The organism is Dactylosporangium sp. NPDC051541, assembly GCF_044454505.1.
GTDB lineage: Bacteria > Actinomycetota > Actinomycetes > Mycobacteriales > Micromonosporaceae > Dactylosporangium.
The window spans coordinates 560808-890861 of sequence record NZ_JBITDU010000004.1 but is presented as its reverse complement, the minus strand read 5'-3'; the positions used below and the strand labels follow the sequence as shown (position 1 = coordinate 890861).

Annotated in this window: 314 protein-coding genes, 3 pseudogenes and 1 riboswitch; of the genes and pseudogenes, 171 read left to right on the top strand and 146 right to left on the bottom strand. The window is 72.0% G+C overall.

Going from position 1 to position 330054, the window contains the following annotated elements:
• Positions 1-182 precede the first annotated feature (182 nt).
• The 12 genes from ACIA8L_RS23675 to ACIA8L_RS23620 form a co-directional block, all read right to left on the bottom strand.
• Entirely contained in the window at positions 183-800 is a 618-nt protein-coding gene (locus ACIA8L_RS23675; RefSeq protein WP_395907918.1) for a DUF2461 domain-containing protein, read from the bottom strand.
• A gap of 368 nt (positions 801-1168) precedes the next feature.
• Entirely contained in the window at positions 1169-1804 is a 636-nt protein-coding gene (locus ACIA8L_RS23670) for a DJ-1/PfpI family protein (RefSeq protein ID WP_395907916.1), read from the bottom strand.
• Between the two features lie 208 nt (positions 1805-2012).
• Entirely contained in the window at positions 2013-2933 is a 921-nt protein-coding gene (locus tag ACIA8L_RS23665; protein ID WP_395907914.1) for a GlxA family transcriptional regulator, read from the bottom strand.
• A gap of 79 nt (positions 2934-3012) precedes the next feature.
• The gene (locus ACIA8L_RS23660) at positions 3013-3633 is read right to left on the bottom strand and encodes a MerR family transcriptional regulator (RefSeq protein ID WP_395907912.1); all 621 of its coding nucleotides are present in this window, start codon (positions 3631-3633) and stop codon (positions 3013-3015) included.
• A 299-nt stretch (positions 3634-3932) separates the two neighbouring features.
• Positions 3933-4397: a bifunctional nuclease family protein gene (locus tag ACIA8L_RS23655; RefSeq protein ID WP_223093836.1), complete on the bottom strand. Its 465-nt coding sequence runs from the start codon at positions 4395-4397 to the stop codon at positions 3933-3935.
• A 192-nt stretch (positions 4398-4589) separates the two neighbouring features.
• Positions 4590-5237, bottom strand: a complete 648-nt coding sequence (locus tag ACIA8L_RS23650) for a MerR family transcriptional regulator (protein ID WP_395908071.1) — start codon at positions 5235-5237, stop codon at positions 4590-4592.
• A 77-nt stretch (positions 5238-5314) separates the two neighbouring features.
• The gene (locus ACIA8L_RS23645) at positions 5315-5755 is read right to left on the bottom strand and encodes an FHA domain-containing protein (RefSeq protein WP_395907911.1); all 441 of its coding nucleotides are present in this window, start codon (positions 5753-5755) and stop codon (positions 5315-5317) included.
• 137 nt (positions 5756-5892) lie between these two features.
• Positions 5893-6273, bottom strand: coding sequence for a glycine cleavage system protein GcvH (gene gcvH, locus ACIA8L_RS23640; protein ID WP_395907909.1), 381 nt, complete (start codon positions 6271-6273; stop codon positions 5893-5895).
• Positions 6274-6301: 28 nt separating this feature from the next.
• Positions 6302-6994 carry a DUF881 domain-containing protein gene (locus tag ACIA8L_RS23635; protein WP_395907907.1) on the bottom strand — a complete coding sequence of 231 codons (693 nt, stop codon included), beginning with the start codon at positions 6992-6994 and terminating at the stop codon, positions 6302-6304.
• A gap of 2 nt (positions 6995-6996) precedes the next feature.
• Positions 6997-7329: a small basic family protein gene (locus ACIA8L_RS23630; protein ID WP_395907905.1), complete on the bottom strand. Its 333-nt coding sequence runs from the start codon at positions 7327-7329 to the stop codon at positions 6997-6999.
• Entirely contained in the window at positions 7326-8150 is an 825-nt protein-coding gene (locus ACIA8L_RS23625; protein WP_395907903.1) for a DUF881 domain-containing protein, read from the bottom strand. The genes ACIA8L_RS23630 and ACIA8L_RS23625 overlap by 4 nt, the downstream gene beginning before the upstream one ends.
• Positions 8151-8179: 29 nt before the next feature.
• Positions 8180-8788, bottom strand: coding sequence for a CDP-alcohol phosphatidyltransferase family protein (locus tag ACIA8L_RS23620; RefSeq protein ID WP_395907901.1), 609 nt, complete (start codon positions 8786-8788; stop codon positions 8180-8182).
• Positions 8789-8861: 73 nt separating this feature from the next.
• Between ACIA8L_RS23620 and ACIA8L_RS23615 the strand changes: the two genes are divergently transcribed.
• Positions 8862-9869, top strand: coding sequence for a hypothetical protein (locus ACIA8L_RS23615; protein WP_395907899.1), 1008 nt, complete (start codon positions 8862-8864; stop codon positions 9867-9869).
• Between the two features lie 158 nt (positions 9870-10027).
• A complete protein-coding gene (locus ACIA8L_RS23610) occupies positions 10028-13720 on the top strand; it encodes an NACHT domain-containing protein (RefSeq protein ID WP_395907897.1) in 3693 nt (1230 codons plus the stop codon).
• Here ACIA8L_RS23610 and ACIA8L_RS23605 read toward each other — a convergent pair.
• The 3 genes and pseudogenes from ACIA8L_RS23605 to ACIA8L_RS23595 form a co-directional block, all read right to left on the bottom strand.
• Positions 13713-14303 carry a class I SAM-dependent methyltransferase gene (locus ACIA8L_RS23605; RefSeq protein WP_395907895.1) on the bottom strand — a complete coding sequence of 197 codons (591 nt, stop codon included), beginning with the start codon at positions 14301-14303 and terminating at the stop codon, positions 13713-13715. The genes ACIA8L_RS23610 and ACIA8L_RS23605 overlap by 8 nt on opposite strands.
• 6 nt (positions 14304-14309) lie before the next feature.
• On the bottom strand, positions 14310-15056 hold the full coding sequence (locus tag ACIA8L_RS23600; RefSeq protein WP_395908069.1) for a DNA polymerase beta superfamily protein: 747 nt from the start codon (positions 15054-15056) through the stop codon (positions 14310-14312).
• Positions 15057-15101: 45 nt separating this feature from the next.
• Positions 15102-15761, bottom strand: a pseudogene (locus ACIA8L_RS23595) (DNA polymerase beta superfamily protein); the annotation flags it as partial.
• A 31-nt stretch (positions 15762-15792) separates the two neighbouring features.
• A riboswitch (glycine riboswitch) is annotated at positions 15793-15895 on the top strand.
• Between the two features lie 77 nt (positions 15896-15972).
• Between ACIA8L_RS23595 and gcvP the strand changes: the two are divergent.
• Complete coding sequence (gcvP, locus tag ACIA8L_RS23590) at positions 15973-18798, top strand: aminomethyl-transferring glycine dehydrogenase (protein WP_395907893.1); 2826 nt, start codon at positions 15973-15975, stop codon at positions 18796-18798.
• Between the two features lie 65 nt (positions 18799-18863).
• Here gcvP and ACIA8L_RS23585 read toward each other — a convergent pair whose 3' ends face one another.
• Entirely contained in the window at positions 18864-19079 is a 216-nt protein-coding gene (locus ACIA8L_RS23585) for a DUF5999 family protein (RefSeq protein WP_395907891.1), read from the bottom strand.
• 133 nt (positions 19080-19212) lie between these two features.
• Here ACIA8L_RS23585 and ACIA8L_RS23580 point away from each other — a divergent pair, with 133 nt between their 5' ends.
• Both ACIA8L_RS23580 and ACIA8L_RS23575 read left to right on the top strand, forming a co-directional pair.
• Positions 19213-20547 (top strand): chorismate-binding protein, encoded by a 1335-nt coding sequence (locus ACIA8L_RS23580; RefSeq protein WP_395907889.1) that lies wholly within the window; start codon positions 19213-19215, stop codon positions 20545-20547.
• Positions 20548-20708: 161 nt separating this feature from the next.
• Positions 20709-21230: a hypothetical protein gene (locus tag ACIA8L_RS23575; protein WP_395907887.1), complete on the top strand. Its 522-nt coding sequence runs from the start codon at positions 20709-20711 to the stop codon at positions 21228-21230.
• Positions 21231-21456: 226 nt separating this feature from the next.
• Here the strand turns inward: ACIA8L_RS23575 and ACIA8L_RS23570 are convergent, their stop codons facing one another.
• Positions 21457-22128 carry a hypothetical protein gene (locus ACIA8L_RS23570; protein ID WP_395907885.1) on the bottom strand — a complete coding sequence of 224 codons (672 nt, stop codon included), beginning with the start codon at positions 22126-22128 and terminating at the stop codon, positions 21457-21459.
• A gap of 120 nt (positions 22129-22248) precedes the next feature.
• Between ACIA8L_RS23570 and ACIA8L_RS23565 the strand changes: the two genes are divergently transcribed.
• Both ACIA8L_RS23565 and ACIA8L_RS23560 read left to right on the top strand, forming a co-directional pair.
• Complete coding sequence (locus ACIA8L_RS23565) at positions 22249-23496, top strand: nitrate/nitrite transporter (protein WP_395907883.1); 1248 nt, start codon at positions 22249-22251, stop codon at positions 23494-23496.
• Positions 23406-26642, top strand: a complete 3237-nt coding sequence (locus tag ACIA8L_RS23560; RefSeq protein WP_395907881.1) for a COR domain-containing protein — start codon at positions 23406-23408, stop codon at positions 26640-26642. Before ACIA8L_RS23565 ends, ACIA8L_RS23560 begins: the two co-directional genes overlap by 91 nt.
• Before the next feature lie 48 nt (positions 26643-26690).
• Here the strand turns inward: ACIA8L_RS23560 and ACIA8L_RS23555 are convergent, their stop codons facing one another.
• On the bottom strand, positions 26691-28706 hold the full coding sequence (locus ACIA8L_RS23555) for a prolyl oligopeptidase family protein (RefSeq protein WP_395907880.1): 2016 nt from the start codon (positions 28704-28706) through the stop codon (positions 26691-26693).
• 4 nt (positions 28707-28710) lie between these two features.
• Entirely contained in the window at positions 28711-30978 is a 2268-nt protein-coding gene (locus ACIA8L_RS23550) for a putative bifunctional diguanylate cyclase/phosphodiesterase (protein WP_395907878.1), read from the bottom strand.
• A gap of 95 nt (positions 30979-31073) precedes the next feature.
• Here ACIA8L_RS23550 and ACIA8L_RS23545 point away from each other — a divergent pair, with 95 nt between their 5' ends.
• Complete coding sequence (locus ACIA8L_RS23545) at positions 31074-31667, top strand: TetR family transcriptional regulator (protein WP_395907876.1); 594 nt, start codon at positions 31074-31076, stop codon at positions 31665-31667.
• Positions 31668-31698: 31 nt separating this feature from the next.
• Here the strand turns inward: ACIA8L_RS23545 and ACIA8L_RS23540 are convergent, their stop codons facing one another.
• The 3 genes from ACIA8L_RS23540 to ACIA8L_RS23530 form a co-directional block, all read right to left on the bottom strand.
• The gene (locus tag ACIA8L_RS23540) at positions 31699-32367 is read right to left on the bottom strand and encodes a hypothetical protein (protein ID WP_395907874.1); all 669 of its coding nucleotides are present in this window, start codon (positions 32365-32367) and stop codon (positions 31699-31701) included.
• Positions 32368-32469: 102 nt separating this feature from the next.
• Positions 32470-33084: a hypothetical protein gene (locus ACIA8L_RS23535; protein ID WP_395907872.1), complete on the bottom strand. Its 615-nt coding sequence runs from the start codon at positions 33082-33084 to the stop codon at positions 32470-32472.
• Positions 33085-33089: 5 nt separating this feature from the next.
• Positions 33090-34034 carry an ArsR/SmtB family transcription factor gene (locus ACIA8L_RS23530; RefSeq protein ID WP_395907870.1) on the bottom strand — a complete coding sequence of 315 codons (945 nt, stop codon included), beginning with the start codon at positions 34032-34034 and terminating at the stop codon, positions 33090-33092.
• A gap of 55 nt (positions 34035-34089) precedes the next feature.
• Here ACIA8L_RS23530 and ACIA8L_RS23525 point away from each other — a divergent pair, with 55 nt between their 5' ends.
• Positions 34090-35070, top strand: coding sequence for an aldo/keto reductase (locus ACIA8L_RS23525; protein ID WP_395907868.1), 981 nt, complete (start codon positions 34090-34092; stop codon positions 35068-35070).
• A 154-nt stretch (positions 35071-35224) separates the two neighbouring features.
• The gene (locus tag ACIA8L_RS23520; RefSeq protein ID WP_395907867.1) at positions 35225-37132 is read left to right on the top strand and encodes a S8 family serine peptidase; all 1908 of its coding nucleotides are present in this window, start codon (positions 35225-35227) and stop codon (positions 37130-37132) included.
• Positions 37133-37139: 7 nt separating this feature from the next.
• On the opposite strand, the gene ACIA8L_RS23515 is transcribed toward ACIA8L_RS23520, so the two are convergent.
• A complete protein-coding gene (locus ACIA8L_RS23515) occupies positions 37140-37949 on the bottom strand; it encodes a serine hydrolase domain-containing protein (protein ID WP_395907865.1) in 810 nt (269 codons plus the stop codon).
• Positions 37950-38615: 666 nt separating this feature from the next.
• Here ACIA8L_RS23515 and ACIA8L_RS23510 point away from each other — a divergent pair.
• A complete protein-coding gene (locus ACIA8L_RS23510; RefSeq protein ID WP_395907863.1) occupies positions 38616-39089 on the top strand; it encodes a hypothetical protein in 474 nt (157 codons plus the stop codon).
• A 524-nt stretch (positions 39090-39613) separates the two neighbouring features.
• On the opposite strand, the gene ACIA8L_RS23505 is transcribed toward ACIA8L_RS23510, so the two are convergent.
• On the bottom strand, positions 39614-39865 hold the full coding sequence (locus ACIA8L_RS23505; protein WP_395907861.1) for a T3SS (YopN, CesT) and YbjN peptide-binding chaperone 1: 252 nt from the start codon (positions 39863-39865) through the stop codon (positions 39614-39616).
• A 168-nt stretch (positions 39866-40033) separates the two neighbouring features.
• Positions 40034-40261 (bottom strand): hypothetical protein, encoded by a 228-nt coding sequence (locus tag ACIA8L_RS23500; protein WP_395907859.1) that lies wholly within the window; start codon positions 40259-40261, stop codon positions 40034-40036.
• 269 nt (positions 40262-40530) lie between these two features.
• Here ACIA8L_RS23500 and ACIA8L_RS23495 point away from each other — a divergent pair, with 269 nt between their 5' ends.
• Complete coding sequence (locus ACIA8L_RS23495) at positions 40531-40872, top strand: hypothetical protein (RefSeq protein WP_395907857.1); 342 nt, start codon at positions 40531-40533, stop codon at positions 40870-40872.
• Positions 40873-41144: 272 nt separating this feature from the next.
• Here the strand turns inward: ACIA8L_RS23495 and ACIA8L_RS23490 are convergent, their stop codons facing one another.
• On the bottom strand, positions 41145-42770 hold the full coding sequence (locus tag ACIA8L_RS23490; protein ID WP_395907855.1) for a chitinase: 1626 nt from the start codon (positions 42768-42770) through the stop codon (positions 41145-41147).
• A 40-nt stretch (positions 42771-42810) separates the two neighbouring features.
• Positions 42811-43344 (bottom strand): TetR/AcrR family transcriptional regulator, encoded by a 534-nt coding sequence (locus ACIA8L_RS23485; protein ID WP_395907853.1) that lies wholly within the window; start codon positions 43342-43344, stop codon positions 42811-42813.
• A 78-nt stretch (positions 43345-43422) separates the two neighbouring features.
• On the opposite strand from ACIA8L_RS23485, the gene ACIA8L_RS23480 reads away from it, so the two are divergent.
• Entirely contained in the window at positions 43423-44280 is an 858-nt protein-coding gene (locus ACIA8L_RS23480; RefSeq protein WP_395907851.1) for an SDR family NAD(P)-dependent oxidoreductase, read from the top strand.
• Here ACIA8L_RS23480 and ACIA8L_RS23475 read toward each other — a convergent pair.
• Both ACIA8L_RS23475 and ACIA8L_RS23470 read right to left on the bottom strand, forming a co-directional pair.
• Entirely contained in the window at positions 44255-46438 is a 2184-nt protein-coding gene (locus ACIA8L_RS23475; RefSeq protein ID WP_395907849.1) for an MMPL family transporter, read from the bottom strand. The genes ACIA8L_RS23480 and ACIA8L_RS23475 overlap by 26 nt on opposite strands.
• A gap of 12 nt (positions 46439-46450) precedes the next feature.
• Positions 46451-47011, bottom strand: a complete 561-nt coding sequence (locus tag ACIA8L_RS23470; protein WP_395907847.1) for a TetR/AcrR family transcriptional regulator — start codon at positions 47009-47011, stop codon at positions 46451-46453.
• A gap of 111 nt (positions 47012-47122) precedes the next feature.
• Between ACIA8L_RS23470 and ACIA8L_RS23465 the strand changes: the two genes are divergently transcribed.
• From ACIA8L_RS23465 to ACIA8L_RS23445, 5 genes are all read left to right on the top strand, one after another.
• Positions 47123-47863 (top strand): metallophosphoesterase family protein, encoded by a 741-nt coding sequence (locus ACIA8L_RS23465; protein ID WP_395907845.1) that lies wholly within the window; start codon positions 47123-47125, stop codon positions 47861-47863.
• 20 nt (positions 47864-47883) lie between these two features.
• Positions 47884-48480 (top strand): hypothetical protein, encoded by a 597-nt coding sequence (locus ACIA8L_RS23460; protein ID WP_395907843.1) that lies wholly within the window; start codon positions 47884-47886, stop codon positions 48478-48480.
• A 287-nt stretch (positions 48481-48767) separates the two neighbouring features.
• The gene (locus tag ACIA8L_RS23455; protein WP_395907841.1) at positions 48768-50039 is read left to right on the top strand and encodes a glycosyltransferase family 2 protein; all 1272 of its coding nucleotides are present in this window, start codon (positions 48768-48770) and stop codon (positions 50037-50039) included.
• The gene (locus ACIA8L_RS23450) at positions 50036-51928 is read left to right on the top strand and encodes a right-handed parallel beta-helix repeat-containing protein (RefSeq protein WP_395907839.1); all 1893 of its coding nucleotides are present in this window, start codon (positions 50036-50038) and stop codon (positions 51926-51928) included. Before ACIA8L_RS23455 ends, ACIA8L_RS23450 begins: the two co-directional genes overlap by 4 nt.
• Positions 51925-53070: a nitrous oxide reductase family maturation protein NosD gene (locus tag ACIA8L_RS23445; RefSeq protein ID WP_395907837.1), complete on the top strand. Its 1146-nt coding sequence runs from the start codon at positions 51925-51927 to the stop codon at positions 53068-53070. Before ACIA8L_RS23450 ends, ACIA8L_RS23445 begins: the two co-directional genes overlap by 4 nt.
• 53 nt (positions 53071-53123) lie before the next feature.
• On the opposite strand, the pseudogene ACIA8L_RS23440 reads toward ACIA8L_RS23445, so the two are convergent.
• The 3 genes and pseudogenes from ACIA8L_RS23440 to ACIA8L_RS23430 form a co-directional block, all read right to left on the bottom strand.
• Positions 53124-53613 (bottom strand): annotated as a pseudogene (locus ACIA8L_RS23440) (transposase); the annotation flags it as partial.
• Between the two features lie 111 nt (positions 53614-53724).
• On the bottom strand, positions 53725-54702 hold the full coding sequence (locus tag ACIA8L_RS23435; protein WP_395907836.1) for an N-acetylglucosamine kinase: 978 nt from the start codon (positions 54700-54702) through the stop codon (positions 53725-53727).
• The gene (locus ACIA8L_RS23430) at positions 54699-55937 is read right to left on the bottom strand and encodes a 6-phospho-beta-glucosidase (protein WP_395907834.1); all 1239 of its coding nucleotides are present in this window, start codon (positions 55935-55937) and stop codon (positions 54699-54701) included. Before ACIA8L_RS23430 ends, ACIA8L_RS23435 begins: the two co-directional genes overlap by 4 nt.
• Positions 55938-56087: 150 nt before the next feature.
• Between ACIA8L_RS23430 and ACIA8L_RS23425 the strand changes: the two genes are divergently transcribed.
• Together ACIA8L_RS23425 and ACIA8L_RS23420 are read left to right on the top strand one after the other, a co-directional pair.
• Positions 56088-57515, top strand: coding sequence for a DUF1800 domain-containing protein (locus ACIA8L_RS23425; protein WP_395907832.1), 1428 nt, complete (start codon positions 56088-56090; stop codon positions 57513-57515).
• A gap of 12 nt (positions 57516-57527) precedes the next feature.
• A complete protein-coding gene (locus ACIA8L_RS23420; RefSeq protein WP_395907830.1) occupies positions 57528-58754 on the top strand; it encodes a DUF1501 domain-containing protein in 1227 nt (408 codons plus the stop codon).
• Here the strand turns inward: ACIA8L_RS23420 and ACIA8L_RS23415 are convergent.
• A complete protein-coding gene (locus ACIA8L_RS23415; RefSeq protein WP_395907828.1) occupies positions 58741-59646 on the bottom strand; it encodes a phosphotransferase family protein in 906 nt (301 codons plus the stop codon). The genes ACIA8L_RS23420 and ACIA8L_RS23415 overlap by 14 nt on opposite strands.
• Before the next feature lie 238 nt (positions 59647-59884).
• Here ACIA8L_RS23415 and ACIA8L_RS23410 point away from each other — a divergent pair, with 238 nt between their 5' ends.
• Both ACIA8L_RS23410 and ACIA8L_RS23405 read left to right on the top strand, forming a co-directional pair.
• Positions 59885-60310 carry a hypothetical protein gene (locus ACIA8L_RS23410; protein ID WP_395907826.1) on the top strand — a complete coding sequence of 142 codons (426 nt, stop codon included), beginning with the start codon at positions 59885-59887 and terminating at the stop codon, positions 60308-60310.
• A gap of 57 nt (positions 60311-60367) precedes the next feature.
• Positions 60368-61195: a PhzF family phenazine biosynthesis protein gene (locus ACIA8L_RS23405; protein WP_395907824.1), complete on the top strand. Its 828-nt coding sequence runs from the start codon at positions 60368-60370 to the stop codon at positions 61193-61195.
• 132 nt (positions 61196-61327) lie between these two features.
• Here the strand turns inward: ACIA8L_RS23405 and ACIA8L_RS23400 are convergent, their stop codons facing one another.
• Both ACIA8L_RS23400 and ACIA8L_RS23395 read right to left on the bottom strand, forming a co-directional pair.
• Entirely contained in the window at positions 61328-61915 is a 588-nt protein-coding gene (locus ACIA8L_RS23400; RefSeq protein WP_395907823.1) for a chaplin family protein, read from the bottom strand.
• A gap of 181 nt (positions 61916-62096) precedes the next feature.
• The gene (locus ACIA8L_RS23395; protein WP_395907821.1) at positions 62097-62675 is read right to left on the bottom strand and encodes a DedA family protein; all 579 of its coding nucleotides are present in this window, start codon (positions 62673-62675) and stop codon (positions 62097-62099) included.
• Between the two features lie 35 nt (positions 62676-62710).
• Here ACIA8L_RS23395 and ACIA8L_RS23390 point away from each other — a divergent pair, with 35 nt between their 5' ends.
• Positions 62711-63094 carry a DUF1992 domain-containing protein gene (locus ACIA8L_RS23390; protein WP_395907819.1) on the top strand — a complete coding sequence of 128 codons (384 nt, stop codon included), beginning with the start codon at positions 62711-62713 and terminating at the stop codon, positions 63092-63094.
• Here ACIA8L_RS23390 and ACIA8L_RS23385 read toward each other — a convergent pair.
• Positions 63063-64370 carry an FUSC family protein gene (locus ACIA8L_RS23385; protein ID WP_395907817.1) on the bottom strand — a complete coding sequence of 436 codons (1308 nt, stop codon included), beginning with the start codon at positions 64368-64370 and terminating at the stop codon, positions 63063-63065. The two genes, ACIA8L_RS23390 and ACIA8L_RS23385, sit on opposite strands and share 32 nt — an antisense overlap.
• 25 nt (positions 64371-64395) lie before the next feature.
• Between ACIA8L_RS23385 and ACIA8L_RS23380 the strand changes: the two genes are divergently transcribed.
• A complete protein-coding gene (locus tag ACIA8L_RS23380; protein ID WP_395907815.1) occupies positions 64396-64842 on the top strand; it encodes a MarR family winged helix-turn-helix transcriptional regulator in 447 nt (148 codons plus the stop codon).
• Between the two features lie 3 nt (positions 64843-64845).
• On the opposite strand, the gene ACIA8L_RS23375 is transcribed toward ACIA8L_RS23380, so the two are convergent.
• Positions 64846-65451, bottom strand: a complete 606-nt coding sequence (locus ACIA8L_RS23375) for an MBL fold metallo-hydrolase (RefSeq protein ID WP_395907813.1) — start codon at positions 65449-65451, stop codon at positions 64846-64848.
• Positions 65452-65565: 114 nt separating this feature from the next.
• Between ACIA8L_RS23375 and ACIA8L_RS23370 the strand changes: the two genes are divergently transcribed.
• Both ACIA8L_RS23370 and ACIA8L_RS23365 read left to right on the top strand, forming a co-directional pair.
• Positions 65566-65949, top strand: coding sequence for a hypothetical protein (locus ACIA8L_RS23370; protein ID WP_395907811.1), 384 nt, complete (start codon positions 65566-65568; stop codon positions 65947-65949).
• Positions 65950-66042: 93 nt separating this feature from the next.
• Complete coding sequence (locus ACIA8L_RS23365) at positions 66043-66453, top strand: PLD nuclease N-terminal domain-containing protein (protein WP_395907809.1); 411 nt, start codon at positions 66043-66045, stop codon at positions 66451-66453.
• Positions 66454-66583: 130 nt separating this feature from the next.
• Here the strand turns inward: ACIA8L_RS23365 and dapA are convergent, their stop codons facing one another.
• A complete protein-coding gene (gene dapA, locus ACIA8L_RS23360) occupies positions 66584-67447 on the bottom strand; it encodes a 4-hydroxy-tetrahydrodipicolinate synthase (RefSeq protein ID WP_395907807.1) in 864 nt (287 codons plus the stop codon).
• A 71-nt stretch (positions 67448-67518) separates the two neighbouring features.
• Here dapA and ACIA8L_RS23355 point away from each other — a divergent pair, with 71 nt between their 5' ends.
• Positions 67519-68385 carry a LysR family transcriptional regulator gene (locus ACIA8L_RS23355; protein ID WP_395907805.1) on the top strand — a complete coding sequence of 289 codons (867 nt, stop codon included), beginning with the start codon at positions 67519-67521 and terminating at the stop codon, positions 68383-68385.
• Here the strand turns inward: ACIA8L_RS23355 and ACIA8L_RS23350 are convergent.
• From ACIA8L_RS23350 to ACIA8L_RS23335, 4 genes are all read right to left on the bottom strand, one after another.
• Complete coding sequence (locus tag ACIA8L_RS23350; RefSeq protein WP_395907803.1) at positions 68310-69620, bottom strand: RNA polymerase sigma factor; 1311 nt, start codon at positions 69618-69620, stop codon at positions 68310-68312. The two genes, ACIA8L_RS23355 and ACIA8L_RS23350, sit on opposite strands and share 76 nt — an antisense overlap.
• Entirely contained in the window at positions 69617-69952 is a 336-nt protein-coding gene (locus ACIA8L_RS23345; RefSeq protein ID WP_395907801.1) for a YciI family protein, read from the bottom strand. Before ACIA8L_RS23345 ends, ACIA8L_RS23350 begins: the two co-directional genes overlap by 4 nt.
• Positions 69953-70029: 77 nt before the next feature.
• Complete coding sequence (locus ACIA8L_RS23340; RefSeq protein WP_395907799.1) at positions 70030-71316, bottom strand: DUF2252 domain-containing protein; 1287 nt, start codon at positions 71314-71316, stop codon at positions 70030-70032.
• 30 nt (positions 71317-71346) lie between these two features.
• A complete protein-coding gene (locus ACIA8L_RS23335; RefSeq protein ID WP_395907797.1) occupies positions 71347-71892 on the bottom strand; it encodes a TetR/AcrR family transcriptional regulator in 546 nt (181 codons plus the stop codon).
• Positions 71893-71994: 102 nt separating this feature from the next.
• On the opposite strand from ACIA8L_RS23335, the gene ACIA8L_RS23330 reads away from it, so the two are divergent.
• Positions 71995-72888, top strand: a complete 894-nt coding sequence (locus tag ACIA8L_RS23330; RefSeq protein ID WP_395907795.1) for an NAD(P)H-binding protein — start codon at positions 71995-71997, stop codon at positions 72886-72888.
• A gap of 150 nt (positions 72889-73038) precedes the next feature.
• Positions 73039-73854, top strand: coding sequence for a hypothetical protein (locus tag ACIA8L_RS23325; RefSeq protein WP_395907793.1), 816 nt, complete (start codon positions 73039-73041; stop codon positions 73852-73854).
• On the opposite strand, the gene ACIA8L_RS23320 is transcribed toward ACIA8L_RS23325, so the two are convergent.
• Positions 73851-74198: a nuclear transport factor 2 family protein gene (locus ACIA8L_RS23320; RefSeq protein WP_395907791.1), complete on the bottom strand. Its 348-nt coding sequence runs from the start codon at positions 74196-74198 to the stop codon at positions 73851-73853. The genes ACIA8L_RS23325 and ACIA8L_RS23320 overlap by 4 nt on opposite strands.
• Before the next feature lie 28 nt (positions 74199-74226).
• On the opposite strand from ACIA8L_RS23320, the gene ACIA8L_RS23315 reads away from it, so the two are divergent.
• From ACIA8L_RS23315 to ispH, 5 genes are all read left to right on the top strand, one after another.
• Entirely contained in the window at positions 74227-74844 is a 618-nt protein-coding gene (locus ACIA8L_RS23315) for an L-threonylcarbamoyladenylate synthase (RefSeq protein WP_395907789.1), read from the top strand.
• A 262-nt stretch (positions 74845-75106) separates the two neighbouring features.
• On the top strand, positions 75107-76531 hold the full coding sequence (locus tag ACIA8L_RS23310; protein WP_395907787.1) for a family 2B encapsulin nanocompartment shell protein: 1425 nt from the start codon (positions 75107-75109) through the stop codon (positions 76529-76531).
• Positions 76521-77897, top strand: coding sequence for a family 2B encapsulin nanocompartment shell protein (locus tag ACIA8L_RS23305; RefSeq protein WP_395907786.1), 1377 nt, complete (start codon positions 76521-76523; stop codon positions 77895-77897). The genes ACIA8L_RS23310 and ACIA8L_RS23305 overlap by 11 nt, the downstream gene beginning before the upstream one ends.
• A gap of 3 nt (positions 77898-77900) precedes the next feature.
• The gene (locus ACIA8L_RS23300; RefSeq protein ID WP_395907784.1) at positions 77901-78926 is read left to right on the top strand and encodes a family 2 encapsulin nanocompartment cargo protein polyprenyl transferase; all 1026 of its coding nucleotides are present in this window, start codon (positions 77901-77903) and stop codon (positions 78924-78926) included.
• Between the two features lie 8 nt (positions 78927-78934).
• Positions 78935-79858, top strand: a complete 924-nt coding sequence (gene ispH, locus ACIA8L_RS23295; RefSeq protein ID WP_395907782.1) for a 4-hydroxy-3-methylbut-2-enyl diphosphate reductase — start codon at positions 78935-78937, stop codon at positions 79856-79858.
• A 7-nt stretch (positions 79859-79865) separates the two neighbouring features.
• On the opposite strand, the gene ACIA8L_RS23290 is transcribed toward ispH, so the two are convergent.
• The gene (locus ACIA8L_RS23290; RefSeq protein ID WP_395907781.1) at positions 79866-80993 is read right to left on the bottom strand and encodes a hypothetical protein; all 1128 of its coding nucleotides are present in this window, start codon (positions 80991-80993) and stop codon (positions 79866-79868) included.
• A 63-nt stretch (positions 80994-81056) separates the two neighbouring features.
• Between ACIA8L_RS23290 and ACIA8L_RS23285 the strand changes: the two genes are divergently transcribed.
• From ACIA8L_RS23285 to ACIA8L_RS23245, 9 genes are all read left to right on the top strand, one after another.
• Complete coding sequence (locus tag ACIA8L_RS23285; RefSeq protein WP_395907779.1) at positions 81057-81830, top strand: hypothetical protein; 774 nt, start codon at positions 81057-81059, stop codon at positions 81828-81830.
• Positions 81831-81844: 14 nt separating this feature from the next.
• Complete coding sequence (locus ACIA8L_RS23280; protein ID WP_395907777.1) at positions 81845-83989, top strand: germacradienol/geosmin synthase; 2145 nt, start codon at positions 81845-81847, stop codon at positions 83987-83989.
• A 303-nt stretch (positions 83990-84292) separates the two neighbouring features.
• The gene (locus ACIA8L_RS23275) at positions 84293-86215 is read left to right on the top strand and encodes a cellulase family glycosylhydrolase (RefSeq protein WP_395907776.1); all 1923 of its coding nucleotides are present in this window, start codon (positions 84293-84295) and stop codon (positions 86213-86215) included.
• A gap of 24 nt (positions 86216-86239) precedes the next feature.
• Positions 86240-87526, top strand: a complete 1287-nt coding sequence (locus ACIA8L_RS23270; RefSeq protein ID WP_395907774.1) for an ABC transporter substrate-binding protein — start codon at positions 86240-86242, stop codon at positions 87524-87526.
• Positions 87527-87528: 2 nt separating this feature from the next.
• Entirely contained in the window at positions 87529-88422 is an 894-nt protein-coding gene (locus tag ACIA8L_RS23265; RefSeq protein ID WP_395907773.1) for a carbohydrate ABC transporter permease, read from the top strand.
• Positions 88419-89228, top strand: coding sequence for a carbohydrate ABC transporter permease (locus ACIA8L_RS23260; RefSeq protein WP_395907771.1), 810 nt, complete (start codon positions 88419-88421; stop codon positions 89226-89228). The genes ACIA8L_RS23265 and ACIA8L_RS23260 overlap by 4 nt, the downstream gene beginning before the upstream one ends.
• 25 nt (positions 89229-89253) lie before the next feature.
• Positions 89254-90312: a LacI family DNA-binding transcriptional regulator gene (locus ACIA8L_RS23255; RefSeq protein ID WP_395907770.1), complete on the top strand. Its 1059-nt coding sequence runs from the start codon at positions 89254-89256 to the stop codon at positions 90310-90312.
• An 87-nt stretch (positions 90313-90399) separates the two neighbouring features.
• Positions 90400-92865, top strand: coding sequence for a glycoside hydrolase family 2 protein (locus tag ACIA8L_RS23250; protein ID WP_395907768.1), 2466 nt, complete (start codon positions 90400-90402; stop codon positions 92863-92865).
• 197 nt (positions 92866-93062) lie between these two features.
• On the top strand, positions 93063-94112 hold the full coding sequence (locus ACIA8L_RS23245; protein WP_395907766.1) for a hypothetical protein: 1050 nt from the start codon (positions 93063-93065) through the stop codon (positions 94110-94112).
• On the opposite strand, the gene ACIA8L_RS23240 is transcribed toward ACIA8L_RS23245, so the two are convergent.
• Together ACIA8L_RS23240 and ACIA8L_RS23235 are read right to left on the bottom strand one after the other, a co-directional pair.
• Positions 94105-94647 (bottom strand): adenine phosphoribosyltransferase, encoded by a 543-nt coding sequence (locus ACIA8L_RS23240; RefSeq protein WP_395907764.1) that lies wholly within the window; start codon positions 94645-94647, stop codon positions 94105-94107. The two genes, ACIA8L_RS23245 and ACIA8L_RS23240, sit on opposite strands and share 8 nt — an antisense overlap.
• A complete protein-coding gene (locus ACIA8L_RS23235; protein WP_395907762.1) occupies positions 94640-95467 on the bottom strand; it encodes an ATP-grasp domain-containing protein in 828 nt (275 codons plus the stop codon). Before ACIA8L_RS23235 ends, ACIA8L_RS23240 begins: the two co-directional genes overlap by 8 nt.
• Positions 95468-95627: 160 nt before the next feature.
• On the opposite strand from ACIA8L_RS23235, the gene ACIA8L_RS23230 reads away from it, so the two are divergent.
• Genes ACIA8L_RS23230 through ACIA8L_RS23220 form a run of 3 tightly spaced genes read left to right on the top strand, consistent with a single transcriptional unit; the run spans position 95628 to position 99022 of the window.
• On the top strand, positions 95628-97391 hold the full coding sequence (locus tag ACIA8L_RS23230; RefSeq protein WP_395907761.1) for a VanW family protein: 1764 nt from the start codon (positions 95628-95630) through the stop codon (positions 97389-97391).
• 10 nt (positions 97392-97401) lie between these two features.
• A complete protein-coding gene (locus tag ACIA8L_RS23225) occupies positions 97402-98133 on the top strand; it encodes an aminoglycoside phosphotransferase family protein (RefSeq protein ID WP_395907759.1) in 732 nt (243 codons plus the stop codon).
• Positions 98120-99022, top strand: coding sequence for a ribonuclease Z (locus tag ACIA8L_RS23220; RefSeq protein WP_395907757.1), 903 nt, complete (start codon positions 98120-98122; stop codon positions 99020-99022). The genes ACIA8L_RS23225 and ACIA8L_RS23220 overlap by 14 nt, the downstream gene beginning before the upstream one ends.
• 1 nt (position 99023) lies before the next feature.
• Here ACIA8L_RS23220 and ACIA8L_RS23215 read toward each other — a convergent pair whose 3' ends face one another.
• The gene (locus ACIA8L_RS23215; RefSeq protein ID WP_395908067.1) at positions 99024-99317 is read right to left on the bottom strand and encodes a DUF4193 domain-containing protein; all 294 of its coding nucleotides are present in this window, start codon (positions 99315-99317) and stop codon (positions 99024-99026) included.
• Between the two features lie 336 nt (positions 99318-99653).
• Between ACIA8L_RS23215 and ACIA8L_RS23210 the strand changes: the two genes are divergently transcribed.
• From ACIA8L_RS23210 to ACIA8L_RS23200, 3 genes are all read left to right on the top strand, one after another.
• Entirely contained in the window at positions 99654-102083 is a 2430-nt protein-coding gene (locus ACIA8L_RS23210) for an FAD-dependent oxidoreductase (RefSeq protein WP_395907755.1), read from the top strand.
• A 105-nt stretch (positions 102084-102188) separates the two neighbouring features.
• Positions 102189-103049, top strand: coding sequence for an FG-GAP repeat domain-containing protein (locus ACIA8L_RS23205; RefSeq protein WP_395907754.1), 861 nt, complete (start codon positions 102189-102191; stop codon positions 103047-103049).
• A gap of 108 nt (positions 103050-103157) precedes the next feature.
• Positions 103158-104009, top strand: coding sequence for an FG-GAP repeat domain-containing protein (locus tag ACIA8L_RS23200; RefSeq protein WP_395907752.1), 852 nt, complete (start codon positions 103158-103160; stop codon positions 104007-104009).
• A 198-nt stretch (positions 104010-104207) separates the two neighbouring features.
• Here the strand turns inward: ACIA8L_RS23200 and ACIA8L_RS23195 are convergent, their stop codons facing one another.
• From ACIA8L_RS23195 to ACIA8L_RS23185, 3 genes are all read right to left on the bottom strand, one after another.
• Entirely contained in the window at positions 104208-104840 is a 633-nt protein-coding gene (locus tag ACIA8L_RS23195; protein ID WP_395907750.1) for an HNH endonuclease family protein, read from the bottom strand.
• A gap of 192 nt (positions 104841-105032) precedes the next feature.
• A complete protein-coding gene (gene serA, locus ACIA8L_RS23190) occupies positions 105033-106256 on the bottom strand; it encodes a phosphoglycerate dehydrogenase (RefSeq protein WP_395907749.1) in 1224 nt (407 codons plus the stop codon).
• A 19-nt stretch (positions 106257-106275) separates the two neighbouring features.
• Positions 106276-106461 (bottom strand): hypothetical protein, encoded by a 186-nt coding sequence (locus ACIA8L_RS23185; RefSeq protein WP_395908065.1) that lies wholly within the window; start codon positions 106459-106461, stop codon positions 106276-106278.
• Between the two features lie 26 nt (positions 106462-106487).
• Here ACIA8L_RS23185 and ACIA8L_RS23180 point away from each other — a divergent pair, with 26 nt between their 5' ends.
• The 5 genes from ACIA8L_RS23180 (at position 106488) to ACIA8L_RS23160 (ending at position 111009) form a co-directional block, all read left to right on the top strand.
• A complete protein-coding gene (locus tag ACIA8L_RS23180) occupies positions 106488-107114 on the top strand; it encodes a hypothetical protein (protein ID WP_395907747.1) in 627 nt (208 codons plus the stop codon).
• 94 nt (positions 107115-107208) lie between these two features.
• Positions 107209-107829: a hypothetical protein gene (locus tag ACIA8L_RS23175; protein WP_395907745.1), complete on the top strand. Its 621-nt coding sequence runs from the start codon at positions 107209-107211 to the stop codon at positions 107827-107829.
• Positions 107830-107838: 9 nt separating this feature from the next.
• A complete protein-coding gene (locus ACIA8L_RS23170) occupies positions 107839-108501 on the top strand; it encodes a GNAT family N-acetyltransferase (RefSeq protein WP_395907743.1) in 663 nt (220 codons plus the stop codon).
• Positions 108502-108554: 53 nt separating this feature from the next.
• Positions 108555-109781, top strand: coding sequence for an EAL and HDOD domain-containing protein (locus tag ACIA8L_RS23165; RefSeq protein ID WP_395907741.1), 1227 nt, complete (start codon positions 108555-108557; stop codon positions 109779-109781).
• Between the two features lie 31 nt (positions 109782-109812).
• Positions 109813-111009, top strand: a complete 1197-nt coding sequence (locus ACIA8L_RS23160) for an EAL and HDOD domain-containing protein (protein WP_395907739.1) — start codon at positions 109813-109815, stop codon at positions 111007-111009.
• Positions 111010-111466: 457 nt separating this feature from the next.
• Here ACIA8L_RS23160 and ACIA8L_RS23155 read toward each other — a convergent pair whose 3' ends face one another.
• Both ACIA8L_RS23155 and ACIA8L_RS23150 read right to left on the bottom strand, forming a co-directional pair.
• Positions 111467-111820: a DUF1304 domain-containing protein gene (locus tag ACIA8L_RS23155; RefSeq protein ID WP_395907737.1), complete on the bottom strand. Its 354-nt coding sequence runs from the start codon at positions 111818-111820 to the stop codon at positions 111467-111469.
• Entirely contained in the window at positions 111817-112971 is a 1155-nt protein-coding gene (locus ACIA8L_RS23150) for an NADP-dependent oxidoreductase (protein ID WP_395907736.1), read from the bottom strand. The genes ACIA8L_RS23155 and ACIA8L_RS23150 overlap by 4 nt, the downstream gene beginning before the upstream one ends.
• Positions 112972-113061: 90 nt before the next feature.
• Between ACIA8L_RS23150 and ACIA8L_RS23145 the strand changes: the two genes are divergently transcribed.
• Both ACIA8L_RS23145 and ACIA8L_RS23140 read left to right on the top strand, forming a co-directional pair.
• Entirely contained in the window at positions 113062-113658 is a 597-nt protein-coding gene (locus ACIA8L_RS23145; protein ID WP_395907734.1) for a TetR/AcrR family transcriptional regulator, read from the top strand.
• Positions 113659-113984: 326 nt separating this feature from the next.
• A complete protein-coding gene (locus ACIA8L_RS23140) occupies positions 113985-114881 on the top strand; it encodes an aminoglycoside phosphotransferase family protein (protein ID WP_395907732.1) in 897 nt (298 codons plus the stop codon).
• A 4-nt stretch (positions 114882-114885) separates the two neighbouring features.
• On the opposite strand, the gene ACIA8L_RS23135 is transcribed toward ACIA8L_RS23140, so the two are convergent.
• Positions 114886-115089: a hypothetical protein gene (locus ACIA8L_RS23135; protein ID WP_395907730.1), complete on the bottom strand. Its 204-nt coding sequence runs from the start codon at positions 115087-115089 to the stop codon at positions 114886-114888.
• Between the two features lie 37 nt (positions 115090-115126).
• On the bottom strand, positions 115127-116839 hold the full coding sequence (locus ACIA8L_RS23130; RefSeq protein ID WP_395907728.1) for an ABC transporter substrate-binding protein: 1713 nt from the start codon (positions 116837-116839) through the stop codon (positions 115127-115129).
• 53 nt (positions 116840-116892) lie between these two features.
• On the opposite strand from ACIA8L_RS23130, the gene ACIA8L_RS23125 reads away from it, so the two are divergent.
• The gene (locus ACIA8L_RS23125) at positions 116893-117768 is read left to right on the top strand and encodes a virginiamycin B lyase (protein WP_395907726.1); all 876 of its coding nucleotides are present in this window, start codon (positions 116893-116895) and stop codon (positions 117766-117768) included.
• Positions 117769-117926: 158 nt separating this feature from the next.
• Here the strand turns inward: ACIA8L_RS23125 and ACIA8L_RS23120 are convergent.
• Positions 117927-118793 (bottom strand): annotated as a pseudogene (locus ACIA8L_RS23120) (phosphatase PAP2 family protein); the annotation flags it as partial.
• 86 nt (positions 118794-118879) lie between these two features.
• Here ACIA8L_RS23120 and ACIA8L_RS23115 point away from each other — a divergent pair.
• The 4 genes from ACIA8L_RS23115 to ACIA8L_RS23100 all read left to right on the top strand — a co-directional run bounded on the left by ACIA8L_RS23115 (position 118880) and on the right by ACIA8L_RS23100 (position 121439).
• A complete protein-coding gene (locus ACIA8L_RS23115) occupies positions 118880-120178 on the top strand; it encodes an MFS transporter (protein ID WP_395907724.1) in 1299 nt (432 codons plus the stop codon).
• Positions 120179-120205: 27 nt separating this feature from the next.
• Positions 120206-120412, top strand: coding sequence for a hypothetical protein (locus ACIA8L_RS23110; protein ID WP_395907722.1), 207 nt, complete (start codon positions 120206-120208; stop codon positions 120410-120412).
• A gap of 209 nt (positions 120413-120621) precedes the next feature.
• On the top strand, positions 120622-120978 hold the full coding sequence (locus ACIA8L_RS23105) for a hypothetical protein (RefSeq protein WP_395907720.1): 357 nt from the start codon (positions 120622-120624) through the stop codon (positions 120976-120978).
• Entirely contained in the window at positions 120975-121439 is a 465-nt protein-coding gene (locus ACIA8L_RS23100; RefSeq protein ID WP_395907718.1) for a hypothetical protein, read from the top strand. The genes ACIA8L_RS23105 and ACIA8L_RS23100 overlap by 4 nt, the downstream gene beginning before the upstream one ends.
• Here the strand turns inward: ACIA8L_RS23100 and ACIA8L_RS23095 are convergent.
• A complete protein-coding gene (locus ACIA8L_RS23095; protein ID WP_395907716.1) occupies positions 121436-122473 on the bottom strand; it encodes a hypothetical protein in 1038 nt (345 codons plus the stop codon). The genes ACIA8L_RS23100 and ACIA8L_RS23095 overlap by 4 nt on opposite strands.
• Positions 122474-122583: 110 nt before the next feature.
• On the opposite strand from ACIA8L_RS23095, the gene ACIA8L_RS23090 reads away from it, so the two are divergent.
• The 3 genes from ACIA8L_RS23090 to ACIA8L_RS23080 all read left to right on the top strand — a co-directional run bounded on the left by ACIA8L_RS23090 (position 122584) and on the right by ACIA8L_RS23080 (position 126853).
• Positions 122584-125346 (top strand): cellulose binding domain-containing protein, encoded by a 2763-nt coding sequence (locus ACIA8L_RS23090; protein ID WP_395907714.1) that lies wholly within the window; start codon positions 122584-122586, stop codon positions 125344-125346.
• Positions 125347-125413: 67 nt separating this feature from the next.
• A complete protein-coding gene (locus tag ACIA8L_RS23085; RefSeq protein WP_395907712.1) occupies positions 125414-126148 on the top strand; it encodes a peptidylprolyl isomerase in 735 nt (244 codons plus the stop codon).
• Positions 126149-126157: 9 nt separating this feature from the next.
• Positions 126158-126853 carry an HAD family hydrolase gene (locus tag ACIA8L_RS23080; protein WP_395907710.1) on the top strand — a complete coding sequence of 232 codons (696 nt, stop codon included), beginning with the start codon at positions 126158-126160 and terminating at the stop codon, positions 126851-126853.
• On the opposite strand, the gene ACIA8L_RS23075 is transcribed toward ACIA8L_RS23080, so the two are convergent.
• Positions 126833-127726, bottom strand: a complete 894-nt coding sequence (locus ACIA8L_RS23075; RefSeq protein WP_395907709.1) for a hypothetical protein — start codon at positions 127724-127726, stop codon at positions 126833-126835. The two genes, ACIA8L_RS23080 and ACIA8L_RS23075, sit on opposite strands and share 21 nt — an antisense overlap.
• A gap of 98 nt (positions 127727-127824) precedes the next feature.
• On the opposite strand from ACIA8L_RS23075, the gene ACIA8L_RS23070 reads away from it, so the two are divergent.
• Genes ACIA8L_RS23070 through ACIA8L_RS23060 form a run of 3 tightly spaced genes read left to right on the top strand, consistent with a single transcriptional unit; the run spans position 127825 to position 129497 of the window.
• Positions 127825-127989: a hypothetical protein gene (locus ACIA8L_RS23070; RefSeq protein ID WP_395907707.1), complete on the top strand. Its 165-nt coding sequence runs from the start codon at positions 127825-127827 to the stop codon at positions 127987-127989.
• A gap of 45 nt (positions 127990-128034) precedes the next feature.
• A complete protein-coding gene (locus ACIA8L_RS23065; RefSeq protein ID WP_395907705.1) occupies positions 128035-128628 on the top strand; it encodes a hypothetical protein in 594 nt (197 codons plus the stop codon).
• The gene (locus tag ACIA8L_RS23060; RefSeq protein WP_395907703.1) at positions 128625-129497 is read left to right on the top strand and encodes an alpha/beta fold hydrolase; all 873 of its coding nucleotides are present in this window, start codon (positions 128625-128627) and stop codon (positions 129495-129497) included. The genes ACIA8L_RS23065 and ACIA8L_RS23060 overlap by 4 nt, the downstream gene beginning before the upstream one ends.
• A 45-nt stretch (positions 129498-129542) precedes the next feature.
• Here ACIA8L_RS23060 and ACIA8L_RS23055 read toward each other — a convergent pair whose 3' ends face one another.
• Positions 129543-130976 (bottom strand): WGR domain-containing protein, encoded by a 1434-nt coding sequence (locus ACIA8L_RS23055; protein ID WP_395907701.1) that lies wholly within the window; start codon positions 130974-130976, stop codon positions 129543-129545.
• A 180-nt stretch (positions 130977-131156) separates the two neighbouring features.
• On the opposite strand from ACIA8L_RS23055, the gene ACIA8L_RS23050 reads away from it, so the two are divergent.
• From ACIA8L_RS23050 to ACIA8L_RS23040, 3 genes are read left to right on the top strand one after another with little or no spacing between them, the layout of a single operon-like run.
• On the top strand, positions 131157-132884 hold the full coding sequence (locus ACIA8L_RS23050; RefSeq protein WP_395907700.1) for a GTP-binding protein: 1728 nt from the start codon (positions 131157-131159) through the stop codon (positions 132882-132884).
• A gap of 10 nt (positions 132885-132894) precedes the next feature.
• A complete protein-coding gene (locus tag ACIA8L_RS23045; protein ID WP_395907698.1) occupies positions 132895-133827 on the top strand; it encodes a DUF389 domain-containing protein in 933 nt (310 codons plus the stop codon).
• On the top strand, positions 133820-134740 hold the full coding sequence (locus tag ACIA8L_RS23040; RefSeq protein ID WP_395907696.1) for a small ribosomal subunit Rsm22 family protein: 921 nt from the start codon (positions 133820-133822) through the stop codon (positions 134738-134740). The genes ACIA8L_RS23045 and ACIA8L_RS23040 overlap by 8 nt, the downstream gene beginning before the upstream one ends.
• Here ACIA8L_RS23040 and ACIA8L_RS23035 read toward each other — a convergent pair.
• Positions 134737-136584 (bottom strand): glycoside hydrolase family 9 protein, encoded by a 1848-nt coding sequence (locus ACIA8L_RS23035; protein ID WP_395907694.1) that lies wholly within the window; start codon positions 136582-136584, stop codon positions 134737-134739. The genes ACIA8L_RS23040 and ACIA8L_RS23035 overlap by 4 nt on opposite strands.
• Positions 136585-136817: 233 nt before the next feature.
• Here ACIA8L_RS23035 and ACIA8L_RS23030 point away from each other — a divergent pair, with 233 nt between their 5' ends.
• From ACIA8L_RS23030 to ACIA8L_RS23010, 5 genes are all read left to right on the top strand, one after another.
• Positions 136818-137342, top strand: coding sequence for a PadR family transcriptional regulator (locus ACIA8L_RS23030; protein WP_395907692.1), 525 nt, complete (start codon positions 136818-136820; stop codon positions 137340-137342).
• Positions 137339-138019 carry an ABC transporter ATP-binding protein gene (locus ACIA8L_RS23025; RefSeq protein ID WP_395907690.1) on the top strand — a complete coding sequence of 227 codons (681 nt, stop codon included), beginning with the start codon at positions 137339-137341 and terminating at the stop codon, positions 138017-138019. Before ACIA8L_RS23030 ends, ACIA8L_RS23025 begins: the two co-directional genes overlap by 4 nt.
• A complete protein-coding gene (locus tag ACIA8L_RS23020; protein ID WP_395907688.1) occupies positions 138016-140361 on the top strand; it encodes an FtsX-like permease family protein in 2346 nt (781 codons plus the stop codon). The genes ACIA8L_RS23025 and ACIA8L_RS23020 overlap by 4 nt, the downstream gene beginning before the upstream one ends.
• Positions 140362-141145: 784 nt before the next feature.
• Complete coding sequence (gene sigJ / locus ACIA8L_RS23015) at positions 141146-142027, top strand: RNA polymerase sigma factor SigJ (protein ID WP_395907686.1); 882 nt, start codon at positions 141146-141148, stop codon at positions 142025-142027.
• A 28-nt stretch (positions 142028-142055) separates the two neighbouring features.
• Entirely contained in the window at positions 142056-142253 is a 198-nt protein-coding gene (locus ACIA8L_RS23010; RefSeq protein WP_395907684.1) for a hypothetical protein, read from the top strand.
• Here ACIA8L_RS23010 and ACIA8L_RS23005 read toward each other — a convergent pair.
• Entirely contained in the window at positions 142216-143442 is a 1227-nt protein-coding gene (locus ACIA8L_RS23005) for an aromatic ring-hydroxylating dioxygenase subunit alpha (protein WP_395907682.1), read from the bottom strand. The two genes, ACIA8L_RS23010 and ACIA8L_RS23005, sit on opposite strands and share 38 nt — an antisense overlap.
• A 4-nt stretch (positions 143443-143446) precedes the next feature.
• Positions 143447-145615, bottom strand: a complete 2169-nt coding sequence (locus ACIA8L_RS23000) for an MMPL family transporter (RefSeq protein WP_395907680.1) — start codon at positions 145613-145615, stop codon at positions 143447-143449.
• A 93-nt stretch (positions 145616-145708) separates the two neighbouring features.
• On the opposite strand from ACIA8L_RS23000, the gene ACIA8L_RS22995 reads away from it, so the two are divergent.
• Complete coding sequence (locus tag ACIA8L_RS22995; protein ID WP_395907678.1) at positions 145709-146344, top strand: TetR/AcrR family transcriptional regulator; 636 nt, start codon at positions 145709-145711, stop codon at positions 146342-146344.
• A gap of 183 nt (positions 146345-146527) precedes the next feature.
• Here the strand turns inward: ACIA8L_RS22995 and ACIA8L_RS22990 are convergent, their stop codons facing one another.
• On the bottom strand, positions 146528-146896 hold the full coding sequence (locus ACIA8L_RS22990) for a DUF2203 domain-containing protein (protein WP_395907676.1): 369 nt from the start codon (positions 146894-146896) through the stop codon (positions 146528-146530).
• A 236-nt stretch (positions 146897-147132) separates the two neighbouring features.
• Here ACIA8L_RS22990 and ACIA8L_RS22985 point away from each other — a divergent pair, with 236 nt between their 5' ends.
• The 4 genes from ACIA8L_RS22985 (at position 147133) to ACIA8L_RS22970 (ending at position 150497) form a co-directional block, all read left to right on the top strand.
• The gene (locus ACIA8L_RS22985; protein ID WP_395907674.1) at positions 147133-148317 is read left to right on the top strand and encodes a tetratricopeptide repeat protein; all 1185 of its coding nucleotides are present in this window, start codon (positions 147133-147135) and stop codon (positions 148315-148317) included.
• Positions 148318-148820: 503 nt separating this feature from the next.
• Complete coding sequence (locus ACIA8L_RS22980) at positions 148821-149678, top strand: hypothetical protein (protein ID WP_395907672.1); 858 nt, start codon at positions 148821-148823, stop codon at positions 149676-149678.
• A gap of 110 nt (positions 149679-149788) precedes the next feature.
• Positions 149789-150115 (top strand): STAS domain-containing protein, encoded by a 327-nt coding sequence (locus ACIA8L_RS22975; protein WP_395907670.1) that lies wholly within the window; start codon positions 149789-149791, stop codon positions 150113-150115.
• Positions 150108-150497, top strand: a complete 390-nt coding sequence (locus tag ACIA8L_RS22970) for an ATP-binding protein (RefSeq protein WP_395907668.1) — start codon at positions 150108-150110, stop codon at positions 150495-150497. Before ACIA8L_RS22975 ends, ACIA8L_RS22970 begins: the two co-directional genes overlap by 8 nt.
• On the opposite strand, the gene ACIA8L_RS22965 is transcribed toward ACIA8L_RS22970, so the two are convergent.
• The 6 genes from ACIA8L_RS22965 to ACIA8L_RS22940 form a co-directional block, all read right to left on the bottom strand.
• Positions 150494-152005, bottom strand: coding sequence for a PP2C family protein-serine/threonine phosphatase (locus tag ACIA8L_RS22965; RefSeq protein ID WP_395907666.1), 1512 nt, complete (start codon positions 152003-152005; stop codon positions 150494-150496). The two genes, ACIA8L_RS22970 and ACIA8L_RS22965, sit on opposite strands and share 4 nt — an antisense overlap.
• Positions 152006-152081: 76 nt before the next feature.
• Positions 152082-153365: a PHB depolymerase family esterase gene (locus ACIA8L_RS22960; protein WP_395907664.1), complete on the bottom strand. Its 1284-nt coding sequence runs from the start codon at positions 153363-153365 to the stop codon at positions 152082-152084.
• A gap of 1 nt (position 153366) precedes the next feature.
• Complete coding sequence (locus ACIA8L_RS22955; RefSeq protein WP_395907662.1) at positions 153367-154734, bottom strand: endo-1,4-beta-xylanase; 1368 nt, start codon at positions 154732-154734, stop codon at positions 153367-153369.
• A gap of 154 nt (positions 154735-154888) precedes the next feature.
• Positions 154889-155740 carry a carbohydrate ABC transporter permease gene (locus ACIA8L_RS22950; RefSeq protein ID WP_395907660.1) on the bottom strand — a complete coding sequence of 284 codons (852 nt, stop codon included), beginning with the start codon at positions 155738-155740 and terminating at the stop codon, positions 154889-154891.
• 5 nt (positions 155741-155745) lie between these two features.
• Positions 155746-156723 carry a carbohydrate ABC transporter permease gene (locus tag ACIA8L_RS22945; RefSeq protein ID WP_395907658.1) on the bottom strand — a complete coding sequence of 326 codons (978 nt, stop codon included), beginning with the start codon at positions 156721-156723 and terminating at the stop codon, positions 155746-155748.
• A gap of 11 nt (positions 156724-156734) precedes the next feature.
• On the bottom strand, positions 156735-158042 hold the full coding sequence (locus ACIA8L_RS22940) for an ABC transporter substrate-binding protein (protein ID WP_395907656.1): 1308 nt from the start codon (positions 158040-158042) through the stop codon (positions 156735-156737).
• A gap of 130 nt (positions 158043-158172) precedes the next feature.
• Between ACIA8L_RS22940 and ACIA8L_RS22935 the strand changes: the two genes are divergently transcribed.
• From ACIA8L_RS22935 to ACIA8L_RS22920, 4 genes are read left to right on the top strand one after another with little or no spacing between them, the layout of a single operon-like run.
• Positions 158173-159189 (top strand): LacI family DNA-binding transcriptional regulator, encoded by a 1017-nt coding sequence (locus ACIA8L_RS22935; RefSeq protein ID WP_395907654.1) that lies wholly within the window; start codon positions 158173-158175, stop codon positions 159187-159189.
• 2 nt (positions 159190-159191) lie between these two features.
• Positions 159192-161498, top strand: coding sequence for a beta-glucosidase (locus ACIA8L_RS22930; RefSeq protein ID WP_395907652.1), 2307 nt, complete (start codon positions 159192-159194; stop codon positions 161496-161498).
• A gap of 41 nt (positions 161499-161539) precedes the next feature.
• The gene (locus ACIA8L_RS22925; RefSeq protein ID WP_395907650.1) at positions 161540-162385 is read left to right on the top strand and encodes a class II glutamine amidotransferase; all 846 of its coding nucleotides are present in this window, start codon (positions 161540-161542) and stop codon (positions 162383-162385) included.
• A gap of 50 nt (positions 162386-162435) precedes the next feature.
• Positions 162436-162912, top strand: coding sequence for a hypothetical protein (locus ACIA8L_RS22920; RefSeq protein ID WP_395907648.1), 477 nt, complete (start codon positions 162436-162438; stop codon positions 162910-162912).
• Between the two features lie 50 nt (positions 162913-162962).
• On the opposite strand, the gene ACIA8L_RS22915 is transcribed toward ACIA8L_RS22920, so the two are convergent.
• The 6 genes from ACIA8L_RS22915 to ACIA8L_RS22890 all read right to left on the bottom strand — a co-directional run bounded on the left by ACIA8L_RS22915 (position 162963) and on the right by ACIA8L_RS22890 (position 167782).
• The gene (locus tag ACIA8L_RS22915) at positions 162963-163463 is read right to left on the bottom strand and encodes a cupin domain-containing protein (RefSeq protein WP_395907646.1); all 501 of its coding nucleotides are present in this window, start codon (positions 163461-163463) and stop codon (positions 162963-162965) included.
• Positions 163464-163491: 28 nt separating this feature from the next.
• Complete coding sequence (locus ACIA8L_RS22910) at positions 163492-164430, bottom strand: NADP-dependent oxidoreductase (RefSeq protein ID WP_395907644.1); 939 nt, start codon at positions 164428-164430, stop codon at positions 163492-163494.
• A gap of 74 nt (positions 164431-164504) precedes the next feature.
• Complete coding sequence (locus ACIA8L_RS22905; RefSeq protein ID WP_395907642.1) at positions 164505-165359, bottom strand: helix-turn-helix domain-containing protein; 855 nt, start codon at positions 165357-165359, stop codon at positions 164505-164507.
• 56 nt (positions 165360-165415) lie between these two features.
• Positions 165416-165931, bottom strand: a complete 516-nt coding sequence (locus ACIA8L_RS22900; RefSeq protein WP_395907640.1) for a hypothetical protein — start codon at positions 165929-165931, stop codon at positions 165416-165418.
• 47 nt (positions 165932-165978) lie between these two features.
• Positions 165979-166779, bottom strand: coding sequence for an alpha/beta hydrolase fold domain-containing protein (locus ACIA8L_RS22895; RefSeq protein WP_395907638.1), 801 nt, complete (start codon positions 166777-166779; stop codon positions 165979-165981).
• 28 nt (positions 166780-166807) lie between these two features.
• Complete coding sequence (locus ACIA8L_RS22890; protein ID WP_395907636.1) at positions 166808-167782, bottom strand: twin-arginine translocation signal domain-containing protein; 975 nt, start codon at positions 167780-167782, stop codon at positions 166808-166810.
• Between the two features lie 151 nt (positions 167783-167933).
• On the opposite strand from ACIA8L_RS22890, the gene ACIA8L_RS22885 reads away from it, so the two are divergent.
• The 9 genes from ACIA8L_RS22885 (at position 167934) to ACIA8L_RS22845 (ending at position 176412) form a co-directional block, all read left to right on the top strand.
• Positions 167934-168986, top strand: a complete 1053-nt coding sequence (locus ACIA8L_RS22885) for a LacI family DNA-binding transcriptional regulator (RefSeq protein WP_395907634.1) — start codon at positions 167934-167936, stop codon at positions 168984-168986.
• Positions 168983-170578, top strand: a complete 1596-nt coding sequence (locus tag ACIA8L_RS22880; protein WP_395907632.1) for an FAD-dependent oxidoreductase — start codon at positions 168983-168985, stop codon at positions 170576-170578. The genes ACIA8L_RS22885 and ACIA8L_RS22880 overlap by 4 nt, the downstream gene beginning before the upstream one ends.
• A gap of 14 nt (positions 170579-170592) precedes the next feature.
• Entirely contained in the window at positions 170593-171852 is a 1260-nt protein-coding gene (locus tag ACIA8L_RS22875) for an ABC transporter substrate-binding protein (protein WP_395907630.1), read from the top strand.
• On the top strand, positions 171849-172727 hold the full coding sequence (locus tag ACIA8L_RS22870; protein ID WP_395907628.1) for a carbohydrate ABC transporter permease: 879 nt from the start codon (positions 171849-171851) through the stop codon (positions 172725-172727). Before ACIA8L_RS22875 ends, ACIA8L_RS22870 begins: the two co-directional genes overlap by 4 nt.
• A complete protein-coding gene (locus ACIA8L_RS22865; protein ID WP_395907626.1) occupies positions 172717-173541 on the top strand; it encodes a carbohydrate ABC transporter permease in 825 nt (274 codons plus the stop codon). The genes ACIA8L_RS22870 and ACIA8L_RS22865 overlap by 11 nt, the downstream gene beginning before the upstream one ends.
• A gap of 2 nt (positions 173542-173543) precedes the next feature.
• Positions 173544-174521 (top strand): acetylxylan esterase, encoded by a 978-nt coding sequence (locus tag ACIA8L_RS22860; protein ID WP_395907624.1) that lies wholly within the window; start codon positions 173544-173546, stop codon positions 174519-174521.
• Between the two features lie 39 nt (positions 174522-174560).
• Entirely contained in the window at positions 174561-175277 is a 717-nt protein-coding gene (locus ACIA8L_RS22855; RefSeq protein WP_395907622.1) for a hypothetical protein, read from the top strand.
• A gap of 14 nt (positions 175278-175291) precedes the next feature.
• A complete protein-coding gene (locus ACIA8L_RS22850; RefSeq protein ID WP_395907620.1) occupies positions 175292-175750 on the top strand; it encodes a hypothetical protein in 459 nt (152 codons plus the stop codon).
• 65 nt (positions 175751-175815) lie between these two features.
• Positions 175816-176412 carry a hypothetical protein gene (locus tag ACIA8L_RS22845; RefSeq protein ID WP_395907618.1) on the top strand — a complete coding sequence of 199 codons (597 nt, stop codon included), beginning with the start codon at positions 175816-175818 and terminating at the stop codon, positions 176410-176412.
• Here ACIA8L_RS22845 and ACIA8L_RS22840 read toward each other — a convergent pair.
• On the bottom strand, positions 176409-178067 hold the full coding sequence (locus ACIA8L_RS22840; protein WP_395907616.1) for a beta-1,3-glucanase family protein: 1659 nt from the start codon (positions 178065-178067) through the stop codon (positions 176409-176411). The two genes, ACIA8L_RS22845 and ACIA8L_RS22840, sit on opposite strands and share 4 nt — an antisense overlap.
• Positions 178068-178210: 143 nt before the next feature.
• On the opposite strand from ACIA8L_RS22840, the gene ACIA8L_RS22835 reads away from it, so the two are divergent.
• Positions 178211-178921 carry a hypothetical protein gene (locus tag ACIA8L_RS22835; protein WP_395907614.1) on the top strand — a complete coding sequence of 237 codons (711 nt, stop codon included), beginning with the start codon at positions 178211-178213 and terminating at the stop codon, positions 178919-178921.
• Between the two features lie 18 nt (positions 178922-178939).
• On the opposite strand, the gene ACIA8L_RS22830 is transcribed toward ACIA8L_RS22835, so the two are convergent.
• Positions 178940-180064, bottom strand: a complete 1125-nt coding sequence (locus tag ACIA8L_RS22830; RefSeq protein WP_395907612.1) for a serpin family protein — start codon at positions 180062-180064, stop codon at positions 178940-178942.
• A gap of 95 nt (positions 180065-180159) precedes the next feature.
• Here ACIA8L_RS22830 and ACIA8L_RS22825 point away from each other — a divergent pair, with 95 nt between their 5' ends.
• Together ACIA8L_RS22825 and ACIA8L_RS22820 are read left to right on the top strand one after the other, a co-directional pair.
• Positions 180160-180960 carry a hypothetical protein gene (locus ACIA8L_RS22825; protein WP_395907610.1) on the top strand — a complete coding sequence of 267 codons (801 nt, stop codon included), beginning with the start codon at positions 180160-180162 and terminating at the stop codon, positions 180958-180960.
• 5 nt (positions 180961-180965) lie between these two features.
• Positions 180966-181361 (top strand): GntR family transcriptional regulator, encoded by a 396-nt coding sequence (locus ACIA8L_RS22820; protein ID WP_395907608.1) that lies wholly within the window; start codon positions 180966-180968, stop codon positions 181359-181361.
• A gap of 46 nt (positions 181362-181407) precedes the next feature.
• Here ACIA8L_RS22820 and ACIA8L_RS22815 read toward each other — a convergent pair whose 3' ends face one another.
• Positions 181408-181785: a hypothetical protein gene (locus ACIA8L_RS22815; RefSeq protein WP_395907606.1), complete on the bottom strand. Its 378-nt coding sequence runs from the start codon at positions 181783-181785 to the stop codon at positions 181408-181410.
• A complete protein-coding gene (locus ACIA8L_RS22810) occupies positions 181782-182015 on the bottom strand; it encodes a helix-turn-helix domain-containing protein (protein ID WP_395907604.1) in 234 nt (77 codons plus the stop codon). The genes ACIA8L_RS22815 and ACIA8L_RS22810 overlap by 4 nt, the downstream gene beginning before the upstream one ends.
• A gap of 144 nt (positions 182016-182159) precedes the next feature.
• Here ACIA8L_RS22810 and ACIA8L_RS22805 point away from each other — a divergent pair, with 144 nt between their 5' ends.
• On the top strand, positions 182160-182651 hold the full coding sequence (locus ACIA8L_RS22805; protein ID WP_395907602.1) for an SDR family NAD(P)-dependent oxidoreductase: 492 nt from the start codon (positions 182160-182162) through the stop codon (positions 182649-182651).
• Between the two features lie 98 nt (positions 182652-182749).
• Positions 182750-183643: a class I SAM-dependent methyltransferase gene (locus ACIA8L_RS22800; protein WP_395907600.1), complete on the top strand. Its 894-nt coding sequence runs from the start codon at positions 182750-182752 to the stop codon at positions 183641-183643.
• Positions 183644-184023: 380 nt separating this feature from the next.
• Here the strand turns inward: ACIA8L_RS22800 and ACIA8L_RS22795 are convergent, their stop codons facing one another.
• Genes ACIA8L_RS22795 through ACIA8L_RS22780 form a run of 4 tightly spaced genes read right to left on the bottom strand, consistent with a single transcriptional unit; the run spans position 184024 to position 188110 of the window.
• Entirely contained in the window at positions 184024-185052 is a 1029-nt protein-coding gene (locus ACIA8L_RS22795) for a LacI family DNA-binding transcriptional regulator (protein WP_395907598.1), read from the bottom strand.
• A gap of 30 nt (positions 185053-185082) precedes the next feature.
• Positions 185083-185916, bottom strand: a complete 834-nt coding sequence (locus ACIA8L_RS22790; protein WP_395907596.1) for a carbohydrate ABC transporter permease — start codon at positions 185914-185916, stop codon at positions 185083-185085.
• Positions 185913-186809: a carbohydrate ABC transporter permease gene (locus ACIA8L_RS22785; RefSeq protein ID WP_395907594.1), complete on the bottom strand. Its 897-nt coding sequence runs from the start codon at positions 186807-186809 to the stop codon at positions 185913-185915. The genes ACIA8L_RS22790 and ACIA8L_RS22785 overlap by 4 nt, the downstream gene beginning before the upstream one ends.
• Positions 186809-188110 (bottom strand): ABC transporter substrate-binding protein, encoded by a 1302-nt coding sequence (locus ACIA8L_RS22780; protein ID WP_395907592.1) that lies wholly within the window; start codon positions 188108-188110, stop codon positions 186809-186811. Before ACIA8L_RS22780 ends, ACIA8L_RS22785 begins: the two co-directional genes overlap by 1 nt.
• Positions 188111-188247: 137 nt before the next feature.
• On the opposite strand from ACIA8L_RS22780, the gene ACIA8L_RS22775 reads away from it, so the two are divergent.
• Together ACIA8L_RS22775 and ACIA8L_RS22770 are read left to right on the top strand one after the other, a co-directional pair.
• Positions 188248-190188 (top strand): beta-galactosidase, encoded by a 1941-nt coding sequence (locus ACIA8L_RS22775; protein WP_395907590.1) that lies wholly within the window; start codon positions 188248-188250, stop codon positions 190186-190188.
• Between the two features lie 19 nt (positions 190189-190207).
• Positions 190208-190732 (top strand): DeoR family transcriptional regulator, encoded by a 525-nt coding sequence (locus ACIA8L_RS22770; protein WP_395907588.1) that lies wholly within the window; start codon positions 190208-190210, stop codon positions 190730-190732.
• A 6-nt stretch (positions 190733-190738) separates the two neighbouring features.
• Here the strand turns inward: ACIA8L_RS22770 and ACIA8L_RS22765 are convergent, their stop codons facing one another.
• Entirely contained in the window at positions 190739-191842 is a 1104-nt protein-coding gene (locus ACIA8L_RS22765) for an arabinogalactan endo-beta-1,4-galactanase (RefSeq protein ID WP_395907586.1), read from the bottom strand.
• A 100-nt stretch (positions 191843-191942) separates the two neighbouring features.
• Entirely contained in the window at positions 191943-192785 is an 843-nt protein-coding gene (locus tag ACIA8L_RS22760) for a tetratricopeptide repeat protein (protein WP_395907584.1), read from the bottom strand.
• Between the two features lie 39 nt (positions 192786-192824).
• On the opposite strand from ACIA8L_RS22760, the gene ligA reads away from it, so the two are divergent.
• Together ligA and ACIA8L_RS22750 are read left to right on the top strand one after the other, a co-directional pair.
• A complete protein-coding gene (gene ligA / locus ACIA8L_RS22755; RefSeq protein ID WP_395907583.1) occupies positions 192825-194933 on the top strand; it encodes an NAD-dependent DNA ligase LigA in 2109 nt (702 codons plus the stop codon).
• Positions 194934-195854: 921 nt separating this feature from the next.
• Positions 195855-196247: a VOC family protein gene (locus ACIA8L_RS22750; RefSeq protein ID WP_395907581.1), complete on the top strand. Its 393-nt coding sequence runs from the start codon at positions 195855-195857 to the stop codon at positions 196245-196247.
• A gap of 89 nt (positions 196248-196336) precedes the next feature.
• Here the strand turns inward: ACIA8L_RS22750 and ACIA8L_RS22745 are convergent, their stop codons facing one another.
• A complete protein-coding gene (locus ACIA8L_RS22745) occupies positions 196337-198280 on the bottom strand; it encodes a DUF6541 family protein (RefSeq protein WP_395907580.1) in 1944 nt (647 codons plus the stop codon).
• 184 nt (positions 198281-198464) lie between these two features.
• Between ACIA8L_RS22745 and ACIA8L_RS22740 the strand changes: the two genes are divergently transcribed.
• Both ACIA8L_RS22740 and ACIA8L_RS22735 read left to right on the top strand, forming a co-directional pair.
• Entirely contained in the window at positions 198465-199124 is a 660-nt protein-coding gene (locus tag ACIA8L_RS22740; protein WP_395908063.1) for a methyltransferase domain-containing protein, read from the top strand.
• Positions 199125-199289: 165 nt separating this feature from the next.
• Positions 199290-199997 carry a hypothetical protein gene (locus ACIA8L_RS22735; RefSeq protein ID WP_395907578.1) on the top strand — a complete coding sequence of 236 codons (708 nt, stop codon included), beginning with the start codon at positions 199290-199292 and terminating at the stop codon, positions 199995-199997.
• A 25-nt stretch (positions 199998-200022) separates the two neighbouring features.
• On the opposite strand, the gene ACIA8L_RS22730 is transcribed toward ACIA8L_RS22735, so the two are convergent.
• Positions 200023-201051 (bottom strand): LLM class flavin-dependent oxidoreductase, encoded by a 1029-nt coding sequence (locus ACIA8L_RS22730; RefSeq protein WP_395907577.1) that lies wholly within the window; start codon positions 201049-201051, stop codon positions 200023-200025.
• 81 nt (positions 201052-201132) lie between these two features.
• Between ACIA8L_RS22730 and ACIA8L_RS22725 the strand changes: the two genes are divergently transcribed.
• Both ACIA8L_RS22725 and ACIA8L_RS22720 read left to right on the top strand, forming a co-directional pair.
• Complete coding sequence (locus ACIA8L_RS22725; RefSeq protein ID WP_395907575.1) at positions 201133-201279, top strand: hypothetical protein; 147 nt, start codon at positions 201133-201135, stop codon at positions 201277-201279.
• 69 nt (positions 201280-201348) lie between these two features.
• Positions 201349-202122, top strand: a complete 774-nt coding sequence (locus ACIA8L_RS22720) for an MBL fold metallo-hydrolase (RefSeq protein ID WP_395907573.1) — start codon at positions 201349-201351, stop codon at positions 202120-202122.
• On the opposite strand, the gene ACIA8L_RS22715 is transcribed toward ACIA8L_RS22720, so the two are convergent.
• The gene (locus ACIA8L_RS22715; protein ID WP_395907571.1) at positions 202102-202467 is read right to left on the bottom strand and encodes a winged helix-turn-helix transcriptional regulator; all 366 of its coding nucleotides are present in this window, start codon (positions 202465-202467) and stop codon (positions 202102-202104) included. The two genes, ACIA8L_RS22720 and ACIA8L_RS22715, sit on opposite strands and share 21 nt — an antisense overlap.
• 83 nt (positions 202468-202550) lie before the next feature.
• Between ACIA8L_RS22715 and ACIA8L_RS22710 the strand changes: the two genes are divergently transcribed.
• The 4 genes from ACIA8L_RS22710 (at position 202551) to ACIA8L_RS22695 (ending at position 206478) form a co-directional block, all read left to right on the top strand.
• Complete coding sequence (locus ACIA8L_RS22710; protein WP_395907569.1) at positions 202551-203351, top strand: SDR family oxidoreductase; 801 nt, start codon at positions 202551-202553, stop codon at positions 203349-203351.
• A gap of 134 nt (positions 203352-203485) precedes the next feature.
• Positions 203486-204148, top strand: a complete 663-nt coding sequence (locus tag ACIA8L_RS22705; RefSeq protein ID WP_395907567.1) for a zinc ribbon domain-containing protein — start codon at positions 203486-203488, stop codon at positions 204146-204148.
• A 1-nt stretch (position 204149) separates the two neighbouring features.
• Positions 204150-205535 (top strand): hypothetical protein, encoded by a 1386-nt coding sequence (locus ACIA8L_RS22700; protein ID WP_395907565.1) that lies wholly within the window; start codon positions 204150-204152, stop codon positions 205533-205535.
• Positions 205536-205623: 88 nt separating this feature from the next.
• The gene (locus tag ACIA8L_RS22695; protein ID WP_395907563.1) at positions 205624-206478 is read left to right on the top strand and encodes an alpha/beta hydrolase family protein; all 855 of its coding nucleotides are present in this window, start codon (positions 205624-205626) and stop codon (positions 206476-206478) included.
• Positions 206479-206484: 6 nt separating this feature from the next.
• On the opposite strand, the gene ACIA8L_RS22690 is transcribed toward ACIA8L_RS22695, so the two are convergent.
• Genes ACIA8L_RS22690 through ACIA8L_RS22680 form a run of 3 tightly spaced genes read right to left on the bottom strand, consistent with a single transcriptional unit; the run spans position 206485 to position 207891 of the window.
• A complete protein-coding gene (locus ACIA8L_RS22690) occupies positions 206485-206856 on the bottom strand; it encodes a DUF4240 domain-containing protein (protein WP_395907561.1) in 372 nt (123 codons plus the stop codon).
• An 11-nt stretch (positions 206857-206867) separates the two neighbouring features.
• Positions 206868-207479 carry a hypothetical protein gene (locus ACIA8L_RS22685; RefSeq protein WP_395907559.1) on the bottom strand — a complete coding sequence of 204 codons (612 nt, stop codon included), beginning with the start codon at positions 207477-207479 and terminating at the stop codon, positions 206868-206870.
• A 10-nt stretch (positions 207480-207489) separates the two neighbouring features.
• Entirely contained in the window at positions 207490-207891 is a 402-nt protein-coding gene (locus tag ACIA8L_RS22680; protein WP_395907557.1) for an HIT family protein, read from the bottom strand.
• 157 nt (positions 207892-208048) lie between these two features.
• Between ACIA8L_RS22680 and ACIA8L_RS22675 the strand changes: the two genes are divergently transcribed.
• On the top strand, positions 208049-209413 hold the full coding sequence (locus tag ACIA8L_RS22675; RefSeq protein ID WP_395907555.1) for a WD40 repeat domain-containing protein: 1365 nt from the start codon (positions 208049-208051) through the stop codon (positions 209411-209413).
• A 4-nt stretch (positions 209414-209417) separates the two neighbouring features.
• On the opposite strand, the gene ACIA8L_RS22670 is transcribed toward ACIA8L_RS22675, so the two are convergent.
• Together ACIA8L_RS22670 and ACIA8L_RS22665 are read right to left on the bottom strand one after the other, a co-directional pair.
• Positions 209418-210899: an Ig-like domain repeat protein gene (locus ACIA8L_RS22670; RefSeq protein ID WP_395907553.1), complete on the bottom strand. Its 1482-nt coding sequence runs from the start codon at positions 210897-210899 to the stop codon at positions 209418-209420.
• 135 nt (positions 210900-211034) lie between these two features.
• Positions 211035-211475, bottom strand: coding sequence for a hypothetical protein (locus ACIA8L_RS22665; RefSeq protein ID WP_395907552.1), 441 nt, complete (start codon positions 211473-211475; stop codon positions 211035-211037).
• 23 nt (positions 211476-211498) lie between these two features.
• On the opposite strand from ACIA8L_RS22665, the gene ACIA8L_RS22660 reads away from it, so the two are divergent.
• Complete coding sequence (locus ACIA8L_RS22660) at positions 211499-212092, top strand: DUF4232 domain-containing protein (protein WP_395907550.1); 594 nt, start codon at positions 211499-211501, stop codon at positions 212090-212092.
• A gap of 4 nt (positions 212093-212096) precedes the next feature.
• Here ACIA8L_RS22660 and ACIA8L_RS22655 read toward each other — a convergent pair whose 3' ends face one another.
• The 6 genes from ACIA8L_RS22655 to ACIA8L_RS22630 all read right to left on the bottom strand — a co-directional run bounded on the left by ACIA8L_RS22655 (position 212097) and on the right by ACIA8L_RS22630 (position 217439).
• Entirely contained in the window at positions 212097-213236 is a 1140-nt protein-coding gene (locus ACIA8L_RS22655; protein WP_395907548.1) for an ARPP-2 domain-containing protein, read from the bottom strand.
• Positions 213233-214627 (bottom strand): hypothetical protein, encoded by a 1395-nt coding sequence (locus ACIA8L_RS22650; RefSeq protein ID WP_395907546.1) that lies wholly within the window; start codon positions 214625-214627, stop codon positions 213233-213235. The genes ACIA8L_RS22655 and ACIA8L_RS22650 overlap by 4 nt, the downstream gene beginning before the upstream one ends.
• Positions 214628-214786: 159 nt before the next feature.
• Entirely contained in the window at positions 214787-215995 is a 1209-nt protein-coding gene (locus tag ACIA8L_RS22645; protein ID WP_395907544.1) for a hypothetical protein, read from the bottom strand.
• The gene (locus ACIA8L_RS22640; RefSeq protein ID WP_395907542.1) at positions 215995-216543 is read right to left on the bottom strand and encodes a SigE family RNA polymerase sigma factor; all 549 of its coding nucleotides are present in this window, start codon (positions 216541-216543) and stop codon (positions 215995-215997) included. The genes ACIA8L_RS22645 and ACIA8L_RS22640 overlap by 1 nt, the downstream gene beginning before the upstream one ends.
• 75 nt (positions 216544-216618) lie before the next feature.
• The gene (locus ACIA8L_RS22635) at positions 216619-216849 is read right to left on the bottom strand and encodes an SCO4848 family membrane protein (RefSeq protein ID WP_395907540.1); all 231 of its coding nucleotides are present in this window, start codon (positions 216847-216849) and stop codon (positions 216619-216621) included.
• 14 nt (positions 216850-216863) lie between these two features.
• Complete coding sequence (locus ACIA8L_RS22630) at positions 216864-217439, bottom strand: maleylpyruvate isomerase N-terminal domain-containing protein (RefSeq protein WP_395907538.1); 576 nt, start codon at positions 217437-217439, stop codon at positions 216864-216866.
• 287 nt (positions 217440-217726) lie between these two features.
• Between ACIA8L_RS22630 and ACIA8L_RS22625 the strand changes: the two genes are divergently transcribed.
• Together ACIA8L_RS22625 and ACIA8L_RS22620 are read left to right on the top strand one after the other, a co-directional pair.
• Entirely contained in the window at positions 217727-219643 is a 1917-nt protein-coding gene (locus ACIA8L_RS22625) for a discoidin domain-containing protein (protein ID WP_395907536.1), read from the top strand.
• A gap of 15 nt (positions 219644-219658) precedes the next feature.
• Complete coding sequence (locus ACIA8L_RS22620) at positions 219659-221560, top strand: RICIN domain-containing protein (RefSeq protein ID WP_395907534.1); 1902 nt, start codon at positions 219659-219661, stop codon at positions 221558-221560.
• 52 nt (positions 221561-221612) lie between these two features.
• Here the strand turns inward: ACIA8L_RS22620 and ACIA8L_RS22615 are convergent, their stop codons facing one another.
• Complete coding sequence (locus ACIA8L_RS22615) at positions 221613-221948, bottom strand: hypothetical protein (RefSeq protein ID WP_395907532.1); 336 nt, start codon at positions 221946-221948, stop codon at positions 221613-221615.
• 392 nt (positions 221949-222340) lie between these two features.
• On the opposite strand from ACIA8L_RS22615, the gene ACIA8L_RS22610 reads away from it, so the two are divergent.
• A complete protein-coding gene (locus ACIA8L_RS22610; protein ID WP_395907530.1) occupies positions 222341-222619 on the top strand; it encodes a GlsB/YeaQ/YmgE family stress response membrane protein in 279 nt (92 codons plus the stop codon).
• 77 nt (positions 222620-222696) lie between these two features.
• Positions 222697-223236 carry a GNAT family N-acetyltransferase gene (locus ACIA8L_RS22605; protein ID WP_395907528.1) on the top strand — a complete coding sequence of 180 codons (540 nt, stop codon included), beginning with the start codon at positions 222697-222699 and terminating at the stop codon, positions 223234-223236.
• 122 nt (positions 223237-223358) lie between these two features.
• Here ACIA8L_RS22605 and ACIA8L_RS22600 read toward each other — a convergent pair whose 3' ends face one another.
• Positions 223359-224828 (bottom strand): DNA polymerase ligase N-terminal domain-containing protein, encoded by a 1470-nt coding sequence (locus ACIA8L_RS22600; RefSeq protein WP_395907526.1) that lies wholly within the window; start codon positions 224826-224828, stop codon positions 223359-223361.
• Positions 224829-225341: 513 nt separating this feature from the next.
• Here ACIA8L_RS22600 and ACIA8L_RS22595 point away from each other — a divergent pair.
• Positions 225342-226982: a PQQ-binding-like beta-propeller repeat protein gene (locus ACIA8L_RS22595; RefSeq protein WP_395907524.1), complete on the top strand. Its 1641-nt coding sequence runs from the start codon at positions 225342-225344 to the stop codon at positions 226980-226982.
• 78 nt (positions 226983-227060) lie between these two features.
• On the opposite strand, the gene ACIA8L_RS22590 is transcribed toward ACIA8L_RS22595, so the two are convergent.
• The 3 genes from ACIA8L_RS22590 to ACIA8L_RS22580 all read right to left on the bottom strand — a co-directional run bounded on the left by ACIA8L_RS22590 (position 227061) and on the right by ACIA8L_RS22580 (position 229150).
• Complete coding sequence (locus ACIA8L_RS22590) at positions 227061-227900, bottom strand: NUDIX domain-containing protein (RefSeq protein ID WP_395907522.1); 840 nt, start codon at positions 227898-227900, stop codon at positions 227061-227063.
• A gap of 233 nt (positions 227901-228133) precedes the next feature.
• Positions 228134-228436 (bottom strand): hypothetical protein, encoded by a 303-nt coding sequence (locus ACIA8L_RS22585; RefSeq protein WP_395907520.1) that lies wholly within the window; start codon positions 228434-228436, stop codon positions 228134-228136.
• Positions 228437-228454: 18 nt separating this feature from the next.
• Positions 228455-229150 (bottom strand): hypothetical protein, encoded by a 696-nt coding sequence (locus ACIA8L_RS22580; RefSeq protein ID WP_395907518.1) that lies wholly within the window; start codon positions 229148-229150, stop codon positions 228455-228457.
• A 67-nt stretch (positions 229151-229217) separates the two neighbouring features.
• Between ACIA8L_RS22580 and ACIA8L_RS22575 the strand changes: the two genes are divergently transcribed.
• Both ACIA8L_RS22575 and ACIA8L_RS22570 read left to right on the top strand, forming a co-directional pair.
• Positions 229218-231101 carry a SpoIIE family protein phosphatase gene (locus ACIA8L_RS22575; RefSeq protein ID WP_395907516.1) on the top strand — a complete coding sequence of 628 codons (1884 nt, stop codon included), beginning with the start codon at positions 229218-229220 and terminating at the stop codon, positions 231099-231101.
• Positions 231098-232015 carry an aminoglycoside phosphotransferase family protein gene (locus ACIA8L_RS22570; protein ID WP_395907514.1) on the top strand — a complete coding sequence of 306 codons (918 nt, stop codon included), beginning with the start codon at positions 231098-231100 and terminating at the stop codon, positions 232013-232015. The genes ACIA8L_RS22575 and ACIA8L_RS22570 overlap by 4 nt, the downstream gene beginning before the upstream one ends.
• Here ACIA8L_RS22570 and ACIA8L_RS22565 read toward each other — a convergent pair.
• Entirely contained in the window at positions 231999-232877 is an 879-nt protein-coding gene (locus ACIA8L_RS22565; protein WP_395907512.1) for an NADP-dependent oxidoreductase, read from the bottom strand. The two genes, ACIA8L_RS22570 and ACIA8L_RS22565, sit on opposite strands and share 17 nt — an antisense overlap.
• Before the next feature lie 71 nt (positions 232878-232948).
• On the opposite strand from ACIA8L_RS22565, the gene ACIA8L_RS22560 reads away from it, so the two are divergent.
• The gene (locus ACIA8L_RS22560) at positions 232949-233968 is read left to right on the top strand and encodes an AraC family transcriptional regulator (protein WP_395907510.1); all 1020 of its coding nucleotides are present in this window, start codon (positions 232949-232951) and stop codon (positions 233966-233968) included.
• On the opposite strand, the gene ACIA8L_RS22555 is transcribed toward ACIA8L_RS22560, so the two are convergent.
• The 4 genes from ACIA8L_RS22555 to ACIA8L_RS22540 form a co-directional block, all read right to left on the bottom strand.
• Positions 233862-234980 (bottom strand): hypothetical protein, encoded by a 1119-nt coding sequence (locus ACIA8L_RS22555; protein ID WP_395907509.1) that lies wholly within the window; start codon positions 234978-234980, stop codon positions 233862-233864. The genes ACIA8L_RS22560 and ACIA8L_RS22555 overlap by 107 nt on opposite strands.
• A 67-nt stretch (positions 234981-235047) precedes the next feature.
• Positions 235048-237177: a heavy metal translocating P-type ATPase gene (locus ACIA8L_RS22550; protein ID WP_395908061.1), complete on the bottom strand. Its 2130-nt coding sequence runs from the start codon at positions 237175-237177 to the stop codon at positions 235048-235050.
• Positions 237178-237212: 35 nt separating this feature from the next.
• Positions 237213-238091, bottom strand: coding sequence for a hypothetical protein (locus ACIA8L_RS22545; protein ID WP_395907507.1), 879 nt, complete (start codon positions 238089-238091; stop codon positions 237213-237215).
• Between the two features lies 1 nt (position 238092).
• Positions 238093-238296: a heavy-metal-associated domain-containing protein gene (locus ACIA8L_RS22540; RefSeq protein WP_395907505.1), complete on the bottom strand. Its 204-nt coding sequence runs from the start codon at positions 238294-238296 to the stop codon at positions 238093-238095.
• 174 nt (positions 238297-238470) lie between these two features.
• Here ACIA8L_RS22540 and ACIA8L_RS22535 point away from each other — a divergent pair, with 174 nt between their 5' ends.
• Together ACIA8L_RS22535 and ACIA8L_RS22530 are read left to right on the top strand one after the other, a co-directional pair.
• Positions 238471-238683, top strand: a complete 213-nt coding sequence (locus tag ACIA8L_RS22535; RefSeq protein ID WP_395907503.1) for a hypothetical protein — start codon at positions 238471-238473, stop codon at positions 238681-238683.
• A gap of 27 nt (positions 238684-238710) precedes the next feature.
• Positions 238711-239814, top strand: coding sequence for a hypothetical protein (locus tag ACIA8L_RS22530; RefSeq protein WP_395907502.1), 1104 nt, complete (start codon positions 238711-238713; stop codon positions 239812-239814).
• Positions 239815-239825: 11 nt separating this feature from the next.
• On the opposite strand, the gene ACIA8L_RS22525 is transcribed toward ACIA8L_RS22530, so the two are convergent.
• Complete coding sequence (locus tag ACIA8L_RS22525; protein ID WP_395907500.1) at positions 239826-241073, bottom strand: MFS transporter; 1248 nt, start codon at positions 241071-241073, stop codon at positions 239826-239828.
• 43 nt (positions 241074-241116) lie between these two features.
• On the opposite strand from ACIA8L_RS22525, the gene ACIA8L_RS22520 reads away from it, so the two are divergent.
• Complete coding sequence (locus ACIA8L_RS22520) at positions 241117-242235, top strand: ROK family protein (RefSeq protein ID WP_395907498.1); 1119 nt, start codon at positions 241117-241119, stop codon at positions 242233-242235.
• 348 nt (positions 242236-242583) lie between these two features.
• Here ACIA8L_RS22520 and ACIA8L_RS22515 read toward each other — a convergent pair whose 3' ends face one another.
• Both ACIA8L_RS22515 and ACIA8L_RS22510 read right to left on the bottom strand, forming a co-directional pair.
• The gene (locus tag ACIA8L_RS22515) at positions 242584-242910 is read right to left on the bottom strand and encodes an STAS domain-containing protein (protein WP_223093583.1); all 327 of its coding nucleotides are present in this window, start codon (positions 242908-242910) and stop codon (positions 242584-242586) included.
• A gap of 118 nt (positions 242911-243028) precedes the next feature.
• Positions 243029-243514: an ATP-binding protein gene (locus ACIA8L_RS22510; RefSeq protein WP_395907495.1), complete on the bottom strand. Its 486-nt coding sequence runs from the start codon at positions 243512-243514 to the stop codon at positions 243029-243031.
• A gap of 59 nt (positions 243515-243573) precedes the next feature.
• On the opposite strand from ACIA8L_RS22510, the gene ACIA8L_RS22505 reads away from it, so the two are divergent.
• Positions 243574-244116, top strand: a complete 543-nt coding sequence (locus ACIA8L_RS22505; RefSeq protein ID WP_395907493.1) for a DUF6939 family protein — start codon at positions 243574-243576, stop codon at positions 244114-244116.
• Between the two features lie 539 nt (positions 244117-244655).
• Here the strand turns inward: ACIA8L_RS22505 and ACIA8L_RS22500 are convergent.
• Positions 244656-245150 (bottom strand): hypothetical protein, encoded by a 495-nt coding sequence (locus tag ACIA8L_RS22500; RefSeq protein WP_395907491.1) that lies wholly within the window; start codon positions 245148-245150, stop codon positions 244656-244658.
• Between the two features lie 101 nt (positions 245151-245251).
• Here ACIA8L_RS22500 and ACIA8L_RS22495 point away from each other — a divergent pair, with 101 nt between their 5' ends.
• Both ACIA8L_RS22495 and ACIA8L_RS22490 read left to right on the top strand, forming a co-directional pair.
• Positions 245252-246331: a 12-oxophytodienoate reductase gene (locus ACIA8L_RS22495; RefSeq protein WP_395907490.1), complete on the top strand. Its 1080-nt coding sequence runs from the start codon at positions 245252-245254 to the stop codon at positions 246329-246331.
• A gap of 17 nt (positions 246332-246348) precedes the next feature.
• Positions 246349-246720 (top strand): MerR family transcriptional regulator, encoded by a 372-nt coding sequence (locus ACIA8L_RS22490; RefSeq protein WP_395907488.1) that lies wholly within the window; start codon positions 246349-246351, stop codon positions 246718-246720.
• Positions 246721-246936: 216 nt separating this feature from the next.
• Here the strand turns inward: ACIA8L_RS22490 and ACIA8L_RS22485 are convergent, their stop codons facing one another.
• Positions 246937-247812, bottom strand: coding sequence for a fructosamine kinase family protein (locus ACIA8L_RS22485; RefSeq protein ID WP_395907487.1), 876 nt, complete (start codon positions 247810-247812; stop codon positions 246937-246939).
• 69 nt (positions 247813-247881) lie between these two features.
• Between ACIA8L_RS22485 and ACIA8L_RS22480 the strand changes: the two genes are divergently transcribed.
• Both ACIA8L_RS22480 and ACIA8L_RS22475 read left to right on the top strand, forming a co-directional pair.
• A complete protein-coding gene (locus ACIA8L_RS22480; protein ID WP_395907485.1) occupies positions 247882-248772 on the top strand; it encodes an SDR family oxidoreductase in 891 nt (296 codons plus the stop codon).
• A gap of 3 nt (positions 248773-248775) precedes the next feature.
• Complete coding sequence (locus ACIA8L_RS22475) at positions 248776-249822, top strand: helix-turn-helix transcriptional regulator (protein ID WP_395907483.1); 1047 nt, start codon at positions 248776-248778, stop codon at positions 249820-249822.
• A 395-nt stretch (positions 249823-250217) separates the two neighbouring features.
• Here ACIA8L_RS22475 and ACIA8L_RS22470 read toward each other — a convergent pair whose 3' ends face one another.
• Positions 250218-250754, bottom strand: coding sequence for an FBP domain-containing protein (locus ACIA8L_RS22470; protein WP_395907481.1), 537 nt, complete (start codon positions 250752-250754; stop codon positions 250218-250220).
• A gap of 271 nt (positions 250755-251025) precedes the next feature.
• On the opposite strand from ACIA8L_RS22470, the gene ACIA8L_RS22465 reads away from it, so the two are divergent.
• Positions 251026-251676 carry a hypothetical protein gene (locus tag ACIA8L_RS22465; RefSeq protein WP_395907480.1) on the top strand — a complete coding sequence of 217 codons (651 nt, stop codon included), beginning with the start codon at positions 251026-251028 and terminating at the stop codon, positions 251674-251676.
• A gap of 73 nt (positions 251677-251749) precedes the next feature.
• On the opposite strand, the gene ACIA8L_RS22460 is transcribed toward ACIA8L_RS22465, so the two are convergent.
• On the bottom strand, positions 251750-253654 hold the full coding sequence (locus ACIA8L_RS22460; RefSeq protein ID WP_395907478.1) for a lytic polysaccharide monooxygenase: 1905 nt from the start codon (positions 253652-253654) through the stop codon (positions 251750-251752).
• A gap of 228 nt (positions 253655-253882) precedes the next feature.
• On the opposite strand from ACIA8L_RS22460, the gene ACIA8L_RS22455 reads away from it, so the two are divergent.
• The 4 genes from ACIA8L_RS22455 to ACIA8L_RS22440 all read left to right on the top strand — a co-directional run bounded on the left by ACIA8L_RS22455 (position 253883) and on the right by ACIA8L_RS22440 (position 257061).
• Entirely contained in the window at positions 253883-255061 is a 1179-nt protein-coding gene (locus tag ACIA8L_RS22455; RefSeq protein WP_395907476.1) for an FAD-dependent monooxygenase, read from the top strand.
• 83 nt (positions 255062-255144) lie between these two features.
• Positions 255145-255924, top strand: a complete 780-nt coding sequence (locus tag ACIA8L_RS22450; protein WP_395907475.1) for a hypothetical protein — start codon at positions 255145-255147, stop codon at positions 255922-255924.
• Positions 255917-256849: a serine hydrolase domain-containing protein gene (locus ACIA8L_RS22445; RefSeq protein ID WP_395907473.1), complete on the top strand. Its 933-nt coding sequence runs from the start codon at positions 255917-255919 to the stop codon at positions 256847-256849. The genes ACIA8L_RS22450 and ACIA8L_RS22445 overlap by 8 nt, the downstream gene beginning before the upstream one ends.
• A gap of 53 nt (positions 256850-256902) precedes the next feature.
• Positions 256903-257061, top strand: coding sequence for a hypothetical protein (locus tag ACIA8L_RS22440; protein ID WP_395907471.1), 159 nt, complete (start codon positions 256903-256905; stop codon positions 257059-257061).
• Positions 257062-257119: 58 nt separating this feature from the next.
• Here ACIA8L_RS22440 and ACIA8L_RS22435 read toward each other — a convergent pair whose 3' ends face one another.
• Positions 257120-257620, bottom strand: a complete 501-nt coding sequence (locus tag ACIA8L_RS22435; protein WP_395907469.1) for a dienelactone hydrolase family protein — start codon at positions 257618-257620, stop codon at positions 257120-257122.
• A gap of 35 nt (positions 257621-257655) precedes the next feature.
• On the opposite strand from ACIA8L_RS22435, the gene ACIA8L_RS22430 reads away from it, so the two are divergent.
• The 3 genes from ACIA8L_RS22430 to ACIA8L_RS22420 are packed head-to-tail and all read left to right on the top strand — an operon-like array spanning position 257656 to position 259414.
• Entirely contained in the window at positions 257656-258216 is a 561-nt protein-coding gene (locus ACIA8L_RS22430; RefSeq protein ID WP_395907467.1) for a helix-turn-helix domain-containing protein, read from the top strand.
• Positions 258217-258226: 10 nt separating this feature from the next.
• Positions 258227-258751, top strand: coding sequence for a GNAT family N-acetyltransferase (locus ACIA8L_RS22425; RefSeq protein WP_395907465.1), 525 nt, complete (start codon positions 258227-258229; stop codon positions 258749-258751).
• 3 nt (positions 258752-258754) lie between these two features.
• Positions 258755-259414, top strand: a complete 660-nt coding sequence (locus ACIA8L_RS22420) for a DUF1963 domain-containing protein (protein WP_395907463.1) — start codon at positions 258755-258757, stop codon at positions 259412-259414.
• On the opposite strand, the gene ACIA8L_RS22415 is transcribed toward ACIA8L_RS22420, so the two are convergent.
• From ACIA8L_RS22415 to ACIA8L_RS22405, 3 genes are all read right to left on the bottom strand, one after another.
• Positions 259380-259955 carry a hypothetical protein gene (locus tag ACIA8L_RS22415; protein ID WP_395907461.1) on the bottom strand — a complete coding sequence of 192 codons (576 nt, stop codon included), beginning with the start codon at positions 259953-259955 and terminating at the stop codon, positions 259380-259382. The genes ACIA8L_RS22420 and ACIA8L_RS22415 overlap by 35 nt on opposite strands.
• A 131-nt stretch (positions 259956-260086) precedes the next feature.
• Positions 260087-261223 (bottom strand): transporter substrate-binding domain-containing protein, encoded by a 1137-nt coding sequence (locus tag ACIA8L_RS22410; RefSeq protein WP_395907459.1) that lies wholly within the window; start codon positions 261221-261223, stop codon positions 260087-260089.
• A 129-nt stretch (positions 261224-261352) separates the two neighbouring features.
• Positions 261353-262534 carry an EAL domain-containing protein gene (locus tag ACIA8L_RS22405; RefSeq protein ID WP_395907456.1) on the bottom strand — a complete coding sequence of 394 codons (1182 nt, stop codon included), beginning with the start codon at positions 262532-262534 and terminating at the stop codon, positions 261353-261355.
• Positions 262535-262669: 135 nt separating this feature from the next.
• Between ACIA8L_RS22405 and ACIA8L_RS22400 the strand changes: the two genes are divergently transcribed.
• From ACIA8L_RS22400 to ACIA8L_RS22385, 4 genes are read left to right on the top strand one after another with little or no spacing between them, the layout of a single operon-like run.
• Entirely contained in the window at positions 262670-262963 is a 294-nt protein-coding gene (locus tag ACIA8L_RS22400; protein ID WP_395907454.1) for a hypothetical protein, read from the top strand.
• A gap of 1 nt (position 262964) precedes the next feature.
• Positions 262965-263273 (top strand): hypothetical protein, encoded by a 309-nt coding sequence (locus ACIA8L_RS22395; protein ID WP_395907452.1) that lies wholly within the window; start codon positions 262965-262967, stop codon positions 263271-263273.
• Between the two features lie 46 nt (positions 263274-263319).
• Entirely contained in the window at positions 263320-264987 is a 1668-nt protein-coding gene (locus tag ACIA8L_RS22390) for an AMP-binding protein (RefSeq protein ID WP_395907450.1), read from the top strand.
• Positions 264984-265763, top strand: coding sequence for an SAM-dependent methyltransferase (locus tag ACIA8L_RS22385; protein ID WP_395907447.1), 780 nt, complete (start codon positions 264984-264986; stop codon positions 265761-265763). The genes ACIA8L_RS22390 and ACIA8L_RS22385 overlap by 4 nt, the downstream gene beginning before the upstream one ends.
• Here ACIA8L_RS22385 and ACIA8L_RS22380 read toward each other — a convergent pair.
• Positions 265760-266332, bottom strand: coding sequence for a GNAT family N-acetyltransferase (locus tag ACIA8L_RS22380; RefSeq protein WP_395907444.1), 573 nt, complete (start codon positions 266330-266332; stop codon positions 265760-265762). The two genes, ACIA8L_RS22385 and ACIA8L_RS22380, sit on opposite strands and share 4 nt — an antisense overlap.
• A gap of 59 nt (positions 266333-266391) precedes the next feature.
• On the opposite strand from ACIA8L_RS22380, the gene ACIA8L_RS22375 reads away from it, so the two are divergent.
• Positions 266392-268506 (top strand): methyl-accepting chemotaxis protein, encoded by a 2115-nt coding sequence (locus ACIA8L_RS22375; RefSeq protein WP_395907443.1) that lies wholly within the window; start codon positions 266392-266394, stop codon positions 268504-268506.
• Here the strand turns inward: ACIA8L_RS22375 and ACIA8L_RS22370 are convergent.
• Positions 268487-269005 carry an AAA family ATPase gene (locus ACIA8L_RS22370; RefSeq protein WP_395907441.1) on the bottom strand — a complete coding sequence of 173 codons (519 nt, stop codon included), beginning with the start codon at positions 269003-269005 and terminating at the stop codon, positions 268487-268489. The two genes, ACIA8L_RS22375 and ACIA8L_RS22370, sit on opposite strands and share 20 nt — an antisense overlap.
• A 549-nt stretch (positions 269006-269554) precedes the next feature.
• Here ACIA8L_RS22370 and ACIA8L_RS22365 point away from each other — a divergent pair.
• Positions 269555-270091, top strand: coding sequence for a hypothetical protein (locus ACIA8L_RS22365; protein ID WP_395907438.1), 537 nt, complete (start codon positions 269555-269557; stop codon positions 270089-270091).
• A gap of 135 nt (positions 270092-270226) precedes the next feature.
• On the opposite strand, the gene ACIA8L_RS22360 is transcribed toward ACIA8L_RS22365, so the two are convergent.
• The 3 genes from ACIA8L_RS22360 to ACIA8L_RS22350 form a co-directional block, all read right to left on the bottom strand.
• Positions 270227-270811: a hypothetical protein gene (locus ACIA8L_RS22360; protein WP_395907436.1), complete on the bottom strand. Its 585-nt coding sequence runs from the start codon at positions 270809-270811 to the stop codon at positions 270227-270229.
• Positions 270812-270965: 154 nt separating this feature from the next.
• On the bottom strand, positions 270966-271358 hold the full coding sequence (locus ACIA8L_RS22355; protein ID WP_395907434.1) for an Imm10 family immunity protein: 393 nt from the start codon (positions 271356-271358) through the stop codon (positions 270966-270968).
• Positions 271359-271647: 289 nt separating this feature from the next.
• On the bottom strand, positions 271648-272211 hold the full coding sequence (locus ACIA8L_RS22350) for an ankyrin repeat domain-containing protein (protein ID WP_395907432.1): 564 nt from the start codon (positions 272209-272211) through the stop codon (positions 271648-271650).
• A gap of 141 nt (positions 272212-272352) precedes the next feature.
• Here ACIA8L_RS22350 and ACIA8L_RS22345 point away from each other — a divergent pair, with 141 nt between their 5' ends.
• On the top strand, positions 272353-272703 hold the full coding sequence (locus ACIA8L_RS22345) for a site-specific integrase (RefSeq protein ID WP_395907430.1): 351 nt from the start codon (positions 272353-272355) through the stop codon (positions 272701-272703).
• 125 nt (positions 272704-272828) lie between these two features.
• Here the strand turns inward: ACIA8L_RS22345 and ACIA8L_RS22340 are convergent, their stop codons facing one another.
• Entirely contained in the window at positions 272829-273422 is a 594-nt protein-coding gene (locus tag ACIA8L_RS22340) for a phosphotransferase (protein WP_395908059.1), read from the bottom strand.
• A gap of 6 nt (positions 273423-273428) precedes the next feature.
• Positions 273429-273728, bottom strand: coding sequence for a phosphotransferase (locus tag ACIA8L_RS22335; RefSeq protein WP_395907428.1), 300 nt, complete (start codon positions 273726-273728; stop codon positions 273429-273431).
• A gap of 314 nt (positions 273729-274042) precedes the next feature.
• Between ACIA8L_RS22335 and ACIA8L_RS22330 the strand changes: the two genes are divergently transcribed.
• Positions 274043-274699, top strand: a complete 657-nt coding sequence (locus ACIA8L_RS22330) for an alpha/beta fold hydrolase (RefSeq protein ID WP_395907426.1) — start codon at positions 274043-274045, stop codon at positions 274697-274699.
• A 673-nt stretch (positions 274700-275372) separates the two neighbouring features.
• Here the strand turns inward: ACIA8L_RS22330 and ACIA8L_RS22325 are convergent.
• The 3 genes from ACIA8L_RS22325 to ACIA8L_RS22315 all read right to left on the bottom strand — a co-directional run bounded on the left by ACIA8L_RS22325 (position 275373) and on the right by ACIA8L_RS22315 (position 278225).
• The gene (locus tag ACIA8L_RS22325; protein ID WP_395907424.1) at positions 275373-275717 is read right to left on the bottom strand and encodes a DUF4190 domain-containing protein; all 345 of its coding nucleotides are present in this window, start codon (positions 275715-275717) and stop codon (positions 275373-275375) included.
• A 168-nt stretch (positions 275718-275885) separates the two neighbouring features.
• Positions 275886-277178 carry an MFS transporter gene (locus ACIA8L_RS22320; RefSeq protein ID WP_395907422.1) on the bottom strand — a complete coding sequence of 431 codons (1293 nt, stop codon included), beginning with the start codon at positions 277176-277178 and terminating at the stop codon, positions 275886-275888.
• A gap of 162 nt (positions 277179-277340) precedes the next feature.
• Positions 277341-278225 (bottom strand): LysR family transcriptional regulator, encoded by an 885-nt coding sequence (locus ACIA8L_RS22315; protein WP_395907420.1) that lies wholly within the window; start codon positions 278223-278225, stop codon positions 277341-277343.
• Between the two features lie 207 nt (positions 278226-278432).
• On the opposite strand from ACIA8L_RS22315, the gene ACIA8L_RS22310 reads away from it, so the two are divergent.
• Positions 278433-279239, top strand: coding sequence for a GNAT family N-acetyltransferase (locus tag ACIA8L_RS22310; RefSeq protein WP_395907418.1), 807 nt, complete (start codon positions 278433-278435; stop codon positions 279237-279239).
• Positions 279240-279294: 55 nt separating this feature from the next.
• Here ACIA8L_RS22310 and ACIA8L_RS22305 read toward each other — a convergent pair whose 3' ends face one another.
• Together ACIA8L_RS22305 and ACIA8L_RS22300 are read right to left on the bottom strand one after the other, a co-directional pair.
• Positions 279295-280311: a hypothetical protein gene (locus ACIA8L_RS22305; protein WP_395907416.1), complete on the bottom strand. Its 1017-nt coding sequence runs from the start codon at positions 280309-280311 to the stop codon at positions 279295-279297.
• A gap of 34 nt (positions 280312-280345) precedes the next feature.
• Positions 280346-281305: an ArsR family transcriptional regulator gene (locus ACIA8L_RS22300; protein WP_395907414.1), complete on the bottom strand. Its 960-nt coding sequence runs from the start codon at positions 281303-281305 to the stop codon at positions 280346-280348.
• Positions 281306-281366: 61 nt separating this feature from the next.
• On the opposite strand from ACIA8L_RS22300, the gene ACIA8L_RS22295 reads away from it, so the two are divergent.
• A complete protein-coding gene (locus ACIA8L_RS22295) occupies positions 281367-282572 on the top strand; it encodes an MFS transporter (RefSeq protein ID WP_395907411.1) in 1206 nt (401 codons plus the stop codon).
• Here the strand turns inward: ACIA8L_RS22295 and ACIA8L_RS22290 are convergent.
• Positions 282523-283509: a magnesium transporter CorA family protein gene (locus ACIA8L_RS22290; protein ID WP_395907409.1), complete on the bottom strand. Its 987-nt coding sequence runs from the start codon at positions 283507-283509 to the stop codon at positions 282523-282525. The two genes, ACIA8L_RS22295 and ACIA8L_RS22290, sit on opposite strands and share 50 nt — an antisense overlap.
• A gap of 412 nt (positions 283510-283921) precedes the next feature.
• On the opposite strand from ACIA8L_RS22290, the gene fxsT (ACIA8L_RS22285) reads away from it, so the two are divergent.
• The 4 genes from fxsT (ACIA8L_RS22285) to ACIA8L_RS22270 all read left to right on the top strand — a co-directional run bounded on the left by fxsT (ACIA8L_RS22285) (position 283922) and on the right by ACIA8L_RS22270 (position 289613).
• On the top strand, positions 283922-286753 hold the full coding sequence (fxsT, locus tag ACIA8L_RS22285) for an FxSxx-COOH system tetratricopeptide repeat protein (protein WP_395907407.1): 2832 nt from the start codon (positions 283922-283924) through the stop codon (positions 286751-286753).
• 180 nt (positions 286754-286933) lie between these two features.
• On the top strand, positions 286934-287134 hold the full coding sequence (locus ACIA8L_RS22280) for a hypothetical protein (RefSeq protein WP_395907405.1): 201 nt from the start codon (positions 286934-286936) through the stop codon (positions 287132-287134).
• Positions 287135-287136: 2 nt separating this feature from the next.
• Positions 287137-288336: an FxsB family cyclophane-forming radical SAM/SPASM peptide maturase gene (locus tag ACIA8L_RS22275; protein ID WP_395907403.1), complete on the top strand. Its 1200-nt coding sequence runs from the start codon at positions 287137-287139 to the stop codon at positions 288334-288336.
• Positions 288333-289613, top strand: coding sequence for an HEXXH motif domain-containing protein (locus tag ACIA8L_RS22270; protein ID WP_395907401.1), 1281 nt, complete (start codon positions 288333-288335; stop codon positions 289611-289613). The genes ACIA8L_RS22275 and ACIA8L_RS22270 overlap by 4 nt, the downstream gene beginning before the upstream one ends.
• 94 nt (positions 289614-289707) lie before the next feature.
• On the opposite strand, the gene fxsT (ACIA8L_RS22265) is transcribed toward ACIA8L_RS22270, so the two are convergent.
• Both fxsT (ACIA8L_RS22265) and asnB read right to left on the bottom strand, forming a co-directional pair.
• A complete protein-coding gene (gene fxsT / locus ACIA8L_RS22265; RefSeq protein ID WP_395907398.1) occupies positions 289708-292911 on the bottom strand; it encodes an FxSxx-COOH system tetratricopeptide repeat protein in 3204 nt (1067 codons plus the stop codon).
• 53 nt (positions 292912-292964) lie between these two features.
• Positions 292965-294893 carry an asparagine synthase (glutamine-hydrolyzing) gene (gene asnB / locus ACIA8L_RS22260; protein WP_395907395.1) on the bottom strand — a complete coding sequence of 643 codons (1929 nt, stop codon included), beginning with the start codon at positions 294891-294893 and terminating at the stop codon, positions 292965-292967.
• A 113-nt stretch (positions 294894-295006) separates the two neighbouring features.
• Between asnB and ACIA8L_RS22255 the strand changes: the two genes are divergently transcribed.
• Positions 295007-295696, top strand: coding sequence for a response regulator transcription factor (locus tag ACIA8L_RS22255; RefSeq protein WP_395907392.1), 690 nt, complete (start codon positions 295007-295009; stop codon positions 295694-295696).
• 162 nt (positions 295697-295858) lie between these two features.
• On the top strand, positions 295859-297505 hold the full coding sequence (locus ACIA8L_RS22250; RefSeq protein ID WP_395907390.1) for a sensor histidine kinase: 1647 nt from the start codon (positions 295859-295861) through the stop codon (positions 297503-297505).
• 38 nt (positions 297506-297543) lie between these two features.
• Here ACIA8L_RS22250 and ACIA8L_RS22245 read toward each other — a convergent pair whose 3' ends face one another.
• The 3 genes from ACIA8L_RS22245 to ACIA8L_RS22235 all read right to left on the bottom strand — a co-directional run bounded on the left by ACIA8L_RS22245 (position 297544) and on the right by ACIA8L_RS22235 (position 302712).
• Complete coding sequence (locus ACIA8L_RS22245) at positions 297544-299448, bottom strand: potassium transporter Kup (RefSeq protein WP_395907387.1); 1905 nt, start codon at positions 299446-299448, stop codon at positions 297544-297546.
• 60 nt (positions 299449-299508) lie between these two features.
• Positions 299509-302331 carry an AAA family ATPase gene (locus ACIA8L_RS22240; protein ID WP_395907385.1) on the bottom strand — a complete coding sequence of 941 codons (2823 nt, stop codon included), beginning with the start codon at positions 302329-302331 and terminating at the stop codon, positions 299509-299511.
• 75 nt (positions 302332-302406) lie between these two features.
• Entirely contained in the window at positions 302407-302712 is a 306-nt protein-coding gene (locus ACIA8L_RS22235) for an STAS domain-containing protein (protein WP_395907383.1), read from the bottom strand.
• Positions 302713-302865: 153 nt separating this feature from the next.
• On the opposite strand from ACIA8L_RS22235, the gene ACIA8L_RS22230 reads away from it, so the two are divergent.
• The 3 genes from ACIA8L_RS22230 to ACIA8L_RS22220 are packed head-to-tail and all read left to right on the top strand — an operon-like array spanning position 302866 to position 305437.
• Positions 302866-303537 carry a response regulator transcription factor gene (locus ACIA8L_RS22230; RefSeq protein WP_395907381.1) on the top strand — a complete coding sequence of 224 codons (672 nt, stop codon included), beginning with the start codon at positions 302866-302868 and terminating at the stop codon, positions 303535-303537.
• A complete protein-coding gene (locus ACIA8L_RS22225) occupies positions 303534-304889 on the top strand; it encodes a sensor histidine kinase (RefSeq protein ID WP_395907379.1) in 1356 nt (451 codons plus the stop codon). The genes ACIA8L_RS22230 and ACIA8L_RS22225 overlap by 4 nt, the downstream gene beginning before the upstream one ends.
• An 11-nt stretch (positions 304890-304900) precedes the next feature.
• Positions 304901-305437: a GerMN domain-containing protein gene (locus ACIA8L_RS22220; protein ID WP_395907377.1), complete on the top strand. Its 537-nt coding sequence runs from the start codon at positions 304901-304903 to the stop codon at positions 305435-305437.
• On the opposite strand, the gene ACIA8L_RS22215 is transcribed toward ACIA8L_RS22220, so the two are convergent.
• Positions 305424-305852, bottom strand: a complete 429-nt coding sequence (locus tag ACIA8L_RS22215; RefSeq protein ID WP_395907375.1) for a response regulator — start codon at positions 305850-305852, stop codon at positions 305424-305426. The two genes, ACIA8L_RS22220 and ACIA8L_RS22215, sit on opposite strands and share 14 nt — an antisense overlap.
• 160 nt (positions 305853-306012) lie before the next feature.
• Here ACIA8L_RS22215 and ACIA8L_RS22210 point away from each other — a divergent pair, with 160 nt between their 5' ends.
• Together ACIA8L_RS22210 and ACIA8L_RS22205 are read left to right on the top strand one after the other, a co-directional pair.
• Positions 306013-306543, top strand: coding sequence for a MarR family winged helix-turn-helix transcriptional regulator (locus tag ACIA8L_RS22210; protein WP_395907373.1), 531 nt, complete (start codon positions 306013-306015; stop codon positions 306541-306543).
• A gap of 5 nt (positions 306544-306548) precedes the next feature.
• On the top strand, positions 306549-307043 hold the full coding sequence (locus ACIA8L_RS22205; protein WP_395907371.1) for a DinB family protein: 495 nt from the start codon (positions 306549-306551) through the stop codon (positions 307041-307043).
• Positions 307044-307241: 198 nt separating this feature from the next.
• On the opposite strand, the gene ACIA8L_RS22200 is transcribed toward ACIA8L_RS22205, so the two are convergent.
• Positions 307242-308459: a benzoate/H(+) symporter BenE family transporter gene (locus tag ACIA8L_RS22200; RefSeq protein WP_395907369.1), complete on the bottom strand. Its 1218-nt coding sequence runs from the start codon at positions 308457-308459 to the stop codon at positions 307242-307244.
• Positions 308460-308516: 57 nt separating this feature from the next.
• On the opposite strand from ACIA8L_RS22200, the gene ACIA8L_RS22195 reads away from it, so the two are divergent.
• Positions 308517-309053 (top strand): helix-turn-helix domain-containing protein, encoded by a 537-nt coding sequence (locus tag ACIA8L_RS22195; RefSeq protein WP_395907367.1) that lies wholly within the window; start codon positions 308517-308519, stop codon positions 309051-309053.
• On the opposite strand, the gene ACIA8L_RS22190 is transcribed toward ACIA8L_RS22195, so the two are convergent.
• Positions 309037-309537, bottom strand: coding sequence for an NUDIX hydrolase (locus ACIA8L_RS22190; protein ID WP_395907365.1), 501 nt, complete (start codon positions 309535-309537; stop codon positions 309037-309039). The two genes, ACIA8L_RS22195 and ACIA8L_RS22190, sit on opposite strands and share 17 nt — an antisense overlap.
• Positions 309538-309642: 105 nt before the next feature.
• Here ACIA8L_RS22190 and ACIA8L_RS22185 point away from each other — a divergent pair, with 105 nt between their 5' ends.
• The 8 genes from ACIA8L_RS22185 to ACIA8L_RS22150 all read left to right on the top strand — a co-directional run bounded on the left by ACIA8L_RS22185 (position 309643) and on the right by ACIA8L_RS22150 (position 320117).
• Positions 309643-310044, top strand: a complete 402-nt coding sequence (locus tag ACIA8L_RS22185) for a chemotaxis protein CheW (RefSeq protein WP_395907363.1) — start codon at positions 309643-309645, stop codon at positions 310042-310044.
• On the top strand, positions 310031-311383 hold the full coding sequence (locus ACIA8L_RS22180) for a CheR family methyltransferase (RefSeq protein ID WP_395907361.1): 1353 nt from the start codon (positions 310031-310033) through the stop codon (positions 311381-311383). The genes ACIA8L_RS22185 and ACIA8L_RS22180 overlap by 14 nt, the downstream gene beginning before the upstream one ends.
• On the top strand, positions 311380-311949 hold the full coding sequence (locus tag ACIA8L_RS22175) for a chemotaxis protein CheW (RefSeq protein ID WP_395907359.1): 570 nt from the start codon (positions 311380-311382) through the stop codon (positions 311947-311949). The genes ACIA8L_RS22180 and ACIA8L_RS22175 overlap by 4 nt, the downstream gene beginning before the upstream one ends.
• Before the next feature lie 8 nt (positions 311950-311957).
• On the top strand, positions 311958-313436 hold the full coding sequence (locus ACIA8L_RS22170) for a methyl-accepting chemotaxis protein (protein WP_395907356.1): 1479 nt from the start codon (positions 311958-311960) through the stop codon (positions 313434-313436).
• Positions 313433-315481, top strand: coding sequence for a response regulator (locus tag ACIA8L_RS22165; RefSeq protein ID WP_395907354.1), 2049 nt, complete (start codon positions 313433-313435; stop codon positions 315479-315481). The genes ACIA8L_RS22170 and ACIA8L_RS22165 overlap by 4 nt, the downstream gene beginning before the upstream one ends.
• On the top strand, positions 315478-316566 hold the full coding sequence (cheB, locus tag ACIA8L_RS22160) for a chemotaxis-specific protein-glutamate methyltransferase CheB (RefSeq protein WP_395907352.1): 1089 nt from the start codon (positions 315478-315480) through the stop codon (positions 316564-316566). Before ACIA8L_RS22165 ends, cheB begins: the two co-directional genes overlap by 4 nt.
• Positions 316548-318485, top strand: coding sequence for a response regulator (locus ACIA8L_RS22155; protein WP_395907349.1), 1938 nt, complete (start codon positions 316548-316550; stop codon positions 318483-318485). Before cheB ends, ACIA8L_RS22155 begins: the two co-directional genes overlap by 19 nt.
• A gap of 147 nt (positions 318486-318632) precedes the next feature.
• Positions 318633-320117, top strand: a complete 1485-nt coding sequence (locus tag ACIA8L_RS22150; protein ID WP_395907346.1) for a DEAD/DEAH box helicase — start codon at positions 318633-318635, stop codon at positions 320115-320117.
• 30 nt (positions 320118-320147) lie between these two features.
• On the opposite strand, the gene ACIA8L_RS22145 is transcribed toward ACIA8L_RS22150, so the two are convergent.
• Complete coding sequence (locus ACIA8L_RS22145) at positions 320148-320393, bottom strand: hypothetical protein (RefSeq protein WP_395907344.1); 246 nt, start codon at positions 320391-320393, stop codon at positions 320148-320150.
• A gap of 119 nt (positions 320394-320512) precedes the next feature.
• On the opposite strand from ACIA8L_RS22145, the gene ACIA8L_RS22140 reads away from it, so the two are divergent.
• Positions 320513-323500, top strand: a complete 2988-nt coding sequence (locus ACIA8L_RS22140) for a discoidin domain-containing protein (protein ID WP_395907341.1) — start codon at positions 320513-320515, stop codon at positions 323498-323500.
• Positions 323501-323518: 18 nt separating this feature from the next.
• Positions 323519-324658, top strand: coding sequence for a glycoside hydrolase family 105 protein (locus tag ACIA8L_RS22135; protein ID WP_395907339.1), 1140 nt, complete (start codon positions 323519-323521; stop codon positions 324656-324658).
• Between the two features lie 33 nt (positions 324659-324691).
• Here the strand turns inward: ACIA8L_RS22135 and ACIA8L_RS22130 are convergent, their stop codons facing one another.
• The 3 genes from ACIA8L_RS22130 to ACIA8L_RS22120 all read right to left on the bottom strand — a co-directional run bounded on the left by ACIA8L_RS22130 (position 324692) and on the right by ACIA8L_RS22120 (position 326197).
• The gene (locus ACIA8L_RS22130) at positions 324692-325171 is read right to left on the bottom strand and encodes a GNAT family N-acetyltransferase (protein ID WP_395907337.1); all 480 of its coding nucleotides are present in this window, start codon (positions 325169-325171) and stop codon (positions 324692-324694) included.
• Between the two features lie 15 nt (positions 325172-325186).
• Positions 325187-325567, bottom strand: a complete 381-nt coding sequence (locus tag ACIA8L_RS22125) for a hypothetical protein (RefSeq protein ID WP_395907335.1) — start codon at positions 325565-325567, stop codon at positions 325187-325189.
• 108 nt (positions 325568-325675) lie between these two features.
• Positions 325676-326197: a MarR family winged helix-turn-helix transcriptional regulator gene (locus tag ACIA8L_RS22120; protein WP_395907333.1), complete on the bottom strand. Its 522-nt coding sequence runs from the start codon at positions 326195-326197 to the stop codon at positions 325676-325678.
• 90 nt (positions 326198-326287) lie between these two features.
• Between ACIA8L_RS22120 and ACIA8L_RS22115 the strand changes: the two genes are divergently transcribed.
• A complete protein-coding gene (locus ACIA8L_RS22115) occupies positions 326288-326734 on the top strand; it encodes a hypothetical protein (RefSeq protein WP_395907331.1) in 447 nt (148 codons plus the stop codon).
• Positions 326735-326765: 31 nt separating this feature from the next.
• Here the strand turns inward: ACIA8L_RS22115 and ACIA8L_RS22110 are convergent, their stop codons facing one another.
• The gene (locus ACIA8L_RS22110) at positions 326766-327731 is read right to left on the bottom strand and encodes a helix-turn-helix transcriptional regulator (protein ID WP_395907328.1); all 966 of its coding nucleotides are present in this window, start codon (positions 327729-327731) and stop codon (positions 326766-326768) included.
• Between the two features lie 93 nt (positions 327732-327824).
• Here ACIA8L_RS22110 and ACIA8L_RS22105 point away from each other — a divergent pair, with 93 nt between their 5' ends.
• Positions 327825-328193 (top strand): VOC family protein, encoded by a 369-nt coding sequence (locus ACIA8L_RS22105; protein WP_395907325.1) that lies wholly within the window; start codon positions 327825-327827, stop codon positions 328191-328193.
• Between the two features lie 35 nt (positions 328194-328228).
• On the opposite strand, the gene ACIA8L_RS22100 is transcribed toward ACIA8L_RS22105, so the two are convergent.
• Positions 328229-329329, bottom strand: coding sequence for an FAD-dependent oxidoreductase (locus ACIA8L_RS22100; RefSeq protein ID WP_395907322.1), 1101 nt, complete (start codon positions 329327-329329; stop codon positions 328229-328231).
• Positions 329330-329405: 76 nt separating this feature from the next.
• Between ACIA8L_RS22100 and ACIA8L_RS22095 the strand changes: the two genes are divergently transcribed.
• Positions 329406-330044, top strand: coding sequence for a TetR/AcrR family transcriptional regulator (locus ACIA8L_RS22095; RefSeq protein ID WP_395907319.1), 639 nt, complete (start codon positions 329406-329408; stop codon positions 330042-330044).
• The last annotated feature ends 10 nt before the right edge of the window (positions 330045-330054 follow it).

The window sequence follows — 330054 nt, the reverse complement described above, 5'->3', positions numbered from 1 at the left end:
GCGCGGCTTGTGCGCGCGGCTTGTGCGCGCGGCTTGTGCGCGCGGCTTGTGCGCGCGGCTTGTGCGCGCGGCTTGTGCGCGCGGCTTGTGCGCGCGGCTTGTGCGCGCGGCCTGAACGCCCGGCCGGGGCCGGGAGCGCAGGTCGAGGGCGTCGGTGGCAACCAGGCGAGAACCGGGTCGGGCTAAGCGTTGGCCTCGAGCCACTCCTGCAGCGGGCGGCAGCCGCGGAGGAAGTGTTCGACCTTCGTCCTGGCCTTCGCGGTGCCCAGCCACGGCTGCAGCGGGAACTGGTGCCAGGCGATCAGGCCCTTGTGGCGGAGCAGGTCGGCGCGGGGGTGATCCTTGTCGTAGCCGCGGGGGATGGTCTTCAGCTGTTCGTATGACGTGACCGACCAGCCGTGCGACTCGAGGCCGGCGATGATGGCCTCCAGCGCGCGGCCGGTCGAGTCGGCGGCGACGGACTGGCGGAACCGGGCCAGGCGGGGCGTGTCCATCATGTACGCGCCCGCGCCGGCGGCCAGGCCGGACGCGGTCAGCTGGAGGTAGCCGCCGCGTTCGAAGGAGGCGGCGCAGGAGGTCTTGTAGGGGGACTTGTCGGCGCTGAACCGGACGTCGCGGTACGGGCGGAAGATCTTCGCCGGGCCGAACTCCGGTTCGAGCTCGGCCAGCAGCTCCGTCATGGGCGCGCGGACCTGCTCGTCGTAGGTCGTCTTGTGCGCGGTCCAGTATGTCTTGGAGTTGTCGGCCTCGAGCCCGTCGTAGAACTCGAGGGCCTCGACCGGCCAGCCGCGGAACGTCACGCCCTGGAGCTTACGACGCGCCGGTCGCCGCGCGGCCCGAGGCCACGTGGCCCGAGACGACGCGCCGGTCGCCGCGCGGTCGGAGGCGACGCGCCGGTCGCCGCGCGGTCGGAGGCGACGCGCCGGTCGCCGCGCGGTCGGAGGCGACGCGCCGGTCGCCGCGCGGTCGGAGGCGACGCGCCGGTCGCCGCGCGGCCCGAGGCGACGCGCCGATCACCACGCGGCCCGAGACCACGCGGCCCGAGACCACGCGGCCGGAGACCACGCGGCCCGAGACCACGCGGCCGGAGACGACGCGCCGGTCGCCGCGCGGCCCGAGGCGACGCGCCGGTCGCCGCGCGGCCGGAGGCACGCTGCGCGAACAGCGCTCACGACGTGACGATCAGGTGGGCGTTGGCGCGTAGGAAGCCGACGACCTCGGGCGGGGCGGTCGCCGGAGAGCCGGCGGTGAACGGCGGGCGCGGGTCGTACTCGATGGCCAGCTGGATCGTCTGCGCCACCTGCGGGCCCGCGATCCGGCCGGCGAGGTCCAGCGCTAGGTCGATGCCCGCGGAGACACCGGCGGCGGTGGCGTACTTGCCGTCGACGACCACCCGTTCAGGGGCCGGTTCGGCGCCGAACTCGCGCAGGCGGTCGGCGACGAGCCAGTGGGAGGTGGCGCGGCGGCCCCGCAGCAGTCCGGCGGCGCCGAGAATCAGGGAGCCGGTGCAGACCGACGCCATCCAGGTCGCGCCGGCGTCGACGGCTCGCAGCCATTCCCGCAGCCGGGTGTCGGCGAGCTGGGCGGCGACGTCGGGCCCGCCCGGCACCACCACCACGTCGGCTGATATATCGGAAAAGTCCGACATGCCGCCCAGAAACAAACTACCAGCATCGGTGGGTACAGGTCCGGAGCCGTCGCCCACGAACGTGATCGAAGCGCCGGGGAGTCGCGACAGCACCTCGTATGGTCCGACGATGTCCAACGCGGTCATGTGGGAGTACAACACCATGGCAATTCGCACTGAGAAACGCTCCCGATAGTCGGCCGGTCCCGATGCCGAAGCCGGCGGTGGCTGGTTACGTCTCGTCCGACGAGGTCTGTGTCGCCTGACAGCCGGCGGTGGCTGGTTACGTCTTGTCCGACGAGGTCTGTGTCGCCTGACAGCCGGCGGTGGCTGTTTACGTCTTGTCCGACGAGGTCTGTGTCGCCTGACAGCCGGCGGTGGCTGTTTACGTCTCGTCCGACGTGGCCTGTGTCGCCCGACGGTCGCGGACGAACGCCCGCCGCATCGCCTCCGGCGTCCCGTATCCGCAGGTCCGGGCCACTGCTTCGACGCCGCCGTGGCCTTCTTCGAGCAGGCGGCGGGCGGCTTCGAGGCGCACCTGGTCGACGTACCGGCCGGGTGGGGTGCCGACTTCGGCGGCGAAGGCGCGGCTGAACTGGCGGGGGGACAGGTTGGCGCGGCGGGCGAGGGCGGGGACGGACAGGTCGGCGGCGGGGTGTTCGGCGGCGTAGCGCTGGATGTCGCGGAGCGGGTCGCGGGCGGCGACCTGGTTGGCGAGCTGGGCGCTGAACTGCCGCTGCCCGCCGGGGCGGCGCAGGAACATGACGAGGTGCCGGGCGATGGCGAGGGCGAGGTCGCGGCCGTGGTCGTCCTCGACGATGGCCAGGGCGAGGTCGATGCCGGCGGTGACGCCGGCGGAGGTGGAGACGTGTCCGTCGCGGACGAAGATCGGCTCCGGCTCGACGGTGATCCGCGGGTATCGGCGGGCGAGGGCCGCGCAGTGGTTCCAGTGGGTGGTGGCGCGGCGCCCGTCGAGGAGCCCGGCCTCGGCGAGCAGGAACGCGCCGGTGCAGACGGACATGAGCCGGCCGGCACTGGGCCCGTGTTCGCGCAGCCACGCGACGAGCCGCGGGTCGCTGTCGCGGGTGCCGATCCCGCCGGGGACGATCAGCAGGTCAGGCGGGTCGGTCAGGGCACCGTCGGGCAGTATCCGCAGGCCGCTGGAGGCGCGTGCGGGCTGCCCGTCGACGCTGAGGATGCGGATGTCGTAGTGCCCGGCCGCCCCGGCGAGAACCTCGAGCGGCCCGGTGACGTCGAGGCTCTGCACGCCGTCGAAGACGATGACATCAACCCGTTGACCGGCCATACGACCGATCTTCGGGGGTGTTCAGCGCGTCGGCAACGACGCGCTCCCCACCTTTTGTGACGTCCGGCCGGGCGAGGCGTCAGCCCGCGCGGCGGCGGGCCCGGCGCATGGCGAGCTCGTCGCCGCCGGTGAACGGGTCTTCGGTGCTGCTGCCGGTGGCCGGCGGGGCCGGGAGCTCCTCGCCGGTGGTGGCGGCTTCGGCGGGCAGGTGCGACAGGGTGCCTTCGATTTCTTTGAAGGCGCCGGAGATCGCGATGCCGAACACGCCCTGCCCGCCCTGGAGGAGGTCGACGACCTCTTCGGGGGAGCGGCACTCGTAGACGGTGGTGCCGTCGGAGATGAGGGTGATGCCGGCGAGGTCGGCGACACCGCGGGAGCGCAGGGTGTCGATGGCCTTGCGGATGTTCTGGAGGGAGACGCCGGCGTCGAGGAGGCGCTTGACGACCTTCAGCACGACGATGTCGCGGAAGGAGTAGAGGCGCTGGCTGCCGGAGCCGCTGGCGTCGCGCACCGAGGGGACGACGAGTCCGGTGCGGGCCCAGTAGTCGAGCTGGCGGTAGCTGATGCCGGCGGCGTGGCAGGCGGTCGGCCCGCGGTATCCGACGTCCTCGGAGGTGTCGAATCCCGTGCCCGTGGTCGGGGTCACCGGCGCCGGCTCAGCGGCATAGCCAGGTATCCCAGGATCAGGCGGCTGTTGCATTGCGACCCACCTCCAGCGTCAACACCCGCAACCCTATAGCGCACCTTGAGGGTCTGCGGGGAGGTAACGCCGCGACACGCCGGGTGTCGGTGCGTGAAACCTTGCGCGCGTCCACCCGCGAGGGACGTTCACCGTCGGCGACGGTGCCGGGACCCTGCGGTTGACCCGCCACCGACGCTACAGAACGCATCTGGGAAGGCAAGCGTCTTCGCCGAAAGCGCAGCCGAATCGCCCACTGTCACACGGGCGGGTTAGCGAATTGTTACCAACCGGACACGGAGCGTGGTGACCGGTCAAGGTCAGCCGGCGAAATCTTCCGGGCGGACCTGCTCCAGGAACTCCCGGAACTTCTCGACCTCGTCCTCCTGCTCGTCGGGGATGACGATGGCGGCCTCGGTCAGGACCTGGTCGGCGCAGCGGATCGGGGCGCCGACGCGCAGGGCGAGGGCGATCGAGTCGCTGGGGCGGGCGGAGACCCGGACGTTGTCGCCGATCACCAGCTCCGCGTAGAAGATGTTGTCGCGCATCTCCACGATCTCGACGGCGTGCAGCGGCGCCTTGAGGGCGGCCAGCATGTCGCGCATCAGGTCGTGGGTGAGTGGGCGGGCCGGTTTCACGCCCTGCTGCTCGTAGGCGATGGCGGTGGCCTCTACCGCACCGATCCAGATCGGCAGGTAGCGGTCGCCGTCGACCTCCTTGAGCAGCACGATGGGCTGATTGGTGGGCAGCTCCACGCGAACTCCGACCACATTCAGCTCTCGCACTGCCGCCTCCGTGTCGACTTGCCTCTCCCTGCACGTTACACGGACTCGACCGCAGTCGTGCCACTCGCAATGGCCGTGTGATGTGCCGAGTGGCGAAGATCGCCTACGAGCGGCGACGGTGTCACCGGCCGGAAGCGGCGCCGGAAATACCCCGTTCACCGAAGTTTTGCCCAGAAGGGGCGGTTCCAGCGCCTACTTGCCGAGAATCTCCCGCAGCCCGGCCCGGACGAGGGCCGCGTGGACCCGCTGGGTCAGGTCGCTCAGCTCGTGGACGGTGTCGGCCGCCTTGGCGCGTCCGTTGGGCCCGCTCTGCCGGGTCAGGGGCGTCACCAGCTGGCTGAAGAGGCCGATCTCGCGGTCCGCGGCGGCCCGGTAGGCGCGCAGGTGCCGCGGCTCGACCCCGTACTCGGCCAGCCGCGCGGCCGCCGTGGCGACCTCGAGGGCGTCGGCGTCGTAGCCGGCCCCGGGGCGGGTCTTGAGCAGCCCGTGGTCCTCCAGGCCCTTCAGCAGCGCCTCGGTCAGCCCGGACTTCGTGAGCAGCTCGTCGCGGGTGAGCCGGGTCGTCTCGACGGACTCGACCGGCACCGACGCCGACACGTCGGCGAGGGGCTCGCGCATGGTCGCGAGGTGCTCGCGGATGACCCGCAGCGGCAGGTACTGGTCGCGCTGCGCAGTCAGGACATAGCGGAGCCGGGACACGTCGGTCCAGGTGTACTTGCGATACCCGGCCGGGGTGCGCCGCGGCTCGACGAGCCCTTCGGTCTCCAGGAACCGCAGCTTGGAGATGGTGATGTCGGGGAAGTCGCCGCGCAGGCTCGCGAGCACCTCGCCGATGCTCATGAGACGTTCGCCCCGGGTGAGGTCCTCACCCGGGGTGTGGTCGTCGTTCCAGGCGGCCGCCGACGCCGTCATACGCCTCAGCTCTCGTCGGGGCGCGGTCCTGCGACGAAGACGAGGCGGAACTTGCCGATCTGGACCTCGTCGCCATTGCTCAGTGTGGCCGCCTCGACCCGCTCCCGGTTGACGTAGGTGCCGTTGAGGCTGCCGACGTCGCGAACGGTGAAGGTGCCGCCCTCGCGGTGGAACTCGGCGTGGCGGCGCGAGACCGTCACGTCGTCGAGGAAGATGTCGCTGTCCGGGTGCCGGCCGCTCGTGGTCACATCGTGGTCGAGCAGGAACCGGGCACCGGCGTTGGGGCCGCGGCGGACGGCGAGCAGCGCCGTGCCCGGCGGCAGGGAACCCGACATGCGGGTGGGCACAGCGTCGTTGTCCGGCCCTTCGATGGCATCCTCAATGGCGCCAAGGTTGAGCGTGGACGTGACGTCGAGCGGGGGAAACTCGTCGTCTGGGCGCGTCATCGAACCACCTCACGGCTTTCTGTCGGGGTCACCCGGATGCATCACAGACCCGTGTGTGCATACGGTTGACTGAGCGAGCCTAGTCACGCGCGAAATCACGGGTCAACCGGACGCGCGGCAAGCGAAATCAGAAAATGTCAGCCGGCCGTCAGGGAACCGTAGGCCTTGGCGTCGAGCAGCGCGTCGACGGCGGCCGGGTCGGTGACCTTGAGCTCGACCAGCCAGCCCTCGCCGTACGGGTCGGAGTTGATGAGCTCCGGTGCCCCTTCCAGGGCCGGGTTGACCGCGACGACCTCGCCCGCGACCGGGGCGTAGATCTCCGAGACGCTCTTCGTCGACTCGACCTCGCCGAGGGCGGCGCCGGCCTCGTAGGCGGTGCCGGCCTCGGGCAGCTGCACGAAGACGATGTCGCCCAGGGAGTCCTGCGCGTAGTGCGTGATGCCGACCCGGAAGGTGCCTTCGCCGGACGCGGCGAGCCATTCGTGTTCGGCGGTGTACCGCAGATCGTCGGGAATCACGTCAAGTCCTTCGGTCGAAACGAACAATTCAGGCGGGCTTGGCGTACTGCAGCGCACCGGCATTGTGCAACGCGTTCACGTGTACCGGATCCATTTCGCGCACGGAAACGGTACCGCCGTGCTGACGGACACTGTCCACGACCCCTCCCGGGATGTTCAGTGCCGTCCGCATGGTGTCCGGGCCCCCGATGACGGTGATCGTATACGGCGTGGCGATCGTCGTCCCGTCGACCACGAGCCGCCCCGCCTCCGGGGCGTCGACGAAGTACGTCGAGGCGACAATGCGCACCGCGGTGCCACCGGCACCGGAGATCTGCATCGCCTCGGCCCCGGCACCGCGCAGTTCTTCGATCGCGTCGAGCACGGTTTCGGATTTTATTGCGTCGGTACCTTGCGTGAGGTCGATCTGCAATCCAGGTCCTTCGGCCGGGAGCGTTCCGGCCAGGATTCCGAGCTCGTCGGCGCGTTTGCGAGCCTCGGCGAGGGCGGCGTCGCGGCCCTGCGCGCCGGAGTCCAGCTGCCGCTGGGTGTCCTCGAGGTCGCCGATCTCGCCCCGGAGCCGCTCCTGCTGCGCGTCGAGGTCCGACAGGATGCGCACGAGGTCCTCGGGCCGCGCTGAGGAGAGCGAGGCGTCAGTACCCCCGGCCTTGAACTGGACGGCGACGGCGAAGCCGAGCAGGGCCAGCAGCAGCGCGATCACCACGTTCGCGGGTTTTCGCATCGCTACGCCCGGAACAGGTGCCGGCGGATCGCGGCGACGTTGCCGAAGATCCGCACGCCGAGGACGACCACGACGCCGGTGGACAGCTGCCCACCCACGCCGAGCTTGTCACCCAGATACACGATCAGCCCCGCGACCAGCACGTTGGACACGAACGACACGACGAACTGCTTGTCGTCGAAGATGCCGTCGAGCTTGGCCCGCAGCGCCCCGAAGACGGCGTCGAGGGCGGCGACGACGGCGATCGGCAGATACGGCTGCAGCCCGAGCGGCACCGTCGGCTCGAGGAAGATGCCGGCCGCCACCCCGGCGACCAGGGCGATCACGGCAATCATCGGGTGGGACCTCCTGAGGGCGTCCGGGCGTACTTCAACGGTGGCTCCCCGGCTCCGTCGAGGGTCAGGCCGGTGCGTTGTCTCACGCTGAACTGCATCCGGTACTCCTCGACGTACCGCTTGAACCGTTTCGCCGTCGCCGAGTCCTCGAACCGGCCGGTGATGTCGGGCGGGCCGATCGCGGTGACCTCGTAGGGGCTGGTGACGGGCCGGAAGTCGACGAGGATCACCCCGCCGGCGGCCCGGATCGTCCCGGTGGCGGTGAGCCGCTGCCCGTTGACGGCGACGGCCTCGGCCCCGGCCTGCCACAGCCCGTTGGCGATGTCCTGCAGGTCCCGGTCGAGGACCAGACCCAAATTCTCCTCGGCGGTACGGCCGGTCACCGGATCGACCTGCGGGGGTGCGTCGGCGATCCGCACGGCGACACCGTCCCCGGTCACCTTCCCGGTCCCGGTCCCGGCCGCGAGGTCGCGCAGCCGGGCCGCGCCGGCGCTGTCGGCGAGGGCGTCGTCGCGGGCCCGGTCGACCTGGGCCCGCAGCTCGGCGGCGCGCCGCTGCAGGTCGTCGGCGGTCTGCTGGCGGGCGTGGACGTCGGCGACGAGGTCGTCGCGGGCCTTGGTCGTGCCGGGCGCGGCCTGCACCGCCTGGTGGTAGGCCACGGCCAGGAGGAACCCGACGGCCAGCATCGCCGCGGCCGTCAGCCAGCGCCCGGACTTCGGTGCCGGCGCGCCGCCGCGGCGTTCGGCGGCGGCCGCGTAGCCGGCGTCTAGGGGGTTGCGGAACAGGTCGCCGAGGAGGTCGTCACGCCGTTTTTCCGACATTTCCGGTTTATCCGATTTTTCGGGTCGGGTCACGGTGTGCCGGCGGCCGCGGCCCGACCCGCGCGGACGTGCACCGTGGCCTGGATGACGTAGAACGCGGCGGCGAGCCAGTAGAGGACGATGCCCCACCACAGCAGCGCCCACCCGCTCGGCTGCGCCCACGGCCGGGCGGCGTCGCTGAAGTGCGCGAGCAGCATCATCGGGAAGCCCATGAGCAGCACCGCGGTCGCGGTCTTGCCGACGTAGTGCACCGGCGGCGGCCCGTGCCCGAGGACCCGCAGGACGAGCAGGACCAGCACCATCACGGCCTCGCGGGCGATCAGCGCGATCGTGAACCACCAGGGGACGATGTCCTTGTAGGTGAGCGCGAACAGCGTCGCCAGGATGTACAGCCGGTCGGCGAGCGGGTCGAGCAGCTCGCCGAGGCGGCTGGTCTGGTTGAGCCGCCGGGCCAGGAACCCGTCGACCCAGTCGCTGAGCCCGCCGACGACGAGGACGGTGACCGCCCACCCGGTGGCGTCGGTGGCGAGGAACAGATACAGGAACAGCGGCACGCCGAGCAGCCGCGCGAAGGTGAAGAAGTTGGGGATGGTGAGCACCGGCCCGAGACCCCGCCGGTCTGCCTGCCCGTCCGCCACGCCCGGAATGCTAACAGCCCGCACGGGTGACCTTGTGGAGGCGCTCGCACCGGGCCGGGTAGCGTCCCGCGGCATGAGGCGGACGATCGCCATTGTTTCGGCGGCATTGGTACTGGCCGGATGCTCGCACACCGCGACCCCGCCCCCGGCCGCATCGTCGCCCGCCGCATCCGCCCTGCCAGCCGCGGGGGGCGCACTGGGCGCGGCCCCGTCGTCCTCCGGCCCGGCGAGCGCGGCCGCCGGCCCGTGCACGATCTTCCCGGCCGACAACGTCTGGCACGCCGACGTCTCGAAGCTGCCGGTCCACCGCGACTCGGCGGCCTGGGTCGCGAGCATCGGCGCGGCGGCGAAGGCCCACCCGGACTTCGGCAGCGGCTTCGGCTTCCCCCTCACCCAGGTCCCGGCCGGCCAGGCGAAGGTGAAGGTCACGTTCCAGTACGCCGACGAGAGCGACCCGGGCCCGTACCCGATCCCGAAGACCGCTCGCGTGGAGTCCGGCGGCGACAAGCACGTGATCGTCCAGGACGCCTCGGTGTGCCGGGCCTATGAGCTGTACGACGCCACCCTGCAGTCCGACGGCTCCTGGAAGGCCGGCTCCGGCGCCGCGTACGACCTGCGCAGCAACGCGTTGCGCAAGAGCGGCTGGACGTCGGCCGACGCCGCCGGCCTGCCGATCCTCCCGGGCCTCCCACGCGCCGACGAGGCGGCCGCGGGGAAGGTCGACCACGCGATCCGCTTCACCGCCCCGAAGACCCGCAAGACGTTCATCTGGCCGGCCCGCCACGCCGCCGCCGACGCCACCGACACCGCCCTGCCCCCGATGGGCGCCCGGTTCCGCCTGAAACAGTCGGTGGACATCTCGAAGTACCCGCCCCAGGCCCGCGCGGTCGCCCAGGCCCTGAAAACCTACGGCGCGATCCTGGCCGACAACGGCTCCCCGTGGTACTTCTCCGGCACCGACGATGCGAGGTGGAGCAACACCCAGCTCGACGCCCTGAAGGCATTGAAGGGCACCGACTTCGAAGCCGTCGACTCCTCCCTGCTGATGGTCGACCCCAACTCCGCCCGCTGCCGCCCCTGACTGTGTTTCCAGAAGCGGCGTGGGAGCAAGCTCCACCCACACCCCCTCAAAATCGACGCCGGGGGCGGCGGGCCGCGCGGGGTCGACGGGCCGTCGTTCTGTGCCGCCGACGACCCGGACTCCACCGGCACGCGGCTTCGGAACGGTAGGTTCGCCGGATGGCTCGTAAATCGAAGCCGATCACAACGATCACGTACCGCGATGTTCGCCGGATCGTGATCGAGTACGACGAGGTCATGCTTGCCGCCGTCGACGGGCTTATCACCGCGGTGCTGGTCCTGTCGCCGGCAGCGCTGGGTCTGGGCGCGATACCACTTCTGGGCGTGTTCGATCTGAAAAGCGACGTTGTGCGACGGATCGGCAATCTCGCCGCCCGCCTCGCCGGACGGCACGGTGGCTTCCTCGCCCGCAGCGAATCTCTGGCCGCCGGCCACCTGCTCATCACCTACACGGCGTTCTGGGCGGCGGCCGGCGAGGAACTCGGCCCGCTGCTCGCCGACCGCGAACTCACCACCGGACAGCGTGCGGCGGCCATGGCGGAAGCGCACCGGATCGCCGACCCGGACGGTACCGGCGACGATACCTATGCCGGGCTCCCGCCGGTGTCGCTGCCACACCCCGGAGCCGGATTCCGCGACGAGGACCAGCAGCGGCTCCAGATGTACCGTGAGATGGCCCAGAAGCTCGCCAACGCCGACGACGTGCCGCACGTCCCGAGGGACGCGTTCTCGGAGGCGTGCGAGGCGCTGCCGGAGCTGGCGATGCGCCACTACTACGCGCAGTATCTCGACCTCATGCTGTCCAGCCGCGACTTCTTCACCTGGGCCTTCGCCTACGAGCACGCCAAGACGCAGTCCCTCGTCGTTGACGAGGCGGCCGCGCTGGACGAGCGCCTGAGCCGGGTCCTGGCCGCCGTCGACGGCGTCGATGTCGGCCTGCGCCGGCTGGCCGCGGCGCTGGAGGGCGGCCGCGCGGACGACGGCCCGGAGGCGGACGTCTGGGCCGCGCTGGCGCTGCTGTACGAGCGGCAAGCCGCCGAGCCGATCATCGTCGACCCGTTCGTGCCCGGCCCCGGCGAGCCAACCCTGCGCTATCCGGCCCGGATCGACGCGTTCATCCCGCAGGCGTACCGAGAGCTGCGCTATCCCGGCACACGGGTCAGCCTGGAGGACGAGCGCCTGTGGGCCGATCTGCCGTACCGCGACGATGTGGCCGCGGCCGTGGTCCGCGCCCTCGACTCGCCGTACAGCGTCCAGGCCCCGGTGCTCGTCCTCGGTCATCCCGGCTCGGGCAAGTCGCTGCTCACCCAGGTGCTCGCCGCCCGCCTCTCCGACGGCGGCTACTGCGTCGTCCGCCTCAAGCTGCGCGACGCCGCACCGGGCACACCGGTGCAGAACCAGATCGAGCACCAGATCCGCGTCGACTCCGGCGAGACCGTCAGCTGGCCGGCCCTCGCCCGCGGCCGCGGTGACCGCCCCGTGCTCGTCATCCTGGACGGGTACGACGAGCTTCTGCAGGCCAACGGCCAGGTCTTCGCCGACTACCTGCAGCAGGTCCATGCCCTCCAGGCCCGCGAGCTGGCCTTGGAGCGCCCGGTGCGGGTGCTCATCACCAGCCGCATCACCCTCATCGACAAGGCCGTCGTCCCGCCGGGCACCCCGGTCCTGCGCCTGGCTGAGTTCAACCTCCCCCGCCAGCAGACGTGGACGCGGCAGTGGAACGCGCTCAACGCCGGCTACTTCGAGCGCGCCGGCGTCCGCCCGTTTGCCCCGCCCACCGGCCCGCAGCTTGGTGACCTCGCCGCTCAGCCGCTCCTCCTGCTGTTGCTGGCGATCTACGACTCCCACGCCAATCAACTCGGCCACGCGGACATCGACCGTACGTCGCTGTACTTCAGCCTGCTCTGCCGCTTCGTGGAGCGCGAACTCACCAAGGGCGAGGCCGCCGCAGCCGCGCACGGCTGTCTCTCCGAAGCCGACCGGCGAGCCGCCGTCGAGCTGGAGCTCGACCGACTGGGCTTGGCCGCGCTCGGCATGTTCAACCGCCGCGCCGTCCACATCAGCCGCGCCGACCTGGGCCGTGACCTCGTCTATCATCAGGTCCGCCGCCGCGTCGAGGGCGGCACCCTGAGCCCAGCCGACGCGGTCCTGGGCAGCTTCTTCTTCATCCACGAGTCTCGCAGCCGCTCCGGCGACCCCGACGACTCGACCCGCGGCGAGCTGGCCTCGTTCGAGTTCCTGCACAACACGTTCGGCGAGTTCCTGACGGCCGACGTGATCCTTCGCCGGATCATCATGCTGGCCGCCCGGACCGACGCGTATCGTGGCAGCCCGCTGCTGGCCGGGGACCTCGACGCGATCCTGTCCGATCCGGGCGACGAGTGGTACGGCGCACTCGCGTTCGAGGCCGTGCACCACCGCCCGCTCGTGGCCCAGATGCTCCGGGAGTGGCTTCCGCACCGCCTGGCGATCTCGCCCCCTACCGACTTCCCCGCAGCCTTGCACGCGGTCGTGACCCGCCAGCTCGCTCTGGTCCTGCACGCCGCCCCGCCCCGCTGGTTCACCGACGGCGCGGACGAAGCTCCGTATCTGGCGCCGCCGATGCTGGGCGGGCTGGCCGTCTACTCCCTGAACCTCGTGGTCGTCGCCGCCATGCTGGGCCGGATCGAGGTCTCTGACCTGGCCGCCGACGACGCCACCTCGGACTGGGCCCGCCTGACGTCGCTGTGGCGCTCTTGGTTCCCGGCCAAGTCCCTGCTCGGCCTGGTCAGTGTCGTGCGTGCCACCCGATCCGGCGATGCGGTCGTGTTCCAGCCGACGGCCGACGTGGAGCCCGTGAACGTAGGCGCTCTATACAGCCGGATCCACGAATCCGCGGTGATAGCCGACGGCCTGGCGGATCATCTCATCGCCGGTCCCGCCACCTTCATGGTAGGTCGCGCGGTAACGGACGGCGGTCTGCCACTGCTGAAACGCGGTCTGGATCTACTCGAACAGGCTGGCTTCTCGATCGACAGCGAGCAAATCGCTTTGGAGATGCGGCAAGGGGACCCGCTCCCGGAACTCCGGTTCGTCCATCTCAACCAGGCCGGGGCCGACGCCTGCGCAGCGGCCAAAGACCGAGAGCTCCCACCGTCTGGACCACCTATGTCGGCTGCCGCCTTTACCGATCTGCTGCCCGCCGATGCCGACGCGCTGATAGCGGTGGAGGCCGCCACCAACGCCGGCTGGCTTCCGGCCATCCTGACGGATTCGGGCGAACGGGAGGATGCGCTACGATCGCCGATCGCCGCTTCCCTGCTCCGGGCCGCCCGCCGTCAACGCGCGTCGGTGCCGCTCCAGGACGTGGAGTTGGAGGGGTCGTTCGAGGCGGCCGTCGAGTATGCGCTCATCAGTGTGCTCCTGGACCGGGAAGTGCCCGCCGCTGATGCGCTGCTAGCCGAGCGGGTCGGCGGCGCCGACGGGCTGGCCCGGCTGCCCGAGGAGTCCTGGGTGGCGCTGCTCGCCGCCTTCGATCGGCTTCCGCACACGGCGGCGGCGGTGCTTGAGGCGGTCCGCCAGCCTGTTGGCGACCGGCAGGTCCTCACCCGGCTCGTCCTGGATGCCGAGGCGTGGGCCGAAGGGGACCAAGCTGTCCAGGCCGCCACGCGGGCGAGCGCCGCGGTCGTCGGCGCGCTGTTGCGTGCCGCACGTCGGTACGGCCTCGCCGGCCGGTTCCTCTACCTGGTCGACGCATCCCGGCATCCGGAGCTCTACGTGCGGCGGCGGCTGGGCCTGCCGCCCGAACCGTCCGCGAGTGATCCGGATGTTCTGGGCGATCTGGCCTGGCTGCTGGGGGAGTCGGCTACCTGAGCAGGGCGAGTGTGAAGTCGGCGCCCTGGGGGTGGTAGGCGTGGTCGAGGCGCCACCTGTCGGTCAGGGCGGCGGCGAACTTGGTCAGGACCGACGGGTCCGGGTAGAGCTCGTCCTCCGCCGTGGCCGCCTGGGGACGGTTGGGGCTGAGGAAGTTCGCGGCGACCGCGCGCCCGGAAATGTCGTACGCGTGTTCTAAAATGTTGAGGTAGTAGAGCGGGTCCGACGGGTCGGCGAACTGGAAGACGCCACTGAGGAAGACGTAGTCGTGGTGGCCTTCCGGGGTCTGGCCGAGGGTGACGGCGGGGACGGCGCGGGTCTTCGCCAGGGCGACCATGGCCGGGTTCAGGTCCAGGCCGGAGTACGTGAGGGGGTGGTGCAGGGATCGCAGATGGAAGTACAGGTCGCCGGGGCCGCAGCCCCAGTCCAGGACCGTGCCGCCGGTGTAGTCGGTGGTGCGGGTCAGGGCCTCGAAGCGCATGCGCTGCAACTCGGGGCTGCCCCAACCCGCTACTCGCCAGGTCGGGCCGTCCAGGGACGCGTGGAATGCGGTGATGGCCTCGGCCCGCTCGTCGGTGCTCATGTCGAGTCAGCGGGCCAGGCGGGTGCGAATGAGGAGGTCGTTCAGGGCGGGCGCAGCCGAAGGAGTTGCCGGGAGTCTCGAGGTGTCGCGGGCCGACTCCAGCTCGGCCGTCAGGCGCGCCACGTCGGCGGCCAGGGTCTCCGGGGGGACCAGGCCCTCGGGGAGGGTGCGGTGCTCGCCGGCCTTCTTGGCCTCGATGAGGTCGGGGACGTACGGCAGGGTGTTGAGGACCCGCAGGTCGGCCTGGACCTCGCCGGTGCGCAGCAGGTGGATGCCGGTGTGCAGGACGCGCAGGGTGTAGAGGGCCGGTTTCAGCTCGCCGGTCTTCGAGTACAGCAGCCACTGGCCCGAGGCGAAGCCCAGGTAGTGCCGGGCGTGCTCGGGGGTCAGGCAGTGCGGGGCCAGGGCCCTCAGTTCGTCGTGCAGTTCACTCGTGCGGATGACCAAGGGGGAGAGGAGCTGCTCGAGGACGTAGCCGTTGGGGCGCAGCAGGAGGCGGATGAACTTCGCCAGCTCCTGGCTGACCACGTCGAGCTCCATGCCCTCGCGGACGCCGCCGGACTCGACCGTGTCCGGGCCCGTCTTCAGGCCCACCACCTGGTCGAGGGGGAGGATGTGGGTGCCGCGCAGGTCGAGGTCGGAGTCGACGGACGCGAACCCGTACAGGTGCGCGCCGCTCACCGTGGCGAATGCCAGGGGATACGGGTGCTCGTCGGCGACCGCGCCGGCCCAGGACGGGATGCCCTCCGGGATCGGCGGGTGCTCGGCGACGCGAGCGGGGGAACGCCGCGGTGCCGTACCCCCGCGCAAGGAGATGAGGAACGACTCCACGGCCGCGCGGTCGGGCTCCTCCGGCAGCTTCGACCCGGTCTCCGCCGCCGCCAGGTCGGCCGCCAGTGCGGTGGACAGGGCCTGGAAGTCCGCCCAGCTCACGTCGCCGCGGCGGATCGCCAGGAGCTCGTCGCGCAGGTGCGACACGTCGACCAGGACCTCGCCGGTGCGCAGGACGTGGGCGCCGGCGCGCAGCAGGCGGGCCATGTGCATCGCCTGCTTCCAGCGCACCTCGCCGGTGCGGGCGCGGACGCTGGTGAGCTTGTTGAGCTGGTCACGGGCGTAGTCGCCGTAGGTGCGGGCGGCCCGGATCGACAGGAACGCGGGGCGCAGGTCCAGCAGCGCCCGGCCGGCGTCGGTGACGTGCTCGACGAGCGGCGACGACAGGCACTCCCACACCGTCGGGTTGGCCTGCAGGGCCAGGGTGCAGGCCCGCTCGACCTCCCACGAGAACTGCTCCGGCAGCGGGCCCTCGACGTGCGTGGGCGGCTTGTCGAGGCTCCAGAACGCCGCCGTCGGCGTCTGGTACACCCCGCGGCGGTCCGTGTCCGACTCCGGGCCGTCCAGGCCGTAGGCCCGCGAGCCGACGATCGCCGAGTAGATCGTGTGCTTCGCCACGATGGTCAAGTCCTGCACAGTTGGTAGGGTAGGGCTGCCGAACACCCGCGCGGGAGAGACCTCTGGGCACGCCCATCGCTCAGCGGCGCCGAAGGGGCAAATCCTCCCCGGAACCTCTCAGGCAAAAGGACCGCGGCGGGTTGGCACCTCTGGAGTCTGCGACAGAGGGGGAGGGCCAGTAGCGCCAACGCCCCTGTCCCGCGATCCAGAGAGTGTGGCTATGACCAGTTTTGCCGCGCGTCACATCGGCCCCAGCGCCGACGAGCAGGCCCGCATGCTCAAGACCGTCGGATATGAGACGGTCGAGGACCTCATGTCCGCCGCGATCCCCGGGTCGATCCGCTGGCATCAGCCGCTCGACCTCCCGCCCGCCGCGTCCGAGGCCGACGTCCTGGCCGAGCTGCGCGCGCTCGCGTCGGCGAACCGGACCCTCGTGTCGATGATCGGCCTCGGGTACTACGGGACGCACACACCCCCGGTGATCATGCGCAATGTCCTCGAGGACCCGTCGTGGTACACCGCCTACACGCCGTACCAGCCGGAAATTTCGCAGGGCCGACTGGAGGCACTGCTCAACTTCCAGACCGTCGTCGCCGACCTCACCGGGCTGCCCGTCGCGGGCGCGTCGCTGCTGGACGAGGCGACCGCGGCCGCGGAGGCGATGACCCTGGCGCGGCGCTCCTCCAAGGTCAAATCCGAGGTGTACGTCGTGGACGCCGACGTGCTCCCGCAGACCCTGGCCGTCATCCAGACCCGCGCCGAACCCCTCGGCATCGAGGTCAAGGTCCTCGACCTGACCGTCGAAGCACTTCCTGAGGCGTACTTCGGGGTGCACCTGCAGTACCCCGGCGGGTCGGGCGTTGTCAGAGACCACGAAGCGCTCATCGAACGCGCCCACGCCGCGGGAGCCATCGTCACCGTCGCCGCCGACCTCCTCGCCCTGTGCGTGCTGCGCGAACCCGGCGCGATCGGCGCCGACGTCGCCGTCGGCAGCGCACAGCGGTTCGGGGTCCCGATGGGCTTCGGCGGCCCGCACGCCGGCTACATCTCCGTCCGCCAGGGCCTCGAACGGACCCTGCCCGGCCGGCTCGTCGGCGTGTCCAAGGACGCCTCCGGCGCGCCCGCCTACCGCCTCGCCCTGCAGACCCGCGAGCAGCACATCCGCCGGGAGAAGGCGACCAGCAACATCTGCACCGCCCAGGTCCTGCTGGCCGTCACCGCCAGCATGTACGCGGTGTACCACGGCCCCGACGGCCTGCGCGAGATCGCGGCCCGGACCCACGAGATGGCCGGCCGGCTGGCCGCGGGCCTGCGCGCGGGCGGGGTGACCGTCGAGCACGACGCGTTCTTCGACACGATCTGCGCGGTGGTACCGGCACAGGCCGGTCAGATCGTCGAGGCGGCCGCGGCCCGCGGGGTCAACCTGCGCCGGATCGACGCCGACCGGGTCGGGATCGCCTGCGACGAGACCACCACCTTCGGCCACGTGCGCGACGTGCTCGCCGCGTTCGGCCTGTCCCACGTCGATGTGACCGAGCTCGACCCGGCCGACGCGGTCCCGGCCGGCCTGCGCCGCGCGTCGGGCTACCTGAGCCACCCGGTGTTCTCCAGCCACCGCTCCGAGACGGCGATGCTGCGGTACCTCCGGAAGCTTTCGGACAAGGACTACGCCCTCGACCGCGGCATGATCCCGCTCGGCTCGTGCACCATGAAGCTGAACGCGACCACCGAGATGGAGCCGATCACCTGGCCCGAGTTCGCCAACGTCCACCCGTTCGCGCCGGCCACGCAGACCCAGGGGTACCGGCGGCTCATCAGCGACCTCGAGCGCTGGCTGGCCGAGGTGACCGGCTACGACGCGGTGAGCCTGCAGCCCAACGCCGGCTCGCAGGGCGAACTGGCCGGGCTCCTGGCGATCCGGGCGTACCACCTCTCCCGGGGCGACGCCGCCCGGGACATGTGCCTCATCCCGTCGAGCGCGCACGGCACCAACGCGGCCAGCGCGGTCATGGCGGGCATGCGGGTGGCGGTGGTCGCCTGTGATGACATGGGCAATGTCGACCTGTCGGATTTGTCGGTCAAAATCGACCAGCACCGGGACCGGCTCGCCGCGATCATGGTGACGTACCCGTCGACGCACGGGGTCTACGAGACGGCCATCTCCGAGCTGTGCAACAAGGTCCACGAGGCCGGCGGGCAGGTGTACGTCGACGGGGCCAACCTCAACGCGCTGCTCGGCTACGCGAAGCCCGGCCAGTTCGGGGCGGACGTGTCGCACCTCAACCTGCACAAGACGTTCTGCATCCCGCACGGCGGTGGCGGCCCCGGCGTCGGCCCGGTCGCGGTCCGCGCGCACCTGGCCGAGTTCCTGCCGTCGCACCCGTTCCTGGCGGCCGACGCGCCGGTCGGGCCGGTGTCGGCGGCGCCCTACGGCTCGGCCGGGATCCTGCCGATCCCGTGGGCATACCTGCGGCTGATGGGCCCGGACGGCCTCGCGAAGGCGACGGCGACGGCGGTCCTGGCCGCGAACTATGTGGCGGCGCGGCTGCGGGAGCACTACCCGGTCCTGTACAGCGGGGCCGAGCACCTGGTCGCCCACGAGTGCATCCTGGACCTGCGCGGGATCACCCGGGCGTCCGGCGTGACGGTCGCGGACGTGGCCAAGCGGCTGATCGACTACGGGTTCCACGCGCCGACGATGTCGTTCCCGGTCGCGGGGACGCTCATGGTCGAGCCGACGGAGAGCGAGGACCTGGGAGAACTGGACCGGTTCTGCGACGCCATGATCGCGATCAAGGCGGAGATCGACCGGGTCGCGGCGGGCGACTGGCCCGCCGGCGACAACCCCCTCGCCAACGCGCCGCACACGGCGGCGGTGGTCACGGCCGACGAGTGGCCGCACGCGTATCCGCGTTCGGTGGCCGCCTACCCGAGCGCGGCCGCGCGGGAGGCGAAGTATTGGCCGCCGGTCCGCCGGATCGACGACAGCTACGGGGACCGAAACCTGGTGTGCTCGTGCCCACCGGCCTCCGCTTACGAGGAGTAGTTGTTTAACTTTGCTTCGTGATTACGTTCGGTGACCGCTCTCGGTGTCGCGGTGCCGCGGATGTATTACCGCGGTGCCGCGCCGACGAGGGTGTGCGGCGCATAGCCGCGGTGCGGCTCGATCACGGAGCAATCGGGCAGAAGCTCACCCGTGTCCTCGAAAACGATCACGCCGTTGCACAGCAGGCTCCACCCCTGCTCGGGGTGGCTCGCGGCGACCCGGGCGGCCTCGCGGTCGGTGTCTTCGGCGGTGGGGCAGAGGGGCAGGTGCTGGCAGAGCATCGGGGGTCTCCGATTTGAGAGGTTCAGTTGAGGCCTGTGTGGTTGTTCACATGACCAGTGATGCACGCTACTACGGCCAACGACACTATTCCGAACATGTGACGGCACAACTTCGGGATAATCCACCCTTCGTATGAGCACACTAGGACCGGTTGTCGGGTACGCGCCCGGGACAGTGGATCTTCACCCGCCGGGGTTGCCGGCCGCGTGTGAGGGCCACGTTTGGGAGCGCTCCCGCTTCGAATGGTACGTCGGTGATGACGGAGACCCGCTTCAATTACTGAGTGAGTTCGCGGCGTTGCACGGTGTGCATTTGACCGACATTTCCGCGTCACCCAGGGTTACTGATCCGGTTACGTGTGGGATTTCGGTCTTGCTGTCGCCACCCTGGGTGACACCCTCGCCAACACCCTCCGTGCCCGCCCTGGTGGCGATCGCCTACGCCCACGCACCTGTCCCGTCACCGACCGCTACACCCACTGGGGCAGTAACTGTCAGAAACCAGACACCGGGCCATACTCCGTTCGCGCGCAACTTTCAGGTTCCGGAGCGCTCCGAGGGAGCGCTGCGGGGTCAGCGGGTTACGAAATATGCGGAAAAATCCGGGCATTTCGTAATTGGGCGGTGGGCGCCGAGCTGGACCGAGGCCAATCATGCGGCGGCGGTCGACAGCGTCCGCGCGGCGATAGCCCGCGGCGACGTCTACGTCGTCAACCTCGTGGGCCACGCCGCGGCCCCCGTCTCGGGCGACCCGACGGCCGCGCTGACCAGGGTGGCGGCGCTCCCGGGCGCCCGCTACGGCGGCGTCCTGCGCGGCGCCGACTGGTGGGTGGCCACCGCGTCCCCGGAAACTCTGGTCTCGGTCTCCGCCGGCCGCGCGATCACCCGCCCGATCAAGGGCACCCGCCCCGCCACCCCCGCCGGCCGCGCCGAACTCCTGGCGTCGCCCAAGGAGCGCGCCGAACACGTGATGATCGTCGACCTGGAGCGCAACGACCTGGGCCGCGTCGCCGCGGTCGGCTCGGTGCGCGTTGACGAGCTGTTCGCGCTGCGCCGGTGGTCCGGGCTGTGGCAGGCCGAGTCGACGGTCAGCGCGCAGCTGGCCCCCGGCGTCGGCCTGGCCGAGCTCCTGGCCGCGATCTGGCCGGGCGGCTCCGTGACCGGCGCCCCCAAGCGGGCCGCGATCGAGGTGGCCACCGCCCTCGAGCCGGTCGGGCGCGGACCCAGCATGGGCGCGTGCGGGTGGATCGGGCACGACCGGCACGGGCAGGTCGAGATCGACCTCGGGCTCACCATCCGCACCGTCGCGATCGCCGGCGGGCGGGCGCACCTGTGGGCCGGCGGCGGCATCGTCTGGGACAGCGATCCGGCCGCCGAGGTGGCGGAGGCGGCGGCCAAGATGGCGCCGATCAAGCGGGCGTTGGGGGCTGTCGGACGCGCCCCGGGCGACGGTCGTCGCGGCACCTGACCTGATTCGCCGCCGTGCCTGACCTGTTCACGGATCGGCCTCCCTATTGCCAACCTTTTCTATCCGCAACCGCCTACGTGATCTCCACTGTGGATTCTTCGTTGAGATCACGTCGAAAAATGGGTAGTGTACTTGATCTCCGGGTTTGAGATAATTGATTCATGCGAGGGCAGATGAGCCTTTTCGGCAACAGCGAAACGGCGACAATGCGTGATCGGACCCGGTCGCGGAAATACAGCCCGATGGTGGAAGCGTTTCGCCGCGTGCATCGGGAACAACGTGACTGGGGACTTGAACAACGCCACGCCGCCAAGCTTCGCCGGATCTATGGCGACAACGTGCCGGTGACCAAGGAGGAGTGGCTCCTGGCCCGGGCGGCCCGGCTTGCGCAGGTCGTCGAGCCGTCGGAGCAGGCCGTCGAGGCGCAGGTCGTCGAGGCGCAGGAGCAGGTCGAAGAGCCCACGGCGACCCCGGCGCTTGATGTCGATGTGGTTGCGGATGCTTGCGCCGCTGAGCCGGAATGTGTTGAGCGGACCGGCCCGGTGCATCATGGGCCGGCGCGTCGGGTTGTTCGCCGGGTGTCGCGCTTGTGCGCGGCCAGGTTCATCATGTGCCGGTTGGAGGGGCACCGCGTTGTGGGCTCGGCCGATGGGAACTACCGGGTAGCGTGGTCCGGACCGTAGTTTGGGTGCGGTTTGTTTGGTTGCGGTCGTCTGTCGGTGCGCGGGCCGTCGTGGTCACTTTTCGGTGGGCGCTATTCGTGGCGCCTTCGGCGGGGGAATGATTTCGGTTGGTGGGTGTCATACGGGCGCGAACATCTCATTGCACTGCGCACAGTGACTCCGTCGACACGGCTCAACAATCCGGCCGGAATCCGGCCGGTACACACGCGCCGGCCTCGCTTGCGGGTCAGTGGGTGTCGCGGCGTAGCGAGACCTGGAAGGCGCGGTCTTCCGGGCCGGGGTCTTCGGCGAACGACGCGAACATCGTGCACGACAGCGGCGCGTCCGGAGACGTGATGCGGTGGGCGGTCATGTGCGGCGAGTTCGAGTGCACCGGCGGCAGGGTCTCGCTCGGGCCGAAACAGGCGTCCAGTTCGGCCCGGCTCAGGGTCGGTGTGGTGAATCGGACCTGCACCGAGGCCAGGCCGGCGCCGGCCCGGTCGTTCATGCACAGCTGCAGCCAGGCGGTGCCGGGCGGGTTCGGCTGGACGAACAGGCGGCCCCGGTCGTCCTGGGTCGGGGCGGGCAGGCCGAGCAGGGCGGCGACCTCGGCCGCGTGTTCGGTGGTCACGCCGCAGATGCGGCCGGCCCAGGTCCGGAGCAGGTCGGTGGTGACGGGGCGGGCGACGAGGTCGAGGAGATGCTGCGGTACCGGCGGGCGGCGCCACGACCGCGGCCAGTCGTCCAGGTCGGCCAGAACGCTACCGTCCACGATGAGCGTGTACAGGGGCTCCGCCGGGAAGTCGTTCACGCGGACGGTCAGCGTCCGGCCGTCGACCTCGGCGTGGTACGGGAACTCGCCGTCGCCCGAGTGCTCCCACGCGATCGTGCGCTCGGTCAGCGCGGTCGGTTCGATCATGACGGTCCTCTGAACGGCAAAGCTGACCCCGACAGCGTAGGGGGTGTCTGCAAACCCACAGTTGAGGGCGTCACACCGCACCCCGAAACGGGCCCGCGAGCCGTTAGCGTCGGAAGCGTTATGCGTCGTTACATCATGTGGTCCATCGGGCTGCTCGCCTACATCGTTGCCGTCTTCCACCGTTCCTCCCTCGGTGTCGCGGGGGTCGAGGCCGCCGACCGCCTCGGTGTCGGCACCGCGCTGCTGTCGATCCTGTCGGTGACGCAGCTCGCCGTGTACGCGGCGATGCAGATCCCGGTCGGTGTCATGCTCGACCGGTTCGGCTCCCGGCGCCTCCTGGTGGTGGGGGGCACGCTGATGCTCGCCGGGCAGCTGGTCTTCGCCTTCGCCGGTGATGTCGGCACGGCGATCGCGGCCCGGGTGCTGATCGGGGTCGGCGACGCCATGACGTTCATCAGCGTCCTGCGGATCGTGGCGCTGTGGTTCCCGCCGCGGCGCAATCCGCTGATGGTCCAGCTGACCGGCATGGTCGGTCAGATAGGAGCGATTTCCTCGGCGGTACCGCTTGTGCTCCTCCTGCGCCACTTCGGCTGGACGACGACGTTCCTCGCCGCGGGTGCCCTTGGCGCGGCGGCGGTCCTCCTGGTCGTGGTCGCCCTGCGGGACCAGCCGGCCGGCGTCGCAGTACACCCGGCGCGGAAACGTGACTTCGGTCTGCGGCCCGCCTGGTCGCATCCGGGGACGCGGCTTGGCCTGTGGACGCATTTCGTGACCGGCTTCCCGGGCGGGGTGTTCGCGCTGCTGTGGGGGTATCCGTTCCTGACGCAGGGCGAGGGCCTGGCCCCGGGCACCGCCGCGCTGCTGCTGTCCGTCCTCACCGTCGGCGGCATCGTCCTCGGGCCGCTCGTGGGACATTTCTGCGGGCGGCTGCCGTACCACCGATCGACCTTGGTTTTGGGCATTGTCGGCTCGTCGGCTCTGGCGTGGACGGTGGTCCTGCTGTGGCCCGGCCGCGCCCCGCTGTGGGTGCTGGCGACGCTGGTCGTGGCCCTGACGATGAGCGGCCCCGGCTCGATGATCGGCTTCGACTACGCCCGCTCGTTCAACCCGGCCGACCGCATCGGCGGCGCGACCGGCATCGTCAACGTGGGCAGCTTCGTCGCCTCGATCCTGGCGATCGTCGCCATCGGCGTGGTCCTGGAGCTGCGCACCCCACCCGGCACGGACCACCCGTCCCTGGCCGCGTTCCGCTGGGCCTTCGCCGTGCAGTACGTCTTGTGGGCCGTGGGCGCCGTCCAGGTCTACCGTTACCGCCGCACCACCCGCCGCCACGTGGCCACCGCCGACCTGGCTCTCGCCGCGGCCTAGCACACCGCCGGCCGCGGCTGCGCAATGGCGCCGGCTCCGCCCCTGACGGGCGTCATGAGCGCAGTGCCGGATCCGCCGGCGATTGCCATCGGTCGGATCGGCGGCTTCGAATGGCTGTTCGTCCGCCATCATCCGGTTATGCCGGAGGAACGCCGGTGTCCCCCGTGCGCGTCAACCGATTGCCGAACGCGGCCCCAGCCTTGGTACGGTGCGGCTGGGCAAGGACGTCCATGAGGCATTTCGAGGAAACCGACGGGGTGCGCCGGATGACCGCAAACGAGTTCGCCTGGATCGACGAACTCATCGACTCCGCCGCCGACTCGCTCGACCTGCGCCGGCACGGGCTGGCGACGCTGCCCGCGAAGCTCTTCACACTGCGGCACCTTCGGGAACTGTATCTGCAAGACAATGCGCTGTCCGAACTGCCGCCCGAGATCGGCGAACTCACCGGGCTGCGGGTGCTGTATCTGCAGGGCAATCACCTGACGGCGCTGCCGCCGGAAATCGGCCGGCTCAAACATCTGCGGCGCCTGTATCTGCAGGGCAACCGGGTCCGTGAGCTGCCGGCCGAGATCGGGGAGTTGCGGGAGCTCGAGACGCTGCTCGTGCAGCGCAACGAGCTCACGTCGCTGCCGGCCGAGATCGGCGCGCTGGAGAGCCTGCGGGCGCTCGACGTGCAGAGCAACCGGCTGACCGGGCTGCCCGCGCAGATCGGTCAGCTGGAGAATCTGCGTGACCTGCAGGTGCAGCAGAACCGGCTGGACGAGCTGCCGCCCACGCTCGGGCTGCGCACCCAGCTCGAGCGGTTCGACGCCTCCGACAACCGGCTGACGTCGCTGCCGGCCGAACTCGCGAACGCGCTGTCGCCCGGCACGTACCTGCGGCTCGAGGGAAATCCGTTACGGGAGCCCATTCCCGAGCTGCTGGTCCGCGGCGTCGAGGCGTTGTGTGTCTATCTGCGCAGCATCCGCGACGGCGTCGCGCACTATGAGGCGAAGGTCCTGCTGATCGGTGAGGGCAACGTCGGGAAGACGTCGCTGGTCGCGGCCCTGCTCGATGAGCCGTTCGTCGCCGAACGGCCGACGACGCACGGCATCGAGGTCCGGCCCCTCATGCTGCGGCATCCCGCTGACGACGCGATCGTCAGTGTGCGGACGTGGGACTTCGGCGGCCAGGAGGTGTATCGGATCACCCACCAGTTCTTCTTCAGCCGGCGCGCGCTCTACCTGGTGGTCTGGCATGCCCGGGAAGGTACTGAGCAGAACGACGTCGAGGGCTGGCTGAGCCGAATCCGGCTCCGGGTCGGCGCGGCCGTTCCGGCGATGATCGTCGCCACCCACGGCGATGAGCGGTACCCCGATCTCGACTATCCGACCCTGCGGCGCAAGTACTCCGGCATGCTGACCGGTCCGGGCCAGCACATCGTCGACAGCCGAAGTGGCAGCGGCATCGATGCGCTGCGAGACGCGATGGCGGCCACCGTGGCGCGGCTGCCGCACATCGGGCAGATCCTCAGCGTCCGGTGGATCGCCGCGCGCGACGAGATCCTCGCGCGCGCGGCGTCGGAGCCGCAGATGGCGTTCGAGGACTTCCGGGCCGTGTGCGAGGCCAACGGCCTGGCCGATGACGAGGTCGAGACACTGGCCGAGCTCATGCATGATCTCGGCCAGGTCATCTATTACGGGGATGACGACGGGCTGCGGGACATCGTCGTGCTGAACCCGGAATGGCTCACGAAGGCGATCGGTTACGTGCTCGAAGATCGAGCCACCATCCATGCCAGGGGCATATTGGACCGCGGCCGGCTGCGCGAGATCTGGCGGGACCGTTCGGACGGACCGAACTACCCGCAACGCCATCATCGCTACTTTCTCCGGTTGATGGAGAAGTTCGACGTCTGTTACAGGATCGACGACGAGCGCTACAGCCTGGTGGCCCAGCTGGTGCCGCACGAACGGCCGCCGCTTCCGTGGGAGGCCGACTCGCCGCTGCCGGCCGGCGTGCGGCGGCTCGGACTCGTCTGCCGCATGAGTGAGCCGGCGCCGGGGCTGGTCCCATGGCTGACGGTCCGCCATCACCGCGCCAGCACGAACCGGCATTGGCGGCGGGGCGTCTTCCTGCGTCACCCCACACCCGCGTACGCCTCGGACGCCCTGGTCGAGCTGGTGGCGGAGCGGGAGCTTCGGATCGAGGTGCGCGCGCCTTCGCCCGACCTGATGTTCAACGTGCTCCGCGACAGCCTGGATGATGTGCTGTCCCGCTGGCCGGGACTGCAGTACGAGATGCAGGTCCCCTGCCCGACGGTGACCGCGGACGTTCCCGCTTGCCCCGGCTACTTCGGACTCGACGGCCTCATCCGACTTCGCGAGGCCGGCCACGAGCACCATGCCTGCATGCGCTGCGCCAGATCGTATGAGATCGCGCGCCTCCTCACCGGTTTCGGCTCGGGTGCCGGCCGGCTGCAGCCGACGATCGACCTGCTCCAGGACCAGATCGTGGTCATCAGGAAGGGGGTCGATCGCCTCGAGCTGTACGCCGCGCAGTCGGCGAACGCGATGCGCCGGGTGCTGATGGCGACAACGGCCGAGGTGGACGACTGCCCGCGGTTGTTCACGATCGAGGATCGCCCGGTCGGCCGGGTGCGCCGGCTGACGCGGAGGCCCGACCTGAGCGTCACGTTGTGGTGTGAGCACCCCGATGCCTGGCATCCGGTCGCCGAAGCGGAGTACGGCGTCGCCCGCTCGCGGGACTGGCTGCTGAAGATCGGCCCCTATGCCGCGCTGGTCGTGAAGTCGCTCCAGCTCGTCGTGCCCATCCTCGGGGCGGCGGTCGGCGTCGTGTTGAGCGAAGACGAGCTGAAGAAGGTCAAGCAGCACATCGAGCTCACCAAGACACTCGTCAGCGCACTGCCCGACTTCGACCAGGAGGACGTCATCTATCCGCAGCAGGAAGCCCCCGGACGGCTCACCGCGGCCGAAGGAGCCTCGCTGCGGATCTTCCGATCCTTCCTGTTCCAGGCGGACGCGTCGCGAAGCTTCGGCGGCATGCGCCGCGTCGCCGCGCCGTCCGGCGAGTTCCTGTGGGTCTGCCCGCACCACTACCACCAGTACGACCCCGGCCTTCCGGCGATTCCCGCGGGCGCCTAGCGATTCCACCGGGCGCCGCGCGGCCGCCCGGTGACCGGGACGGACAGGTTAAGGCTGCGGGGTCAGGGTCCGCCAGAGGAATTCGAAGGCCAGGGACCATTTGTAGGCCAGCTGGGTGTTGTCGGCGGCGCCGCCGTGGCCGCCTTCGATGTTCTCGTAGTACGTCACGTCCTTGTCGTGTTCCTGGAGCAGGGCGACCATCTTGCGGGCGTGGCCCGGGTGGACGCGGTCGTCGCGGGTTGAGGTGGTGATGAGCGTCGGGGGGTAGGGGACGGCTGGGCGGACGTTGTGGTACGGGGAGAACTGGGCGAGGTACGCCCAGTCGGCCGGGTTGTCGGGGTCGCCGTACTCGGCCATCCACGACGCGCCGGCCAGGAGCAGGTGGTAGCGCCGCATGTCCAGGAGCGGGACGGCGCACACGATCGCGCCGAACAGGTCCGGGTATCTCGTCAGCATGACGCCCATCAGCAGGCCGCCGTTGGAGCCGCCCTCGGCGCCGAGCTGGTCGCGGGTCGTGATGCCCCTCGCGACCAGGTCGGTGGCGACCGCGGCGAAGTCCTCGTAGGCCCTGGGGCGCTGGTCGCGCAGCGCCGCCCGGTGCCAGGCGGGGCCGTACTCGCCGCCGCCGCGGATGTTCGCGACCACGTACGTGCCGCCGCGGGCCAGCCAGCCGCGGCCGACGATCGCGTTGTACGCGGGGACCCTCGACACTTCGAAGCCGCCGTAGCCGGACAGCAGCGTCGGGGCGGGGGCGGCGCCGGGGCGGCCGACCACGAAGTAGGGGATCTGGGTGCCGTCGGCGGACGTGGCGAAGAACTGCCGGGTTTCCAGGCCGTCGGCCGGGAAGTAGGCGGGGCCCTGCCGCAGCACCGCCGGGGCGGCGGTGCCCAGGGTGCCGAGGCGCAGCGTCGGCGGGAGGGTGAAGCCGCTGGACAGCAGGAGGTACTGGTCGTCGTTGTCCTTGTTGGTGTTCCACACGTCGGTCTGGCCGAGTTCGTCGCCGAGGACGGTCCGGTGCCAGTCACCGTCCACATAGGACAGGAGCTCGAGGCGGCTGCGGACGTCCGCGAGCAGAACCAGGATCAGGCCGGTACGGGTCCACGCGGTGTAGCTCAGCGACGTGTGCGGGTCCGGTGTGAACAGCACCCGCAGGTCGCGCTCACCGGACACGTAGGCGTCGAGGCGGGTGATCAGCAGCGTGCCCGCCGGGTGGGTTTCGGCGCCGGCCGTCCAGTCGGTGCGGACCCGGATCAGCAGCCACTCGCGGTGGATGTCGACGTCGGCGTCGGTCGGCACGTCCAGTTCGACGGGGGGAACGTCGCCGATCAGGAGGTACCGCCGCGCATTGAAGAAGTCCGTCGCCTGGCGGATGATCGCCCGGCGCGCGTCGGAGGACGGGTCGGACGTGATGCGGACCGACACGTCGTCCGCGGAGCCGGCGAAGACGACCGGGGCCTCGGCGAGCGGCGTGCCGCGGGTCCAGCGGCGGACCTCACGCGGATAGCCGGAGGACGTCAAAGAGCCAGGGCCTGTGTCGGTACCCACAAAAATGGCATCTTCGTCTATCCAGCTGACGCTGCTCTTCGCCTCCGCCAGTGCGAAGCCGTCGGCGACGAACTCGAGCGTGTCCAGGTCGAACTCGCGCACGACGGACGCGTCGGCGCCGCCGCGGGACAGGGCGACCAGGCAGCGGTGGTCGCCGCCGGACGGACCTGTGCGCAGGTAGGTCGCGCCCTGCCAGACCCAGTTTTCGCCCTCGGCCGCGGCCAGGGCGTCGAGGTCGAGGACGAGCTCCCAGCCGGGGTCGCCGGACCGGTAGGCGTCCATCGTCGTGCGCCGCCACAGGCCGCGCTTGTGCACGGCGTCCTTCCACAGGTTGTAGACGCGTTCGCCGTGCCAGGCGATGAGCGGGATGCGGTCGTCGGCGTCGAGGACGGCCCGGATGTCCTCGTTGAGCTCTTTGAACCGGGCCGTGTCGGTGAGCTTGGCGACCGTGGCCGCGTTCTGCTCGCGGACCCAGTCCAGCGCCCGCTCACCGAGCACGTCCTCCAGCCACAGATGCATTGGATCAGTCTGACCGAACGGCGACGGGTTCGGCCAATCGTTCGCGGCCTTTGATCTGCGCCGCGAACGTCGACGCGGACACCGCCTTGCCCCACAGCCAGCCCTGCGCCAGGGGCACCCGCAACGCCGACAGCACGTCGCGCTGGGCCGTGGTCTCGACGCCCTCGGCCACCACCGCCAGGTTCAGGGCGCTGCTCATGGCGACGACGGCGCGGACGATCTCCTCGTCCTCGGTGCTGGCGCCGAGTCCACCGACGAACGAACGGTCGATCTTCACGCCGGTGACGGGATGGCGGCGGAGGTACCCCAGCGCGGAGAAGCCGGTGCCGAAGTCGTCGACGGAGATCCGGACCCCGAGCTCGCGCAGGCGCAGCAGGAGGCGCTCGGTGAGCTCGCCGCCCTCGACCATGACCGACTCGGTGATCTCCAGGACCAGATTGGCCGCCGGGACGCGGGACTGGGCCAGGATCGCGGCGACCCGGTCGGCGAACGCGGCGTCGCCGAGCTGGCGCGGGGAGACGTTGACCGACATCCAGAAGTCCGGGTCGACGACGCCCTTGTCGCGCCAGCGGGCCAGCTGCTGCACCGACTCGCGCAGCACCCAGGCGCCCAGCGCCGAGATGAGGTTCGCGTCCTCGGCGACGGCGATGAACATGTTGGGGCCGATCCAGCCGCGGACCGGATGCTCCCAGCGGACCAGGGCCTCGGCGCCGACGGTGCGGGTGCCGAGGCCGTCGGTGAGGTCGACGATCGGCTGGTAGGCGATCGACAGCTGCTCCTGCGCGACCGCGGCCCGCAGCGCCACCTCGATCTCGACGCGCTCCCGCACGGCGTCGCGCATCGAGGCGTCGAACACCGTCCAGCGGTTGCGGCCCTGCTCCTTCGCCTGGTACATCGCGGTGTCGGCGTCGCGCATGAGGGCCTCGGCGGTGTCGTGGGTGTCGGCCCGCACGATCCCCATCGACGCCCCGATCACGACCTCGGCCGTCGCGTCGTCGCCGCCCGCGATGACCAGGGGCCGCTCGACGCACTCCATGATCCGTCGGGCGCCGGCCATCGCCTCCGGCTCGGTGCAGCGCTGCACGACGACGAACTCGTCGCCGCCGACCCGGGCGACGGTCGCCGCGGCCGGCAGCGCGTGCCGCAGCCGGGCCCCGACCTGGATGATCAGCTTGTCCCCGGCGGCGTGCCCCCACGAGTCGTTGACGAGCTTGAACCCGTCGAGGTCGAGGTAGAACATCCACACCTCGCCGGGGCCGCGCTCGGCGAGGCGCCGGTCGACCATGATCTGCAGCAGCCGCCGGTTGGGCAGGCCGGTGAGCGGGTCGTGGGTGGCCTGGTGCTCGAAGCGGCGCTGGGCGGCGGCGTGGCTCTGCACCGCGTCCGAGGCCCGCACGAGCAGCAGCGCCACGATGGCCGCGCCGCCGACGCCGAGGATCCAGCGCGACGGAGCCGACTGCAGAGGCAGAAGGACAGTCAGCGCAAATGGTACTGCCACCGCCGGCCCGATGATCAGCATGCGGGCCGGTGACCAGGCCTGCGCCGGCAGGGGCGTCGATTGCGCGAGTGCCTTGGCGGTCGGGTGCAGCGCCGCCGCCCCACCGGCCGTGAACGCGAGCAGGAACGGCAGGTCGAGCAGCTTCGAACCGGACAGCTCGCCGTGCCGGCCGATGACCGCGTAGCCGAGATCGCCCGCGAAGATCAGCAGCATCATGGCCCCGAGGAGCTGGAACGAGCGCTGCCGGACGGCGGTGGTGAACGCCATGTTCACGCCCAGCAGCAGGACCACGATGTCGAGCAGCGGGTACCCGCCGGCCAGGACGCTGACCAGCGGCGGCCGCCCCGAGATGGCGATCGCCGGGAGCACGAACAGCAGCGTCGAGGCGACGGCCGCGCCGATGCACACGATGAGCCCGTCGAGCAGGGCGTGCCGGTTGATGCCCCACCGGTTGAGGAAGCTGACCATGCCGGCGATGAACAGGCCGAACCCGCAGACGGCGAAGACGTCACCGAGCTGGCCCAGCGGGTACGGGTGCTCGACGAACAGTGCCCGGACGACGATCCCGACCAGGAAGAACAGCGCCGCCGCGGTGAGCAGCCGCCACGGCCGCCGCGGGCGCACGTCGTGCAGGCGCGGCCCGGCCGCCCAGGCCAGCGCGGACAATCCGCCGACGAGCGGGAACGCCAGCCCGGGCAGCACGTCGAGCGCCCACAGCGCGGTGGCCGTGCACCCGAGCCCGAGCAGGCCGATCCACAGCCGGTCCCGCACCATGTGCGACAGATCGGCGGTACGTCCACGATCCTGAGCTTTATTTCTTGCGCATTACGAAACGTTGCGGGCCGCGCACGTATTGCTACGCTGGCTGGATGGAGCCACCGGGCCTGCGCGAACGCAAGAAACAGGCGACCCGCCGGGCCCTCGCCCTGGCCGCGCTGCGCCTGAGCGTGGAGCGCGGCTTCGACGGCGTCCTCGTCGAAGACATCGCCGCCGAGGTCGGCGTCTCCCCCCGGACGTTCAACAACTACTTCTCGTCGAAGGCCGAGGCGATCTGCGCCCTGGCCGTCGACCGCGCCCAGCGCGCCGGCGCCGCCCTGCGCGCCCGCCCCCCGGACGAACCCCTGCGGGCCGCGATCGAGGCGACGATGCTGGCCGAGTTCGCGACCGGCGCCATCCCCGAACACGTCCCCGACCGCGTCTGGTTCGCCGGCCTGCGCATGGTCTTCGCGACCCCGGCGATGCAGGGCGAATACCTCCGCGTCCGCGCGGCGATGCAGCAGGCCCTGTCCGCCGCCATCGCCGACCGCCTGCACCTGCCCCCGTCGTCCCTGCTGCCCGACGTGATCGGCGGGGCGGTGGCGGCCGCGTGCGACGCGGCCAGCCACCGCTGGATCGAGGCCGACCCCCCGGTGGCGCTGCTGCCGCTGCTGGAGGAGGCCCTGCGCCACCTCGCCGACTACTGAGCCGCGCCGGGACCGGCGGGCACCGGTCCGCTCATGTGGACACCTCGGCGGCGCGGTGGCGGGCGTCTTCGATGATGTGGTCCGCGTCGGTCCAGCCGTGGTCGGCGTATTCGGTGCGCAGGTCGTCGATGGCCCGGTCGAGGGTGGGGGACGGGCCGTGTTCGGCCAGGAGGATGACGACCGGTTCCCACATGGCGCCGCCCAGGTCCGGGAGCGCGTGCAGGAGTTCCGCGTAGCGGCCGGGGCGCAGGAGGTCCACGGCCACGGCGGCGGTGGTGCGGGCGGCGCCGGTCAGGCGGGTGGCGGCGTCGTCGAGGTGTTCGGGGGTGGTCGCGGCCGGCCAGGCACCCGGGGTCAGGGGGAGGTGGTGGTGACCGGTCGGCGGGGTCAGGCGGCGCTCCAGGAAGCCGATGCGGTGGTCGGCGGCCCGCTCGTCGTAGGGGATCGGGGATTGGCCCCAGCCGGCGGCGCGCCGGTTCTGGTACCGCCACCACGCCGCCGGGACCACGTCCAGGCCCAGGCCGACGAAGATGGTGCCGGCCTCGACCTGGCGCATGATGCGGCGGCCGACGCTGATCCGGGCGACGCCGTCGTCGGTGACGATCGTCCAGTGGCCGCCCCGGCCGGAGAAGCCCAGTGGGCGGACCACCGCGGCGATGTCGCGGTTCAAGCGGCTGGTCACCTGCGCGGGGGTGGTCACCGGGAGACGGTATCGGCGCCAGCGCCACTGGGGTGCCCCGAAAGGGCCTAGTTTCCTAGGAAGCGAAACGCACCGTGGTGCCGATCAACGATGTGGTGCCGGTCAGCGCAGGCCGGCGGGGAGGTAGCCGGCCCGCAGGGCGCCGACCGATGACGGCGGGGTGAGGAGGTCCGCGCGGTCCGGGAGTGGCTGTGGCGGGCCGTAGCCGGTGCTGGTCCAGGGGCGTAAGCGCTGCCCGGCGATCAGGCCGACGGTGCCGGCGTGGCGAACCATGGCGCCGTCGGGGAGGTCGGCGCAGCGGGTCGGGCGGGTGAGCTGGCGACGGGTGCGGGGGTCGACGCGTTCGGCGTGCAGGCGGGTGTCCATCTCGCGGGCGCGGGGGCGGCGGGGGAGGCCGGCGGCGGCGCGCCAGGCTTCGGCGTAGGCGTTGAAGGCGGCCCGGCGGCAGTAGGCGCACGGGCGGTGGCCGGCGGCGAGGGCGGTCGCCTCGTCGAGGAAGAACAGGGCGGTCCAGCGGCCCGGGGGCATCGGGTCGCGGCGGACGTCCTTCCAGGTGAGGGTGCAGCAGATCCAGGCCTTGGACCGCCAGCGGGCGGTGCCGAGGGTGCGGCCGGTGCCGTGCAGGCAGCCGCGGTTGCCCATCAGTGTCCCGCGGGCCGGGTCGGCGACGATCTCGCCGGTGGGCCGGACCCGGTTGGGCAGCGGGCGGCGGTCCATCTGGCTCAGCCCATCGTGGCGAGGCGTTCGCCGAGGTCGGTGTGGCGGTAGTTGAGCCGGCGGCCGGCCCGGGCGGCGACGATCAGGCCGGCGTCGCGCAGGGCGGTCAGATGGTGGGAGGCGGTGGCCGGGGCCAGGCCGAGGCGTTGGGCCACGTCGCCGGTGCTCGACGGGGTCTCCAGCAGCGTGAGGACCGCGGCTCTCGTCGCGCCCAGGAGGGCGGCGAGGGGCTCCGGCGGGGGTTCGGGGGCGGCGAAGAGGGCGGCGACCGCGCGGGGTGGGTACCACAGGGCGCGGCCGGCGTCGCAGTCCATGATCCAGGCTTTTTGGCCGGTGAACGCGGTCGGGAGCAGGTACAGGGGGGCGCCGTGCAGGGACCAGGGGTGGACCTCGGTGCCCTTGAGGTAGTCGAGGTGCAGGGTGTCGGGGTCCCAGCGCATCCGCGGGTGCAGGCCGGCCAGGAGGCTGTGCGGGCCGGGGAAGGCGGCGGTGGTGGTGCGGTGGGCGATCTCGTTGTCGGCGGCGGCGCGCAGGCGGGGCCAGATGTCGGCCAGGGCGATCGTGAAGTACTGGCGGATCTGGTGCAGCAGCGGCGGGATCAGCTTGACCGGGTCGAGGTCGGTGAGGCCGGCGCAGGCGAGCTCCTCGGCGATCCGGCCGGGCGGGGTCGCGGCGATCGCGGCGAGTTCGGACTCGAGGGTGGGGCGGGCGGTGGCCGGGACCGGGGTCAGGAAGTCGGGGATGCTGCCCCGGGCGTGGGTGCCGACGATCCGCCACAGCAGGTCCAGGCCGTCGGTGCTGGTCCCGAGACGACGACGCCATCGGGTGTACTGCCACGAGTCGTCGCGCAGCGCGAGTGCGCTGGTGACCACCTCGGCCATCGGGGAGTGGGCGAAGCGCAGCCGCAGGAGGTCGTCGGGGGTGAGCTCGAGCCGCTTCACAGGTTCCATTCGAGCACGGTCGAACGGCTTCGGCCCAGGGTGTGCGCGGTCATAGCGTCCGATCATGCAGTACACGAAGCTGGGGCGCTCGGGATTACAGGTGTCGCGGTTGTGCCTGGGCACGATGAACTTCGGGTGGCAGCTCGGGGAGGACGAGAGTCACGCGATTCTCGACCGTGGCCTGGAGCTGGGGATCAATTTCTTCGACACGGCCGACATGTACGGGGGCCGGGCGTACGAGGGGACGTCCGAGACCTATATCGGGTCGTGGTTCAAGCGCAGCGGCAAGCGGGACGATGTGGTGCTCGCCACGAAGGTGTACCAGCCGATGGGGGACGGACCCAACGACCGGGGACTGTCGGCGCGGCACATCGTCGCCGCGTGCGAGGCGTCGCTGCGGCGGCTGGGGACGGACCGGATCGACCTGTACCAGATGCACCACGTCGACCGCGGCACGCCGTGGGAGGAGATCTGGCAGGCGATGGACCGGCTCGTCGCGCAGGGGAAGGTGGTGTACGTCGGCAGCTCCAACTTCGCCGGGTGGCATCTGGCCGGGGCGCAGGCCGCGGCGATGAAGCGGCACTCGCTGGGGCTGGTGTCGGAGCAGTTGAAGTACAGCCTCCTGACCCGGCATGTGGAGCTGGAGGTGGTGCCGGCCGCGCAGGCGCTCGGGATCGGGCTGCTGCCGTGGTCGCCGCTGGCGCAGGGGTTGTTATCGGGGGCCCTGCGCAAGCTGCGGGACGGCGTGGACGGCCGGACCACCTCCCACGCGGCGGCCCGGGTCGCGGAGCATCGGGAGACGCTGGAGCTGTATGAGGCGTTCTGTGCCGAGCTGGGTCTGGACCCGGCGGCGGTCGCGCTGGCGTGGCTGTTGACGCGGCCCGGTGTGACGGCGCCGATCATCGGGCCGCGGACGGTCGAGCAGCTGGCAGTACCCATGCAGGCTCTGGAAACGACGCTCACCGATGACGCTGAGCGACGGCTGAACGAGTTGTTTCCCCCGGTCGGGAACGGCGGACCCGGGCCGGAGGCGTGGGCGTGGTGATTGTCGGGCGATCCGTTCCGGCCGGTCCCTATCGGTATGACAGGGCTTTGGAAATCCTGTCGGGTGAACGGTGCGTTCTCGTCACGGGGTCGTGACTTTCCGTTGCCCGTCACCCATCGTGGTTTCTCGGAAGCTCCACGGATGGGGAGAGTTGATGGGGAAACCGAAAACGGGACGGCGCTGGGGTGCGGTAGCGGCCGCGGCGGCGGCGCTCGGCGTCGTGGCCGCGGCCAGCCCGGCCGCGGCGGCACTGCCCGGCGACAGCGGTACGGCCCGGACGGCCGGGGGCGGGTTCCTGGCCGACGAGTGGCCGGCGACCGCGGGAACGACGTTGAAGACGGTCCGATCGATCGTGCGGGCCGACACCGGCTCCGCGTCGTCGCTGACCGGGCAGGGTGTCGGGATCGCGCTCGTCGACACCGGCATCGCGCCGGTGACGGGGCTGCCGGCCGGGCAGGTCGTCAACGGCCCGGACCTGTCGTTCGAGTCGCAGTCGGCGCAGCTGCGCTACCTCGACACGTTCGGGCACGGCACGCACATGGCCGGCATCATGGTCGGCAACGACAGCGCCGGCGGTACCGTCGGCCTCGCCCCCAGGGCCAAGGTCACCTCGGTGAAGGTCGGGACCGCGACCGGTGCCGCCGACGTGACGCAGATGATTGCCGCGATCGACTGGGTCGTGCAGAACCGCAACTACGACCCGGCGAACCCGATCCGGGTCCTGAACCTGTCGTACGGGACGGCGGGGATGTCCGCGCAGAGCGTCGACCCGCTGATGTACGCGGTCGAGCAGGCGTGGCAGGCCGGGATCGTGGTCGTCATCGCCGCCGGCAACGACGGGACGACGACGGCGGCGCTGACGAACCCGGCGATGGACCCGTTCGTGGTCGCGGTGGGCGCGTCGACGACGAAGCAGACGACGTCGACCGGCGACGACGAGCTGGCGTCGTTCACGAACGGTTCAGCGGCGGCCCGTAAGGTCGACCTGCTGGCGCCGGGCGAGTCGATCGTGTCGCTGCGCGACGTCGGGTCCTATGTGGACCAGACGTACCCGGGGGCGCGGGTCGGTGACACCGGCTTCAAGGGCTCGGGGACGTCGCAGGCGGCGGCGGTCGTGTCGGCGTCGGCGGCGCTGCTGCTGCAGCAGCGGCCCGGGCTGAGCGCGGACCAGGTCAAGGCGCTGCTCGTGAACGGGGCGACGACCTTGAGTACGGGTACCGGCCGAGGCTTCAAGGAATTGAACGTGGCCTCGTCGGCCGCCCTCGGCACACCGGCGACGACGCAGACGTTCGCGAAGGGCACCGGGACGGGTTCGGTGGAGACCGCCCGCGGCGGGAACCATCTCACCGTCGACGGGGTCGCGCTGAGCGGCGAGCGGACGATCTTCGGGCCGTTCAACAACGCGGCGTGGGCGTCGCAGGCGGGGCAGCGGACGTCGTGGAACGGTGGCGTCTGGATGGGCTACCGGATGGCCGGTGACACGTGGACCGGCGACGGCGGCACCGGCGGCACGGGGCAGATCGCGGGCCTGGCCGGCAAGTGCATCGACGTGCAGAACCGGCAGAGTCTCAACGGGACGCCGATCCAGCTCTACGACTGCAACAACACGCCGGCGCAGTACTGGCAGCTGCAGGCCGACGGTACGGTGCGGGCGCTGGGCAAGTGCCTGGACGTGACGTCGGCGGGCAACCAGAACGGCACGAAGATCCAGCTGTTCGACTGCAACGGGACCCCGGCGCAGCAGTGGAAGGTCACCTCGGCCCGGCAGCTGATCAACGCCGGTTCGAACCGCTGCCTGGACGTCACCGACTGGAACCCGGCGAACGGGACCCAGCTGCAGCTGTGGGACTGCCTGGACCAGGACAACCAGCGGTGGGTGCCGCCGTACACGTCGCGGACCTGGTCGGCGGCGACGTGGGGCGGGACGCCGTGGACGGGGACCGGTTCATGGAGTGACCCGGAGTGGTCGGAGCAGTACTGGACCGGGCACTACTGGTCGGGGCACTACTGGAGCGGGCACTACTGGTCGGCCGACGACTGGTCGACGTCCAGCTGGTCCTGAACCTGGATTACCGGACGCCGTGCTCCTCGAGCACGGCGTCCGACAGTGCCGGCCACACCTCGGCGGCCCAGGTGTCGAAGTCGCGGTCGGTGAGGCCGGCGAGGGCCAGGTTCGCTTCGGGGTCGACCCAGAGGAACGTGCCGGACTTGCCGAAGTGCCCGAACGTGCGCGGCGAGTTGCGGGCACCGGTCCAGTGCGGGGACTTGTGGTCGCGCAGCTCGAAGCCGAGGCCCCAGTCGTTGGGGTCCTGGCGGCCGAAGCCGGGCAGGACGCCGGTGACCCCCGGGTATTGCACGGTGACCGCCTCCGGCATCAGGTCGGGGACGAGCGACGGGTCGAGGAGCTCCTGGCCGAGCAGCGCCAGGTCGGAGACGGGCCCGATCGCGCCGGCGGCGGGGGAGCCCGCCAGGCGGGTGCCGCCCATGCCGAGCGGGCGCAGCACCGACTCGGTCATCAGCTCGTCGAACGTGCCGCCGGTGCGGGTGAGGACGAACTCGGCGAGCAGTTCGAACCCGCGGTTGGAGTAGATGCGTTTGCGGCCCGGCTGGGCCAGGACCCCGTCGCCCTCGAACGGCACCCCGGACGTGTGCGCGAGGAGGTGCCGGACGGTGGCGCCGTCGGGCCCGGCGTCCTCGTCGAGCAGGACGTCGCCCTTGTCGACGGCGACGAGGACGGTCAGGGCGGTGAGCAGCTTCGTGACCGACGCCCACGGCAGCGCGACGTCGGGCCCGCGGCTGTCCCGGACCCCGTCGGGGCCGACGACCGCGACGGCGGCGGTGTCGACGGGCCAGCTGGTGACGAGGTCGAGTGCGCTCACCCGTCGAACCTACGGCACCGCGCGGCCCGCCGCCGGGTGGGGCCGGGCCTAGACGCAGGGGATGTTGCCGGGGCCCTTGGCCGCCGCGGTGACGGTGTTGTCGCAGCTGAACGTGCTGCCGAGGATCGGGCCGTTGACCTCGGCCTTGGGTCCAGCCGGCGGCCGCCGCGCTCCAGGAAGGCGTCGAGGTGCGGGCGGGCCGGCTCGCGCCGGTCGGCCGGGGCCGGAAACTCCAGGTCCCGTTCGAGCTCCCAGTCCCGCACGCCGTTGCCGGTGCAGGCAAGGACGAACCGGGTCTGCGTATCGGGGACGCATTGGGAACTGCGGCATGAGGACGTCCGGACTGCCGACGGCGTGGTGCACGTCCGCGCCCGCGAGAACGCCAAAGGCGCTCGCGCCAAGACGTGGGAGCGGCAGGTACCGGCCGACGTCAACAACCGCTCCACCAACACCGCCGTCCCCAGAAGCCAAAAGGACCACTGCGGCCAGCCTGGTCCGCCGCCATCCGTCGTGTGCGCCATGGAGCATCTTGGCCCGGGCCCGCGGTGGACGAGTGCACATCCTGGTCACCGCTGATCGAGCCAGTGTCTAGATTTCCTCTACCGGACGATCACCAAGGTTGAGCGACGTCCCGGCACCTGGGGGACCGGCCTACACTTCCGGGGCATGACCGACGAGGAACCCGCAGAAGCCGAGGAGCCTGGAGCCGACGAGGCGCCCGTACCGGAAATCCTGGCCGGCATGGTCATCAGCGTGTTGACCCGCGAGGATGTCGTCGTGATGGACCCCGACCGGTTCATCGCCGCGGCCCGCCGCGCCTATCTGGCCGACGAACCCGACCTCACCGAGGACGACGCCCTGGCGTACGTGGCCGACGTCTATGACGCCGTCTCCGCATTGCTCGACCGGTACGGCTCCCTGGCGTCAGCCGATCCCGAGGTGGCCGCTGGCGGCACGACACGCGAGCGTATGAGCGGCGGGTTCGGCCACCGTCCCGGCGACCGGGTGACCGGCCGCGCGGACGGCCTGTCCCCGGCCGGTTCGGTGCGAGAGATCCGGCTCGACCGGCACCCACCACTGCAGGACTACGGCTGTTTCCTCCCCGGCGACGAGGAACTGATCTCGACCGCCGACGAATGAGGACACCGCGCGGAGAGCAAGCCCCGGCGGCGAAGGTCGCTGACCGCCAGACCCAACGACCGAAGGATCCTTGCGCCGATTTTGACATCCGGATCTGCCGCCGTTGTGCGTGGTCCTTGACCCGAGTTTCTCTTGACGGTGACGAGATTTTGACGACTCAGGGGATTGATGTCGTGCCGATCTAACGCGGGTTATGCGGTCGGACTGGGCTCGTCATGCGCCGGCGTCAGGTGTTACAACGTCATGGGTGAGCTTCTTCGGCAGCTTTGTGTTCGCCCGGTCCGGGTGCTGCTGCCGCATGTGCCGGGGGTGCCGTCGATGTTCGGTAGCCGGACACTATGGTTGGATGAATTCGGACGGGATTATGAAACGCCGCCTCGCCACCGCGATTGTGCAAGCCGTCCTCGCCCCTGCACCACGGCGAGAGAGGTCGCATGACAGGTGAAATGGCTCAGTCATCTTCGTCGTCCATGCGCGAGATTGTCGAGACCGCCGTGGCCAGTGCTTGCAGCGTGCGCCTTGGATCAGTCTGGATCTCGGGAAACTGTTCGAGTGCGCGAATCTCTAGTTGTGAGAGATTCCTCCAGCTGCCGCAGCACCGGCGAGAACACCCGCACGAACGGCGGCTCGCTGGCGATCAGGCGCAGGTACACCACCGCGGTCCCACTGCGGATCGCGATCGGCCGCCTCACCAGATCTGCGGGAACCTCCGGCCCGCCGAGATACTCGGTGACCAGCCGATGTACCTTCGCCCGCAAGGCGTCGTCTATCGACACGCGTTCAGGATACCGGCCGTCGCAATGCGATCTGTGTCGACTAATTTCACCGGGCCGGCCCAGTTCGCTCGGTCTGGGCTCATACATCAACGCAGGCTCGCAACTCCGAATCGCTTGTCGCGATCAGGTGTGGTGGCGCAGCGACACGAGCCGAGAGCGGGTCGGCGTTCAGCGCGCGAAGCGCCTGAAGACGACTTGCCGAGTCGTACGGTCAGCGATCGCCGTGTAGCCGGCGGCCATCCAACCGAGGCGGCTCTGGCTGTGCGTGCTTCCCGGATCGTCCTCGTTGTTCCACCAGGCCCGAAGCGGGACATGCCAACCGTGCTGGAAACCGGCTGTCCACACAATGCGCCATTCGTCTGCCTCACGCTGGAACGCCCGGTCCTCGAGGTTCATGCACGCAGGTGCCGCGCACACGCTCGGCGACTGGCCGCGACTCGCCTTAATCAGTTGAGCACATCTGCCGCCGTTGGTGCGCGGAGGATGGAACGCGCTCGTCACCGGAGGTGACGGGGCCGCCGTGGCCGCGGCTTCATGTCCTGCCGATGTGCGGACATCCACTCGATGATCGTCGCGTTACACGCCTTTGCATGCGCACCCCGACCTTCACCAGATCGACACACATTGCTACCGATTTCCGCTAGTGTGCCTCCTAGCCTGTGCTGATGGTCGAACGCCGACGCCTGTCCGTTGTCGATGGATTCTGGGCGTTCATCGTCGGTGGCATCGCCATCGCATCGACGTTGCGCGTACTTGACCCGGTCACGCGGCAGCAGGACTGCCCCAACTCGACCGGCAACGCAAGCGCATTCGACAATCCCGACTGGGACGGTTATCTCGTGCTTGCGGTGATCGTATGGTTCAGTGCGGTCTTTCTTGAGCTGGGGTTACTGGCTACCTCGGGGCGCCGACGTGCGGTCGACATCGCGCTTCGAGCAACATGCGTGCTCACCATGACGGTCCTGATCTCATGCCAATGTCTCGGCCTGCTGCTCGTGTGCCACTGAACGCGAGCCGCGAGAGCCGGACATTACGGTGCGCAGGTCGGGTGTCGTCGAGGAGCTCGGCCCGCCGCCAGCGGGGCTCGTTCGGCCGTTCGTGGCCGGGGCGGCCGCGGATATTCGGTGCATCCACGGCCGCCCATGGCTCCTCGGGTGGCGGCGGCGGGGGTGTAGGGGGCGCGGAGCCCCCTACCCGGGGCGGGAGCGAAGCGGCCCCGGAATCCGGATCCGGCTTTTCGGCGCTTTGCTTGTGCTGCGCTTGTCCTGCTGATTCGGGGCTAGGGCAGGGAGTTGAGGTAGGGGCGCTGGGCGTTCTGGAACTCCCAGTTGTAGTAGCGGTCCCAGTTGATCGACCACGTCATGAGGCCGCGCAACGCCGGGGAGGTGCCGCCGCGCAGGGTGTAGCCGCCGCAGCCGGAGCCGTTGACGAGGCAGGTGACGGCGGATTGGACGACGGGGTTGGCGACGTAGCCGTTGCCGGCGCTGACGGCGGCCGGGACGCCGATGGCGATCTGGTCGGGGCGCAGGCCGGGGAAGGTCTGGCCGGTGTTCGCGACCGGGAAGCCGGCCTTGAGCATGTCGGTCATGGCGATGTGGAAGTCGGCGCCGCCCATGGTGTGGTACTGGTTGTCGAGGCCCCAGATCGGGCCCGAGTTGTAGTCCTGGACGTGCAGGATCGTGAGCGCGTCGCGCAGGGCGTGGATGACCGGCAGGTAGGAGCCGGCCCGGTTGTCCCCGGCGCTGGTGCCGCCGTAGAACTGGTAGCCGAGCTGGACGAAGAACGTCTCCGGGGCCATGGTGAGGACGAACTTGGTGCCGTAGCGGGCCTTCAGGGACTTCAGGGCGCTGATCAGGTTGACCACGACGGGCGTGGTCGGGTTGCGGAAGTCGCTGTCGCCGGCGTTGAGGTACAGGGAGTGGCCTTCGAAGTCGATGTCGAGGCCGTCGAGGCCCCACCGGTCGATGATGGCGCCGACGGAGTTGACGAACGCGTCGCGGGCGGCGGTCGTGGTCAGCTGGACCTGGCCGTTCTGGCCGCCGATGGAGATGAGGACCTTCTTGCCCTGGGCCTGTTTGGCCTTGATGGCGGCGAGGAACTCGGCGTCGGACTCGACGTTCGGGCACTCCGCGGCGGAGCAGCGGTTGAACCGGATGTCGCCGGAGGTGACGCTTGTCGGTTCGCCGAACGCGAGGTCGATGACGTCCCAGGCGGCCGGGATGTCGGCCATGCGCACGTAGCCGGAGCCGTTGGCGAAGCTGGCGTGGGCGTAGCCGATGAGGGCGTGCTTCGGCAGGCCGGTGACCGGCGGCTGGCTGGGGGAGGGGCTCGTCGACGGACTCTTCGACGGGCTGGGGCTCGTCGAGGGGCTCTTCGACACCGACGGCGAGACCGACGGGGAGACCGGGGGCGTGGTGGGGGTGGTACCGGGGCCGTCGAGGGCGATGTCGTCGGCCTGGTAGGCGCCGGTGCCGTACCAGCCGTGCAGGTACACCTGGATCGACGTCTGGCCGGCCGTCGTGGTGAACGGGACCGAGAGCTTGGTGTAGGTCGAGGCGCCCGGGGTCCAGGTGGAGGCCCCGCCGGTCACGCCGATGTAGACGTAGCTGCCGCGGACCCAGCCGGACAGGGTGTAGGCGGTGTTCGGCTGGACGGTGACGGTCTGCGTGCACTGGGCGGTGTCGGACGTGGTGGCGTTGCCGTTGAGGGCGTACGAGCCGGAGTGCACCGGGGTGGTGACCGCGCCCGAGCCGGAGCCGGTGCAGGACCAGCCGGACAGGTTGCCGCTCTCGAAGCCGGGGTTGACGAGCAGGTTGGCCGCATACGCGTTGGTGGCCACGAACAGGCCGGTGACCAGGAGGGATGCGGCGCCGAGGATGAGCGCGGCGCGCTTGATGGGCTTCATGGGCGACCTCCATCGACGGTGGTCGCCATTATTAGGTTTGTTAACTGTTCATGTCCAGCGCTCTTAACCCGGCCTTCATCATCGCGACCATCCGGGCCCGCGCGGCCGGGTCGGGGCCGGCCGACTCGCGGGCGACGCAGCCGGCGATCAGGGCCTTGACGTCGGCCATCGTGACGTCGGGCCGGACGGTGCCCGCGCGCTGGGCCGCGGCGAGGAGGGCCGCCTCGGCGCCGTCGAGGTCGAGGCCGGTGCGGGCGGCGGCCGCGCCGACGTCGAACCCGGCGCCGGTGAGGGCCTCGGCCAGGCCGCGGTGCTCGGCGGCGACGCCGACCAGGTGGTCGAGGTAGGCGAAGAAGTCCAGGGCCTGGGCCTGGGTGAGGAGGGCCTCGACCTGTTCCAGGACGATCGCCTCGTAGAGCGCCTCCTTGGTCGGGAAGTGCCGGCTCACCGTGCCCGTGCCGACCCCGGCCCGGCGGGCGATCTCGGCCACCGGCACCGACAGGCCCTCGGTGGCGAACGCCAGCTTCGCCGCGTCGAGGACCTTGCGCTGGTTGCGCACACCGTCGGCCCGCATGGGCGCCTCCTTGTAAACGGGACGGTCATCCCGTATGTTCGTAAGCGGGACAGCCATCCCGATTATATGGGGGTACGTATGTGGTCCGTTGACGATATCGGCGACCTGACCGGCCGGGTCGCGCTGGTGACCGGGGCGAGCGGCGGCATCGGCCGGGAGACGGCGCAGGTGCTGCGGGGGCGGGGCGCCACCGTGCTCGCGCCGGGGCGGGATGAGCTGGACCTGGGGGACCTGGCCTCCGTGCGGGCGTTCGCGGCCGGATTCCCGCACGAGCGGCTCGACCTGCTGGTCAACAACGCGGGGCTGATGATCCCGCCGTACGGGCTGACCGCCGACGGGTTCGAGACGCAGATCGGCGTCAACCACCTCGGGCCCTTCGCGCTCACCGGGCTGCTGCTGGACCGGCTCCTGGCCGCCCCCGGCGCGCGGGTGGTGACGGTCAGCAGCAACGGCCACAAGCGCGGCGTGATCGACCTCGACGACCTGCACTTCACCAGACGCAAGTACGTGCCGATGACCGCGTACGCCCAATCGAAGCTGGCCAACCTGCTCTTCGCCGCCGCGCTGCACAGGCGGCTGGCCGGCACCGCGGTGCTGTCGGTCGCCGCGCACCCGGGTGCGGCCCGTACCGGGCTGATGCGCACGAGTCCGTTGCTGTTCCGGTTCGTCGTCAGCCGCCGTACCAGATGGGCGTTCTCTTGGCTCATCCAGGACCCGTTCCCGGCCGCGCTGCCGATCCTGCGCGCGGCCACCGAGCCGGAGCCGGCGTTCTACTACGGCCCGGGCGGCTGGGGCGAGTTCACCGGCCGCCCGGTCGAGGCACCGACGGCCCCGGCGGTGTCGGACGTCGGCCTGCAGGATCGCCTGTGGGCCGAGTCCGAGCACCTGACCGGGGTCACGTACGGGCTGCTTACACGTGCACCGGGGTCTCGCTAGCGGGCTCCGCCTCGAGGTGCTTGCGCAGCTTCTCGCCCTCGATGTCGACGTTCGGCAGGATCCGGTTGAGCCAGCCCGGCAGCCACCAGGCGGCCCGGCCGAGCAGCGACACGACCGCCGGGACGATCGTCAGCCGGACGATGAACGCGTCGATCGCCACGCCGATCGCCAGGGCGAAGCCCATCGACTTGATGATCGGGTCCTCGATCAGGATGAACCCGGCGAACACCGACGTCATGATGATCGCGGCCGCGGTCACGACCCGGGCGCCGTGGCCCATGCCGCTGATCGTGGCCTCCCGCGGGGTGCCGCCGTGCACGTAGTCCTCGCGCATCCGCGACACCAGGAACACCTCGTAGTCCATGGCCAGGCCGAACAGGATGCCGATGAGCAGGATCGGCAGGAAGCTCACCAGTGGCCCGGGAGTGTCGAGGCCGACGAGGCCCGCGGCGTGGCCGTCCTGGAACACCAGGACCGTGAGGCCGAACGTGGCCCCGACGGTGAGCAGGAACCCGGCCGCGGCCTTGATCGGCACCAGCAGCGAGCGGAACACCAGCATCAGCAGCAGCACCGACAGGCCGACGACGAGCAGCAGGTACTCCGGCATGGCGTCGGAGAGCTTCTCGGACACGTCGATGCCGACGGCCGTCTGCCCGGTCAGCGCGAAGTCGGCGCCGCCGACGGTCTTGAGCTTGTCGCGCACGGCGTGGACGAGGTCCTCGGTCGCGGCGTCCGTCGGGCCGGTCTTCGGGATCAGCGGGACGAGTGCGGTCTTGCCGTCGCGGCTGAACTTCGGGGCGGCCGCGGCGAGGAGGTTCTCGGTGCCGGTGAGGGTCTGGATCGCCTGGCCGGCCTTCGCCTTCGTGGTGTCGGCGGAGTCGCTGGAGACCACGACGAGCAGACGGCCGTTGAAGCCGGGCCCGAACGTCTGCTCGGTGAGGTCGGCGGCCTTGCGGGCCGGGGTGTCCTCGGCGCCGGCGCTGGCCCCGGGCAGGGCGATGCGCATGTGCGCGGCCGGGATCGCCAGGGCGGCCAGGCCCAGGACGCCGACGAGGATCACCGGGACCCGGAACCGGACCATCCACCGGGCCCACTTCGTGCCGAACGCCTCGGTGTGGTGGGCGGTGCCGCCGTCCTCGCGGGCCTTGCGCTGGGCCCGGGACAGGATCTTCGTCCCGGCGAACGCGAGCAGGGCCGGCTGCAGGGTGATGGCGACGAGCACGGCGACGGCGACGGTACCGGCCGCGGCCAGACCCATCACGGTGAGGAACGGGATGTTCACGACGGCCAGGCCCGCGAGGGCGATGACGACCGTGGCCCCGGCGAAGACGACCGCCGAACCTGCCGTGCCGACGGCCCGCCCGGCCGCCTCGTCGGGCTCCAGGCCCTCGACGAGGTTCTGCCGGTGCCGGGAGGAGATGAACAGCGAGTAGTCGATGCCGACGGCGAGGCCGAGCATCAGCGCCAGGACCGGGGCCGTGCTCGTCAGGTGCACCGCGCCGGACAGCGCGAACAGCCCGGCCATGCCGGCGCCGACGCCGAGCAGCGCGTTGAGCATCGTCATCCCGGCCGCGACCAGCGACCCGAACGTCACCAGCAGCACGACCAGGGCGATGACGACGCCGATGCCCTCCTTGCCGCCGACCTCGGGCTCCTTGTTCATCACCTCGCCGCCGTGCTCGACCCGCAGCCCGGCCTGCTGGGCCGCCTTGCCGGTCTGCTCGTAGGCGGCCCGGGCGTCCTTGGACACCTTGTCGGCGCGGTCCTTGTACTGCACGTTGAGCATCGCGGTGCGCCCGTCCGGGGTCAGCGCCTGCTCGGTGTAGGGGTCCAGGGCGCCCAGGACGCCGGGCAGCTTGTTGGCCTCCCCGACGATCCCCATGACCTGCGCCTTGTTCTGCGGGTCGTTGAGGGTCTGCCCGGCCGGGGCCTGGATCACGATCGTGCCGGTGGCCCCGCTGGCCTCCGGGAACTGCTGCTTCAGCGCGTCGATCGCGCGCTGCGACTCGGTGCCGGGCATGGTGAAGTCGCTCGACGTGGGGCCCTTGAAGGCGAGCGCGGAGACGCCGAGCGCGCCGAGCACCACCACCCACAGGATGAGCACCAGCCAGCGGCGCCGGAACGAGGCCCGGCCGAGCCGGTAGAGCACAGTAGCCATGACGTTCGCGTCCTAACGGGTTTCGGGGAGGGGTGCGAGGGCCCGGTTGGCCGCCTCGATGAGCGCGGCCCGCAGCACCTCGTCGGAGTAGCGCGGAGCTTCGTAGTCGATGCCGAACGCGATCGCCGGGATGCCGGCGAGCACGAGCTTCGCGGCGACGATCGCCGCCGCCGAATCGTCGGAGCCGGCCAGGATCTCGCAGATCCGGATCGTCATCCGGTGCACGTTTTGCAGCGCCGGCTGCTGCAGCAGGGACGGCAGGTCCCCGTAGATGATCTGGATCTCCTTGCGGTAGCGCATCGAGAGGTCCACGAACCCCTCGACCGCGGCCGTGCGGGCCCGGTCGGCCGGGAGCGTCCCGAGCGCCTCGAACAGCTGCTCCAGGTCCGCGATCGCGGGCGCGCACAGTTCGGTGAGGATCGCTTCCTTACTGCTGAAGTGGTACAGCAGCGCCGCCTTCGAACAGCCGACGTCCACGGCGATGTCGTGCAGCGACGTCCCCTTGTATCCGGACGCCGCGAACAGCCGCGCCGCCGCGGCCAGGATCTCGTCCCGCGTGTTGCTCCGTACCACGACCACAGCATGCCTGGCCGATCGGTCAGAGTCTGACCGATCGGCCAGATTTGAGAGTCACCTCACAACGTCTACCCCCGCGGCAACCGGTCAAGCCCATAGAGTTGGTCGATGCGAGTGGCAGTGCTGGCCGACGTCCACGCCAACCTTCCCGCTCTTGAAGCCGTCCTCGACGACGTCGACGCGTGCGGGGCCGACCGGATCGTGCTGCTCGGCGACATCGCCGGCGGGCCGCTCCCGGCCGAGACCCTCGACCGGCTGGCCGCCCTCGGCGACCGGGCCGTGTGGGTGCACGGCAACGGCGAACGCGAGCTCGTCGACGCCTTCGACGGCAAGCCCGGCCCGGGGCCCATCGGGGCCGACGCCGCCGACTGCGCCGCCCTGCTCGAGCAGCGCCACCGCGACCTGCTCGCCGGGCGGCCGCTGACCGTGACCCTCGGCGTCGACGGGCTCGGGCCGGTGCTGTTCTGCCACGCCACCCCGCGCCGCGACGACGAATTCGTCCTCGTCGACTCGCCCATCGCCCGCTGGAACGCCGTCCTCGACGGGGTCGCCACGGAGCTGGTCGTCTGCGGGCACACCCACATGCCGTTCGACCGGCTCGCCGACCGGCGGCGGGTCGTCAACCCCGGCAGCGTCGGCATGAACTACGGGCCCGCCGGCGCCTACTGGGCCCTGCTCGGCGACGGCGCCGTCCAGCTGCGCCGCACCGCCTACGACGCCGCGGCCGCCGCCGCCCGGATCGTCGCCGGCCGGCACCCGCGGGCCGCCTGGTGGGCCGAGCACTATGTGACAAATCCCTACAGCGACGCCGACGCTCTCACCGCATTCGCCGAGTTCACCAAGGATTGACGGGCGGTACCCTTCCCGGCATGCGCAAGATTGCGGTGCTGCTCGTGCCCGTGCTGCTGGCGGCGGCGTGCTCGAATGGGCCGCGGATAACGCCCGGAGCCGATGTCGAGGCCGCGGGCCCGCACTATTCCATGCCGGCGACCACGGACGTTCCGCAAGGACAGGACGCGGCGGGGGTACCGTCAGCCGCTCCGGCGATGTCGCCCGGCCCCCTGGAGGCGTTGCGGGCGCGGATCGTCACCGGCCTCGCGCACGAGAACGCGGTCGCCGGGGCCACCATGACGATCGAGCAGCGCGCGTCCGCCGCCGGCCAGCTCGTCTTCAAGTGGACCGCCAGCAACGACCCGGGCGACGAGCAGGCCGCCGCCGGCCTGCGGGCCCAGGCCCTGGTCATCCTCCAGCAGGCCAAGCTGTCCGGACTGGCCTACGGCTCGGTGCTGCTCATCGCCGGCGCCACCGTCCACGACCGCACCGGCCGCAGGACCGAGGTCGTCGCCGTGCGGGCCAAGTACACCCGCGGCCTGGTCCTGCGCACCGACTTCACCACCGTCGACCCGAAGACCGTGTTCACGCTGCCCGACGACAAGCCGGCCGAGCTCGACCCGCACTTCTCCTGACGAATATCCGTGAGCTAATTCACACGCCGTATTTGCCGGTTGTCGTCATACGGCGGCCATCCGCCATTCAGGAACGACCCCGTTCCGTCGCATGAATGGCTGGAGAATAGCGGCTTAAATGGCCAGGCAAGAACGGGTTATGGCCGTCACGCCGCACGACCGTTCGGCCCATTCCGGCGGCGCCGACCGATTGGCACCGGCGAACCTATCGGCGGATCTATCCGGAAAGGGCGATACGTGATTACTTGACCCCCGGCCGGTGGCGGGCCGGTGGGGGAGGAAGCGACATGTCCGGAGTACTCAGCGGCGTCTGGGCGTGGATCGTGGAGGCGGCCGGGCAGACCTCGTGGCGCGACATCGTCCCGCTCGGCATCGCCGGCGTCCTCGTCTGGGGGCTGTGGCTCTACCGGGCCGTGCTGTCCCGGTTCGCGAAGCCGGTCGTCAACGACTTCCGCACCACCGTCTCCGTCGTCGTCCCGGCCTACCGCGAAGACCCCGACATCCTCATGGAGTGCCTGCGGACCTGGCTCGGCCAGGACCCCGACGAGGTCATCATCGTCCCCGACGTCGAGGACACCGAGGTCCTCGCCCGCCTCGCCGCCGTCACCGACCCGCGGGTGCGCACCATCGCGTTCGAGCACCGCGGCAAACGCTCCGCCCTCGGCGTCGGCATCCGCGCCGCCCGGCACGAGCTCATCGTCCTCGTCGACTCCGACACCCGCTGGGAGCCGGGCCTGCTCGACGCGGTGCAGATGCCGTTCGCGGACCCCGACGTCGGCGGCGTCGGCACCCAGCAGAACGTCTACCAGCGCCGCACCAGCGTCTGGCGGCGCATCGCGGACTGGCTCGTCAACCTGCGCTACTACGACTACGTGCCGGCGATGGGCCGGGCCGGGGCCGTCGCCTGCCTCTCCGGGCGCACCGCCGCCTACCGGCGCTCCGTCGTCCTGCCGGTCCTGGAGAACCTCGAGGACGAGTTCTTCCTCGGCCGCCGCTGCGTCGCCGGCGACGACGGCCGGCTCACCTGGCTCGTCCTCGCCTCCGGCTACAAGACCGTCCACCAGGCCTCGGCCCGGGCCATGTCGATGTTCCCGGCGTCCCCGGCCGCGTTCTTCAAGCAGCGCATCCGCTGGAGCCGCAACTCCTACCGCTGCTACCTCACCGCCGTCTACAAGGGCTGGCTGTGGCGGGTCCCGCTGGTCACGAAGATCACCGTCCTGCAGATCCTGCTGACCCCGGTCACGATGGGCATGGCCCTGGGCTACCTGCTGCTGAGCCGGCTCGAACTCACCGGCCGCGGTATCGCCCTGGCGCTCATCTGGGTCCTGCTCGGCCGGGCCGTGCGCGGCTACTCCCACCTGCGCCGCCACCCCGGCGACCTGTGGGTCCTGCCGCTGCTGGCGCTGACCGTCATCGCCATCTCCCTGCCGATCAAGCTGTACGCGCTGCTGACGATGAACAAGCAGGGCTGGCTCACCCGCACCAGCGACCACCTCGGCGGCGAGGGCCAGACCGCGGCGACCCTCGAACCGGCGCTCGGGACCGGCGGTGCCGCATGAGGGCCCGGTGGCCGGCCGGCCTGCTGCTCGCCGTCATCGCCGGGGCGCTGGTCGGCCCGGCCGGCGCCGGGGCCAGGGACCCGGCCGTGCCCGGCGCGGCCGGCGGCGGGGCCGACCTCGACCAGCAGCGCCAGGCCGCGCTCGTGACCTACGAGGACAACCGGCTCAACCAGGTCCGGGCGGTCGCCACCGTCGCCGCCATGCAGGGCGGCACCACCTGGTCGAAGCCCTACCGGCTGGACACCGGCGGCGGCTACACCTTGGTGCTCACCCAGCGGGCCGCCGCCTACACCGTCGCCGACCTGCTGCAGCTGGCCCCGCAGACGTTCGTCCGGCAGAACGACGGCTCCTACGTGCTGACCGAGAACCTGTACCTCGCCGACGGCGCGAAGCTCAACCTGTCCAACCCCGGCGGCCTCACCGTGCGGCTGGTCAGCACCAGCGACGGCTTCGTCTCCATCGTCTCCTTCGGCGGCCAGCTGAACATCGCCGGCACCCCGCAGGCCCCGACCACCATCACCAGCTGGGACCCGCGGGTCGGCCGGCCCGACACCGACCGGCAGGACGGCCGCGCCTACATCCGCGCGATCGGCGGGCAGTTCGCCATGTCCTACGCCGTCATCGCCGACCTCGGCTTCTGGAGCGGCCGGACCGGCGGGCTCAGCCTCACCGGCACCCAGCGCCCCGACGCCGGCGCCGTCGACGGGCCCGAGCACCTCACCAAGGACGAGCGGCACCAGGCCAAGGACGACCGGCTCGGCGGGCCCGCCATGTCGCAGGAGCCGCCGGCCGCGGGCAACGTCACGGCCCAGCCGAGCGGCCCGCTGACCAGCCCCGACACCCGGTTCACGACCCCCGGGCTGTCCTACGTGTCGGTCAACGTCAGCCACACCACGCTCACCGGCAACGAGTTCGGGCTGTTCATCTCCAGCGCCCAGGGCATCTCCATCACCGACACGACGATCGAGAAGAGCCTCTCCTCCGGGCTGATGCTGCACCGCGGCGCGTCCAGCGCCGTCATCGAACGGGTCCTGTCCCGCGACAACGGCGACGACGGCTTCGTGCTGTCCCGGGCCACCCAGGAGGTCCGCATCAGCGGGTCCTCGTCGCAGCGCAACGGCGGCAACGGCTTCACCGTCAACGGCGAGGCCCTCGCCGCCGGCCCGTCCGCGTCCGGGGAGTCGACCGCCACCTACGGCTCCAACTCCATCTCCAACAGCATCGCCGAACACAACCGGCACTACGGCATCGAGGTCATCGGCGGGCTCGACGTCGGCGTGCAGAACAACCGCGTCGTCGGCAGCGACATGGGCATCGTCGCCCGGCAGGGCGGCAACAAGATCGCCATCACCGGCAACCAGCTCGTCGACCAGGACCGCCAGGGCATCGCCGTACGCGACGGCGTCACCGCGGCCACCGTCACCGGCAACGTCATCACCGACGCCCAGACCGCCGTGTACATCCGCGACTCGGTCGCCGAGGTCCGCGGCAACACCATCGAGAAGGCCCGCAACCACGGCATCTCCATGGTCGGGCGGGTCGGCGGCGCGGTCGCCTCCTACAACGTGATCGGCGGGGTCGGCCCCAGCGCCCTGGACACGTCCCGGGCCACCGGCCGCGTCGACGTGCGGGAGAACCAGACCTTCGCCTGGTACGACACCAGCTCGTTCTGGGTGAAGATGCGCCACTGGGCCAGCCCGATGACGCTGCTGTGGGCCGGGATCTTCCTGCTGATCCTGTTCGCCGCCGTCCGCGGGGCCAGGCAACGGCGCAGCGGCGCGAAGCAGCACCCCTACGCCGACAAGCGGCGGCTGCGCTCCGCCCCGCCCGTCGAGCTCGACACCGCCCCCCGCACCCGGGTCCAGCTGCTCGAGGAGATGGCACGATGAAGGCCCGGCTGCGGCGCGCCCTGGAACGGGTCTCGAAGAACACCCTGGCCGTGATCGCCGGCAGCGCCCTCGTCATCGCCGTCGTCGCGCTCGTCGTCGCGCTGGTCGCGGTCAGCGGGGACGGCGGCGGCGGTGCCCCGGCGGCGCAGCAGGGCTCGCCGGTGCCGCGCACGACCGCGGTCCTCGGCAACGACAGCCCCGTCACCGCCCGGCCGACCGGGACCGTCGGGCCCGCACCGACCGCCGCCCCCGTCGACTGCCCGGCCGCGACCGTCTCCGTGTCCAACGCCGGCGAGCTCGAGGACGCCCTCGACGCGGCCAGGCCCGGCGCCGTCATCGGCGTGCACGACGGCACCTACGAGGGCAAGTTCGTGGCGAAGACCCCCGGGACCAAGGACCAGCCGATCCGGCTGTGCGGCGGGCCGAAGGCGGTCCTCGACGGCGGCGGGGTCAAGGCCGGCTACGTGCTGCACCTCGACGGGGCCAGCTACTGGCAGGTGTCCGGCCTGACCCTGCGCAACGGGCAGAAGGGCCTCATGGCCGACCGGGTCACCGGCGTGCTGATCGACGGCCTGACCGTCGAGCAGATCGGCGACGAGGGCATCCACCTGCGCAACTTCAGCTCCGACAACACGGTGCGGGGCAACGTGGTGCGCGACACCGGCCTGCGCCGCGACACGTTCGGCGAGGGCATCTACATCGGTACCGCCCAATCGAACTGGAGCACCGTCACCGGCGGGGCACCCGACACCAGCGACCGCAACGTCGTCGAGGGCAACACGATCACCGCCACCACCTCCGAGAGCATCGACATCAAGGAGGGCACGACCGGCGGCCGGGTCGTCGGCAACACGTTCGACGGCGCCAACCTGAGCGGCTCGCACGCCGACTCGTGGATCGACGTCAAGGGCAACGGCTGGCTGATCCAGGGCAACAAGGGCCGCAACTCCAAGCAGGACGGCTTCCAGACCCACTCGGTCGTCGACGGCTGGGGCACCGCGAACGTCTTCAAGGCCAACACCGCCGAGGTCAACGGCCCCGGCTACGGCTTCGCGTTCACCCCGGTCCTGGGCAACACGTTCAGCTGCGACAACACCGTCACCGCGGCGGCCAAGGGCCCCGGCAACATCCCCTGCGTCTAAGGCGTGTTTGGTAAGTGGGGTTAGAGCCATTCGTTGATCGCTGCGATGGTGACGGCCCGGATGCCATGCCGACGCAGATAGGCGCGGTTCGCCTTCCCGGCATACGCCTTGTCGGCTGGGACCCGGTCCGGGCGGGCCCGCGGCCGACCGCCGCCCGGGCGCGGCACCCGAATACGCCGCAGGACCGGCACGAACTGCGGGCTGTCACCCCGCTGCCCAGCGGTCAGCAGCAACGACAACACCTTCCGCCCCTGCTCGTACGCGAGGTGCACCTTCGTCGTCCGACCGTCAACACCGCCTGCCACGTGCCGTCACGCTGCCAACGGCGGAACAACCAGTACAACGTCTGCCACGGCGCATACTCCACCGGCACATCTCGCCACGGCGCACCGACCGGATCCGCCACCGGATCCCATCGATCAACTGCCGTCTGCTCCACTTCGGCGGCCGCCCACGCACCGACGCCGCAGGCAATACCGCGGCCAGAACCGCCCACTGCGCGTCGCTGAGGTCATGCCGCCTCGCCACCGCTACGCTGGCCACGAGGTCTCCGGTATTCAGGTTTGCTGGCCGTCGTCATGAACCTGGGCCCCGGTCAGGATCCGCTGCCAGGTGCCGCCCGCGGTCCACCGCCGCAGCCGCTCATGACAGGGCCTACGCGGCGCGGACGGCCGCCTCGATGTCCGGCGGGCACAGGCCGCCGTGCAGTGCGTCGAGGGCCAGCAGGGCCGCGCCGACGACCGGGGGTGCCGACAGGATGGTCACCGTCGCCCGCGGGGACAGCCGGGCGAGGCGGGCCAGGAGGTCGTCGTGCAGTTGCGGGTGGCGGGCGGTGAGGACGCCGCCGCCGAGGACGATCGTGTAAGGCGATGTGAGCAGGTCCAGGCGGGCGGCGCAGACCCGGACCATGGCCTCGATCTCGCCGGTCAGGCGGCGGACGACCCGGGTCGCGAGGTCGTCACCGGCCGCGGCGACGGTGAACATGATCTCGCAGAGCTCGTCCATCCGGTCCGGGGGCAGCTCGCCGAGGTGGAACGCGATCGTCACCGCCTCGACCGTCGGGCGGCCGAAGTGGGTGCGGACCGCGGCCTGCAGGGCGGTGGCCGGGCCGCGGCCGTCCTCGGAGCGCACGGCGTGATACAGGGCCAGGGCGGCCAGGTGCTGGCCGCCGCCCCAGTCGCCGGACAGCTGCCCGAGGGCCGGGAACCGGGACGTGGCCCCGTCGGCGCGGCGGCCGGCGGCGTTGATCCCGGCGCCGCAGACGACGCCGACCGCGTCCGGGGTCGCCGAGCCGGCCCGCAGCAGGGCGAAGAGGTCGTTGTCGATGGTCGTCGCGGCGGCCAGGGCCAGGGCCGACACCTCGGTGTTGAGCCGGTCGACCTCGACCGGGAGGTCGGCGCCGGCGGTGTAGACGGACAGCTGCGACAGCTCGATCGACGGCGGCAGCGAGGCCGCGTGGCGGGCCTGGGTGACCAGCGCCGCCAGCCGCTGCAGGGCGGCGTCGAACGGCAGGTTGTGCGGGGAGATCGTGGGGCCGGTGACCCGGGCCAGGACGCGGCCGTCGGAGTCGCCGATGACGACGTCGGTCTTGGAGTTGCCGCCGTCCGCGGCGGCGTAGAGGCGGGCGGTCACAGCCAGGCCAGGTGGTCGCGGTTGGCGGCCAGGAGGTCGTCGGTGAGCCGCTCGGCCTTGGCGTGCTGGGCGACGAGCGGGTGCGCGAGCAGGGCTCGGTAGACGCGGTCGCGGCCGCCGTGGATCGCCGCCCGCACCGCGAGCTCCTCGTAGGCGGACACGGCGGCGACGAGGCCGGCCTGTTCGGGGCGTAGCGGGGGAGCGGGGAGCGGCTCGGCCCCCTGGGCGCCGACGCGGCAGGTGGCCTCGATGACGGCGTCGTCGGACAGGTTCGGGAAGAAGCCGCGGTTGCGCACGTTGACCGCGTGGATGCCGCCGTCGTCGTGGTGCAGCGACGCGATCAGGCCGACCGCCGCCTCCGAGTAGAAGGCGCCGCCGCGCTGGCCCAGGAGCTCGGGCTTGGTGTCGAGCGCCGGGTCGGCGTACAGCCGCAGCAGTTCCTGCTCGATCTCGGCCACCCGCTGGCCCCGGGTCGGCTGGTCGCGCTCCTCGGCGACGACCTCGTCGTGGCAGTAGAAGTAGCGCAGGTAGTACGACGGGACGCTGCCGACCGAGCGGATCACCGCGGGCGGGATCCGCACGTTGCCGGCGATCTCCTCGAGGGCGGCGTCGAGCAGGCCGGGCAGGCGGTCGACGCCGTCGACGTAGGCGGCCCGCTCCCACGTCAGGTGGTTGAGCCCGACGTGGTCCAGGGTCACCGCGGCCGGGTCCACGCCGAGCGAAGCGGCCCAGCGGCGCTGGAACCCGATGGCCACGTTGCACAGGCCGGCGGCGCGGTGGCCGTCGTCGAGCAGGGCCCGGGTGACGATGCCGACCGGGTTGGTGAAGTTGACGATCCTGGCGCCGGGGTCGGCGCGGCGGGCGATGTCCAGGACCACCGGGACCGTGCGCAGCGCCTTCGCGAACCCGCCGGCGCCGGTGGTCTCCTGCCCGACGCAGCCGCAGGCGAGGGGGAACGTCTCGTCGCTGATCCGGGCCTGCTGCCCGCCGACGCGCAGCTGGATGACGACCGTGGCCGCGCCGGCGAGGGCGTCGTCGACGTCGGAGGTCCAGCGCAGGGTGGTCCGAGACCCGTGAGCGGCCAGAACCCGGCGCGCGAACGCGCCTACCGTGGCGAGCCGTTCGGCCGCCGGGTCCAGCAGGACGATCTCGGTGGCGAACGGGGCCAGCCGGGCGAAGCCGTCGATGAGCTCCGGGGTGTACGTCGAACCGCCACCCACGACCGCGATCTTCATCCGGCGATGTCCCCCGAAATCTATTAGGAAGCCTAATTGACAGTCGGAACAATACTGCGTCAATCCTCCACGGAAGAAGTGGGTTGCCAAAAAGGAGTGCGGACGGCTCAACGTTCAAGGCCGTCCGGGCGATTGCCGAAGCACTACGGCGTGACCGTCTTCACCCCCGCCGACCCGGTACTGCACCTGCTGCGCCGGGCGACCTACGGGCCGACCGCCGAGTCCGCGGCCGAGCTGCGCCAGCTCGGTGCGGCCGCGTGGCTGGAGCGCCAGCTCAACCCGGCCGCGATCGACGACGCCGCGTGCACGGCCGTCCTGGCGAAGTACCCCCTCATCACCAAGGACATCGCGGGCGTCCGGGCCCTGGTCAAGGCGGGCACGCTGAAGTCGGGGGCGTGGGACGTCATGCAGCAGCTCGGCACCGCGGCCGTGGCCCGGGCCGCGTGGAGCAAGCGGCAGCTGTTCGAGGTCATGGTCGACTTCTGGTCGAACCACCTCAACGTCACCTGCCCGTCCAGCGAGGTCTGGGACAGCCGGGCCGCCTACGACGCGGTCATCCGCAAGCACACCCTCGGCCGGTTCGCCGACCTGCTCAAGGCGTCCATGACGGCGCCGGCGATGCTGTCGTACCTCGACAACCGCTCCTCGACGAAGGCGAAGCCGAACGAGAACTACGCCCGGGAACTCCTCGAGCTGCACACCGTCGGCCTGGTCTACTCCGAGGCCGACGTGAAGGACGCGGCCCGGCTGCTCACCGGGCTGACCGTCGACGCCACCACCGGCCTGTACAGGTTCGACCCCAACCAGCACGCGACCGGCGCCGTCACCATCCTCGGCTGGCGCCACGACAACGCGACCGCGGGCGGCGGCGAGACGGCCGCCCTGGCCTACGCCGACATGCTGGCCACGCACCCGGCGACGGCCGAACGCCTGGCCCGCAAGCTGTGCGTCCGGTTCGTCGCCGACGAGCCACCCGCGACCCTCGTGTCGAAGCTGGCCAAGGTGTACCTCGACAACAAGACGGCGATCGCGCCGGTCCTGCGGGCCCTGTTCACGTCCGCGGAGTTCGCCGCGGCCGTCGGCGCGAAGGTCCGCACACCCCTGGAGGACGTCGCCGCGACCGTGCGCGCCCTCGGCATCGGCCCCTCCGCCGACGTGGAGAGCGTCCGCGGGCTCTACTACTACCTGTACGACATGGGCCACGCACCGCTGCGCTGGGCCCCGCCGAACGGCTACCCGGACGTCGCCGCCGCCTGGGCCGCCCCCTCCGGGCTGCTGATCCGCTGGAACGCGCACCTCAACATCGCGGCCGGCTGGTATCCGAAGCAGCTGGCCCGGCCCGCGTCGATGCTGGCCTACCTGGTGCCGAAGCTGCCCGCGACCCACGGCGCGTTCGTCGACGCCCTCGCCACCCGGCTCGTCGGCCAGCCCCTCGCCCCGCAGCACACCGCCGCCCTGCTCGGCTTCCTCGGCAAGGCGGCGATGGCGCCGCTGAAGGCCACCGACCCGGCCGCGGCCGGACGCCTGCCGCACCTCATCGCCCTGATCCTCGACTCGCCGTACTTCCTGTACAGGTAAAGGAGCCCTATCGTGCTTGCCGACTGCTGCGTCTCCCGCCGCGGCGTGCTGACCATCGGGGCCGGCGCCGCGCTGACCGGGCTGCTCGGCGAGGGCCTGTCGACCCGCCTCGCCTTCGCGGGCACCCCGTACACCGGCGACACCCTGGTCGTGCTGTCGCTGCGCGGCGGCTTCGACGGGCTTTCCGCGATCGTCCCCATCGGCGACACCGACTACTACGCGGCGCGGCCCACCATCGCGGTACCCAAGGCGTCGGTCATCAACGGCGACGGCATGTTCGGCCTGCACCCGGCGTTCGCGCCGCTGCGGGCCCGGTGGGCGGCCGGCACGTTCGGCGCCGTCCACGCCGTCGGGCAGCCCAACCCGTCCCGGTCACACTTCCAGGCCATGGAGGACATGGAGCGGGCCGCCGCCGGCACCTCCGTCCGCACCGGCTGGCTCGACCGGATGCTCGGCGTCGCCGGGGCCGCCTACCCCATGGCCGGCGTCGCGATGGGCACGAGCGCGCCCGCGCGGCTCCTCGCCGGCCCGACCCCGACGGTGAGCATGCTGACCGTCGACGGGTTCAAGATGAACGGCGAAGACGCCAAGACCCCGATGATGGGTACCGTCGCCAAGCTCTTCGACGGCGCACCGGACCTGCTCGCCGCGCCGGCCCGCGCCGTCGGCCAGAGCCTCGGGACCGTCGGCGCGCTGCCCGCCTACACGCCGGCCGCGACCTACCCGGCGACCGCCCTCGGCAACGCCCTGAAGGACGTGGCCCGCCTGATCAAGAGCAACGTCGGGCTCATGGCCGCGACCGTCGACTTCGGCGACTGGGACATGCACGAGGCCCTCGGCGCGCCGGTCAAGGGCCAGCGGATGTTCGACCACCTGACCGAGCTGGCCCTGGCCCTGGAGGCGTTCGCGGCCGACCTCGGCCCCGCGTTCGGCCGGGTCAGCCTGGTCACGCTGTCCGAGTTCGGCCGGCGCGTCGCCGAGAACGGCTCCCGCGGCGTCGACCACGGCAACGGCAACGCGATGCTGCTGCTCGGCGGCGGCGTGCGCGGCGGCAAGGTGCACGGCGTGTGGCCGACCCTGGCCCCGGGCGCGCTCACCGCCGGCGACCTGACCGCGACCACCGACTACCGCACGGTGATCGGCGAGATCCTGCAGCGCCGCTGCGGCCTCGGCGCCCTCACCGACGTGTTCCCGAACGCGGCCACCGCGGCGCCGCTGAACGTCGTCAGCTCCCGCTGAGCCGCTCCCGCAGCCAGGCCAGGAGCACATCGGCCTGGTCCTGCTGGAACCGGCGGACCGTCGGCAGACCCGGGGGCGCGGGGCGGCGGGCCCGGTCGGTGAACATCCCGGCCAGGCCCGCGATGCACCCGGTGAGCTCGGCCGGGTCGCCGTCGATCACCTCGTCGCCGATCACCCCGCCGTAGAGGCGGATGTTGAGCACGAGCGTCAGCGTGTCGAACCACGACGGCCCGAGGCAGGCCCAGGGCCAGTCGACGACCACCACGGACCCGTCCGGGCGGACCAGGAGATTGTCGGCGCGCACGTCGGCGTGCACGAGGGTGTCGCCCGCCAGCGCCGCGTGCCCCCGGTCGGCCAGCTTCATGAGCAGGTCCAGGTGCGCCGCCGCCCACGGGTCGAGCGCCGCGGGCGGGTCGGCGGCGAGGGCGCGCCAGCCGGCGAAGTCCTCGGTGGTCTCGGCCAGCAGCGACGGCAGTCCGGACGCGGGCACCGCGAGCGTGCGCAGCGCCTCGAGGGCGGCCGCGACCTCGTCGTCGCGCCACGGTGTGTGCGGGTGGCGGCCGTCGACGTCCTCGAAGACCAGCGCGACCCAGTCGCCGTCGTCGTACGCGCCCAGCAGCGCCGGGATCGGCAGCCCGGGCGGCAGCGCGCCGACCACACCGGCCTCGGCCCGGTGCAGCGCCGGGCTGCGCGGGTTGAGCTCCAGTCCGACCGCCTTGACGAACGCCCGGCGGCCGTCGGCGGTCACGACCCGGTCGGCGGTGCCGGGGGAGAACCCGCCCGGCTGCGACACGGCCGCCGTCACCGGCGCGCCCAGCACGTCCGCGACCGCCGCCCGGACCCGGTTCGGCAGCTGCGCCCAGCCGATGCGTACCCCCGATGCCTGCACCATGCCGCCGATGATCGCAAACGGTCACGGGCCGCGCACGCGGGTTTTCGTCACGTTGTGTTCGACCCGCCGCCACCCGGCGGGAAACCGGCGCACATGAATACCAGCACGTGAGGCCGGTTGTCGCCCTCCCGTCGGCTGACAGGATGTGGCGGGTGGCACGTTCGGGGGATTCCGCACCGCCACACAGTCCGTAACGTCGGTGTTATCGCAGTCTGACCAGCAACGAGGGAGACACTCCATGAGCGACTTCGACGCCACCGACACTGGCCACGACGTCGACTACGGCCAATACTCAGCGGGTCAGGAGCACGACGCCCTCGACCAGCTGCACCAGGCGAGTGGTTCGGAGGCGGACGCCCAGTCGCAGTTCGGCGTCTACGAGAACGACCACCACGCGCAGGAGTCGACCGACTACGCGACGGGCAACCACGTCGAATACGACCAGCCCGCCGCGGTCCACTACGAGCAGGACAACTTCACCAACTTCAGCCACGACGCGTCCGAGGACGACCACGTCTTCGCCGCCGAGGGCAGCGAGTCCTCGCACCAGGCCGAGTTCAACGAGCTCGACGCCCTCCAGCAGCGCTTCGACGGCGCTTTCGCCCAGGGCACCGAGTTTCACGCCGAGGGTGGCGAGGGCCAGCTCGGCGTCGCCGACAAGTAGCCACCGCCGGTCGATTGGCCGCCTCGAACATGCCCCCGGCGCAATAGCGTCGGGGGCATGGACATTTTGCGGTACGCCGCGTTCACCGACACACCCGCCGGCGGCAATCCGGCCGGGGTGGTGCTCGACGCGACCGGCCTCGCCGACGCCGACATGCAGCGGATCGCGGCCGAGGTCGGCTACTCCGAGACGGCGTTCCTGACCGACCCCGGTGAGCGGGCCGCGACCGTGCGCTACTTCAGCCCGCTGGCCGAGGTGCCGTTCTGCGGGCACGCCACCATCGCCACCGCGGTCGCCTACGCCGAACGGTTCGGGCCCGGGCCGATCCGGCTCGCCGCGCCCGTCGGGGAGATCGCCGTCGACACCGCGGACGGCTCGGCCACGCTGCGGACCGTGGCCCCGGCGACCGCCACCATCGGCGACGATGTGCTGGCGCAGCTGTTGACGGCGCTGCGGTACACCCGCGACGACCTCGACCCGCAGCTGCCGGTGCGGGCCGCGTTCGCCGGTGCCTGGCACCCGATCGTCGCGCTGCGCAGCCGCGAGCTCCTCGCCCGGCTCGACTACGACGTGCCGGCCCTCGGCGCCCTCATGGCCGCGCACGACTGGACGACCGTCGACCTGGTGTGGCGGGAGTCGGACCTGGTCTTCCACGCCCGCAACCCGTTCCCGCCCGGCGGCGTCTACGAGGACCCGGCGACCGGGGCGGCGGCCGCGGCGTTCGGCGGCTACCTGCGCGCGCTCGGCCTGGTCCCGGTGCCCGCCGAGCTGACCGTCCACCAGGGCCACGACCTGGGCCGCCCGAGCCTCGTGCGGGTGTCCCTGGACGCCGACCCGGCCACGGGTGTGCGGGTGACCGGGCGGGCCGTCGAGATCCCCGCGTGAGCAGGGACCAAGAGCGCAAAACCAAGAGCGTTGACCGATGGGGTACTGCCGGGAAGGGCTGACTTCCCCGCGGACATCGGTCAACGCTCTACGAACGTGAGCGGGGCAGGCGGTGCCCCCACGCTAAGCGGTTCAGCAGCTCGAGGCGAAGCCGACCAGCGCGACCGAGTTGCAGGACACGTTGGTCGGGGCCTGGTAGGTGAACGACGACTGGTTGCCGTTGCCGATACCGAAGTTGCCGCCGGTGCTCCAGTTGCCGTTGTCGTTGTACGCGACCGCGCCGCCGTTGCCGCCGTTGCTGCGGCCGCGGTAGTCGTTGCGGTCGTCGACCGAGTTGGCGTTCGCGCCACCGTTGTTGTTGCGGTGGTGGCGGTGGTGCCGGCGGTTGTTGCTCACGCTGTTGGCGTTGGCGTTGCCATCACCGTTGCGGTAACCGTTGCCGTTGCCGCGGCCGTTGGAGCCGGCACCGCTGTAGGAGCCGCCGTCGCCGTTGTACGCGTACGCGCCGCCGTCACAGTTCGCCGAGGCGAAGCCGATGATGGCGATCGAGTTGCCGCAGATGTTCGTGGGCATCTGGATGGTGGTGGAGCTCTGGTTCCCGTTGAAGAAACCAACGTTGGGACCGCTCCAGTTGTCGGCGTGGGCGGCGGTCCCGGTGAGCGCGAGGCCACCCATTGCCAGCGCGGCGATCTGCACCGACCGGATGAGCCAGCGATTCATGATGACGACCTTTCGACGAGTGATCGACGGGGAACGTCCGTCGCGACTCCCACCTTGCCCGATATGCGAGCTGCGAACCGATATTTCACGAAATAACATCACGCAATGCACCCGTGCGGTGACATTACGTAGTGATTTCGGCGTGGCTCAGTCGCCCATTCGCCTGGTTCTGGTCAGACGATTACTCGGCTTTGTTTCGCCGCCGGCGCAGGAGGTAGCGCGCCAGGATCCCGAGCGCGAGGACGGCGAAGGCGCCGAGCAGCCACAGCTGGTACCGGCGAAGGCTCTGCAGGTTGTTGCCGGCGACGGCCCCGACCGTCGCCCACAGCGCCGTCCACAGCGCGCCGCCGACCGCGTCCCGGGGTGCGTACTGCCGCCAGGGCAGGGCGGTCGCGCCGGCGATGATCCCGTTGGTCTGGCGCAGCCCGTCGACGAACCGGGCGACGACGATGATGTTCTTCCCGCGGGTGGCCACGAACCGCTCGGCCCGCTCCAGGCGGGGCTCGGTCAGCCCGATGCGCCGCCCGAACCGCAGCACCGCCGGCCGGCCCGCCCGGCGGCCCAGGAGGTAGCCGAGGTTGTCGCCGAGGACGGCGGCGGCGAAGGTCACCGCGACGACCGCGGGCAGCCACAGCTCGCCGTGGCCGGCCAGGGCCGCCGCCGCGACGACGGCCGTCACCGCCGGCGTGGGGATGCCGAGCCCTTCCAGGAGCACGAGCAGGGCCAGTGCCGGATACCCGTACCGCTGCAGCTGCTCCATTCCTCGGCATCCTGCCACGGGTACCCTTGGCTTCGATGGCGAGCTGGTATGAATCCCACATCGACCGGCAGATCCGCGAGGCGCGCGAGCGCGGCGACTTCGACAACCTGCCGGGCACGGGCCGGCCGCTGCCCGATCACGGGGAGCTCTACGACGAGGACTGGTGGATCAAGGACCTGGCCCGCCGCGAGAGCCTGCCCGGCGGCATCCCGCCGACCCTGCGCCTGCGCCGCGAGGTGGAGGACTTCCCGGCCGGGCTGCCGAAGTTCCGGACCGAGGCCGCACTGCGGCGGGCCGTCGAGGATCTCAACGGGCGCATCGACAAGGCCAGGCGGAGCCTGATGGAGGGCCCGCCGACCGTCCTTCGCCCCCTGGACGCCGACGCGCTCATCCAGCAGTGGCGGGCCGGGCGGCGGTAGCGGCCCTCGGATCGGCGGCGACCGCGGCCTTCAGATCCCCGGCGACCGGCGCGAGTGCGGCGCGGACCCGCTTGAGCGCGGCCGGATCGTCGCTCGTGGTCGTCAGGGTGCGCAGATCCGGCTCCAGGGCCGTCAGGGCGTCGACCCACCGCAGCTCGCGGCGCTCGTGGAAGCGGCGAACGGCCAGCAGCGGGGCCGCCGCCTCCCGCAGGGCCGCCAGCCGCCGCAGCGCCAGGGCGTGGTCGCCGTCGCGGATCGTGCGCAGGCACTCCGCCGTCCGCTTGCGCAGCACCGCGCCGGTGCGGATCGGCGCGATCAGCGTCGCCGGCAGGATCGCGCACAGCGCCCCGATGACGACCGCGACGAGGCGGGCGCCGAGCAGGGTGAGCGTGCCCGTGCTCGCGAACCCGGCCAGGGGGTACAGCAGCGCCAGGGCGGCGGTCATGCTCGCGGCCCACCAGGCGTAGCCGTACTGGCGCAGGTAGTAGCCGACGGCGAGGATCGTCAGCAGCAGCGCGACCGCGACCGGCGGGTGGCCGCCGACAGTGAGGGCCAGGCCCGTCGCGACCGCGGTGCCGCCGAGCGCGCCGAGGGTGCGGTGCACCCCCTTGAGCAGCGCGTCGCCGCGGGACCGGGCGGCCGCGCCGACCGTGTAGGCGCTGATGACCGTCCACGCCCAGTGCTCGCCGAACACCGTCTGGCCGATCGTGAAGGCGAGGGTCAGGGCCAGGGCCGACTGCACGCCCCGCCACACATGGACGCGGGCGGCGGAGGTGCTCGGCGGTTCGTCCTCGTCGCCGGTACTCCACAGACGCTGCTTGATCAGCACGAAGACCTCGGCGATGAAGACCGCGAGGGTCGCCCACGCGAGGGTGCGCAGGGGGTGGCCGCCGGGGTTCACCGGGGCGATCAGCATGCCGATGAGCGGCAGGACCAGGGCGCGGCCGAGGCGGCCGGCGGCGGGGCCGATGGCGCGGGCGGCGGTGGCGGCGGCCACGGTGACGACGAAGAACGCGTCCCCGTAGGCGTGGCCCTCGTGGAACAGGACCGCGAACGCGGCGATGACGAGGGCGCCGACGGGCACCAGCAGCAGCCGCCACGGGCTGTGCCGCTGCGTCGAACGGGTCGCCATCAGGCTGACGGCCGCGCCGAGCACGACGATCCCGACGCCGAGGTGGGCCGCCCGGGTGATCGGGATGAGGGTGGCCACGGTCGCGAGCACGGGCGCGAACCCGGCCAGCGCCGACCAGATGTTACGCAGTTGCGTATTACGCACCAGCTGAATATCTCAGCACGGTAGCGTGAGCGCAACCATGGATGCCGACCCCGACCTCAGCGCGGCCCGCGCGGTCCGGCGCGCCACCCAGCGCCTGTCCCGCCGCCTGCAGCTGCAGCGGGCCACCGACGGGCTCAGCCTGACGAAGATCAGCATGCTGGGGCACCTGGCCCGCAAGGGACCCATGGCCGCCGGAGCCCTCGCCGCGGCCGACCGCCTGCAGCCGCAGTCCGTCACCCGGGTCCTGGCCGAGCTCGAGGCCGACGGGCACATCGAGCAGCTGGAGCACGTCGAGGACAAACGCCGGCGGGTCTTCTCGATCACCGACCCGGGCCGGGCCGCGCTGCGCCAGGACATGCGGATGCGCGACGAGTGGCTGGCGTCGGTGATGCACGACGCGCTCACCCCCGACGAGCGCGACGCCCTGCTGCGCGCGGCCGCGATCCTGGAGCGGCTCGCGGACGCGGACTAGGGCTTACTTGATGTTGTCGTGCTCGGCGCCGATGGTGGTGTCCGGGCCGTGGCCGGTGTGCACGACCGTCTCCGGTGGCAGCGTCAGGAGCCGCTCGGTGATCGACGTGAGGATCGTCGGCTTGTCCGAGAACGACCGACCGGTCGCGCCCGGGCCGCCCTCGAACAGCGTGTCGCCGGAGAACAGCACGCCCTGCTCGGGCAGGTGCAGGCAGACCGCGCCGGGGCTGTGCCCGGGTGTGTGCAGTACGGTCAGCGCGGCCCCGGCGACATCGATAGTCTGCCCGTCGGCGAGGTGCGTGTCCGGCTCGAGAGCGGGGTGCTTCATGTGCCACAACGGCAGATCGTCGGGGTGCAGCAGGATCGGCGCACCGGTGCGCAGCGCGACTTCGGGCGCGGCATCGATGTGGTCGTCATGACCATGGGTGCACACGATCGCGACCAGACGGCGACCACCGAGCGCGTCCACGATCGCCCCGGCGTCGTGGGCGGCGTCGACGACGATCGCCTCCGCGTCGTCCCCGACGATCCAGACGTTGTTGTCGACGTCAAAGGTCTCACCGTCGAGCGAGAACGTGCCCGACGTGACCAGCCGCTCGATGCGCACCATGGTTCGAAAGCCTATGCGGTACCGCGCCCACGCGTCCGCCCGGCCCGCCGCGACGACATCCAGGCCGGCCCCTACGCCTACCGCGTCCTGCGCCCGGCCCGCCCCCTGCCGGGCGTGCTGACGTCCTCCGGCGAACTGCGGGTCGCGAGGCGCGATGCCCTGCGCATGCTGGCCCTGGCCGAACTGCTCACCGACCGCACCCTGATCGCCTACCCGCTGCGCGACGAGCGGGGCATCCCGTGCGAGCTGGTCCTGGCCCTGGACACGCTGCGCTTCCCGGCCGCCCGCTGGTCCGACGTCCGCGAGCGCCTGGGCCCGGGCCGTGTCACCCGCTGCGCGGTGGCCGCACCGGCCGCGACCGCCGCCGGCAAGCCCCGCCGCCCGGAGTGGGCCCGCCGCGCCCTGTTCGTCCCGGTCGACGCCCAGTGGACCGACCTGCGGCGCCTGCGCCAGGCCGACCTGGACCTGGGCTACCTCCGCGTGGTCCTGACCTCGTGAGGGATCGCTGAGTTTTCGATCGGTATGCTCCAGAACCATTGCAAATAGGTCACGGGACGGACAGCGAGCCGCCGTTCCGGCACGATGTCCGGCGTGGTTCGCCTCTACGGAATCCTCTTCCTGATCGACCTCGTCATGCTCATCTGGGCCTTGATCGACTGCCTGTCGACGGACGAGTACGCGGTGCGCAACCTGCCGAAGATCGCCTGGGTCTTCATCATCCTGCTGTTCTCCCCGGTCGGCTGGATCGCCTGGCTGGTCGCGGGCCGCCCGCAGCAGCCCGCGAGGTCCGGCGCCGGCGCCCAATGGCGCCCGGGTAGCGGCTTCCCGGAGGACCAACGCCCCCGCGCCGCCCGTGAGACGGCCCCCGACGACGACCCCGACTTCCTGCGCAACCTCGCCCGCACCCGCAAGGCCGACGAGGAAATGTTCTCCAAGTGGGAAGCCGACCTCCGCCGCCGCGAAGAAGACCTCCGCCGCCGCGAGGAGAAGCCCGACGCCTGACCGGCGGCCGTCCCGAACGCTGAGCGCGGCCGCAGCCGCGGCCGAACGCTGCTCAGACCGGCCGGCCCACGTCGCCGAGGACCTTGACGGCCAACGCCGTCGCGAGGGCTCTCATCCGGCGGGCCCACGTTCACAGGAGGGCGAGCAGTTCGAGGGCGCGGTCGCGGGCGGTGGTCGTGGCGGGGAGGAGCGGGAGGCGGACGGCGGGGGTCGCGATCCGGCCCTGGGCGTGCAGGACGGCCTTGATGACGGCCGGGTTCGGCTCGGCGAAGAGGGCCTCCGACAGTGCCGCCAGGCGGCCGCCCAGCGGGCGGGCCGTCGCCACGTCGCCCTTCTGCCAGGCCTCGTGCAGGGCCACGAAGTCGGCGGTGGCCACGTGGGCGGAGGCCAGGATGCCGCCGTGGGCGCCCAGGGCCAGCAGCGGTGCGATGACCGCGTCGTCGCCGCCCAGGATCGCGAAGTGCGGCGGGGCGTCGGCGATGAGGCGGACGGTGGCGGGGGTGATCGGGCCGTCGGCGAGCTTCAGGCCGGCCACGTTCGGGTTGGCGGCCAGTTCCAGGAGGGTGGCGGTCGTGAGGGGCTGACCCGTGCGGTACGGCACGTGGTAGATCACGATCGGGGAGTTCGCGGCCGCGGCCACGGCCCGGAAGTGGGCGAGGACCCCGGCGTCGCCCGGGCGCGTGTACGGGGGGACGACCACCATCGGGGTCAACGCCGGTGGCAGGGCGGCGACCTCGGCGACCGTGGCCGCGGTGGCGTTGCCGCCCGCGCCGACCAGCAGGGGTACGGTCGATTCGGCGAAGCAGACGGCGAGGACCTCGGCGCGTTCGGCCGGTGTCAGCGTCGCGGGTTCGCCGGTCGTGCCGAGCACGACCAGGCCGGCCACGCCCTGGGCGGTGCACGAGGCGATCAGGGCGCGTAACGCCCCGAAGTCCACGGTGTCGGCGGCGGTGAAGGGTGTCACGAGCGGGACGTGGATGCCGGAGAGCTGCATACGTTCCAGGATTGGGGAGCGAAAGCGTCAGAACCAGTTCACGTTTCTGGCGTTGAGCGTAAGCTCCGGTGATGCTCGATGTGCGCCGGTTGCGGTTGCTGCGGGATCTGGCCCAGCACGGGACGATCGCCGCGGTCGCCGCGGCCCACACCTACACGCCGTCCGCGGTGTCGCAGCAGCTGGCCGCGCTCGAACGGGAAGCGGGCATCGCCCTGCTGGAGCGGACCGGGCGGCGGGTGGCGCTGACCCCGGCCGGGCGGACCCTGGTCCAGCACGCCGAGGAGGTCCTGGCCGCGCTCGAACGGGCCGCCGCCGCCCTCGCCGCCGGACGGGACGGGCTGTCGGGGCCGCTGCGGATCGGGGCGTTCCCGACCGCCATGCGCACCCTGCTGCCACCCGCCCTCGTGGCGCTCGGCGAGGCCCATCCGCGTCTCGAGCTGTCCGTGCACGAGCTGGATCCGGCGGCGGTACCGCCCCTGCTGCGCGACGGCTCCCTCGACGTAGCCCTGGTCCACGACTACGACCTGGTGCCGATCGAGCCCGACCCGGCCCTGCGCACCGTGCCCCTCCGCGACGAGACGATCTTCGTGGCGGCCGGCGAGGCCCGGGACCTGCCCGCGTGCCGGGACGAGCCGTGGATCCTGGCCAGCCCGGGGACGCTGTGCCACACGATGACCGTCCGGGCCTGCGAGGCGGCCGGCTTCACCCCGCGGGTCCGCCACCACGCCGACGACTTCGTCACCGTCCTGACGTTCGTCGCCGCCGGCCAGGGCGTGGCGCTGGTGCCGGAGCTGGCCGCGACCGCCGTCCCGGCCGGCGTCACCCTCACCCCGCTGCAAACCCGCCGCCGCACCCGCCTCGCCTACCGCGCGGGCGCGGCCCAGCACCCGGCCGTCGCCGCCTTCGCCGAAGCGATCGGCACACAGACCGCGCCCTGACCCTGGGCGGACGGCTCACCGATCCTCGCCGCCGCCCGTTCCAGCAATGCGTCGCGCTCCGCCGGGCTGTGCGCGAGTGACGCCGCCTCGCGGAACAGGTCGGCCGCCCGCGCGTGGTCGCCCAGGCGGGCCGTGAGGTCGGCCTCGGCCGCCACCGCGTGCGGCCAGCCGTCCAGCGCGCCGCCCGCCCGGGCCGCCGCGAGCAGGGCCAGGCCCTCCGCCGGCCCGAACGCGTAGCCGTGCGCGAACGCCCGGTTGAGCGCGATGACCGGCGTCGGCTGCTGCTTCCAGAGCGCGTCGTAGCAGGCGGCGACCCCGGCCCAGTCGGTGTCGCCGGTCGTGGCGTGGAAGGCGGCGATGCGGGCCTGCCACGAGTACGGGCCCTCGCCGGCGCCGTCCAGCAGCGCCCGGGCCTCGGCGATCGCGTCCCAGTCCCACCGCGACCGGTCCTGCTGCTCCAGGGTGAGCAGCCGGCCGTCGGGCGCGCGGCGGGCGCGGCGGCGGGAGTGCTGGAACAGGAACAGCGCGAGCAGGCCGGTGACCTCGCCCGTGTCCGGTGCGGGCGAGAGGGTCGGCAGGAGCGTGCGCAGGAGCCGGGCGAGGCGGATGGCCTCGTCGGCGAACGCGGGTGTGCCGTCGGGGTTGTAGCCGTTGGTGAACAGCACGTACAGGACGCCGAGGACGCCGGGGAGCCGCTCGGTCAGGTCGGGGCCCTGCGGGACGCGGTAGGGGATGCCGGCCTGGGCGATCTTCGTCTTGGCCCGGGTCAGGCGGCGGGTCATGGTGGCCTCGGTGACCAGGAACGCGCGGGCGATGTCGGGCGTGCGCACGTTGCAGATTGTCCGCAGGGTCAGGGCGACGCGGGCTTCCAGCGGCAGGGCCGGGTGGCAGCAGGTGAAGATGAGCCGCAGCCGGTCGTCGGGGAAGCCGTGGGAGTCCGCGGCCGGACCCTCATCGGACAGTACCGCCAGATCCTGCAGTTTCGAACGCTCCACACTGGCCCGCCGCAGCACGTCGATCGCGCGGTTGCGGGCCGTGGTCATCAACCAGGCGGCCGGGTTGTCGGGCACACCCGTCGACGGCCACCGCTGCAGCGCGGCGGCCAGGGCCTCTTGCGCACAGTCCTCGGCCAAGTCCCAGTCTCCAGTCAGGCGGATGAGTGCGCCGACGATGCGCGGGTAGGCCTCGGCCGCCGCCGTCGCGACGGCGGCCGGTACCGCTGGGTTCGGGGTCACTCCGGGAGGTCGACGAGCGGGCGCAGCTCGATCCGGCCGCCGCGGGCCATCGGGTGGGCCCGGGCCACGGCGAGCGCCTCGTCGAGGTCGGCGCACTTGAGAATGTCGAAGCCGAAGATGACCTCCTTCGTCTCCGCGAACGGGCCGTCGGTCACCAGCAGCTCGCCGTTGCGCACCCGGATCGTCGTCGCGGCGGCCGGCGGGGCGAGGACGCTGCCGAGGACCCGGCGGCCCTTGGCGTCGTTCTCGGCGACCCACGCGTGGATGTCCGGCTCGGGCGCGGTGTCGGTGTCGGGCTCGGCGTCGCTGCAGACGAACATCATGTACTGCATCAGGGTTGTTCCTCTCGCTTCGGTGTCGTTCAACCAGGTGACGAACGACGGACCGGGAACCGGACAGCTCCGGACAGCTATTGCAGCGGAAATTTCCCGTTGCGGAAAAGGTCCACGAAGAGCTGGTGGTCGCGGCGGGCCACATCGCCGTACACGTGCGCGAACTCCACCAGCGACGCGGTGAACCCGGCCTCGTCCCGGTCGACGGCGGCCACGATCGCGTCCTCCGTCGAGAAGTCCACCAGATCGTGCGCGGACTCGTCGTCGGCCACGGAGTGCATCCGCGCGGTCGCCCGGCCGAGGTACGCCATCACGTGCGTCAGGTCGGTGAGCTCGTTGACGTCGGCCCAGTCGAGGTCCGACGCGTATGGTGACACCTCGGCCACCAGCTGCCCGACCCCGCGCAGCTCCGTGTGCCCGGCCCACGCGTCGGCGTGCGCCTGCAGGGCCCGCTGCGACTCGCTGGTCCGGTGCCCCTGATGCCGGAAGTACCCGCGCACCCGCGGGTCGGTGATCCAGCGCGACACGGCCGGCGTCTGGCCCTGCTTCATGTACAGGATCACGTCGTTCTCCAGCGCCTGCGTGTGCCCTTCGAGGAGCAGGTTGTAGCTGGGCAGTCCCGCGGAGCCGATCCCGACGCCTTTTCTCAGCACGACATCCTTGATCCGGTACTGTTCCGGGCGCGACGAATCCCACGACGGCATCGTCGGCAGGTACGCCGCGAACGCCGCCAGGACCTCCTCGCGCAGCTCCGCCTCGACCGGATACACGCCGTCGGCCATCATGAAGCGCCGGTCGTACTCCTCGACGACCGTCTGCGTGTCCAGCAGCGCCACGCGGGTGCGGAGCCGGGCGCGCTGCAGGACGTCGTGCAGTACCCCCTCTGTCGTATCGAGCGTCAGCGAGCCGATCGCCCCACCGGCGGCGATCCCGCGCAGCTCCGCGACGTAGGCCTCCGCGTAGGCGGCGACGAGCGCGCCGATGACCGTGTCGGAGAGCGCCTTCTCGTAGCCGATGAGGGCGACACTGGCCGCGAACCGTTTCAGGTCCCACGTGAACGGCCCCACGTAGGCCTCGTCGAAGTCGTTGACGTTGAATACGAGCGTGCCCGCGGCGTTCATGTAGGTGCCGAAGTTCTCCGCGTGCAGGTCCCCGTGGATCCACACGGCCGACGTCCGCTCGTCGAGGAAACTGTCGGCGGTACCTTGGACGTCGGCGTAGAACAGGCACGCACTGCCCCGGTAGAACGCGAACGGCGACGCCGCCATCTTCCGGAACTTCCGCCGGAAGGCGGCCGGGTCGAGCCCCATGAGCTCCCCGAACTCGGTCACGAACACGTCGGTCAGCACATCGGCACGATCCATCGCCCGACGATACAAACCCACCGCAGCGGTTCAGCGGGTGGTGGACAGGCCGTCGGCGATCAGGCGTAGGCCGCGGCCCTTCGACGTCTCCGGCAGGCGTTGCTCCATGACTACGGCGCCGGCCATCACGGCGTGCAGTTCGGCCGTGGTCAGGTCGGTGCGGACGGCGCCGGCGTCCTGGGCCCGGCGCAGCAGGAGGGCGAGGGCGGTTTCGAGGTCGTGGCCGGCCGCCCGGATCGTCTCGCCGATGCCGGCCCGGTCGGTCAGCGCGGCCGACAGGGCCAGGTTCTGCGCGGCCTCGGCGGCCATGTGGCTGAAGAAGTCGAAGAACGCCGGGCCCGGGTCGGGGGCCTCGGCGTGGGTCGCGGCCAAGGCGGCGAGCTCCTGGAGACGGTCCGCTATCACCGCGGCGAACAGGGCGTCCTTCGTGGGGAAGTGCCGGTGGACGGTGCCCGGCCCGACTTCGGCGCGGCGGGCCACGTCGTCCAGGCTCACGGCCGGGCCTTCGGCGGCGAACGCGGCCCGGGCCGCGGTCAGGATGCGCTGCCGGTTGCGTACGGCGTCGGCTCGAGGCACGGCGATTTCACCCCTTGAAACGGGGCGTCCGCCCCGCTACTGTCGTCAGCGTAATCGGGGCGCTCGCCCCGGTTGAGTCTGTTCGTGAGAGGACTTGACCGCATGATTATCGTGACCGGGGCCAACGGGGTGTTCGGGCGGCTCGTCGCCGAGCGGCTGCTCGAGCTCGTGCCGGCGGGCGAGGTGGCCGTCAGCGTGCGGGCACCGGACCGGGCCGACGGCCTCGCGGCTCGCGGTGTCGCCGTGCGCCGCGCTGACTTCGCCGACGCCCGGACGCTGCCGGATGCATTCAGTGGCGCCGATACGGTGTTCGTCAACGGGACCTACTACGGTGCGGCGCCCGCGGTTCGCGGCCCGCAGCTGCGCGGGGCGGTCGCGGCGGCGGTCGCGGCCGGGGCCCGCCGGGTCGTGGTCACCGGGTGGCCGGACGCCGAGCGCAGCACGCTGCCGTCCACGGCCGACTTCGCCGAGACCGAGGCCGCGGTCCGGGGCTCCGCCGCCTCGTGGACGATCGTGCGGGTCGGCTACGGTCTGGCCGCCGCCCTCGCCCGCGACGTCCTCGCCGCCCGCCGCGACGGCGTGCTCACCGCGCCCGCCGGCGATGCCCGCCTCGCCGTCGCCGGCACCGAGGACCAGGCCGAGGCGACCGCCCGGGTCCTGGCCGAGAGCACCGCCGGCGGCGACCGGGCCAGGGGGCGGCACGACAGCCGGACGTACGAGCTGCGCGGGCCCGACGCGATCGGCTGGGCCGAGCTGGCGGAGCTCGCCGGCCCCGGCATCGAGTATCGGCCCGAGCCCGAGGACGCCTTCCGCGCGCATGCCGTCGCGAAGGGGTTCCCGGCGGCTGCGGCCGACCAGCTGCTCGCCCTATATGCGAGTATTCGCGCGGGCTGGGCCAACACGCCCACTGTCGACTTGGCGACGCTGCTCGGCCGGCCTGCGGTTACCGCCCGTGCCGCCGTCGTCGCCGCAGTGCAGTCCTGGTCGTGGGGGTGATCGCCGCAGCGTGAGGGCGTCGGCACGGTGGGTGCGAAGCAGTGGTCGACCTGGTGAATCCGAGCCGAACAGCCGGGTGGTTCCGCCGTTGCGGGGCAGGCGATGTTGGGTTTCGCCGACTAGGCTGCGGTCCTTGTGTCGATGGTTTGCGTGACGTGTGGTGCCCCCGGGCATGACACCAACGGTCGATACCTGTGCCTCCGGCACGGCGGGGTCCCGTCGGCCGACTTCGTCGCCGCCCTCGTCGGCGGCGCGGCGCTCGAACCGGCCCCCGACCCCACGGCCGACACCGTCCCGCTGCCGCCCCCCGAAGCGCTGAAGATCCCCGAGCAGCGCCGCCTCGACACCGGCTTCGACATCGGCCTCGGGGACGGCGACGAGGACGACGATGACGGGGACGACGTCATCGACGACCGGCCCCCGGCCGCGCTGCGCATCCTCACCTGGATCCTGCTGACCGTCACCGCCGTGCACATCGTCCTGCTCGTCGTCGACGTGCTCGTCCTGCGCCGCGAGGACGCGGTCCTGCGGCAGTACGCGATCGAGGAGGACTACCTCCAGGCGACCGGTGCGCAGGCGGTGTTCGCGCTCGTCGACCGGGTCGGCTCCGCGGTCGGCGTCGCGCTGTGGGTGACGCTGCTGATGTTCGCCGTCTGGTTCGGGGCCGTCGGGCGGGTCGCCGACAAGCTCGGCCGGGACCGGCGGGTCGTGCTGCGCCACTGGACGTACATCGGCTGGCGCCTCGCCCTGATCCCGCTCGTCGTCTACCTCTTCGCGGAGGCCGCCCGGGACGAGACCCGGCCCTCCGAGCGGTTCGCGTTCGTGGAGGACGCCCTCGCCGTCAACCACACCGCGATCATGTTCACGTCGCTGCGGATCGTGATGCTGGCGCTGCTGGCCGGGTTCGTTGTGGTGGTGTGGCGCCGTCTGAGCCCACCCCCGCGCGAGGACACACTGCCCTTCTAGTGCTCCATCCACCACTCGGTGAACTCGCGGCACTGGCCCACCGTGTCGAGGCGGATGAGCCACAGATTGCTGAACGTCTTCCTCGGGTACACCGTGACGCCCTGCACGACGCTCAGGTCCGGCCCCACCGTCACCGGGAACCAGGTGAAGGACCACTCGCGGTCGTCCTGGCGGGCCAGCCATCCGGCGACGATCGCGTCCCGGCCCCGCCACGGCTCCCGGTGCGGCTCGGTGTAGTAGGCCGCGTCCTCGGCGAACAGCGCGCCCACCTCGGCCGGGTCGTTGCTTGTCCATGCCCTGATGTAGCCCTCGACCCAGCCGGTTACGGCATCCAGATCCGTCATGTGCCAATCCTGCCCGTACGCTGAGCCGGTGGCGAGGTACTTCGACGTGCACCCGGACAATCCGCAGCCGCGACTGCTCCAGCAGATCGTGGCGATGCTGCGCGGAGACGGCCTGATCGCGTATCCGACCGACTCCTGCTACGCGCTCGGCTGCCAGCTCGGCAGCCACCCCGGCCTGGCCCGCATCCGCGAGGTCCGCCGCCTCGACGACCGGCACCACTTCACGCTCATGTGCCGCGACTTCGCACAGCTGGGCCAGTTCGTGCAGATCTCCAACTCGGTGTTCCGCCTCGTCAAGGCGGTCACCCCGGGCCGCTACACGTTCATCCTGCCGGCCAGCCCGGAGGTGCCGCGGCGACTGCTGCACCCGAAGAAGCGCACCGTCGGCGTGCGCATCCCCGAGCACACGGTCACCCAGGCGCTGCTGGCCGAGCTCGGCGAGCCCCTGGTCTCCTCGACGCTGCTGCTGCCGGGTGAGGACGAGCCGATGACCCAGGGCTGGGAGATCAAGGAGCGCCTCGATCACCAGCTCGACGCGGTCGTCGACGGCGAGTGCGGCACCGAGCCCACGACCGTCGTGGACCTGTCCGAGGACGAGCCGGAGATCCTCCGCGTGGGCGCCGGCGATCCGGCCCGCTTCGAATAGCGGCCGTCCGCGATGCAGTAACAAACCCGACAGTTGCAAGATCCCGAAAACCCGGCTCGGGACCAGATAAACGCGTAGCCGTACCCTAAAAAATAGCCCTTCGTTTCGTGTTTACGGCCCGAACGGTTGGGCTCCTTCGGCATACTTGTCATCGTTACGGCACGGCGGCGCGCACGAGCCTGCGCGGCCGGTCGAAATCCATTCCCAATTCCGTCGTCGATGGCCCCTGCCCAAAAGACGCACACGCGCGATTGGAAAAACAATGACTCTGCTGGAATCGATCGGTGCAAATGAGCAGGCGAGCGACGAGCAGCGCCGTCTCAGCCTCAGCACCGCGGCCGCCCGCAACCTGGCCACGACCACCAAGTCCGTGCCGCAGATGCAGGAGATCACCTCCCGCTGGCTGCTGAAGCTCCTGCCCTGGGTGCAGGCCGGCGGCGGTGCCTACCGGGTCAACCGCCGCCTCAGCTACGCCGTCGGCGACGGCCGCGTCACCTTCGTCTCCACCGGCTCCCAGGTCCAGGTCATCCCGCAGGAGCTCGGCGAGCTGCCGCCGCTGCGCGGCTTCGAGGACGTCAACGCCCTGCGCTCGCTGGCCGACCGGTTCGTGCAGCAGGAGTTCGCCGCCGGTGACGTCATCGTCAGCCGCGGCCAGCCCGCCGACCGGGTCTTCCTCATCGCCCACGGCAAGGTCAACAAGATCGGCGCCGGCGAGTACGGCGAGGAGACCGTCCTGGGCGTCCTGGCCGACGGCGACCACTTCGGCTCCGAGATCCTCACCGAGCTCGGCATGGGTCAGTGGGACTTCACCGCGAAGGCATTGACCGGGTGTACCGTCCTCACGCTCAACCGACAGGCCCTGATGCAGATGAACGGGCAGGCCGACTCGCTGCGCGAGCACATCCGGCGCATGCAGAGCGAGCCGGCGAAGGCGACGAACGACCACGGTGAGGCCGCGATCGACCTGGCCGCCGGCCACGACGGCGAGCCGGTCCTGCCCGGCACGTTCGTCGACTACGAGCCCACCCCGCGCGAGTACGAGCTCAGCGTCGCCCAGACCGTCCTGCGCGTCCACAGCCGCGTCGCCGACCTCTACAACAAACCGATGGACCAGGTCGAGCAGCAGCTGCGGCTGACCATCGAGGCGCTGCGCGAGCGCCAGGAGCACGAGCTGATCAACAATCCCGACTTCGGCCTGCTGCACAACGCCGACCTGGCCCAGCGCGTCTACACCCGCGGCGGCGCACCCGGCCCCGACGACATGGACGAGCTGCTGGCCATGGTCTGGAAGGAGCCGGCGTTCTTCCTGGCCCACCCGCGGGCGATCGCCGCGTTCGGCCGCGAGTGCAGCCGCCGGGGCGTCTACCCCACGAGCGTCGACGTCGCCGGGCACCAGGTGCCGGCCTGGCGCGGGGTGCCGATCTTCCCGTCCAACAAGATCGGCATCAGCGACACCCGCACCACGTCCATCATGCTCATGCGCACGGGCGAGCAGAGCCAGGGCGTCATCGGCCTGCACCAGACCGGCATTCCCGACGAATACGAGCCGGGTCTTTCGGTGCGGTTCATGGGCATCAGCGAACAGGCGATCATTTCGTACCTGGTGAGCGCCTACTATTCCGCGGCCGTGCTCGTGCCGGACGCCCTGGCCATTCTCGAAAACGTGGAAATCGGCCGTGAGAACTGAGCAGGAATCGCGGCTGAGCCTTTCCACCCGGGCCGCCCGGACGCTGTCGACGACCACCAAGTCGGTCCCGCAGACGCAGGGCATCTCACCCCGCTGGCTGCTGCGGGTCCTGCCGTGGGTGGAGGCCGAGGGCGGCGCCTACCGGGTCAACCGGCGGCTCACCTACGCCCTCGGCGACGGCCGGGTCACGTTCACCAGCCAGGGCGCGGCCGTCCGGGTCATCCCGCAGGAGCTGCGCGAGCTGCCGCCGCTGCGCGAACTCGAGGACGACGCCGTGCTCAGCGCCCTCGCCGAACGGTTCGAGCAGCTGGAGCTCGGCCCCGACGAGACCGTCGTGACCGCCGGGCAGCCCGCCGACCGGGTGTACCTCATCGTCCGCGGCCGGGTCCGCCAGATCGGCCCGGGCCGCTACGGCGAGGACTCCCTCCTCGGCGTCCTGACCGACGGCGACTTCTTCGGCGACGGCGTCTTCGCGGGCGCGCACCACGCGTGGCCGTTCACCGTGCGGACCGCGACGCCGACGACGCTCCTGGCGCTGCCCGCGTATGAGATCGACCGGCTGCGCGCGCAGGGCCCGCTCGGTGGGCACATCACGAAATATCGCGATAAATCGAGCAAGGCGCAGAACAAGCACGGCGAGGCCGAGATCGCCGTCGCCGCCGGCCACGACGGCGAGCCCGTGCTGCCCGGGACGTTCGTCGACTACGAGCTCGGCCCGCGCGAATACGAGCTCAGCGTCGCCCAGACCGTCCTGCGCGTGCACACCCGGGTCGCGGACCTGTTCAACCAGCCGATGGACCAGACCCGGCAGCAGCTGCGGCTGACCATCGAGGCCCTGCGCGAGCGGCAGGAGCGCGAGCTGCTCGTCAACCGCGACTTCGGCCTCCTGCACAACGCCGACCTGCGCCAGCGGATCTCCACCCGGACCGGCCCGCCCACCCCGGACGACCTCGACGAGCTGCTGTCGCGCCGGCGCAAGACCCGGGTCCTGCTGGCCCACCCGCAAGCGATCGCCGCCTTCGGACGACAGTGCAGCAAGCGGAGTCTGTACCCCACGCCGGTGCACTACGACGGCCGGCCCTTCAGCGCCTGGCGCGGCGTCCCGCTCCTGCCCTGCGACAAGATCCCGATCGGCGAGCGCGGCACCACGTCGATCATCGCCATGCGCACCGGCGAGGACGACCACGGCGTCGTCGGCCTGCGCCAGACCGGCCTGCCGGACGAGGTCGAGCCGGGGCTGAACGCCCGCTTCATGGGCATCGACGAGCGCGGCCTCATCTCGTACCTCGTCAGCACCTACTACAGCGCCGCCGTCCTCGTGCCGGACGCGCTGGGCATCCTCGAGCACGTCGATATCGGAGGCTGACACGTGGTAGCCGTCATCGCAGATCCCCGCACCGCCCCGGTCCAGCTGGCCGAGGCCCGGCGCCTCGTGGACCCGGCCTTGCGCGCCGCCGTGGACACGCTGCCGTCGTCGATGCGGCACATCGCCGGCTACCACTTCGGCTGGTGGGACCCCGACGGCACCCCGACCCGGGCCGACGCCGGCAAGGCACTGCGCCCGGCCCTGGTCTTCGGCGGGGCCCTGGCCGTCGGCGGCACCGACCTGGACGCCGTGTCCGGGGCCGTCGCCGTGGAGCTGGTGCACAACTTCTCGCTCCTGCACGACGACGTGATGGACGGCGACGCCACCCGCCGGCACCGGCCGACGGCCTGGAGCGTCTTCGGCCCCAGCCCCGCGATCCTGGCCGGCGACGCACTGCTCGCGCTGGCCCTGGACGTCCTCGCGGGCGGCGGCGACCAGGCGTCGACCCGGGCCACCGGCATGCTCGCGGCCGCCGTCCAGCGCCTGCTGGACGGCCAGAGCGCCGACCTCGACTTCGAACGCCGCGACGACGTCGACGTCGACGAGTGCCTGGCGATGGCCGCGGCCAAGACCGGCGCCCTGCTCGGCTGCGCGTGCGCGGTCGGTGCCCTCTTCGGCGGCGGCCGCCCGGCCCAGGTGCTGCGCCTGGCGCAGTTCGGCGAGGACCTGGGCCTGGCCTTCCAGTTCGCCGACGACCTGCTCGGCATCTGGGGCGACCCCGCGGCCACCGGCAAACCGGTCCACTCGGACCTGCGCAGCCGCAAGAAGTCCCTGCCGGTGGTGGCCGCACTGACCAGCGCCACCGAGGCCGGGAACCGGTTGACGGCCGCGTACGCGGCGCCCGCGCCCGACGACCTGAGCGTGGAGGCCGGCCTGATCGAGGCGGCCGGCGCCCGGCTCTGGGCCCAGGCCCAGGCCGACGAGCTCCTCGGCCGCGCCGTCGAGGCCCTGGCCGCGGCCGACCCGGAGCCCCGGGCCGAGGCCGAGCTGGTCGCCCTGGCCCGGCTGGCCACCCGGCGGGACCGGTGAACGAGCCGGTGACCGTGCTGCTGGCGGCGCCGCGGTCGTTCTGCGCGGGCGTCGAGCGGGCGATCGAGATCGTGGAGCGGGCCCTCCAGCGGCGGCCGCACCCCGTCTACGTGCGCAAGCAGATCGTGCACAACTCGCACGTCGTCGCCGACCTCGAGGGCCGCGGCGCCGTGTTCGTGGACGAGCTCGACGAGGTGCCCGACGGCGCCACCGTCGTGTTCTCCGCGCACGGCGTGGCCCCGGCCGTCCGGGTCGAGGCCGACCGGCGCGGGCTCGACGTCATCGACGCCACCTGCCCGCTCGTCACCAAGGTGCACGCCGAGGCCCGCCGGTTCGCGGGCCGCGGCGACACCGTCATCCTGGTCGGGCACGCCGGGCACGAGGAGGTCGAGGGCACCCTCGGCGAGGCACCCCGGCGCACGGTCCTCGTCGCCGACGTCGCCGGGGTGGCGGCGCTGCGGGTGAAGGACCCGGACCGGGTGTCGTACCTGACCCAGACCACCCTCGCTGCCGACGAGGTCGCCGAGGTCGTGGCCGCGCTGCGGGCCCGGTTCCCGAAGCTGCGCGGCCCCGGCTCCGACGACATCTGCTACGCCACGACGAACCGGCAGGAGGCGGTGAAGGCGATCGCCCGCGACGCCGACCTGGTCCTCGTGGTGGGGTCCCGGAACTCGTCGAACTCGCAGCGCCTGGTCGAACTGGCGAAGCGCCTCGGCACCCCGGCGTACCTCATCGACGACGCGGCCGGCCTGCGCGCCGAGTGGCTCACCGGGGCGCGGGTGATCGGCCTGTCCGCCGGGGCGTCGGCGCCGCCGCGGCTCGTCGACGAGGTGATCGCGGCGCTGCGGTCGCGGGGTCCGGTGACGGTCGAGGAGCGCGCGGTCGCCGCGGAGCGCCTCCAGTTCGCGCTGCCCCCGGCGGTCCGGCCGTGACCGGTCCTCAGCGCCGGCTGCGGCGCACCAGCCGGGACACGGCGACGGCGGCGACCATCAGCCCGCCCACCACCGGGATGTACCGCGAGCCGACCTTGTGCCGGGCCTCGCTCGCCGCCAGCGCCACGGTCTCGGGCACATACGCGGGCCTCTTCGACGGGCTCGGCTCCGGCGCTTCCGGCGACGGCGAAGGGCTCCGAACCGGCGGCCGCGCCGGTGCGGCGGCCGGGGGAGTGCCCGGCGGCGGCACCAGCGAGGGAACCGGCGAAGGCGGCGCGGTCGTGGGCAGGGCCCGCGCCACGACCGGCGGCGAAGGGGCGGGCGATGCGGGGACCGGGCAGGTGGCCGCGTCGGACGAGGTGAGCGGGCCCAGGTCGGCCAGCTTCTCGGCCTCGGTGCCGGTGATGCGGTACAGCGCGCTGCCCATCGGCGCCCGCCCGGTCCCGGCGCCCGCGCCCGGGCCCGCGTCGCGGTTGAACACGGCCGCGATGGAGCCGTCGGCCAGGACCGCGACCGCGCCGTACGCGGAGCTCGGCGGCAGCCCCGGCACCGGCGTCGTGTCGACCGCGCCGACGCCGGTCGCCGCGTCCCAGCGCAGCCGCACCACCCGGGCCACGTTGCCCATGGACACGACCGTGACGAGCTCGCCGGTGCGGGGGTCGGTGGCCCAGTCGCCGGCGTACGGCAGGTCCGGCAGCGCGTGCGCGGGGAGCGGGGCCGGCGGGCCGGGGGCCAGGCGCAGCGGGCGGAGCCGGTCACCGGTGCTGATCAGGAGCTGGGTCGAGCCGTCGGCGGCGGTGGCGATGGCCGCGCCGTACCCGGTGACGAGGTCCTGGCGGCCGGGCGCGGGGCCGAGGTCGGTGACGGTGCCGGCGGTGGTGAAGCGGACCAGGTGCGGGGCGTCGGGCAGGCGGCGGCCGTCGAGCTCGGTGGCCAGGCCCGTGAGCGTCCCGGCACTCGTGCAGGCGATGGCGTTGAGGGAGTACCGCAGCCGGATCTGGCTTGTGGCGGTGTGCAGTGTCGAGCCGGTGCCGCCGGGCGCCTGCCCGACCCAGACCAGCCCCGGTGGCAGCGGCGCGACCGGCAGGACCGGCGTCGGTGTGACGGCCAGCGCGGCCACGGCCAGACGCAGCATGGAATCCCCCGTGGTCGATTTGCGGCTTTTGCGGGATTTCACTGTATCGGACGGAGGGGCGCGGTGAACGGCGAGATCCTGATCGGCGGGCTGCTCGCCGTGGCCGTCGCGGTGGCCGTGGCGGTCGTCGCCGGCCTGGCCGTGCAGCGCTGGGTGCCCGTCGCCGACCGGCAGGAGAACAACGACGTCGCCGGCATCGCGTTCGCGATCATCGGGGTGCTCTACGCGATCCTCATGACGTTCGTGATCGTCAGCGTGTGGGAGGCCGGGGACGCCGCCCAGGACAGCAGCCGGGCCGAGGCCCGCGCGCTCGTCGACCTGGACCGCTACGCCGAGACGCTCCCCGCCGCGCGGCAGGCCGCATTGCAGGCGCAGACGGCCAAGTACGCCGACATCGTCGAGCGGCAGGAGTGGCCGGCGATGGCGAAGGGGGAGCCGGTCGGCCGGGCCGGCAGCGGGATCATCGCCCAGCTCTGGCGGAGCGTCGACCAGCCCGGCGACGGCGGGGACGAAGCGGCCGTCGCCCGCCAGGCCGAGGCCCGCAACACGCTGCGGCAGCTGGTGGTGTCCCGCGACGCGCGGCTGGCCGCGGCCGACGCGGGCCTGCCGAAGGTGATGTGGCTGGCGCTGATCGTCGGCGACGTGCTCACCCTCGCCAACGCGCTCATGTTCGGGGTCAAGGGCAGCGGCGAGTACCTCGCGATCGTCGCGATGCTCTCGGCCATGTCCGCGCTCATGCTCTTCGCCGTCTACGAGCTGGAGTTCCCGTTCCAGCGCGGCGAGAGCGTCACCGTCGAGGTCTTCTCCAGCGTCGTCGCCGACGGCGCGGCTTCCTGAAGGGGTTCAGTACCGTGACCACGCAACCGTTTGCGCTGCCGGAGTTCTACCAGCCCTATCCGGCGCGGCTGAACCCCGCTCTGGAGACCGCCCGCACCCACTCCAAGGCGTGGGCCCGGGAGCTGGGCATGATCGAGGGCTCCGGCGTGTGGACCGAGGCCGACTTCGACGCCCACGACTACGCGCTGCTGTGCGCCTACACCCACCCCGAGTGCGACCCGGCCGAGCTGGACCTGGTCACCGACTGGTACGTCTGGGTGTTCTTCTTCGACGACCACTTCCTCGAGGTCTACAAGCGCACCCAGGATTGGGCCGGGGCCCGCGCCTACCTGGAGCGGCTGCGCGCGTTCATGCCCACGGGGGCGCTGGAGTTCCCGAAGGCCACCAACCCGGTCGAGGCCGGCCTGGCCGAGCTGTGGACCCGCACCGTCCCGAGCATGTCCGCCGACTGGCGGCAGCGCTTCGCCGAGAGCACCCGCAACCTGCTCGACGAGTCGCTGTGGGAGCTGGCGAACATCAACGCGGGGCGGGTGTCCAACCCGATCGAGTACATCGAGATGCGCCGCAAGGTCGGCGGGGCGCCCTGGTCGGCCGGCCTGGTCGAGCACGCGACCGGCGCCGAGGTCCCGGCCCGGGTCGCCGCGAGCCGCCCGCTGCGGGTGCTGCGCGACACCTTCTCCGACGCCGTCCACCTGCGCAACGACCTGTTCTCCTATCAGCGCGAGACCCAGGAGGAGGGCGAGCTGGCCAACTGCGTCCTCGTCCTGGAACGGTTCCTCGGCTACTCGCCGCCGGAGGCCGCCGAGGCCACCAACGACCTGCTCACGTCCCGGCTGCAGCAGTTCGAGCACACGGTCCTCACCGAGCTGGAGCCGCTCTTCGCCGAGCACGGCCTCGACCCGGGGGAGCGGCTGCGGGTGCTCAAGTACGCCCAGGGTCTGCAGGACTGGCAGGCCGGCGGCCACGAGTGGCACCTGCGCTCGTCGCGGTACATGAACGCGCAGGCGCGGCCGTTCCGGCTCGGCGGGCCCCGCGGCCTGGGCACGTCCGCGGCCCGCCTCGGGCTGCGGTCCCGGGTCCGGCAGCTGGCCCCGGAGCCGTTCGCGGCCGTCGGGCCCCTGCCCGTCCCGGAGCTGTACATGCCGTTCCCGGCCCGGCCGAACCGGCACCTCGACCACGCCCGCCGGGACGTCCTGGACTGGTCGGAGCGGGCCGGGTTCTTCACGATGGTGTGGACGCGGGAGAGCCTGGCCGGCATCGACCTCGCCGTGTGCGCGGCCGCCCTGGACCCCGACGGCACCCGGGACGAGCTCGTCCTCGGCACCCGCTGGCTCAGCTGGGGCACCTACGGAGACGACTACTTCCCCCAGGTGTACGGCACCACCGGCGACATCGCCGGGGCGCGCACCTTCGTGTCCCGGCTGTCGCGGCTCATGGACGGCGCCGCGATCGTGCCGGCCAACCCGGTCGAGGCCGGCCTGGCCGACCTGTGGCCGCGGACGGCCTCGACGATGAGCGCGGCCGGCGCCGCCCGCTACCGCACCGCGATCGAGTCGATGCTGACCAGCTGGCTCTGGGAGCTCGACAACCACCGGCTGCGGCGCATCCCCGACCCGGTCGACTACATCGAGATGCGCCGCCGCACGTTCGGCTCCGACCTCACGATGAGCCTGGCCCGCCTCGCGCACGAGCGGGTGCTGCCCGACGAGCTGTTCACCACCCGCCCGATGCTGAACCTGGACAACGCGGCCGCCGACTACGCCTGCTTCGTCAACGACCTGTTCTCCTACCAGAAGGAGGTGCAGTACGAGGGCGAGGTGCACAACATCGTCCTCGTCCTCCAGCACTTCCTGCAGGTCGACCGGGGCCGGGCGGTGGCCGTCGTGCACGACCTGATGACGCAGCGGCTGCACCAGTTCGAGCACATCGCGGCGACCGAACTGCCATTGATCGCCGACCATTTCGAGCTGGACCCGGCGGCACGTGAAGCGCTTAATCGCTACGTGGCGGAACTGCGGAACTGGCTGGCCGGCGTCCTCAAGTGGCACCGCGACACCGACCGCTACGACGAGGCCGTCCTGCGCCGCCGCCACACCGCCCCGGCGCCGGCGCACTGGCTGCGCAAAGGCCACCTGACCGGGGCCGTTGCCTCGTTCTAGCCCTCCGCTCCCGTCGAGCCCCGGTCGTGTGCCACGCGGCCGGGGCTTGATCGACTTTCTTGACTGCCCGCGACTCTGATCGTATGGTCGGGGCTGATTAACCGCTTAACCCAAACGGCCTCTCCGCTGAAAGTTTCCGGGTCCCGACCCGGCTGATCAGCGTGCGCGGCCGGCGCGGTTGACGCATGCACGGTGCTGACTACGTTCACGGCTTGGGCCACCCCGCCCCTCCCTCGCCGAGAAAGGCCACCGATGTACACCAGACCTCCGGTCAGGACTTCGGGCTCGACCGTTCGACTGCTCGTGCGGGCTCTGACCGCGGCCGCCGCGGTGGTGCTCGTCGCCGCCGGCGGGACCGCGTCCGCCGCCGAGAACGCCGAGACCGGCGCCGGCAACCAGTTCGTGACCCGGCAGGGCGCGGACCTCAAGCTCGGCGGCAAGACGTTCCGGTTCGCCGGGTCCAACAACTACTACCTGCACTACCAGTCGAAGGCGATGGCCGACGACGTGCTCGCCGACGCCGCCGCGGCCGGCTTCAACGTGCTGCGGACGTGGGGCTTCATGGAGTCCGGGCAGAACGGTGTGTCGTTCCTGTCGTTCGACGGCACGAAACCGGTCGCCAACGACGGCCCGGACGGCCTGCAGCGCCTGGACTACGTCATCAAGGCCGCGCACGACAAGGGACTGCGGCTGGTCATCCCGCTGACGAACAACTGGAGCGACTTCGGCGGCATGGACCAGTACGTCAAGTGGCGGGGCGGCACCCACCACGACGACTTCTACACCGACCCCGTCATCCGCGGCTGGTACAAGGACTGGGTCGCGCACGTCCTGAACCGCACGAACTCGGTCACCGGCGTGCAGTACAAGAACGATCCCACGGTTCTGGCCTGGGAACTGGGCAATGAGCCCCGCTGCGGCGGCTCCGGACAACTGCCCCGCTCCGCCACGTGTACCGACCGCACGCTTGTCGATTGGGCCGATGACATGACGCGGTTCATGCACGGCGTCGACCGCAACCACCTCGTCGGCGTCGGCGACGAGGGCTTCCTGTGCACCGACCGGACCAGCTCCGACTGGACGATCAACTGCGCCGACGGCGTCGACTCGGCCGCCCTGGCCGCGCTGCCCGGCGTCGACCTGGCCTCGTTCCACCTGTACCCGGACGGCTGGGGCAAGGACGCGGCCTGGGGCACCCAGTGGATCCGCACGCACGCGCAGATCGCCGACCAGGTCCACAAGCCGATCATGCTGGGCGAGTTCGGCATCAAGGACAAGGCGACCCGCAACCTGACCTACAAGGCGTGGCTCGACGAGGCCGTGCGCGACAACCTCGACGGCTTTCTCTACTGGATCCTCTCCGGGGTGCAGGACGACGGCACCAACTACCCGGACTACGACGGCTTCACCGTGTACTGCCCCAGCCCCGTCTGCACCACCATCGCCAACGCGGGCGACGAGCTGCGCAACGGCCAGCGGTCGCGCCCGCCGGTCGCCGACGACGACGCCGCCCAGACGCTGCGGGACGAGGCCGTCACGCTCTACCCGGCTGCGAACGACATCGCGTACCGCACCAAGGTCAAGCCCTCCACCATCCGCCTCGGCGCCACGTCCACCAGCGGCGGCACCTTCGCGCTGAACGCGGCCACGGGCGCGGTGACGTTCACCCCGGCCGCCGGCTTCCAGGGCAAGGCGTCCACCACCTACACGGTCCGCGACGAGGCCGGCCGGTTGTCCAACACCGCCCGCATCGAGGTCACCGTCCGGCCCCGGCCGGGCGACGCGCTGCTCATCGCCGGTTTCGAGGACGGCACCGACGGGTTCGCGCCCGGCAGCTGGCAGGCCAACGCGGGCACCGTCGCGCAGACCCCCGACTTCCACACCCAGGGCGCGTCCGGTCTGCGGGTCACCGCGGCCGACGGCGGCTGGTTCGGCATCGCACCGCTGCCGGCGCCGCTCGACCTGTCGGCGAAGGGCACCCTCAAGTACGACCTGAAGACCGCGGCCGCGGGCACCTCGACCAGTATCGCGGTGCAGACCGGCGACGCGTGGACCTGGTGCCAGTCGACGTTCGGCTGGGTCAACCCCGACACCACGACCACGGTCTCGATCGACCTGACGACCGCCATGTCCTGCGACGCGACCGCCCTGGCCGACGTCCGCGTGATCTACGTGTGGATCTCCGGCGGCGGCCAGTTCGACCTCGACAACATTCGGGCCGAGTAACCACACCCCCCACTTGGAGCCGACATGCGCAAACTGATCACCGCCGCTTTAGCCCTGGGCCTGGTCCTGGGCGGCGCGGCCGGGTGCGGCGACGACGACACGGGCGGCGGCGACGGGAAGATCGCCGGCGAGATCACCGTGCTGACCCAGCGCACCGACATCGTCAACACGGTGTTCCAGGACTACAAGAAGAAGTTCGAGGCGAAGTACCCGGGCACGACCGTCAAGTTCGAGGCCATCACGGACTACGAGGGCGACGTGCGGGTCCGGATGAACACCAAGAACTACGGCGACGTGCTGCTCATCCCCAACTCCGTCACCGACGACCAGCTCAAGAACTTCTTCGAGCCGCTCGGCACGGTCGACGCGATGAAGGACAAGTACCGCTTCGTCACCGCCGAGAAGACGTTCGACGGCAAGGTCTACGGGCTGTCGATCACCGGTAACGCGCAAGGCTACGTGCTCAACAAGAAGATCTGGACCCAGGCCGGCATCACCGAGCCGCCGAAGTCGCCCGAGGAGTTCCTGGCCGCGCTCAAGGCGATCAAGGAGAAGACGGGCGCGATCCCGCTGTACACGAACTACAAGGAGGCGTGGCCGCTCGGGCAGTGGGAGGGCGTCCGCGGCGCGGTCAGCGGCGACCCGGACGCGGTGACCAAGCTCGCCGAGGACGACGCGCCGTGGGCCGCCGGCAAGGAGCACTACATCATCGACTCGCTGCTCTACGACGCGGTGAAGGGCGGCTACACCGAGCCGGACCCGACGACCACCAACTGGGAGCAGTCGAAGGGCCTGCTGGGCACCGGCAAGATCGCCACGATGATGCTCGGCTCCTGGTCGATCGTGCAGATGCAGCAGGCGGCGACGAGCAAGGACGACATCGCCTACTGGCCGTTCCCGCACCAGGCCAACGGCAAGTTCTACTCCGTCATCGGCGGCGACTACAAGAACGCGATCAACATCAACTCGAAGAACAAGGCGACCGCGCGGGCCTGGATCGACTGGTTCACCGACGAGTCGAACTACGCCACCGACCAGGGCGGCGTGTCGACGCTGAAGAGCGCGGCGATGCCGGCCACCCTCGCGGACCTGACCGCGGCGAAGACCGAGCTCATCGAGCTGAATCCGGCGCCGAAGGGCAAGGAGGGCCTGGCCGACAAGATCGGCAACTCGGCCGAGATCGCGCTCTTCGACGGCAAGTATCGCCAGACCATCGTCGACGCCGCCCGCGGCGCGAAGAACCAGTCCAAGGACCAGATCTTCGCCGACCTCAACAAGAAGTGGGCGGCAGCGAGGGCCAAGCTCAAGTGACGATGCTCCGCGCAAGGCCGCGCCGGAACCACCGGCGCGGCCCCGTCACGCCCTACGTGTTCCTGATCGTGCCGCTGGCGTTCCTGGTCGTGTTCACCTACATCCCGGTCGCGAACATGTTCTGGTACAGCGTCACCGACTGGGACGGCCTGAGCCCGACCAAGGAGTTCGTGGGCTTCGGCAACTACGTGGAGATCTTCACCCGGCCGGAGCTGTTCGGCGTGCTGAAGGTCAGCCTCTACTACGTCGGCGCGTCCTTCGTGCAGATCTTCCTGGCGCTGTACTTCGCGACCGTGCTCAGTTTCAGCACGTTCCTGCGCAACGTCTACAAGGGATTCATCTTCTTCCCGTACCTCATCAACGGCGTCGCCATCGGCATGATCTTCCTGTTCTTCTTCCAGCCCGGCGGGACGCTCGACGCCGCGCTCAAGGCGGTCGGGCTGGGCGGGTCGGTGCAGCAGTGGCTGGGCGACCCCGGCGTCGTGAACTACTCGCTCGCCGGCACGTCGATCTGGCGGTACCTCGGGCTGAACTTCGTGCTCTTCCTGGGCGCGATCCAGTCCATCCCCGGGCAGCTCTACGAGGCCGCCGAGCTGGACGGGGCGTCGCGGTGGGCGCAGTTCCGCTACATCATCCTGCCCGGCATCCGCCCGGTCGTCGGGCTGTCGTTCATCCTGGCCATCTCGGGCTCGCTGTCGGTGTTCGAGATCCCGTTCATCATGACCGGCGGTGCGAACGAGAGCGAGACGTTCGTCATCCAGACGGTCGACATGGCGTTCAAGTACTACAAGTTCGGCCTCGCCTCGGCGATGGCCGTGGTGCTGCTGGTCATCATCCTGCTCGTGACGTGGCTGCAGCGCCGGGTCGCGCCGGAGGAGAAGGTGACGCTGTCGTGAGGTTCTTGAAGCACCTTTCGCTGCTGGGCGCCTCACTGACAGTACTGCTGCCGCCATTGGTTCTTGTCTTTGCGTCTCTCAAGACGCACCGGGAGTTCTCGACGTCGGGGCCGTTCGACCCGCCGCACGACTGGTTCAATTTCGCCAACTACGCGACCGCGTTCAACGACGGGCACATGCTGCGCGGCTTCGTCAACACCTCGATCATCCTGGTCGTGTCGCTGGCCGGGACGGTGCTCATCGGCTCCATGGCGGCCTACGCCATCGACCGGTTCACCTTCCGGCTGCGCCCGGTCGTCATCGCGATGTTCCTCCTGGCCACGCTCGTGCCCGGGGTGACGACGCAGGTCGCCACGTTCAAGGTCGTCGACACGCTCGGCCTCTACGACACCCGCTGGTCGGCGATCGCGCTGTTCCTCGGCACCGACATCATCTCGATCTACATCTTCCAGCAGTTCCTGCGGGGCGTGCCGACCGAGCTCGACGAGGCCGCGGCCCTCGAGGGCGCGGGCGCGTTCACCATCTACCGGCGCATCATCCTGCCGCTGCTGAAACCCGCGATCGCGACCGTCGTCATCATCAAGGGGATCGCGATCTACAACGAGTTCTACATCCCGTTCCTGTACATGCCGTCCCAGGAGCTCGGCGTCATCTCCACGTCGCTGTTCCGGTTCAAGGGCCCGTTCGGCGCGCAGTGGGAGGTCATCTCGGCCGGCGTCATCCTGGTCATCATCCCGACGCTGATCGTGTTCCTGGCCCTGCAGCGCTTCATCTACAACGGCTTCACCGCGGGAGCCACCAAATGACCGGCGACGTGTATGGTGCCGAGCGATGACGACATCCGGTGAGCCGGCTGGACGGGTCACGATCAGGCAGGTCGCGACCCATGCCGGCGTGTCCGAGGCGGCCGTCTCCTATGCCCTCAACGGCCGGCCCGGCGTCTCCGAGCAGACCCGGGCCCGGGTCCTGGCCGCGGCCCGGGAGCTGGGCTGGACCCCCAACATCGCGGCCCGCTCGCTGGGCACGGCCCGGGCCAACGCCGTCGGCATGGTCCTGGTCCGCCCGCCCCGGGTCATGGTCGTCGACTCGTTCTTCACGCAGATGCTCAGTGGGGTCGAGGCGGAGCTCAACCGCAATGACGTCGCATTGGTACTGCACCTCGTCGACGACTTCGAAGAGACGATCGGCGTCTACCAGCGGTGGTATCGCGGCCGCCACGTCGACGGGGTCATCCTCACCGACCTGCGCAGCAACGACCCCCGCCCCCTGGCGCTGCGCGAGATCGGCCTGCCCGCGGCGCTGATCGGCGGCGGCCACCCGTCCCGGGCCACGTTCGACCTGTCCGGCGTCAGCAACGTCGACGTCGACACGGAAGGCACCGCCCTCAACATCATCAGCTATCTGAAGGCGCTGCGGCACCGCTCGGTCGCCCGGGTCGCGGGCCCCCTGGAGCTGCTGCACACCGTGCGGCGCGACGTCGCCTACACCGATGCCGTGGCGGCCGTCGGCGACATCGAATACCGCGCGGTGTACACCAACTACAGCGCCGCCGACGGCATGCGCGCGACGCGCGAGCTGCTGAGCCGGGCCGACCCGCCGACCGCGCTGGTGTTCGACAACGACGTCATGGCCGCGGCCTCGCTCAAGGTCGCGCACGAGATGGGCCTGGCGGTCCCCGACGACTTCTCGGTGGTGGCGTGGGACGACTCCGACCTGTGCCAGCTCACCGTGCCCGAGATCACGGCGGTGGTCCAGGTGCCCGCGCTGCAGGCCGAGCTGACCGCGCGGGCGCTGCTGACCGCCATCTACGGCGGGGTGGAGACCCGGCTGACCTTACCGCCGGGCACGCTGACGGCCCGCCAGTCGACCCGCCCGCCGCGCGCCCACTGAGCGCTTAACCGGTTCACGTTGACACCGCTTCGACGCGGCTCATAGGCTTTGTTCAGTTACTTATACGGTTAAGTCGGGAGTGCCCCAATGCCAGTTCTGCGTCCCCTGCACACCGGCTGGACCGTCCGGGCCGCGGCCGCGGCGCCGCCCGGGGACACCCTCCTGGTCGCCGGCGCGGTCCCGGTCGCCGGCCCCCTCCCGGCCACCGTGCCCGGGTGCGTGCACACCGATCTCCTCGCGGCCGGCGCGATCCCCGACCCGTTCCTCGACGACAACGAGGTCCGGCTGCACTGGATCGGCCGCACGCCGTGGCTCTACGAGACCGTCTTCGACGCCGACGGCATCACCGGGGACCGGATCGACCTCGTCGCCGAGGGCCTCGACACCGTCGCCACCGTGACCCTCAACGGCACCGAGGTCGGCCGGACGGCGAACCAGCATCGGGGGTACCGCTTCGACGTCACCGGCCTGCTGGAGCCGACCGGCAACCGGCTCAGCGTCCGCTTCGACTCCGCCTACGACTACGCGGAGCACGTCCGCGACACCCTCGGGTCCCGCCCCAACGCCTACGGTGAACCGTTCCAGTACATCCGCAAGATGGCCTGCAACTTCGGCTGGGACTGGGGCCCGACCGTCGTCACCGCCGGCATCTGGCAGCCGATCGGCCTGCACGCCTGGTCCACGGCCCGCCTGGCCCGGGTCCGCCCGGTCGTCACCGTCACCGGCTCCACCGGCCGGGTCGAGGTCCGCGCCGACCTGGAGCGCACCGCCGACGCCCCGCTGCGGCTGACCGCCACGGTCGGCGGCGTCACCGCGGCCGTCGACGTGCCCGCGGGCGCCCTCGAGGCCTCCGTCGTCGTCGAGGTCCCGGACGCCGAGCTGTGGTGGCCGCGCGGCTACGGTGCGGCGAAGCTGTACGAGCTGCGGGTCGAGCTGACCGGCGGGACCGAGCCGCTGGACACCTGGACCCGGCGGATCGGGTTCCGGACCGTCGCGCTGGACACCGCGGCCGACGCCGACGGGTCGCGGTTCGTGCTGCGGGTCAACGGCGAGCCGGTGTTCGTCCGCGGGGTCAACTGGATCCCCGACGACGCGTTCGTCACCCGCGTCGACCGGGCCCGCTACGCCGAGCGCATCGGGCAGGGCGTCGCCGCGGGCGTCAACTTCCTACGCGTGTGGGGCGGGGGGCGATACGAGAGCGACGACTTCTACGACGTCGCCGACGAGCTCGGCGTCCTCGTCGGGCAGGACTTCCCGTTCGCCTGCGCCGCGTATCCGGAGGAGGAGCCGCTCGGCGGCGAGGTCGCGGCCGAGGCGCGCGAGCAGGTCGTCCGGCTCATGCCGCACCCGAGCCTGGCCATGTGGGTCGGCAACAACGAGAACATCTGGGGCTTCCACGACTGGGGCTGGCCCGCCGAGCTCGACGGCCGCACCTGGGGCGAGGGCTACTACCTGCGCGTCCTGCCGGGGATCGTGCACGAGCTCGACCCGACCCGCCCCTACTGGCCCGGCAGCCCCTACTCCGGGGACCCCGCCATCCACCCCAACGACCCCGCCCACGGCACCATGCACATCTGGGACGTGTGGAACACCCACGACTACCGCCACTACGCCACCTACCGGCCCCGCTTCGTGGCCGAGTTCGGCTTCCAGGCCCCGCCGGCGTTCGCGACCCTGCGCCGGGCCGTGAGCGACGAACCGCTCACCCCGCAGTCGCCCGGCGTCGCCCACCACCAGAAAGCCATCGGCGGCAACGACAAGCTCGCCCGCGGCCTGCAGGGCCACTTCCCGCCCGTCACCGGCATCGACGACTGGCACTGGGCGACACAGCTCAACCAGGCCCGCGCGATCGCGTTCGGCATCGAACACTTCCGCAGCCTCAAGCCGCTCTGCATGGGCACGGTCGTCTGGCAGCTCAACGACAACTGGCCGGTCACGTCCTGGTCCGCCGTCGACGGCGACGGCCGCCGCAAGCCCCTGTGGTTCGCCCTGCGCCGCGTCTACGCCGAGCGCCTGCTCACGTTCCAGCCCCACGACGGCGCCCCGGCCGTCGTCGCCGTCAACGACACCCCGGACCCGTGGCACGCCGAGCTCGATGTGCGCCGCCTGACCTTCGACGGCACCCCGCGCGCGAAAGTGACAGTGACCGTGGCCGTCCCCGCCGGCGGCGCCGTGACCGTCCCGCTGCCGCCCGAGGTGGCGACCCCCGACAACCCGGCCGCCGAACTCCTCATCGCCGACCTCCCCGGCGACCGCGCCACGCACTTCTTCGCCGAGGACGTGGACCTCACCTACCCCCACCCGTCCGCGGCCGTCACCGCGACCCGCGCCGACGACGGCGTGGACCTGCACATCACCGCCCACACCCTGCTACGCGACCTGGCCGTCTTCCCGGACCGCGTCACCCCGACCGCCACCGTCGACCGCCAGCTCCTAACCCTCCTCCCGGGCGAGTCGGTAACCCTGCACGTCCACGGCACCACCGAAACCGACCCGTCCGCATGGTCCACCCGCCCGGTCCTCCGCACCGCGAACGACCTCACCACCCACTGACCCACCGCCCCTCGATCCCCGTGACGGCCGGCGGCGGCGCGTATGTTCGCCGGCGTCGATCCATTGCTCAGCGTCGATCGTCAGAGTTCCGTCGGTGTGGTGGCGGGCGGTCGGGTCGTGGGGCGGGGTGGGAGCGGGGGCGGAAACGGGACCCCCGGCGGGGTGGTGGGACGGGTGGCGGCACTATTCTGCGGCCCATGATCACGGAGGACGCCGACGGGGAGTTGCGGCGGCTGGCTCGGGACGGGAAGTTCCGGCATCGTGAAGCGGCGCGGCGGGGGGTGCGGTTTCGGGTCGGCGGGGATGTGGCTGATCTGGTGGCCATCGTCGACGATCCGCATCCGTGTGCCATGACCGAGGTGGTGTTCGCGCTGGCCGGGGCTACGCGGACGTGGCTCAACTGGGTGCCGATGCCGGCCGAGACCGTGTGCCTCGCGGCGAATCAGATCGCGGCGCGGCGGGCGCAGGGGGATCGGGTCACGGTGGAGCGGTTCAATGTGTCCGCGGCTGAGCCGCCGACCGCGATGCTCGCCGCGCGGCGGGTCATCGGGGAGGTCGACCTGCACGTCGGGGCGTTTCCGGAGCCGGACATCCGGGTGCCGCTGCGGCGGCCGGCGCGGTCGGTGATCTGGCGGTACGACGGGGTGCGTCCGGTCGCGGCCGTCGCGGCACCGTCGGAGGCGGCGGTCGCGGTGCTCCACGAGGTCGGGGCCGAGACGTGGCCGTCGATGCTGTCCGGGTATCTGCGGGCGGCGCCGCTCGGTGCGCTGCCCCTCGACGATCTGCTCGGGCTCCTCGCGCACCTGCCGGCGCCGCCACCGACGCAGCGGTGGAAGCACCTGGCCCGCTCGACCCCCACCTACTGGTACCGGCTGCTGCAGCCGTGGGTCTGCCTCGGTCTCCTGCACCACGCCGCCGACGAGCCGTGGGCCTCGTCGACGCGCCGGCAGGTGCTCGTCGACCTCGCGTTCGGCGTCGAGGACTGGGTGGCCGACGCGGCGCTGTTCGCGCTGGTCACGATGGCGTTCCGGGAGCCCGGGCAGCGGCGGGAGGTGCGGGATCTGGTGCGCGGGCGGCTGGACGCGGCCGTCGACGCCGGGCGGGTGGTGACGATCGAGGAGTCCCTCGCGCATCTGATGCTGATCACGCCGGGGTGTACCGCGTCCGACCACGCCAAGGCCCGGACCGTCCTGGCCCGCCACGGTGTCCGCCCGCCGCAGCGACGCAAGCGGTGGCCGTTCAGCTGACGAGCTCTTCCGCGCTCAGCAACGAGCGCACGCCGAGCGTGTCCCGCAGTGGTGAGCCGGGCGGCAGGTCGTCGACGACGCTGGCCAGGCCCAGCCAGGTCGCGCCGATCTCGGTGACCATCGACCGGATCGCCTCCGCCTGCGCGCCGCTCTCCACCCAGTCATCCACGCACAGCACGCGGTCGGACGGGCGGACCAGGGCCCGGCGAAAGCTCAAGACCTGACCGCTCTGGTGGTACGTCCTGGGCAGCGCGCGATGCGCATAGAACTCGGAGTGCAGGGCGACGCGGTCGTTCTTGCGCACCTCGACCAGGCCGATGCCGAGGTGGGCGGCGACGAGCGCGCCGAGCAGGGTCCCGCGGGACGCCGGGCCGAGCACCACCGTCGGCGGCCCCGGCACGAGCGCGGCTACGGCGGGCGGGAGATCGCGCAGTACCACCGGGTCCCGCCACCACTCGGTGATGTCAGCGAACGCCACGTCCGGGCCGCCCCGCCAATGGAACCCGATCCGCAGGCGGGTCCGCAGGTCAGGCACCGAGCGCCGGGGCCGGCTGCCACCGCCAGCGCGGGTCGCAGTCGGGATCGTTGGCGGCCAGGACGGCGCGCAGGACACCGTCCGGGTCGCACGAGTACAACCCGGAGCTCCAGACGTTGTTGACCTCGAGGACCGCGAACTCGCCGGTCTCGGTGCGCCCGACGTCGATGACCGCGGTCGGGGGGACGTCCGGCGCGGGGAGGTCGGCGAGCATCAGGCCGACGAACGCGGCCGCCTCGTCGTGCCAGGAGGCGCGGTGCATGCGCAGGGTCGGGCTCCACTCCTCGCCCTCGACCAGGTAGGGGCTCCAGGCGACGGGCTGGCGGCCGATGGTGAAGACACGGTATTCGGAGGCCAGGTCCAGCCAGTGGTCCATGATGATCAGCGTGCTGTCGGCCGGGAGGCGGGCGGTGCGCAGGCGGTTGCGCAGGTCGTCGGCGTTGCGGACCCAGGCCGCGGAGAACGCGGGGTGCTTCTCGTCGGCGAGCTTGGCCACGGCCGGGCCGGTGCCGACGACGTCGGGGGCCTCGCCGACGCTGACGAGGCGGATGTCGCGGCCGGTCACGTCCTTCGGCAGGGCCGCGAACCAGGTCGGGGACGCGCCGTAGAGGCACACGTCGGCGCCGCCGGCGATGAGCGTCGTGAGGTAGCCGCCGGCCGCGCGCCAGGCGACGCCGTCGGCCGAGTGCAGCCCGGTGACTTCGGCGGGGTCGCCGGGGAGCTGGGCCACGGGCAGGCCCAGGCGGTGGGCGGCATGCGTCAGGGCCGCGCTCGCCTCGGGCGAGCGCACCCGCATTGCCAGGGTCCGGAACTGACGCACCCTCATATCCTGCCAGCGAGCTCCGTCAGTGTCGTTGCCGGAGCCCACACACGGCACATCCCCCGCGAACGCGCTCACCCTGGGCGTTCGCCGTGACACTTTCGGGGACATCAAGGTCGACTTTTGGTACTCAACGTAACAAATCGGGCACGGTATGCCTATGGCAACCGAGCTGTCAGGCGACACACACCTCGTCGGCGAAGACGTGAGCGGCCGGCGGCGGCTTCATGCGCGTCCTGTGGTCCCGCCGCTGGTGCGCCGCCGGCGGACGGTGCGCAGGCGGCGGCTGGTGATCGCCGTCACGCTGCTCGTGGCCGTGCCCGGGCTGACGGCGCTGCGGACGTATGGGCACGATGTCGATCGCGGCGTACACGTGCTGAATCTCGACCTCGGCGGGCTGTCCCGGGCCGATGCGCGGCAGGGCCTCGAACGTGGCATCACCGGCCGCCTGCGCCAGCCGGTCGCGGTCAAGGTCGGCACCGAGGCGGCCGTCCTCGACCCGGTGGCGGTCGGCCTGACCCTCGACCTCCCGGCGACGATCGACCGCGCGGTGCACACCCACCCGGCTCCGTTCCTGCGCGCGGACGTCGAGCCGGTCGTGCACGTCGACCCGGGCCGCCTCTACGCCGTGCTCATGGACCACCTCGGCGCCCAGGGCGACGCCCCGGTCATGCCGGCCGTGCGCTTCGACGGGCTGCGGCCGATCCCGGTGTACCCGGAGCGGGGCCGCGGCCTGGACCGCGCCGGCATCGCGCGAATGGCCCAGACCGGCTGGCTGCGCCGCCCCGTGCTCGAGTTCCCGGTGACGGACCTGGTGCCGCACGACACCCGCGCCGACGTCGACCGCCTGGTCCGCGACGTGGCCACCCCGGCCGTCGCCGGGCCGCTGGTGCTGGCGACCCCGCGCGGGGAGGTGACCGTGACCGCCGCCGGCATCGCGGCCGCCCTGCGCCTCGAGTCCGACGCCGACGGCCACATCACGCCCGCCCTCGACGCGGCCGCCCTGCGCAAGTCGGCCGCGGCCGCGTTCGCCAAGGTCGAGATCCCGGCGGCCGACGCCCGCTTCGAGGTCACCGACGGCCGCCCGGTGGTCCGGGCCGAGACCGACGGCAGCCAGGTCGACCTGTCCACGGCGAAGCTGCTCGAGGCGCTGCGCTCGACCGCCACGCCTCGCCGGGTGGAGGTGCCGATGACGTCCGCGGCCGCCGCCACCACCGCCGCCGAGCTGGGAAAACTCGGCGTCGGCGACGCGGTCGGCTCGTTCACCACCCACTTCGAGCCGGGCCAGCCGCGGGTGGTGAACATCCGCACCATGGCCGAGGCGCTGCGCGGCATGCTGATCCGCCCCGGCGAGACGTTCAGCCTCAACGAGCGGGTCGGGGAGCGCAGTCGCGCGAAGGGCTACGTCGACGCCCCCGGCATCGAGATGGGCAAGATCAAGAACAGCTCCGGCGGAGGCGTCTCCCAGGTGGCGACCACCCTGTTCAACGCCGCCTACCTCGCGGGGCTGCAGGACGTCGAGCACCACCCGCACAGCTACTACTTCGACCGGTACCCGGCCGTCATCGAGGCCACGGTCGTCTACCCGTCGCTCGACCTGCGGATCCGCAATGACGGCCCGAGCGGCGTGCTCATCGACACGGCGACGACCGACGACTCGGTGACGGTGACCCTGTACGGCACCAAGCGCTACGACATCGCCACCGTCTACGGCCCGCGCACCAAGACGGTCCAGCCGAAGACGGTGTACCTGCAGGAGGCCGACTGCACCCCGACCGCGGGCGCGCCCGGCTTCACCCAGGAGGCCTACCGCGTCTTCAGCCAGGCCGGCCAGGAGGTCCGCCGCGAGCGCTTCACCTGGCGCTACGACCCGGAGCCGCACTTCATCTGCGGCCCGCCGCCCCCGGGCGCCGCGGCCGGGTAGGGTTCCGGGCGTGGACGAGGTGCTGCAGGAGTCGGTGCACCGGCCGGTGATCCGGATCGGGGACACGGTGCGGCGGCCGCTGCACCCGTGGAGCGCCTCCATTCACGAGCTGCTGGAGTTCCTGGCCGCGGCCGGGTTCCCCTACTCGCCGCGGTTCCTCGGGGTCGACGACGAGGGCCGGGAGGTGCTCACCTACCTCGAGGGGGAGTCCGGGGGCGACGGGTGGCGGCACGCGGCGGACGAGGGCGGGCTGGCGGCGATGGGGCGGCTGCTGCGGGAGTACCACGACGTCGTCGCCGGGTTTCGGCCTACGCACGACGGGCGGATCATGTGCCACGGGGACTTCGGGCCGTGGAACCTGGTCTGGCGCGACGGCGTGCCGGTCGGCATCCTCGACTGGGACTACGCGTGCCGGCGGCCGCCCGTGCACGACGTCGCCTACGCGCTGGAGTACGTGGCGCCGTTCCGGGACGACGAGGAGGCGATGCGGTCATACCGCCATCCGGGGCCGCCGGACCGGGAGCGGCGGATCGGCATCTTCGCCCGCGCCTACGGCATCGACGTCGACGGGCTCGCCGAGCAGGTCGTGATCCAGCAGGAGTACCTGCTGGACCTCGTCCGGCAGCTCGCCGCGCAGGGGCAGCAGCCGCATCAGGACTGGGTGCGCGACGGCGTGGAGGCGGAAATGGAGGCGCGGATCGCCTGGAGCCGGCGGTACAGTCGCCGAAATGTCGCCCCGTGAGCTCGTCGTGCTCGGCACCGCCAGCCAGGTCCCGACCCGGCTGCGCAACCACAACGGCTACTTCCTGAGCTGGGACGGCGAGGGGCTGCTGTTCGACCCCGGCGAGGGCACCCAGCGGCAGATGCTCCACGCCGGCGTCACCGCCAGCGCCATCACCCGGGTCTGCCTGACCCACTTCCACGGCGACCACTGCCTGGGCCTGCCCGGGGTCGTCCAGCGGATGTCCCTGGACGGATCACCGCACGACGTGCAGGCCTATTTTCCAGGCAGCGGCGAGGTGTACTTCGACCGCCTGCGCCACGCCACCCCGTTCTACGACGCCGTGCGCATCACCAAGCGCCCCATCACCGAGGGCGGCCTGCTCGCGGAGACGCCGAAGTTCCGGCTCGAGGCGCAGCCGCTCGACCACGGCATCGAGGCGTACGGCTACCGGCTGGTCGAGCCCGACGGGCGGCGGATGCTCCCGGAGCGGCTGCGCGCGCACGGCATCGCCGGGCCGGACGTGGCCGTGCTGCAGCGGGAGGGGGAGCTGCGGGGGGTGCGGCTGGAGGACGTCAGCGAGCCGCGCCGGGGGCAGCGCTTCGCGTTCGTCATGGACACCCGGCTGTGTCCGGGCGTGTTCGCCCTGGCCGACGGGGCCGACGTGCTCGTCATCGAGGCCACCTACCTCGCCGAGGATGAGGACCTGGCCGTCGCGCACGGGCACCTGACCGCCGGGCAGGCGGCGCGGGTGGCCGCGGAATGCGGGGTCGGCACGCTGGTGCTGACCCACTTCTCGCAGCGCTACGACGACCCGTCACGCCCCCGATACAGGCTGGAGGCGGAAGCGGTCTTCGACGGTGAGGTTGTGATAGCCGAGGACCTGACTCGCGTCAGGATCCGCGGCTAGTTCAGTCACACTCTGTGCAGATCGGCGCGCCGTTCTTCTCCCGCGAGAGCTGGCTGCGGTGGTGGACCAGGAAGCAGCTGGAGCAGCGGAACTCGTCGACCCGCATCGGCACGACGGGAACGGTGAGCTCCTCGTCGGTCAGTTCCGCGCCCGGAAGCTCGAAGCCGGCCTCGTTCTCGTCCACGTCGACGACGGCCGACTGGCCGTTCTGCCGCCGGGCGGTGAGCTCCTCGAGGCTGTCCTCGGCGAGGTCGGCGCCGACCGGGTTGCGTGGCGCGTCGTAGTCGGTGCTGATGGCCATGGCGTTCACCCTCTCTTGGTGACTTGGTTGTGTAACGAACGCCGCCGGCGTGGGATGTGTTCCCGATCGGCCTTGATCTGATGCATCACGTTCGTGAATGAATAAACACAGTGTCCCGGCTCACATCCGCTCATGACGGGCGGGCTGCGTCCGGTCCACTGTGGACATATCAACAGCGGCAGCGCCAACGAGGCTACCTCGCCGGGTCGCCCGTGCGCGGACTTTTGGCATTCTCCGCGCCGAGGTTCCTCGACGTGCCGGAAAACCCCAGGTCAGGACCGAGGTCTGGCCGAACGGTGGAACGCGGCGGAGGGCCTCTAGAGTTTTCGCATGAACCTTCCCCAGCGTGCTCGTGTGGTTGTTGTCGGTGGTGGGGTCATCGGGACGTCGGTGGCGTATCACCTGGCCAAGGCCGGCGTCACCGACGTGCTGCTGCTGGAGCGGGACCGGCTCACCGCCGGAACCACGTGGCACGCCGCGGGTCTCATCGTGACGTTCGGTTCGCTGTCCGAGACCTCGACGCGGCTGCGACAGTACACCCGCGACCTGTACGCGAGCCTGGAGGCCGAGACCGGGCTCGCGACGGGGCTGCGGCAGTGCGGGTTCATCGAGGTCGCCGCGGACCCGGGCCGGCTGGAGGAGTACCGCCGGGTCGCCGCCTTCAACCGGCACCTCGGCGTGGACGTCCACGAGATCTCCCCGGCCGAGGTGGGCACGCTGTTCCCCCTGGCCCGGACCGATGACATCCTGGCCGGGTTCTACGTCGCCGAGGACGGCCGGGCCAACCCGGTCGACATCACGATGTCCCTGGCCAAGGGGGCGCGGCTGCGCGGGGTGACGATCCTGGAAGGGGTGCCCGTCACGGGGACGCTGCGCCGCAAGGACACGGTCACGGGGGTCCGCACCCCGTTCGGCGACGTCGAGGCCGAGGTCGTGGTCAACTGCGCCGGCATGTGGGCCCGCCAGCTCGGTGAGGAGGCCGGCGTGAGCGTGCCGCTGCAGGCGGCCGAGCATTACTACCTCATCACCGAGCCCATCGACGGCGTCTCGGCCGACCTGCCCGTCCTTGAAGACCCTGGCTCATATGGGTACTTCCGGGAGGAGGGTGGCGGCCTGATGGTCGGACTGTTCGAGGGCGCCGCCGCGCCGTGGAGCGTCGACCGGGTGCCGGACGGGTTCTCGTTCGGGACGCTGCCGCCGGACTGGGACCGCATGGCGCCCTACCTGACCAAGGCGATGAGCCGGATCCCGGTCACGGAGACGGCCGGGGTGCGGACCTTCTTCTGCGGACCGGAGAGCTTCACACCCGACCTGGCCCCGGTCTTCGGCGAGTCCCCGGAGCTGCGCAACTACTTCGTCGCGGCCGGGCTCAACTCGATCGGCATCCTCACCGGCGGCGGCATCGGCCGGGCGCTGGCCACCTGGATCGCCGAGGGCCGCCCGGACGTGGACGTGACCGGCATGCACATCGACCGGCTGCAGCCCTACCAGCGCAACCGGTCCTACCGCGCTCGCCGTACCGTCGAAGCATTGGGTCAGGTCTATGCCACCCACTTCCCGCACAAGGCCTTCTCGTCCGGGCGGGACGCCCGCCGCTCGCCTTTGCACGACCGGGTCTCGCCGTTGCTGCCCTACCGCCGCGACGTCTCCGGCTGGGAGATGCCCGACTTCTACGGATATGACGCGACGTTCGAGCCCTCCTGGCGCCGCCCCGACTGGTTTCCGCTCTGGGCCGCCGAGCACCGGGCGGCCCGCGAGGACGCGATCCTCATGGACATGTCCTTCATGGCCAAGTTCCTGGTCGAGGGCGACGACGCGGCGGCCGCCCTGGAGGAGCTCTCGGCCAACCGGGTGGCTGGCTTCGCCGACGGCAGGGTCACCTACACGCAGTGGCTCAACGAGGGCGGGACCATCGAGGCCGACCTGACCGTCACCCAGCTCGGCGAGGACCGGTTCTGGGTGGTCGCCTCCGACACTGCCCACCGCCACGTGTTCGCCCGGCTGCGCCGCCACCTCGCCGGCCGGCACGCCTTCGCCGCCGACGTCACCTCCGGCTGGGCCCAGCTCAACGTCCAGGGCCCGCGCTCCCGCGAGATCCTGGCCGCGGCCGCCGGCACCGAGATCACGCTGCCGTTCCGGGGTGCGGCCGAGCTCGAGATCGGCTACGCGCGGGTCCTGTGCCTGCGGATCACCTACGTCGGGGAGCTCGGCTACGAGCTCTACATCCCCGCGGAGCAGGCGGTGCACGTCTACGACCGGCTCGTCGCGGCCGGGGCCGGGCACGGGCTGCGCCACGCCGGGCTCAAGGCCCTCGCGAGCCTGCGGATGGAGAAGGGGTACCGCGACTACGGCCACGACATCGACAACACCGACGACGTCCTGGAGGCCGGGCTCGGGTTCGCCGTCGCCCTGGACAAGGAGCATTTCATCGGCCGCGACGCCGTCCTGGCCCGCAAGGCCCGCGGCCCGCTGACCCGCCGCCTCGTCCAGGTCCTGGTGGCCGACCCGGCGGCGCTGCTGTACCACGCCGAGGTGGTCCGCCGCGGCGGCCGGGACGTCGGCTACGTCCGGGCCGCCTCCTACGGCCACACCCTGGGCGGCGCGGTCGGCCTGGCCATGCTCGACGCGGGCCCGGACGCGCTGGACCAGGCCTGGCTCGACGCGGCGCCGCTGACGGTGGAGATCGCCGGCGTGGAGTATCCGGCCCGGGCCTCGATCCGCCCCCTGTACGACCCGGCGAGCGAGCGCGTGCGGGTTTGACCCGAGTGACAGGTAAGCGACCGTTACGTTGCATTCGGTAACTGAACCAATACTCTCAGTGATGTCGGTCGCAGATGGCGGCCACAACACGGGGGAGTACGGAACATGCGCAAGCTTGTGACTATCGCGGTGGCCGCGCTGTCAGTCGTTGCCGTGGCCACGCCGGCCGCGGCCGCGTCGGAGGGCGCGTTCACCGTCGCCGGGACGCGGGACTGGGACCGCGACGGGCACCAGGACATCGTGGTGCGGGAGAACGCCAACGGGGACCTCTGGCTGTACCCGGGCCAGTCGAAACGCGGCTACAGCAGCGCGCCCCGGGTCAAGATCGGCAACGGCTGGAACGGCTTCGAGTTCGGCGGTGTCACCGACTGGGACAAGGACGGCCACCAGGACATCCTCGTCACCGAGCAGGCCACCGGGGACCTGTGGCTGTATCCCGGGCAGTCGAAGCGCGGCTACTCGACGGCCGCGCGGGTGAAGATCGGCAACGGCTGGACGGGCTTCCGGATCGTCGGGCTGGCCGACTGGGACAAGGACGGCCACCAGGACATCGTGACCCGCAACGAGTCGACCGGGGACCTGTGGCTGTACCCGGGTCAGTCGAAGCGCGGCTACTCGACGGTGCCGCGGGTGCAGATCGGCAACGGCTGGACCGGGTTCACGGTCGCCGGCCTGGCCGACTGGGACAAGGACGGCCACCAGGACATCGTCACCCGCAACGACTCGACCGGGGACCTGTGGCTGTACCCCGGGCAGTCCAAGCGCGGCTACAGCACCGCCGCGCCGGTCAAGATCGGCAATGGCTGGACCGGCTACACCGTCTCCGGCCTGACCGACTGGGACAAGGACGGCCACCAGGACATCGTGGTGCGCAACGACTCGACCCGGGACCTGTGGCTGTACCCGGGCCAGTCGAAGCGCGGCTACTCGACCGTGCCGCCGGTGAAGATCGGCAACGGCTGGTAGTTCAGGTTGATCTGCCGAAAATGTTACCCAGCGTCCCTAGTTGCACACATTCTGTTGAGTGACGGATCGCAGCAGGCGGTTCGCGGGTTCAACGGGGAGCTGGAAGACATGCGGATCAGGAGACTCGGCCTGGCGGCGGTCGCGCTGGGACTGGCGGCGGCCATGGCCACCGGCGGGCCGGCCTCGGCCTCGGGCGCATACTCGTTCGCGGGCGTGACGGACTGGGACAAGGACGGCAACCAGGACATCATCGCCCGCGACCCGGGTGGCGACCTGTGGCTGTTCCCCGGCGAGGGGACCCGGGCCGTGGCCGGCACGCAGCCGGTGCAGATCGGCCTGGGCTGGAACGGCTACACCTTCACCGGCCTGGCCGACTGGGACAACGACGGCAACCAGGACATCATCGCCCGCAACGTGGCCGGTGACCTGCTGATGTTCCCGGGCGACTCGGCCCGCGCGACCCCGTCGGCGGCGCCGGTGCAGATCGGCCTGGGCTGGAACGGCTACGCGTTCGCCGGCATCGCCGACTGGGACAAGGACGGCAACCAGGACATCGTCGCCCGCAGCCTCAACGGCGACCTGTGGCTGTTCCCGGGCCAGGCGGTGCGCGGCTACAGCACCGCCGCCCCGGTCCAGATCGGCACCGGCTGGAACGGCTACGATTTCGCCGGCATCACCGACTGGGACAAGGACGGCAACCAGGACATCATCGTCCGCGGCACGACGGGCGACCTGAGCCTGTTCCCGGGCGAGTCGGTCCGCGGCTACTCCTCGCAGCCGCCGGTCCTCATCGGCACCGGCTGGAACGGCTACGATTTCGCGGGCGCCGCCGACTGGGACAACGACGGCAACGCCGACGTCATCGCCCGCAAGGTGAACAACGACCTGTGGCTCTTCCCGGGCGACTCGACCCGCGGCGTCAGCGGCCAGACCCCAGTCGAAATCGGCAGCGGCTGGTAGGTCCGACCACTTTTCCCACAACGACGTCGCTGTTCACGACGACGTTCTCTGCTCACGACGACGTTCTTTGTTCACGACGACGTTCTCTGCTCACGACGACGTCCTTTGCTCACGACGACGTCCTTGCTCACGGCAACGTCATTCACGCGACAAGTCCGGATCCGCGCGCGGATCCGGACTTGTCGGTTATTTCAGCATTTAGCAGGCGTTCAACGCATTCTGCAGCGCGGTCTTCTCGGCCGACTGGAGTTTCAGCCCATAGGTGTACTTCACGCTGATCCACATCCGCGCGTACGTGCACCGGTATGCGGTCAGGGGCGGCTGCCAGGTCGACGGGTCCTGATCGCCCTTGGACTGGTTGACGTTGTCCGTCACCGCGATCAGCTGCGGATGCGTGAGATCGTTGGCGAACGACTGCCGCCGCGCCGTCGTCCACGCGCTGGCCCCGGACCGCCACGCCTCGGCGAGCGGCACGACGTGGTCGATGTCGACGTCGGAGGCCGCGGTCCAGGTCGCCCCGTCGTAGGGGCTGTACCACCGCCCGGCCGTGGCCGCGCACGCGCTGCTGGTGACCACCGACGTCCCGTCCCGCTTCAGCACCGTCTCGCGGGTGTCGCAGGCCCCGCTGATGGTGATCCAGTGTGGGAACTTGTCCCGGCTGTACCCGCTCATCGACCCCTCGGCCGCCACCGTCAACCCGTTGAGCTGCGTCTGGGCCGTAGCCTTGGACGGAATCCCGGGCGGCGTCGCGCCCGCCGGCCCGGCCAGCCCGACGACCGCCACGGACGCCGCCAGCACCGCGGCGGCCCCCACCCGAACGATCTTCGACATGCGCACTCCTCGCTATAGCTGAAGCTGTCGTGGAGCACGCTCGCTCCCACCCGTGAACACGATCCGGCCCGGACATGTCCAGAGATGGAAGAATATCAATGTAATGGCCCGGCCGTTGCATACCGAAAACACCGCCCCGCTGACCGGATGACGGTGGCGGGGCGGTGTGCGAAGTGCGGAGTGCGGAGTGCGTTACGAGAGGACGCGGAGCTGGACGGTTGTCGCCATCGCGGAGAGCTGGGTGAGGATCTCCTGCGGGAAGGAGGCGGCGATGTCGGTCAGGAGGTAGCCGTACTCGCCGCGAGTGGCCAGGATCTGGCCCTCCACGTTGACCTTGTGGCTGGCGAAGATGCTGTTCACGTCGGCCAGGACGCCGGGGACGTTGTGGTGGAGCAGGGCGATCCGCGCGGTGTCCGGGAGCTGCGTGAGGTTCAGCGACGGCAGGTTGACGCTCAACGTCGTGGAGCCCTCGGCGACGTACTTGTGGAGCTTCTCGGCCACGAAGGAGCCGATGTCCGACTGGGCCTCTTCCGTCGAGCCGCCGATGTGCGGGGTGAGGATGACGTTCGGCAGGCCGCGCAGCGCCGACACGAACTCGTCGCCCTTCGCCTTCGGCTCCTTCGGGAACACGTCCACGGCGGCGCCCGCGAGGTGGCCGTTGTCGAGGTGGCGGCGCAGGGCGTCGTGGTCGATGACGAAGCCGCGGCTCAGGTTGAGGAAGATGCTGCGCGGGCGCATCAGGGCGAACTGCTCCTCGCCGAAGAAGCCGCTGTTGCCAGGGCGGCCGTCGACGTGCAGGGTGACGATGTCGGCCACCTCGAGCAGCTCGTCCAGGGAGTTGCAGCGCACGGCGTTGCCCAGCGCCAGCTTCTCCGAGGTGTCGTAGAAGTACACCCGCAGCCCGAGATTCTCGGCCAGAACGGACAGCTGCGTGCCGATGTTGCCGTAGCCGACGATGCCGATCGAGCGGCCCCGGATCTCGTGGGAGCCCTCGGCGTCCTTGTTCCAGACGCCGTTGTGCATGTCGGCGTTCTTCTCGGTGAGCCGGCGGGTCAGCGCGATGATCTCCGCGATCGCCAGCTCCACGACGCTGCGGGTGTTGGAGAACGGGGCGTTGAACACGGCGATGCCGGACTCGGCCGCGGTGCGCAGGTCGATCTGGTCGGTGCCGATGCAGAAGGCGCCGATGGCCCGCAGCTGCGGGGCGGAGGCCAGGACGTTGGCGGTGACCTGGGTCTTGGAGCGGATGCCGAGCAGGTGGACCCCGTCGAGCTTGGCGATCAGCTCGTCCTCGTCGAGCGCGCGCCCGACGGTGTCGACCTCGTAACCCTCGGACCGCATCCGCTCGACCGCGATCGGGTGGATGTTTTCGAGGAACAGGACCCGCACCGGGTCGGCCTGGGATGTCGTCAGCACCCTCCCACCCTAAGTGACCTCACGAGTCACTGGTACGTGAGCTGCCACTCGTCCCACCCTGCGCGACCGCGTGCCGGGTGCGCAGCTTGTCCCGTATCTCCTCCGGGGTGTAGGCCCGCCGCTGCCGCTCCGCCCGGGCCACGAGCACACCCGTCGCCGCCACGCCGACGACACCCGCGAGGCCGACGACCTTCCACCACTTGATCCGCATGACGCCCTAGGGTAGTCCCGGTGAATGTCGATCTCGACGAGGCCGTGGCGATGACCCGGACGGGTGACCTCTGGGTGTTCCGCGGCCGCACCCCCGCCGACCGGGCCATCCAGACGCTCACCAACAGCCCCGTGAACCACGTCGGCATGGCCGTCGTCCTCGATGACATGCCGCCGCTCATGTGGCACGCGGAGCTGGGCCGCTCACTGCCGGACATGTGGACCGGGACCCGCCAGCGTGGCGTACAACTGCATGATCTTCGAGACGCCGTGCTCGTCTGGGGCCGGCGCTACGGGCAGCGGGCGTGGCTGCGTCAGCTGTTCCCGGAGGCCGGGCCGGCGATGCAGGACGCCGCCCTGCGCACGGTCGCCCGGCTCGACGGCACCCCGTTCCCGTCGACGGCCCGCCTCGCCGGGCGCTGGTTCAAGGGCCGGCTGCCGCACCTGCGCGAGGCGACCAGCGGCACCCTGGAGACCGCGTACTGTGCCGAGGTCGTCGCCGTCACCTACGAGGACATGGGACTCCTCGAGCGCAGGCGCCGGGCGAACTGGTACGACCCGGGCAAGTTCTGGAGCGGTGACGACCTGGAACTGCTCGGCGGGGCCCGGCTCGGCGAGGAGATCGCGGTAGCGCTCCCACAAACATAAAAGTCCGGGTGTGGAAGAAACGCGACAACACGTGTGGCAGATCTGTACGTTCGGCCGTGCTCAGTCCGCGAACGGGAAAGGGTAATTTTCTCGCGTGACCGAGCAGCCCCAGCAGCCCCTCGACCACGCGGACACCCCGGGGCCCGACTCCGCCGCGACGCAGCCGCTGACGTCGGCGGCGATGGCGGCCGCGCGGTCCCGGGCGCTGACGGCCGACATCGACGACGCCACCCAGCCGCTGCCGCCGCCCCCGCCGCGGGAGCACCCGGTGCACCGCCCGCCGACCGCGATGATCGCCGCGCTGGCCGTCGGGGTGCTCGTCGCCGGGGCCGCCGTCGCCATCCTCATCGGCCGGATCGACCGCCAGCCGGCCGCCGCGGCCGACGCGGCGCCGCAGTGGTTCAACTCGGCCCAGTCCCTCGTCGACTACCTCGACCGCCGCGGCCTGCCCTGCACCGGCTACGAGGCCGTCGACGCCGTCGCCGCGGCCACCGTCCCCGGCTCCGTCTCCCGCGGCCGCTGCACGGCCGGGGGCAGCGCCGTCGGCGTCGGCGTGTACTCCGAACACAGCGACGTCGAGGTCCAGTGGTCGACCCAGGCCGGGCACGGGCCGCTGTTCATGGCCATCGGCCAGAACTGGACCGTCGACGGCCCGGCCGACTGGACCAGGCGCGTCGCCGAGGTGATGAGCGCGCAGTACCGCACCCAACAATAGGATCGCGGAGTGCTGGATCAATTCCTGCGGGCCTGGCTCGGCCGCTGGCCCGCACCGCACGGCCTGGTCGTCGTCGGCAGCCCGCAGCGGGAGCAGCCGCGCTGGGACGGCGCGGAGCAGCGGGCCCTCGGCGTCGTCGACGGCGCCGGCAACGGGGTGCTCTCCGTCCCGCCGGCCAGCCGCGACGCCGTCGCCGACCTCGTCGCCCGGTCCGGGATCGACGGGCTGGCGGCCGGGCTGCCGGCCCTCGTCGGGCGGCCCGAGCAGCACGTCTTCGCCGGCGTGTTCCGGTGGTCGGACGCGCCCGCTGTCCTGGACGACGCGGGGGCGTGGGAACCGTCCGGCGGGCCCGGGCTGCCGCCGTGGCTGCGGCCGTTCCCCGGCGAGGTGCTCGTCGCGCGGGACCCGGGGACGGGGGAGTACCTGGCCGGGGTGGGCCTCAAACCACACGACCCGACCGGCGTCGAGATCTGCGTCGGCACCGAGGAGCGGGCCCGCGGCCGGGGACTGGCCCGGCGCCTGGTCGCCCGGGCGGCCCGCCGGATCGTCGACGCTTCGGCGGTACCCCTCTATCTGCACGATCCTGAGAACTTCGCCAGCGCGCGCGTCGCCGACGCGTCCGGCTTCCCCGACCGGGGCTGGAAGATCCTCGCCCTGGCCGGCGCCGAGTAACGGAACCGGCCGGAAAAGCGCAGATCCGCGCCGCCCGGGTCGATGATTGCGGTATGTTCCCCCGTCCCGGCGCCGTCCACGTGGGCCGCCAGCCGATCTTCACCCGGCACGGCGACGTACACGGGTATGAGCTGCTGTTCCGCGGTGACGCGAGCGCGACCGACGCCGACGAACGCGGCGCCTACGCCACCAGCCGCGTGCTGATCACCGCGTTCACCGAGATCGGCATCGAGCCCCTGTGCGGGCGCGGCCTGTGCTTCGTGAACCTCACCCGCGAGTTCCTGGTCGGCGACCTGCCCCTGCCCTTCGACGCCGACCAGGTCGTCCTCGAGATCCTGGAGACCGTCGAGATCGACGACGAGGTCGTGGCGGCCGTCGCCGGGCTCGTCCGGCAGGGGTTCCGCATCGCCCTCGACGACTACGTGTTCGGCCTCGGCCACGAGCCGCTGCTCGAGCTGGCCACCTACGTGAAGATCGACGTGCTGGAGACACCGGCCGCGGACCTCCCGGCGACCGTCGAGCGGTGCCGCAAGTACGACGGCATCAAACTCGTCGCCGAACGCCTGGAGACACCCGAGCAGCTCGACCTCGCCCGCGTGCTCGGATTCGATTTCTTCCAGGGGTACGTCCTGGGGCGCCCGCAGGTCGTGAGCGCGGCGGCACTCTCACCGTCGCGACTGGCCCGGGTCGAACTGCTGAGCCTCCTCGTCGGCCCCAGCATCCCCCTCGCCCGCGTCGTCGGCCTCGTCACCAGCGATCCCGCGCTGTCCCTGCGCCTGATGGCGGCCGCGAACGCCGACTCGCTCGGGCTGCCGGTGAAGGTGTCCTCGGTACACGAGGCGGTCCTGCTCCTCGGCGTTTCCCGGCTGCGCGACTGGGCGACGCTGATGCTCGTCAGCGACCTGGACGACCCCGGGACGCAGCAGCTGGGGGCGGCGATCACCCGGGCCCGCATGTGCCAGAACATCGCCGGGCGGATGGACCTGCCACCCGAGGCCGCGTTCACCGCCGGGCTCGTCTCCGCCGTCGCCGAGCTGCTCGGCCAGCCCGCGGCCGACCTCGCGCTGCGGCTGTCGCTGTCGCACGAGGTGACCGAGGCCCTGGTGGCCGGGGCCGGGCCGCTGGGCGAGCTGCTGTCGCTGGTCGCCGCGTACGAGGCCTCCGACCTGCCGATGCTCCTGGCCGCACCACTGCCGGTGGAGGACACCGCGCGGGCCTATCTGGACGCGGTGGCGTACACCGGGCAGATCATCGCACCGCGGGCCCGCCCGGCTTCCTAAATTCGCCGGGCTTTCCCGCCGATATGGGGATGTGGACCGCACCCGCCCCGTGCACATCGGCCGTCAGGCGCTGTACAACGCCGAGGGGCACGTCGCCGCCTACGAGCTGCTGTTCCGCGACGGCCCGCACGCCTACGAGGCCACCGTCCGCGACAGCGCCGCCACGAGCCGGGTCATCGTCGAGGCGTTCACGGCGTTCGGCATCGAGGAGCTCGTCGGCGACAAGCTGTGCTTCATCAACCTGACCCGGGAGTTCCTGGTCGGGACCCTGCCGCTGCCGTTCACCCCGGGCCGGGTCGGTCTGGAACTCCTGTCGGGCATCGAGGTCGACGACGAACTCGTCGCGGCCGCGGCCGCGCTGACCGAGCAGGGCCACCGGCTGGCGCTGGACGGCTTCCGCGGCGACGAGGCGGCCTCCCGGCTCCTGCCGTTCGTGCACTTCGTGAAGGTCGACATGCAGGCCGGCGACCGGCGCGACATCGCCCGCATCGTCGACACCTGCCGCAGAATCCCGCGCATCCGGCTGATCGCCCAGCGGATCGAGACCCCGGAGCTGCTCGAACTGGCGACACTGCACAAGTTTCAGCTGTACCAGGGGCACGTCCTGAGCCGCCCCCACCTGATCACCACCCAGGCGTTGAACCCCTCCCGCCTGGCCCGCGTCCGCCTCGTCACCGAGCTCGCCGCCGACGACGTCGACCTCGACCGGGCCGTGTCGACGATCGAACGCGACCCCGCCCTCGCCGTGCGCATCCTGCGGGGCGTGAACGCCGCCGCGAACGGCCTCAAACAGCCCGTCTCCTCCATCTTCCAGGCCGTCGTCCTGCTCGGCATCCCCCAGGTCCGCCAGTGGGCCACCCTCATGATGGTCGCCGACCTCGCCGACGGCGACGAGACCGTCCTGACCGACGCCGTCGTCCGCGCCCGCATGTGCCAGACGGTCGCCGAACGCCGAGGCGCCGGCGCGGGCCCGGCCGCGTTCACCGTCGGCCTGCTCTCGGCGATCGGCGACCTGCTGGGCGGCCCCGCCGGCGCCCTCACCGACCAGCTCCCGCTGACCCACGACGTGGCCGCCGCCATCCAGGGCGAGGGCGACCTCGGGGAGGTGCTGCACGAGGTCCGGTCCTACCAGCGCGGCGACGGGCGGGGCGACTTGCACGGGGATCTGCTGGCCGCGCTGAGCTGGACGAACGCCTCCCTCTCGGAACCCGAACCGGCCCAGACCTGATCTGACCACCGCCCCGATGGACACCGGTCGGCCGCTTGGTGTGCGCGTCGGTATGGCGCCGATCGTCTCCGTGCCCGGCCCGGCCCGCCGCCGCCGGCTCAGCGCGGTGGCCGTGCTCCCCGTCGGTTGAGCGCGGCGGCTGTGTTCCCGGTCGGTCCGCCGTCGCGGCTGGGCGGTTCGTGCAGCGGCGGGGCGGACGAGCGGCGCGGGGACAGTGCGGCCGGCCGGGACGACGCAGCGCGGGCAGCGGCTTTTGACGTTCGCATGGACGATGCGGGCGGGTTCGCAGTAGCGGCGGGCGCGGCCGTCGACGCTGTTGTCGCCGTAGTCGCCGAACGCGGTGATATTGGGTCGTTCCACACTTCGCAGGCTTGGACCCGGTCGCCGAAGTGGGCGACGGCGGGGTCGACGATGCCGGCCGCAGGGCCTGGTCAAGGTGCGGCGGGAAGGGTGGAGGTCAGCGGGCGAGTAGGACGGCCGCGAGGGCTAGGGCGCCGGGGAGGGCCTGGACGAGCAGGATGCGCCGGCTGGCGGTGGCGGCGCCGTAGAGGCCGGCGACGATGACGCAGATCAGGAAGAACACCTGGAACGCGAAGCTGTCGGCGATCAGCCCGTAGGCGAGGCCGGCGACCAGGAACCCGTTGTAGAGGCCCTGGTTGGCCGCGAGGGTCTTGCTGGCCACGGCGAACTCCTCGGTGGTCCCGAACGCCGCCCGGGTCCGCGGCGCCGTCCACAGGAACATCTCGAGCACGAGGAAGTAGAGGTGCAGGAGCGCGACGATGGCGACGAGGACGTCGGCGGCGATCTTCACGCCCGAGAGCGTACTCGTACGACGAGTTTCCCGGTCTTGTGCCGTTCGGCGAAGTCGGTGAGGGCCTGGACGGCGTCGCCGAACGCGTAGGTCCGGTCGATCCTGGCCCGCAGCCGCCCGGCGACGGCGTCGGCCGCGACCTCGGCCATCCCACCGAAGCGTCCCTCCATGTCGAGAACGAGCCGCACGTCGATCCCGTCGAACGCCGGTGGCGGCGGGAACGTGATGGTGAGCAGCCGCCCGCCGGGCTTGACCGCGGCCGCGATCCCGTCGAGGGCGTCTCCGGCGACGACGACGTTGAAGGCGAGGTCGACGCCGGCCGGGTAGTCGCCGTAGCCGACGACTTCCTTCGCGCCGAGCGCGCGCACCAGGTCCGCGTCTTCGGGCCGGGCGGTGGCGATGACGTGCGCGCCGGTCTCGGCCAGCAGCGGCAGCAGGGTGGTGCCGACCCCGCCGGTGGCGCCGACGACGAGCACCCGCCGGCCGGCGTGAGTGTCCGATCTCAGGTCGGCGGAGGCCATCAGGGCGCGGGCGGTGAGCCCGACGGTCGGCAGGGCGGCGGCCTGCTCGACGTCGAGCTCCGGCGGCCGGTGGGCGAGGAACGGGGTGCGGGCCTCGAACACCGCGTATTCGGCGAGCGCGCCCGTGCTCAGCGACGAGCTGCCCATGTGCCGCAGCGCCCGGGGCGTGGCGAATCCGAAGACCTCGTCGCCGACGGAGTAACCGCCGACGCCCTCGCCGAAGCCCGCGCCGACGTCCCCGCTGGCGCCTGCGACGCCGCCTCCTCCGACGACGCCGCCTCCTCCGACGACGACGGCGCCGACGCGCTCGCCGACGCCCGCACCGACGCCTCCGCTGACGTCCCAGCTTGCGCCTCCGCCGACGTCGTGGCCGATGCCTTCGCCGACGGGTCTGTCGACGCCCTCGCCGAGGGCGGTCACGGTGCCGGCGAAGTCGTTGCCGGGGATGTGGGGGAACGGCAGGTCGATGGCGGCGCGGAAGTCGCCGGAGACGAGGCGGACGTCGGCGGGGTTGATGGAGACGGCGGCGATGCGGACCTGGATCTGTCCCGGGCCGGGCTCGGGGATCGGGACCTCGGCGATCTCGTGCTGCCGGGGCGGACCGTACTGCCTGGCGATGACTGCTTCCATGCTCAACCGGACCATGCGGTCACGTTATCCCAACCGGACCGCCCGGTCAACTTAAAGCTGACCCGCTGGTCCGGATGGTAGGTTGGGTGGGTGACCCGACCGTTGCGCGCTGACGCCGCCCGCAACCGGCGGCTGCTGCTCGCGGCGGCCGCCGACGAGTTCGCGGAGCGGGGGCTCGAGGCTTCGATCGCGGACATCGCGCGGCGGGCCGGGATCGGTAAGGGCACCGTGTTCCGGCATTTCGCGACGAAGGAGGACCTGATCGCGGCGATCGTGCTGGACCGGGTGGAGGTGCTGATCGAGGCCGGGCACGACCTGGCGGCGGCCGCGGACCCGGGGGCGGCGCTGCGGGAGTTCATGACGGTGGCGGCCGAGCAGCGCCAGCAGCGCGACCTGTCATTTCTGCACGAGGCCAACGCCGGGCGGGAGGAGGTGTCCCGGGTGCAGACGCGGCTGCGGGAGACCATCGACGCGCTCGTCGACCGGGCCCGGGACCAGGGCGCGGTCCGGGCGGACGTGACGGGCACGGATGTGTTCCTGCTGATGTGCGCGCCCAACCACGTCGCCGGCTACCAACCCGACGCCCCGCCGGACCTGTGGCGCCGCTACCTGGCGATCATCTTCGACGGCCTGCGGCCCGAGGGCGCCCATCCGCTTCCCCAACCGGCCCCGGATGCGCGCGGCTGAGGCCGAGGCCCTGTCCTGGCTCGACGTGGTCGCCGGGACGTCCTCACCGTCCCGGACCGACACCGCGATCCGTCCCGCGCGGCTGGCGGCGGCCCGGCCCGCCGGACCGGTGCCGCTGGCTCAATCGGTGCCGTCGCCCCAATCGGAGTCGCTGCCCCAACCGGTGTCGCCGGCCCGGTCGGCCTCGATGCGCGCGGCTGAGGCTGAGGCTGAAGCCCTGGCCTGGCTCGACGGGCGGCTGGCGGCGGCCCAGCGGCGCCGGACCGGTGCCGCTGGCCCAATCGGTGCCGTCGCCCCAGCCGGTGCCGCTGCCCTAATCGGCCTCGATGCACGCGGCTGAGGTTGAGGCTGAGGCTGAAGCCCTGGCCTGGCTCGACGCGCGGCTCGCGGCGGTCGGGCGGCGGCGGACCGGTGGCGTCGAGGTCGTCAAACGGCGGGCCTGGGGCACGGTCATGCGGGCCGAGACCGACGGCGGGGCGGTCTGGCTGAAGCTGCCGGCGCCGGCGGTGGCGTTCGAGGTGGCGCTGTATCCGCTGCTGCACCGGCTCGTGCCGGGCCGGGTACTGGCCCCGATCGCCGCCGATCCGGTGACCGGGCGGTTGTTGCTGCCGGACGGGGGGCCGACGCTGCGGGACCGGTTCCAGGGGGCCGAGCTGGAGGCGGCGTTCGTCCGGGTGCTGCCCCGCTACGCCGAGCTCCAGCGGGCGCTCATGCCGGCCGTGCCCGAGCTGCTCGCCGCCGGTGTCATCGACATGCGCGCGGATGTCCTGGTGCGGCGGTTCGATGTGGCGGTCGAGCACGCACCGGCAGTACACCCGAAGCGGGCTTGGTTTGCGGCTGTTGCGGCGGCCTTGGGGGAGTCCCGGGTCCCGGCCGGCCTCGACCATGCCGACCTGCACGAAGGGAACGTCTTCGCCGGTGGTGGGCTGGTCTACGACTGGGGCGACAGTGTGATCGGGCACCCGTTCGGGTCCATGCTGGTCGCGCTGCGGCTCGGCGGCGATCGGGGCCGGGACGCGTATCTGGAGGTGTTCAGCGACCTGGCTCCGCGGGCGGAACTGCGGCGGGACCTGCGCAACGCCCGGATCGCGGCGAACGTGATCCGGGCGCTGACGTGGCAGCGGGCCATCGGCACCGGGGCTGAGGTCGACCCGGCGTTCGCGCAGGGACCGGCAGTACACCTGCGGCAGTTGTTGTCCGACGCGCCGTGGGAATGCCCCTGAAGTGTCAGTCCTCCTCGGGGACCTGGGTGTCCTCCGTGTCGCGGTCGTGGTTGTGTGCGTGGCCGGTCATGCCGTCGACGATCGCGTCCACCGGCTGGCCGATGTAGTCGAACGCCGGGACGGCGATGTCCTCGGCCTCGTCGCGGATGGTGGCGAGGTCGACGCTGTCGTCGACCCGCGGTACCCCGTTGCGTCCGGTTGCTGGCATGTCACTCCGTTATCCGGGGCCGGGGCTCGCTAAACCTTCACACCACGCCCAGGGCGGTGACGTCCCAGGTGCCGTAGTACTGGTTGACGAACACGTTCGTCAGGCGCGGGTTGCGGTAGTTGAGGACCCGGTCGTAGACGAGCGGCAGCATCGTGCCCGTGTCCATCACCTCGGCGTCGACCTGCTGCCAGATGCCGGCCGCCCGGACCCCGTCGGTGACCGTGCGGGCCGCGTCGAGCTGCTGGTTGATGAGCGGGTCGTTGAGCTCGGCGTAGTTGTTGTTGCCGCTGGGCCGGATCTGGCGGCCGTCGATGAGGGTCGGGTAGAAGCCGGAGCCGGTCGGGAAGTCGGCCGACCACGCCGACATGATGATCCCGTAGCCCTTGCTGTGCACGTTGGCGGGGCTGCCGACGACCGAGCGCGCGTACAGCGACGGGTCCGCCGGGTCGATCCGCGCCGTGATCCCGACCTGCGCCAGCGCCGACTGCACCGCCTCGGCCGTCTTGAGCGACCGCGGGCTGCCGGTCGTCGCGAGCACCGTGCTGAAACCGTCCGGCTTCCCGCACTGCCGCAGCTCGTCCTTCGCCTTGCCCGGCTGGGCCCGGCCCGCCTTCGTCTGGTACGGGTCCAGCCCCTCGTCGTAGCCGGGGACACCGGGCGGGAGCATGCCACCGGCGATCTGCCCGCCGCCCCGCGCGGTCTGCACGGCGCTCTTGTCGACCGCGTACTGCACCGCCCGCCGGCAGTGGATGTCGTCGAACGGCGCGACCTGCGTGCTCAGCGCCGCGTACTGCACGAACCCGGTCGTCGGCTCGTCGGCGTTGGCCTTCAGGGTCGGGTCGAGCAGGACCTTCGCCTGGCTCGCCGACTGCACGCCGCCCTGACCGGCGTCGGCGTCGATGGTCCCGTCGAAGAGCTGCTGGTCGATCTCGGTGGGGTCGGTACCGATGGTCAGCTCGACCCGGTCCGGCAGCGCCTTGCGCACGGGGTCGCTGGCGGGGTCCCACGCTTCGTTGCGCACCCAGACGACCTTCTTGCCCGCGTCGATGCTCGCGAACCGGTACGGCCCGGACGCGACGGGCCGGTCGCCGTACCGTTCACCGGTGTCCTTCGCCTGGGGGACGGGCGCGGCGACACCCATGGCGAGCAGGTACGGGAAGTCGGCGAACGGCTCCGCCAGGTGGAACACGATCGTGCGGTCGTCGGGCGTGGTCACGGACCTGAGATCGGCTGGCCCGGAGTACGGCCCGGCGTACTGCTGCCCCTGGTCGAGCTGGTCGATCAGGTACGTCGGGCCGCCGGACAGCACGTCCTGGGCGAAGAGCCGCTCGATGCCGTACTTCACGTCCTGCGCCCGGATCGGCGTGCCGTCCTCGAACTTGACGTTGTTTCGGAGCCTGAAGGTGTACTGCAACCCGTCCGCCGACACCGCGGGCTGGTCCTCGGCCAGGTCCGGCACGAGCGCGGTGGTGCCGGGGGCGGCGGCCGGGGTCAGGAGGGTGCGCACGTAGAGCCGCTGCAGGTTGTAGACGGCGTTGATGTAGGACCGGGCCGGGTCCCACGAGTCGACGTCGTTGGCGCTGGCCAGCTTCAGCGTCCCGCCGGGCGTGGCCGATGGATGCACGACCTTGGTCAGTCCGGCGTCGAACCCGGCGGCCGCGGTCCCCTCCCCCGTGTCGTTGTCCTTCCCGGCGCACCCGCCGGCCAGCAACATTGCCACCACAACGGCGGAGCAGACCGTAGTTCTCATACTACGGAGCGTAGTCTTCGGCGGTTTCCGTGCCGCGCGATTAGGGTGCGGAGATGATCGAGATGCGGGAGTTCACGGTCGGTGACGCGGGCGACGGACCGTACGGGATCGCGACCGGCCCCGACGGCAACCTGTGGTGCACGCTCGTCCACGCCGGCCGGATCGCCCGCATCACCCCGTCCGGCGACGTCACGCTCTTCGACCTCGACAACCGCGACGCCGGCCCGTCGGTGATCGTCCCCGGCCCCGACGGCGCCCTGTGGTTCACCCGCTTCCGGGACGGGCGGATCGGGCGGATCACGGTCGACGGGGAGCTTTCCTCTTCGCCGGTACCGTCGCCGTACGGTCTCGCGTTCACGCCCGACGGCACCCTCTGGTCGACCGAGCTCAACGCCGACCGCCTGTGGCGCACCCCGCCGGGCGGCGGCGAACCGGCCCCCGTCGACCTGCCGACCGCGGGTGCGATGCCGTCGATGCTCGCGGCGGCCCCCGACGGCGCCGTCTGGTGCACCCTGAACCAGGCGGACGCCATCGCCCGGGCCGGTGCCGGCGCCGACGCGGAAGTGTTCGCGCTGCCGACCGCGGGCGCGGCCCCGGTGGGTATCGCCGCGGCGCCGGACGGTGGCGCGTGGTTCGTGGAGATCGGCGCGGGGCAGGTCGGGCGGATCACGCCGGACGGGCAGATCTTCGAGTACCCCCTCGCCGACCGGGCCGCGCGCCCCCACGCGATCGTCGCCGACCCGGCCGGCGGGTGCTGGTTCACCGAGTGGGCCGGCAACCGGGTCGGGCACATCAGCGCCGGCGGGTCCACGCCGCGCTCGTTCGACCTGCCCACCCCGGGCTCCGAACCGCACGGCCTGACCATCGGCCCCGACGGCGCCGTCTGGGTCGCCCTGGAGATCGGCCGCGTGGCCCGGCTGCGGGCTTAGGGCCGGTCCGAGAGCCCCGGCAGCTTGACCGTGATCTCGCTGTTGGGCGGCAGCCGGACGGTCACCGGCTCCTCCGGGTGCACCGCCGCCGGTCGGGCCGGCGGTGGGGCCGGCGGTGGGGCCGGGGGTTCCCCGGCATCCTCGTCGTCCGGGACCCACCGCGGCACGACCTGGTTGGCGGTGGCGAGGACGCCGGCGACGACGACGCCCGCCGTGCCGGCGATGCCGAGCGCGCCCCCCGCGTAGGCGACGAACAGCCGCCGCCGGCTCAGGTCGTCGACGGCGCGCTGGATCACATCATCGGTGAGCCGCAGCGCGATCACCGCCCCGACCAGCAACCCGACGCCGATCAGGGCCAGGAACACGGTCGTGTACACGTTGGCCGCGCCGTAGCTGACCCCGCCGTGGCGCCGCTGCGCGATCAGGATCACCAGGCTCCCCACCGCCGCCCACGCACCCACCACCAGGAACGCCGCCACCGCGTCGCTGGGCCGGTGCCAGCCCGCCGACAGCGTCGCCACCCCGACCAGCGACGCGAGGGCCGCACCGGCGAGCGCTACGGGAGCGCGAGCCTTGGCCGGTACCACCAGCACCAATGCCACCACGACGGACGCGGCGACGGTCGTGTGCCCGCTCGGCAGGCTGTTGCCCGCGGCGACCCGGTCGACGTCGATCCCGAGATGCGGCCGGTAGATGAGCTCCTTGAAGAACTGGGTGGTCGCGTTCGACCCGGCGATGATCAGCACCGCCCCCACGGCCAGGGCCAGCTGCCGGCGGGCCAGGGCGATGAACCCGATCACGACCGTCGCGACCGCGATCGACGCCACCGAGATCGTGCTGAGCGTGTCGTGCACGAGCCCCGCGACCCGGTCCTGGCCGATGCGGTTGCCTGTGAGCGCCACGTAGTCGAGCAGCTGGCCGTGTTCGCTGTGCACGAAAACCCGCCAGACGACAATGAAGCCGGCCGCGTGCGCCACCGCCATGACCAGCAGCCACACGGCGAGCCGGACCGGCCACCGTTGCATGGCCAGCAAGATAGCCCAGGCCCGCCAATTGCGCCCAACGCGATACCTGTTGTTTTTCGGGTACGGCATGCGATCGGCTGGCTCCCATGCGCTCCACGCCCTACTGGCCGGTCCTGAGCCATCCCGTGCTGCGCCGCATCCTGCCCGGCCTGGGGATCTCCGCGCTCGGCGACGGCATGTCGCTGGTCGCCGTCAGCTGGCTGGCGCTGACGCTCGCCCCCGAGTCGTCCCGCGGCACCTGGGTGGCGGCCGCGGTGGCGGCATACTCGCTGCCGGGCGCGCTCGGCGGCGTGCTCTTCCGCCGCTACCTCCGCCACCGCGGCGGCGCTGAGCTGGCCGGCTGGAACGCCATCCTGCGCGCTTCCGCTCTCGGCACAATCGTGTTGGTCTACGTCGTAGATTTACTGACGCTATGGGGGTACGTGCTGCTGCTGGCCGTCTCCGCGCTGCTCTCGGCCTGGGGCTCGGCGGGTCGCTACACCTTGATCGCGGAGGTCCTGCCGGCCGAGCACCACCTGGCCGCGAACGGCGTGATGGGGACGCTGATGGAGGCGTCCGCGATCGCCGGCCCGCCGGTGGCCGGGCTGCTGATCGGCTGGGCGGGGCCGGTGGTCGTCCTCGGGCTGGACGCGGTGAGCTTCGCGGTGCTGGCCTTGACGTACCGCCTGGCCGTGCCCGCCGGCGCCAGCGGACACACCACCGCCGGCGCAGCCGCTGCCGGCGCGGACATCGACGCCGACAAGCCGGACATTTCCGATATTTCGGTTTCATCGGCGGTCGGCCGGAACGGGCTGGTGGCGCTGTCGTTCGTCTTCTTCCTGCTCTTCGGCCCGTTCTACGTCGCCTTGCCCCTCCACATAGCCGACGACCGGCACGCGTCGGCCACGCTGCTGGGCCTGTACTACACGGTCTTCGGCCTGGGCGCGGTCGCCGGTGGCCTGGCCAGCGCCTACCTGCGCCGCCTGCCGCTCGGCCCGGCGATGTTCGGGATCATCCTCGCCTTCGGCCTGACCCTCCTGCCGCTGGGCCTGGGCGCCCCGGTGTGGCTGTCACTGCCGGTGTTCGCGGTGGGCGGTCTGTGCTGGGCGCCGTACTTGCCGCTGGTGATGGCCCTCTTCCAGCGAACCGTGCCCCCAACGCAGCTGTCGCAGGTCCTGGCCGTGTTCGGCTCGGTCACGGTCATCGCGGTCCCGATCGGCACGGCGGCCGGCGGCCCACTGGTGACAGCTTTGGGCGCCGAGCACACGCTGCTGCTGAGCGCGACGACCATCATGTTGCTCGGCCTGGCCGGCGCAATCGCTCTGATCGCGCGACCTTTCGGGAAGGTATGGGAGAAACCGTACCCCGATGGGTATGTGACCGTTGACCGTGAGCGAAGCGGTTGATCGTCGTCGGTGAGGGGGCTGTCGGACATGGCGCTGGTGGGCTACACGGTGGAGGCGAAGGACGGCGGCCGGATCGGCGCGATCGACCGCGACACGAGGGACGGCCGCGCGGTATACGTGCAGGTAGAGGCGGGCGGAAGAGTCAAACTGGACGTGAACACGGTCGAGCGAATCGATCACCGGGCCCACAAGGTCTACCTGACCGTCCCGAGCCTCGACCTGACACCCAACTGACCCGACCCCTCGAAGCCGCCGCCCACCGGGTGCGTGTGCTTTGTGTGAGGGTTGTGGAGATGGGCGGCCGGGGCAGGTGTGCGGGGTGATCGGCGCCTATATTTGGCGGCGTGCGGCGGGGGTTGTTGCTGGTCTGCGTGGCGGTGCTTGGTGGGGCCTGTTCGTTGCCCAGGTCGGGGTCCGCGCCGGCCGATCATGACAGTGCCGACGTGGCGCTCAGCGTTGAGATCGTCGCGCAGGTGTGGGTCGGGCACTCGTCGGGGGCGGTGTTCACGTTCGCCGCGGATGGGACGTTCACCGCGGACGGGGTGCCGACCGCGGCCTTCGACACCGCCAGTCCGTTCGCCAAAGACGCGCCCAAAGGGCCGTACACGTGCGGCGGGCGTTGGGTCATCGGGCCGGAGCCGACGGAGCTCACCGTGCGCTTCGAACGGATCGAGGACCCGCAGGGCAAGCGGCCGCACCCGGGCCGGCATGAGCTGGTCTACCACGGGGTGTACGACGGCGCCTATCCGCAGTATCCCGTCCTGCTCCACAGCGGCGAGGATTGGCTGGCCCCGCAGTGAGGACGCGCCTCGCCGTCCTGGTCGCCGGGGTTGTCGCCGCGGCCGGGTGTTCCTTCGGTGACAGCTTCGCCGACAACGGGACGGTGCCCGCCGCGCCGGCCGAGGACGCGCTCGTCGGCGTGTGGGTCGGCTTCCACAGTTCGGCCCGCTACGAGCTGCGGGCCGACCATACCTTCACCGCCACCTCGGTGCCCGCGTCGCAGTTCGGCTACGAGCCGGCCGAGCAGCCCACCGAGGCGGGGCCGTTCCACGGTGACGGGACCTGGTCGCTGCAGGCCTCGGCGAACGCGTCGGTCGCGCCGAGCGGGCTGCAGTTGTTCTTCGAGCGTCTCGGCGACGCGCACGACATTCCCGTCGCCGGCCGGTTCGGCGTCCACGCGGTCACGTCCATCGAGACCGTCTCGCCCGACCGGCAGCTCATCCTGGGGCTGTCCGACGACTACCTGACGAAGCGCGGCTAGCGAAGGTCGACCGAGCGCCACTCGCCGTCCTCGTTCCACCAGACGACACCCGCCCGGGCGGCCGAAACGCCGGTGTTCTCCGTCAGCGTCTGCATCGTCGACGTGTCGAGGTCGTAGGCCACGAGGGTGGTGCGTTCGTTGCGGTACTCGGTGAAGATCTCGTAGCGGCCGCCGATCGCGGTGTCGACCGTGATCGCGTTGAGGTTGCCGGGGACGCGGCGGCGGGCGGTGCCGTCGGGGTGGCGGACGTCGAAGAGGTAGCGATCGCCGGCGGCGGTGACCATCGAGCGGCACCACCGCGGGGTGCACACGACGGACTCGGCGGCGGCCTTCGTCACCGTGCGGCGTTCGCCCGTCAGCGGGTCGGCCAGGACGAGCGGGGCGGCGTCGTTGACGCTGAGCAGCCACGGCCAGGTCGTGTGCCGGAAGCGGCCCTCGAACGGGACCGTCGTGACCGGGCCGCCGGTGACGGGGACGCTGCGCAGTTCGGTGCGGTTGTCGCTGTCGGGGGCGGCGGCGATCCAGTGCACCCGGCCGTCGGCGACGACGAGGTCGAACTCGGAGTCGAAGAACACCGCGGCGCCCGTGTCGGCGGTGAGGGACGTGGGGTCGGCGGAGCCGTCGATGGGGGCGCGCCACAGGCGGGTCTCGTAGGCGCCGTCCGGAAGAGCCGTCGACTCGGCCCAGTACAGGCTGCCGCCGGCCGCGGTGAAGCCGAGGAACTGGGCGTACCTGGCCTTCGTGAGCCGGTGGAGCTCGCGGTCGCCGGCGGGGCCGCGTAGCAGCAGACGGTCCGCGGTGTTGTCCGGCGTCGTGGCAGTACCCACGGAAACAGCGGCAGTTGCGTAGAACAACGGGGTGTAGTCGGCGCCGTCGGCGAGCTTGGCGGAGATGCCGACCGAGGGCTTCTCCATCGCGGCGACCGCCGGGGCCGCGATCGGCGGGGCGGTGGGGGTGCGGTGGGTGGTCGCCAGCAGGACGCCGCCGGCCACCAGGGCGGCCGCGAGCGCGATCACAGGGCGCAGCTTCCTCATCCGCGCCCACCCTAACAACCCCATGAGAGTTTCATACTGTCGAAGCGCTTGACCAGCCCCCGACCTGGGGCGCGTTGACCCGGAAGAGTGTCGAAACACACCATCCGGCCATGCCAATCAGATCGAAGAGGCTCGGCGCCGCGGCCGTGGCGGCCGTGGCGGTCGCGGCGATCGGCGTCGCCGTCCAGACCGCCGTGCGGCCCGCCGACGCCGCTGCCGCCGACCCCTACGCGTTCAAGAACGTGCAGATCGAAGGTGGCGGCTTCGTGCCGGGCATCATCTTCAACCAGTCGCAGTCGGGCCTGGTGTATTCGCGGACCGACATCGGCGGGGCGTACCGCCTCGACACCGCCACCAACCGCTGGGTCCCGCTGCTCGACTGGGTGGGGCAGGACAACTGGGGGTACAACGGCGTCGTCAGCCTGGCGACCGACTCCGTCGACCCCAACAAGGTGTATGTGGCCGCCGGCATGTACACCAACAGCTGGGACCCGAACAACGGCGCGATCCTGCGCAGCTCCGACAAGGGCGCGACCTGGCAGACCAGCGCGCTGCCGTTCAAGCTCGGCGGCAACATGCCGGGCCGCGGGCAAGGTGAGCGGCTCGCCATCGACCCGAACAAGAACTCGATCCTGTACCTCGGCGCGCCCAGCGGTAACGGCCTGTGGCGCAGCACCGACTCCGGTGTCACCTGGGCGAAGGTCACCGCGTTCCCGAACCCCGGCAACTACGCGCAGGACCCGACCGACCCCAACGGGTACCTGACCGACAACCAGGGCATCGTCTGGGTGACGTTCGACAAGCGCAGCGGCACCGCCGGCAACACCACGCAGACCATCTACGTGGGCGTCGCCGACAAGGACAACACGGTGTACCGCAGCACCGACGGCGGCACCACCTGGTCCCGCCTGGCCGGGCAGCCGACCGGGTACATCGCGCACAAGGGCGTCCTGGACACGTCGGGCGGTTACCTTTACATCTCCACGAGCGACACCGGCGGCCCGTACGACGGGGCCAAGGGCGACGTGTGGAAGTACAACACCGCCACGGGCGCGTGGACGCAGATCAGCCCGATCCCGTCGAGCAGCACCGACGACTACTTCGGCTACAGCGGCCTGACCATCGACCGCCAGCACCCGAACACCATCATGGTGGCGACGCAGGTGTCGTGGTGGCCGGACGCGATCTTCTTCCGCAGCACCGACGGCGGCGCGACCTGGACCCGGATCTGGGACTGGACGAGCTACCCGAACCGCAGCTTCCGCTACAAGATGGACATCACCCGCTCGCCGTGGCTCGACTTCGGCACCACGCCGCAGCCGCCGGAGGTCACGCCGAAGCTGGGCTGGATGAACGAGTCCGTCGAGATCGACCCGTTCAACTCCAACCGGTTCATGTACGGCACCGGCGCCACCATCTACGGCAGCACCGACCTGACGACCTGGGACACCGGCGGCCAGATCACCATCAAGCCGATGGCCCCGGGCCTGGAGGAGACCGCGGTCCTCGACCTGATCAGCCCGCCGACCGGAGCCCCGCTGGTCTCGGCCCTCGGCGACATCGGCGGCTTCCGGCACACCAACCTCGACGCGGTGCCGTCGACGATGTTCAAGCAGCCGATCTTCACCTCGACGACGAGCCTCGACTACGCCGAGCTCAACCCGAGCGTCATGGTGCGGGCCGGCAACTTCACCGACTCGGACCGGCCCAACGACTCCCACGCCGCGTTCTCCACCGACGGCGGCGCGAACTGGTTCCAGGGCTCCGAACCCGGTGGCATCAACGAGGGCGGGACCATCGCCGCGAACGCGGACGGCTCCCGGTTCCTGTGGGCACCGAAGAACAGTGCGGTCGTCTACTCGGTCGGCTACGGCAACACCTGGACGCAGTCCAGCGGCATCCCGCAGAACGCGATCGTGGAGTCGGACCGGGTGAACCCGAACGTCTTCTACGGGTACAGCGGCGGCTCCTTCTATGTCAGCACGAACGGCGGGGCCAGCTTCACCACCGCCGCGACGGGGCTGCCGACGACGGCGAAGTTCAAGGCCGTGGCCGGGGCGACGGGCGAGGTCTGGCTGGCCGGCGACACCGGTCTGTACCGTTCGACCAACGCCGGTACGTCGTTCACGAAGCTCACCACCGCGACGGCGGCGATCAACGTCGGCTTCGGCAAGGCGGCGCCCGGGCGGACCAACCCGGCGGTGTTCATCGTCGGCACGGTCGACGGCAAGAAGGGCGTCTTCCGCTCCGACGACGCCGGGGCCAGCTGGCTGCGGGTGAACGACGACGCGCACCAGTACGGCAACATCGGTGAGGCGATCACCGGTGACCCGCGCATCTTCGGCCGGGTCTACATCGGCACCAACGGCCGCGGCATCATCTACGGCGACCGCACGGGACCGCAGCCGTCGTACTCGGTGTCGCCCTCGGCGTCCGGGTCGCGCTCGGCCTCACCGTCGGTGTCGGTGTCGGCCTCCCGGTCGACGTCGCCCTCGGTGTCCACGTCGCCGTCGCGGTCGACGTCGCCGTCGGTGTCCGTGCCCGCGGGCGCATGCAACGTGGCATACAGCGTGACCGGCCAGTGGGGCGGCGGCTTCCAGGGCGCGGTGAAGATCACGAACGGCTCGGCGAGCGCCGTCAACGGGTGGACGCTCAAGTGGACGTTCGCCAACGGCCAGGTCATCAACCAGATCTGGGGTGGTGTGAACGCCCAGTCGGGCGCGAACGTGACAGTCACCAACGCCGACTACACGAAGGTCATCGCCGCGAACGGCGGCAGCGTGGAGTTCGGCTTCCTGTCCAGCTGGAACAACTCGGCGAACGCCAAGCCGACGGCGTTCACGCTCAACGGCACGGCCTGCTCGGTCTCGTAAAACGATTTGATCACCGCCGGTCCCCGTTCGCGGGGACCGGCGGTCCGTTGTGTCATAAGGTGCCTATGTGACTCTCCGCCGCGCCGTCGTGACTGCCGCCCTGGCCTGTGCCCTCTCGCTCACCGGCTGCTCAACGCCGGATCTGCCCACCACGCCGCTCGCGGGCCGGCCGTTGAACGCCTCGGGTGCCGCGCCGGTCACGAGCGGCGCGACCGGCGCGACCGGCGGCGGGTCCGGCTGCCGCTACCAGCCGTCCACCGACTCCGGGGTGAAGGACGTCGGCGTGCCGCCCGCGACACTGAAGGCGGCCAAGGCGACGATGAGCATCACCACCAACTTGGGCGCCATCGAGATCGCCCTGGACGGCGTCGGCGCCCCGTGCGCGACGGGCAGTTTCGCGTTCCTGGCCGGCAAGCAGTTCTTCGACAACACCAAGTGCCACCGCCTCACCACGCAGGGCATCTGGGTGCTGCAGTGCGGCGACCCGGCCGGCGACGGGACGGGCGGCCCGGCCTACCGCTACGACAACGAGAACACCGGCGCACCTTACCTGCGCGGCACCGTCGCGATCGCCAACACCGGCCAGCCGACGAGCAACGGCAGCCAGTTCTTCATCAACTACAAGGACAACACGCAGCTACAGCCCAACTACACCATGCTCGGCCAGGTCACCAAGGGCATGGAGATCGTCGACCAGGTCGCCGCGGGCGGGGTCGCCAGCGATGTCAACGCCAACGGCACCGGCGACGGCCCGCCGAAGACGGAGATCGTGCTGCAGAAGGTCACTGTCGCATACCTGTAGCCTGGCCCGATGCGGGCGGTGATCTTCGACTTCTTCGGCACCCTCACCGACCCGGGCCTCGAGGTGAGCCGGCGCGCCGCGGCCACGGTCACGGCGGCCGCGCTCGGGGTGCCGGCCGCGCCGTTCTGGGCGGCGATGAGCGCGTCGTTCACGGAGCGCATCACCGGCCGGCACGGCGGGACCCGGACGATCCTGGCCGAGGTGGCCCGCCGCTGCGGGACGGAGCCGTCCGAGGCGTCTCTGGACGCGGCTGTGGAAGCGCATCATGCGGCGGCGGTACCGCTCTGGGGCCCGCGACCGCAGGCGCTGGACGTCCTGCGGGCCCTGCGCGGGCGGGGCCTGCGGCTGGCGGTCCTCAGCGACTGCGGTGCGGAGCTGGTCGACGGCTGGCCCGGGACGCCGTACGCGCCGCTCATCGACGCGACGGTGTTCTCGTGGCAGGAGGGCGCGCGCAAGCCCGATCCACGCCTCTACGCGACGGCGGCCGCCCGGCTCGGGGTGCGGCCTGGGGAATGCTGGTACGTGGGGGACGGCGGGAGCCGCGAGCATCAGGGCGCCCGGGCCGCGGGGATGCGCCCGGTGCTGGTGACGAACGCCGGCTACCCCGGCGCGGGCGTGCACCGCGACGACCCGGACACGTTCGTCCCGCCCGACACCGTCGACGACCTCACCGGGCTGCCCGCGCTACTGGAGGCTCGCGGCTAGCTCGGCGTTGCGGGCGGCGAAGTCGCGCCACTCGTCGGGGGTTGCCGTCAGGTAGCGTTTCGCGCGCTCCGGTGGGCACGGGCGCTGGGTCCACTCGTCGAGGCGGCCCTCGCGGACCCGGAACAGGACCAGGATGCCGTCGGCCCAGCCGGCGGCGCGCAGGTCGGCCGGCTCCAGGGTGGCGGTGCGCTGCGGGCTGACGATCCAGTCGAGCGCGGCCAGCTCCTCGTGGATCTCCGCGGCCAGCTCGAACGACAGGTTCGCCGCCGCGCGCTCGCGCAGGGCGAGGAGGTCGGCGCGGGCCTGGGCCAGGGCGGCCGGATCGCGGGCCAGGATCGCGCGGATCGACGCGGCCAGGGTTTCGCGGTCGGCGGGGGTGACGCCGCGGACCGCGGCCATGTCACGCTCGGCCGGGGTCAGGCGGGCCGCGGTGTAGGCGAGCGGGCGGATGCGGTGCAGGGCGGAGACGGCGTTGCGGGCCCGCGCGCCGCCCAGGTACGGGCCGAAGCAGCCGGGGCTCGGGGAGTACACCACCTTCAGTCCCGGATTGACCGGGCCCGCCTCGAGTCTGATGTGGACGGTGGACTCCTGGCCGTCGCGGGCCCGGTTCCAGCGCGGTTTGCGCCGGCGCAGCAGGTTGCGCTCCAGCCAGGCCGCCTCGTGGACCGAGTCGCAGACGACCGCCTCGACCGCGGCGATCAGCGGGACCATCCGGCGCAGGCGGGGCCGGTCGCGCAGGTCCGACCAGTAGGACGCGGCCCGGGAGCGCAGCTGCGTGGCCCGGCCGATGTAGAGGACCTTGGCGCCGGCGTCGCGGAACCGGTAGACGCCCGGCTGGTTGGGCAGGCGGCGGACCTCGGCTGGCACAGACATCGCATCCAGTATCGCTTGTCCCCGTTTCGCCCACTAACCTGCCTCGATCGGGTTACTTTGGTGGTCAATGCACCAATAGGACACACGGGGCAAGGTCCATGACGCTCAAAAAAACTCTGCAGTTCGCCTTCGTCATCTTCCTCGTCTGGTTCATCGCGTTCCGCCCGGACGCGGCGGCGAGGGTGGCCCGCGGCATCGGCACGCTCATCGCCCAGCTGGGCACCGGCTTCGGCGACTTCTTCACGCGGGTCGTCGGCTCCTGAACAACGGCGGTGCGCCACCCTCCGGCGCGCCGTTAGGGTCGGTCCGTGCACTACTGCCAGCGCTGCGACGAACCCATCGCCATGGCACCCCGCGGGGATCTCGCGGTCTGCCCCGACTGCGGCCACGCCGAGCCCGCCCGCCGGCTGCCGCTGTTCATCGTCACCGGCGCGTCCGGCTCCGGCAAGACGACCGTGTTCCCGCACCTCGTCCGGGGCCTGCCCGAATGCCTGGTGTTCGACGTCGACTGGCTGATCGGGCCGTTCGAACGGGCCTGCGAGTTCGGCGAGGTCGACTGGCCCGCCTTCCGCGACGCCTGGCTGAGCGTCGCACACGGCGCGGCCCAGTCCGGGCGGCACACGGTCCTGCTGGCCCCGTTCACCGCCGAGCAGCTCGACGAGCTCGCCGGCCGCCGCTGGGTCGGCGACCTGCACTTCGCGCTCCTCGACTGCGCCGACGACGTGCGCACCGCCCGCCTCGAGGCGCGGCCCCGGTGGCGGGAGCGGGCGATCGAGCGGCACCTGGCGTTCGCGGCGCACCTGCGCGCCACCGCCGACACGGTCGTGCGCACCGACGACGCGCCGCCGGAAGTGTCAGCGGACCGCCTGGTGGCGTGGGTCGAACGTAGGCTGGCGGCATGACGCAGACGACGCACACCCTCCCGCTCCCGGGCGCCGACCTGGTCTACGACGTCACCGGCCCGCTGCCCCCGGCCGCCGGCCGGCCCCTGCTGTTCATGATCGGCCAGCCGATGAGCGCGGACGGGTTCCGCGTCCTGACCAAGCACTTCCCGGACCGCACGGTCGTCACCTACGACCCGCGCGGCCTGGGCCGCAGCACCCGCAGCGACGGCCGCACCGACAACACCCCGCAGCAGCAGGCCGCGGACCTGCACCGCCTGGCCGAAGCCCTCGGCGCGGGCCCGGTCGACGTGTTCGCCAGCAGCGGCGGCGCCGTCACCGCCCTCGAATGGGTCGCGAAGCACCCGGCCGACATCGCCACGCTTGTCGCGCACGAGCCCCCGATCAACGCCGTCCTGCCCGATGCCGAGGCCGCCGAGCGGGCCCGGGCCCGCTTCAACGACGCCTACGAGGCCGGCGGCTGGGGCGCCGGCATGGCCGCGTTCATCGCGATGACGTCCTGGACGGGCGAGTTCACCGACGCCTACTTCGCCCAGCCGGCCCCCGACCCGGCCGCGTTCGGCATGCCCGACACCGACGACGGCACCCGCGACGACCCGCTGCTGTCCAAGCACTCGTGGGCCATCACCGACTACCGCCCCGACCTGCCCGCCCTGACCGCCGCCCCGACCCGCATCGTCGTCGCCGTCGGCGAGGAGTCGGCCGGCACCTACACGGCCCGCACCGCCCTCGGCCTGGCCGCCGAACTCGGCCAGGTCGCCACCGTGTTCCCGAGTCACCACGGCGGCTTCCTGGGCGGCGAGTTCGGCTACGCGGGCCGGCCGGAGGAGTTCGCGGCCAAACTCCGCGAGGTCCTGGCCGGCGCCTGACCCGGCCGGGTCAGCGGGTGGCCGGGCGAGCGCGCCGGACGGCGGTCAGACGAGCTTCTTGATGTCGCCCAGGGCGCGGTAGAAGCCGCCGCGGGAGGACTCGCGGATCTCGGGCACCAGGTAGCGGGCGTTGGGCTCGCGGATGCCCTTCGGGAACTGGACCTGCCAGTCGTGGTGGTAGCCGTCGGTCACGACGCGGATGCGCAGGCGGGAACCTTCCTGGACGCACTCGACGATCACGCCGTCGCCGGCGGCGGTGTCGGCGGCCCGGGTCTCCTCGACCGTGGTCGACGGGGCGACGCGGGCCATCGCGGTCGGGGCCTTCACGTCGACGAACTCCGGCACGACGCCCTGCTCGGCCGCGCGGACCGCCTCCTCGCTGGCGTCGATGCAGGCCAGGGAGCCGTCGGTGGTGACGATGTAGAGCTTCTCGTCGAAGTACTGCATCGAGTAGGCACTGCCGCAGCCGGTGCCGAGCTTCCACAGGCGGGTGCCGTCGGCGGCGAAGCAGTAGACGGAGGAGCGGTAGTCGCCGGCGAAGACGTAGCGGCCGCCGGGGGCGGTGGCGTTGGAGAAGATCGTGTCGTCGCAGCGATAGGTGATCCCGGGCCGGCCGGACTTCGTGAACTGCAGGACCGAGTTGGAGGACATGCCGGAGTAGACGGCGTCGGCCTCCTGCCAGCCGAACAGCACCGCGCCCTTGGTCGGCTGATACCAGTTCTCGTCGCCGGTGCGCCAGTCGTAGCTGGTCACGCCGCGGCCGTGGCCGTGGTAGACGGCGTCGGCGTCACAGCGGACCATCCAGCCGGCCGCGCCGTGGCCCTGGCGGCGCCACAGGAACTCGTCCTCGTGGTCGATGGCGCAGATGCCGCCCTTGGCGTCGGACACGCCGAGGATGCCGTCGTGGATGTCGAGCCAGTAGATGTCGATGTCGGGGGCGATCGTGTAGGCCAGCCGCGGCACCTTGCCGGACAGGTCGTAGACGTTGCCGTCGTCGCAGCCGGCGTAGATCCAGGCGTCGTCGGCGACGATGCACTTGACGCCGTCGGGCAGCTGATACTGCCGCTCGACGGTGGCGTCGTGGCGCAGGACGGTGATCGTGCCCTTCTCGTTGCCGACCATGCAGACGTCTTTGTCGATGAAGATGCCGAACGCGGACGCCCCCGAACGGTATTTCCACAGCACCGGCGCGGTCTTCGCGGTCGAGCGCTGGCTGACGATGACGCGCCGGGTCACCGAGCGCGGCGCAGTCTGCCCCTGTACGGCCGGCGAGTAGCCCTTGCGGGTCTTCTCGCCGATCTTCTTCGTGGCGTCGGCCAGGGCCTTGGCGTCGTCGGGGAAGGTCGTCGTCTTGCTCTGCCCGGCGTCGCCGATGCGCCCGTAACGGACCGTCGTCTGGTTGCCGTCGACCGTGACCTCCCAGAACTTGTGCGCGCTCCCGGTGTCCTCGGACAGTTCCAGATACGTCGTCTGCGCCATCGACCCGAACCTCTCTCACATCCAACAGATGGCCGACACAATAGCGACGAGGTACGACAAGAAACGCGGTACAGTCACGAGCGGCAGGTCACAGCCTCACGAGTAAGGAGCAGGACATGCGCCGACAGGTCATCACGCCCCGGCCGCTGTCCGCCTCGCCCGTGAAGGACCTGACCCGCTTTGAGCATCCTCAATCTCGGCATCGTCGCGCACGTCGACGCCGGTAAGACCAGCCTGACCGAGCGCCTCCTGTTCGACGCCGGCGTCATCGCCCGCCTCGGCAGCGTCGACGCCGGCAGCACCCAGACCGACTCGCTCGACCAGGAACGCCGCCGCGGCATCACCATCAAGACGGCGGTGGCGACGTTCGCGCTGGGCGAGCTCACCGTCAACCTCATCGACACGCCCGGCCACCCGGACTTCATCGCCGAGGTGGAGCGGGCCCTGCGTGTGCTCGACGGCGCGATCCTCGTCGTCTCCGCCGTCGAGGGCGTCCAGGCCCAGACCCGGGTCCTGCTGCGGACCCTGCGCCGGCTGCGCGTGCCGACGCTCGTCTTCGTCAACAAGACCGACCGGATGGGTGCCGATCCGGAGCGCGTGATCGGACAGATCGGACCCGAAGCGATCCCCATGTGGCGCGAGCACGAGGAGCGGCTCGCCGAGTGCGACGACGAGGCGCTGCAGTCCTACGTGGACGGTCGGCGGATCGACATCGCGAAACTCGTCGCGAAGGCCAAGGTGCTCCCGTCGTACCGGGGCAGCGCCATCACCGGCGAGGGCATCGACGAACTCACCGAAGCCATAGCCCGGCGCCTGCCCAGGGCCGAGCAGCGCCCCGACGAACCGCTGCGCGCCACGGTGTTCAAGATCGATCGGGACCGCAGCGCCTACGTGCGGGTCTTCACCGGCGTCCTGCACACCCGCGAGAAAGTGCGCGACGACAAGGTCACGTCGATCGACGAGGGCCGCCGCACCCACATCGGCCCCGGTGAGATCGGCCGGGTGCAGGGGCTGCGCACGGTCCGGCTCGGCGACACGATCGGCGCCGGGAGCAGCCGGAGCCCCATGTTCGCCCCGCCCACGATGGAGGCGACGGTCGAACCGGCGGACCCGGCCCGGCGCCGGGAACTGCACGCCGCGCTGCAACGCCTGGCCGAGCAGGACCCGCTGATCGACCTGCGCCTCGACGAGGAGCGCGGCGAGCTCAAGGTCAAGCTCTACGGCGAGGTCCAGCGCGAGGTCATCCGCGACACCCTGGCCGAGGAGTTCGGCCTGGCCGTGGTGTTCGGCGAGACCGTCACCCTGCACCTGGAGCGCCCGGCCGGCCGAGGCCGTGCCGGCGCCGTCATCGGCAAGGACGGCAACCTGCACATGGCGACCCTCGAGCTCGAGATCGCCTCCGGCGAGGGCCTCGAGGTCCACCTCGACGTGCCGTTCGAGACCATTCCCTTGTACGTCTACAAGACGATCGGCAACTTCCGGGACGCGATGCTGCGGTACGTCCGCGACGCCCTCACCCGCGGCGGCCTCCACGGCTGGGACGTGTCGGACGCCCGCGTCACGGTCACCAGATGCGGCTACACCCCGCCGATGAGCACCGCCGGCGACTTCCGCCGCCTGACCGCGGAGCTCGTCCCGAAGGCCCTGGCCGCCGCCGGGACCGTCCTGTGCGAGCCGGTCCACCGCTTCACGCTCGACGGCCCGGCCGCGGCGCTGCCGGCCACGCTCGGCGCCCTCCCCCGGTTCGGTGCGGTGCCCGACGCGCCGGACCTCGGCCCGTCGCGGTTCACGGTGACGGGCACCCTGCCGGCAGTACAGCTGCCGGATCTGGAACGGGCTCTGCCCGGTCTCACCCACGGGGAGGGCACCGTGGAGGCGGCCTTCGAGGGCTACCGGCCGCGATCGTGATAATGGTCGGGTGCTGCACTTGAGAGTGATCAGCCCGCCGGAGGCGACCGAGCGGGTCGTCGGGCTGCTGAACCGGGAGGCCGGCGCCACCAACGTGATCGTCATGCCCGGCGCGGCCCGCGAACCGGCCGGTGACGTCGTGCTGGCCGACGTGGTCCGGGAGGCCGGCAGCCCGGTGCTGTCGGCGCTGCGGCGGCTCGGCATCGAGGAGCGCGGGTCGATCGCCATCGAGAACGTCGACGTGTCGCTGTCGCGCACGGCCGAGCGGGCCGCCGACGCGGCCCCGGGGCTGTCCGGGGACGCCGTCGTGTGGGACGAGATCGAGCAGAAGACCGGGCAGGAGACCGAGCTGTCCGGGACGTTCCTGGCGATGCTGGCCATCGCCACCGTCATCGCCGGCATCGGGGTGCTGCTCGACCAGCCGATCCTCATCGTCGGGGCGATGGTGGTGGGGCCGGAGTTCGGGCCCCTCGCGTCGCTGTGCGTCGGGATCGTCCGGCGGCGCGGGCGGCCGGTCCGGCGGGCGCTGCTCGCGCTGGCCGTCGGGTTCCCGGTGGCGATCGCGGTGACGATCCTGACCACGTGGGGGCTGGACGCGATGGGGCTGGTGGACAAGGGCATGCTGCTGCGGGAGCGGCCGCTGACGGACTTCATCTGGCGGCCCGACGCGCTGTCGTGGGTCGTCGGGTTCTTCGCCGGGGTCGCCGGGATGCTGTCGCTGACCTCGGCCAAGGCGGGGCCGCTGATCGGGGTGCTGATCTCCGTGACGACCGTGCCGGCGGCGGCGAACATCGCGGTGGCCATCGCCTACGGGGTGCCGCACGAGGCCGGCGGGTCGGCGCTGCAGCTGCTGATCAACCTGGCCGCGATCGTGGCGGCGGGCGTGCTCACGCTCCTGGTGCTGCGCGCGCTGTGGCGGACCGGGCGGCCGCGCCGTGGCTGACCTGCGGGAGGCGCTCGACGCGCTGCTGGCCGACGTGCCGCCGGCCCGGTTGACGGACTCGGTGCGGCGGCTCATCGAGGTGTACCGCAGCGGCCTGCCCGCCGGTGAGCCGTTGATCCGCAACATGGTCGACGCGACGGCGTATGCGGCGTACCGGATGCCGGCCACGCACGCCGCGGTCCTCGCCGTGCTGCGCGAGCTGCCGGGGATCGCCCCGCGCAGCCATGTCGACCTCGGCGGCGGCACCGGGGCCGCCGCCTGGGCGGTGGAGGAGGTCTACGGTCCCGGGCGGCACACGGTGCTCGACCAGGTGCCGGAGGCCCTGAAGCTCGGCGAGCGGATCGCCCGGAAGTACGACTGGCAGGCGTGGCCGCTCGGTGCGCCGGTGCCCGGAGCCGACCTGGTCACGGCGTCCTATGTGCTCACCGAGCTCGACGAGGAGCAGCAGCGCACCCTCGTCGAGCAGGCGGCCTCGGCGGCGGGCGCGGCCGTGGTGCTGATCGAACCGGGGACCCCGCCCGGGTACCGCCGGATCCTCGCCGCCCGCGAGCAGCTCAAGGACGCCGGCTGGCACATCGCCGCGCCCTGCCCGCACGAGCTCGCCTGCGGCCTGCGCGGCAAGGACTGGTGCCACTTCGCGGCCCGGGTCAACCGGTCCGCGCTGCACCGCCGGCTCAAGGACGCCACCCTCGGCTACGAGGACGAGAAGTTCAGCTACGTCGCCGCGGTGCGGACCCCGGCCGGAGCGCGGGGCCGGATCGTCCGGCATCCCGCGTTCCGCAAGGGCCTCGTCACGTTGCAGGTGTGTCAGCCCGATACGACCGTCGGGCCGGTGCTGGTGTCCAAGCGGGAGGGCCCGCTGTACAAGGCCGCCCGCGACGCCGAGTGGGGCGACGCCTGGCCGGCGACCTAAGTCTGGTCCGCCACGAAGGACGAGACCCAGGCCAGGGACGCGTTCCAGTTGATGGTCAGCTCGTTCGTCGACCACGACATGATGTCGTCCAGGTAGCACAGCTGCGGCTTGCACCCGCGCAGCGCGTTGCCGGCGACCTCGTCCTGCAGCTGCGAGTTGGGGCCGCCGGCGAGGGTGCCGCGCGGCGGGTTCGGCAGCTTCGGGTCGAGCTGGTGGGCGTACCAGCGGCTGTGCTGGTTCTTCGACGCCTTCTCGCCGTAGCCGGTGACGTAGGACTGGTTCAGCGCGTTGCGGCCGAGGATGTAGTCCATGCCGGACAGGACGCCGTCGCGGTACTTCGGCTTGCCGGTGAGGTCGAACGCGGTGGCGACGACGGCCAGGTTGTTGAGGATCTGGCTGTTGGAGCCCCAGTCGTAGCCGCCGTTCGGCGCGTACGGCTGTCCGTAGGCCTGGCCGTCCATCGTCTTGAGGTAGCGGTCGGCGCCGTCGACGACGGACTGGCGGACCCGGGCCCGGTCGGCCAGCTTGTTGTCCACCGTGGCCAGGTCGAGCCGGCCCAGGGCGGCGGTCGCCCGCCAGTCGAACGGTGCCGCGAACACGTCGGCCTTGTGCAGCGGCGAGCTCGTCACCGCGGTCCCGTACTGCTTGTCACCGGTGCTGATGTACAGCTCGGCGGCGGCCCAGTAGAACTCGTCGCTGACGTCGGTGTCGCCGTAGGCGCCGCCGCCGGTCGAGTCGGAGTCCGGCGCGTACATCGTCGGGTGGGCCAGCGCCGCCGCGTACGCGGTCTTCGCGACGCCGAGCAGCTTCGCCGCGTACGCCTTGTCGTAGGGCTCGAAGACCCGGGCCCCCTGCGCGGCCGCGGCGGCCAGGTTGAGGGTCGCGGCGGTCGACGGGGCGTGCAGCTGCCGCGGCTGCGGGTCGGCGGCCGGGTCGGTCGGCAGCCCGGTCCAGCCGGCGTCGTGGACCTTGTGGTGCGCCATCCCGGCCAGGGGTTCGCCCGCCGGGACCTGCATCTTCGTCAGGAAGTCGAGCTCCCAGCGGGCCTCGGCGAGCACGTCCGGGGTCTTGCCGCCGCGCTCCGGCAGGCGCAGGGCCCGGGCCTCGGACGCCTTCGGTGAGCGCTCGTAGAGGCTCATCAGCTGGGCGACCGAGATGCCGCCGTTGACGACGTACTTGCCCTGGTCGCCGGCGTCGTACCAGCCGCCGGTCACGTCCAGGGTGTAGTTGCAACCGGTCCCGGGCTGGCAGGGCACCTTGGTGTCGCCGCCGCCGGGCGTTTCGGCGGTGTGGCCGGCCTGGCGGGCGTAGCCGGGCGCGATGCCGCCGTCGATGGCGATGCCGCTGCGCTGCGGGTAGTAGAACGACAGGGCGTCGACGCTGAGCTGCCGGTAGGCCTTCGGGTCGAGGTCGAACGGCACGCTCGCCTTCCCGTCCACCTCGAGGGTGTAGGTGTGGCCGGTCCCGCGGTACGCGCTGAAATCCACGACGTGGGTCTGCTGCCCGGAGCTGGCGTCGAGGCCGCGGGGCGCGGACTCCCCGGAGGCGACGACCTTCCCGGCGTTGTCCTTGAGCTGCCACGGCAAGGGCTGCGCGGAGTCCGAGACGACTGTCGCGCGCTTGGGGCCGTCGGGCAGGTAGCCGACCTGGTTGACGCGGACGGGCGTGTCCGGGATGTGGTCGGGGGTGGCCGGGAACGCGTACGCGCTGTCGGCGCTCGTCCCCGGCAGTCCGCCGTCGCGGCTCGAGAACACGATCGGCAATGCGATGGCGGGGACGGCGACGACGGCGGCGACAGCGGCCAGCTGGGCACGGCGGGACTGCATGAAGGCGGGCAGGCGCACGGGGCTCCTTCCGGTCGGGTGAAGGGAGGGTGAGGTGTTCCGGCGAACCTAGCCACCGACACTTCGCGCAAACCGGACAAAACACACTGACGTGACCCCGGTCACACGTCGTGGCCGCCGTTGGCACGATTCGCCGTACCAATGGAGGACGCATTTGTTCAAAAGCGCAGCTCAAAGTGCTCTACGCGATAGGTATACACAGCATGTATACGTGTGGTGTAGAGTCCCCGGACATGTCCATCGGTCAAGCGTTCTTGGGGCTGCTCGAGGCCCGCCCCCGCCACGGCTACGACCTGAAGCGGGCCTACGACGAGCGCTTCGGCACCGACCGCCCGCTCGCCTACGGGCAGGTGTACGCGACCCTGTCCCGCCTGCTGAAGCACGGCCTGGTCAGCGTCGACAGCGTCGAGTCGGGCGAGGGCCCGGACCGCAAGCGCTACGCGATCACCGACGCCGGGGTCGCCGACGTCGAACGGTGGCTGGCGCAGCCGGAGAAGCCCGAGCCCTACCTCCAGAGCACCCTGTACATGAAGGTCGTCCTGGCCCTGCTCAGCGCCCGCCCCGCCGCCGAGGTGCTCGACCGCCAGCGCGCCGAGCACCTGCGGCTGATGCGCGAGCTGACCCGCCGCAAGTCCGCCGGCGACCTGTCCGACCAGCTCATCTGCGACCACGCGCTGTTCCACCTCGAGGCCGACCTGCGCTGGCTGGAGCTCACCACCGCGCGCCTCGACGACCTGGCAAAGGATGTCCGCCGATGACCACCGCACTGCTGTCCGCCGACGACCTGTACAAGACGTTCGGCTCCACCCAGGCCCTCGCCGGCGCGTCGATGTCGGTCGCGGCCGGCGAGATCGTGGCCGTCATGGGCCCGTCCGGCTCCGGCAAGTCGACGATGCTGCACTGCCTGGCCGGGATCATCCAGCCCGACGCGGGCCGCGTCCGCTACCGCGACCAGGAGCTCTCCGCCCTGTCCGACGGGCGCCGCAGCGCCCTGCGCCGGGGCGAGTTCGGCTTCGTGTTCCAGTTCGGCCAGCTCGTCCCGGAGCTCACCTGCCTGGAGAACGTCGCCCTGCCGCTGCGCCTGGACGGGGTCCGCCGCCGCGACGCCGAGCAGCGGGCCCGCGACTGGCTGGAGCGCCTCGAGATCGACGACGTGACGGCGAAGCGGCCCGGTGAGGTCTCCGGCGGCCAGGGCCAGCGCGTCGCCGTCGCCCGGGCCCTGGTCACCGGGGCCCGGGTGGTGTTCGCCGACGAGCCGACCGGTGCCCTGGACTCCCTCAACGGCGAGCGGGTCATGCGCCTGTTCACCAGCGCCGCCCGGGAGCACGGCGCCGCCGTCGTCCTGGTCACCCACGAGCCGCGGGTCGCCGCCTACTCCGACCGCGAGATCGTCGTGCGTGACGGCCGCGCCCTGGACCTGGAGCGCACCCGATGAGCCGGTGGTTCGCCGAGGTCGCGCTGGGCGCGAAGCTGGCCATCAGCGGCGGCCGGGAAGGCTTCGTCCGCACGGCCCTGACGGCGCTCGGGGTCGGTCTGGGCGTGGCGGTACTGCTGCTGTCCGTCTCCATCCCGGGGATCCTCGACGGCCGCCACAGCCGCACCGACGCCCGCGACGACCTGCACTACGGCGCCGAGGAGCCGGTCCGCAGCGACACCTCCGTACTGATGCTGCCGATCCAGAGCGCCTACCACGACCGGGCCGTCACCGGCCGGTTCCTGCAGCCCGACGGCGCCCACCCGATCCTGCCGCCGGGCGTGTCCACGCTGCCGCCGGCCGGCTCGATCGTCGTCTCCCCGGCCCTGCGCGACCTCCTCCAGACGCCGGAAGGGGCTCTGCTCCGGGAGCGGTTCCCGCAGCCGATCGCCGGCACGATCGGCAAGGAAGGACTTTCGGGCCCCAACGAGTTGTACTTCTACGGCTCCCGCGACGACCTGCGGGAGGACCAGCCGCAGGTGCTGCGGCTCACGCACTACGGCTCCGAGACCCGCAGCGACCCGCTCAACCCGATCCTGCTGCTGCTCGTCGTCGTCGCGTTCGTCGTGCTGCTCATGCCGGTGGCCATGTTCGTCGCCGCCGCCACCCGCTTCGGCGGGGAGCAGCGCGACCGGCGCCTCGCCGCGGTCCGCCTCGTCGGGGCGGACACGTGGATGACCCGCCGGGTCGCGTCCGGGGAGGCGGTGGTCAGCGCGGCCCTCGGGGTGCTCATCGGGCTCGGGTTCTTCTTCGCGGCGCGGGCGTTCGCCGAGCGCCTCGAACTGGCCGGGCTGAGCGTGTACGCCTCCGACGTGCGGCCGTCGCCGGTCCTGACGATCGTCATCGTCGTGGCTGTACCAATGGCGGCTCTGCTCATGACGCTTCTCGCTCTTCGGCGGGTCGTCGTCGAACCCCTCGGAGTGGTCCGGAAGGCGGCCGCGCGGGCCAAGCGGCGGTTGTGGTGGCGGCTGCTGCCGTTGCTGCTCGGGGCGGCGCTGCTCGGGCCGCTCCTCGGCGGGCACCGCACCGAGCGCTTCAACGTGTGGCAGGCCGCGTTCGGCATCATCTTCCTGCTGCTCGGCCTGGCCACCCTGCTGCCGTGGCTGTTCGACAAGCTCGTCGACCGGCTCGGCGCCGGCGGCCCGGTCGCCTGGCAGATCGCGATCCGGCGGCTGCAGCTGTCCCACGACAGTGCCCTGCGGGCCGTCAACGCGGTCGCCGTGGCCGTGGCCGGGACGATCGCGCTGCAGATGCTGTTCGCGGCGGCCGAGGCGCAGTCGACCACGGAGACCGACCAGAACGTGGCCCAGATCCAGGCGGTCCTGCGCACGGAGCTGAGCCCGCTCACGACCGTGCACAGCCAGGCCGAGGCCGAGGCCGCGCTGCGCCGCACCCCCGGCGTCACGGCCACGCACTCCTACCACCAGAACTTCGGCGGGCCCGCCGGCGCCACCGACCACGAGTTCCTGGAGATGGTCGTGGCCGACTGCGACACGCTGCGCCTGATGGCCGACCTGCCGTCGTGCGCCGACGGGGACGCGTTCGCCGTCGACCCGGCCTCGGTGCCACCGGACCAGCGCCCGCAAGGCGTGCTCGACGCTACGACCCTCGGCGGCCAGGCGCTCGAGTTCGGCAAGGACGGCAACGACACCGCCGAGCCGCTGCGCTGGACCGCACCGGCCCGGCTCACGGTGGTCAAGCAGCACCGCGACCCGTTCGGCTCGGAGCACTCCGGCCTGCTCGTCACGCCGGCCGCGGGCCCGCCGCTCGCCGCCGACGCCCACTTCTACACGTTCATCACCCTCGACGAGACCGCACCGGACGTGGCCGAGCACCTGCGCAACACGGCCATGGTCATCGGCCCGGCCAACGACGTGTTCCTCCTGCGCGCCGTCGACGTCGACAAGACGTTCGCGAGCATCCGCCGCGGCCTGTTCGCCGGCGCCACCGTCGTGCTCGTCCTCGTCGGCCTGAGCCTCCTGGTCGGCATCATCGAGCAGCTGCGCGAACGCCGGCGCACGTTCGCGGCGCTCGTCGCGTTCGGCACCAGGCGGGCCACGATGGCCTGGTCGATCCTGTGGCAGACGGCCGTGCCGGTCGCGCTCGGCCTGGTCATGGCGTCCCTGATGGGCCTGGCCCTCGGCGCGGCCCTGCTGCGCATCGTCGTCGTCACGGTCCGCCCCGACTGGGCCGGCATCGGCATCGTGGGCGCCATCGCCGCCGGCGTCGTCCTGCTGGTCACCCTGGCCAGCCTGCCGCCGCTGTTCCGGCTCATGCGCCCAGAGGGGCTGCGCTTCGAGTAGGGCCGCCGGGCGTACCCCTCCCCGCCACGGCCGCGACGGCGATCGTGGCGGGGGCCGGACCCCAGGTCGTGTGTCTGGACCAGCCCGCCCTGCGCATCGCCGTCGACAACGCCGCCGCCCTGGCCTGGCGGCCGGCCGCGGAGACGGACCTGGACGGCTACAAACGCGCCAATCCCGGCCGGCGCCGCCGTGTTCACGCCGGTTGGACAGGCACCGCAGGATGTGATGTCGGCGCGGGGAACTACCGGGTGGTGTGGGCGCGACCGCGGTTCGGTTACCCGATCGGTGGCAGGGGTCCGTAGTTCAATGCCGGGTCCGTCGTGGTCGTCATTCGGTGGTAACGGTCCGTGGCGCCTACGGCGACGAACAATGAACCGGAATCTGTTTTTGACGCCGCAGGCGCCCACGGCCATGGACCACCGAAAGGTGACCACGACGAGCCCGGCACCTCACCACGAACCGCGACCAAGAAACCGCAACCAAAGAACGGTCCGGACCACGCCATCGGTAACGAGCCGCCGCCAGGCGGCCCAACCATCGGCCGAGCCCACATCGGCGGCTGCAAGTCCAGCCGGGCAATGGTGGCCCCCGAGGAGACGGCCCGGTATTCGGTCGAGGCCGGCCAGAGCCAGAGCGCGGCGCCGGTCCAGGAGTTGGCTCTGGCGGGCACCGCTCCGGTGCCTCGTGCGGTGGCAGTGCGGGCGGGGGAGCAGGGATCGCGCCCGGCATTTCCGGCTCACACTTTGCCGGGCTGGATCGTCATAGCCCTTGGAGGTGGTGCGGGATGAGTGCGGTCATGGGGGAGCGGCGGCAGTTGCTCAATGTGGCGTACCGGCTGCTGGGGTCGCTCGCCGACGCTGAGGATGTCGTGCAGGAGGCGTTCGCGCGGTGGTATGCCCTCGCGCCCGGCCAGCGGCAAGATATCGCATCGCCCGGGGCCTGGCTCACGACCGTCACCAGCCGGATCTGCCTCGATCTGCTCGGGTCGGCGCGGGTGCGGCGGGAGCGGTACGTCGGCGAGTGGATTCCTGAGCCGCTGCCGGGGGACGGGGTGGGCGGACTGGGTGGTGGCGGGGCGGACCCCGCCGACCGGGTCACCCTGGACGAGTCCGTCAACATGGCGTTTCTCGTGGTGCTGGAGAACATGACGCCGGCGGAGCGGGTCGTGTTCGTGTTGCACGACGTGTTCCGGTACTCGTTCGCCGAAGTCGCGGAGATCGTCGGGCGGTCGCCGGGGGCGTGCCGGCAGCTGGCGTCGTCGGCGCGGCGGCGGGTCGCGTCGGCGCGGGTCGAGCGGGCCTCGGCGGAGCGGAAGGCGGGGCTGGTGCGGCAGTTCGCGCGGGCCTGGGCGGCCAAGGACATCGACGCGCTCATCGGCGTGCTCGACCCGGACGCGGTCGCCGTGTCCGACGGCGGGGGTGTCGTGCCGGCGCTGCTCGAGCCGGTGATCGGGGCGTCGGCGATCGCGGCCGGGTTCATCCGCATCCGCAACCTGGGCCAAGAGCTGACGGTGGTCGAACGGACGGTCAACGGCCAGCCGGGGCTCGTCGTCGAGGCCGGCGGGGTGACGACGACCGTGATGGCGTTCGAGGCGGCCGGGGACCGGATCACCCGCATCTGGGCCGTGCGCAACCCGGACAAGCTCCGGACGTGGAGTGCGGGCTGAGGTTGCGGCCGGATGGTGTACTGGTCGGGTGGGAACGTGGTTACGGCCGACCGGGATCGGCTTCCTGGTGGTCGCGGTGCTGTTCGGCATCGGTGTGCGGGTCGAGATCGGGCACGAGCCGACGAACTGGGCCCTGACGACGGTCTACGTGGTGCTGGGCGTGATCACAGCGCTCGTCGGGGCCGTCCTCATGGCGCTGGGACAACGCGCGGCGAACCGTCGCTGACGGTCTGCGGCGAACCGTCGCCGACGGTGCCCGGCGAACCGTCGTCGACCACCGCGGCCCGCAGGGCGCCGGTCGGGTCGAGATAGGCGGCGGCGACGAGCGAGATCCACTGATACACGGCGTCCTCGTTGTCGGCGAGTGGTCCCGGAACGTAGTGCGGCGAGCTCAGGCCGCGCTGCACCGACTCGCACGCCGCCCAGTCCTGGCGGTTGGTGAGGTCCCAGAAGTCGACCGCATACGCCGTGTCCTCGATGCCCTCAGGGAAGTACCAGCTGCATTCGATCTCGGTCTTTCCCGGCGCCAGCGGCGTCAAGCGGTGGGTCATCACGTAGTCGGGGTGGGCCGAGATGAGCAGGTTGGGGAACAGGGCGACGTAGAGGATGGTCCGCCGGGGCGCGCCGTCGATGTATACGCCAGGGCCGGTCCCGTCGAACGACATCGTGTCGGCGTGGTCGCGCAGATCCATCGTCCCGCCGACCCACGCCCCCGGCAGCACCCAGTTGTCGCCGGACGTCGGCGGGGACACCTTGCACAGCTCGGGGTGGATCAGCGGGCAGTGGTAGCACTCCTGATAGTTCTCGACGATCGTCTTCCAGTTGGCGGCGACGGAATACACATGCCGGCTCCCAAGCTGCAAACCGCTCATATGGTACGGCCTGAGCAGCGCGTCGAGCGCCCCGACGTACTCGGTCACCGCCGGTGCGGGCGCCCCCGCGTTGACCAGCAGCCAGCCCTGCCAGACGGCCGCCGGCAGTTCGACCAGCCCGAGCTCGGAAGGCTCGAACGAGTCGACGCCGGCCATGTGCGGTGCGGTGGCGAGCGAACCGTCGAGCCGGAACGCCCAGCCGTGATAGGGGCACACCGCGGCCGGCCGGTCCGCGGTCGCGCCGGACGGGAGCAGCTCGTGGCCGCGGTGCCGGCAGACGTTCGCGAACGCTCTCGGCTCGGGCGCGAACGTGAGCAGGACCCCGACGTCGCCGACGGTCACCGCCCGCTGGTTGCCGCCGCCGGCGAGCTCGTCGAGGCGGCCCAGGCAGGTCCAGGCCCCGGCGAACAGGTGCCGGCGCTCCCAGGCGAGCACGGCCGGGTCGGTGTAGGCGGCGGCCGGCAGTGTCCGCGAGGACCCGAACGGTCGCAGCGCCGGCTCGACCCCGGCCGGATCGAGCGGCGCCGCGTGCAGTTCCGTCATGCCCCTAAGCCTCGCGCAGCGCCACCTTCGTGTAAATGCGGCGCAGCGGTGCGGGGGAGTACCAGTTGAGCCGGCCCAGGCCGCGCACGATCGCCGGGACCAGGATGCCGCGGATGAGGGTGGCGTCGACGATGATCGCGATGCCGCAGCCGATCCCGAACATCTGCAGGAAGCTCACGGTGCTGGTGCCGAAGGCGAAGAAGCTCACGGCGAGGAGCATCGCGGCCGCGGACACGATCCGGCCGGTCCGGGCCAGGCCGGAGCGGACCGCCTCGTCGGTGGACAGGCCGCGGTTGTGCAGCTCGGCGATCCGGCCGATGAGGAACACCTCGTAGTCCATCGACAGGCCGAACACGATGCAGAACATGAGCACGGTCATCGCCGTGTCCATGGGCCGCGGCGTGAACCGCAGCCACGACGCGAGGTGCCCGTCCTGGAAGATCCACGTGAGCACGCCCATGGTCGCGGACAGGCCGAGGACGTTGAGCACGAGGGCCCGCAGCGGCTGGATGACGCTGCCGGTGAACAGGAACAGCAGCGCGAACGTGGCCAGGACGACGACCGCGATCCCGAGCGGCAGCCGCGAGGAGATGGCGTGCGTGGTGTCGATGAGCCGCGCGTCGGTGCCGCCGACGTACGCGGGCACCGGCGAGCGGGCGCCGCGCACGGCCCGGACCAGGGCCTGCCCGTCGTCGGACTTGGCGGCGAGCTTCGAGGCGACCAGGAGGCGCTCCCCGCCGGGCCGGCTGAGGCTCGGGTCGCCGTCGCGGACCTTCCGGCCGCCCGCGAAAATCCCGGCGCTGCTGGTGACCGTGCCGGCACGGTCCAGTGTGGACAGCGCGGCGGCGTAGCCGGTGAGCGCGTCGCGGTGCACGGCCCCGTCCAGGACCACGTCGACGCCGGCGTTCTGGTTGCTGGCGAACCCGGTGGCGAGCCGGTCGGCGACCAGCCGCCCGTCGCTACCGGGGCGGAGCACACCCTCGTCCGGGGTGCCGAACTCGACGCCCGTGAGGGGGCTGGCCGCGACGAGTAGGCCGAGCACGACCGGGAGCGCGGCCAGGGCCGGGCGGCGCATGACGGCCCCGGCGAGCCGGCTCCAGAATGGGGAGTCGGCGGTAGGACCGAGATCACCGCGCCGCCGCCACGGGACCCGCCCGGCCTCGACCCGGCGCCCGAGGACGGCCAGGAGCGCGGGCAGCACGACCAGGGCACCGACCGCGGCGATGACGACGACCCCGATACCGGCGTAGGCGAAGGAGCGCAGGAAGTACAGCGGGAAGACGAGCAGCGCCGTCAGCGCGGTGGCGACCGTGGCCGCGGCGAACAGGATGGTCCGCCCGGCCGTCGCGACCGTCGCCGCGAGCGCCTCGGCGACCGGGGTGCCGGTGCCCTCACCCGAGGCCCCCAGCTGTTCCCGGAACCGGCTCACCATGAGCAGTGCGTAGTCGATGCCGAGCCCGAGTCCGAGGGCGGTGGTGAGGTTGACGGCGAACACGGACACGTCCGTGACCGACCCCAGCAGCGACAGCTCGGCGAACGTCCCGACGATCGCGACCCCGCCGACGGCCAGGGGGAGCAGTGCGGAGACCACACTGCCGAAGACCACGATCAAGAGCAACAGCGTCAGTGGTACGGCGATGGCCTCGGCGATCGCCAGGCTGCGCGCGACCTGGGTGTTGACGTCGACGTTGACGGCCGCCTCGCCGCCCGCCCGCACGGACAGGGCGTCGCCGTCGACGGCGTAGCGTTCGATGAGCGCCTGGGCCCGCTTCCGGCGCTCGGTCTCGTCGCCGCCGACGTGCGCGAGCACGATCGCGTCGGCCCCGTCGGCCGAGCGCAGTTCGGGGACCCCGGTGGACCAGTACGACACGACGTCGCTGACCCCGGCCTCGTGCGTGAGCGCGGCGGTGAGCTCGTTGCCGGCCGCGGCCGCCCGGTCGACCGAGCCGCCGGTGGCGTGCGCGAGCAGGATGAGGTTGGGCCGCCCGCCGAAGCGTTCGTCGATGAGCCGCTGCGCCTTGGAGGACTCGGAGGCCGGGTCGTCGAAGCCGCCGCCCTGCAGCCGTCCGAACACGCCGGCCCCGGCGACCCCGGCGCCGATCAGCAGCAGCAGCGAGACGATCAGGATCAGCCGGGCGCGGCGGTGGATGAAGGAGCCGTACCGGTACAACATCTGCTCTCCCCCAAGGGATGTTGACGGCGTAAACTTAACAGTGTCAACATTGCACAGATTGTTAACGGTGTCAACATCCGGGAGGATGTGGTGGTGCCTTCCAGCAAGTTGAGCCGCCACTCGTATCACCACGGCGACCTGGCCAACGCCCTGACCGGGGCCGCGCTCGAGCTCGCCCGCGCGGGCGGCCCCGAGGCCGTGGTCCTGCGCGAGGCGGCCCGCCAGATCGGCGTCTCCGCCACCGCCGCCTACCGCCACTTCAGCTCCCGCGAGGACCTGATCCACGCGGTGAAGGACTGCGCGCTGACCGAGCTGGCCGAGCGCATGCAGCAGGAGCTGGAGCACACGAGCACCGCCGACGACACCGTCGAGGCCTTGGCGGCCAAGCTGCGCGCCCTCGGCCACGGCTACATCAGCTTCGCCCTGGAGAAGCCCGGCCTGTTCCGCACCGCGTTCCACCACTCGGAGCCGATGACCGGCCGGCACGGCCTCGATCCGCTGGAGACCGCCCCGTTCCAGATGCTGATGCGCATCCTGGACCGCCTCGTCGAGCTGGGCGCGATAGACCCGCAGCGCCGCCCGTTCCTGGGCATGTTCGCCTGGGCCACCGCCCACGGCATCGCCGACCTGCTCCTGGACGGCCCGCTGCGCAACTTCCCGCCCGACGTCCAGCAGGCCGCCGTGCAGAACGCCCTGGACGCCACCGTCGCCGGCGTCCTCGCGCGCTAGACCCGGCCCGTCCGATCACCGCCGCCCGGCGCCGGGCCCGGACCCCGCGCTCGGACCGGTCGCCGCGTCAGGCTCGGTGCGGCCGATCATCGCCGCCGGTGACGGTTCCGACTTCGCCCACGTGGGTCCGGCGACGCTGAGTCGGCCGGCCCGCCCCAGGCGAGGCGCACACATCGCGGGGGCCTAGCCGGCCGGCAGCTGGCGGCGGCCGGCGAAGCCCAGATCGACCCGGTGATACCAGCTCAGGCCGGCGTCGCCCTCGAGCCAGCACAGCAGCACGTCGGCCCCGTCGAGCTCGGCCGGGAAGTCCAGCAGCAGCGGCGCCAGGCCCTTGAGGTGCGCCCCGGTGGCCTGAACGGCGGTGATGAGCTCGTCCAGGAGCGCCTCGGCCGCCTTGAGCTCGGCCATCCCGCCCAGCGCCGTGCCCGGCCCGCCGGGTGCGAGGGCGGCCGCCAGCTCGGCCGCGTCGGCCCGGACCGCGACGAGCTGATCCAGCGCCGGGCGGATCCGGGCCAGCTCCGCCCGCGCCTCCGGGACGGTGAACAACACCATGGCGCACACCCTGCCATACGGCGTGGGGTGCGGCGCCGCGGCTCCGGCTCGTGGTGTGCGGTGGCCGGAGTGGCCTGTGACCGTGGGCGCGGTTGCGGTGTGGGGTGCGGCGCCGCGGCTCCGGCTCGTGGTGTGCGGTGGCCGGAGTGGCCCGTGGTCGTGGGCGCGGTTGCGGTGCGGGGTGCAGCGCCGCGGCTCCGGCTCGCGGGGCGCGGTGGCCGGAGTAGCCTCCGATCGTGGACCTCATCGCGGCGTGGGAGGCGGGCACCGGCGCCGAACGGGGGCGCCTCGGGGCGGTCATGGAGGCGGCACTCACCGACCGCGCCTACCGGGCCGACCCCGCCGAGCGGCTGGCCCTGGCCGAGCGGCTCGCCGAGCTCGACGATCGCCGGGCGCTGGCCGCCGAGCACCTCCGGGCCCTGCTCGACGAGCGGCTCCGCGACCTCGGCCCCGAGGACCCGGACGTGCTCGAGGTGCGGATCTCCCTGGCCCACGCCGAGCGGGACGCCGCAGCGGCCGGGGCGGCGCTGGCCGACGCGCTGCGGGTGCTGGGTGCCCGGCACGCCGTGACCGCGCACGGGCGGCTGCGGCTGGCCCAGTCCCAGGAGCGGGCCGGGGACTTCGCGGCGGCCCGGCACCTGCTGCGCCGCGCCATCCCGGACGCCGTGCGCGGAGCGGGCCCCGACCACCGGCGCACGCTCGGGCTGCGGCTGGCCCTGGCCGAGGTGTACGAGCGGGACACGGTCCGCTACGCGAGCCGGCACCGCGGGGTGCTGCGGGCCTACCGGAGCCTGCTGGGGGCGCAGCGGCAGTACCACCGGGCGATCGAGAGCCTGGAGCGCATCCACGGCCCCGAGGCGCCGCTCGTCCTGGCCACCTTGGAGCGCCTGGCCGACCTGTACGAGCGGACCGGCACCCTGGGCGCGGCCACCGCCCAGTACGAAGCCTCCCTCCAGTGGCACGAGCTGCGGCACGGCCCCGACGCCCCCGAGACCAGGGCCGCCCGCGACACCCTGGCCCGCGTCTACCTCCGCGGCCGCCACCCCGAACGCGCCGTCCCCCTCTACGAACCGGTCCACGACCGCCCCGCCCCGCCGCCCGCCGACGAACCCGACGAGGCCCTGGACGACCTTGCCGAGGCTCACCTGGCGGCCGGTGACGAGACGGCCGCCCATGAGGTGTACGAGCGCCTGTGGGCCTTCGTCGTCGAGCGCGACGGCCCCGACGCCCCGGAGACCGTCCGCTACCTCGCCGAGTGCGCCGAGGCCTTCGACGAAGCCGGCGCCCCGACCCTGGCCGTCATCTGGCACGAACGCCTCGTCGCGGCCCTGACCAGAGCCGCGCCGCGCGACGAGGAAGCCCTGACCCTGGCCCGGGTCCACCTCGCCGCCGCCCGCGACAGCGCTGCCCGCCCCGCCTAGGCGCCGCCCGGCCGATCATTGCCGGCGGGTTCGGCGTGGTCACTATTCGGTGGTGACGGGGCGGGGGCGCCTGCGGCGACAAAGAAGATTTTGGTTCGTTGTTGGTTGCGTCCTTGGGCGCCTTTTCGTTCCGGAACTTTGAAGCTGCCAACGACGAATCGCAATCATTTTTTCGCCCTAGGCGCCGCGAATCGTTACCACCGAATGGTGACCGCGGCGGACCGGGCAGTGACCGGCGGGCCGCAACCAGACGAACCGCGACCAAGCTACGGTCGCGCCCACGCTTACTCGGTAGTTCCCATGGGCCGAGCGGACATTGCGGTGCCCCTCCAGGCGCGGTGCCGATGGCGAGGCGACTGGCGGGCCGGTCGCTGCCGGGTGGGGCCTGACCCGTTTGAGGGACCGTAGACGACACGCCGGGCTCGGGCTGCCGGCAGTACCCACAAATCGGGCATTTCGTATTTATCGTCTCTTCGGGTTGCGCTCGGTGGCTCATTCGGACGATGTGGATGTACCTGATGGTCAAGCGGCTGCTGCTCGTGCCCGCGGGAATGGTTGTTGCCGGCGTTGTGGCGTTGGGTGGGGCCGCGCACGCCGCGAGTGTCGCGCCCAGTGCGTCCGCCGGGCGGTCGCCGGCGGTGGCGGGGTCCAGCGCGGTTGGCAAGGCGCGGGGCAAGGTGGCGGTGCCGTCGGCTTCGGTGGGTGGGGGTGTGACGGCCGACGCGGTGGTGCCGTCGGCTTCGGCGGCGGGGGGTGTGACGGCCAGCGCGGCCACTGTGACCGTGCGGGGGCGGGCCTGGAACGACCGTAACCGCAACGGGGTGCGTGACGGCGGTGAGCCGGGGATCGGTGGGCTGCCCGTCGCCGTGTTCGCGGTCGGGGAGCTGGCGGGGCAGTCGCAGCAGTCCAAGGCCGACCTCACGCGGCGGCTCATCGGGCGGATGCACACCCGCGACACCTCCGGCGGGGACGTGCGGGAGGCGGTGACCGGCAAGGACGGGACGTACCGGGTGACGGGGCTGCCGGCCGGGAGCGTGGTCGTGCTCATCGGCGCCGGGACGGTCGGGCGGGACGGGAACATCGCCGCGATCGAGTGGGCGTTCACCAGGTACGCGGCCGGTGGTGACCGGGGGCGGGACTCGGACTTCGTGCCGTACACCGAGGCGGGCGGGCCGGCCGTGTTCGGGGTGTCCGACGTCGTGACGATCGCCGGGGGCGGGGCGGCCACGCTCGACGCCGGGCTGTATCGGCGGCCGGTGCTCGCGGTCACGGGTACGAACGTCGTCGCCCTCGGGGGAACCGGGTTTGCGCTGGTGTGCGCCGGTTTTGTCCTGGTGCGGGCCGCGCGGCGGCGGGCCTGATCGCCGTTTGGGCGAACGCGTCCGGGGATTTTCACGGCAGCCGCGGCGGTCGACGGTCGCTGCGGATGCCATGATGTGTTCCGGCGATCGGCAACTGAGGAAGCGGTCGGATGGCGCGGTTCGAGGCAATGACATCGGTCGACGGGAAGCGGGCGGCGGTTGCGCTGTCCGGGGAGTGTGACCTCTCCGCGCGGGAGGAGTGCACGGCCGCCCTGATGACCGCCGTCGGTGCGGCGCCCCAGGTCGTGGTGGACCTGGGCGGGCTGACGTTCCTGGACTCCAGCGGGGTGCACGCGCTCGTGACGGCCTACCGGGCGGCGACCGAGAAGGGCGGGCGGCTCAGCGTCGTCAACGCCGGCGGGATGGTCGCGCACGTGCTGGACATCACCGGCGTCGGTGGGCTCCTGCAGCCGCAGGACGGCGGCCGCGATGGTTGAGCATCCGGCGAAGCCCGGCGAGTCGATCGGCTATCAGCTCGTCGCCGACCTGGCCGCGGTCCGGGCGTTCGTGACCGCCCGGGCGCTCGCGCTCGGCCTGTCCCGCGACCGGGCCGACATGCTGACCCTGGCCGTCAACGAGCTGGCCACCAACACCCTGCAATACACGCAGGACGGCGGCGAGGTCCAGCTGTGGTCCGAGTCCGGGCAGCTCTACTGCGACGTGCTCGACCAGGGCCCGGTGCTCACGTTCGGCGGGGTGATGCCGGCGGCCGACGCGGTGCGCGGGCGTGGCCTGCCGATCGTCGAGCTGGTGTGTGACCACGTGGCCGCGTTCGCCGTGCCCCGCGGCTCCATCGTCCGCCTGCAGGTGGGCATCTAGACAACCTGCACGGCCAGGGTGCAGGTGTCGTCGTCGGGGCTGGGGCGGCGCAGCAGCCGGCGCAGGCCCGGCAGCGGGTCGGCGATGTCCGGCTCGGTCGCCGCCGACAGCGCCGACTTCACCCAGTCCAGGTGCGTGCCCACGTCCATGGCCCGCCGCTCGACGAGGCCGTCGGTGTAGAGCAGCACCACATCGCCCGCCCGGAGGTCCGCCGCGGCGGCCGGATACTCCGCGCCCGCCACCGCACCCAGCAGCAGTCCGGGCGGGGGTTTGAGTGCTTCGGCGGTACCGCCACGACCCAGCAACGGCGGCAGATGCCCGGCCCGGGCCCAGTCCAGCCGCCGCGTCACCGGTGAGAAGACGCCGATGACCGCGGTCCCGGTGAGCCCGAGCTGCACGCACAGCCGGTTCATGTGCCCGAGCAGCTCGCCGGGGTCGCGCAGGCCGATGGACAGCCACGCGACGAGCGCGAAGCGCAGGTGCGCCATCCCGTTGGCGGCCTCGAGGCCGTGCCCGGCGACGTCACCGATGGCGAGCAGCACCGAGCCGTCGGGGAGGGTCTGCGCGTGATACCAGTCCCCGCCGACCCGCAGCGCGCTCTCGGCCGGCAGGTAGCCGACCGTGGCCCGCAGCCCGTTGAGCGGGAACGGCTCCCGCGGCACCGGCTGGATCAGCTGCTGCAGCTGCGCGGCGAGGCGATGCTCGGCCAGGGCCGTCATCTCGCGGGTGTGCAGCTGGTCGCTGAGCCGCTCGATCGCCGAGCGGGACCGCTCCCGGGCGCTGACGTCCTGCACCACCGCGTAGATCTTCAGCGGCCGGCCGGCCGGGTCGCGGGCCAGGTCGGACAGGATGCGCAGGTGCTTGGTCCCGTCGCCGACGCGGAAGCGCACGGTCACGTCGGCGGTGGCGCCGCTGTCGAGGGTCTGCCAGGACAGCTCGGCCACCGGCGCGTCCTCGGGGACGACCGCCGCGGCCTGGTCGGCGCGGGGGAGCGGCCCCAGCGCCGGGTCCCGCTCGAAGATCCGATACAGCCCCGGTGACCAGTCCATTTCGCCGGTGACGAGGTTGTACTCCGACCACCCGAGACTCCCCAGCGACTCGGTCCGGTCGAGGCGGCGCCGGGCCTCGTCGACCCGCTCCCACCACACGAGCAGCCCGTCGAGGACCCGGTGCACGCTGACGACGAAGGACGAGTCGGCGGCGATCCCGGCCGCGGCCTGGTTGTAGCGGAAGTTCTCCAGGCTCGTCGGCTCACCCGTGCTCAGCACCCGCAGGTAGGCCGACCAGAGGGGGCCGCCGGCGATCGTCGGATACAGCTGGGTCAGCCGGCGGCCCGTGCGCGTCGTGCCGAGGCCGAGCAGGTCGGCGCCGGCGCCGCTGGTCGCCACGACGAGGAAGTCCACGACCGCCCCGGACTCGGTGACCGGGCGCAGGAAGGTGCAGCCGGCCGGGACGGCCGACAGCAACTCCCGCACGACCACCGCGATCGCGTCGGCGTCGTCTGCCATGCCCGCAGCCTAGCGTCTGCTTCCCGCCCGAGCCGTGAAGCAGGCGCAGCGACCGCGGCGGCCGTGCGGGAGGTGCTCAGCTCGCGGTACAGGTGGGGTTCAGCGTTCCGGCGGTACCGGTGCCCTGGAAGCCGAACTCCGTGTACTGCCCGGCGTTGACCTTCCCGTTGTAGGACACGTTGCTCCAGGTGTTGCCGGAGCGGGTCACGTTCCAGGAGCTGGTGACGGCCGCGCCGCTGGGCAGGGCCAGGCCGACGGACCAGCCGTTGATGGCGGCCGAGCCGGCCGTCACCCGCACGGTGACGACGAAGCCGCCCTGCCACTGGTTCACCGACGTGGTGGCGGTGCAGCCACTGCCTGTACCCCCACCCGGGCTTGACGGCGAAGCCGACGGCGATGACGGGCGGGGCGATGCCGACGAGGACGAGGGGCGGGGCGTCGGGCCCTGGCCGTTGAGGCCCATGAACTCGATCGCCATCGCCGCCTGGCCGGCGAGGGGCAGTGAGTGCCCGACGCCGCTGATGCTGATGCCCTCGACCGGTGGCGCGACCGCCGCGCTGCCGTAGCGGGTGCGGGTCCAGCCCGACCGCGGCGTGTCCGTCAGCGCCGGCGTCTGCGAGACGCCGAGCACGTTCGTCCACTGCTTGATCTCCTCGCCGAAGTTCGGGTAGGAGAGCGTCGTGTCGGTCGTGCCGTGCCACACCTGCATCCGCGGCCGCGGGCCGGTGTAGCCCGGGTAGGCCGCCCGGACCATGTCGCCCCATTGCTGCGGCGTGTAGATGCGCTGGCCGCCGGAGCACTGGCTGTTCCACGACGAGCCGTCGGTGGTGGCGAAGCAGCCGAACGGCACGCCCATGAACGCGGCCCCCGCCTTGAACACGTCGGGGTAGTCACCGAGCAGGACGTTCGTCATCATCGCGCCGGAGGAGGCGCCGGTGACGTACACCCGGCTCGGATCGCCGTTGTAGTGCTGCTCGGTGTAGGTGACCATCGACATGATGCCGACCGGGTCGCTGCCGCCGCCCCGGGTCAGCGCCTGCGGCGACGAGACGTCGAAGCACTGGCCGCTGCGGGTGGCCGACGGGTAGACGACGATGAAGCCGTACTGCGACGCCAGGGACGCGAACTCCGAGCCGGAGTAGAACGCCGGGCCGGAGCCCGTGCAGTAGTGCACGGCCACCAGGATCGGCGGCTTCGCCTGCACGTTGTCCGGGACGAAGATGTGCATCCGCAGGCCGCTGGGGTTGTTGCCGAAGCCGGTCACCTCGACCAGCGAGGCGGCCTGGGCGGGCTGGGCGACCACGAAGACCCCCACGAGGGCCAGGGCGACGCCGGCGAGGGCGGCGAGGAGACGGCGCATGTCAGCTCCCCGTGCAGGTGGGTGTGAGGGTGCCGGCGGTGCCGGTGCCCTGGATGCCGAACTCCGTGTACTGCCCGGCGTTCACGTGCCCGTTGTAGGAGACGTTGCTCCAGTTGTTCCCGGACCGCGTGACGTTCCAGGAGCTGGTCGCGGTCGCGCCGCTGGGCAGCGCGAGCCCGACGGTCCAGGCGTTGATGGCGGCCGAGCCGGCGGTGACGCGCACGGTGATGACGAACCCGCCCGGCCACTGGTTGACCGACGTGGTCGCCGTGCAGCCGCCCGTGTTGTTCGGCGGCGGTGAGGTGGAGACCGAGACCGAGGGCGACGGGGAGGCGCTCTGCGAGACCGGCGGGGGCGAGGTCGGGCCGCCGCCGTTGAGGGCGTTCAGCGCCGAGGTGTACGCGGCCTTCTTGTTGCCGTTGTTGTCGAACAGCAGCGGGGTGTCGCCGCTGCGCCACGAGTCGCTGTCGCGGATGCCCCAGACCGTGATGCCGGTGCAGCGGGCCACGGCCAGGCACGACTTGACGACGGTGGCGTAGCTGTTGGCCTGGGCCGTGCCGGAGCCCTGGATGTCGAGCTCGGTGATCTGCACGTCGACGCCGAGGTCGGCGAAGCGCTGCAGGTTGGCCTGGTAGTCCGACGTCAGCGGGGAGCCGGAGTTGATGTGCGACTGGAAGCCGACGCAGTCGATCGGCACGCCGCGGGCCTTGAAGTCCTTCACCATGTTGTAGACGCCGGTGCTCTTCGCGTTGACGCCGTCGGTGTTGTAGTCGTTGTAGCAGAGCTTCGCGCCCGGGTCGGCGGCCCGCGCGGTCTTGAACGCGACCTCGATCCAGTCGTTGCCGGTGCGCTGCAGGTTGGAGTCGCGCCGCCCGCCGCCCCCGCCGTCGGCGAAGGCCTCGTTCACCACGTCCCAGGCGTAGATCTTGCCCTTGTAGTGGGTGGCGACGTTGGTGATGTGGTTGACCATCGCGTTGCGCAGGGCGGTGCCCTCCATGCCCTGGGCCCAGGACGGCTGCTGCGAGTACCAGGCCAGGGCGTGCCCGCGCATCCGCTGGTTGTGCGCATTCGCGTGGGCGACGATCGCGTCGGCGCTGCTGTAGTTGAACGACCCTTGGCTGGGCTCGGTGGCGTCCCACTTCATTTCGTTCTCGGGCGTGATCATGTTGAACTCGCGGTCGAGAATGCCGCTGTAGGTGGCGTCACTGAGCTTGTAGTTGGCGACGGCGGTGCCGAAGTAGCGCCCGCTCTCGGCGGCCGAGGCGCCCAGTGTCGTGGCGGCTTCGGCGGTGGTCGCGAGGCCCACGACGACGGCGACCGCGGCCGCGCCGGCCAGTGCGGCCGCGCCCCGGGTCCTGAAGTTTTTCATGGCGGTAAGACCTCCGGACGGTGACGAATCCGCTTTCTCGCGGACCGTCTTCAGCATTCCGGAAATGCGCCGAAAATGAACGCCCGCGACCCAGGAAGCCAGGTCGCGGGCGTTATCGATAAGGCAAATTCTGAAACTTACAAACGCCAATCTTTCAGCCTTTTACTGAACCGGTTAATCCACCCACGATTCGCCGTTCGGCGAAGACGAAGAAACCGATTGCCGGGATCATCGAGGCGGCGGTGTAGGCCAGGATGCGGGCGGTGTCCTGGGCATACTGCGACTGGAACGCCGCGACCCCGAGCGGCAGCGTGAAGTCGGACGGGTCCGACAGCACGAGCACCGGCAGCAGGTATGCGTTCCAGCTCGTCACGAAGGCCAGGATGGCCACCGTCGTCAGCGCCGGGCGGCTCAGCGGCAGCAGGATCCGCCAGAAGAACCCCAGCCGGCCGGCCCCGTCCATCGCCGCCGCGTCCTCCAGCTCGCCCGGGATCGCGTGCATGAACGGGCGCAGGATGACGATGGTGATCGGCAGCGAGAACGCGGCCTCCGGCAGGGCCACGCCGAGCGGCTGCTCCAGCAGGCCCATCTGGCGCAGCAGCAGATACAGCGGCAGCGCTGCGGCCGACACCGGGAACAGCAGGCCGATGGTGAACAGCGTGTAGAAGCCCTCGCGGCCCTTGAACTGATACCGCGACAGCGCGAACGCCGCCATCGCGCCCGCCGCGACCGCGAGGAAGGTCGCGACCACCGCGATGAACGCGCTGTTGCCCATCGCCCGCCAGAACACCGACGAGGACAGCACCTCGGAGAAGTTGCTGAACACCCACGGGCTCGGCCAGCCGGCCGGCGAGTTGTTCAGCTGTGCGTTGCTGCGGAAGCCGCCCAGGACGGTGAACAGCAGCGGGACCAGGGTGACCCCGACGACGAGCAGGATCACCAGGTAGCGAAACGGCGTGCCCAGCGTCAGCGACCTCGGCGCGGTCGCGGCTTTCGGCGCGGTCATGGCGGTCACTCCACGATCCGGGTCATTGCGCCCTGGGTGTCGCGGCGCAGAGCGAAGCGCTGATAGAGCAGCGCGAAGATGAAGCACACGATGAACAGCACGACCGAGACCGCACTGCCGTAGCCGAACTCGTAGCGGGTGAACCCGCGGTCGAGCAGGTAGACGGCCATGGTGTTGGAGGCGTTCGCGGGGCCGCCCAGCGTCATGATCCAGACCAGGTCGAACAGCTGCAGCGAGCCGATGACGGACAGGAAGATCCAGATCCGGATCGTCGGGCCGAGCAGCGGCAGCACGATGCTGCGGGTGGTCTGCCAGGATGTGGCGCCGTCCGTCGCGGCCGCCTCCTTGAGCTCGGCCGGGATGCTCTGCAGGCCGGCCAGCAGCAGGATGATGCCGAAGCCCAGATACTTCCAGGTGATGACGACGAACAGGGTGTACAGCACCAGGTTTCCGTCGGCCAGCCAGTCCTGGATGATCCCGCCGAGCCCGACGGCCTTGAAGACCTGGTCGACGAACCCGTCCGGCTGCAGCATCAGCAGCCACACCACGGCGGTGATGGCCTCAGAGAGCACGTAGGGCGCGAACACGATGAGCCGCAGCACCGCCCGGCCCCGGATCTTGCCGTTGAGCATCAGGGCGATGCCGATCGCCAGCGGCAGCTGGATGACCACCGACAGCACGGCGATGATGATGTTGTGCCAGAGCGACTGCCGGAACACCTCGTCATCGAGGATCCGGGCGTAGTTGCCGAAGCCGAACCAGGTCCGCGGGCTGAAACCCGTCCACTTGTAGAAGCTGTAGTAGACCGAGGCCGCGATCGGCAGCAGCACGAACCCGACGAACAGGATCAGCGCCGGGGTCAGCAGCAGGGCCAGCTCGAGCCGCTTGGCCCGGCTCCCGCCCGGCCGGCGGGCCGGTCGCGCAGTGCGACCGGCCCGGGCCGAGGGTGCCGCCGCCACGGCAGTACCACTCGTTTGCGTCATGCCCCTGCTCTTTACTTGTTGGCGACGGCCTTGCCGAACGCGTCGACGATCCCCTGCGGACTGCCCTTGCCGGCGAAGAAGTCGGCGATGGCGTCGTTGAGGGCCTGGCCGACGCTGGTGGGCAGCGCCTGGTCGAAGTACACCTGGATGTACGGCGCCCCGTTCAGATACTCCTGCACGGTCTTGAGCGACTGGTCCTGGATGGCCGAGATCGCCTTCGGGTTGGCGGGCAGGGTCGCGGTGTTGGAGGACACCAGCTTGGCCTGCACGTCCGCGCTGGCGACGTACTTCAGGAAGTCGGCGCAGGCCGGACCGGCCTTGACCGCGCACGAGAACCCGTCGCCACCGCCGAGCGCGGTGCCGGGGGTGCCCTTGCCGCCCTCGATCGTCGGGAACGGGAACCAGCTGAGCTTCGAGGCGAACTGCTTGTCCTCGGTCAGCGGGATCATCGTCGGCAGTTCCCAGTCGCCCTGCAGCTCCATCGCGGCCTTGCCGTTGGCGACGAGGCCGGCCGAGCTGCCCGCGCCCTGCTGGGCCGGGGTGCCCAGGAACGCGTCCTGGAACGGCTTGGTGTCGAGGAACGCCTTGAGGTCCTCGCCCGCCTTGACCCAGCACGGGTCGTCCATCTTCAGGTTCTTCACCGTGTTCTTCACCGTGTCGGTGGAGCACTCACGGATGGCGAAGTAGGACCACCAGAAGGCGTCCGGCCACTTGTCCTTGCTGCCGATCGAGATCGGCGTGATGCTCTTGGCCTTCAGCTTGGCGACGGCCGCGTTGAGCTCGGCCATCGTCTTCGGGGCGGCCGAGATGCCGGCCTGCTCGAAGAGGTCCTTGCGATACCAGAAGCCCACGACGTGCAGGTCGTAGGGGATGCCGTACTGCTTGCCCTCGACCTGCCAGCCCTGCGCGGCCGCGCCGAGCTCGCTGATCCACGGCTTGACCTGCTCGGACATGTCCATGATCTTGCCGGACTCGACCTGCGTGGCCAGGGCGCCGCCGCCCCACTGCTGGAAGATGCTGGGCGGGTTCGGTGACTGCAGGGCCACCGAGATCTTCGTCTTGAGCGCCTCGTTCTGGGCCGGCTCGACCTTGAACGTCACGTTCGGGTGGTCCTTGTGGTATGCGTCGGCGACCGATTGCCAGACACCCATCGCCGGGTCCTGGTTGCCGTTGTGCCACCAGGTGAGCGTTACCGGGGCGTTCGCATCGGTCGGTGCTTGAGTGCTGTCGTCTCCGCAAGCGGTCAAGGAGGGGACCGTCATCGACAGGGCGATGGCGATCGCGGCCAGCCTCCGTGGGGTGCTCAGGCGGACGTTCAAATTGATCATCTCCTGACGGGGGCGTGGGCGAGCCACTGGGGCTCGGCCCTCGATGACCGCAGAGTCTGCGCCTTTGTTACGAGCGTTGTCAATCGTTGTCGATAACGTTATCGGACGTTATTGTGCCCTCGTGAAGCCCAGTTCCCGAGTCACGATCCGTGACGTGGCGGCCACCGCCGGCGTCTCGGTCGCGACGGTCTCGAAGGTCCTCAACGCCCGCTACGGCGTGTCCGCGGCGACCAGCGCGCACGTCCAGGCGGTCATCCGTGACCTGGGCTACGAGGCGAGCCTGGTCGCGCAGAGCCTGCGCAACCACAAGACCAACGTGATCGGCATCCTCGTGGCCGACCTGGAGCCGTTCTCCACGGAGCTGCTCAAGGGCGCGGCCAAGGCGATCAAGGGCACCGGATACGAGCTGGTCGTCTACTCGGCCGGCGGGCGCACCGGGGACCACGCCGGCTGGGAGCAGCGGTATCTTTCACGCCTCTCCGGCACCCTCGTCGACGGGGCCATCCTCGTCACGCCGACGGTGGTCGAGGTCGAGTTCGGCCAGTCCGTGGTCGCCGTCGACCCGCACGCCGGGCCGACCGGACTGCCCACAGTGGACTCCGACAACCTGGCCGGGGCCCGGATGGCGGTCCGCCACCTCGTCGAGCTCGGGCACCGGCGCATCGCGCTCATCGGCGGACGCCCCGACCTGGAGTCGGCGAAACTGCGTGAGCAGGGCTACCGCGAGGAGCTCGCCCTGGCCGGCATCGACGCCGACCCCGAGCTCGTCCAGCCCGGCAACTACGACGCCGACGACGCCGCGGCCGCGGCCCGGCGCCTGCTGGACCGGCCCGGCCGCCCGACGGCCCTCTTCGCCGCGAACGACACCTCGGCCATCGCCGCCATCGAGGTCGCCGCCGCGATGGGGCTGAAGGTGCCCGCGGACCTCTCCGTCGTCGGCTTCGACAACGTCCCCGAGGCGGCCCTGGCCAGCCCGTCACTGACCACTGTGGAACAGCCCATCCACGAGATGGGGCACCGCGCGATCGACCTGCTCATCCAGCTGATGAACGGCGCGCCGGTGGAGAACTCCCACGTCCGGCTGGCCACGCGGCTCGTGGTGCGCCAGTCGACCGCATTTCTGGAAACGGAGCGTTGAGCGTGACTGAAGCGTGGCGGGACCCCGCCCAGCCCGGAGCCGTGCGCGTCGCGGACCTGATGGCCCGGATGTCACTGCGCGAGAAGGTAGCGCAGATGTACGGGGCCTGGCTCAACGTCGACGAGACGGCCGACGGTGATCGGCCGCAGGTCGCCCCGCACCAGAACGACCAGGCCCCCGATCCGATCGACTGGTCCGAGCTGGTCCGGCACGGGCTGGGCCAGCTGACCCGCGTCTACGGCTCCACCCCGATCGAGCCCGTCGCCGGCGCCCGCCGCGTCGCCGACCTGCAGTCGCAGATCGTCGCCGGCGGCCGGTTCGGCATCCCGGCGATCGTGCACGAGGAGTGCCTGTCCGGCGTGGCCGCCTGGCGCGCCCCGATCTTCCCGGTGCCGCTGAGCTGGGGTGCCAGCTTCGACCCGCGGCTGGTCGAGCGGATGGCCGCCCACATCGGGCGGACCATGCGCCGGCTCGGCGTCCAGCAGGGCCTCGCCCCGGTCCTCGACGTCATCCGCGACGTGCGCTGGGGCCGCGTCGAGGAGACCATCGGCGAGGACCCGCACCTGGTCGGCACCGTCGGCGCCGCCTACGTGCGCGGCCTGCAGTCGGCCGGGATCGTCGCCACGCTCAAGCACTTCGTCGGCTACTCCGCCTCCCGCGCCGGCCGTAACCTGGCCCCGGTGTCGATCGGGCCGCGGGAGATCGCCGACGTGCTGCTGCCGCCGTTTGAGATGGCCCTGCGCGCGGGTGCCCGCTCGGTGATGAACAACTACACCGACGTCGACGGGGTGCCGGTCGCCGCGGACCCGACGCTGCTCACCGAGTTGTTGCGGGATCGTCTGGGTTTCGACGGTACCGTCGTGTCGGACTACTTCGCCATCGCGTTCCTTGAATCGTTGCATGGCGTCGCCGCCGACCGCGCCGAAGCCGCCGCCAACGCGCTGCGGGCCGGCATCGACGTCGAGCTGCCCGGTGTGAACTGCTACGGCAGCCCCCTGCTCAAGGCCCTCGAGGCCGGCGACGTCGACGAGACCATGATCGACCGCGCGGTCGAGCGGATCCTGCGGCAGAAGTGCGAGCTCGGCCTCCTCGACGCCGGCTGGCAGCCCGAGCCGGAGCTCCTGGCCGCGCCGTCCGCCCTGGACGACGCCGAGGCCCGCGACATCGCCCGCCGCCTCGCCGAACGCTCCATCGTCCTGCTCCGCAACGACGACGCCCTCCCGCTGCGCCCCGGCACCCGCCTGGCCGTCGTCGGCCCCGGCGCGCACCGCCCGGACGCCCTCTTCGGCTGCTACTCGTTCCCCCGCCACGTCGGCACCCACCACCCCGACCTCGAGCTGGGCGTCGACGTCCAGTCCGTTGTGGACGCCTTGCGACAAGACTTTTCGCTGGTGTACTCCCTGGGCTGCCCCTTCACCGGCGGCTCCGACGAGGACATCGCGGCCGCGGCCGCCGCGGCCGCCGACGCGGACGTCTGCGTCGCGGTCCTCGGCGACCTCGCCGGCCTGTTCGGCACCGGCACCTCGGGTGAGGGCTGCGACGCCCCCGACCTGCGCCTGCCCGGCCGCCAGGAGGAGCTGCTGGAAGCGCTGCTGGCCACCGGCACGCCGGTCGTCCTCGTCGTCCTGGCCGGCCGCCCCTACGAGCTGTCCCGCCAGGTCGACCGCCTCGCGGCCGCCGTGGCCACGTTCTTCCCGGGCGAGGAGGGCGCACCCGCGCTCGCCGACGTCCTCACCGGCCGCGTCAACCCCTCCGGCCGCCTGCCCGTCGGGTTCCCCGGCGCCGGCGCCTCCCAGCCCGCCACCTACCTGGCCGCACCGCTGGGCCGGCGCAGCGAAGTGTCCACCGTGGACCCGAGCCAGCTCTTCCCGTTCGGCCACGGCCTGTCCTACGCCGACGCCGCCTGGGGTGAGGTGTCCCTGCACTCCCCGGACGGGTGGGCGACCGACGGGGAAGTGGAGGTGACGGTACCCCTGCGGAACGACTCGGACCGGGAAGTCTCCACGGTGGTGCAGATCTACGCGCACGACCCGGTGGCCCAGGTCGCCCGCCCGGTCCGCTTCCTGCTGGCCGCACCGAGGGTCGACCTGGCCCCGGGGGAGTCCCGCACGCTGGTGGTGACCCTACACGCGGACCTGCTGTCCTACACGGGCCGCGACGGCCGCCGCCGCGTCGAGCCCGGCGACATCGAACTGCTCGTGGCCCGCTCCAGCACCGACGTGCACACCGCACTGCCGGTCCCGGTCGTCGGCCCGGTCCGCCACGTCGGGGCCTCCCGGGTCCTCAGTCACCTCGCCCGGGTGATCTGACCACTTGGCGAAACCGGAGGATTGAGCCAGGAGGTGCCGCGATGTGCCGATGGCTCGCCTACTCGGGTTCGCCGATCATGCTGGCGGAGCTACTGTACAAACCCGAACACTCGTTGATCGACCAGAGCATGCACGCCCGCCTCGGGGTGGGCACCACCAACGGCGACGGATTCGGCGTCGGCTGGTACACCCCGGGCGGTCCCCCCGAGCCGACCCTGTTCCGCGGCACCGGCCCCGCCTGGGGCGACGAAAACCTCCGCGAACTGGCCAACTCGGTGCGCTCCGGCCTGTTCCTGGCCCACATCCGGGCCAGCACCGGCACCCCCGTCCAGCAGACCAACTGCCACCCCTTCCGCCACGGCCGCTGGCTGTGGCTGCACAACGGCCGGATTCGCGAATACGCCCGGTTGAAGCGCGCTTTGACGATGGCCGTGGACCCGGAGCTGTTCCCGTACATCGGCGGCTCGACCGACTCGGAGCTGATGTTCTACCTGGCGCTCACGTTCGGCCTGGAACACGACCCGGTAGGCGCCGTCGAGCGCATGGTCGGCTGGATCGAAGAAACCGGCCGCCGCTGCGGCGTGGACAACCCGGTCCAGATGACGGTAGCCACCACCGACGGCGCCCGCCTGTGGGCGTTTCGCTACTCAACCGAACGCAACAGCCGCTCGCTGTACTGCAGCACCGCCGTCGACACTTTACGCTGCATGTATCCGGAGAATCCGGTGCTGCAACGGGTCGCGGACTGCACCCGCATCGTCGTGTCGGAGCCGCTGGGCGGCCTGGTCGGCGCCTGGCAACCGGTAGCCGAGTCCAGCTACGAACTCGTCACCCCCGACTTCGACGTCACCGGCCCCTTCAAACCAACCGCCCTCGCCCTCGCCTGAGCGCGCAGCGGGGGTGAGTCGGACCGCGTCTGCCGATATCGTCATCTGGTGTGAACGCCACCAGTATTGTCGCCGTCGCCGGCATACTCGGCACACTCGTCGGCGCAGTGATCGGCCCGATGGTCACCGCATCCCTCAACAGCCGCAACGAGCACCGCGCGCGGCTGCGTGACGCCCGCACCACCCTCTGCATCGACATCAATGTCGCGACCAGCGCGGCCGAGCGGTTCGTCAACGCGGTGACCGACCCCGACCGGCGCCGGGAGCTGCACCGGCCCGGCAAACCCGAAGGCTGGGAAACCCTCGACGCCCGCGTGTATCTGCTCGCGCCGCTCGAACTCCGCGACGCCTGGCAGGAATCGATCAACAGCATGAACCGGCTCGAGCGGCACGTCTTCGACGAGGACGGCATCGGCCCGGACCGCCTGACCGGCCGCCTCGACAACGACGCCCCCATCATCAAGACCGCCCGCGACTGCCTCCAGCGCGTGTTCCATCTGACCCGAGCCGCCGCCGAGCACGGCTAGCGGCCGACGCCCTTCGGGTGCGCACCGCAACCAGCCGCCCTCGCCGCCGCCTACAGGAACTCGCTCCGGTACGTCGATGCCAGCTCCGCGGCGCGACGGCGGCGTTCGGCGAGTTCGTCCGGCGACAGCCGGGGCGGCGGCGCGTCCTTGCCGGCGACCACGTCGCCGATGCGCAGGAAATATTCGTCCTGGCCGGCGGGCGTGCACATGCAGAGCATGCGGGCTGGCGCGCCGGAGACGTTGCGGAAGTTGTGCGGCGCGTTCGCCGGAATGTTGACGGTCGATCCGGTCCGGGCGGTGAGCCGCTCGCCGCGGAACATGAACTCGATCTCGCCCTCGAGGATGGTGAACATCTCTTCGAAGTCGTGCCGGTGGGGCGGCGGGCCACCGCCGTCCGGCACCCGCATGTCGATCAGGCAGTACTGCCCGTTGGTCTGCGCTCCGGTGATCAGCATGGCGTACGTGTTGCCGACCAGCGAGATGTATGTGGTGCCCGGATCGTCCGGGTGGGCCAGTGTCAGCGAGCGGTTCGGGTCGTCATCGGGGATCATCGCCGCGGCTCCTCTTTGCCGATTCGGGTCACAGGGTGACGATGGTCTTGCCGCTGGGAAGCGCACCGGCGGCGGCCTGCGTGTGCACGGCCGCGAGCTCGGCCAAGGGGACCCGCTGGGCGACCTCGACGCGCAGTTCGCCGGTGTTGACGCGGGCCACGAGGTCGGCCAGCTGGTCGGCGTCGCTACGGACGAACAGGTCGATACCGCGCACACCGCGCCCGGCGTCGGCCGGGGCGGGCATCCAGACGGTGGTGTTGACCAGGGTGCCGCCGTCGCGGATCAGCGTGACCAGGGCGGCCAGCTGGTCCGGGGTGACCGGGGCCAGGTTGAGGACCAGGTCGACCGGCTCGCCCACGGCGGTGGTCACGTCGGCGGCGGTGTGGTCGACGATCTCGTCGGCGCCTGCGGCCTTGACCCGGTCGGCGCTGCGGGGGCCGGCGGTGGCGATCACGTGGGCGCCGACCTCCTTGGCCAGCTGCACGGCGTAGCCGCCGACCGCGCCGCCGGCGCCGTTGATCAGCACCCGCTGGCCGGCGGTCAGGTTGCCGTGGTCGAACAGCGCCTGCCACGCGGTCAGGCCCACCAGCGGGAGCGCCGCCGCGTCGGCCAGGGGGACGTTCTTCGGCGCCTCGGTCAGGATCTCCGCCGGCGCGATCACATATTCCGCGGCCGCCCCGGGCGCCGTCATCGGCAGGAATCCGATGACCCGGTCACCGATCGTGACGCCGTCCACGTCGTCACCGACCGCGTCGACCGTGCCGGCGACGTCGATGCCGGGCGTGTGCGGCCGTTCGACCGGGATCGGGCCCTGCATGTAGCCCGCCCGGATGTTGCCGTCGACGCCGTTGAACGACGTCGCGGCGACCCGGATTCGCACCTGACCGGCGCCGGGCGTCGGCTCCTCGACGTCCTCGTACCGCAGGACCTCGGGACCGCCGAACTCGTGAAAACGCACTGCCTTCATTGCCGCACCTGCTTCCGTGAGCGCCGTGCGGGTATCGCCGGCGACGTCACTCAACCTCGCAGGATCCGGCGCGGTTAGCCTGGGCCAGGCCGGCCCACCTTGATGACGGCCGGAGCCCCGGCGTCCTCGACGATCTCGGCCAGCCGCGCCGCGTCGGCCGAGCCCGGCGCCGCGGTGAGCATCAAAGCCGACAAGTCGTCCCCCGGGATGGCGATCAGGCTGCCGACCAGCGTGACGGCACCGCCCTCGGGATGCGTGAACGCGGCGCTGCTCTCGTAGGCCGTCACCGGCCGCGGCGCCCGCCACAAGGTGTCGAACAGCCGGCTCCGGCCGCGCAGGTCGTCCACCAGCGCGGCGAGCGAGGCATCGGCGGGGTAGCGCAGCAGCGCGCTCGTCAGGCAGGCGACGAGGACCGCTTCGTGATCCGTCGCATCGGCCGCGGACTGCTTGAACCCGTCGAACGGATCACAAAAGGTACGCCAGGCGATGTTCCACTCCCACGGGTTCCCCGAGAGGTGCCAGTGTCCCAGGGCCAGGAACGCGCTGTTCACGGCGAGCAGATTCATCGCCGCGTCGGCGACGAACATCGGCGTGTCCGTGAACCGCTCCAGCAGCCGCGTCGCGCCCGGCCCGACCTCGTTCGGCACCTGCCCGTCCACGGCGGCATACCCGGCCAGCGCACAGAGCCGCTCGTACTCGGCCCGCCCGACCCGCATCGCCCGCGCGATGGCCTTCACCACCCCGGCCGACGGATGGCTGCGCCCCTGCTCCAACCGGCGCACATAGTCCGCGGACAGCCCGGCGAGCTCCCCGAGCTCCTCCCGCCGCAACCCCCGCACCCGCCGCCGCCCACCCCCCAGCCCGACCGCCGCCGGGTCCGTACTCTCCCGCAACTGCCGCACCGCGCCGCCGAACTCGTGACTCGCCACGGCCCGAGTCTGCCCGACCAGCCGCGGCCGGCACAGGTACCCGCCGGAAGGTGGTGCTAAAGCTCACGGCGCCAGATCCGGGGCCATGACGGGCTGCCGGTGGTTCGGGCGACCGGGCCGTTCGGGTGGACGCCGCATACCTGGCAGGTGCGGCCCGGGCGGGGGTGGGGAGTGCGGCAGGCCAGGCAGATCGCGTCGGGGTCGAGGCCGGCGGCGTGGCCTTCGAGGACGCGCCGCACCACGGCCGGCATCGGACCTTCCGGATGGTGGGCGGGGTCCGGGCAGAATGCGATCCCGGGCAGGCCCCACGGGTTCCAGGGTACCGGCGGTATCGGGAAGCGGCGGCCGTCGGCCTTGGCCTGGCGGCGCATCGTGGTGTAGGCGGCCATCACCGGCAGTACCAATGCGCGCACTGCTTCCAGCTCTTCCACCGCCCGCACCAATGACCGCGGATCGGCGTCGAGGGAGCGGGGAATGTGGGCGCCGGTAACCAGGCGGTGCCAGGTGGCCCGGAAGCCGTACGGCGCGCAGTGCAGAGCACACTCCCGCAGCGCATACAGGCGCCGCGGCAACGGCCGCCCGGTATCACGCACGCGCCGGGCGGCCGAAGGGAAGCTGGTCACCGCTTGAGCACGTCGTCGAGGAAGTCCGCGCCGGCCGTGGTGAGAGTGCCGACGTCGACCGCGGCGCCCGTGAACACGTGCCCGGCGCCGGCCACGGGCAGCACGTCGCAGCGCGCGCCCGCGGCCCGCAGGGCGTCGGCGAACCGGACGGCGTCGGCGTAGGGGACGATCTCGTCCTCCGTGCCGTGGACCAGCAGGAACGGCGGGGCGGACGGGTGGATGTTGTGCAGCGGGCTCGCCAGCCGGGCCAGCGGCGCGCGCTCGCCCAGGGGGCCGCCGAGCAGCAGGGCGGGCCCAGTGAACGGGTCGTCCTGGTTGCGCAGGGTGACGAGGTCCGGCGGGCCGTACCAGATGATGGCGGCCTGCACGGCGGTCGGACCGTCCCCCGTCAGTGCGGCGACAGCGGCGAGCTGCCCACCGGCGGACTCGCCCAGGAACGCGAACCGGTCGGGGTCGAGGCGCAGCGCAAAAGCGTGGTGGCGCAGCCAGCGCAGCGCGGCCTCGAGGTCGGCCTGCTGGGCCGGCCAGACCGCCTCCAGGGCGAGGCGATAGTCCACGTCGGCGACGGCATAGCCACGGGCGACTATCCGCGCGTGGAACTCGGCGTCGACGGTCCACACGCGGCTGCCGGTGAGCCAGCCGCCGCCGTGCACCCACAGCACGACCGGGAACGGGCCCGGCCCCGGTGGGACGTGCAGGTCGAGCTGCAACGGCCGGTAGCCGAGCGGGGTCGAGACGACGCAGCCGGCGTGGGTGAGGGTCGGGCGGTGGGCCGGGACGGGCTGGAAGTCGGTCACCGGCCCACCGTCGCACATGCGAACGGGCTCAGACGGCCCGGGCCACCGCGATCGTCGCCGACAGGCGGGCGCCGGCCTCGTAGAACATGTACTCGACGCCGCCGTCGGTGCCGAAGGACGGGGCGGCCGCGCGGCCGTTGTCGGGGGCGCCGGACAGCGCCGGGTGGAAGACGCCCAGGTGGACCTCGCGGTCGAAGGCGTTGCCGACCTCGGTCAGGAACTGGTCGCCGCCGTTGCCGTGATAGACGACGTACGCGGTGCCGTTGCGTTTGAGCAGGTGGGCGCCGGAGATGTCGACCTGGCCGTCCGGGCCCGGGGTGACGAGCGGGGTGGGGTCGAACTGCCAGGCCTTGGCGTCGGAAGACCAGCCCCAGAAGATTTTTCTGGTACCGCCGGTGACCCCCATGAACAGCATCACGTACTTGTTGCCGAGGCCGGTGACCGTGTGCTCGAAGACCCGGGCGTAGGAGGTCTCCGTCGTCCCGGGCACCATCGACGTGCTCAGGACGACCCCGAAGTAGGTGTAGTGCACGCCGTCGGTCGACCAGGCCATCCGCGTGGTGTTGTTCTCGCCGTGGAAGTACAGGTAGAACTTCTTGTTCGACGCGCTCCACAGCACGTGCGGCGACGACACGTGGCTGACCGAGTAGTACGGCGACCAGGTGTTGCTGACGATCGGGTTGGCCGGGTACTCCGTGAACGGCCCGGACAGTGAGTTGCCGTAGGCGAGGCAGATCCCGCCGGGCTTCTCGTGCGGCGCGTAGTAGAGGTAGTAGCGGCCGAGCCCGCCGGTGATCTTGTCGTAGACGCCCCGGACGCAGGGGAAGATCAACTCGTTGGTGGGGTTGTAGCGCAGTGCCGACTTGGTGAACGGCACGCCGAGGTACTGGTAGTTCGGGAAGCCGGCCGGCGCGGCGGACGCCGGGGCGGGCAACTGGAGGGCGCCGATGGCGGCGGCGCCCGTGCTCAGAGCCGCTCCCTTGAGCAGTTGGCGGCGATTCATGGATGGGAGTGTGTGACCGCCACGAACGCCGGGTCAAGGTGCTAATACGAATTATCATTTGGTACTGCCCCTTGACGGATCGGCGCCGACGGGTTCAGGATGGCCAACCATCAAGTGGTAATGCGCATTAGCAGCGGAGAGGACGGGACTGGTGCCACCGACACCCCGGCGGCTGACCCAGCGGGACATCGCCCGCATGACCGGCGTCAGCCAGGCCACCGTGTCGCTCGTGCTCAACGGGCGCTCGGACGGCGACGTCCGGATCGCGCCGGAGACCCGCGAGCGGGTGCTGCAGGCCATCCGGGACAGCGGCTACGTCGCCGACCCGATCGCCCGCCGCCTCGCCGCCCGCGACAACCGGATCATCGGCGTGTTCACGTACGAGGCGGTGTTCCCGGCCGGCAACAGCGACTTCTACCACCCGTTCCTGGTCGGCATCGAGGAGCGGGCCGAGGCTCTTGGCAGCGACCTGCTCCTGCTGACCAGCGCCCCGGTCGTCGACGGCCGCCGCCGGATCTTCCACGAGGGCAACCGGCTGCGGCTGGCCGACGGCTGCGTCCTGCTCGGTCGTTCGCTGGACCGGGGTGAGCTGGCCCGGCTGGTGGCGGACGGGTTCCCGTTCGTCTCGGTCGGCCGCCGCGACGATGCCGGCGGCCCGGTCCCCTATGTCGGCGCCGACTACGCAGGGGCGACGGCCTCCCTTGTTCGGCGTGCTGTCGCTTTAGGACACACGCGGCTCTTGTACCTCGGGCAGGGCGAGGGTCCCGAGTCGCACGCCGACCGCAAGTCGGGGTTCGATCGCGCGGTGGCCGCCGCCGGTGTCATTGGGCTGCATCTCCCGGCCGACGACCTCGACGCCGTGCTGGCCACGGGGGCCACGGTGGTGTTCGCGGAGGAGCACAGCGATGGGGTGGCATTGCTCGCAAATACGACATATGACCTGACAGGCGAAAAATCCGATATGTCGAGCGGAGCGTGGCGCGCAGCGCCCGACATATCGATCGTCACGCTCGGCCAGCCGACGCGGCAGGTGAAGGACCCCGGCGACGTGCGGTTCACCGGGTTCGAGATCCCGCGGCGGGAGATGGGCGCTCAGGCCTTGGAGGTGCTGACCGCCCTCATCGACGGCGCGCAGACCGAGATCCAGCGCCTGCTGCCCTGCGAGCTCATCCCCGGCACCACACTCAAGAAAGTCGAACCATGAACACTGATGTCCTGATCGTCGGCGGAGGGCTCGGCGGGGTCGCCGCGGCGCTCGCCGCGCTGCGGGCGGGGCGGTCCGTCGTCCTCACCGAGGAGTTCGACTGGCTCGGCGGCCAGCTCACCAGCCAGGCGGTGCCGCCGGACGAGCACTCGTGGGTCGAGCAGTTCGGCGTCACCGCGAGCTACCGGGCGTTGCGCACCGGGATCCGCGACTACTACCGCCGGCACTATCCGCTGACGGCCGCGGCCCGGGCCTGGCCCGATCTCAACCCGGGCGCGGGGCACGTGAGCCGGCTCTGTCACGAGCCGCGCGTCGCCGTCGCGGTGCTGGAGTCGGCGCTCATGCCGTACCGGAGCAGCGGTCTTCTCCAGGTTTTGCAGCCCTATGTGCCCACGGCGGCCGGCACCGACGGGGATCGGGTCACGGCGGTGACGCTCCGGCAGCGCGACACGGGCGACACCGTGACCGTCACGGCCGCCTACGTGCTCGACGCGACCGAGACCGGCGAGCTGCTGCCGCTGACCGGCACCGAGTATGTCACCGGCTTCGAGTCGCAGGCCGACACCGGCGAGCCGAGCGCGCCCGCGACCGCCCAGCCGGCCAACATGCAGGCCGTCTCGGTGTGTTTCGCGGTCGACCACGTCGACGGCGACCACACCATCGACCGGCCCGAACGGTACGGCTTCTGGCGCGACTACACCCCGCCGTTCTGGGGCGGCCCGCTGCTGTCGTTCCGCGCGCCGAGCCCGCGGACGCTCCAGCCGACCGAGCGGCTGTTCGCGCCCAACCCGGGCGACGACCCCCTCGCCGTCGACGCCGACCAGCGCCGCAACCCGGGCGACGACAACCTCTGGACGTTCCGGCGCATCGCCGCCCGCGACCTGTTCACGCCGGGCGCCTACGCCAGCGACATCTGCCTGGTGAACTGGCCGATGCTCGACTACTTCGAGCACCCCGTCATCGACGTCCCCGACCCGGCCGCGCACCTGGCCGCGGCCCGGGAGCAGGCCCGCTCGGTGCTGTACTGGCTGCAGACCGAGGCCCCGCGCCCGGACGGCGGCACCGGCTTTCCCGGCCTGCGGCTGCGCGGCGACGTCACCGGCAGCGCCGACGGCCTGGCCCAGGCGCCCTACATCCGCGAGTCCCGGCGGATCCGGGCCGAGTACACGGTCGTGGAGCAGGACCTGGCCCTGGCCGTGCGCGGGGACAAGGGCGCCGTGGCCTACCACGACTCCGTCGGCGTCGGGATGTACCGCATCGACCTGCACCCGTCCACCGGCGGCGACCACTACATCGACGTCGGCTGCTCCCCGTTCCAGATCCCGCTCGGCGCGCTCATCCCGCGCCGGATGGAGAACCTCCTGCCCGCCGGCAAGAACATCGGCACCACCCACATCACCAACGGCGCCTACCGCCTGCACCCCGTCGAGTGGAACGCGGGGGAAGCCGCCGGCGCCCTCGCCGCGTTCTGCCTGGACCGCGCGGTCACCCCGCGTGCGGTCCGCAACACCCCTGAGTTGCTCGCCGACTTTCAAGCCCGCCTGGACCGCGACGGCGTCGAACGGCAGTGGCCCGACGTCGCGGGCTATTAACAAGAGGACCTGTCATGAAGATTCGTGTCGCTTTAGTCGCCCTGTCACTGCTGGGGCTCGCCGCCTGTGGTGACAGCGGTGGCAGTACCCCCGCCGCCGTTGAGACCGGACCCGTCGAGCTGCGCATGACGATCTGGTCGGCCAACGAGGCCCACCTGAAACTGTTCAACGACATCGCCGCCGAGTACAAGAGCGGGCACCCGAACGTCAGCGTCAAGTTCGACCCGCTGCCGTTCGAGCAGTACACGACCACGCTCACGACCCAGATCGCCGGTGGCAACGGGCCGGACCTGGCCTGGGTCCTGGAGGAGTCGGCGCCGGACTTCGTCGGCTCCGGGGCCCTGGTGCCCCTGGAGAACCTCGACCGGCCCGACGACCTGGCCCCGGCCGCGACCAAGCTGTGGCAGAACGGGGGCAAGCTGTACGCGTACCCCTTCTCGACCTCGCCCTTCGGCATGTTCGTCAACACGGATCTGCTCAAGCAGGCCGGCCAGGACAATCCCGCCGACCTCGTCACCGCCGGCACGTGGACGTGGGACAAGGCGTTCGCCGAGGGCGCGGCCGTCAACGCGAAGACCGGCACGGCCGGGATCGTCGTGCGCGACTTCGACTACAAGACGTGGGGCAACCTGTCCACGGTCTGGACCGGCTGGGGCGCACAGGCCTGGAGCGCCGACGGCAAGACCTGCGGCTTCAACAAGCCGGAGATGCTCGACGCGATGACGGCGCTGCACAAAGCCGTGTTCACGGACAAGGCGATGCCGGGGCCGGGCGTGGCCGCCGACTTCTTCACCGGGCAGTCCGCGATGACCGTCACCCAGATCTCGCGGGCCTCGCTGCTCAAGGACGCGAAGTTCGGCTGGGACCTGGTGCCGCTGCCGGCCGGGCCGAAGGGGAAGTACTCCGTGGTCGGGCAGGCCGGGCTCGGGGTGCTGAAGAAGTCCAAGCACGCCGGCACGGCCGCGGACTTCCTGGCGTTCTTCACCAACGCGGCCAACAGCGCCAAGCTCGCGCAGTACTTCCCGCCGGCCCGCAAGAGCCAGCTCAACGCCGAGACGATGGCCAAGACCAACCCGCTGCTCAAGCCGGCCCAGCTGCAGTCGGTCGTCATCGACGGCATCTCCACCGGCGTGGTCAAGCCCAGCCACACCGGCTCGGCCGAGATCGCCCAGAACGTCCGCGCCTCCCTCGATCCGTTGTGGAAGCCCGACGCCAACGTCAAGTCCGTGCTGGACAACGTGTGCGGTGGTCTTTCGGGGTTGCTCGCGAAATGAATCGGCAACGCCGGGAAGACCTGGCCGGATACCTGTTCATCCTGCCCCAGCTGGCCGGCACGGTCGTGTTCGTGCTGTTCCCGCTGGTGATGGTCGCCTGGTACAGCCTGCACGAGTGGAACGTCCTCGCCGACGAGTTCAACTTCGTCGGCGGGGACAACTACCGGCAGCTGGCCGACGACCCGAACCTGCCGAAGGTGCTCGCCGCCACCGGCCTGTTCTCCGCCGGCCTGCTCGTGCTCAACCTGAGCCTGGCCCTGCTGCTGGCCGTGCTGCTCAACCAGAAGCTGCGCGGCACCATCGTGTTTCGCACACTGTTCTTCTCGCCGGTCGTCGTGTCCATGGTCGCCTGGACGATCGTGTGGGGGTTCCTGCTGCAGGACAACGGCGGCGTCAACGGCATCCTCGACAGCGTCGGCGTCCACGGCCTCAACTGGCTGCGCGGCGAGACCACAGCGATGATCTCGGTCGTCGTGGTGCAGGTCGTGAAGAACGTCGGGCTCAACATGGTGCTGTTCCTGGCCGCGCTGCAGGGCGTGCCGTCCGGGCTCTACGAGGCGGCCCGGCTCGACGGTGCGAGCGCGTGGCGGACGTTCCGCAGCATCACGCTGCCGATGATCAGCCCGACGATCCTGCTCACGTCCATCATCACCGTGGTCGGGTCGCTGCAGGTGTTCGCGCAGATCGCCGTGCTGACCCAGGGCGGGCCGGGCACGTCGACGACGGTGCTCGTCTACTACCTGTATCAGCAGGCGTTCCAGTTCCACCACTTCGGGTACGGCGCCACGCTCTCGCTGGTGCTGTTCGCCATCGTCCTGATCCTCACCACCGTGCAGTGGCAGCTGCGCAAGCGATGGGTGTTCCATGAGTCGTAAGCTTTGGTTGTACGGCCTGTTGTGCGTGCTGGCCATCCCGTTCGTGTTCCCCACGTGGTGGATGGCCACGTCTTCGGTGAAGCCTCTGGGCGACGTCTTCAAGTTTCCGCCGTCGCTGATCCCATTCAGAACCGATTTCTCGGCGTATCGGCAGGTTTTCGAGGCCCAGCCGTTCGCGCAGCAGTACTGGAACAGCATGTACATCGCCATCGTGTGCACGCTCGGCACGCTCGTCGTGTCGTCCCTGGCCGGCTACGCGTTCGCCCGCATCCGCTTCCGCGGTCAGAACGCGCTGTTCCTGCTGGTCCTCACCGGCCTGCTGGTGCCGAGCGAGGTGACGATCGTGCCGCTGTTCCAGCTGTTCCAGCGCTGGCACATGATCGACACACACTGGCCGCTGATCCTCGTGCCGATCTTCGGTGCGCCGAGCGTGCTGGCGACGTTCATCATGCGGCAGTTCTTCATCACGCTGCCGCCGGAGCTCGAGGAGGCCGGCCGCATCGACGGCCTGGGCCGCTTCGGCCTGTTCCGCCGGATCGCCCTGCCCTTGGCCCGCCCGGCCCTCGGCGCCGTCTCCATCTTCACGTTCCTGCACAGCTGGAACCTGTACCTCGAGCCGATCGTGTTCCTGTCCACGCCCTCGAAGTTCACGCTCCCGCAGGCGCTCACCCAGTTCGTCGACGCCTACGGCGGCCCGGCCTGGAACGTACAGTTGTCGGCGGCGACGATGACCGCGATCCCGGTCCTGGTCGTCTTCGTCATCGCCCAGCGCCAGTTCATCGAAGGCCTGGCCCACACCGGCCTGAAAGGCTGAATATGCCGCTCTCCGACCTGACCCTCGACGAGTGCCACGCCTACCGCAGCACGGCCTTGGACCCCCCGGGCTTCGACGAGTTCTGGTCCGGAGTCACCGCCTCCTCCGGGGAGGCGTCTTTCGCGGAGACGTCTTTCGCGGAGGTCGCGACAAGCCTCAAAACGCTGCGGGTGTACGACGTGAGCTTCCCCGGCCACGCGGAGCAACCGGTCCGCGGCTGGTTCGTCACGCCGGCCGGGGCCGACGGGCCCCTGCCGTGCGTGGTCGAGTTCCCCGGCTACAACGGCGGCCGCGGCCTCCCCGAGGACTGCCTCCTCTACGCCAGCGCCGGCTACGCGCACCTCTTCATCGACGTCCGCGGCCAAGGCAGCGGCTGGCGCCGGGGCGACACCGAGGACCACGAACCGGAAGGCACCGGCCCCCAGCACCCGGGCTTCATGACCAGAGGCATCCTGGACCCGGCCAGACACTTCTACCGCCGCGTCATCGAGGACGCGGTCCGAGCCGTGCACACCGCCCGGTCGCACGAGCTGGTCGACCCGGCGCGGGTGGCGGTGGCCGGCGTGAGCCAGGGCGGCGGCCTGGCCCTCGCGGTGGCCGGCCTGGTCCCGGACCTGGCCGCGGTGTCAGCGGATGTCCCGTTCCTGTGCGACATGCGCCGGGGCGCCGAGCGAGCCGCGATGGGCCCATACCTGGAGGTGGCCGGCTACCTGAAGGTCCACCGCGACCGGGTCGCCACGGTCTTCAACACCCTGAGCCACTTCGACGGCGTCAACTTCGCCAAACGCGCCACGGCCCCCGCCCTGTTCAGCGCCGCCCTGATGGACACCACCTGCCCCCCGTCCACGGTCTTCGGCGCCTACCACAACTACGCCGGCCCGAAACGCATCGAGGTCTACCCCTTCAACGCCCACGAGGGCGGCGAAACCGTCCAGCACGCCGAACGCCTCCGCTTCTTCGCCGACCTCCTCCACCCGTAGGGACATCGAGGAGTTCACGGCCGTGGTATGAACTGCACCGTGGCTGAACCGGAGCTCACCGAGAACGGCGATCACGACGACGACATCGACGACCCGGACGACCTCGACGACGAGCCGCTGCCGCCGGCCGGGCGGCCGTTTCCGATCCTGCTCGTCGCCGGGGCCGTCGCGTTCCTGGTGCTCGCCGTGGCCGGGGTCTTCATCGGCGTGCAGGTGTATTCCGGGCAGCAGGCCGAGGCGCGGCGGGCGGCCGAGGACGCCGCGCCGCGCCCGCAGCACTCGACCTGCCTGGACCTGTACGAGTACGGCTGCGACCCGGACCGCCGCCTGCCGGTCGGCCTGGACCAGCTGATGGAGGCCCAGCTGGCGGGCGGGGACTCCACCTGGCGCGACACCTCGGGCAAGAACACCACGAACATCTCGCTGAACGGGACCGCCGCCCTGCGGGTCACGGTCGAGCACGCCCACCAGGTTGTGTACGCGGTTACGTGCGAGGTCAACTCGACCGGCACGACCCCGCTGACCGACGAGTACCTCAGGTTCCTGAACCTGTGTGGCGCCTCCGCGTTGCCCGGCAACGATCCGGCGTTCAGCGGCCTGGCGCAGTGGCTGGAGACCAACGTCCACCTGGCGCCGACCGGCCTCGCCGCGCGGTACCAGTGCAACGGCGTCGCGTTCGCGCTGAAGATCAGCTCCTTGCAGTCCGAGCTCGACGTCACGGTGCCGGCCGATCACAAGTCCTGCGGCACGGCCTGAGCGGGGTGGGGTGGATGGCCTGGCTGCACGCTGATCCTTCGGACCGCGGGGAGCGCCGGGTGCGCCGAACCGGCGCCGCGCTGGTCGTGGCCGGCCTGACGCTCGTCGCGGCCGTGATGGCGGCGGTCGTCGTCCTCACCGACCGGGACGAGGGTCCACCGCCCGCCCCGCACCGGGGCGACCAGCGGGCGACCTTCCGCTCCGACGACGGCCGGATCGAGGCGGCCGTCTACCGGATCAATGCGCCGGGCCGGTTCGGGCCGGTGACCGAGGTGGTCCTCCGGCCGGCCGGGGCCACGCTGAGCCGGGACATGGTGTCGTTCGGCTGCACCGACGACGACGACGGCCTGACCATCGTCGCTGTCACCGTCCGGCCGGACAGCATCGTGGCCCGTAACTACAACGGCGACGAGCGGACCATCCGCTTCGACCCGGGAACGCTGCGGCCGGAGGCCACGCTCGGCTCCTGTTAGCGCGGCCTTGTCGGGCGGCGCCGCCCCGGACATCGGAAAGTATAAGATCCTGATACGGTCCGACCGTGACCAACGGGGAAACTGCGCAGCGCCGCCTGCCTGGGTATGTGATCGGTTCCATCATCGCCACGGGCTTCGGCACCGGGTTCATCGCCGGCAACTGTGGCGGGCTGGCCGATCCGTGGCCGCAGATCCTCCGCGTCGGCGCCGCCCTCGCCGCGGTGGCGCTCATCATCGCCACCTTCCGGGCGCGGTCGGCGGCGGCGTCGGCCCCGGCGGGCGGCCCGGAGCCCGTATCGGCGCGGCAGGCCATGGGCCGCGGCTACTGGATCGTCGTCGCCGTGGAAGCCGTCGCGCTGTTCGGCGGGCTGTTCGTCATCAACGGGGTGCTGCACCGGACCGAGGTCTCCGTGGCCTGGGTCGCGCTGATCGTCGGCCTGCACTTCTACGGCCTCGGCTACGTGTGGCACGCGCAGATGTACCACTGGCTCGCCTCGGTGATGACGGTGCTGGCGATCGCGGGGTTCATCGTCTACGCGGCGGGCGGCTCCGGCGCGGCGGTCGGGCTCGTCTCCGGCGTCGGCTCGGGCCTCGCGCTGTACGGTTCGGTGCTCTGGGGCCTGACCCGCACCCCAGAGCACCGATTCGCGGAACGAGATTAGGACTGCGCGGTCAGCCGGAACGACTGGGCGCCCGAGCCGTTGCACGTCCACTGCTGCAGCTGCACGCTGTCGGCCGTCGACGCGCTCGGGACGTCCAGGCACTTGCCGCTGTTGCGGCTCACGAAGTGGTAGTAGCCGCCGCCCTCGGAGACGGGCAGCCACTGCTGGTTGTTGCCGCCGCCGTACGCCCACAGGTGGATGACCGCACCGTCCGCTGTGGACACCGCGTCGACGTCGAGCACCTGGGCCGGGTTGTTGCGATTGTTGATGCGCACGTAGCCGCTGCTCGTCGGCGCGAACTGGTACTGCTGCGCGAAGCTGTTGTTGCACGTGTACTGCTGGATCGCGGTCCCGTTCGCGGTGCCGGACGAGCGGGCGTCGACACACTTGTTGCTGGTCTTGTTGACGGTGCTGTACCACGTGGTGGAGGAGATGGGGCCGGTCCCCGGGCCACCGCCGCCGGCCCCGAACGGGCTCAGGATGATGGCGGCCGAGCGCGGGTCGTTGTCGGTGACGAGGGACTCGAAGTGCCCGACGTCGTCGAACGGGAACGCGTAGGCGCGCCCGTCGGCCATGTTCGCGTGGATGATCCGGGCGTACTGGTTGGTCGGGTTGTTCTTGTAGAAGCCGGCCGAGTTCAGGTCCGGCTGGGTGTCGACGGTGCCGAGGGTGCCCCGGTTCAGCGCCGCGCACAGCGTCCGTGAGATCGGGCCGACCACGTTGTCGTTCGGGGCCGGCAGGTTGCCCGCGCACCCGAACACGTCGGCGCTGCTGGGCTTCTGGAACGAGGTGACGACCGCGCCCGACGTGTTCGTGAACGTCATCGTGTTACCCGACGTGCGGCCGAAGTACTTCGTGTTCGGCTGGTCCGCGAACGGCACCACCGTCAGGGTCTTGGAGGTGTACGCGTTCCACGCCGACGTGATGTACGAGTCCAGGACGGTCGAGCTGACCTGGCCGGCGCCGATGGCCTTGCCCGGCGACAGGACGCGCAGGACGGTGCCGTCCGAGCGGGTGTACACGCTGTTGGCCCAGCCGGCCTGGCCCTTGACCCCGTTGATGACCGCGTTGCGGCCGTCGTTGACCAGGTCGCCGGTGCGTTGGGTGGCGCCGCTGGCCCCGGTGACGGTCACGGCGTGCGGCACCGCGAACATGTCGACCTGCGAGCTGTTGATCCACAGGCCGGCGTCGTTGTAGGTGAACTCGCTCCAGTCGAACAGGATGTTCTGGTTGGGGTCGCCGGCCGCCCAGGGCGCGGGCTGCACGAGCCCGTCCGGGGTCAGGAAGAACTTGAGTTTCTCGCCCAGGGAGAAGTACACCCGGCCGGAGAAGCCGCGCGGGAACCGCAGCGTGGTCGAGCCTCCGTTGGCGGCGCCGGCGATCGAGACGTCCGGAGCGGGTGAGGGCGGGATCTGCCCGCCGCTCCAGGCCGTGAACGTGCCGGCGGAGTTGACGTAGCCGAGGCGGCCGCTGCTGAGCTGCACGCCCAGCACGTACAGGTAGACGGCGTCGCCGCGGCCGGTGCTGTTGGTGACGGTGACGGGGAGCAGGGTCGGGCCGATCGCGTGCGCGGCGGGGGCCGACACGACAGCCGCGGCCGGGCCGGCGAGTGCCAGCGCGCCGAGCAGCCCGAGCACCCTTCTGCTGAGGAGCATGGCGGTGTCCTCCAGAGGTCATGGGAGAGCGCTCTCAGGGCCTGGGTAATGAGGGCGGGGCGAAGCCTTGAGAGCGCTCTCACCATATCGATCGGTAAAGATTGTTGTCAATGGAGGTGGTGCGCGCGTGATTGGATCATGCCGTGGACCGACTGACCGCGTACACCGACTACGCGTACCCCCAGACTCTGCCCTTCTCGGGCCCGCGCCCGAATGACCGGCAGCTGGCCGTCCTCGCCGCGCAGCGGCTCCTCGAGGGCCTCCCGATGACAAGCCCCAAGAGCCAGGCGCTGCGGGGGTACGTCCAGAGCCGGCTCGAGGGCCAGGACGCGCAGCCGAGCCGGGAACCGGCCGCGGCCCCGGCGGCGCTCTCGGTGGACGGCCGCCTCTCCTGCGTCATGACCCTGCTCAGCGACATGCTCTGGGTCAACAACAACACGCCGGTCATCTACCGCGTGTTCGTGGGCCCCCGCGCGAACGGCACCGACCCGGCCGCGCTCTGGGCGCGGACCCGCGAGGAGGCGCCGGAGGCGGGCGACGAGCCGGAGTTCACCCGGATCACCCCGGCCGACCTGCGCACCGCGCTGATGAACGCGGCCCGCCTCGGCCTCAACGACCTGGGCGAGGACTGGAACAACGAGGGGGAGTACCCGCAGCTGCCGGACGACCACATCGCCCGCTACCTGACCGACGACCTCCTGGACGTCCTCTTCGAGCGCATCCGCCCGACCGAACTGCACGGCACCGGATTCCTGCCCGTGCGGTGGGACGAGGATCTCGAGGATGAGGTCGGCACCGTCGTGCTGATCGGCCCGGACGAGGTGGCCGTCCTCGACCTGGACGTGATGGCCTGAGCGGTCGGCCGCCCTCGTTCAGGCCCGGAACGGCTGGGGCTCGGCGACCCACCCCGCGACGAGCACCAGCCCGGTCGGCCGATGCACCGCGAGGAACCCGAACGGCCGGTCGAACACCACGCTGGTGACCTCCTTGCGGTGATCGAGCTGCGGAAAGAACGCCCCCGCCAGCCGCATAGCGATCCCGGTGACCGCCGCCGCCTTGAACCCGGTGCCGGTGAACTCCGCGACCGCGTCCTGCCGCGCCTGTGACACCGCGAGCGGCACCGGGCTCATCCCGGGGAAGTGCCCGACGCTGGCGTCGGTCGCGGCCTGAAGCCCGAACACGGGCGCGTGCGCCAGCAGATCGTGCTTGGCCTCGACCCGGAACCGGACGGTACTGACGGCCAGCTCCGGCACATCGTCGACGGCCTCGACCACCCGCACGCTGACCCCGGGCCCACTGCCGACCGCCAGGCTCTGGTCGCTGTGGAGCCCGGCGATCGCGGCCGGCAGCACGGCCGCCGCCGGCGAGTCCGCGGCGCCGAGCGCGAGCACGACGTCGACGTCCTCGTCCCCGGCCACCGTCAGCAGGGTGAGCGGCCCGTCCGTGCTGTCCACGACCCGCAGCGCCCGCAGCGCCTCCGCGCCCCGCCCGCGTCGATGCAGCCCCGCCAGCTCCCGCCCGGCCCAGGGCCCACCCGGCGGCCGCTGCACCCCGTCCTCGAACCGCTCGGCCCACGCCGTCCGCACGAGCAGCGCGCCGGCCAGCACCATGAGCGTGTCGGTGTCGACCGTGACCGGCATCCGCGGGATCTCCCCCTCGGTCTGCGCCGACGCCCAGGCGTCGAGCTCCGGCTGGTCGACCTCGGGGTCCCCGGTCAGCTTCCCGCGCAGCTCCTCCGGGACCGCCGCCGTGAACTCGTCGGTCAGCGGGACCTCCGAGCGCGACCAGACGGCCGTCGCCATCCGCGTCGTCGGCGACTCCGGCAGTGCCAGGGGCGCCGGCGCGACGGCCAGCAGCTCCTCCCGGGCCGGCCCGGCGGCGAACGGCGCGAGCAGGGCCAGCAGCACGTACACCCCGGCCCCGGACAGCACTGTCGCATCGCCGTCCAGCGTGGACGCCCAACGAGCGGTGAGCGCATTGGCGTTGGCGGTCGTCATACCCGAAGCCTAGTGCCCTGGCGTCGTGGGCGGATTGACTTGTCGCAGACCTTGACGCATTCTATTGAGACAAGACTTGAGACAAGGGAGGCGTCATGGCGAACGATTCCCGGCCGGCGGACCTGGAGCGGGCCGGCGCCTGGCTGGCCGGGCACGGCCTGGCCGACGTCCGGCCGACCCCGCTGCTGGCGACCCGGCTCGCGGTCCGGCGCCGGACCCGGCTGGCCGCATCGATCCTGCTGGCCGCGTTCATCATCGCGGTCGCCCTCACCTACACCGGCGGGATGGTCGCCGGCTCCGGGCACCGGCGCTGGCTGCTGCTGGTGCTGACGGCGCTGGTGGCCGGCCTGGTGCTGACCCAGTCGCGGCTGGACCTGTGGGTCCGCCGGGTCGACCGGCGCGCCGCGGCGACACTGCCCCGCCGGGCCACCCACCCGGTCCGGCTCGGCTGGCGCACGGTCCTCGGCCCGCCGCGGGCCGCGTTCGCGGTCATCACGTTCGCGGGCGCGGCGGTCCTGGCGGCCGGCACCCTGACCCAGGACGACCCGCTGGCGCGCTACGCGGCGGTCATCCTCCTCATCGGGCTGGGCGGCCTGGCGGTCGGCGCGCTCGTCCAGCTGCGCCACGTGCTGACGCACCCGGTCGTGGCCGACGACGAGGCCTCCCTGACCGTCGACGTCCTCATGCGCGTCGACGACGCCCGGGCCGGCGCCGCCCCGATGGCGGTGTGGTCGGTGTGGTCACTGCCGGTGGTGTCGGTGTTCAGCACCACGTTCGGCTGGTGGCACGCGGCCTGGCTGGTCTTCATCGTCCTGAGCGCCGTGGCCCACGCCCTGATCGAGGCCCGCACCGAACGCAGCGCCATGGTCGCCCGCCACGTGACGAGCGCACCGTGAACCGCATGATCGTCATCGACGCGACCTCGCCCGTCCCCCCGTTCGAACAACTCCGCGCCCAGCTGGCCGCCCAGATCCAGGACCACACCCTGCCCGTGGGCACCCGCCTGCCGACGATCCGCCGCCTCGCCGCCGACCTGGGCCTGGCCGTCAACACCGTGGGCCGCGCCTACCGCGAGCTGGAGGAAGCCACCATGATCGAAACCCGCGGCGCCGCCGGCTCCTACGTCTCCGCCACCGGCGAACAGGCCCGCGCACGAGCCGCCCAAGCCGCCGCCGACTACGCCGCCGTGATAGCCAGCGTGGGCATAGACGCCAACGAGGCCATCCGCATCGTCACCGCCGCCTTGACCAGGGGCATGGCCATCTCCCCGGCCACCCGCCCCCCGAAGCCGGCCTGACGGCCGACGCCCGACATCCTCCCGCAGTGCGTCCGGCATACGGGCGCTACGCGGGATGGTTGGCCTGTTCGCGTGGCCCGGGCGCGGAGGCGGCGACACCGGACAGGAGGGCCAGCCGCAGTTTGGTCTCGTCGCCGGTGTCGGGAGCCGCGCTGAGGATCACAATCTTGAGTTCGGCGTCGCCGTCGGTCATGACGTCACAATCCACTTCGATCGGCCCGACCATCGGGTGCTCGACGATCTTGTGGTCTTCGCGATGTGCACCGACCGCACCGCCGGCCCACAACTCGGCGAAGCGTTGATTGCCCGCGGTGAGTGTGCGGATGAGACTGGTCAACCTTGCGCTGTTCGGGAAGCGTCCGGTCGCACGGCGCAGGTCGGACACGATGGCGGCGTCGACAGTGTCGCGGGCGAACGACGTCACGGGCCACTGCGACACAGGTGATCGCGTTCCGGATCGCCCAGTTGCAGGGTTCGAGCGAGCGCGGCGACCACCTGCGCCGAGGGCGTGCGGAACCGTCCCTGCTCCAGACGGACGACGTAGTCGACCGAGACCCCGGCGAGCTCGGCCAGCTCCTCCCGGCGCAGCCCTTTCGCACGGCGCGCTCGGCCACTCGGCAGTCCTACTGCGGCCGGGTGAGCCGGTCGCGCCACGCGCGCAGCGTAGGCCCGAGCTCGGTGCGGTGCGTGGTCATGAAGCCGATTGCCTCTCGCTACCAGGCGACCCGGGGTGGTAGTCGTTTTCCTACCGTCGCGCCTTCTCTGGCGCACGCCACGGCGCGGGCAAACGATGGGCGCATGACGATCACCTTCATCACCGGAGCCAACAAGGGCCTCGGCTACGAGACTGCCCGTCGCCTCATCGAACAGGGCCACGCTGTGCTCCTGGGCGCCCGGGATGTGAGGGCCGGCACCGCAGCGGCCGCTGCACTCGGTGCCCGCTTCGTCCAGATAGACGTTACCGACGACGTATCCGTCACGACGGCGGCGGCCGACATCGAGCAACACGAACGCGTCATCGACGTGTTGATCAACAACGCCGGCGTTCACGGACCGCACGGTGACCCGAGCGGCTTGGCCGGCACCGACATCGCGACCGTGCTCGACGTCAACGTCGTCGGCGTGGTGCGAACCACCACGGCCTTCCTCCCGCTCCTGCGACGCTCGGCCGACCCGGTCATCATCAACGTCACCGAAGGCACCGACGCCATCGTGCGACTCGCGACCGAGGGACCGGGGCACCGGTCCGGCCGCTTCGTCGACCGCGCCGGCGAGATAACGTGGTCGTAGCCCTCGAGGGGTGCTCTCGGGCCACATGCCGCACAGGAGCCGAGGTCAGGGCCGGTAAATAGATGGAGCGACGCGTCGGGCACCCGTACCGTCGCGGCATGATTTACCAGAACCCGCTGGCGTACCTGCTCGGCCTGGAGGGACTGGCGCTGCTACGCGCCTGGGGCGGCGACTTCGACGAGGGGTTCGTACGGCGCCGGCTGGCCGAGGTCCAGAAGCTGCTGGACGCCGAGGCGCTCGCCGGGCACGACGGGGTGCTGGTGGCCCGGAATGACACGCGCACCGGGTATGCCCAGTGGGCGGCCGGCTACGACACGCCCCGCAACAGCCTGTTCGACTTCGACGAGCCGGTGATGCACGAGATCATCGACGCGCTCCCGCCGGGTGAGGCGCTCGATGCGTGCTGCGGTACCGGCCGGTATGCCGAGTACCTGGCCGGGCGGGGCCACCGGGTGATCGGCGTGGACAGCTCGCCGGACATGCTGGAACGGGCACGCCAGCGGGTACCGTCCGGCGATTTCAGGGAAGCTGACATACGCACGCTGCCGCTGCCCGACCGCAGCGTCGACCTCGTCGTCTCCGCCCTTGCCCTGACCCACCTGCCGGACCTCGGTCCGGTGCTGGCCGAGTTCGCTCGGGTGCTGCGGCCCGGCGGCAGCGTGGTCATCTCCGAAGCCCACTGCGAGATCGTGGTCCGCGGCTCGGTGCCGCACGCTCTCGGGCCGGACGGCGAACCCGGCCTCACCACCAGCTACCGGCACCGGCCCGGGGACTACGTGCGGGCCGCGCTGGCGGCGGGGCTGCAGGTGCGCCGCTGTGAGGAGCCGGGTGGCTCCTACGACCAGTCGCCGCCACCACCGCCGCCCGCCGAGTACCAGGTCGGGGACTGGGCGGACTGGCCGTGGTCGCTGCTGGAGCTGATCCCGGAGGCGAGTCGGGCGGCCTGGGCGGTGCCGTCCACGATCATCTGGCACTTCGCCCGGCCCAGTTGAGCCGATGCCCGACGGCGCCCGGCGGTGGTGGTGGTGTGGCTCGCGGCCGACGCGCAACTGCTGGCCGTCGACGACGCGCGGGAAACTCGGTCCGGCTCACCCCGTATCGCGCTCAGGCGAGGGCGAGGGCGGTTGGTTTGAAGGGGCCGTCTGGCACCGCCTGCGCTCGGGGGCGACCGGCCACCTGTGCGGCGCGCCGGTAGCTGTCGGCGGCGTCGGCCGGCGCTTCCGCCTCCTCGGCCTTGGAGAACACGCCGAACGCCGCGGTTCGATGGCCGTTGTGGAGCGCGGCGGCTTCGACGGTGAATCTCGGCGGTCCGGCGTGGCGTTTGGGCTGAGCGGCCGTTCGTCGCGCCGATCGGGCTGCGGCGTCACGGCGGTCAGGCGGATTCGCGGACTACCAGGTCGGTGGGGATGATGACGGCGGCCGGGGTTTCGCCTTCTATCTGGCTGAGCAGGAGGCGGACCATTTCGGCGCCGATTCGGGGGTAGGACTGGCGGATCGTGGTCAGGGACGGCTGGGTTGTGGTGGCTATCTGGCTGTCGTCGAAGCCGCCGACGGCCACGTCCGCCGGCACGCGGCGGCCGGCTCGGTGCAGGGCGGTCAGGGCGCCGGCGGCCATCAGGTCGGAGGCCACGAACACCGCGTCCAGGTCTGGGGCCCGGTCGAGCAGTGTCTGCATCGCGGCCTCGCCGCTGGCTCGGGTGTAGTCGCCGTGGGCCACCAAAGCAGGATCGCCGGGGGTGGCCAGGGCGTCGTGGTAGCCGGCCAGGCGTTCTACGCCGCCGGAGGTGTCCATGGGGCCGGTGATGGTGGCTATGCGGCGGCGGCCGGACTCGCGGAGGTAGGTGACCATCTGGCGGGCGCCGTCGCGGTCGTCGGCGGCGACGTAGGCGGCCTGGCGTTCGTAGCCCAGTGGTTTGCCGCAGGCGACGACGGGGAGGCCGCGGGCCAGGAGTTCTGGGATCAGGGGGTTGCCGCTGTGGGTCGAGACCAGGAGCGCGCCGTCCACGTGGCCGCCGGTGAGGTACCGGCCGAGGCGTTTGCGCTCTTCGAGACTGGAGGCCAAGGTGAGCAGGAGGGTGATGTCCTGCTTGGCCAGGGCCTGGGTGCAGCTGTGCAGCAGGACGTTGAAGTTCGGGTCCTCGAAGAGGCGCTCCTGGGGCTCCGACAGGATGAAGGCTACCGACTGGGAGCGCTGTGTGACCAGGCTGCGGGCGTGCTGGTTGACCACGTAGCCGGTCTTGCGCATCGCGCGCTCCACCGCGTCCTGGGCGGCGTCGCTCACGTCGCGGCCGCCGTTGAGGACCCTGGAGACCGTGCCCCGGCTCACCCCGGCCGCCGCGGCCACGTCGTTGATCGTGGGGCGGCGGGCGGGGCGGTTGCGGAGCTCGTGTGGTTCTGGCACCTCGCCATTCTGCAACATCCAACAAACCTGTCAGCCTTTTACGGCCCCGGACATGAGGTCGACCCGCCAGTATCGTTGCAGCGTCAAGAACAGCACGACCAGGGGCGCGATGGACAGCAGGGCGCCGGTCACCACCAGGGTGTACAGCACGGGCGTGGTGTTGCCCTGTTTCAGCAGCGTGTAGAGGCCGACCGTGACCGGGAACTTCTCGTCCGAGGCGAGCATGATGAACGGCAGCAGGAAGTTGTTCCAGATGGCCACGAACTGGAACAGGAACACCGTGACCAGGCCCGGCAGCATCGACGGCACCGCGACGCTGCGGAAGATGCGCAGGTCGCCGGCCCCGTCGGTGCGGGCCGCCTCGATGAGCGAGTCCGGCACGGCCGCGGCCGCGTAGATGCGGGCCAGGTAGATGCCGTACGGGCTCAGGATGCTCGGCAGCAGCACAGACCAGTACGTGTCGGTCAGCTGCAGGCTCGCGAGCAGCAGATACTGCGGGATGGCGAGCACCACGGCCGGCACCAGCACGCCGGCCAGCAGCACGTTGAAGACGACGCCGCGGCCCGGGAACCGGTACTTCGCGAGGGTGTAGCCGCTGATCGCCGACACCGCTGTCGACAGCAGCGCGCCCACTCCGGCATAGAGCACCGTGTTCAACATCCACTGCCAATAGATGCCGCTCTGGTACTGCGACAGATCCGCGATGTTGTCGAGCAGCGCGCTGCCGGGGGCGAGGGTGAACGTGCGGAACAGTTCCCCGTTGGTCTTCGTGGCCGCGGTCACCACCCAGACGATCGGGAGCAGGCAGTACAGGGCACCCACGACCAGTACCACCGAGGGAAGAACGGCGAAGCGCCGGGTCACTGTTCGGCTCCGAACGCGCGGCGCTGGACGAGGCGGAGGAAGCCGAACGACAGCACCAGTGTGGCCGCGGCCACGACGACCGACGCGGCGGCCGCGGTGTGGATGTCGTCGCGGGCGAACGCGTCCTGGTAGATCTTCATGAGCGGGGTCCAGTTCGACGGCAGGGAGTTGGTCAGCGGGCGCAGGGTCGTCGGCTCGACGTACACCTGCACGGTCGCGATGAGCGAGAAGACCGACGTCATGATGAGGGCGGGCAGCAGCTGCGGGATCTTGATCCGCCAGGCGATCTGCCACTCGCCGGCGCCGTCGATGCGGGCGGCCTCGTAGAGCTCGGCGGGGATCGCGCGCAGCGCCGTGAACAGCACGATCATGTTGAAGCCGGTGCCGCCCCACAGCGCGATGTTGGCGACCGCGAAGTAGATGCTGGTCGGGCCGAGCAGGTCGAGCGGGTGCCCGCCGGCCGCGGTCAGCAGGTACTGACCGGGGCCGACGGACGGCAGGTACATGAAGCCCCACATGAGGCTCGCGATGACGGCCGGCACCGCGTAGGGCAGGAAGATCGCCACCCGGGAGAACCGCCGGGCCCGGGCCCGGGGCAGGTCGAGCAGCAGCGCGAACAGCAGCGCCAGGCCGAGCATCGTGGGCACCAGGAGGCTGCCGTACACCAGGACCCGCACGGCGCTGTGCCAGAACTCGCCGTCCGCGAACACCGCGCGGTAGTTGGCGAACCCGGCGAACGACTCGGCCCGCGCGGCGGCGCCGAGTCCGAGCCCCTTGACCTGCACACGGCGCAGCGAGAGGTACACCGTGTAGCCGATCGGCGCCACCATGAACAGCGCGAACAGCACGATGGCGGGGGACAGGAACGCGTACGGGACCCGGTGTCTGAGCATCAGCCGACCTTGAACCCGTTCTTCTTGAGGTCATCCACAGTGGACTGCTGCATCACCGTCAGGGCGCCCGGGAACGGGGACTTGTCGGTGATCGCCTTGCCGAAGGCGTCCTTGTAGGCGGCGTAGGTGACGTTGACGTTCGGGCCCCAGGTGACCCCGGCCGCGGTACCGGCGATGGTCTGGGCCAGGGTGTAGAACTCGGGCTGGTTGCTGAAGAACGCCGGCGGCTTGGCCAGGGCCCCGCCGGACTGGGCGGCGGTGGCGGCCGGGTAGATGCCGCCGCCGGTGATGAGCCCGGTCACCGCGGCCGGGTCGGTGTTGAGCCAGACGGCGAACTCGGTCGCCTCCTTCTGGTGCTTGGACTTGGCCGCGACCGCCGTCGACGAGCCGCCCCAGCTGCCGGTCTTGTGCTCACCGGCGCTCCACTGCGGCAGCTCCGCGATGGCCCACTTGCCCGCGGTGTCGGGGGCGTTGCCGGACAGCACGCCCGGCCCCCAGACCGCGCTCGGCCAGGCGATGAGCGTGCCGTCGTTGAGGGCCTTGTTCCACTCCGGGGTGTACATCGGCTGCTTGTCGATGTCGCCGGACGCGACCAGCCCGCCCCAGAAGTCGGCCACCTTCTTCGTCGCCGCGTCGTCGACGTGCACGCTCCACGTCTCCCCGGAGACCCCGAACCACTTCGCGCCGGCCTGCTGGGACAGCCCGGCGAACCAGCCCGGGTCGCCGGAGGAGAACGTGGTGAGGTACTTCTTCGGGTCCTTCTGCCGCACCTGCTTGGCGGTCTGCGCGAACTCGTCCCACGTCGCCGGGACCTTCAGCCCGAGCTGGGCGAAGATGTCCTGGCGGTAGTAGAGCATCATCGGGCCGGAGTCCTGCGGGATCGCGTAGACGGCGTCCGTGCCGAGCGTGATGGTGCTCCACACGCCGGCCGCGAACTTGCTCTTGGCGTCGCCGGTGTACTTCGAGATGTCACCGGCCGCGCCGTTGCTCACGAGCGTCGGCAGGGCCTGGTACTCGGCCTGGAACAGGTCCGGCGGGTTGCCGGCCTTGCTGGCGGTCAGGACCTTGGTGACCTCCTCGTCGCCCTGGGCCTGCTTGCTGACGGTGACGTGGGTGTTGGGATGCGCCGAGTTCCACTGGGCCACGACCTGGTCGATGCCGGGGACCCAGGACCAGAAGGTGAGCTCGACCTTCCCGCCGGAGGCGGAACTTTCGTCGTCCGAGCCGGAGCAGCCGGCCGCCGCGAGCAGCAGCGAACCGGTCGCCGCGGCCGCGATGAGGGCGCGCGTCGTGCGCTTCATGAATTGTCTCCAACAGCTGGGGTGAATGACTGGGAGCGTTCACAGTTTTGGCTCGGCCAAGCACGGTGTCAAGGGCCCAAGTGTGCGCTACAGTGCGGCTCTGATGATTGGGAACGTTCACGGTCAGGAGCACGGTTGTGGGGGATTGGCAGCTCGGTGGCCTCGCCGGCATCGCCTACGGCGGGGACTACACCCCCGAGCAGTGGCCCGAGGAGGTCTGGGCCGAGGACGTCGCACTGATGCGGCAGGCGGGCGTGAACCTGGTCAGTGTCGGCATCTTCAGCTGGGCGCTGCTCGAACCGGCCCCCGGGCAGTACACCTTCGAATGGCTTGATCGTGTTCTTGATCTTCTGCACGGTGCCGGCATCCGCGTCGATCTCGGCACGCCGACCGCCGTGCCGCCGCCGTGGTTCTTCCGCGCGTATCCCGGCGCGCGGCTGGTCGACCGGGCCGGGCACGTCCTGGGCCAGGGTGGGCGGCAGAGCTTCTGCCCGAGCTCGCCCGACTACGCCGCGGCCGCCGCGAACATCGCCGAGCAGCTCGGCCGCCGCTACGGCGACCATCCGGCCCTGGCCCTGTGGCACGTGCACAACGAGTTCGCCGGCGTGAACGCCCACTGCTACTGCGCGACCTGCGCCGAGGCGTTCCGCGACTGGCTGCGCACCCGGCACGGCGACCTGGCCGGCCTCAACTCGGCCTGGGGCACCGCGTTCTGGGGCCAGCGCTACGGCGACTTCGCCGAGATCGAACCCCCGCGCCTCGCGCCGACGGCCGTCAACCCGGCCCAGCAGCTCGACTACCTGCGCTTCTGCTCAGACACCCACCTGGCCAACTACAAACGCGAAAGAGACCTGCTCCGGGGGTACAGCCAGTCGGTGCCCATCACCACCAACTTCATGATCGCCAACTGCAAGTGGGTCGACTACTGGAAATGGGCCGGCGAGGTCGACATCGTGGCCAACGACCACTACCTCGCCTCCGAGCGCGACGACCGGCACGTCGAGCTGGCCATGTGCGCCGACCTCACCCGCAGCCTGGCCGGCGGGGCGCCGTGGCTGCTCATGGAGCACTCCACGAGCGCGGTCAACTGGCAGCCCCGCAACATCGCCAAACGCCCCGGCGAGCTGGCCCGCAACAGCCTCGCCCACGTGGCCCGCGGCGCCGACGGCGTGCTGTTCTTCCAGTGGCGGGCCTCGCGCTTCGGCGCCGAGAAGTTCCACTCGGCGATGCTGCCGCAGGCCGGCACCGGCACCCGGATCTGGCGCGAGGTCACGGAGCTCGGCACCCGGCTGGCCGGCCTCGGCGACCTGCGCGGCACCCGGGTCGCGGCCGACGTCGCCGTCGTCTGGGACTGGGAGGCCTGGTGGGCCCTCGAACTGGAGTGGCGCCCGTCGGTCGACGTGACGTTCCGCGAGCGGGTCGAGGCCTACTACGCGCGGCTGTGGGAGGCCCACCTCACCGCCGACTTCGTGCACCCGGAGGCCGACCTCGGGCGCTACCCCCTCGTCGTGGTGCCGTCGCTGTACCTGACCACGGCCGGGGCGGCCAAGAACCTCGACGCCTACGTGTCCGGCGGCGGGACGCTCGTCGTGTCGTACTTCTCCGGGGTCGTCGACGCCAACGACACCGTGCCGGACGGGCCCTATCCGGGTGCGCTGCGCGATGTGCTGGGCGTGACCGTCGAGGAGTTCCTGCCGCTGCGCGCGGGGGAGCGGGTGCTGCTGTCCGACGGCTCGTCGGCGGACGTGTGGGCCGAGGACGTACGCCTGGCCGGGGCGGTTCCGTTCCTGTCGTATGTGGACGGTCCGGCGCCGCTCGGCCCGGCGGTGACCCGGCACGAGCGCGGGGCCGGAGTGGCCTGGTACGTCTCGACCCGCCTGGCCGACGCCGACCTGGGTCGGCTCCTGGAGCGCGTCTACGCCGACGCCGGGCTCGGGTCCCGGCCCGCGGTGCCGTCCACTGTGGAGCTCGTGCACCGCCCGCCGTATCTGTTCGCGATCAACCACGGTGCCGAGCCGGCCGAGGTCCGCGGGGTGGCCGTCCCGGCCGGAGAGGTCGTCGTCCTGGAGACGGCGTGAGTTCCTTGGAGGCCACCTGATGATCATCGAGCGGCGCCGGTCCGAGATCCTCGCCGCCGCCCGCCGGTCCGGCGGGGTGGGGCTGCGGGAGCTGAGCAAGCTGTTCCACGTCTCGATCCCCACCATCCGCCGCGACCTGTCCGCCCTGGCCGAGCGCGGCCTGTTGCAGCGGGTGCACGGCGGTGCGGTACCCCTCGACGACGGCCGCGTGGACGCGCCGGCCGCGCTCGTCGAACCGGGCATGGCCATCGGGATCGCGGGGCGGCGGCTCGGGCCCCGGCTCGCCGCGCGGGTGTCCGACGTTCCCGGGCTCACCGTCGTCACGCCGATGCTGGTCGTGGCCCGCGCGGTGCGTGGGGAGGTGTTGATCGTCGGCGGGGTGCGGACACCGTCGGGGAGCCATGCCGGGCCGGTCGCCGAGCTGACGCTGCGGTCGCTGCACCTCGACATCGCGTTCGTCGAGCCGGGGCCGCTGGGCGACGTGCTGGCCGCCGCGACCGACCAGGCACTCCTGGCGCGGGCGCGGCGGCAGGTGCTGCTGTGACGGTTGTTATGCGGTCCAGCGCACGTTCGGGTTGATGTGGCCGGTCCAGTCGAACAGGGTCATGTTGTCCCACTGGTCGCCGGTGCCGTTGATGTTCTCCGGGGCCCAGCCGTTGCCCTTGATGGCATACCAGGTCGGCTCCCAGTAGAAGACCCCGACCGCGCCGGCCGAGCGGGCCGTGTTCTGTACCGCGGTGAAGTTGCCGGCCTGGCCCGCCCACGTCGCCGGGTAGCCGGAGCAGGGCGCGGAGCCGTTGATGGCGTTGCCCTCCGAGTCGGCGTTCGCGGCCGTGAACGGGTAGGCCGTCTCGGCCAGGACGACCGGCTTGCCGTAGCGGGTCCGCACGTCGTTGATGACGGTGGACAGGTTCGCGAGGGTGCCGTGCCACATGCAGTAGTACGACAGGCCGGTGATGTCCCAGGGCACGCCCTTGGCCCGGATGCCGTCGTAGAACCACCGGGCGTTGGCGTCGCTGTCGGCGTCGGCGGTGTGGATGATGACCTGCGTGCCGCTGTTGCAGGCCTTGGTCGCGTTGTATCCGGACTTCAGCAGCAGGCTCAGGTTCGTGAAGTCGTTGTTGACCACCTTGCCGTCGTTCCACAGCATGCCGACGTTGATCTCGTTGCCGATCTGCACGCTGTCCGGCGTCGTGCCCTGCGACTTGAGGGCGTTGCACACGCTCAGCGTGTAGTTGTACACGTCGGTCTGCAGCGCGCTGATGTTGTGCGACGCCCACGCGGCCGGCTTGTACTGCTTGCCCGGGTCGGCCCACGTGTCCGAGTAGTGGAAGTCGATCATCAGCTGCAGGCCCTTGGCCTTCGCCGCCTTCGCCTGGACCAGGACCTTGCTCAGGTTGTTGTAGCCGCTCACCGGGTTGTTCCAGATGCGCAGGCGGACGTAGTTCATCCCGATGCCCTTGAGGATGTCCAAGGGGTCGGCGGCGGTGCCGGACGCGTTGTAGTACTTCGCGCCGAGGTCCAGGCTGCGCTGCAGCGAGGACACGTCGGCGCCGCGCATGCTGATGGTGGCCGCGGCGGCGGGCGCGACGTAGGTGACGGCGATGGCGGCGCCGAGGGCGACGGCAGCCACGATTGCGGTTGTTCTTCGCACGGGCTCTCCTTTGGTCTGTGAACGCTCCCAGTCTTTGGAGAGGTGATTTCCGGTGTCAAGGCGTTGATAGATGTTGATGGAAACTGGGATCGTTCACGGGCTATGGGCGTGAAAGTCCCAGCTGGGCCAGCCACTCGTCGACCGGGTGGCCGAGGTCCTCGGCCTCGTCGAGCCAGTGCGCGGCCCGGCTCCGGTCTTCGTCGACGCCCTCGCCCATGAGGTACATGACGCCGGCCGTGGCGGCGGCGCGCGCATTGCCGGCCTCGGCGGCGCGCTCGTAGTACCGCACGGCCAGGGCGGGGTCCAGCGGGGCGCCGTTGCCGGTGGCGTGGGCCGCGCCCAGGTTGTACAGCGCCCGGTCCTGGCCCAGATCCGCGGCTCGCTGCAGCCAGCGGGCGGCCTCGGCGTCGTCGCGCTCGACACCGGTACCGGTGGCGAACAGGACATAGAGCTCGAACGCCGCGTCCCCGTCGTTGCGGGCCGCGGCCCACAGGTGGTGCTCGACCGCCGATCCCGGGCGGTCCAGCCACTGCTCGAGGAGGCCGAACTGGTAGGCGGTCGCGCCGTCGGTCCGCGCGTGCGGGCGCAGCCGGGCCAGCGCCGCCTCCTTCGCCGCCACCGACGCCTCGCGGGCGCAGCGGGCGAACAGCAGCGCGCCCTCGTGGTCGCCGAGCGTGGCGGCCTCGGCGAAGCAGCGCAGGGCCCGGTCGTGCGGGTGGTCGGCCGGGTCCGGGAAGGGCAGGTCCGGCGACCACGGAGCGGGTGGGAGTACGTCACCGCTCGCCCCGAGATAACACCGGCCCAGCTCCCGCCAGGCTCGGGCGCTCCCGGATCTCGACAGGCCTTCGACGACCTCCGGCGCCGCCGACAGGGGCAGGATTCCGATGGCCATGTCGCCGCGGTTGATCCGGCCGGCCAGGTCCACGTAGTCGTCCTCGTTCACGTCCCCGATTTTGTCGTACCCGGTCAGTAAGCTCCGGGCATGGCCGAGGCATTCGACACCGTTTCCGACTACCGCACCGCGATCGACCAGGTCAGGACGGCCGCGGCCGCCTATTACAGCGGGCCCGACCTGGCGATGGACGACGCCGACTACGACGCGCTCATGCGCCGGATCGCGGCCTCCGAGGCGGAGCACCCGGAGTGGAAGCCGGAGGACTCACCGACCGAGGTCGTCGCGGCCGGCGAGGGCGTGGTCGGCGACGTGGTGCACAGCGAGCCGATGCTGAGCCTCGACAACGTGTTCGACGAGGACACCCTGCGCAAGTGGGCGGCCCGCCTCGACAAGCTGCTCGGCCGCCCCGCCGCCGGCTACACGGTCGAGCCGAAGATCGACGGCCTGGCCATCGCCGCCCGCTACGAGGACGGCCGGCTGGTCCAGGTGGCCACCCGCGGCGACGGGCGGGCCGGGGAGGACGTCACCGGCCAGGCCAAGCGGGCCGCGGGCCTGCCCGAGCGGCTGGCCGACCCGGTCACCGTCGAGGTCCGCGGCGAGGTCTTCATGACCGACGCCGACTTCGAGGTGGCCAACGGCATGCGCACCGCCACCGGCGAGCCCCCGTTCGCCCACCCCCGCAGCGCCGCCGCCGGCACCCTGCGGGCCCAGGACCGCACCTATGACGCGCCGCTGTCGTTCCTGGCCTACGGTGCCCGCGGGCTCGGCGACGGCCCGCACTCGGCGGCCATGGCCGAGCTGCAGCGCCTCGGCGTGGCCTCGACCGGCGGGATGCCGGTCTGCGCCACGATCGACGAGATCCTGGCCGCGGTCAAGGCGCTCAACGACGCCCGGGCGACCCTCGGCTACGGCATCGACGGCGCCGTCATCAAGGCCGACGACCCCGCCGACCGCGACCAGGCCGGCTCCGGCAGCCGGGCGCCGCGCTGGGGCATCGCCTACAAGTTCCCGGCCGACACCCGCACCACCCGCCTCAAGGCCATCGAGGTGCAGATCGGCCGCACCGGCGTCATCACCCCCGTGGCCGTCCTGGAGCCGGTCCAGATCAGCGGCGTCATCGTCACATCGGCCACCCTGCACAACTTCGACGACCTGGTCCGCCGCAACGTCCGCGCCGGCGACACGGTCTTCGTCCGCCGCGCCGGCGACGTCATCCCCGAGATCACCGGCGCGAAGCTCGACGAGCGCCCGGCCGACTCCGTCCCCTTCGAGCCGCCCGCGGCCTGCCCGCGCTGCGGCGGCGAGATCGACCGCACCCAGAAGCGCTGGCGCTGCACGACCGGCCGCGCCTGCGGCGCCCGCGAGGCCCTCTCCTACTACGCGAGCCGCGACTGCCTCGACATCGAAGGCCTCGGCGGCAAGATCATCGACGTGCTCATCGCCTCCGGCCGCGTCACCGACCCCGCCGACCTCTACGACCTGGACGTGGCGACCCTGAGCGCCTTCGACCGCATGGGCGAGGTCTCCGCCACGAAGCTGGTCACCGCGATCCAGTCCTCCAAGACCCAGCCCCTGGGCCGCGTCCTGACCGGCCTCGGCGTGCGCATGACGGGCCGCTCCATGTCCCGCCGCCTGGCCAACCACTTCGGCACGATGGACGCCCTGCTGGCCGCGACCCCCGAGGAGCTGCAGGAGGTCGAGGCCGTGGGCCCGGAGCGAGCCCTGACGATCGCCGCCGAGCTCGCCGAGCTGGCCCCGGTCATCGCCCGCCTGGCCGCCCGCGGCGTCAACATGACCGAACCCTCCTACCGCCCCCGCCCCCGCCCCACCCCGGCCGACCCGTCCTCGGCCGACGCGCTCGCCGCCGACCCGGCTTCCGCCGCCGCGTCTTCTGCCGGCGCGTCTTCTGCCGCCGCGTCTTTTGCCGACCCGGCCGCGCGGCTGCCGCTGCAGAAGGAGGACGGCACCCCGATGACGGTCGTGGTGACGGGCTCGGTGCCCGGCCTGACCCGCAACGAGGGCAACGAGGCCGTCGAACGCCTGGGCGGCCGCTCATCAGGCTCGGTGTCGAAGAAAACCGACCTGGTCGTCGTGGGCGAGGGCGCCGGCTCAAAGGCCGCGAAGGCCGAAGAACTGGGCCTCCAAATCATGCCCGCCGAAACCTTCGCCGAACTCCTACGAACCACCACCCCCTGACCCAACTCGCCCCGCCCAACCCCCGCCCCGCCCGACTCAGTCCCACGCCGCGCCGGTTCCACGCCGCGCCGGTTCCACGCCGCGCCGGTTCCACGCCGTGCTGGTTCTGTGCGGTGCTGGGCTCGGTTCGACGCGGTGCTGGTTCGGTGCGGTGCTGGGCTCGGTTCGACGCGGTGCTGGTTCTGCGGTGTTGGTCCCGTCTCATGCGGTGCGGGTTCTGCGCGGTGCTGGTTTGAGCCTCACGCGGTGCGGGTTCTGCGGGGTGCCGGTTCCACGCTGTGCCGGTTTTGCGTGGTGCTGGGCTCGGTTCTGCGCGGTGCGGGTTCCGCGGTGTTGGTCCCGTCTCACGCCGTGCGGGTTCTGCGCGGTACTGGTTCCAGCCTCACGCCATGCTGGTTCTTCGCGGTGGTGGTTCTGCGCGGTGCCGGTTCCACGCTGTGCCGGTTCGGCGTCGTGCTGGGCTCGGTTCTGCGCGGCGCCGGTTCCAGCCTCACGCCGTGCTGGTTCTGCGCGGTGCTGGTTCTGCGCGGTGCCGGTCCCAGTCTCACGCCGTGTCAGGCTCGTGTGGGTCCCGCGTGGTGCGGCGCCTGTGGACCGTTTCGCTTGTGTGGTCTGCGGTTGCGAGCCGTTTCACTCGTGTGTGGCGCCCGTCGGGTGTGGGCCTCATGCCTTTGGGCGGTGCGTTGTCTGTGGGCCGTTCGCTCGTGTGGTCGGCCGCGCGGGCAACGGCTCCGGGCAAGGTTCAGAGGGCGTGCGGGCGTACGTCGGCGCTGATGGTGGGTGTGCTGAGGGGTTGCGGACCGCGCTGCTTGCGGTGGTGGTGGTTCTCGGCTTGGGCTTGGCGTGGTGGCGCTTGTTGGCGTTCAGAAGTTATCTCTCTACACTGTAGAGAGATGTTGGGCGAGGTTGGAGGTTGGGCTGGTGCGGATCAGTTCGTCGGCTGTGTCGTGCAACGTGGCGGATGTTCGGGCGGCTTCTGGGTTCTTGCAGGAGCACTTGGGGTTTCGGGAGGAGATGGCGGCCGACGGGTTTGCCTCGTTGAGCCGGGATGATGCCGGGGTCAACGTCATTTTTCTGCGGACCGGGCTCGCCACGCTGCCGGCTGAGCAGCGGGATGTGCATGCGGCGGGCGTGATTCTGGCGTTCGTTGTCGATGACCTTGAAGGGGAGCTGGCTCGGCTGCAAGCAGCTGGGGTGGCCATCACCATGCCGCTCACCGTTGAGGCCTGGGGGGAGCGGGCGTTTCAGGTCCGGGAGCCCAACGGCGTGATCGTGCAGCTGGTCGACTGGAACGGGCCTACCGGCACCAGCTGACGGAACACAAGCTTGAGGCCGCCGCGATCAGTCCGCGGCGGCCCCTCGCTGGCGGCGAAACGTGCGAAACGAGCGAAGTCTCCGAAGCGTCAGCTGGTGACCTTGTAGACCCACACGTCGGCCACGTGTTTGCCGGGGCCGAAGAGTTGGTCGGCGGTCTGGCGGACCGCCTCGCTGTTGCCGTGCTGGTCGGGCAGGACCAGGTAGTCGGCCTTCCAGTACGCCAGATCCAGCTTGGCCATGGCCTTCTGGTCGGGGGTGATCACCGGGACGGTGCCGTCCGAGGCCGCGCTGTTCATCAGCTGCATCGTCGGGCGGGTGGGGGCGCTGAAGATGGCGGCCTTCTCCGGGTCGTCCGGGTTGGGGATCAGAAAGTAGCCGCCGGCGATCTTGAAGTCCAGGCCCGCGGCGGTCGACCAGCGCATCGCGTCGAGGCCCTCGAACCAGCCCAGCGGGATCGCCACGACCGTCGAGTTCTCGGGGATCTCGGCCCGCCAGGCGTCGGAGCTGAAGAACAGCGGGATCGGCGAGCGCGGTGCGGCGGGCTGGGGCGTCGGGACCAGCGGTACCAGGGCGATCAGCAAGGCGACGGCCCACAGCCAGCGGGCGACCGGCGTGGTCTCCTCGGGCTCCGGGCGGATGTCCGTTTTGACACCCACGGCGCCTTCTGACGTTTCCGGCATCGCGGACTCCTCGGCCACCAGGGTGCCGCCGCCGGGGCTGACGGGGCGGTCGCCACCCTTGGAGCCGCCGGAGCTGCCCGCAGTACCCCCGGAATCGCTTGGCTCGTCGAATGCCCCGTCCGAAGCCACCGCCGGGGCCGGCTCGGGTGGCAGGCCGACGACGAAGCGGTCGACCAGTATCGCCAGCAGCACGCCGAGCAGCGGGGCGATGGCCACACCGAGGCGGGTGGGGACCACGGAGTCGAACAGCGGCAGCTCGTGCACCCAGTTCCACGGGCCGTGCCAGGTCGTCTCCTCGCCCTTGTACTTGATCACCGTGCCCAGCGAGAGCAGCGAGAACACCACCGCCGTGATGAACAGCGCCCGGGCCGCGCGCTGCCGCCACAGGGCGACGGTCCCGGCCAGGAGCAGGCCGATCAGGGGCCAGCCGAAGAACGTGTTCTCCTCCGTCGGGCCGCCCATCTTGTCGATCACCGAGAGGTCGTCCGGCGCCATGATCGAGCGGCGGCTGAACTCCTTGAAGGAGGCCAGGTCGGAGCTGAAACCGTGCACGAAGTCGGGCAGGCCGTGGTAGGCCTGCGGGCCGAAGAACTGGTGGTACAGCGGCACGGCGAGCAGGACACCGGCGGCGCCCGCGCCGATGGCGATCGCGGGCATGGCCGCCTTCAGCGACGGCAGGTATTCGCGCGGGTGCAGGTAGGACACCAGGAACACGAACAGCGCGACGGCCGTGAGGAACAGGATCTCCTCGTTGATGAAGCACTGGTAGAGCACCACGGCGCCGAGGACCAGGCCGCGGCGCACGGCCGAGCCGGGCTCGCGCAGGCGCAGGATGTTCCAGACGATGAACGGGATCAGGAACTGCCCGGCGATGTTCGGGTGGGCGGTGCTCTGCGAGATCATCGAGGGGGCGAAGCCGCAGAAGAGCCCGCCGATGTACGCGGCCACCCGCGATCTGACAACATGGCGGGAAAGAATGAAATACCAAGCGATCGCGGTGCCGGCGAGAGCGATGGTGTCCATGAGCACCAAAGTGACGCCGGCGCCGAACAGTAACGTGATCGGCGCGAACGGTAGCGCCAGTCCGAGAACGGATGTGTTCGCCATGAGATTGACGCCATCCGGTGCATTCAGTTGATCGGTGAAGAACGGGTTGTCACCGTGAGTGAAGAGGCGTGCCGCATGCGTCAGCACCCACTCGAAGAAGATCTGATCCTGGGTGTTGTCGGCGAACATCCGGCCCTGTGGATCGGCCCAGAGGTGCTGCAGCACGAGCACCGAGCACACTACATAACTCAGCAGCGCGACCGCCGCCACCCGGACCTCGCGGGTCTTCTCCCCGAATTTCACGGTGACACCATAGTTGCCGTCCGAAGTGCGCCGCAGGGGCTGGCGGGAGACTATCAACGCCGATACACTACGCCAGTTCTGCCAGACATGATCAGTATTCACGTAGGGGTGCAGAGTGCCGAATCCGGACGCGGCAATCCTCGGAGACCAGGCCATCCAGTCGGAGGTGCTCGAGGGCCTGGCGATGGCGGTGAACCATCGCAAGTGGTTCGTGGCGTTCGCGACGCCATACCTCGGTGACCATCCGATCGAGGTTTCCGCGGGTCTTGGTGACTACGCCGCGGAGTGGCTTCAGCACACCGAGAAGATGGCGCTGACCGAGGCCGACTCGGGCCGGATCGTCGCGCTCAAGGAGCGTTTCGCCGACCACCCCGGCGTCTCCGTCCGCGAGCTGCTCCTGCCGAGCGACGTCAACGCCGACCACAGCGCCGCTATCTCGTACAACGTGCTCGAGCACATCGACGACGACATCGGCGGCCTGCGCACGATGAAGTCCCTGGTCCGCCCGGGCGGCTACATCATCAACGTGGTGCCGGCCTTCCCGTTCGCGATGGGCCCGGCCGACATCGCCACCGGCCACGTGCGGCGCTACACGAAGAAGACGATGCGGGCGGCCATGAACGAGGCCGGCCTCGAGATCGTCAAGCTGCATTACGCCAACTCGCTCGGCCTCATCGGGTACTACGTGTCCACCTGCCTGCTCAAGCAGATGCCCGGACCCGGCCCGATCGTCAAGTTCTACGACAGCACGGTCGCCCCGATGACCCGGCTCATGGAGAAGGCGTTCAACCCGCCCTTCGGCCAGTCGGTGATCGCGATCGGCCGGCGGCCGCTCAACGGCTGACGCCCAGCGCCTTTTCGCCCCAGGGAGCAATTCCTGGGGCGATTCGCGTTTCCAGGGCCCGGTAAATCAAGCCGAACGGCCAGGGAAACATCACCTGAAGCGCCGACTTTTGACCCGACTTTCTTCCCAGCCGGTGGGCTTTTCACGGCCGGTACCGTCGAATCCGTGCTGAAGCGCCTCGTCCTGCCCGTCGTGTGTGCCCTGATCGGCGTGCTCGCGGTGTGGCTGGGCACGGTCGAGGGGTACGGCTTCATCCGCTGGTCCGGCATCGTCGTCATCGGCCTGTCCGCTCTGGCCGCGGTGTACGTGCTCGTCGAGGACCGGCTGCCGGGCGCCCGGGGCGTCGGTCTGCGCGCGGCCGACCTGCGCCCGATCGCCGGGAGCCGGGCCGAGCTGGCCGCCCGCCTCGGCTGGGAGGTGCGCACCGCCGACCCGCAGCTGCTCACCTGGGCCCGCGGTGGCCTGCTCGTCGAAGGCCGCGAGCGCCGCGCCAACCTGGTGCTGACCGGCGTGCGGCACGGGCTGCGGTTCGCGGTGTTCGAATACGTCCGCCGCGTCCCCGGCGAGGACCTGGCCGTCGGAACCACCGTCTGGATGGTCCTGCTCCCGGACCCCCTCCCGGCGTTCGAGCTGACCCGCGACCACCCCGCCGCACAGTGGGTCCTGCAACCCCCAAATTCCGCGGTGGTACTGCCACTGCTCACCCCGGCCGCCTACGCCCGCCTGGACGAGGCCCGCATGGTGCGACTCCAGGCCGAAGGCCCGACGCTGATCACCTATCGGCCCGGCTTCGCCTCCCACGGCGGCGCCCAGTCCATCGTCGTGCGGGAGGTGGGCGCGCTGCTCGCCGTGGCCAAGGCCCTCGGCCGCTGAGCCGCGCCGAGGCCGGCGGGACGAGCTAGGCGGGCTGCCAGCCGAGGGCCGGCCCCAGCTTCTCGGCGATGTCGGTGAGGATCTGCACGTAGTCCTCGTGCGCGAACGTGAACGGCAGCGCGAACGCGACCTCGTCGATCTCGCGGAACGCGGCGTGGGCGTGCAGCTCGGCGGCGATCTGCTCGGCCGGCCCGACCAGGTCACGGGCGAACATCATGCGGGCCGGGCCCTGCGGCGTGGCCGTGCGCGGCGTGCGCTCGGCCACGTACTGTGTGTACTGCTCGCGCTGGGCGGGCGAGGCGGAGTCGGTGGGGATCACGACCAGCCCTTGGGAGACGCGGGCCCGCTCGCCGTCCGGGTGCGCGGCCCGGAACGCCCGGACGTGAGCCAGCTGGATCGCGGCGAAATCAGCGGCCGGATCGTCGGGGTCCTCGGCCTTCACGACGCTGCTCGTCAGGAAGTTCATGCCGTGCTCGCCGGCCCACTCGGCCGAGCGGAGACTGCCCCCGCCGTACCACATCCGCGACCGCAGCCCGGGGGAGTGCGGCTCGACGCGGCTGGAGAACACCTCGAAGCCCTGGGTCCCGGCGAAGTCACTGGCGGGCTTGCCGGCGACGAAGTCCAGCAGCCGCTCGACCCGGGCGTAGGTGAAGTCCTCGGCGTCGGCCGTGTCCGGGTAGAGGGCGTCGCGGACCCGCTCGTACTGCATCGGCGGGCCGACGCTCAGGCCGGGGTTGAGCCGGCCCCCGGACAGCAGGTCCACAGTGGCCAGATCCTCGGCCAGGCGCAGCGGGTTCTCCCAGCCGAGCGGCATGACCGCGGTGCCGAGCTCGATCCGCGACGTGCGCTGCGAGGCGGCCGCCAGGACGGTCAACGGGGAGCTGATCCCGTGCTGCAGGTGGCGGTGACGGACCCAGGCGCTGTCGAAGCCGAGCCGCTCGCCCAGGGCGATGACCTCCAGCGTCGACTCGTGCCCGGCCGCGGGGTCGGCCGGGTCGAAGAGGCCGATGGTGAGAAAGCCCAGCTTGCGTAAGGGTTGTCCGGCTGCCGGCATCGCGTGCTCCCTCGAGTGTTTCATGTGGACGGTGCTCGGGGTATGGATCGACCTAGTCCGAACCCCTTCCCGGAGGCTTTCATGTCGGCACAGGCCGTGCTCTACCTCATCGCGATTATCCTGCTCGTGGTCGCCGCGCTGCCGGTTCCCGCGCGTGGCGTGAATCTCGCTTACGCCGCGGCGGCGTTCGCCCTCCTCGCGTATGCGTGGCCGGTGATCACCGCGTAGCGTTCCGTCGCCGGAAGACCGGCCGGCCGATGCGTGCCGGCCGGTGACCGGCAAGAGTACGCTGCCGCCGTGCGGCTCACGATCATCGGCGGCGTCGGCGCCTATCCCGAACCAGTAGCCGGCTGCTCCGGCTACGTCCTCGAGCACGACGGGTTCGTGCTGCTGGTCGACCCCGGGTATGCGACGGCGGCGGCGGTGCAGGCCGGCTGGGACCCGGGCGAGGTCGGCGCGGTCGTGGTGACCCATGGCCATCCGGACCACTGCGCCGACGTGAATCCGCTGTTACGGGCGCGGAAGCTGGGCGCGGGAGCGGTACCCCCGCCGCCGTTGCCCTTGTTCTGTCCCCATGGTGCGCTCGATGCCGTGCTGGCACTCGACGAGCCCGGGATGGTGGACGACGCGTATGACCTGCGCGAGTTCGACCCGGGCGCCACACTGACGATCGGGCCGTTCACCGTGCGGACCGCCGCCCTGCCGCACTTCGTGCCCAATGCCGGGCTGCGCATCACCGCGGGCGGGGCGACGGTCACGTACACCGGGGACAGCGGGCCGTCCGACGTCCTCGACGATCTCGCGGCGGGCGCCGATCTCCTGCTGGCCGAGGCCACCTACGCCGACGAGGTGCCGGCGCCGCGGCTCGGCCGGCTGAGCTCGGCCCGGGCCGCCGGTGCGGTCGCCGTCCGGGCCGGTGTGGGGGCCCTGTGGCTCACGCATCTGTGGCCCGGCAGCGACCCCGTGGCCCACCTCGCCGCCGCCGAACAGGCCGGTTGGAAAGGTCCCCTCGCCGTCGCCCGGCCCGGTCTGCGCATCGATCTCGCCGTTTCAGGGGCGGGGGCGGCCTGAGCCGTCGTACTCCGTCCGGGCAGAGTCGACGGCCGGCAGGTTTGTCAGTGCCCACTCACTCAGGTGGTGGAAGAGCGGGCCGAGACTCCGGCCGAGCGGCGTGATCTCGTACTCCACCCGGGGCGGGATCTCCGGCGTGTAGGTGCGCGCCACCAGGCCGTCGCGCTCCAGCTGCCGCAGCCGCTGGGTGAGCACCTTCGCGGTGATGCCGCCGATGCGCCGCTCCAGTTCGGAGAAGCGCTGGCGGCCGTGGTTGTGCAGCGACCACAGGATCGGCGTCGTCCAGCGGCTGAACACGATGTCGACCACCGGCGTGATCGGGCAGGCCTCACTATCCGTTTCCATAGCCACTTTCCTGTAGGTACCTACTATCCCCGCGATGCTAGCTTTCCCAGCGCCAGCGACAAAACAGCGCGAAGGAGCAGCGAATGATCGTGGTGACCGGTGCGACCGGCAATGTCGGACGACCCCTCGTGCGGGCGCTCGAAGCGGCGGGGGAGGAGCTCAGGCCCGCGACCCGGCACGGCGGGGTGGACCTGACCCGGCCGGCGAGTCTCCGGCCGGTCCTCGAAGGCGCCGACAAGCTCTTCCTGCTCGTCCCGGGAGCGTTCGACGGTGCCGCCATCCTCCAGGAAGTACAAGCGGCGGGGGTGAAGCACATCGTGCTGCTGTCATCCCAGGCCGCCGGGACCAGGGCCACGGAGCCGTCCCACGCGCCGCTCAAAGCCATCGAGGATCTGGTCAAGGGCTCGGGCCTGAGCTGGACGATCCTGCGCCCCGGCGGGTTCGCCAGCAACGCGTTCGCCTGGGCCGAGTCGATCCGGGCGACCCGCCGGGCCTACGTGCCGTACCCCCATGTCGCCCTGCCGGTCGTCGACCCGGCCGACATCGCCGCGGTGGCCGCCGCCGCCCTGCTGGACGACCACGACGGGCAGACGTATGTGCTGACCGGGCCCGAGGCGACGACCCCGCACGAGCGGGTGCGGGCGATCGGCGCCGACATCGAACTGGTCGAGCTGACGCACGAGGAGGCCCGGGCCCGGATGCTCGAGTTCATGCCCGCCCCGGTGGCCGACGGCACCCTGGCGATCATCGGCCGGCCGCGGCCCGAGGAGCAGGCCGTGAGCGGCGACGTGGAGCGGGTCCTGGGACGCACGGCGCGCACGTTCCGAGAGTGGGCCGAGCGGCACCGCGACGCATTCCGGAAAATTGATGGAACCGTGCAGTAGTACGTGACGGTTTGCCAGGTCATACGACCGATCAGGCGATGTCGTATGACCGACTTGCCGATCATGCGAACGACGGGCAACCGGTACAAAAAAGGAGGAACACTGGTTGCAGTCGAACAAGGGGTTTGTAGCCGATGTCTGGCATGGTGCCGTTCACCAACAACTACTCGGACCACTCGACCCGTGAGGGCTACCAGTTCGAGTTCAACTGCATGCGGTGCGGCAACGGGTATTCCTCCTCGTTCCAGCACTCCGTCACCGGATTCGGCGGCAAGCTGCTGCGCATGGGCGGCGACCTGCTCGGCGGCGAGGTCGGCAACAAGGCGTCGCAGATCGGCTGGGACGCGCAGTGGATGCGCGACGGGGTGCGCGGCTCGACCCGCGACAAAGCCCTGGCCAAAGCGGCCGAAGAGATGCAGGTGTACTTCACCCAGTGCCACCGCTGCGGCCAGTGGGTCTGCCAGCAGGTCTGCTGGAACCACGAACGCGGCATGTGTACCGCCTGCGCCCCCCGCCTCGACCAGGAGATCGCCGGGATGCAGGCGGCGGCCCAGGTCAACCAGCTGCACGACCGGATCAACCAGGTCGACTGGACCCGCGACGTCAACTACCGCGACCAGGCCGTCGGGCGCTGCCCGTCCTGCATGAACGAGACCGGCGGCGGCAAGTTCTGCCAGCACTGCGGCACCCCCCTGGCGGCGGCCCCGGCCCAGCAGAAGCGGTTCTGCGGCAACTGCGGCACACCGACCCAGCCCGGTGCGATGTTCTGCGCCGAGTGCGGCACGTCGACGGCCTGACGTGCACTACCGGCTGATCGCCGACGGCGGTGCCCTGCTCGACGAGGGCGGCGGCACCGCCGAGATGGCCGGCGGCGCACTGGTCGTCACGCCCGAGCACGGCCCGGTGCTGCGGGTGGCGCCCGGGGACGTCGTGGAACTGCTGGAGCCGCAGCCGTACGTCGTGCTGCTCACTCTCGCCGACGGCGCCCGGCTCGAGCTCAGCCGCCTCGGGGTGATGCGCACCCAGCTCCTCGCCGAGCTGGCCGAGGCCCGGGTCGCCGACACCGAGCGGGTCCTGCTCCTCGACGGCGTCGGCACGCCCGAGGCGTTCAACGGCGCGGTCGACGGGGCCCCGGCCGAGCTGCGGCTCTACGACGACGCGCTGGTGATCGTCCCCGGCGCCGGGCTCGCCGAGAAGTACCCCTACGCGTTCATCAAGGGCGTCACGACCGACGCGACCGGATACACCATCGGCCTCGACGTCCCGGGCCGCCCACCCGTCGTCATCGGCCGCCTGGCCCGCCGCACCACCGAATTCCTTGATCTTTTGAAGGCCCGCACGGCCGCCGCCTCCGGCCGAACGTCGCACTTCCTGGCGGCGCTGCTCCCCGGTCTCGGCCCGGTCGCCCTGCGCTCGGTCGCGGCACTCCTCCGCGACGGCCTCGCCGCACCCCGGGCCGGCCTCGAGGCCGTGGAGCCGACAGTTTTCCCCGCGCTGCTCGAGGCCGCCTGCCTCCCCGATCGGGTGGCCGGGGCACAGCACCTCCTCGGGCTGGGCCAGACGTGGCTCGGCTTCAAACAGACTGTTTCGGTGCGGCGGGCCGGCTCGGGCGCCGGCCCCTGGCGCGACTCGGCCAGGCCCATCGTCCTCGACCACGACGGTCACGCCGGCTCGTTCGCGTCCGGGGCCCCGGGCATGTTCACCGCGGGCATGATGTCGTCGGGCTTCGACGGCCCGTTCGGCGTCTATGGCCCGGCCCTGGCCTACGGGATGCTCGGCGGGTTCCAGAGCGCCTACGCCGGCGGCCCCCACCTGCCGCGGGACGTGTTCCCGCACCAGCCCGTCACCCCCGAGCACACCGACTACGCCGCGCTGGACAATGCCGTGGTCCTGGCCTTCCTGCTCGTCCTCACGCCGTCCGGGCACCTGATCTACGAGGTGCTCAACGAGGCCGACCACGCCACGTACGTGTTCACTTGCCGCGACACCGACCAGGTGGCCCAGCTCAACCGGGCCCTGGACCTGCTCGGCTTCCGGGTCGAGGGCATCTACGCCGACGCGACCTCGGCCGGGTCGCACTACCGCAAGGCCGCGGAGCGCCTGCCCGCGTTGCGGGTGCTGCGGGAACGTTTCCAGCGGCGAGTAGTGCACACCGAGGGCTGGCGCAGCGGACTGCCGGGCTAAGACTGGCGATTTCACGGATCCCGGCCGCCGACCGGCCTGGACACACTGACGCGCATCGAAGTATTCCCTCACCTCCCGGGAGACAACGGTGCGAAACACCCCCGCCATCCGGCTCGCGCTGCGAGTCGGGCTCATGCTCAGCCTCGTCGGCGGCTCCCTCGCCGTCGCGACCGCCCCGGCCCACGCCGATCAGATCGGCCAGGCGCCGACCGCGTCCAACATCACCGGCAACGGCAGCTTCGCCACCACGTCGGCGAGCATCTCCAGCACGGTCAGCGGCTTCGGCGGCGGCCGCGTGTACTACCCGACCGCGGCCGGCACCTATCCGGTCATCGCCATCTCGCCCGGCTTCACCGCCACCTGGTCGAGCCTGGCCTGGATCGGCCCCCGCCTGTCCTCGTGGGGCTTCGTGGTCGTCGGGATCGAGACCAACACGATCTACGACCAGCCGGCCAGCCGCGGCAACCAGCTCCTCGCCGCGCTGAACTGGGCCGTGAACTCGTCACCCACGGCCGTCCGGTCGCACGTCGACGGCAGCCGCCGCGGCGTCGCCGGGCACTCCATGGGCGGCGGCGGCACCCTCGAGGCCCTCGCCGCCGACACGTCCGGCCTGGTCAAGGCCGGCGTGCCGCTCGCGCCCTGGAACAGCGACAAGACCTGGAACAACGTCAGCGAGCCGGTGCTCATCGTCGGCGGCCAGGCCGACACCATCGCCCCGGTGGCGAGCCACTCGATCCCGTTCTACAACACCCTGGCCGGCCCGAAGACGTACGTCGAGCTCACCGGGCAGAGCCACTTCTTCCCGCAGACCACGAACGCGACCGCCTCGCGCGCGCTGGTCTCCTGGTTCAAGCGGTGGGTCAGCCAGGACTCCCGGTTCACCCCGTTCACCTGCGGGTTCAGCGGCGTCGCGGTCTCCGACTTCCGGTCCAACGCCTGCTGATGCGGCTCAACGGATGTTCCCGTGCTCGCGCACCTCGCCGATGCGCGGGAACATCCGCCCGAGCCGGGGCAGCCGATGCGCCACCTCACGGGGGTCGTCGAAGTCCCACGGCTCGCCCCGCACCTCCGGTGCGGCGGACGGTCCCGGCTGCTCGAGCCGGGGCCATTCGTCGTCGGTCCAGTCCCACGTCTCCCGGCCGGCCAGCCGCCGGATCGCGGGCACGTCGGCGAGCGCGTCCGGCGCGGCGACGACCCGGGCTAACACGTCCGGGTCCAGATTGGCGGCGAGCCAGCCGCGGAACTCGAGGAGTCCGTCGGCCGGGCAGCGGCCGTCCATGATCTGGTGCGCGGCTCCCCACAGGTCGTACGAGACATCCACGGGCCGGGAGATTAGGTGCTCATGGTGTCCGGGACATCGACAGTGGTGGTGACCCGGGCCAACGCTGGATGGCGGGGTGTCGACCCGAACCCGAACCGGACCGGCGGGTCGACGTCCGTGAGCGCCCCCAGGTCGGCGCCGTCCCAGGCGGCGGTGGCGGCGACGACGGGGTGGAGGTCCTGCACGCCGTACCATTCCCGCCGCCCGTTCCCGGCACTGCCGTGCGTGCGCACGCCGGGCATGACCAGGCGGGCCGGGAGGTCGACGGCCCGGACCCAGACCGGGTGCCTCGCGACGCCGGGTGGCACCGCCCGCAGCAGCCACCCCAGCGCCCGCCGCGGCCCGGTCGTGAACCGCAGCGCGAGGGGCCCGGCGGTCACCGCCCAGTCCCGGCCCCGGCGCACGGTGACGTCCACGAGGTGCACCTCGTCGAAGCCGTAGGTGGCCGCGATGAACTCCCCGGCCGCCGCGGACGGCGCCAGCAGGACCCGCCGCCCGTCGGCGTGCTCGGTCATCACGTCGCTGATCGGCCCGAACGGCGACCGCGGCCAGTGCCCGAACACCAGCCGCACCCCGCTCGCCGTGCCGATACCGGCGATCCACCCGTCGAAGCGCAGTCGCACCCGGACCTGCCTACAGCTCCTTGAGGGCGGCCCGGATCCGCTCGGCCGCCTCGTCCTGCGCGGCCGGGTCCGGGTGCTGGTCGGCCCGGGCGAAGTCGAAGTCGTCCATGCCCCAGGTGGGGAAGACGTGCAGGTGTACGTGCGGCACCTCGAACCCGGCGATGAGGAGCCCGGCCCGGGGCGCGTCCCAGGCCCGCCGGACGGCCCGGCCGATGGTGTGCGCGACCGCCGAGCACTTCGCGAACAGCTCCGGCTCGGCGTCGGTCCACTGGTCGATCTCCGCGCGCGGCACGACCAGCGTGTGCCCGGGCCGCAGCGGCGCGATGCTCAGGAACGCGGCCACGTCGTCGTCCTGCCACACGAACCGGCCGGGCAGCTCACCGGCCATGATCCTCGAGAAGACACTGCTCATGAGACCCCACCTTACGTTCCGCGGCGTAGCCGTATGGCGCGCCGGTGTCACCCTGTGCGCACGGTGGCCGGCTTCCGCGTGAAACGGCCGACCGGAAATACAACCCAATCGAACGTCGCCTCCGTCTATCTGGTGCCGGACTGCGGAGGAGGGACGGATGGTTGAGCTCTTCGCGGCGCTGCCCGACGGCCCGGTGCCGCCCCTGGCCGCCGACTACGTCGACCGGGTCCTCACACACGCCCGGCGCTCGGCCCGGCGCCGCCGTCTCGGTGCCGCCGCGGCCTGGACCGCGATCGTCGCCGCCGTTTGCACGTTCCTGATTCCGGGGGTACTGCCCGAGCCCGCGCCCGCCGCCCCCGGTCAACGGGCGGCACTGCCCGACCGGTTCGCCGGATACTCGACGCTGACCAGCACCGCCGAACGGGCCGCGCCGGGCCGGGCGATCGCGCTCTACGGCTACGGCAGCGACGCGCTGTTCACGATGTTCCAGCAGCTGGTCGTCGGGGCCGACGCGGACACCTACCGGCGCGTCGGCGCGTGGGACGGCCGCGGCCGGGCACCGGGGCTGCTGTCGCCGGACGGCACCTGGGTGCTCCTCGGCCGCGCCGCCGGGCCCGCGCCGGAGCTGCTGCTGGTCGACCTCACCACCGGCCGGGAGCGCTCGGTGCCGCTGGGGGCCTGGCTCGAGGTGCGGCTCCTGGCCTGGTCCCCGGACGGCCGGTACGTCGCCTACAGCGCCGCCCCCGACGGCCCGGCCTACGGCGGCGAGAGCACCGTCGGATACGACGTGCTGCAGCGGGGCACCCTGCGCCTGCTGGACGTGACCACCGGCCGCAGCACCGAGTTCCCGAGCATGGGCCGGCCGTCGGCGGCGGCGTTCGCTCCGGACAGTGCGCGGATGGCCGTCCAGGAGGGTGAGCGGGTACACCTGCTGCGGCTCAACGGGGCCGAGGACCGGGTCGTATCCGTCGGCGCCGGTCGCGGCCTGGCACCCCGGGCCGGCTGGTCCCCCGACGGGCGGCTCCTGGCGACGGTGCCGTGGGACGGCCCGGCCCCGGCCGCCGGCAAGGTCGAGTTCCTGGCCGTCGGAGCCGATGCGGTCGCACCGGCCCCGGTGGGCGACGTGGCCCGGGTCCTCGGCTGGCGCGACGCCGGGCACCTGGTCGTGGCGACGGCGCCCGGCGGCCACGGCCTCGAACTGGCCGAGGTCACCCTGGCCGCCGGCGACCGGCGGGTGCTGTCGCGCTTCGACCCGGGCATGACCTGCGAGTTCGGGATGCAGCACTGTGACGTGCTCGATCTGCAGCTCGCCACCGGCCTGCTGGCCGGCCTGACCGTGCGGGCGGCCGGGTCGCCGGACCGGGGGCCGTGGCCGTGGCCGCTGCGCCTGCTCGTCGCGGCGCTGGCCGCGGCCGGCCTCGTGGTCCTCTACGGCTTCGCCGACCGGCTGCGGGTGCGGGCCGCCGTCCGGTCGTTCGACGGTCGGCGGCCCGGTGGCGGGGCCGTGCTCGGCCCCTACTGACCGGCTACCCGATCACCCGGCGGCCGGCCTTCAGCAGCCCGACGCCGATCAGGGCCAGGCACAGGCCGGTCAGCAGCAGCAGGCCGATCGGCGACCCGGTCACCGGGAGCGATCCGGTGGCCCCGTTCGTGGCCGCGGCGGCCGCCGTGACGGTGACGGCGAGGGCCATCGCCCGCGGGCTGCCGTCCGGGGCCGCGCCCTGGGCCACGACCGTGTGCTGGGCCGCCGCCAGCTGCGCGGGCAGCGTGATCGGCGTCTGGAAGGCGCCGCTCGCGTCGGTGGTCACCCGGCCGAGCTCGATCGGCGCCGAGTAGATCGTGACGGTCACGGTGGAGTGCGGCGCGAAGCCGGTGCCGACGAAGACGATGCGCTGGCCCTGCTCGGCCGTGGCGATGGCGCCGTCGGCCGTGGTCAGCGTGAGGTTCGTCGACGGCGGGGTCGGCGGCACCACCGGGGCGACCGGGGTGACGGCGTCCGACGGGTCACTGGCCGGCGAGTCACCGGCGGCCGAGTGGGCCACCACCGTGTAGGTGTAGCCGGTGCCCGCGACCGCGCCCAGGACACAGGTCCGGGCGGTCGTCGTGTCGCAGGTCGCCGGGCCGGGCGCGGCGCTCACGGTGTAGCCGGTCACCGTGTCGCCGGTGGCCGGGGCGTCCCAGGTGACGGTGACCGTCGACGTGCCTGCGACCGCGGCGACGTTCAGCGGCCGGCTCGGGGCGGCCGGGCCCGGGCTCGGGTTGCTCGGGGTCGACGGCGGCTCGTTCACGGTGACGGGTGTCATGCCGGACGAGCCGTTGAAGCCGGTGGCCCCGTTGTAGGCGGCCGTGACCGTGCCGGTCGCGAGCGCGGTACTGGTCGTGCAGGCCGTCGCACCGGCCGGCGGCGGCAAGGACTCCTTGCGGGCCTTGCGGGTCCTCGCCTTGGTGGCGCCCCTCGCCTTGGTGGCGGCTTGGGCGAGCGGCGGGAGGGCGGAGGTCAGGCTCACGGTGTCGCTGAGGCCCGCACCGCTGAACGTGACCGTGCCTGTCGGCGTGCCGACGGCGGGGGCGACGGTGGTGACGGTCGCGCAGACCTGCACCGACTGCCCGGTGCTCGACGGGTCCGGGTCCGCGGTGACGGTCGTCGTCGTGGTGGCCGGGTCGACGGTCACCGTGGTGGTGGCGTCCTGCGGGTCGAAGGTGCTGTCGCCGTTGTAGTGGGCGGTGACCGTGCCGGTGGTCAGCTCGGTCGAGCTCGTGCACGCCTGCTGGGAGCCGTCGAGCGGCTGGGTGTCCGTGAGGCCGGCCCCGCTGAACGTCACCGTCCCGGTGGCCCCCGGGGTCTGCACGGTCGCGCACACGGTCACGTTCTCACCGTGCACGGACGGGTTGGGCGTGGCGATGACATCGACACCGCCGATCTGGGCCAGGGCCGGTGTCACCCCCGCGGTCAGTGCCGCGACGGTGACGACGGCCGCCAGCGCGGCTCCTACGGTGACCCTGCGCATACATATCCCCTGCCTTGAGTAATCAAGACATCACGCTAAGTGACTGCTCTTCGGCGGCGGGTACGGATGCGGGCGGCCTACCGCATGGGCTGGTCTTTGTTTTGGCGGGCCGCGGGCCGGGCAGTCGGCGGTGGATCAGCCGTGCAGGGCTCGGCGCAGTGCGGCCGTCACGTCGGCCGGCCGGAACCGCTCCAGGGCCCGCGCCTCCGCCTGCCGCAGGGCCCGGCTCAGGGCCGCCGGGGGAGCGGCCCGCAGCACCGCGACCAGCCAGGCCTCGAGCAGCGTCGGGTCGGCCGGGAGGTCCAGATCCAGCTCGCGCACCGGTGGGGCCGGAGTGTCCGCCGCGGGCAGCGGCAGGCCGGACGAGGCGTACGGGGCCGGCGGAATACCGACGCGGTACGGGTGCACGCACGTCGGAGTACCGGTGCCGGCCGAGACCCGGTGTCCGTGGACCGGGCTGTAGGGGATCGCGGGGCCGGGGCGGTCGGCGACGTCGAACGCGCCGAGCGGCAGGGACTGGCCCGGGCAGGCGACACAGGTCGCGTCCCGCAGGTCGTCCGGGCTCGGCAGCGGCATCCTCGAAACGGTACCGTCCCCACGTGAGTCTCGAGCGCGGCCGCGCACAGTCAGGGGTCGTCCACCGGTCCGTGCGCCTCATGGCAGTACCACTGGCGGCACTGCTGCTCCTGACTGCTTGTGCCCGGCCGGACCCGCCGGGCGGGACGCTGCCCACCCCGGACCGCACGACGTCGGCCTCCGCCGGGCCGAGCGCGGACGTCACCGAGGCCGCGTGCCCGCCGAGCGGCCTGAAGATCACGGCCGAGCGGGGCGACGCGGCGATGGGGTACCGCGAGATGTCCCTCACCCTCACCAACTGCGGCTCGGTGCCGGTGACGGTGACCGGCCGGCCCGACATCGTGGTGCTGGGCCGGGACCGGGACGTGCAGGACATCGCGGTCGTCGCCAGCGTGCACTACACCCAGTCACCGCACCCGGTCGCGCTGCAACCGGGCCTGCGGACCTCGGCCGTCATGTCGTGGCGCAACACGTACGACGACATCAGCAAACCGCCCGTGGTCGGCGTCTACCTGTCCGTGGCCGCCACCCCGGGCGCGGCCCGGCAGCTGGTCACGCCGCCCGCGACGCTGGACCTCGGCTCCACGGGCCGCCTCGAGGTGAGCGTGTGGCTGTAGCGGGTCAGCGGGCGCTCGGGCGGGCCCGGGCGGCGGCGCGGCAGGCGTCCAGGATGTCGGGGCGCAGGAGGTAGCCGAAGCCGGCCCGGACGAGGCGCAGCACCAGGCTCGGCCGGTCCGTGTTGAGCGATGCGGCCGTCGCGTCGAGGGACCAGTCGCACGCGGCCAGGCACGACAGCAGGTGGCCGCGGCGGGTCTGGGCGGCCGAGAGGCGGAACGTCTTGAGGTAGGCGACCGTCCCGTCCTCCGCCGTGATCGTCTCGCCGATGTGGTTGTCGACGGCGGGGTCGAACGGCGGGAGGAAGCGCGACAGGGTGAAGCGGCCCATGCGGTACACCGGCCGGGTCACCAGCGCGCGGACGGTGAACAGCACGTCGTTGTGGAACCGTTCCCACTCGGCGCGCCCCCGGGCCAGCTCGGCGCGCAGGTCGGCCACCGTGCGCACCCGCGTGTCGTCGACGGCCGCGTCGAAGCCGGGCACGTCGAAGACGTACTGCGTGTAGTGATACAGCAGCTCGCCGTAGTAGTCCTGCAACAGCGTGGCGTGCAGGGCCCGGTAGTCGTCCGGGTGCGGCACGACGAACACGCCGGCGAGGGCGTCGGCCAGGTACACCACCACGCCGCACTGGCCCGGGTGGATCTCGAACACGCGCAGCGCGTCGTCCAGCCCGTGCACGGCCTCGCCCCGGTACGCCTCCTCGACCCGCGGCGACAGCCCGTGCGTCACCGCCGCCCGGGTCCACTCCTGCCAGGCGATGGGCGGGCCGCCGAACTGCAGGTCGAGGAAGCCCTCCACGGCCAGGTGCAGCGGCAGGAAGCGCAGGCGGCCACGGTCCTCGCGGCGGGCCATCCGCCGGTGGAAGCGCAGCCCGGCGACCCGCGGGAGCCCCGTGTCCGAAGGGGCGAAAAGCTGCGTGCCATAAGCGGCGGCGGGGGTACCGTCACCGCTCCACGTCGCGACGAAGGCGTGCGGCACGTAAGCGATGTAGGCCTCCCGCGGGCTCACCTCCACAATGGACAGTTCGTCGTCGCCGTGCAGGCGGGCGTGCAGGCGCAGATCGGTGATCGGCTCGTCGCGCAGCAGCGGGACCAGCCGCACCGCGCCCCACGTCTGGGCCGGGCCGGTGCGCAGGCCGGGGATCACCGCAGGAACCCTTCCACGAGGTCGTCCAGGTAGGCGCGCAGCTCGGTGAACGTCGCCGCCCCGGCCGCGAACCGGGCCAGCTCCACCAGCGCCGGCGCGTGCTCGGCGGCGCGGACCCCGACGCTCGGCACGAACGGCGAGAGCGTGCGCACCGCGAAGCCGTCGTAGACCGGGTTGAGGTGCACGATCGACGTGTGCCCGGCCGGGTCGAGCCGCTGCCGCCACACCCGCAGCACCTCGGCGGCCTGCCCGGGCGGGGCGTTGTCCCACCCGTCGGAGACGACGACGAGCCGTCCCGGCCGCCGCTCGAGGGCGTCCAGGATCCGCTCACCGAGCGGCGTCGCACCGGCGGGGTGCACGAGCAGCGGGTCGCCTTCGTGGTTGAGCCAGCTGGAGTGGTACCGCGACGACAGCACCTCCAGCAGAAAATGCATGGCGAGCGCCACGGCGAGCGGGCGGCGGCGCTTCACGGCCGAACCCGACGCGGAGTAGCTGTCGTCGAGCACCGCGGCCACATCGCCCCACGTGCCGGCCCGGCGCCCGGCCGCGCGGCGGGCGGCGGCGCGCAGAGCCACGGTGAGCTCCTCGCGGCGGCGGGCCCGCTCGGGGCGCGGCAGCGCGAGCACGTAGGTCGCCAGCCGGGTGAGCGGGACCCGGGCCAGGTCGAGGCGGCCGACGCCGTCGACGGCCGCGCCGGAGCGCTGCAGCCGCAGCCGCTCCAGCTCCGTCATGCGCGGCGCGATCCCGCGGAGGAACTCGGCGCGGTCGATGGTGCGGACACGGGTCGAGGCGAGGCCCTCGGCGACCGTGTAGGGCAGCTCGTAGAGCGCCTGCTTGTCGTAGTGGGCCCGGCGCCACGTCTCCAGGATCGGGGTGTCGTAGCGGGCCGGGCGGCGCCAGTCGAACAGCATCGTGCCGACCTCGGGGGGCAGCCGCAGGTGGTTGTGGCCGGCGACGGCGGCGAGGGCGCGGCGGTACTTGACGGCGTCGAACGCGACATCGGGCCGGGCCGCGACCCAGTCCCGGACGATCGCGCGGGTCCGCCGGTTGTTGATGCCGTCCGCGCGCAGGGTCCGCAGCAGGCGATACACCCGCTGCGGGGGCAGGCGGAGGAGCCGGGCCGCGATGAGCCGCCCTTCCCGCCGGCGCTGCGGCAGTGGTACTTCCTGAGCCGTGCGCAGCAGCCCGAGGATGACGGTCGCGGCGCCGAGGTCGTTGATGTCCAGGGCGAGCGTCGCGGCGTAGATCTCGCGGTAGTTGATCCGCACGTAGTCGTGGAGGAAGTCGAGGGAGACGGCCGATCCGTAGAACTCGCGCTGCCCGGTCGCGGCGACGGCCGCGTTGACGAACATGACGACGTCCTCGCACGCGGTCAGCTCCGACAGCTCCACGGATGCCCTCCCCGGCCGGGCCCGAATGTTTTGGTGCCGGTCGGGGAGTTCGACGTGCGAGCTGCGAAGCATCGCTGTAGAGGCGGGTCCCGGAAGTCGCGCGGACAGTCCCGCGACCGGCCGGCTCAGGGTACAACCGGCCGGCCACCCCCCGCCTTCCTAATTCCGCTCGAAGTCGTACTCGGTGACCACCTTCCCGTCGCCGTCGTAGGCGATGCCTTTCGCCGTGCCCGTGATGCCGGTGGCCCAGGCCAGGTGGAGGTTGTCGAATGCGCTCCAGGCGGCCATACCCTGGTGCGCGGCGCCGTCGCCGGTGAGCTCGACCCGGCTCGCCGGGCCCTCGTAGATCGCGAGCTGGACGGTCTGGCCGTTGTCGGCCTGGAACCGGCTCAACCCGAGGTAGAACAGGCCGGGGCCGGTCCTGCCGTAGGGCGGCTGGTGCACGGCCATCAGCGTGCCGATCAGGGTCACGCGGCCCTGCGCGTCCTCCCGGCCGGCGAGCAGGAGCCTCGAGCGGCCGTCGCCGTAGAAGAAGAACACGAGCTGCCCGCCGCCCGCCGCGGTGATGCCGGTGTGGATGCGGTCGCCGACCTCGGCGCTGGCGTCCTCGTTGTTGATCGTGGTGTCGGCCCGCTGGACCCCGCCGGCGGTGCCGATCTCGGTGCCGTGGGCGTCGTAGGCCTTGATGACGGCGTCGGCCTGGGCCGGGTTGGCCTCGGCGGTGGTGCCGGCGAGTGTCCCGCCGCGGCGGACCCAGTAGACGCTGAGGTCGGGCTGGCCGGGCACCGGCGCGGTGCTCGCCCGCAGCGTCTGGCCGCCGGCGGTGACCCTGATGTCGGGGTGGGCGGCGCCGAAGGAGCCGTAGTCGATGATGCCGCCGTGCCGGTCGTCGAGCTCGCTGACGCCCCAGCCGAACTGTCCCGCGGCGGGCCGGCCGGTGGCCCCCAGCCGGCGCAGCCGCCCGGCGTCGTCGACCAGGCCGCCCTGCACGCCGTTGTAGCTGTCGACGGCGAACAGCACGAGCCGTTCGCGGTCGCCGAACTTCATGCCGGTCTCGATGTACTGGCTGCTGGACACCGGCGGCTCGGACGCGCCGGGCCGCCACGGGTTGTCGTCGCCGGGCTGGAACGGCACCCGCGGCCACGACGTCTTCGCGTCCGGTGCGGGCGACGGGCCCTCGCCGGGGCTGAGCGCGATGGCCCCGCCGGCGGCGAGGATCGGCGCGAGGATGACGGCGATGCCGGCCAGGAAGGAGCGGTGCCGGCCCCGGCGCGCGGCCCGCTTGACGTCGTGGAAACCGAGCCGGGTGATCGGGGCCGCCCCGGCCTGATCGTCGAGGGCGTGCCGCAGGTCGTCGAGCGTGTACATCACCAGGCTCCCTTCTGGCCGGCGAGCGGGCTGAGGTCGGGGCTGACGCGCAGCTTGCCCAGGGCCCGCGCGGTGGCGCTCTTCACGGTGCCGAGCGCGATCCCGAGCTCGGCCGCGGTCTGCTGCTCGGTGAGGTCGAGGTAGAAGCGCAGTACCACCACGGCCCGTTCCCGGCGTGTCAGCTGCCGCAGCGCCTTCGTGAGCCCGACCCGCTCGACGGCGGCGCCGGCCGGGTCGCCGCCGCCCGCCCGCTCGGGCACCTGCGGCACGGGCCGTTCCCGCCGTCTTCGCCGCCGCCACCAGTCGCTGGCCAGGTTGACCAGGATGCGGCGGGCATACGCGTAGGCGTCGCCGCCGTCGAGCCGGTCCCACGCCGCGTAGGTCCGCACGAGCGTGTGCTGCGTGAGCTCCTCGGCTTCGCCGGCGTCCCCGCTGAGCAGGTAGGCCACGCGGTACAGCCGCTGGGTCGCCGCCTGCATGAACGCCCGGAAGTGCGCGTCCCGGTCGTGGCCGACGTCGTCGTTCTCCGGTGCGGTGGATCGTCGCATGCGCCGCTCGCTCCTCCCGTGGTGACCCTTCGCCCCTCCTCTACTGCGCAGGGGCGCGAAAGGTTCCGCGGCGATTTACAGCCGTCGCGCTTTGCGCCACCCGTTGACCCCGAGCCCGGCGACGGCGGTGCCGATGACCAGCGACACGGCGATGAGCACGGCGTGCACCCAGAAGAACGCCGTCGGCTGCCCGCCCGACCAGGCCCGGTCGTCCTTCCAGATGGCGACGAGGAACCGGGGCCAGATCACCCAGCTCCACACCCCGACGAGCACGAGGAACACCGACCACCGCCGCGACAACACCATCCGGGCAGTATCGCTCAGCCGAGGGCGAGCCGGCGCAGGCCGGGGCGGTCGGCGGCCCCGTAGACCCGGGTGAGCAGCTCCGCGGCGGGCCCGGTCAGCCAGGGTTCGCGGCCGAGCGCGTCGGCGAGGTCGAGGCCGTGGATGCCGGCTTCGAGGACCCGGGTGGCGAGGAAGTCGGTGAGCAGCATGGCGTCGCCGTGCCGGGTGCGCACGATCCGCCCGCCGGGTTCGCGGCGGCAGCGCCCGACCGCTTCGGCCCGGGCGGTGGTGAGCCGGGCGACAAGGCCGGGCCCGCCGAGTTCGGCGGCGAGGCGCTGGCCGAGGTCGATTCGTTCGGCATTGGTACTGCCGGAGAAGCGCGCGTCCGCCCGGAAGTATGCGATGGCGTCGATTTCGGCGCGGGGCGGCGCCGGCGCGTCGAGCATGCCCGGCACCCGGGCCACGCCGGCGACGACGTGTCCGAGCAGGTCGGCGGCGGTCCACGGCGGGCACGGGCTGGCCCGGGCCCAGTCGGCGGGCGGCACATCGTGGAGCACGGCGACGAGCCGTGCGGTCTCGGCGTCCCAGGCGTCCAGCGCATCGGTGGTCATGCGGTCCAGCGTAGGGAGGCCCGAGATCCTGACGGCACCGGCGGAATGCCCATTGCTCTGCCATCTGAGCTACCGCCGCACGTGCGGCGGGCAGGATTCGAACCTGCGACCCATGGATTAGGAAGTAGCCGTTGCCTGCGCACCGGGCCCCGGCCGCATCGAGGAAGACCGTAGCAAAGCGGCCCACGGCGGCGCCTCCCAATTTCTTGACATTAGTTGCGGCCGATGCTGTGCTTTGCGGCAGCACGTTACATTCTTGTTTCATTTGTTACAGACCGGAGACGCAGATGCAGCGAAAGGTCTTAGCCCTGGTGGCGGCGCTGGCCGCGGCCGGTGCCGGGCTCACCGGGGCGACCGGCGCGCAGGCGAGCACGGCGCCCTCGGCGCGGGTCTGGGTGACGACGATCGACCGGGCCGAGCTGATGCACGAGCGGGCCGCGGTGCCGTTCACGGACCAGCACAGTGACCTGACGACGATCACGGTCGACCCGAGCCGGACCTACCAGAGCATGGACGGCTTCGGCGCGTCGATCACCGACTCGTCGGCGGCCGTGCTGTACCGGCTCTCCCCGGCCGTGCGGGCCGACGCGATGCGGGCCCTGTTCGACCCGGCCAAGGGCGTCGGCGTGAGCTTCCTGCGCCAGCCGATCGGCGCGTCGGACTTCACGGCGCAGCCCGAGCATTACACGTACGACGACATGCCTCCGGGGCAGACGGACTACTTCCTCAGCCGCTTCAGCATCGCCCACGACCAGGCGCAGATCCTGCCGCTGCTGCGCGAGGCGAAGCGGCTCAACCCGAAGCTGAAGGTCATGGCGACGCCGTGGAGCCCGCCGGCCTGGATGAAGACCAGTGACTCCCTCGCGAGTGGCGAGCTCAAGGACGATCCGCGGGTGTACGCCGCCTACGCGCTCTACCTCACGCGGTTCGTGCTCGCCTACACGGCCGCGGGTGTCCCGGTCGATTTCATCACCGTGCAGAACGAGCCGCAGAACCGCGACGCCGGCGGCGGCCCGGTGATGGGCCTGAACACCACCCAGGCCGGCAAGGTCATCGACATCCTGGGGCCGCTGCTGCGCCTGGTCAGCCCGCGCACGAAGATCCTCGGCTACGACCACAACTGGGCCACCCACCCCAACGACATCGCCAACACCCCGCCCGGGCAGGACCCGGAGGCCGACTACCCGTACAAGCTGCTGCAGAACCCGGCCTCGCGCTGGGTCGCGGGCACCGCCTACCACTGCTACTACGGCGACCCGAGCGCGATGACCGCGCTGCACAACGCGTACCCCGACAAGGACATCTGGTTCACCGAGTGCTCCGGCTCGCACGGCGCCGGCGACACCCCGGCCCAGTACTTCACCGACACCCTCAAGTGGCACGCCCGCACGATCACCGTCGGCGTCACCCGCAACTGGGCCAAGTCGGCGGTCACCTGGAACCTGGCCCTGGACTCGACCGGCGGCCCGCACCTCGGCGGCTGCGGCACCTGCACGGGCCTGATCACCGTCCAGCCCGACGGTTCGTACACCACCGACGCCGAGTACTACACGATCGGCCACCTGTCCAAGTTCGTCCAGCCCGGCGCGGTCCGCATCGCCAGCACCAGCTTCGGCAATCCGGCCTGGAACGGCGAGGTGACCGACGTGGCCTTCCGCAACCCGGACGGCTCCACGGTGCTGGTCGCGCACAACGAGAACGACGCGCCGCGGACGTTCACCGTCGCCGTCGGCGGCCGCTCGTTCGACTACACCCTGCCCGGCGGCTCGCTCGCCACGTTCACCTGGCCGAAGAGCAAGGTGCTCGAGGACGGGCTCAAGCTGCAGTCCCTGGCCGGGGCGACCGCCACGTCGTCGCCGGCGAGCCCGGACGCCGCCCTGGCCGTCGACGAGGACGGCACGACCCGCTGGTCCAGCGGCGCGGCGCAGACGCCCGGGCAGTACCTCCAGATCGATCTCGGCTCGGCCCGCACGTTCCGCCGGGTCGCGATCGACAGCGGTGCGAGCGTCGGCGACTTCGCCCGCGGCTGGCAGCTGTCGACCAGCACCGACGGCACCCACTGGACGACCGTCGCGCAGGGCGCCGGCACCGGCCAGCTGACCAATGTGGACGTTCGCCCCACCCGGGCCCGGTACGTGCGGGTCACCTCGACCGCGACGGCCGGGAACTGGTGGAGCCTCGCCGATATCCGTCTGTACAACTAGCGAAGGAGCACCGCCATGCGCCTCCGTCTGCTGGCGATGAGCACGGCCGCCACCGTGCTCGTCGCCGGCGTGGCCTACCTGGTCACGCAGCCGAACGCCGCACTCGCCGCCACGTCGGCGAACGTGTGGCTGACCACCCCCGACCGCGCCAATCTCCTCTCCCAAAAAGCGGCTGTCCCATTTGGTACTGCCGGCAGCGGTGCGGTCATCAGCGTGAACCCGAACACCACGTACCAGTCCATGGTCGGCTTCGGCGCCTCGCTGACCGACTCCAGCGCCTACCTCATCTACAACTCCTCGGCCCGCAACACGATCATGAACAACCTGTTCAGCCCGTCGTCCGGGATCGGCCTGGACTGGCTGCGGCAGCCGTTCGGCGCGTCGGACTTCGCCCGGAGCTTCTACAGCTACGACGACGGCAGCGCCGACCCGAGCCTGTCGCGGTTCTCCGTCGCGCACGACCAGGCCTACATCCTGCCGCTGCTCACCCAGGCCAAGTCGATCAACCCGGCCGTGCAGGTGATGGGTGTGCCGTGGAGCGCGCCGGGCTGGATGAAGACCAACGGCAACCTGGTCGGCGGCTCCCTCGCCACCAACTATGAGGGCGCGTTCGGCGACTACCTGGTCAAGTCGATCCAGGCGTACCAGGCGGCCGGGGTGCCGGTGCAGTACCTGTCCATCCAGAACGAGCCGCAGTTCTCCCCGCCCGGCTACCCGGGCATGCTCATGCCGGCCGACCAGCAGGCCCGGATCATCAACTCCCTGGCCCCGAAGCTGTCCGCGGCCGGCCTGAACACGAAGATCCTGGCCTGGGACCACAACTGGGACAACACGTCGTTCCCGCAGCAGGTCCTCGCGAGCGCCGGGAACAACGTGGCCGGCACGGCCTGGCACTGCTACGGGGGCACGCCGAGCGGGCAGTCGACGGTCCACAACGCCTACCCGAACAAGGACATCTTCTTCACCGAGTGCTCCGGCACCGAGTCCGGCAACACGTTCGCCGACTCGCTGCTGTGGCAGGGCCGCAACCTGGCCGTCGGGGCGACGCGCAACTGGGCGAAGACGGTGACGACCTGGAACATGGCCCTCGACCAGAACCACGGCCCGGTCATCGGCTCCTGCACCAACTGCATGGGCGTCGTGACCGTCAACGGCGGCAGCGTCACCTACAATGCCGAGTACTACGTGCTCGGGCACCTGGCGAAGTTCGTGAAGCCGGGCGCGGTGCGCATCGACTCGACGAACCAGGGCCAGGGCGGCATCGAGAACGTCGCCTTCCGCAACCCCGACGGCTCGATCGTGCTCGTCGCCGTCAACTCCGGCGGGGCCCAGAACTTCCAGGTCTCCTTCGGCGGCTCGTCGTTCGGCTACAACCTCCCGGCCGGCGCGATGGCCACGTTCACCTGGCCGGGCGGCACGGTCACGCCGACGTCGAACCCGCCCACGACCGGCGGTGGCGGCACCCAGCCGAGCACCAGCGCGTGGTACCAGGTGATCAACTCGAACAGCGGCAAGTGCCTGGACGACGCCGGCTGGGGTACCGCCAACGGCACGGCCCTGCAGCAGTGGTCGTGCAGCAGCCCGGCCGCGACCAACCAGCAGTGGCAGTTCCGCTCCGCCGGCGGCGGCTACTACCAGGTGGTCAACCGCTACGCGACCGGCCTGTCCTGGGACGTCAACGGCGGCACCGGCGCGACCGGTGACGGCGCGCAGGTCCACCTGTGGGCCTACGGCGGGGCCACCAACCAGCAGTGGCAGGCCGTCGACAACGGCAACGGCACCTACCGGTTCGTCGCCCGTAACAGCGGCAAGTGCCTGGACGTGAAGGACGTGTCCACCGCCGACGGCGCGCAGCTGCAGCAGTGGGCCTGCACCGGTGGCCCGGCCCAGACGTTCCGCCTGGTCCAGCAGTCGTAAACCGATCAGTTTCACCGACGGGGGCCTCCCACCGGGGGCCCTCGTCGCGGTCTCAGCGCCGCTCGGGCACGTCGAGCAGGATGTCGGCGAGGGCCCGGTGGACCCGCGACACCCGCGGCGGGGCGGCGTCGACGGTGAGCTCCAGCAGCGGCCCGAGCCCGAGCTGGGCCGCCGGCACGTCGTGGAGCTCGATTTCGAGCCGCTCGCCGGTCATCCGCCATCCGCGCACCGCGGACTCGACGCGCTCCCGGGCCCCGTTGGCCACCTCGTGCGGCTCCCGCTCCCACGGGCCGCGCGTGAACCGCAGGACGGTGCCGGACTCCCCGGGCCCCTCGGCGAGCGTCAGCGTCATGACGTCATCGACGAACTCGTAATGCGTGTACGACATCCGCACAACGCGTAACTCTATAGGCCGGCCACCACAGCCGTCGTCAGCCGACCGGCGCTTGTGCTTCGCCGCGGCATCGGGTGCGGCCGGGGCCGGCGGGTGTGTGGACGGCAGCTGTGGTCGGTGCGGGCGTGGCGCCGGTCGCGGGCCGTGGTGCGGCCGGCGCCACTCCGCCTGTCGTGCCGTCCCCCGCGGCCACAGAGGGAGGTCACCTGGCTGCCGGTGAGCTTGTGCGATCGCGTGCTTCGCTTCCGGTACCACCAGTGTTGCCATCACGCGCGGCACGCACCGCCGAAATTCCCCGGAAGCCACCCGATCGATGTCGTGTTTGGGCCGTCGAGCCGAAGGGCATCAATGCAGCGTCGGAAAAACAAAGACTTTGAGGAGGAGCAGTGACTGTCACCGGAATCATCACGGCGCTCATCGTCGGTCTGATCGTCGGTGCGCTGGGACGGCTGGTGGTTCCCGGCCGGCAGGGCATGTCGATCCTGGTCACCATGGTCGTCGGCGTCATCGCGGCGCTGCTGGGCACGGTGCTGGCCAACGCGATCGGCATCTCCACCGACACCCCGGGTGTCGACTGGGGCGAGCTGCTGGTCCAGGTCCTGCTCGCGGCGGTCGGCGTGGCGCTTGTCGCCGGCCTGAGCGGTCGCGGCCGTCGGGCTCTGTAACCCGAGCACTCAGCAACCTCACGAACCCCGGCCCGGGTGGGCCGGGGTTCGTTGCGTCTTGCGTACAGTTCGGCTCCATGGCCATCGTCCCGCCGCAGTGTGTCCCGCTCGACCTGGGCGACCTGGTGCTGCGCGCACCCGTCCTCGCCGACGTGCCCGCGATCACCGCGGCGTTCACCGACCCGGCACTGCAGCTGTGGAGCCCACCGGCGGCGGTGACCGTCGAGGAGTGGATCGAGGAGCGGGCCGACTGGTCGCCGGGCCGGCGGGTCGGCTGGGTGGTGAGTGACCCGTCGGGCGGCCCGGTGCTGGGCTCGGTCTCGGTGCGGGTCGACACCGCCGCCGACAACGGCATGATCGGCTACTGGACGGCCCCGCCGGCCCGCGGCCGCGGCGTCGCCACCCGGTCGGTGCGGGCGGCGGCCCGGTTCGCCTTCGACGTCGTCGGGCTGCACCGCATCGAGCTGGCCCACGCGGTCGAGAACGCGGCGTCGTGCCGGGTCGCGGAGGTGGCCGGCTTCACGCTCGAGGGCACACTGCGGGAGGCGTACCTCTACGGCGACGGCCGGCGCCACGACGAGCACCTGCACGCGCGGCTACGCAACGATCCGCTGTAGCCGCGGCATTCGTTTCGCGGCCGCGGCTGCGGCTGCGGCAGTCGTTGGGGGGCCGCAGTTACAGCTTTGGCAGTCGTTGGGGGGCCGCGGCCACAGTTGCGGCAGTCGTTGGGCGGGCGCAGTTATAGTTTTGGCAGTCGTTGGGCGGCACGCAGTACCCCCGAAAAGACATCACCCCGGGCGGCCAGCCGCGCACCGATGGTTCTGATCGTGAACCCGTCCGGCCGCAGCGCCGAGTCGTCGAGCTCGTCCCAGGCGATCGGGGCGCTCACCGGCGCACCGGGCGCGGGCCGGGGGCTGTAGGGCGCGACGAGCGTCTTGTTCACCGCGTTCTGGGTGAAGTCGAGCCGGGCCCGGCCGCCGCGTTCGGCCTTCTCCCAGGCCCAGCTGACGAGCTCGGGCACGACCGCCCCGACGGACCGGGACAGCCGCTCCACCCAGGCCCGGGTCTCCGCGAATCCGGGCCCGCGCTCGACCGGCACCCACACCTGGATCCCGCGCCGCCCGCTGACCTTGGCGAACGCCTCGACGCCGAGGTGCTCGAACGCGGTGCGGTGCAGCCGGGCCAGCAGCACCAGGTCCTCCCAGCCGGTGCCGGTCCCCGGGTCGAGGTCGATCAGCGCGTATGACGGCAGGTCCGGCCGGTCCACCTTGGACGTCCACGGATGCCATTCGAGCCCGCCGTAGTTGGCCGCCCAGACGAGCGCGGCGGGCTCGTCGGCGACGAGGTACTCGGTGCCGGACCCGGGCTCGGTCCACCGCGGCAGCCATTCGGGCGCGTGCGCGGGCAGCGCCTTCTGCCAGAACCCTTTCGTGTCCGCCCCGCCCGGGAACCGGTGCAGGTTGAGCGCCCGCCCGGCGAGGTACGGCTGGAGGGTCGGCGCGATCTCCGCCGTGTATCGCAGCAGCTCCCGCTTCGTGACGGGCTCCTCACCGGGGAGCCCGGGGAACAGTACTTTGCTCAGGTTGGTGACGCGCAGCGACCGCCCGAACACCTCCCAGGTGCCGTTCTCCTTGATGGCGTCGAGGCCCTCGGTGTCGGCCTCGATGGTGGGCGTCCTGGATCGCGCGGGCACCGCGGCCTCGGCCGCGGGCAGATCCGACCGCCAGAACCACTCGGGGTCCGCCTTGACCTCGTCGCTCGTACGTCCACTGAGGACAGACAGCGGACAGGCCCCCGCGTCCCACCCGTCGACCGCGAACTCGTCCCGCTTCTTGAGCAGCAGCCACTCGTCCCGCCGGGTCCGCACGATGACAAACTTCCCGCGCAACTTCTCCCCGTGCAGCTCGATGTGCAACTCGCCCCGGCCCACCGCCGCCGCCGGGTCCGCGTCCTTGTACGGCACCCAACGCCCGGCATCCCAGACGATCACATCCCCGCCCCCGTACGTCCCGGCCGGGATCACACCTTCGAACGCGACGTACTCCATCGGATGGTCGTCAACCTGAAACGCGGCTCGCCGCACCTTGGGGTCGAGCGAGGGCCCTTTGGGCACAGCCCAACTGACCAGCACCCCACCGACCTCGAGCCGGAAGTCGTAGTGCAGCCGGCGAGCCCGATGCAACTGCACAACAAACCGCAACGACCCCATACCCCCAGTGTCGCAAGCCGAGTTCCTCCCCAAACCTGCATATTCTGGACAAATGCGATTTCGGGGGTACTGCGAGTGAAGCGCATTCCGGCACCACGACCACTGCTGCGGGCCATGTCAGCCGCAGTCCTAGCCGCAGTCCTAGCCGCAATCCCCTCCGCAGCCAGAGCTCAAGCCGCCGTTCCAGCCGCAACTCCAGTCGTGGCCGCACCTCCCGCCCAAGCCCAGGCCGCCGTGCTAGCAGCAGCTCCAGCCGCAACCCCGACGCAGGCCGCCCCGCCTCCTATGTCCACTCCACCGTCCCCGCCGAGTGTGTCCGACTGGCTGGACGTCCAAGCAAGCGCAGCCCACGCGGGCTACCAGCCGAATGCCGGCCTACAGGCACCTCCAAGAACCCAAGCCTGGTCAACCCCGGCCCACCCGAGCCGAGCCCCGATAGTGGTGGACGGCTCGATGTACTACCCAGAGTCCACAACACTCACCCGCCGCTCAATCGCCGGCCACCCCCAGCCCTTGGCCCCGTCCGCCCAAGCAGCTTTCTGGATAGGCCAACCGGTAAGCGACGGCAACACCATTTACGCCATCTTCTTCGACAAGTACGGCCAGGGCGAACTAAGAGCCCTAACCCTGACCGGCGAAGCCCGCTGGACGCGAAAAATCCCGGGGGCAAACACGGGCGACAACACAGCAACAGCCAACGGCCAGGTCCTGACCACAACGGGCCAACACTGCAAGTACACCTGCGCCACCTCCGAAATCCACTCCTACTCAACCGCCACCGGCACCCCAACCTGGCACCACTCCATCGACGGCGACGCCACCTTCGACCGCCCCACGATCACCAAAACAAGAGTCCTCTGGCCAACCACAACCCCAGCCGTCCAACCCCCCACCGACGCCACCCCTGCTGTCGCCACTCCCACCGTTGCCACTCCCACGTTCGCCATGCCCGCCGTCGCCACCCACACGGTCGCCACTCCCACCTTCGCCACTCCCACCTTCGCCATGCCGACCGTCGCCACTCCCACCTTCAACGTTCGGGAAGCGAACGCAACCCCACCCGGCTGGCGCCTAACCGCGCTAGAAGCCACCACAGGCGCCGAAGCCTGGCACGCAACCGGCAACGGCAACCTCCAATCCACCGCCGCCGACACCACCACCGTCTACACAGCCACCACCTCAAGCACCCAGCCCAACACCGCACCCACCTCCACCGCCGCGCAGACCACCACCGCCGCCCAGACCACCACCGCTGTGTACACCGCCGCGCAGACCACCACCGCCACCAGCGCAGCCAACGTCCACGACGTCCCCGGCGCCGCAGCCAACTCCACCGCCGCGTACACCACTGCCTCCGAGCAGGCCATCACCGAACAGACCACCATCGCCACTACAACCGGCACCAGCGGCGGCACTGGCACCGGCACCGGCACCGGCAGTCTCAACGGCACCGCGACCGACGACAGCGCCGGCGCGCGCACCGCCAAAGGCCAGCTCTGCGCCCGCGACCTCACCGACGGCACGATCCGCTGGTGCCGCACCGACCGCACCTACGACACCGTCGCGGTAGACCCCACCTCCGTGTACGTCACGTCCTCCGACCACCTCCTAGCCTTGGACCCCACCGACGGCCACCTCCGCTGGGAAGCCCCAATCGGCGCCGCCCCAGTCCACCCGCCCGTAATCGCCGACGGCATGGTCCTCCTCCATCACAGCACCACCAAGAACCACAGCCAGTCCGAGAACCCCAGCACCGCCGCAAGCCCCGGCACCGCCGAGCACCAGGACACCGCCGAGAACCAAAGCACAAGCGAGCACCCCAGCACCGCCGACACCCGGACCAGTGCCGACAACCCGAGCACCACCCAAAGCCCCCGCCCGGCCTGCAACTCCAGCGCGGCCCAGAATCAAGGCACCGCCGCCGACCGAGGCGCCACCGCGAATGAATGCACCGCCGAGAACCAAGGCACCGCCGAGAACCAAGGCACCGCCGCCCTGGGCGAGCAGTCCGCCCTCCTAGTCCTGTCGGCGAGGGACGGCCACCGCCTCAGCGAGACCACCCTAGGCCCCGGCCTCCCCGGCATGCTCGCCGTGGCGGCCGGCCACGTCTTCGCCGTGCACGACTACACCGGCCTGGTCGCAGTAACTCCATAATCAGCACCTCCCCACACACCTTCATCGGAACGAACCCCCCTTTCGGTTCACGCCAGGCCGGCCAATTCGAAAGAAATCTCAAGCCGGAGCAACCCGCCGAGCCGCCGTCTCGGCTCGGACCGGACTGGCCCGGCTGCTCTTGATCAGCGCCTGCAGCGCCACCGCCGCCGTGGGAGACAGGTCGGTCGCGGACAGGTCGTCGGCGAGGATCCCGGCGTCCTCCAGGTCGTGGCGTCCGGCCAGCACGGTCACCTCGACGTGCGGGGTGCGGCCGGTGACGTCGGGCAGGGTGCCGCGCCAGTGATGGTGGAGCCGGTCGGTGTATTCGATGCCGGCCTCCTCCGCCAGTGCCCGCCGCGCGGCCTCCTCCGTCAGGCCGCGCTGCTCGGTGAGGGAGCCGTCGTCGCCGGGCTGGATGCGGGCGACCGGCAACGCCCACTGGCCGGGTTCGAACGCGGTGGTGGGGGAGCGGCGACGGAGCAGTACCGCACCGGCCGGGTCCACCAGCAGGGCCATTGCCAGCCGGAGGGGTGGTCCGGCCGGATCGGGCGCCGTCAGCCGGCCGAGCCCGGTCATGACCCGGTGCCGGAGGATCGCGAGCTGGCCCCGGCAGCGGCTCGGCGGGCCGTCGGGCGGTGGCACGGCGGTGCCGAGGCCGACCAGCTCACCGGGGCGGAACTGGTCGCGGGTCAGGTCGAGCTCGGAGCCGTCGGGCAGACGGTTCCAGTAGTGGTGGCCGGTCGGGGTGCCGCCGGACGTGACCCGGCCGAGGAGCAGGTCACCGCCCAGGACCTCGCGGACGATCATGGCGGTCACGCCGCACTGACCGCGGGACGGGTTGCCGGGGTGCCAGTCGGCCAGGTCGATCGGGTCGCAGGTTTCGGGACCCCAGGAGCGCAGCAGCAAGGGGAGCAGCATGGCCGCATCATGCCGGACGGGTACGACAAAAAACGCATTCCCGCAGGTCAAAGCCCTGCAACCAGACATATCCCCCGTCGGGGTATAAATCCGATATGTCGCGGCGCAAAGCGCCCGACATATCGTGCCCCAAGCGCGGTCAAGTGATCGTTGCGCTATGTGGCCTCGATCAGGGTGTTCGGCCCGAGTCAGCGTCGCACCATGCCACCACCGCGCTCAAACGCCCGAAGAGATCATCCCTCGGCGTGCCACCGTGCGAACAGCGCCAGCTTCGAAGAGGCCCGCTCCGCGACCGCCTCGGTCAACCCGTTGACCGAGGTGAAGAACGTGAGCGCCGCCATCACATCGCCGCACTCCTCGATGAGCCGGGCCCGAAGGTCCGTGCCGTCGTAATACTGCGACCGCCCCGACGCCCCGACCACCTTCGCCAGGATCTGGATCAGCTCGCCGGCCTCCTCGGCCAGTTTGGCCAGCCCCGGCCACGAAGCCGAGCCTATCTCATACGGCCCGGCCGGCCCGAAGTCGTGATCTTCCACGGGGAACCAGCCTAACGGTCAGCTTCCCAGCACCCGCAGCGTCACCGCGGCCAGCCCGGCCAGGATCTCCACGAAGTGGCTGGAGTGCAGGCCCGCCGACTGCACGGCCACGTCGTGCGCGCGGCCGCCGGCGGTCAGGGCGCCGCCGTCGTGGTAGGACTCGTAGGGCGTGTTGCGTACCGGCGTCACCGCGAACGAGAACAGGTCCTCCGACTCGGTCCGGGTGTACTGCCGCCGGAAGCGGTCGCGCATCGTCTGGAAACCGGTCCCGTCGCCGCCGTGCGGCTGGGGGAGCACCGACGCGGACGTGTCGTCGGCGAACCGCACGGTCCAGCCGGCCGCCTGCCGCTCGGCCGCCTTGGCCGCGACCGTCGCCTGGACCTGCTCGATCTGCTCCTCGCTCATGCCCTGGGCCCGCATCCGCGCGATCCGGGCCGCGTGCTGGCCGGGGACCAGCTCACCCGGCTCCAGGGCCGGGCCGGCGACGCCCCGTTCCCGCATCCGTTTGCGGATGGCGTTGCCCAGGAAACCGGTCGCTTCCGGGCCGAGCAGGTCCAGGGGGCCGATCGAGTCGACGGGGTGGCGGAGGTACGCGCCCAGCAGGTCGGGCGGCACCGCGGCCAGGCCCTGCGGGTGGCCGACGGGCACGGGCGGCAGCGCGAACAGGTCGGGCGGGCCGAGGTCGCCGGGCTGCTGCCGGAAGCGTCCGAACATGAGCCCATCATGGGGCCCGGACCGGTCGGCGTCCGTTGTCTGACGTACGCCTGACAGGATGGGGTGCATGGACGCCGACCCGCTCCGCTCGGCCGTCGAGCAGGCGCCCCTGATCCTGCTCGTCGCCGAGGGCTCGCAGCTGCGGATCGTCGACGTCAGCCGGGTGACGCGCCTGATGCTCGGCGACCGGGAGGTGGCCGGCCGTCCGCTGCGCGAGGCCCTCGCCGACCTGGCCGGGCAGGGCTGGGTCGACCTCTACGAGCAGGTCTACCGCACGGGCATCCCCGTCACCGGTCAGCAGTGGCGGGCGCACATCACGCTGCCCGACGGCACGATCCGGGAGTTGTTCGCCGATTTCAGCATCTCACCGTGGCTGGAGCCGGACGGCACGGTCCGCGGCGTGATCGGCGGCGGCACCGACGTCACCGGCATCGTCGAGGCGCGACTGGAGGCCGAGCGACAGACCGAGGAGATTCGGCAGCGGTACCTCCACGCGCGCGACATCGTCGATACGCTCCAACAGGCTTTGCTGCCCCGCGGCCTGCCGCTGCTGCCGAGGGCCCGGGTGGCCGCCAGCTACCTGCTGGCCGGCGCGGACACGGCGGCCGGCGGCGACTGGTTCGACGCGATACCGCGCGTGGACGGCACCCTCGCGCTGGTCGTCGGCGACGTCGTCGGGCACGGCGTGACCGCGTCCGGGGTGATGGGCCAGCTGCGGGCCGTGCTCCAGGACCGCCTCGACGACGGCGCCGGACCGGCGCAGGCCCTCGCGGCGGCCGACCGGTTCGCCCGCCGGGTGCCCGCGGCCCGGGCCGCGACCGTGTGCGTCGCGGTCCTGGACACCTCCACGGGTACCGTCGCCTACTGCACGGCCGGCCACCCGCCCCCGCTGCTCGTCACGGCCGCGGGTGAACCGCGCTTCCTGACCCCGTCCGGCGCGGGCCCCCTCGGCACGAGCGGCGGGCTGCCCGAGGCGAGCGCCGTCCTGGGGGAGGGCGACGTGCTGCTGTTGTACTCCGACGGCATCATCGAACGCCCCGGCCGCACGGTCGTCGAGGCGTCCGAGGAGCTGGCCCGGGTCGCGGCCGACTCCGTCGCCGGCCGGGCCCTGCACGCGCCCGAGGCGACCCCGGCCGAGCGGGCCTGCACGCAGACGGTCGAGCTGCTCGTGCGGGGCACCGGATACGCCGACGACATCACGCTCCTCGCGGCCGAGCGCACCGCGGCGGCCGAGTCGATGCACACCCGCTTCCCGGCCGACCTGACCCGCCTCGGCGCGCTGCGCAAGACGTTCGGCGCCTGGCTGGAGGCGATCGGCGTGACCGACGAGGACGCGTTCGCGCTGCAGCACGCCGTGGGGGAGCTGGCGACGAACGCGGTCGAGCACGCTCCTTCCGGGGGTACCGTCGACGTCGGAGCCCGCCTCGCCCCCACCGGCACCGCCGAGGTCACGGTCGCCGGCCCGGGTCCCTGGCGGGAGCCGCGGCGGGTCTCCGAGCGCGGGCGGGGCCTGGCCCTCTCGACGCAGCTCGTCGACGATCTGCGCCTCGACCGGTCCGCCGACGGTACCGTCGCAACGCTCCGCCACCACGTCACCCGCCCCGCGGCCCTGCTCGCACACGCCGTGCCCGGGCCGATCCACCCACCGAGGGAGTCAGCGGATTTGTCCATCGTGGACAGTGAGCAGGAGGCTGGCGTCGTCATCGCCGGCCCGGTCGACGCCGCGACCGCCGGGCGGCTGCAGCACGAACTCCTGTATCGGTCGCGCGGCGGTACAGTACCGCTGCGGGCTGATCTTTCGGCAGTGACGCACCTGGCCAGTGCGGGTGTCGCGGCGCTGCACGCGGTCGTGGCCCGGCACCGGGCGCACGGCACGGAGCTCACGCTCGTGGCCCCGCCCGGCAGCCCGGCCCGGCACGTGCTGGCCCTCGTCGCCCTGCCGCACACGTGATCCCGCCGACGCTGCGCCGCCATGTGACGTCGGTGTGGGGCGAGGCCGGCACCCGCTGGCTGGCGACCCTGCCCGAGACGCTGGACCGGATCGCCGCGGACTGGGAGCTGACCGTCGGCGCGCCGTTCGACCTGACGTTCCACTACGTCACCGCGGTCACCACCGCCGACGGCGCCCCCGGCGTCCTCAAGCTCGGCGTGCCGGAGGGCGACTCACTGCGCGAGGAGTCCCGGGCGCTCGCGGCGTTCGGCGGGCAGGGGGCAGTACACCTGCGGCGGTCGGATCTCGACCGCGGCGCCCTGCTGCTGGAGCGGGCCGTTCCCGGTGTACGGGCCCGGGACGTGCCGGACGTCGAGGCGACCGCGGCCCTGGCCGGGGCGATGCGGGACCTGCACCGCCCCGGTGACGTGCTGCCGGACCTGGTGGGGCAGGCGGACGCGTTCGACGAGTACCTGGCCCGGTTCCCGGACGGCGGCGGCCCGCTCCCGGCCGACCTGGTCGTGACCGCGGGCGGGCTGATGCGGGAGCTGTGCGCGTCGGCCCCGGCCCGGGTGCTGCTGCACGGCGACCTGCACCACGACAACCTGCTGTCGGCGGACCGGGCACCGTGGCTCGCGATCGACCCGCACGGCGTGAGCGGCGACCCCGGCTACGAGATCGGCTCGTGGCTGTTCAACCCCGACCCCGACAACCGCGACCCGGCCCTGCTGGCCCTGGTGCCGGCCCGCCTGGAGCAGCTCGCCGACCTCACCGGCCAGCCGCTGGACCGCCTGGTCGCGTGGGGTTTCGTGAAGGCCGTCCTGTCCGACGTGTGGTCGGTCGAGGCGTGGCACCCGGGCGACGAGCGCGCCCCGGACAGCCGCGCCCTCGACGTCGCCCAGCTGCTGTGGCCACAGGTCAGCCGCCGGGCGTGACGATCGTCTTCCCGCGCAACGTTCCCGCTTCAGCCTCCAGGTGTACCGCCGGGAGCTCGGCCAGCCCCCGCACGCCCGCGATGTCGAGGTCGAGCGCACCGCCGTCGACGAGCGCCACCAGCTGGGCGAGGTCGGCCGGACGGTTGCGCACGACGAAGTGCACGGCCGGCGCCGGGAACGGGTTCGTCACCGAGACCAGGACACCGCCGGGCCGCACGAGCGCGGCCAGGTCATCGCCGGTCGGCACGAGGTTGAGCACGACGTCGAAGCGCGCGTCGGGGAGCCCGAGGCTGTAGTCGTGCACGGCCGCGGCCCCGAACCGCCGCACCGTGTCGGCACTGCGAGCACTGGCCGTGGCCGTGACCCGCGCCCCCGCCCGGCGGCCCAGCTGCACCGCGAACCCGCCGATCCCGCCACCGGCCCCGTTCACGAACAGCTCCGCCCCCCGCAGGTCCCGCCCGGTGTGCTCGAACAGCGCCTGCCAGGCCGTGACCCCCGCGACCGGCAGCGCCGCCGCATGCGCCAGTGGCACACTGACCGGCGCGGGGACGAGCAGCGCCGGATCGGCCACCGCGTACTCGGCCGCCGCACCCCCGTCGACCCGCCCGACCACCGCCTGCCCGGCGGCGAGGTTCCCGGCCCCGTGCACGACGGTCCCGGCCAGGTCCCACCCCGGCGTGTAGGGCAGCGCCAGCTCGAACACACCACGGAGCCACCCGTTGCGCAGCCCGACCTCGGAGGGGTTGAACGAGGTACCGGCCACCTTGACGAGCACCTGCCCGGCCGCCGGCACGGGAACCGGAATGTCGTCGAGCCGGAGCACGGACGCGTCACCGTACGAATGGATGCGTATCGCCTTCACCCGTCGACCGTAGAAGCCGCGCCGGTCCCGGCCCATGCTCAGGCGTCCCGCCCGCATACGATCGCGTCTCGATGGACGTACTCAGCGACGCCGTGACCGCCCTGCGCACCGGCCGCCCGGTAGCCAGTGCCCTGTCCTGGACGCCGCCGTTCGGCCAGCGTTTCGCGGCGGTCCCGGGCGCGGTCGGCATCCAGGTGGTCGTGCGCGGCGCGGCCTGGCTGCTACCCGACTCGGGCGCGCCGGGAGTGCGGCTCGGGGCGGGCGATGTGCTGCTCCTGTCGGACGGCCACGGGCACGCCCTGGCCGACTCCCCGACCACCCCACTGCAGCCGTGCACACCCGCGGCCGAACGCGCCGGCCTGGACGTTTCCCAGCCGACCTTGGTCGTCTGCGGCGCGTATGAGCTGGGCGACCTGCGCACCCACCCCCTCCTGCACCAGGTCCCAGCGTTGGTGCACCTGTCCGCCACCCCATCCGTGCAGCGCGTGGTCGAACTGCTGCTGGAGGAGCTGCGGCACGGCGCCCAACCGGACGGCATCGGCGTCACCGCGTTGCTGGACCTGCTGTTCCTGCACACGCTGCGGGCCTGGTTCGAGAAGGCGGAGCAGCCCGGCGCGCTCGGCGACCCCACCGTCCGAGCCGCCCTGGAGGCCATCCATCGAAGCCCGGAGGCACCATGGACGGTGGCGACGCTGGCCCGCGAGGGCGGCGTGTCCCGCTCGGCGCTGGCGAGACGCTTCACAACCCTGACCGGGGTGCCGCCACAGGCCTACCTGACGTGGTGGCGCCTGACGCTGGCCGCCAAACTCCTCCGCGAGTCAGACGCCCCGTTGCGCGTGGTCGCGAGGAGGGTCGGCTACGCGTCAGAGTTCGCCTTCGCCGCCGCCTTCAAACGCCACACCGGCACCGCCCCCGGTCGCTTCCGCACCACCTCGACAACGCTGAACCCAGTCGAGCGGCGCCTCCACAAGCTCGCACCGCCGGTCACGGCTGCTGGTCGGGCGCCCGCATCGGCACGATCAGGTATCGCAGCTCCGAACCGCCCGAGCGAACCTCCGTCGCCCGCAGCCCACCCTGAATCCCCAAGCTGACCACCTCCCCGGAGAACGCCTGCAACGCATCCGCGAGCAGCCGAGCCTGATAGGCCCGGACCGCCTGGCCCGACCGCACCACCGCCTTGACCGCCTCCTCCGACTCGCCGCGCAGCGGGTCGGCCGCCCGCACCAGCACCGCCCCCTCGATGGTCTGCAACGTGACCCGCCCGTGCTCGCCCGCGTAGGCCCCGGCGCGCTCGGCCGCCGCCCGCAACGCGTCCGCCTCCAGCTCCACCACGCACTCCGGTGCAACCTCGAGCAGCCGCTCGAACTGCGCGTCCGGGTAGGCGTCGCCCAACGTCGGCGTCACCACGCTCCCGCCCGCCCACGACAGCCCGAACACGTCCCCGCCGACATGCACCCCCACGCTCCCGGCCCGCCCGAGCACCGGCCCGATCCGCGCGAGCAGTGAAGCCGGCACGAGCGCCGCAAACGGTGCCGGGGAAGAGCAGGAAGCCAACGGAACGCTGGAAGCCGCCAGCCGGTATCGGTCGGTGGCCAGCAGCGACAGCCCGGCACCGGAGCCCCGCACCCGCACCCCGGTGAAGATCGGCAGCGCGTGCTCCCGCGATGCCGCACCCGCGACCGCCGTCGCGGCGGTGCGCACCAGCGCCCCGTCGACCCGCAACGTCTCGTCCGGCAGCGCGGTCACCGACGGCCAGGCGTCCCCGAGCACCGGCAGCGCGAACCGGCCACCCGGCACCTTCACCGCCAGCCGCGCCCCCTCAGCCACCAGCCGGGCCTCCGGCGACGGCAGCCCCGACACGGTGTCGGCCAGCCCCCGCCGCGACACCAGGACGTCCCCGGGCGTGTGCACGGTCGCCGGCACCGACACCCGCGCGGTCAGCATCCCGTCCGTGGCGGTCAGCGCGACCTCGTCACCGTCACCCCGGACCAGCACGGCCGCGTGCACGGGCTGCGGCGACCGGGCCGTGAGCAGGCGAACGATCAGCGCGGCGGCCTCGGCCAGCAGGCGGACCGGCGCGGTGACATCCAGGCGACTCGACATGCCAGCAACCTACTCCGGGGGTACGACAAAAACGCCTGACCAGCACAAACGCCGGTCAGCAGTGAGGTCAGCCGACCGACCGGAACGCCCGCAGCCGCAGACTGTTGGCCACCACGAACACCGACGACAACGCCATCGCCGCGCCCGCGAGCATCGGGTTGAGCAGCCCCAGCGCCGCGACCGGCAGCCCGACGACGTTGTAGGCGAACGCCCAGAACAAGTTGCCCCGGATCGTACGGTGGGTCGCCCGCGCCAGCCGGATCGCGTCGACGGCGGCCAGCAGATCCGCCCGCACGAGCGTCAAGTCGGCCGCTTCGATGGCCACGTCGGTGCCCGTGCCCATGGCGATCCCCAGATCGGCCTGTGCCAGCGCCGCGGCGTCGTTGACCCCGTCCCCGACCATGGCCACGACCCGCCCCTTGGCCTGCAGTTCCCGCACCGCGGCGACCTTGCCCTCGGGCCGCACCCCGGCGACGACGTCGTCGATGCCGACCTCGGCCGCGACGGCCCGCGCGACCTCGGGCGCGTCCCCGGTCAGCAGGATCGGCGCCAGACCGAGCCCCCGCAGCCGGTGTACCGCCTGAGCGCTGCCCGGCTTCACCGCGTCCTCGACCCGCAGCGTGCCCCGCACCCGCCCGCCCCAGGCGACGAGGATGCCCTCGAGGTCCGTGCCGACACCGTGCGATCGCAGCAGCTCCGCCCGCCCGACGAGCACGGAGCGCCCCTCGACGGTGCCGAGCACGCCCAGCCCGGGCACGTTCGCGAACCCGGTCACGTCCGTCGCCGGCAGCCCGCGCTCGGCCGCGGCCCGGGCCACCGCCCGCCCGACCGGATGCTCGGACGCGTGCTCGACGGCCGCCGCGACCCGCAGCACCTCGTCGGCGTCCTCGCCGGTCGCGGCCGTGACCTCGATGAGCGCGAGCCGGCCGGTGGTCACGGTCCCGGTCTTGTCCAGCACGATCGTGTCGACCCGCCGGGTGTGTTCGAGGGCCTCGGGGCCCTTGATGAGGACGCCCAGCTGCGCGCCCCGCCCGGTGCCGACCAGCAGCGCCGTCGGTGTGGCCAGCCCGAGTGCGCACGGGCAGGCGATGATGAGGACGGCGACGGCGGCCGTGAAGGCGGCGGCAGTACCCCCGCCGGCTCCTAACCGGAAACCCAGTGTCGCCACGGCGAGCGCGATCACCACCGGCACGAACACACCGGAAATGCGGTCCGCCAGCCGTTGTACGGCCGCCTTGCCGCTCTGGGCCTGCCGGACGAGCTCGGCCATCCGGGCCAGCTGGGTGTCGGCGCCGACCCGGGTGGCCCGCACGACGAGGCGCCCACCGACGTTGACCGTCGCCCCGGTCACCGCCGCGCCCGGCCCGACCTCGACCGGCACGGACTCGCCGGTGAGCAGGCTCAGGTCGACGGCCGAGCTGCCCTCCTCGACGACGCCGTCGGTGGCGATCTTCTCGCCGGGCCGGACCACGAACCGGTCGCCGGCCCGCAGCCGCGCGACCGGCTCCCGCTGTTCGCGCCCGTCCCGCAGCACGGCGACGTCCTTGGCACCGAGCTCGAGCACCATCCGCAGCGCCGAGCCGGCCCGCCGCTTGGCCCGGGCCTCGAAGTAGCGCCCGGTGAGCAGGAACAGCGTCACGCCGGCGGCCGCTTCGAGGTAGATGTCGCCGCTGCCGTCCGTGCGTTCGATGGCGAACGTGAACGGGTGGGTCATGCCCGGCTCGCCGGCCGTCCCGAAGAACAGTGCCCACAGGGACCATCCGAACGCGGCGAGCGTACCCACCGAAACCAGCGTGTCCATGGTGGCGGCGGCGTGCCGGAGGTTGACGAACGCGGCGCGGTGGAACGGCCAGCCGCCGTAGACCACGACGGGTGCCGCGAGGGTCAGCGAGGCCCACTGCCAGGACGTGAACTGCCACGCGGGCACCATCGCCAGCACAATCACCGGCACGGCGAGCACGGCCGTGATGAGCAGCCGCAGCCGCAGCGTGTCCAGCTCGTCCCGCGGCTGCTCGGCCCGGGCCGCCACGGCCGCGGTGTACCCGGTCTTCTCCACCGTGGCGACGAGGTCACCACTGCTGACGGTCGCCGGGTACTGCACGGTGGCCGTCTCGGTGGCGTAGTTGACGGTGGCGGTGACCCCGTCCATGCGGTTGAGCTTCTTCTCGATCCGCATCGCGCACGAGGCGCAGGTCATGCCCCCGATCGACAGTTCGATCCGCTGCACGGTCGTCACCTCCCCTCCACGGTGAACTCGGCGGTGTGCACCACTCCGCCGTGCTGAAAGTCCAGATAGAGCCGGTAGCGCCCGGCCGACGGCACCTCGGCCGTGAACCGCACCTCCGGCCCGGCCGGTCCTGCCTCGGGGTGCACGTGCAGGTAGGCCAGGTCGCCCTCGCGGAGCGCCACCAAATGCCCGTAGGCGCCGAGATACGGCTCGAGATCCGTCACCGGCACCCCACCCTTGGCGATCCGCAGCCCGAGACTAGACCCGGAACCGGCCCGCAGGTTTCCTTCGAGGCTGACGGTATACCCACCGTCAACGTCAGCTCTACGCTCAGCAGCCGGCAGCGGTACCGGCTGGTAGTCGCCGGCCACATTGACGTCGACGCCGAGCGTGAGCCCCTCGGCGCGCCCGGCCGGGACGAAGTCCGCGAACGCCCGGTACGGCCCGGGCCCGGCCACCCGCACCGGCGCGCTCCACACCCCGTCGGGGCCGCGGCTCGGATGGAGGTGCTGGAACCCGCTCAGGTCCCGCCGCACCACGATGAGGTGCAGCTCCTTGTCGTGCGCGGGCGTGTACGCGGTCGCCGGCCGCCCGTCCGGCCCGTCGATGCGGAACCGGAACGCGGCACCGTCCCGCAGCGTGTCGGCCAGCGGCACCAGCCGGTATCCGGCCTCGGCGACCTGCAGCCCGGCCGGCGGATGCCCGCTCTCGCCGTGTGTGTCCTGGTCGTCATCGTGGCCGCCCATGTCCCCGTGAGCCGGAGCCGGTGCGGCGGGTGCGACCGGCCCGGCCAGGTGCCCGGCGCCGTAGGCGGCCGTGAACACCACCGCCAGCCCGGCCGCGAACGCGCCGAGCTTGAGCCGGGAGTCGCGGACGGTGAACACGTCAGGCCGTCAGGGCGTAGCCGGCCTCGTCGACGGCGGCCCGCACCGACTCGACGTCGAGCGGCCGGTCGCTGGTCACGGTCACGGCCCCGGTCGGCAGGTCGATCCGGACGTCCGAGACCCCGTCGAGCGCCCGCAGCTCCCCGGTCACCGCGTTCACGCAGTGTTCGCAGGTCATCCCGGTCACCGTGTATGTCGTCAGCATCGCCACTCCCTTGTCCCAACTACCCCCTGGGGGTACCAGCCTACGCCACAATAAACCCCCTGGGGGTATCGACGTCAAGCGACCTGCGTCACCCGGCACTCGCGAACGAATTACACCGTTGTACTTGTGGATCTAGCCTTTGTGCTGGTCATACCCCGGGTTAGCCTCACTTTCGTGAAGGTCATCGGCGCCATGCAGACGGTCGCGGGCGACTGGCGCGTCGAGGTCGTCAGACATACGAGCGGTTCGCGGTGGTACCGGCTGGTGCACCACGACAACGTCGTCGACTTTCTGACCATCGGCCGGGTCGCGGAGCTGCTCGCGCAGGCCGGGGTCGACATGGGCGAGCTCAGCGAGGTCGAGGCGCCGATCACACGGGCCGGCTGACTGGATGCCAGGCGTTACGTTGTTGGGGTGTCCGATCCGCAGCAGCCAGGCTTCCTGACGCGCCTGCGCGCGAACCTGGCCGGGGAGCGGGACACCGCCTACCTGGAGGCGCTGCGCGCGGCCGGCCGGGTCGCCTACGACGAGATCCTCGCCGCCGACGAACTCCGCCAGCAGCTGCCCTCCCTGTGGACGGCGCCGCCGGCGGCCTCGAGCCAGCTCCTGGCCGCCTGGAACGCGTTCGTGCTGCAGACGCTCGGCGAGCGGTTCCTGGACGCGGACTACGAGGCCAGCCCGGCGACGGCCGGCTTCGTGCCACCGGTGACCTACGACCAGGCCGCGGCCTGGCTGCACGCGGTCGGCGACTGGGTGTCCCGGGCGCGGCAGGCCCGGGCCAACCCGGAGTACGACATCGCGATGCACACGGTCCTGCCCGCGCCGCTGCCCGCGTGGGCCGAGGTGAACGTCTGCCCGCCCGAGCACCTGACCGCCCTGCAGGCCGCCGTGGCCCCGGTCCGCGAACACGCCGAGGTGGCCGTGCACGCCCTGGTCCGCGTGGGCGTGCCACCGCAGTACGAATCCCTGGTCAACCGGGTCCGCCAGGACCTGGCCGCGGCCTCGGCCGCGGCCGACTACGCCGCGGGCCTGCGCACCGGCCGCCACCACCCGGGGCTGCACGAGCTCATCGAGCAGAACCTCAAACAGGCCCTGGAACTGTGGTTCAAGGTGGGCCAGCTGGCGGCGATGCCGTCGTTACTGGCCGGCCCCCGCTTCGACGTGTGGTGCATGACCGACCGGGCGACCCTGGTCCGCTGGAAACGCGACCCGGGCGCACACCACGCCCTCAACGAGATGTGGCGCACCGACCCCAACCCCGCCGCCACCCTCGCGATCCAGGCCCAGATCGAGGCCGCGCTGCAGACCGGCGACCTGTGGTACCACGTGCCCCAGGTCGGCGACACCTGCTACTTCGAGCCGCCGTTCTCCCCGCTGTACGAGGTCCGCCGCCCGGTCCGCATCTTCGGCGTGGCCCTGCGCCCGGGCACCCAGTTCGCCGTCCGCGGCGGCCGCAGCCGCGGCCTCGTACTGGGCCCGTTCCGCCCAACCCAGCAGGTCAACTACCGCCCCCGCTGAACCCGGTTGCGTCAGCGGGTGGGCTGCAAATCGGGCTGCGCAAGGGTTTCGGCCGAGCGGCGGGACTTGCGGGACTCCAGCGTGAAGCTCGCCAGCGCCAGCACCAGGCCCACCGCGCCCAGGCCCACACCGACCCAGCTCGGGGCGATGTAGCCCCAGCCGGCGGCGATCACCAGGCCGCCAAGGGCCGCGCCAAGGCTGTTGGCGATGTTCATCGAGGACTGGCTCACCGCCGCGCCCATGAGCTGGGCGCCCGGGGCCACGCCGATCAGGCGGGACTGCATCGCCGGGCCCAGGAACAGGCCGGCGGCGCCCAGGAAGAAGGCGCCCAGGAACAGGGTGTAGCGGTTCTGGGCGAGCAGGGCGAAGGCGGCCATGCTGACGATGAAGATGACGAAGCCGGACAGGAGGCTGCGGCGCAGGTCGCGGTCCGAGGCCCAGCCGCCCAGCGCGTTGCCGACGGTCATGCCCAGGCCGACCGCGACCAGGACCCACGGCACGGCGCCCGCGCCCAGGCCGGCCACCTGCGTGGTCACCGGCGCGATGTAGCTGTCGATGGCGAAGAAGCCGCCGAAGCCGACCGCCGCCGTGACCGCGACCAGCCACACCTGCGGGCTGCGGAACGCGCGCAGCTCGGCGCGGGGCGAGCCGGACGGGTCGGCGGGCTGGTGCGGCACGGTCGCGGCGACGAAGAGCAAGGTCAGGGCGAACATGGCGGCGATCGCGAGGTACGCCGCCCGCCAGCCCGCGGCCTGCCCCAGCCGGGTGATCAGCGGGACGCCGAAGACGTTGGCGGCGGTGAGGCCACCGAGCACCGCGGCGAAGCCCTTGGCCTGGCTGCCCGGGCCGAGGATGGCGGCCGCCAGGAGTCCGGCCGCGCCGAAGTAGGCGCCGTGGGGGAGTGCCGCCACGAAGCGCGCCACCAGCACAAGGGAAAAGCCAGGAGCGACAGCTGATGCGACGGTACCGGCTGTGAAGAGCCCGAGCAGCCCGACAACCAGTGTCTTTCGTGGGAGCCGCGCAGTGAGAGCCGCGATCGTGGGTGCGCCTACGACGACGCCGAGTGCATACGCGGTGATCATCCACCCGCCGTGCGCCACTGCTTTCTCGGGTGACTGGGAGTACAACCGCGGCAGTAAATCTTGGGAGATGTCGGGCAGCAGGCCCATGGCCACGAACTCGGTCAGGCCGATGCCGAAGCCGCCCAGGGACAGGGCCAGCAGCGCGGTCCAGCGGCGAGCCGCGGTGAGGTCCTCCATGCGCGCCAGTTTAGCAACGCTGTTGCGTTATAGACTTGTGGCCGTGGACACGCCCGGGGCCGGACTCGGCTACTTGCGCGGATACAACGACGCGCTCGTCGTCGGGCTCGCCCGCACACTGCCGGAGTTCGACCGGGCGGCGGTCGCGGGCGCCACCGGGCTCACCCCGCAGGCCGTCTCGAAGGTGCTCGCGCGGCTGACCGGGGACGGGCTGATCGAGCCGGCCGGGGTGCGCCGCCGCGGGGTCGGCAAACCGGCGACCATCTATCGGATCGTGGCCGCGAGCCGGTTCGCGATCGGCGTGCACGTCGCCCGGACCGGGGTGCGGCTGGTGCTCACCGATCTGCTCGGCACGGTGCTGGGCCGCGCCCGGGAGCCGCTGCCGGCCGACTTCACGCCCGACGAGTTGCTGAGCGCGGTCGACTCGGGACGCAGCGTGCTGCTGCGGGACTGCCCGGTCGACCCGGCGCGTATTCTGGGGCTGGGACTGGGCATGGTCGGGCCGCTCGACCACGCCAACGGGATCGTGCGCGACGCCCACCGGCTCCGGCACTGGCACGACGTGCCGTTGCGGGAGTTGGCCGCGAGACGCCTCGACCTGGCTGTACACCTGGACAAAGACGTGACGGCGGGAGTCACCGCCGAAGCCTGGCGCCGCGGGGGCGACTTCCGCGACGGGGTCCTCATCATGGTCGAGTCCGGCATCGGTGCGGGGCTTTGGCTCGGCGGGGCCGCCTATCGCGGTGCGCACACGAACGCCGGCGAGTTCGGGCACACCGTCATCCAGTTCGACGGGCCCGGGTGCGTGTGCGGGCGGCGCGGCTGCCTGGAGGTGCTGCACGACGCGGCGGTGGCCCGCGGGGACGTGGCGCACGCGGCCCGGCTGCTCGGCGCCGGGGTGGTGAACCTGCTGCAGACCACCGACGTTGGGCACGTGGTCCTGGCCGGTGCAGATCTGCTGCGGCATCGCGACGTCTACGTTCCGGCGATTTCGGCGGCGGTACGTCTCGAGGTGCCCCGCGCCGACTGGCTCACGGTCTCGGTGTCCGTGTCGGCGCTGGGCGGCGACGTGATCGCGGCGGGGGCGGCGATGCAGGTGCTCAACGCCGCCTACGGCCGGCCCTCGCTGGACCGGCCGGCCGCCGCCCACGATCACGCCTGACGACGCCGCTCGGTGCGGCTGCTGTGCGTCCGTCGCCACGCGGCGGTATGCGGCAGCCTGCACGTGGTGTGCGCGTGTCGCTGCCCGCGCGTGTGTTGCCCGTGTGCTGTTGCCTCCCGCGTCGGTCGCCACGCGGCGGGCGGCGTTCGTCCGTGGCCACGCGGCGGTATGCGGCAGCCTGCACGTGGGTGTGCGCGTGTCGCTGCCCGCGCGTGTGTTGCCCGTGTGCTGTGGCCTCCCGCGTCGGTCGCCACGCGGCGGCCGGCGGCGGCTACCGGTTGCGGTGCGCGCCGCCGTCCGCGCGTGTGCGGCCGGTGGGTCTTTGGTGCTGGTATTCGCGGCCGGCGCTTACTGGGCGGCGGCGGTCAGCGAGCTGTGGATCGTGAACACGCGGTCGAGGCCGGTGATCTGGAAGATGCGCAGCAGGCGGGCGTGCGGGATGACGAGCTCCACCACGCCGCCGGCCTCGGCCAGGCGCTTGTGCACGCTGATGAGCACACCCAGGGTCGTCGAGTCGAGGAATCCGACGTCGCTCAGGTCCACGATCAGCGTCGACGCGCCCTCGTCCACGATCTTGTGCAGGTAGGCACGCAGCTCGGGGGCGGTGGCGACATCCAGCTCACCACTCGCCGTGACCACGGCGCGCGAACCCTCGACCGTCGAGGTGACCTGCATCGGCGTCCCGCCCCTTCGTCTGTTTGTGCACTGGTTGTACATCTAGCCGTTCGTCCGGGCAAGCATACGTCCGAACGGCGGATTACTCTCGTCCGGACGGGCTCGGGTGTCCGTTCACTCACGGTTCCCGCTGCTTGTCCGGGTCCCACGTCAGGTGTTTGCTGAAGCGGACCAGCGTGCCGGTGTCCTCGACCGACACCACATCCAGCCGTTCCACCACCGCGGCGAGAACCTGCAGGCCTCGCCCGCTCTCCTTGAGGTGCCCGGGCTCGTCGCCGGGCGTCACCGGCTCCACGGGCGGCACCCGGTTCGGATCGAACCCGCCGCCGTCGTCGGTGACCTCGATCACGCACTCGCCCTCATCGACGGTGACGTCGATGTGGTAGCCGCTGGCGAGATTGGCGTGCGAGACCACGTTCCCGCACGCCTCGGTGAGCGCGAGCCTGATGTCGTCGCGGCACTCCTCGGTCACGCCGGCGCCGGCGAGGGCCCCGTCAAGCGTCCGCCGGGCGTCGCGCACCAGTGCGGCGTCGCGCGGCAGTTCGAGCGAAAACTGCAGACGCATGTCGTGCTGCGGCACATCTTCCTCCTTCGTCGCGTCCACCGGCGTACCCACGAGGCGCGAACCGAAAACTGTCGTACCTCACGGGCAGAATGCGGGGCATGGAGATCCGGGTCGTGCACCACAACAGCAAGTCCGCGAAGAGCACCACCGACGCGGTCGTCGACGTCACCTCCCGCGGCCCACACCCGTGGGTGCGTTTCAGCCCGTTCTATCCCCACGGCGGCATCCCGGTCCCGCTCAGCCCCGGCGTCACCGCCATGTCCGTGGAGGTGATCTGGCAGGCGCTGAAGGTCTTCGAGACCGCCGACGTCGACCGCGCTCTGCTCGACACGACCCGCATGAGCGGCCTCAAGCGCACCATCCGCCGCTACGGTCCGCAGCGGGGCCACCGTGCCGGCTTCGACTCCCCGGACCTCCTGGACTACGAAACCGCCCGCCGCCGCATCTACCTGCCCGCCTATCGCCACGTCCTCGACAACCACCTGACGGCCGAGCTGGCCCAGCTCCGCCACCTGGCCACCGCCGCCCCGGTGACCCTCCTGGACTACACGACGAACGGCGACGTGACCAACCTCGCCACGCCCCTGTCCCACGCCGCCCTGATCCGCTTACACCTGCTCGACGAGTGGCCCGGCGGATGACCTGGTGGCCCGCTCGGATCGCACCGTGGCGAACGCGACAGGCGACCGCCGAGCCATCCGATCGCGGTGGCGCCGGTGTGGGCGAGCTGCGCCGCGATGCGGTCGCACGCCGGGCCGGGTAAGCCGTGCCGCGACGCGGCCGCACGTCGACGCCGGTGTGGGCGAGCTGCGCCGCGATGCGGTCGCACGCCGGGCCGAGCCGGGCAAGCCGTGCCGCGACGCGGCTGCACGCCGACGCCGGTGTGGGCGAGCTGCGCCTCGACGCGGCCGCACGTCGGGCCGGGCCAAGCCGCACCGCATCGCACGGACGCTGCCGCCTGACGCCGGGCCGGGCCAAGCCGCACCGCACGGACGCCACCGCCTCGCGCCGGGCGAGCCGAGCCGCATCGCACGGACGCCGCCGCCTGACGCCGGGCGAGCCGAGCCGCACCGCACGGACGCCACCGCCTCGCGCCGGGCGAGCCAAGCCGCACCGCACCGCACCGCACCGCACCGCACGGACGCCACCGCCTCGCGCCGACCACGGGTGGCGGGCGGGTTCAGTTGCGGGTGCTGGTCCGGGTTTCGGTGTTGGAGCGGGTGCCGGTGCCGTGCGGGCAGCGGCCGGTGCTGACGACGGTGTTCGTGGTGGCGTCGAGGATGATGTACGTGTCGTCGCGGACGATGTTCAGCCGGCCGCCGGGGATCGGGGCGCCGGTGCAGTAGCTGGGGAGGGGGACCGGACGGCCGCGGCTGAGCAGCGTGGGGGTCGTGGACTGCGGGATGCCCACAGCCAGGGCCAGACCGAGCATGACGACGATCCGGGCGAGTGGCGTGCGCCGGCCCATCAGCGGGCGTCTCGTCAACGGCCCGTCCCTCGACGGCCCGTCCCACAGCGGCTCGTCCGTGCGTGGCCGTTTCCGCAGCGGCCGGAGCCGCAACGCGCCGAACGGCCCGGATCGCGCGGCGGTGTCCGGCGTCGGCGTCTGGCGGGGATCGTCCGCGTCCAGATCGATGATGACGTCGTCGTCGGGACTGACAAGGCTGTCGGCCATCGAATTCCAGCATAGGTCCGGACCGCCCGCCGCGCTCGTCCACCTCGGCGGCGAGATTCGGGCTTGCCTTTGACACTGGTGTCAACACTTAGCGTGGCGGCATGACAGTCATCTGCGCCGATGCTATCGACACGCTGCTGGAGCCGGTCACGTTCGCCGGGATGCCGCTCGCCAACCGGTTCGTGATGGCGCCGATGACGCGGCTTCGATCGCCCGGCGGGGTGCCGACCGACGAGGTGGCCGCCTACTACCGGCGGCGGGCCGGGGTCGGGCTCATCGTCACCGAAGGGGTCCTGGTCGGGCACCCCAGCGCCGGGCACGAGACGACCGTGCCGCGCATGACCGCGGCGGCCGGGAGCGGGTGGCGGCGGGTGGTGGATGAGGTGCACGCGGCGGGCGGGCGGATCGCGGCGCAGCTGTGGCACCTCGGCAGCCTGCGCGAGCCGGTCGACGGCGTCGAGGCCTGGACGCCGTCCGGGGTCCGGGAGCCGGGCCGGCCCGCGAACCACGCGATGACCCTCGCCGACATCGACACGCTCCTGGAGGCCTACGCCGACGCGGCCCGGGTCGCCGGGCGTGCCGGGTTCGACGCCGTCGAAGTGCACGCCGCGCACGGATACCTGCTCGACGAGTACCTGTGGCCGCTGACGAACCGGCGCACCGACGCGTTCGGTGGCAGTCCCCGGGGGCGGGCCGCGTTCCCGGCCGCGGTCGTGCGGGCCGTGCGGTCGCAATTCCCCGCCGACCGGCCCGTCATCGTGCGGTTCTCGCAGTTCAAGGAGCGCGCCTTCGACGCGCGCATCGCCGCCGGCCCGGACGAGCTCGGGCAAATCCTGGGCGCCTTCGCTGACGCGGGCGCCTCCGCGCTGCACGCCTCGCAGCGGCGCTTCTGGGAGCCGGCGTTCGACGGCTCGGCCCTGAACCTCGCCGGCTGGGCGCGGCGGCTCACCGGCCTGCCCGCGATCACCGTCGGCTCGGTCGGGCTCACCCGCGAGTTCCTGCACCCCGCCGGGCCCGGCTCGATCGCCGGGCTCGCGGACCGGATCACGGCCGGCGAGTTCGACCTGGCCGCGCTCGGCCGCATCCTCCTGGCCAACCCGGACTGGGTCGCACACGCCGCCGCCGGCCGCCTCGACGCGATCACCGGCTACGAGAAGCGGCACGAGGACATCTATCCGTGAGGGCGTACGCTTGCGCGATGCGGATCGGTGAGCTCGCGGCCCGCACCGGGGTCAGCACCCGGTCGATCCGCTACTACGAGCAGCAGCAGCTGCTCATCTCCGTGCGCACCGCCAGCGGCCAGCGGGTCTTCACCGACGCCGCGGTCGAGCGGGTCCGGCTCATCCAGCGCCTCTTCGACGCCGGCATCAGCAGCGCCCGCATGTACGAGCTGCTGCCCTGCATGAGCGACCCCTCGATCCGCACCTCCTGGCTCACCGACAAGCTCCGAGCGGAGCGCGCGCGCATCGTCGCCGAGCGCGAACGCCTCGACCGTACCGTCGCCGCCCTCGACGGGGTTCTCGGTGACCTGGCCGCCGAGGACCGGCTGCCGGCGTCGTCGGCCGCCTGAGCGGCGCGGCCTGACCCGCACCGCCTCCCCTTGGCGGTGATCGCGCTCGGTGCCCGCGTGCGGCCGGCAGGGCCACGGCAGCCGGCTCATGCACCGCCTGCACGCCCGACTGCGCGTGGCCCTGCTCGGCGTCGTTGCCCAGGCCGCCCGGCCGGCGGATGCGGACCGCCGCCTCGCGGTGGCGGTGCGGGGGAGGGCCGGCGCCGGAGCGGTGCGCTACCGGTCGCGGCGGAACGGGGCGGTGATCTCGCGGAGCATGGCGGCCGCGCCCCAGGTGTCGTCGCCGTGGGCGATGGTGCTCAGCAGTTCGCGGACGTAGAGCAGGCGCATGCGGTCGCGCCAGCCCGGGCGCGGGGGCGCCAGCTCTTCGTAGGCGTCGAAGCAGCGGCCCGACTCCAGCGGGCGGGGCGAGACCCAAAGCATCGCCAGGTCGGTCTCCGCCCAGCCGAACGACACCGCCGGGTCGATCAGGGCCGGGGCGCCGTCGGGGGTGGCCAGAATGTTCTCCGTCCACAGGTCGCCGTGCGTCAGGACCGCGGGCTGGGCCGGCACGAGCTCGGGCAGCGCCGCGCAGAGCCGTTCGACCGCGACCCGGTCCAGCGGGGTCAGCGCCGCCTCCGCCTCCGGCTCGCCGAGCCAGCGCAGCACCCGGCGTTCGGCGAAGAAGCGGTGGCCGTCGCCGTCCCACGTGTTGTCCTGCCGCAGCCGGCCCAGGTAGCCGTCCTGATGCCAGCCGAACCGGCCCGCGGCCGCGTCGCGGGTGCTCAGGTGCAGCGCGGCCAGCATCCGGCCCAGCCGCTCCCAGAACACGGTCGAGTGCGGCCGGGCGAACAGGCGGGACAGGACCAGGAGGGCGGGCGTTACCGCGTAGACGTCGGGGACGGTCACGCCGCCCAGGTCGCGCAGTGCCCGCAGGCCGTCGGCCTCGGTTTCGAACAGGTCGGGGATCGGGGCCGGGAGCGTCTTGGCGAACAGCGACGAGCCGTCCACGAAGCGGACCACCCCACCGAGCGCGACCACCCCGCCGGTCGCGGCCGTCACCGCCGCCACGGGCATTCCGGCTTCACGCAGACGCTGCCGCAGTACATCCACGCAAGCAAATGTAATAAGCTTCGGAAAGTCTGACGCACCGTGTCAGGGTTTCCTGGCACCGTCACCGGCATGACCGAAACCATCATCGCGCTCGTCGCCGGCGCCACCCGCGGAGCCGGGCGGCAGATCGCCGTGCAGCTCGGGGTGCGCGGCGCCACCGTGTACTGCACCGGCCGCACCACCCGGGAGCGGCAGTCGGAGTACGGACGGCCGGAGACCATCGAGGAGACCGCCGAGCTCGTGACCGCGGCCGGCGGCACCGGGATCGCGGTGCCGGCCGACCACCTCGATCCGGCGCAGGTCCGGGCCGTCGTCGAGCGGATCGACCGCGAACACCAGCGGCTCGACGTGCTCGTCAACGACATCTGGGGCGCCGAGGGCATGTTCGCCTGGGACAAGCGGCTCTGGGAGGACGACCTCGAACGCGGGCTGCGGCTGCTGCGCCTGGCCGTCGACACGCACATCATCACCAGCCACACGGCCCTGCCGCTGCTGACCCGCAACCCCGGCGGGCTCGTGGTCGAGATGACCGACGGCACCGCCGAGTACAACCGGGAGCGCTACCGGGTCTCGTTCTTCTACGACCTGGCGAAGGCGTCGGTGAACCGGATGGCGTTCGCGCTCGCCGAGGAGCTCAGGACCGCCGGCGGGACGGCCGTGTCGGTGACGCCCGGGTTCCTGCGCTCCGAGCTGATGCTGGAGCACTTCGGGGTCACCGAGGCGACCTGGCGCGACGGCGCGGCGAAGGACCCGCACTTCGCGATGTCGGAGTCGCCGGTGTACGTCGGGCGTGGCGTCGCCGCCCTCGCCGCCGACCCGGACAAGGCCCGCTGGAACGGGGCGTCGCTGTCGAGTGCCGACCTCGCCCGGGCGTACGACCTGACCGACGCCGACGGGAGCAGGCCCGACTTCTGGCGGTACGAGGCCGGGGGCTTCGAGCGGCCCGAGGACTACCGTTAGCCGGTGCGCGTCTCCCGGCTCATCTCGCTCGTGCTGCTGCTGCAGTCCGGCGGGTCACGCACCGCCGCCGAGCTCGCTGAGCAGCTCGAGGTCTCCGAGCGCACCATCTACCGCGACGTCCTGGCCCTGTCCGCGGCCGGCGTGCCCGTCTACGCCGAGCAGGGCCGGGCCGGCGGCTACCGGCTGCTGGACGGGTACCGGACGCGGCTCAACGGGTTGAGCCGGGCCGAGGCCGAGGCGCTGTTCCTGTCCGGGTTGCCCGGGCCGGCCCGCGACATGGGCCTCGGCGAGGCCCTGGCGGCCGCGGAGCTGAAGGTCGCCGCGGCGCTGCCGAGGCCGCTGCGGGAGGCCGCGGCCCAGAACCGGCAGCGCTTCCACCTCGACGCGCCCGGCTGGTTTCGCGACCCGGAGCCGCCGCCGGGCCTGAGCGCCCTGGCCCGGGCCGTGTGGGAGGACCGCACCGTCGAGCTGACCTACGCGGGCCGCGGCGGCGAGGTGATCCGCACCGCCGAGCCGCTCGGCCTCGTCCTCAAGAACGCCGTCTGGTACCTCGTGGCCCGCCCTCAAGAAACGACCTTGCGAAGCTCGCACACCGCGGAGCCGGGCCGGCGCGACTCAGGCCGTGGCCGTGCCGGGCCGGTCGGAGCCGAGCCGCGGACCTATCGCGTGGACCGGGTCCGCTCCGTGACCGTGACCGACGAGCGGTTCGAGCGCGACGACGCGTTCGACCTGGCGTCGTTCTGGGCCCGGCGGGCGGCCGAGTTCGAGCGGGCCATGCTCGCCGAGACGGTCACGGTCAGGCTGAGCCCGGCCGGGCTGCGCTCGCTCCGGTGGGCGGTCGAGGCGGTCGCCTACCGGGAGGCCGTCGACGGGGCCGGGCCGCCCGACGCCGACGGCTGGGTCACCGTCGCGCTGCCGGCCGAGTCGGTCCCCGTCGCGTACAGCCAGCTGCTGGCCCTGGGTCCGGAGGTCGAGGCGGTCGCCCCGGCGGAGCTGCGCGCGCTGCTGGCCGCGGCGGCCGAACGGACCGCGGCGCTGTATCGCCGCTGATACGACAGGGCCGCGACCAGCAGGGCCCAGCCGTATCCGGCGGCGGCGAGCCCGCCCGGGCTGACGGTGCCGTGGAGCAGGAGCAGGACCGTGCCGTACACGGTGAGGAGCCCGGCCCCGGCCCACACGCCCGGGAGCGGGAGGGCGGCCGCGGCGGGCCGGATCAGTGTGAGGAGGAGAGCCCAGGCGGCGAACCCCGCGCTGAGCACAACTGCCGTGCCGTACCAGGGCAGCCGGAACCCGGCCACGACGAATGGCACGACCGCCAGGCAGCCCGCGTACGCATACCAGCGCACGACCTTCGATGCTTCCCCGATCGCCATACACCTCAGCCTCCGCCCGCTCGTTGTGACGAGCCTGAGCGAAGTTGTGACCAGCCTGAGGAAACCTGTGAATCACTCAGCGACGGCGGCCCGATCGGCGGCCCGATCGGCGGGCCGGTCGGTGAGGCGGTCCAGGAACGCGGTCAGCTTGCCGGTGAGGCGCGCGACCTGTTCGTCGACGGTGAGCGTCTCGTCCAGCCGCCCGCCGGTGTTCGGTTTCCGGATGCCGCGGATGTACAGCGAGCAGTCCAGATCGGAGCACAGGTACACGCCGACGGAGTCCCCGTTGCGCCCGGCCTTGCCCGTGCGGCGCCCGGTCATCAGCGACACGCCGTTGCCCGGGTGCACGGTCAGGCACAGCGAGCACATGCCCCGGGCCAGGAACTTCCGCTGCTGCTGCGCGACCCGCAGGGCCACGGTGACCAGCCGCCCGTCGTGGACGGCGGCGAGGTAGGAGCGGTCGAGGGTGCCGGGGTCGCGCCAGCCGAGGAAGTCGAGGTCGGCCCAGCGCCGCTCGGCGAGATCGCGGGGAATGTACGCGCGCTGCGCCTCGCCCTTGGAGCAGTTGACGAAGGCGGCGCGGAGGTCGGGTTCGGTTACGGGGTCCACGCTTCGACGGTACGACTCCCTAAAGGGTTTAGGCAAAGCAATAACCCCGTTAGGCCGACCCGCGGCGATGGCCGGCGGCGGCGACGCGGGCGCCCGCCGGAGTCTTCGATACCGGCAGGCGCCGAACCGCCACACCGGACCGATCAAGGGACCGCGGCCCACCTCCGGATGCGCTCGCATCGAGCCCGATCGGTGCACGATGGCCCCCCGATCGGTCAGGAAGCGATCTCTGCCCCTTGATTTGTCCATCGGCAAATGACTCAATGTCACCATGCCCGCCTACTGGATCAATGATCAGATGCGCGACCGTGAACGTGCGAAACGGGAACGCGATATGCGGGCGTCGAGCGCGGGCGGCTGCATCATCATTCCCCTCGCCGCGCTGCCGTTCCTCTGTGGCGGGTTCGTATTGTTGGTGATCATCGTGCACTCCGCTTTCGGCAAGTCGGATTTCCAGCGGCAAATGGACGCCCAACATCTGACCGTGGTCCAGCCGAACAGCCTGCAGGGCCGCGCCTTGAACACCAACAGCGCCTATCAACAGGGCAATGCGAAGCGGGCGAGCGACCTGACCGATGCCATGGGCGCGGCCTCCATGGTCGCCGCGGTGTACGGGTCGTCCAGCAAAGACTTCATCATTCTGGCCGCTTCTCAGGGTGGCTTCATGAAATCGGCGGACCGTATCGACCGGTTGCTCAGCGTTCCCATCGGCGGCACCGTGACCGATATCCGATCGGCCGATCCGGGTCCGTTCGGCGGTGTCGCGAAATGCGGCACCGTGTCCGTACGCGATATTCCGGTGGGCATCTGCGCATGGATCGACGACGGAACCGCCGGCGCGATCGCGATTTACGGAGCCGACGTCAAGCAGGCGGCGAAGATACTGATCGCGGCGCGTGCAGAGGTGGAGCAGCGAATCTGAGGCCGGCCCGTACCGGCCGGGCCGGGCAGCGCCCGGCCCGCGCTGGGTGGCGGGCCGGGCGCTGTGGAGCGGACTAGCAGCCGATGCGCTGAGCGCCGACCGCTACGTCGTCGTACCAGAGGGTGTCGTCGCCGTCGCCGTAGGCTTCCCAGCCCAGGCGCAGGTCCTGCGGTGCGGGCTTCCAGGAGCGGGCCAGCCACTGCTGGTCGATGTCCGCCGTCGGCGTGCCGTCGACGGTCAGGCCGGGGATGGCCGCGCCGTTGAGCCACGTCGTCAGGGTCCCGTTGCCGTTGACCATGAACTCCACGCAGTTCCAGGAGTTCGTCGGCAGCGGCTTGCTCTGCGCCACGCCGTTGGGGCTCTGGGCCGGCAGGGTGGCGTCGTCGGACTCGCGGTTCCACTGCAGAGCGCCGTTCTGGCCGCCCATCCGCAGGTCCTTGCCGCCGTCACCGTTGTCCTTCAGCGCCGCGAACGCGACGTGCTGGGCGGGCAGGGCGGTGCTGTGGCGGACGTAGAACCGGCCGTACCAGACGGAGCCGAGGCCACTCAGGTCCTTGGCCGGCTTGACCAGGACGTGGTTGCAGTAGCCGCCCTTGCCGTCGATGCGGACCGACTTCGTGCCGCTGTGCGCGACCGCCGAGTCGACGGTGGCGGTGCCGGTGCCCTGGCAGTTGGCGTAGGACGTGCCCCAGACGCCGGACACGGTCGACCCGGTCTGGCTCTCGAACCCGTCGCAGAACGCGGCCGTGGTGCAGGTCTGGCCGCCGGTCGGGCCCGTGCTGACGCTCGGCGAAACCGAAGCTGACCGGGACGGCGAGGACGAGGCCGTCGGTGAGCCCGTCGTCGGGGTGCCGCCGTTCGCGGCGCAGGACAGCGTGGGCGCGGTGCCCGCGTTGCCGTTGCCGAGCATGCCGAAGTTGGTACTGCCGCCGGCCGGTATGGTCCCGTTCCAGTTGACATTGGCGGCGGTCACCGCCGTGCCGGACTGGGTGACGGTGGCGTTCCAGCCCTGGGCGACCGTCTGGCCTCCGGAGTAGTTCCAGCCGACCTTCCACGAGGAGGTCGGCGCGCTCCCGGTGTTGGTGACCTTGATGTCGGCCTGGAAACCGCCGGACCAGCTGCTGGTGATCGCGTAGCTGGCAGTACACCCGGCATTGCCTCCGCCGTTGTTGCCGGGGCTGGAGGAGGACGCGCCGGGGCTCGAGGGACTCGACGGGGGCCGCGACGTGGGGCCGGAGGACGTCGGGCCGGTGGTGCCGCCCGGGCTGCCGTCGCCGACGCCGGTGACCTGGCCGTTGCCGCCGTCGAAGGTCACGTCCGAGCAGCCGTAGAACGTTTCCGTGCTGTCCGAACGGGACCAGACCGAGTAGATGATGTGCCGGCCCGACTTGCCGGTCGGCAGCTTCCCGGACCAGTAGTAGTGCCCGTCGTTGGTGCCGACCGAGCCGACCTGTGGCGGGTTCGTCACCTGCAGGAAGGGCGTCGACTCGAGCGAGTTCCAGGTGACCGGCTGGCTCGGGTCGAAGCCGTCCTTGGTGACGTACAGGTAGAACGTGCCCGGGTGCGCGGCCCAGTTGCTGTAGTCGAACTCCATCGTCGCGCCGGACGTCAGGTGCGTCAGCGGCCAGTCGGTGCGGACCAGGTCGAAGCCCGAGAAGTCGTACACCTTGGCGTCGGCGCTGCACATCTTGTTGTCCGGGATGAAGCCGGACGTGCGCCCGGCCCCGTCGGAGCGCAGCATCGCGAACCAGTTGTACATCGAGTTCGGGCCCTGCTGCGCGATCGCGGCCGCGCAGGCCGGGTTCTTCGGCTGGATCTGGCCGTTGGCCGTGATGCTGTCCTTCCAGCACAGGTACTGGCGGCTACCCGGCTGCATCAACGCGCCGTGCGCGGACGCCGGGGTCGCGAACACCACGACCGCGCCGGTTCCGGCCATGGCCGCGGCGAACCACAGCGCGAGCCTTCTTCGTATCGTCATGCCCGACCTTCCATCCATCGAGGGCAGTCCATAACCCGGATTGAAGGCCGCTGACCAGCGGATTGACAATTCCGAAACAGGTTTCGCGCGGCCGGGCAGGCAAAAGGGGTGAAAGATTCATCACCGGGCGCTGGAAACGTGCACGTGCGAATGGATAGGCTTCCGTCGCCCTCCGGGGCCATTCGTTCGTGTCACATTGTCAATCTCTCGTATACGTGGAGTACGGATATGAGTTCGGCACCCTTGCGCGTCGCCATCGTCGGATCCGGCATCGGCGGGCTCGCCGCCGCGATCGCCCTGCAGGCCAGGGGGCATGAGGTCGAGGTGTACGACCAGGCCGGCGAGCTCTCCGCGATCGGCGCCGGGATCGCCCTCGGCGGCAACGGCATGCGCGTCCTCGACGACCTCGGCGTCGGCCGGGCCGCCCGCGATGTGGCCAGCAACCTGCAGCGGATCCAGTTCCACCACTGGCAGACCGCCGAGATCTTCTACGAGCACCCGATGGGCGACTGGTACGACCAGCAGATGGGCGGCCCGTTCCTGGGCATCCACCGCGGCGACATGCACCAGGTCCTGCTGGATAAGTTCGACGGCACGCCGCACCTCGGCCACCGGGCCGCGGCCGTGCGCGAGACCCCGGACGGCGCCGAGATCGACTTCGCCGACGGCACCAAGGTGCGGGCCGACGTCGTCGTCGGCGCCGACGGCCTGCGCTCGGCCGTGCGCCACCACGTCGCCGGCGACGACGAGGCCGTGTTCTCGGGGATGACCTGCTTCCGCGGCCTCGTCCCGGCCCAGAAGGTGCCGACGTCGGAGTCGATGGGCCTGACGTTCATGCTCGGCCCCGGCCGGCACCTGGTGATCTACCCGGTCCGCGGCGGCGAGCTGATCAACTTCGTGGCCTACGTGCCCGACAACGAGTGGACCCTCGAGTCGTGGTCGTCGAAGAGCGAGCCGGCCGAGGCCGTCGCCGCGTTCGCCGGCTGGAACGACACCGTGATCTCGATGCTGTCCAACGTCGAGGAGGTCGGCCGCTGGGCCCTCTACGACCGCGAGCCGCTGCGCAAGTGGAGCACCGACCGGGTCACGCTGCTCGGTGACGCCGCGCACCCGATGCTCCCGCACGCCGGCCAGGGCAGCAACCAGGCCATCGAGGACGCCGCCGCGCTCGCCGCCTACCTGTCCGCGGACGGGCTCTCGGTGGCGGAGGGGCTGCAGCAGTACGAGCACCTCCGCAAGGCCCGCACCCGCAAGATCCAGATGGGCTCGCGCGGCAACGCGGCCTGCTTCCAGCTACCCGACGGCCCGCCGGCCGATGAACGCAACGCCCGCCTGCAGTCGCTGCCGGACAACGTAGCCTGGATCCACGGTTACGACATCTTCGCGGACCTGCGGGAGACGAAGTAGAACACCGCCTGCCCGAATGCCCGCCGGACCTCGATCCGGCCGGCCTCCCCGCCCGGCTGCACCGCTGGGCGGGGTCGCCCCCGATGCGTGACCTGGTCGCGGCCTTTCAGGGCGAAGTGCCATCCGGGGGTACGGCCCAGCTGCTGGCCTGGCTCGACGCGTTCTCCGACGAGCATTGGAACTTCCGCGGCCGCCTCGGCGGGGCCGAGCGCGACCGGGTCGCCGTCTGCCTTCCAGCTTCGTTGGGCGAAGCCGCGCTGACGGCGGCCGAGGGCCTGGGCCTGACCGACAGCATCGAGCCGCCGCACGACCGCTACGACCACCTGCTGGTCCTCGGCGGCCTGGCCCGGGCCTGCCTGCAGCGCACCGAGCACGCCGCCCGCCTCGCCGCCACCCGGCACATCGGCACCGTCACCGCCCTGGGCAGCCTCCGCCCGCTCGGCCCGGCGGAGCGCCAGGTCCCGGGGGTCGAGCACTGCGCCACCGAGGCCGACGCCCTCGCCGCCGGGGTCCGGGCCGCCGGGTTCGGCCGGGACGTGCCGGTCCTGGTCGCACCGCCTCGCGACCCGGGCGCGCCGCGGGCCAACACGGCCGACACCTACGAGCACTGGGCCGCCGTCGCCGAGCCCCGCCCGGACCAGCGGATCCTGATCGTCACCTCACCGATCTACGTGCCGTTCCAGCACTGCGACGCCATCCGCATCCTGGCCCTGCGCTACCGCTGCGGCATCGACACCGTCGGCTTCGACCCGGCCCGGGCGAGCACGCCGCAGCCGGACGGGGCCGCGGGCCCGGACCGCTACCTGCAGGAGATCCGCTCCGCCGTCCGGGCCGCCAGGGCGTTGTATGCCGCCGTTGTCTGACGCCTGGCTCCTCGAGGAGGCCCGGCGCGCCCCGATGCCGGCCGTCGCCGTCGCCGTCTTCGACCGGGAGCGCACCCTGGCCGCGGCCGTGCACGGCATCGCCGACCTGACCACCGGGCGGCCCGTCACCCGCGACTGCTGGTGGGACCTGGCCAGCCTCACCAAGGTCCTGGTGACCCTGCCGGCCGTCGAGCACCTCGGACTGCCCCGGGACCGCCCGATCGGGGAGCTGTGGCCGCGCGCGGCGGGCCGCGCCGCGGGTATGTCGACGGTCGACGATCTCCTGTCGCACCGGTCCGGGCTGCCGGCCACCGTCCGGTTCTACGAGACCCTGCGCGGCCCGGCGATCGTCGAGGCGGCGCTCGACACCCCGAGATCCGAACCCGAGCCCGTGTACAGCGACCTCGGGTACATCATCCTCGGCGCGCTGGTCGAGGACCTGACCGGCCGTCCGCCGTCGGCTCCCGGTCTGCGGCTGGGCGGCCCGGTCGCACCGGCCGTGGCCACCGAGGACTGCCCGTGGCGGGCCCGGCTCATCTGCGGCGAGGTCCACGACGAGAACGCGTCCGCCCTCGGCGGCTACGGCGGCCACGCGGGCGCGTTCGGCACCCTCGACGCCGTCGTCGCCGCGGCCCGCCCGAGCCTGGCCACCGTCCCGCCGCCGTGCCTGGCGACGAACTCGGCCGGCGAACGGTTCGCGGCCGGTTGGTGGCTGCACCCGGCGCGGGGCCTCGGCGGGCCGGGCGCGGGCACCGACGGCTACGGCGCCTCCGGGTTCGTCGGCAACCGGGTCTGGTTCGAACCTTCCCGGGGGTACGGCCTGCTGGTGCTCAGCAACCGCGTGCACCCGGCCCGCGGCGACCGCGCCCCCTACGCCGCCTGGTGCGACGAACTGCTGACCCAGCTCGCGGCCGCGACCGGCTGACCACCGCGGCCGCTGCCGGTTGGTGGGGGCGCGGAGCGGGTACCTACCAGAGTATGCCGTCGATTCTGCAGCGCATCACGCGCTTCCTCAACAGCCCTAACGGCCGTCGCATCGTCGAGGTGGGTCGGCGCGAGCTGGCCAAGCCGGCGAACCAGGAGAAGCTGCGCCGGCTTGCGACACGGGCCCTGAGCAACCGCAGCCGCCGCCGCTGAGGACCGCGGCGGCGTTGCGGCCGCCGCGGTGGGTCGTCAGAGCGCGAGCACCGGCGGGTCAGCGGAGGTGTTCGGCGAAGAAGGTCGTGATGCGGGTGCGGGCGTCGGCGGCGGAGGGCTCGTGGGGGCCGTAGCGCAGGATCGGGCGGCTGAAGCGGACCATCAGCGGGATCGGGTCGCCGGCGGACTCGTGGTCGTTGAGGAAGCCGTGGCCGGCGTCCGGGTACTCCTTCACGTCGTGCGGCACCCCGCAGACCGTGAGCGCCGAGTCCAGCCGCGTCGCCGCGCCGCGTAGCGTCAGGTCGCGGGCGCCGAAGCTGGCTACCACCGGGCACGCGTCGCGCAGGAGGTCGGTGGCGTCTCTCGGTACTGTGCCGTAGTTCGCGCTCACCGCCGCGAAACCGTGGCCCGGCGCCAGCAGCAGCGCGAAACCGCCGCCCATGCAGAAGCCGATGACGCCGATGCGGCCCGTGCATCGCGGGTCGGCGGCCAGGACGGCGCGGGTGGCGGACACGTCGTCGAAGGTCGGGCCCGAGCGGCGGCGTGACGACCACCACAACCGCTGCGTCCCGGATCTGAGATATCGTCCCGCATATGGGAGACGACCTCGAGGCGCGGCTGGCCGGGCGGCTCGGTGAGCTGCGCGGCGAGCGCGGGTGGTCCCTCGACGACCTCGCGCAGCAGACGAGCATCAGCCGGTCGACGCTGTCGCGGCTCGAACGGGGCGAGATCAGCCCCACGGCGGCGCTGCTCGGGCGGCTCTGCGCCGCCTACGGGATGCCGATGTCGCGCCTGCTGGCCGAGGTCGAGCCGGAGCCGCCGCGGCTGGTCCGGGCCGCGATGCAGCCGGTGTGGCGGGATCCGGCCTCCGGCTTCACCCGGCGCTCGGTGTCGCCGCCGCACCCGGGACTGCGCGGCGAGGTCGTCGAAGGGGTCCTGGAGGCCGGGGCCGACATCGGCTACGCGGTGCCGCCGGTCGCCGGGCTGGAGCACCACCTGTGGGTGCTCGACGGCGGGCTGGAGCTCACGGTCGGCGGGGCCGTGCACACCGTCGGAGCCGGCGACTGCCTGCGCTACCGGCTGTGGGGACCGTCCCGTTTCGTCAACCCGGGGCCGGCCGCGGTCCGCTACGTCCTGCTCATCGTCCTGCCCTGAGGAGCACCCGATGCCCCCTGCGATCGTCCGGATCAGCCCGGATGTGTACTGCCAGCACGTCCCCGGCCTGGCCGAGGTCCTCGCCGACGCCGTCGCCCACGGCGCCTCCGTCGGGTTCCGGGCGCCGTTCGGGCCCGCCGACGCCGCGGCCTGGTGGCATACCCGGGAGGCGGCCGTGCGCGACGGGAGCCTGCACGTGTGGGCGGTCCACGGGCCGGGCGGCATCGCCGGCACCGTCAGCCTCGCCCTGGAGCCGAAGCCGAACGGCCGGCACCGGGCCGAGGTCCTCAAGCTCATGGTGCACAGCCGGGAACGCGGCCGCGGCCTGGGCCGGGCGCTGCTGAGCACCGCCGAGGAGGCCGCCGCGGCCGCGGGGCGGACGCTGCTGCTGCTCGACACCGCGACCGGGAGCCCGGCCGAGCGGCTCTACGAGACGGCGGGCTGGACCCGATACGGCATCGTGCCCGAGTACGCCACCGACCCCGGCGGCACGCTCGAGGACTGCAGCTTCTTCCGCAAACGACTGGAGGCGTGAGCCGTGGAGGTCGACGAGTCCGTCCTCGCCGGGCCGCCGCTGGGCCGCGATCCGCGGCTCTGGCCGGCCCTGGTGGCCAACGCCCGGCCGTCCCTGCGGCTGGCAGCGGGCCCGGGCCGGTCGTGGCTGGGCGGCGAGCCGGTGACCGCACCAGGCTTCGCGTGGCCGCACACGCCGGACGGCCGGCCCCTGACCTTTCTGGCCGGCATCGTCATTGACGAGCTTTTCGGGGGTACCGCCCTGAACGTCTTCTACGACCTCGACGGCTTCGAGCCGGTGTGGCACCTCCATCTCGCCCCGGCCCCGGACGGTCCGCCCGCCACCGGCCGCCCGCACGGCGTGACCCGGGTGCTGACCGTGCCGGAGCGGTGGGAGGCCCCCGTCCACGCGCTGTGGCAGGCCGGCCCGGCCGACGCGAGCCAGGTGTATCGCCGCCTCGCCCGCCGCACCGCCGACGGCCCCGTGCACCGCGTCCTGGGCTGGTCCGACCCGCTGCAGGGGCCGATGCACGAGGACGGCTGGACGCTGCTGCTCCAGCTCGACAGCGACCCGGCGACCGGCTTCACCTTCGGCGACGAGGGCACGGTGTACTTCTGGATCCCCGACGAGGACCTGCGGGCGGCCGAGCTCAGTCGTGTGCGAGCCGTGGTCCAGAGCCACTGAGGGGCGCGCGCCCGCCGGACAGCGGCAGCAGGCCCACGAACAGCAGGATCGCCGCGACCGGGATCGTGTCCAGGCTGACCGCGATCATCAGGAACGCGAACAGCACCGCGACCGGGCTCCAGGCCGGCAGCTTCTGCGCCCGCACCAGCTGCACCAGCAGGGTGAGCAGGCCCAGCATGAACGCGGCGTTGCCGGCGATCGCCAGGGCGTCGGGCAGCGGGGCGGTCTCGCGCAACGACGGGGACAGGTCGCCGGCGATGACCCACAGGAACGCCAGGACCCCGACCGACGTCGCGACCACGGCCAGGTTGGCGGCGACGCGGTTGCGGAAATCGTGGAACGGCAGCCGGGTCCGGGCTCCGATCGCGAGCGCGGCGAGCAGGACCATGGCGATGAAGAAGAGCACGTGGCCCGTGTTCCACATCCACGCGCCCTTGTCCATGCGCCCGTCGGCCCGGTCGATGAGCCGCAGCGTGCCGTACCCGAACAGCAGCACCGGCGCCACGAGCGCGCCGGTGCGCACCAGCGAGTTGGAGTTCATGCCACGAGCGTCGTCGCCGTCCTCCGATCGGACATCCGGGCAGAACCCCGACACGACCCGGAGGTCCGCCGGAGCGGCGACCCTGAGGTGTCGGCCTTGCCGAGGTCGGGCCGGCCTCGCAGCGGTGCGCCTCAGTCCTGGTTCCAGGGGCCGGGCCGCTGGCAGGTGTCGGTGTGGCCGGGTTTGACGACGTCGGCGGGGACCAGGCCGATCGGTTTGAGGTTCTCCTTGAACGAGCGTTCCCATTCGTTGGTGAGGAACTTGTCCAGCGTGGTGCTGACCGCGGCGCACAGGCGGGGGCGGTTGTTGGGCAGGCCGATGCCGTACTCCTCGGAGCCGTTCGCGAACGCGATGTACGTGGCGGGGTCCTTGCCCAGGGCCCAGGCGAATCCGGCCAGGGTCGTCCGGTCGCCGGAAACCGCCTGGACGGTGCCCTGGGTGAACGCGCTGAGGCACGTGTCGAGCGACGGCTTTTCCAGCGTCGACCAGCCGCGCTGGTAGAGGGCGTCGGAGCTGGTCGAGCCGGCCAGGACGCAGACCCGGCCGGTGGTCGGCAGTTCGGAGATGTCGTGGGCCGGGGTCGCGGACAGGTAGCCCTGGGAGTCCACGAAGTACGGTCCGGCGAAGTCGATCGTCTCCGCCTTGGCCGGTGTCATCGAGAAGTTGGAGATGACCAGCTGCACCGCGCTCTCGGTCTGGCCCTGGTCGTCGACCCAGGAGCCGTTGAGCGCGGCCATCCGGTTGGTGAGCCGGCCTAGCGGCACCCACTTGATGGTGAACCCGAAGTCCCGGGCCAGCGCGTACGCCACGTCGACGTCCATACCGTGAGCCGGCCGGCCGCCGGTCGCGTGCCAGCCGGCGTACTCGTTGGTGTAGCCGATGCGGATCACGCCCGACAGGAAGTCGCGCGGGTCCGGTTCCCGCTGGAACCACCACACGGTCGCGGTGCCGGCCAGGACCAGCGCCGCCGCGGTCGCGGCCCAGCGCCACACCCGGCGGCGCCCGCGCGGCACCCGCAGCGTCGGGATCCGGGTGGACCCGCGCTCGATCAGGATGCCGACGACCAGACCCACGACCTCCACCGGCAGCGTGAGGATGGCGGCGACGTCGGCACCCCAGCGGTGGTGCAGCAGCAGGTACACGGACAGTCCGATGGTGGCCAGGGCCAGCGGGACGATCCAGAACAGTTGCCGGCGGACGGGCCCGACCGGCCCCGGTTCGGGCTCGTCACCGGCGGGCACCAGGGTCGGGGAGGTTTCGACTGACATGCATGATGACTGTCACGTTCCCCGTCCGCGCGGTGCGAGATTTGCGACACCGCGGCCCGCGTTCCCTCCGCCGGTGCACCGGACCGTCCGAACGGCCGAACCCCCGCGGGGGTACCGGCGTCAGGTGGTTCAGTAGCGGTCGCGGAGCCGGGCCGGGTGGTCGGGGCGGCCGAAGTGGAAGCCCTGGCCGTAGGCGACGCCCAGGCCGGCCAGGGCCGTCGCGTCCGCCGAGGTCTCGATGCCCTCGGCGACCACGGCCGCGCCGGTGGCGGTGGCCAGGTCGGTCAGGGCGCGGACCAGGACCTGCAGGACCGGGTCGGCGGCGACGCCGGCGACGATGCTGCGGTCGAGTTTGAGCACGTCGGGCTGGGTGAGCACGATGTGGCGCAGGGACGAGAAGCCGGCCCCGACGTCGTCCACGGCCAGGCGCAGGCCACCGGCCCGCAGCGGGGCCAGGGCGCCCTTGAGCAGGTCGTAGTCCTCGACCTGCTGATGTTCGGACAGTTCCAGCACGATCCGGTCCAGGGGCATGCGGGCCAGGGCGTGCAGGCACTCGGGGGTGAGCAGCGTGTTGGGGGAGACGTTCATCGCCACGTAGCCCTGGTCGTCGGAGGCCTCCAGCAGCTCCGCGGCCCGGCGCAGGGCCAGGATCTCCAGCTCGTCGCCGGAGCCGATCTCGTGTGCCTCCGCGAAGTGCCGGTCGGGGGTACTCGCCCACGCGCGCGGGAAGCGGCTGAGTGCCTCCGCGCCGATGCGGCGGCCGCTGGCCAGGTCGACGATGGGCTGCAGGACGATGTCGGGGCCGCCCGCGGCGACGACGGGGTCGATCCGCGCCGCGATCTCGGTGTGCCTGGCCCGCTGCCTGGCTCCGGGTTCGACGATGAGCGCGGCGGCCTGTGACAGTACCCTCATCAGGGCCTCATCCCGGCGGGAGAGCTCCTTGTCGGCGCCGAATCCCGCGGCGCAGAACGTCCCGTAGGTCGTGCCGTCGCTGAGCACCACCGGGACGGAGATGTAGGAGCGGATCCTCGGGATCCGGGCCGCCGGCAGGCGCATCGCCTCCGGAAACTTCCGCAGGTCCGGGATCACCGCGGGGAGCTTGCCGTCGGCGATCGCCTTGCAGAGCGAGTCGTGCCAGGGGCGGGTCGAGCCGTCGCGGAAGATCGGCGGGAACACGGACTCGACGACCTCCAGGTGCTGGGTGTCGCCGTCGAGCCGGGTGATGAAGGCCAGGCTCAGGCCCAGGGCCGAGCGCGCGGTCCGCAGCAGCGCCGCGATGTGCTCCGCCGCTTCGGTACGTCGTCTGGCCATGCACGGACATCGGCCCGCGGCCGCCGGAGTAAAGACCTTCGGTGCAGGTGACGCCGGGTCATCCGGGCGGCGGCGACGGTTGGCGCGTCGACATCGCCGAACAGCGTCGACATCACCGAGCAAAGGGAGACAGCTGTGACCAGTGCCACCGCCGAACGCCAGGATTCCAGCGTGGAGCAGCGGGACCAGGGGATGGGCATCGACCACCCGCTGCTGCTCGCCGCCCTCATGTCCCGCCGCGAGGAGAGCGGCGACAGCCTCTTCGAGCACCCGCTCATGCTCGCCGCGCTCGCGAAGCGCCGGGGCCGCCGGGGCGGTATGGGTATCGAGCACCCGCTGATGCTGGCGATGCTCATGCGCCGGCGCGAGGACGACAGCGAGGGGATCGACCACCCGCTGCTGCTCGCCGCCCTGATGTCGCGGCGCTGACATGCCGCAGCACGAGCAGAACGGAGGCCAGCCGGTCGACTCGACGATCGACGACCTGATCCTCGACATCCTCAACGACGCCGGCCGGGCCCCGGCGGTGACGGCGTCGGTGATGCCGCAGCTGCCCCGGGGCACGCCGCTGCTGGAGCGGGTGCTGCTGGCCGAGGCGGTGGCCGGCGCCCTCGCCGACGCGCTGGCCCCGGCCCTGGCCAACGCCCTCGCACCACGGGTCCTGCAGCTCATGGACAGCGGGGAGGAGCCGGAGCCGCCGAAGCGGGCCGCGGCCCGATCGGCCAAGTCCGGCAAGTAGCGACGCAGCCTACGTTTCGGGGATACCCGGACGTAGGCTGCTTGCCATGTCGTTCGAGGCGTTTCGAGAGGCCCGGGACCTGCTGCTGGCCACGCGCGAGGACTACGCCGCGGCCGTGGAGCGGTTCCGCTGGCCGGAGCTCGGGGAGTTCAACTGGGCCCTCGACTGGTTCGACCGGGTCGCGGCCGGAAACGACGCCCCGGCGCTGTGGATCGTCGAGGAGGACGGCCGCGAGGAGCGGATCTCCTACGCCGACCTGTCGGCCCGCTCCAACCGCCTGGCCAACTGGCTGCGGGCGCAGGGCGTGGCCCGCGGCGACCGGCTGGTGCTGATGCTCGGCAACCAGGCCGAGCTGTGGGAGACGATCCTGGCCGCGATGAAGCTCGGCGCGGTCATCATCCCGGCGACGCCGCTGCTCGGTCCGGCCGACGCCCGCGACCGGGTGCTGCGCGGCGGGGCGCGGCACATCATCGCCGGGGCCGCCTCCGCCGCGAAGTTCGACGGCGTCGACCCGGCCGTGACCCGCATCGCCGTCGGCGGCGAGGTCCCCGGCTGGCGGCCGTACACCCTGGCCGGCGACGACACCTTCACCCCGGACGGCCCGACCCGGGCGTCGGACCCGCTGCTGCTCTACTTCACCTCCGGCACGACCGCGCGGCCGAAGCTCGTCGAGCACACCCACGCGTCCTACCCGGCCGGGCACCTCTCGACGATGTACTGGATCGGCCTCGAGCCCGGCGACGTGCACCTCAACATCTCCTCGCCGGGCTGGGCCAAGCACGCGTGGAGCAACGTCTTCGCCCCGTGGAACGCCCAGGCCTGCGTGTTCATCTACAACTACACCCGCTTCGACGCGGCCGCCCTCATGCGCCAGATGCAGCGCTGCGGTGTGACGAGCTTCTGCGCCCCGCCGACCGTGTGGCGGATGCTGATCCAGTCCGACCTGGCGCAGCTGCCGACCCCGCCGCGGCTGGTCGTCGGGGCCGGTGAGCCGCTCAACCCGGAGGTCATCGACCAGGTCCGCAAGGCCTGGGGCCGCACGATCCGGGACGGCTTCGGCCAGACCGAGACGACGGTCCAGATCGCGAACTCGCCCGGCCAGCCGGTGAAGCCGGGCTCGATGGGCCGCCCCGTCCCCGGCTACGGCGTCGTGCTCATCGACCCGAGCACCGGCGAGCCGGGCCCGGAGGGCGAGATCTGCCTCGACCTGGCGGCCCGCCCGCTGGGGCTGATGACCGGCTACCACGGCGACCCGGAGCGCACCGCCGAGGCGATGGCCGGTGGCTACTACCACACCGGTGACATCGGCTCCCAGGACGCCGACGGCTACATCACCTACGTCGGCCGCGCCGACGACGTGTTCAAGGCCTCCGACTACCGCATCTCCCCGTTCGAACTGGAGAGCGTCCTGATCGAGCACGACGCCGTGGTGGAGGCGGCGGTGGTACCGTCGCCCGACCCCGTCCGCCTGGCCGTGCCCAAGGCCTACGTGGTCCTCGCGGCCGGCTGGGAGCCCACCGAGGAGACCGCCCGCGCGATCTTCGCGCACTGCCGGGCCCACCTGTCGCCGTTCCAGCGCATCCGCCGCCTCGAGTTCGCCGAGCTCCCGAAGACCATCTCCGGCAAGATCCGCCGAGTCGAGCTGCGCGGCCAGGAGCGCGACAAACACCCCGACCCCACGGTCCCGGCCGACGGCGAGTTCTGGGACGCATGAACCGGCCGCATCCGGCGCGGGTGTACGACTACCTGCTCGGCGGCACCGAGCACTACCCCGCCGACCGGGCCGCGGCCGAGGCCGGGCTGGCCGCCAACCCCAGCAGCCGCATCCCGCCCCGGGAAAATCGCGGATTCCTGCGCCGGGCCGTGGAGTACCTCGCCCTCGAACACGGCGTGCGGCAGTTCCTCGACATCGGCACCGGCATCCCCACCTCGCCGAACGTGCACGAGGTGGCGCAGGCCGTCGACCCCCGCGCGCGGATCGTCTACGTCGACAACGACCCGATCGTCCTGGCCCACGCGCGCTCGCTGACCGGCGGGCGGCCGGAGGGCCGGACCGAGTACCTCGACGCCGACCTGCGCGACGTCGAGCGGATCCTGGCCGCGCCGGGGCTGCGGGCCGCCCTCGACCTGCGCCGGCCGGTGGCCCTCATGCTCGTCGCCGTCCTGCACTTCCTCGAGGACGAGGACAAGCCCCACGAACTGGTCCGGCAGCTCGCCGACGCCCTGCCGGCCGGGAGCTACCTCGCGCTGTCGCACCTGACCGGTGACTTCGACCCGGCGGCGTGGGAGCGGGTGGCGGCGATCTACGCCCGGGACGGGGTCGCGCTGCGGGTGCGGTCGCGGGAGGAGATCGCCGCGTTCTTCGACGGGCTCGAACTGCTCGACCCGGGCCTGGTCGTCGTCACCCGCTGGCGGCCGGACGCCGAGGTCGACCGCCGCGCCACCGACGCACAGGTTTCCGTGTACTGCGGGATCGCCCGCATCCGCTAGAGGTCCGCGGGAATCAGGCTGTACACCGCCATGTCCGCTCGCACACCCGATCGGGTCGGCGTGAGATTGCGCAGTACCCCCTCGAATTGAAATCCGGCGGCCAACGCCGTCTTGCGCGACGCCCCGTTGGCGGTGTCGGCCTGCAGGTGCACCCGCTCCAGGCCGACCTCGGTCAATGCCCAACGGGCCACCACGGCCGCCCCCTCGGCCGCGTAACGGCGGCCCCGCGCCCACGGCGACGTCCAGTAGTGGATCTCGACGGTCCGCGCCTCCCAGTCGGCCCCGAACAGCGCCACGTGCCCGACCAGCCGGCCGCCGCCCCGCGGGGCCAGCGCGAACCCGATGCCCTTGCCGTCGGACCGGCGCTGCTCGATCCCGCCCGTGCACCACGCCACCGCCGTCGGCAGGTCCGCCGCCGCGTAGGGGTAACCGACCGGGGCGCTGCCGACGAACGCCGCGTCCTGCCACGCCTCGTGGACGTCCGGCGCATCGGCGGCGGTGAAGGGGCGCAGCAGGAGCCGTTCGGTGGTGAGCACGGTGCGGGGGAAGGTCTCGTCGGGCCGGAGCATGCCCGAAAGATAGCTCCTGTACCGCTCATATCCCCAGTTGCGGTGCCGATCGGGCCGGTATGCAACTGCGACATCGGCTGCTGGCCCTCGGCGTCGGCGGCACGGTCGTCACCGCGCTCGTCCTGTTCGGGGTCGGTGCGGTATCCAGCGGGCGATTCGGCGCCGGTGCCCGCGAAGACGTCTCCACCCTGTCCCGCGGCGACCTCGACCACGTCTCCGAGGGCGTCACCCGCCTCGCCACCGCCGTCGGCGAAGGCGTGCAGGCCAGCGTCGACCGGGCCCAGACGGCCGCGATCGCCGAGCTCGGCCAGCGCGGCGGGATGCGCTTCGCCCCGCAGACGGCCACCTGGACGGCGACGAACCAGCTCACCCAGGCGGTCAGCACCGTCACCCTGCCCCGGGTCACCGTCGGCGGTGTCTGGCTGGGCCAGAACCGCGACCTGAACACGCCGACGCCCGTCGTCGACGAGATCCGCGGGATGGTCGGCGGGACGGAGACCCTGTTCCAGCGCATGAACGCGGCCGGGGACCTGCTGCGGGTCGCCACGAACGTGCCGAACAAGTCCGGGCTGCGGGCGATCGGCACCTACATCCCGGCGACGGCGGCCGACGGCAGCCCCAACGCGGTCGCCGCCGCGATCCGCGACGGCAAGCCCTACCGCGGCGTCGCTCAGGTCGTCGACACCTGGTACGTCACCGGCTACGACCCGCTCAAGGACGCCGCCGGCAACGTCGTCGGCGCCATCTACTTCGGTGTGCCCCAGGCCGAGGCGATCGCCAGCCTGACGAAGACCATCGCGGAGACGAAGGTCGGGGCCAACGGCAGCGTCGCGGTGTACTCGACCGGCGCCACCGACCGCGGCCGGGTCATCGCCTCCGGCACGCCGGCCGACGTGAACACCGTCCAGCTCGACGCCAAGGACGCCGCCGGAGTCGCGTACGTGGACAAGGTCACGACGGAGGCCCCGAAGCTCACCTCCGGCGCCGCCTGGCACGGCTCGTTCCAGCTGCCCGGCCGCACCGGCGCGGCGGCCGCCGCCAACGACGTCACCGTCACCTACTTCGCCCCGTACAAGTGGGCGATCGTCACCCGCGCCTACACCCCGGACTCGCAGGTCTTCGTCGACAACCTCAACCGCGGCCGGCGCGACATGCTGATGGCGTTCGCCCTCGCCGCGGTGCTCCTCGCGGCTGTCGTCGGCGCGGTCGCCTGGTACTGGGCCCGCCGCGTCGCCGGGCAGCTGGCCGGCCTCACCGGGGCCCTGGACCGGGTCGCGCAGCGGGACCTGACCACGACCGTGACGGCCCGGGGCGACGACGAGGTCGGGCGGATGGGCAAGGCTTTGAACACCGCGGTCGGCGAGCTCCGCGGCCTGCTGGGCGAGATCAGCGGTACCGCCGGCGAGGTCTCCGCCTCGGCCGCCCGGGTCGCCGCGGTCGGCGACGAGCTCGGCGGGGCCGCGGCCGGAGCGGCCCGGCAGGCGGGCTCGGTCGCCGAGTCGGCCCGCGACGTCACCGGCAACGTCAGCACCGTCGCCGCCGGCTCCGCCGAGATGGCCGCCTCGATCACCGCGATCTCCCGCAACGCCGACGAGGCCGCCCGGGTCGCCCAGGACAGCGTCCAGCTCGCCCAGCGCGCGACGACGGTCATGGGCCAGCTCGGCGAGTCCAGCGCCCAGATCGTCGACGTCGTCAAGGTCATCTCCGGGATCGCGGAGCAGACGAACCTCCTCGCGCTCAACGCCACGATCGAGGCGGCCCGGGCCGGCGAGTCCGGCAAGGGCTTCGCGGTCGTCGCCGGCGAGGTGAAGGAGCTCGCACAGCAGACCGCCCGCGCGACCGACGACGTGACCTCGCGCGTGGCCGCGATCCGGGCCGACACCGAGGGCGCGGTCGCCGCGATCGACGCGATCACGGAGGCGATCGACCGGGTGAGCGAGTACCAGCGGGCCATCGCCACCGCCGTCGAGGAGCAGACCGCGACCACGGACGCGATGCAGCACAACGTCCGCCGCGCCGCCGACGCCAGCGGCGCGATCGCCGCCGACATCGACGGTGTCAACAGCAGCGTCACCACCGCCCAGCGCGCGGTCGAGACGTCCCGCTCGGCCGCCCGCGAACTCAACAGCAGCGCCGCCGCCCTGTCATCCCTGGTCAGCCGATTCCGCCTATGACCTCCTCGACCAGCGCGACCCGCTCCCCGACGGTCCCCGGCGGGACCTCGACGAGCTCGTAGCCGAGCCGCCGGTACACGTCCCGGTGGATCCGCTCGAACCGCTCCGAGTCCGCCAGCCCGATCCGCCGAGCCTTGGTCGGGACGATGAACCCCATCAACCGCACAAAGAAGACCCGGCGTTGGTACGTCCCGTCGTTCGCCGCCGCGAGCCGTAGCTCGGCCTGAGGTTCGATCCCGCAGTACTCGGCGAGCGCGAGGGTGCACGCCGGCGACCGGTCGAAGACCTGCAGCGCGCCACCCGCGCCGGCCTGCCGCTCCAGCTGCGTCCGCAGGATGCGCTCGAGAAACGGCTGCCCGGTGCCCTCCAGCTCCGGCGCCTCGTGGATGACGTCGGTGGCCGCCTCCCGGATCACGGTGTGGCCACGCGCCTGCAACGCCTCGGCGAGCGTGGTCTTGCCGGCACCGGGCGCACCGGTCAGGACATACCTTCGGATCATCGGGGGTCACCCTTCAGGTTTTGGGCATGGGCATGCGGCATCGAGGTGCCGGATGTGATCGGGGATCGCACGGTTGCGGCGGAGGCGACAGAAGGCCTGAACCAGCCGGAAACCCTGCCCGACGCGCGGACTCGCCGCGCTGCGCACCCTCGAGAGCCGCGAGGGTGCGGGAGTGCTGACCGCCATGGTACCCGGCGACCCGGCCAGCCGCCGCCCGCACCACCGCGCCCGCGTCCGCGGCCCGCCCCGCCGTCGAGGAGCGCGCCGCCGATGTGCACGACTCACGGGTCCGGGCGGCCAGCCTTTTCGATCGGCGTCTGCGACTTCGGACCCAAGTAACAGCTGCCAACTCCCGGCCGACTACCGGATCTGGCCGCTGCGTGCGCGCAGGTCGGCGGAGCCTATAGCGCGGTGTGCCGGCTCGGAGTCGGCGGTCGCCTGTCCTGCCGATGTGCGACTCAACGCCGCGTCACCGCCGCGACAGGCCTTCATGCACATCGCCCCGTCCGAGCGCAGCGACCAGATCACGATCGTTGACCGCGAACGATAATGTCCGGCGTGACGCTCATAGAAGTGTGCGACCAGTCAGGCTCGGTGGCGGTCCGGGGTCCGCGTCCACTGCGGATCATCGTCGCGGCGACACTCGTGATCGTGCTCGCCGCGGGTGGCGGCTTCATCTGGGTTGTTGCGCAGACACCAACCGGCGGTTCTCCCTGGAATGTGCTCGGGTTCGGTTCGTTCCGCACCATCGGGGCTGTCATGCTCGATCCGGGTGAATACCGGCCCGCGCTGGACCCGTTGGCGCAGCCGGCCACGGATGTCCGCGAATGCGCGGGGGACGGCGAGTTCGCCGACCTGCATGCCGGCACCCGAGTCACCGCCCTTGGCGAAGCCGACGCCATACTCGCGGTCGCCGAGCTGGGCCGGGGTCAGCTCACGTCCGGGACGTGCATGCTGTATTTCAAGTTGCTCGCCGTGCCGGCCGGACACGCCCGCTACGGCATCCAGATCGGCGACAGGCCGCCATACGAGTACACCGAAGAGTCCATGCACCGCCCGAAGGGCATCGGATTCGCACCTGAGTAACCGGCACCGCCAGCAGCGGCCCACGACGCCCAGGCACTTCGCGCCAGACGCGGCGATCTTGGCGTCTGCTCATGCCGCTGATGGCGCGGTCACTGGTCGGCAATGTATCGGGCCGGGAAGGTCCAGATTGCCTTGTCACTCGTCGATAGGCGAAGACAGACGTGCCGTGAGTCCTGTTGCGCGGATGTCCGGGTGGGTCATGTCAAGTTGGTGCAAGCCGCCATCACCGGGTGGCAACGCCAGATCTCGTCTGGCTGCAGAGTAGAACTCTGCACGCGTCGCGCGCTGCTCCTCGAGAAGCCGACGCCACGCGTCCGGATCGCGAACTTGATTCTGAACGAAACGCTCCATCTTCGAGGCAGCATGGAACCAGGCCCTGGCGGCTTCGACGACGAGTGGGGCACCGAGGAGAAGCATCGCTTCCCAACCGAGGTCACGTGCGTCGTACGCGCTGCGTAGCCTTTCGGCGGCTTCGTCGGGAGTCAACGGATGCGGGTTTGGGTCGTTGCCCAGGTGCGCGGATGCCCGGAACGTCACACTGACCGTGACCTTCAGTGCGCGCGAGTAGTCGGCGTATGTAGCCAGACGTTGTGCCCTCCACTGCGCCGACTGTTCCCGCCGAAAGCGAGAGCGATCGCCGAGTGTCACCGCCGTGTAGGAGCCGACGGCTCCGATAATGACGCCGATCAGTGCTGGAAGTTGTGCCAGCAGGCTAGTCATGCCAGCAAAGTACTGCCGCGCCGCAAATGCGCCGAGCCGACTATTCGGTTATGATCGATATGAAGTACCTCCGACCTCGGGTACGACTGCCTCGCACATCTTTCTATGCCGCGATCCGCGCGGGCCGGTCGACATGTGGCGCGCTCGGTAGTGGTCACAGGCGTAGTACTGCCGATCGAGTGTCGAGTCGCCCGTAGGTCAAGATCCGTGCCAAGTACGCCCGGAATGTCGCGAGCGACTGCGGATCTGCTGCCAGTTCGACGATGATCTCGGTGTCCTCCAGGCCGAGGTCAGCGCGGGCCGCTTCGTTGACGACGACGCGCAGACGGTCGCCGTCGATGCTCAACTCACGGACGCACCCATATGCAGTTCCGTGGCGCTCGGTGACCAGACAGTAGGTGTCCATAACCAACTGGACGTCCTGGGCATCCGGGGGCTCGTCGCCGGCCTGAAAGATCAGGGCGCGGCCGGTGCCGTCGCCTCGTTCCCCGACGGCGGCGACCAGGCACTCCTCCTCATCGACGGACGCGACGAACTCGATCAGCATGGCGCCGTTCTTACTACAGCCCAGCCCAGGCCTACGACAAGATCATCGGAACATCCGCTCGTGATCGTGACGTGCCGACTGTCACGTGTGCCGAAGTCGCACTCGTGCCTGGCGCCCTCGATCCAGGTCGACGATTCCGGCGCGTTGAAGCTCGACGGCCACGTAGTCAAATGTCTTGAGGTAGCCATCCAACGTGCCCTGGCCGCCGGAACCTGACGCCGCGGTTCACGACCATGCCGATGTGCGCGTGTCGGGCGCCTTGGTTCTACCGATCGAGCATTGAACTGCTTCACTGGCCGTGCTGCTCCAGCAGCGCCGCGCCCTCAGCCCATTCGATTCGATACTTCTTGGCTTGGTGCAGTCCCCGAGCCGCATCGATCGGCCGGCCCTGCATGCCCCGTGCTGCGATGCTGGGATCAGCGCCTCGTTTCAGCAGGTGCTGCAGGACGCGGAAGCAGCTAGCCTGCTGTTCGGGCGACCATGGCGTGGTACCAGTGGCCGCCGCGTACCAAAGCGCGGTGCGTCCGGTGCTGTCGACCGCGTTGAGTGGGCAGCCAACCTCGAGAAGTTCGTCGATGATCTCCACTCGAGCATCGCCAGTGCCGACTCGACCATGGGCCATCTCATGCAGCGGCGTGCTCTGGAATGTCGTGAGGGCCCCGGCGTCGGCGCCGGCGGACAGCAGTGCCGCGACCACCTCGGAAGCCCCTATCCCGGCGGCGATGTGCAACGGCGTGTACATGCGGTAGTTACGGGCGTCCACGACAGTGCCCTCGGTTATCAACCGAGCGACCTTCTGCGCATCGCCCACCTGGGCGGCAATGTGCAGCGGGCCCTCTCGCAGCGCGTCCATGCCCGCACATTAGCTTGATCGGCACTCGCCAGATCCACCGTCGGGCGGTCGTCGGCAATACCGGCTGCAGTGCGCGGCGTTCGCACATCTGCCGCGGCGCGAGTGCTGGCGTTCATCGTCGCTGGTGACGCACCGTAAAATATGGTTGCGTTTCCTGTTTCCAGCACCCGTCCCGAGTCGCCGGGTGACCTCGTCCTACGGGCCGCGGTGGCGGCTTACCTCGGCCGCTACCGCGGCTTGACCCGCCAGCACAGCGAGTCGGACCTGCGCGTCTGTGTCATCGACGGGCATCGGATGCCGAGGATGCACCCTCACATGCTGAGACACACATTTGTCACGACCATGCTCGACGCCGGGGTCAGCCTCCACGACGTGCAGATCGCCGCTCGGCCCGCCGACCCGCGCACCACGATGCGCTACGACCGGGCCTGCAACAACCTCGGCCGCCACCCGCACCACATTCTCGCCGCCTACATGGCCTCCGGAACCTGACCTTGGAGCACGGCCATGCCGAAGAGCGTGCACGCGATCTTCGTGGGCTGGTGTCGCTGTGGGATGCGTTCCTTCTGGTGGTGAGTCCGGTTCGACATGCGTCTGTGCCGGGGCGGGTGGGTTCTTCAGGAGGTGCAGAGCCTCGCCAGCGTTGCCCGGGCGATGGCCTCGAACGGCTCGTCGCCGGCCAGTCCGGCTTCCAGGAGCGTCAGACCGAAGAACACGGCCCAGCCCTTCGCCCGGTCCATGGTTGGTGGGGCAATGGCCCCATAGGCCTCCCAGAGGTGCGCGTGTGCCGACGGTGGAAACAGCATCCAGGCGGCGGCGAGGTCGATCGCGGGGTCTCCGGCTGTCATGTCACCCCAGTCCAGGACCGCCGCGAGCCGGCCGCCGTCCACCACCAGGTTCTTGGGGTGCAGGTCACCGTGGACGCACGTGGTCAGGGGATCCGGTCGGGCGGCTACGGCGGTGCGCCAATGGCCGCGCAGAGCGGTCACCGGCACGTCGCCGGCGACGTCGTGGAGTTGCTGGTCGATCCGGTCCGCGACATCTGCCAGCGGAATGCCGCGCCAGTCGTTGCGGGGAAAATCATCGGGCACGGGTTGATGCAGCGCTGCCAGGAACCGGCCGAACACGGCGGCCTGCGCCGGGTCCGGCGGGGCGTGCTCGGCTGACCGGCCTGGTATCCACGGCACCACGCTCCATCGCCAGGGGAACAGCTTGCCCTAATGCGGCTCGCCGAGGCGTTCCGGCACCGGCCCGCGTATCGGTAGCCGCCCTGCGAGTACCGGCAGCCAAGCCTGCTCATGTCGCAGCAGCTCCGAACCGGCCCGAATGCGGGGCAGCCGCACGGTCAGGTGCTCACCCAACCGGTAGGTGACGTTGTCCCAGCCGATGGCGGCCAGCGTCAGCCGCAGCTCCGCCAGATCGGGCTGCTGCGCCCGCAGGAGCGCCCGAACCAGATCCTCGTCGATCTCGATTTCCGCCGCCGGCACTCCGGCCGGCGTCATGGGCTCGTCGCTCACGGCCCCAAGCTACCGCGTCGAGCGCACGGAAGGTCATGCCGTGAACACCGGCCGGCCAGCTCCGGGAAGGTGAGACCGGCCGGGTCGACGAGGCTTGGACATGCGGCGGTGATGCTGTCGCGACCGTTGAGCCAGCTTGACCGGTAGTCATAAATGGTTGCGCGTGTCCGGCAGGCTTCCGGACGTGGCCGATGAGCGTGGGCCTGGTCATCGTGATCGGCCCGGCTGCGCTGCCGATCCGCTGAACGTCTGTGCCCACCAGGCGCAGCCGGCGGCGGCTCGGTACGAGGGACGCGCGGGTAAGCTCACGGGCCGTGGCCGGCCATGTGCGTGACAGCTTCGAGGTGAGCGGGCGCAAGCTCTCGTATCTGGATTTCGGCGGGGCGGGCCCGGTGCTGGTCGCGCTGCACGGGCATTTCAGCGAAGGTGCGGACTTCGCCCCGCTGGCGCAACGGCTGGGCCCCGGATGGCGTGTGCTCGCGCTCGACCAGCGGGGACACGGTGAGTCCGGCCGGGCCGGCGACTACGAGCGCAGCGGCTACGTCGGCGACGTCGCCGATTTCCTCGATCACCTCGACCTGGCCCAGGCGATACTAGTCGGCCATTCCCTCGGCGGCGTGAACGCCTACCAGTTCGCCGCCAGGCATCCCGATCGTGTCACTGCCCTCATCGTCGAGGACGCGGGAGCGGTCTGCGACATCGATCTGACGTTCGCGAAGCAGCTGCCCGAGCGGGCCGCGACCCGCGACGAGCTCGTCGAAAAGCTCGGCCGGGCCGCACCGTACCTCGAGCGGACCTTCAGGCAGCGATCGGAAGGCTGGGGCTTCTCCTTCGACGTGCCCGACACGATCCGGTCCCAGCAGGCGCTGTCCGGTGACCACTGGCACGACTGGCTGGCCGTGCGATGCCCGACCCTGCTGATCCGCGGCACGCGCAGCGACAAACTGTCGGCCCGGCACGCGGCGATATGACGGCCAGGCGACCCGTCCATTTCATCGAACTCCCCGCCGGGCACGTCGTTCACCACGACCAACCCATCCTCTACGCCGATTGCATCCGACGGTTCCTGGAGGGCACACCGGCGCCCGGCCCGAACAGCGCATGATCCGGGCTTCCATCGAGGTCTTGCCCGCGGCGAGCGGAGGTGACCTCCAGCGTCCAGGCCTGCGATTGGATCGAACCAGGTCCCGGCAACGCTCATCGACGGCCGGGCCGGCGCTCGGGACGTGCAGTGGGTTCCCTTTCGCGCGTACTTGTTGGTGGAAGGGCCGAACCGAGTACAGGAGGTCGCCTTGAAGCACGCGGCACCGGTGACTGCGACGTCGCTCGCCGAAATGTCGAAAGCGTCGATCCGCCGCCGGTAGATCCTACCGCGCCGCCATGCCGCCGGGCCACGCCCGGCCGCACCGACCGGCGCGGTCGGGCCGGCTGTCGCCGCCTTCGCCGCCTTCGCGTCCGGCTCGGGGGTCTCGACCCGATCACCGCGACCTGGCTGAGTGCGGAGCTGGATGAGAGCGGACCGCCGGAGCAGGTGCTGGACCGTGTCCTCGAGGCTTTGGCAAGTCTCTGAACCGGCCGCGGGCCCGAGCCGGCGGTCGTGGTGCATGTCCCGGGACGAGCCGGTGTCCTGGAGCCTGGCCGCTGCTAGGACCGGAACAGGCCGGAGAACACGAGTGAGCCGGCGAAGCCGCACCACACGATGAGGAACAGCCCGAAGAGGCAGCTGAGGATCCAGCCGGCGACGATGCCGACCTTGGCCAGTTCGATGCCGCGCTCGCCGGTCTGTTCGATCTGCTCCCGAGCCTTGCGGCCGAAGTAGATCCCGAGCGGCGGGAAGGCGAAGAACGCCAGGATGACCGCCAGGATGGCGTACGTGTTCACCGGCGGCGCGGGTCGGTACTGCGGGTACTGCGGATATGGCGGATGCGGCTGGTACTGGTACGGATACTGCTTCGGCTGGCCGGCCGGTTCGTCCTCTGGTTCGGTCATGCGACCCTCATCTCCCCGTTCGGGCCGAGCCACGTCATCGTAGGGCGTGGTAGTGCGCCGATCGTAGGGCCGACGGGCAACTTGCCCTTCGGCGGGAACCGCTGTGAGCCAGCTGGTCGCCCTGGTGGAGGCCCATCAGTGGCGGGAGCTCGACTACCGTCGCGGGATTCATCGTCCGCCGACTGCTTCGATCACCCGGTCGGGGCGGCGGTCCCGCGCCGGACTCTCCCGGTCGGAAGCACCACGCAGTGCCGCCTCGACGCGGCGGTTGTCGGTCATGGTCGCCGTGACGGCGGTCATGGCCAGGAGGAGGCCGGCGGCCGTGTAGAGCGGGGTGCGTACGTCGAACGTGAAGGCCAGCCAGCCGCCGAGGAAGGCGCCGAACGGGGCGGCGCACATGGCGAGCATGCGGGAGGTGGAGGTGACCCGGCCGATCAGGTGCGCTGGAACGATCGCCTGCCGCAGGGAGGGGGCGAGCACCATGGTGGCGCCCATGCCCGCTCCGCACACGGCTAGCGCGAGCCCGGCCAGGTACGGGTTCGGGGCGGCGGCAAGCCCCAGAATGGCAACTCCTTCGACGGCGGCCGTGCAGGTCAGCGCGGTCCCGGTGCCGAGCCGTCGACCGAGGAAGGAGGCGATGCCCGCGCCGAGCAGGCCGCCGGTGGCCTCCGCGGTGAGGAGCAGGCCGAAGCCGGAGGTGTGGATGTCGAGGCGATCGTGCGCGAAGAGGGCGAGGACGGTCTCCACGGCGGTGAAGGCGATGTTCCCGACCGCCGGACGCAGGGCGAGTCCGAGCAGCAACCGGTCCCGGAAGACGTACGAGGCGCCGGCCCGGGCCTGGCGAAGCAGCGACTCACGAGCCTGTGGTACGGGCTTGGGTGCGGCCGGCAGCGACCGCACGAGCAGCGCGGAGAGCGCGAACGACACCGCGTCGGCGAGCAGCGGAACCGCCCGTCCGAGCGCGAGCAGGGCACTGCCGGCAGGGGGTCCCGCGAATCCGGACGCGGCGGTCTGGGTGGCGCGCATGCGGGCATTGGCGCGCTCCAGGAGCGCGGGTTCGCGGCCGAGCAGATCCGGCAGATAGGCCGCGGCGGCCGTGTCGAACAAGAGTGTGCCGAGGCCGAGCAGGAAGGCGACGGCCGCGAGCAGCGGAATGCTCAGCACGTCGAGCACGGCCGCCGCCGCCGGTATCGCCAGCAGCACCGCCCGCGCCGCGTCCGTGACCCACATCGTGCGGCGGCGGTCCCAGCGATCCACCAGCGCACCGCCGAGCACCCCGAACAGCAGCCACGGCAGCGTCGCGGCGGCCGTGACAACGGCGAGCGCCATCGGATTTCGGGTCAATGCCAGCGAGAGCAGGGGCAGCGCCGCATGCGTCACCCCGTCCCCGAGCGACGACACCGTCTGAGCAGCCCACAGCCGCCCGAAACCGGCCGGCAGCTTCCGAACCTCAGTAGTCATAGCCACACCTTGTCGAGGCGTCGGGCCTCGATCAACGCCGATTGCACCGCCCGTGCGATAACGCCGGAGTTATCGAACTGCCGCGGCGTCGCTCGTACGAAGCCGACGAGGACCACGCCGTTACCGGTGCTGGGAAGCGGCCGGCCGCGTCGGCGGCCGGGCTCAGCCGCCCGACACGTCGGCGCAGGCGCGGAGGAACTCGCGGATCAACGCCGTCTCGCCGGCGGCGCGCCACACGGGCGCGTATCGCATGACCGGTCCATCGACCAGCGGCACGAAGACGAGATCCGGGCGGCGCCGGGACGCGGCCGCGAATCCGCGGACCAGGGAGACGACACGCCCCGAGGCGACCGCGCCGAGGCCCTCCTCGACGGTCGCCGCGACGATGCCACGCTGGACGACCCGCCCGGACGGTGTCACGGGCGGGCTGTGCGCGTCCCACATGTAGTCCGGCACCGGGCCGTCCGGGTACAGCACCGGGTAGTCGCCCAGCACTTCCAGATCGACGTGGTCCCGGCCCGCCAGCGGGTGGTTGGCCGCGACGGCCAGTATGAGCGGCTCGGTGTGCAACTCCGGCCCGACCACGAGGTCCGGCTCGCGGACCGGCATCCAGAGCACCGCGACGTCGACCCGGCCGGCGCGCAGCCCGCCGAACGGGTCGGCGGGCTGTACCTCTCGCAGGTTCAGCTCGCACCGTGGGTGCCGCCGCCGGAACAGGTCGAACACGGCCGCCAGTTGCTGGTGGTGGCTGTCGTAGGTGCCGACGTTGAGCGTGCCGGTCTGACCACGGGCGGTGGCAGCCGCCTCCTCGATGCCGCTCATGATCTCGCGGTATCCGACGACGAGCCGGTCGCGGAGCCGCTCGCCGAGCGGGGTGAGGCGCACGACCCGGCTACTGCGCTCGAACAGCGCACCACCGATGCGGCGCTCCTGCTGTTTGATCGACTGGCTGACCCGCGCCTGGGACACGTGCAGGCGCTCGGCCGCGCGCCCGAAGTGGAGTTCCTCGGCCAAGGCCAAGAAGATCTCGATGTCGCGAAGCTCCACGCAACCTGGTCCCTCCGGCCCGCGAACTCGTGTGACGGGAGCATACAGTTTCGCCGTCCGCCACCCGAGCGGCGACGTCGCGGTCCGCGGAATCCGACCCGCCCCGCGGGCGTACACGGCCCGCGGCCTCGGACGACAACCCCCGGCTTATCGGACGGTTCGGTCTTTCGCGTTGATCCCGCTCGGCGGTCCGGTGATTGTGGGCGCATGAGCGAATCCCTGATCGACATCGGGGTGGTGTCGGATCACCCCGGGGTTGCGCGGTGGCACGCCATGGCACCGTGCGGGTCGGTGGCCGGCGTGGCCGGTGTGCGGCCGGTCGTCCCGTTCCGCCACGACGTCCTGTCGGCCCCGCACCCGCCGGTGGAGGCCGGCACCGCCGAACTCGGCCTCTACGTCGCGCCGCGGTGGCGGCGACGCGGCATCGGCTCTCGCCTCCTGCACGCCGTCCGCAGCCAGACCACCGCGCGGCGCCTGGTCGCGGACGTGACGGCGGCCTCGCCCGGCGAGGAGTTCAGCCTCCGGCACGGCTTCCGGTATGCCCGGCCCAGGCGGCACGACCGGCTCGCGTACCACGACGTCCACCAGGCCTGGCTCGGTGAACTTATCGATGCCGAGCACCCCGGCTACCGGCTGACCCACTGGACCGGCGCGATGCTCGACGCGCCGGAACTTGAAGATCTGCTCCCAAGCCCGAGCCGTCTCGGTGACGCCGTCCTGATCGCCGCGGACGCGGGCGGCGACCTGGCCGCCTACGTGGTGGCGGTCGTCGGCGCGCTCTGGCCGCCACGTGCACGTCAGTACGGCCCCGCGGTCCTGCCCCGGCATCGCGGCCGCCAGCTCGACCGGTGGGTCAACGCTGCCCTGATCCAGCGACTGTTCGAGCGGCACCCGCAGATCGAACTGATCGAAACCGCCACCGCCGAAGACGACACCGACCTCCTCGCCGTACGCAAGGACCTGGGCTTCCACCCGCTGCGACAGACGCACGCGTACGAGCTCACCCTGCGCTGACGAACCCCGATCCGGCGGTCGCGTCACCAGCGGCGCTCGAGGACCTTGCCGCACATCAGCGGAAGTGGGCGGCTACGGCGTGGAAGGCGGCTTTGCGTTCCCAGCGGTCGGGTGGGCCCGGGTAGGTGCGGACCAGGCTGAAGCCGCTCATGTCGAGGTCGTAGCGGGGGTCGGGGTGGTAGGTGAGGAGGGGTTCGGAGAACTGGGTGACGAAGGCGCCCTCGACGCCGGCGCGGTCCAGGATGTGCAGGTCCTCGGCGATGCGCCTGGCCTGGAGGTCCTCGTCGCGTTGGTGGTGGCCGCGGATCAGGCGGGGGCGGATCAGGTGGTTGAGGAGCGGTAGCTGGTGCAGGGCCACGGTGGGCCAGCTGATCAGGCCGACGGTCAGCAGGTTGGGGTCGGTGTCGGCGCCCTTGTAGGTTCGCATGCCGAACTCGGTGATGATGACGGGCTTTTCGTGGCGGCGCAGGCGTTCCAGGACACGTTCGTAGTGGGGCTCGGACGTGATGTATCGGTAGTGGTCGACGGCGACGAAGTCGAAGCGTTGCCAGTCGACCCGCTCGAACGGCAGGGACGCGTAGGTCAGCGGGCCGTTGAAGTGTCTGCGGGCCGTCTCGGCGGCGGCTCGGAGGAACGCCGCCAAGGGTTCGGTGTGGCGGCCGGCGCGGATCGCGGGGGCCGGGTGCTTCGTGCGGGCGGCGAACGTGCGGCCGGGGAGGATGCCGCGCAGGAAGAACGTGGCCTCCGTGGCGACGCTGAGCACGATCCGGGCGCCCGGCTCGCGGCGGAGGGTCTCGGCGGTGCGGGCGGCCGCGGCCAGGTAGTCCAGGGTGCGGGCCGGGGTGTGGTTCCACAGCTCCGGGGACAGCCACACCTCCAGGCCCAGGGCGATCGCGTCGCGGGCGGCGGTGGCCAGGCGGTCCAGGTCGCGGCCGCTGAGCTTGACGGCGTTGCAGTGCAGCTCGTCGCGGATCACCGTCAGGTCGCGGCGGGTGGCTTCCCGGCTGAACTGCGGGCGCCAGTTGAAGCCCAGGTAGCGGCCGGTGTCGTACAGGACTCCTCGTCGGTTCATGGGCCGCACGCTGCACCCTCACGCGGCGTGAAGGTCAACCCTGGCACAGGGCGTCGCCCAGCGTGGTGCGGTAGTAGAGGACCGAGCGGCCGGCGCGGCGGCGGGCGGCCAGGCCGGCGTCGCGCAGGACGCGCAGGTGCCCGCCGGTCGAGCCGAGTGTCTGGCCGGTCAGGGCGACGAGCTGGGTGGTGCTCTTCGGTGCGGCCAGGAGGGTGAGGATGCGGGCGCGGGCCGGGCCGATCAGGCGGGCGAGGGCCTCAGGGGGTACCCCCGCCGGGTCTTGCGCCAGCCAGCCGGTGGCCGGATAGATGATCGCGTGGACGTCGCCCCGTTCCTCGTACGCCACCCAGCCGCGATGGGCCGTGATGGGGATGAACAGCAGCCGCGGGCCGGTGACGTCGCGGGGCGGGTAGTCGTAGGTGTTGATCTGCAGCCGGCCGTCGCCGAGCCAGCGCATCCCGGGGCGCATGCCGTCGAGGACCGCGGCCCAGCCGCCCGTCGTGAGCCGGTCGGTCCGGGCCACGATGTCGGCCTCGAGGGCGCGGCGGCGGCGCGGCCACGCCGCCTCCAGGGTGTGCCGCCACACCCACTCGACGAGTTCGGCCGCGCGGGCGGCCAGGCCGGGGCGGTGCAGGACGGGGGCGAGGGGGCGCTCCAGCGTTTCCAGGATGTCGCGCCGGGCCTGCTCGTCGGGGGTGGCGGCGATGCGGGCGAGCTCGTCGGCGAACGCCGGGGTGTCCGTCGGCGGGGGCAGGTACAGGAAGTCGGCGAGCCAGCCGGGGCGGATCGCGTCGCGCAGGAACGGCCCCGCGAAGTCGTCGCCGCCCCAGCGGGCCTGGAACGCCGGGCGGGCCGTGGCCAGCCACTCGCGCTGGGCCGGGGAGAGGCCGTGCTGACCGGTCAGCGCGGCCAGGCAGCCCACGGTCTCGGCCAAGGGCGACACGACGAACCGGCCGCCCGCCAGCACGTCGGTGCCGATCCGCCACAGTCCCACGAAGTTTCGCCTCCACCCGAAACTCTACGGTCCGGCGGTCGCGGGGCCGCAGACTCCCGGCATGCGCACGTATCGCGAGCTGTTCCGCGCCCCCGAGTTCACCGCCCTCTTCGCCACCGTGTCCGTGCAGGTCGCGGCCCAGACGGTGAGCGGGATCGCGCTGGCGACGCTCGTCTACGGTGCGACCGGGTCGCCGCTGCTGTCGGCGCTGTCCATGTTCGGGGCGTCGTTCGCGCAGGTCGTGGGGGCGGCGACGCTGCTGTCCTTCGCCGACCGGCTCCCGCCCCGGGCCGCGCTGGCCGGGCTGGCCCTGTTCACGGCGCTCACCACCGCGCTGCTGGCGGTGCCGGGGCTGCCCGTCGGGGCGGTCCTGGGCGTGGTGCTGGTCCAGGGCCTCGTCGCCTCGATCGGCGGCGGGGTCCGCTTCGGTCTGCTCTCCGAGATCGTTTCCTCGGAGGGGTACCTCCTGGGCCGGTCCCTGCTGAACATGTCAGTCGGGGCCATGCAGATCGCCGGGTTCGCGGGCGGCGGGCTGCTCCTGGCGGTCGCCACCCCGTCGGCGGTCCTGCTCGGCGGGGCCGGGCTCAGCCTGCTCGCGGCGATCGTGGCCCGGCTCGGGCTGTCGGCCCGACCGGCGCGCACGTCCGGGCGGGCGTCGGTGCGGGCCACCTGGCGCGGCAACCGGGAGCTGCTGTCGTCGCCGGCGCGGCGGGCCGTCTACATCGGGCTGTGGGTGCCCAACGGGCTCATCGTCGGCTGCGAGGCGCTGTTCGTCCCGTACTCCCCGCAGGCCGCCGGGGCCCTGTTCGTCGCGGCGGCGATGGGGATGCTCGCCGGGGACGCGTTCGCGGGGCGGCTCCTGCCCGCGCGGTGGCGGCGGCCGTTGACGACGCCCGTGCAGCTGCTGCTGGCCGTGCCGTACCTCGCGTTCGCCCTGCACCCGCCCCTGTGGGCGGCGGCCGGGCTGGCCGCGGTGGCGTCGGTCGGGTACTGCGGCAGCCTCCTGCTCCAGGACCGCCTCGTCGAGCTCACCCCACCCGAACTGCGCGGGCACTCGCTCGGCCTGCACAGCTCCGGGATGTTCACGATGCAGGCGGTCGGGGCGACCGTGGCCGGTGCGGTGGCGCAGCTGATGCCGGCCGGCCGGGCGATGGCGGTCATGGCCGTCGCGTCGATCGCCGTCTCCCTGCTCCTTGCTCGCGCCTACCGAGCGCCGGTCACCACCAGCCCTGCCGTTTCGCCCAGCCCAGCAGCGTCGCGGACATGACGGCCATCAGCAGCAGCACCGCCACCAGGTGCGGCACCTGCGTCTTGTCGTTGACGATGAGGTTCATCCCGTAGACCGAGGAGAGCGCGGTGATCGGCAGCGTGATGGCGGCGATCACGGCCAGCCGCTCGGCGGCGATGGTCATCTTCGTGTCGGTGCGGGCCTTATAAAATTCGATGACGCCTTGGAGGTACTCCCGTTCGCCGTCGGCCACAGTACGTACCCGGTCGAACTGGTCGACCACGTCGGTCACCAGGTGCAGCGCCTCCGGCGGGACGGCGGCCCGGGGCAGGGTCACCATGCGCCCGTAGATCGCCCCGCCGAGCGCCGCCATCGTGCGGACCGCGAGGAGCCCGTGCCGCGCCTGGAACAGCTCCTCCAGGAACTGCTCCGGGTTGCCGAGGTGCCCGGCGGTGACCCGCTGCTCGAGCCGCCACACCTCGGCGGTGACGTCCTCGACGAGGGTCTCCTGGAGCCGGGAGATCGACGACACGATCGCGTAGGACAGCTCGAACCCGGACGCCGGCGTGAACCGCCCGGACTCGATGCGCCGCAGCACGTCGCGGGTCTGGCGCAGGGGCACGTCCGGCGGCACGGCCGGGTTCACCGGGCCGTGGATCGTCACCAGGTAGCGGGCTCCGATGAACTGGTCGAGCTCGATGTAGTGCACGTGGCCCCGGGCCCCGAAGTGCGGTGCGTGCAGGATGACGAAGACGTGGCCCGGGTAGGGATGGATCTTCGGCACCCGGTTGCGCACGGACGCGTCGCGCAGGGCGAGCGGATGGAACCCGAACGCGTCGCGCAGCGCGGTGACGGCGGCCGGGTCACAGGTGGCGATGTCGACCCAGACGATGCCGTCGTCCCGGGCGAGCAGGGCGGGCAGTTCGTCCTCGGCGTGCGCGGAGACCCCGCCGGGCTTGATCAGCCGCACGTCCATGCCGCGAGCATGCCAGCCGGCGCCGGGGGCCGCCAGGGTGGGCGTGTGAACTTCTGGATCATCGGAACCGCTGGGCCCATCGACCGGACTTCGTGTCCTTTCGGTGGCATCATCAGGGCCGATATGCCGACCTGTTCCGGGAATGCATTGACGGGGAATGTATCCGGGGCCAGATCTATTGACGGATCCGGATGATCTAGCTTTGGCCGGCGGGACCGTCACTCGTCCGTGGGTTCGCTATCTGAATTTGCCAGCGCATGTCAAAATTTTGGCTCGAACGCGCCATGGTGGACCCCACCAGGGCGTGAAATCCTGGTCACTTGACGGAATCAGACCTGGTGACGACCTAGGCCCGGAGTGTATCGACGTGGCTATCGCACTGCCGGGTGTCGATAAGGTACCCGAAGGGCCGATGCGTGAGTTCGTCGCGGCCCTGCACGAGGTCTATGACGCGGCCGGGCAGCCGGCCGCGCGGGTGATCGCCAGGCGCACGGTCTCGCTGCACAAGGCCTTCGAATCCGTATCGCACGAAACCGTGAGCGCGACGCTGCGCGGCGATACGGTGCCGGCCTGGGAAAAGATCAAGTCGATCCTGCACGTGCTGGTGGCAATGGCTCCGGTCGAATACGACATGGTGGAGCTCGAGCAGCAGACCAACGAGCTGTGGCAGCGGGCCCGCCGCGAGCGGCAGGAGTCCGCGCCGACCTACATTCCGGTTCAGCACCAGCCCAACCCGGTCGCGCCGCCGCGCCCCGTGCCCATGGTGGACGACGCCGCGCCGCTGGTCGGTGTGCGCCCGCCGGCGGCGCCGGGTTTCGTCGGCCGGGCGGCGCTGGTCGACGCGGTCCGCACGGCGCTGGCCGGCAGCCACGATGTCCGGCTGGTGCTGCATGGGCCGATCGGCGCCGGCAAGACCCAGGCGGTGCTGCAGTACCTCGACCGCCATCTGCCCACCGATCAGGCGGTGTGGTGGATCCCGTGCGGTACCGCCGAATCGGCTTTGGCCTCGCTGCTGGAGCTCGCGGCCGTGCTGCGCATCGACCGGCACCTGCGGGTGGAGCACACGGTGCGGCTGGTGCTGGAGCGGCTGGAGGCGCAGCGGTACCCCTACCTGATGATCTTCGACGGCCTCGACGACCGCCGGCTGCTGCGCCTGGTGCCCAACGGCGGCCACGTCGTCATCACGACCCGCGACCCGGCCATCGGCGGCGATGAGGCGAGCACCGGCCTGCCGGTGCCGGACCTGGCCACGACCGAGGTGGCGGAGCTGCTGCACGGGCACGACCCGGACGCGCCGGTCGAGCTGATCGAGGCGGTGGTCGGCGCCTACGGTGCGGCACCGCTCGCGCTGCGGCAGGTCCTCGCCTGGTGGCAGGCGACCGGAGCGCCGCTCGACCTGTCCGGCGACCTCGACCCGGCCGACCGCCTCAACCCGCTGCCGGTCGACGGCTACGGCCGCAGCGCCTCCCTCGCCCTGCTGTTCGCGCTGGACCGGCTCGAGGCCGCGAGCCGGGCGGCGCTGCTGCTGCTCGAGGCCCTGGTCTGCTTCGCGCCGGTCCCGGTGTCCAAGGCCCTGCTCGGGCGGGCCGCCGGGGCGCCCGTGGACGCGGCCCTGGGCGAGGTGCTGCGCGGCGACATCGCGCTCAACAAGACCATCCTGGAGCTGCGGCGCCAGGGTCTGGCCCGGCTCACCAGCGACGGCGCCCGGATCGAGGTGGTGCCGCTGGCCCGGCTCGTGGCCCGGCGGGCGCTGAGCGGCGGTGAGGCCGAGCGGGCCCGCCGCCACGCCCACGCGCTGCTCGCCGCGGCCGACCCGGGCTGGCCCGACGACAAGTCGGCGTCCGAGGACCTGTATCGGGAGATCGCCGAGCACGTCGACGCGACCGCGATGATCGAGTCCCGGGCGCGGCCGGTGCGGGAGGCGGTGCTGCACCAGATCCGGTTCCGCTACCTGGTCGGTGAGCAGATGGCGGCCTGCGAACTCGGCGAGAACGCCTACAACGCGTGGCGGATCGGCAACGACCCCGACGACGACGACCAGCTGGTGCTGCGGGCCTCGCAGGCCTGGGCCAACGCGCTGCGGGCGAACGGCCGCTACGAGAAGGCGAGCCGGCTGACCCGGGAGGCGATGAGCCAGCTGCGGGTCGACTCGCACTACGGCGAGGACCACCCGCACACCTTGGGCATGGCCGGGTCGCGGGCGGCGGACCTGCGCATCGCGGGCGACTACGAGCGGGCGCGGGAGTTCGACGAGGAGACCCTCGCGCGGTGGGCGACCCAGTTCGGCGCCGACGACCCGCGCACGATCATGAGCCGGCACAACCTGGCGATCAGCCTGCGGCTGGCCGGCGCGTTCGAGGCGGCCGAGGCGGCCGACCGGACCGTGCTGCGCCAGCACCGGGAGATGTTCGGCGAGGAGAACTGGCGGACGCTGCTGTCCGTCAACGCGCTCGCCGAGGACCTCAACGGGCAGGGCCGCTTCGCCGACGTCCTGCGCGACCTGGAGCCGCTGCGCGACCGGATCACGGCCCGGCGCTGGACCTGGCGGGACCGCGGGCTGATGCTCGCCGGGCGGGCCCTCGCGCTCGCGCTGCGCGGGGCCGGCCGCCGGGAGGAGGCCCTGGAGCTGCTGCGGTCGACCAGCACCCACTGCGCGGAGCTGCTCGGTGAGCGCCACGACCACACCCTGGCACTGCGGATGAGCCTCGCGAACACCCTGCACATGCTGGGGCGGGCGGCCGAGGCGGCCGACGAGGCGGGGCGGGTCCTCGACCTCTACCGCCGGCAGTTCGGCGAACGCAACCCGCTCACCGTGGCAGCCGAGATCAACCTGGCGAACATGCGCCGGGCCGCGGGTGACGTCGCCGGGGCGATGAAGGTCGACGGCACCAGCAACGAGGCGCTGCGCGACAAGGTCGGCCCGCACCATCCGTTCCTGGTCGCGGTGGCCGTCAACCACGCCTCGGACGTCGCGCGCAGCGGCAACCCCAACCGGCTGGACATGTCGCGGCGGGCGCTGGAGTTCGCGACCCGGGTGCATAACCACCGCGATCACCCGGATCTGCTCGCCGCCGAGGCTAATCTGGTAGTTGACCTCGCCGCGATGAACAGCCCGGCCGCGGTGAGCAAACGCCAGCAGGTGCTCCAGCGCCTGGAGCGCCTCTACGGCGCCGATCATCCGACCGCGATCAGTGTGGCACGAGGCGACCGGGTGGACTGCGTTTTGGAGCCACCACTGCCGTAAAAGGAACGCCAAATTTCGTCAAGTCGCTCGTCAGGGCGACGGCGGACGCCAAAGATGCCAATCGAGGGGCCGATTGTAGGGTCGACGCCGATAGCCAACAAGCCTGTCCAATGGCCGTGGTGTGTACGGGGGTGCGCGATGTCGCCGAGGACTATGGAATTCAGCCCTGGAGGCCGATCCGTGAGTGGTATTGCTGAATCGATCGCGGGCGGCAATCCGCAGAACGCTGCGTTCGTGGATGTGCGGCACGTGCCGCTGAGTGAGCTGCTGGCGATGGGGCCGGATTCGCCGGTGCAGCGTTCGGCCCGGCGAATCCAGCAGAATCTGGCCGACCCTAACGGGGTGCTGTCCGCGTTCAGCAGCTTTGTGGACGGGTCCTGATTTTGGCCGAATGGCCGATCGAGGGCCTCGACGTAGCGGGCCTGATGGCGGAGGGCTGGCGCCCGACGCCGTTCCATGAGTTCATTCTCAAGGTGCACCAAAGGTGCAACTTGGCCTGCTCATACTGCTACGTCTACACCCACGCCGACCAGACGTGGCGGGACCGGCCGGCGGTGATGCCCGACGAGATCTTCGCGGCCTTCACCGACCGGCTGGCCCGGCACGTTCGCACGCACGACCTGCGCAAGGTCCGCGTGGTGCTGCACGGCGGCGAGCCCATGCTGCTCGGGGCCGCGCGCCTCGGCGGCCTGGCCGACCGGCTGCGGGCGGCCGTGCCGGACGGGTGCGAGCTGCGGGTCGGCATGCAGACCAACGGCGTGCTGCTCCGCGAAGCGGCACTGCGCGAGCTGCACCGGCACGGCATCACGGTCGCGGTCAGCGTCGACGGGGTGGAAGCGGACCACGACCGGTATCGGGTCACCCACGCCGGGCGGCCCACCTACACCGCCGTCACCCGGGCCCTCGAGCTGCTCGCGCGGCCCGAGTTCCGGGGCACCTGGGGCGGCCTGCTGTGCACGGTCGCGGCCGACACCGACCCGGTCGAGTGTTACCGGAGCCTGCGGGCGTTCGACCCGCCGGCGATCGACTTCCTGCTGCCGCACGCCAACTGGGGGACACCCCCGGAGCGGCCCGGCGGCTCCGCGACACCGCACGGCGACTGGCTCGTGGCCGCGTTCGACGCGTGGTGGGACGACTCGGACCGGGTCCCGGTCCGGTTCTTCGAGAGCGCCCTCGACCTGGCGCTCGGCGGCCCGTCCCGGTCGGAGCAGGTCGGGCTCAGCCCGGCCGCCCTGGTCGTGGTCGACTCCGACGGGGCGATCGAGCAGATCGACGCCCTGAAGTCGGCGTATCCGGGCGCCTGCGAGACCGGGCTCAACGTGACCCGCGACGACTTCGACGCCGCGCTGACCCACCCGGGGGTGGTGGCCCGCCAGATCGGTGTCGCCGCGCTCGGCCCTGACTGCGCCGCCTGCCCGATCCACCGGATCTGCGGCGGCGGCCATTACGCGCACCGATACCGCCCCGGCACGGGGTTCCGCAACCCGTCGGTCTACTGCGAAGACATGCGGCGGCTGGTCGGCCACGTGCAGCGCCGGATCGCCGCCGAGACCCGGACCCTTGTAGAGACAGTGAGCCGATGAGCACGTACTACCGCCTTCCACCGGAGCTGCTGGACGGGCTGGCCGCGAGCACCGGCGGCCCGGCCGCCTCCCTGGCACTCGCCGAGGTGCAGCTGAGCAAGCACGTGCAGCTGATCAACCAGCTGCTGGGCGCCTGGCCCGGCTCCGCCGCCGAGCGCGACCGGATCGTCGCCGCGCTGGACGCCGCCCGGGCCGCCGCGCCCGAAGCCGCCGGCCGGGTCCTCGGCCGGCCGATGGTCGGGGCGTGGGCCGCGATCGCCGGCCGGGCCGCCTTCCAGGGCCGGGCCGACTCGGTCGACCTGGCCCACCTCGGGGCGATCGCGGCGGTCACGTGCGCGGCCGCCGGTGTCGACGCCGAGCTCGAGGCGCCCGTGCGGGACGGCGCGGTCGCCCTGCCCGGGACCGCCCGGGTCGAGACCGGCGCGGACGGCCCGGACGGCACGGCCCGGGTGACCGTCAGCGGCGGCGCCGTCGCGGTCGACGCCGGTCGAGGCGCCGTGACCGCGGACTCCGCGGGCTGGCAACCGGTCCGCGCGCTGCGGGCCGAGGCCGGCGGGCGGCGGGCCGAGCTGGCCCTTGACGACGTCGACCCCTACCGGCACGGCTATCACGCCCCGCCCGCGCCGAGGCTGTCCGAAGCCGACTTCGAGCAGTGGCAGGAGCGGTTCACCGGCGCGTGGCAGCTGCTGGCCGAGCACCTCCCCGACCGGGCCGCCGAGATCGCGGCCGGGCTCCGCGTGCTCGTGCCGCTCCACGACGACGGCCGCTCCTCGCGCAGCGCGACGATCCGGCACGTGTTCGGCGTCTTCGGGCTCACCCGCCCGGCGACCGCGGCCGACTTCGCGGTCACGCTCGTGCACGAGTATCAGCACTCGAAGCTCAGCGCGCTGCTCGACACCGTCCAGCTCAGCGACCCGGACGACGAGGGCCGCTACTTCGCGCCGTGGCGCACCGACCCGCGGCCCCTGGCCGGCCTGATCCAGGGCGTCTACGCGTTCGCGGGGGTCGCCGACACCTGGCGGGCCCTGCGCGGCGCCGGTCTCGACGCGGCCGAGCAGGAGTTCGCGAACGCCCGCCTGCAGGTCGACCGGAGCCTCATCAGCGTCGAGGAGTCGGGCGGGCTGACCGCGGAGGGCGAGCGGTTCATCGCGCACCTGCGCCGGTTCACCGACGAGCTGCTGGCCGAGCCGGTCCCGGCGGCCGTGGCCGCGCGGGCCGAGGAGCGTCAGCAGGAGCTCCGCCGGCGCTGGCTGGCCGCCAACGGCGTCGCGGCCTAGCCCGGAGTACCGCAACGACGCGAAACGGCCCCAGCCGCGCGGCTGGGGCCGTTGTCGTGCCCGTGTCGGCCCGGGCCGGGGCCAGAGCCTCGGCCTAGGTCGGCGGGGCCTCGATGTCGCCCTCGAGACGCTCGCCGCGCTCGGCCGCGAGGACCTCGGGGTGGTTGATGCCCAGCGCGTGGCGCAGCCCGGCGAGCGCGGCGGCCAGGCGGTCGTCGGCCTCGGCCGGGCGGCCGGCCGCGCGCAGGTCGTGGGCGAGGTTGACCGCGCGGGCCAGCACGTAGGGGTGGTCGGCGCCGTCGCGGGCCTCGTGCGGGCCGCCGGAGCCGGCCTCGCTGCGCCGCAGGTTCTCGGTCGACAGGGCCAGGGCCTCGGCGTGGTCGCCGCGCAGGGCGTGGTCGGTGGCCAGGGAGGTGCCGGCGCACAGCGTGTAGGGGTGGTCGGGGCCGAGGACGGCGCCGAGCTGCTCGTAGGCGGTCGCGTCGAGCCGCATCGCGATGTCGGTGTCGCCGGCGGCCCGGCGGGCCACGGCCTCGTTGACGAGGGCGACGAGGGTCAGCGGGTGCCGGTCGCCGAAGTACTCCCGGTAGCGGCCGACGGCGTCGACGATGTGCTCGAGCGCGTCCGCGGAGTCGCCCAGCTGCCGCAGCGCGTTGCCGTGGCTGCACAGGGCGGCGACGGTGTACTCGTGGTTGGAGCCCAGCACGCTCAGCGTCTGCTCGAGGTTTTCGCTGAGGATGTCGGCGGCCTCGCGCAGCCGGCCGGCCTTGCGCAGGGTCACGCCGTAGGTGCGGCCGGAGAGCAGGACGATGCGGTGGTTGTTGCTGCGCTGCTCCATCAGGTTGCCCCGCCAGCCCTCGAGGACGGCGAGGCCGGCCTGGTAGGCGCCGAGGCCGTAGAAGTCGCGGGCGATGTTCATGTAGGCCTCGAGGGCGCCGAAGCTCGTGCTGAGCGGGCCGGTGCTGCGGCTCTCCCAGTGGTTGACGATCTCCTGGTCGAGCCGGGCCGCCTCGGCGAAGTCGCCGATCATCCGGTAGGCCACGGCCAGGTTGAGCTGAGCCCGCAGGACGTAGGGCTCGGGGGACTGGAACACCCGCTGGTGGCGCTCGAGGGAGGCGCGGGAGAAGGTGAGCGAGTCCGCGTATTCCCCGCGGATGCGCATGGCCTGGCCGATCTGGTTGTCCAGGATCAGCGTCGGCTTGGCGTCGTCGCCGAGGTATTGCCGCATCCGCTCGTAGGTGTCGTTGGTCAGCTCGTCGGCCGGTGCGCTCTCGCCCAGGGCCCGCATGGCGTTGGCGATGTGGGCCCGGGCCTGCAGCGTCAGCTCGCCGTCGGCGCCGAGCAGCGGCTCGGTCCGCACGTCCTCCCAGTGCCGGACGGCGTCGTCGGCGAGGCGCTGGCTGTTCTCGTAGTCGCCCATCTTGTAGAGGTAGCGGATGTGGTCGATGACGGTCCGCTTCGCCGCGATCCGCTCGGCCCGGATCATGTCCGCCGGCTCCAGGTGCGGGCCGATCTCGCGGAGCCGGTCGAGGTCGGCGGCCGTCTCGTTCTCGTCCGGGTCGCCGGGGTTGGCCTCGGCGAGCAGGTTCTGGGTGCTGCGCAGGATCTCACCGGCGCGCTGCGGGTCGAGCGTGTCGCGCAGGACGCCCTGCACCAGCCGGTGGACCTGCAGGCGCTGGGCGTTGTCGACCTTGACGAGGCCGTACTGGTTGAGGTCGCGGACGGCCTTGTTGATTTTGATGGTGTCGCCGAGCAGGGTGCGCAGCGGCTCGACCACGTCGGCGTCGCGGCCGTAGCGCAGCAGCGAGACCGGCACCGGCTCGCCGCCGAGGTAGGCGAAGAGCTCCAGCAGCTGGGCCGTGGCCGGGGTGTCGGCCCGGAGCTTCTCGATGGCCAGGGTCACGAACGCGACGACGGACGCCGGGTAGCCGGCCGGCTTGCCCTCCGACAGCAGCTCCTTCTGGTGCTGCTCCAGCAGCTCGATGTATTGGCTGACCGGCATCTTGGTGAGCAGGTGCCAGGCCGCGGCCTGCTCGAGGGCGAGGGGCAGGTCGCCGAGGCGTTCGGCCAGCCGGTCGGCGTCGGCGGTGCCGATGCTGTTCTCGCTGCGCCGGCGCAGCAGCTCGATGCTCTCGTGCCGTTTGAAGACGTCGACCTCGATGCCGACGCCGATGTTCTCCCACTCCTGGTTTCGGGTCGTCACGATGACGTTCCCGCCGGTCGACGGCACGTATTCGTCGATGGAGTCGGGGTCGTTGGCGTTGTCGTAGACCAGCAGCCACTCGCGGTTGGTGGTGGCCAGGGTGTCCAGGACGAGGCGGGCGGTCTGCTGCGCGTTCTCGCCCGGCCGCACGTCGAGCTGCCCGGCCAGCTGCTCCAGGGAGGCGAGCACGCCGGACGCGGAGTCGGCCGGGATCCACCACACCAGGTCGTATTCGTCGAAGTGCTGGTAGACGTACTCGACCACGAGCTGGGTCTTGCCGACACCACCCATGCCGTGCACGGCCTGGGGCAGCACCGCCGCCTTGGAGCCCGCCGCCAGGGTCTGGGCCAGCTGGTCGAGCAGGGCCGTGCGGCCGGTGAAGTTGTAGTTGCGGATCGGCACGCCGCCGCGGATCGTGCGCGGTGCGCCCGGGCGCCGGCGGGGACTGCCGGACTCCTCGTGGTCGCGGGTGGCCCGGCGCAGCGCGTCGAGGTCGGCCTCCGCGACGCCGAGGCCGCCGGCGACGTCGGACGCCCAGCGCTGCAGGGCGGTGCCCGCGTTGCGGTCCAGCACCCCGGCCAGCCGCAGGACGAAGCCCAGCAGCGGCGGGACCTCGCCAACGGGGGCCGGGTGGCGCTCCATGACCTGCACGACCGCCGACCGGTCCCGCCAGATGCGGAAGTCGTTGAGCTCCGGGACGTCGGACAGCTCGCCGAGCGCCTCCAGGACCTGGGCCATGCCGGCCGCGTCGAGGGACCGGACTAGGTCGGCCCGGTCGTGCGCGGACAGCAGCCCCGGCTCCTGCCGGGCGCGGGCGAGCTCGCGGGCCCGGTCCGCCGCCGGGTGCTGATGGTGCGCCGTGACAACGCGGGTGAACGTGGTCAGTCCACCGCTGAGCGCGTCGTAGGAATGGATCAACGACAATAGATCGGCGTGTTTGTCCGGTGATCTTCGAGTGGAGTGCCGGCGGCGCAGCACGGTGCCCGTCTCATCGACCAGCGCATCTCGTGCATTGGCGTCGGACAACGCCGGCACCTGCAGGAGTACCTCGAGCAGGGCGTCCAGCGACCGGTCCGCCATCGCGGTTTCTGACACGGTTTTCTCATTTCACACACGCGATCGGACGTCGAACCCGAAGAATACCGGATTCAGCAGCCGGACAAGGCCCTCCGTTCGGGCGTAATATCCCTTTGGCATAGACCGCTATGCAGATTGTGCGCGGCCGGATAAGTGATCGACAGGCTCGCGGCGGCCGATTGCTGGCCATACCAGAGGCAGAACATCAGCACTGTCCAGATCTTGCGGGAATGGTCCGCACCGCCCTTGCGGTGCGCGGCCAGGAGGCGCTGGACGTGGGCGATGTCGATGAGGTGGTCGACGTCGGCGGCGGCCATCATGTCGGCCGCCCACTCGCCGATCGGGCCGCGCAGCCACACCCGGGTCGGGGTCGGGAAGCCCAGCTTGCGGCGGTTCACGACGACCTCCGGGAGCAGGCCCCGGACCGCCTCGCGCAGCGCGTGCTTCGTCGCGTGCGGGCTGATCTTCAGCTCCGGCGGCAGGGACGCGGCGGCCGCCCAGACCGCCGGGTCCAGGAACGGCACCCGCAGCTCCAGGGAGTGTGCCATCGACATCCGGTCGGCCTTGGTCAGGATGTCGCCGGGCAGCCAGGTGTGCACGTCGATGTACTGCATGGCGCTGATGTCGTCCAGGCCGGCCGCGGCCCGGTAGAGCGGGGACGTGACGGTCGTGTGCGGGTCGGCCGGGCCGCGCATGAGCCGGGCCTTCTCCTCCGGGCCGAAGATCCGGGCGTTGCCGTAGTAGCGCTGCCCGATCGGGGTCGTCGCCCGCTGCAGGAAGCTCTTGCCGCGCACGCCCTCGGGGATGACCTCGGCGACCGCGCGCAGGCCGCGGCGCACCGGGTCGGGCAGGTCGGCCACGCGGGCCAGGGATGCCGGCTCCCGGTAGATCTCGTAGCCGCCGAACAGCTCGTCGGCGCCCTCACCGGAGAGCACGACGGTGACATCCTTGGCGGCCGTGCGGCACAGGAAGTACAACGGGACGATGGCGGGATCGGCGACCGGGTCGTCCAGGTGCCACACGATGCTGGGCAGGGCCTCGATGACGTCCTCGTCCCGGACCAGGGTCGGCGTCAGGTGTACGCCGAGCGCCGCCGCCGTCTCCGCGGCGTCCTCGATCTCGCTGTACCGCTGGTCGTCGAAGCCGGCCGTGTAGGCGCGCAGGCCCGGGCGCTGCTCGCGGGCGAGCGCGACGATGGCCGAGGAGTCGACGCCGCTGGACAGGAAGGCGCCCAGCGGGACCTCGGACTGCAGGTGGGCCCGGACACTGTCGCGCAGCGCGGCCCGGATGGCGGCGATCGCCTCGGCGGCCGGGCGCGGCTCGGGGCGGAACGCCAGGTGGGAGTACCGCTGCAGCCTCGGCTCTTCGCCGGGTTTGCAGGTGAGCGCGTGGCCTGCCGGGAGGCGGTGCACGGCCGGGTGCAGGGTCGCGGGTTCGGGGACGTACTGCAGGGTCAGGTAGTGCGACAGGGCCGCCGTGCCGATCCGCTGCGCCCCGCCGGCGAACGGCAGCAGGGCCTTCTTCTCGCTGGCCAGGTAGAGCCCGTCCGGGGTGCGCAGGTGGTACAGCGGCTTGATGCCGAACGGGTCGCGGATCGCGTGCAGCGTCTGCGTCTGCGCGTCCCACAGCACGGCCGCGAACATGCCGCGCAGCCGCTGCACCGCAGCCGGGCCCCAGTGGTGGAACGCCGCGGCCAGGACCTCCGCCTCCCCCTCGGTGGCGAAGGTCGCGCCGTGCTCGAGCCCCAGGGCCGCGCGCAGCTCCCGGTAGTTGTACAGCTCGCCGTTGAACACGACGGTCCACCGCCCGGCGTACTGTGCGGGCTGGTGGCTCAGCGCCACGTCGATGATCGCCAGGCGGGTGAAGCCGAACACGACGCCGTCCACCGCGGCCATGGACGTCTCGTCGGGGCCGCGGTGCTTGAGCCGGTCCAGCGCGGCGGCGAGCGCGGACTGGTCGGCGGTACCGTCGCAGCTGAGGAACACCAGAAGACCACACATGCCGGGGACCGTAGGAATCCCGGTGTGAGGAACTGATGAGGAACCGGTTGCCGGATCGAAATCCGAACCCGATTTCGCAGGTTCCTCACATTCGACGCGTCACAATGGCCGGGATGAGCGCACGAATCCTGGTCGCCGACGACGACCCGAAGCAGGCCGAACTGATCCGGCTCTACCTGGAGCGCGACGGTCACAGCGTGCTCACGGTCCACAACGGCCGGGCCGCGCTCGACCAGTGCCGCTCGCGCAAGCCGGACCTGCTGGTCCTCGACGTCATGATGCCGCAGATCGACGGGCTCGACGTGTGCCGGATCATCCGGGCCGAGTCCAGCGTGGCGATCCTGCTGGTCACCGCCCGTTCCACCGAGGACGACCTGCTGCTCGGCCTGGACCTGGGGGCCGACGACTACATGACCAAGCCGGTCAGCCCGCGGGAGCTCGCGGCCCGGGTCCGCGCCCTGCTGCGCCGGTCCGGCATCGGCAGCCCCGGCCACCAGCGCGTGTTCACCGTCGGTGACCTCATCGTCGACGCGGGCCGGTTCGAGGTGCGGGTGGCCGGCGAGACCGTGGTGCTGACCGCGAAGGAGTTCGGCATCCTGGAGCTGCTGGCCGGGGAGCCGGGCCGGGTCTTCACCCGGGGCGAGATCATCAACCGGGTGTTCGGCTTCGAACGGGACGTCTCGGAGCGCACGGTCGACGCGCACGTCGTGAACCTCCGCCGCAAGCTCGAAGCAGAGCCGGTGCAGCCACGGTACGTCCAGACGGTCTACGGGCGCGGGTACCGCTTGGCGGAGCAGCCATGAGTGGTACGGAGCGGAGCGGAGTGGCCGCGAATTATCGGCGCAGGGTTAGGTCAGGCTGCCGGAGCGAAGCGGAGGCGGCATGAGTGGTACGGAGCGGAGCGGAGTGGCCGCGAATTATCGGCGCAGGGTTAGGTCAGGCTGCCGGAGCGAAGCGGAGGCGGCATGAGCTTCCGGCTGCGGGTGTTCCTGCTGACACTCGTCGTGGCGGTGGTCGCGACCGGGGCGACGGCCTGGTTCAGCCTGCGGATCACGGCCCAGCAGATCGAGCGTTCGCAGCAGGAGGCGACCCGGCACGTCGCCGACATCGCCGAGAACGTCCTCGCCTACGGCCGCCGGCACGGCACCTGGGCCGGGATCGCCAACCGGGTCGAGACCCTCGCCGCCGGCAACAAGCAGCGCATCCGCCTGGTGAACCTCTACGGCCAGGTCACCGTCGACAGCGACAACCTGGCCAAGCGGGCCGCCCGCCCGGTCGTCAGCCCGGCCACCCTGATCAACCCGCGGGCGACGCTCAACCTCGACCCGAAGAAGACCGCCGAGATCGGCGGCAAGGTCGAAAGCCTGGTCCTCATCGAGCTGGCGAACTACCGGTGGGCGGTCGTCTTCTCGCGCTGCCTCACCGACATCGGGCTGGACCCGCCGGCGGTGACACTGGACCAGTACGGCGTCCCGCTGCCGGCCGGGGGCACTCCCGTCTCCGGCGACTGCACCCGCCAGGCCGACGACGCCCAGAAGTACGCCCACGACTCCGACGTCAACGCCATCCACGGCTGCGTGCCCGCCGCCGACCGCACCGCCTGCCTGGTCCAGGCGTTCGGCGACCAGGCGGCGACGTTCGCGCCGGAGCCGCTGCAGCTCTACCTGGGCGCCGTCGACGACGACGCGGTGACCCTCCTCGCCCGGCCGACCATGGCCGCCGTCGGCGCCGTGCTGGTGCTCGCGGTCATCGGTACCGCCCTCGTCGCCCGGCACATGAGCCGGCCGCTGCGCTCCCTCACCGCCGCCTCCCGCCGGCTCGCCGACGGCCACCTCGACACCCGGGTCACGACCACCGGCCGGGACGAGGTCGGCGAGCTGTCGCGCTCGTTCAACCGGATGGCCGCCGCCCTTGAGGGCGCCGAGCTGGCCCAGCGCCGCCTCCTCGCCGGGGTGGCCCACGAGCTGCGCACGCCCATGTCCAACGTGCTCGGCTACCTGGAGGCGCTGCAGGACGGTGTGGTGCCGCCGTCGCGGGAGCTGTTCGGCTCGCTGCACGAGGAGGTCCTGCTGCAGCGGCGGATCCTCGACGACCTGCAGGACCTCACCCTCGCCGAGGCCGGCCACCTGGCCTACCGGCGCACCGACTTCGACCTGGCCGAGCTGGTCGAGGTCAGCCGCATCGCCCACCTCGCCGTCGCCGAGGCCGGCCGGGTCCGGCTCACCGCCGAGGCCGCCGGGCCGCTGCCGGTGCACGGCGACCAGGACCGCCTGCGCCAGGTCCTGGGCAATCTCGTCACGAACGCGCTGCGGTACACCGATCCCGGCGGCTCGGTCGTCCTGCGCGCGTTCCCGCTGTCCGGCCGCGCGGTCGCCGAGGTCCGCGACACCGGCTGCGGGATCGCCGCCGACGACCTGCCGCACGTGTTCCAGCGGTTCTGGCGGGCCGACCCGGCCCGGGACCGCGAGACCGGCGGCAGCGGCCTGGGCCTGACCATCGCCCGCCAGATCGTCCTGGACCACCACGGCACGATCGAGGTGAGCAGCGTCGCGGGGGAGGGCAGCGTGTTCCGGGTGACGCTGCCGATCATCAGCGGCCCGGACCGGTTCTGAGGCCCGGGGCGTTTCTGGGGCCGGGGCGTCTCGGCGGCTCAGACGTCGATGTGCGAGCCCATGATGACGGTGCGGTCGCGGGGCAGGCTGAAGTGCTCGGCGGCGTCGGCGGTGATGAAGGACGTGGCGATGAACAGCCGCTTGCGCCAGGCCGCCATCGTCGGGGCGTCGCCGCGGCGCAGCTCGATCTTGGACAGGAAGTAGGACGCCTGGCCCAGCTGCAGCTCGCCCTCGGTGCGGGCCGGGTCGAGCAGGCGCAGCGCGGCCGGCAGGTTCTGGGTGTCCATGTAGCCGTAGTTCATGGTGACGTGGACGATGCCGTCGTCGGCGTAGCCGAGCTCGTCGATCGTGATCCGCTCCTCGTCCGGGACCCGGGGCACCGGCAGGGTCTCGATCGACAGGATCAGCACGTGCACGTGGCGGACGTGGTTGTGCTCGACGTTGGCCCGCATCGCCAGGGGCGTCGTCTCCTTGCCGCGGTTGAGGAACACCGACGTGCCCGGCACCATCCGGGTCAGGGACGGGTCGGTGCGCAGCCGGTCGACGAACTCCCGCAGCGAGCCCTCCTCGCGCTGGCGCTGGGCGGTGACGATGGCCCGGCCCTTCTGCCACGTCGTCATGACCGTGAACGCGGTCAGCGCGATGAGCAGCGGCAGCCAGGCGCCGTGAATGAGCTTGGTCAGGTTGGCCGCCACGAACAGCAGGTCGAAGGCGAGCAGCAGGGTGGCGCCGGTGTAGAGGATCCAGGGCGGCGTCGACCAGGTCTTGCGGGCCACGTAGAAGACCATCAGCGTGGCGATCGTGATGGTGCCGGTCACCGCCATGCCGTAGGCGTAGGCCAGGGCGGCCGAGCTACGGAACGCGAACACCAGGGTGAGCACCGAGACCAGGAGCAGCCAGTTGATCCACGGCACGTAGATCTGGCCGATCTGCTGGGCCGAGGTGTGCGCGACCCGCAGCCGCGGCAGGTAGCCGAGCTGGGCGGCCTGGGCGGCGACCGAGTAGGCGCCGGTGATGACCGCCTGGGCGGCGATGACGGTCGCGGCCGTGGCCAGCAGCACCAGCGGCAGGCGCAGCCAGGACGGCACGAGCAGGAAGAACGGGCCGGCGACGTTGGCCGGGTCGTCGAGGACCAGCGCGCCCTGGCCGAGATAGCTCAGGGTGCAGGCCGGCAGGACCAGCCACAGCCAGCCGGCGGCGATGGCGCGGCGGCCGAAGTGGCCCATGTCGGCGTAGAGCGCCTCGGCCCCGGTCACCGACAGCACGATCGCGGCGAGGGAGAAGAACGCGATGCCGAAGTGCCCGGCCAGGAACTCCACGGCGTAGGTCGGCGAGAGGGCCTTGAGGATCGCCGGGTGCCGGGTGATCCCGGCGATGCCGAACCCGCCGATGGTGACGAACCACAGGATCATGATCGGGCCGAAGATCCGGCCGACCGCCTCGGTGCCGCGCCGCTGCACGAGGAACAGCGCGATGATGATGACCGCGGTGATCGGGACGACCAGCTCGCCCAGGGACGGCTCCACGATCTTGAGGCCCTCGACGGCGCTCAGCACCGAGATGGCCGGGGTGATCATGCTGTCGCCGAAGAACAGCGACGCCCCGAAGATGCCGAGGGCGGCCAGGAACAGGGCGGTCTTGCGGCCCTGGGCGCCGGCCCGGCGGCGCAGCAGCGTGATGAGGGCCATGATGCCGCCCTCGCCGTCGTTGTCCAGGCGCATGGCGATCAGGATGTAGGTGACGGTCACGATGATCATGACCGACCAGAAGATCGTGGAGATCACGCCGTAGACGTTGGCGTCGCTGACCGGCACGGGGTGCGGGTCCTCCGGGTTGAACACGGTCTGCAGCGTGTAGATCGGGCTCGTGCCGATGTCGCCGAAGACCACGCCGAGCGCGCCGATGATCATCCCGGCGCTCAGCCCCTGTTGCCGTGCGCTCACGCCTGGCCTACCCCCTCGTGACCAGTACAGTACCGGCCCCGAGGGGGCAGCCTAGACCCTTCAGCCGGATACGACGCGGGCCAGCTCGGTCCTTGATCGGACACCGAGACGGACGAAGATGTTGCGCAGATGGTGATCGACGGTGCGGGGGCTGACGAACAGGGCCGCGGCGATCTCCCGATTGGTCGCGCCCCCGGCCACGAGGCGGGCGATGCGGGCCTGCTGGGCGGTCAGATCGGGCCCGGTCGCGGCCGGCTCGACGTGGTCGCCGGCGGCCCGCAGCTCGGCCGCCGCCCGCCGGACCCACGGCCCCGCGTCGTACTGCTCGAACACGGCCAGGGCGTTGCGCAGATGCTCCCGGGCCGCGGCCGGGCGGCGACGGCGGCGCAGCTCCTCGCCGTAGAGCAGCTCCGTGCGGGCCCCCGGGAACGCCGAGTCGCCCGCCAGGTGCAGCCGCAGCGCCTCCCGGAAGTGCCGGTCGGCCTCGTCGTCGGAGGCGGCCAGCAGACCGTGGCACCGGGCCGACAGCGCCAGCCAGGTCGGGTTGGCGGTGCTGGCCGCCCACAGGTCGTACGCGGCCAGCACCGGCCCGGCCGGCCCGTGGTCCCCGCCCCGCACGACCGCCTCGACCAGCGTCGGGATGGCCGGCACCTGCACCCCGAGATGCCCGCGCCCGACCGCCGTGCGCATGACTCCCCAGAGCCGCCCGGCTGCGTCCGCGTGCCGCCCCTCGGCCACGTCGATGAGGCCGGCCGCCCACACGCACATGGCCCGCGCCTGGCCGTCGATGTCGGCCCCGGCCCGGGCCCGGCACCGCCGTACCCACCGCCGGCACCCGTCGCCGTCGCCCAGCATCCCGGCGATGACCGCGAGGAGCCCGCAGCAGGTGTCGGCCACCGCGTCCTGCCCGGTCGCCACGGCCAGCCGCCGCCCCTCGGCCGCGGTCGCCGCGGCCAGGTCGAGGTCACCGAGGGCGAGCGCGGCCGTGGCTGCCACCTCGGCCGCGAGGGGTTCGGTGGCCCGATCCCCGACGCCTTCGGCCAGCCGGGCCGCCCGCACCGCGAGCCGGTGCGCGTCCTCGTCCCGGCCGGAGACGATCCCGGCCCAGGCCGCCCGCACCAGCGCCGCCGGCTCGTCGCCGGTGACGGCGAGCGCGATGACCCGGGCCAGGGGTGCGGCCGCCCGCGCGGGCTCGCCGGCATACCCGGCCGCCATCCCGGCGATGTACTCGAACAGCAGCTCCGCGCCGGGGCTCGCGTCGGCGGCCGGTTGGTCGCGCGGGGCGGTGGCTCGGGCGGCGACTTCGGCGACTTCGGCGTGCTCGTTGTGGCGGCCGGGGGTGGTCAGGGCTTCGGCGGTTGGCTGGTGGCGCAGGGCGGTGGCACGGGCCGCGACTTCGGCGTACTCGTTGTGGCGGCCGGAGGCGGCCAGGGCCTCACCGGCCAGGACCAGGGCGCGGAGGGCGCGCGGGGTTGGGAGGCGGGTGGCGGCGGCCAGGAGGGTCTGGTGCGCGTCCGCGTGCGCGCCGGTGCGGAGCTCGATCTCGCCCAGGAGGAGTTCCCGTTCGGCGTGCATTGCCGGGGGTACCGCCGCCGCGAGCACGGTACGCAGGAGTAGCCGGGCCCGGTGCGGCTCGCCGGCGCGCCACGCCAGCCGGGCCGCGCTCAGGGTCCAGCCGGCCGCGCGGGCGGGGCTGGTGGTCAGGTCGGCGGCCCGGTGCAGGGCCCGGGATGCGGGTCGCGGCTCGGCTGCCGGTGCGGTGGCGGCGAGGGCCTCGGCCAGGGTGTCGTCCGGTCCGGTGGCCACGGCCGCGCGGTGCAGGGCGGACAGCAGGCCCCGGGTCAGGTGGGCCAGGCGGCGGTGGGCGGCGTGGCGCTCGGCCAGCGTCGCCTCCGCGTAGACCACCGGGGCGAACAGCGGCGGGATGAAGTGGATGTCACCGTGGTCGGTCTGGATCAGTTCGGCCCGTTCGGCCGGGGCCAGGTCGTCCGGGTGCACCCCGGCGGCCAGGAGGAGAGCGGCCGGGCAGGCCGCCGGGGCGGCCTCGGCGTGCTGGGTCGCGGCCAGGACCAGGGCGTGGCGGGTCGCGGCGGGCAGGGTGCGCAGCATGGTCCGGTACTCGCGGTGCAGGTGGCCGTCCCGCGGTGGGGTCTCGGGCGGGTCGGCCTCGCCGCGGCGCTGCTCGCCGGAGAGGGCGGCGGCCAGCTCGGCCAATGCCCTCGGGTTGCCGCCGGACCTCGCGGCCAGGACGCCGGCCACGTCGCCGGCCAGGTCCGGGACCAGGTCGGCCAGGGCGGAGCGGCTGTCGCGGGGGTCCAGCGGGCGGAGGCGGCGACGAGGGAGGCGGGACAGGGTGGCCTCGGTGGCGGCGCCGGCCGCGCCGGGCAGGTCGCGGACGGCGAAGAACAGCGCGATCCGCTCGCCGCCGGCTCGGCGGGCGGCGACCGCCAGGGCGTCCAGGGAGGCGGTGTCGATCGCGTGGGCGTCGTCGATCAGGACCGCTACCGGGCCCGGGACGGTCGGGTCGCGCTGTGTGGTGAGGGTGCGCAGTGCGGTGAGGACGGACAGGGCGGTGGTCAGGCGGTCGGCTTGGGGGCGGTGGTCGTACGTGAGCACGTGGCCGGCCAGGAGGCGGTGCAGGGCGGCGAAGGGGAGGGCGGACTCGGCCTGGCAGCCGGTCACCGTCAGGACCGTGGCCGTGGTGGCCTGAGCGGACTCGGCGATCGCCCGGAGCAGGGCGGTGCGGCCGATGCCGGGTGGGCCGGTCAGGAGCAGGGTGCCGCCGTGAGCGGCCGCGGCCTGCTCGAGCAGGGTCGTGGCGGCGGCCAGGTCGTCGTCGCGGCCTCGGAGGCGAAGTTTCTGCACGGTCGATGCAACAACCATGGCCGCATTGTTACGCGCGAGTAACGCGCTAGGGAAGGCCGTGTGCGTTTCTGGCCGATTCGACCGGGTCGCGGTCTATTGCACGTTCAGGACATTGTCGACCCTGGCCAGGCGGAAGGTGCGGCTGACACGGGGGCCGGGGGAGCGCAGGGTCAGGCGGCCGCCGTGGCTGAACATGCGGCGGTGCACGTCCAGGAGCAGGCCGACCGCGGCCGCGTCGACGAACGGGCACTCCGTCAGGTCGATCACCAGGTTGTCCGGGCGCAGGTCGACGGCCTCGTGGAGGAGTGCGGCGAAACGCGGTACCGATGCGGCGTCCAGTTCCTCGTTGATGACGATCTCGATCACTGGTGTGGCCGGTTCAGTCGTGCCGCTCTGCATCTGAGTCCCCCTTCGGCTGCCCTTCCCAGCGTTCGGGGTCGATGTGGCGATGCCTTCCCGGAACCGTGACGGTTGTATGACTTCGCGGTCCGCGACCCAGGTCGCAGCGGGGGCAAGTTGGGTGCGGGGCCGTGCGGGCGGCATGATGCCCGTATGGCAGGCGTGCTGGTGATCGAGGACGACGACCGGATTCGGCTCTCGCTGGCGCTCGCGCTGGAGGACGAGGGCTACGCCGTGCGGGGCGCGGCCAGCGCGGAGGAGGGGCTCGTCGCGCAGCGTGAGGACCCCGCCGACACCGTGCTGGTCGACCTGATGCTGCCCGGCATCGACGGGTTCGAATGCATTAGGCAGCTGCGGCGCGGGGACGACGTGCCGATCGTGGTCATCAGCGCCCGCGACGACACCCACGACATCGTCGCCGCCCTCGAGGCCGGAGCCGACGACTACCTGGTCAAGCCGGTCGCCGTGAAAGAGCTCTCGGCCCGGCTGCGGGCCCTGCGCCGGCGCGGGCGGACCGTCCAGGCCATGTCCAGCCTCGTCTTCGGCGGCATGGAGATCCTGCCCGAGGCCGGCGAGGTGCGCATCGACGGCGAGCCGGTGGCCGTCACCCGCACCGAGTTCCGGCTGCTCTGCGAGCTGGCCGAACACCCCGGCCAGGTCCTGTCGCGCCAGCAGCTGCTGCAGCGGGTGTGGGAGTACGAGATCGGCGACGAGCGGCTCGTCGACGTGCACGTGGGCCGGCTGCGGCAGAAGATCGAGCAGGACTCCAAGCAGCCGCGCTACCTCGTGACCGTGCGCGGCATGGGCTACAAGCTCCAGCGATGACGCGGCTGCGACTGGGGCTGCGCACACGGGTCATCGCCGGGTTCGCGGCCGGCGCGCTCACCCTGTCCGCGTCCATGGCCCTCGTCTCCTACGAGCTGACCCGCAGTGAGCTCATCACCGGGCGGGAACGGGCGGCGGTCCGGTCGGCCACGTTCGACGCCCGGGTGGTCGCGGCCGGCCTCAACACTCCCAACCCCGACATCTTCGGCATGCTCAAGACCCTCGACACCGGCGGCAATCGGCGTGTGCTCGTGTTCCACCTCGGCGGCTGGTACGGCCGCAGCGCCGAGCCCGGCGCCTCGTCCGTCATCCCGACGAGCCTGCAGGGCCTGGTCGGCGCCACCGGGCAGGGCATTCAGCGGGTCCGCGTCGACGGGTCCCCGGCCGTGATCGTCGGCATCCTGCTGACGCCGGCGACCGCGCTGTACGAGATCGACTACCTGCGCGAGCTGGACCAGACGCTGCGCACCATCGGCTGGGTCCTGGTCCTGGTCGCGTCGGTCGTCGCCGCGGCCGGTGCGGGCCTGGGCTGGTACGCCACCCGGCACGTCCTGCGCCCCCTGCGCTCCGTCGCCGACGCCGCCCAGGGCATCACCGCCGGCGACCTCAGCGCCCGCCTCGAGGAGTCCCGCGACCCCGACCTGGCCCGCCTGTCCACGTCGTTCAACACGATGGTCGACCAGCTGTCCCGCCGCATCGAGAAGGACCGCCGCTTCGCCGCCGACGTCAGCCACGAGCTACGCTCCCCGCTGCAGACCCTGGCCGCCTCCGCCAGCGTCCTCGACCGCCGCCGCGACCAGCTCGACGAGCGCACGGCGATGGCCGCCGGCCTGGTCGTCGACGAGCTCGCCCGGTTCCAGTCCCTGGTCGACGACCTCCTCGAGCTCGCCCGCGGCGACCTGCCGGCCCAGCTGGAGCCCGTCGACATCGCCGAACTGGCCCGCCGCGCCCTGCAACGGCGCACCATGGACACCGCGATCCTCGACCTCGGCACCGATCGCCTGCACTGGACCGTCGACCGCCGCCGCCTCGAACAGGTCCTCGTCAACCTGCTCGACAACGCCGTCACCCACGGCGGCGGCCCGGTCGCCGTGCGCATCACCGCCGACGGCCCCGACGGCACGATCGACGTCGACGACGACGGCCCCGGCGTCAGCCCCGCCGACCGGGAGGTCATCTTCGACCGGTTCGTGCGCGGCCGCTCGTCCGGCGCCCGCGGCAACGACTCCGGGACCGGCCTGGGCCTCTCCCTCGTGGCCCAGCACGTCGCCGCCCACGGCGGTCGGGTCCTCGTCCTGGACCGGCCCGGCGGTGGCGCGCGGTTCCGGATAGAGCTTCCGGGGGTACTGTGAAGCTCCGGTATGTGTCGGCGCTCCTGGCTGTGCTGGTGTTGCCGGGGTGCGGGGTGCCCACCGACCGGGACCCGCGGCCGATCGAGCCCTCCGTGACGATCGGGTCCTATGAGGGGCCGATGGCTCCCGCTTCACCGGGTTCGGTCGTCGAGCGGCTGTTCATGGTCCGCGACAATCAGCTCGTCCCGGTGGATCGGCGGGTGTCGGCGGTACCGTCGGCGCAAAGGGTTTTGGAAGACCTCGTCACCGGGCCCACCGCGCAGGAGCGGGAATCGCGGCTCGACAGCGCCCTGGCCGGCACGTCCTACATCACCGGGGTGCAGCTGCGCAGCGGCACGGCCGTCGTCGGGCTCTCCGTGGACAACCCGATCCGCAACGACGAGACCCTGGCGTACGGGCAGATCGTGTGCACCCTGGCCGCCCGGGCCGACATCGTGGGTGTGCAGTTCGCGCAGGCCGGGCGGACGATGGAGGTGCCGCGCGGGGACGGGGCGCTGACCAGTGGCCTGCTGACCGCCGCGGACTACGCGAGCCTCATCGCGCCTTGACCTTGTCGACCACGATGCTGAACTGGTCGACCCCGCGGATCAGGGCGGCGAGCTGGGCGAAGTCGACGGGCTTGCGGAAGTAGTACTCGGCCGGCACCCCGAAGTCGCGCAGCAGCTGCTCCTCGCTGGGCGAGCCGGTGAGCACGACGACGGTCATGTGCTGCAGCCGCGGGTTGCCGAGCACCCGGTCCAGGACCACGCGCCCGTCGACGCCCGGCAGGTTGAGGTCGAGCAGCAGGATGTCGGGCGTGGGCGCGTCCGGGTAGGCGCCGCGGCGCTCGAGGTACTCGATCGCGGCGATCCCGTCGCCGAGCACGGTCAGCGGGTTGCGGAGCCGATGCTCACGGAACTCGTCGAGGGTGTAGGCCACATCGCCCGCGTCGTCCTCGACCAGCAGAATGCGCGCGAGCTCCATCCGGCTCCCCAGTTGCTTGCAGGTGTGCAATAAACCCGCAACACTCTAAGGCAAGCGGCCCCCTTTTGTCTTCCATGACTTCTGCGATTTGCCCCGATTGCTCCGGCGAGTCCCACTCAAGGGCCCCGCGCGCCGCCCCGGCCGTGCAACGATGGCGCCCGTGACAACGACCGATCCGCTTGTCGAGGCCTTACTGGCGGTGAGCCGCACCATGGTCGCGATCGCCGCCCGCAACCTGGCGACGCTCGGCGCGGACGTGACGCTGCCGCAGTACCGGACCCTCGTCGCCCTGGCCGGCCAGGGCCCCCAGCGCAGCGCCGTCCTGGCCCGCGAACTCGGCGTGGCCCCGTCCACCCTGACCCGCATGTGCGACCGCCTGGTCCGCAAGTCGTTGATCCACCGCTTCCACCGCCACAACGACCGCCGCTCGATCTGGCTCGGCCTGACCCCCCAGGGCCGCGACCTGGTCGGCGAGGTGATGCAGGCCCGCCGCACCGAACTGGCCACCATCGCGCGCACCGCCGGCCTCACCGCCGCCCCGCGCGACCTGACGATGCTGTCGGCGTTCGTCCGCGCCTCCGGCGAACTCCCCGACGACGAATGGTGGCGCCGCTGGTCCACCTCCGCCGACCCCGTGGACGACGCCCAGGCCATGCGGGCCGCCCGCCTCACCCCCAACGCGATAGCCTGAGCGCCGTGCTCGAGTCACAGCGCGAACGGGTCCCGCTCAACGATGCCGGCGAACCCGACACCGCCCTGGCCTTCCTGACCTTCGCCCGGTCGTGCGTGCTGAAGAAACTCGACGGCCTGGACGAGGAGCAGCTCCGCCGCCGCCTGGTCGTGTCCGACACGACGCTGCTGGGGCTGGTGCAGCATCTGACGGACGCCGAGCGGTACTGGATCGGGCACACTCTGGGCGGCGACCCCGACTACGCCGACGTCTCGTTCGACATGCTGGTCGCCCCCGACCGGTCCGCCGCCGACGTCGTGGCCGCGTATCGCGCGGCGATCGCCGCGAGCGACACCCGCCTGCGGGCGGTCGGCAGCCTGGACACGCTGAGCGCGAACCCGGTGAACGGCGAACCCCGCACGGCCCGCTGGGTCGTGGCCCACCTGACCAGCGAAACGGTCCGCCACGCCGGCCACGCCGACATCCTCCGCGAACTCATCGACGGCGTCACCGGCCGCTGAGACTCCCCGGGCCGGTGCTACCGCGGCTCGCTCTTCCCACCTGGCTCGTCCCGGAACTCCTCGCCCTCCTCGTCGTCGTCGACCAGGCTCGGGTCCTCGGTCCGGCCGAGTGCGCGGCCGAGCATGCCCAGCGGCGTGGCAACCACCGGGCCGGTGCGGCGCCGTCGGCGGTACCGGTTCGAGCGTTGTCATCGTGGGTCAGCGGGTGGCTGGGGCCTCGGTGGGCGCGGTCGGGTTCCGGGCTGGAGCGGGCTCGGGCCGGCGGCGGCGGTACAGGAGGAGGGCGGTCAGGCCGCCGGTCAGGAGGCCCCAGAACGCGGAGCCGATGCCCAAAATTGTTGTGCCCGACGCGGTCACCACGAACGTCACGACCGCGGCCTCGCGGCCCTCGGGCTCGGTGACGGCTGAGGCCAGCGCGGAGCCGAGTGCGGGTAGGAGTGCGAGACCGGCGACGGCGACGACCAGGATCGGTGGGGAGAGCAGGACCAGGGCCATCGCCAGGGAGGCGCCCAGGCCCAGGGCCAGCTGGCCGGTGCCCAGCGCGACCGTCGCCACCCAGCGGCGGCCCGGGTCGGGGTGGGTGTCGGGGCCGGCGGTCAGGGCGGCGGTGATGGCGGCCAGGTTGACCGCGTGGCCGCCGAACGGGGCGGCCAGGGCTGAGGCCAGGCCCGTGGTGATGAGGATGGGGCGTAGGGGTGGGGTGTAGCCGTTGGTGGCCAGTACCGCCAGGCCGGGGACGTTCTGGGCGGCCATCGTGACCAGGAACAGGGGTATCGCCAGGCTTACCGCCACGGACAGGTTCACGGTTGGTGTTACGAGGACCGGGGTTGGGCGTAGTGCGGCGTCGGCCAGGGAGCCGCCGGGGCCGTGTACGGCGATCGCGGCCACGGCGGCCAGCAGGGCGCCCGGGACTGCCCATTGCCTGGCGAAGCGGAACAGGATCGCCCATGTCAGGACCACCGGGGTGGCCAGGAGGGGCAGGTCGACCATCGCGTGCACGGGGGCCAGGCACAGGTTCAGGATGACGCCGGCCAGCATGGCTCCGGCTATCGGGCCGGGGATGGCCGCGATGGCCCTCGTCAGCCACGGCAGGAGGCCGGTCAGGACCATCAGGGCGGCGCTGATCAGGAAGGCGCCCACCGCCGCCCGGAAGCCGCCCGGGACCGGGCCCGTCGCGGCCAGGAGGGCGGCGCCGGGGGTGGACCAGGCGATCGCGATCGGCATGTGGTAGCGCAGGCTCAGCCACACGGCGGCGGTGGCTATCGCCACGCACACGGCCAGGAGGCCCGAGGCGGCCTGGGCGGGGGTTGCGCCCACGGCTCGCAGGCCGGCCAGGACGACCGTGAACGAGCTCGCGTAGCCGACCACGGCGCTCACCAGGCCCGCCAGGACGGTGGGGAGGAGATCGCGGCGCATGAAAGTGAAGACGCCCCTTCGCGGATCGTTCCGTAAACGGAACGCCACAATAACCACATGGACGCGGGCGCGACAAGTGTGGGGGAGCGGCTGCGGCGGATGCGCGAGCAGCGGGGGCTCTCGCTGTCCGCGCTCGCGCGGGCGGCCGGGATCGGGAAGGCGACCCTGTCGGGGCTGGAGCACGGGACGCGCAACCCGACGCTCGAGACGCTCTACGCGGTCGCCGGAGCATTGGGAGTACCACTGACGGCTCTGGTTCTGCATCCCGGGGATCCGCCCGCCGCCGCGGTGGACGTCCGCGGGGCCGCCGTGACGGCCACGCTGCTCGAGGTCTTCGACGAAGGGGGCGTGACGTTCGAGCTGTTCTGGATGCTGGTGCGGCCCGGGGTCGCGCAGCACTCACCGGCGCACGCGGCCGGCGTGACCGAGCACATCACGGTGTACCGCGGCGTGCTGCGCACGGGCCCCCAGAGCGCGCCGATCGGTGCGAGTGCGGGGGAGCACGTCTCGTTCCGGGCCGACGTGCCGCACCTCTACGAAGCGGCCGGGCCCGATGACGTCGTGGCGAGCCTGCTGATCAGATCGCCGCGCTGAAACCCGACCACGGGCCGGGGCCGTCCGGCCCGGTCAGTGCCGCGATGACCGCGCGCAGCTCCGGCGGCTCGAGGCGGCCCTCGAGGGCGTCGAGGCCGGCCGGGTCCAGCCAGGCGTGGCCGTGCAGGCTGCCCACCTCGTCCGGCAGCAGCGCGGTCTGACCCAGCGGCGGCCGGTCGCCGTCCAGGCGGGCCAGGAAGAACTGCTCCGGGCCGACCTTGTGCTGACGGTTCCAGTACATGTCACGCTCGACGACCACGTGGCGGTCCAGCACCGCCGCCGGGTCCAGGCCGGTCTCCTCGGTCAGCTCGCGGCGGGCCGTGTCGAACGGGGTCTCGCCGGGGTCGATCCCGCCGCCCGGCGGCTCCCACAGCCACGTGCCGTCACCGGGGTCCCGCCAATGCAGCAGCAGCACCCGCTGTGCGGCGTCGAGGCACACGATGCGCGCGGCCGGCCGGTGCGTGGGCTCGTCTTCTGCGGTCACGAAACGGCAGCCTATCGGGCGCAGTGGTTCCCGCAAAACCAGCAAATGCCGCGATTGCCGACATATCCTGTGGCCAGCGCGGGTGATCAAGGGCGGTGACGGGGGATGCAGGACCAGCTCATCTTCGGCGTGGGGCGGCTGCTGTGCGCGCTGCCGCTCGCCGACGTCGTCGAGACCGTGCGGCCACTGCCGGTCCAGCCCCTCGCGGACGCCGGTGGCGGGCTGCTCGGCGTCGCCGTGATCCGCGGCGCGGCCGTCCCCGTCATCGACACCGCCCGGCTGCTCGGCGACTACGCGAGCGAGCCCAGCCGGTTCGTGACGGTCGAAGCGCCGAGCGGTACCGTCGCGTTCGCCACCGGCCCCGTCCTCGGCGTGCGCTCCGTGCCGCGCTCCGCGGCCCACCCCGCGCCCGACGGCGGCGCGCTGATCGACGCCGTCGGTGTGCTGGACGGGCAGCCGCTGCTGTTCCTCAACCCGGCCGGAGGTGGTCTCCGTGCCGCGGCGTGAGGGCGCGAACTCGGTCCAGCGGCTGCGGGCCCTGCTCGCCGAGCGGCTCGGGATGGCGTTCGACGACAAGAAGGACGGGCTGCTCGGCGAGGTCCTGCAGCAGCGGGCGACGCAGCACGGGCTGACCGACCGCGGGTACCTCGACCGGCTCACCACCGCCTGGACCGCCGAACTGGCCGCCCTCGCCGAGATGCTGACGGTCAACGAGACGTACTTCTTCCGCAACGTCGAGCAGTTCGAGGCCCTCGCCGACATCGTGCTGCCGGCCCGGCTGCGGGCGCAGGCCCAGCGGCGGCGGCTGGAGCTGCTCTCCGTCGGCTGCTCGACCGGCGAGGAGGCCTACAGCCTGGCGATGGTCGTCGCGGGCCGGGTCCCGGAGTCCTGGGACACGACCATCATCGGACTCGACGTGGACCGGGGCGCACTGCGAAAGGCGATGAGCGGCCGGTACTCCGAGTGGTCGCTGCGCGAGACGCCCGAGAACGCGAGGCTCAAGTGGTTCCGCGCGGCCGGCGACGGCGTGGAGATCGACGCCCGGCTGCGCAAGCGGGTGCGGTTCGTGGAGCACAACGTGGCCCGCGACGACCCCGTCCTGTTCGCGCCCGGCCTCTACGACGTGGTGTTCTGCCGCAACCTACTCATGTACCTCACCCCCGACACCACCCGCACGGTCATCGAGCGCATCACCAGAAGCCTGGCCCCCGGCGGGTACCTGTTCCTCGGGCACACCGACACCCTCGGCGCCCGGCCCCAGGGCCTGCACGTGCACCACTCCCACGGCACCTTCTACTACGAGCGCGAGGAGCGGCCGCAGCGCGTCCTCGAGCCGCATCCGGCGGTGCGACCCCGGCCCCGGGAGCGGGCCCTGGCGCTGCTGCAGCAGGAGCGGTTCGGCGAGGGGCTGCAGGTCCTCGACGCGATCACCGGCGCCGAGGCCGACCGGCCCGAGACCTGGCTGGTGCGCGGCTGCCTGCTCGTCGGGCTCGGCGACACCGGGCGGGCGGCGGAGCTGTGCCGGCGGCTGCTGGAGCGCGACGCGCTCTACGCCGACGCCCACCAGCTGCTGGCCGACTGCCACGAGGGCGACGAACAGCACGACGCCGCCCGGCACCACCACCGCGTGGCCGCGCAGCTCGATCCCGACTTCGCGATGCCCCGGCTGCGGCTGGGGCTGCTCGCGCGGCGCCTCGGCGACCGGCGGACGGCCGAGCAGGAGCTCGACAGTGCGGTACACCTGCTGCGTCTGGAGACGGACGAGCGCATCGCGCTGTTCGGTGGCGGGTTCGGGCGCAGCGCCCTGATCGCGCTGTGCCGGGCCGAGCTGGCGGCCGTCTCGTGACCGTCACGGCGCCGGCCCCGCAGCCGGCGCGCCTGGAGCGGCGCCTCGCCGAACTGCGCGACGAGTTCGACCGCTCGTTCGCCGACCCGCCCCGCAGCGCCGTCGCCGGGCACGACGACCTCCTCGCGATCCGGGCCGGCGGGGTGCGGTACGCGCTGCGGCTGACCCAGGCCGCCGGCCTCTTCCCGGACCGGCCCGTGACCCGGCTCCCCGGGCCGCTGAGCGCCCTGCTCGGCGTGGCCGGCTTCCGCGGCGCGATCGTGCCCGTCTACGACCTCGCGGCCGTGCTCGGCACCGGCGGCACACCCCTGGACGGCGGGCCGCGCTGGCTCGTCCTCGCGGCCGGGACCCCACCCGTCGCCCTGGCCTTCGCCGAGCTCGACGGGCACCTGCGCATCCCCAGCGACGGGCTGATCGAGGAGGCCAACGGGCACGGCCCGCACGGGTGCCTGCGCGGGATCGTCCCGCTGCCCGACGGCGCCCGCCCCATCGTCGACGTGCCGGCCGTGCGGTCGGCCGTGCGGGCCGCGGTCGAGGCCGTGACCCGCTTCAATGAGGATCGATAGGCAGCGACATGGCGCGAAAGTGGACGTTCGGACAGCGGCTCGGCCTGGGCTTCGTGGTCACCACGATGCTGACGACGATCACCGGCGTGGTGACGATCTGGGCCCTCACCACCGTCGTCGAGGGCAAGGACAAGGTGATCGACGTCGGCGTGAAGGGCCTGGCCGCGGCCCAGGAGCTGCGGACCGCGGTCGAGGCCAAGAGCAGTGCCGGGCGGGCGTACCTGCTCACCGGCGACCAGCGCTACAGCCAGCAGATCACCGCCGCCCGCAACCAGTTCGCCAACGCCTCCGGGCGGATTCGCGACGTGCTGGCCACCCCCGAGGAGCGCGACCTGCTCGACCAGGCCGTCACGGGCGAGCAGCGCCACCAGGACGTGCTGCAGAACGTCATGGTCCGCCGCGACCAGCCCGGCGCCGACCTCGACGAGGTCAGCAAGGCGTTCGAGGACAGTGTCGTGCCGCAGCGCGACGCCGTCGACCGCGAGATCACCGCCCTGCTCACGCTGCTCAACCAGGACCTGCGCACGAGCCGGGACGCCGCCTCGAGCCGGGCCACCGTCGCCATCGCCGCCGTGATCACCCTCGCCGCGGTCTCCGTCGCCTTCGGCATCGTCAGCGGGCTGCTGCTGGTCCGCGCCCTCAGACGCCAGGTCGCCGGCACGGTCGGGCACATCCGCAGCTCCTCGGCCCAGCTGGAGGCCGCGGCGGCCCAGCAGGCGACCGGTGCCCGCGAGCAGGCGACCGCGATGAGCGAGATCACCACGACCATCGAGGAGCTGCTGATCACCTCCCGGCAGATCGCCGACGGGGCCCAGCGGGTGGCGAAGATCGCCGAGGAGACCGCGACCGCGGCCGGCTCCGGGGACTCCACGATCGAGGAGGCCCGCGCGTCGATCGCCGCGATCCGCCAGCAGGTCGACCTGATCGTGCAGCACATGCTCGAGCTCGGGCAGCGCTCGCAGCAGATCGGCGGCGTGGTCGACCTCGTCTCCGAGCTCGCGGAGCAGACGAACATCCTGGCCATCAACGCGACGATCGAGGCGTCCGGGGCCGGTGAGTGGGGCCGCCGCTTCGCGGTCGTCGCCGACGAGATCCGCAAACTCGCCGACCGTACCGCCGGCAGCGCCAAGGAGATCCGCGCGCTCATCGACGACGTGCGCGGCGCCGTCAACACCACCGTCATGGCGACCGAGACCGGGGCCAAGGCCGTCGACGCCGGTGCCCGGCAGTTCACCGCCGTCACCGCGTCGTTCCAGCAGATCGCCGACCTGGTCGCGACGACGACCGAGTCGGCCCGGGAGATCGAGCTGTCGACCAAGCAGCAGACGACCGCGGTCGAGCAGGTCAACGTCGCCGTCAGCGACACCGCCCGGGTCACGCAGGCGACCGAGACCAGCGCGACCCAGACGCGGCAGACGGCCGAGCATCTGACCGGCCTGTCCACCTCGTTGCTGCGGCTCGTCTCGGCGGACAACGGCACGTCATGACGGATCGGGATCCGCTTCGGTACTTCCGCGTCGAAGCCCGCGAGCTGGTCGACCAGCTCGCGCTGGGGGTGCTGTCGCTGCAGGACGGCTCCTCGGACTCGGTCGCGGCGCTGCTCCGGCACGCGCACACGTTGAAGGGCGCGGCCCGGGTGGTGCGCCAGGCGGCCCTCGCCGATCTCGCCCATGCGCTCGAGGAACTGCTCGTGCCGTACCGGGACGGGGGGTCGCCCGCGGCGGTCATCGGCGATCTGCTGCCGCTCACGGATCAGATGTCGGCGCTGGTGGCCGAGCTCGAGCAGCCGGTGCCGTCGGCGACGGCGGCGGTGGAAGCCGGCGCCGGCCAGGCCGACATTTCGGAAATGTCAGAAATGTCGCACGAGCCGGACCGCGACGCCACCGCGGACGTCGACGAGCTGCTCGAAGCGGTCGACGAAGCGCACGCCCGGTTCGCCCCGCTGCGCCACCACACCGCCGTCCTGGAGCGGGTCCGCCGCGCCGCCGAGGCCCTCACCGAACAGCTGCGCGGCGACAAGGGCGCGGTCCGGGCCGGTGCCCTCGCGGCCGACCTGACCGCCCTCGGCCGCCGCCTCACCGAGACCGTCGAACAGGTCGCCCGCGAGCTCGACGACATCCGTGGCCGGGCCGAGCGGCTGCGCCTGGTCCCCGCGGCGACGGTCCTGAGCACGCTGCACCGGGCCGTGTACGACGTGGCCAGCACCGAGGGCAAGACCGTGCGGTTCGACAGCGCCGGCGGCGACCTGCGCCTCGACCCGCACGTGCTCACCCAGGCCGGCAACGCGCTGCTGCACGTGGTCCGCAACGCGGTCAGCCACGGCGTCGAGCCGGAGGCGGAGCGGATCGCGGCCGGCAAGGCGCCGCAGGGCCGGGTCAGCGTCGACGTCCGCCGCCGCGGGCGGTTCGCGGCGTTCCGCTGCCGCGACGACGGCCGCGGCTTCGACCTCGACGCGGTGCGCCGCCAGGCCGAGCGGCGGGGCCTGGTCCCGTCCGGCGCCGAGGCCGACGTGCGCGAGCTCATGCAGCTGCTCATGCAGGGCGGTATCTCCACGTCCGAGCAGGTCACGGGCGTCTCGGGGCGGGGCATCGGCCTGGACGCCGTCCGCGACGTCGCGGAGAAGCTCGGCGGGGACGTGTCGGTGAGCACCGAGCCTGGGCGCGGTACCACTGTCGAACTGGTCGTCCCCCTCGCCCTGGTCTCCCTCTCCGGGCTGGTCGTCCACGCCGGCGGGGTCCTCGCCGCGCTGCCCCTCGACGCCGTGCGCACCTGCGTGCTGCTGCCCGAGGTCGAGATGTCGGCCGCGTCCGCCGCCGGGGCCCTGGCCCACGACGGCCGGGTGCTGCCGTTCCTGCCCCTGGCCCGGGTCCTCGCGCCGGAGTCGGGAGCCGGCGGCGACGGCCGCGCGGTCGCGGTGGTGCTCGCGGCCGGCGACGAGATCTTCGCCGTCGGCGCCGACCGGCTCCTGGGCACCTCGACGCTGGTCGTGCGGCCGCTGCCGGAGCTGGCCCCGGCGGCGGCGGTCGTCGGCGGGGTGTCCATCGACGCCGAGGGCAACCCGCGGATCGTGCTCGACCCGGCCGGCCTGGCCGCGTCGGCCGGGGCCGCGGGCAGCGTCGCGCCGCCCTCCGTGACCGGGCCGGACGCGCCCGACGAGCCGGCCCCGATCCTGGTGGTCGACGACTCGCTCACCACGCGCATGCTCGAGCGCAGCATCCTGGAGTCGGCGGGGTACCGCGTGGAGCTCGCCGCCTCCGCCGAGGAGGCCCTGGAGCGGGCCGCCCGGCGCCGCTACGCGCTGTTCCTGGTCGACATCGACATGCCCGGCATCGACGGGTTCACGTTCGTCGAGCGGACCCGGGCCGACCCCGAGCAGCGCGGCGTCCCGGCCATCCTGGTCAGCTCGCGCGCGTCCGCCGAGGACCGGCGCCGGGGGCTGGCCGCGGGAGCCTCGGCCTACATGGTCAAGAGCGAGTTCGACCAGGAGGAGCTGCTCGGGCACATCCGTGAGCTCGCGGGGGCGCCGGCATGATCAGAGTGCTCATCGTGGAGGATTCGCCGACGGTCCGCGCCTGCCTGCGCGAGGCCCTGACGTCCGCGGACGGCTTCGAGATCGTGGGCGAGGCAGTCGACGGGGCCCAGGCCGTCGACCTCTGCCGGCGGCTGCGGCCCGACGTCATCACCATGGACGTCATGCTGCCGATCATGACCGGCCTCGTGGCCACCGAGCAGATCATGGCGGTCGCGCCCACGCCCATCCTCGTGGTCTGCTCGGCCGACCGGCGCGAGGTGTTCACCACCTACGACGCCCTCGCCGCGGGGGCCGTGGACGTCCTCGAGAAGCCACGCGGCGACGCCGCCGACGACACCTGGGGGCAGCGGCTGCGCACCGCCGTCCGGGTCGTCTCGCGCATCCGCGTCGTCACCAAACGCCTGGCCGGCCCGCCCGCCACCGTCCCGGCCGCGCCCGCGCCGTCCGCCGCGGGGTCGCTGCGCGCGGTCCTCATCGGCGCGTCGACCGGCGGCCCCGGCGCCATCGTGTCGCTGCTGCGGGCGCTCCCGGCCGGGTTCGCGCTGCCGCTGCTGTATGTCCAGCACCTCTCGGCCAACGAGTCCTTCGCGCAGGCGTTCACCGGCTGGCTGGCCGAGCAGACCGGGCTCGTCATCGCCTACGCCCGCGGCGGGGAGGCCCTCGCGTCCCTCGCCGGCCGGGTCACCATGGCCCCGCCGAACCTGCACTTGCTGGTGCGCGGCGGGCACCTGCACCTCAGCGCGGCCGCGCCCCGCTACTCGTGCCGCCCCTCCGTCGACACGCTCTTCGAGTCCGCGGCCGCCGACCTCGGCCGGGCCGCGGCCGGGTGCCTGCTCACCGGCATGGGCCGGGACGGCGCCGACGGCCTGCTCGCCCTGCGCCGGGCCGGTGCGGTCACGTTCGCGCAGGACGCGGCGAGCTGCGTGGTGTACGGGATGCCGAAGGAGGCCGTCACCCTCGGCGCCGCCGCCGAAGTCCTGCCCCCGGAGCAGATCGGGAGCCGGCTGGGCGCCCTGGCCGGTGCGGCCGCGCGCCCCGGGACCGCCGGGCACGAGGGGAGGGTGGCATGGCGAACACGGTTCTGATCGTCGACGACAGCCTCACCGTCCGGATGGACCTGCACGAGGCGTTCGAGGACGACGGCTTCCGCACCGTCCTGTGCGCCGGGGTCGGCGAGGCCCTCGAGGCGGCCGACGCCGAGCAGTTCGACGTCGCCGTCCTCGACGTCCGCCTGCCCGACGGCGACGGCGTCGAGCTCCTGCGCAGCCTGCGCGCGCACCCGCGCCACGCCGACGCCGTCGTGCTGCTGCTGTCCACCGAGGCCGAGGTCCACGAGCGGCTCCGCGGCCTGCGCACCGGCGCCGACGACTACGTCGGGAAGCCGTACGACGCCGCCGTGGTCGTCGCCCGCGCCCGCGACCTGCTGCGCCACACGCCCGACAGCGAGAACCGCCGGCTCGTGCTCGTCATCGACGACAGCCGCACGTTCCGCGAGATCCTCCGCCAGCACCTGGTCGAAGCCGGCTACGAGGTGGCCACCGCGGTCAGCGGCGAGGAGGGGCTGCGGGTGGCCGGGGTACGCCCGCCCGACGCCATCATCGTCGACGGCGTCCTGCCCGGCATCGACGGCGCCACCGTCATCCGCCGCATCCGCCTCGACGCGGCCCTGCGCAACGTGCCGTGCCTGCTGCTGACCGCCTCCGTCGACTACACGACCGAGCTGCAGATCCTGGAGGCGGGCGCGGACGCGTTCGTGCGCAAGCAGGAGGACCTGGCCGTCGTCCTGGCCAAGCTGGCCGCCATCCTGCGCAAGAGCGCGGCCGCCCTCCCGCTGCCCCCGCCCGAGGCCGGCAGCGCCCGCCCGGCCCGCGTGCTGATGGTCGACTCCGACAGCCGCTACCTCGAGTCGATGACGGCGCTGATGCACGAGGACGGCTACGAGGCCGTGCTCGCCCGCTGTGCCGATGACGCGCTCGCCATGCTGGCCGTGCAGCCGGCCGACTGCACCGTCATCGACCTGCACCTGCCCGAGATCGACGGCCGCGAGCTGTGTGACCGCATCCGCGCCGTGCCGGGCCTGCGCGACATGCCGGTCATCATCGTCGGCCACGACGACGTGCTGCTGGAGTGCCTCGCCGCCGGGGCCGACGACTACGTCCGCCGCGGTGACGGTACCGCCAGCCTGCGCGCCCACGTCCGGGCCCACCTGCGCCGCCAGCACCTCCACGAGCAGAACCGCCGGATCCGCGACGAGCTGGTCCGCCGCGAGATGGAGGCGGCCGAGGAGCGCGCCGCCCGCCGCTTCGCCGAGGCCCGGGCCGAGCTGGTCGAGGAGCTGGAGTGGCGCAACCGCGAGCTGGAGGCGTTCAGTGGCTCCGTGTCGCACGACCTGCGCTCACCGTTACAGACGATTTTGTCGTACAGCGAGCTGCTGGCCGAGGACGCGACCGGCGAGACGGCCACCCACCTGGCCCGCATCTACGGCGCGGCGACCCGGATGAACGCGCTCATCGAGTCGCTGCTGCAGCTGGCCCAAGCCAACCGCGGCCAGATCTCGAGCCACCCGGTGGACCTCTCCGCCCTCGCCGAGGACGTGGTCGACGAGCTGCGCCAGCGCGACCCGGACCGCAAGATCCACGTGACCGTCACGGCCGGGATGACCGCGGCCTGCGACGGCGACCTGGTCCGGGCCGTCTACACGAACCTGGTCGGCAACGCCTGGAAGTTCACCACCCGCACCCTGGACCCGGCGATCGACATCGGCCGCGACGGCGGCGTGTACTTCGTCCGCGACAACGGCGCCGGCTTCCCCGCCGACCGCGCCGAGGAGCTGTTCCGCCCCTTCGGCCGGCTGCACGACGCCTCGGAGTACCCTGGCACCGGCATCGGCCTGACCACCGTCCAGCGCATCATCGACCGCCACGGCGGCCAGGTCTGGGCCACGAGCGAGCCCGGCCGCGGCGCGACGTTCTCGTTCACCCTGACGGCCGAGGACCGCCGCTGACCGGGCCATCCGGGGTCGGTGGCGGGTTCAGGTATACTTGACCTACGGCCTCTCCCCACGACTGGCCGGTTTCGATGTCCACGCCGCGCGTCGCGACCCGCACGGTCAGCGCCGGGCGGGACGTCCCCTTTGACGTTCGGAGCCCTTATGGCGGCACGCCGCCCTGCACAGACCACCACCACCGATCAATCCACCTTCGCCGGCCTCGGCGTGCCCGCCCCGCTCGTGCGGGTGCTGACCGCGGCCGGGGTGGAGCGGCCCTTCCCGATCCAGGCCGCGACCCTGCCCGACGCACTCGCCGGCCGCGACGTGCTCGGCCGGGGCCGCACCGGCTCGGGCAAGACCTACGCCTTCGCCCTCGCGGTGCTCACCCGCCTGGCCGCCTCCGCCGCGCCCCGGCGTCCCGGCCGGCCCCGGGCGCTGATCCTGGCCCCCACCCGCGAGCTGGCCGCCCAGATCCACGCCGTGATGGCGCCGCTGGCCGCGGCCCTGTCGCTGCGCACCGCGATGGTCTTCGGCGGCGTGGCCGCCGGGCCGCAGGCGGCCGCCCTGCGGGCCGGGGTCGACGTCCTCGTGGCCTGCCCGGGCCGCCTCGCCGACCACATCGCGGCCGGCCGCGCCAACCTGGACGCCGTCGAGGTCACCGTGCTCGACGAGGCCGACCACATGGCCGATCTCGGCTTCCTGCCGGTCGTCCGGCGGCTGCTGGAGCAGACCCCGCGCGGCGGGCAGCGCCTGCTGTTCTCGGCCACGCTCGACGCCAGCGTCGACGTCCTGGTCCGGCAGTTCCTGACCAACCCGGCCGTGCACAGTGTCGACTCGGCCCGATCGCCGGTCGCCACGATGGAGCATCACGTCCTGCACGTCCGGGCCGACGACCGCTTCCCCGTCCTCGTCGAACTGACCGCCGCGCCCGGGCGGACCGTCGTGTTCACGCGCACGAAGCGCGGCGCGAAGGCCCTCACCCGGCGGCTGGTCGAGGCCGGCGTGTCCGCCGTGGAGCTGCACGGCAACCTCGCCCAGGTAGCCCGCAGCCGCAACCTCCGGGCGTTCTCCGAGGGCGACGTGCGGACCCTGGTCGCCACCGACATCGCCGCCCGCGGCATCGACGTCGAGCACGTGGCCCTGGTCGTGCACGCCGACCCGCCGGCCGAGCACAAGGCCTACCTGCACCGGTCGGGCCGGACCGCCCGGGCCAGCGCGCCGGGCACGGTCGTCACGCTGATGACCGACGGCCAGGCCTCCGACGTCCGGGAGCTGACCCGCAAGGCCGGCATCGCCGCGACCACCACCCGGCTGCGGCCCGGCGACGCGCTGCTGCGCACCCTGGCCCCGGGCGAGCGCACGCTGGTCCCGCCGGTGGCGCCGGTCGCGTCCGAACCGGCCGGCTCGGCCCGCCAGGCACCGGCGGGCGGCGGCGGCCGGCGTCGGCGCGGTGGCCAGCAGCCGGCCCGGACCGCATCGGCTCGGACGGCATCGGCCCGGACCGGGTCGGCTCGGACCGGATCGGGCCGCACGGCAGCCGCACAGCCCGCATCGGCCCAGAGCGCGGCCGCACCCGCGGTGGCGCGAGCCAGTGCGGCCGACTTCTCGGCCCGGGCCCGGCCGGGCTCACGCCGGCGGAAGGCCTGAACGTCACGGCGGCGGCCGGTGGTGGGGGCGTTACCGCCGGCCGGCCGCGCGGATCTCGGCGGCGACCGCCGGGGGCATCGGCACCGGCGGGCCGTTCGCGATGAAGTCACCGATCGCCTGACTGCCGATGCCGTAGTCGCCGCCATACCCGGCGTCGCCGCAGAACCCCCGGTAGTCCAGGCGGTCGCCGGCGCTGCTGACCGTGACCGTGACCGTGCCGCCGCAGCCGTCGCGGCGCGAGCAACAGCCCGACTCCCACGTCCAGGACCTGGCCATCCGCCCCACAGTACAGAGCGCGGACCGTGACCAATACGTCCCGGCCGCGGGCTGGTTATTTTTTATAAGCAAACTTTCCTTATTGACGGTCGCGAATCAGGTCCGGAACAGTGGCCTGCATGCTTACCCGCCGTGCCCTGCTCGCGCTGGTCGGTGCCGCCGGCGGCGCCCTCGTGCTGCCCGCGCCGGGTCTGGCCGCGGCCGCGGACCCCGTCGCCGACGAGTACCACCGGCTGCTGCTCGTGCACACACGCTGGGTGCAGCAGCAGTGGGACACGCAGATCGGCGCCTACCGGGCCGCCGACTTCCGGTTCGCCGCCGTCCTCGGCAATGCCGTGCTGCTCACCACCGACGGCTACGACGCCACCCTGGCCGGCGTCGACGCCGCGACGCTGCGGCAGCAGACCCTGGCGACCATCACCCGCTTCGCGGCGACCAACCGGCTTGCGGGCGGTACCGAATGGGGCAAACAGCTTTTCTGGGACTCGACCTTCGAGCTCTATTTCATCCTCGCCGCCCGCCTGCTCTGGGCCGACCTGAGTGCCGCCACCCGGGCCGACGTCGAGGCGATCGGCCGCGGGCAGGCCGCGTACGCGTACGGGCTGGGAACGGGCAACGACCCCCTCAGCGGCTCCTGGTCGCCCAACGGCAGCGCCGGCGGGTATGTGGGCGACACGAAACTCGAGGAGATGGGCGTCTACGCCCAGGCCATCGCGCCCGGGCTGGCGTGGGCACCGGCCGGGGACGCCGACGCGGCCCGCTGGCGGGAGCGGTTCGTGTTCTGGGCGGCCAACGCGAGCGGGCTGCCCGCCGCCGACCGGGCCAACCCGGCGGTCGTCGACGGCCGGCCGATCAGCGCCCTGAACGTCGCGCACAACCTGTACGACACGTTCGTGGTCGAGAACCACGGGTCGGCCAACCCGCACTACCAGGCCGAGCTGTGGCGCACCGCGGGCCGCGCGGCCGCGCACTTCCTCGCCGCCGGTCAGCCGCTGCCCCAGGTCCTCACCAACCAGCCGAGCGGGCGCGAGCTGTGGGCCACCCTGCGGCTGCTGGCCGGCGACGCCGGCGAGCCCGTGATGCCGATGGTCGCCGACCGCTACCACCTGTACGGCCGCGACGTGCTCCCCCTCGCGTTCCTCGCGCAGGTGCAGGGCGACCCGCACGCCGCCCGGGCCGAGGCCGACCTGACCGCCCGCCTGATGCCGTACCTGCAGTACGCCCCCGCGAACCGGCTGACGAAGTTCAGCGGGGAGGAGAAGTACGAGCCGGAGGCCCGCGCCGAGCTCGCGATCGCCTACCTGTTCCACCGGTGGCGCCCGGCCCCGGTGCCGCCGGTGACGAGCGCCGAATTCTTCGCCGCGGCCGCGGGTGTCCGCGACTTCGGCCCCGGCACCGGGCTGACCGCGCAGCAGACCGCGACCGGCTTCGCGGCCGCCGTCACCAAGCCCGGGTTCGTGCGCTTCCTGTGGCAGCCGGGACACGACAACTGGCTGATCGACACCCGCGCGTCGGCCTTCCTCCCGGCCCAGACGGCGGCGCCGGCCCGGACCTGGACGGCCGCCTACACCGCGGCCCGCGACGGCGTCGACGCGACCGTCACGGTGCTCGAGACCGCCGCCGGGTGGGCCGGCTACGCCACGCTGCCCACCGGCACCGTCGTCTACACCGGCCCGGGCCCGTCCGCGCTGACCCTGTTCAACCTCACCATGCCGGGCGTGCCGGGCCTCGACGGCGGCCGCACCTTCACCGGCGCCGCCGGCACCGTCACACCCGCCGCCGGGATCGGCGACGGCGGCACCGACGAGCTCGGCTTCGCCGCCCGGACCGCCCGTCACGTGCGCTTCCTCGGAAGGTCGGCGGCCACGCAGTACGGCTACTCGCTGTTCGCCCTGGAGGCCCTCGACGCCGGGAACAATGACAGAGCCCGCGGGGGTACTGTCACCGCGTCGTCGGCCGACCCGAAGTACCCGGTGGCCAACGCCGTCGACGGGGACAACGCCACCCGATGGGCCGTCGCCGTCGCCGAGCGGGGCCGCGCCGACAGCTGGCTCGCGGTCGACCTGGGCGCCCCGGTCCAGCTCACCGGCGTCCGGCTGCGCTGGGAGGCCGCCTACGCCACGTCGTACGTCATCCAGACCTCGACCGACGGCACGACCTGGACCACCGCGGCCACCGCCCCCGCGACCGTGGCGCTCGGTGCCTGGACCGGCATCGACGGCCGGGCCGGGCTCGTCGCGCACGGCGCCGGCGGCCCGATCACGGTGTCGGCCGCGCTCGTCACCGTCCCGGCCGCGACGCTCATCGAGGGGTACACGGGCACCGGCACCGATCTGGCCGCCGCGGCGAGCCGGCGGCTGCCCACCGGCGGGCCGGCGACCCTGCGGCTCAGCGACGCCGACGGGTACCTGACGCTGATCAACCTCTCCGCGACCGCCCTCAACGGGGTCGTGCTGGCGCTGCCGCGGGGGGACCGGCTGTACCGCGGCGTCTCGGTCGTTCGCACCGACGGCGGCCTGGACCTCACGGCCTCCGTCCCCGCCGGCGGTGGTGCCGTGCGGCCCGCCCGCTTCACCGTCACCGGCCGCGCCCCGGCCGGTACCCGGTTCAACGTCGCCGACTCCCACCACGTCGCCGTCACCGCACCCACCGGCGCGGCCGTCGACGTCGTGCTCGCCGCCGGCGCCTGGTCGGCCCGCGCGCAGGTGCCGGCCGGGGCGACCCGGAGCCTCGCCGTGCCGGTCACCGGGCCGGTCACCCCGAGCACCGACCTGGCCCGGGGCCGCACCACGTTCCCCACCTCGCCGCTGCCCGCCGGCATGGGCGAGCCGTCCCGCGCCGTCGACGGCGATCCCGGCACCGCCTGGCGGCCCGGCCCCGGCGGGCGGATGGTCGTCGACCTGGGCGCGGCCCTCCCGGTCGCGAACGTCGTGCTGACCTGGACCGCCGGCACCCGCCGGACCGCGCGCGTCGAAACCTCCACCGACGGCGCGACCTACACCACCTTCACCACGGGGCCCCGCACCGCGCGGTACGTCGCGGTGGCCGTCCCCGGCTGGACCACCGGCGACGCCGAGCTCACCGACCTGGCCGTCACCTCCTCGTAACTCGCGAAGGGCCACCCGATGCACCTGTCCCGCCGCGCGGTCCTGGCCGGATCGGCCGCCGCCCTCGGCACCCTCGCGCTGCCGGGCACCGCCCGCGCGGCCGACCGGCCCGACGACGTCTCACGGGCCGTCATCGACTCGACGATGGCCCGCTTCACGCCCGCCACCTTCGGCGGCTGGGAATACCACAAGGCGCTGTACCTCTACGGCCAGTACCTGTTCTACCGGCGCACCGGCGAGTCGAAGTACTTCGACTACATCAAGGCGTGGGTCGACCGGTTCGTCACCGACAGCGGCATCAGCAACGCGTTCAACAGCCTCGACTCCATCCGCCCCGCGCAGCTGCTGCCCCTGCTCTACACCGAGACCGGGCTGCGGAAGTACCGCACCGCCGCCGACCAGGTCCGGCAGCGCTTCACCACCTACCCGCGCACCACCGACGGCGCCCTCATCCACAACGTCGGCCTGCAGGGCCAGCTCTGGTGCGACGGGGTGTACATGGCCCTGCCGTTCCTGGTCCTGTACGGCCGCACCTTCGGCGATGCCCAGTACTGCTACGAAGAGGCCGGCAAGAACATGGCCGTCTACTTCAAGCACCTCAAGTCGGACAACGGCCTGCTGTTCCACGCCTACGACGAGGACGGCTCGGCGCCGTGGGCGAAGGCCAACGGCGGCCGCTCGACCGTCCACTGGGGACGGGCGATCGGCTGGTTCGGCATGACCGCCGTGGAACTGCTCGAGATCCTCCCGGCCGGCCACCCGCGGCGGGCCGCCCTGATCGACATGGTCCGCCACCTCGCCGAGGGCTACCGCCGCTACCAGGGCGCGTGGACCGGGATGTGGTATCAGGTCGTGAACACGAGCACCGACGCCCGCAACTGGCGCGAGACGTCCTGCTCCGCCATGTTCACCTTCATGCTCTCGCGCGGCGTCCAGCGCGGCTACCTCGGCGCGGAGTTCCAGCCCGTGGCGGCGAAGGGCTACCAGGGCGTGCTCGGCCAGCTGTCCATCGGCACCGACGGCCTGACCCGGATCGTCGACATCTGCGAGGGCACCAACGTCGGCGACGAGGCGTACTACTACGCCCGCCTCCGCCGCGTGAACGACACCCACGGCCTCGGCGCCTTCCTCATCATGAACGAACAGCTCCGCGCCTGACGTCTCCGCCACACGTCCGTCCGGACGTCTCCGTCACACGTCCGCCGCCGGCTCCCGGATCAGCGCGAGCACGTCCACGGGCTCACGCACCAGGAACACGTCGACCGCGTCCTCGGCGACGAGGGCGAAGCCGTGCCGCTCGTACAGCCGCCGGGCCGGGCTACCGCGCAGCACGTTGAGCCGCAGCCGGGTGCCGTCGCGGTCGCAGCGGGCGAGGAGGTCGCGCAGGACCGCGGTACCGATGCCGGCGCCCTGCGCCCACGGTGCCAGATAGAAGTGCTCCAGCCAGTGTGCATCCCCGCCCGGGCGCAGCGCCACGCACCCGGCGAAGGCACCGTCGACGGTGATGACGCGGGTGTGGGCCGGCTCGAAGGCGTCGCGCAGCCGCTGCCGGACGCGGTGCTCGTCGTAGCGGCCGAGCCGTTGCAGGTCGGCCCGCAGCACCACGGCCCGCAGCTCGGCCACCGCCTCGACGTCCGCCGCGGTGGCCGGTCGAGTCGCCCAGGACGCCATGGCCGCCAGGCTAGATCATCCCGGTCGGCCCCGCTCGTCCACGATCTCCACGGTCAGATGGGGCCAGGCGGCGCGGGTCAGCCGAACCAGGTCCGGTACTGACACCGGTCGTGCGGTGACGAGCGCCCGGCCCTGCTCGTCGTAGCGAGTGTCGGTCCCACGCCCGTCGTCCGCCACGGACACGGAGCCGTCCCGGTGCAGCGTGACAACGCACCGTCCCGCGGTCGCGGTCTCGGCTTCGTCGGCCGCACACGCGATGACCTCAAGGATCAGGTGCATCACGCCGCCGGGAGCGAACCTCGCCGGATGCCGGCGAACCTCGGCCAGGTGCTCGGCATCCACGTCGCTGTCCCAGTCGTGCGTTGTGTTGCGCCACGGCCGGCCCGACTCACCCACGCACGAATTGTCTCTCGCGCGGCCGGTCGCCAGTCGCGGCGACGGCCGGATGTTCATGGTCGACCTGGACGGGCCGGTCTCCGTGTCGGTGACGATCACGCGCTGCGTTCACTGGACGCCACCGTTGCCGGTCATGCCGGCCAGGGACTCGACGAAGCGGGTCAGGAGCCGGGCGAACGCCGCGCGGTCGGCGTCGGGCCAGTCGGACATCGCCGCGGCGAAGATCGAGCGGCGGAACCGGTGCATCTCCTCGAAGAGGGCGTTGCCGCGCTCGGTTCGCACGAGGGCCGTGCGACGGCCGTCGGCCTGGTCGGCTTCCCGGCGCACCAGGCCGGCCTCGACGGCGGCGGCCACGAGCTTGCTCGCCCTCGGCTGATCGACGTTGAGGGTGGCCGCGACCCCGGAGACGGTGGCCGGGGTGCCGGCCTGCTCCGCGGCCGCGATCGCGTCGAGGACGTCCACGGCCGCGTTGCCGACGACGCCGGCGTGCTCGGCGTCGTCCCGCTGCTCCGCGAGGCGGGTCAGCGCGCGCCGGGTCTGGCTTCTGCGGATCGCGACCATGGCGCGCTCGACGGCCTTGACGTGTTCGTCGTCGTGGACCCGCTCACTGCTGGGGTGCTTGCGCGGCATGACACTTCCAATGCATACTCTTTGACATCTAGTTGCTAAATTACATCTACTGGGGGCGTGATGGCGACCGAAGGGCCAACAGGATATTCCTTGGGACGCGCGACCGGCGGGCCCGCTGGATATCCGATCGGGTACTGGCTCAAGCGCTTGGATGCCGCGATCGAGGCGGCGATCGCTTCCACGCTCGCCGCCGAGGGCCTTGCCCGCCGGCATTGGCAGACGATGAACTATCTCCACGAGGGGCCGAGCGACGAAGCCGGGCTGGCTGCGGCGCTGCGGCCGTTCTGGGGTCCGGGCGAGATCGCGCCGGACGAAGTCCTACGCGACCTCGAACGCCGGACGCTGGTCGTCAACGACGCGGGGCTCTACGCGCTCACGGCGGCGGGGGAGGCCACCCGGGCCACGATCGCCGAGAACGTCGACGTGACCCGGAGCCGGCTCGTCGACGGCGTCGGGCGCGAGGAGTACCTCGCCACCGTCGAGGTGCTGCGGCGCATGACCGCCAACCTGGAGGGCGCTCCCGCGGGCGGGCGGTAGGCCGCCACGCACGGACTGCCGCCGGCGGGAGTCAGGACGTCGGTGCCGGCCCATAATGGCGGGCGAGGTCGGTGGCGAGGGCGCGGAGATGAGCCCTGACCTCGGCCGGGCCGTGCACCGTGATGGCGCTGCCGAACGGCAGCAATGCTCGCACGTCCTCGAGACGCATGAAGCGAATGGTCACCTGGTGGCCGGTGGCGGATGCCGCATCGTCGTCCCGGACGAGTCGCAGGCCGAAGATCCGTTGTGCTCGCTCGATCTGGGTCTGGTCGACGGTGGCGCTGACCTCGATGGCGTGGCTGTGTGCCCACTGGTCGACGAGCGCCGCCGCCACGGTGGCCAGGGTCTGGTCCCGGCGGACTCTTCGTGGCCGGTCGACCGCGTTCCAGGCCGTGATCCGTTCGAGCCGGTACATCCGTGGCACTCGGGCGCAGTCGGCGACGAGATACCAGACGCCGGCCTTGGCGAGCAGGCCGTAGGGGTCCACGACCACGTCGCTGGGGCGCGGCTCACGCGGGCTGTCGTAGACGATCCGCAGCCGCCGGCCGCGCCGCACCGGGCCGATCAGCGCGGCCGGCGTCGGGCCGGAAGCATGTGTCTGGAGCCAGGGGCGGCTGTCCACGTGCACGACATCGGTGAGCGGCAGGAGCTCCGGCCCGCGTCGTGACCGGGTAGCGGCGATCTTGGCGAGCGCGCGCCGGCTCTCGACCGATGCGTCGAGCTCCGTGCGCTGCTGCTCGTCCAGCCCGATGAGCGAGAGCTGATCACGCTCGCCGGGGGTGAGCCGCGTGAGGTCGAGCCCGGACCCGGGCAGCATGGCCACGCCACCGAGCCGGCCCCGGTGCGCGGTCACCGGCAGACCGGCGTCCCGGAGCCAGTTCAGGTCCCGGGTGATGGTTCGCAGCGACACCCCGAGCGCGGTGGCGAGCTCCTGTGTGGTCGCGCCCGCCCTGGATTCGAGCAGCAGCATCAGGGCGAAGAAGCGGTCCGGGGTCACCCGCCAAGGTTCTCAGGAAATTGCGACAGGATGCGGCGCATATCCCGGCCAGGCTGGCGGACGAACACCTACGACCAGCGAGAAGGAACAACCATGAGCACATCCGTCGTGTCCATCGTCTACGTGAACGACGCGCCCGCCGCGGCTCGCTTCTACGGCGATCTCCTCGGCCTGAGTCCTTCGCTCGAGACGCCGGGGTACATCACCTTCGACCTCGGGCCCGGCGCAAGCCTCGCGCTGTGGTCCGGCCAGTTCGAGGATCTGGCGCCGGCCGTCCCCCGCGCCAGTGAGGTCTGCCTGGCCGTCGAGGGCGGACGCCCCGACGAGATCACCGCGATCTTCGAGCGGTGGCAGTCCAAGGGCGTCACGATCCTGCGCGAACCGCACGATGTGGGGTTCGGCCTGACCTTCCTCGCCGCCGACCCGGACGGCAACCGCATCCGGGTCGCACCGAAGGACTGAGAGCGCACGATGCGGCGCCGGGCTCGTGGCCGTGGTTACGCGCCGCGGGTCATGAGGCGGGCGCCCGCGTTGCGGACGGCGAGGCCCAGGCGGGTCTTCGGGACCACCAGGGCGGCGGCGCGGGCGGCTCGGCGGACCTTCGCGTCGGTGCGGACCCGGTGGTCGGCCTCGTAGCGTCGCAGGGCCGTCGCGATGTCGGGGCCGGCTGCGGCCAGCGCCGTGGCCAGGGTGTGTGCGCCGGCCATGGCCAGGCTGGAGCCGTCGCCGAACAGGGAGACGCAGGACGCGGCGTCGCCGGCCAGGGTGATGCGGTCGGTGGTCCAGGTGGGCAGGTGGACCCGGCTCACGGCGTCGAAGTACACGTCGGCGCCGGGCAGTTTGGCCAGGAGTTCCGGGGTCCGCCAGCCGGCGCCCTGGTAGGCCGCGGCGACGATGCGGCGGTGGGACTCCGTGTCGCGGTGGTCGAGGGTGGGGCGGGCCGGGCCGCGGAAGATGAAGGCGACCAGGGCGTCGCCGCTCGACGGGTGGATCGAGACCAGGCGGCCGGGTTCGTTGTACATGAGGGCGTGCCGCGGGTCGTCGGCCGGCTCGCCCAAGGGCAGGGTCGCGACCCAGACGCCCAGGTGCTGGACGAGGTCGGACTCGGGGCCGAAGGCCAGGCGGCGCACGGCCGAGTGCAGGCCGTCGGCGCCGATGACCAGGTCGTAGCGCTCAGGGGCGGCGCGGTCGAAGGTGACGTCGACGCCGGACGGGTCCGCGGACAGGGCGGTGATCGAGTCGTCGTAGCGGAAGTCGGCGTGCTCGCGGGCCGCGTCGACGAGCACGGCGGCCAGGTCGGCCCGGGGGATCTCCAGCGCGTCGGGCTCGGTCTGCATCGGCAGGCGGGCGACGGTGCGGCCGGCTCGGTCGAGCACGCGCATGCCCTCGGCGTGGGTGGCGCGCTCCTTGAGGGCCGGGAGCACGCCCATGGCCCGGGCGACGGGCAGGGCCGGGCCGCGCACGTCGACCGGGTTGCCGCTGGAGCGCTGGCCGGCCGAGCGCTCCACGACGGTGACGCGGTAGCCGTTGCGGGCGAGCCAGTAGGCGGCGGTGGTGCCGGCCACGCCGGCGCCGGAGATGAGCACTGAAGGCGTCATGGATCGAACCGTACTCGCACTCAGTGCAAGTTTGCAATGAGTGCCAAGTAACATTCGGTGCGATATGATGGGCGGCATGTCGTTGCGGGAGATCAAGCGGGCGCGGACCCGGCAGGCGATCGTGGCCGCGGCGACCGACCTGTTCGAGCGCGACGGCTATGAGCAGACGACGATCGCCGACATCGCGGCGGCGGCGGAGATCGGGACGCGGACCTTCTTCGGCTACTTCGCCAGCAAGGAGGACCTGCTCTTCCCCGAGACCGACGCGCGGCTGCGGGCGGCGGTCCAGGCGGTCGAGCAGCGCGCACCCGGCGACCGCCCGGCCGAGGTGCTGCTGCGGGCGTTGTCCCTGGTCGGCGAGGACAGCGACGACCTGTCCGGGCGGCTGGCGGCGCTGCGGCTGCGGTTCATCGCCGAGATCCCGTCCGTGCGCGGGCGCGCGCTGCAGACACAGATGGACATGCAGCAGGAGCTCGCCCGGCGGCTGGCCGCCGCCTACCCCGACGAGCTCGACCCGATCGTGGCCGCCGCCCTGGTCGGCGCGTTCGTCGGCGCCGTGACGGGCGCGCTGCACGCACTGCTCGGGGAAAGCGGGCCGGAGGACGCCGACCGAGATCCGGCAGTCGTGCAGAAAGCGGTCGAGCATGCCACATCCGTCGCGCTCCGTCCATGGATCGCACACGATGTGCGACAAAATGGCGACCCGGACGTGTGATCCTCTCCAG

Excerpts from the sequence above, each read along its gene's own strand:
- ACIA8L_RS23665 (WP_395907914.1), bottom strand. The coding sequence starts at position 2,933 with ATGGCCGGTCAACGGGTTGATGTCATCGTCTTCGACGGCGTGCAGAGC.
- ACIA8L_RS23660 (WP_395907912.1), bottom strand. The coding sequence starts at position 3,633 with ATGCAACAGCCGCCTGATCCTGGGATACCTGGCTATGCCGCTGAGCCG.
- ACIA8L_RS23650 (WP_395908071.1), bottom strand. The coding sequence starts at position 5,237 with ATGAGCATCGGCGAGGTGCTCGCGAGCCTGCGCGGCGACTTCCCCGAC.
- ACIA8L_RS23645 (WP_395907911.1), bottom strand. The coding sequence starts at position 5,755 with ATGACGCGCCCAGACGACGAGTTTCCCCCGCTCGACGTCACGTCCACG.
- ACIA8L_RS23635 (WP_395907907.1), bottom strand. The coding sequence starts at position 6,994 with ATGCGAAAACCCGCGAACGTGGTGATCGCGCTGCTGCTGGCCCTGCTC.
- ACIA8L_RS23630 (WP_395907905.1), bottom strand. The coding sequence starts at position 7,329 with ATGATTGCCGTGATCGCCCTGGTCGCCGGGGTGGCGGCCGGCATCTTC.
- ACIA8L_RS23625 (WP_395907903.1), bottom strand. The coding sequence starts at position 8,150 with ATGTCGGAAAAACGGCGTGACGACCTCCTCGGCGACCTGTTCCGCAAC.
- ACIA8L_RS23615 (WP_395907899.1), top strand. The coding sequence starts at position 8,862 with ATGAGGCGGACGATCGCCATTGTTTCGGCGGCATTGGTACTGGCCGGA.
- ACIA8L_RS23610 (WP_395907897.1), top strand. The coding sequence starts at position 10,028 with ATGGCTCGTAAATCGAAGCCGATCACAACGATCACGTACCGCGATGTT.
- ACIA8L_RS23605 (WP_395907895.1), bottom strand. The coding sequence starts at position 14,303 with ATGAGCACCGACGAGCGGGCCGAGGCCATCACCGCATTCCACGCGTCC.
- gcvP (WP_395907893.1), top strand. The coding sequence starts at position 15,973 with ATGACCAGTTTTGCCGCGCGTCACATCGGCCCCAGCGCCGACGAGCAG.
- ACIA8L_RS23585 (WP_395907891.1), bottom strand. The coding sequence starts at position 19,079 with ATGCTCTGCCAGCACCTGCCCCTCTGCCCCACCGCCGAAGACACCGAC.
- ACIA8L_RS23580 (WP_395907889.1), top strand. The coding sequence starts at position 19,213 with ATGAGCACACTAGGACCGGTTGTCGGGTACGCGCCCGGGACAGTGGAT.
- ACIA8L_RS23575 (WP_395907887.1), top strand. The coding sequence starts at position 20,709 with ATGCGAGGGCAGATGAGCCTTTTCGGCAACAGCGAAACGGCGACAATG.
- ACIA8L_RS23570 (WP_395907885.1), bottom strand. The coding sequence starts at position 22,128 with ATGATCGAACCGACCGCGCTGACCGAGCGCACGATCGCGTGGGAGCAC.
- ACIA8L_RS23565 (WP_395907883.1), top strand. The coding sequence starts at position 22,249 with ATGCGTCGTTACATCATGTGGTCCATCGGGCTGCTCGCCTACATCGTT.
- ACIA8L_RS23555 (WP_395907880.1), bottom strand. The coding sequence starts at position 28,706 with ATGCATCTGTGGCTGGAGGACGTGCTCGGTGAGCGGGCGCTGGACTGG.
- ACIA8L_RS23550 (WP_395907878.1), bottom strand. The coding sequence starts at position 30,978 with ATGGTGCGGGACCGGCTGTGGATCGGCCTGCTCGGGCTCGGGTGCACG.
- ACIA8L_RS23545 (WP_395907876.1), top strand. The coding sequence starts at position 31,074 with ATGGAGCCACCGGGCCTGCGCGAACGCAAGAAACAGGCGACCCGCCGG.
- ACIA8L_RS23535 (WP_395907872.1), bottom strand. The coding sequence starts at position 33,084 with ATGGACCGCCGCCCGCTGCCCAACCGGGTCCGGCCCACCGGCGAGATC.
- ACIA8L_RS23530 (WP_395907870.1), bottom strand. The coding sequence starts at position 34,034 with ATGGAACCTGTGAAGCGGCTCGAGCTCACCCCCGACGACCTCCTGCGG.
- ACIA8L_RS23525 (WP_395907868.1), top strand. The coding sequence starts at position 34,090 with ATGCAGTACACGAAGCTGGGGCGCTCGGGATTACAGGTGTCGCGGTTG.
- ACIA8L_RS23520 (WP_395907867.1), top strand. The coding sequence starts at position 35,225 with ATGGGGAAACCGAAAACGGGACGGCGCTGGGGTGCGGTAGCGGCCGCG.
- ACIA8L_RS23510 (WP_395907863.1), top strand. The coding sequence starts at position 38,616 with ATGACCGACGAGGAACCCGCAGAAGCCGAGGAGCCTGGAGCCGACGAG.
- ACIA8L_RS23500 (WP_395907859.1), bottom strand. The coding sequence starts at position 40,261 with ATGAACCTCGAGGACCGGGCGTTCCAGCGTGAGGCAGACGAATGGCGC.
- ACIA8L_RS23495 (WP_395907857.1), top strand. The coding sequence starts at position 40,531 with ATGGTCGAACGCCGACGCCTGTCCGTTGTCGATGGATTCTGGGCGTTC.
- ACIA8L_RS23490 (WP_395907855.1), bottom strand. The coding sequence starts at position 42,770 with ATGAAGCCCATCAAGCGCGCCGCGCTCATCCTCGGCGCCGCATCCCTC.
- ACIA8L_RS23485 (WP_395907853.1), bottom strand. The coding sequence starts at position 43,344 with ATGCGGGCCGACGGTGTGCGCAACCAGCGCAAGGTCCTCGACGCGGCG.
- ACIA8L_RS23480 (WP_395907851.1), top strand. The coding sequence starts at position 43,423 with ATGTGGTCCGTTGACGATATCGGCGACCTGACCGGCCGGGTCGCGCTG.
- ACIA8L_RS23475 (WP_395907849.1), bottom strand. The coding sequence starts at position 46,438 with ATGGCTACTGTGCTCTACCGGCTCGGCCGGGCCTCGTTCCGGCGCCGC.
- ACIA8L_RS23465 (WP_395907845.1), top strand. The coding sequence starts at position 47,123 with ATGCGAGTGGCAGTGCTGGCCGACGTCCACGCCAACCTTCCCGCTCTT.
- ACIA8L_RS23460 (WP_395907843.1), top strand. The coding sequence starts at position 47,884 with ATGCGCAAGATTGCGGTGCTGCTCGTGCCCGTGCTGCTGGCGGCGGCG.
- ACIA8L_RS23455 (WP_395907841.1), top strand. The coding sequence starts at position 48,768 with ATGTCCGGAGTACTCAGCGGCGTCTGGGCGTGGATCGTGGAGGCGGCC.
- ACIA8L_RS23450 (WP_395907839.1), top strand. The coding sequence starts at position 50,036 with ATGAGGGCCCGGTGGCCGGCCGGCCTGCTGCTCGCCGTCATCGCCGGG.
- ACIA8L_RS23445 (WP_395907837.1), top strand. The coding sequence starts at position 51,925 with ATGAAGGCCCGGCTGCGGCGCGCCCTGGAACGGGTCTCGAAGAACACC.
- ACIA8L_RS23430 (WP_395907834.1), bottom strand. The coding sequence starts at position 55,937 with ATGAAGATCGCGGTCGTGGGTGGCGGTTCGACGTACACCCCGGAGCTC.
- ACIA8L_RS23415 (WP_395907828.1), bottom strand. The coding sequence starts at position 59,646 with ATGGTGCAGGCATCGGGGGTACGCATCGGCTGGGCGCAGCTGCCGAAC.
- ACIA8L_RS23410 (WP_395907826.1), top strand. The coding sequence starts at position 59,885 with ATGAGCGACTTCGACGCCACCGACACTGGCCACGACGTCGACTACGGC.
- ACIA8L_RS23405 (WP_395907824.1), top strand. The coding sequence starts at position 60,368 with ATGGACATTTTGCGGTACGCCGCGTTCACCGACACACCCGCCGGCGGC.
- ACIA8L_RS23400 (WP_395907823.1), bottom strand. The coding sequence starts at position 61,915 with ATGAATCGCTGGCTCATCCGGTCGGTGCAGATCGCCGCGCTGGCAATG.
- ACIA8L_RS23395 (WP_395907821.1), bottom strand. The coding sequence starts at position 62,675 with ATGGAGCAGCTGCAGCGGTACGGGTATCCGGCACTGGCCCTGCTCGTG.
- ACIA8L_RS23390 (WP_395907819.1), top strand. The coding sequence starts at position 62,711 with ATGGCGAGCTGGTATGAATCCCACATCGACCGGCAGATCCGCGAGGCG.
- ACIA8L_RS23375 (WP_395907813.1), bottom strand. The coding sequence starts at position 65,451 with ATGGTGCGCATCGAGCGGCTGGTCACGTCGGGCACGTTCTCGCTCGAC.
- dapA (WP_395907807.1), bottom strand. The coding sequence starts at position 67,447 with ATGCAGCTCTCCGGCATCCACGTCCCGCTCGTGACACCCTTCACCGCC.
- ACIA8L_RS23355 (WP_395907805.1), top strand. The coding sequence starts at position 67,519 with ATGCTCGATGTGCGCCGGTTGCGGTTGCTGCGGGATCTGGCCCAGCAC.
- ACIA8L_RS23345 (WP_395907801.1), bottom strand. The coding sequence starts at position 69,952 with ATGCAGTACATGATGTTCGTCTGCAGCGACGCCGAGCCCGACACCGAC.
- ACIA8L_RS23340 (WP_395907799.1), bottom strand. The coding sequence starts at position 71,316 with ATGGATCGTGCCGATGTGCTGACCGACGTGTTCGTGACCGAGTTCGGG.
- ACIA8L_RS23330 (WP_395907795.1), top strand. The coding sequence starts at position 71,995 with ATGATTATCGTGACCGGGGCCAACGGGGTGTTCGGGCGGCTCGTCGCC.
- ACIA8L_RS23320 (WP_395907791.1), bottom strand. The coding sequence starts at position 74,198 with ATGACGGATCTGGATGCCGTAACCGGCTGGGTCGAGGGCTACATCAGG.
- ACIA8L_RS23310 (WP_395907787.1), top strand. The coding sequence starts at position 75,107 with ATGACTCTGCTGGAATCGATCGGTGCAAATGAGCAGGCGAGCGACGAG.
- ACIA8L_RS23290 (WP_395907781.1), bottom strand. The coding sequence starts at position 80,993 with ATGCTGCGTCTGGCCGTGGCCGCGCTGGCCGTCACACCGACGCCGGTC.
- ACIA8L_RS23270 (WP_395907774.1), top strand. The coding sequence starts at position 86,240 with ATGCGCAAACTGATCACCGCCGCTTTAGCCCTGGGCCTGGTCCTGGGC.
- ACIA8L_RS23265 (WP_395907773.1), top strand. The coding sequence starts at position 87,529 with ATGCTCCGCGCAAGGCCGCGCCGGAACCACCGGCGCGGCCCCGTCACG.
- ACIA8L_RS23255 (WP_395907770.1), top strand. The coding sequence starts at position 89,254 with ATGACGACATCCGGTGAGCCGGCTGGACGGGTCACGATCAGGCAGGTC.
- ACIA8L_RS23250 (WP_395907768.1), top strand. The coding sequence starts at position 90,400 with ATGCCAGTTCTGCGTCCCCTGCACACCGGCTGGACCGTCCGGGCCGCG.
- ACIA8L_RS23245 (WP_395907766.1), top strand. The coding sequence starts at position 93,063 with ATGATCACGGAGGACGCCGACGGGGAGTTGCGGCGGCTGGCTCGGGAC.
- ACIA8L_RS23230 (WP_395907761.1), top strand. The coding sequence starts at position 95,628 with ATGGCAACCGAGCTGTCAGGCGACACACACCTCGTCGGCGAAGACGTG.
- ACIA8L_RS23220 (WP_395907757.1), top strand. The coding sequence starts at position 98,120 with ATGTCGCCCCGTGAGCTCGTCGTGCTCGGCACCGCCAGCCAGGTCCCG.
- ACIA8L_RS23210 (WP_395907755.1), top strand. The coding sequence starts at position 99,654 with ATGAACCTTCCCCAGCGTGCTCGTGTGGTTGTTGTCGGTGGTGGGGTC.
- ACIA8L_RS23205 (WP_395907754.1), top strand. The coding sequence starts at position 102,189 with ATGCGCAAGCTTGTGACTATCGCGGTGGCCGCGCTGTCAGTCGTTGCC.
- ACIA8L_RS23200 (WP_395907752.1), top strand. The coding sequence starts at position 103,158 with ATGCGGATCAGGAGACTCGGCCTGGCGGCGGTCGCGCTGGGACTGGCG.
- ACIA8L_RS23195 (WP_395907750.1), bottom strand. The coding sequence starts at position 104,840 with ATGTCGAAGATCGTTCGGGTGGGGGCCGCCGCGGTGCTGGCGGCGTCC.
- ACIA8L_RS23165 (WP_395907741.1), top strand. The coding sequence starts at position 108,555 with ATGTTCCCCCGTCCCGGCGCCGTCCACGTGGGCCGCCAGCCGATCTTC.
- ACIA8L_RS23150 (WP_395907736.1), bottom strand. The coding sequence starts at position 112,971 with ATGGAAGCAGTCATCGCCAGGCAGTACGGTCCGCCCCGGCAGCACGAG.
- ACIA8L_RS23140 (WP_395907732.1), top strand. The coding sequence starts at position 113,985 with ATGCACGCGGCTGAGGTTGAGGCTGAGGCTGAAGCCCTGGCCTGGCTC.
- ACIA8L_RS23135 (WP_395907730.1), bottom strand. The coding sequence starts at position 115,089 with ATGCCAGCAACCGGACGCAACGGGGTACCGCGGGTCGACGACAGCGTC.
- ACIA8L_RS23130 (WP_395907728.1), bottom strand. The coding sequence starts at position 116,839 with ATGAGAACTACGGTCTGCTCCGCCGTTGTGGTGGCAATGTTGCTGGCC.
- ACIA8L_RS23125 (WP_395907726.1), top strand. The coding sequence starts at position 116,893 with ATGATCGAGATGCGGGAGTTCACGGTCGGTGACGCGGGCGACGGACCG.
- ACIA8L_RS23115 (WP_395907724.1), top strand. The coding sequence starts at position 118,880 with ATGCGCTCCACGCCCTACTGGCCGGTCCTGAGCCATCCCGTGCTGCGC.
- ACIA8L_RS23110 (WP_395907722.1), top strand. The coding sequence starts at position 120,206 with ATGGCGCTGGTGGGCTACACGGTGGAGGCGAAGGACGGCGGCCGGATC.
- ACIA8L_RS23095 (WP_395907716.1), bottom strand. The coding sequence starts at position 122,473 with ATGAGGAAGCTGCGCCCTGTGATCGCGCTCGCGGCCGCCCTGGTGGCC.
- ACIA8L_RS23090 (WP_395907714.1), top strand. The coding sequence starts at position 122,584 with ATGCCAATCAGATCGAAGAGGCTCGGCGCCGCGGCCGTGGCGGCCGTG.
- ACIA8L_RS23080 (WP_395907710.1), top strand. The coding sequence starts at position 126,158 with ATGCGGGCGGTGATCTTCGACTTCTTCGGCACCCTCACCGACCCGGGC.
- ACIA8L_RS23075 (WP_395907709.1), bottom strand. The coding sequence starts at position 127,726 with ATGTCTGTGCCAGCCGAGGTCCGCCGCCTGCCCAACCAGCCGGGCGTC.
- ACIA8L_RS23070 (WP_395907707.1), top strand. The coding sequence starts at position 127,825 with ATGACGCTCAAAAAAACTCTGCAGTTCGCCTTCGTCATCTTCCTCGTC.
- ACIA8L_RS23060 (WP_395907703.1), top strand. The coding sequence starts at position 128,625 with ATGACGCAGACGACGCACACCCTCCCGCTCCCGGGCGCCGACCTGGTC.
- ACIA8L_RS23055 (WP_395907701.1), bottom strand. The coding sequence starts at position 130,976 with ATGGCGCAGACGACGTATCTGGAACTGTCCGAGGACACCGGGAGCGCG.
- ACIA8L_RS23030 (WP_395907692.1), top strand. The coding sequence starts at position 136,818 with ATGTCCATCGGTCAAGCGTTCTTGGGGCTGCTCGAGGCCCGCCCCCGC.
- ACIA8L_RS23025 (WP_395907690.1), top strand. The coding sequence starts at position 137,339 with ATGACCACCGCACTGCTGTCCGCCGACGACCTGTACAAGACGTTCGGC.
- ACIA8L_RS23020 (WP_395907688.1), top strand. The coding sequence starts at position 138,016 with ATGAGCCGGTGGTTCGCCGAGGTCGCGCTGGGCGCGAAGCTGGCCATC.
- sigJ (WP_395907686.1), top strand. The coding sequence starts at position 141,146 with ATGAGTGCGGTCATGGGGGAGCGGCGGCAGTTGCTCAATGTGGCGTAC.
- ACIA8L_RS23005 (WP_395907682.1), bottom strand. The coding sequence starts at position 143,442 with ATGACGGAACTGCACGCGGCGCCGCTCGATCCGGCCGGGGTCGAGCCG.
- ACIA8L_RS23000 (WP_395907680.1), bottom strand. The coding sequence starts at position 145,615 with ATGTTGTACCGGTACGGCTCCTTCATCCACCGCCGCGCCCGGCTGATC.
- ACIA8L_RS22990 (WP_395907676.1), bottom strand. The coding sequence starts at position 146,896 with ATGGTGTTGTTCACCGTCCCGGAGGCGCGGGCGGAGCTGGCCCGGATC.
- ACIA8L_RS22980 (WP_395907672.1), top strand. The coding sequence starts at position 148,821 with ATGTGGATGTACCTGATGGTCAAGCGGCTGCTGCTCGTGCCCGCGGGA.
- ACIA8L_RS22975 (WP_395907670.1), top strand. The coding sequence starts at position 149,789 with ATGGCGCGGTTCGAGGCAATGACATCGGTCGACGGGAAGCGGGCGGCG.
- ACIA8L_RS22970 (WP_395907668.1), top strand. The coding sequence starts at position 150,108 with ATGGTTGAGCATCCGGCGAAGCCCGGCGAGTCGATCGGCTATCAGCTC.
- ACIA8L_RS22965 (WP_395907666.1), bottom strand. The coding sequence starts at position 152,005 with ATGGCAGACGACGCCGACGCGATCGCGGTGGTCGTGCGGGAGTTGCTG.
- ACIA8L_RS22960 (WP_395907664.1), bottom strand. The coding sequence starts at position 153,365 with ATGCGCCGTCTCCTCGCCGCCCTCGCCGGCGTCGCCCTGGCCCTCGTG.
- ACIA8L_RS22955 (WP_395907662.1), bottom strand. The coding sequence starts at position 154,734 with ATGAAAAACTTCAGGACCCGGGGCGCGGCCGCACTGGCCGGCGCGGCC.
- ACIA8L_RS22950 (WP_395907660.1), bottom strand. The coding sequence starts at position 155,740 with ATGACCGCGCCGAAAGCCGCGACCGCGCCGAGGTCGCTGACGCTGGGC.
- ACIA8L_RS22945 (WP_395907658.1), bottom strand. The coding sequence starts at position 156,723 with ATGACGCAAACGAGTGGTACTGCCGTGGCGGCGGCACCCTCGGCCCGG.
- ACIA8L_RS22925 (WP_395907650.1), top strand. The coding sequence starts at position 161,540 with ATGTGCCGATGGCTCGCCTACTCGGGTTCGCCGATCATGCTGGCGGAG.
- ACIA8L_RS22915 (WP_395907646.1), bottom strand. The coding sequence starts at position 163,463 with ATGATCCCCGATGACGACCCGAACCGCTCGCTGACACTGGCCCACCCG.
- ACIA8L_RS22910 (WP_395907644.1), bottom strand. The coding sequence starts at position 164,430 with ATGAAGGCAGTGCGTTTTCACGAGTTCGGCGGTCCCGAGGTCCTGCGG.
- ACIA8L_RS22890 (WP_395907636.1), bottom strand. The coding sequence starts at position 167,782 with ATGAATCGCCGCCAACTGCTCAAGGGAGCGGCTCTGAGCACGGGCGCC.
- ACIA8L_RS22880 (WP_395907632.1), top strand. The coding sequence starts at position 168,983 with ATGAACACTGATGTCCTGATCGTCGGCGGAGGGCTCGGCGGGGTCGCC.
- ACIA8L_RS22875 (WP_395907630.1), top strand. The coding sequence starts at position 170,593 with ATGAAGATTCGTGTCGCTTTAGTCGCCCTGTCACTGCTGGGGCTCGCC.
- ACIA8L_RS22870 (WP_395907628.1), top strand. The coding sequence starts at position 171,849 with ATGAATCGGCAACGCCGGGAAGACCTGGCCGGATACCTGTTCATCCTG.
- ACIA8L_RS22865 (WP_395907626.1), top strand. The coding sequence starts at position 172,717 with ATGAGTCGTAAGCTTTGGTTGTACGGCCTGTTGTGCGTGCTGGCCATC.
- ACIA8L_RS22860 (WP_395907624.1), top strand. The coding sequence starts at position 173,544 with ATGCCGCTCTCCGACCTGACCCTCGACGAGTGCCACGCCTACCGCAGC.
- ACIA8L_RS22850 (WP_395907620.1), top strand. The coding sequence starts at position 175,292 with ATGGCCTGGCTGCACGCTGATCCTTCGGACCGCGGGGAGCGCCGGGTG.
- ACIA8L_RS22840 (WP_395907616.1), bottom strand. The coding sequence starts at position 178,067 with ATGCTCCTCAGCAGAAGGGTGCTCGGGCTGCTCGGCGCGCTGGCACTC.
- ACIA8L_RS22830 (WP_395907612.1), bottom strand. The coding sequence starts at position 180,064 with ATGACGACCGCCAACGCCAATGCGCTCACCGCTCGTTGGGCGTCCACG.
- ACIA8L_RS22825 (WP_395907610.1), top strand. The coding sequence starts at position 180,160 with ATGGCGAACGATTCCCGGCCGGCGGACCTGGAGCGGGCCGGCGCCTGG.
- ACIA8L_RS22820 (WP_395907608.1), top strand. The coding sequence starts at position 180,966 with ATGATCGTCATCGACGCGACCTCGCCCGTCCCCCCGTTCGAACAACTC.
- ACIA8L_RS22805 (WP_395907602.1), top strand. The coding sequence starts at position 182,160 with ATGACGATCACCTTCATCACCGGAGCCAACAAGGGCCTCGGCTACGAG.
- ACIA8L_RS22800 (WP_395907600.1), top strand. The coding sequence starts at position 182,750 with ATGATTTACCAGAACCCGCTGGCGTACCTGCTCGGCCTGGAGGGACTG.
- ACIA8L_RS22785 (WP_395907594.1), bottom strand. The coding sequence starts at position 186,809 with ATGCTCAGACACCGGGTCCCGTACGCGTTCCTGTCCCCCGCCATCGTG.
- ACIA8L_RS22780 (WP_395907592.1), bottom strand. The coding sequence starts at position 188,110 with ATGAAGCGCACGACGCGCGCCCTCATCGCGGCCGCGGCGACCGGTTCG.
- ACIA8L_RS22770 (WP_395907588.1), top strand. The coding sequence starts at position 190,208 with ATGATCATCGAGCGGCGCCGGTCCGAGATCCTCGCCGCCGCCCGCCGG.
- ligA (WP_395907583.1), top strand. The coding sequence starts at position 192,825 with ATGGCCGAGGCATTCGACACCGTTTCCGACTACCGCACCGCGATCGAC.
- ACIA8L_RS22740 (WP_395908063.1), top strand. The coding sequence starts at position 198,465 with ATGGCGGTGAACCATCGCAAGTGGTTCGTGGCGTTCGCGACGCCATAC.
- ACIA8L_RS22730 (WP_395907577.1), bottom strand. The coding sequence starts at position 201,051 with ATGCCGGCAGCCGGACAACCCTTACGCAAGCTGGGCTTTCTCACCATC.
- ACIA8L_RS22725 (WP_395907575.1), top strand. The coding sequence starts at position 201,133 with ATGTCGGCACAGGCCGTGCTCTACCTCATCGCGATTATCCTGCTCGTG.
- ACIA8L_RS22715 (WP_395907571.1), bottom strand. The coding sequence starts at position 202,467 with ATGGAAACGGATAGTGAGGCCTGCCCGATCACGCCGGTGGTCGACATC.
- ACIA8L_RS22710 (WP_395907569.1), top strand. The coding sequence starts at position 202,551 with ATGATCGTGGTGACCGGTGCGACCGGCAATGTCGGACGACCCCTCGTG.
- ACIA8L_RS22705 (WP_395907567.1), top strand. The coding sequence starts at position 203,486 with ATGTCTGGCATGGTGCCGTTCACCAACAACTACTCGGACCACTCGACC.
- ACIA8L_RS22680 (WP_395907557.1), bottom strand. The coding sequence starts at position 207,891 with ATGAGCAGTGTCTTCTCGAGGATCATGGCCGGTGAGCTGCCCGGCCGG.
- ACIA8L_RS22675 (WP_395907555.1), top strand. The coding sequence starts at position 208,049 with ATGGTTGAGCTCTTCGCGGCGCTGCCCGACGGCCCGGTGCCGCCCCTG.
- ACIA8L_RS22670 (WP_395907553.1), bottom strand. The coding sequence starts at position 210,899 with ATGCGCAGGGTCACCGTAGGAGCCGCGCTGGCGGCCGTCGTCACCGTC.
- ACIA8L_RS22665 (WP_395907552.1), bottom strand. The coding sequence starts at position 211,475 with ATGCCGCTGCCGAGCCCGGACGACCTGCGGGACGCGACCTGTGTCGCC.
- ACIA8L_RS22645 (WP_395907544.1), bottom strand. The coding sequence starts at position 215,995 with ATGTACACGCTCGACGACCTGCGGCACGCCCTCGACGATCAGGCCGGG.
- ACIA8L_RS22640 (WP_395907542.1), bottom strand. The coding sequence starts at position 216,543 with ATGCGACGATCCACCGCACCGGAGAACGACGACGTCGGCCACGACCGG.
- ACIA8L_RS22635 (WP_395907540.1), bottom strand. The coding sequence starts at position 216,849 with ATGGTGTTGTCGCGGCGGTGGTCGGTGTTCCTCGTGCTCGTCGGGGTG.
- ACIA8L_RS22630 (WP_395907538.1), bottom strand. The coding sequence starts at position 217,439 with ATGACCACCGATGCGCTGGACGCCTGGGACGCCGAGACCGCACGGCTC.
- ACIA8L_RS22625 (WP_395907536.1), top strand. The coding sequence starts at position 217,727 with ATGCAGCGAAAGGTCTTAGCCCTGGTGGCGGCGCTGGCCGCGGCCGGT.
- ACIA8L_RS22620 (WP_395907534.1), top strand. The coding sequence starts at position 219,659 with ATGCGCCTCCGTCTGCTGGCGATGAGCACGGCCGCCACCGTGCTCGTC.
- ACIA8L_RS22615 (WP_395907532.1), bottom strand. The coding sequence starts at position 221,948 with ATGTCGTACACGCATTACGAGTTCGTCGATGACGTCATGACGCTGACG.
- ACIA8L_RS22605 (WP_395907528.1), top strand. The coding sequence starts at position 222,697 with ATGGCCATCGTCCCGCCGCAGTGTGTCCCGCTCGACCTGGGCGACCTG.
- ACIA8L_RS22600 (WP_395907526.1), bottom strand. The coding sequence starts at position 224,828 with ATGGGGTCGTTGCGGTTTGTTGTGCAGTTGCATCGGGCTCGCCGGCTG.
- ACIA8L_RS22590 (WP_395907522.1), bottom strand. The coding sequence starts at position 227,900 with ATGCTGCTCCCCTTGCTGCTGCGCTCCTGGGGTCCCGAAACCTGCGAC.
- ACIA8L_RS22580 (WP_395907518.1), bottom strand. The coding sequence starts at position 229,150 with ATGTTCGGACGCTTCCGGCAGCAGCCCGGCGACCTCGGCCCGCCCGAC.
- ACIA8L_RS22575 (WP_395907516.1), top strand. The coding sequence starts at position 229,218 with ATGGACGCCGACCCGCTCCGCTCGGCCGTCGAGCAGGCGCCCCTGATC.
- ACIA8L_RS22560 (WP_395907510.1), top strand. The coding sequence starts at position 232,949 with ATGGACGTACTCAGCGACGCCGTGACCGCCCTGCGCACCGGCCGCCCG.
- ACIA8L_RS22555 (WP_395907509.1), bottom strand. The coding sequence starts at position 234,980 with ATGTCGAGTCGCCTGGATGTCACCGCGCCGGTCCGCCTGCTGGCCGAG.
- ACIA8L_RS22550 (WP_395908061.1), bottom strand. The coding sequence starts at position 237,177 with ATGACCTGCGCCTCGTGCGCGATGCGGATCGAGAAGAAGCTCAACCGC.
- ACIA8L_RS22540 (WP_395907505.1), bottom strand. The coding sequence starts at position 238,296 with ATGCTGACGACATACACGGTGACCGGGATGACCTGCGAACACTGCGTG.
- ACIA8L_RS22525 (WP_395907500.1), bottom strand. The coding sequence starts at position 241,073 with ATGGAGGACCTCACCGCGGCTCGCCGCTGGACCGCGCTGCTGGCCCTG.
- ACIA8L_RS22515 (WP_223093583.1), bottom strand. The coding sequence starts at position 242,910 with ATGCAGGTCACCTCGACGGTCGAGGGTTCGCGCGCCGTGGTCACGGCG.
- ACIA8L_RS22505 (WP_395907493.1), top strand. The coding sequence starts at position 243,574 with ATGGAGATCCGGGTCGTGCACCACAACAGCAAGTCCGCGAAGAGCACC.
- ACIA8L_RS22500 (WP_395907491.1), bottom strand. The coding sequence starts at position 245,150 with ATGGCCGACAGCCTTGTCAGTCCCGACGACGACGTCATCATCGATCTG.
- ACIA8L_RS22495 (WP_395907490.1), top strand. The coding sequence starts at position 245,252 with ATGACAGTCATCTGCGCCGATGCTATCGACACGCTGCTGGAGCCGGTC.
- ACIA8L_RS22490 (WP_395907488.1), top strand. The coding sequence starts at position 246,349 with ATGCGGATCGGTGAGCTCGCGGCCCGCACCGGGGTCAGCACCCGGTCG.
- ACIA8L_RS22480 (WP_395907485.1), top strand. The coding sequence starts at position 247,882 with ATGACCGAAACCATCATCGCGCTCGTCGCCGGCGCCACCCGCGGAGCC.
- ACIA8L_RS22465 (WP_395907480.1), top strand. The coding sequence starts at position 251,026 with ATGCCCGCCTACTGGATCAATGATCAGATGCGCGACCGTGAACGTGCG.
- ACIA8L_RS22460 (WP_395907478.1), bottom strand. The coding sequence starts at position 253,654 with ATGACGATACGAAGAAGGCTCGCGCTGTGGTTCGCCGCGGCCATGGCC.
- ACIA8L_RS22455 (WP_395907476.1), top strand. The coding sequence starts at position 253,883 with ATGAGTTCGGCACCCTTGCGCGTCGCCATCGTCGGATCCGGCATCGGC.
- ACIA8L_RS22450 (WP_395907475.1), top strand. The coding sequence starts at position 255,145 with ATGCGTGACCTGGTCGCGGCCTTTCAGGGCGAAGTGCCATCCGGGGGT.
- ACIA8L_RS22440 (WP_395907471.1), top strand. The coding sequence starts at position 256,903 with ATGCCGTCGATTCTGCAGCGCATCACGCGCTTCCTCAACAGCCCTAAC.
- ACIA8L_RS22430 (WP_395907467.1), top strand. The coding sequence starts at position 257,656 with ATGGGAGACGACCTCGAGGCGCGGCTGGCCGGGCGGCTCGGTGAGCTG.
- ACIA8L_RS22425 (WP_395907465.1), top strand. The coding sequence starts at position 258,227 with ATGCCCCCTGCGATCGTCCGGATCAGCCCGGATGTGTACTGCCAGCAC.
- ACIA8L_RS22415 (WP_395907461.1), bottom strand. The coding sequence starts at position 259,955 with ATGAACTCCAACTCGCTGGTGCGCACCGGCGCGCTCGTGGCGCCGGTG.
- ACIA8L_RS22410 (WP_395907459.1), bottom strand. The coding sequence starts at position 261,223 with ATGTCAGTCGAAACCTCCCCGACCCTGGTGCCCGCCGGTGACGAGCCC.
- ACIA8L_RS22405 (WP_395907456.1), bottom strand. The coding sequence starts at position 262,534 with ATGGCCAGACGACGTACCGAAGCGGCGGAGCACATCGCGGCGCTGCTG.
- ACIA8L_RS22395 (WP_395907452.1), top strand. The coding sequence starts at position 262,965 with ATGCCGCAGCACGAGCAGAACGGAGGCCAGCCGGTCGACTCGACGATC.
- ACIA8L_RS22390 (WP_395907450.1), top strand. The coding sequence starts at position 263,320 with ATGTCGTTCGAGGCGTTTCGAGAGGCCCGGGACCTGCTGCTGGCCACG.
- ACIA8L_RS22385 (WP_395907447.1), top strand. The coding sequence starts at position 264,984 with ATGAACCGGCCGCATCCGGCGCGGGTGTACGACTACCTGCTCGGCGGC.
- ACIA8L_RS22380 (WP_395907444.1), bottom strand. The coding sequence starts at position 266,332 with ATGCTCCGGCCCGACGAGACCTTCCCCCGCACCGTGCTCACCACCGAA.
- ACIA8L_RS22375 (WP_395907443.1), top strand. The coding sequence starts at position 266,392 with ATGCAACTGCGACATCGGCTGCTGGCCCTCGGCGTCGGCGGCACGGTC.
- ACIA8L_RS22370 (WP_395907441.1), bottom strand. The coding sequence starts at position 269,005 with ATGATCCGAAGGTATGTCCTGACCGGTGCGCCCGGTGCCGGCAAGACC.
- ACIA8L_RS22365 (WP_395907438.1), top strand. The coding sequence starts at position 269,555 with ATGTCCGGCGTGACGCTCATAGAAGTGTGCGACCAGTCAGGCTCGGTG.
- ACIA8L_RS22360 (WP_395907436.1), bottom strand. The coding sequence starts at position 270,811 with ATGACTAGCCTGCTGGCACAACTTCCAGCACTGATCGGCGTCATTATC.
- ACIA8L_RS22355 (WP_395907434.1), bottom strand. The coding sequence starts at position 271,358 with ATGCTGATCGAGTTCGTCGCGTCCGTCGATGAGGAGGAGTGCCTGGTC.
- ACIA8L_RS22350 (WP_395907432.1), bottom strand. The coding sequence starts at position 272,211 with ATGGACGCGCTGCGAGAGGGCCCGCTGCACATTGCCGCCCAGGTGGGC.
- ACIA8L_RS22345 (WP_395907430.1), top strand. The coding sequence starts at position 272,353 with ATGGTTGCGTTTCCTGTTTCCAGCACCCGTCCCGAGTCGCCGGGTGAC.
- ACIA8L_RS22325 (WP_395907424.1), bottom strand. The coding sequence starts at position 275,717 with ATGACCGAACCAGAGGACGAACCGGCCGGCCAGCCGAAGCAGTATCCG.
- ACIA8L_RS22320 (WP_395907422.1), bottom strand. The coding sequence starts at position 277,178 with ATGACTACTGAGGTTCGGAAGCTGCCGGCCGGTTTCGGGCGGCTGTGG.
- ACIA8L_RS22310 (WP_395907418.1), top strand. The coding sequence starts at position 278,433 with ATGAGCGAATCCCTGATCGACATCGGGGTGGTGTCGGATCACCCCGGG.
- ACIA8L_RS22305 (WP_395907416.1), bottom strand. The coding sequence starts at position 280,311 with ATGAACCGACGAGGAGTCCTGTACGACACCGGCCGCTACCTGGGCTTC.
- ACIA8L_RS22295 (WP_395907411.1), top strand. The coding sequence starts at position 281,367 with ATGCGCACGTATCGCGAGCTGTTCCGCGCCCCCGAGTTCACCGCCCTC.
- ACIA8L_RS22290 (WP_395907409.1), bottom strand. The coding sequence starts at position 283,509 with ATGGACGTGCGGCTGATCAAGCCCGGCGGGGTCTCCGCGCACGCCGAG.
- fxsT (WP_395907407.1), top strand. The coding sequence starts at position 283,922 with ATGCGTGAGTTCGTCGCGGCCCTGCACGAGGTCTATGACGCGGCCGGG.
- ACIA8L_RS22270 (WP_395907401.1), top strand. The coding sequence starts at position 288,333 with ATGAGCACGTACTACCGCCTTCCACCGGAGCTGCTGGACGGGCTGGCC.
- asnB (WP_395907395.1), bottom strand. The coding sequence starts at position 294,893 with ATGTGTGGTCTTCTGGTGTTCCTCAGCTGCGACGGTACCGCCGACCAG.
- ACIA8L_RS22255 (WP_395907392.1), top strand. The coding sequence starts at position 295,007 with ATGAGCGCACGAATCCTGGTCGCCGACGACGACCCGAAGCAGGCCGAA.
- ACIA8L_RS22250 (WP_395907390.1), top strand. The coding sequence starts at position 295,859 with ATGAGCTTCCGGCTGCGGGTGTTCCTGCTGACACTCGTCGTGGCGGTG.
- ACIA8L_RS22240 (WP_395907385.1), bottom strand. The coding sequence starts at position 302,331 with ATGGTTGTTGCATCGACCGTGCAGAAACTTCGCCTCCGAGGCCGCGAC.
- ACIA8L_RS22235 (WP_395907383.1), bottom strand. The coding sequence starts at position 302,712 with ATGCAGAGCGGCACGACTGAACCGGCCACACCAGTGATCGAGATCGTC.
- ACIA8L_RS22230 (WP_395907381.1), top strand. The coding sequence starts at position 302,866 with ATGGCAGGCGTGCTGGTGATCGAGGACGACGACCGGATTCGGCTCTCG.
- ACIA8L_RS22225 (WP_395907379.1), top strand. The coding sequence starts at position 303,534 with ATGACGCGGCTGCGACTGGGGCTGCGCACACGGGTCATCGCCGGGTTC.
- ACIA8L_RS22215 (WP_395907375.1), bottom strand. The coding sequence starts at position 305,852 with ATGGAGCTCGCGCGCATTCTGCTGGTCGAGGACGACGCGGGCGATGTG.
- ACIA8L_RS22200 (WP_395907369.1), bottom strand. The coding sequence starts at position 308,459 with ATGCGCCGCGATCTCCTCCCCACCGTCCTGGCGGGCCTGGTGAGCGCC.
- ACIA8L_RS22195 (WP_395907367.1), top strand. The coding sequence starts at position 308,517 with ATGGACGCGGGCGCGACAAGTGTGGGGGAGCGGCTGCGGCGGATGCGC.
- ACIA8L_RS22185 (WP_395907363.1), top strand. The coding sequence starts at position 309,643 with ATGCAGGACCAGCTCATCTTCGGCGTGGGGCGGCTGCTGTGCGCGCTG.
- ACIA8L_RS22170 (WP_395907356.1), top strand. The coding sequence starts at position 311,958 with ATGGCGCGAAAGTGGACGTTCGGACAGCGGCTCGGCCTGGGCTTCGTG.
- ACIA8L_RS22165 (WP_395907354.1), top strand. The coding sequence starts at position 313,433 with ATGACGGATCGGGATCCGCTTCGGTACTTCCGCGTCGAAGCCCGCGAG.
- cheB (WP_395907352.1), top strand. The coding sequence starts at position 315,478 with ATGATCAGAGTGCTCATCGTGGAGGATTCGCCGACGGTCCGCGCCTGC.
- ACIA8L_RS22155 (WP_395907349.1), top strand. The coding sequence starts at position 316,548 with ATGGCGAACACGGTTCTGATCGTCGACGACAGCCTCACCGTCCGGATG.
- ACIA8L_RS22150 (WP_395907346.1), top strand. The coding sequence starts at position 318,633 with ATGGCGGCACGCCGCCCTGCACAGACCACCACCACCGATCAATCCACC.
- ACIA8L_RS22145 (WP_395907344.1), bottom strand. The coding sequence starts at position 320,393 with ATGGCCAGGTCCTGGACGTGGGAGTCGGGCTGTTGCTCGCGCCGCGAC.
- ACIA8L_RS22140 (WP_395907341.1), top strand. The coding sequence starts at position 320,513 with ATGCTTACCCGCCGTGCCCTGCTCGCGCTGGTCGGTGCCGCCGGCGGC.
- ACIA8L_RS22135 (WP_395907339.1), top strand. The coding sequence starts at position 323,519 with ATGCACCTGTCCCGCCGCGCGGTCCTGGCCGGATCGGCCGCCGCCCTC.
- ACIA8L_RS22130 (WP_395907337.1), bottom strand. The coding sequence starts at position 325,171 with ATGGCGTCCTGGGCGACTCGACCGGCCACCGCGGCGGACGTCGAGGCG.
- ACIA8L_RS22120 (WP_395907333.1), bottom strand. The coding sequence starts at position 326,197 with ATGCCGCGCAAGCACCCCAGCAGTGAGCGGGTCCACGACGACGAACAC.
- ACIA8L_RS22105 (WP_395907325.1), top strand. The coding sequence starts at position 327,825 with ATGAGCACATCCGTCGTGTCCATCGTCTACGTGAACGACGCGCCCGCC.
- ACIA8L_RS22100 (WP_395907322.1), bottom strand. The coding sequence starts at position 329,329 with ATGACGCCTTCAGTGCTCATCTCCGGCGCCGGCGTGGCCGGCACCACC.
- ACIA8L_RS22095 (WP_395907319.1), top strand. The coding sequence starts at position 329,406 with ATGTCGTTGCGGGAGATCAAGCGGGCGCGGACCCGGCAGGCGATCGTG.